We start from the raw sequence: 461,373 nt of genomic DNA, 5'->3' as shown, positions 1-461,373 counted from the left end.
GGCACGAAAACGCGTTGCACGTGGAGTAGAAAAATTTCGAGCTGTCTATGCACGAAATTCTATTGAAGAGTATCCAGAGAAAGAGGAGTAATTTCTAAAATGGTACAGGAATGGCCTAACTATGACCCATAGAGATCCGTTATACTACGGATAAAGTCTTCTTCGTTTCAAAAGATGCCTGCGTGAAAGGATGTGGAATTATGGTGCGTCAGTGCGCATGGTGTTTACGCTTAATTGATAGCGTAGGTGAGAGGCTCTCTCCAACACCATTGCCAAAACTGTATGAGGCGAGTCATGGCATCTGTGGTGTCTGTGGCACTCAGTGGATGGAGCAGGTTCTAGAATCACAGGAACAGTCAGCACAAGGAATAGTACAGGATCAAGAAAATGATGGTAGGGATGAAGGTGGTTACTCAGAGGTAGAACACAAGGAAGCGCTTACTCAGCTCATTTTGCAATTACAACGCAAGTCCAGAGGTCGCTCAACTGGAGTATATACCAGGCGGCATAGTGAATTACCCCTGAATTGAAGGCTCAGGGCTTCGTAAGAAGCCTGAGTTCGCCAGACGGCGCTCTTATTGCCTGGATTTAAGAAGGGCATAGGAAAGGCTCGATAACCTCAATCTATGCTCAATTTATAGAGGACAAGCCTTTTGAGCCCGGTCAGGATGAAGCTGGACTCTCCCACGGCTACAGCGCAAAGATATGCGCTACCCAACGCTTGCCAGAGCGGATTTTGCAGGGGAAAACGCTCGAATCCAATCTATGGGTTTTCTTCATAGAATTGGAATGTTCTTTCTGGAGAGAGAACCCTTATGGGGGCTGGAAGTATTTTGGCTGCATTATCAGGAATGCAAACCAGAAGACTATTCGCCAGTATATTGAAAATCGGTGAAGCCAGAAAGTCTGGGATAGGGGAAGGTATGGTGTTCATCTGCGAGGCGAAAAATCTTGTCAATGAACGCTATACCGCCTATAAACAATCTGTAAACACAGTTGTCTATACTACTTTGCAAGAAAGTAAGACGCAAAAAAAAAGCCAGGATCTCACAATCCTGACTTCTCTCTTTGTTCCAGTGCACCTGATGGTACCAACTGTTGAGGATATTCTCTCAATTTTGCCGAGCGCGCCGCTTGCAACCACGCGTTCAAGCCGATTTCTGCTCGCTCACCCACTCAAGACCTGAATGACAAGCCGTACGATCATTAGGGCGACTTCGCTCCACCTGTTACCAGGCGTCCACGTGTCGTCTATCGACCAGGTCTTCTTCCTGGGATCTTGATCACACGAAGTGATGGGAAGACTCATCTTGGGTGCGGCTTCGCGCTTAGATGCCTTCAGCGCTTATCCCTTCTGAACATAGCTATCCAGCTGTGGCCCGGGCAGGCCAACTGGCACACCAGCGGTTCAGCCATCTCGGTCCTCTCGTACTGGAGATGACGCCCCTCAATCTTCCTACGCCCACGACGGATAGAGACCGAACTGTCTCGCGACGTTCTGAACCCAGCTCGCGTGCCGCTTTCATGGGCGAACAGCCCAACCCTTGGGACCTACTCCAGCCCCAGGATGCGACGAGCCGACATCGAGGTGCCAAACCTTGCCGTCGATGTGAACTCTTGGGCAAGATAAGCCTGTTATCCCCGGGGTAGCTTTTATCCGTTGAGCCACACTCCTTCCACTCGGGAATGTGGGATCACTAAGTCCGACTTTCGTCCCTGCTCGGCGCGTCTGCCTTGCAGTCAAGCTCTCTTCTGCCTTTACACTCTTGAAGGGTGATGTCCATCCACCCGGAGAGAACCTTTGAGCGCCTCCGTTACTCTTTGGGAGGCGACCGCCCCAGTCAAACTACCCACCTGGTCCTGTCTGCCAACCGGTTCACGGTCTGGCGTGAGACACAAAACACAACGAGAGTGGTATTTCACTGCTGCCTCCTCCACCCCCACAAGGATGGATTCTCCGGCTCCCACCTATGCTACGCACGCTGTCCCTCGTATCCAGGCCAAGCTGTAGTAAAGCTCCACGGGGTCTTTTTGTCCTGTCGTGGGTAACCCGTATCTTCACGGGTACTTCAATTTCGCCGAGTCCTCTGTCGAGACAGTGCTCAACTCGTTACTCCTTTCGTGCGGGTCGGAACTTACCCGACAAGGAATTTCGCTACCTTAGGACCGTTATAGTTACGGCCGCCGTTCACCGGGGCTTCACCTCGTGGCTACGAACACCACTTAGCTTAACCTTCCGGCACTGGGCAGGAGTCAGCCCCTATACTTCCGCTTTCGCGTTCGCAGAGACCTGTGTTTTTGGTAAACAGTCGGTTGAGCCAATTTCTTGCAGCCCCCTCACGCATCGAAACACGCTACTGGGGCACCCCTTCTACCGAAGGTACGGGGTCAATTTGCCGAGTTCCTTAACAGAGGGTCGCTCGATCACCTTGGGGGAGTTCCCCCTGCCTACCAGTGTCGGTTTGCGGTACGGGTAGCGTCAGCTCTCACGAGAGGCTTTTCTTGGCAGCCTGGGGTCCGATGACTTCCGCACGATTGCTCGCGCTCGGTGCCGCTGTCATGCACAGGAGACCGGGATTTGCCTCGGTCTCGCACTTCAAACGACACGCCGATCCTGTCCATTCGATCGGTTCACCTTCCCTACTGCGTCCCCCCATTGTTACTAACGATCTGACGCTAGTGCAGGAATCTCTGACCTGCTTTCCATCGCCTACGACTATGACGTCCTCGGCTTAGGGCCCGACTCACCCTGGGACGATTGACGGTGCCCAGGAACCCTCAGGCATTCGGTGTCTCTGGTTTTCACAGAGATTGCGCTACTCATTCCGGCATTCTCACTTCTCGTCGCTCCACCAGTCCTTCCGGTCTGGCTTCTCTGCTTGAGAACGCTCCCCTACCATTGCACCACAAGTGATGCAATTCACGGCTTCGGTACACTGCTTAAGCCTCGCTACGTTGTCGGTGCCACTACACTCGACCAGTGAGCTATTACGCACTCTTTCAATGATGGCTGCTTCTAAGCCAACATCCTGGCTGTTATTGCGTACTGACTCCCTTTGACACTGAGCAGTGATTTGGAGACCTTAGCCGGTGATCTGGGCTGTTTCCCTTTTGACAATGAAGCTTAGCCCCCACTGTCTCACTTGCATGCTCCATTCTGCTGGCATTCGCAGTTTGAGAAGGGTTGGTAACCCGCACAGGGCCCCGAGCCTTTCCAGCGCTCTACCTCCAACAGACAACACATGCAGCTGTACCTCAATACATTTCGGGGAGAACCAGCTATCTCCACGTTCGATTGGAATTTCTCCCCTATCCACAAGTCATCCCCCAGTTTTGCAACACTGGTGGGTTCGAGCCTCGACGGACTGTCACATCCGCTTCACTCTGCTCATGGATAGCTCACGTGGTTTCGGGTCGCATCGCCGCAACGCGCGCCTGCTTCAGACTCGGTTGCCCTCTGGCTCCCCAGCTTTACCGCTGGTTAACCTGCTACGACGATGCACTCGCCGGATCATTCTACAAAAGGCACGCCATCAGCCCTTAGTTCCTCCTGGAACAGTGGCCTCTGACTGCTGGTGAGTACGTGGTTTCAGGGTCTCTTTCATCCCCCTCTCGGGGTGCTTTTCACCTTTCCCTCACGGTACTTGTTCGCTATCGGTCACGAAAGATGTTGAGCCTTGGAGGGTGGTCCCCCCAGCTTCCCACAAGGTTTCACGTGCCTCGTGGTACTCAGGATCCTCGCCCACGCCGGTTGATCGTCTTCTACAGGACTCTCACCTGCTCTGGTTGCGCTTTCCAACGCATTCGAATGATCGGCCATTGTTTGTTGCGAGTCCTACAACCCCGCCCGTTCCGAAGAACGGATGGTTTGGGCTCCTCCCGGTTCGCTCGCCACTACTACGGGAATCTCGGTTGATTTCTTTTCGTCGAGCTACTGAGATGTTTCAGTTCGCCCGCTGCCCTCTACCCTGTCTATGTGTTCAACAGGGAGTATCCAGACATCACTCTGGATGGGTTGCCCCATTCGGAATCTCGAGGTTCATAGCTTGTATGCAGCTCCCCTCGAACGTTTCGCCGGTCTCCGCGTCCTTCATCGGTCTTTCGTGCCAAGGCATCCACCTCGTACTCTGTGTAGCTTGTTCGTTTCTTTGGTCTTGATGGTGTCTTGCTTGCTCTGCTTCAACTCGTGCTTGCAATCTTCATCGCTCAGCAAAATTGAAGGAATATCCTCTTCAGTTGTTCAGGTGCACGTGATCAGGGAAACCCCAACCACTGGAGAGTGGAAACCAAACGCAGTCCCTGGTCGCTCAAAGCAACCATCAGTATCCTGTTTCGACCTAGGAGTGGATGGAGGTGCTTGCTCATTGCTGAGAAAGATCCATCAAAGCTCCCTAGAAAGGAGGTGATCCAGCCGCACCTTCCGGTACGGCTACCTTGTTACGACTTCACCCCAATCACCGACCCCACCCTCGACGCTTGCCCCCCCGAAGGGTTAGCCCAGCGGCTTCAGGTGTTGCCGACTTTCGTGGTGTGACGGGCGGTGTGTACAAGACCCGGGAACGTATTCACCGTAGTGTGCTGACCTACGGTTACTAGCAACTCCCACTTCATGGAGGCGGGTTGCAGCCTCCAATCTGAACTGAGGCCGAGTTTGACGAGATTGGCTCCCCCTCGCGGGTTCGCAACTCTTTGTCTCGACCATTGTAGCGTGTGTGTCGCCCAGGACGTAAGGGCCGTGCTGACTTGACGTCATCCCCGCCTTCCTCCACGTTGATCGCGGCAGTTTCGTTAGATCATTCAACTAACGACAGGGGTTGCGCTCGTTGCGGGACTTAACCCAACATCTCACGACACGAGCTGACGACAGCCATGCAGCACCTGTGGAACCGCCCCGAAGGGACAGCGCGTTACCGCTGGTGCAATTCCATGTCAAGTCCTGGTAAGGTTCTTCGCGTTGCATCGAATTAAACCACACGCTCCGCTGCTTGTGCGGGTCCCCGTCAATTCCTTTGAGTTTTAATCTTGCGACCGTACTCCCCAGGCGGACCACTTCAAACGTTAGCTCCGGCACTGAAGGGGTCGAACCCTCCAACGCCTAGTGGTCATCGTTTACGGCCAGGACTACCGGGGTATCTAATCCCGTTCGCTCCCCTGGCTTTCGCACCTGAGCGTCAGGTACTTCCCAGGACACTGCCTTCGCCATTGGTGTTCCTCCGGATATCTACGCATTTCACCACTCCACCCGGAATTCCGTGTCCCTCTGAAGCCCTCAAGTCAAGCAGTCTTCATACACCCTCTCCAGTTGAGCCGGAGATTGTCAGTACAAACTTACCTGACCGCCTGCGTGCGCTTTACGCCCAATAAATCCGGACAACGCTTGCCCCCTACGTATTACCGCGGCTGCTGGCACGTAGTTAGCCGGGGCTTCTTCCTTGGGTACCGTCCGTTCTCGTCCCCAAGAAAAGCAGTTTACGATCCGAAAACCGTCATCCTGCACGCGGCGTTGCTCGTTCAGGGTTGCCCCCATTGACGAAAATTCCTCACTGCTGCCCCCCGTAGGAGTCTGGGCCGTTCTCAATCCCAGTGTGGCTGATCGTCCTCTCAGACCAGCTACTGATCGTCGCCTTGGTAAGCCTTGACCCTACCAACTAGCTAATCAGACGCAGACCCATCCCAAAGCGCCCTTACGAGCTTTCCTCTTACGAGCATATGCGGTATTGTCGGCGATTTCTCGCCGGTATTCCTCACTTTGGGGCAGATAATCCACGCGTTACTCACCCGTCCGCCACTCACTCATTGCTGAGTGCGTTCGACTTGCATGTGTTAGGCACGCCGCCAGCGTTTATCCTGAGCCAGGATCAAACTCGCCATCCAATTTATGTCCTCACCCTCACAGCGGAGGATGAAAAAATGCATTGTGTAGTTCGCGATCCAGTCCAAGTATTTTATTGCTTGGCTTGTTCGCAGATTGCATCACTTAGCGTGAGCCAAGTGATTGAATTGACAGGAACTGGTGTCTTGTTACTTCTTCACTAAACCAGTTACTGTTCTGCTTTCCACTCTTCAGTTGTCAAAGTGCGACTGATCGAGAACCGTAGCTCTCGGGTGTCTCGCTCGATTGCGTTGTTTTGGCGTTCTCGCGACGACTGCTGTAGTATCTCACATTCCTCGGGGTCTGTCAAGCGTTTTCTTGTTGAGTTTTTCGCCTGCCCCAAAAGTCCTTCTTCTCCAGTGTGTGGACGCTTCCGGCCTCTGAAGAGGGCTGAAAGACCCACGGACGAACCGTGTGGTCGTGCACATCATCGGGAAGGACAACTTCCTGAGGGGCCACGTTATCGTGGCACAGCCGGGGGTTTGCGGACAGGAGCACCCTCCAGGAGAGTGATTGTCTGGAAACGACAGCTCACGGAGTATAGCACTCGGGAAAGGGGCTGTCAAGGGGGGTGACTTTTTGGGGTGTCCGTCAAATTTTTGCAATCTCCTTTGGACGACACGCAGGGAGGCGCTTCCAGATGTGATGAGGCGAGGGACGAGAAGATCCAGGCAAGGTGGCACAAGGTTCAGCCGAACGCACCGCAACGGGAGGTTCAACAGGAGGTGATGGAGTCGCCAGAGGAGCAGGCGTTGAAGGGTGAGACCGCAAAAGGCAGTGCAACAAAGAGGAGCACACCTCTTGCCAGCGCTTCTCAGCGCGCTGAGTGCGCTTGAGGGCATGCTCAGACTGCTGCTGCTGGACTCCCTCGTGCCAGCACTCAGACCACCGTTCATTGCAGACAGCGTTGCGTAAGGTGAGCATCGCATTGACATGATGACGCTGCCAATGCATGCCAGCCCCTTTCAAACGTGCTTGGACGACGAGTTTGTTGGCGCTTTCTACCATACCCGAGCCAATGGGCCACCCTTCTCGTTGAAAGGTGGGATAGTCCATCAAGCTCAGACGTTTGCGAAGGTACGCTTCCTGTTTGGAAACGGCCTCACCCTCTTTGATCAAGGGAGGCAAGCGATCATACCAGCGCACGAACAACCCAGGACCACGATGTTTGAGGATGTGGATGCTTCGTGGCAGGACATCAGCAGGCAAGCGTACTCCTGCCTGCTGCAAGGCCTCAATCAACTGGCTCAAATGGTGAGCCGCATGCGGAACATCTAAAATACGTACCGCATCGGGCCGATGGAGATCGACAAAACCTTGCAGCCAGTCTGCCCCATCCATGACGGCACAGACCGCCTTGGCAGAAGGCACCCCACGGCGCTCCATTTCTCCTTGAGCCAGTTCGCCAAAGGTGTCGGCATCCGTCAGACGCGAGAAGGACGAGAGGCGCTCAACCTTCGTTTCCTGTTTCCCCTGATGTTTCTTCGCCACGTCGATCTCTCCGATCACCAACGTGCGAACCTCAGCCCATTCTCCACCAATCAGTGGAACGTAGGCTCCATCAACACTGATGACCTGCTTGTCCCCTCCACTGTTCGCCTGCCATGAGGCGTCATGCGATGATGTTTGTCGCACCTGGGACCTTGTGCCTGCATCTAGCGTCTTGCGTCGCACCGTTGGCTCGCTGACCTGGACTCCCAGAAGCCGTTCGAGCATCTGGGCTGCACGCGCAAAAGGCATCCAACTTGCCAGGTGCGTCAGGTGTTCTTGCAGTTGTGGGGTCAGGCGTCCGGGAAGCAGAGCTAACTCGTCATCCAGGGGGAAAAAGACCTGTCCCACAGGTGGGACAGGTTCCATACTCGCGTTTCAGGGTGATGTCATGTCCCCCCGCTGCTTGCAGGGTCCGCATGTGTTTCCCTCGGGTCTGCAACGGCGTGCGGCAGATCGGGCAGCAGGGTCGTTCGTGCGCCGGTTTGCCACTCCAACATTGAAAAGCACTGGTGTGGGCGGTATCCTCGATCACCTGAGCTTCCAGCTGGCTCATGCGCCGGTGAACTTCCTCTTCAATTTCGGCCAGGGTCGCTTTCGGATGGCTACGCCGCCATTCTCTGATGTCTGTTAAAATACGTGTACTGAGCTCTTGCCACTGTTCTTCGTTTGGTTCCTTCACGGTCCACCTCCACATTTTCTTCGTTCTATCTTACCTTCTTTCCTTGTACGTGTCTACCTCTTTGCAAAAATTTGACGGACACCCGACTTTTTGCTGGGCTTTGCTGGTTCGTGCAGAAGCGGGGAAGCGTCGGGAAGGGGCTCGTTTCAACTCCGCTCTGGTCGCTCCTTCATAACGCAACGTGACCATGGGCGATGGAGGGGCTGGCATGGTGGGGCTTCGAGATTTGAAAGGAGACAAGCGACCTTCCCTACTTCTATTACCGCATCATGATCTTTTTCACATATAAAATGATATAAAGTAGGGAAAGTTGCTTGTCTCTTTCCTCTGTTCCCCACTCCGCTCTATGAGCTCCTTCATGGCCCAATGGGACATGATGCTATGGAGGGGCTGGCATTGCGGAGCTTCGAGATGTGGAAGGAGACAAGCGACCTTCCCTACTTCTATTACCGCATCATGATCTTTTTCACATATAAAATAATGTAAAGTAGGGAAAGTTGCTTGTCTCTTTCCTCTGTTCCTGCTCCGCTGTGTGAGCCCCTCCATTGCTCAAGTGGAAAATGGAAAATGGGGAAACGAAGCTATGGAGGGGCAACCATGGTGCAGGGGCACGATGTGGAAGGAGACAAGCAACCTTCCCTACTGCTTTTCTTGCCTCACACGCAAAAAATCATATCGTGCTCTTTTAAATAGGGAAAGTCGCTTGTCTCTTTCCTCTGTCCTGCTCCGCTGTGTGAGCCCCTCCGTGGCACAATGCTATGGAGGAGCTGGCATGGTGCAGCTCCACCATTAGGAAGGAGAGGTCCATCGTGCACCTTTGCCTCCCCGTGAAAAAAAGACGGACCAAAAAGGGGTTGACAAAGCTCAAAGGTTCTGGTAGTATTCGTCTTGTTGAAAACGCCACCTGGATATGCAGGTGAGCTGGTAGCTGTAGCGAAGAGGGTCCACCCGTTCCCATCCCGAACACGGTAGTTAAGCTCTTCAGCCCCGATGATACTCTGTGGGCAACTGCATGGGAAAATAGGACGCTGCCATCTCACCCGCCTAGCTGGGCGGCGTTTTTTGCTTCTCTCTTTTCTTTCAAGATGGCGCTGCCATCTCACCCGCCTGACTGGGCGGCGTTTTTGCTTATCGCTTCTCTTTCAAGCTGGACACTGCCATCTCACTCGCCTCATCAGGCCGCACTTTCGCTTGCTCCGATTGAAAATGCTGCACAGAATATTTTTTTACCACAGAACATCAATCATATTTTATTTAGCGGTCTGCAAGCAACAGGATAATCCTGACTACTCGGATCTCTGTTCAGGATAGGAGGCCTGAGGCTGTTCATAAGCTTGTCTTTGCACCTCATCCTCTACAGGAGGACGTTCTGGGCCTCGCTGTGGTGGCATCTGGTGCATTCTATAACCCTGCGCATATAAGGCTGGATCAACTGCCCCAACTACTGAAGCTGAATAAGGCAATGGTGCTCGCTGTTTAGCCCGTCCCACAAAGAAATAAATTAAGGCTCCAACGATATGCACAAAGAAGATAATTAGGAGCCACATAATGCGCTCATTTTCAGTGATCCTTTTGTTCTGAGCACAATCAATGAGCATCCAGACCCAAAAGGCCATCGCCGCTAGCGCAATTCCTCCAATAACTATCGATAAAAGAGTAACCAGTATAATACCTGCTGTAAGCATTGGATCAGTCCCTCTCATTTTCGCTAAAACATGTAGCAATGGCCCTATTTACCTGGCTATTATCTATACGTATGAACGTCAGAAAAGTCAGGCTCAATTTGCCAAAGATGATCTCTCTCCTTAATAGCCCAGGTTCCTCGAGAAAGATGCTAACAAGAAGAGCCGCCCACCTTTCATGAAGAATGACGGCCCGATGCACTTTCTAGCGCTCCATATATTACTGTACTATTATCAATATGTTCGCTTCCTGCCAGTGAAGAAACGCAATGCGGCAATAAAAACACAGGCTCCAATAAAAGCTACAAACAGGCTTCCTATAAAACTGGTTGTGGCATCTGGTATCAGCAGATCAGTTAACATTCCTCCCACAAAAGCACCTATCAGGCCAACAACAATGTCACCACCAATTCCAAATCCACTTTCATTCATCATTTTACCAGCCAGAAAACCGGCCAGCAGACCAATGAGCAACCAGATCAACACAACCGAAGAGCTTAATGCAGCAGCCAGCACAAATGAAACTATCATAAGAATATCCCCCTCCCCAACTTCATCCATTGATCTAATCAGTATAGTTGTACATTCTATCTTTACATATATTACAAGTAAATATTCCACTCTAAAAGGATCTCTTCTAAAACGCAGCGGGAGAGCAAAGCGATACAACAGAGGCAGGTGAGAGGATTCTCAGAAGCATCAATCTCAGAAGATAGAGCTATCTGTCAGTATACAGAGATCGGCAACAGCACCTATAATGAGTTGGATTTATAATACCTTATGTCCAGGGACAATTGATTGAACCATTGAGCTCTCTCAACACCAGATCCTGGATCTATAAAAAAGAATACTCGTCTTTAGGGATAGGAGAAATTAGGGTGATGAATTCAGAGAAAAGTGGCAGAGTTGTGATAACATACACTCGTATTGACGATCTCCACGGTATCTAAAAAGGGAAGCTTATGCGCGAAATTACGATTTTTAGTGGATCAGCTCATCAAGATCTGGCCCATGAGGTTTGCAATTGTTTGGGCGTACCACTCTCACAAACGCATCTGCAACGCTTTGGGAATGATTGCTTACAAGTTCAACTCAAAGCCAATTGTAGAGAAAGCGATGTTTTTCTGATTCAACCACTGGTTCCTCCAGTTCAAGAACATCTGATGGAACTATTTTTGATGTTAGATGCAGCTCGCGGCGCTTCGGCGGCTCGCACTACTGCGGTTATTCCTTACTACGCTTATGCCCGTTCAGATAAAAAAGATGCTCCACGTATCTCGATTGCAGGTCGCCTGGTTGCTGATTTACTGCAAACGTCAGGAGCAAATCGGATCATGGTAATGACTTTACACGCCGCACAGGTCCATGGCTTCTTTAGCGTTCCAACCGATCACCTCAACGCTCTTAATGTCCTGGCACATTATTTTCGTCAGCGAGATCTGAGAAATACGGTGGTTGTGTCTCCCGATCTGGGCAATGCCAAGTCAGCCTCGCACTTTGCTCGCCTCCTTAAGGTCCCTGTTGCCGCCGGTAGCAAACAAAGGTTAAGCGATGATCGCGTTGTCATTGATACGATTGTCGGCGATGTTGAAGGTAAAGATGTCATTATTATCGATGATGAGATTGCTAATGGCGGTACGATTCTAGAGATCCTTGAACGCTTACGGGAACACCACGTTGGCAATATTGTGGTGGTCTGTACTCATGGCGTCTTCAGTGATAAGGCGATCGCTCGACTGCGTGAGCAACATGATATCAGTGAGATTGTGACCACAAATACGCTTCCCATTCCGGAAAAGAAACGCTTACCAAACATGACTGTACTTTCGATTGCTCCTCTCCTGGCAGAAGCAATCCAACGCATCCATAATGGAGAATCAGTAAGCAGTTTGTTTGCAGATACAATGTAAATAACTATTTTAAAAGATGAGGGCTTTCCCTCATCTTTTTTTATGTCTTTCTTTCCTTATTTATGCAAAAAATCTGCAAGGTATCGATTGACAAGCTCTGGCTTCTCTTGCTGTACCCAGTGTCCACTATCAGGTACGTATTTTATGCTCAGCTCAGGAACCCAGGCATCCAGGTCCTTCGTTAAAGCAATATCTAGCGCGATATCTTGCTCTCCCCAGATGAGTAATGTGGGAGCTGCAATGATGCCGATCTGTCTGGAACCCATGAAAAGGCTGAATTGCGTTTTGAACAGTTCGCGGTAGTAGTTTATTCCTCCTCGTAATGCCCCTGGTTTGCTCATGGCTTCACGGTAACGCTCCAATACGTCGGGCGGAAAGGCATCTTTCTGATATGCCGCTTCGTATATCAATGTGCCTATCAACTTTGCGTGATTACGCCCCAATTGATACTCTGGCAGAAAAGGAAGCTGAAAGGCAAAGATATACCAGCTCTTGCTCAACTGCTTCCAGGTCTTGAGTTCACGCTGCATTGCCCCTGGATGAGGCGCGTTCATTACTACCAGTCGATCGGTCAATTGTGGATAGTTGATCGCAAACATCCAGGCTAAAGCTCCACCCCAGTCGTGACCTATAATAATTGCTTTTTGATAGTCAAGAGCATGAATCAGGCCAACAATATCGCGTAAGAGCGTTGGTATATCATAGCCAGTGCGAGGCTTGTCTGTCTCATTATATCCACGCAAATCTGGTGCAACTACCTTATAACCAAGCTCAGCTAAAAATGGGATCTGCTTGCGCCAGGAGTACCAGAATTCTGGAAAACCATGCAGCAAGACTATAAGCGGACCACTTCCCAGGGTCACATAATGCATTCGAATACCATTTGTCAGGACAGACTGGTGTTGCCAGTTCTCTGTATCTTGTGCCATCGCTTTTATCCTCAACTATTAGTATTGCCTTCTCTATTGTACTCTTAGTAAGAAGGCTCTATGCAAAAAAAACACCAGTGTCCTTATACCATTGGGCTGCACAATAGCGCTCGGAGGCTCCTCGGCGATCTATTCCTCTCACTTCTATACAATGACAAAAAATGGCTGTGATCAGGTTCTTTTTTGGCAAGCAAAGAAAACATGATGCGATCTGTGTCTATCAAGCTAATTTGATCGATCAAAGAAAAGGCTTGAGAGAGGTCGGTATCTGACAACAGGTTGCATGCTTGATGTAACAGATGGGACTCCTGCGGCCTGATGAGAGGGCATACACCTCTCTAACAGACTATTAAGCGCGATCCCTTGAAAACAGGAGAAGAGGTTTTCCTTAGCCAGGATGAGGTCCACTTGATTAGAGCAGATCAATATTAACCCACGACTTGCTTAACTGTTTGTAAAAGAATGTCGAGGTCGAAGGGCTTTTCAAGGCCTGTGAGGTGACGATCATCTATCTGCAAGCGGTGAACATAAAGACTGGCGCTTGTAATAATAGTGGGGATTTTTTCTAATCCAGGTGTTGCATGGAGACGATCATAGAGCTCAATTCCATTCATACCTGCTAGCAGATAATCAAGAATAAATAGATCTGGCATAATACGTGGGGCTAGCTCCAGTGCTTCAAAAGCGCTATTAATGATAATCGGATGAAAGGATGGCTCTTCTGAGAGTGTCATGTACATCACTTCGCTCATATCTCCATCGTCCTCGACCACGAGAATTGTTTTGATCCTGGTAGAAAATGTTTTCGATTCGCTCAACATCCATGCCTCCTTGTGTAAAGCTCTGGAGACCTTCTCCATGGACCTTGCACTTACAAAGATAAACAATGCCGTACGCTTATGTATAACGACATAGACGTCGGAACTGTTTCAATCAGGTCATATTTTACGCTCTAATTACAGTTTTTTTGGATTATTCTCATTTAATGCATAAAAAAAGAGGGTTAATGCTACAGAAATAGCACTAACCCCACTTCATCGATGGTAATTATTCCTCGCCTGGTCCTCCATAGACAATTGCTCGCTTGACCTGCTCGATGAGATCGGTGACAGGGATGCCGCGAGGGCAGGCGTCTGCACAATTGAAGATAGTGCGACAACGCCAGACTCCGTCTTTACGACCCAGAATCTGCAATCTCTCAGATCCGCCCTGATCGCGGCTATCAAAGATAAAGCGATGAGCATTCACTATCGAGGCTGGACCAACCCAATCCGGATTACCCCAGATTGAAGGACACGATCCTGTACAGGCTCCACAAAGGATACATTTGGTCCCCTCATCAAAGCGCTCTCGCTGAGTAGCTGATTGCAGACGCTCGGTCCCTGGCTCGTTATCGTAATTGATGAGATATGGTTTTACTGATTTATATTTTTCAAAAAAATTATCCATATCGACGACAAGGTCGCGGATCACAGGATAACCTAACATTGGCTCAATCGTCACTTTATTGCCCACATCACGCATCAATACTTTGCACGCTAGCCTGTTACGCCCATTAATACGCATAGCATCTGAGCCACAGACACCATGTGCACAGGAACGCCGATACGTTAAGGTGCCATCCATTGTCCACTTGACGGTATTTAAGGCATCCAGCAAGCGATCAATGGGATCTGATTCAACACGGAACTCGTCCCAGTATGGCTTGGCTTCACGTTCAGGATCATAGCGCTTAATGCGTAGAAGTACCTTCATCGCTCTCTCCTCTGGCCCATCGATCAGGCTGGATGGGCTTGCTCCATTGTTCGTCTGTCTGATTAGTATTTGCGCTCTTTCGGCTTAAAGATGGGATCATCAATGAGAATGACATCTTTATATTCCAGGCGTACATCGTGCGCTTTTGTTCCTTTGTAGGCCAGGGTATGCTTAAGCCAATTGACGTCATCACGCTTTTGATAATCTAACCGATAATGCGCTCCACGGCTCTCTTTACGCGCCTTTGCTCCATGGATGGTTGCCTCAGAACATTCTAGCAAGAAGCCCAATTCGATGGCCTCAACAAGCTCTGTATTAAAATTCTTGCCTTTGTCTTGCAGTTGGATCCCCTGATAGGCATCCCGCAGGCCATCGATCGTGTCTAAAGCATGACTGAGGCCGCGCTCGTTGCGTTCGACAAAGACGTTATCATTCATTTCGTTTTGAAGTTCACTGCGAATGCGGGCAGCCGATTCGCCACCAGTAGAGCTATAGAGCTTATCAACCAGCTGGCGTGAGTAATCCTCATGCTGAGGTGGTAAGGTAACATGATCGTTCTCGGCAATAAAGCTGGCGATATGTTTGCCTGCTCGACGACCAAAGACGATCAGGTCAACCAGTGAGTTAGTGCCAAGACGATTTGCTCCATGGACGGAGACACAGGCAACCTCGCCAGCAGCGTAGAAGCCGGGCAGTGGTGTTCGCTGAGAGTCAATGACAACGCGCGCGTCAATATCGGTGGGAATACCACCCATGGCATAGTGGGCAGTTGGCTGAATCGGCACAGGCTCGGTAATGGGCTCTACGCCAAGATAGTTACGAGCAAAATCTGTGATATCTGGCAGTTTCTCAGCAATCTTCTTAGCTCCCAGATGGCGAACATCCAGGTAAACATAATCTTTGCCATCGACACCGTTGCCGTCGTTGATCTCCTGTACAATACAGCGCGAGACAATATCTCGTGGGGCCAGATCCTTCAGAGTGGGCATGTAGCGTTCCATAAAGTATTCGCCTTTGCCATTCAGGATCTTACCACCCTCACCACGAGCTGCCTCGCTCAGGAGCACGCCAACTTTATAGATGCCAGTTGGGTGAAACTGATACATCTCCATATCCTGCAAAGGAATACCGCGACGATAGGCGATCGCCATGCCATCACCCATACAGGCAAAGGCATTACTTGTAACCCGCCAGGCTCGTCCATACCCACCTGTGGCAAACAGCACAGCCTTGCCATGAAATGTGTGGATCTCGCCCGTACGAATCTGTAATGCGACGACTCCACAGACAACTCCATCATTAATCAGCAGGTCCAGGACCAGAAATTCATTGAAGAAGTTAACCTGATTTTTGACAGCGTTCTGGTACATTGTCTGTAGGATCATGTGACCAGTGCGGTCCGCAGCATAACAGGCTCGACGCACTGGACCCTCTCCAAAATTACGCGTGTGCCCGCCAAACCTGCGCTGATCGATTCGCCCATCCTCTGTACGATTAAAGGGAAGGCCTCGATGCTCTAGCTCGTACACTGCGTCAATGGCCTCACGCGCTAGAATCTCGGCTGCTGGCTGATCTACCAGGTAGTCTCCGCCTTTGACCGTGTCATACATGTGCCATTTCCAGTGATCCTCTTCCTGATTGCCAAGAGCTGCTGCCACGCCGCCCTGTGCCGCACCAGTATGCGAACGGGTGGGATAGACCTTTGTCAGGACTGCAACACTGGCATTAGGAAGCTGCATGGCAGCCATGAGTCCCGCGCCGCCTGCGCCCACAATAACCACGTCAAATTTATGATACATATTCTTTCCTCATTCGACTAATGAATGGCCGCAGCACCTGTAAAGGTAACCAGCGTGATCGTTCCCAGCATAAAGAAAACGAGCAGTAACACTCCGACCAGAGAGAGCAGCCAGAGACGCAAGGATGCATTTCGCACGTAATCATCAATGACGACCCGCAAACCATTCATGCCGTGTGTGAGTGCTAAGGTTAAAAGCAGCCAGTCAAACAGACGCCAGAAGGGGTTTGCATATCGAGAGGCCACAAACGCATACGTTGTCTGCGATACATCATTGGTGACATGCATAATAATTAAATGGATGATGACAAGGAAGATCAAGACAATGCCTGAGGCGCGGAAAAAATACCAGGAAAATGTCTCAAAACCACCACCCGCGGGGCGTGGGCCAAATCCAGTTGAAACACGCATTGCAAAATTCCTCTTTCTCTGCTATCGCTTTACATAGCACTTCCAATGATCACTAGTGGCCCACTTGAGCAGTCGAGGGCAGATGGAAAATCCAGTCGAGGACAGGACGTAACACATAGTACGCTACGGGAATAAATACGAGAATGGTGACGATCAGCACCCCAATAAACATGCTCTTTTGATAGCGTACACCCTTGCTCCAGAAGTCGATAGCCATAATACGCAGGCCGTTAAAGCCATGATAGAAAACAGCCGCGATCAGTGCGAGAGATAAGAGCCGCACAATGACTTGATCAAAAAGCAGAACACTCTTGTTATAGACTTCAGGACCAAAGCCCAGAATAGAAATGTCGACGATGTGAATGAGTAGAAATAGTAGAATACCCAGCCCTGTAATGCGATGAAGCAGCCAGGACCACATACCAGACTGACCTTTGTACATCTTTTCCTCGTTTCTGGAGGCGGGAGGTGTGGCATGAGGCTAACTTGAGTTTGATGTAGAAGCAATCCGTTACTAGCTCGCTGACCAACAAAACGGTCGCCCACTGGTCTTTATTGCGGCCTCCTGGCTTGTGCTCTCGCCCATATTGACATCCACATGGGGACAGTAGACGGGTTTTCCCTCTTTTACATCAATGGCTCAACAACCAGACTGGCACCCCGTTGTGTCTCCTATGGTGGTTGACATTGCATACGTATTATACTGCACACTAGAAAGGCACGCAAACTTCAATCAGGTGCCTCTTTCGAGCTGCTTGATGTCAACTTAGTGGAGAAACGACGTTCACTTTTGTACACTATTCTTCGTACCCCGCCTGAAAAAGATTTGGGTTGATGCAGCCTATCACAGGCAGGAGTTAGTTGAGTGGTGTCAGATCGCAGGAGAGTAGGAGTTGGAAGTCGTGGAACGCCCATCGGGCTCCCACGGTTTCAGCGTGGTGCCTCGCAGATAGGTCGTGGAACGCACATTCAGTTGGATTTCTTGGAACCGAAGCATGAGCAAAGAGTATGAGCGGAAAGTGCAAACGAGCGAAACACTGATCCAGGTGGCAATGCTTCGGTTGCTCATCGCTCGTTTGGCGCGCAAGAACGAGCCCGTTCCCAAACACCCCATCAGGGCGTAAACCGTTTCCAATGGCCTTCGGAGACGACTTCGACTGCTCCGTCGCGAACGACGATAGCGGTCTGATCGTCAATTGCATATGCTGGCACACCCACCTCAGCAGCCCATTTCTCTGCATCGGCCAGGGAATTTTCTGGCAGAGAGGGATGATCCAGATGAGGAAATATCGCAAAATCAACGAATCCCAACGTGCTATCGCTACCAGTGGGCGACTTCCACCCGACGAAGTCCTCCCCGATTCTAGGGGCCATCACCATGCTCCCGGCGCTCAGCCCCACCCAGACCGTCTCGGGAAGCTCCGGCAAGAGGTCCGCCAGCCCGGACTGCCGCATCCAGTGGCACAGATACAGCGCATCCCCGCCGTTCACCAGCAGGACGTCTGCCTCTCGGACCCAGGGGACCCAGCGCTCTTCACCGATGCTGGGCAGCGCGGTAAGTTCCAGCACGCCCAGGGACTTCCAACCCAGCTCGCACATGGGTGTGGAGGACTGACCAGTGATGAAACGCCATGCCCCACCAGGACTGCCCATGGGGTGCCCGTACCCCGCAGTAGGAATGCAGAGGGCGCTGGACTCGGCAATGGGTTTGCCCAGCAGATCAACCAGAGCGTTACGAATGCTGTCGTTTTTGATGCCAGCAGAAGTGAGCAGAAATTTCATACGTGGTTCTCCTTACCGATTTCATGGGAACAGATCAGGCTCCTCTCGCGAGAGACTGAAGCAGAACTCCCCTGGGACGCAACGACTGCGTTTCTCATAGCGCAGCTCTCGTTGCCAGTCTTGCGCACACGCACCAGGGTCTTCCGTTCCCTCATTGCAGACAAAACATTCTACCGTCAGACCTCGCAAAAGCTTCTCCTATCTCACTCTTCTTGCCACGCAGAGTTACCGCCGCACATTCCAGAACAGGCTCTTAGTGAGTTTCAAGCCCTTCTGGGTTCTCCTCTACATTGCTACGAAGTAGCGAGCCGCACCCAACAACCCCCTACTATTATTTCAAGCCCTTCTGGGTTCTCCTTTACATTGCTACGGCATAACGGCCTGCTGGTATCTTCGCAAGGGCAAGGTTTCAAGCCCTTCTGGGTTCTCCTTTACATTGCTACACCTTAAATGCTTATCGTGTGATTGTAGGAGATATGTTTCAAGCCCTTCTGGGTTCTCCTCTACATTGCTACCGTAGAATGGTATCTCTTCTAAAGATCAAAAGAGAGTTTCAAGCCCTTCTGGGTTCTCCTCTACATTGCTACTTTCACTATTTAATGCCAGTAAGCTTTTCCCTGAAGTTTCAAGCCCTTCTGGGTTCTCCTCTACATTGCTACGACGGTGAATGCGACAGTGCTCAGCGAGCATTTAGTTTCAAGCCCTTCTGGCTTCTCCTCTACTTTGCTACGAGGATCATCCAGCTCTTGGTGAGGCCCGAGAGCGGTTTCAAGCCCTTCTGGGTTCTCCTTTACATTGCTACACGAGGCTGCCTCACACTTTCATGCGAGACAAGGTTTCAAGCCCTTCTGGCTTCTCCTCTACTTTGCTACAAACTCGGAAGCGTTCACATCCCACCACGAGCCTGTGTTTCAAGCCCTTCTGGCTTCTCCTCTACTTTGCTACCAGCAGAGTATCTACATATCAGCACTGCCATGTTTAAGTTTCAAGCCCTTCTGGGAGGGGGGAAGCTAATTCATTTGTAGAAAACGCCATTTTTCCCGATTTCTGATCGATAGCCATTCTCTAAAAACGAGAGCAATTCATTCATTTCAAGAATTTTGGCGTTCCTGCGATTCACAGTTCCAGACCAGTTTCCATAAAAACGAGAGCAATTCATTCAGCAGTTGAATACCTTCCGTTTTTTTTGCAAATGTCCTTTTTGCTTGACAAAAGGGGAGCTCCTTGTGCAGAGTATTCATAACCAAAACAAACTCAGCAAAGGAGTCTCTTTCTATGATACCCGCATCTTCCCTTTTTGGCCAGTCTACTCTGATTTCCATCCTTCAGGCCGACCCGCTTGTCCAACGCTACCGAGCATTCTTTTCCTTGCTTGATTGGTCCATCATTGATCGTTGGCTTCAACGATGCTCCCATCGTGGAAGACCGGTAGAACAACCTATGATCGCCTATCTCAAAATGTTCCTTCTGCGCATTCAGGAAGGCATTGTCTACAGCAAAGAACTGCGTCTCTTTCTCTCCAACCACCCTCTTCTCATTCTTGATTTTGGTTTTGAACTGGTCCTCGACCCTCATGCTCCCTATGGTTTTGATGTCGAAAAAACCCTTCCCAGCCGCCAATGGATAGGAGAAAAGCTTCGTACGCTTGATCGTTCGCTGCTCCAGGACCTATTGGCCTCCACCGTCGCCGCTCTCGACCGGGAAATTCCGGGGCTGGGTGAGACGGTGGCTTTCGACGTGAAACACATGTATGCATGGGTCAAAGAAAACAATCCACGTGTTTTCTCCAAAGAGAGTCATGACAAGCACCATCGACCGGCTGGTGATCCAGATTGCAGACTGGGCGTGAAACGCAGCACCAATCAGGAGCAACCGGATGGATCAACCAAAGAGAAAAAAGAAGTCCTCTGGGGGTATGGCTCTGGTGTTGCAGCTGCCACCACGCCGACCTATGGCGATGTGATTCTGGCTGAGCATACCCTGCCGTTTAACGAAGGCGATGTGACCTATTTCGAGCCGCTTTATCAACAAACCGTTGCCGCACTTGGGCGCTATCCTACCAATAGTACGGCTGATGCCGCCTATGATGCCTGGTACGTCTATCAAAAAGCAGCGCTGCACGGCGGTATCGCCGCTATTCCGAAGATGAAACATGGTGATACCGTCTTCGTCCCTGGAACTGCTGGCGTTCCCCTGTGTCCAAAAGGGTTGCAAATGCATCCAACCTATCAGTATGCTCATACCTACGGCTATCGAGCGCAATTGTATCGTTGTCCGCTCTCTTTTCCTTCTGTTGTAGAGAGAGCAACCTGCGATCATGCACAGTTTCCTGTTGCAAAAGGGTGTAAAAAAAGCGTCAATATCGAGCCTGGCGGGCTCATGCGCATCACACTCGATCGTACAACACCTCTGTATCGTGCTATTCACAACCAGCGGACCAGCTGCGAACGCATCAATAGTCAAGCGAAAGAGCTGGGAATTGAGCGACCAAAAGTGCGAAACGCACAATCCGTGAAAAATCTCAATACCCTGACCTATATAGTTATAAATGTACGTACTCTGAGTCGAGCTAAATCAACTAACAAGGGAATTCTACAAATGAATTAATTGCTCCCCTCTTCTGGATTCTCTCCTACATTGCTACATCACGAAAGCCGGTGAGAGTACCACTAGAACAGGTGTTTCAAGCCCTTCTGGGTTCTCTCCTACATTGCTACGACCTCAGCCAGCTCTCTGTTGACGACCTCCAATTCAGTTTCAAGCCCTTCTGGGTTCTCTCCTACATTGCTACTGGCGGATTTTAGTCACCGAGGATGGGGCCGTAATGTTTCAAGCCCTTCTGGGTTCTCTCCTACATTGCTACACCGTAGTTACTGCTAACGCTTCAGAGATGCATGTGGTTTCAAGCCCTTCTGGGTTCTCTCCTACATTGCTACAGCGTAGAACATTACAAGCTTCGGGTTCGCGACAAGTTTCAAGCCCTTCTGGGTTCTCCTCTACATTGCTACCCAATTATAGTCGGGATCGATCACTTTTCCTTGTGAAGTTTCAAGCCCTTCTGGGTTCTCCTCTACATTGCTACGTGGGCGGTAGAGCCCGTGGATTATGACCAATCGATGTTTCAAGCCCTTCTGGGTTCTCCTCTACATTGCTACGTGATGGGAAAAAAACGGGTGGAATTCGGGTGTGGTTGTTTCAAGCCCTTCTGGGTTCTCCTCTACATTGCTACGGACATAACCCTGTAGAATTGTCTCTGATTAAGGGGTTTCAAGCCCTTCTGGGTTCTCCTCTACATTGCTACGGCAACTCTTCTAGTTTAGCATGAGAAGCCCCTTCAGTCAATCAAAAACGCGAATCTCTCAAAAACGGCAGTCAGGAGGTTCAATACTAAAATACTAAACTATGCTCCACTGGCCTCTCAAGCCGTGCGCGAACCTCGTGCTTAGCAGGCCAGAGCTACAGGTTCGCGCAATCCTTCTTTAGTGCTTGCGGTTCAGTCTGCATACAAGAAACCCTTTCAATTTTGAGCATCTAAGCAGGGTATTTATGAAGGATTTTGTATATAGCTGAATGTTAATACCAAGGGAGAAACAACGAGGGTGCTTCCAATTCTCGTAGAAGCAGAAGAGGGCATGAGCCAGGAAAGGGAAAAGAGGCGGGTGGGCAAGCTCAACGGACGCGACTGCGGTCGGGTCCATGTCTGGGGGGACAATAAATTGAGAAGAGGTCACTGATCAATTCATTGTGGTTGATGACACGGGCCCGACCGCAGTCGCGCCCGATAAATGATCTCATATCATTCTTTACCTCTTATAATACTTATTTCCTATTGCGAGAACCCCACCGATCAGCCGAGGCCATCAGCCAGGAAGAGGAAGCGAGGCGGGCGGGCACGTTCAGCAGACGCCCCTATCCGGGGGGCAATGAATTTACCTCTTCTTCCCACTCTTCCCAATGCGAGCAACTCGTTGGCCGCCAGAGGACCACCCCTCCTGGATTATCCTCGAACAAGTCTTCTCAAATAGAGTTGAATGGTGTTATACTAAAACGAGAAGAGTAGATTTTCGATGGAGCTGGCCTTTTGCCGCTCAAAGGTGGGTTGTGTTTCGCCCCTGCCCAGATAGATGTGTATTGCGGCAAGCAGGGATGTGCAAGCACAACCCATCTTTTCTGTTCAGATACAAAAACAAAAAGGGTATTATGGTTCAAGGCGATAATGTTCAACCGGGGCGCAGAGCACGACGGCCACTTCTGATTCTGCTCATTGGGATTGCATTTCTGATCGGAATGACCTTTCTGGCAACGATTATGGATACGATCATTCCACGTCATCCCTCACCTCAATTCCAGACCGCTCGACAAGGAAACTATCTCCTCACATTCCAGGTGCAGCCTAATCCTCCTCGCTCAACTAATCCTGCAACTGTCTCACTTCAGTTAACATCCTCAGACCATCAACAGCCAATTATGAATGCTCGCCTGACTCTAACAAGTTCAATGGAGAGTATGGATATGGGGACAGAGACCTCGCTAGCAGGGATTCAACCAGATGGGTATTACCGCACTCAGGTGCAGTTTACAATGGGGGGAAAGTGGAAGGTTCATGTCAATGCAGATATACCAGGCCAGACTCCCCTCAGAGCCGATTTTGAGATTACTGCCCAATAGGTTTCAGCAGTTTCTATACCTCTCATGATTACATGATCTCCCCAGGAAGGTGCAATTGTTCTGATAGAAATGGTTGGATATGCTATACTTTTTATAGCTTCTAGCTTCACATCTACAACAATCTCTCAAAGATTTGCTACTTACTTTGAAACTTTACTTAATAGTATCTTGCTTGATACTATCTCACAGTACAAGGAGTATTACATGAGCCTCTCGCATTGGCAGAGGAGCGCAATCGTTCTCCCTATCCTACTGACAAGCTTCTTGCTGTTGGCAGGATGTGGAGGAAGTACCTCGCAGACTCCTGCACATACAGTTGTTCCTACGCCTACTCCAACACCTGGACAGGGCCAACAGCTCTTAAATGGAATGGCAACGACGATCAATACCGCCAGAACGCTCCATGGCCTCTTTAACCTGACGATCTCTGGACAGGCCATTAATGGAACGGTCAATACTGAGATCTGGAATGCCTCGGGCAATAAAAGCCATGTTGATGTCCCTCAATCTACTATTCCTCAACTTGCCCAGGGCTCGGTGATTGTAACGGATGGCAAGCAACAGTGGCAGTATGATCCACAAAAAAATGTGGTTTACAACGGCCCTCTTCCCCAGTCAGCAACCGGTGATTCAGGTTCAAATCTCGGCGGCAAGGGCGGTGGGCAGAGCCAGTTTCTGCTGAATATTATTCAGACGATCTTCTCTCATAGCACTGGGACGCAACGCTCAGATACGACGGTCGATGGTCAGAACGTCTATGATGTTCATGTTGTGCCTCAGAAGACTGAGAATGCGAATGATGCTTCAACAGGAAATTTTAATTATACTGGTGAGGTTTATATTGCTAAAACAACCCATCTTCCGATTCAAGTAAATCTCGATCTTCAGGGATTAGGAACGCTTCTGGTGGATATTCCTAAGCTTGATATCAATCCAGATCTACCTGAAACGACATTTACTTATACTGTTCCCGCCGGTGTAAAGGTGTTACCTCTTCAAGATGCGAATACAGGGGCCGATGGCTCGGGCACTCTGAATCTGGCTCAGGCTCAGCAATTGGCTGGCTATCATCTCCTGAGCATTCCAGGGGAGCAGGCTGACTATATTCTGAAAAATGTTACAGCTCTGGGGGCACCCGGCAATCAGACCTATTCGCTCAACTATGCTAAGGGCAATCTGACCTTTACGCTTGTTGAAAGCAAGACGCTGGCAAATCTCTCTGGCAGTGCGGGTCAAAAGGTCTCACTACGTGGCACAAGTGGAACAATCACAAAAAATGGAGATAACTCGACGCTGTCATGGACTGAAAAAGAGGTAGGCATCCAGATTACTGGCGCTCTTACAAAGGATCAATTAGTCGAAATCGCCAATCTGCTTTCCTGAAGCTACGGTGGTGACGACAAGGAAATTGCTTTAGCTGCCGTTTTCTCTATTCATAAGCCTATAGTAAACGGTAGCTAAGGCAAAGAACTCACAGTTATTATCGCTTTCTCTATTCATAAACATACTAGTAAACGGCAACTAAGGCAAAGAAATCACAGTTGCTATCGCTTTCTATACTCATAAACATAATAGTAAATGGCAGCAAAAACGTTAAGAAAAACAAATGCCATTAGCCAGTACGTCTTCTCCTGACTGGAAAAACGGTCATTGTTGCTACAATCCCACGCCATCCAGACCCAGAATGAGAGTGCCAGGAGAGGCAACACAAAGAGAATAGGTTGCAACTTATCCATCGTATCTCCTTTACCACAAAGGAATCATGAGAGAAAGGCATTTCAGTCTTCGGAAACGAAAACCTTCGCCTCTTCCCACATTACGACTAAGTTCAACGTTTGTCAATTGCCATCCGAGGTGAGAGCAGACTGTGATTTTTAGGGACTTAGCTCTGTGCCAGGGTCTCGTGAACGACGGCTGCCAGGGCTTTGATGAAGAGGGGATCGGTATTCAGAGATTCGGTGCGGGCAAAAAAGATGCCATGCTCTTCAGCCTGCTCGCGAGCTCCCACCTCGATATCGTAGAGAATCTCTAGATGATCAGCTAGAAACTGGACAGGGGCAATCAGAACAGATTTCTTTCCCTGCTGCTGAAGCTCTGGCATAATATCGGCAAAGTCTGGCTTTAACCACTCTTCGGGGGTATGGCCTGCGCTTTGATAGCAAAATTGCCAGCGATCATCGGCCAATCCAGCTTCTTTCGCGATAGCTGCGGCGGTCTGCTTAAGATTATTAATATAATCCGGCTCGCGTTCGATCACACGCTTAGGCATACTATGTGCGGTCAGAAGGACAGGTACCTGATCACGTTCTTCAGCGGGGAAGCGATTCAGAGCTGTGATAACGCGTCTGGCAACGGCCTGGATAAAATATGGTTGCAGATGCCAATCTCGCGAGATCTTCAGGGTCAGATCTGAGCGCTCTAGATCGGCAACGGCATCCTCGAGCGTCTTAATATACCCACTCATAATGATGGGAGAATATTGGGGCGACATGATAATTCCAACCAGCGTCTCCGCTCCTGCCGCAGCCTCTGGCACAACATCGGCAATAAAGGGAGGAGAGAAACGCATGCCCGCTGTCACGCGGTAATGAACTCCATTGCTCTGCTGATTCAGCTCTTCCTGCAATGCAGCCGCCTGCTCGTTGGTGATCCGAATCAATGGAGAGCCGCCAATCAAGTTGTAGCGACGCCGAAACTCCGTGAGAATCTCTTCCGAAGGCTCCCGACCACCATAGACATTTTTAATATAAGCGGGAATATCATCAAGGGTTGCTGGTGAGCCATAGGTCATTAAAAGAACACTGGTGTGGGCTGTCGTAGTCATACTCTTTTACTATTCTTTCTGTCACGCTGCACTATTTATGGTTGTACTGCGGTTAATTGGTGAACGGTATCAACAAGTCTGCGAATCTGGTCAACTTCGGTAGCATAGGGGACGCCATGGCCTAGATTAAATATATGGCCTGGACGACCATCGGCCCGGCGAAGAAGATCTCGGGTCTGCTCTTCCAATACAGGCCATGGCGTTACCATAAATGTAGGGTCCAGATTTCCTTGAATACCATGATCGGTCCCTATCCGCTCCCACGCTGCGTCTAGATCCATACGCCAGTCAATGCCGATCACATCTCCTCCAGCTTCCGTCATCGCCTCCAGAAGGGCCGCAGTGGAGGCTCCATAATGAATCGCGGGCTGGCCCGTCTGCTTAACGGCGGCAAAGACACGCTGTGTATAGGGGAGAACATAACGGCGATAGAGGGAAGGGCTCAACGCGCCAGACCAGCTATCAGAGAGCTGGACAACATCAGCTCCGGCCTTGATCTGGGCCACAAGGTAACTGGCAGTCACGGTTGAAAGCTTCTCCATCAGCGCAGCCCAGATCTCTGGCTGGCTATACATCAGAGTTTTGGCCTGGGTGTAGTCACGCGAGGGCTGACCTTCGATGAGATAGCAGGCTAATGTAAATGGAGCACCAGCAATCCCTATCAGGGCCTGCTTTCCCGCAATCTCACTGCGTAGTAGTCGCAATGACTCCAGGATATATGGAACCGACTCTTCAGGCTCTACAATACGGAGCGCTTCAACATCCTGAAGCGTTCGAATAGGGTTATGAATCACTGGTCCGCTATTGGTAATAGCAACGTCAACGCCCATGGCCTCAAGCGGTAGCATTATATCAGCATAAATGACCGCTGCATCCACCCCATACGCCTGAACAGGCATGAGCGTAGCCTGCACACAGAGCTCGGGCGTCTTGAGCATGGTCATAAGATCATACTTTTTTCGCATCTCTTGATGCTCGATAATACAACGACCAGCCTGCCGCATAAACCAGATCGGAGTGGAATCGACTGGGCGGCGCGCGCAAGCGTTGAGAATACGCTCTGCTCCAGTCTGTGGAGAGGAGGCAGGCGGGAAGGTATAGTGCTGCATAGGTCTTCCTTCACATAGATTGCAGACTCACAGAAACTGAATCTACCATCTATATCATAACGCGGCCCTCCTCTTTCTGACAACAGAAAATCTATAAAATTTTATCGAAATATCTCTATTTTCTAAGCTCATTGAGATTTCTTTAGCTATAAAAAAAAAGACCATGCAGGTCTTTACTTGCATGGAGAGGATCATCTGACTCTGCGCTTATGGCATCGCGGTAAGTTTAAAGGCGCTAAAGCTACCTTCGCTCAGTGCAATGGTTGCTGGGGTTGCGGCGGCCAGTGCAATCTGCCCCTCAGCATATGTCGCATCATAAACTTCTCCCACCTGCACCCCGTTGAGGAATAGTTTAAAATCGTCCTTCAATGCAATCACTTGCAAGGTATTTTTCTCCATTCCTCCTCGCAACACAGTGCTACTAAAAGGCTTAAGCAGCGAGATATAGGTATCCCCGGCATCACGATCGTGTCGTAGAAAGAAAATTTGCCCTCGATTGGTGAGACCAAATTCATAAAATTGTTCGCCATTCTGACGCAAAAGCAGGCTGGCGCTGGTTCCTGCCAGCAAGGAGACATCAACCTGTACACTTCCATTGGTAAATTGCTGTTGCAGAAGAGGGCATGGCTGCACCGTCATCTCCTGAGTTGCAATGGCATGATAGGTACCATCTTTAAAAAAGCAGTGCAGAGCATCTTCATCCCAACGGCCACCCGTATTTTTTGCTAATGAATCCACTAACACGCCACCCGCCTTACTGGTAGGACTGGCAATCGCGACAACCGTTGATTGATGAGCAGCATTAACTACCAGTGCTGGCTCAGGTTGAGTGCTATAAAGATAGTAGATATATCCCATGGGAAAGACAATAAAAATAAGCAGGCCCGCAACAATAATAAACGTACTTAACGCGCTTATAGAGCCTTTTCTGCGTGGAGAGCCAATGGAAGAGAAGCTTCTGCGTGGAGAACTGGTAGAATGGCTACCAGAAGGGCTGAGAAGCGGCGCAGTCTCATCAAGCCGCTCATTATTCAGACTGGAATGCCTGCTCAAAGAAGTCAGAGCTTTATCAGAATAGCCATGCTCAGCAGGGCGCAGAATTAACTGATCACCGCGTCTATGTAGAGCTGTCTGAGCGAACAAAGAGTCTGGCCGAGAAGGCTCAGGCTGACTCATTGCTTCTTCAAAAGCCTGTCTATCCAGCTCCCCTTCCTCTTCAGCATGTTCAGCAGCAACCGTCATGAGCGCAGCCTGATACGCATCGAATAGAGCAGTTACGCTTTGAAAGCGCTTCGCAGGGTCCTTCTCTAAGGCACAAAGGACCACGTCATCAATGGTCGATGGTAAAGATGGATCTACTTGTGAAGGGGGCTGAGGAAGCTCACGAATATGTTTCCAGTAGACGGCCAGAGCAGTCGGAGCTGTGAAAGGGGGCTGGCCTGTTAACATCTCGTAGAGCAGAACTCCTAATGCGTAGATATCCGTACTACGCGTTGCGGGGCCATCGGCGAGATCAGGAGCCATATATTCAGGAGTTCCCATGATCAGTCCGGTGCGTGTCAGTTCAGCATCAGCATCGAGAACTTTTGCCAGGCCAAAATCTGCTAGATAAACATAGTCATCACTCGCAAAAAGAATATTCGAGGGCTTAATATCGCGATGAATAATTCCCCTGTTATGAGCATACTGTAAAGCGCTGGTAATCTGTTCGAGAATAATTCCAGACTCCTGCACGCTCAATGGGCCAGAAGCAATGCGATCATGCAGGGTGCCATCAGGAACATAGGGCATAACCAGGTAATGCCAGGGCTCCTGATCACCATACTCCAACAACGAGAGAATATGCTCATGGCGAAGAAGGTCGATTGTTTTAGCCTCGCGTCGAAAACGCTCCAGATACTCCACATTATTGCTGCCAATGACCTTCACAGCCACCTCAATCCCTCGCTCTTCATCGTCGGCCAGATAGACCTCAGCCATGCCACCTTGCCCTAGAGATTGCTTAAGATAATAAGGGCCAAACGAAAATCCTTCTAAGCCGGGCATAGACGGTCACATTCTTTCTAACTACACCATCAAAATCTGCAAACAACAGGGGTTACTTACCCTTTTTATGCCCTTTCCCATTGCCATTATTCCCGTTCCCACCTCCAGTATTCCCATTCCCACCTCCAGTATTCCCATTCCCACCTCCATTAGTATTCCCAGCATTATTAATGGTTCCATTTCCATTATTTGTGCCAGGAGCTGGTGCAACAATCTGGATAGGCGTTGGTGTGGCCGTTGGCTCGGGCGTCGCGGTTGGGTCTGGTGTGGCCGTTGCTGTAGGAGTTGGTGTGGCCGTTGGATCTGGTGTGACAACTGGTTCTGCGCCAGCATGAGCAGGGGGTAAAGAGAATTGGAACAGACTTGAACTGACAGAGAACAGCGAAAAACCGCTCACAGAGATCGCCAGTATCAGAATGAGAGCCATCACGCCTGCAGAAGGCACAAATCTGAGCTCTCTCCTCTTAGCAATGGATATCTCAGGATCAGGTAGAGCCGACACTTTTTGCTGACGAGTAACCAGTTCAGCAATCTGATCAAGATTATGTGGATGCGTAATCGCATTGGCTCTGGCAACTACTTCTCCATATCTTTGTTTGCGTGTTAATACATCCTGTAAAGCATCTTGATAGGCTTGAGCAAAAGCCTTAGCCGTGGTATAACGCTCCTGAGGCTCCTTAGACAGAGCCTGGAGGATAACCTGATCGATCTCAGCAGGAAGAGTAGGATTATACTCAGAGGGGGGAGTTAGAATACCATTAATATGTTTTAAGTACGTTGACATCGGGTTGGTTCCCTTAAAGGGGACACGACCGGTCAACATCTGGTAAGTAACAATGCCAAGGGCATAGATATCACTGGCTGGTGTTGCATCACCTTCAGCGAGCTCTGGAGCCATATATTCAGGAGTACCGATTAAGTAGCCCGATAGTGTCAGACTATAATCCTTCCCACCTTGCATACGCTTCACAAGACCAAAATCGGCAAGATAGATATGACCAGGATCTCGAATCAGAATATTGGAAGGCTTGATATCACGATGGATAATTCCCTGTTCGTGTGCAAACTGGAGGGCAGAGGCCAGTTGATCAATGATAAAGCCAGTATCTTCCAGAGTACAGGGGCCCGTAGCCAGGGCTGAATTTAACGTTCCATTGGCAACATAGGGCATAACTGCATATGACCACTGTTGATGCTCACCTGCGTCGAGAATAGGTAAAATATGAGGATGCTTTAAAGCCCTCATGGCTTCTACTTCACGACGAAAACGCTCACAATATTCTGTAGCCAGTGTAGAGACAAGCTTAATTGCTACGACCTGCTCACTCTCCGGATCGGAGGCAAGATAGATTTCAGCCATGCCTCCACGAGCCAGCGGGCCCTGGATATGATATCGGCCAATCTTCTTTTCTTCATGTAATTCTTGCATTAGTAACTCCGCATCCAGATAAGTCTTGTAAAATAGCTTTATAAATAGATATATGAGATGCCTGCATGGTATACGGACCAGACTACAAGATAGCTTCACATTAGCTGAGACCGGTTAGATCGTAATATGATACAATGCTGTGCAGAACTCATCGCTCTCGCTAACCTTTGCAAAGGAGATATCTATGCCAGATCGTCTTGTCTATTCCACCGATAGTGGAAGAGTTACTAACTGCCCAGATTGTGGGCAACCCTACCAGTCCTGCCGCTGTGAACAATCTGCTCTCCCATCTAAAAAGAGCGATGGAATTGTGCGTGTGATGCGCGATCGCAAACAACGTGGTGGCAAAACAGTCACGGTTATCACTGGCATCTCAGGCAGTGATAGCCATCTGACAACGCTCGCCCAGCAATTAAAAAAGCTTTGTGGCTCGGGCGGTACAGTAAAAGATGGGACAATCGAGATTCAGGGAGACCACTGCGATAAAGTGCAGGGAAAACTCACCGAATTGGGATATAAAGTGAAACGAGCTGGCGGCTAGAGCATTATTAATCTTCCTGGCCCTCTCTCATAATTTCCTGGTACTTTTGACGCTCTCCCCTATAACACATCTTTGTCATATTCTGGTTATACCATATTGTCATTGTACTTTAAACACGAACCGGAAAGATGCCCATGACCGTTTTCTCATGGCAGCCAGGGAATAGACTGATAACCACCTGTTTTTTTCTGTTCTCTCATGCAGTAGGATGCATAGTCTATGAAAGAAGATGACCATGAACATCAATGAGCAATTTGAAAGCTTCCTGGCGGAATTAGGAGTCGAAATGGAGCGCCCAGACGAACGTGATGAAGAACCTGAAATCTCTATCTTTCAGGCCTCACGTGATCACTATGGAGTCTTTTATCGCCTCGATATTCTCAATCACAGACCAGAGCTACGAATTATGCTCCCAATTGATAAAGGAGCAGCAAAAATGGATATCTACCTTGTACGCCTCAGTGAGCTCACTCCTCTCAATCAATGTTTCGTCTCTCTTTCCCACTATGAAGGAAGCGCAGCCTACGAACATAGCCGCGATGCTACATTCCAACATCTTCTTTATGCCGTGGCAGAAATGATGAAACAACTTTTCTGGGCCGGAGACCTCCAGCGCCTCATTTTTCCAGCCGAGATCCAGGTCACCCCTGTATTAATTCATGACGAGAGGAAGAAAGGTCTTTAACAAAAATACAAATAATAGGATAAGAGACAGGTATAATCATAGTTGCAAAAAACATACATGGGCTATTTGGGAGTGGCTCAACAGCCATTTTAACTAATTTTGAAACATATTCTGCTGCTATAACGTTCTTTTCTATGGAACACTCTTTTGTGGAAAGGACGTTTTTCAGATGCCTGATTCTATAGATGCCATTGGACGAGAGGCTATTCAATATTTTTCACTCAAGCACACAGCTCGCGAAAAAGCGTTGCCCAAATCACGCCTTGCCATCCGCCATTGTGCAAATAGCATCCGAGCAACCCATCGGCAAGAATTTGCATCCGCCAGCGCACTTATCCTCCAGGCAGCCACCCTCATTCGCGAAATGGAGGAAGATCTGCGGGAACATCAGGATATTTATAACGCAGGCTTTGTACAGGATGCGCAAAAAGAATATGCCGAAGCACTTACCTTTGCAGCACTCGCCCAGCGCCAGGCCCTGCCAACGCCTTCAGAGCTCACCATTAGCTATGCCGCTTACTTCAACGGAATTGCAGAGGCTATTGGAGAGCTCCGCCGCTACTTACTTGATCAATTGCGCCGCGGACAGGTCGAGCAGTGCGAGATCTTCCTCGCCTTTATGGATGATATCTACGCTGTCTTGATCTCTATCGACTTCCCGGATGCCATCACCAGTGGACTTCGCCGAAGCACCGACTCCGCACGCGGCATCCTTGAAAAAACACGTGGCGATCTTACTGCCGCCACTGTCCAGTTTCAATTACAGCAATCTATGTTAGACTTACAATTAGAGTTGCAAAAACACCAATTGGAAAATACTTTAGAATAGGTAAGTCACCCTATTTCATTGTCATCGTATACTATCAACAGTAAAAGCTTGTGTTAGATGATGAAGGAACTATTTTTCGAGCAAGCGTCTTATCAATGTGTATATGCAAGTAGCACGATACGAGGGTATATCTACTGCCCTTTTCATGTTCATCGATTAACTATACCATAGACATAACGCCATCCACGATAGTGACTCATCGCTACGCCAGGAGGGGAGCGTATGGAACAAGAAGAACAGGCACCACAACATCTAGAGAAGACACCTGACTATACTTCTGATCAGACCCGGGAAGACCGGCGATCACAGGCAGCTACACAGGTAGTGGCCGCCGATGCAGTTGGCGCTGAAGAGGTTCCAACTATTCCCATCGGTTCGTTACAGACGATTAATGCCCTACAGCCTGAAGTCTCTGTGCATTCGGTAGCATCGATGTTCCAGGTACAGAGTCCAACTCCGCTTGTTGTACAACCAGAAGAATATCGCCTGACTCTCGGCGAGCAATTTCAGATCTGGAGGGATGGCTTGCGACCTGCATATCTTCCTCTTGCCCTATTGCCAGTTGTGCTTGGAAGCGTTCTGGCCTGGGTTCCTACTGTCACAGCAAAGAGGCCATTGGGGCAATTTGCCTGGACTCCTTTTATTGGCGCCATTCTCGTAGCTCTCTTTTTACAGTTCGGAGCCAATCTCCTTAATGATTATTATGACTATCTTCGCGGTATCGATACAAGCAATCAATTTGCGCCTGGCGGCCTGATTCAGCAGCGCCTGATCAAACCTAAGCGCATCCTGACCTCTAGCTTACTCCTATTTGCTATTGGATCAGTACTGGGTATCTTCGTCGCCCTACGCGGAGGTGGCCTGGTCTTTCTCTTTGGTCTTCTTGCGATAGCCGCCGCATATTTCTATAGCGCAACTTCTCGCCCACTGGCGACGCTAGGCTTTGGACCAGTTATTGCATTTATAGTTTTCGGTCCACTGGCAACCCTCAGTAGCAACCTTATACAAAGCGCCGGCCATCTTACAAACAGTGCATTTCTCTATAGCCTCTTACCAGGACTGCTGGCTGCTGTTATCATTCATACCAATGATCTGCGCGATCTTGAAGAAGATGCCCAGGCAAAAAAACGTACTCCTGCTACGCTCCTGGGACTACAGGGAGGGCGCTGGCTTTTCTTGCTTCTGGTCTTAAGCGCTTATGTGCTAGTAGTGCTCCTGGGCTTTCCTAATAAGGCTCCTCATTGGATACTGTTAGCCTTATGGACGTTACCCACTTTAGTTGTGGCAATTACAGGTATCTTTCGAACTGATAATCCTGCTGGCTTTCACACCGTCATGCGGCAGATGCTCTCTCTAGAGACGGCTTTTATACTCTTGCTTGTAGCTGGACTTATCATTAATACACTTATACCTGTCTTACCACACATTCCTGAGCATCTTATTCCTGGCATTTAGCCTGTTGAAAACCTCTTTATAGCAAAGGACGATGTAGGTCAGATACAGGTTTTCTTGAACTCTACTTGAATCTATTGAAAGACGATAACCGTACTCTAAAGAGAAGAGGACCGAGATGTCAATGCTGACGCCTCGGTCCTCTTCTGCGCGTAAATAGCGATCCTACTTCACGGCAAGACCATGCAGCAAGATCTGCACAATAGCCTCGGCCCTGCCCACATCTGTAAAAAAGGCATTTCCTGTCAATGCAGCCGCAGCTTCCTGACCATTCGCAGAAACTTGCGCACCATATACTGGTGGGGATTGTACAAGAAAACGGGAGAGCATACTCATAAGTAAGTAGCTAGCAGAAATTGCATCCATTCCCCCCTGCTGTGGAGCTTTGAGCTGACCATCATGAAGTCCCTGCTCGAAGACAGAAGCGATCGGAGAAATAAGGCCCCGGTGAAAGAGCTCGTGTAGCATGAGGCGCGTCTGCGGCTCCAGTTCATGTTGGATATCATGCATCATGAGGGCATGGTCATACTGTGTACTTTTAAAGAGATAGCGCACAACTATCTGTAGACGTTCCTGAAGCGTCTCATTGCGCCGCACAATTCTCTCCAGAGCAGCCTGTGTCTGCGCAATGTTTTCTTTGAGGACCTCCACATAAAGATCTTGCTTATCTGCAAAATGATGATAGAGGGCTGGCTGGGTAAGTCCACAGGCGTCGGCGATCTGACGTGTAGAGACTGCACGATAGCCATATTCCATAAATAATTGCTCAGCCGTACGCAAAATTGTGATACGCGTCTGCTCAGTCTCCTCCCGCGTTGCTGCTTTCTTGTGTCCACGAGGCATAAGCCATCTCTCCATCGTGACCAATTTAGGAATGCTCGCACCACCAGATAGCTATTTGAAAATTCCTTATCACGTGATAAAAATATAAGAGAGAAGACTGCTGAATGTCAAGTATATTCATCTGCACACAGAACCTCATTTTGCAAAAAAATGTGACACTAAAGCTACGTTACGGCCGTGTTCTATATATTATCTGTCGATGATCTACCTCGCATCTTCTCTACACTCTTCATTCCAGGGCAGCAGTGCAAGAGATTTTGCAAGAGCAATGGAGGTTTTCCAGCCGGGAAGCACCATTCTGAGAGGAGAATACAAGATGAATCTGACCCAAAGTCCAGTTGTGATTGGAGTCTTCTCCACGCATGAACAAGCCAGGGCCGCAGTGGAACACTTGCGAAGAGCCGGCTTTAATGATGAAGATATTGGCTATCTCACAGGAGCGGCAGTGGCAAAACCAGATACTGAGGTTGAAGCAAATGCCGCAGAGGGGGCAGTGGAAGGTGGTGTCCTGGGAGGGCTCCTGGGAGCAGCTGTAGCCCTGCTTATTCCAGGTCTGGGACCGGCCTTAGCAGGAGGCATTGTAGCAGCAACATTGGGAGGCGTCACATTAGGCGCAACCGCCGGTGGGCTCATTGGAGCTTTAAATACTTATGGCGTCTCCGAAACTGATGCTCAGACGTATCAGAATGATCTCGCTCAAGGTCAAACGATTGTTACCGTCAAAATTTCCATGGGCTATGAAGAGGCAGAGCGCATACTACGAGAAAGTGGGGCTACGACAGTCAAGACGCATAGCGGTGTGATTAATGAAGTTCATCCACCACGCACCTCCCCTCCTCCCAACGATCTAGAACCGACCAGCGACACTATTACACCTCGAGAGTAGTCTGTACCAGTGTTTAAGCAATAGGTAGAACGTAAAGTGGGACAGAAACATTCTCAAAGCCCAGGGGCGAGTGATTCGAGGTGAATATCACTCGCCCAGCTTATGAGCGGCGATCTCAAGAACCGACCGTCATAATCCAGTAGCATGGCCACACAGCGGCGACCATGGGGTGAAAAGGTAAAAAGAGGACAAGATGGAGCTAGTAAAAATCTGGTCACAGGCTCATACACCTTTGCCTCCCCAGTTCACAGGGATCTCGTGATATTCACACTATAGCAGCCTCATGTTAAAGTATAATTATAGGAAAGTTAAACTTTACCAATCTAGCATATTGATTGTCAGCTTCCAGCCTCCCTAGATATTCCGAGCATTCCCAGTGTTTATCCTCATTCCTACGCAAAAGTCCTATTCACTGTCACACGTACAATAGCCATTTGGGTTATTTACAACGCTGAAACACTGTGTTACACTTCCGTTGAGGTTTCTAAGCGTGTTGGAGAGAGCCCTGACCAGCATACAACCAGTGTCTTCTGCACCAGTCACGTATCTTACGCCTAAGCGGTGGGGGCTTGGAGGTGGGTTTGAGAGTTCCCACACAAAAACGCTCCGCCTTCGGGCGCTCTGGTTTCCTCCCCATGCCTGAAGGCAGGGGTATCCACAAATGAAGAAGAGATGATCTTGAGATTCTGAACTCAGAGATCTCTGTTTACAGGCGTTTCACAAGGAGGTGCCCCATGGCTGGCTGGGAAGATGAATTAGCCGTGCTTCTGCGTGAGCTAGGTGTTAAACAAGAAGAACCACATGCTCCTCTTCAGCAGGCACGTAGACCACTCCGCAGTGATGTCAAACGGCGTGAACAGGCGGCTGATCCTTTCTCTGACGCACTCTCTCTGACAGATGATAACGAGTTTGAGGATGAGGATGCCTGGATAACTGATCTAGATCTAATGCGCCATGAGGTTGATACTATTGTAAGCCAGGTGATCTTGTTGATGCAGCGGGGGGATCTAGAGCCATCGCTGAAAGAAGATGTCATGGTCGTTTTACGCTCGCTGCGGCGTCGGGTTCCCACAAGTCAACCACTTACGAGTAACGATGAAGCTTATTTAGAATCTGCCTCTGCAATGCTTCACTTCTGCCGCATCGTTCTCCAATTAAGTGAGTCCACAACTGACGATTCATGGTGAAATAGACCATCATCTCTCTTTCGGCCCCACAGGTAAGCTCCTGGCACAATGTAGTTCCAGGTTGGATCCGGTTGTACCCTTTTTCTTCTCGATCGCCAACAACACGACAGTCTTTTAGACAGGTGGAATGCCACTCCACAATCATCGGAAGCCCCTTTTCCTCCACCTGATCGACTCTTTGCTCTGGCGAGGGGAAATGTTTTATAGCTAGATGCTGGTTCTTACGAGATAGATGATGATCCCTCGCCTGCCTCCTTAGCGCGCATCCCTATCAGATAACAGTCTCTTCCTTCGATACTGATCAGGAACCTGCCCTTCCTCAAACCCTTCATTGATTGCTCCCTTTCGCATCAGGTATTGTAAAAAAGCCAGCTGCTGTTCAGGGGTGGGTGCGGGAGCCTGGACTTCTTCACTACTTGCTTGCTGAGAGAGAGGAGAGACGGTGGTTTCATCCGTGAGAGAAGGAGTAACCGGAGAGGAAAGGCCGGAATGGTCATCATTAGCTGGCCGATGGGGTCCTGCGTGTTCAACGGCTACCGATGCCGTTCCAGGCTGAGGTAGAGGTCCATCCTCACCTGCTGCCCGCCAGCTAACCTCCTGGATTGTGCCTCTATTCACGTTATTGGTCGCCTGCGTGTACTCACTCTTTGAGGTACGCTTCCATGGCCACCACGCGAAGAGCCTGCCAAACCAACGTGTGATCGTTTGCGTGATCATGTCGTTTCTCACCCTCGTTGTTGTAGGGATGACTAGCACTATATGGCTTCTAGTTCATGTCGCGCTACAAAATAAACGCCCAACAGCACAAAGAGGAATATATAGAAACATAGTAGCATATCAAAAGGGCATCGTCAAACGCGCTTGCGGTTACTTGCAATTTTTCATTATGCGTGCCATAATCAAGGCTGTTGGGCCTTGAAATGCGGCCTTTAGGTTTTATCGATCTATGTCTTGTAGCAGAGCATGTTTAGTGATTGGTTCTCCTTTACACGCTTTTCGTCCTCTGCATACGTATCTCCGTACGTATTTTGATGAAAGAAAGACAGGTGTCGGCCATGCAGGAAGACGTTCTTGGAACCCGACGAACTGCCGTCTCGGATCCCTACGTTCTCTGTGCACGTTGTGGCAAAGCCACACGCTTGCGATATGCTCGCATTATTCAAAATGATGTACTCTCAGAAAGTAAATCTGAGTATGAGTATCTCTGCCCAGAGTGTCAAAATGCTCTTGCAAATGGCGAGAAGGATCTTCCTCTCGGGTAATAGATAGACATCCTGCGAGCTGATCTATGGCAAAAGGCAACTGGCATGATAGGATCAAACGCATGCTTGCTACCTTTTGCCTTTTTCTATACAACTCTAGAGCCTTGATTAAGATTGGGATCTGGTGGCCCCTTTATGTCAACGTCCTTCCCTCTTCAGACGTACAGTAAAGGATAGACGAATTGGGATAAACAAGGGGTCACTATCGCATCAGGTCAGCTTCTGACCATTGCAGAGGTAATAAGCTATGCGTATGCGCTATCGGTATGTCGCTTATCGTTCTAGCGATGGAGCCCAGAAACATCTGGAACAACATTATCGCCAGTTGCTCAATGATGCCCTGCGCCAGAATCAACAGGCATTTCTTCATCGCTCTACCGCCTGGCAGCCAATGGCAGATATTCTTGAGTCACCAGATCTGCTTCGGGTGAAGATTGAGCTGGCGGGAATGAAAGACGATGAGATCGATGTTACTCTTTACGAAGATGCCCTGGTGATTAGTGGCGAACGAAGAGATGTTCAGAATGTTCATGAGGGCTTGAATTACCATGAAGCGCAGATTCGCTACGGACCATTTCGCGTTGAGGTCTTTATTTCAACTCCCATTATGAGGGATGCCATTACTGCTACCTATGAAAATGGCATGCTTTCTGTAGATCTACCAAAATTATCTGCACAGAAGGCTCATTCCGTACACATCCATGTACCGCAAACCAAAGAGTAACACTATTCGCGATATGTAGAGAAGATTTTATGGAGAAAAAACATTTGCCCTTAGAGACGGAACACGAAGAGCTACACTCTAACGAGAAGGAGCAATCTTCAGAACAACAGAAGCCGTCGACACCTGCGTCAACTCCAGTTGACGATTCACATACTCAGGAAGATACAACTCCTCCCGCTCATGATTCTGATGCGGTGACCGAAGAAGCGGTCAAAACCGAACAGACGGAGCCTGAGGAGGTGGCTAAGATAGAGTCTGAAAAGTTTGTGGATGAGATTACTGAGGAGATCGCTAAGGAGAGCGAGAGAGCCCGTTCGGATGAGGATGAGCATCTCAATATTCCTGAAGTGCTGCCCATCTTGCCCCTGAAGGATTCTGTCATCTATCCATTTTCGGTTCAGCCTTTTGCCGTTGGACAGGAGCGCTATATCCACTTGATCGATGATGTTATGCGTAGCAATCGACTTGTGGTGCTGGTCGCGCAGAAATCACCGGATATCGATTACGCTGGACCCGATGATATCTTCCGCGTCGGTACGGTCTCCCGCGTCGGACGCATGTTCCGCATGCCCGATGGGACGGTTCAGATCGCTGTTCAGGGTCTGGAGCGCGTCAGTATCGATGAGATTACTCAGGAGAAACCTTACCTGGCCGCTCGCATCTCGGCAAAGCCTGATACGCAGGAGCTCGATAATGAGACTGAAGCGATTAAGCGGAATGTGATTAGCTACTTCCAACGCCTGGTGACGCTCGCCCAGAATGTGCCCGAAGGCGTGGCTGCTGCTACCCTGAACCTTGAAGAGCCCCGTCAAGTTGTCTATGTAATCGCTACTTTTGTGCAGATGGAGATGGAGCTCCGCCAGAAGCTGCTGGAGCTCGATTCCGTTCGCGAGAAGCTCACTCAGCTTAGTTCATTTTTGGCCCACGAGCTGGAGATTCTTGAGCTGGGTAAGAAGATCCAAAACAGTGCTCAGGAAGAGATGGGCAAGATGCAGCGGGAATATCTGCTGCGCGAACAACTTAAGGCTATTCAGCGAGAGTTGGGTGAAGAGAGCGAGGAGCAGGCCACTGTTAATGATCTGCGCCGGAAGATTGAAGAGGCAAAGCTCCCAGATGAGGCTCTTAAAGAGGCGAATCGTGAGCTCTCTCGCTTAGAGAAGCTGCCCACTGTCTCGCCCGAATATAGTATCATTCGAACGTATGTTGAACTGCTGGCCTCTCTTCCCTGGCATAAGAGCACTGGCGAGCAGATCGATGTGCCTCATGCTCGCGAGGTCCTGGATCAGGATCACTACGATCTGGAGAAGATTAAAGAGCGCATTCTAGAATACCTGGCCGTCCGTCGCTTAAAACAGGATCGTCTGGCGGAAGAGATGCTACGAAGCCGTGAGAGCATCAGTGTTGAAGAGGGCGTTGAGGTAGAACAGATTATACCAACGCAGCCACTACAATCTCAAGAGGCTGGTCGCCCAATCAATCGCGAACCCATTCTCTGTTTTGTTGGCCCTCCAGGGGTAGGTAAAACTTCGCTGGGTCAGTCAATTGCTCGTGCCCTTGGTCGCAAATTTGCACGTCTGTCGCTGGGTGGCATTCGCGATGAGGCAGAGGTACGTGGGCATCGCCGTACCTATATTGGTGCCATGCCTGGCCGCATCATTCAGACCTTACGCCGCGTCGAGACCAACGATCCTGTGATTATGCTGGATGAGGTGGATAAAGTTGGCGCTGATTGGCGGGGCGATCCCTCTTCAGCACTACTTGAGGTGCTTGATCCAGAGCAGAACTACAATTTCCGCGACAATTACCTGGATCTGCCTTTTGATCTTTCAAAGGTTATGTTTATTGCGACAGCCAATGCGTTGGAGCCCATTCCAGCTCCTCTGCGCGATCGCATGGAAATTCTTGAGCTCTCGGGCTATACTGAAGAACAGAAGCTGCATATCTCTCGCAACTATCTGCTCCCCAAACAGCTAGAGTCCAATGGTCTCAAAGAGGGTGAATTGACTCTTGACGATGATGTGCTGCGCCGCGTCGCCCGTGATTATACGCGCGAGGCTGGCGTCCGTAATCTTGAGCGTCAGATCGGCTCTCTCTGCCGCAAAGTTGCACGTCAGATCTCAGAAGGACGCGAGACTCCTATTCATGTCACTGCCGAACAGGTTCCAGATTATCTGGGACGACAGCGCTTCTTTGAAGAGGCTGCCGAACGCATCGATCGCCCTGGGATCGCCACTGGTATGGTCTGGACCCCTGTTGGCGGCGAGATCATCTTTATTGAAGCCGCTACCATGCCCAGCAAAGAGGAACGCCTGATCCTGACCGGCCAGCTTGGCGATGTCATGAAGGAGTCTGCAATGGCTGGATTGAGCTATGTACGCTCGAATTCAGCGGCACTGGGTCTTCCAAAGAATGTCTTTGAAGGTCAGAATGTCCATATCCATGTCCCCGCAGGAGCTATCCCTAAAGATGGTCCTTCCGCTGGCGTCACGATGGTGACGGTCCTGGTCTCATTGGCCAGTGGACGCAAGGTCCGTTCCGATGTTGCGATGACCGGTGAGATTACTCTGCGTGGTAAGGTTATGCCTATCGGAGGCATTAAAGAGAAAACCCTGGCAGCCTATCGTTCAGGCATTCGCACAGTCATTATGCCCGAAAAGAACAGGTTAGATCTCATGGAAGATCTCCCCAAAGAGCTTCGTGAGCAGATGAACTTTGTCTTTGCCAGCGATGTCCGACAGGTGCTTGAGGCCGCTCTAGAACCTGCATCAGATAAATTTGAGAAGTCCGACAAAGCTGAAAGCAACGGCGACGAACGCCCACGCAAACGCAAAGGCGAGAAAGCTGCCGCCAAAGCCTGATGTAATCTGAGTTCTGCCAAATCACCTGGTTCTCTTGAACTTGTTTCAAGGGGGCCAGGTGAGGTGATTTTACATTTACATGCCCGCCCATTGTTTGTTCATAGTGCAGATGCTATTGAGACCAGGATGGAACATAGGCTAAGACCACTGCATCTTATCCTTCAGGCTAAAGTGGCGAGGATTGCCAATGATCAGGTGATCCAGAAGCTCAATATCCAACAATTTGCCCGCAGCAACCAATTGACGCGTAACTTCAATGTCCTCGGCAGATGGTGTGGGATCGCCACTTGGATGGTTATGGCAGATAATTACATGGGGACAGTTCCGCACAATGGCAGGCCGAAAGATCTCGGCAATCCTCAACACCGAGCTATTCACCGTCCCTTTATAGCGCTTGATACTCTCAACGACCTGATTCTTCGTGTCAAGTAAAATGATATGCATCTCTTCGTGCTCTAGATACATCAATTCCATTTTCACAAGACGAGCCGCATCGTCAGCAGAACGTATCTGATAGCGTTTCTCCGCCTGGAGCATGCTAAGTCGTTTACCAATCTCTAATGCGGCTTTTAGCTGTGCTGTTTTTGCCGCTCCAAGACCATACTCGTTACCTAATTCGTGAAAATCGGCGCAGACCAGGCCTGGCAGGCCGCCATATTTTGTTAACAACAGGCTGGCCAGTTCAATGGCATTATTCCGTGTCGTACCAGTGCGTAAAATGATGGCCAGAAGTTCAGACAGGTTAAGCGCCTCGGCACCATGCTTCTGTAGCCGCTCACGGGGTCGCTCATCACTCGGCAGATCCATGACGGTGGCATGATAGGGTTCAACCGGGACCAGACTCAGAGTAGGGGGCTCGCTATGAAGCAGAGGATCAAACATTTATAGCTCCCTTATCACTAAACACAAACATCAACTTATCTCCATATGCTTATTCGCAGCTCCTATTTTTTAGAGTACATTGAAATTGATCAGAATACAATAGGCAAAATAGGAAACAAGCTGCTATAAACCTATAACAATAAGGAAATAAAAAAAGGACAGAAAAGGCGAAGGAATCTCACTATTTCCACCTTTTCTGCCCTTCTTTTATCTTGAATCAACTGCCACGTAGATAGACTACATTTCTAGCTCCTTCAAACACAATATGAAAATCCTCAGGAAGTTGAAAGCGGCGCATGACCTGATTCTCGTAGGAACCATGATCTGAGACAATCCAGACGCGTGGATGCTGGGCCAGGACTGCATCCAGATCATGTTGATTCAAGAGGGCAATCGCGGCTGTTGAGGTGTTAATGATGTGTCCATTACGCTCCAGGAGAAAGAGAGCCCGATCGATTGAGAAGTAGTAGTCGGATTCGTGCGCGTAATAGTACATTTCAATATCGGGGCTGATTGAAATAATGATGTCGCCGGGACGCTCATGTTGAAGAATATAGCTCCCCGCTGCATCATAATCCGAAAAGTGACGATAATAAGGAAGGTTCAAGACCCTGCTCAGACCCAGACTATAGTTACTTATGGGCAACATCGGAGCTAATAGGATCACCACACATGTCAGAGCAGCCGTTGCCAGCGCCCCCAGACGAAATGGCTGCATTAAACGCTGACGCTTACGCTCCTCTGGCGCGGCATCTACAGTCAGAGCAATCCTTGTTCGTACAAATTTCCAGACACTCTTCAATGCTTTGATGACAATAAATGCCCCCAGCAGAAAATAGATGGGCAGCAGCGGATAGAAGTAGCGATCAGCTTCCATAGTAAACACACAGGCCATCATAAAGATACCCAGAACAAGAAACAGGGCACAATATTTTAAGCGACTATTTTTACTGCGAATAGACCAGAGACAGCTCAGCAAAGCCAACCAGGAGTCAAGCGTCAACCAGGTAGCATTCGGCTTTGGAAAGAAGAGAAGCGTAATATAGAAAGGAATCCCATCTTCATTGAGCTGAATATTAGGGCGCATACTCTGGTCTGTCCCCAGGACAGGGGGATGGCTAAACTTTACAACCAGCAGTTGCGCCCCAATCACAGCAATCCCTATGAAGGCCGCAAACCACCAGTGTTTATTATAAAAGACCGCCGGCAACAACCGTCCACGCTGCATGGAATGCATAAAGACCCCTAATACCAGTCCAGGGAGAATGATAAAGGTCTCCTCATGACTGAAGTAGGTGATCAACAACCAGACGATCGCCAGATAAGGCCAGCGTCTACTATGGGGACAACGAGCGGCACGATAAAAAATGTAGAACGCAATCAAAACACAAAGCTGAGCCTGCTCATACATTCGGAGCTGCGAGCCCCACACAAGTGTGAATGGTGAAAAAGTCAGCATTGCCGCCGCCAGCCAACCAACACGTCTGCCAAAAAAGTAGCTTCCAATAGCATAGAGCACTGGAATACTTAGAATAAACTCTACAGCACTCAATGAACGTGGGACAAAAGTGCCTTGATCCCCAAAGATGAGCATTACCAGACCCAACATATAGTGGAATAGCTCTGCCTTGGCATAGATAAAACCAGATGGCATCATCGGAATACCATGAGCAATACTATTTTTCGCCACATAATAACTCACCAGCTCATCCTGCCAGAGTGGCTCATAAGAGAGGGTAGAGAAGACCAGAGGAATTGCATACAATATCAAAGGTAGTACAGACCAGTGAAGCTTGAACCATGACCAGAGACGTTGCTGCCAGGTCGGTTTGACTACAGGAGTCTGACTCTTCATGGAGAGAAATTGATCGACAAAAGGGAACGGGCTCATAAAACCGCCAGTTCGATTCACTGGAAACCTGAACAACAGTTGCCATCCTCGTTTCCTGGTCAGATAAGCATGCAGCCACAGGCCAAGATAACTCAGCAGCAGAATGGCAAGCAGTACACACAACCAGATCCAGTTGTAGGGAAAAGGATCGGCAATCCCAGGCTCACGGGCCAGTGCAATGAGCACAGCCTCACAGGCAAGAGCCGGCAAAAACGCTATGCTCATCAGAGCCAGGGAATTCTGCCACGACCCGTAATAGCGCCGTCCCAACAGCCAGGCAGAGAGGAACCAGCATCCAAACACAAAAGCCAGGCAACCTGCTACAACCTGAAGTACCAGAAAGATTGGAGGCGATTGTGTATTGGCCAGGGAGGTACTGCGCTGGACAATCGCATTGCTATCAAGCAGATAAAAGCTCTGGTAATTTACGGGACGAGCAATAAGTATAGCTGCGCCCCAGGTTGCATCCCCATACTCCCAACCATCGACATGATCAACTGCGGCATACCAGTCCTGCAAAAACGAATCCCAACTGGTATTTCCGGCAGCATCCGCCAGAAGCACATCCATTGACATGGAGGCACTGGTACGACCCAGCAGACCGGTCACATCAGGAGCCGAAACGTAGACAGCAATAACGTTGTTTCCAGTATGAAGATAGGAGCCAATATCATACATACCAACCATGTAGCTTTTACTGTACTTTACATCGTTCTGCAACGCACTTAAAGACCCATTAATGTTTTTCTTTGAAGCAGGGGCCTGCCCTGTCCAATTGATCACCCGATACCCGTTGACAAAGATGTTGGAGGGCCCAGCCGCAGCAAAACGAATCCAGTAGTGGGTAATTGGGGCAGGTATTGCCACATGATGCACAAAATACCCCTGGTGACTAACTCCTGCACTCAACCATTGGGTTGATAGAGGCTTCTCATAAAGTTGGGGATCAACAGTCAGGCCAGAGAGCCCTGGCTGAGTAGTCGTTGGCAGTGCCAGAGGCCAGGCGCTGGCATCAAACTGATCCGAACTCCACGGAATCCCATTGGCCTCATTGCGTGGATAGACCAGTTCACTTGTCACCGTCCCACGCCAACTTGCATTAGTACCATAATCGCTGCTCATAATTCCTGCAACGAGATGAAGATTTGCGCGGACAAGAGGGGCCCGCTGATCAAGATTTGCCACGCGAATGACAATCACATTGTCTTGATGGGCTCCTTTGAGAGCATAAGAGATATCGTAAATGTAAGGGCGTAGCGTATCTCCTTGTAAAAAGTCGGCTTCATTCGAACCCACAAACGTGTTATTAACAAAGATACGAAAAGTCTGGTTAGCAGCAATTGTCAACGATGCTGCATCCGGCACAAAGGCAAACGCACGCTGATAGCGGAAATAGGCGACCGGAGCACTACCGTCTGAAGCCTGAATCCATTGAGCATCTGACCAGCGAGGCGAAAAACTGCTCGACTGAGGAATCAAAAATGTCTGATAAGCAAACCAGCTGCTCCCAATACAAGCCAACAGGAGACAGCACCACATAGTCCAATGAGTTGCCACATGTTGTCGTCCAAACCATGGACGCTGTGCAACCATCACAGGTGGGGCCTGCTCCGCCTCAACCTTAACAATATCATTTAAAGCCATAAGGATAACCCTTCTCACCGGGCAGTAACCAGGTAGGTTACAGATAAGATAAAGATCTTAATAGCAGACTCTACTAGCTGGCGTTAGTGCAGCCCCGAAAGCTCTTCACGAGCAGTATTGTTATAATAATTTGGATCAAGCATAATGGCCTTTAACAAAAAGGTGCGGCTATCCACATAATCCCCCTGACCCGCCTCACTCAATCCTATGTAGGTATAAGCTGAAGATTGTAGATCACGATTAGAGATAGCTTGCGCAACAAACACCATCTGTTGCGTACAATCCACATACGCATGTAGCTCGTAATCTATGCGGCCAATAACATAATGTCCATAAACATTGGCAGGGTCAATCTGTAATAGAAGTTGGAGAGCAGGTAAGGCCCTGCTATCCTCTTGTGAGGAAGTAAATTCAGGATCAGAGACATTCCCCAATGGACGTTTAGATTCAGCCTGCCGAGCCAGAATTTGATCAATCTCATTGACTACCCAGGATACATTCTTATGAGCCGTCCAGACACCAAATAACCGCTGATAAGCAGTCTCATAATTGCCATGTTGATATTCTGAATAGGCCAGATACGCTATACTCTCATCGCTTACATCGTCGTGATGCAAAAAATAGCGGATCTGCCCCCGCTGGACATGATAATATGTAAGCTGATCAATATCAGGATTCAGGCGTAATGCCTTATCCCACCACCAGGATGCCTGCTCATAATTCCCAGCATTAAGATAGTTGCTTGCAGCCGCTTCACAGATATCTGCAACCGGAACGCGTCCCAGGAGACACAGGAAAGGGAGCACAATGGCCAGCCAGATCAATCGCTTCCCCCATCTTTCGCGCGTCGTCTCAGCCGCTATTATTCTTTGAGAAGACGGAACAAGAGCTCTCTGGCGATAACTCCAGGTGATTCCTGCCGCCAATAAAGGGATCAGCGCTCCAAACGAGGCTTGATTGGCTAATAACGAGAAACGGCCAGAAATGGTTGAGATATCCATCGTAAAGGGACTGATCGGCAGACGCTGGGAGAGCAGGCCATAGCCAAGATGCTGTTGAATCAGCAACGTCTGAGCTTTATGCTGTGCGATCATATTGATCCCTTGCACATCAATGTAGAGATATTGCAAGAGAAAGAGCAGAAACGGGATGCAACAAAAAAAACCAGCCCAGCCATAGCGCTCTTTCAGCAATAGCTCAGCCAATGAGCGCCATGAGCTCTTCTGCAACAAACGCAACAGCGGCCTTCTTGCAAAGCAAACAAGTAGTGAGTAGAGAGCAGTACAGAGACAGAGCACGCCATAATTCAAGAAACGCGAATGCAAGTACCATCCCACATAGATGGGCAACGTCCAACCAGTATAGACCGTCCCAAAGGGATCTTTTAACCAGGGCATAAAGGCAGCACTGATGCTAATCAGCGCTGCCATACCAGGAGCAAGATAGCGTAGCGGCAAGCCACTACGGTACAACCAGCGCAGCGAGAGTAAAGTAAACATAGGGTGTATTCTTCTTTCGTCCTCTCTACTTCTTTGGTCGTTCAGTGGAGATGACATTCACATCCTGGCCATCTTTCAACGTATCTAATCCAGTCAACACAACCAGATCACCATCAGAGAGACCTCCACTGACAATGACTTTATCGCCTGCATACCCACCCACCTGAATATGATGCAAAGTCGCCTTACCATTTCGGACCACAAACACAGTCGAGCCATGATCAGGATTTAGCACAGCCAGGCGTGGTACAACCACGGTATGCAATGGCTCCTGTACGCTGGCAAACACATTCATATTAGCCAGCAAAGTATTTTTATCATTATTGACATTGATCCAGACCTCAAACGTATCAGAATTGGCCGAGGCCTGGGGAATAACCGTACTTACCGAGCCTTGAAACGTCTGATCTGGCAACGCAGAAGGAGTAACAGTAGCTGTCTGGCCAACATACACTTGACCCAGATTCAGAAGGGGAATCTGTATATGAGCCACAAGCGTTGAATCGACAGCCAGCGTCATCATCGTTGAATTCGCAGCAGCAACCTCACCAGGCTGAACAGAGACAGAGACCACATGCCCTTTCAAAGGAGAGATCAACGTCCCATTATTAAGTGTTGGAGATTTTGCCTCAGCCACCAGCGTGTTATAGCGAGCCACAGCATCTTCATATTCGCGCTGGGCCTCGGGGGCCTGAACTGTTCCAGCAACCTTATTAAGCTTACTCTGCGACGAAGCAACCTCGTCCGCAGCCTGTTTAACCTGAGCATTTAATTGCGTCATATCGAGCTGAATAAGGGCTTGATTAGGAGAGACATCATCGCCAGGCTTCACATTAACAGCCACTACACGCTCAACCAGAGGATAAGAGATATCTAACGTTTGAACAGCATATAATTGCCCGTTTCCACCAATCGAACGTGTAACATTCTGCATATTTGCCTGATAGAGGGTGACACTAACAGGACCCTTCTTAAGCTGGCTCCAGGCAACTGCGCTTCCCAGGATGAGAACCACAAGCACTACTGCAATAATAACAAGGCGTCGGTTCCCTTTTTCACCGGTAACCCTGGGGATGAGTGGCGCATTACCAATAGCTTCTGCGGTCTGTAGATTAGGCGACGAAGAGGGTATTGCCTGCATAAGGAGCGTCTGGGCATCCACCAGCTTCTGCCGGGTATCTTTATCGTTTGAGTCATGAGTACTCATAAAATCGCTCCTGATATATACGATTGCCGCACTCCGCCATGCCCAACCAATCAGGAAACCATGGTAATTTGCGGCAATCAACCGATGAGCGTCTAACGCATCTATGACGTTACATTCTGTACAAGTTTCTTCTGACTTCCCATGAGTAGATAAACCCACCCACCCAGGGCACCAAAGAAAAGTTGCTGGACATCCATCACAAAAGCCAGCAGGAGGGTGGTAGCAGCCGGTACATGGACCGTCGAAAAAATGAACACCAACGCACTTTCACGTAGACCAAAACCATTGACAGAGACGGGCAAGAAGGCAATTAACGACACCAGAGGAATAGCAACCAGGTAGAAGTAGAAAGGCACCTCCATATGTAAAGCAAGCCCATAGGTAAAGTAGTTTAAGCAGGCAACGATATGGAACAGCACCCCAAATAAGGTTGCTTTCAACATCGGCTGAGGTTTGCGGGCGCTTACTAAGAGAGTGGTTCCAATATCCATCGCCTTACCAAAGATGCCACTTTTGACCAGTTTCTCGCGCACCACGCGAGGCAGAAGCGTCGAGAAACGGCTCTGTACCCACTTAGCCTGAGCAAACCGAGCAAAGAGCAGAGCAAAAATGAATGTACCAATCACCATGCTCAGAACCGTCACACTTAATCCCAGCAGGAGAAAAACAACCTGTTGACTAAAATGTGTATGCCAGAGCAGAAGAGCCGGATAGGCCACCACTAACATCCCAAAGAAGCCGGTAATACGCGCCATTACCGCTGCACTGGCCGAACCAGGCGTATTATTCGCCTCTCGCCCCACATAATAGACCTTGATCACGTCTCCACCCATACTGGAGGGCAGGAAGTGGCTAAAAGCAATTCCCACCATGTACAAATTGATCAATTTTGTGAGATCCATTGGAATACGCTCAGCCGTCAATAAGCACTGCCATTGATAAGCACTTACCACCAGGGTATAAACACCTATCACCAATCCTGCCAATGCAATTGAACTCTGTAAATGGGTGATGGCCGTAATTAATGTAGAGAAGGACAACGATTTAAACAGGAAAGCGAATAGAAGAACCGTCACCCCCAGGCGTAAGAGTAGCCCCAGCGTCTTGTTTTTCTTCTTCTTCGGCACAACAGCTGGCAATTTATAGGTAACGACCTCGGCAAGTTGGTGTTCTTGCCGAGGAGCAATTAACTCAGGATTTTGAATAGTCATGCTTACTCGTCCAATGATGCAAGGCTTTTCAGGCGATGCTACGTTGTTTGTATCCGTACAAAGCTACGATTGATTCAAACTCGTTGGCTAAACCTTCACGCAAAGAGAAGCGTGGCTGATATCCCATCAATTGGGAGGCACATCCAATATCAGCAAAGGTATCTCGCACATCGCCGTGCTGCTTCTGTTCATAGGAGACATGAGCAGTCAGGCCACTCACCTCCTGGAGCAGATCAATCACATGGCGCACTGTGACGCGTGAACCACCAGCGATATTCATCACTGCACCAGGGGTTGCCGTGGTGGCAGACCGTACGTTGGCTTCGACCACATCAGCAATATAGGTAAAGTCACGCGTCTGCTGACCATCATCAAAGACGCGAATAGGAGTATCTTCAGCCAGGGACTTACAGAATTTGTGGAAGGCCATATCGGGTCTCTGGCGTGGCCCATAGACGGTAAAATACCGTAACGAGACCGTTGGAACTCCAAAATTTTGGTAGTAGAGCGAACATAGATGTTCTGCCGCTAGCTTTGTTACTCCATAGGGAGAGACAGGATGGGTCGCCGTCGCTTCTGTTACCGGAAGAATAGGGGTATCACCATAGACTGAAGAGGATGAAGCATATACAAAGCGTTTGACACGATTCCCCGTTTGAAGCACTGCATCTAAAAGCCGCTGTGTCGAAAGGACATTACAGTCCACATAGAGACCAAATTCATCGCCCCAACTGGCCCGCACCCCGGCTTGAGCGGCTTGATGGAAGATCCAATCAACTCCTTCAACCAGAGAGGTTAGAGAGAGAGTCAGCAGATTTCCCTCAATCAAAGTAAAACGATCCCAGGAACGCGGACCTTCAAGATTGCGCTCCTTCATGTAGCGAGGATAGTAGTCAATAAACCCATCCACTCCACATACCTCATGTCCGTCAGCAAGCAGGCGCTCTGCCAGGTGAGACCCCACAAACCCTGCTACTCCAGTCACCAGACAACGCATTTTTGCGTCCTCCCTTGATTACTCCAGCCTCTACTTTGTGAGAGGTTGAAACTCGCTATACGCTTTACGATTCTTCTCTAAGAAAGCTGGCCAACTATACTGCTCTTCAGCAACTTGCCGGGCTCGAGAGCCCAATTTTTTCATCAATGTGGGATTGCGCAACAACGTCAAAGCCCCCTCTGTCAGCCCCTCCGCCGTGGGTTGCACCAGCAGAGCCACATCAGGTGTCAGAATCTGCGTGTTAGAAAGAATCGATGTCGCGAGAATCGGTACCCCTGAACGCAGATAGGTATATAATTTAAGGGGCGTATGCGTCCCTTTATTGCGAGGGCTTAAGAGAATGGTTGCCATGGCCTGGAAATGCGGCATCTCTTCCAATGGGCGCTGGCCAACAATCCGCACCCGATCCATAATCCCCAACTTCTGGGCCTGTTGCTTGAGATCTTCAACCTGCTCAGGTTTTCCACCCACAATGACATAGCGTGCATCAGGAAACTCTGCTGTCACTGGCCCGACACTCTGCAAAAGAATATCTAATCCTTGATAATTTTCTAACGTGCCGGTATAGAGCAGAACAGGTCCCGAGCCCAGCTGAAGCTGATGACGTAAACGAACGGCATCAGCCTCTGTTCCTGCGGGCAAACCTTCATCCAGGGGCGGAGGCAGGATCATGTAGACCTTCTGTTCTGGCGCAATCTGCTTTGCTGTCTCCTCAAGCCCTGGATAGAAGGTCACCACCGAGTCAGAGCGGCGCAACATCAACTTCTGCGCAAAATCAGCTCCACGCAAGGCCAGTTTATTCTTCACAAAACCTGAACCTGCAATCAGCTCTGGCAGATCGCAATGCATATAATAAAGGTGCTTACAGCGGAAGATCTTAGAAAGGGCAATCCCCATCATTGCCGCTTCCTCATGAGTGTGAAGATAGCGATATTTCTTAAAGAGTAATCGTCCAAAGGCTGTCAGAAAGAGAAAACCATCCAGTATGACCTTTTCGCGCGAAGGACCAGCCTTTACAGTCTGAATAAAAGGGAGCTTAGGTGCGCGGAAGATGCGCAGCCCTGGTAGATCAATATCTTTTCCAACATGATAGGTGACCAGATCAACCTCGTAGCCCAACGTAATCAAAGCCTTAATATGCTGATAGACACAAAAAGGAGCACCACGAGGCTCAAAAAAAGGCTGTGGTGAAATCATTAAAATACGCATAATTTCCTGACTCTCTTATTATTCGTAATTTACATCCTGGAGCACAACCGCCCATTCCAACACACAGAAAAATGGTGATAACCATGAGAAAGGAAAAAGATGTAGCAATGTTAGCCAGAGGCCTCAGCCCCTGGCCCTTTATAGGCAAACGTTCTAACGCAGAATCGGCTTGGCACCATGACGCTCTTCCAATACCGGCTGCTCATAGGAGACAACATCCCTCACCACATAAATTGGCTTGCCTTGCGACTCATGATAGGTACGCATCAACAGCTCGGCCAATAAACCAACCATTAAACATTGCATGCCAAATCCTGTAAATAGAATCGAAAGAGGGAGCAATGGATTGCGGTGAATACGCACATGAGGTGGCAATACTTTTCGTCCTAATGAGAAGATACCCAGAGCAGTCCCTATCGCCACCGAGAACAGACCAGGTATACCAAAGGCATAAGATGGCTTGGTCGCATACTTACTCAAAAATTTTACGGTAATAAGATCTAACACAACACGAAATGTGCGCGAAATGCCGTATTTGGATTTACCAAACTGCCTAGCGTGGTGGTTAACTTCCATTTCGGTAATCGCAGCCCCGGCAATGGCGGCATATGCAGGAAGGAAGCGATGCATCTCGCCATATAAGCGAATATGCTGAAATACCGTCCGTCGATAGGCCTTTAAGCTGCATCCATAATCGTGCAGATGCACACCAGTCACTTTAGAAATAAGCCGGTTCGCAAGCATCGACGGCAATTTACGGCTCAATTGTGCATCCTGCCGATTTTTTCGCCAACCGCTTACAACATCATAGCCTTCTTCTAACTTAGCCAGTAAGCGTGGAATATCTATTGGATCATTCTGGAGATCTCCATCCATAAACACCAGAATCTCGCCTGTACTGTTCGCAACACCAGCAGCAATACCAGCAGTCTGCCCAAAGTTTCGGCGCAACTGAACTACCTTTACATGACGATCTTTCTCGGCAATCTGGCGGAGCTGGATAAAGGTTGTATCTTTACTTCCGTCATCAACATAAATAACTTCGTAAGAAAAATCTTGTTTCATTAGCACACGACTAATGTTTTCGTGCAGCTTGGGAACACTTTCCTCTTCATTATATACAGGAACAATAACTGAGAGATATTTCGACCCTTCCATCTGCATCTCCAATTGTGGATACCCCTGCATTCATACAGGGGGGCAAACCATTGCTGCCCAAAGGCAGAGCGTTTTTGTACGGGAACGCTCAAACCACATTGCGTAGGCAGGTAGTACTTGCCTCAATAAAGGAAACAACCTGCCTATCCGCTAAACAGTACACCCATCTGGTCTTCATGTGTGGATACCCCACCCTTCAGGCATGGAGCGGAAACACACGCTGCCCGAAGGCAAAGCATTTTTGCATGGGAATGCTCAAACCCCTGACCGGGTCTGGTCAAGTCCAGGCTTGAAGAAGACGAGCAAATGCCACCGCATCTTCAAGCCTCGCCATTAAGGCGTGGGGTACTTGACTGTTGGCGATTCATCGTATTTTTGTGAGTGGATAAAAACACCGCTGCTCTGCGTGAGGCATACACATTGGTACTTCTCTTCATCGTCCGTACCAAGCGTACAGCATGATTTGTCTCTACATTTAGGGATTTTACATGTAAAATTCCCATGTGTCAAGCACTGAATCTTCAATAGCCAAATATTCTATACATTCTACTTTGGTTTTATTGAATACTATGTACGATGATATGATCTTGTATATCTATACACAGATTTTTTAGCCTAAAAGCTTGCTTTAGTCTTGTGTATCTTTATTATAGATTTATACATGCCAAGTGGATTTCCTGCCCGATTTGTACTCTATTCGGCCCGAATTCGATCTGATGCAGGGGGGCAGGGGCGGGATGGAGGAAAGAAGGGAGGGATGAGGATAAGTAAAAGGTGTACGCGACAAAGTTCTTCTGGTTTGTCGCGTACACCCTTCAGGATCAGGCGCTAAGGCCCAATACAGCGGTGAGACGCAGAACTTCAGAGCCCAGGGAGAGATTGCTGGTTGTCAGGGCTTCTTTGGCCGCATGACGGAGTAAAAGCAAGGCTTCTGGCGTATTAAGATCGTTATTCATTGAGGCTTTGAAGCGATTTCGTAGCATCTGATCCTCTCCTTGCAAGGTATCACCAATCAAGGTACGTACTTGCTTGAAGAGGTCAGCCGTCTCAGCCGCAATCTTCAGATCCTCTGGAAAACATTCCCATGGATAACGATAATGATGACTCTGAAGCACAATACGAATCGCATCAGAGCTATACTCTTTGAGCAGGTTGCGCACCAGGGTCAGGTTTCCCAACGATTTGCTCATCTTTTCGCCTTCCTGATAGACCATTCCGGTATGCATCCAGACACGACTGAAGGGCGTAAGACCTGTAGCATGCTCGGATTGCGCGATCTCACAGGTGTGATGTGGGAATGCGAGGTCAGCACCACCACCATGAATGTCAATTTGCTGACCCAGAAAGTGCATAGACATGCTGCTACATTCAATATGCCAACCTGGACGGCCCGGACCCCAGGGGCTCTCCCATGCTGGCTCTCCTGGAGCCTGCGCTTGCCACAGAACAAAGTCTAGCGGATCTTTTTTGCGCTTGTCTTCAGGGTAGTTACCACGATCATTGGCAATGGTAAGCATTGCATTGTAATCTTTAAGACCAATAGCACGCGCAAGTGATCCAAATTCAGCATCTTGTGTGACCGAGTAAAAGACACAGCCCTCATTTACATAAGCATGACCTACGTTAAGTAACTTCTCGATCAGCTCAATAATATAAGGGATCTCTTCGGTTGCTCGTGCATAGACTGTTGGGCGGCGCACATTCAGTGAATCCATATCATTAAGAAAACGCTCAATCTCACGACGACCCAGCTCATCCCAGGTCAGTCCCATCTGAGGCGCTTTACGCAAAATGTCATCATCAATATCAGTGACATTCTGAACGTAATTGATTCCATAACCAATATGCTCGAGATAACGCATCAATGTATCAAATGAAACATAGGTGAAAGCATGACCCAGGTGGGTCGTATCGTAAGGCGTCACACCACAAACATAAATACGGACCGTGTTTTCAATTGGAACAAATTCTTCGAGGGATTGAGTAAGGGTATTAAACAGCTTCATGTATTTCTCCTAGACCGAACAAACGAACGGCGTTTGCAGTAGTGACTCGGGCGATCTCTTCTAATGTCATGCCACGTAGTTCGGCCAGCTTAGCAGCAGTATGTCTGACGAAAAGGGGCTCGTTCCGTCTTGCTTTCTCAGGTTTGGGAACAAGATAAGGGCTGTCAGTCTCAACCAGCACCCGCTCCAGGGGAACCATGCGAGCCACGTCGGGCAAAGCATTTCCTTGCTTTGTCAATGGACCAGCAAATGAGAGCAGAAAACCAGGAAAACTAAGACATTCCTCCGCCTGGGCAACATCGCCCGAAAAACAATGAAAGACGCCGCGTAAGTCTTGCCCATAGGCACGTAATAACTCTACTACGTCTTCGTGCGCTTCCCGTACATGTATAATGCATGGCCGATTATATTCGCGCGCTAGTCGTAGGTGAGCACAGAAAACTTCCCGTTGTACATCTCGTGGCGAGAGCATACGAAAATAATCCAGTCCAAACTCACCAACCGCAACGACTTCAGGCTCCTGAAGCATCTGTCGTAGATGAGCCTCAACTTCTGGTGTATAGGTAGTAGATTCGTGAGGATGCACTCCTACACCGGCAAAGATACGACCTGGATAGGCTTTAGCCAGCAATAAGGCAGCTTGACTCGAAGGCAGATCACAACCAGGATCGATCATACGGGTAACTCCGCCAGCAAATGCTGCTGCAATTACCTCTGCACGATCAGCATCAAAACGGGATGTATCTATATGCGTATGACTATCAATAAGCACAAAAACGATCCTTTCCAGGTGTAAAAAGCATAAGAAAAGGAGAGTCAAAGTGGCTGATTGCCCGCTGCTCTCCCCATATCACGGATCATACCTATTTACTAATAGTATAGCACTTTCTAATTTACACGGCTATCTTGTTGAGTCTTCAATGACACAATTCGTTCAGACACCATCGCTCTCTTGATCAGTCTGATAAAGAGTGTCCAGGTCCTCTTGCGTTATTTTTGTATCGTGGAGAACGCGTCTGGAACGACGTTCACGCTGTGCGGAGGCTGATATGGCATCTAAATCTTCAGGCGTAAAAGGATTGATCAATCCAATTAACACACGGATGATGCCCGCTATGATGGTGATAATTCCCAGGCCAATCAGTATACCCTCTGGTGAGTAGGCTCCTGTTTGAAGGGTGAGCCCGATGAGAATCAAAATCAGGCCGAAAAAAATGATTAGCAGGCCGCTCCAGGTAAACCGATTCCACTTGTTCCACTCAGCTCGCTGCAAAATCGCAGCTTTATGCGAGAGATCACTCTGAGGTTCCGCCATATATGCCCTCCTCTTGCGCAATGAGACGATGATGGTCCATTCATCGATAGATACACATCATTAATACGTCAGGTGACACCACGGTCGGTATAATCTGCTCCAGGGGCTTCTTTAATGACACATGGCAAAAGAACTACATGAGGATTCTACATGATGAATAAAATCGTCAAGATCAAAGGGTTTCTCCAGCAGAGCGATGCCTCGCTTCTCAGCCTCTTCATCATGCATTCCCGCACTCACGAGCAATACATCAATCTCTACCAACGCTCCCTCTGCAAGTAACTGATCATAAAGATCCAGGCCATTTATATCGGATAGGATATAATCCAACACAATCAAGCAAGGCTTATGCATCTTTAACACCTGCCGAGCTTCTGCTCCACTTGCAACAAGCAAGGGACGATAAGAGGTCTCTTGAGTAATTGCGATACTCATCACCTCTCCAATTGCTTCATCGTCTTCCACAATCAAGACAATCTTTTGCTCTTGACCATTCATAACATCACCTGTTCCTATCCCCACAGAATGAGCTCATGTCAGACAGATCGATACTGTAGACTTACACGGGATGCGATTTCCTGTTCATCCACATTTTTTTAAGCTTTCTTATCATTTTCTAAGGATAGTCTAACATTCTTTCAAAGAGAGATGCAAGTAGAAGCGAAAAAGTGGGAGCACTCACTCATTTTTGCCTGCAATGTACGACGAGGTCACTTTTATCCGGGATCTTAGAAAGAATGCTCTACCTTGACAGGTGGCTGCTTGCTGAGATACGCTATAATACTCAAGTATATAGATTGATAATTACAAGGTGAGTCAGTCGAAAGGATACGAGTATGAGTGAAATTGCACGACTTCGAAAACAGATCGAATTAGAATGTGAGGCAATGAAGCGAGCAATGAACGGGTACGCGATTGTTGCGTCTCACGATGTGATCAATCACCGTTACAACGAGCTTGGTCGCTGCCAGGAGGAACTTGAAAAGCATGTGGGAAGTGCTGAGGCCGCCCAGATTACCGTAGATACGTATATTAAGCATGTTGGCTGATCAGTAGTTGCATAAATAGCACATAACCTGTAGATCGAGAATATTTTTTTACTATAGAAATCTGGCGGTTTCTTTCTATACTAACAGGATGGCTATTCATTACTGTATTTTGCACGAGATTGCTCTCAAAGGGGAGAGCAGCTCACTGTCTCCTTTAAAACAGTGTCTTTTCAAGTAGCGCCTTCTTTCTGCGTCTCCTCCTGTCGGTCTTTCTTCCAGATTCGATCTTGATGGCAGATTCGCTTTCATTCGCCTCGTATAACTTCACAATGGTGTGTATGTACTGAATGACATACACACCATTAGTATGACCTTATACAGTTATACTATGCAAAATCGTGGGTCTGGCCCGGCGTTAGAGCAATCACTTCGACCTCACCTACATTGAACGCTTGCAAATCTTCGCGCAGGCCCTGGGGGGTGCCAATGAATAATGGGAAAGTCGCATAATGCATAGGGATGACACGTTTGACACCCAGGAGCTTCGTTGCCAGAGCTGCACCTCTTGTTCCCATGGTGTAATGATCCCCAATGGGTAACAGGGCAATATCAGGTGCATAAAGCTCGCGGATCAAGGCCATATCACCAAAGACATCGGTATCACCGGCAAAATAGAGGGTGGGTCCATTCTCTATACGCAGCACAAAGCCCACTGGCTCACCTGTGTAGATCACCTGCTCACCAACAGTAACGGCTGATGAATGATGCGCTTGCGTCAGGCTAATGGTAACGTCTTTAAATGTAAATGAGCCACCAATGTTCATATCTATGAGCTTTTCGTTCGCAATTCCCTGCGTGCCGAGCCAGTGTATCAGTTCAGCTATCGCAACAACTGTGGGGTTATGTTTCTTTGCCACAGCCGCTGCATCAGTAACATGATCAGCATGTCCATGCGTGATTAGCAACAGGTCAACCTGCTCTAGCTGCTCAACTTGTATCGGACTAGAAGGGTTACCCGTTAACCAGGGATCGAGCAGAATAGATGTTCCTTGTGGAGTTGTGATCTGGAACGTTGCATGTCCCAGCCATGTAATCTTGATACCACTCATAAATGTCCTCCATGTCTGCTAATAAGGGCTTTACACGACGTCATACCAGGGTGCAATTGTCTGCCGCTGCACCTCAAAGGCAGTTATCTCATCTTTAAATTGCAATGTACGTGCTACCGGGTCAAGCCCTTGTAATAGTATACTCTTGCGAAAAGGGTCAATGTCAAAAGAATAGGTATGCCCGTTAGGGGCAAGCACACTCTGAGCCTCCAGGTCTACGAATAGAGCATAGCCTGGTGTAGCCTCAATCTCTTCAAAGAGCGTCTGAATACTCTTTTCTGGCAGGCGTATCGGGAGTACGCCCACGTTAAAACAGTTATTATAAAAAATATCGGCGAAGCTCGCTGCAATAACTGTCCTGAAACCATATTCATACAGAGCCCATGGTGCATGCTCACGCGAGGAACCACAACCAAAATTTGTGCGAGCTAGCAGGATCGTTGCTTCACCATAGCGGGGCATGTTCAGCTCAAAATTGGGATCAGGCTCTCTGGAACCACTGCGATAGCGCCAGTAGGAGAAGAGCCCTTCCGCATAGCCTGTCCTGCTAACAGATTTTAGATAGGATGCTGGAATGATTGCGTCGGTGTCAACGTTATCCCGGTTCAATGGCATAACGATCCCATGATGTTGTGTGAATGCCTGCATACCTGTGCTTCCCTTTCTTATTGCCAATTGCGGATATCGACAAAGTGACCAGCAATAGCGGCGGCGGCGGCCATTGCCGGACTGACAAGATGCGTGCGACCACCTGTTCCCTGACGTCCTTCGAAGTTGCGATTCGAGGTACTCGCACAGCGCTCGCCTTCGGTCAGTCGATCCCCATTCATACCCACACACATACTACAGCCCGGCTCACGCCACTCAAAGCCTGCATCCTCAAAGATCTGGGCCAGGCCCTCTTCTTCAGCCTGCTGTTTAACCAGACCACTTCCAGGGACTACAATGGCTCGTAATCCTGCCGCTACTCGCTTACCTCTAACAATAGAGGCTGCTATTCGTAGATCCTCGATGCGGCTATTCGTACAACTACCAATGAAGACACGGTCCAGGTGGATCTCCTGTATGGGCGTGCCTGGCTCCAGACCCATATAGGTTAGAGCTCGGCGGGCCGTTGCCTCATCACCGAAGTTCTCTGGTTCTGGCACGCGGCCTGTGACTGGTGCAACCATCATCGGTGACGTTCCCCACGTTACTTGAGGCGATAGCTCATCCGCATGCAAAACCACAACATGATCATAGCTGGCCCCTTCATCGGAAGCCAGTTCAGACCAGCTCGCGACCGCACGCTCCCACATCTCTCCTCTGGGCGCAAAAGGACGTCCTTGCAGGTAGGCAAAGGTTGTCTCATCTGGAGCAATCATTCCAGCTCTCGCTCCGGCCTCAATCGCCATATTGCACACAGTCAAACGACTTTCCATCGAAAGTGAGCGGATCACAGGACCAGTAAACTCGATGCAATGTCCCGTGCCGCCTGCCGCACCGATCTGACCCATAATAAATAGAGCAAGGTCCTTTGCAGTACAACCAGATGGCAGCTCCCCCTCAATGCGCACCTCCATTGTCTTCGGTTTAACCTGCCAGAGGCACTGGCTCGCCAGCACATGCTCGACCTCGCTCGTCCCAATGCCAAAAGCAAGCAGACCAAAGGCTCCTAACGTCGAGGTATGGCTATCACCACAGACAATGATCGTTCCTGGCAAGGTCAGGCCCTGCTCAGGTGCAACCACATGGACGATACCATTGCGCGGATCATCTACAGAGAAGAACTGGATACCAGCGGCACGCGAGTTCCGATCCATGACGCCTACCTGTACCTCCGCCTGCTTATCGGGAATGGGGATCAGGCTGCGGCGACCATAGGCGCGGATCGGGGTCGTTGGAATGCTATGGTCAACCATGCCAAAGGTTAGTTCTGGTCGATGAACCTTGCGTCCAGCCTCACGCAGGGCTGCAAACGGTTGGGGAGAGGTGACCTCATGGATCAGATGACGATCAATATAGAGCAGAGCTCCCTGCCCCTCTATCTTGCGTACAACATGCGCATTCCAGATCTTCTCAAACATTGTCTGTGGAAACGTTACTTGCTTCATTCATATCATCCTTTGTTGTTTAATATCGAGAGTCTTTAATGCAGACCATAGAGCAGCAGGCCCGCACCTGCCGCCAGAAGGATCAACCAGAGTGCGCCAAGACGTTTACTTACACACAATCCACAGGCGATCAGGCAGATCGGTATGCTCCAGGGATCTTGCAGTGTACTTGCCAGGATGGCCCAGGCCGAGCTGAGCAGCAATCCAACTGAGACCAGGGCCAGGCTTCGTAGCAGGGCCTCAACCCAGGGCTGATCTTGCAGCCGATAGTAGAATGCCTGAAGCGGCAGAATGAGAAAGGGTGGCGTAGTCACAGCCAGCAGTGCCAGCGCTGCGCCCGGTATGCTGTACGTCAAATAGCCCAGGCTCACAGCCCATAACCCATTGGGCCCGGGGCTAGTCTGCCCAATCGCCACGGCTTTCCCAAAGTCGCTGGTCTGTGCCCAATGCAAAGGTGGCAGGTCACGTTGCAAACTTGCCAGATTACTCATTCCGCCAAAGGAGAAGGCCGATGCCTTTAAGAATAGGAGAAAGTAAAAGAACAGCTTCATGCCTCACCCCGCGTTCCCAGTCCCTCCAGACGCCTCTGCCAAGGATAGAAGATACCCAGGCTGATGACGATAGCGCCCAGCACAACATTGATGATCTCCACATGCCAGTATGTTACTGCTAAGACGCTTCCAGATATGATGACCATACATTCGGCTAACCGTAGAACCTGTTGTCCACTCTTCCACGCCTGCTTAAGTGAAGGGAGCGCAAATTGCAGAGAGATAGTCAACATCAGTCCGGCTGTCGCAGGGAGCAGGCCGCGCAACATAGCCTGGACAGGTGAGAGCATCTGGATCAATTCAAAGCCTGCACTGAACAGACAGGTCACGATTGAGCTTGGCAATAATAATCCTGCAAGTGAGATCAGAATACCGGACCATCCACGTAACTTCCGTCCAATAAGAATGGTCATGGCGACCAGAATAATACCAGGCGAGAGCTGGCACAGGCTCCAATAGAGACTATACTCCTCTTCGGTAAGCCACTTATAACGCTCAATAAACTCGCGCCTGATCAGAAGAATCGTCGCAGACCCACCCCCGAACGATTGTAGTCCGATCCGAGACCAGACAAGAAAGAGGCTCCACACGTTTGGGCGAGCGGAGGGAACGAGAGAAGTGTCAACATCTGATAACGAAGAATAAATAGCTTTCGTCATCCTTGCCCCCTAACGGCGATAGAATAATAACACAGGCAATTCTGTCTGCATAAGCAGTATACTTGCCATAAGTTGATATGTCTAATACTTATTTTGCAAAATATTGATCACATTTTGGCATCACTTCGTGAATATGAGACTGACAGAATTGATCGCAGAGTATGCATGTGCCATTGTGAAGTTGCAATCAAGAGGGGCAACAAAAAAAGCCCCCGGCCCGCCTGAAAAGCGAACCGAGGGTTATTGGTAGCGGCAGCAGGAATCGAACCTGCGACACAGGGCTTATGAGTCCCTTGCTCTACCGACTGAGCTATACCGCCATCTGCACTGAGCGATCCGACCTCTCCTCAGGGGAAGGTCCTCTCACTCACGGGACACATAATACCATAGACAGCCAATCTTTGCAATACCTTTCAGGGATTTTTCTGCCCCCTTATCAAATTTTACTCAAGGACTGCTCCGCCGAAGTGAAGCCCGCTGGTAACTCCATGAGCGAACGAAGCAAAGGTTCACCAGATTTTAGGGGCCATGGACCTGACCGATACCACCGATTGGTACAAAGAAATATGAGGCTAGAAAACCCTGCTTTATCCTCTAGCCTCAGAAGGTTGTGATGCATAACCTTGCTTTGTATTATACAGACGTTTCCATCTAAAATAAAGCTATTATTATTAAAATATCATAAATATCATCAAGTGATGATATCTTGATTACTTCCACTCACAATTATTCAGAAAGCTGTTCTGCCTTGACATGGCTATAAAAATATTTGTACAGTGGACCAGAGTCACTTAAGCAGAAGGAGATGTTATGCCAGAACATGTACGCCGCCATATCTCTTCAGGATCACCTTACGAACCGATTCTGGGGGTTACCAGGGCAGTCCGTGTGGGACCGCTCGTTGTCGTTGGAGGAACTGCACCGATTGGCGTCGATGGTCAGATTGTTGGAATCGGCAATGCAGCAGCCCAGGCAGAGCGCTGTCTGGAGATTATTCGCAATTCGCTTGCAGAGTTGGGAGCATCGCTTGATACAGTGGTACGGACACGTATCCTCTTAACTAATATTGAAGATTGGGGGCCCGTCGGATTGATTCATGGCAAGTTCTTTGGCGAGGTTCTGCCAGTGACAACAGTGATGCAAGTCTCGCGCTTTGCTGACCCCGAATGGTTAATTGAGATTGAGGCCGATGCCTATCTCACAGAAGAAGGATAGACTGCTCAAGATCTTTTTAGCTAATATGAGGGGTTTGAAGCGCCTGTAAAGGTCTTTTGAGGAGATCAAAAAGTCCCTCCCACACTTAAGTAGGAGGGACTGTATCTGGTAGCGGGAACAGGATTCGAACCTGCGACCTCCGGGTTATGAGCCCGACGAGCTAACCACTGCTCTATCCCGCGTCAAGGGGTGCTAAAGGCAAGGTATCAATGAAGACACCTGGTAGCGGGAACAGGATTCGAACCTGCGACCTCCGGGTTATGAGCCCGACGAGCTAACCACTGCTCTATCCCGCGTCAAGAATTGCTAGAAGCAAAGGTATCAGTAAAGATACCTGGTAGCGGGGGAAGGATTCGAACCTCCGGCCTTTGGGTTATGAGCCCAACGAGCTAACCACTGCTCCACCCCGCGTCAACGTTTCCTAGAATACAACAATATTTATCTTTTGTCAAGACGTTTATGATCAGAAATCATATGACCCTTTAAACTCCCCCAGGCCCTCTCATGGCTCATTGACAAAGATGGGTGTCTTCTTGTATGCTCTCACCAGGATACTGTTTATTCAAATTCTGGCTTGTCCAGTGAAGGAGGTGCAGTCTTATGGGCAAAAGAACTTCTTCATCCACTGTGCCTGCATGCACCTTGTCTGCCTTGTTTGAGGGTCAAGGGCGAACGCTTTCTAGCCAGGTCCGCGCTCTTTATAAACCGATCCACTGGCCAGACCTGCATTGATTCGCGAACCCATCACCCTCCCCTCACGGTAGACAGCTCACATTCTGATTGTTCATACCGTGTTTTTTTATTCTCTGTGGAGGGAAAACGCTTGATTAATGACCCGGCCCAGCCTGCCATCCTGACAGGGATGGTCCTCAATGGCGCACATGGCATCTATGATGTGCATACCGATGATGGCATTCTACGCTGTACTTTACGCGGAAAACTGAAAAAAGCCTTTGCTCAGGCTAAATCTTCTAAATCGATCCCTGCTAAGGGTCGCTCAACTCCACCTCGGATGATCGGCTCGACAGCTCAACGGGCAGAAAAGATCGAGAAGCGTGATAGCAGTGAGAATCCACTTCCAACTCGCCTCTCCGTTGGTGATTACGTCAAGATTCGCCGCTTAGATGATGCAACAGGCCTCATTGAGGAGATCCTACCACGCCAGAGTGAGCTCTCGCGACAGGATGCTGGCTCTAATGCCAGGAAGGTTATCAAACAGACACTGCTCGCCAATCTGGACCAGGTGGTAATGGTCTTTGCTACAGCTCAACCCGATCCTCACTTTGGCCTCCTGGACCGCTATCTGGCCATCTGCGAATCAGCTCAATTGTCTACGCTAATCTGTATTAACAAGGCAGATCTCCCCCATGACGAACGCGTAGAAGATGAGGCCGCTATCTACAGTAACATTGGCTATCGGATCATCTGGACCAGTACGCAGTTGAACCAGGGTATTGATGAGCTACGCGAGTCTTTAAAAAATCATACCACTCTCTTCACTGGTCCTTCGGGCGTGGGGAAGTCTTCGCTGGTCAATGCTATTGAGCCTGGCATGGCTATTCAGACTGGTCTGGTGAGCGATAGTACTGGCAAAGGTCGCCATACGACACGTGGCTCACAGCTCTACCCTCTCTCTGGCGGTGGTTGGTTAGCCGATTCAGCCGGTATTCGCGCTCTGGCCGCCTGGGATATTGCTCCTGAAGAGCTTGCAGCCTGCTTTGTCGAGTTTCGCCCACATCTGGGAAAATGCTTCTATTCCGACTGCGCCCATCTCGATGAAGAGGGCTGTGCAATCATTAAAGCCGTTGATGAGCAGTTGATCGATCCACGCCGGCATCGCAGTTATGTTCGCATCTATGAGGGAGAGGAACGCTAACACGATCATCATTCATGATGGCTGGTGCGTACTTAAGAACGCAATTAGAGGTCAGAGCCGTTGAGAGGCATCAGGGGGTCATAAAGGGGCAATTAGGTGGAAATGGCTCCGTGGAGGTCACAGGAGGAACAGGGTGGAATGGGTCACAACGGCCATCATGAATGATGGGCTCTCCTCGGTTTTGCGATAAAATCGCTCGTAAAAAGGGCAATTTATTGCATGAGGGGGGAGGGCCCATCATTCATGATGGCCGCGGACCTTTTCGGAGTGATTCGCCACGCCCTTCATAATGGCATGCGCATAAAGAGCGAGACCATAACCGTTGAGATCCCTTACGGTGATCATAAAGGTGATCAGAAGGGGCAACTTAGGCGGAGCGGGTCACCACGGCCATCATGAACGATGGGCCCTACGTGTTTTTGCGATAAATCGCTCGTAAAAAAGGGCAATTTATTGCATGAGGGGGGAGGGCCCATCATTCATGATGGCCGCGGACCTTTTCGGAGTGATTCGCCAAGCCCTTCATAATGGCATGCGCATAAAGAGCGAGACCATAACCGTTGAGATCCCTTACGGTGATCAGAAGGGGCAAATTAGGTGGAATGGGCCACAACGGCCATCATGAATGATGGGCCCTCCCCGGTTTTGCGATAAATCGCTTTTGGGATGCAATAAGTGGTAGTTCGTAAGAAGGCAGGGCCAGATATAGAGGGGTTAATGTGAAAGGCTCTCCGATAATCCTTGCACTACTGTGGTGTCATGCTCCTCAAAGACTGTTCTGGGATCAAGCAAGAGTGTGTCGCGCAGGATGCGAGCAATGATGGGCGTAGCTCTCCGGCGCAGTCGGGCAGAGATCTCATTTAATGAGACCGGTAAGTTCGCAGCGTCCAGGGCCAGGAGGCTGGTTGGCAGAGTCTCACCAGGGAGCGATCCGCCGCCAATCGTTGATTCGCCCTGTTGCACGCGAGCGGTTATTCCTTCAGCGCGCAAGCGCTCCATCCATTGGCTGGCCCGAACAGCAATCTGTTCGGGCTGAGCTGCAATCATACGCCAGATGGGAATATGCGTCTCGACCTGTCCTCTTTGATAATGCCGCAAGGTCATCTCCAGCGCAGCCAGCGTCATCTTATCGATACGCACAGCCCGCATCAAGGGATGTTTAGCCAGCCGCGCAATCACATCAGCCTTTCCCACGAGAATACCAGCCTGCGGACCCCCCAGGAGCTTATCGCCAGAGAAACAGACCAGATCAGCCCCCTGTGCCAGACTCTCCTGAGGAGTTGGCTCGTGCATCAGACCATACTTCTCACAATCCAGCAGACACCCACTTCCAAGATCATCCATTACCAGCAGACCCCGCTTATGTGCAAGTTCAGAGAGCGCATAAATAGATGTTGACTCAGTAAAGCCACTGATCAGAAAATTGCTGGGGTGAACTGATAAGAAGAGAGCCGTTCGTTCGGTAAACGCCTGCTCATAATCGGAGATGCGTGTGCGATTCGTCGTTCCTACCTCAACAAGCTGGCAACCACTCTGGCGCATCACATCAGGAACGCGGAAGCCTCCGCCAATCTCAACCAGTTGCCCGCGTGAGATAACCACCTCACGTCCAGAAGCCAGAGCGCTCAGGCCCAATAGCACAGCAGCTGCATTATTATTCGTTACCAGCGCAGCCTCAGCACCCGTCAGCTCACGCAGTAGAGCCTGCACATGGACATGACGGGACCCGCGCTCGCCAGCCTCCAGCTCATACTCCAGATTGCTATAGCCTGATGCAACCTGCTGGATAGCATGAAGAGCATCCGAGCTCAAGGGAGCTCGACCAAGATTGGTATTAATGATGACACCAGTCGCATTAATCAGTGGGCGAAGATGGGAAAGCTGCTCACGCTCAAGAGAAAGCTGAGCATCTGTCAACAGCTCATCGATAGAGGGACAGATCGCTCCGGCTTGAATCTCTTCACGAGCCTGCTCTAGAGTTGTGCGTAAAGCACGTACCGTCAAAGCATGAGAGAAGCGAGCAGAGAGTTGTTGAGCGCTAGAGGATTGCAGGAGTTGAGTCATTGAAGGAAGTAAGCGAAGCTGAGAGAGATCACCTGGCATAAAATGGCCTCACTAATGGAGAGAATAGAACATCGTAATTGCCAGACTATTAGCAACCTTCCCTATAATCGATCGCAGATCAGCATCATTCAAGCGGCAGATGGCATATTGATCGGCCAGGAGACTGCGCAAGATAGGATACATCAACTCTGTCTTCACCAGACTATCCGTATCAAGTAACGGATAATCCCGTTTGAGCAAAAGATGGTGATAGGGACGAAGTTTGCCACGATATGACGTGAGAGCCACCACATTCACTGCCCCCGCATGGCGACAGAAAGGCTCCCCCGAAACAACAAGTGCCGGATGCCAATCGAGGATGCGCTTCTCTTCGATACCTGGAGGAAGAGAGGGATACCCGAAATTCACCCAATACACCATGCCAAACTGCACAGGTGTTTGATAAGTGAGAGCATCCGGTGCAAGTTCAGGTGGATGAGGCATGGTTTTTTTACAGATCTACTAGTAGCGTACTACGGACGCGCATACGCAACGGACGTCAAAGCAGGCACTTCGCTGGTCTCAACCTGAGATTGGAAGCAGGCAGTTGTCAGAGACCAGGCTTGTGCAACGAGACTGAGACGCTCTTCACGTTCGTCCTGGCTCTCTTCTTGAAGGGCAACCGCAATGAGTTCCATTTCACGCTGGTAATGCTCGTTCAGCAAGGAAGAACGGCTGAAGTCACAATTCGTCGCCATAAAAGCTACCTCTTAATTCCTAAAATCCAGACTGTAAACTTCCACATGGGTAGCGGAAAAAAACCCGCATGAGGATTATGAATTTCTCCAACGATGGAGATTATACCAGCAATTTAAGCAGGACGCAATGCTTTTGATAACCATTTTTATCTCTAGAGCGAGCCAATCCTGCTATTGAGAGGCGATTGAGAGCAAAATTGAGAGCAAAATTTGGATTTTGCAGAGTCGAAAAAATCTCGTTTAAAAACGCTTGACAATTATTTGGGGTTAACATATAATAACCACGTCGATCGGTCAGAACAAACTGGCATGCATCAACAACGTGGGCAGTTACCAAAGTGGCCAAATGGGACTGACTGTAAATCAGTTGCGAGAGCTTCGGAGGTTCGAATCCTCCACTGCCCACCCACCACACAGTAGTGTGGGTTAAAGATTGCCCGTGTGGCGCAGGGGTAGCGCACATTCTTGGTAAGAATGAGGTCATGGGTTCAAATCCCATCACGGGCTCCCGTGGTTTCTTGGATGAGATCAGGGTCTGAGTACCTTCACTTGAGACCTTCCCCCATCGGCAAGGAATTCCGCGAAGAGTATAAGAATCTTTTTGCTGCCGTCTTCTGAATGATCGTCACCTCCCCATACATTTTAATGCATGAGGTAGGTTTTTTCTTTGTTGAGACGATCAGACACAGGGGGCGGCTGCTGCATGTCTATACCCATTGCTATCTGATCGTAAGCAGGATTGCAGAAGGAGCCACAGTAGGAAATGGCTAAGAAAAAGTTCGAGCGGACAAAGCCACACGTGAACGTAGGAACGATTGGCCACATTGACCATGGTAAGACGACCCTGACTGCTGCTATCACGAAGGTGCTGGCTGCAGCCAAGCTTGCCAATTACACTGCATTTGACCAGATCGACAAAGCTCCCGAAGAGCGCGAGCGCGGTATCACTATCGCTATCGCTCACCTCGAGTATGAGACCGAGAAGCGTCACTATGCACACGTCGACTGCCCAGGCCACGCTGACTATATTAAGAACATGATCACCGGCGCAGCCCAGATGGACGGCGCGATCCTGGTCGTGAGCGCCCCTGATGGCCCTATGCCTCAGACCCGCGAGCACGTTCTGCTTGCCGAGCAGGTAGAAGTCCCAGCGATGGTGGTCTTCTTGAATAAAGTTGATATGATGGAAGACGAAGAGCTGCTGGAACTGGTCGAGCTGGAAGTCCGTGAGCTGCTCTCCAAGTATCGCTTCCCTGGCGATGACGTTCCCGTCATCCGTGGCTCCGCTCTGGGTGCTCTGGAAAGCAAAGGCGATCTCTCCCGCAACGATCCTGGTGCCAAGTGCATCTGGGAGTTGATGGATGCCGTCGATAGCTACATTCCTGATCCCCCACGTGCCACCGATCAGCCTTTCTTGATGCCCGTTGAAGACGTCTTCGGTATCAAAGGTCGCGGTACCGTGGCCACCGGACGTATCGAGCGCGGTATTGTGAAGGTTGGCGAGAACATCGAGATCATCGGCATGCGCGAGGATGTCCGCACCGTCGTCGTCACCGGCGTTGAAATGTTCCAGAAGACCCTGGATCAGGGTATGGCTGGCGACAACGTTGGCTGTCTGCTGCGTGGTGTTGAGCGTACGGATATCGAGCGTGGTCAGGTCCTGGCAAAGCCGGGCTCGATCAAACCCCACAAAAACTTCAAAGCCCAGGTGTATGTCCTCTCGAAAGAAGAGGGCGGCCGCCACACCCCATTCTTCAACGGCTATCGCCCTCAGTTCTACGTTCGTACCACGGACGTGACTGGTTCGATCAAGCTGCCTGAAGGGGTTGAGATGGTTATGCCTGGCGATAACATCGAGATGACAGTCGAGTTGATCCAGCCGGTTGCGATGGAAGAGGGCGTAAAGTTCGCCATTCGCGAAGGTGGACGTACCGTTGGCGCTGGCATCTGCACACAGGTCATTAACTAAGGTTTAGACATGTTCGTGGGCGCAAGCAATTGCATTGCGCCCACTGTGTTATCAGCGGTGTCCATTCCTAAAATCATAACCTGAATAAGCAGCAAGCCAAACGCCAAACATGTAAACGGAGAAAATTATGGCTAGCAAAAGCAAAGAGAATCGCATTGTGGTGACATTGGCTTGCACAACCTGCAAAAGCCGCAATTACACCACCTCCAAGAACAAGAAAAACAATCCCGAGCGCCTCGAGTTGAGAAAGTATTGCAACACCTGTCAGGTACCTGCGCCTCATCGTGAGACCAAGTAAGAAGTAGCATAGCGTATCCGCTAGTGCGTTGAGCTAGGGTCCGATCGCTGCTGATCAGAAAGGTTTAACGTGGCAAAGAATATGACCGAGAAGAAAAAAGTTACAGGTCGAAGTCAGGTTACCGAGCTTCCTTCCGGTGAAGCACAGGTTATGAAAAGCGTCAAGGCTTCGGCAAAAGAGGATAGTCGCGTGTCTACAAATCAAGACAAGAAGGCTACCGTCCGTCGCGATGGAAAGAAAACCCAGTCGTCCATTCTTGCTCCTCTGCGCAATAACAAATTCGGTCGCTTTCTAATTGACGCTTATTATGAGCTCCGTCATAAGGTGACTTGGCCGACCTTCTTACAAGCCAGAAACATGACGGTGGCAGTCGTTGCTATCTCCGTTGTAATTGGCGGGATATTGGCCCTGCTGGACCTTGGGCTGTTTCGTCTCTTCCTTCTTATTACTGGCGGTAAGTAGCTTCGTCATCGGGATAGCAAGAAGGGATTTGCTGTGGTTACAGAACGTACCAGCGAAAAAGAACAGCCAGAAGAGAAGCGTGCCTGGTATGCCATCCATACATATTCAGGCTATGAGAATAAGGTGAGAAGCCATCTCGAAGCTCGCATCGCTTCCATGGATATGCGAAACAAAATCTTCCGGGTGATCGTGCCCATGGAAGAAGAAGTCGAGATTAAACAGGGACAGCGGCGCACAGTTCAACGCAAAGTCTTCCCCGGTTATGTGCTGGTGGAGATGATTATGAGTGATGAAGCCTGGTATGTCGTACGTAACACACCTGGGGTGACCAGCTTTGTGGGCTCGGGAACAAAACCCGTTCCCCTCCAAGAACATGAAGTGCACACCATCCTTAAACAGGTGACTCAGGAGACTGAGAAGCCAAAGGCGAAGGTCAATTTCTCTAAAGGCCAGAGTGTTCGTGTGATCGATGGCCCGTTCACCGAATTTATTGGCACGGTTAACGATATTAATATGGATCGTAATAAAGTGACTGTGCTTGTCTCATTTTTCGGTCGCGAGACCCCGGTGGTCCTGGATTTCCTCCAGGTGGAGAAGATCTAAGGTATCACCTTTCCAGTTGAGGAGTTAAGTTATGGCAAAGCGTATTAAAGCAGTTGTAAAGCTGCAAATTTCTGCCGGTAAAGCCACGCCAGCACCCCCAATCGGTACTGCGCTTGGACCCCACGGCATCAACCTGATGATGTTCTGTAAGGAATATAACGCTCGTACCGCCGAACAGGTTGGTATGGTTATCCCTGCCGAGATCACCATTTTTGAAGACCGTTCTTTCACGTTCGTTACCAAAACTCCACCCGTTCCCGATCTGCTGAAAGCCGCTATCGGTGGGCAGAAGGGCTCTGCTACCCCGAATAAGAACAAGGTGGGCTCGATCTCTCAGGCAAAATTACGTGAGATCGCTGAGCTGAAGTTTAAAGACCTCAATGCTATCGATATCGAAGGCGCTGAGCGCACAATCGCCGGTACCGCTCGTAGCATGGGTATTACTATCGAATAGGGCTTGCCCGAAAGTCACTGCGGTTATTGCCACAAGGAGGGCAACAAAGACCATGGCAACTAAAATTCACGGTAAAAAATATCTGGAGGCCGCTAAGCTGGTCGATCCAGAGAAGTTGTATGAGCCTGCTGAGGCCATCTCACTCCTCAAAAAAATGAGCTTTACGAAGTTCGATTCGACGATCGAGATCCACATGAAGCTTGGTGTCGATCCACGCCATGCTGACCAGATGGTCCGCGGTGTCGCTATGCTGCCCGCTGGTACCGGTAAAGAGGTCAAAGTGTTGGTCTTCGCTCAGGGCGAAAAGGCTGCTGAGGCCGAGGCGGCTGGTGCCGATTTCGTTGGCCTCGATGATATCATTAAGCAGATTGAAGCCGATTGGCTCGGTTTTGATGTCGCTATCGCGACTCCCGATGTCATGGGTAAAGTTGGTCGCCTCGGTAAAAAATTGGGACCCCGAGGCCTGATGCCTAGCCCAAAAGCCGGTACGATTACGATGGATCTGGCCAAAACGATCCGCGATGTCAAGGCTGGCCGCGTTGAGTTTAAAGTCGATAAGACTGCTCTTCTCCATATCCCTGCTGGCAAGATGTCGTTCAGTGAGGATGCATTGCTGGCGAATATCACTTCGGTGGTGGACTCTGTCCTGCGCGCTCGCCCCAGCGGCGCTAAAGGAACGTATGTTAAGAGTGTGGTGCTCTCTTCCACCATGTCTCCCAGCATTCGCCTGGATGTCACTAGCGCTATGGCCCTGAAGCCGTAACCTGTCATTACCACAGACAATCATTATGAGGCGAGTATGTTGCGTAATATGCAACATGCTCGCCTCATGTTATTCTGTTCTCTATTCCGCTCTGGTCACCCCTCCATAGCTCAATGGGAAACGGAACATGGGACAGGATGCTATGGAGGGGCTCACACAGCGGAGCTTCACAATTAGGCAGGAGACAAGCGACCTGCCCTACTTGTCTTATCATTTCTTGCTCTATTTTAAACATAAATCAATGTCAAGTAGGGAAAGCCGCTTGTCTCTTTCCTCTGGTCCCACTCCGCTCTGTGAGCCCCTCCATGGCTTAATAGGGAAATGATGTTATGGTGGGGCTGGCATTGTCGAGCTTCACAATCTGGAAGGAGACAAGCTACCTTCCCTACTGCTTTTGCTATCTTCCACATAAAAACACACATCATACAATGTAAAGTAGGGAAAGTCGCTTGCCTCTTTCCTCTGCTCTCACTCCGCTCTGTGAGCCCCTCCATAGCTCACTGGAAAATGGAAAAGGATGACGTTGCAAAACAAGAAGCGTACTTTTCCCCGGCTCTCCCTCTTTACAAGAGCGGACAGATCTGCTATACTCCCTGAGGTTGTCCACTAAACGTGGCGACTTTTTACAATGCTATTTCATTGCTGTGTGGACCCCGGTCTACATGTCCAATTGAATATATCTCACACCATCGACCGAAGACAGCAAGTATGCCGCAAGGCATCTAAGCGAGAGGCTGTTTGCCAGATCGGCTTGCCGAGGGGATGACTATTCTAGCAGGTTATGCTGTGCCTCTGTGCTTGCGTTTCCCTGTCCTCATGGAATAGACCTCTCTCTCGCCTTCGGATGATCTGAAGGCTTTTTTTTATGAGCCGCGATTCTTCGGGGAAGGAGGAAGAGCAAACCTATGCCAACACAAGCAAAGTCAGAAAAGATCGAGGAGTTGACAGAGAAGCTCGGTCGCGCCCAGATCGCAATTCTGGTGCAGACACAGGGCATGACTGTTAAAGATATGAGCGAGTTACGCGCCAAAATGCGTGCCTCAAAGATCGAACTCCAGGTCGCAAAAAACACTCTCCTACGCATCGCCTCAGAGCGCAATAATATGAATGAACTGGATACCAAAATTCTCCAGGGTCAGACGACTGTTGCGTTCGGCTATGATGATGAGGTGGCCGCTGCTAAGGCGGTCGTGGACTTTGTCAGCGGTTCCAAAATCGCTGTCTTGAAGTCCGGCATCCTGGGTGGTCGCGCCTTAACCGCCGATCAACTCGAGAAAATTGGCAAGCTCCCTGGCGGAAAAAACAATGCACGCGCTCAAGTCGTGGGCACCGTTCAGGGTCCTCTGGCCAGCACTTACGGTCTCTTGACCGCTCCCTTACGTGATCTTTGTTACATTTTCCAGGCCCGTGCAGAACAACTGAACGGCGGCACATCTGCCGAATAATATTAGGAGGATACGACCATGGCTTTAGATACCATCATTGCTGAGATTGAAAAGTTGAACGTTCTTGAGCTCGTTGAGCTCACCAAGACCTTGCAGGAGAAATGGGGCGTAAGCGCTGCTCCCGTCTCTGCTGCTGCTGCTCCTGCTGCCGCTGCTGCTGAGGCTGCTCCTGCTGCTCCAGTTGAAGAGCAGACTGAGTTCGACGCCATCCTGACCGAGGTCGGTGCGAACAAGATCAACGTCATCAAAGTCGTCCGCGAGCTGACCGGCCTGGGCCTGAAAGAGGCAAAGGCTGTTGTTGACGAGGCCCCTAAGGCTGTTAAAGAGGGTGTCTCGAAGGAAGAGGCCGACAAGATCGCTGCTAAACTGGCCGAGGTTGGTGCGAAAGTTACCGTTAAGTAACAATCCCCCCTCTGGATTAAAGAGAAGGGTACCCCTCGGGGTGCCCTCTTCTCCATCTGGTTCGCCTTCTCACTGGTCGGATCCAGGGCCACTCTTCTGGAGACAGAAGTTCCATTGCGCCCCTGAGCTATCCATGTTATAATGCGAACGAGTAATACTTCCTTGCGTTTAGAGAACATTTCCTCTCTGCCATACGGCTTTTGATTCAGCGGCAGAAGTGGTGCTGGTCTACGGACAGCAGAGATTAGAATGTTAAAGGGCCTCAATCGCCACTTCTAAATGCTCCAAAGGATCTTTTTCATTTCCCACCTTAGTACACTGGAGGTGATTTAAAAGCGTGGCATTGACTGTTGAAGCAAAAACTGAAGTAATTACGAATGCTCAGATCCACGAAACAGATACTGGCTCCCCTGAGGTCCAGGTCTCGATCTTGACCACTCGTATCAATCAGCTAACAGAGCACCTGAAGATTCATAAGCATGACCTCCACTCACGTCGGGGCCTGATGATGTTAGTCGGGCAACGCCGACGTCTGCTTGCATATCTGAGTAAAAAAAGCCCAGATCGCTATCGCGCCCTCGTTGCCAAGCTTGGCCTGCGGGCAAAGCTGGGACCTCGCGCATAGTCCAGGGGTTGCTGTGGATGCGGTCGGCGCGGCATGGCGCACGCGCTGTATACGTTCGTTATGCCCGACCGCTGCTCCATCTTTCTCCACTTACCCAAGCAAATGCATTTGTTAAAGCGTGACGCGACGAAAAGAAACGACGTAGACGAAGAAATAAACAGACCCCCATTCGCCAGAAACAAGGTAAGCCATCAACACACAGCCAGGGTTCCGCAGTAAAGAGCAATACGGTTGTACAATACGTATGTTAGAGAGTACATTTGTAAGAGTGGTTGCACCCAATGTGTTTGCGAACGTACGCTGAGCAGTTCATGACTCCTCAAGCATGGGTAGATAGAGATCAGGCAGACAGAACAAATTACGAATAGGGTGCCAATTATCGGAGGAAATATGATTCACCGTCAAGAAGCTGTTATCGGCGGCCGGGTTATGAGCATAGAGACCGGTCGGGTAGCAGAACAAAGTAGTGGCGCAGTGTTGGTGCGCTACGGAGAAACCGTTTTACTAGCAACTGTGGTTGGTAGCGATGAGCCTCGTGAAGGCATTGACTTTTTCCCTCTTACTGTTGATGTAGAAGAACGCATGTACGCCGCTGGCAAGATTCCTGGTGGGTTTATCAAACGCGAAGGTCGCGCTACTGAACACGCAATCCTCTCTTGTCGCCTCGCCGATCGTCCGCTTCGTCCCCTCTTCCCCAAGGGTTACCGCAACGATGTCCAGATTGTGATTACGGTCCTCTCGGTTGATCAGGAAAATGATTATGATATTCTGGGTATCGTCGGAGCTTCCGCCGCCCTCAGTGTATCTGATATTCCTTTTCAGGGTCCGGTTGGGGCGGTTCGCGTTGGATATATCGATGATCAGTTTGTGATCAATCCTCTTGAGTCACAAATGGAGCAGAGCCGTCTGGATCTCGCTATCGCTGGCACCGCTGATGCCGTGATGATGGTTGAGGCAGGCGCAAAGGAGCTACCTGAGGAGCTGATGCTGGAGGCGGTTCGCGTCGGGCATGAGGCTTTGCAGGATATTATTAAACTACAAGAGAAGCTGGCCCACGCTAATGGCCGCGCTAAACGCCCTTTCTCTCCACCTCCTGCCGATGAGGAGCTCCAGAATAAGGTCAATGAGTTCGTTCTCCCTCGCTTTGAGGCTGCGGTCAATAGCACCGATAAGGCCTCTCGCTCTGCTGCTCTCAGTCTGGTACAGGATGACCTGATTACTGAGCTGGGTGCTCAATATCCTGAGCGCTTAAAAGAGATCATTACGTTCTATGAGAAGGCTCTCAAGGCGTATGTTCGCAATAATATTCTGGATCACGGTAATCGCCCGGATGGTCGCGATCTAAAGACGATTCGCCCGATCAATTGTGAGGTTGGTCTCCTACCTCGTACACATGGCTCGGCGATCTTTACCCGTGGTCAAACGCAGGTTCTCAGCGTTGTGACGCTGGGCTCGCCTGGCGATGAGCAGATTCTCGATGGGCTGGGTGTAGGCGAGAAGAAGCGCTTTATGCACCACTATAATTTCCCCCCTTATTCCACTGGTGAGAGCAAACCTCTGCGCGGACCTGGCCGCCGCGAGATCGGTCATGGCGCACTCGCTGAACGCGCAATCGCTGCTGTGATCCCTTCGCAGTCCGATTTCCCCTATACGATTCGAGCCGTTTCGGATATTCTTTCTTCCAATGGTTCGACTTCGATGGGCTCGGTCTGTGGCACAACGCTGGCCCTGATGGATGCTGGTGTACCAATTCATGCGCCGGTCGCTGGTGTGGCAATGGGCTTAATCACTGGCGAAGGTGAGCGCGCTGGCAAATGGGCCGTTCTTAGCGATATCCAGGGGATCGAAGATGCCCTGGGCGATATGGACTTCAAGGTTGCTGGTACTGCCGATGGCGTGACTGCCCTCCAGATGGATATTAAAGTGAAGGGTATCACGTACGAGATTATGAGCAAGGCCCTCGAACAGGCTCGTGAGGGTCGCATGTTTATCATGGAGAAGATGCTCGATACCATCGATGCTCCCCGTGAAGAGCTCTCGGCCTTTGCTCCTCGCATTCAGACACTGAAGATTAATCCAGATAAGATTGGTGCTGTCATCGGACCGGGCGGTAAGACTATCCGCAAGATCCAGGAAGAGAGCGGTGCCAAGCTGGATATCGAGGATGATGGCTCAGTGAATATCTCAGCGGTCTCTGGCGAATCTATGCAGCGTGCCTTCGATGCAGTTCGCGCTCTTACCGAAGAGGTTGAGGTTGGGCACATCTATACGGGTACCGTCCGCCGTATTGTAGACTTTGGCTGCTTTGTTGAGATTCTTCCTGGTAAGGAGGGGCTGGTCCGGACATCACAGCTGGCCGATTACCAGGTGATGCGTCCAGAGGATGTGGTCTCGATTGGCGATGAGATTACTGTAATGGTGATCGAGGTCGATGGTCAGGGCCGTGTCAATCTGTCACGCCGCGCTGCTCTCAGCGGTGAGATGCCCTCTCAGGCTGAGATGGATCAGGACCGTGGACCCAGTCGCGGTGGCCCCAATCGTGGCGGCCCCAATCGCGGCGGCCCCGGTGGCTATGGCATGAATCGCGACCGCGATAATGGTGGACAACGCTCAGGAGGCCCTGGCTATGGTGGTGATCGCGGCGGCTATAACGCAGGCGGCGGACGCGACCGTGGCGGCTATGGCGATCGCGACCGCAACAGTGGCTATGGCGACCGCAATAATAGTAGTGGTGGTGGCTTCGGCCAGCGCCGCCCTATGGGCCCTCCCAATCGTCAGGGACAGGGTGGCCCGGGTCCCCGTCGTGAAGGGGGCTTTGGTCAGCGTCCACCCGAGCGCCGCTGGTAGCTCACACTGACCTTTCTGCCTTGATCAGCAATGAAAGAGGCCAGGATGGTTACAACATAGACCTTTTTGATCGGGCGACCCCTAGTGGTCGCCTGATCTGGCTTAAACCGCAGAGGCATTCCCTCAACAAGGCATGTTCTTCTAAAAGAGAAGCAATTTGTCATTTGCAATTTGTCACTCGCAATTTGTCATTCGCAATTTGCAATTTGTACTTTGTCGCAAAGGGGTAAAGATGCTATGTCGTCGGAGGAGATTCTGCAAGAAGTTGCAGTAGAGGTCTCGACTTGCGCAAAATGTAAGCTCTGTAATGGACGCACACGCGCAGTCCCAGGTGAAGGTAATCCTCAAGCTCGCATTCTGTTTATTGGCGAAGGTCCCGGCTTCCATGAAGACAAACAAGGCCGACCATTCGTTGGTCCCGCTGGCCAGTTCCTCGATGAGCTATTGGCAAGCATTAATCTACAGCGCAAAGATGTCTTTATCACGAATGTTGTCAAATGCCGCCCCCCTAACAACCGCGATCCTGAGCCCGAGGAGATTCAGGCCTGTAGCGAATACCTTGATCGCCAGATCGCCGCTATGCAGCCACGTGTCATTGTGACGCTGGGTCGCTTCTCTATGGCTAAGTTCTTTGGCAATGAGAAGATTAGCTCTATTCATGGTCGCGCACGCAAAAAAGGGAGCCTCATCTGCATTGCGATGTATCATCCAGCCGCCGGTCTTCATCAAGCCAGCCTGAAAGATGTCATTCGTAATGATTTTAAGAAGATCCCTTTAATTATCGCTGAAGCCGAACGCATGGAGGCTGAAGCCCCGAAAAAAGCTCCTTCCCCCTCCAAAAAATTGGAAGAGCCACCGCAGCAGCTCTCCCTCTTTTAATAAGGTCTTTAATAGGTCATGATAGATGTGATGTGATGTGACCTTCGCATCCCTTGGAGCTGTGGAATAACATGGCTCATTGGGATGCGGAAGTATGCTCTCCACAACTATGACCAGGGCAGTAACGGTTGTGTCATTCCCCTGACACGCTTCAACCCAAAAATGGTACTACACACATTCATCATCGATGGTGATGATTCCTAACGTAACCGACATCCAACCAGCCATAAAAAAGGAGCGCCAGTTATCACGTTCAGCCTCGGTAAGATCTTCTGGCTGAAAACGGTCGATCACTAATGTCAGCTGTTTATCATCAAAAAAGACTGGTTTACGGCGCTCATGGTCCTTTAAGAAGGTAAAATGTGCCCGTATTCCAAGTAGATACCCCTCTTCAATAATGCGCTCGTAGATCATACACTCATTATGCCCAACCAGCAATACTTTTCCAAACGGAAGATCGGTTGTAGGTGAAATCACAAGATCACCAATACGCTCAAAGCTCGCTGGTAACTCAATAGCTCTGGACTCAGGATATTGTGGCATAGACGATTACACCTGCTCTCTTTTTTCTCTTACCCTCAGAAAGCTCTCAGCCCTCCTAATTTCAAACTCATGTCCTCAAGTATAGCAGGCAAGGTTGCTAAGAATGAATAACAAAGCTTATCATCTAGGTATCACTTTACAGCTTGCGCTTTGTTTCCCACATGAACTATAAAAGCCATTTAAACTCATTCCAATAACCTTCCGCTAGAGCTTAAAACTAAAATAGTTAAATATCAAATCTCTAGAGTAAATCTTCTAAGCTATGTCTTGACACACAAATATTCATAGATAGACACTAACATGCTTAAAAGTTTAGTTAAAATATAAATGTCTGAAGTTTGAAAAGAAAGAAATACACTCTGTGCTTGACCAGGGGCCTTTTTCAATGGTATGCTAATCAGGTGTAATTCTTTTTCGTCATTATTGCTATCCCTTTAGAGGATTGTTCTTTTGAAGCTTCTCTTACCCTCAAAGAGACCGCAACAACCCCCGGATGTGGGTGAAAAAAGCGCGTGAAAAAAAAATCTGCCCGAATTAGACAGCCTAACCGCCATCTTATCGCTGCTCGGACCGCCCTCAATTGGACTCAACGCGATGTTGCCGATGGTCTGGATGTGCCAACTCTTACGGTTGGACGCTGGGAACGCGGCGAGGCTCAGCCCCATTTCTTTCATCGAGTCCAACTCTGCAATCTCTTCGGGAAGACTGAAGAGGAACTGGGCTTTTTTCTTGAGCCAACTGCTGATGCTTCAATCACTCAGAAGCCTGCTATTGATATCTCCTTGCCACCAGTATGTGATAGCACCATCCCAGAAGTTCCTTCTTTCCCCCTGGTGGGACGCTCACAACTTCTGGCTCAGATAAAAGAACGGTTTTTTGCCGAACCAGGAAATACAATGGTGGCGCTCAATGGCCTTCCAGGCGTAGGCAAGACAGCTCTGGCAATCGCTCTGGCCCATGATAAAGAGATGAAGGAACATTATCACGATGGGATCTTATGGGCCGGTATCGGCATCAAGCCACAGCTTTTGAGCCACCTTAACCGCTGGGGGGCTCTCCTCGGGTTAACCGCAAAACAGATGCAATCACTCCAGGATTGGGAGGACTGGGCCAAAGCTCTGCGGACTGCGATTGGTTCACGGGCGCTCTTGATTGTTCTGGATGATGTCTGGCAGCTTGAAGAGGTATTAGCATTGAAAATTGGAGGGCCACAATGTGCCTATCTGGTGACCACACGCTTTCCTTCAATTGCCGCTCATCTGACCGTAAAAGACTCAATCCAACTTCAGGAGCTCAGCCTGCAAGAATCACTCCAATTAGTAAACTTTCTGGCACCTCAAATTTTGCCTGCCACTTCACCAGAAATTGAACGGTTAGTCCAGTCTGTCAGCGGCCTCCCCCTTGCCCTGGTCTTGATCAGCAATTATATGCGCAAACAGGTCTATGCTGGCTCAGCTCGCCGTCGCAATACCGCTCTTGAACGCTTAAGTAATGTGACGGAGCGGATGCAGTTGCTGGAATTATATAGTCCAAGTCAGGCTCATCCTAGCCTGCCGGGCTCACATGCCTATTCTTTACAATCCATTATCGCTGTCTCAGATCAATTTTTAACACCATCTGCTCGCAATACGCTCTACTCACTGGCGGTCTTCCCGGCTAAACCACAAACATTTTCAGAACGAGCCGCCCTACAGCTTACGAACTGCCGCGTTGAAGATCTCGATATTCTCATCGATGCTGGCCTTCTCGAGTGCGTATCTAATAATCGCTATAGCCTCCATCAGGTGATCGCCGATTATGCTCGCCTCAGGCTGGCCTCTCCCGATATCTATGAACGCTTTGTGCGGATGATGATCGCTTATGCCAAAGAACATCAAAACGCTGGTGCTCTCCTTGAAGCGGAGCAGAGCTCTCTGCTCGCGGCCCTGGATCAGGCTCAAATACTTGGACTCTGGTTGGAATTTCTCGATGGCGCAAAAGTTCTGATTCCTTTTTTGCTGGCTCGAGGTATGTACAGCAGCGCTCAGTCATATAATGAAACGGCTGCCCGGGCCGCTGAGCTGCTGGCTCTCCCTCTATGCAGTTGTGGCGTGCTTCTCTATAAAGGCCAGATTTATATCAAGCAAGGCGAGTATACGCTGGCACAAACGGCTCTTGAAGAGGCTCTGGCATGGATTCCACCCAACCCAGATGAGAAGTGGCTCCACTTACAATGCGATATTTTAAATGAACGCTGTAACCTTGAATTAAAGCTCGGACAGAATGAACAGGCCGAAATCCTGCTACAACAGACGCTGGCTCTGGTTCGCGCAAGTTCATACCAGACAGCACTCTGCATTACTCTCTCTAATCTTGGCACGCTCCATCATCGACGCGGTCGGCATGAGGAGGCCGTAGCTGTCTATCAGGAAGGACTTATGCTAGCCCGCCAGCTACAGGATGGTCAGATGATCGGGCTCTTCCTGAGAAGCCTGGGAACGCTCGAGGCCTATGATGGCAGCACTAACCAGGCCACCAAATATCTTCAGGAGGCGTTAGAGATCACACAGTTGACCGATGATTATGAAGAGATGATCAACGAGCTACGTATCCTTGGAGAGATCGCCTTGATACAGGGTCAGATTGAGCTGGCGGAATGTTATCAGTACAAAGCGCTGGGCCTGGCTGAAAAAATGCACCACTATGGTTACACAAGCGTTATTCATTGTTCTCTGGCAGAAATATTCATGGTGCGAGGCCACTATGCCCAGGCTGAACATCTGCTTCACGAAGGGCGGCTCATGGCTCTAACAGCTGGCTATCAACAGGAATTAGCGATGCTACTCATCGTCAGTGGACATCTCGCCGCCGTTTGCGGTCAATATCAACAAGCCGCTATTTATTTACAAGAAGGGCAGCATCTGGCCACGCAGATGCAAGATTCTTTTCTTATTACCTACGGCAAGCTCCAACAAGGGATCATTCAGATTGGTCTTGCTCAATTGCAACAAGCAGAAGAGACGCTACAAGAGACGCTGGTACTGGCACTGGAGCATAATTATCGCAGCTTTGCAGCGAATATCTATCTCTATCGCTCGCAAATTGCTCAACAACAGCAGGCATATCAGCAAGCTCTTGCATATCTTGAGCCTGGCCTCCAGAGCGCTTATAAAGCCGAAAGTACTATCGATCTCTGTTTTCTCTACTATCAATATACAATCGTCTATATTCAACAGCATGAGCTTATGCGGGCCGAAGTCTCGCTCCAGAAGATGTCCCACTATCTACCAGCTGGCGCACAGATTCTGCTTGCACGCTACTACTTTGCTCGTGCTCAGCTTGCAGCGGCACAGGGAGAGCGCGAGGAGGCTCTTCAATTGGGCAAACGAAGTATCCAGGAGCTAAAAAATAGCGGCGATATGCTGGCTCAAGAAATTGGAAACTGGTTTCTATCTTAATCCAACGACCAGTGCGATAATTTCAAAAAACAAAACAGATGAGATTAGTACTATTCATGCTAATTGTGAACTACTTCGCTTGTCTCTTCATAATCTCTACGGTATACTTGTTATTGATGAGGGTCTATACACAAAATGAGGGGTCTTTTATGCAGAAAACTATTAAAAAAATCTACTTGCTGGGACCACTTGCTCTATTATTCGCTCTAATTTTAGCTGTCAGTCCTGTGGCCAACCAGGTATCGCATGCATCGCCCGCTGTGGCTCATGATACCTGGACCGGTAAAACCACTGGCTGGGCCAATGTTCGTAGTGGAGCAAACACAAACAGCACAATACTTGGCACTGATGCACCTAATACATCTGTCACTGTCTATGGAACGGTCTCTGGACAGGTCGTCTGGGGCAATATCTCTGACTGGTATCAGATCTCAAATGGCGGCCAGACACAGTATATCTACGCTGGTCTGATCACCCGCGATAATGGTGGCAGCACCAATCAGCCTGTCTCAACGAGCAACAACAATGGCGGCACAGCCACAGTAACGAGCTGGGCCAATGTTCGTAGCGCTCCCAACACTGGTAGTTCGATCGTCTCTACCTTTGCACCTAACACATCGGTGACTATCTATGATACAGTCTCCGGTCAGGCGGTCTGGGGTGGTATCTCTACCTGGTACCGTGTATCGGCCTCTGGTAGTGCTCCACAGTATGTCTATGGCGGTCTGGTCTCAGTCTCTTCTGCTCCCAGCACCAATAGTGGCAACAATACCAATACGCCTGCTCCCAATGGCTCTGGAAAAGTGATTGATGTCAATCTTTCAGGCCAGTGGCTACGCGCCTATGAGAACGGTACAGAGGTCTACAATACCCCTGTTCTGACTGGCCGCCCCGAGCTGCCTACACCTACAGGTACGTTCCACGTCTTTGTAAAACTAAGCCCCACAACTTTCTATTCTCCATGGCCGGTTGGCTCGCCTTATTACTATGCACCAACGCCGATCAACTACGCTCTGGAGTTTGAAGAGGGTGGCTACTTCCTGCATGATGCAACCTGGCATAGTGTCTTTGGTCCTGGCTCGAATCTTCCTCACAACGATCCAGTCTTCGGCCCTCAGGATGGCTCACACGGTTGCGTGACGATGCCTCTTAGTGCTGCTCAATGGCTCTATGGTTGGGCACCAATCGGCACAACCGTCAATATTCACTACTAAGTCTGATGGTGAAGAGCATGCTCTTCACCCGGCACCAAAAAGGAGATCCCTTTCTCTTAGAACAGAAAGGATCTCCTTTTTCTTTTGCGCTAGCGAGCTATTCGCTCGCGCTGGCTCCAACGACAAAACCATCTGCTTTTATAATAACAGGCTATTCGCTCGCGCTGGCTCCAACAACAAAACCATCCACCGTGGCAGCTTTACCACGCCAGTAGGGAAGCTTAACCTTATGCCCGGAGCTCATGATCGTGACGTCGCGCAGATGGATATAGCGATACATCGTTGGGAGACCTTCAGGGCCGATCTCAGGCTGATCAGGAGGGGGAATCAGGGCGCTATAATACTCCTGTAAAAAATTGGCGGTCGCTGGATCTTCTTGACGATACATCTCTTCATGGAGATCTATGTAGAACTGAGCATACGCCTGTGTGCTGACCATTATTCCAAAGACCAGCAGGCCCGAGATCTGAAGCATAACCTCGATCTCGATCCCTTGTAGCTCTACCAGGCGAATCCAGGCCTGAAGGGCGATATCCTGCTCGCTATATTCATGCAGCCAGTTTGAGCGATGCTCGCTACGGCTTAATGGGCGGAACCCTGCTGTAGCAGGGTTCGGCTCGCTCTTATCTTTATTCTGTCCTGTGCTATCTACCATTGCAAACCAGTTCCTTCCCGGTCCAGTACCGGTCTCTATCTGCTAAAGCGACGATGCGCGTGAAAGCCATTCTATGGCATGTTCGTGGTAGACGTGGCCTGATCACCTGGATTGTCTGGTGCTGTGGGCGTGGCCTGACCCTGACTGCTCGTGGATTGGCTCTGCGCATTCTGGGTACAGTTGCTACCACCATTGTTATTGTTATTATTGTTGTTGTTGTTGCTCTGACAGTTTGACGATGACGATGGCGGTGGCGGTGGCGTGTATGCGCCCTGTATCGTTGGCATTGTACCATCGATGAACCAATCAGTCACTGTTGGCTCACCTGGATGTGGTAACAGCCCTGTAAAGGCTGAGACGGTCCCCTGATGGACGTTGTCTGGCCGGACAAAATCATCTGGAGGATAGTTATAACGCTGCGAGGCATACTCCATAATATCATGCCAGATTGGTCCAGCTCCTGTGATGCCAATGACATCCCGCATGAGCTCACCGTTGCTATTCCCTGCCCATACGCCCACCGCTAGATGTGGAGTATAGCCAATTGTCCAGTTATCTTTGTAGTCCTCTGTTGTGCCAGTTTTGGCTGCCGCTGGCCGATCCAATTCGAGAGGATTTCCACGGAAAAATTCGTGATAGCGTGCCAGTTTGTCGGAGAGGATGCTACTGATGAGATAAGAGACATCTTCTCGGACGGCGCGCGTCCCTTTTATCGATCCAGCATTGTAGGTGTAGATGGTCTTATTGGTGTTGTCGGTGATAGAGAGGATCGAGGTAGTGGGCATATGCACGCCTTTATTCGCAAAGGTCCCATACGCGGCGGTCATATTCAAGAGAGAGACTGGCTTTGTGCCCAGGGCCATCGAACTGGTTACATCACCCGGTTGCAGATGAGAGAGCTCTGTGATCCCCAGGCGCGAGGCCATGTTGAGGATGTTCGGCCCCACAAAGTTTAGCGTGTCGGCGGCTGGAATATTATACGAATTGCCTACCGCCTGCCGGATCGTCATGGGGAAGCTGGTATGGAACTGCCGATCATAGTTGTTCGGCGCGTAGTAGGGCTTACCATCGGTTGGCTCGGGAAAGAAGGTCTGATGATCAGGCACAATCATAGCTGGATACCAGCCCATCTCAAACGCTGTAGCATAGACGATCGGCTTGAACGATGAACCGGTCTGGCGATCTGTTGAGGTGGCTACGTTGACCTGGCCGCTCACTTCCGGACTGGTGTTAAAGTAATCGGCGCTCCCATCCATCGCTAAAATCTCTCCTGTGGTGGGGTCCATGACGACAGCAGCGCCATTGTTCACGTTGTGGTAGATGTTCAAAGCTGGATAATAGCCGAGATAGTTATCTGCTTGAGCTTTATAGAGATGATCGTGAACCAGGCTCTCTACTTTCTGCTGTAAGTCCAGGTCAATTGAAGTGTAGACGCTATAGCCGCCATCGTAAAGATTCTGTGCACCCAGGAGATGAATAAGCTGATCGGTGACATAATCCACAAAACCAGGGGCTAATTTTTGCTGATCGCCGCTATGCGAGGTAAAGTCATAGTTTTCCATCTCTTTCTGTGCATCCAGACGCTCTTGATCGGTAATATAGCCGAGATCAACCATCCACTGGAGAACCTGACGCTGCCTTTTAAGGGCATGATCTTTATAGACCGTGGGTGTATAGCCTGTCGGGCTCTGAGGAAGTCCTGCCAGTAAGGAGGCCTGAGCCAGATCTAGCTGTGCGACCGCTGGGGTGCAATGATCTTTAGAGCACTGTGGCTTCAGGCCAAAATAATCCTGTGCCGCGGCCTCAACTCCATAGTTGCTATCGCCATAGAAGACGGTGTTGAGGTACATCTCCATGATCTTCTGCTTGCTATATTGACGAGTTAAACCGGTGGCAAGGATCGCTTCTTCACCTTTAATCTGAATAGTACGGCGCTGCCCGTCAAAAAATTGTTTCTTAATTAATTGCTGGGTAATTGTGCTTCCACCCTCAACAACCCCCTGATTCTCTACATTCGAGACGGCTGCGCGGGCAATGCCCGAATAATCGACGCCATCATTCGTCCAGAAGGTGTGATCTTCGGCTGCAATGGTGGCATTGACAAGCAAGGGTGAGATGTCTTTGTAGTCTACATAGGTGCGCCGCCCCCGATCAATGCGATTATGATCATAGAGATCATACAGGAGCTTCCCATTGCGATCATAAATATGGGTGGTCTGGAACAACGAATGCTGTGCAATGCCGTTGAGCAGAGGCATCTGGGCACGATAATAGGCGTATGCTCCTCCAATTCCGCTGGAGGCAAAGGCAATGAAGAGGATGAGTAGCACAGTGGCAAGCATAAAGAGGCGCGGTCCCACTGTGCTAACAGAGCGCTCATGCCGCCGTTTGCGCATGATGATACGGTTGATTCTCATTCTGCGTGCGGTAACTTGCTGGTGCTGGTGTGTGTAAGTTCCCATACCAGCATCCAGAGGAGTACGCGGCTCTCGCCGAAGAGGCTCAAGGCCCTGAGCGACGGCGATACTCTCTTTTCTGGCAGGGCGATGCTGATCTAGTGCTACCTGGGACTCTGCTGAACGTGCGTACTCTCCAGATGTCTTTCCTCCACCCGGCTCCTGCTTTCCTCTCGCTGTACTCCGATGCTGTTTATTCCCACTCTTCAAAGATGAAGAGGTCGCTGCTCTCTTTTTTTGCCCATCTCTGGCGTCATTACTAGAAGACATGCCACATCCTTCCTGGTGTAGAATCCACTCGCTCTACTCTTCAAACCCCTGGACATGCTTGTCAGCGAAGTATGGAGCCCTGATCCGAGGATGATGTCTCTTCATGCCATAATGCCTTCTCAACTCCACTACCTCACTTATTATAAGAATGTTCATATGAAATACGCTGTTTCAAGGATACCACATGTCCCCCAACCTCAGTATCTTATCCCCCCTAATGGTCCTTCCCCCTAGTAATAAAAGGGAAACCCTACTAAAGAGATTATTCGTGCCGATTGTTTAGATTGTGTATAGCGATTGTTTCAATAGTAAGGTGACACAGTAAGATGGTACGTTGTTCTTTATAACGTTCCATACTCTGGCTTCGTTTCGTCAACAGTACGAGCATCTATCTATCCATGCTGCGTATTTTTAGCCCCATTATCATGCCCTCGCGACAATTTTAAAGTAGCCGAAAGCTCGGCATCTAACCCTGCAACTCCTCTCCTTGCCAGTTCGTAAATTTATGTGAGGTTTGCGGTTTAGATGCAGGAGAAATCATGAGCCAGCAAGATTTTTTTTCGCCTGCCCAACGGGCAGACACCAGTTCAGCACAGGAAGGTGCCAGCGGTAAAACAACGTCCGCCAAACGGCACACACGTGCTATACCCAAAAGCGATCATCCTTCGACCTATGACGAGCAGCCTTATGAGGGCTATCGAGCGCAGGATGGTTCTTTCTTTACGCAACAGCATCATGCCGATCAACAATCGGCTGGCACGTCTGCTCATTCAACGCAGAATACGAAGCAACAAGAGCAGCAATACTTTCACTATAAAGGATGGGGCCAAGCCCGTTCACAATTTGCTGGCTGGCTCCCACAATCATTCGCTGCACGCCTGATCCTCTTTGCAGTATTGGGCGTTATACTCCTGACGATCGTAGGCGCGATTATTTACGTTGTCTTCTGGCTCACGGTCTTCTTGATTGGTGCCCTGTTCTTTGGGGCCATAGTCGTCCTCATCTTACAGCTCCTTGGAGTACCTATCATGCGCCGCACCGGTCGAGGCCGCTGATGCATGTTGAGATATGATAAGATAATGTAAACGGCCACTGGTCAAGGACCTTGCCTGGTCGGGCTCTAGCAAAGGGCGCGCAAGTTGCAGCAAATGGAAGAACCATTTGACAAGCAGCAGCCATTTTGTTACTGTTAGACCACTTACCAATCCAATACAAGCCACCCATTACCCGTTGACATCAATGGGAGAGCGCCTCTCGCAAGGGTCATTCCTCCCACGGGTATCCAGAAAGGGACGATCACGAAACGTGACAGATAGCTCAGAAGAGACAACAGTAACGCCTGCCTTTGATCTCTATGATCAGATTGATCTTACCGATCCGCGCGAACTCCGCAGCCTGCTCTATGCACATAATATGCGGCCCAATAAGGCCTTTGGGCAGAATTTTCTGATTGATCGCTCAGCTCTTACGAAGATCGTAGACGCGGCGGAGATTATTTCAACCGATGAGGTGCTGGAGGTTGGCTCCGGCACTGGTGTTTTGACGCGCGAACTGGCTGCTCAGGCGAAACGCGTGGTGGCAGTTGAATTAGAACGCGATATGTTAACGCTACTGGAGAAGACGACCCGCAAATTTCCGAATGTCGAGCTAATGGCACGCAATTTATTGTACCTGAATCCTCTGGAGGTGTTCGGGACAAGGCCCTATAAACTGGTAGCCAACCTGCCCTATTATATTACGGCTCCGACGTTTCGCCATTTTCTGGAGCACGAAAATGCACCACAGTTGCTGGTTACAATGGTTCAACTGGAGGTGGCTCAACGCATCGTTGCTGGTCCTGGTGATCTTAGTCTCCTGGGCGTCAGCATTCAGTTCTATGGACAACCACAGATCATCGCACGCGTTCCAGCACAGTCGTTTTTTCCTGCGCCCAAAGTAGATTCAGCGATTCTCCGCATCGACGTAAAGCCACAGGTTCCGCTGACGCCTGATGAGCGCACACGCTTTTTTAAGGTTGTGCAGGCTGGCTTCTCGGAACGCCGTAAGCAGCTCCATAATTCATTAACACATGGTCTGCATTATAAAAATGAAGAGGTTCGTTCATGGATGAACACGGCTGGCATTGATACCAGCCGGAGGGCTGAAACGTTAAGCATTGAAGAATGGCTTCAGCTCTGGCAGGTAGTGGATACCGCAACGAGAAAGTCACCAACAGAATAAGAATATGTTATGATAGAACGTAGATGATCATAACGGCTAAATCAGAAAATGTAGATGATCATAACAGCTAAATAATAATAGGAACATGTACGATCCATGACGATACAGGATTGTGAGAACTGCGGGGCAGCTAATCCCGTGACGGCACGCTTCTGTCAAAATTGTGCAACCCCGCTTCCCTTTAAACATTCTACAGGCACCTTGTCTGACAAGGCTCTGCTCGATGGTCGCTATCAATTAGAGATACTGATCGGGCAGGGTGGCATGGGAGCTGTCTATAAGGCGATCGATACCCGCTTTAGCAATCGCTCTGTGGCGGTGAAAGAGATGAGTCGCTCCGGTCTTACGCCAGCTCAAGTTCAAGAGGCGGAGGCTTCTTTTGAACGCGAGTCACAGATCCTTGCTGAGCTTCTCCATCCCAATCTTCCACGCATCTATGATCATTTTACTGAGGGCGAACGCTCTTACCTGGTGATGGATTTTATTGAGGGTCAGACGATTGAGGAGTATATCGAGCGACGAGGAAGTGGTATGCTCCCGCTGGAACAGGTTTTACCCTGGGCAGACCAGCTCTGTGCGGTATTGACCTACCTCCACACTCATCAGCCGCCCATTATTTTCCGCGATCTTAAGCCATCTAATGTGATGATTAGCGGAACTGGACATATCTATCTGATCGATTTCGGCATCGCTCGGGTCTTTAAACCGGGCCAGTCACATGATACGGTGGCTCTGGGCTCTCCAGGCTATGCCGCTCCCGAACAGTATGGTAAGGCTCAAAGCACTCCTCGCTCCGATGTCTATAGTCTGGGGGCTCTCCTCCACCACCTCTTAACAGGCATAGATCCGAGTGAGCAGCCTTTCTTCTTCCAGCCCGCCTCGCAGTTCAATAGCTCTGTTCCCAATGAGCTCTCTGAGCTACTCCAACGCATGCTCGATATGAATGCCGAGAAGCGCCCGGCTAATGCCCAGGAAGTGGCCAATGCTCTCCGCCTGCTTGAGCAGCAACGCATCAGTGGAACGCTGCCATCTTTTACTGGTCATAGACCTGCCGTTCAGCCGCGTTCACCCTCGCAGGCGATTTTACAGGATGCCTATCGGCTCTATACGCAGAACCGGCTTCCAGAAGCATTGAATCTCTATGATCGAGCCGTTCAGACTGATACCAATAATGCGCTGGCCTGGCAGGGGCGTGGCCTTACTCAGGCTCTCAATGCTCAGCATCCTCAGGCTCTGGCCTCCTTTGAAAAGGCTCTCCAGCTCAATCCTAATCTGGTCACTGCACTCACGGGCAAAGGAACCGCGCTCAACTTTCTCCATCGCAATCGTGAGGCACTTGAGGCTTTTGAGAAAGCTATTGAACTGGAGAAGGATAATGCGGTGGCCTGGGATGGCAAAGGGGCAGTATTGAGTGCTCTCGGACAGCCTGAGCAGGCGCTTCAGGCCTTTGACTTTGCGCTCCACTTCGATTCTCGGATGGCTCAAGCATGGGGCAATAAAGGGCTGGTCTTGCGCCAGCTACGCCGCTTTCCTGAGGCTCTACGGGCCTTTGATGAGGCATTGGCTCTGGATTCACGTTCCACTCTCTATTGGAATGGCAAAGGGATGGTTCTAAGCGAGATGCGCAATCCATCTGAGGCGCTCAAGGCCTACAATGAAGCACTGCGCATCAACAGCCGCTATGCTCCAGCCTGGTGTGGGATCGGCGAAATTCGCTATAACCAGAATAATTTGAAAGAGGCTCTGGAGGCCTATGAACGCGCCACTACCAGCGATCCTCTGTTCGTCAAAGCCTGGGAGCGTCGAGCCATTGTGTTGACCGATATGAATCGTTATAGTAAGGCGCTTGACTCATACAATCGAGCCTTGCAGATCGATCCCAACTATACACCCGCCCTGAACGGTAAGGCGAATGTGCTCTATCTGCTCGATCGCTTTCAAGAGGCGCTTACTACGTATGATCGTGCCATCAGCCTGAACAAGAATATTGCTCAGGTCTGGAATGGGAAAGGGAATGTTCTTTATCATCTGGGCGATTATGGGCAGGCGCTGTATGCTTATGAACGCGCATTGCTGCTGAATCCGCGCATGGTCTCGGCTCTGCACAACAAAGCCCTGGTGCTGAAGCAGCTCGAGCGCTATGAGGAATCACTGGCAGCAGCCGAGGAGGCGGTGCGGTTGGCTCCCAATGATGCCGACAACTGGCAACGTAAGGCTGAGGCGTTGAAGAAGTTACGCAGGAAGCGCGAGCTACGCGATGCAGAAGCTCAAGTAGCCCGCCTCAGAGGAGAGGCATAGGGCAGGGCTCAACTCCTGGTAGCTTTGTAAACCCGAAGTTGCTTGCCCTGAAGCCCTGACGTTTAAAGCTTTTTAGCGATAAAATCGTCTACCGTTACCACATTATCGTCGTAACTGGCGATACCATCGCTGGTGAAAACTTTTGTATGTTCCGATTTACCCTGAGTAACCTCGAGAGCCGAAACACGCAGTGCCAATGGCGGGTTGACTGTTAAGACCACGTCTTTGACCGTACCCAGTTCTTGCTCTTTGAGGCTGACAATCTTCCGCCCGAGCAGGGTTTTACCATGCAGATAAGGGGGGACAGCCGTGAGCAGCACCTGCGCATTGGGAACTGTGATGCGGTCGGCCTCCACTGCTGTGATCCCGGTGACTGGCAATGTGAGATCACCATGTAAACGCGTCCGTACGCTAAGAGCATAGAGAGCGCTTGAACCTGTGCGCACAAAAAAATCTTCGACTTTTCCCAGTGATCTCCCCTCACGCGTGAGATAGACATCCAGATGATAGAGCTCGGACCATTTGCGGGTGTCCTTCGGATTGGCCATTACGTTTCAACTCCTTGTAGAAAATATATAATGCAGAGATATTCTCTTCGACATATTATACGCCAGCCTGCCAGACCCCCGCTCTGAGGTCATGCTCCAACAAAAGCCCTGATCACGACGATTATGAGACCAGTTTCATCGTTGGACGAGCAGCATTTCGTGCACGCAGACGTAAGTACTCCTCCAGGATACCAATTGAATGTCGGTCCATAGACCGGCGAAGCTGGTCCTCGGTCATCCAGCCAGGCTGGCCCTCTGCATTACTCTTCAGCTCTCCACCAATGACACTTCCCTCGAAGACAAAGCTCAACGTGCTCATATTGGAAAAGCTGGAGCTTGCCAGGCTATAATAGTTAATCAATTCGCCCGCACGAATGTGCAGACCCGTCTCTTCAAAACCTTCTCTCTCAGCTCCCTGCCGTGGATCTTCGTTCCAATTCATAAATCCGCCGGGAAACACGACGCGCTCACCAGGCAATTTCACGATCAGGTAGAGATCTTGCTCTTCTACAACAATGGCTGCGCTCCCAAACGGTGGGAGCTTCCCACCCAGGATTCTATTCAAAAGATTAAAAAACAGGCTCACACATTTTTTTAACAGATCATACAGCATAATTTTTATCCTCTTCTGCTCAATGACGACATAGTAGCAATGAAGTTCATGGCTTTTTTTGTTCTCGTTCAATGTCTTGATCTGCTCTAAGCATATCTTGAGAGCCTTTGTTTGTGATGCGTCTAAAGTCCTGTTCATAACCACGTCTCTAGATGGATGTTTTGCCATCCTTGAGAGGGACTCTAGCATTACACCATCGCCCATTGAGGAAAAAAATCAATGTTCAGCAGAGGAATCTTTGTGCAAAAAGCTTATTTTTTGAGGCTTACGGCGGCTCTTCTGACGGCGCTGCTCAAGCGACGTTTCAACTTTACGCCGACTGGCACGCTTCCATCTGAGCTGCTGCCATTCCTGGTGACGCTGAAGTGAGCCTTCAACCTTGCTCTTCACCGAGCGCATTTGCCCGGTTGTAATCAGATCAACCGGAGCCGGTGCCTGCCAGTCATAACGTACGCTTAAGACGCGTAAGAGGAAAATGAGAAAGACCGCCAGGGAGCAGATAATGTATTTATTCACCTCGACCAACTCGATCAAAGCGACGTAAAAAGCACAGCCGATGATTACAGCAGCGCTATTTAACGCTCCCGGTCGCGCCACATCTGGCGTCTCTCCGCCCAGAATATCACGCAGTATCCCCCCACCTACAGCATTCAGTGTTCCAATCATCAATGCAGCCGTCCAATTAAGATGAAAGGCCAGCGCCTTCTGAGCTCCCACGCAGGCGAACAGTCCCAGACTCAACGCATCTACAAGAAAGAGCAATCGTTCAAGACGCTTGATAACACTCTCGAGAAAAAAGACCAGCAACGCTGGCAGAATAGCAGCAGGAAGATAGAAGCCTGCCTGAGTAAGCGCGACTGGCGGGAGCTGACCCAGAAGGATATCACGCAAGATACCTCCGCCCAGGCTAGCAGGGATCGCTATCAGCAACACACCAGTAATGACAAATTTTTTACGTACAGCATACAATGCCCCACCAATCGAACCAGCTACGGCAGCAGCCAGATCAATTGCGGGCATCAATTGTAGGGTTTCAGTATCGGGCGGAAAGAACATTCACGGGCCTCACCAGTAGAGCACAGTCACAGAATATTTTTTTATCAAGCAGACTATACTACGGTTTGCCGTTCAACACAATCCTAGCGGACACTTTCTTTTACGAGTCTGGGATCAGGCTTCACAAAAGGTCCAACTTCGTAGAGCTCGTCTTTATTCCATAACATCTGGGCCGTAGCAGCAGTTGTAGCCACAATAAGCCAGATAAAGAGAGTCGCCAGGGACAGGGCCACTCTGGTATCCTTCAAACGGAAGATGGCGACGAAGCCACTTGCCAGCGTCAGCAGGAAGAAGAGGACGGTCAGCACAAAGGCATTAATGGGTGAGCGAAGGCTAAAGTAGGCTGCATTAAACGCAATAAAATCTAACCACGTGGCGGCCTGAAGAGCCAGATAGGCATTGCGTCCACGCGTCTCCCTGGGCAGATTCAAGACATGTAAGGTGCCTGCTATGACAGACAGATTATTAATTGTCCAGGCAGGGGCAAAGAACCACGAAGGGGGTGCAATCTTCGCCTGCTTGAGATGTCTAAAGTATGAGGTATCCCCAAACACGGTCTCGCGCAGATTCTTCCCTTTATTTCCGACAGCAACACTCACCAGAGCCGAGGTACTAAAGGTCAAGACCTGAACAATGGCATAGAAGGCCAGGCCATGATACCAGCGCCATTGGGGCTGTCTGAGCGAGGCCAGACGTTCTTCTACCTCTTTAATGGGTCGAATTTTAATTGACATTGTATTGCTCCTCCTTGCATAGCGTTATCTATTGCAATCAATCGATGCTACTACCTACACGTTTACCTGCATGTTTTAGATCGTTTAACTATATGCAAAGTTGACGCCATTGCTTCAATGGACGGGTATCATGAACTCTATCGTTGTTTCGGGGAACCTTCCTGTCGTAACGCGCAGGCTGGTGGAGAGGGACAGAACACGTATGCATTTACCTTGCAAAGAAGCGATCACTAATGTAAAATATATGGGTATGCAATAATGCTTCTTTTTCAATCTATCATCAAAAGACGCTGCTATGATTATCCTTCTCTCCCGGGAGCGATATGAAAGAAAACGATCCATTTCTTGGAACACAGATTGGAAATTATTATATTGATGAAGCTATTACGGCTGGCTCCTTTGGGCAGGTGTATAAAGCTCATCATATATTTCTCCAGGAACGGATCGCAGCCATCAAAGTTCTCCACCTTCATCTGAGCTCTGCCGATGAGCGAGACCAGTTTCTGCGTGAGGGGCAGATCCTGGAGAAGCTCGAACATCCTTATATTCTTCGCCTGCTCGATATCGGCTTCTTTCATCAGGCCCCCTATCTCATTACGGCTTATGCCTCAGGTGGATCTTTACGTCAGAAGATTGTGCAAAGCAAGCGAATAATTCCCTGGCCCACCTCGCTAGGCTGGCTTCTTCAAGTGGGCGAAGCTCTGGCATATGCCCACCAGCAGCAGATTATCCACCGGGACCTGAAACCCGACAATATCTTGCTTTCAAATAAACACGATGCCCTTCTGGCCGATTTTGGCATTGCTTCATTACTATCTACAGGAAGCATGCGCCATACAACCACTACAGGTACTCCATCATATATGGCCCCGGAACAGTTTCGCGGCTTTATCAGTCCTCAGAGCGATCAGTATGCTCTGGGCTGTATCGCCTATGAGTTAGCAACCGGTCGACGGCCCTTTGAGGCTGCCGATTTCATTGCAATGGGCTTCAAACATGCTACAGAAGCACCTATTCCTCCACGCAAGCTCAATCCTGCCCTCTCAAGCCATGTTGAAAAAGCCATCTTGCAAGCAATGGCAAAAGAGCGTGCCCAACGCTTTCCCGATATCCCTGCGTTTCTGAAAGCGTTGCAAACGACGAACACGTCTCAGCAGGTACGCCATCACACCCCGCGCTCTCTCCCCCCTGTGCCAGAGACCAGATCTGCAACAGAGCGCGAGCCGAAACAACGAACCGACAGGCAGTGGATCGATGAAGGGAATCAACTCTATGAAAAAGGCATTCCACGTCAGGCGCTTGAGGCCTATGAGCAGGCGCTGAAGCTCAATCCTGCCATGCCTCAGCTCTGGCATAATAAGGGCGTTATGCTCAGTGAGCTTCAATATTATGCGGATGCCTTACAGGCCTTTGAACGAGCGCTCCAACTTAAAAATGATTTTGCACTGATCTGGCATAATAAAGGCAATACACTTAGCCACCTTGAACACTATGCAGAGGCGCTACAGGCCTATGAGCAGGCCTTACAGGTGGACCCAACCTTTATCCTTGCACTACATGGTAAGGGCTCTATGCTCTTAAAATTGCATCATTATGCCGAGGCCCTTGCGGTTTATGAAGAGATCATCCTGCGCGATCCTGGATCGGCAATCGCCTGGAATTGCAAAGGCGATGCCCTTAAACAGCTGCAACGTTATTCCGAGACTATGCAGGCCTATGAGCAGGCGCTCAAACTAGATCCTGAGTCCCTCTTCGTTCAGCATGGGAAAGAGGATATTTTTAGACAGATGCAGAATTACCCCGAAGCAGTCCAGGCCTATGAGCAGATAATTGAGCTTGATCCCACCTTTATCCTGGCACAGACTGGGAAAGAGAAGCTTGTACAGCGGCTACAAGATAAAAATAAAGCAGATCTGTAAATGACGTAACCTTCACGCCCATTAATAAAGAGGGCTCAGCCACGATTGTGGCTGAGGTTGACACTAACGTGGCTCAATGTACACCTGTATCCCATATTTGGGGCGCAGGGTCATCAGAGGCTGTGGCTCAATCTTCTGATCGGGCACAAGCTTGAGCCTGTAACGCTGAGCCACCATGGCAAGGATAAGCTGCGATTCGACCATCGCAAAGTTATTACCAATACAGATGCGTGGCCCATGGCTAAATGGAATATAGGCATGGCGAGGCCGCTTAGCTACCTGCTCTGGCAGAAAATGCTCTGGATAGAACTGTTCTGGCCGCTCCCAGAACTCCGGGTGACGATGCATGGCATAGGTGCTCCAGAGCACATAGGTCTGTTTGGGAATCTTATGCTCGCCCAGTTCATCTTCATCGAGGGCTTTCCGCATAATGATCCAGACAGGCGGATAGAGGCGCATAGTCTCTTCAAAAACCATCCGGGTATAGGGTAGATTGGGCAGATCTTCAATGGTGGGAATCCGGCCAGCCAGGACGCGATCAAGCTCCTCATGCAGCTTCTGTTCCACCTCTGGATGTTCCGCCAGCAGATACCAGCTCCAGGCCAGCCCATTGGCAGCCGTCTCGTGTCCTGCCACCAGCAACGTCATGACCTCGTCACGCAATTGCTGATTGCTCATGCCCTCGCCAGTCTCTTCATCGCGTGCCTCTATCAGCATTGACAGCAGATCCTGATGGCGCTCGGGAGCCTGCTGATGTTGTTTCATGATATCGTAAACGACAGTATTTAATGTCTTTAATGCGCGATGAAAACGCCGGTTACGTGGCGTCGGAAAGTTCAATGGCGGGAAAGGTCGGTTAAAATACTCCAGCAAAAAGGCGTTAATCTCTAAAAATGCCTCACCAAAGAGATTAGCACGTTCATGAATATCGATGGAGAAGAGGGCCTGACTGACGATATTGAGAGTGAGATGCATCATCTCTTCCGCGACATCCAATGGCTCGTGCTTCAGGGCGTAACGCTCCCAATGCTGAAACATTGTCTCAATCGAGCTGGTCGTCTGGTGGCCTAGATCGGAGAGGCGCTGACGATGAAAGGCAGGTTGCATCAGGCGGCGCTGCTGAAGCCAGCTCTCTCCGCCATAGGTGGTTACTAAACCATTACCCAGTAGAGGCTTGAACAGATTGAAGATGGGAACATCTTTATTATAGTTGCGGTAATTTCCTTGTAGAACCTGCTTAATATAGTCAGGATGATTAATAATGATAACAGGCCAGAAGAAGATCCGAATCTGCACAATATCACCATAACGCTGTGTAAGATTCGAGAAAAAGAGCAGAGGGCTCTTCTGTAGATCGCGTAAACTATCCAATGACTTTAGAGTCGTCATCTTTTCTTGCGCTACAGGTACATCTACTATATTTGCCAATGAAGCAGACTCCTTTGCCATAACACAGCGAGCTTCTGCCTCTGATCAAAAGAAGATCCAATCTTTACTTCTGATACTCCCTGTGCTACAAATATAAAACCGTTGCAATTAAGGCAGGCTAAGACACGCCTTGAAGCTTCATAAGCTTCACCGGTCCTTCAAAAAAGGGAGATGGCGCACAAAAACATTGTCTGGTGACCATCATTTTATACGTTTACAGTGTACAACATGCGTGTCAGGGCACGCATGTGTACACCAATGACGTTAGAGAACAACCTCCTGGGTAGAACTTCTCTTACAAGCGTTTACAGTCGTTCAAACTTTTTCCTCTCGCTGGCAATGAAGCCAATCTGGCCCATGGTCGGCGTGGCCGTCGGGGAGCTTGAGACAAAGACTGTGTTGGTTGATACGTTGTTTCCCAGATTGGTATCGCGAGGTACCATCAGAATAGCCGTATCGGTAAACGTACTCCCAGAGCTACCGTTCAGTGTACCAGAGATCTGAATGGTCGGTAATACTGTGCCAGCACTGACAGGGTAATTACCCACATACGTCGCCTGCACTAATGTGGGGCTGATGGTGCTACTCACACTTATGCTCCAACCACTCCCTGCACTGGCCTGGATATTGCTAAGGCCAACGGGAAGAATATCGGAGGCTACCAGCGATCTTCCAACGGAACCCAAGAGTACATTGACCGTTAAGGTATAGGTAATGTTCTGACCTGTGGCAAATGTTCTCCCACCTGCATTGATCTTGGTGATTGAGACGTCTGGAACAGTTGTTGGGGGGGCTGCCGTCGGGCTCGGGGTCGCCGTTGGACTTGGTGTAACCGTTGGCGTTGGTGTGGGAATAGTTGAGACGAAGATGGTATTTGTCGACACATTATTCCCTAACATGTGATCATTAGGAGCCATGACGATGGACGTATCTGTGAAGGAGGGGATCGCATCATTCGTCAAAACGCCTGAGATCTGAATAGGAGGCAGAACATCGCCAGCACTCAGCGGATAGCTTCCAACATAGGTTGCTCGCACTAAGGTTGGGCTCGTCAGGGAGCTAACGGTGACATTCCAGCTACTTCCAGCCTGCACCTGAATATTGGTCAGACCTACTGGTAGTATATCAGAAGCTACCAGTGAACGAGACACTGTGCCAGAGAGAACCTGTACCAACAACGTATAAGAAGCACTCTGACCAACGATAAAGCTTCGACCTCCGCTGTTACTCTTTGTAATTGAGACATCTGCAACTGGCGTGGCCGTCGGGCTCGGCGTGGCCGTTGGGCTCGGTGTTGGTGTTGGTATAGCAGACACAAAGATGCTATCAGTTGAGCTATTGTTACTCGGATTTTGGTCTTGTGGGCTTGCTACTGTTGCGGTATTTGAAAACACCGGAACAGCATCACTGGTGAGTGTTCCAGTAATCGTAATGTTTCCACTAGCTCCAGGAGGCAGCCCTTGATAGGTGGCGATAATCATTGCCGGGCTGGTGGTATCCGTTAAGACGATCGACCATGCTGGCGCATCAACAACCAGACTGGTCAGTCCGGCGGGCACAGTATCATTGACGATAATCCGATTGTCTGGCGAAGCGCTGCCTGGCAAGCCTGTTACACTCAAAGTATACGTGATGCTTTGCCCAACGGTAAAGTTTAACCCTCCTGCATGAGATTTGATCATCCCCAGATCAATAGATGGGATTGGGCTGGGCGTGGCCGTTGGAGTCGGGGTAGCGGTTGGCGTTGGTGTCGGGGTATCAGTCGCTGTTGCTGTTACCGTTGGTGTGATAGCACCAGAGCTCACATTAATGGGATCGCGAGCGATATTATTATCTGGATCGGTATCTGGCACCACATTGAGTCCAACGTTATTCGCAAAAATTGGGACGGCAGCATCTGTAAATGTGCCTGAAAGGATAATGGGTGGCAATGTTACGCCTGCTCCAACCGGAAAATCGCCCACATAGCTGGCTTCAAATTCGGTAGGGCTACTGGTTTGATTGCCTAGAATACTCCAACCGCTGCCACTGGTCTTGATGTTTGTCAGGCCCGCAGGAATGTTATCAAAGAGCTGCACAGCATAGGCAGGGATATTGCCTGAGACGCCGCTAACAGTAATGGTATAGGTGATATTCTGGCCCACTTGAAAATTACTTCCACCTGCATTGGTCTCGGTAATTGTAAGATCACCAGTTGGCTCTGGAGTTGGGGTTGGGGTTGTATTGGATAGATTGGGAATAACTTGAACACTATCGGTCGCTGTCTCCTCTGGCTGGCCTGTATCGTTTAAAGTGCTCACAGTAGCGGTATTAGTCACAACTGGATTATCGGCACTCACAACCTGAGCAGCGACGACAACGGCGGGCAGGAGCTCTCCTGGCTGAATGGGGCCTGGATAGTACAGGTTCAGCGTCTGCCCTCCATCAGCCAGGCCGTTGTATACCCAGTTATAACCTGATATAAACTGGATATGCGCCAGACCAGCAGATAAGGTATCGGTGAGGTCCACTCTGTTCGGAAAGTCTATTGAGGCTGCGGTAGAAGCGTTGCTCACGCTGAGGAGAAAGTTGACTGTCTCTCCAACTTGAAAGGGTCCTCCACGATGTGATTTGGTAATGGAGATCTGTGGCGCTGGTGGGGCAAAACCAATATCCAATGTTTCGTCGTTCTGACCTGGTTCATGCACACCAACACTGATCTGCGGATATGCGACTATCTTCTGCTGCCTTTTCTTGCTCAGAGGTGGGGTTGCAATGATGATCGCTTTGGAGTCAATCTGGTGGTCGGGGTCCTGATTAAAACGCGTCAGATGCAAGCCTGCCAGAGGACCTCCTGTATCATAGTCGGCTGCTTTATCTAATTTAATCACATAGCTGGTATAGGGAGAGAGTCCTCCTCCACTGACATTACTGGCATTAAAGTAGTACTGTCCATTGCTATCTGTGATGGTGGTCCCCAATAACGTACTTCCATCGCTGGCATAGAGATCTACGGTAACACCAGCAATTCCGGGCTCGTTGGCATCTTGCAATCCATTGGCATTCTGATCAGACCAGACACGATTACCAAATTCTAATGGCGCATTCTGGCAGAAAGCAACCAGCGAACCAATACCATTGGTGACGCCGAAACGGCCAAACTGGCCTGGGGGCAGAGACCCGCCACGCCGATTATAGATTTCATATCCATTAGTGTCCTGGCCGCTTGCATGATCAAGTCTCTCTACGCCTTCAGCTGCATAATCGCCAGAATCATTGATGAGCGGGTTGAAGCGTGTGCTCTCAACGCTGCCCACGCCAGGAATCTGTAACAGGGCCCCCTCATTGGCATAATCAAGGTTGGTAAAGCCGCTCTGGTAATAATATTGTCCACCGCCTGGTCCTTTGCCATTATTGGCACCAGCGGTTGGAGAACCTGATGGGCAGGCTCCATTGTTCTCCAATGTCCAGCCCAGACCAGGGCCATTAGCACATGCACGTAGCACCTCTCCGGCTGGCACGCCTGCTACACGCGTTGGATTGCCATCAGGCGGAACATTAAAGAAGCCAACCTGATCCACAAATCGATCGCGGAAACCCAGAATCATACTCTCAGTATTGTCAAAGACTACGCTGGTCAACAAAGGCTCAGGATAGATAGCATCCTGGTACGAGTTGACCGTAGAATCAAGGTGCGGCGCATAGCTGGCAGTCCAGGGGTTCCATGTGGCTGGTACCTGAGTAATACAGTTGGGATCTCCATTAAACTCAACGCATCGTCTTGGATAGGTCAGCGCAAAATCAAAGATAGGGCTGGTAGCAAAGGTTCCACCAGTACTCGCAGGAGTAAAGCGAAGCACATAAGCGTGAAGCCCATCAGGACTGCTCCCCGATTCATTCGAGCAGACGGCTCCAATATAGAGCTGTCCCTCATGCATAGTAAGAGAGAAAGGCCTGAAATCATTGGCAGCGCAGCCAGCCGGGGCGGGAATAGAGAGTGTCTGGATGGCTCCTGCTACTGGCACTGCTGGCGGAGCTCCCAATCCAATGAGATTAAGCGTCCGATCATAGAGGTTGACCACATAGAGCGTCTGCTCATCTTCAGAGAGCGCGATACCACCCAGCGAGAGCTTACCGACCGCATCGAACGTTTGAGGACTTTCCTGATCATAATCTGTACCATGCGGATCAGTTCCCGCATTTAAGGTAGCAAAGACCGTCGGAGCTGAGGGCGTACCATGGTTGGCATTAGCAATTGTATAGATCGCACCTGGACCACCACTGCCAAATCCGGCATGCGTCTTCATATACGCAGCCGCAAAGAGCGTGTCGCTTGCACGACGATAGGCCAGTCCATAGGTAGTTCCAACCTGGCTGGTTGCCGCCAATGCAGTGGGGGCGGGCGTCGTACCGCTGCCCGTATAAGGATAGCTATAGATAGCTGGCAGGCTCGCTGCACTGGCACTCCCCTGCTCATAGCAGTTCACGCCAAGATTGAGATTGGCAGTGCTCTGGCAGTATTCACTGGGGCGAGCCAGACCAAGATTCACTGTATTAATGGCATTATTTCCACTAACAAAGGCCACAGCCGTTCCTGATGTCGGGGTATCCGTACCAGGAGTATGGATGGAAGGCTGGAGGTCGGCTAACTCAGGCGTACTGGCACCGGTACCAAATCCACTAAACTGCACTCTCACAGGACCAGTGCTATCAGGGATAGAAAGGGTATAGCTACCCGCAGAGGTACCACTACCAGCGGTCTGGGTCGTGGTGACTACGACATTGCTGGCGTTATAAGCCCGCACAGTGATACCATTAATACCAGGCTTTCCAGTTGGATCGCCACTCTGAGCACTATCGTTGAAAACGACTCCACTTATGCTGTAAGCTATCTGTGTTGCCGCATGGGCTGTATGAAACTGCTGCTCAGGGGACACAAAAAATAAGTAGCTCCCCAGGCTGCTACAGATGATCATACTCAGCACACAGATATGTTGAAGCAGCACTATTCGCACTCTATCAGGCTTCGTTACCCTTTTTAAAGACTGTTGCATAGCCTTAACCTTCACTCTCGTTTCAAAATAGATAGGATCGCCTTATCCATTTTGAGTATAAGTAAAGGTAGAATTAATCAGGGTTTATCCTCTTTTCAATAGAGAAGCCACCCCTCAATTCGATGATCATCAAATTGAGGGGTGGCTTCTCTGTTCTGATAGGGCTTTATTTATAGCTACTAATAAAGTTCAGAATGCGTTCCCAGGCATTGGTGGAGGCTTCAGCAAAATCGACGGCCTTGCGATCAAAGAAGCTGTGAGGGGCTCCCTCATAGATAACAACCTCATGTTCAACGCCGGCTGTATCTAGATTCTGATCCAGGGTATGGACCTGTTCGACAGGAATGCCCTGATCAGCTCCTCCAAAGAGGCCCAGAACTGGATGCTTCTCATTCGTGGAGAGCTCCAGAACCGTTTTATCGCTTCCTGCCATCTGACGACTCAGACCAGCGTAAAAAGCAATTGTTCCTCTCTGCCCAAACTCCTGTGTCCCCGTTAAGAGCGAGAGGCTTCCACCCAGACAGAAACCAACAGTGAAGATGGACTGGCTCTCTGGTGCAGAGCTATGCAGATGTGCAATAGCAGCCTGAACATCCTGGAACACAGTGGGCACCGTCAGTTTTTGCACATGGGGCATAAACTCAAAGGAATCATCACGGGCCGTCAGGCCTGCGGTGCGGCCAAAATAATCCAGCGCAATAGCCTCAACGCCAGCTTCCGCAAAACGGAGCGCCAGCGCTTTATAAAAACCATGCAGGCCGCGCACATCGGGTAAGATAACAATCTGAGCACCACCTGGTTGCTCAGGACGGGCAGTATAAGCGGCGAACTGTGTACCATCAGCCGAAGTCAGAACAAGATCCTGGCCATGAGCGGCCCCACCAGCAGCTGGTAGATCGGGTGGACGTGCATCATTATCGTAACACATGCCAAAAGACTCCTTCTACAGAGAGAAATAAACTCCGATAGATAGAGATAGCCTCCGAAGAGAAACTCTACAGAGAGCTTCAATCACTGTTAGTATAGCCCGTTGATCCCCTCGAACGCCAACTCAACTATTTAGATGGATGATGCATGCATCTGGATAATGAGCAGTATTCATACCAGCCCATAGGAATCTATAATCTATGATAGATCAAACGTCTGACAGAGGAAGGCAAGGATATCGCTCTCTTCATCGATCACCTTGGTGGTTGGCTTCCCCATTCCATGACCGGCCTTGAACTCAACACGCAAAAAGATTGGCTTCTCGCCTCCGTTTGCCTGCTGTAGAGTTGCAGCAAACTTACGAGCGTGGCCAGGAACAACGCGGTCATCGGTATCGGCAGTCATAATCAACGTTGGTGGATAGGCCACCCCTTCACGCACATTATGGAGAGGAGAATAGGCATACATAAAGGCAAATTGCTCAGCCGACTGCTCAGCATTGCCATACTCGCCCGTCCAATAACGTCCAACCGTAAACTTATGATAGCGCAGCATATCGATAACGGGGACGCGACAGACCACAGCTCCGTAGAGATCAGGGCGCTGAACTAAACAGGCTGCCACCAGCAGGCCACCATTGCTACCACCCATAATGGCAACACGGCTGGCATGAGTATAGCCCTGTTCAATCAACCATTCAGCCGCAGCAATAAAGTCATCAAAAACGTTCTGCTTATGCTCCAACATCCCTGCTTCATGCCATTCTTCGCCATATTCGTTGCCGCCGCGCAGATTGGCCACAGCATAGATACCGCCTTGCTCAGCCCAGAGGAGCGGCGTAATGCTAAAACCTGGCGTCATACTGATATCAAAGCCACCATAGCCATAGATCAGGACAGGATTGTTGCCATTCAGCGTCAGCCCTTTTTTATAGGTGAGGAACATCGGGACGCGTGTCCCATCCTTAGATGGATAGAATACCTGCGTTGTCTCATAGTTACTGGGATCAAACTTACTCTCCGTCTGATGCCAGAGCTCAACCTTCTCGTCTGCAAATGTATAGCGGAAGATCGTAGGTGGATAAAGATACGAAGTGAAGTTAAAGAAGAACTCATCGCCATCAGGTCTGCCTGATGCATCAATAATTGAGCCCAACATTGGCAGTTCAATCTGGCGCAAGAACGACCCATCTTTGCGATGCACCTGCATCTTATGGTGTGCATCATGCATGTATGCCAGCACAAAATGCTGATGAGCAACGAAAGCAAAGGCCAGCACATCCTCCTGCTCAGCGATCAACTCGCGCCAATGTTCGCACTCAGGTTGCTCAGTATCAATCGCGATTAAACGGCCATGAGGAGCTTGCAGATCCGTCTGGAAATAAAAGGTTGCTCCATCGTTTCCGACAAACTGATAGCTGGCATCCGCTTCATCGAGCAAACGTACAAACGACTGCGTATTCGTCGCCTCATCCTCGTGAGCGCTCAATACGGGTCGATAATAGAGACGATTCTGTGCATCCGTCCCATGCCAGACATTCAGGATCAGGTACTTGCCATCATCAGTAATAAAGGGAGAGAAACCCAGTTCTTTAGCGTCGGGCCGCTCAAAGGCCAGTACATCTTCGCTCTGCGGTGTCCCTAAACGATGCCAGTAGACGGTACTAAAATTGCTCTGATCCTCTGCTGGCACGCTTCCTGGTTCAGGAAAGCGATTATAGTAAAAGCCACTATTATCATGTCGCCAGGCAATGCCACTAAATTTACACCACTTGAGTACTTCAGGATAATCCGTTCCTTCAACGACACGACGAATATGCAGTTCCTGCCAATCGCTGCCACTCTGTGATGTACCATAAGTAAGCAGGCTTCCATCTTTACTAAAGGCAATATTGGTGAGAGCAACAGTCCCATCTGCGCTGAGGGTATTGGGATCGAGGACCAACCGGGCACTGGCCAGTGGATGTTCTCGAGAGCGCTGGACCTGTTTAGGCTCAATATAGAGGAGAGATTGATTCTGTAAACCGGTATTATAAAAAAAGTGGTAAGAATCACCAACTTGATAAGGAGTTGACCATTTAGGATAATCTATCAGTTCTGTATAGCGTGCTTTGATATGCTCACGCATAGGAATAGCATCCAGATAGGCGCGTGTACACTGATGCTGGGCCTGGCTCCACTCCTGCGTCTCCACAGCGGTATCATCCTCTAGCCAGCGATACGGATCTGCTATCTGCCTGCCATGATATTCATCAACGGTCCCATCTCGACGAGCAACTGGCTGTTTCAAATCCTGCTCCTTTGTTCTTGCTGGGTAAGCTGTTCGCTTTCCAACCCACGTATAAACTCGGTAATGATCCCCTGTACCTCATCTAAACGGCCCTGAAAGAAATGGTCAGCGCCCTCGATAGTCATCAGACTTTTTGGTGCAGGCACATCATTAAACCAGTGGCTCGTCAGGTCATAGGGAGCCTGCTCATCCTGGGTGCCATGAAGAAAAAGTTTCGGCTTGTGACACTCGTTCAATAAGATCTCACCAAACATACGAGCTGGCACTCCAAGTCCAATCATTGCCTGTACGCGATCATCATTCGCGGCCACACGAAGGCCCACATATGCCCCAAAGGAGAAGCCAGCCAGAATAGCGGGAACGCCCGGGTAGCGCCGACTCATAAATTCCAGAGCAAAACGCACATCATCCATCTCGCCGCGGCCCTCATCATAGGTGCCAGTGCTATGTCCGACGCCTCTAAAATTAAAGCGAAGCGCGGGAATACCCACAGCCTGGAGCGTCTGAGCGACCTTAAAGACTACCTTATTGTGCATATTCCCCCCATAGAGCGGATGGGGATGACAGACTACTCCAACGAAGGGTGGCGGCGTATCTACTGGCTTGAGAATTCCCTCAAGATGTCCTGTAGCGGTAGGGATATTAATATGCAATACCTGCGACATGCTTTTTTCCTATTCTAGCATCAACCATCGATGAGCCCCTTTGCGCTCATTATTTCTACTATTTAGAAAACCTCCAATACTAAAAGATTACCTGGAGGGGCGGTATTTCCTGGCAGCCTTTAGTGAGCTCAAAATTGTCCGTAGAACCAGAAGCAGGCTGGTCACAATGGTCAATCCAATTAATACAAGTAATGTATAACGGATTGTTGGCACCACGAAGAGAATTGCTAAGAGGGCAAAAACGAGAAGTAAGGCAAAGACCAGATTGTTGATGCCAAATAATATGCTGGTCTGCCGATGCCAGATGGCCTCTTCTCCCAGCACGCGAGCACGTGCCAGCGCTTTTTGCCCCGCCTGAATATTTCTTACAGCGACATACAGTAATGCGCCAATACACAAGACAATAAAAATAATACCAGATATTGCGGCTCCACTGAAATTTATCATCCAGTTCTCCTCTCATTACCGACCCTGTGCGGTCCCCTTTGTACTATAAACTATAACACGCGAAACCCTCAACGTTCTATCCCACACAGCAGGGCGTTCCTGTTCCGGGTCGGTCCTCTGGCATTCGAGAGGGGGTCTCGCATTGGGAAGATTGCGAGGAAGGGGAAAATAACGCATAATGCTATTTATCAGGCGTGGCTGCGGTCTGGTCCGTGTCATCAGCCTCAATAAATTGCCCGATGCGAGGGCCTCTGTGGCCGTCAGAGGACCAACCCAGAATTGGAAAGCCCTGAGATTGAAGATTGTGCTGGTTGAAGAGCAGTCGCGCATCTGAGCTGGACGCGAAAGGTGCTGCCGCTCCCAACCGTACTTTCAACACTCATCTGGCCACCCATAGCGATCACAAAATCGCGCACAATTGAAAGTCCCAGCCCGAAGCCGCCTGAACTGCGCGTACGAGAATGATCGGTGCGATAGAAGCGTTCAAAGATCTGGTCCAATTCAGCTTCCGGAATACCAATACCAGTATCGGAGACGCTAAGCTCAATGCGATTAGGATCATCTGCATAGTGTAAAGCAATAGAGACAATACCACCATCAGGTGTATATGTGATAGCATTACGGACAAGGTTCAGCAATACCTGCGTTAGCCGCTGGCGATCAGCACTGACCATTGGAAGTGAAGCGGCCACTTCATGAATAAGCGTAATCTGTCGTTCGCGTCTGGCCAATGGCATAAGCGTCTGATAGACCTCCTCAACGATCTCACCAACAGCAACTGGTGCGAGCTCAACACGTAGCTCATGGGCCTCAGTGCGAGCAACAGCAAGTAGATCATCAAAAAGAGTTCCCAATCGGATCGATTCGCGATGAACAATAGAGAGATATTGTTGGAGCGTCTCTGCTGCGGGCACATGATTCTCGCTCTCCTGGCAGGCTATCAGGAGAGACTCGATATGTCCCCGAATGCTGGCAACGGGTGTACGGAGTTCGTGTGAGACATTCACAATCAGATCGCTGCGACTCTTCTCAGCCCGGATCGCTTTAGCACGTTCTTGCTCTGCCATCGTGGTTGCCAGGAGAAGCTGGTGGGCACTATCGCTCATTCCTAGCATCACACGTGCCAGTTCGCCCCATAACATAGCCAGCGTATTTGTCACATATAATGGAGAGAGCGTCAGGCCAAAGCCAGTTCCCGCCAGCAGGAGATAGCGTGTAGCATTCACCCTCCCATGAGTGAGAATAGTCGCCAGGCAGGCAAAAGGAGCGGTGAGTATTCCCAGGACCAGCCCAACAAGACCAAAGACGACAATTAAGATAAGCGCCATCACGACAATATAGAAAGAGAAAATTGCACCCGGCAGCTTTAGCAGCAGGAAAACGATGCTCTTCCAGGTCACACCTCGCCCCAGATGTATCTGAATACGCTGAAAATAATTTGCCGTGGATGGAAACGGGGTTGCCATGGGGGGGATCTCGGTCTCCAACCAGTTGATCGCCATCCAGCGCTCAAGGACTGCCAATTTCCACATACAGTAGAAAGAAAGGATTGCGAACGGAATGCAGACAAGATTCACGCTAAGTAGACCAAAGCAGAGACTTGTAATCACCAGAGCAAAAGACAGAATCCCCAGAGGAAGCGTCAGGATCAAATACAGGAGATTGCGATACGTCTCTTTGCGACCAGCGAGGCGCAACAATGCATCTGTCATAGAATCATCCTTACCATTATCTTTAGAGAAGCACCATTTACAAACGTACAGACTTACAAACTTACAAACTTAATATAAACTGATGCCATGTCTAGCATATGACCAAATTGTTACAATTGTATGACAGAGGATGTTCATTCTTTCTTAAAGGCTACAAGTAATGCCACTGTACAGGACATGGTGGAACATTGTACCATAATAAAAGGTTCCCAGAAATGAGACTGTGAAACGTTGCCCTCCTTTGGGCGTAGTGTAGTAGTACGATGAAATAATAATTGTAGTGCAATCGACAGGCGCTAAAGGCACAAAAACAGGTTAAGATGGAGTTATGGGCAGACCTGCCAAAGCAGGGAGAGCAGAGCGACGATAGTACTGAGCTAAGTACACGGCTGCGACGACGGTTGTCGGAACGAGAGATGCTTCAGCTCTGGCGAGAGTGGCTATTGTCTGATTATGTGCCAACATATGGCCGCTCATTGGGAGCCAGCCGTATCTTTCGGCGCTTTTATTGGGTGGATGCCCTGGGCATCAGCCAGGTAAAGCGTTCACAGGCCACTTTACGTTCACAAACGCTCCATTCCATTGAGGAGATCGCGCAGAATCTCACCAGGGAAGAGCGTCCCATCGCTCTGTCAGGGCTGCTTCTGGAGGCAGGTAGCAGTCGCCGCAAAGAACTTTCTCCTGAACAGAGTTCTGCATTATCAATGCCCAAAAAGAGCGGCATCCTGGCAGCTAGCTGGTTAGAGATAAGTTCAACCCTCCTGGCTGGAATGGCTCAGTCGCCCGCCATCTTTCTCCTCAATCCATTGGGGATAAAACTATTTAGTGCTGACGACCTTACCGCAGTAGTGCAGCGTGCCGTACCCACTGAGCTCTTCTTATTGCTTCCTCACAAGCAGATTGAGTATTATCTTCAGCTAGCGCGTAAGAACCCTCAGTCAGCATCTCTCATAACGAACCTTTTGCGTAGCGATCGTTGGAAGACCTTGCCTCAAGATAAGATAGAGCAGCAGATCAGCGGCTTTATTCAGCTTTTCAAGCATACATTGCAGCGCCATTTCCAGCTACCACTGCAAGTCATTTCACTTCCAGTGCCGAATGGGCCAGCCAGCCTGGAGCCTCTCCCCCAGACCTTGCTCTTTGCCACGCGTCGAACGGATAGTCTCTTTGCGCTCAATGATGCCCTCTGTCGTTATCAACGTGAGCGACAGAAGCAGAGCTATGAAGGCGTCCTTGGCGAAGAATGGTTTCAGGCCCAGGCACAGTCGTCCCTGGCCAGTCAGCATAACGAACTGGCCCAACGCATCCATCAACAGGGACAGGCCCAGCGCATTCGCCGCTGGCCCGACCTGCGGCTCCAACTTATTCAGCAGCATTTTGGCTCCTTTACACTGGCTGAATATGACGCTATCCTCCAGGAGTTATTATTAAAGCAGAGCATCCATTGCATCTGGCAAAAAAAATCCTCCCAGCCTGACAAAGAACGAATACCAGGAAACAACGATACACTAATGTGGAACTAGAATCGTAGAAATAAGAGAAAGGAGGCATTACTAGGGGGAAATGTCCGACATGGGGATACCAGACATTTTAGTAATACCTCTTCACAATAGTGTACGTTAAATAATGTCTATTTGGTGGTATTTATGATGACAAATGTAGGAAAACAAGACTAGTTGAAGTAGAACTAGGACAATCAGATCTGGGAGTGGTATTGTGGCGCGAGAAGACATTTCAGCTCGAAATACGCTTAATGAGCTTACTGGTTCGGAGTGGGTGTACTTCACAAAGAGCATTCTGACGACCTCCTATCCCTCGGAGTATAGCCATCATTTACGACGAGCTCATGGCGCAAATAAGCCTCCACAGTTGATGGCGCAACTGATCGAATTTTTCACCAAACCCGGGGCCTGCGTACTGGACCCGTTTGCAGGGGTAGGAGGAACCTTAATTGGCGCTTCGATCTGCAAAAAACCTCGTTCAGCCCTGGGGATTGAGATTAATGCCAGATGGGTTGAGATCTACCAGCATATTCTACAGGAAAATGGCGAGAAGCTTCGTCCGCAACAGATGCTTCATGGAGACTGTCTTCAGGTCCTCTCAACCCTGGAGGCAGAGAGTTTTGATTTTATTGTGACCGATCCTCCCTATAACATTCATTTGCAACAGACCATGTCTGGCAAGGCTTCGCCAGATCTCTATATAAATCGGCATACAACCTATGATATGCGTTCAGAGAGCCCTGCCGATCTCGCGAATCTACCCAGCTATGAGAAGTATCTCAATGCAATGGAGCAGGTCTTTGCCGCCTGCCTGCGCGTCCTCAAGCCAAAGAAATATATGGTTATCATTGTGCGAGATGCCTACCAGAATGGTGAATATGTGTTCACACATGTTGACCTGGCACGTCGGGCCAGACAGCAGGGGCTCATTCCCAAAGGCGAGATTATCTGGTACCAGACTGGCACTCGTCTACGTCCTTATGGCTACCCTTTTGCCTACATTCCCAATATTACCCATCAATATATTGTCGTTTTACAGCGTCCTTGCCTGTAGCTTTCATGTGACTTTTAAAGTCCCTTTAAAAGCGAACCTATCTTAAAAGCGAACTTCTCTCGAAAGTAGCGTCGTTGAAGAAGTAAAAGAGGTTGGGTGAGAAGAGAGGGAAGTTACTAATAGCTGACCTTTACGTCTTCATCCAATAAGTAACAATGCCAGCCAACATGAGATCTGTCGCTACTGTCTACACTCTTCATCTCATAGAGAAAAATGAGGATCAGGTCTACCTACAGGCTTGGTCCGCCGAGTATAATAACTAGAAATATGAAACGGTGTGTGAACGCGCGACCTCATAGAAGAGGATAACCTTTATGCCACGGAAACAGAAACACGATCAGCCCTTCGGTGCTAATAACAATGAACCCACCGATCAGTACAAGGCTTATGAAGCAGCAAGCCTTGCGCAACTCCAATCGACTGATGAATTACTTGAGACCGAGCAGTCTGAACGTACTGCCTTAGCATCTTTCTTTGAGCATGGCGAGAAATACCACGAGGCCGGGAAGCGCGATGTAGAGCTATATATTCGGACATACAATACTTTGTTGCGCAGTTCAGGTGAGATTAGCCTGAAGGCTCTGATACAGGCGCACTATAATATCGATTCAAGTCTGCATCCTGATGCACGCAAACCCTATCCTGATATGTCAGCGTTCATCTATAGTGTGCTTCGTCTCCCCATCGCTATTGCCCGCTGTCAACTTGTCCTATTGGGGCAATCGGAGGAGGTCTTTCAGCAGAGCGGCTTCCCGGTAGCTCGCTGGGAGGCGGTAACTGCCTCAGCTCGTCGCCGTAAATGGTTTTTTGATGGAAAAGAGACCCTGGCCGTCTATGTCGCCAGCGTCAGTGATACTGATGATATCGTCCCTGTCCTGGTGGCATTTCAGATTGAATGGAATAAGATCAACTATCTCTTAAATGCTGATCCAACAACTATGCAGCTGCTGGAGACACAACTGGATCGTAGCTCGCCAGTCTTTGCTGAGATTAGCAAGGTTGTTCGTCAGAGACTGCATATTGCGCCCGATGATTGGCAACGGCTGGAAGTGATCTGGGGCGATCATCTGTGGGAGAAACTGCGTGAGATCGGCAAGGAGCGCAAAAACTTTGCCCTGCGTATGCTGGGTGGCTCTCATGTCGGTTATGTGAAGGCCACGCGCCAGTGGTGGGCCCCTGTCAATCACCTGTTAGAGAGCCTGGGTCTGGATAATCGACCGGTCTACTTTGTCTCCAGCAATACGCACAGCCTCGTGAATGTGCTCTCTGGCTTTGTATTAAATCGTGAAGATGAGCTACTTACATATGCCCAGAGCGGGTCCGACCCCTATCTTCTGGAGGAGTATCACAAGATTAAAAATGGCGAGGTGGCTGGCAACTGGCAGAACTTCCTGTACTTTGTAGCCCGTGAATGGGCGCGGACTCCTGCTGGCAAAGAGGCAGCCCGCAATCGTTTGCAGGAGGGTCAAGAGAGAGGGATCTGGCATCTGGGTGCGCGCCATGGTCTGGAGATCGATGCTCAGATTGTTGATCTCGCTCAACTGCGCAACTATGAAATCGACCCCCGCTGCCGTATGTCCGATGTCGAACGCCTGGCTGAGAGTAACTCAATTATCATTAATATTGATTATCCATTGGGAATGGCGGCCTATCGGATGATGCGCGAGATCATGGAGAATCTCTCTCAGATCAAGGGCATTTATATTCTAGGGAAGGCAGCAACCTTGAATGGCCGTATTGGCGATGTTATGATCTCAAATGTAGTTCTTGATGAACATAGTCAGAACACCTACTGGCTGGACAATGCATTTACTGTTCATGATGTTGAGCCTTTCTTGATCTATGGTTCGGTGCTAGATAATCAGAAGGCAGTCTCTGCCAAGGGCACCTATCTGCAAAATCGCCAGTACCTGGATTTCTACTATCAAGCGAACTATACGGTCGTCGAGATGGAGAGCGGCCCGTATCTTAATGCGGTCTACGAAGATCAGTACCTGACACGCTATCCCATGGGTGAGAATATCAACTTCAGGCGTCTCCCTTATGAGCTTGGTATCCTTCACTATGCCTCTGATACTCCTTATACGCGAGGAAAAAACCTGGGTGCGGGTAGTCTCTCCTACTTTGGGATGGATTCTACGTATGCCAGCACAGTGGCAATTACACGTCGCATCTTTGAACGTGAGATCCGTAGTCTGCCACTATCCTCCCGTGAAGCAGCAAAGCAGACGCACGACAAAGGGCAAGCAACAACCGAAGAGAAAGATAGTCTTGTTCAATAATGTGGAGCATGCATGGATGCTAATCTATCAGGGGTAATCTCGCAGCGCCAGGCCTATAAGGCTCTGGCGCCCAGAGCTACAGGAGTGATGATCAAAGACAAAGAGACGCGCTTTGATGCTCCTTGCCTGCTATTGGCAGATAAGCTTGTGTATATTGGCTGTGTTATACATGAGGCCTGGCATGTCAATCCCCATTATCATGACCACTTCGAACTCTGTTATGTCGCTAAAGGTCAGGGATGGTTTGCGATTGATGATTCCTATTATAAAGTGCAAGCTGGCGACCTGTTTTTGACCCGTCCTGGCGAAGTTCATCAGGGTGGGGCAGCAGGTAACACCGCCTTTAGCCTGTACTATACAGGCTTCCAGCTTCAGCATCTCCACTCGTTAGAGTTAGCCTATTATGCTCTAGATAGTCAGCGCGTAGTCAATGTGCCATCTGAGATGATTCAACAGCTATTTGAAACGATTATATCAGAGCTAAGTCAGAAGCAGAGTCACTACTTAGAGATGGTTCAGAGCCAGTTTAGCGTGCTGCTGGTCCAATCGTTGCGTAGATACGAACAGCAGTCTCAGAGCACAGTCTATGCACCAGCCATCCTGAGCCCGTTGCTGCGGCAGGTCATCTCGTACATTCATACAGAAGTAGGCAATCCTGCCTCTATTCAGCATCTGGCTGAGCAGATGCATGTGAGCCGCTCACACCTGACGCGCGAATTTAAACGTGCGATGGGCATCTCTCTGGGGCATTATCTGCGTTTGCTCTGTATTGAACGAGCCCGACAGGCGTTGCGTGAGAGCTCAGATACCGTTTCGCAGATTGCTAACACCCTCAACTTTCCTTCAATTCACACCTTCAGCATGTTTTTTAAGCGTCAGACGGGACTCTCGCCCCAGGCTTATCGTCAACTGGTCACCTCATCAGTGGATGAGTCAAAGTGTTAAAGAAATGAGCTAAATGAGCAAAGCCTTTTGGTGCTACCTCGGGTAAATTATGCCTGACAGAGTTGTTATCTAGTTTCCTAAGCCATCAGAGGCTTTCCGAGGAGGTACTGGCATGAGTTTTTCAGAGGCAGAATTAGCTCTCTTACCCAGCGATGACGATGTGAATTTTTATCAAGAACATGGATACTATAAATCCAAGAAGATCTTCACGGATGAAGAGTTAGAGCGAGCTATTGCGGGAAGCGAGCGTTTTTATCGCGGCGAGCGTGATCGAGAGATGGTCTTTGAATATCCTGGCTGGCGACCGGAACATGGAGATGTCCTGCGTAAAAATGACTATGCCTCATTACAGAATCGTGAGCTGGCTGCGATTGTGCGCAAGCCTATTCTGGGGGCCATTGCAGCTCGCCTGGCCGGTACAACAGAGATTCGGCTCTGGCATGATCAGCTATTATATAAACCTGTCAGCAATCCACAGAAGGCCGCCAATGTTGGCTGGCATACTGATAAGGGATACTGGAAGACCTGTACATCTGAGAAGATGTTAACCGCCTGGATTCCTTTCCACGATTGTGATGAGCAGATGGGAACCATTACTATGATCGACCAGAGCCAGAACTGGCCCGACAATACAGAGGGGCTCGACTTTTTTAATAGCGATCTAGAGAGCCTGGAGAAGAAATTTCACACAGGCGGGCGACCAGTACGTAAGATCCCTGTCAATCTTTTAAAGGGCGAGGTCAGCTTCCATTCCTGCCTCACCATCCATGGGAGCGGCCCCAATCATAGCACTCAGCCTCGTCGCTCGATTGCAGTTCACATGCAGGATGAGAGTAATCGTTACCAGCAATATGCGTATAAGGACGGCACACTGGCTCGTCACCCTTCAGATAAGCTGTGTCGCCTCATTAATGGCATGCCTGACTATACTGATCCAGACATCTTTCCTGTATTGTGGCCTCTCTCTTGAGACCACTCTGGTCGTAGCAAAAGGCGAGCCCGCGACTATCTGGCGATACATTACCAGATAATCGCGGGCTCGCCTTTATGCCAACTAAATGGCAGCATGATTATTGCTGAATGGGAGGCTGCTGATATTGAGCAGGATTGGTTCCAGATGGCTGCTGATATTGAGCAGGATTGCTATAAGCCTGCGGAGAGGGCTGCTGATACTGGGCAGGATTAGTATAGGGCTGTGCATAAGGATTGATTTGGGACGACTGATAAGATTGTTTGACTGTTGCAAAGCCAACAATGCCTTTGATAAAGACAGCAACACCAAAGATGGCGAAGACAATACCCACAATAATCCAGTATGGATAATACGTTTCTGGATCACCAAAATAGGCTAGATAGGCCACAATTAAGCCCACTGGCGCACAGATAACCCCCGCGATAACCTGATGAAGTGGCTTGCCATTCACAAAAAATGAGCGGTAAAGTAGGCGAATGATAGAATACAAAGATATGTTCTCCTCAAAAAATGCTGCTACTATACGAAAAAAGAATAGAAAAATACATGTTTTTGTATTATTATATCTATATACTATAACGACTGCGATCGAGAATGATAACAGTTGAGTTTACGCGCGTTCGGTTTTTGATTGCCAAGGTAAATTTGCCCCATTTTCTTACTGCTCACTCTCTATTGTAAAGAGAGCTTTTTGACACATTGTAAGCTTGAAACTTGCATAAGATGTTCAGGTTCAGTTTCAACCACAAAGGGAGTATTGTATGGCGCAGATAGAATTAGGTTGGATAGTTCCTGTGGGAAGCAATGAATTAACCAGGAAAGACTTTCTCTCTACAATCAAACAGGGACTTCATACAATTGCTGGTCATTTTGATTCGGTCTGGCTGCCGGATCATCTGCAATTTGGAGATCGACCTTTCCTTGAAGGCTGGACGGCACTTACTTATCTGGCCGCAATGGAGCCAGAGCTTAAATATGGTCATATCGTCCTCTGTCAGCTTTTTCGCAATCCAGCTGTACTGGCTAAGATGGCAGCAACCTTTCAGTACATGAGTCAGGGAAACTTTATTTTAGGGATTGGAGCAGGCTGGCATGAGGAAGAATGCAAAGCCTATCATCTGCCTTTTCCAGGGCCAGGACAGCGTGTGGCAGAATTAGAAGAGGCTTTACAGATTATTCAGGCGCTCTGGAAAGAAGATAACGTCAGCTTTGAGGGAAAATATCATCAGATCACCAATGCCTTTTGTATCCCCAGGCCTGAGCCAATTCCTCCCATCATGATCGCAGCTTTTCAGCCACGTATGCTTCGCCTGACGGCAAAGTATGCAGACTGGTGGAATATCGGTGCCGGTGAGATCGAGAAGACCAGGGAGATGGTTGCTGGATTGAATGCAGCCTGTGAACAGATTGGACGTGATCCAAAGAGCATTCGGCGCACTGCTATGGTAGGTTGTTATTGTGCCAGGGATGAACAGAAGCTGAAGGCTCTGCTTGCAAAGCACCAGGCCCCCTTTCCTCCTGGCTTTACAGGAACGCCTGAGCAGATAGTAGAGCAGCTTCAACCATTGATTGAGCTCGGTTTTGACTACTTTATGGTCAACGCCGGTGGTTTCCCCGATCTGACAACGTTAGAACTGCTAAGCAGTGACGTATTGCCCTTATTACAAAAATAGATCATGAGCCTTACACCTTCGTTTCACGTGGAACATCACTTGAGTGCGCGCTTTGCCTGTGGATTACGCACCAGTATGAGCATCTGAGCGTCATGATGGAGAGCAGATGGGCATACATTGCCTTACAACGCTCCTCTGAAAGACCCGGGGTTCATGCCGGGTGGTGAACCTTTTTCGTGAACATCCATCTACCGATGGTTGATAATGGCCGCGAGCCCTGCCAGGGATCGCGGCCACGGTTTTATATGGTTTGATATGGTTTGATACTAGGGGACCAGCCGATTGAGATCGCGTGGGAAGGTCGTCGTCAGTTTGACGTTAGGAATGCCAAGCAACTGCATCAGGAGGCGTTCAGAGCCAATGGCAAAGCCACCATGAGCCGGCATACCATATTTAAAGGCCTCCAGGTAATACTCAAATGGCTCGATTGGTAACTGAGCCTGTTGGAGTGCTGCCAGATAGGCGTCATAGCGATGAAGGCGCTGTCCACCCGTCACCAGCTCGATGCCACGGAAAAGCAGGTCGAATGAGTTGGAGTACTCAGGCCGTTGTGGATCAGGATGGGTGTAGAAAGGCCGTTTGCGCATGGGATAGCCGGTCACATAGAGAAATGCACTCCCAAATTCCTGTTGCGCCCACTCACCGAGCCAGCGCTCATCCTGTGGAGAGAGGTCTGGCTCTCCGCGTACATCAACCCGATGGAGCTGGTAGATCAACTCCTGAGCATCCGCAAAATGAATCTGCGGAATCACCTCAGGTACCTGAGGCATCTGAGCTCCCAATAAGGTTAACTCAGCCGCATAATTTTCTGTCAGATGAGCAAGAATTGCCGCCAGCACTGTGCGTAAGAGAGCCATAATCGTTGTATGATCTTCAATAAAGCCCATCTCAGCATCCAGACTGACATATTCATTGATGTGACGCGTCGTATCATGCTTCTCAGCGCGAAAGACTGGACCGACTTCAAAAACGCGTTCAAAGACTCCCACCATAATCTGCTTATAGAACTGAGGGCTCTGGGCCAGGAAGGCTGGTCGACCAAAGTAGTCCAGCTCAAAAACATTGGCACCACTTTCAGTTGAGGCCGCAACAATCTTCGGTGTCTGAATCTCAGTAAAATGGCGCTCACTCAGCGTCTGTCGGAAGCTAGCCATAACACCCGCTGAGAGCCGAAAGATCGCCCGTCTCGTCGGATGGCGGTTCGCTATAACGGCATGATCCAGCAAGGTTGCAATGTTTGCGGAGATCTTGCGCTTATTCAAAGAAAGAGGAGGGATCTCCTGTATTGGAAGCACAACCTCTATATGAAGCTCATGGAGCTCGACGCCGCCAGGAGCCTGGGGCTCGCTAACCACCAGGCCTTCAATAGTCAGCAGGCTTTCCAGTCCAGCCTGACCTTCCGTAAGTGGCGCTAGCTCTTGAGCATGTTCAGTAACCGCTTGAATGGTGCCCCAACCATCGCGCAGAATCAGAAAGGTAATACCGCCCATCTGGCGTAGCGATTGCAGCCAACCGGAGATACAGATACGTTCTCCCACATGAGATGGAATAGCAGAGGTCAGGATACGCTTTTTCATGGCATAAAGCTCCCTCGCCCAGACCTGATCAGCAGGAATGGGTGTAGTAATCTATCTATCAATGAGCGCAGGCTTGCCGAATGGGAAAGGCGGGGAAGACACTCGACAAACCTGCTTAGCTTGATAGACAAACTACCAGGTGTCCTCCTCGCGATCGTTATCGTCGCTATCCATGTCAACAGTCCTTTTAGAATCTGGAGGCAATAAAAAAACCCTCGCTCCTCTCTTCTGGAGGACGAGGGCCTGAAGGCCAATCGTGGTACCACCACCATTTGTTCTATTCGCAAAAACTTGTACAAAAAAATTGCGAATAAAGAACCTTATGCAGTTAAGCCATATAAAATCAGGGCCAACTGCCACGCGTTAACGGGCGTATCCCGAAGACCAGCTACCGACGTTTTTACGATCATTCACTGGTTGGCTCATGGGTGTCATTGCCAGGGGCTAGCAACGATGCTCTCAGCATTTGCATCGCTCTCTGCTACCAGCGGAACCTATCAATCTGTCCCAATCAATGCCTCTACTTAAATGTTACTATTAACTATACACTATTTTTGTCCAAAAGTCAAGGGTATTTTCACATTTTCAGAATTACAAAATCGTGGCCGAATACAATTGCAAATCTTGCTCATACCCGGGTGTATGATGAAGAGGCTCTTTCCCCTGTTCCACCTCAACTATCGTCACTCCTTCATGGCTCAACTTGAACATTGAGCTATGGAGGGGCTCACACAGCGGAGTGGCAACAGTGGAAAGAGACAAGCAGCTTTCCCTACTTTACAGTGTTTTATAGCTGAAATAGTGTAATATATGGCAAGACAAGTAGGGAAGGTCGCTTGTCTCCTTCTATGGTAAGATGCAGGTAAGCCCTTTTGATCACGGGCGAGAGCAGGAAAAAAACCTGTTCAACAGACCTGCCAGGGGAAAGACTTTTGTCTCCACACGGCTTGACCGCTATCGGAAGATCGCTCTTCCCTTGGCAGTATTCCTGGGTCCATCGATGATTGGAGGGTCGTTGCTTCGAGCACCACAATAGAAGGACCCGATGTCCCAGGAGTTGCTCTCAGAAAGGATCCATGCGATGTGGTACGTTGGATTGGATTGGGCGGATCAACACCATGATATCGTGGTGCTCGATGAAGCTGGTCGCCGGGTGGGATCTCGACGGGTTCCTCATAGCCAGGAAGGCTTGGAAGATCTCAAGCTGTTTTTGTTGAACATCACCCCTCATCTTGAGGAGATCGTCTGTGTCGTCGAGACCAGCCATGGGCTGCTCATCACCTTTCTGTTGGAAACGGGGATTCCTGTCTACCCCGTCAACCCCAAAACGGCCAATGCCCTGCGCAAAGCGGCAGGAGCGAAGACGGACCAGATTGATGCCTATTTGCTGGCCAAAACAGGACGCTTCGATCAGGCTGAGTTGCGCCGTCTCGCTCCTGATAGTCCCAAGGTGCAAGAATTGAAGACCTTGACGCGCGATCAGGATGCGCTGGTGCAGATGCAGACGCGACTGGTCAATCAGTTGACGGCGTGCCTCAAAGACTATTACCCTGCCGCGTTGACGTTTTTCGCCAAATTGCAGCAGCACTCCACCTTGATCTTCTTGCACACCTATCCGACGCCCGAGGCTGCCGGTGCGGCCTCGATTGAGGAGATGGAAGAGACCTTGCGTCAAGGGAAGCACCGCAATCCTGCTGCCGTCGCGAAGACGATCGCTGCCGAACTGAGCCGACCGCATCTGCGTGCGAAGGAGGTGATCGTTCGCACCAAATCACGCCTGGCCCTCTCGTTGATCAAACAACTGCTGGTGGTCGTCGAGGACATTGCAGCCTATGAGAAAGAGATTGCCACCCTTTTTTTGACCCATGAGGATCAGGAGCTGTTTGCCAGTCTGCCTGGTGCGGGTCCACGTCTGGCCCCTCGGTTACTTGCCGAATGGGGAGATGATCGGACCCGCTACCAGGATGCCGGATGTGTTCAGACCCTGGCTGGGACCGCCCCCGTTCCTTTCAGCAGTGGCAATTTCGCCAGAGCGCACAAGCGCTTTGCCTGTGTGAAACCGCTGCGCAATGCGCTCTACCAGTTTGCGTGGGAAAGTATCCGACAAGAAGCCTGGGCACGAGCATACTATCGCCGCAAACGGGCTGAAGGCAAGAGTCACAGCATGGCGGTGCGTGCGTTAGCTCAGATCTGGGTGAGAATTCTCTATCGCATGTGGATGAACAAGACGTGTTACCAGACGGAGACCTTTGAGGCCGCTCAACGCGTGCATGCCAAGCGCGCAGCGTGAGATCTCGTCAGGGCGTAGTGATCCGTTGGTCGACAAAAAAGAGAGCAACCTCTTTCGTTTTTGCCTGTGGCGAGGCATGGTCTTTTTTCGCCACGCAAGCTATGGGCTGTCAAGCCGCTTCGCTTTCCTTGACAGCCCATGGCAGTGTGGTACACGTGCGCATGTCTGGCCAGAGCGGCGCATGTCTTCATCGCCTCCCTGTTCTTTTCCGCTCTGTTCCTTCTGCGTTTTTCGGACTTGACATAGAGGGTCTTCCGCAATCTCGAAGCTCAACAATGGTACCCCCACCATAGCTTCTGTTCCCATGTCCCGTTTCCTATTGAGCTATGGAGGGGCTCATATTACAGAGCCCGAACCGTGGAAAGAGACGCCCTACTTAAGATTGTTATAAATGCTCTAGAATCTATTTCGATCGCTAAGAGACTATCGTGATACGCTCTGGTTGTTGTCAGCTATGCTATACTTTTTTGTAAGATGGATGTTGTAGAAACTCAGGCCGAAGCACCGCATACAACCAGAGAACGTGGGATGATCATCGAAAGCCTGCTTTTCGTTGCTGGCCGTCCCCTGGAGCGTAGCGAGCTGCGTAAATTATTAAATTGCGACGATGAACAATTAACGCAGGCACTCCACCAGCTCGAGAGAGAACTAGTGGAACGCCTGCGTGGTATTCGTCTACAACGGCTCAACGAGCAGGTACAACTGGTCACTGCACCAGAGCATGCCCGTTATGTAGCCGCGCTCCTGGGTCTGCCCCTGACCGCTAAGCTCACATCAGCAGCTCTGGAGACCCTGGCAGTCATCGCCTATCGTCAGCCCATTACACGTAGCCAGATCGAAGCCATCCGCGGCGTCAATAGCGATCGTGCACTGGCGAGCCTTCTTCAACACGGCCTGGTCTCTGAAGTGGGTCGCGCACAGACGATTGGCCGTCCAGCGCTCTTCGCCACTACACCAGATTTTCTACAGCAGTTTGGCCTGACGACGCTAGAACAGTTGCCAGGAATTACACCACCACAACCCTCTGATCAAACAATGCAAGATAATGCAACCACACTCTAAAATCCAGGTAACAAGAAAGAAGAAAGAGCTCTATGCGCATTGGCCGCCATATGCCCACCAACTCCAAACCGCTCAAGGCCGCTCAGATTGCCCAGCAGATCGGCTGTGAAGCGATGCAGATCTTTGCCAGCAATCCTACTGCCTGGAAACCGCCAGCCGATGATCCCGAAGGATGTACAAACTTTGCCCAGATGGCCCGAGAATGCAAACTTGACCCCATCGTTCTTCATGCACCCTATCTCATCAACCTGGGGGCACCCGATGAGAGCAATTGGGAGAAATCGATTCATCTTTTGACATGGACCCTTCAACGTGGTGCCCTGTTAGGCGCAAAATATGTCGTTTTTCATACAGGTAGCCATCGTGGTGCTGGCACACAGGCCGGAATCGACCGCGTCATTGCAGGTATAGAACGTATTCTGCCAGCAACACCAACCGAAGTAATGCTGTTACTCGAGAATGATGTAGGAGCAGGCCATTCGCTTGGACATAGTTTTGAACAACTGGCAGCGATCCTGGCTTATTTTTCCCAATCTCCTGGCTATGATCAACGGTTAGGGGTCTGTCTCGATACTGCCCATCTCTGGGGAGCAGGGCACGATCTCTCAACCGCAGCCTCAGCCCTGGCAGTGCTGGATCATTGCGATGCCACCATTGGATTAAAGCGTGTTAAAGTGATTCATCTCAATAATACAGAGAAAGAGTTGGGCAGCCATCGTGACGTGCATTCACGCCTGGATGAAGGATTGATCAGTCGCGAAGGGCTAAGCACTTTTTTAAGTGATACACGTCTGGCCCATGCCAGTGCACTGATGGAGACCCCCATCAAACTGGATGAGCAAAAGAAAGAGGATTGGGTTCACGATGCAGGAGAAGTTGCCAAAGCCAGGGCCTTACTTACCTTCTAAGGGTCACCAGATCGTCAGAAAATGAAGCCATGCAGGTTTTCAATCCTGGTCACTGGAACCAGTTGAGTTGGCAGAGCTGTAGGCGCAGGCGTCTCAACAGGGGTTGGCAGAGCGGTGGAAACAGGCGTCTCAGATGGGCCAGGTAAGGGTGTAGCGGGAGTTGCAGTGACAGAGGCCGTTGGCGTAGGGGTGACAGTCAGAGCGGTCGCCGTTGGGGTCACCCCTGGACTGGGCATTGCCGTCGGAGTTGGGGTTGGATTTGGACTGCCAGTCATCGCACTTACCATTACTGAGACGGTAATCGTAGCTGGCAGGCCCGTTGATGGGGTAAGCACCACAGTAGCAGTATAAGGGGTAGGACTGGCAGCCAGGCCAATGACATTGATGCTAAAGACAAGTGGTGAGCTCCCACCAGATGCATCACTTCCACTCGTCGCACTCAGACTGAGCCACGATTGGGAAGGGCTCCCAGCCGTCCAACTTAAGGTATTGCCGCCTGTATTACTGATGGTCAGCGTCTTGTCAGCGGGGTTGGTTCCCACAGTGGTCGTGTAATTGAGCGTCGTTGTACTTACTTGCATGGCAGGAACAGCCACATTAATGGTGATTGGAATCGTGATTGGGCTTCCAGCCGTTACCCCACTCGTATTTGGATCAAGCGCACTAATCACAACGCCCGTATTATAGGTAGTCCCTCCAGTCAGGCCAGTAGCATTGATCTGAACGGTCAGGGTGGTATTTCCTTGCAGATTATATCCCGAAGTCGCTGAGAGCGTCACCCATGAGGGTGCTGTGGACTGCAAAGCCGCCAGCCAGTTCAAAGGAAAGCTCCCAGTATTGCCAACTGTCACCACCTGAGATTGATTTCCCGTCGCAACATTAAAAATAATCGAGGACGGGCTCGCAGTTAGATGAGGAGCCGTCTGAACCACCAGGCCCACATTTAGCAACTGTGGGCTTCCGGCCAGTGTGAACCCACTATTCTGACCAGCTAATGAGATGCTTCCACTATAGGTGGCGGTGGCCAGGGCACTCGAAGTAACACTGACAACAAAGCTCGCAGTAGTGCCTGCTGTAAGCGTACCCTGGACTGGCGAGATACTCAGCCAGCCCGTACCTGAGTTTAATACGACTGACGGAGTAATTGTTACAGTACCACTACAGGTGCCCGTCACTCCCACTGTAAAGGTCTGAGTTGCAGGATTCACTCCAGCTTCAGCCGTAAAATTAACGCTTGCGGGCACTGGCGCCTGTAATGTGCAGGGAGGCTGAACTGTCAATGTAACCTGAACTGTTTGTGGGCTTCCAATGGCCGTATGCGTCACACTATCCTGAGCGGCCACAACCACGCTTCCCTGGTATGTCCCCACTGCGAGGCTAGAGAGAGAGACACCAATAGGGCTGGTAGCACTACCTCCAACGGTCAGACTCCCACTGGCAGCAGCTGTCAACCAGGAACCACCTGAAACGGTAGAGACAGTACTGGTCCAATTTAAAGCATTCGTGCAGGCTCCCATAGTAGATAGAGTGAGTGGTTGGGCAGCAGGGCTTCCCTGTCCTGCAGGTCCGGCAAAGCTCAACATACCTGGCGAGACCTGAAGCGTACAGGGGGCCTGCAAGCCAAAGCTCACAGGAAGCAGAAAGGGGCTGCCCACGGCATTCTGGCCTATATCATTGGTCCCAATAATGCGTAGTGAACCCGGATAAGTGCCAGATCCCTGGCCCGTAAGAGCATTCGCGTTGACTGTAAGATCAATCGACTGATGAGGCAAAATAGTTCCTGAGGTTGGAGAAACTATGAGCCAGGCCCCACCACTCCCCGTCGATGCACCAGCATTCCAGATGAGTGGGCTCTCTCCACTATTTGCCATATGCACGACCTGAGTACTGGTAACTATATTACCTGCAACACCACTAAACGTTAATGAAGTGTTACCTAGCGTTATAATTGGCGCAGAGGGCTGCCCCAGCGTCAGATTAACCAGCAGAAGCTGTGTTCCTACCGATGAACTAAGCGTTACAGAACCGCTGTAGCTGCCTACTTTCAGGCCAGTAGAATTAATCCCAATGGTAAGAGAATCAGGTGTCACACCATTCTTATCACTGACTGTTAGCCAGTTCGTACTGCTGGAGGCATGCCAGCTAACAGGATTATTGCAGCTAGCACCAGCACTTATCGTTACACTCTTAGGCATAGGAGCAGTCTGATCGGCAGCTCCCGCAAACGAAAGAATCGCAGACGAGAGTTGAAGTGTGCAGGGAGGCAAAACTGTTACGCTCACATAAATATTCTGGGGGCTATGCAGGACACCTCCTACCGCTTGAGCAGTCAAGGTCAGTGTCCCATTGTAGGTACCTGGCAGGAGCACACCGGTATTGACACTTACCGTAACAGTTGTGCTAGAATTGGCGCTCATTGTCTGGCTATGAGCTGAAGTCATCAGCCAGGACGAATCTGAGTTCAATGACCATTGCATTGATTGTGCGCCGGGATTGCTAATCGTAAAACTCTGAGTGGCTGGAAGCGCTCCTCCATCAGTGGCGGTAAACGAGAGCACCACTGGGGAGACCTGTAATATGGCCTGATGGCTTGCATCCAGCGATGTTACCTGCATTGTCACTGGCAATACAAGATTACCAGCGTCGGACGAGAAGAGCACCTGAGCAGTATAATCCGCCGGACTGATCTGGGATCGGTCGACCGCTATCTTTACCTGCAACGGATTGGCGCGTGAGAAGCTACCACTACGGGGGCTTAACATAAGCCAGGAGGCTGTTGTATAACCCTCCCAGGTGATCTGTCCATCGCCAAGATTAGTCAATGTCACCGTCTCTGTGCTATTAGTAGCCTGATCGCCCGCACCAAAATCGAGGCTCGTAGCAGACAGCTCTAAATGGGCTGGTCGTAAGGCAACACCATGGCCCGTTACTGTAATGGGAAAAGAGATCAGCTTATGGGTTCCGGCATCTTCGGCGTTCAGGGTATGGACGCCATTGCTCCAATCATTCTCAACCAGGATGACATCCACAAAGTTTCCCTGTTTATCAGCACGAATAAGAGCATCTCGCTCAACATTGCGGATAGGGATAGCGGCATCGCGTGTTAAGGCAATCTTTCCTAGAGGGGTAAAGCCGGCGCCATGCAAAATAAAGGTCATGCCTGGAGATACTTCATGCTGCGAGATCTGCAAGGTCATTCCAGTTCTCTGAGGGGTGGGCCCCAGCCCTTTTCCTAACACACTGACCAGACCAAAGCCTGCCCCGAGAAGCATAAATAGTGTGCAGGCACAAAGCCAGAAAAAAAGCACCGGTGGCAATCGGCGCCATAATAACAGCAGAGGATGCCATGGAGCCGGGAGAGGAGGTGGCGGGAGAGAAGGACGGGGCGGATAACTTGTGTGATGGCTCTGAGGACTCTCTACTACTTTATGCCAGGTAGATTGAGGCAGGGGGGGTAGATCCTGACTCCCTTCGTCACCGGTACGCCCTACCTCCTGAGGCACAGGAAAGAGAGGTGAAGTCACTAATTCAGGCCGCGAACGACGCAAAGATCCTTCTGGTGTGAGAGGATCTTTCGACCGCAAACGTTGCATCAACTTCTCTTGAGCCAAATGAGGGAAAAAACGCACAGCTTATATTCCTCTATTGTTCTAATAAGCGCACAAACCCCTATCCATAGAAGTGTACGAGAGATGCGCCTTACTGTCAACTCTAAAATTTGCGTGTATCGATAAGAAATAAGTGAATACAAAATTTACTTTATAAAAGCTCGGTTACCTAATTATCTTGTGATGAATTATAAAGAGCGACATCAACCGCAAAAAAAAGGCTACTCCAGTCTCTTTCCTCTGTTCCCACTCCACTCTGGTCACTCCTCCATAGCTCAATGCGAAATAATGCCATGGAGGGGCTGGCCTGGTCGAGCTTCATGATCAGGAAGGAGGTGCCCTACTTTTTTGTCGTATCATGCTCTATTTCAGATATAAAACGATGTAAAGTAGGGAAAGTTGCTTGTCTCTTTCCTCTGTTTCCCTTTCGCTCTGTGAGCCCCTCCATCGCTCAATGCGAAACGGGACATGGGAACAGAAGCTATGGAGGGGCTGGCATAGCGGAGCTTCATGATCAGGAAGGAGACAAGCGACCTTCCCTACTTGTATTATTATTTTATGCATCATTACACACATAAAACGATCTAAAGTAGGGAAAGTCGCTTGTCTCTTTCCACTGCTCCCACTCCGCTCGGTGAGCCCCTCCATAACCCAAAGGGAAACAGAAAACGGGAACAGAAGCGATGGAGGGGCTACCATTGCGAAATGGGGCGTTTCGGCAGGAGACAAGCAACCTGCCCTACTTGTCTTGTCATCTTCCACATAAATAACATATTATATAATGTAAAGTAGGGAAAGTCGCTTGTCTCTTTCCACTGCTCCCACTCCGCTCGGTGAGCCCCTCCATAACCCAAAGGGAAACAGAAAACGGGAACAGAAGCGATGGAGGGGCTACCATTGCGAAATGGGGCGTTTCAGCAGGAGACAAGCAACCTGCCCTACTTGTCTTGTCATCTTCCACATAAATAACATATTATATAATGTAAAGTAGGGAAAGTCGCTTGTCTCTTTCCTCTGCTCCCACTCCGCTCGGTGAGCCCCTCCATAACCCAATGCGAAACGGAAAATGGGAACAGAAGCGATGGAGGGGATACCATTGCCGAACTTCACGATCAGGAAGGATATAGGCCACGAACTAGCCATTCCGTACTGAATTAAACCCGATCGGCATTACTAGTTGACGAGCACTCCGTTTTAATCTACGATGAAGCAGAAAAACAGTGAATTTGCACGCGCGAGGAGATCTTTATGGGTGATCGTATTGGCCAGCAACTTGGCAATTATCGCTTGCTGCGCTTATTAGGACAGGGTAGTTTTGCCGATGTATACCTGGGTGAACATATTCATCTTCACACACAGGCTGCCATCAAAGTGTTACAGGTCCGGCTCGTCGAGAATAGCATTGATAACTTTCTCAATGAAGCTCGTACTATCGCTCACCTTGTCCATCCCTATATCATCCGCGTGCTTGATTTTGGTGTACAGGAAACGATCCCTTTTCTGGTCATGGATTATGCCCCCAAAGGGACGTTCCGCCAGCGCTTTTTGCAAGGCAGACCTCTTCCACCTGCACCTCTGGCATCATATATGCGCCAGGCTGCCGCAGCCCTACAATATGCCCATGAACGAAAGCTTATCCACCGCGACGTGAAGCCTGAGAATATGCTTTTAGGCCCCAACGATGAGGTGCTCCTGAGCGATTTTGGCTTCGCTCTGACCGCGCAGAGCTTTAGCTCCAGCTCAGTTACAGAGACAGCTGGGACTGCAATCTATATGGCCCCCGAACAATTGCAAGGGAAACCACGCGCAGCCAGCGATCAGTATTCGCTTGGCATCATTGCTTATGAATGGCTCACTGGTGAGCGGCCATTCGATGGCTCTTTCTTTGAGATCGCCAGCCAGCAGATGCTGACCCCACCCCCGGCCATGCGCGATAAAGTCCCTACGATTCCACGCGAAATTGAACAAGTGGTGATGACCGCCCTGGCGAAAGATCCTCAAAAACGCTACCTCAATGTGCGCGACTTTGCCCTGGCCCTTTCAGAAGCCTGCCTCTCAGCAAAGCAGTTTGGGTTTGATCTGCCCACGACCACTCTGATACCAGAAGATGGACAGCCGTCTGCACACTTCTCTCAGCAGCAAGCCACCAACAGCAGTTCGCAGAAGAGTCCCGCAACTGAACGAACAGGCCCTTTATCTCAATCTGGCAACCAGAGTAGAAATGAGAAAGCAATCACCCAGCAAGGGTCCTTTAAAGTTGGGACACCTTCAGCTGAGAAGTCAATGTCCTTTACACCTCCTGAGGATTGGAGTAAGATCGCTCCTCCAACTCCTTCTGAGAAGCTACGTGTACAGAAGGCTTTTCAACAGGTAGGCAAACGCACAAACGATGAAGAGAAGCCAACAAATATAGATCAACCTGTTAGCCAGCCATTTCCTTCACTCTCTCTTAAGGCCCATGATGTACTCTCGGGCATTCAGATCATCAAGCCAGATGAAGATATTGTGACAAAAAGTGAGCCCGAGCCTTCTCCTCGCAATCTAGAGGCCGCTCAGAATCTCCATCCTTCACTCTCAGGAATAGCGATTATCCAACCAGACCAGCTAACATCAGCAACGACCGATAACACCTCTTTAAACACACGTAAAGAGAGTGCTGATCAATCGCTACCAACAAGCAAAGAAACATCGGATCAGTCTAAAATCAGATCACAGACGGCACCAGTGATTCCAAAAACACCAAAACCATTGCCGACGGAGAAGACGCCACCTATCGCCACTTTCTCGAGTGAGTTTCCCGTTCCTAATATGCCACCGGTCATGGACGAACGTACACAAACTCCACCTGTGCCACAATCATTTCAGAATATGCCACCGGTCATGGACGAACGTGCACAGACTCCATCTGTGCCACAATCATTTCAGATGGGATCACCTGCCAGTATGCCTGCCAGTCCACAGGCTGACCCCCTGGATAAAGCTCTTCAGCAGCCTCCTTTAATCTGGCAACCAGCTAATCAGCCTAAAGCAGAACCATTGGTGACACCCCGAGCACAACGCCTTGTACAAACGGTGGCGCCCATCAGGACACCGCCGACGGATAATACGAATAACAGAAAGGCCTTGCTGCGCCCGGCCCCGACGGGAGCAGCTCCAATTCCTTCCAGGCGCAGCTCGAGCAGATTTATGCGGCTCGACCTTCTGATTCTTCTCATTATTATTATCGGCGGAGGCTCACTTCTCTTTTACTGGGCTTTTTCACGGACCGGTAGCGATAATGCAAACCAGGCTCAGCATACCATTCAAGCGACCAGCACCGCCTTACAGCAACAAAACGCCAGTGCTACGGCGGCTGCCAGGGCCAATAGTGTTAATGCTACGGCCACTGCGACAACGCGGATTAATCAGGACCCTTACGCTCCCAATACAGGAACACTGGTGCTTAATTCAGACATGACAGCCAATCCCGATAAGCTCTGGAGCGAGACAAACGATCCAGGTGGCACAGGTTGTCAGTTTGCACAAGACGGCTATCATGCCCTCGCACCAGCTCAACTGACGAATATCTGCGTTGCCAATACGACAAACTATACCAATTTCACTTATGAGGCACAGATGACCTTTGTCAAAATTGGGACCTCATACAGCAGCGGAGGGCTGATCTTCCATCGTACAAGCAGCCAGTACTACCGTTTTGAGATCTTTGAGAGTGGTAAATATCAGCTTGCTCTCTGCTCAACCATCAGCGATATCTGTTCACCAGCCGTTGATGGTGCGCAGAAAGCATCACTCCCTATTGATAACTTTAATCCCAATCTCAATCAACCCAACACAATAGCGGTGGTAGATATAGACAAAACGATTACGATCTATGTCAATGGCAAAGCTGTTTTTGAACCATTCACCGATAAGGCTCAAAACCTGACCAGCGGCTCCATTGGAGTCTTTTCCCGTGGTGGTCAGGCAAAGCAAGCGGGAGAAGAGGCTGATATTGTATTTACGAAGGTCCGAGTCTGGAAGCAGGGCTAGATCAGATCTGTCTGGGCTGCTAGCTTGAGCCGGGCCTTAATCCATGTACGTCCCTGCCGAACATCCTCATGATTAATGGAGTGACCACCTTCATGCCAATGGGTTGTTACCGTAGCATGAGCCTCCTGTAATAGTTGAGCTAACTTTTCTGTCTGTGGCTGAGGCACAATTGGATCTCTTCGGCCTGCACTGATAAAGACAGCTGTTCCCTGTAAATCTGGCAATTGCTCAGGAATAAAAGGGAGCATAGGATGAAAAAGCAAGGCTCCAGCCAGCACTCCTGGCCGCAACAGCAGGGTGCTGGCTGCAATATTAGCACCGTTCGAGTAGCCAACTGCAATAACATTCGCGGCATCAAAATGATAGAACTGGCTGGCCGTTTGCACAAAATCCGCTAGCTCATGAGTACGGAACCGCAAGTCTTCCAGATCGAAGACACCTTCTGCCAGACGACGAAAGAAGCGTGGCATGCCATTCTCAAGCACCTTGCCACGCAGACTCAGGAGAGCCGCCCCCGGTACAAGCATTTTTCCGAGATCCAGGAGATCATCTTCTGTTCCCCCTGTACCATGCAACAGAAGCAGGGTAGGGGCCTGCGCCGCATCTTCAGCAGGCACAAAACGATGCACAAATTTTTGGGGTAAGCTCTTGTTTGTATCCATGAATATCGCTCCAACTCATCTCCGTCGCTGGAGATGACCTTCTTCTGTTCTCTATACTCAACTATTAATTTGGTAGTTACTTTTAATTTGTAAGTAAATCATACCATGTAACAGGAAAAGGTGTCAAGGCAATATAGCTTGAGCGCTGGAAGCCGGGCTGTCGCTTCCTCTCTCATGTGAAAGCAATCCTGACCAAGCGAATAATGGCTGTGGCTATAGACCTGAACGCAACTCTAAGGTACACTAGGAAGGGAGGAAAACTTCAGAAAAGGAAAATAGAGAGTATTATGGCAAAAATCCTTGTGGTCGAGGATGAGATCGATATCTGTAATCTCATTCGCAATGAGCTTGAAGCTGAAGGACATACTGTCGTGCAGGCTTTTGATGGACAGGTTGCACTTGAAGCAGTCGAACAGCACACGCCACAACTCATTATTCTAGACTGGATGCTACCTAAGTTAGATGGCTTAACGGTCTGCCGCCGCATACGCCAGAACCATCTGGTTCCAATCATCATGTTGACAGCTCGCAATGAAGAGGTAGATCGTATTCTCGGACTTGAAGTTGGAGCCGATGACTATATAAGTAAGCCCTTTAGCATCCGTGAACTAACGGCACGTGTTCGTGCCATGCTCCGCCGTGTCGAACTGGATAGCCGTCAACAACCCCAACCCACACTCTTTGTCCCTACACCAGTTCCAACTCACTCTACTCATGAGCAGGCCACTCCCCCTATCACTCGTGGAACATTAAGTATCTATACTGTTGAACGTCTCGTTACTTTATCTGGAAATGAGTTAGAGCTGACCCCCAAAGAATACGAGCTCATTCTACTGCTGGCCTCGCATCCGGGTCGCGCCTTCAGTCGCGAGTTTCTGCTCCAGCAGCTCTGGGGCTACGACTATGATGGCTTCGACAGGACAGTCGATACCCATATCACGCGGCTCCGCAAGAAATTAGGCGGCCTCGGCGAGAAGATCGTCACTGTCTGGGGCGTTGGCTACCGTTTCATTGTGTAGAGCCCTGCACAATGAAACGTCCCTGGCAGATAACAGATTCGGCCTGCAACTCAACAGTATCAGGTGCAGTAGAAAGACTATGAATCTCCTTACCTCACAATCTTCTGCAAGCAGCTATCTATCGATCACACTTGCTGCAAATAAACCGGGAGCTCCATTTTTCAAAACACACACCACAAAACATATACCAATAGTATAAGCCACCTCAATCTAATCAGGACCAGACTAACTAGTTATCTCCATATTGAAGAATATATCTACCCTACCGATGTAAAACAGTAGAGCTCCAGACTATGCCAGATCAAGCATGGAACGGAGACGATGGTAGGAATAGTTCTCCTACCCTATAAATACCCATCGGCGACCACTTTTTTTGTAAACATGACAAAATGTCTTCACAAATGGAGGATTAGTTCTGATGACTAAGTATACTATCGCTTCCAGAATCGCTTCAATTATGACTGGCGTAGCTTTTAGTGGATTTTTAACCTTAACACCTGTACATGCTACACCCGTTTCCTCACACCATGGCTTTTCACATCATGGCTCAGCACATCATGGATTAGTACATAGCAAGGGCAAAGCGCTCCACCATAGTGCTCCTATTGCAAAAGCTCCTGCGACAAGCACTGCTCCTGCAACAGCGGCTACTGTCAGTACTGCTCCCGCAACAGCAGCTACTGTTGTCAGCACCAGCACTACACCCAGTGCAACGACGCTTGCTAGCACAACTCCAGCCAGCACTACTCCAGCCAGTACAACTCCGGCCAGCACGACTCCAGCCAGCACTACTCCAGCCAGCACTACCTCGGTCAGCACTACCCCGGTCAGCAAACACCATGTAAGCAAACATCATGTGAGCAAGCACCATGGTTTAGCTCATCACGGTGGATCTGCCCATCACTAAATAAACAGTAAATACACACATGAAACCTTTCTTCTGTCTGGTTCATGAGATTACAAACAAAGGCCCCCAGATCTGCATAGATCTGGGGGCTTTGAGTTAAGGAAAGTTTTAGGAGGAGAGAAGCAGCTACGAACAGTCTCTCATGGAGCTCCACATCAGACTTATAGAGCTTCTTCGGTCCTATCATCTTGATAATGAAGCTGGGCTCGCAGATTTGACCGTTCGACTAATCCAGCCGCCCGATCCAGGAACGCCCAGAAGTAAGAGGCTTCCTCTTTATACTGTAGCCCTTTATCCGCCACATCGGGAGCATTTGCCCGCCAACGAGCCAGATCGGTGACCTGTATCCCAACCACCCCCAGTATCTCCTGTTGATTTCTCAATGGTACCAGGCGAATAAGCTGCGCATGCCCAACATTCCTCTCTAATTCGATACTTTGACCATTCTCAAAGACGTTCTCAGCCTCTCTCAGTTCATGGGGAGAGAGTGCAAAATCAGTGAGGTGGTGAACTGGCGCACTGGCCTGCAACGTCAATACACCTTGAGCATCAGGCAAAAAGATACCGCACGAATGAACACCCCAATTGGCAAATATTCTCACAATCGCCAGAGCCACTTCCTGTAACTGATCATCTAATTGCTCGGTCTCGTGCGTTACCCATAAAAATTCATACAGCAGACGAGCCTGCCGCTCACGTATCCACATTCTTTCAGATCCCCGTTTAATGGTTGATGTCAGCAAGCTAATGACCAGTGCCACTAACAAGAGACCCAGAAGCTCAACCAGTTCCACACGACTGGCAACACGAAAGGTGTAGATTGGAGGAACCATAAAGTAATCAAACGAGAGAGTAGCCAGAAACGAGGCCAGAATTGAGGCCAGAGCCCCACGTAAGAGCGCCAGAGGTACAATCAGCAGCAGATAGAGGATGCTCGCATTGGGGATCGTAGGATAGATATGTGCAAAATAGATGGTGCCAGTAAACACAAATACTCCTGCACAAGCACATCCTATGTCCAATAGGCGAGCATGCCAGCTTCGTGGATGAAGTGCAGGAATTTGGGGCAGATTCTCTATTCTCTGCATGTCTACCTCCTGGCTCATGTATATATAATCGATACATAATTCTTCTATGACTATACTGTAGCACATTTAGCAAGAGAAGGTTCCAGCACAGAGATCAGCATGGCTGGCTGCACCTTTTTGATTTGACTTATTCATGGTCTGGATCGCACCTTCGAGAATGGCAAACAGAGACCAGGACGTTGGAACAACCTGAACAGCTATGCACTCAGTGCACAAAGTAGTCCGCAACATGGTATAGTATAAGACAGGGGACTATTCCATAACCGTAGGTGCAGTCAAACATATGGTTTTATAGATTTACACAATCGATCTACCCATATCATCTTGAGCTCACACAACCAGCACAACCCATTGTCTGGCGCTGTTTTACTGTATTCCTTTTTAGGGAAGGACATAGTATGGAGACCTATGGATTACATCAATACCCTGGTCGACTTTTTATCGTTGAGGGGGTAGATGGCTCGGGCAAGAGTACGCAAATTGCGCTTCTTCGTCAATGGTTGATTAGCGAAGGCTACACGGTCTTCTTCAGCGAATGGAACTCATCGCCATTGGTAAAGAAAACGACCAGTCGTGGTAAAAAGCAACAGATGCTCTCGCCAACAACCTTTAGCCTTATCCATGCAACTGACTTTGCCGACCGAACAGAACATGACATTATTCCCCCACTGAAGGCAGGTGCGATTGTACTTGCGGATCGCTATATCTATACAGCCTTTGCTCGCGATGTAGCCCGCTGTGTCGATCGGGAGTGGGTGCGCGAGCTCTACCAGTTCGCGGTCAAGCCTACCAAAGCGTTCTATTTTCGTGTTCCGCTGGAGACCTCGCTCAATCGTATTCTGACAGGGCGAACTGAGCTCAAGTACTATGAGGCTGGTCTTGATCTTGGCCTTAGTACAGATCCACAAGAAAGCTTTAAGCTGTTTCAGCAGCGCATCATCCACGAATACGAAGCGATGGTCGATGAGTTCCAGCTCACCGTCATGGATGCCAGCCTACCCATTCCAGAGCAGCAACGCCTGATGCGCAGATTGATTCAACCTCACCTGGAAGGTGTACAACGTCGGCGCAAACAGCTCTCACACAAGAACTGGCCACAACCTGCAACAATCATTTCAACAGAGCTCCATGCTAAAGAGAGGTAAGATATGCTTCAGGCCGAGCAGCCATGTGGGAAGAGTGGAAAGCAAGATTCTTTGTCAGTCCCTGTTCATTTAACAGGAAGGACGCCTATGACAGCGCTTGATTTTTATGGTATTGATGCAATTGGCCTACGTGCACGTTACGAAATCTTTCCTGGTCGTCTGATTGTCATCGAGGGAACAGATGGGGTAGGCCGAACGACACAGATTAATCTGCTACGTCCCTGGCTGGAGAGCAGTGGCTATGCCGTCGTTGATACTCAGATGACGCGCTCGGCCCTGGCTGGCAATGGCCTTAAACGGGCAAAACAAGGCAACACATTGGGCTCAATCACCTTAAACCTCTTCTATGCCACAGACTTTGTGGATCGCTTTGAGCAGCAGATTCTTCCCGCACTCAGAGCTGGCTTTATCGTCTTAACTGATCGCTATACCTATTCGCTTATGGCCCGCGCCCTGGTGCGGGGAGCAGATGCGCATTGGATTCGCTCGATCTATGGGCTGGCCCTCAAACCGGATGTTATCTTCTATCTCAAAGTCTCGCTACAGGACCTGATCCCTCGTGTCCTCCAGAATGGCGGCTTCACTTACTGGGAATCAGGCATGGATCTGCATATGGGCAACGACCTGTACGAGAGTTTTGTGCACTATCAGTCGCAGATCCTACAGGAGTATGATCGGATGAGCAAAGAATATCACTTTCAGGTCATAGATGCCAGCCGCTCGATTGAACAGATCTCGGCCCTGCTCAAACAACAGATTCAGCCGCTCCTTCCACATGGACAATAGCGATGGCAAAGAGGGAAAAGAATTTTTTCAACTTCTCCAAAAATTTGTATAAAAGGTCTTGACGAAACGCCACCGTTAGGCTATAATCCAAGTGTTCCTGAAACGGACCGTCCGGTTCGATCAGAGCGTATCTTCCTCGATAGCTCAACGGTAGAGCAATCGGCTGTTAACCGATTGGTTACAGGTTCGAATCCTGTTCGAGGAGCTAAACCAAAGAGGGCCGCCTATTCAGGTGGCCCTCTTTTATTGCCAATGGTTTATTAATAATAGGGCGCTTCAACTCTACCACCTTGTGGGCCCAGTAAAGAGGGGAAACAGGCTTGCTCGACGATACACATATCGATTATAAACAGGTCTCTCTAAGTCTATTGGAGGCATTCCCTCTGCCTGTCTTTGTCGTGGACCGCTCGCTTACTATTATCCACTACAATCAACCAGGCCTCTCTCTCTCTGCCACGAATAGCCGATCCGCCACACAATTGGAACAGATTATTTTTGATCCTTCAATTATTGAGATGATACGAGAGAGCATCGCAACCAACCACCCGCAGAAAAGCCTCTTTGAGAAGACAAATACTGATCTAGCCTGGAAGGTTTCGGTTGCCCCTCTGATCCATCAGACTGGTGCAGAGCTCCCACACTACTTTACGGTTATTATTGAAGATATTACTGAAGCGCGTCGCGTCGAACGGATGCAACGCGATTTTTTAGCCAATATCTCTCATGAGCTCCGCACGCCTCTCACCTCTGTCAGACTCCTTGCCGAGACGCTGGAAGATACCATTGAGACTAATCCCGATAAAGCTCAGGAATTTGTAGAGAAGATTGAGAATGAAGTGCAATATCTCACTGAGCTGGTCTCGGAGGTCCTCGAACTAACAAGAATCGAATCCGGTCAGATGCTCATGACGATTGAACCAATCGAGGCCGAACGCCTGGTCCTTGAGGTGATGGCCCGCATGCTTCCATTGGCTCAACGTCACCGCGTGACGCTCAGTACCCAGATTCAGCAAGGCACAACCATGGTGGCTGCCGATAGCAAACATATCACACGCGTTCTGGTCAACCTGGTCCATAATGCCATTAAATTTACACCATCAGGGGGAAAGATTGTTATTGGCACCGCTCCCCAGCAGAACCAGCCCTCGCAAAGCTTTTTTGTTCGCGATACTGGGGTTGGCATTCGCGCGGAGGAACTTTCGCGCATCTTTGAACGCTTCTATAAAACCGATCGGGCTCGCTCGAAGTCTGGCTTTATCGGCCCTGGTGGAGGAGGCACTGGACTGGGACTGGCCATTGCACGCCATGTTGTAGAGGCACACGGCGGTCGTATCCATGCCGAAAGCCGCCCGGGAGAGGGGAGCACCTTTACCTTCACGTTACCAGTTGCTGTGCAATCGACAATCGAGATGCCGGAAAGCAGCTAAACGCTTCACACCATCACCCCTTGATGGCGGTGAGGTGAGCAGGAGGAACCTTCAATGGAGTCCGAGCTAGAACAACACCTGGCTAAGCTCAATAAACAACAGCTGCTCTTACTAGTCGAGCTACTTGTCGTGCGCAATGCTCACCTCTCGGCTGAGATTGAGGCGCTTCTCTCAACCCTGCTATTTGAAGATGAGGAGTTCAATGCAGATAAACTTACTCTGCACCGCTCTCTCCCACAACAGCTCTCTCCTCCTCTGGCAACGGCACTCTATCAAGAACAGATTGAAGGCTTTATGGCCCGTCTGCAACAGGGCGTGATGCCACAGCTCCTCTTTGATGAACTCTGTCAGATCCTCCAGCAGGCCGAAGCTCTGGCAGATCAATATGAATATCGCCAGGCTCTGGAGCTTTTTGCTTTGACCTTAGATGCTCGCTTAGGGCTGGATCACACTATTTTAACGGCCCTTTTTGACCGGGCTCTGGACGAATTTATGCCTGTTCTGGATATGTTATTGAGTGAAGCAAGCAGCCTGATCATGCCCCATCCCGACGCAGAAGCGACGCCTCTCCTCCCGGAGGATCTCCGCCAGCTCTGGCTTCAACGCATCTTCTCGCTCTGGCTCAAACGCATTGACGCCCATCAGGCGGAAGAACATCTCCCCGAAATGTTGCTAGAGATGGCCTGGCATGAAGATGTTCCGCTGCTACAATACCTCCTTCAACAAGAACTACAATCCTCTGCCAGCTATGCTCACTCGAATATCGTCGATTTCTCACATCAATCACGCACACGCATACTAGAAAAATTTTTAAAGGAGCTACCGGCCCTGTAAACAGATTTTTTAAGATGATCTTTACGACAATATGTTGAAACATATTGCACTTATATGGTACAGTACCTCTCACGACAGGGATTTGTATTCGTTGTGCGTAACGGATGCAACGGGATTTCCCAAGCAGCACAAAAAGCGGAGCAGGACGTTCCAGGGATACCGAACCGGCGATATCGTGAAGGCTATGACTCCCAAAAGAACGCTCACAGGACGCATCGCGATTCGCCATCGCCCCTCATTTCGCCTTGGCACTGCTGATATCCACCCCAAATACATGCGCCGTCTTCACCGTGCTGACGGCTATGAATACGAACAGAGAAAAGGAGGGGTGGCGCTTCCTCCCCATGCCTAAAGGCAGGGGTACCCGCGCCACGAAATTCAGATGGTCAGCTTCAATAGCTTGCGGGATCTTCTCTCAGGGCTGTCAGAGTTGCAACCCTCTTTAACTACTCTCATTCTGAACAGTCTGACAAGTTTTGACAAATCGTTCTTCAGGTTGGCAATTGCTCTTGTGTATTGATATATTGTCGGGTACAATGGGATGGTAGTGGGATGAGAAAGAGGACACTATATGCGTAAACTTGTGATGGTTATCGATGATTCTGCAACGGTTAGAAAGATTGTTGAAACGTGTCTTGGGCGCGAGGGCTTTGAAGTGCAGGGCTTCACCGACGGAATTGAAGCTATGAAGTGGCTCGCGGAACCTCAGGCTCGTGTTCCTGATCTTGTAGTGCTTGATATTGGTCTGCCAAAAATGGATGGCTATGAGGTAGCTCGCCGTCTAAAAAGTAAGCCACAGTTTAATAATACGGTCATCGTGATGCTCTCTCGACGAGATGGGGTTATCGATCGCCTAAAAGGCCGCTTAGCTGGCGCAAAAGACTATCTTACTAAGCCGTTTAAGACCCAGGATATCATTGCGGTTATCGAATCTCACTTGGGCAGTCCGGCTTCAACGTACAATTCTTAAGGTACGTTTGAGAAGATATCTAGAATAGGTCAGATTGATAGAAGCAGCATGAGTGAGCATTCAATCCATGCATCTGCGCTATTTAGCAATGCCCAGCACCTGGAGGCGCTAAGCACTCAGGAGTTCTGGCAGTATGCTCAATCACTGGCAAAGGCGGCTCCAGAACCGTCGCTTCCAGTTGATGAGGCCCTGCTCTGCGAGCTACCACAGGGAGAGTATCTCCTCCCTATGGCTGCTCTCGATGAGGTTATCTCTGCCCCTGCTCACTTTACTCTACTTCCGAAAACACCTATCTGGATGCCAGGTGTGACGGCCTGGCGCGGTGAGACGATCGCGGTTGTCGATCTCGCCGCCTATCTTACACAACATGCTGCTCAACCTCCTCAGGACGCGGTCCTGGCCGTAGCTCATCAGGATGATATCGCTCTCGGACTACTGATCTCTCTCAGTGGTTCTTTACTAACGCTGACTCCTGAACAGTTACAACCAGCTCAAGAGCTACCGGCCCTGCCAGCTCTCCGCCGTGAGACGATCATAAATCTTTATAATACTATTCCTGTGTTATCTCTCCCCATCCTCCTCGCTGATATCGTCCACTACATAAAAATGGCTGCTTCTCATGAATGAACTATTGCCACCTTCCAATGATGACGATGTTTTTGATGATAAAGAACTGTCTGCTGAGGATCTTGCGGTCTTACAAGCTTTTGATGCCATTGTAGACTGGCCTCTCACTCCTATAGAGCAGTCTCCAATTACTCCTCACCTGTCTCCCGCTTCTCCTCATGATGAAGATGAAATGCTCTCTATCTTTCAAACAGAGGCGGAAGAGGATATTACACGGATGCGCTACGTGCTTCAGCAGTTCGATAAAGATACAGAGCTTAAGCACGCTCGCTTTGTTCCTCTACGACGCGCCGGTCATAAGCTACGCGGAACTGCAGCGGCGATGGATTTTCCGGTGCTATCAGAGCTTTCTTCTCATGTGGAAATTATTTGTGAACAGGTTGAAGCAGGTCGACTGCCAGCTAAAACTGCGTATGAAGCGCTCTCTCAAACGGTGATGGTGCTGGAGTTGAGTCTCTCACAACTTTTGACTACGAATCAGGAATTGAACGATGAGCTGCTGCTCAATGATCTAACTGCTCTGTATCAAGAATTGAAGATTGATCTCTCGCTCAATCTTCAACAGGCTCCCGATACACAGGCTCTCGCTTTGCCAGAGACGATTGCTGATAAGCCGCCTGTTGAAGATGAGCTTGTCGATGTTCGTATCCCGTCTCAACTGCTCCAGGATAATGCTGCAAGCGCAATGCCAGCCAGTAAATTTATACGTGTAGATACGCAACGTTTTACAATACTGGAGCAGCATTCCGAACAGTGGCAGGAACAGCGCGTCAAGTTAGAGAATGCGCAGCTACAGGTAGATATCGCCTTACAAGAGCTACAGACAGCTCAGAATCATCTGCAACTTCTGGAGCAACAGCTTCCACTTTTCCTGCACAATCCTCGCGCCCGCGCTCCTCTTGAACGCTCCTCTGGCTCGTCATTGGTGGATCGCATTTTGCATGAAGCTAGCGCACAGAATGAGTCCCATTCCTATCGTCCACATCGTACTGCCCACTCGCGACGCATTGGCTCAGAGAAACGAACGGGCGCATGGGATGAACTGGATATGGAACATTATACGGAGAAAGATATACTGGTCAATTCGCTCAAAGAAGCCATTGCAGATATCAGTATCTGTTCTCAACGCGTGCATTCTGCCTATCTCCAATTGCATGTGCTTCAAGACTCTTCCCTGGATCTGGCAAATCAAGTCCATAAAGATATGCTGTTGATGCGCCTGGCTCCTTTAAGTACGTTGGTTCCACGCATACAACGCGTGATCGCTCTCAGCGCTCTGGCCCAGGAATATAAGGTGGAGTTTGAGGTCCAGGGAGAGCAGACTGAGATTGATCAAGAGATCCTTGAAGAGCTCTCTAATCCCCTTATCCAGCTTATTCGTACCTGCATCTCTGATGTGCAACTGGCTACTGAGAGTACAACCACACAACAGCGCATCTGGCTGCATGCCACCGGGTCTGGCAATGAGATCACAATTGAGATTGGCTTCTCGATGCCAGTCGCTGGGGGGGCGGTCGAGGCTATCCACGAAACGATGCAACAGGTGAAAGGTGAGATGGAGATTCAGCGCAATGGGGCAAATAGCCTGAGCTTTATTCTCCACTTTCCGCGCTCACAAGGGACCGCTCATTGTCTACTGCTGCGAACAGGAACGCAATATGTTATTGTGCCACTGGCACAGATCCAACGCGTTGGTGAACGGAGACGCGACAAGGTCGATGTGCTGTATCATCTCCATCGCCTTCTGGGCTTCCCGGAGGCCCCTACACCACCGGGACAGATTCATCCCGTTCTCTTGCTGGTCTCCGATCATACTCACGATAATACGCAGATGAGTATTGGAGTGGCTGTGGATGAGGTTGTTGGCGAGATCCAACTGGTGACGCGCCCCTTAAAACCCCATCTGCAACGCCCAGGTATCACTGGCTCGGCGGTGGATGGTCAGGGCCGTGTCCTGCTGATGATTAATCTTCCGGAACTGGTAAAGCACTATAAGCAGAATACCCATGTTCAGATTCAGCAGAATTTCTCTCATTTGAATAAGGACAGGCAAGACTATCGGAAAGGACAGACCGAAGAGCCGCTGATCCTCGTGGCCGATGATGCCGTCTATCTCCGCCATTCGGTTATCCAGACGCTTAAACAGGCTAACTACCGCGTTCTGGAGGCGCGAGATGGGATGGAGGCGCTGGAGCAGTTGCGCACTCATCAACCTGGCATCTGCCTGTTGGATATTGAGATGCCCAATCTTACTGGCTTCGATCTGCTGGAGGTGATGCGTCATGATCCTCGTCTGGCAGATACCAGAGCGATTATGCTGACTTCGCGCTCGTCGGATAAGCATATTCAACGCGCCTATGAGCTTGGAGCCTATGGCTATCTGATTAAACCTGTCTCACGTGAAGATATGCTGATTGCTATCACTAAGGTATTACAGGGCAGTCGTGATCAATAAGTCTGTCTCAAAGCCCCTCGCTGATGGGGGTGCCATATGCCATGCCAATGAAGATTGCCGGACCGCCTGCGTTACTGATGTTTGCATCATAAAGGGCCAGTAGTCATTGTGTTTTCTTGATGAAGCAAACCCAATGACGACCGGCCTGAGTGATTACGATAGAGGTGCCTGTGGCTGTTAGTTCACGCTCACGGCTGGTGCCAGTGCGGCAACATCAACTCCGGTAAGTTCAGTAGAGATATCCCAGAGCCGTCTGGCTACTGATGCGTTATATTCGCGTTGGCTGCGAGCTTCGACTTTTGGATAGCCGCGCATCCCCAGAAAACCTCCAGGTCCAACCAGTTCGCCCCCAAAGATCATTGATGAGGTCGCTGCAAAGAGTTGAGGAAGCGCTCCCATCGCGGCACTCTGCGCAACAGATGGGTTGAGGTATTTATACATAAGAACCTCAAAGCGGCTATTAGATGTGGTAGCGCTGACGGATTGGAGATTGGTATTAGCAAAGCCTGGATGGGCCGCAACGCTAAGGGTGCTGGAACCAATCGACTTGAGACGACGCTGTAATTCAAAGGCAAAGAGCAGGTTGGCCTTTTTGCTTTGACCATAGGCCTCCCAACGCGAGTAAGCATGCTTGCGTTGCAGATCATCAAAATTGAGCTCCCCAAACCGACGCGCCATACTACTGGTTGTGATGATACGGCTATTGGGTGTCTCCAATAATGTCGGAAGCAGCAGTCCAGTCAGCGCAAAATGACCAAGATGATTGGTTCCAAATTGTGTCTCAAAACCATCCACGGTCTCGCTACGTGGAATCGCCATCACACCAGCATTATTAAAGAGCAGATCAAGCCGGGAATGCTCTTGCTGAAATTCTCTGGCAAATTCGCGAATACCTCGCTGTGAGGCCAGGTCAAGCTGACGATACTCTAACTTTGCGAGCGGAAATTGAGCCTGTAGCCTCTGCATAGCCCGCTGGCCTTTGTCTACACTGCGGCTGGTGAGAATTACATGTGCTCCATGAGCGGCAAGCGCACGAGCAGTCTCAAGACCCAGGCCACTATTGGCTCCGGTAATGAGCGCAACACGTCCCGTTAGATCGGGCATATATGCTGTAGTCCATTGAGTCATTCTATTTTCCTTTGTTTTTTCCCAAAAAGCGAAATTACATTCCCTGATGAATCCCTCTATAAGGTGATCTATTCTATGTACGGTTGAGCAAGAGGTTTGGGGTAAAATGCGTAACTATTCGCCTATTAATTGAACCATTAGCAAGGCCTGCGGAAAGTTAGACATATTTCCAGTGATGAACACTATACTTTTTAAGCCAGGGGGCAGTCAGGATCTCAAAGTGATGCTCAGTGACGCTCTGCCAGTTCAGCAGGCCCATCGAACCAGTATTGAGCCGATGACCTGGTGCTTTCAGATCCCAGGTCAGGTCTGCCAGTTTACAGGACTGCGTGTATCCATTGTGTGCAAGCCTGATCCTGGCTGGACCTCCATAGTGCCCAAAAAAGTGATAGGCTGGCTGAGCCTGCTGAAGGAGCGTTGTAATCTCTTCCATTCCCTGGCCAGATCGCTGAAAATCAACTGGAGCATCGTGAGTTAAGAGAATATCTATAGTGGGAGCGCAGAGATCAGCCAGACGTTGCTGCTCATACGCTTGAATATAGCTGGTTTTTGATGGATCGGGCTCGCTGGCCGGAGCTCCAATGCGGCCAATTCCTAGCAGCGTAATCGACTCATGCTGATGAGTGAAGGTATAGGGGATGCCTGTGCGGAGACACCAGATGCGCTGATAGACATCAATGGAGAAAAGAGCATCCGTCGCCTCCTCCTCCAGTTCATCCAGCCAGTCATGGGCCTCATGATTGCCACGCACAAACAGAAGAGGGCAGTTTGTCAACGATAACATCGCCGCAACTTCGTCGTCATACTCTACAAAATCTAGCAAGAAACCAAGTTCACTAGGATCAATCTTGGCCTGTCGGAAGGTCGCCCAATCCAGTGTGTCTTCACTGGGATAGGCTCCTAGATCACCTGCCTGCAAGATCAGATCAATCCGTTGGCCCGTCTCTTGCTGCCAGCGAGCACACAGCTTGAATGCCAGCAACATACGACCATGGATATCTGCAAAGACGGCAATGTTCACCCTTCCTCTTCCTTTCTCAGAGCATAAACGAGAAGTCATTTTTTCAGGTATGTATTTATAAGTAGATGATGGTAGAGCTCTACAGGGCGTTTCGGTTCTGAATGAGTCCTCTGACAGCCGAAAAGGTTCTTCCATCAGGAAGATGAGTAATTAAAATGAAAATAATGCATTATGATCGTTTTCGGGCGCGACTGCGGTCTGGCCCGTGTCGTCAGCCTCAATGAATTGGCCCTTTCAATTCATTGTCCCCCAGGACACGGGCCAGACCGCAGTCGCATCCGCTGAGCTTGCCCACCTGCCTCGCTTCCTCTTCCCGATTCATTGCCTCATCTGCAAGAACTGGAACACCCTGTAGAGCCCCACTTAACAGTAGTACAGTGATGAAGAGAAGAGTGCAAACACATTGAGAAAAACAGGCTCACATTGAGTTACCTTCATCGGTTTATGAGCCCCTACATAAATTTTTCAAGCGTCTCCACTAACCATGTACGTTCAGCACGATAAAGAGCCATACGATGCGAAATGGCAATATCTACCCCTTTACCGATACTATGTGCCGGAGCCTGTTCATAAGAGGCAATAACTTGATTTAGCTGCTCCAGATGATCCTGGAGCAGAGCTCGCACCTCTGGTTCCTGCAGATGATCCAGAAACATAAGCGCTACTTCAAAGGGCGGCGTCCCAATAGCCGCTTGAGAAAGCAGTTCTTTGAGGAGATTGATAAATTGCTGCTCACCGGCTGCTGTTAATTGATACACCTTCCGTGGAGGGCGATTTCCTTCTTGCTCCGTCATACGCTCAACGTATCCCTGTGTACAGAGACGCTCAAGCAATGTATAGGCGGTTGAACGCTTCATATCGATGACACGCCCAAGGTTATGCTCAATAAACTCATTGAGTTGATAACCATGCTGGCGTTCAGCCTTGAGCATTCCTAATAGCAAGAGCATGCGCTCGTCCATTGTCTGTCATTCCTCCATCCTTTTAAAGCCCCACAGTTATCGCGCCCGGCCCGGTCCGATTGTCATGTATTATACTCGACCTTGACTATTCCAGACAAGATTATCTATAATAGACTAAGTCGATTAATCGTATACGACTATTGCCAATGCATTGGTAAGGTCTGACTCTGACACATGAATGAAAGAAACAGATAGGAGAAAGAAGATATGTTTATTGCAGTCAATACTATTGCCGGTCCTGGTGGAAATGAAAGGATGCTTGAGGGGTTTAAGCATGCCACACCTGCCATGAAGCAGTTCACAGGCTTCCTGGGTCTGGAGATCTGGACCGCTCCCGATGGCTCGATGCAGGCGATTTCACGCTGGACCTCGAAAGAGGCCCTGGATGAATACATCCATAATTCTCTCTTCCGCAGCCATCATGGCGGTGCCTCAGGAGAACAGATGAATATTCCTGAGCAGGTCTTCTATTACAACGCCGAAGTCCTGGGATAATCTACATAACTCTTTGAGGTGAAATACACGGACAAAGGCCCTCCACCGCCATCATTCATGATAGGCTTCACACCTTATGAACGATTAATCGATCCACGAGCGATTAATCGCATAAAGGATGTAGGGCCCATCATTCATGATGGCCGCGGACCTCGTCGGATTATCCCACCACGACACCCCATGATGGCCGCGGACCTTATCGGATTATCCCACCACGACACCCCATGATGGCCGCGGACCTTATCGAATTATCCCACCACGACACCCCATGATGGCCGCGGACCTTATCGAATTATCCCACCACGACACCCCATGATGGCCGCGGACCTATTCAGGCACAATAGTAATCAGTAACCGAATGCACGATGTGATTATTGCCTACACTTCCACCTACCGCCCAGAGGCTGTTGGTACCGGGAACAGAAGTGATTACATTCAGGTAGCTCTGTCCAGAGAAGGCAGGGTTCTGATTCAGGCTCCAAGATGTACCATCCCACTGTTCCACCAGCGCATAGTTGCCATAGGCCTGGCCCACCGTCCAGATGTCGGTAGGAGAGAGTGCCACCACAGCAAAGAATCTTCCACCAGTAGCGCTACCATTGGGAACATTGACAGGTGCAATTGGAGTACTCTTCCAGGCGCGACCAGTCCAGTACTCCGCCAGTGGCGTAGCCGTCGTACTGTGCGGTGGAGTAAATGATCCTACAGCCCAGAGAGTCTGTGTCCCGGGCACAAAAGTATAGCTATTGATCTCAGCGCCACCTGTCGCATCACTATAGAAAAGAGCCTGCGCCATCTTCGGCAGAAGGCTCCACCTGGTCCCATCCCAGTGCTCCACAACTGTGCGATTATGGGTCGCATCGCTGGCTATACCAAAGGCCCAGACGTTGGTTTCTGAAAGCGCGATCACCTGAGTCAGCGCGAGATCCTGTTTAGCAAGCGCCGGACTGGCAACAATCGTCCACTGAGTACCATCCCAATATTCCGTGAGTGGAAGGCTCTGTTGAGCAGTCTGATAACTTCCCACAGTCCAGAGATGGGCAGTGCCAGGTACAGCAGCGACGCTTAAGAGCGAATTTTGCGCTGAAGCAACATTCGGACTGGCAACCACATTCCAGCTCTTGCCATCCCAGTGATCAGTAAAGGTCTGACCATTAAGAATCCCAACCGCCCAGGCATTGCGACCATCGATCGCAGCCAGCCCGCTAATCACATTCCCAGGATTGGCTCCCGAGACCAGGAACGGTACCACTTTCCAGGCCTTGCCATTCCAATGAAGAAGTAGTTGGGCCGCTGTCGTCCCGCCAGCCGCCCAGACATCTTGCGCCGACATTGCCGCTATGCTGGTCAGATTGCCCACACCTGGATTAGAAACCGCATTCCACTGCCCACAATTCAATCTTCCAATTCCAAAGGCCCGCACCGGTGAATGATTGGAACAAAATACCATCATCGCAGTTAGAAGTAGTCCCAGCCAGACTATCTTTGTTTGTTTGCGCCCCATCAACGTAACCTTCCACTTCTTCCAGTTAGCATCCAGAGAATTGATAGCATAATACAGACAGTATGTACATAGTGCTAAGTGGGATAATACAGACAGTATGTACATAGTGCTAAGTGGGATCACACAAGGACAGAATTGCCATCACAGATTGATCAGCAACTATTTATACCAGACACTTCTGGATCGCTTATCTTTACTATTTACCACTTCTCTCTAAAAAGAATTACTTTGACATCTCTAAACATACTACAAACGTCAATAATATATATTTAATTTTACAGATAATGCGCTATTTTATATAAAAAAAGAGAAGGGCTGATGCTAGATCAGCCCTTCTCCACAGAATGGTGCATGTAGTAGACAGCAAAAGATGACCGTATATTGTCAGGCCCGGGTTAGAAACAGAGAAACCATCCAATTGGGAGAACGCATCTTTGAACAGTACCGTATATACCTCTTACCAACCACGAAACACAACAGCATAGACCGGGGATCAGAAGGGCTCAGATGCGACAACTGAAGATAAGAAGAACGACTGAGAAGCTTTGGTACAGTCAGAATCATCAGAGCATGAGAAAAAAGCCTGTTGTATTTGTAAATAGCACAAAACAGTTCGACTTTATTCTTATATCTACTTAATAATCTCGACTGCATACTCCAACTCCTCAACTAATAGAAATGCTCAATTTTTTGCCTAATGCTCGCACATGTCGACGCAAGGTTTTCAATGTGTAAGCATCATAACCAGCCTTCTCAATACGCGCTACCTGGGCCTGAGACACTCCCAACTTTGCCGCCAGTTCTGCCTGAGTCAATCCTGCCGCCAGGCGTGCTTCGACCAGTTGAAGCCAGAGATCTTGTTCCTCGACGATCTCCTCAAATTGAGCTTGCGCTTCCTGTGAAGACAACAAAGTTGACTTAAACGCTTCATATCTTCGCTCACCCTCTTCGAGGTAATCATGTTGTTCCGGGATGCTCTCGTGCATTCTAGTATCTCTTTCGTTGTGCTTTCCACACCTAATTTGCATATATCTGCTCTCTAACAGAGCACACAAACAATCGGTGCTGGTTTGTTCGATAGCTTGCTCTCTTTCTTTACTAGTGTATTCATACACTGCCAGTTGTCGCAAGGTTCCCTCTGTTCTGTATAAAATAGCCATTGTCAAATATCTGCTGCTTCCAGCACTACTGTAAGTATAAAACCGCTCTCAAAGGTGCTCGGGCCAGGGTGTGAGCAGGAAGCTGACTGCGCTGACAGCTTCCCTGATCACATTCATTTTTTCTTTCCATTCTGGCGATCCAGGTGTTTCTGATACCTCTTCTGGGCAATGGTAAATTCACGTTTACTGATTTTCTGCTCCTTTTTTTGAAAGCCATACAGAAAAATCACATGCCCATTGTCCACGCAGTAGATCAGCCGAAAGATATTGGTGCGCCGCTCGACTCTCAATTCCCACAACTTATCCCTCACATGACCTATCAGAGGTGGCTTTGCAGTCTGTCTAAGGATACATAATTTTTCGATTGCTGCCAGTATCTGCAAGCGCGCATCTGCTTGAAGGCCCCCTAAGAAATCTTCGACCGGGCTGGCACCACTATCTTCAAGATAGAATGACGGAATCCATCTAAGAGTAACATTGCCCAAGGACTTACCCTTTCTTTGAGGTGGACGGTTTTATGATACGGCGGTTCGTTATGGAAGTCGTATATTTGTCAATGTGCGGCCAGTTATATACGTTTTTTAGTATATTACCTCTCCCTAGTTTAGGATATTGCTGACTGCTTTGTCAATGGTGTTTCCTCAGTTTGAGAGCGTTCCCGTTCCAGATCGCTGCTCTGGCGTCTCGAAAAGGGGTCTTGCATGTTGAGTATCCCATTCCGTTGGGGTAGTATAGTTGTATGGCTCTTACTTTTTAAGAAGTAGCATGTTCGTCACTTCGGTGGCTTCTGAGCGGGATGGGTTCCGAAGCGATCTGGAAAACAGAGGAATTGTGTATGCAGAAGATAGCGCGTGTGATATTAATTACGACTGAGGTCAATCAACAGGGACAAGAACGATTACAGCAACTGGCCCCCGATTTTCGAGTGGTGATCCAGCCTGCTCAAAAGGTTGAAGAGATTCCGACAGAGATCTGGCAAGAGACGGAGATTCTTCTCACCTTGCGGACGCTGCCTGCACCAGAACAGGCTCCAAAATTACGCTGGGTTCAGCTCTTCTCAGCTGGCGCAAATCAGGTGCTTACCCATTCTCTCTTTCCCACAAAGACGCGCTTCACGACGGCCAGCGGGCTTCATGCCACCAATATTGCCGAGTATGTCATGATGATGCAGTTGAACTGGTTTCATCATATGGTGCAGATTGTGGAGTGGCAACAGAAGGCTCAGTGGGCCCCTCGCGCAATCTCTTCGCAGATCTCTGAAGTACAGGAGCTCCGCGGTAAGACGCTCGGTATCGTGGGCTATGGCAGCATCGGACGTGAGGTGGCGCGCCAGGCACATGTGTTTGGAATGCGCATCATAGCGTTGCAGCGAAATACCGATCATCGCGATTATGGCTTTATCTTTCCAGGTACCGGCGATCCTGAGGGGGCCCTTCCTGAGCGCTACTATCGCCCAGATCAGCTTCACGAGCTCTTGAGTGAGAGTGATGTGGTGGTCATTGGCCTGCCCCTTACTCGCGCTACGACCCATCTGTTTGATCGAGCAGCCTTTGAGGCGATGAAACCTTCCGCCTTTCTCATCAATATTGCGCGCGGAGAGATCTGTGAGCCCCAGGCACTCTATGAGGCTCTGGAGCAGAGACGGATCGCCGGAGCGGCTCTGGACGTGACCAGCCCCGAACCATTGCCAGCCGATGATCCACTCTGGAAGCTCCCAAACGTGATAATCAGTCCACATGTCTCTGGTGGTACGACTGCCTACGCCGAACGCGTCTTGCAGATCTTTGCCGCCAATCTTTCACGCTATCTTGCGCACGAGACGCTCTACAATGAGGTCGATAAAACCCATGGCTATTAAATCAGATATAGTCCAAAAGAAGTTTCATAACATCTTAATTGTGATTTTATCTGACTTCTATGCTATACTGTCCCTCATAGAAATCTCTTTGTATGTTTACCCGTAAAAAAAACGTTTCTGATACCTGGTCGTTGTAAGGGAGCCATTATTGTCATTAGCAGCTGAACAGAACAGCCAGCCCACTGAGGTTTCTCCTGAGACCAGCTCGAATAGACTTGTTTCGAGTTTTAAGCCCTCTGGCGCAATCACGCTCTTTAATTATTTAACGCCAATCAGTGATCGTGTCGATTGGTACCGCTCAATTATGCGCATCTTTTTGCAGCGGAGCCGTGAATATCGCTATCAGCTTACCGCGCAGGACGTGCTGGATGTCTTACGAACAGAGGCCACCCATGAGTATACACTGGAAGCCTGCCGCAATGATCTTGCTCGTCTGGTAACCTGGGGCAATCTTTCGACGCTCTATGATACCAGTCGTGTGACAACCATTGCAGATTTTCGCTCGCCTGTTCTGCTCTATCAGGCGACGCAAGAGGCTCTGGCAATTGAGGCTTTTCTGGCGGAACAGGCTCGCATTGGTGCCAGTGAGGGCGGACTCTATCAGGGTGATCTGCCGCGCCTATGGGAAGTTCTGGAACGATTAGATACATGGCTACAGTCCGAACGTGGCAGTTATACAACCGAACGCTATCAAGAGATTGCAGAGCAATGGCGTATTGCGTTTACGACCTGGGAGAAGCTGACCAACGATGCAGCCCAATACCTTGGGAGTATGAATCGTAGCTCTCAGCAGGCCTTCGATATTGATTCGTTTCTAATCTATAAAAACATTGTCGTGCTCTACGTACAGAGCTTTGCACAACAGTTGGTGGAATACAGTCAGTCGATCCGCACATTACTGGCGGATTGGACCCAGAGCGGAAAGCAGGCTCTGCTGGTGGAGGTGGTCTCTGAGGCTCCTCCTCCCAGTCAGACGCTGGTTGAACATCAGGAGCTCTGGCATGAGGATGTTGAACGGCAGGTTTCAGCGCTCCTGCACTGGTTTGCGCGTGAGATGAACGTGAATATGTTCTTGAAGGCCGCCCACGATGCCGTCGATAAGGTGGTCCATCGCGCTCACATGCTCGCAACGTCTATGCGACCCCAGACCGATTATGTGAGTATGCTCTATTCGCTGGGGAACCGCCTCCTGACAACCGAAGATTTTACGGCGGCTCAGATGCTCTTTGCCGCAGGCTTTGCCAATACGCTCCCCATTCACCTCCCCGAAGGAATGACCGGTACACCTGAGATCGCCGAACGTGCTGGCTCACGTCCAACCTGGCAGGCTCCAGCAACAGTGACACGAAACCTGCGCCCTCTGTATAAAGGCTACGTCGAACGAACGGTTGAACAACCGATGCGCAGCAATCAAAGTGAACTGGCAGCGCTACGACAGGAGTATGAGAAGCAGCAACAGGCTCAGAAAGTCCGCTTTGATCGGCTCTTCTCGCGTCCGATCCTGGATCTTGCAACCCTGGGGCGGATCTCACCTGATGAGCGACAGATGCTGGTGCAGATTATTGATGGCTGCCTGTGCAGTGCCACCTGCGAATATTCGCTCTCCGATGGAACAGTGGTCACTCTACTCAATCGCGATGAGCAACATATGGTCTCACTACAGGCCCGAGATGGAATTCTTACCCTGCCACGTTATCGACTCCAGCTTGTGGCGAAGGTGAGCTAGAGAGGATCGTGATGGAAGAAGATATCTGGTCGGATGAGACTGAACAAATAGTCTCCGAACAAGCTATAGAACAGACGACGACCGAACGAAAAAATGAGCGGAGCGCCTCGTCCGCTCACCGCTCGTCTACAGCGAATCTTCTGCAAGCTCAGACCGCTCTGATGGATAATGAGTTGATCTCAGCACAGGCTCATCCCGAGTTGTATCGGCTCCTTCGTATGCATGTTGCAGAGCTTGAGGAGTGGCACAAGCAGCATACTGGTTGGCGCGTTCAGCGGGGAAGCTCGTTCTTCAGGTTAGAGCGCCACACCCATATGCTGGTCCCACTCTACACCGATGAGAAGCTGCGGAAAGCCCGCGATTTTGCTTGCTTTACGTGGCTGCTCTGGTTCGCTGAGAAGCGCTTCCTGGCCGGGGGTGGGCGCAATCAACAGTTTCTCCTCTCACAGCTCATTCAAGAGTTACAGGAGCAGACAGGTTTAACCGGTGGAAACGCACTCGATTTCCGCAATCAGTATGATCGCTATAGTATGTCACGCGCGCTCGATTATCTAAGCAGACTTGGCGGTATTCATACACTGGAAGGTGAGACCTCTAAATGGGTTGAGGTAGGCTACCAGCAAGACAATGAAGTACTCTATGAGTTTACCGTCTTAACTCACTCTTTAGTTGAGTCGCTCAATCAACGCCAGATCGATGCAGTCAGCTCTGCATTGGCAAGTGGACAGAGCAATCAGTCTACATCCTGGAATATTCCAGCGCTGGCCGACCCCATTCCACCTCTGACCCGCGCCTGGCGCAGTCTTCTCCTGGGGCCTATGCTGCTGCGACTGGATGATCCCGAAGCCTTTGCAGCTCTACAACATGACTCCGAGCTGATCAGCGATGAACTGGCAGAATCATTTGGCTGGCTGCTGGAACTCAATAATGATTATGCCTGTATTGTACGAGGAGGCAGTCTCTCAGTGGGCTCAGGGCCCGATATCGTGCTCAGTAGCGGCTACAATCATATTATTCTCTTGCTCTGTGGGGCCTTTCGACAACAAGTAGAAGAGGGTCACTGGCAACCAGACAGTTATGGGTGTATTCGTGTAACCAGTCTGGATATCGCCCCTCTGTTCACTGAGCTCCGTCAACGCCATGGCATGAATTGGGGCACGACGCTTCAGGCGCTTAAGGCCAGCGAACTACTGGATGAGATCTATCAGCGCATGCGCCAGTTTGGTCTTTTACGCGGCCCCCTGGCAAATGATGAGCTACTGATACTTCCTACGGCTGCTCGCTATAGCGCCAATTATGATCAAGAACCAGCGGAGCGGCCACGGCCTCGCTCGAAAAGCGTACGCAAACCTACCAGTAAATCACAATTAATCTTTGAATGGAATAATCGCTAGCCTGCTGATACATTGACTTGAAGGAGAGAAGAGGTCGGAATGGTTAATCGTTTACAAGCACCACTATTGGATGAGGGTTCCGAGGAGGTTGTACGCCAGCTGGCCGACCGGCTCCAGACCGTTGATGGGGGGCCAGTTGGCTATCGTCTGCGGCGCGTGATTCTAACAAATTTCTGGTTATATGAACATCAGGAGTTTGAGATACCTCATGGGCGCCTCTTTCTAGCTGGTGAAAATGCATCCGGAAAATCAACGGTGCTGATGGCCGCTCTTCCACTGGCACTGGATGGAGATTATCGTCCTGAACGGATCGATACCTTTGGCAAACGTGAGAAGCGGATCGATTACTATATTGTTGGCAGCAATGATTCAGCCACTCCGTTTGTCCGCGATCAACGCACCAGCTATGTTGCGCTAGAATTTGAATGGTGCAATCCCGATGAGCCTCCCTTCGCTTCAGAGCTACGCGCCTATTGGGAGCAGGGCGATTACGAACGTGCGCGGTTTCTCACCATTGGCCTGGTCTTCTCTGGCAATCGGAATAATGTGCATCCCGTTAATGCCTTCCGCTTCCTGATTACTGATGGCTCACGTCTCGAATACGATCTCCCCACCTTCCAGGAGCACCGCGATGGTCGCAAGGCCCAGGATTTTAAGTCATTTAAAAAGACAGTGGCCGAACATGGTATTGTCTGCGACACGGCCCGCGAATATGAGCAGAAGGTCTCGCACTATCTCTTCAATTTTGCCAATGTGAATGATTTCAAACGCTTAATTAAGCAGCTCCTCTATCTGCGCCAGCCCAATCTCAATAGCGCGATCTCTCTGGAGAAGGTGCGCGAGTTTCTGGATCAATCACTCCCACAGATCCCTGATGATCTCTTACAACAGGCCGCAACTACCCTGGAGCTGATGGATACGTTACAGGATGAGATTGCGCGAAGGAAGAAGGCATATGATGCTGTCGAGCAACTTCATGCAGCACAGCAATCGTTGACCATTGCTCAGGTACGACTGGCAGCTGGTGAATATATTCATGAGCAACAGCGCGAGAACGAGCTCCATAATGAAGTGCTACGCCATAAACGGATGATTACACGCTCAGAGAATGAGATGGCCCGAATGGAGAGCCGTATTGTTGAGCTCGAGCGCGAACAGGCTCAGGTGACCGGTCGGATCTCAGCATTAGAGGGGAGCGAAGGATTGCAAGCGGTCCAACGCCTCAATCAGGTCAGTGCCAGAGTCGCAGAGCTCCGCCGAGCCCTGGAGGAGCAGCAGCAGATTCTCTCCGATGCCATCGCCCACCGTGAAGAGAATGCCCGGGATGTCGAACAACAGCAACAAGATTTCTTTCAGGCTCGCTCACAAGCTACGCAACTGCTGGAAACGATGCAGCGACGCGCAGAACATGAGGCACACTGGGAGATTGCTGCCAACCAGATCGCTACGATCGTCGCACAGGTTCAGCAGATCGCTCTCGAGCAGACTACCCCTCAACTCTCTGTCACGCTTCCCGCTCTAATGAGCTCGACTATCGCCAGTCGGCTCACCTGGTTACGCACTCTGCGTCAACTCCACCAGGAGCTTCAACAGGCCTCCAATCATCTACAGATGGCCCAACAACAGGAGCGAAAGCTCTACGATGAGGTAGATGAGCAGACCCGACAGTTTGAACAGGCCCGTGAAGAGACATATAGTGCACAGCAGAATCTCGCCGATCGCTTAGATCAATTGCTCGAACAGTCTGATTTCCTGCCACCTGGCTACTTTACGCAGCTACACGAACAGGCCATTCAGTTTTATAACGAAACGCACTCACCTCGTGAGACGGCTACATTGCTCGAGCAGTTGCTCTCAGAGTACACGGCCCGGCTGCAACAGGCGTTAGAACTGACACGCATCACTATTACACAGATGCAGCAGCGCTCAAAAGAGCTCAGTCGCAAGCAAGGAGGAAAGCAGCATGAGCTAGCCTTAGCTCAGGAACAGTATGAGCGCATCTTGCAGCAGCCCGAGGCTCTGCCATATCGCTTGCCACATCGAATAGTGGCTCGTGAACGGCTGGCTCAACAGGGCATTCAGGCTCTTCCACTCTATATGCTGCTCGATTTTACGCCCGAGCTTGATAGCCAGGTCGCAGGAGGCATCGAGCAGACGCTTGCGGATGCCGGTCTTCTGGACGCTCTGGTCGTTCTCCCTTCTGAACAGGCAACCGTTGATGCTTTCCTCACACACGAAGGGTTGGCTGATTGCCGACTTCAGCTCTCCAATCACTCGCAACACCTTTCAACGCGCTGGCTCCGCTGCGATCCCGCATTGATTGAACAGTTAGGCGAACGCTATCCCATCTGGGAAGAGACGCTTCAGCAGACAATAGCAGTCGTAGAGCAGACGCTGTATTCTGAAGGAAGTGTACAGTGGCAGCATGGTCTGCTAAGAGGCCAACAAGGATCTGGTACTGTCCGCTACATTGGAAAGGCCAATCGGCAACGCGAGCAGCAGGTCCAGTTAGCAGCCCTTCAGCAGCAGCTCGAAACACTGACAACCGAACTTCAACAACTCATTACCCAGATCGAAACAAATGAGCAACAACGTCAGGAGCTCTTAAGTTTACAGAGTGCACTGCATACTGTCATGAAAGAGAGCCAGTTTGAGGCTGGCTCTCTCTCTGTTCAGGCGAGCTTAACAATTCTAGAACAGGCCCAGAGCCGCTACCAGAATGCTCGTAATGAGACGCAACAGATTCGCTTGCAGATTCAGCAATTACGCATCCATCTGCACAAAGAGGCCAATGGCGATGATCTCTTCCTGAATGACGCCGCTCGCATCGATCAGGCCTATGATCAGACCAATCTTCTCGCCAGAGAAGGACAGACGATCCAGGGCTATCTTCAGAATCTCTTACGGAGCTGGCAGGGCTTCCAGAAAGCTACCCGTCTGCTAGATCAGGCAAGGGCTGCCGAGTTCCGCACTGCTCAGGCGCAACGCAGAGTTGAGCAAGAGGCCGAACAGGCCCAGGCTGAACTGGCAACCTTACGAGAGATCCTGACGGAACTGGAAGGAGAGAATGTTGAGAGCCTCTTTGAGCAATTGCGCGATCTTCAGGAGCGGTTGAAAAGCCTACCCGGCGAGCTACAGGAAGCTCATACAGCTCGAGGAAAATCCGAGACGGTGCTGGAGGCAACTCGCGAGGCCTTTACGCAAGCACAGGAGCGGCTCACACATGTTCAGCAGGTCTGTCAGAAAGCTTACACAATGCTCCTGACTTTTCTGGAATCTTATCCTGTCGAGCAATTTTATGCCTTGCGACAGCGCATGCACCAACAGGCCAACCTTGAAGCCGCACAGAGTCTGCTGGATGAGCCCTTACAACCCGCTGAGGAAGCCTACCTGGCAAGCAAATTAACACTGGATAGAGAACGGAACACGGCCTATAATCAGCTCTTTGTGATCTTTAGCGATGTCAGCAATCTGCTTCATGACTATGGTATTAGCGTTGATCCGCAGGGGACAGTCCGTTTCCTCAATGCCGAGAATGCCACCCCTTTCGAGCTCCTGACACGGCTGGCCGAAGAGATCTCCCAGCAAGAGAAGCTTCTCGATGAGCGCGAACGGACCCTCTTCCAACACTTTCTTTTAAAAGAGATGGCTGATACCATTCGTAAGCATATCGTGGATGCCGAGTCCTGGGTCTCCAGGATGAATACTGTCCTGAGCCATACTGCTTTTGTCGAAGAACACTATCGTCTGAACTGGGTCTTAAAAGAACCCGATCAAGTACAGGCAGGTGGACAACTGGCCCAGTTTTATCATCTCCTGCGGCGTCCTGCTCAGTCCCTTAAAGAAGATGAGGTTGAGGCCCTGGTGAATGCCTTCCGACAAGAGATTGTCTCGCTACGAGCAAACCAGCAGAGTACCAACGCTCTGCCCTTTACTGAAGCGCTGGCACAGATCTTCGACTATCGCGACTGGTTCCGCTTTGAGGTCTATGTCTCGCGCCCCGATGGTTCACGGCAGCATCTCACTGAACGCTTCTTTAAACAGCGCAGTGGAGCCGAGCAGTATATCGCCTTATATGTGCCTTTCTTTGCAGCCCTCTCGGCCCTCTATGAAAGCGCAGGCAAAGGGGCTCCACGTTTGATTGCACTGGATGAGGCTTTCGACAAGGTCAGTCTGAATAATACGCAGCGCTTACTGAAGTTCCTGGCTTCGCAGCACTTTCAATGGATCATGAGCGGGCCCCGCGTCTCAGGTGAAGGAACTGAAATTCCAGCCTCGGTTCGCTATGTCATGCTGCATCAGAAAGGGACTGAGCTAGCAACTGGCTTCCCCTCTTTCTGGAGCACCGATCAGAATATGCTTCTAACGGAGAAACAATAAGTGATGTCAGAAAGCAGTAAAGACGCAGCCCGGCTCAAACAGGCGGTAGAGTTTTTTCAAGCTCCAGCTCGAGCGCGCCTCCTGGAGGCCATCTATCACAAATATATCTCCTTCGGTCGCGTGGGAGGTCAGATCCATCTTAAGGACTGTAGCTATGAAGAGCGGTTGGAGATTGCAAGCTTTCTCGGCCAGCCGCTCTCCAGGGAAGATGATGTTCTCATCAGACTGGTAGATTTCCAAAAAGCCCTGCTGGCAAGTAGCTTCGCTTGCGAGCTCCCCGCACTGCTCCAGGCCAGCTTTCCTGATCGCTCGCTACTGACCAGACCACAGCAGCGAGCCAGACAATTTCAACAGCAAGCTACGTTCATACAGGCACTCCAGAGTATCCTTCATGCTCAGCCACCTGCTTCCCATGCTGCAATCTGGCTTGGTACCGGCAAACATGGCATCTCTTTCCTTTTGCGACGGTATAAAAATGCCTCGCCAGCAGAACAGAGCGAACTACTCGAGACCGTTGTGTTGATAGCGCAAGCGCTCAATCAGTTACCCACAGAAGCACCTGTGCATTATCAGCGTCTGGCGCTCTTTGCGCGTCAGATCAGTGGCGATCCCCATTTTTTTGATATCAATATACCTTCTGGACGGCTCTTCTATCAAGCATTGATCGATCTACGACAGGAGCCACTGCTCAAAGAGGCTGAAGATGACGAGGTTAGCAGCCTGGATCTCTCTTATACAAAAACCGATGAGCCTCTCCCTGAACCTGAACGCCTGCTCGTCTATTATGAAGCCGGACTTTTACTGGATACAATCTCCTCCAATGTTGCTATCTATCATCTGGCTGGTGCTGAACGAGCCAATGGACAACCTGATGCCATTGTCTCGTCTGCGAGTGAAGATATTCTACTGCTGCCTCTGCGCCAGATTATCGAGTGGACAAAAGTTTTTGCCTGTGGGAGAAAGGTCTATTTACTTGAAAATCCGCCCGTATTTGAGGATCTGGTAGATCACCTGCATAAGACCGGGCGCCCATTAGCAGAACATCCAACGCTTATCTGTACTGCGGGCTGGCCCAGTAGTGCTACCATGCGCCTGCTCAGCCTGTTGATAGAGACACAGCCAGAACTTACCCTGTATTATAGTGGCGACTTTGATGTGCAGGGCCTGCGCATCGCCACATATTTTCTTGAACGCTATCCTCACCATCTCCAGCTCTGGCACTTTGATGAGGCCAGCTATCAGCACGCACTGCATGAGCGCAGCCAACCGATGACAGAAGAAGAACTGGCGGCAATTGAGCAGCTCCCACTACCATTTGCAAACCTTAACGAAGCCATACAACAACAGGGACAGAAGGCCTATCAAGAAGGGCTTACGGCATGGCTATTCAGCGATCTGTAGCCGCGCCAAAGCGAAGTCAATCTATGATGTTTGTTTCTTCTCTTGCCAGTTTGTAATAGCGGCTCTGAGCGCTTTTGTGACGTGAAGCCAGGCCTCATCGCGGTGATGCCATCGGCTACTCACAACAGGGATCTGATCGCGCGGTACACCTTGAATAGAGGCAAAGGGCGCCCCTTTCATATCCGTGGATTTTAAATAGATCGGAATCACGAGCGCCTCACCAGCTTCACGTCGCTCCAGAGCCCGCTTCATCTCTTTTCCATAACAATACTCGGAAGCGATAAAATTGGCACTGATCAATAAAAGAATGACATCAGCAGTCTCCAGATGTTCGTCAATCTCATCGGGCCAGGTATCGCCAGCCAGCAGGGCTCGATCATGCCACTCAGCAATAATCTGCTGACGACGCATCAGTGCAAGATGTGTCTGTAATTCTTCGCGAAGATCTTCATCTTTATGGGAGTATGAGTAGAAAACTTTCACTCCAGGTCTCTGAGCCTCAGGAGAATGAGACATAATATAGCCTTACCTCATAATCAGGTATAGAATAGACATTCATCAATTATATAGTGTAGAATATAGCACTTTACGGTATTCATGGCAATTTTTTCCCGTAGGCCCATACAGGCAAACAGAAGCACAGCAGCATTTTCTCCAGAGTGTTAGATAAAACAGACCTCCCGTCGCCAGGCAAATCTTCCCGACAGGGATAGATCAAGTGGAGGCTTTTCTCATCTGAGAACAGCGCCAGAGCAGACCACCAACCAATAAGACCAGCAAAGGCTCAATCGGAGCCCTGAAACGCATATTGGCATAGAGGGCGAGATTGACTGCAATCGTTGAGCCAAGCATCAGATAGATTGGGAGGAGCAGCACCCAGCGTGAACGCAGAGTAGCAATCAGACCAGCAAAGGCCAGTAAAAAGACGGGAATCGACATGATGTAGAGCAGATACCAGACGATCTGCGAGGCCAATCGATCTGGAAACTCTTTGATGGGTAGTCCAGGCTCCAATGTATAGGGCTGCCACATATGAATAAAGTGCCAGCCAATCAAAGCGGGTAGCTCGCTCACATGAGTGCGCATCCAATGTATTGCCAGTGCAACATCCTGTTTCTCATTCTCGGCGGTATAGCCATACGAATCATGGTGTGGCTTCTTCTGTGCTTCTGGCAGAGCCGGCACGACTTTATCGCGTGAGACCCAATAGCCCGGACCGGTCTCTGGATTGCCCACCACAACAGTATCATTATAGGCTCCGGCCAGTACCTCACCCATGCCCGTTGCCACCAGCGTACTCTCATGAGCTGAATAGTAGTTCCGATAGGTCCACGGCAGAATAAAGACCAGACTGACGCATATGATGATCAGAAGCGAACGCAGCATAATCTGCCAGGAGCTCAACCTGCAGACCAGCAAAATTCCTCCCCAGATCAGCAAAATCCCATACAAGACAGGCCCATTGGGTCGTGTCAGAGAGGCCAGCCCCACTAACGCACCACAGACAAGCTGCCATCGCCTCAGCTCTGAGAATACAGACCACTTGCTACCGGATATCTTTGCCGATGAGATCAGACATCGTTGCAAGCGAAAGAGAGCATAGACCAGAGCAGTTGAAAGAAATGTATAGAGCGATTCACTGAAGAGCCAGCCATCGTATAAGAACATTCCTACATAGACAGCGGCAAGCAGCCCTGTCACAAGGGCAATGCGGGGGCTAAAGAGCTCTCTGGCCAGAAGATAGATCAGCACACACGTACCCGAACCCAGCACACATAAAAACAGACGCGGATAGATATTCTCTGGCCCCATCACACTATAGATGGCAGCAATGATCCACGGCCAGAGAGGAGCTCGGCTGGTTGTAGGAATACGGGAGAACAGGCAGAAACAGTGTTGTGGCCCGATCAGACTGTTAGCAATAATCTCATACAAACGTGCATCATATTTGGGAAAGTAGCCGTTAGCGGCGGTCAAATTATAGGTGATACGCACAATAAGAGATACGACAAAGACGGATAGAATGGGCCAGAATGTTCTGTAACGCTGCATATACTTTTCTCAATCTTACGTTTAAAAACAACTCTCTAAACAACTCTCTATAGAATGGAGGCTCATCTATTCTAACATACCTTCTATGTTAGCAATATCACACATCTATCTTTGCAGCCGTTCTGATTTCTGTTATCCTTATGTGAGATGAAAACAAAGACCATTTCCGCTTTTTTCGCGACCAATGGAATAGATGTACAGGAGACACGAGAGCGAAACCACCGGATCTAATGTACTACTTTTGGGGGATTGTATGATCGATCTAAGTGATCCTACGCTCGATGAGCGGTTGCGGCGTCGAACAGCTGAAGGGCGCTACGAAATTAGTGAGATTGAGCTGATTAAGACGATTCGAGCGCTGAGAGCGCAGGGTAAGATAGAGGGTGTGCGTCGTCTCTGCGAGGTGTTGTTGTATCGCTGTGTACCGGCATTTCAGCGCCATACCCAGGGTCTGCGTCATCGGCCCGAGCTGCGTGAAGAGGCCATCGCTAATATGAGCGAGCACCTGTTGCGCGAGGCACAGAATCCAGGCGAAGTATTTATGACGCAAAATTTTATTCATTATTTGCGCTGTCTGTGCGCCGACGAATTCAATCGGGTTCTTCGTCAGGAAGGCCTGTTCTATCGTCGCGATGAGGAAGGCCGACCTTCGGGTCGTCCACAGCATGTGCCACGTTCTCTGGTGGAGTCGCTACACGCCGCTCCTGCCGATGATGACAGTGCACCGCTGGCCGATGTGGCCGACCCTCATGATCAGATTGCCGAACTGCATGCCGAAGACGAGAGTCAACGTATTCTAACCTATCTCAGTGATCCCCTGGATCGCAGAATTATGATTTTGCGAGCCATTCAAGGAATGAAATGGGACGATATTGCAGTGGTCTGTAAACGGACAGAGCGCACGGTTCGCCTTCGCTATGAGCGCGCACGAAGCTATCTGCGCGAATGTATTCAGAGGGAAGAATCGCTTCCGTTTCTTTCTACTGTCCAGCATCAATAAGCATTAAGAGGTACAAGAAAGGCGAAATGACATGAATACCCCTGAATTGCAGCGTTTGAAAATGGCCTGGCTCGCTGCCCACGAACGTGGCGATCAACAGGCCATACTGCGCCTCCTCCAGGAGAACCCAGATGAACAGGATGAATTAACAAGTTTTATCGGTGCCTATTATGCAACCGGCGGCGATGAACAGATTGCACTAGAGGCTGAGATATTACCAATCACTGAGCGCGCTCTCAAAAGATCTCTGAGCCGCGTCTTTGAAGCTCAGGCTGAGATCTCTACGCTGGCCGAGCTCCGTAAAAGCCTGCGACTGAGTAAGGTCGATGTCGCCCGAGGGTTACGCCTGAGCGTCGATGTCTGGAATAAGTTTGAGACCGGCGCTATCGAGCTCCTGAGTCTGCAACAGCGACAGCTTGATCGGTTGGCCCACTTCTTCCAGATTAGCGTGGACCAGTTCGGCAGTCTACTGGACAACAGCCAGCCCGCGCTCTCTTACAATCGCCGTCAGACGCGAGATGCCGCCCTGCACGATCAGCAAGGTCCCCAGAAGCAGAGCTTCCAGGAAGCTATCCTGCGCAGTTCAATGTCTGAGGAGGACAAAGATTTCTGGTCTTAGCGTTTCTTTTCTTTCAATCACAGGCCCGTGTAGCATAGCCAACGTAAGAGACACCTTTGAACCAGCCGGTGCCCAGCGTCCACCGACCCTGGTCACGTCGAGGCATAAAACCTAGCATTTCGCCACTGACAAGCTCATTCTGTCTCAGCACTGTCTGCAATTCGACAGGTCTGATAAAGGACCGATAGTGATGGAGGCCTGGCACAAGTCCACTCTTCTGGAAGAAGCGCTCTCCAATCCAGATCAGTGCGATCTGTGCCAGCCAGGTCCGATTGATCGTATCAAATATAAAGAGCCCGCCAGGGGCCAGGACACGAGCAATCTCTCGTATGGTCTGATTGAGATCGCGTACATGCTCCAGAACATCCAGGCAGATAATCACTGAGAAGCTGCCAGCCGCATAAGGTAGCGCCTCTGCACTGCCAGCCTGAAAGAATATATTTCCACCCAGGCCCTGCGTTTGTGCATGGTGACGCCCCTGTTCCAGCGCCCGCTCATTCGGGTCCAATCCCCACATGCATGCTCCACGACGCGCCAGCCCCTCGCTTAACAGCCCACCACCACAGCCAACCTCTAGAATTTCCTGCTGGCTGAGTGCTCCCTCACCAAAGATCCGTTCAATACGCGAGACAATATAGTTGCAGCGCTGCTCCGTTATCAGGTAGAGCAGATTATGCCGATCCCACCAGCCATAATCAGCAAAGATCGCCTCCTGCCGTGAAAACCAACTCTCCGTCGTCACCTCCACACCTCCTCTACCACAGGGCTGCTATCATTGACTGCTCCACTTTGATCGCCATAAGCTCTTCCTCTCCCCCCACACACTGACCACTACCACGTACGATAATCATACCACAGATTATGTATTATGTGTGTTACAGCTTGTACAGATTAAACAGATTGCTATGAATATACGTTCATAAAGTGCATTCTACGTATCTTAAGCGCTAAGCTTCTTGCGATCGGTAAAGGAGACGCCAGCCGAGGCGACGACGATGAGGGCCATAGCCAGCATATCGTGCAGGCTTACAGCTTCATGCAGGACGATGACGCCGGTAAGTGCTGCGACAACTGGTTCCAGGCTCATCAAAATACCAAAGACGTTGGCAGGCAAACGACGCAGGGTCTCTAGCTCCAGAGAGAATGGGATGACGGTGGAAAGGATAGCCACCAGCAGACCCAGCAGAAGAAGATAGGGATGCTGCCAGACAGCTCCCAGTGAAGTGATACCAAAGGGAGCAAAGACCAGTGCGGCAATTCCCAGACTAAGAGACAGACCCACTCCACCCTGAAATTTTTTTCCCAATCTGACATTTAAAAGAATGTAAGCGGCCCAACCTGCACCGGCCAGAAGCGCAAACAGAAGACCCAGTGGATCAAGCTTCGAGCCTTGAATAGGGGCCAATAGAAGAACCCCAACCACAGCAAATAAGGTCCAGACGAGATCGGTCCAGCGTCGGGAGGCAAAGAGTGCTACCCCCAGCGGACCCACAAATTCTACCGTGACCGCTATTCCTAACGGCAAACGTGCAATTGAGGCATAAAAGAGTCCATTCATGATGGCCACTGAAACACCAAAGAGAACGACAATCAGGTAATCAGCTCGCGAATGACCTCTTAACCGTGGACGCCAGAAGAGCAGCAGGATGCTTGCTCCAAAGACCAGGCGCAGAAAAGTTGCGCCCTCTGATCCAATACTCGAAAAAAGTTTTTCGGCAAAGGCTGCCCCTAGCTGAACTGAAAACATGGCCAGAATCGCCAGCAGTTGCGGAGGCACGAAACGAGATGTTGTCACTTTTGTTGTGGTTGGGATCTGCGTCTCAGGGGAAACGGATGCTTGTGGATGAATAGATGTCGGTTGATCCATGCGTTCCTCGGTGTTCTTTAACAGAGTGAAAAACAGAGTGAAAATAAGATAATTGCTCAGTCTATAATAGTAACATAGAGCAAGACTTGATTACTTCCCAGTTTGGAGCACGAAGAAGACTTTGTCTAGATCAGAAACTTCAACTATACAGCTTCAGCCCTCATTTATAATCTCTCTCCCTACATCAATGAAATAGCCACTCACAATCTTCCAGGAAAAATAGTTCAACATTTAGCACAGCCAATCATTAACTGCAATGTTACCTCCAATTACAGATTGAGCTGATTTGCACTTTTATAGATCTATATGCTATTATAAAACATATCTTCTATTGAATTTAATGAATAATAAGGCAGGCTATCATCATTCAGCAAGAGCTCATTCTGAAGAATGAGCTCACTTGTGGCAAATCTGTATATCTGTATAAAGATAGAGGCCTGGCAGGCATGTATATTTACAGAGAAGGAAAACGCTATGGTTCGTGTGAAAGATACTGATATAGACTCAACGGATGTTATATCCTATCCTCTAACAACTATCCGTGAAGTTGCCAATGAGATTCTAACGACAGTCAAAAATGCTCGCACCAAACATGGTTCCAGTTGGAGCATTATTCAACAATATATGACTGCATGCGCACCAACTTATAAACCACTTGGCGTCTCGCCTTCGCTTATGTGGAACGACAATGTACAGACTCATATGCAAGATGTGCTTAATCCACATGAAAAGCGCCTGACTGATAGCTACGATTGGCTGGAAAAATTTGCTAATGCCCTGCTAGATATGGCCAACGAAGTGGAGGCGACGGACACACAGGTTGCCAATACGTACAAGACGGAATAAGCAATCGAGAAGACTGCTCAGGTCACCGTACAGCTTCATGCTCTAAATATGAGGACATCGCTCAGGAAAGGATCTCCACTGCCATGGGCAACCCTATTGAAGATGCTTATAGCGTGCTTGAAGATATATTTAATGATGCACAGACGCGTAGAAAGATTGCTGAAGAAGATTTTGTTGCACCACTCAAGCTCCTTCCCAAGACACAGATTGAGGATCTAGATGCTATTCACGATGATTGTGTGCAATCTATACAGACCTCCATCGGGAAGCTCTTTGGTCCTGGCAGCCAATTTCAAGGTGAGGCCTCCTCTGCCGTTGCCGATCTGATTGGAAGCTATTTTACGCAGGAAGCCAAACTTAACGACTATACCACTAAAAACAATGTCTCCAAATATATGACTCAGTTGGAGCAGATTACCAGCGCAAGTATTCATGATGCCGAAACACACATTGATGCGATTAAAGGTTGCAATACCTCCAATGTTTTTGTCAACCGTATCGTCAGTTTCTGGTCCGATCTGTTCACGAAGGGGCCTGGAAGCATTCCTGATAACATGCAGGTTGGTCCCTGGAGTCTGGGACAGATCTTTCGAGGTGATTTCTCTATCTCCTCCAATACATCCCACTCACAGATGTATGCACCACCGAGCCAGGTGCAGACACCAACACCTCAATCGGGCTTCTGGGAAGCTGTGGCAGCGTTTCTCGCTCCATTTGCCGCCGTCATCCTTGTTGTGAATATTGTCACCGATGTCATCCAGCAGCTAAGCCTGGATTGGCATATTGAGAGCCTGGGCTGGACGGTGATACAGTGGGCTCAGCATATGAACGATCTGCATAGCAATATCCTGCTCCAGAACTCAGAATCGCAGTTGCCCGGCGATATCGGCAAAATTAAACGCTCGCTCAATGCCGACCAGACCCACCTCACCATGCTCAAAATTGGAGTGCCAGACCCTAATCTGCCACCCAACAAACAGAAGTTAGCCGATAAATACTACCAAAAATATAAGGACGTCCCTAATGGCCCTACATTATTAGAGATCCAATATATTATTGACAACTTTCCTCCTAATCAAGTCGATAGTAAAATATATGATCTTGCCTGGCTGAAACTTAATCTACGCGATCTAAAATTACCGCCAGGCTATCTGCTCTTCTTTGTCATGCAAGGAATTCCAAAGGAGCAGATTGAAGAGGATATCTTCTGGCTACAAAAGGCCTCTCAGAATACAGGCAACGGTCCTGGCAACATCATCTATCGCAAAGGCCGACCCCTTTCCAACCCGAGTGTAGATTTTCTTACCGCCGAAACCTACGGCTTCGAAGCCCAGGCCGCTGACCAGATTAGAGGCTGGATGAACCAGATATTGAATGATAATACATTCAATTATAGAACAATCCCTAATTTTTACCAATTACCAGGAGCAGTACAATCCTTTCTTGAACTAACATCACTCAAAAAAAACTCTATTAATAAGTATAATCCTAATGATCCGCTAACAAGTAAATTTCTACCAAAGGGTTACCAAGGGCAATTTGGCACAGCAGTTCAGGAATTAGTCAAAGTCTCTGTGCGTTCTTCTAACTGGTATGGTAAATATTATGTAGAAAAGGAAAATCTTTTCCTTGATACAGGAGCAGGCCTGAGGCCGGACATCAGATTTAAACAAAAAGACGGATCTTATACGTCTTTCGATTACACTACATACGATCAAAGAAATTCAAAAGCAAAATACGATAACGATTATAATCCAAACATAGTTTTGATACACAATGGGCCATTTCAAGGAGGGGAGATCGCCGCACAAAATCCTTAGTCGAAGCTAATTTATAATAGTATGTAGATGAAGTGATAAACGACGAGCAAAGTGAGTAAAAAAATGGTAGCAACACGCGAACAATTACAGGCTCGCTGGAAGACACCGGAAGGCATCCACATCGCTGAAAACTTTCGTCAGCTCTTTGAAAGGCACCCGGTCTCACAAGACGAACTTCAGAAGATCACCACGACCCTCCCCTTTAGCAAAGAGGTGGCACCTGCACTCGATCTGCGCGGACTCAATCTGCCCAGCGAAGTCACAAGCCGTGGCGATGGCTTTATCTTGAAACATCTCTCCTTACCAGGTGCTCATTTTGAGTACCTCCAGGATGTCGCAAATATTGTGGTCTGCGATCTCCAGGGCGCCATTTTTGATGAGATGCATACCATTCATAGCATCTTTGGCAGCGACTTCCGCCGCGCCTCCTTTCGCAAAGCCATGCTGCAAGGCGTCCGTTTCTGGCGTGCCGATCTCAGAGGGGCCACCTTTTTTCAGGCGCGTTTAGCCAAAGCCGACTTCAGTGAAGTTCCCTGTCAGGGGGCCAGCTTTGTGGAGGCTGATATGCGCTTTACTCTGTGTGCGGGAACCGATTTTCGGGGGGCTGATCTACGAAGAGCCAATCTCACAGAGTCCTCATTAGGAGGGGTCCTCTTCGATGAGAAAACACTTTTAGAAGGAACAATCCTGCGAGCAGCCAGTATAGAACCTGAATTACGATCTTATGCCGAGAAAGCTGGAGCCATTCTCAGTGCGGAAGATGCAAACAGAGATGAATATACCCTGGCCTGTGCTGATGCACTCATTAAAGCCATGCAAGAGAAAGAGTACAATCCTGATGGACATCTGGATGCTGCACTTCCTTATATGCTTGCCTATCGGCAGAAATTGGCTCAAGGTGATAGTGATGCCTGGTACTATGAATTAGGCGAAGTTTTAGAAAATGTTGTCTCAAAAGAAACTATTGATGAGATATTTGAAAGTATTTATCCGGATGCTATGCGCTTGCTCGCTTATTACCTCTAAAGGAGAAGGTGATCATGCAATGGTAGCTACACGCGAACAATTACAGGCTCGCTGGAAGACACCGGAAGGCATCCACATCGCTGAAAACTTTCGTCAGCGCTTTGAAAGGCACCCGGCCTCGCAAGAAGACCTTCAGAAGATCACCACCACCCTCCCTTTTCGCGAAGAGGTGGCACCTGCACTCGATCTTCGCGGACTCAATCTGCCCAGCGAAGTCACAAACCGTGGCGATGGCTTTATCTTGAAACATCTCTCCTTACCAGGTGCTCATTTTGAGTACCTCCAGGATGTCGCAAATATTGTGGTCTGCAATCTCCAGGGCGCCATTTTCGATGAGATGCATACCATTCATAGCATCTTTGGCAGCGACTTTCGCCGCGCCTCCTTTCGCAAAGCCATGCTGCAGGGCGTCCGCTTCTGGCATGCCGATCTCAGAGAGGCCACCTTTTTTCAGGCACGTTTGGCTAAAGCTGACTTCAGTGAGGTTCCCTGTCAGGGGGCCAGCTTTGTCGAGGCTGATATGCGCTTCACCCTGTGCGCAGGAACCGATTTTCGGGGGACTGATCTCAGTCGAGCCAATCTCACCGATTCTTCGCTCGGAGGAGTCCTCTTCGATGATCAGACCCGCCTGGAAGGAACCATTCTGCGAGGGTCACGCATGTCCCAGGACTTCCGTTCTTATGCGGAAAAAGCGGGAGCCATTCTTGGTACTGAAGAGGAGGAACTTAATGCCTACGAACTTGCTTGCTTTGATGCTTTGAGTGCCATTATTCGAGATCCTATTTATAATCCTGATCATCGCTTTGATGTCGTGCTGCCTCTGCTCACAGAGTTGCGCGTCAAGCTTGTCCAGGATCATCATTATCCCTGGGATAATGAGCTTGTTGCTTCCTTAGAAGGGGTGCTCTCGCCAGAAGATATCAATACCCTTGGGAACGAACTGTATGCTGATGCTATGCGCTTGCTCGCTTATTACCTCTAAAGGAGAAGGTGATTATCCAATGGTAGCTACACGCGACCAATTACAGGCTCGCTGGCAGACACCGGAAGGCATACAGATCGCTGAAAACTTTCGTCAGCGCTTTGAAAGGCGCCCGGCCTCGCAAGAAGACCTTCAGAAGATCACCACCACCCTCCCTTTTCGTGAAGAGGTGGCACCTGCACTCGATCTGCGTGGACTCAATCTGCCCAGCGAAGTCACAAACCGTGGCGATGGCTTTATCTTGAAACATCTCTCCTTACCAGGTGCTCATTTTGAGTACCTCCAGGATGTCGCAAATATTGTCGTCTGCAATCTCCAGGGCGCCATTTTTGATGAGATGCATACCATTCATAGTATCTTTGGCAGCGACTTCCGCCGCGCCTCCTTTCGCAAAGCCATGCTGCAAGGCGTCCGCTTCTGGCGTGCCGATCTCAGAGGGGCCACCTTTTTTCAGGCACGTTTAGCCAAAGCCGACTTCAGCGAAGTTCCCTGTCAGGGGGCCAGCTTTGTAGAGGCTGATATGCGCTTCACCCTGTGTGCCGGAACCGATTTTCGCGGGGCTGATCTACGAAGAGCCAATCTCACCGATTCTTCGCTCGGAGGAGTCCTCTTCGATGATCAGACCCGCCTGGAAGGAACCATTCTGCGAGGGTCAAGCATGTCCCAGGACTTCCGTTCCTATGCGGAACAGGCGGGAGCCATTCTTGGTACTGAAGAGGAGGAACTTGATGCCTATAATCTGGCCTGCTTTGATGCTTTGAGTGCCATTATTCAAGATCCTATTTATAATCCCGATCATCGCTTTGATGTGGCACTCCCTTTGTTAAAAGAACAACGAGTAAAGCTCCTTCAAGATCACCATCATCGTTGGGATAATGAACTGGCTGAGGCTTTGGAAGGCATGCTTTCTTCAGACGATATTGATACACTTTTCGATGACCTCTATCCTGATGCTATGCGCTTGCTCGCTTATTACCTCTAAAGGAGAAGGTGATTATCCAATGGTAGCCACACGCGAACAATTACAGGCTCGCTGGAAGACACCGGAAGGCATCGACATCGCTGAAAACTTTCGTCAGCTCTTTGAAAGGCACCCGGCCTCGCCAGAAGACCTTCAGAAGATCACCACCACCCTCCCTTTTCGTGAAGAAGTGGCACCTGCACTCGATCTGCGAGGACTCAATCTGCCCAGCGAAGTCACAAGCCGTGGCGATGGCTTTATCTTGAAACATCTCTCCTTACCAGGTGCTCATTTTGAGTACCTCCAGGATGTCGCAAATATTGTGGTCTGCAATCTCCAGGGCGCCATTTTTGATGAGATGCATACCATTCATAGCATCTTTGGCAGCGACTTCCGCCGCGCCTCCTTCCGCAAAGCCATGCTCCAGGGCGTCCGCTTCTGGCATGCCGACCTCAGAGAGGCCACCTTTTTTCAGGCGCGTTTAGCCAAAGCCGACTTCAGCGAGGTTCCCTGTCAGGGGGCCAGCTTTGTGGAGGCTGATATGCGCTTTACCCTGTGTGCGGGAACCGATTTTCGCGGGGCTGATCTCAGCCGAGCGAATATCACCGATTCTTCGCTCGGAGGAGTCCTCTTCGATGATCAGACCCGCCTGCAAGGAACCATTCTGCGAGGGGCGAGTATTGATGATTCATTCCGTTCTTATGCGGAAAAGGCGGGAGCCATTCTTGGTACTGAAGAGGAAAAGTTCTACGCTTACAACATTGCTTGCTTTGATGCTTTGAGTGCCATTATTCGAGATCCTATTTATAATCCTGATCATCGCTTTGATGTCGTGCTGCCTCTGCTCACAGAGTTGCGCGTCAAGCTCGTCCAGGATCATTGGTATCTCTGGGGTAATGAACTTGTTGCTTCCTTAGAAGGGGTGCTCTCGCCAGAAGATATCAATACCCTTGGGAACGAACTGTATGCTGATGCTATGCGCCTGCTCGCTTATTATCTGTGACAGGATGATCTTTCTCGATCTTGTACCCCTCTAATGTCCTTTTTTGCTTGCTTTACCTGAATTTATTTGCTACTATGAATTTGTAGGACATTTGTGGAAGTTGTAGGTATATGTTGAGGAGGGGTACTCATGTCTGAACAACAACGGACGGTGATTACGCGTAAGGCTCGCCTCTGGCCTGAGATTCCCAGCGCGACGATTGATCTTCCTGCTCCGCCAGCGTTTCCCAATACGGTACATCCGGTAATGTTTATCGCTCTGATCTGCGGCATGGTTGGCCTCTGTATCTATGCGGTCTTTTTCTTGATCTTTCTCCCACGTATGAGTGAGGCCAATTTTTTTCTGGGAGGCCTCCTGACAACCAGTGCATTTATGCTCCTATTAAGTGTGCTTAGCTTCTTCTTTCAGTGGCATCCCACCCATAAACGCAGGCGCGAGCTGGTTGAAGCCTATCAACAAAAATTGGCAGATATGCAGATACAGTTGCAAGCATACGTGCAGCAAGAGCGACAGGGACGGTTGGAACTGGACCCGCCTCTCTGGCTACCGGAGGGGGTGGCGCTGCCCGGATATGAAGGACTCTCGATTACGCCGATTATCCAACGCTCGCTAGATAATCTGGATCTTCAGCTCTGGACACGCCGCGCCAGCGATCCAGATTTTCTTGCGCTACGGCTCGGTCTGGGTCAGCTTCCACCGTCATTTGCGGTTCAGCCCGCAGCATCCCTGCCAGCCGATGCCGAGCTACAGGTGCAGGTGCAGGATCTTCAGCTTGCATCTTCCTGGCTGATAGCGCCTATTACTGTGAAGCTAACAGGGCAGAACACAACTGTTCTGTTGGGGACACAGGCCCGGCTCTCGCAGGCTCGTCAGATGGTCTGCCTGATGCTGGCCCATCTGGCCTATCATCATTCGCCGGAGGATGTGCGCATCATTGTTCTGGCACCAGAGTCACAACGAGCTATCTGGGATTGGAGCTCACTCCTGCCTCATACGGCTCACCACTCCTCTCAACCTGGCTCAACCTCTACAACACGCTTGCCCATTGAAGAGACGCTGGACGTTGCTCATACGGTTGCTATTGGAAGTGAGGCGATTCTATCCCAGATGGCGATTCTATCGCGTGAGCTGAGCCGTCGCAAGATGCGGAGACAGGAGCCAGGGTCACAGGATGGTGTCCCCTGGCTGGTAGTTGTCGTCGATCATTTTGATGAGCTGGAGGATCTGGATCAACCAACAATGTTTCTGAATGCAGCGATTATGCCATTTAAAAAACAGAAAAAACGTTCTCATTCAGATATCCTTAATCGCCCTCGTCTCACGGATTCGCCTTTGCAGCGGTCAGAGCTGGCGCTGGCGCTTCAGGAGGGCCATGCATTGGGGGTCTCGGTGGTGAGCATCTGTAATCAAGCTTCAGAGATCCCTTCATCGGCTGGTTTGCTGGTTGATCTGGACCAGCCACAGGGCATTCTCCCTTCCCAGTTGACGAGCTGTGCTCGCATTCGTGAGCTCTCTGCTCTAGCTCCCCAGGCCACACTCTGCCAACAGTTAGATACGGTTCCATTGGAGACGCTTCATCTATTAGCAATGCGCATGCAACTGTTACGGCCAGCTCCAGTGCTCCAACCTGAGATTCGGACGCAGGTAGATATTCGGATGCTCTTTGAGCCACGTCTGGATCTCATGAGTTATGATCCTCAGGCCTATTGGAATGAGCCCTCTCTACGCTTAAGCGATGGTTCGCCATCGTTGCGCATCCCTATTGGTTTGAAGCTGGGCGATGAGACTCAGTATCTGGATATAATGAAGGATGGCCCTCATGGTCTGCTTACCGGTCAGACGGGTTCTGGAAAAAGCGAGCTCCTACAGACGATTCTAGCTGCTCTAGCGATTGCCTACCGGCCCGGTGAGGTCAATTTTCTGCTGCTCGATTATAATGCAGGATTAACGCTTGAGCCTTTTAGTCAGTTGCCTCACACAATAAGTTTTCTTTCTCATGTCTCGTCATCAGCTATGATCCAGCGCTTTATGACGATGCTACGCGCCGAGGCTCAGCGCCGTGAACAGCGCGTGAAAGATGGCAAGCTACTCCCACGATTGGTCATTGTCATTGATGAGTATGCGGAGATTGTTCGTCGCAATGAAGGATTTCTGGAAGAGATCTTTGCCATCACACGCACTGGTCGAGAAATGGGGATGCATCTGCTGTTAGCTTCGCAGCGGCCCGAGGGGAGTATCGGTCGTCAGGTACGTAATGCTGTGCAGTATCGGCTCTGCCTGCGCTGCTCTTCTCCTGAGGAGAGCCGCGATATGCTCTTGCGTGAGGATGCCGCTCGTCTGCCGATGAGTATTCCAGGGCGAGGGTATCTGCTGCATGGCGATAATCAGCTCGATCTTTTCCAGGCAGCCCGCGTCAACGTACCGGCCCTGGTCCAGGCTCCTCGTCAGCTACGTTTACAAAAAGCGGAAGTGAAAGTTCTACCCATTGTTGCTCAGAATTAATCTCAGGTTGGAGCTATGCTATGTCAACACTTTTACAACGTGTCCATTCCACGCCGGGTCTGATGACACGCGTGCCCCAAAAACCTCTGAAGATCTCTGAGGTTCTGATTCATCGCATCTGTAATGCTTATTCGCCCGAGGAGGCGCGGCGTGAGGGGATCTATTATTGGCCTGAACCGCTGCCCACACCCTATCTTAATCAACTCGCAGATCCGCTGATTCTTTTTCCGACCGATCAACTCATCGATGCGACGCGCCGTCAGGCCCTGGTTCCTATGAGTATTGCAGAGATTCTGACGCGGCGCAATCCAGATCCTCGCCATCCTTCGCTCCAGATTCCCCTGGGCCTGATCGATCGCCCAGAGGTACAGCAGCGCGATACGCTCTTGATTGATCTGCGCGGCAGCAATGGAGGCTTGACGGGGGGCCCGTTGCTGATCGTTGGCTCACAGCATAGCGGCAAAGCTACGGCTCTACAGACGCTCTTGCTCTGGTTTGCTGTCCGCTATCGCTCAGCTCAGTTCCGCTGCGCGGTCATCGACCCTGGACACGATCTGGCCCCGTTTAAAGAACTCCCTCATCTACGCAATCTACAAGATGAGAGCCTGTGGACGGATGGAGAGACCGATGAGGATCTGTTGCGGGTAATTAAACGCTATCAAGCAATGCTCAGTCAACGTCGAGCTCTTTATCCTCGTCAACATTGGACTGAGGATACGCTTGATCAATTCTGGTCACAGGGCACTAAGATGCCTCTTCTCCTGTGTGTGATTAGCAATTATCAGCGCTTTCTCAAACGCCCACAGGCCTTGAGCGCCCTCCAGGAATTGGCAACGCTCGTCACAGATTCACAGGCATCAGGTGCCTATCTGGTCTTGACGACCAGCGAGGCCGGTATGTCCTATCTCCCACAGGATCTTGTCGCCAGGATGGGAACAAAGATCTACCTCTACCTCGATCCTTCACAACGTAGCAAGCTACTAGGCATCGAAAGAAGTATGGAGCCTATTCCTGGTCGTGGCCTATTGCTGACCCGTGACCGCCCTCTCAACGAGATTCAACTGGCCCTTCCAACGCGAGGAAGCAGTGAAAGTGAGCGCTATCAGCAATTAAGCTACGCCATAGAATGCTGTACAAACTCTTAAAAGTTTTGCCAAATTTACAAAACTTTTAAGAGTTTGTACAGCAGAGAAATTTCGGTCAATCAGCACAGTCAGGAGAAGAGAAAGAGAGCTCTACTTAATAGTATTTAATGCACAAAAGATCACATCTCCATTTTCAAGGCGATAAAACAGGTGCAGAGGATCGCTTGTCTCGCACATAAAGGTGTTACAGCAGAGAAAGGGCCATTGCTCTTCAAGAGTGAAGATGCAATGGCCCTTTCTTAACTAATCAGGTTAGAGTGTCTGGTGAGCTAACGATACCAATCGTCACCCACAAATTCCTGCGGTAAAAAGGCGCTTCTCTGTTGATCATCAGAACCACTTTGATTGTCGGACTGATTTTGACAATGTTGATGGTCCTGTTGTTGATCACAGTTATTTGACTTCTCTACAAAGACAGTATCAATCGCGGCATTGTTGGTTGGATCGCTATCACCAGGGGTGCCAACCGCAGCAACGGTTGTCAGATTGGGGATAGCATCGTGCGTCAGATCTCCACTTACCAGCAATGGCGGCAAGACCTGACCTGGTTCAACTGGATATGAACCAACATACGTCGCGGTGAGTTCAGCCGGTCCATCGCTGCTTGTGAGCTGTATATTCCAATGCTGACCTTGAGCCACAATATGCTGTAAGCCTAACGGTATCACATACGTGACCTGGATTGAATTGGGGATTACAACTGGACCAGCATAACTTGAAGCCCCAACCAGCAATTGATAATGAACTGAGTCGTGATCATGGAAGGTATTACCATGATCGTTCGTCAGTCTAATCCAAACGTCTGGAGGGAAGATTGATGTGAACGTCGGGCTCGGCGTCGCTTGTGGGCTCGGCTTTGCCGTCGGAATTGGCGTCGGCGTTGGTTTTGGCGGAACAACCACATAGACAGTATCAATGGACACGTTATTGAGAGCATTCGAATCGTCAAGCGCACTTACATTGGCTGCACAGGTTACCGAGGGATACCCTTGAGCTGTAAGAGTGCCTGTGACATTAAAGATGGGTAAGGTCTGACCCGCTAAGACAGGGTAAGCTCCCACATACGTCGCTGTAATGAAGGTTGGACTGACCGTCCCGTTGGTCTCAAATCTCCAATATGGGCTCTGGACTGGAACTAGATTGGTGAGACCGATGGGGAAGATCACAGTAGCTTTGATGCTCCCTGGCTTAAACTCTGTTCCAAGCAACTCCGTTACCGCCACGTTGTATGTCACATTCTGATCCACCTGATAGGTGTCTGACCCCTGATGGCTCAGCTTAATAGTAACATCAGGCAAGATGGGGGTTGGCGTCGCCGTTGGACTTGGAGTCGCTGTCGGGCTTGGGCTCGGTGTCGCCGTTGGGCTCGGTGTCGCCGTTGGGCTTGGTGTGGCCGTTGGGCTCGGCGTTGCTGTCGGGCTTGGGCTCGGTGTCGCCGTTGGGCTCGGTGTCGCCGTTGGGCTTGGTGTGGCCGTTGCCGTTGGGCTTGGTGTGGCCGTTGCTGTCGGGCTCGGTGTCGCCGTTGCCGTTGGGCTCGGTGTTGCTGTTGGCGTTGGGAGCAACAGGACCAGGATGGGATCGCTGGAGCTGTTGTTCAGCACATTCACATCATTGGGATCAGAGACCGTCGCCGTTGTCGTGACTACTGGGAAGGCGTCCTCATTGAGGGTGCCCACCACTGTGAAGCTCAACAGGTCTCCCGGTCCTACAGGCGAGGTGCCAGTATAGGTCGCCACAATCTGGCCCGGTGTGGGGCCACTCAACGAACTGGGGCTAAAGCTCCAATCGGTCCCGGAAGGCTGGATCGAGCTCAGGCCTGGAGGCATTGTAAAGACCACACTGATCTGGCCCGGCGTACTCTCCGTTCCAGACGAGACGTTCTGCACCGTCACATGATAGGTGACTTGGCTCCCCTGGGGCAGCGTCAATCCTCCATCATGGCTTAACGTCACCGCAAGATCCAATGGCTCTGGGGTTGCTGTTGGCGTCGGGCTCGGCGTTGGCGTCGGGCTTGGCGTGGCCGTCGGGCTTGGTGTCGCCGTTGGGCTCGGTGGGGCCGTCGGACTTGGTGTGGCCGTCGCCGTTGGGCTCGGTGTCGCCGTCGGACTTGGTGTCGCCGTTGGGCTCGGTGTCGCCGTTGGGCTCGGTGTCGCCGTTGGAGTTGGCGTGGCCGTCGCCGTCGGGCTCGGTGTCGCCGTCGGGCTCGGTGTCGCCGTTGGGCTCGGTGTCGCCGTTGGGCTCGGTGTCGCCGTTGGAGTTGGCGTGGCCGTCGCCGTCGGGCTCGGTGTCGCCGTCGGAGTTGGCGTTGGCGGCAAGCTAACAAAGACGGTATCATTCTGGCTATTATTCAGAATGTTAGTGTCTCTGGCATCAAAGATCGTAGCTGTACTTGTTACCTCTGGAACTGCGTCAGCGTTCAGTGTGCCAGTAACGGTGATCGATGGCAGGATCTGTCCTGGCGTTACTGGTGAGATGCCAGTATAGGTCGCCACTATCTGACCCGGCGTTGGACCACTCAGCGAACTGGGGCTAAAGCTCCAATCGGTCCCGGAAGGCTGGATCGAGCTCAGACCTGGAGGCAGCGTAAAGACCACGCTGATCTGACCCGGATTGCTCTCCGTTCCAGATGAGACGTTCTGTACACCGATATGATAGGTGATCGTATCACCCTGGGTAAAGTTCAATCCTCCGTCATGGCTTAAGGTCACCGCAAGATCCAATGGCTCTGGTGTTGCCGTCGGGCTTGGCGTCTCCGTCGCCGTTGGGCTCGGGGTTGGCGGCAAGCTGACAAAGACGGTGTCATTCTGACTATCGTTCAGAATGTTGGTGTCAGAGATGTCAATGACGGTGGCAGTTACTGTGACACCAGGCGCTGCATCAGCGTTCAGTGTGCCAGTAACGGTGATCGATGGCAAGGTCTGTCCTGGCGTTACTGGTGAAGTGCCAGTGTAGGTCGCCACGATCTGACCCGGCGTTGGACCACTCAACGAACTGGGGCTAAAGCTCCAATCGGTCCCGGAGGGCTGGATCGAGCTCAGACCTGGAGGCATTGTAAAGACCACGCTGATCTGTCCCGGATTGCTCTCCGTTCCAGATGAGACGTTCTGTACACCGATATGATAGGTGATCGTATCGCCCTGGTTGAGGCTTGCTCCTCCATCATGGCTTAACGTCACCGCCAGATCCAGTGGCTCGGGCGTTGCCGTTGGACTTGGTGTTGCCGTCGGACTTGGTGTCGCTGTCGGGCTTGGCGTTGCCGTTGGACTTGGTGTTGCCGTCGGAGTTGGCGTTGGCAGTGGGTTCAATGTGATTGGGTCAAACGACGTGTTATTGTTCGGATTGTTATCCCTTGCAGTAACAATAGTCGCGTTACTATTGATCAACGGAACCCCATTCACGGTGGTTGTGGCAAGAATTGTAATGGGCGGCAGATTGTCACCCGGATTAATAGTCAGACCTCCATTGTAGGTTGCAACAATCACTGCTGGACTTGGGCCGCTGATCACATTGGGGTTCAATGTCCAGCCTGGACCCCCAACGATGATATTGGCCAGACCAGGAGGCAAGACTGCTGTAATTGTGATAGGTTCTCCTTGTCTAACTGCACCAGTTCCCACGTTGCTAGAAGTGATCGTATAGCTGACGACATCACCTACATTAAAGGTATTTCCACCTGTGTGGGTAATGCTGACTGTGAGATCAGGTACGGTCGTTGGTGTCGGACCTGGTGTCTCCGTCGGAGTGGCCGTTGGGCTTGGCGTCTCCGTCGGACTTGGTGTGGCCGTCGGAGCTGGTGTCTCCGTCGCTGTTGGGCTTGGCGTTGGCGGCAAGCTGACAAAGACGGTGTCATTCTGACTATCGTTCAGAATGTTGGTGTCAGAGATGTCAATGACGGTGGCAGTTACTGTGACACCAGGCGCTGCATCAGCGTTCAGTGTGCCAGTAACGGTGATCGGTGGCAGGATCTGTCCTGGCGTTACTGGTGAGGTTCCCGTGTAGGTCGCCACTATCTGACCCGGTGTGGGGCCACTCAGCGAACTGGGGCTGAAGCTCCAATTGTTCCCAGAAGGTTGGATTGAGCTCAGTCCTGGAGGCAGCGTAAAGACCACGCTGATCTGACCCGGAGCACTCTCCGTTCCAGACGACACGTTCTGTACACCGATATGATAGGTGATAGCATCACCCTGGTTGAAGCTTGCTCCTCCATCATGGCTTAACGTCACCGCAAGATCCAATGGCACTGGCGTTGCTGTTGCCGTTGGGCTTGGCGTCTCGGTCGCGGTCGCCGTTGGACTTGGGGTCTCGGTTGGCGTCGCGGTCGGGCTTGGAGTCTCCGTTGCCGTTGGCGTGGGCGTTGGAAGCGCGTTTACCAGAATCGGATCAAACGACTGGTTATTTTCAGGATTGGTATCTCCCTTCGTGGCAATCGTGGCATTGGCGTTGATCACGGGCACTCCATCTACTGTGGTGGTCGCCGTAATTGTAATAGGTGGTAAGCTGTCGCCTGGATTGATCGTCTGCCCTCCCGTGTAGGTGGCCACAATCACGACTGGACTTGAACCACTGATCACATTGGGGCTAAAGCTCCAGCCTGAACCTGCCAGACCGATGCTCGTCAGACCCAGGGGCAGCACAATCGTTTCCGTGATTGGTTGACCTGCAATCACCGGACCGGCTCCGACATTGCTAGATGTCACCGTATAGGTGACCGGATCACCGACGTTGACGGTGTTCCCACCACTATTGCTAATCTGAATCGTAAGATCAGCCCCTGGTGTGGCCGTTGGACTTGGCGTCGCCGTCGGGCTGGGCGTCTCGGTCGCCGTCGCTGTCGGACTTGGCGTCTCCGTGGCCGTCGCCGTCGGGCTTGGGGTCTCCGTTGGTGTCGCCGTCGCGGTTGGACTTGGCGTTGGCGTGGGGAGCAACAGGACCAAAACGGGATCGCTTGAGCTGTCGTTCAGCACATTCACATCATTGGGATCAAAGACCGTTGCCGTGGTCGTGATTGCCGGGAAGGCGTCCCCATTAAGAGTACCAACCACCGTGAAGCTCAACAGGCCTCCCGGTCCTACCGGTGAGGTCCCCGTGTAGGTCGCCACAATCTGACCCGGCGTGGGGCCACTCAGCGAACTGGGGCTGAAGATCCAATTGTTTCCAGAAGGCTGGATTGAGCTCAAGCCTGGAGGCATCGTAAAGACCACGCTGATCTGACCCGGAGCACTCTCCGTTCCAGATGAGACGTTCTGCACCATCACATGATAGGTGACCTGGCTCCCCTCGGGTAGCGTCAATCCTCCATCATGACTTAAGGTCACCGCGAGATCCAATGGCTCGGGCGTTGCTGTTGCCGTCGCCGTCGGCGTTGCGGTCGCCGTCGCTGTTGGGCTTGGCGTCTCGGTCGCCGTCGCGGTCGGGCTTGGCGTCTCCGTTGCCGTTGGCGTTGGTGTTGGGAGCACGTTTACGAAAATGGGATCAAACGACTGGTTATTCTCAGGATTGGTATCTCCCTTCGTGGCAATCGTGGCATTGGCGTTGATCACTGGCACTCCATCTGCTGTGGTGGTGGCAGTAATCGTAATTGGAGGTAAGCTATCGCCTGGATTGATCGTCTGCCCTCCCGTGTAGGTGGCCACAATCACGACTGGACTTGAACCACTGATCACGTTGGGGGTAAAGCTCCAGCCTGAACCTGCCAGACCGATGCTCGTCAGACCCAGGGGCAGCACAATCGTTTCCGTGATTGGTTGACCTGCAATCACCGGACCGGCTCCGACGTTGCTGGCCGCAACCGTATAGGTGACCGGATCACCAACATTGACCGTGTTACTGCCGCTATTGCTAATCTGGATCGTCAGATCAGCTCCTGGTGTGGGCGTTGGACTTGGGGTCGCCGTTGGGCTGGGCGTCTCGGTCGCCGTCGCCGTCGGACTTGGCGTCTCCGTTGCCGTCGCCGTCGGACTTGGCGTTGCTGTCGGGCTTGGTGTCTCCGTCGCGGTCGGCGTTGGCGTGGGGAGCAACAGGACCAGGACGGGATCGCTTGAGCTGTCGTTCAACACATTCACGTCACTGGGATCAAAGACCGTTGCTGTTGTCGTGATTGCCGGGAAGGCGTCCCCATTGAGGGTGCCAACCACTGTGAAGCTCAACAGGTCTCCCGGTCCTACCGGCGAGGTGCCCGTGTAGGTCGCCACAATCTGACCCGGTGTGGGGCCACTCAGCGAACTGGGGCTGAAGCTCCAATTGTTTCCAGAAGGCTGGATTGAGCTCAAGCCTGGAGGCATCGTAAAGACCACGCTGATCTGACCTGGAGCACTCTCCGTTCCAGACGAGACGTTCTGCACTGACACATGATAGGTGACCTGGCTCCCCTCGGGTAGCGTCAATCCTCCATCATGGCTTAAGGTCACCGCGAGATCCAATGGCTCTGGCGTTGCTGTTGGCGTCGCCGTCGGCGTCTCAGTTGCGGTCGCTGTTGGTGTGGCCGTCGGGCTTGGTGTCGCTGTCGGACTGGGCGTCTCCGTGGCCGTCGCCGTCGGGCTTGGTGTGGCTGTTGCTGTCGCCGTCGCGGTTGGACTTGGCGTTGGCGTGGGGAGCAACAGGACCAGGACGGGATCGCTCGAGCTGTCGTTCAGCACATTCACATCATTGGGATCAAAGACCGTCGCCGTGGTTGTGACTGCCGGGAAGGCGTCCCCATTGAGGGTGCCGACCACGGTAAAGTTCAAGGTGTCTCCTGGTCCTACCGGCGAGGTTCCTGTGTAGGTCGCCACGATCTGACCCGGTGTGGGACCACTCAGCGAACTGGGGCTAAAGCTCCAATTGTTCCCAGAGGGTTGGATTGAGCTCAAGCCTGGAGGCATCGTAAAGACCACGCTGATCTGGCCCGGCGTGCTCTCCGTTCCAGACGAGACGTTCTGCACCGTTACATGATAGGTGACCTGGCTCCCTTCGGGTAGCGTCAATCCTCCATCATGGCTTAACGTCACTGCGAGATCCAGTGGCTCTGGTGTTGCTGTTGGCGTCGCCGTCGGCGTCTCAGTTGCGGTCGCCGTCGGGCTTGGCGTTGGTGTTGGGAGCAACAGGACCAGGATGGGATCGCTCGAGCTGTCGTTCAGCACATTCACATCATTGGGATCAAAGACCGTCGCCGTGGTTGTGACTGCCGGGAAGGCGTCCCCATTGAGGGTGCCAACCACCGTGAAGCTCAAAAGGTTTCCTGGTCCTACAGGCGAGGTCCCCGTATAGGTCGCCACGATCTGACCCGGTGTGGGACCACTCAGCGAACTGGGGCTAAAGCTCCAATTGGTCCCGGAAGGCTGGATTGAGCTCAAGCCTGGAGGCATCGTAAAGACCACGCTGATCTGACCCGGCGTGCTCTCCGTTCCAGACGAGACATTCTGCACCGTTACATGATAGGTGACCTGGCTCCCTTCGGGTAGCGTCAATCCTCCATCATGGCTTAACGTCACTGCAAGATCCAATGGCTCTGGCGTTGGTGTCGGCGTGGCCGTTGGTGTCTCGGTCGCCGTTGGTGTCTCGGTCGCCGTGGCCGTCGGGCTTGGCGTCGGCGTTGGCAATAGGTTAATGGTGAGTGGATCAAAGGACTCATCATTAGTCGCATTTGTATCGCCAGCGACAAAGACACTGGCACTTGCGTTAAGGAGAGGAGCACCCAGGATCGTTGCGGTACCGGTAATAGTAATAGGTGGCAGACTGGCGCCAGGATTAATGGTCTGACCACCAGTATAAGTAGCAATAAGCACACTGGGACTGGAACCAGGTGAAGAACTGGGAGCAAAGCTCCAACCTGATCCTGTTAATTGGATATTATCGAGTCCTGGTGGCAACACCACTGTAATTGAAATGGGATTGCCTGGATCGATAGGACCAGCATTCGCGGCATTGCTTGAGCTAATGGTATAGGTAATCTGATCACCAACATTGAACGTATTTCCTCCACTGTTGGTCAGGCTAATGGACAGATCTGGCCCTGCTGTTGGAGTAGGGCTCGGAGTTGGAGTAGCCGTTGGGCTTAGCGTTGGCGTCGGGCTTGGCGTTGCCGTTGGGCTTGGCGTTGGCGTCGGAGCAGCAGAGACAAAAACGATATCATTCTGGTTGTTATTGCTACCATTCGTATCGTTGATATCCGTCAGATTCGCGCTAACGACAAAAGGCGATAGTGCTTGATTATTGAACGTGCCCGTTACAAGAATCGGAGGCAGACTGGCCCCGGGCCCCACAGGACCGGTTCCATTATAGGTAGCTTCAACCTGAGCTGGACTGGAACCAAACACAGTAATAGGCGTAAGAGTCCAATTACTTCCAGTCGTAGTGATTGAACTCAACCCTGGCGGTATGGTAAAGAGAACATGAATAGCTCCAGGGTTCGTCTCTGTTCCAGACGAGACATTCTGTACCTGTATGCTATAAGTGATCGATCCTCCGATCGTAAAATTCGAGCCCCCCGTGTTTGTTACACCGACACTGAGATCTAATGGTGCAGGTGTTGGGGTAGGAGTATTCGTTGGACTGGGAGTTGGAGCCGGTGTAATCGTCACCGTCACCTGAGATGTATTGTTCCCCGCATTACTATCACCGAGGGCACTTACACTTGCCGTCGTCGTAAGCGAAGACGGGGCACTCCCATTGACAGTTCCCGTAATCGTAATGAGTGGTAACTGATCCTGCGGCCCAACTGGATAAGATCCCGTATAGGTAGCAGTGATTAACGTAGGACTATCTGTCGGACCCGAAGGCACAAACGTCCAACCAGAAGGAGCGCTGGCCTGCGCATCGCTCAATCCAGGGGGGATCTGATAGACCACCTGGATCGGGCCCGGGGCAATCACAGATCCACTCGCTGAGACGTTCTGCACCTGCACCGTATATGAGGCTTGATCACCTACTTGATAGCTGGGAGCAGAAGGGGTCTGAGTAATTTGTAGGTCGGGAGGAGCAGTAAAACCCACATCGAAGGTATGATCATTCTCACCCGGGGTGTGTGGATTCACAATCATCTGAGGATAATTATCATTACCAATTGGCAGAGCGACATTGGGCAACAATGCCTTTGAATCGGCAACATGATTAACGATATCAGCATTAGCAATCGTCAAAGAGTAGCCAGCCAGTGGACCGCCCGCAGTATAATCGGCTGGATTATCCAGTTTGATGATATAGCCGGTGTAAGGGTTGAGACCGCCACTTACATTACTACTATTAAAGTAGTATTCACCAGTCGGGCTGGTAGTCGTGGTTCCAAGCAGGGTATTGTCCGTACTATAAAGATGGACGGTTGCCCCACTGATATTTGCTTCACCAGGATCTTGAATTCCATTGCCGTTGGCATCAATCCAGACGCGATTACCAATCTCAAATGGTGCGGATTGGCAGAAAGCTACAAGTGATCCAAGACCACTGGATTTACCAAAGGTATAGTAATTATTTGCATAGATCTGGTAGCCGCTGGAGGTATTGCCAGTTGTATTATCGAACTCACGAATACCACCACTAAAGATATTATCGGTTGGATCATAGGTTGTCATATCGACATCCGAAAAACCGGGGATCTGGAGGACACCACCGATTGTGACGTAGTCATGATAGGGATCAAAGTTCTGATTGAAGTAGAACTCACCTCCACCAGGGCCTTTCCCATTATTAGCCTGACCAGTAACGCCACCACATGTGCCATTATTCTCGATGGTCCAACCGTCTGCAAGATCGCCGGGCGTGGTCTGACAGGCGCGCAAGGTATCACCAGCAGTAATACCATTGAGAGTATAGTCCAGGCCAGGGTATGGACTATTAAAGCCCAACTGATCACCATAGCGATCACGCAAGCCTAGAATCATATCGCCATTGTCAAACGCGAGGCTACTCAACATCGGTTGAGGATAGGTAGGATACTGGCTTCCTAGTTGATAACCAGTTAAGCCAGGGTGCCAGGGATTCCAGGCTGCTGGATGATGGCTGTTAAGATCGCCAGTCACATTACAATCGGTTTCGTATGCATTATTCGCGCAATGTCGTGTATAATCCAGCGGCAGTGTAAAGACTGGCGCGGGATTAAAACTGGAGAATGCTGGATTAAACGCATACACAAAGGCATTTAATTTACTGGTATCACCAAGGGTGCTATTATCGGCTGGAACGGTTGATTCAGCCGAACAGACGGCACCAACATAGATCAGATTATCGTATGCGGTCACCGCAAACGGTCGGAAATCGTCAGGAGCACAGACCGAAGGGTCCGGCTGGGGGATACCATAGGAGACGATTCCACTCAGAACGGGGGGGTTGTTGGGAGCTGGCTGGCTGGGCTCACCCAGACCAATGCTATAAAGCCGTTTATCAAACAGGTTGACGGCATAGAGCTTTGAATCATCCTCTGCCATTGCCAGACCACCAATCCCAACCTTACCAATCTGGTCGTAAGAATTGGGGTCCTCATAATAATCTGGGGAAGATCCACGCGGATCTGCTCCTGCATTTAGCGTCACAAACGGTGTGGAATTGACGCTAACGGTCGATGGATCTGCATTGGAGACGTTGTTTAATAGATAGATGGCTCCAGGGTCACCCTGCAACGCTGCATGTCGCTTGAGGAAAGATGCAGCAAACAGACTATCTGAAGCTCGCCGATAAGCCAGACCCCAGGTAGAGCCAATTTGATTCGCTGTCGCGATAGCACTATGAAGGGCTGGATCGTCGCCCGACGCATCATGGTTAAAACGGACCAGAATCCCTGCATCGCTCGGAGCATTATAGCTCAAAACATAACAGCTTGTGGCCAGAAATGGATTGGCCTGACAATAATTACCTGGACGGGCTAATGCAAAATTGATGGCACCCGTCGTCGAGCTATCAGCAAAAGCAACAGTAGTTCCAGCCGAACTTCCATGTGCTGAGGGCTGATAACCAACAAGTTGAGCTACTGTTGAGGTCGCACCAAAATTACTAATCTGGATACGTACTGCTCCAACAGTTTCTGGAATTGACAGGACATATCCACCCAATTGAGATCCTTGAGTCGCAGTGGTAGTACTTGCAACAAGCACATTGGTGCTACTAAATGCTCGAACTACAACACCGTTCAACCCGGGCTCGCGAGCGTCCTGCGTCCCATTCTCGTTAAAATCATCGAAGACGACGCCACTTACGGTATACGTCGTCTGTAGAGATCTGGCATGTGCCGGCGTGCTAAATACGGTAAACACACTGGTAAGTTGACCAGCAAAGATCAACATACACAATAATGCACGCCAGAATTGCCGTAGAGCTGGCAGGCGGTCCAACAGAGGACGCCTCACAGTCATACGTTGGTGCATCACTTACAACCCTTCTTCCATATTGCAACAATGGTAGACTTCCCAACAAAAGCTGCTTAATCTGTGAAGACGAGATATTTGCCTCTACACAGGAATATATATATCAGGCCCAGATTGGGTAGTTCAAATCAAGTATACAAGTAAGAAATAATCTATAATTTCTATCTTTTATTAATACCGTAAAAGCTCTTTGTGTGTATCAACGTGCAAGCTCTCAGCCATCACGACGCGTATGCTTCATTACCAGGGCATGTTTTCGGCCCTCTTCCCTTCGGAGGTGATAGAGAATGATGGGGGGGGGATTTTTATGAACATCTTGAATGATAGGGACATTTCAAGAACATCATGAATGATGGGCCCTCCTCTCATACAATAAATTGCATCTCAAAAGCTATTTATTGCATAATCCTGTAGAGCCCATCATTCATGATGGCCGTCGTGACCCACTCTGCCTTATTTCACCCTTTTGACCACTCTACCAGGGGCTTCCCGTATTTGGAAGCGACGGCGAATGGTGATTGTTGTTATTATTATTGTTGTTCTGATTGTTCTGGTTGTTCTGGTTCTGATGATTATTATTCTGATTGTTCTGTTGGGGGTGTTGCACAAAGATTGTATCAATGGCAACATTATTGCTGGGATCACCATCCCCAGTTGACTCAACCAGAGCAGTATTGGTCAGACGCGAACTCGCATCATTCGTTAATGTTCCGCTTACCTGAATGGTGGGAAGCGCTTCTCCAGATGGAATAGGATATGAGCCAATATAGGTAGCGGTCAGCACTGCGGGCCCAATTGAACTGGTCAAATGAATATCCCAACCGGAGCCTGCTGCAGAGAGGTCTTTAAAGCCTACAGGAAGTACATCGGTTACGATGATCGAATTGGGAACATATTCAGTTCCGCCTGTAAGCTCACTGCTCACCTCTAATTGATAGGTGACAGTATCGCCAACGGTAAAGTTCTCTCCCTTAAGATGGGTCTTTACAATCGAAAAATCTGGAAAAGGCTCAAACGTTGGTGTTGGCGTCGGGATAATTGTTGGCGTTGGCGTTGGTGTAGAGATGAGAACAGGCACAACTTCAATCGTATGAGTTGCGACATTCTCATTATGCTGACTTTTATTTTGGGGAGCATTTACTCCAGCTGTATCTGTAATCGACCCAGCAGCAGCAGCAGTAACTGTCCCCGTCAGATCAATCAGCGGTAAAATGGTTCCACCTTCTATGGGATAAACACCATGGTAGATAGCAACCAGCGTCGCAGGACTTGTAGTTGAGGTCATAGAAATTGACCAGTCGGTTCCAGATGCTACAAGATTGCTTAACCCGACTGGTAGCACATCTACAAGGGTTAGAGAGCCAGGTATGGTCAATGGCCCGGCACCAGATGTATTCCAGACTTTAAATTGATAGTCGACTTGCTGACCAACGATATAAGTACCGCCTCCCAGATCGCTCCTGGTCACTTGCAGATCAGCGCTATACACAGTTGGAGGTTCTGGTGTCTGAGTAGCAGTGGGCTCAATAGGGGCAGAGGTATGAGTTGGAACAGGAGTCTCATTTGAGGTCAAGACTGGCGTCAATATCGGCCCTGTGGGTGGATTCAATAGCGCAGTTGGCGTTGGATTAACGGTCTCCGTCGGGGCTACGGTCGGGATTACCGCTTCTGTTGGGACTGCCGTCGGGCTCGCCACCTCTGTTGGGACTGCAGTGGGGCTCGCCGTCTCTGTTGGGATCGCCGTCGGGCTCGCCGCCTCTGTTGGGATCGCAGTGGGGCTCACTACTGCCGTTGGGCTCGCCGTCTCTGTTGGGATCACCGTTGGGCTTACCGCCTCTGTCGGGATCGCCGTGGGAGATGACCCTGACAAAGAGATTACGAAATTATTTGAGGTACTGTTATTTGTAAAATTACTATCATCAACACTTGCTACTCGAGCGCTAAGAGCATACGGCCCAACGACAGTTCCATCTGGAGTCGCCTGAATTGTAAAGGATGAGTCGCTAGCACCGGCATCCAGAGAAGCAAAATAACTGGCCGTAATTGTAGCAGGGCTCGTTGTGCCAGCTACCTGAACTGTACTCCAATTACTACTGGCAGAGGCACTTATCCCCGTTAATCCCTGTGGGAGCGTCACCGTTAAGTTAATAGGATTACTCTCTACAGAGGTACCGTTGTTACTAATAGTGATCGTAAAGGTCACTGGTTGACCAACAGAGAATGCACTACTGCTAGCGGAAGAGACGACTGAGATATCTGGCCCTGGCGTTGGAGCAACATCACCATGCTTGAGCACCCTGATTGTATTATGGATTGTACTATGCTTCATAGCCCTATGCTGCTTAGCCTGTGCAGGTTGACCAGCAGCTACCACAAGATTGCTTACCAGAAGGCCCTGTCCACTACATAACAAGATGCAGAAGAGCCAGACTTGTAACCACACACGAGAACGGGCAAAAATAATCGGTTGATGCATCACATAAGACCCTTTACAAACTAGGAAACCATACTAAATGCGCGCAATCAGACGCCTGATTTTATCTTACAAATTAACCAAAAAAATCATTCAACAAGCGTTGTATAGACAACCAGCCGTAAAGTCGTCTGATGTTGGGAAGGAACCCAGCGGCCAGCACAGGTAATGAGATTGAGAAAGGAGCCGTCTTTATTACTAAAAATCTCATCCAATGGAGCCTGATCAGGAGCATAATTAGCCATTTTCGTCACACGAAAACGCTTTGTATGGCCTTCTTTATCCTGCACAGTCACAAGATCGCCAAGATGTAGATTACGTAGATTCCAAAATACAGCAGGTAGGCCTCCTGGCTTATCCAGGTGTCCATCAATTACCGCGCTTCCCACGGTTCCGGGTAAAGATCCCTTGTTATACCATCCCACCCCTCCCCATTGATCCTTCGTTGGCACATCCATCGCCCCGGTAGCGGTCAAGCCGACCTGTTCAACAGGAGCATCTAGTTGAATCGAAGGAATAATAAGATGTGCATTAGACATATCAAGCACAGAACTGCTTACCACTTGAGTACTGCTAGTGCTATATTCCCTTGTTCGATTGTCAGGAGAGTGCTGCACAAATAAAAACTGGCTCAGACCCCAGACGCCAAAAGAAAGACTGACGAGCAAAAAACAGAGGGCACAGAAAAACCACATACGTTGTCTGTTCTGCATACGGTTAACGCTCCTCCCTTCTCAAAACATGTTTGTCTCTGCTCTCCATACAGTGGCTATACACACGTGCTTTGATGACATGACTTGACTTGATAAAGCTACCAACTGGCTAAAGAAAGCTCAGCGAGAGAAAACTGCACGATTGCTCGCTCTCACTGAGCAGTGTGACGGATACTTTCTTACGAAAATATCCGTCTTGACTGTACAGCAGCTATATCCCCTCGATGTCTATATCACTGGGGCTACCAGTATATGGCAGGCTGGGGCTATGACTGTTGTTACTGTTGTTGTTGTTGTTGTTATTATTGTTGTTGTTGTTATTCTGGTTGTTCTGATGGTTGTTGTTCTGGTTGTTCTGATGGTTGTTATTCTGGTTGTTGTTATGTGGCTCAACAGCCTGAACAAACACCGTATCAGTCGTCGAAGGATCTGGATTGAGATTGCCCGGGGTATCAACCGTTGCCGTATCGGTAACACTTGGTACACCTTCATTGGTCACAGTAGCTGTGATCGTAAACGGAGGCAGTGTCTCACCAGGTTGAATCGGGTAATAGCCCGTATACAGAGCTGTTACCACCGCTGGACTGGTCTTGTTACTAACGGTGAAAGCCCAATTATGATCAGGCGACTGTGCCTCAATATTGGTTTCGCCGGTTGGAATAATATCCGTTACAGTAATCGGATTCGGTGAGACAACTGGTCCAGAATACGGCAGATTGCTTACGACAAACACGTAGGTCACCTGATCGCCAGCTTTGAAGTCCTGTCCATCAAGATTGGTTTTTGCAATCGTCAGGTATGGAGCTGTTGGCGTTGGCGTCTCATATGGCGTTGACTGCGGTGTTCCATATGGCGTTGACTGCGGTGTTCCATATGGCGTTGACTGCGGTGTTCCATATGGCGTTGACTGCGGTGTTCCATATGGTGTTGACTGCGGTGTTCCATATGGCGTTGACTGCGGCGTTCCATATGGCGTTGACTGCGGTGTTCCATATGGCGTTGACTGCGGTGTTCCATATGGCGTTGACTGCGGCGTTCCATATGGCGTTGCTGTTGGCGTTCCATATGGTGGTGGTGCTAACGGTGAGATGTAGATCGTATCTACTGCCGTGTTTCCACTTGCCGAGCTAGGATCATCAGATGAGGTAACAACCGCAGTGTTCGTAAAGGTTGCCTCAGCAGACGAAGTCAGCACACCGGTCAGAGTAATTGGGCTTAACACCTGACCAACTGGTACCGGATAGGTTCCCGTGTAAGTTGCAGAGATGACCGCCGGGCTGGTTGTCGAACTCACACCAAAGCTCCAATTATCGCCACTAGCAACAATTTGAGCAAGACCAACCGGGATAATATCCGTCACAGTAATAGTTTGTGACTCAGCAGTACCTGCGGCTGAGTTGGTGGCTGTAATAATATAGGTGACCGTCTGGCCAATACTATAGGTATCACCTCCCGTATTTGTATCGGTGACAGTCAAGACCGGTTTCGATGGTGCAGGAGTACTGGTGCTGTTCAGGCTTACAGGAACATTAGAGACTGTAGGCGTGCTTGTAGCTCCAGCAGTCACAGTCCCTGTTGTGATCGGAGTGCTTGTAGCTCCAGCAGTCACAGTCCCTGTTGTGATCGGAGTGCTCGTATCCGTTGCTGTTGCCGTTGCGATCGGAGTACTCGTATCCGTCGCCGTCACAGTTGCATCCAAAGGAACAGCCGTAGAATTTACACTCACATCAACATTGGCAGCATTATTTTGCAGATTAGCATCTCCATTGACCAGCACAGTTGCGGTGTTGGTTAATAGATTCAAGCTTCGGCTGGTAGCCACACCTTGAATAGTAATCAATGGCAATGCTGCACCACTGGGAAGAGGATATGCTCCAGTATAGAGAGCAGACAACTGTGCAGGGCTCGTAGTAGCGGTAAGCAGTACGTTCCAACCGCTCCCACCATAGGTGATATTCGTTAAGCCAAGAGGAATAGTATCAGAGATAGCAATCGGGGTTCCAGTTGTAATTGCAGCCCCCAGATTGGTTACACTGAGCGCATAGCTCACGGTATCGCCCACATGGTAGCTAGAAGCACTGGGAGAAAGGCTAATGGTCAGATCAGGGGTAGTTGGCGCGACAGCCGCTCGGCCTGCTGGCGAAGCCTTTTTAACGCCCTTCAGCGTTGAGGAGGAAGGCTTGCTCGCCGAAGCATGGCTCGGAGAGGCCTTAGCACCTGTATGAATTTTGGCCCCAGGTAGTTTGACGGTGGTTTTAGTGCTCACCTTTGCCGCAGGGTGAGCGCCATTTGTCTGAGAGGCAGCCTGGGCAGTCATCTCAGGAAGCATGACGGCCAGCACCGTAAACTGGCAGCCCAATAGCATTACACTGAGCAATAAGGCTCGAATTAGCGAGCCGGGTTGTGCTAAAAACTTTCTAGCACTGTTTGGTAGATGCATCACTCAACACCCTTCTTCCGTTATAGTAATTATTGGAGAAAGTCACGAACTGCATGTATAGGGCAACAAAGAGATTATGTGTTTTTATCTACATAAGAGACGTACATCCGTATCATGCTAGTTCAAATCGAGTATACACACTACCACCAAAACAACGCTTGCATGGCTTTAAGCTCTTTTTATTGATATGTTTAGTTTCTCTATCATCATTAACACCTCCTCCAGGCACCTTGACAGCCCTCCAGATCAGTGGTATAACTACTCAGATCTAAAAATGAGAATGATTATCATTATTAGGTCGACCTAAGATAGACATATACATAGAGGAGGACTGAATTATGGGCGAGCATCTCAATCGGAACGCCCAGGCGGTGCTAGAAGTGGTGAGGGCCACGGAGGCTCATCCCACTGCGCTCGATGTCTATACCAGTGTGAAACAGATCCGGCCTCATATTGGATTGGCCAGCGTCTATCGTATCTTGCACACCCTTGCGGAACAGGGTCTTATCAAAGAGCTCGGGCGTAATGATGAGGGATGCCGCTATGATGCCCATCTCGAGCGTCATGATCATGCCATCTGCACGCAGTGTGGTGCTCTATTAGATATACCTGTTGAGATCAGTCTTCCACTAGAAGCATTACAACAGGCTTCGGCGGCGGCTGGCCTGACATTACACTCTCATGAGTTGAGGCTTTATGGGCTCTGTGCCACGTGTCAGCGACAGAATTGCTCACAGAACCAGGAGCATTTCGCTCAAGTAGATTAATGAAGAGGAGTATGGGTCTATGTCGTATGAGTTTGACAAGAAAACCTTTGCCGTTGAACAGAGTCCAGCTATTGAAGATAAAGCGACCAGTCCTACTGAGTTACATGATACACAAGAAAATACCATTGTGCCTTCAAATTCGGTACGCGAAGAGATCCGAGAGATCTTCAAAGCCATTCGCCAGAATGACGATACCTCACACAATTTTCTCCTCCGTGTAGTACAGCCTGGGCTGGCTGGTCTGATGGACGGCTCAGTCTCGACATTAGCGCCCATCTTTGCAACCGCATTTGTCAGCCATAGCAACTTTGCAACATTCCTGGTAGGCATGGCATCCGCTACTGGTGCAGGCATCAGTATGGCCTTTTCAGAGGGTTTATCGGATGATGGAGCGTTGACGGGACGAGGAAATCCAGCCGTTCGCGGAGCCATTACAGGCATTATGACGTTTATCGGTGGAGCTCTTCATACCCTCCCTTTCCTCATTCCCAATATCCAACTTGCTCTGTGGATCGCTTATCTCGTGGTTGCAGTTGAGCTTGTGCTTATCGCTGGCATCCGCCACCGCTACTTTGGAACCAGATGGAGTATCTCAGTATTACAGGTAGTGGGTAGTGGCATTCTAGTCTTCCTGGCTGCATATATTTTCGGCAATGCTTAGACATTCTTAGACATTGCCCGGCTCTGAAAACTATTTGCTCGGACCATCCGTGGCATGCTTAGACATTGTCCGGCTCCGAAAACTATTTGCCTGTCCCACCCGTGTACATTATGATATGAGGTTGATCATTCTGGCACATTGTTTTCTCAGCGCCGATAGCGAGGATAAGAGATGGATAGACTGGACGATTCGCTAGCCCCTATGGTGGTTCCTCTCCAGGCTGGCACCGTAGCTGGCTTTGTAGCCACGGTTCCTATGACTGCATTTATGTTGATAATGCACCAGCTACTACCCGGCTCGCAGCAATATGAGCTTCCACCAGAAGAGATTGTAGAAGAAATAATCGAACGAGCTGAAGTACGCGGGTCAGTAGGGAAGCCTCAAATCCTGGGAATCAGCCTGGCTGCTCACTTTAGCTATGGCTCTGGTATGGGCTCACTGTATAGCATTCTGATGCAAAAGCTCAAATGGCCTCCTATCTTAAAAGGCTCACTCTTTGGACTGGGCATCTGGATGCTAAGCTATCTAGGCTGGCTCCCATTGGGTCGCTTCTCTGCCGCTGCGCCCAAAGAGTCTGCCAGGCGCAATCTCCTCATGATTATTGCCCATCTGATCTGGGGGGCAACGACCGGAATAGTTGCGGATCAGCTTGAACTGTACATATAATACTACAGGGCAGGCTCTTCTTGCGCCTGACAATCCTATCTGCAATGGTCTCTCAATACATTAATCATAGGCAATCCGGACCTTTGTGTAAGCAAGCGAGGTTCGATAAAACTCTTTGTCTTTCTCATGCGTACTATAAACAAGGGAAGTAGTTTTAAAATATAAAATCTTCTGCTTCCAATCAATGATAACGATAAATAGAAAGAAAAGGATATATCACAGTATGGAGCTAAGTGTCGCTAATAATACTGTCTATCTGAGTATCCAATTTCCTTATCTTATCGCCCTTGTGGTCATTATTGTTCTGATTATGGTACTCAAAAGACGTTAAGAAGAGTTATCAAGAAACATAACAATCATAAAGAAGAGCATAGGGCTTCTGTTCTCGCTCAGATTGACCTCAAGGGTGTAATCAACTACAATATGTAGTATGATTATACATGGCGATAAACAGGCACTATGCCTGTTGTATATATGAGGAGGACAAATGCATATTCGTAAAGCCGTCATGCCTGTGGCCGGGTTGGGGACACGTGTACTTCCCGCCACAAAGGTGGTGCCCAAAGAGCTACTCCCCATCGTCGATAAGCCCACGCTCCAATACATTGTTGAGGAAGCAGTTACTGCCGGGATTGAAGAGATTATTTTTGTTACCAGCCGCAGCAAACGTGCGATTGAAGATCATTTTGATGCCTTCCCCGAGTTGGAACAGGCATTAGAACACAAAGGCAAAAAGAAGGAGCTTGAGGCCCTACAGCAGCTCCAACAGGCCGCTAAATATATCTCTGTCCGCCAGGTAGAGCCTTTAGGATTGGGGCATGCAGTTCTCTGCGCGAAAGAGTTAGTGGGGAATGAGCCGTTTGTGGTGATGCTGGGCGATGAGATCTTTGCACCTGAGACGCCACCTCTGGCTCGTATGTTAGAGGTCTTTGAGGAGCAACAGAAGACGGTTCTCTCTCTCTTTAGCGTTCCGCGCGAGCAGATCCCTTCCTACGGTATTGCCTCTGTCGAGGATAAAGGCGCTGGCATTTTACAGGTGCAGGGATTGGTTGAGAAGCCACCTATTGAGGAAGCGCCCTCTGATCTGGCTGTTGCTGGTCGCTATATTTTGACTCCCGATATCTTTGCGATTATTGAGAAACTGGAGCCCGGTCGTGGTGGAGAGATTCAGTTGACCGATGCCCTCCAGGTGCAGGCTCAGGCTGGCAATTGCTACGGCATCCACTTTAAAGGGCAACGATACGATATGGGCAATCCTTTAGGCCTTCTCACAACCTCTATCGCCTGGGGACTGCGCCGACCTGAACTGGCACCTGCCCTACGCGATTATATGCGCCAGGTGTTGAAGGAAGATTAACCTCTTTTCAGCGCGGCAAGTCATAAACGCGGGCCCTTCATCATCCACAATACATTGCCAGATGATGAAGGGCCCGCGTTTATGACTGCTGTGGTACAACGGCTTATGCGTTTTTAAGTGGAACCTCGACGGTGCCATCCTCCCCGCATGAATGGAAGGTCAGCTTATCAGCACTCTTGATTATGTCGGCACAGGAATTGATCGTCGTAGAGTTTGCAGGACGTGGCGCAATACTATGCTGGACGGCTTCGCTTACTTTACAAGTGCCTGCCTGCTTCTGCACTGTAAAAGCACGAGTAGTCAGGGTATCAATGCCACCGACAACAAACATCATGGTCGCACTCTGACAACTTTGAAAGGCTTTCCAGAAACAGTTACTCACATCGCCAGGTGCTTGCTGAGCGTCAAGCGAACCATTGGGCCGAACCGATACCTTGCCACAGTTCTGTCCAACAATCGTGATCCCGGCTGTGGTGGTAATGGGGACGGCTGTAGTTGCAGTAGGCGTGGGCGTGGGTGATGCAGATCCCTCTCCCTGAGCACCGCAGGCCACCATACTCAGAGCTATCACAAGACAGATACAGGCAAACAGGAGATGAGATATATAAGAGCGTAACTGCATGTTCATAACAAAGATCCTTCCAGGTAATCAAACTACATCACCATTATAGACGTATTTAAGAATGAAAAGTTCCCAACATGTGAAGGCAAGGCTTGAAGCCTGGAGTGGTATAATTATTGTCGAGTATACTAGAAAATACACGTTTATGATAAATACTTAAAATGCAGCCTCACAGAGTAGTAAGGAGAGATTAAACATCTATGCGTATACTTATTATCGGTGGTTCAGGGCTTATTAGCACAGCAATTACCCGTCAGCTTGTGCAGTGTGGAGAGAATGTTACGCTTTATAATCGTGGCAAAAGCCCGCTGAGAATTGAGGACAAGGTTCAACATATCCAGGGCGATCGACGAGACTTTGCTGCCTTTGAAAAACAAATGAGCGATGCCGAACGCTTCGATTGTATTATTGATATGGTCTGTTATACACCCGAAGAAGCCAATAGCGCCGTCAGGGCCTTTAGTGGTCGCACAGGTCAATATATCTTTTGTAGCACCGTCGATGTGTATACACGGCCAGCCGATGGCTATCCCTATTATGAGAATAGTCCTCGCAATCCTCGCAGCGAATATGGGAAGAATAAAGCCCACTGTGAAGATATTTTTCTTCAGGCCCATCGACAGGGAAAGTTCCCCGTAACTATTCTGCGGCCTGCTCATACCTACGGCGAGGGCGGCTCCATCATCCACACATTGGGCTGGAGCACAACGTATCTGGATCGTATTCGCAAGGGAAAACCCATTGTGGTTCACGGCGATGGAAATTCACTCTGGGTCTCCTGTCATGTCGATGATGTCGCTCGCGCCTTTGTGGTCGCAGCAGGAAAGCAACAGACGATTGGCCGCTCATATCATCTCACGGGCGAAGATTGGCGCTCCTGGAATCGCTACCATCAGCAGGTTGCGGAGGCTCTTGGCGCTCCTGATCCACAACTGGTCCATATTCCCACTGAGCTCCTGGCGCGTATCGCCCCCAAACGTCTGGATACGACGCTCTTCAATTTCCAGTTTAGCAATATCTTTGACAATACGGCTGCCCGCAACGAACTTGATTTTCGCTATACGGTTCCCTGGCTCGATGGGGTTCGCCGTACGGTCGCATGGCTGGATGAGCATAACCGGATTGAGAATAGCGATAATGATCCCTTTGATGATCAGGTTATTTCTGCCTGGCAGCGCCTTAGCACACAGATGATTCAGGAATTAGAAGGGTTAGCATAGAAATACAGGGCAGAGATTGACTTGCCAATCTCTGCCCTGTACCCAACTGCTCATACGAGCAAGGAACTTAGTAGATGATAATCCCCTGATTAAGATCCATGTAGTTATAGACCCACTGCATGCTTGCTGTAGGCATATTGACGCAACCGTGTGATCCAAAATTGGCAAATGAGTCACCGCCTGAGTCAATATGCGGATAATTCATGCCGGGACCGTAATCAGCGCGCCACCAGCTATCGTGAATGTAGTATTCGCCACTATGATACATGATGTCATAGTTGATATGGGTATCAGGGTAGTAGCCGTCCTGACCCGGCTTCACACCAGATTTAAAGGTGTCTGGAGCTCGTTTTACCTCCGACCACCAGCAACCGGCCAGACTGGGACGATCGGGGCGGCCAGTTGTCACATAAAATGAATTGACGAGCTGACCATCGTTATAGACGCGCATCACTTGCTCAGAGAGGGAAACGACAATAACCTTGCCAGAGGTTCGACCACAAGACTGCATCAACTGGGCGTCAGTGGCATGAGGCTGATTATAGGGGGTCTTGTCGTTGAAATTGGTCGTCATCGCCTGAAAGTTGGTCAGGTACATATTCAGATCATCGACAGCTTGCTGATAATCCTCTAACTTCTGAGCATTCTTGATCCGATCATCGGCCAATCCTCCACTCCCCAGATCTCCATATTCAAAACCCAGTGGATAATCTTTATTGTCGTAGTCATTATGATGCGTATGTTGCTGGCCCCAGGTAGAGACCTCATCTTTTAGCTTTTTCTGCAAGCTCAATGCTTCAGCCTTTTTCTCGGGAAGTTTAATTCCATCGATGTGGCCGTTGAGAGTGGTCAGAGCCGTATTGTAGGTAGCGACCGTCTTTGCTGCCTGTAAGGCCTGCTGGTCGGAGGTATATTGCTGCTGATAGGTCGTAACATCGCCATCAGATTGCTGCATCTGCGTAATCAATTGCTGAAACGCTTGCAATTGGGTTGTTCCTTGTTGTTGAAGATTGGCATCCGGGGTTGGTAGGGGCGTGGGAGTAGGAGTGGGGGTGGGAACGGACTGACCACCTGAAGCGATTCCACCACCAGGTATCGAACAGGCTGCCATGACCAGACTGACCAGCGTCATCGAGACTATCAATGTCAGCAAATGCTGGGAGATTCGTTTCTTCGGCATCATCCAATGTGTTTTCATTTCTTTTTCATCCTTGGCAAGATATGCGAATACTTGAGAATACCTATACATTACGATGAGACATCGGCATATAACAATTTTTAATCAGCAATTTTTCATGTTTTTTGAAAATCTAGCAGGATTTATCATTAGATCTCTATATTATAATCGTTCAGATTCACCATTTTGTTGCGCTCTTTGGGATATCGTCTGAATTTTAGTCTGAATTTTAGTCTGAATTTTACAATGTAGTCTGCTCTCTATTTGATGGTGCTCTCCTCCCCTCCACTAGTAATAACGCATTACGGTGTATAAACGTGTCCAGATAAGCAATTTTGGTCTCAGGATCTATTTTTAATACTACAGGCAGGATACCTCAAAGCATCTCTTATTTTCTCCACTCTTCTGACTCTATCACCCCTCACTTAATGCGTAGCCTCCCTTCTGACTCTATGGCCTTTCGCTTAGAGCTTATCCGAAAACCATAAACCAGATCTCTGACTGAACGCTGGCTATGCGGAGGCTTTGGCAAGAGGACAGGATATCATCAGAATAGTTCTTTCTCTGATTGCTCATGACGGAAATGATGAGGGAAGGTAACGCTCTTTGACTGTTTCAAGCAACTGTTCCAGCGTCTTGTGATTGACGAGATAAAATACCTGTTTCCCCAGACGACATTCCTCCACCAATCCTGCCTCACGCAGCTCCTTGAGATGGTACGACAACTTCGAGGTGGAGATGTTTTCGAGCTTTGGCTGCACATCCAGATAGGGGCAGACCGCATGAGGAAGCTGAGGGTGAGGGGACGAGACACACGAAGCGTCACGCCCTTTCGCCAGAATATCCAGAATCTGTAACCGTATCGGATCGCTCAGCGCCCGCGCGATTTTTGCCAGCATTGCTCTCTTTTCCTCTTCCATACCTTTCAGTATAGCACATGTTCGCTTGACATTCCAACATAAGTTGGAGTATCATCCGAACATTCCAATGTAAATTGGAATGTCTCTTGAGAGAAACGCAGGATTGCTTCTCTTGCAGTTCTCAAACGACGCGAGAGTATTTGAGGATACCTGTGAAACGTATCAGACAAAAAGAAAGAGAAGAATGATGAACAGATTTTCTGACAAGATTGTGCTGATCACCGGGGGAAGTACTGGTATTGGACTGGCAACTGCCCTGGCCTTTGCTCGTGAAGGAGCTACCCCTGTCATTGCAAGTCGTCGAGCCGACGAAGGGGAGAAGATCATCGCTTTGCTCCAGGCTCAAGGAGCGAAGGCCAGTTTTTTCCAGACTGATGTCACCGTTGAAGCCGAGGTGAGACGATTATTTGAGCAGATCATGGCTCGCTATGGCCGTCTCGATATTGCTTTCAACAACGCTGGTTACGAGGGGACACGAAGCCCGGTACACGAACTGCACGAGACAGATTGGGATGCCACTATCAACGCGAATCTCAAAGGCACCTGGTTGAGCATGAAATACGAAATCCAGCAGATGCTCGTGCAGGGAAGCGGCGTCATTGTCAATATGGCAGCCAATCTTGCCTACATCGGTCTGCCTCAGATGGGAGCTTACAGTGCTGCCAAAGCAGGTATCCTGGCCTTAACCCGCGTTGCTGCGCTCGAAACGATCAGATCAGGGGTTCGTATCAATGCAGTGAGTCCGGGATCGGTTGGGACTCCAATGGCGGAGCGTCTGTTTGGGTCGTTGGAAAACCAGCAACGCATGCGTGGCTCTCTTATGCCCATTGGTCGTGTTGGCACGCCCGAAGAAGTTGCGACTGCGGTCCTCTGGCTCAGTTCTCCCGAAGCTTCGTTTGTCGTCGGTCAAGATATCGTCATCGATGGCGGCCTCATCATTCAATAAGAGCTGTCTGATCGGGTTCCTGTCAGGAGAAATCAGCCAGGACAGGGATCCTCCCCGACAGGATACAGTACGATGATCATGCTCTTTGAATAATTATTCTGGTCCTCTTTGTGGGGAACCTTGCTGGATTACATAGTTAAAAATCAGTGTAATTTAGTTTCAATGAAAATAGATTTTTCGTAATTTCTAGTAATTTCTAGTAATTTCTAGTAATTTCTAGTAATTTTTCGTGCTTTCTAACGATTTTTTGGGATCTCTCTATACAATTATTCGCCATTTTTGCTTTATTTAGTTAACTTTATTGAAGTCGAATAAAGTATGTCTATGCTAAAATGGTATTGTACGAAATAAACCGGTTTTGAGATGTTTTATTAGATACAGGACATAGACATATAACATATTGTATATGTCTGATTGGTTAGTGGATGTTGAAGAGGGGAAGTATGAAACAAAAAAACATTCTAATGCATATGACAGTGCTGGCACTTCTATTGCTCTGTGTTCTCTCACTTATGCCTGTGTCGGGCCAGCTATCGCAGGCCCATGCTCAAACCAGCAAAAGGCATAGTATCAATTATCATCCACATAAAGCGGTCTCCCAGCCATCCAGACTGGCAGCGCTGGCGACGGCGGCCAGCCTGCCAACGTGGTCTTCGTCATTTAGCTATCAGGGATTGAACTACTCATATACTATGATTGGTACCAATCCAGCCAATGGGTCTGCTAAAACGATCGTTGCGGTCGACATTATTCCGTTGATCTTCACGTTTTCGGATGGCACTCAGTTAGATGGGAATACGGTTCTGAAGCAGATTACTGGTTCAGCTCTGTTTCGACGCGCTCAGTTTATAACGGGAAATACCCAGTATATGGATGCAATACAGCGTGGGCAGTTCTGGAGTAGCGTCTCGACCAAAAGCCCGAACTACCATGTTTTGCTGGGAAAGCCAACGATTAAAGCCACACAGACGCTCACTGTGCCCGCGAATGCTGGCTATATCAAAAAAGATGCCAATAACAATACTGTTGGCTACGTCGATGTCAACTGGTTTAATCCGCAGGCCGATAGCCTGGTGGTCAAAAATGATGCTCCCAATCATCTCGTCATTTTCTCAGCGGTGAACATCTATCAGTATAGTGGAGATCCCAATCAATGCTGTATTGGTGGCTTCCACAATGCGGTCCTGAGCAATGGCCAGTTTTTCACCTATGCGTATGCTTCTTATGATCAAGCTGGTGATGTGTTTACGAATATTAATGGGCTGACCCATGAGATTGCCGAATGGGCAAACGATCCCTATGTCAATAATGAGACTCCCAACTGGTATGCAACGAACTATGGCTGTTCCAATTATCTGGAAGTCGGCGATCCAGCAGTTGGCAAGGACTTTGTACTCAATGGCCTCAACTATCAGGATGAGGTCTACTTCTCCTGGTTCGCTCATGAAAACCCTTCGCAGGGCTACAATGGGCAATACGATTACCTGGGGACACTCTATACCAGTCCCCCGGCAGGATGCTAAAACAACTCCCGCTATAGAGGGGCACTCATAGGCCGTTGTAAACGTGGCCTATGGGTGCCTTCTATACTCAATTATAAATAGCTATTTATGAGGAAATAGCCATATCTATATCATTACGCATAGTAATTGTTTAAACAATGAGTTTTATGCTAATCTATATATTATTCGGTTGATCTACAAACTTTATACCAGCTAAACAGCATTGTATCGATGACTAAAGCTTCTGCACAAGAGGTTGCGAAGGATAAATGACTATGAGTGATCAAACATCTGACCGCATTGGTCAGCAGTTTGCTAATTATCGCTTGACGCGTTTAGTGGGAGTGGGGGGATTTGCAGAGGTTTATCTGGGAGAACATATTCATCTGGACTCTCTTGCAGCGATTAAGCTTCTCAATCAATCTATCATCTCTCGTGATCTATCACTTTTTCTCTGTGAGGCCCGCACCATTGCGGCTCTAGATCATCCTGCTATTATCAGAGTCATGGACTGTGGGGTTGAGCACAATGAGCCTTTTATCATTATGCAGTATGCCCCCAATGGCACTCTGCGTCAACGCCATCCTCGAGGCTACCAGGTGCCACTGGCTCAGGTTGTTCCATATGTGGAACAACTGGCGCATGCTCTAGACTATGCCCATGAGCATAAAATCATTCATCGCGACATTAAACCTGAAAATATGTTGATTGGCAGCCAGCAACAGATTCTGCTCAGTGATTTTGGGATCGCACTGGTTACTTCGTCGGCTGTCTCTCAGCAGGGCAAGAAGGCCGCTTCTGGGACGGTGGCCTATATGGCTCCTGAGCAGATTATGGGGCTGCCGCGACCAGCCAGCGATCAATATGCCCTGGGAGTTGTTGTTTATGAGTGGCTTGCTGGTGAGCTTCCTTTCCAGGGTTCTTTGCCTGAGATGTATGGACAACATTTGCATGCACGTCCGCCTGCACTCTGTGAGAAGAATCGCTCGCTCCCGCTGGCTGTAGCCGAGGTCGTTGGGAAGGCGCTCGCTAAAGATCCTGATCAACGTTTCGCCTCTGTGCGAGAGTTTGCGCAGGAGCTCCGCAGGTCAATGCGGTCATCATTCATTATCTCTTCTGATTCCAGCACGAGCTTCTCTCACCAATCCTCTTTATCACAGGCGAGAGAGACGGCCCTATCGTGCTATGTTCGTCCTCATCCCGAGCTTATCTATGCAACACAACAGTCCGAGGTGGGGCCGGGCAACGAGGGTTCGCCCCACAAGCCAGCCATCGCATTGGCCACAAAACCCGAGGATCTCTATGCAACTCAGCTTAAGGCAGAATCCTCGGTTCTGTCAGCCGTTCCAGAAAATCAACGCCAGACAAGACGCTGGCTTCTGCCCGGTCTCTTACTGGCTGCCCTCCTGGCTTTTTCGCTTGTACTACTAACCGTCACGCTCTGGCATACACCTGATAGAACGGCTCCACAAGATCAGCCATTAACCCGGCAAAGGTCTGGTTCTTCAACCTATGGCGCTCATAGCAGGTCCTCAAAAGCGACGAAACCAACTGCCACCGTTGCAGGAGTCACAATCGTGACAACCTCACCTGTCACACCATCCGGGCCACAAAATACCTTCGCTCAGCCGATCTGCCTGAGTGGTCAGACTCCCGTTCTGAATTTTACGATTAAGGATGGGCAGGGCGATCCTGACCTGCAAACGACCACGCTGAGCAATGGACCAGGCTGTGGAGGTGGGACATGGTCCATCAGTGTCGATAACGGCTGGCTACTGATCAGTCGGCCAGTGACTGGCACTATTGAGGCTGGCGAGATGATCCAACTGGCTGTAGGGGTTGATAGCACGAATCTCAGCGTTGGAGAGTACGTTGGTCATATCAAGATTACAACCAATGCGGGCAGCAGTACTATCATGGTCAGACTGCGGATACAACCTGTTGCATGTATGATGGTTGGAGCCAATGAGCTGGATTTTACGGCAGTTCAAGGGAGTAATCCGCCAACACAGACGCTTCCTCTGCTCAACTGTGGCAGTACAGGAACCTATAGCGCGTCTGGTGATGCCTTAAAATGGACTCAGATTACTCCGAATAGTGGACCTTTAACTCCGCAGCAACCCGTCACAGTGGCCTTTTCACCTGCCGTCTCAAGCTGGTCTCCTGGCGTCTATAGCGGCATTATCACTTTTATTCAGACTACGGGCTCGCAACAAAATATGCGATCAGTGTTCATCAAGGTCACTATCAGTGCGACTATTCCTATGGTAGTGACACCTACGGCCACACCTAATACCAATATACAGGTTCCTCCACCTACAGCAACCTCCAGCACTCCAGAACCATCTCCTACCGCCACCGCTATACCATCTCCACCTCCCACCACCACTCCTCAGACCACTATACAATCTCCACCTCCTACCACCACTCTCCAGACCATGCCACCTCCTACAGCAACTGCGTATTCCACGCCGTCTATAGCCACTCCTTCTAACAATAGCCAGACCACCCATGGTAGCCTTTTTCATTGAACTATGGAGGGGCTCACCGAGCGGATGGGGGAACAGTGGAAAGAGACAAGCGACTTTCCCTACTTTACAGTGTTTTATATTCGAAATGGTGCATGATCAACTATACAAGTAGGGCAGGTCGCTTGTCTCCTGCCTAAACATCCCCTTCCACCATGTGAGCCCCTCCATAACTTCCTTTCCCATTTCCCATGTTCCCATTAGGCCATGGATGGGCTCACATCGTGGAGAGGGAACAGTGGAAAGAGACAAGCGACTTTCCCTACTTTACAGTGTTTTACCTGTTAAATGATCAATACATGATAAGACAAGTAGGGCAGGTCGCTTGTCTCCTGCCTAAACATCCCCTTCCGCCATGTGAGCCTCACCATAACATCATTGCCCATTTCCCATGTTCCCATTAGGCCATGCAGGGGCTCACAAAGCGGAGGGGGAACAGTGGAAAGAGACAAGCGACTTTCCCTACTTTACAGTGTTTTATATTCGAAATGGTGCATGATTAACTATACAAGTATGGCAGGTCGCTTGTCTCCTGCCTAAACATCCCCTTCCGCCATGTGAGCCCCACCATAACATCATTGCCCATTTCCCATGTTCCCATTAGGCCATGCAGGGGCTCACAAAGCGGAGGGGGAACAGTGGAAAGAGACAAGCGACTTTCCCTACTTTACAGTGTTTTATATTCGAAATGGTGCATGATTAACTATACAAGTAGGGCAGGTCGCTTGTCTCCTGCCTAAACATCCCCTTCCGCCATGTGAGCCCCACCATAACATCATTTCCCATGTCCCGTGTTCCCATTAGGCCATGCAGGGGCTCACATCGTGGAGAGGGAGCAGTGGAAAGAGACAAGCAGCTTTCCCTACTTTACAATGTTTTATATTCGAAATGGTGCATGATTAACTATACAAGTAGGGCAGGTCGCTTGTCTCCTGCCTAAACATCCCCTTCCGCCATGTGAGCCCCTCCATAACATCATTTCCCATGTCCCGTGTTCCCATTGGCCATGCAGGGGGCACCCATGTGAAGCTCAACAGTATTGGAGACCTGATGGGATGTGCCCTTGCGCAAGCCAGCGGTACCCCCTATACTAGAGAATGGATCAGCGACGAGCAAGCAAAGATAAAGGAAGTAGAATGGCTACAATCACGCTCTCATATATACAGGCAGAGGCTCTTCTCAAAGCTTTTCAACAAGGCCAGGTGAAGATACAGCTCTCGCCTGATCTCGGGCTCTCTATGGTTCCAGTGATGCTCTCTGCAGAAGGTGCCTTCTTTCCCGGTGGGGAACAGCTAAGCTGGGAGCAGATTGAGAAGATTCAGCGCTCAAAAGTGACCTGTTTTGCAGTAGAGGCCGCAGGGATACGCCCCATTCAGATCTTCTCAGAGGAGACCAATCGTATGTGTAGCCTCCTCCCTACGAAACGCACACCCAGTATGCTCATCGCAGGCTTCACAATGCATCGGATTGTCGATATCGACCCAATGGAGGACACCCATAAAAAGATTGCAACGATTGCCCCGATGGTTGGAAGGGTCTTAGATACCGCAACCGGACTGGGCTATACCGCCATCGAAGCCGCCAGAACAGCTGAGCAGGTCGTCACAATTGAGCTTGATCCGGGGGCACAGACGATTGCACGCCAGAACCCATGGTCTCAATCGCTCTTTACCAATCCGAAAATTCAACAACTTATGGGCGATTCCTATGAGCTCGTCCCCACCTTTGAAAGCGATAGCTTCTCACGCATTGTCCATGATCCACCAGTCTTTAGTCTGGCCGGAGAGCTCTATTCTCGCGTCTTCTATCAAGAGCTCTATCGCGTCCTCAAAAAAGGAGGACGCCTCTTTCACTATATTGGGGATCTCAATAGCAAATCGAGTGGAACAGTGACACGTGGGGCGCTCAAACGCCTGCAAGAAGCTGGCTTCAGTCGGGTAGTGCGTCATCCCGAAGCCTTTGGAGTCGTTGCATATAAATAACCTTGTTATTCCTCTTCGGTGGGCTCTTGTTTGAGCTCCTCCCAGAGAGCTTTCACTACTTTTTTAACTATCTCGTAGCTAAAACCACGGCGCTGTAGAAACGATCCAAGCCGATTGTAGAAGGTTTTATAATCGATATCAGGCTGCCTGATCAGGGAGATGGCTTTCTTTTCGGCGGCACGCAGCGCCAGCTCCTCATCCTGCTCGTCAGTGACCATCTCGTCAATAACTTCGCGCTTCACGCCCTTCTGGCGCAGCTCATGCTTGATGGCCTGAGCGCCTTTGGGACTGGAACGCTCACGGGCATCAATCCAGAACTCCGTAAAGGATTGATCGTTGATCAGCTCCAGCGCATCTAAACGCACCAGAACTGCATCAATAATCTCAGGCGGAGTCTCTTTACGCTTAAGATAACGGCGCACCTCTTCACGGCTACGCGGACGAAACGAAAGATAGTTCAATGCCCGCTCAACAGCCTGCTGCCGGGCCTCTTCTTGTTGCAACTGTGTTATCTGATCGTTAGTGAGCTCCTGTCCAATCTTGAGACCCAGATTCACCACGACAAGGGTACTGACACCCAGCAAAAATTGATCGTCAACAAAAACGTTTATACGATCAGGATTGGTGGCCTGCGGTTGTAATGAGGTAATGCGCATACTGATACTATATCATGTTTTTGTTGGAGAGGGTAGCCTGGCAGGAGACTTACTAACGTTTGTTAGGGAGGAGGCCAAGTAGTAATTCATCCAACCATCTGGCCGAATGAACTGAACTACTCGAAGTTACTGATTAGGAAAGAGCAACTTCTAAATCGCCGGTCTCATCATACTCGGGCAGCATTTCGATCAAAGGGACTTCTTTTTTCTCGGTGATACGATTATTCTCGTCTACAAACACTACCTGTGGAACGAGCTTGCGGACTTCAGCTTCGGTAAACTGACCATAATTAATCACAATGACGATATCGCCTTCTGAAGTCAAACGGGCGGCTGCACCATTGAGGCAGATGACACCGGAACCCCGAGCACCAGCAATTGCATATGTTTCCAGGCGTGAACCATTGTTGATATTAACGACCTGTACTTTTTCATAAGGATAAATGTCGGCTGCCTCTAGCAGGTCCTGGTCGATCGTGATGCTGCCAATATAGTTCAGGTTGGCCTGGGTAACGGTAGCGCGATGGATCTTTCCTTTGCACATGGTTCGTAACATAAGTGGTATGGTTCCTTTCCTCTACTAAAAGGCTTACTTCTGTCCCCCACCTGAATTGGAGCTTCGGGAAGAGGTCAAAGGCTTATACTAATAACAGGATTATAGTGTTCTGTTAGTGTTCTAGCATATATCGATAGGCAATCGCATCAGTCTCGTCCACCAGTCCGCTACCTATCTACTTTATTAAACGATAGAATGTGGACATTGGGCACAAACTAGGAGCAATGTACCAACGAACGTGGAATGTGACCGCTTTTGTGTCAAGATTGCTTAGTGCGTTTCCCCGGTTTCCTGTGTAGAAGCGCTCTTGTCTGGCGATTGCAAGATGGCGAGCAATCCGCGTGCGTATGCTTCGGGGACGCTCTGTGCATCATACATGCCCTCGCCCATCATCAGTCGGTAGCGGCATTTCCAGCGCCGCGCGGGCCAATCTGCCAATTTGAACAGCGTATAGGTCTGTATCCTGGCCTCTAGCTCTTCTCTCAGCTCTATTTCGCCATAGTGCTGAATACCGTAGCCAGCCAGTTGTTGCTGTATCTCAGTGGGCAATTCGGCTCTCACCCTCGCTCCCTTTCCTGACTATCTCACCTGTTGTTATTATACTCTGTAGTTTGTCTGAGGGCGCTATTTTGCTCCTTTTCTATGACTAGAGGGCTATATATCATCATATTGGGGAACAAAAAAAGGCGGCTAATGGCCTCTCAGCAGGTAACTACGACGATAAAGAGTTTGGAGATCATTTATGCAAGGAGAGGTTGCGGGAAAAGACAGGTAGCTGCCACGATGTGAAGCAGCTACCTTACTGGCTGGCTTAAAAAAGTACTCGCCTGCGAGCACTTTTGCGCTGTTCCTCAGTGATATTTGTATCCCTAAAATTTGTTCCATTCAAATTAGCGAGGAGAAAATTTGTCTGTGTCAGATCCGAGCCGGTCAGATCGGCCCCAGAGCAATCGGCGGAGAAGAAGTTGGCATAGGTAAGGTTACTGCGGTTGAGGTTAGCGTTGGCCAGATTTGCTCCACTCAGATCAGCGCGGGTCAGATCAGCTTTGTGGAGATTACAATGATTAAGGTCTGCTTGACTGAGGTTCGCGTCTTTGAGATTAACGTTATGCAGATCCATCTCTCCCAGCATGGCTCCACTGAGTTCAGCCCGACTAAGATCTACCTGCGTTGAGCTATGAGACTGCCGCCACTGATTCCATGCATCGATCCCTCCACTTTTGAGAAGATCTACAAGCTGTGCATCCGCCATTGTAACCGCCTCCTAGCACTATCAATCCAACACTTCTCAATATTCTACTGTTCTACCTATGCTACCATTAATTATAAACAATAATCAAACTCGACGATCGCCAATCCATAGATCCAACTCTATCCTTTTAAAGTATCAGATAGAGTATCAGGCTCCATGAGCCGCTGATGAGTCGATCTCTACTGGCACTTCTTGTTTGTTCTGTGTGCTGTTTTCAGCAGCCTTCCTGACAGTGAGTTTCCTCAGTTGTCTGGTAACATAGAAGAAGAAGACGAGCATGAGAATCGTCTCGGCAATATAAACGAGCAGCAAGGAGGGCATTGGGTAGCTACCGATATTGATCACGCCGCTATCAAGGTATGGTCCAACTGGATCGGGCAATAATGCCAGCATGCTGGAGCCATTCCAGATGGCATGTTGTAGCACTGCATAAGCTCCACAGCCGATTCCAACCCAGATGTGATTGCGAATTGAGTCACGATGAGTGAGAAAGTACCAGCCCAGAGCGACCATGCCGGCCCCAAAGCCATGTAATAAACCAGCCGAACTACGCTCCAGAGCAATATCAAGCCAGTTATGATAGCCCTGACTAATATAGCTTGAGGTCTCGACAAGGTCAAAGCCAATGCCACAGGCCATACCAAGTATAAACGCTTCGGCTGCACTATTAATACGTCTGATCAGGACAACCACGGCTAGCGGTTTCACGGCCTCTTCCACAAGGGGCGCAATCACTGAAGCCAGGAAGAACGTGAAGATGATGCCAGTGGGATCGGTTGGCAAGGGGGCATTAGGATCAGTTAAGAATAAGCTACTCAAGCTAAGTCGAAACTCGACAGCCGCGACAAGCGTTAAGATAAGCTCGAGAATTAAAGCGATCAGAATGCCAAATGTCGCTCCACTGACAATGGATAATGTAAAACGCCGCCAGGTTGTCGCTCTGGTGACATCGCTACGCTTGCGGAGCCGCCGCACTGCCAGAGAGAAGACTGCCAGCGCTGGCAAGAGTCCAGCCAGCATGATCAGGCTGACAATTAAGGGCTGAATGGCAAAGGTGTCATTATTATCGCGAATAATAAAGCCAATGGTAACTAATATGATGTAAGCACCAAAAAAGATCCAGAAGGTTGGTAGCTTTAAAGAGGCTGAAGGCTTACGCCAGAAAAGCGAACGAGCACTATGGTAGCAGCTAAATCCACCACCAACCAGACCAGCGGTAGCAAGCGCTACAAAAAGGACAACGCCACTAAATTGTGCGCTGGCCTTTACACTCTCTGAAGGTATAATCGCTTCAATCAAGGCAATCAAGGCACAGACCATGCCGGTTAACAGCACGATCATTGAGGCTGCAAAGGCAATGATTCCAATGACAAACAGGTAGGTATCCCGTCTGGGCTTCTGTGGATAAGCATAGCGAGGCGCTGGCATATAAGCCTGTGGCGGATAGTAGCCTGGGGGGACTGTATATGACTGTCCGTCAGGATACTGACCTGCATATGGTGGCACTGGCTGTCCGTTGGGATAGTAGCCCGGATAATAGGGCTGCGGCGCTGGCTGTCCATTGGGATAATGGCCCGGGTGCTGGGGCTGTGGCACTGGCTGTCCGTCGGGATAATAGCCCGGGTGCTGGGGCTGTGGCACTGGCTGTCCGTTGGGATAATGGCCCGGGTGCTGGGGCTGTGGCGCTGGCTGTCCATTGGGATAATAGCCCGAATGCTGGGGCTGTGGCGCTGGTTGTCCATTAGGATAGTAGCCTGGATACTGGGGCTGTGGCGCTGGTTGTCCATTAGGATAGTAGCCTGGATACTGGGGCTGTGGCTGGGCTGGCTGAGGTTGAGCTCCATAATAAGACGGTGGAACCGGCTGAGCTGGTGGCATATAAAAGGAGGGCGGTGGTGGATAGCTAGATACTGGAGGAGCAGGCTGCTGAACGATCTGCTCTGGCTGCTGAACTGTTTCTGCTTGCTGAACTGTTTCAAGCTCAGAAGAGGGCACAGACAGCTCTTCAATGGGTTCCTCTCTGCGCACCGTTTGAGATGTAAGCTGTTCATCCTGTCCAATATCATTGGATGGGGATGACAGCTCACGTGTGTTAGGGTCCGGTCCTGGGCCCAAATATTCAGAAGACACTATGTTAAACCTTCTTTGATGCAAAATATTATATCAATACATGTACTGCTATAAACTGTATACGTACGAGCTCAAGCTAAGGTTTCTGTGTAGTATAGCGATAATTTTTAGCAGTGTCAAAATTGCAAAAATAAAAGAAGCGCTTCTCATAGTGTCGGGATGGCAATGTTGTTAGCGATCCATCTCATACACCTGAATCATCCCTGAACCGAGAGTGCGTTCCAGCTTTGTCATCAGTTCTGGACAATAGTTAATGGTGTTGTCGCTGGGAGTCAGCCGGGCCTTCCATTCGCCGTTAGAGACAATAATCTCATAATGATCGCGGCCTGGACGCTCGTTTAAGTAGCGATGGATATCTTGAATCTTCATAATATCGTTAGAGACGGAGATCTCATCGCTGCCGCTCAACTGCACATTGAGCCAGAGCTGATAGGCCTTGCGGTTCATCTCTTCCTCGACTGCTTTGACGGGCGAGATGGTGTTGCAAAGAATGCCCGGCTCGTCACGGCGAATCTGTACCTCTCCGCCGATGATCACGATAGTACCATCAACGAAGAGCTCGCTATTCTCTTCATAGGCGCGGGGGAAGACAGTAATCCCAATTGTTCCATCTACATCTTCCAGTTGGAAGACACACATGGTATCGCCTTTCTTCGTTGTAATCTTACGAGCCTCTTTAATACTGCCGCCCAGGACGACCTTCTTTTTATCTAACTCGGCTGTAATCTCTACTGTAGTATGCGTCACACGGCCCTTGAAGAGATCGCTTAAATAGGAGAGCGGATGCTTTGAGATATAGATACCAATCAGCTCTTTCTCCCAGGCAAGCAACTGCTGACGTGGAATCTCTCTGGCATCGTGGTTGAGTGCAAACTCCAGTGCACTGCTGACCTCTTCCAGATCACCAAAGAGGCTCATCATACCTCGTTCCCTGGCTGAGCGCTCACTCTTACCAAAGTTCATGGCCCGCTCAACGGAATCGAGCAACTGGTGGCGTTTGCCATCGGCAAGTGAGTCAAGCGCACCGGCCTTGATCAGCGTCTCAATGGCCCCTTTGCCGACCGATTTAGGGTCAACACGGGTGCAGAAATCTGCCAGAGATTTGAAAGGGCTCTCCTCACGGGCTCGAACAATCTCGTTAATTGGACCATCGCCCACGCCTTTAATCGCTAGAAGACCAAAGCGGATCTCGTTATTCTCAACTGTGAAACCACGATCACTCTTATTGACATCTGGCCCATGCACCTCCACGCCCATGCGCTTACATTCGGTTACCGCATTGGCGATCTTAACCGAATCTGATGCGACTGCGGTCATCGTTGCTGCCATAAATTCGGCTGTATAGTTGGCCTTGAGGTACGCTGTATAAAAGGCAACGACTGCATAGCTGGCGGCGTGCGCTTTATTAAAACCATAGCCACCAAAGGGAAGCACAAGGGTAAAGAGCTCTTCCGCTACCTCTTGCTTGACGCCATTTTTGACACAGCCCTTGATAAAATCACCGCGATACCCTTCAACTTCGCTCATGATTTTTTTACTGAGGGCCTTACGGAACTTATTCACTTTTCCCCAGGAGAAGCCGGCCAGATTGACGGCGATCAGCAGCACCTGGTCCTGATAAACGATAATGCCATAGGATTCTGCCAGCCATTCTTCCAGCCGTGGGTCCAGATACGTTACTTTTTTGCGACCATGTTTGGCGTCAACAAAGTCAGGAATACTATCCATCGGACCAGGCCGGTAGAGTGCGACCATGGCGGTTACGTCTTCGATGCAGGTTGGCTTGAGCATTTTAATGTACTCACGCATCTTTGCACTTTCTAACTGGAAGACGCCCGTTGTTTCGCCAGCCGCCAGCAGATCAAAGGCTTTTTGTCTCCTTTTGTTCTGCTCTTCATCGTCGGGAACCGGGTCCAGAGGCAGTTTCTCTAGATTAATCTCTTCTCCACGCGAGGCCTTGATAAATTTGAGGGCATTATCGATAATCGTTAAGTTGGCCAGGCCCAGAATATCGTATTTGATCAGGCCAATCTCTTCCAGATGCGCATGCTCATATTGGGTAGAGTAACGGCCCTCACGAATCTGGAGCGGCACAAAGTTATACAGCGCCTCATTGGCAACCAGGACGCCAGCCGCATGAACGCCGGTACCACGAACTGATCCCTCTAGCTCTAAGGCTAAATCCAGCAGTTCTCTGGCTTCAGAGTCATGTTCACGCAGGTCGGATAGCTCTTTGACCGAATCCAGTGATCCCTGCAATGTAACTTTAGGGCCTGTCGGGATCATACGGGTAATCCGATCGCCCAGCGTCTGTTTCTCCAGAACCCGGGCCACATCACGAACAGCTCCCTTGGCAGCCATCGTCATAAAGGTTGCCATCTGCGCTACACACTCATGCCCATACTTCTGAGCTAAATAAGAGATAACTTCTTCACGCCGATCATCCGGAAAGTCCATATCGATATCGGGCATATCGTCGCGCTCAGGATTGAGGAAGCGTTCAAATAAGAGATGGTAGCGCAATGGGTCGACATTGGTAATACCTAACGAATAGGCGACGACGCTTCCAGCAGCCGAGCCCCTGGCCAGACAGCGAATGCCATTGTTGCGGGCCCAACCCACATAATCAGCGACCACCAGGAAGTATGCGACAAACCCCTTCTGAATAATGATGCTCAATTCATAGTCTAACTGGCGCTTGATGGGATCGGTCATCTCTCCATAGCGATAGCGAATGCCTTCTTCACAGAGTGCATAGAGGTATTCATCCGGGGTGGAATACTGAGGTGGAATCTCGACATCGGGCAGGCGGGCTTTGTAAGCAAATGGATCGACCTCACATTGCTCTGCCAGGCGTACGGTATTCAGAAGAGCATCGGGGAGATCTGGGAAGAGGCGGCTCATCTGTTCGGGGCTGCGCAAAAAGAACTCATTGCTCTCAAATTTAAAGCGCTTAGGATTGCTCAGCGCGTTCTGCGTCTGGACACAGAGCAGGATCTCGTGTGCATGGGCATCATGGTCATTGACATAGTGCAGGTCATTCGTAGCGATCAGGGGCATCTTCAGGTCTTTACTCATCTGAAATAAGTGCTGATTAACCGGCAACTGCTCTGGATAGCCATCATGATCCTGGATCTCTAGATAAAAGTTCTCTGGACCCAGCGTGTCACGAAACCAGCGAGCCGCCTGATAGGCCTCTTCTGTCTTCCCCTCTATCAATAGTTGAGGGATCTCTCCACCCAGACAGGAAGATGTTGCGATAATACCTTCGCCATATTGTGCAAGGAGCCCTTTATCGATACGAGCGCGGTTGGCATGCATACCATCAGTATTGGCAAGGGTCATCATCTTCATGAGATTACGATATCCCTGGTTGTTCTTCGCCAACAGTAAGAGATGATAATAACGCTTATCTCCCTGCTTAAAACGAGGTTTATCCTTATGATCAGCCACCAGGTAACTTTCCACGCCCAGAATCGGATTGACCCCACCCTTTTTGCACTCTTTATAAAACTCTAATGCCCCATACATTGCACCATGATCTGTAATGGCCAGATGATTCATACCAAGCTCTTTAGATTGTTTCACCAGCTTTTTAATGCGGCTAAAACCATCCAGTAGCGAGTATTCGGTATGTACATGCAGGTGCGCAAAATCTGCCCCCATAGAAATCCTCCATCATCATTTTCATTAAAGTGTTGAGTGCCAATTATCGTCGGTTCTGGCCAGTAGTAGAGAGGGTAAGGCCCATCGGCATTGGTAGATAGTTGATAAGAAACTTAGTTCTTCCTTATTGTACCTCTTCTTTACAAGCTTTTTCGCAGAACATTACCACTGTCCTATGACCATCGGGCTGTTTGACCTGATCCCCTGAAGCTCATCTCGTTCCGCAGCCAGGATGACTGCCGGGAGCATCTATAGCCATAGTGAGGGGGTGAGAGCCCCTCTTGCTGTATTTGCACCCCGCACGCTTTTAGTTACCATAGATGAAGATAGGCACGACTGAGGTCCTGGTATGTCATTTTCATGAAGCACACGCCATGACGATGGACGTGTGGGGGAAATAGGAAAAGAGTAGGGGCACATATGAGCATATTGGCATGCATCATGTATACTTCATTATAAAGAAGCTGTATTTTTAGAGAACGAGAACTATGCTGACTGGCTGTGGCTCATGCTGTTTTGGGGCTTGAGAACTTGAGCGTGGAGAGAGGGGGACGGTGCGCAGTAAGATGAGCGCACCTGACTATGGTTGAAAAAATAACATATCTCATTATTGGCAATGGCATAGCTGGTATTACAGCCGCCGAGATTTTACGTGTAGAGGATCCAACTGCCACAATTGGCATTATTGCAGATGAGCCTTTTCCTGTTTATTATCGGCCTGCCTTGAAGGATTATCTGGCTGGACGGATTACAGAGGAGAAGCTCTGGGCACGACCCGACAATTTTTACCAGGAGCACAAGATCCATTTTCTACCCGCGAAGGTCGTCGGCGTTCAGGCACAGCAACATTTAGTTCAACTGGAGAGCGGCTCGCAGGTCCACTATCGAAAGTTGTTACTGGCGGGTGGAAGTCATGCTGTACGTTTGAATTGTCCCGGGGCTGATCTTCAGGGCGTCTTTACACTCCGCACTGTCGCGGACTATCAGGCTATTGTGGAGCGCCTTCCGCTTGCTCAGCATATTATTGTCTGTGGTGGTGGAACCCTTGCCCTCGAGACCGTTGAGACGCTACGCCAGCGTCAGCATCCCGTGACCCATCTGGTTCGAGGGCAACGACTCTGGTCCGAGGTGCTGGATGAAACAGCCTCCGATCTGGTTCTACAGCAGGTTCAGCGCGATGGTGTTGCGGTCCATCTTGATGAAGAGATTGTAAAAATTGAGGGCGATCACGGCGAGATTACCCATGTGGTGACACGCCGTGGCAATAGCTATCCCTGCGATCTACTCCTTCTCGCCATTGGCGTCGAGCCCAATATCGGCTTTTTGCGCCATAGTTCAGTGAGCTGCTGGCGGGGCGTCCATGTCGATCAACATATGCAGACAAGCGCCCAGGATATCTATGCCGCTGGCGATATCGTTGAGACGGTAGATACACATACCAAACGCACCCGCGTCATTGGGCAGTGGTATCCCGCCATCCAGCAGGCAAGAGCAGCAGCCTATAGCATGCTTACTATTCTTGATACGCAGCACCCTTTTGCTATCCAAAATTTCTATAATGCAACTTGCCTGTATAAGCTCCACTTTGCTGCGGCAGGTAAGACCAATCTCTCTGGATATGAGGCCCTGGTGGCCGATCCACAGCCAAAAAGTTATCGCAAGGTGCTCTTAAAGGATGATTATGCCGTCGGCTTCCTGTTTGTAGGCGATCGGCGGCAGGCACTGGCTTTTAAGCGAGCTATCGATCATCAGGTCAATCTGGGGTCAGTACGAGAGCAATTACTGGCTGAAGACTTTCAGCTTGGAGAATGGCTGGATCAGAAAGGGGTTCCGCCTCCTTTGTTGGGGGCAAATCGGCTGAATGGCGTCAGTGAGCCAGCACAGAGAAGAGCCACAGAGGTCAGTGGACCCACAGTGAAGACGTTAGAGGAGATCATGGATAAGGCACAAGCTTCGTTGGGACCCGGTGAAGCGCTTCTGGTGCAATTGCCCGATGCGACTGATCTGCATCTCCCGGAAATGGTTCTGTACCAGAATGCGTCAACGCTGATTGGTCGGCAGGCTGGCGTTCACCTGCTGATTGATGAGCCTACTGTTTCGCGTCAACACGCGGAGATCCAGCATTATGAGGACAAGTATCTCCTTTACGATCTAGGCAGTAGCAACGGGACCTATCTCAATGGCACGCGGCTGGTCAAGCAGCAGCCATATCTTTTGAGCCAGCAGGATGAGATCCGTATTGGATTGCATGCTCATTTCCGCTTTCTACAACGGACTCCGCTGCCGGTTCAGTCTCGGGCTGTGAGAGCAGTCCCCAGTGATCCCTTGAGCGACACCATCTTACATCGTACGCCAGATCTCAAGCAGGCTCTTTCTGCGGGTCGCCCTGTTCTAAATCAAGATGGCTCACTTCTGCCGCCAGGCTCTAAACAAGCGCTGCCAGCACAGGTTGTAGCCACCTTTAAAGAAGTGCCTGCGCTGATTATTTTTCCAGAAGCTGGCAGTAAGCAGGCCCCTAAAGTACATCTATTAAAGGCAGGAAAAAAGAGTACGCTGGGACGAGAGACGGGAAATGATATTGAGCTGCTGGATGGAGTGGCCTCGCGCCGCCATGCTGAGATCGCTCCCGGTCCAGATGGAGGTCTCTACATTCGGGATCTGAACAGTAGTAATGGCGTGATGGTCAATCAGATCCGCATTCAGGCTCCTCAGCGGCTTGTTCATGGCGATCAGATTATGCTTGGCTGTACAACGATGCTGTTTGTGGATCTCCAGGCAGGAAAAGAGCAGACTGAAAAGCTGCTGATCCCCTTTAAAGAGACCACTCGCAACACAGGTACCAGGGCTGGCTCGATCCCTACGGCAGCCCTCGTCTCTGCGCCAGTTCCGCAAGCTGCCGCACCAGACATCGTTCAACAGATGGTGATCTGCCGCTATTGCGGGGTCGTAAATATGCCGATTGCCCGCTTTTGTGCAAGCTGTAGCAGGCTGTTACATCAGACTTCGTAAGCTTTTACTGTCATCCAACAGCTAGCAGATGGGAAGATTCCATGCAGGTAAAAGAGGGAATGAATGAATCTCTCATCAGTGTTACGCACAGGGCGGATATCCGTCCATTGAGCGCTGATGAGATCCAATTTGAGATAAACATGTGCATTGGCTGTGACCGCTGTTTACGCGCCTGCCCACTTCCCAGTGCTGATACGCTCACCATTGCTGAGCTCAATATGGCAACGATCTCGCCAGCGCTACCAGATTCGGTCGCACGTTTCACCGATGAATGTGTGATGTGTGGCTCATGTGTTCCCGTCTGCCCGGTTGACAATCACCGCGATCTATTAATGCTCTCATTGAAAAAGCGGTTGGGACTGCGTTGGGAAGAAAAAGTTGAGATGCATCGCGTTTTAAATCAGCTTCCCAATGGCTGGAGTACCCCTCACATGCTGCAACGGCTGCGCGAGCAGGCGCTCTTCCGCGACGAACGTCTGGTTGCAAATAATTATCTGCTCCATCTGGTGGCCTCATCCAGCATCGTGCAGATCCAGCCGGGGGAGCTACTTTTTCGCGAAGGTGAGTTTGGGCGCGAGCTCTATTTCGTTCTGGATGGGCTCTGCCAGCTCTCCTCCCAGGGGCCAGACGGGAAAGAGATGGTGCTTGGTGTTCTACGGCGTGGCGAATATATTGGCGAGCAAGGGATGCTCAATGGTCAACCGCGCCCGGTAACGGTCCTGGCGCAATCCGAGCTCCTGGCACTAAAAGTACCCGAGCAGGTGATGCAGCATCTTATCGAGATCGTACCAGCCGTCAAAGATTTTTTTGAGCAGCTTCATGCTCGCAGACTGGTTCAGACCATGCTGCAACGTCTCCCTCTCTTTCAAGGCGTCTCCGAAAACGATCTGGAGCAACTGGCACAGCTGGCCAGGATTAAACGCTATGCACGCGATGAGCAGCTTTTTAGCGAAGAAGGTCGCCAGGTACACGAATCGCTCCATCTGATCCTCGATGGCTTTGTCCGTGTGGGGCGGCGTACACTGGCCGGAACAGGACGCGAGAAAGGGAGCGAGCGCATTATTGCCTACCGCCAGAGTGGCGATTACTTTGTGGGTGGACTGGACATGTTGGGAGATCGCAAGGCCGTCACAGTTGCAACCATTACACGTGCAGAGATCGCCGAGTTTGAGCGTGACCTTCTGATGCAGCTCTTTCAATACTATCCAGAGGTACTTCAGCGCTTTCAAGAGCGGCTCCATGGCTATAAACAGGCAAAAGAGGCGGCCCATAGCGGCGTGTTCGAGCCCTTTGATCTCAGAAATATCAATACGTTATCCGCCGCTGAGGCACGCGCTGGATTGCATTCACTTGTCAGCGATGGCGTTGTCGAAGGAACCGATGTGCTCGTCATCGATCTTGATAAATGCATTCATTGCAATGAATGTGAAGAGGCCTGCGAGCGCCGCCATGGACATTCGCGAATGAATCGTACGGGCATGGTCGTTGGCAATATCAGTATCGCAACAGCCTGTCGCCAATGTCAGGACCCCGTCTGTATGCTGTGTAGTCGCGCTGGAATTGCCCGTATGCCTGGAGGAGAGGTCTATATCACCGAGAGCTGCATCGGTTGTGGCATCTGCGCCGAACGCTGCCCCTACGATAACATCTCTATCGTTGAGCTATCTGACAGAGCCGAGCAGTCCGAGCAGAAAAGCTGGCAGCAGTTCAGCCGCTTTTTCCTCGGCGAGAAAAAGTCCAGTCGAGCGGGCAAACCTCTGCCAATGGCAAAGACCCCACTTGATCCCGGCCCACTGAATAAGCCAGCAGCGGTCGATGCATTGAGCGTGATGCGCAAAAAGATCGCCATCAAGTGTGATCTCTGTGCGGGCTATAACAATCAAGCCTGCGTAGAGGCCTGCCCCACCGGAGCAGCTATTCGCGTCAATCCCGTCACCTTCTTTGGCTCAACTGAACAAATTTTGCGCAAGCGCGCTAGATAGGAATAAATCAGATGGCGATGATGTCTAAACGTCCGGGCACAGGCTTACGGCGCGTCTGGCGGGTACCTGCTACATCTGCACGTTGGTACTGGCTGGCCGCCAGCATAGCTCTTTATGGGGCATTGTATATCTGGTATAGCTATGCGCTCAGGACGCAGGACTATCCTGGTCCGCTGAACGATCCACTGCGGCTCTTTGGCATCATTGCGTTTGGGCTCGTGTTGGGGACTGGCAGCTATACATTGCGCCGTCGCTTTGTGCGGGCCCTTCCTGGTAAGGTCCAAAACTGGCTCTGGATGCATATCTGGCTGGGCATAAGCACTATTCTGATTGCCTTCCTTCATGACAATTACGCCTATATTACTCATGATTATTGCCAGAATTTGAATTGCCTGACCGATACCTACTGGGCTCCCAGCGCGCTGTATAGTCTGGTCTTTCTGGTCATCAGTGGCATCACTGGACGCCTTCTGGATAGCTGGCAGACGCGCTTGATCGCTCATGAAGCAAGCAGTAATGGCGTTGGCATCGTTGGGGCGCTAGAAGCGCGCATCACGGAACTAGAATATACGATTGAACGCCTGTGTGCTGGAAAATCAGCCACCTTTAAACAATTTTGCCAGTCGGCCTTACAGAGCGGGCAGCCGCTGCTCAAGCTAACCGAGGCCATCCATCCGATTGGTGTTGCTGAGCGGGTCGATTTCCAGCGCAGCTATGAAATTATCATTCAGAGGAGCGCTCTGGTGATCTCGCTCCACAAACAGAGAAGGGCACGCCAGATTATGAAGATCTGGAGAACGGTGCATATGGTGCTTGCAAGTCTGGCTGTCGTGATTATCAGCTATCATGCGATTATGGAGCTTCTTGCAAATGTCTGGCACATCATTACACCACAGTAAAGATACCGCATGAAAATATTGAAGGGATTAGCACATGCAATGCTCAAAATGTAAAGCACCAACGGAAGATGAGTCTGTCTATTGTGGTCAATGTGGCAAGCAGTTTACTCAACCTGGCCGTCCAGTGATGGTGGCTTTTGCGCCGCAACCGGACAGACTGTCGCGTTTGGAGGCTCCCTGGCTGGAGCAAGCTGAGAATGAAGAGCGTCCGCTGCCGTTTCCTGAAGAACAGGTTCTGCCCTTTCAGGCCGATAAGCCCTATACACAGATCTATCCTAAGACCCCCATTCCGCTGCCGGGTAGACGGAAGTCTTTAACCTTACCCCATCTGGCCCTTCCGTTTCGTCAGCCACACTCCTCTCGCTTTCGACATAAATCGCTGTCACTGCTCACATTTATGCTGATTGTACTTCTTCTGGGCATTGCAATTGGGGCCATCACTTTACTACAAAACAAGCACCTTAGCTCTGATCCAGCGCATGCCACTGGCAACATTACGTTTTCTGATAGCTCTGCCAGCCAGAGCGATAGTGGCGGACTGACTCTGACGCTGAGTGGGCTGGCCGCTCCTCCCAGTGGCTCTCATTACGCCGCCTGGCTTGTCGATGAACGCGTAGAGCAGACTACGGCCCTGGGCACCCTCACTAAGGTTGAGCAGTCTGCTACACCTGGCTATGTCCTTGTCTTTCACCATTCTGGGACCAATCTGCTGGGAAGCGGCAATAAGTTTGAGATTACGCAGGAGACAGGGAGCGCGACCCTGCCAGCAGGCAAGGTGCTTCTGACCGCCAGTTATCCAGAGCTGGCCTTTCTCCATATTAAGCATCTACTTGTCAGCTTCGCTACAACGCCCGGGAATGTTGGCTTGCTGGTCGGCCTGCGTGATCAGGGGCAACAGGTACAGGCTCAGGCCCAATCGTTAAAGAATAGCGAAGGGAAGCGAGAAGAGACGCTCTGCAATGCGCAAAGTCTGCTGAATCTTCTAGAAGGTACTGATGGAGCACATTTCCATTCACTCCCACCATCCTGTGTGCAGGCCAGTAGGGGCGATGGTTTTGGACTACTGGGGCAGGGAGGTGAGGGCTATCTCTCAATGGTAGCCATGCATGCCTCGCTGGCCGCGACCCAATCAGATGCAACGGATACGATCCGCACTCATGCTCAGAAGATCATCCAGGGGACAGATCAGCTTAAGAAATGGTTTAATACTATAGATCAGGATGCACAGAGTCTCCTGACTGATCCAACCAATCACACCAAAATTCAAGAGATCAGTCAGCTAGCCAGTTCAATCATGAATGGGGATCAACACACTGCTGGTATAATCTCTCTCTATCACGAGGGTCAGTCTATGGCTACATTGACCTTTGTACCTGATATGCATTAGTATCATGTGAAGCAGGATTTTCGATTGCCCCAATAAGGGGTTCAATGCTCCTAGACATGGATTTAAGGGGATTATCCAGGAGAAGAAGAAGTGATCAAGGTTCTACTATTTAATATTGATGGGGTCATTCTCCAGGAGAAGAAGAAGTGATTAAGGTTCTACTCTTTGATATTGATGGGGTCATCCTCCATGGGGAGCACTGGAGCAAAAATCTAAAACGCGATTATAATATTAGCCCTGACCAATTACAAACTTTTTTCCGCGAGAGATTTTCTGCTTGCCTTATTGGTGAAGCTGACCTTAAGATTGAGCTTGCTCGCTATCTACAGAAGTGGGGCTGGCCTGGCTCCGTAGAAGATTTCTTACGCTACTGGTTTGAGGCCGAATACAGCCTCAATACAGAGCTATTAGAGGCGGTCAAGCAGCTCCGTCAGCAAGGGATATGCTGTTATCTGGCAACCCAACAGGAGCGCTACCGAACTGCCTACCTGATCGAAAAAATGAACTTTGTCGAGGCTTTTGATGGGATCTTCTCATCAGTGTATGTTGGCTACTTAAAGGACCATCCAGGCTTCTTTCTGGAGGTCTTAAAGCAGTTAGAGCATATCCAGCCCGCAGAAGTTCTGTTCTGGGACGATACCCCCAAAAACGTTACTGCGGCCAGAGAGGCCGGGCTTTATGCAGAACTCTACACCACTATGGGAGATTTTTATCAAAAGCTCTCGACCTTCATAAAGTAAATTGCCTTTTACAAGCAATTTATTGCCCGAGCATGTATGGCTCCTTCACGGGTCCACGGCCATCATGAATGATAGGCCCGACACCTTTATGCGATAAATCGCTCATAAAGAGTGATTTATCACCCGAACATGTACGGATTCCCCTCACGGGTCCGCGGCCATCATGAATGATGGGCCCGACACCTTTATGCGATAAATCGCTCATAAAGAGTGATTTATCACCCGAACATGTACGGATTCCCCTCACGGGTCCGCGGCCATCATGAATGATGGGCCCTACCCCATCACGCGATAAATCGCTCATAAAGGGTGATTCATTCATAATGTCCATCGGACCCATCCCCACATTTTCCCCATCACGAGCGATTTATCGCCCAAACACGTGGGGCCCATCATTCATGATGGCCGTGGGGCCCACCCCGCTTTGTTCCTCTCATTGATAAACAAAGGCCCATTGTAAAAAGTTTAGCGATGCGATAGGACCAGCGTTCCGGCATTAGTCCCGGCTGCACCTACGGCAAGAAAACGGCCTGTCGGCACAAAGGTAATGGCATCCAATTCATTGCTAGACGCACCTGTCGAGAGCGTCGGATTAGAGGCCACGCTCCAGGCCTTTCCATCGTAATGCTCGAGAATCAGGTTGCTACGATCGGTCCCTACCGCCCAGACATCGTTAGCAGCGCGGGCACTCACGCCCCGTAGCTCGTTATGCTGGCTCAGATCATTACCAGAATCGGGGCTACTGACAATCTTCCAACTGGTGCCATCCCAATGCTCGGTCAGCGTATGATTGTAGATACCATGCAGACCTGTATAGGTTCCAACGGACCAGATATCGGTGCCAGAGACGGCGGCAAGAGCATTGAGACTATTGAACTGACGATCGCCCTGTGCCCCGATATCAGGACTATTCACAAGGTTCCAGTGTTGACCATCCCAGTGCTCGATCAAGGTCTGAGAGCCCAACGCAATATTATTCGTCATAAAATTCCCAACAGCCCAGACATTATTGGCGGCCAGGGCCGTCACTGCATTTAATTGGCCCGTAATACCATTGGCAGAGTATCGAGATGGATTGGGCAATGGCACCGGAACGGTCATCCAATGCGCACCATCCCAGTGCTGGCTAAAAGCCTGCTGACCAGATTGGCTGACACCAACGATCCAGACATCGTTGGCGGCCCGCGCAGTGATCCCTTTCAACTGACCTGGAACGGTCGTTGAGACGGATTGCCATTTTTTGCCATCCCAATGCTCAATCAGGCCCATTCCAGTTCCATTCTCCAGTGATCCAACAACCCAGACATCCTGTGGACTAATCACAGCCACACCTGTCAGCCTGGCCTGTTGCTGACGAAAGGCGTCGGGGACAATCTGCCACTTTTTGCCGGTCCAGTGCTCTACCAGAGGACCCTCTAAAGAGGTGCTATTCTGAATATGACTATGAGCGCCAACGGCCCAGGCATCGCCGTTTCCAGAGGCTGAGACTCCATACAGAAAGTTATTGGTATCCAGATTTGCGCTATTGACCACGCTCCAGGTACTGTGAGGAGACTTTGTAATGGGTTCTGAAGCTGACAGTGCAGGCCCGGCTGCATGCCCAATTACGCTTGTCAGCGAGAGAATGACGGCGCACCAGGCTGCCCAGGCTATCCCTCCAAACAGTGCTGGCCTCATAAAACCGTTCATATTTATCCACCCTTCCACATATGTGCACTAAAGAATCAATCTAACATCCTTCAAAGCTTTCAGGCTTACTCTATCTTTACCACCAAATGTACTCGTTTTGCATTCAAAGATATGCGAATTTTTCCTTCCCCAAATATGGTATTTTTGTGCACACTCCCTTTTGACTATCTTTATCCCTCACCTCAAATGGAGCGCCCTGGTAAAAGGCCAGCATACAGGCGAGCCCTCCAGCAGAGAGTTCAATATCACTCTCTGCTGGAGGGCTCGCCTGTATGCTGGCCCGATAATCTACGCTTGCTTCACATAGGAAGCGGGGGCGGAATCAATGGCGCCAGTCTCAATCATGATCTCACGCAACTGTTTGGCATCGATGGTTTCATAGAGGCGCAGTGCTTTGGCAATGCGATCCAATGTCTCACGATGCTCAGTCAGCAGGCTCACCGCCTGTTGATGGGCGCGAGAGACGATTCGATTCACCTCTTCGTCAATGATGGTGGCTGTACGCTCGCTATATTCGCGCGAATTGCTTGCCAGAGCTGTTCCGGCAAAGGGATCTTCGCGCTCGCTATAGGAGATAGCTCCCAGGCGTTCGCTCATGCCCCATTTGGTGATCATCTGGCGCGCAATCGCGGTGACGCGCTGAAGATCGTTTTCAGCTCCTGTGGTGATACGGCCAATGGCAACCTCTTCAGCCGCTCGCCCGCCCAGGGCGGTTACCAACTGACTAAGCAGGTAATCCTGCGTGTAGTTATAGCGATCATCTAGAGGAGTATACTGTGTGACGCCAAGGGCCTGACCACGTGGAACAATAGTGACCTTAGAGACTGGGTCCACATGCTCGGTCAGCAGACCTGTAAGGGCGTGACCACCCTCGTGATAGGCAATGACGTTAAGATCATGCTCACTCAAGATCAAAGGACGTTCGGCTCCAATCAAGATCTTGTCCAGCGATTCGCTAAAACAGGTCTGGGTGACCGCGTCCAGGTTACGGCGAGCGGCCAGGAGAGCAGCCTCGTTGATCAGGTTGGCGAGATCGGCACCAACCATACCAGGGGTCGCACGAGCAATCGTGATCAGATCTACATCGCTGGCCAGAGGCACGTTGCGCGAATGGATTTTGAGGATTGCCAGGCGGCCATTCCAGTCTGGACGATCGACGGTCACACGGCGATCAAAACGGCCAGGTCGTAAGAGAGCTTTATCCAGTCCATCCGGTCGGTTTGTTGCAGCAATCACTACCACTGCCTGACGCGCATCAAAACCGTCCATCTCGACCAGCAACTGGTTGAGGGTCTGCTCACGCTCGTCATTGCTATTGATGCTGGAACCACGCTGGCGACCAACAGCGTCGATTTCGTCGATGAAGATGATGCTTGGGGCCGCCTTCTTGGCCTGATCGAAGAGATCACGCACACGGCTCGCTCCTACACCCACCAGCACTTCGACAAACTCAGATCCGCTCATGGAGAAGAAAGGGACACTGGCTTCGCCTGCAACGGCACGAGCCAGCAACGTTTTACCGGTTCCCGGAGGGCCTACCAGCAAGACGCCACGAGGAATCTTGCCACCCAGACGCTGAAATTTTTGTGGCGTCTTCAGGAACTCAACGACCTCTACCAGATCGCTTTTGGCCTCGTCAACACCAGCAACATCCCCAAAGGTTGTTGATGGTCGATCTTCCAGCACCATCTTCGCTCGGCTCTTGCCAAAGCTAAAGATGTTCTGCTGGCTCTGCGTTGCGCGGCGAGCAATAAAGTAGAACACGCCTAAGACCAGAATCCAGGGGAGTAAATTTAACAATACGCTGAAAAGAATATTGTTGTCCTGTACTGGCTTGCCCTGGAAATTCACATGTTGTTGCAACAAAAGGTCCGTAAGGGTGGTGTCTCCATTTGGAAGGGTATTCAGGTGGAAATCTTTCCGCTGCTGCCCCGTACTTTCAATCGTGATGGGGTTTTTGAAAGAGCCATAGGCATCCTGTCCCTGGAAGGTGACCTTATCAATGTTTCCTTGCTTCACCTGGGCATAGAATGTGCTGTAAGAAATCTCGCCCGCATTGGGACTTGCACCACCACTCCCTTGCGTAAAGATCTGAAATAGATAGAGACCTACAATAACGACGATGGCGATAATAACAATACGAAACAGGAGGGAGGTTCCACCACCGCCTGGGCTACCGCCAGCATTATTGCCGTTGCCTCCGCTATCGGGGCGCTGTGATCCCCGTGGACCCGGTTCGTTCGGGTTCTGATACATATACGTAGCCTGAGCATCCATTAGTTCAGACCTGCTTTCTTGATCTGTCGAGACATCCAAAGAGGGGCGTCTGGTATGAGACACACGAATATATTTGCTCTCCTGTGCGCAATATGATCTCATCATATTACACGTACTCTCACCTTTCGTCTACCTGTACTCACCCCCACCAGGATTTTGGTACAGCACAAGAGAAGGGTCGGCTCACTCGCATGAGTTTTGAGATACATACGTTTTATATCACTTCCTGGTTGCATTCTCACCAGCCTGCCTGCACTATCCTGACCGGCTGAGAGCGCTTTATGCTTGCAGCTCGCCGCTCTCATCTTACAGCCAACAGAGTGCCCCGCTTTAAAATGACGTGCCAGAGGACAGATTCGTATAGAGATTATCTACGAGTCTCTGAACATGAGGAGGCTCAGGGATAACGAATGAGACACCACGACAAGTGTAAAACGTCTTGTCTCTATTGTATCATATGGTGTCCCAGACGAGACCATCACGCTAAAGAGAGGCCAGGCTATTCCAATCAAAAATGACGCCCATGGCGCTGCTACGCTCACGCGTCAGCATTCGATACGCTTCGGCTGCCTGCTGAGGCGCATACCGATGGGTGATCAGGTCATGCACACGCATATCACCACGACGTATGTACTCGAAGAAGAGCTCGCCTTGATGAAGGTTATTCCAATAACAGCGCTCGCTCGCTACAAACTCTCCATGCATATCATGGGCTGCGACAATGGAGATGCCTTTGGTGATGACATCTTTGGTGAGATGCTGTTGCGTTGGTGAGCCTGTGTCGCCCAGAATGACCAGTCGACCAAAGGGACGGAGTAATTGAAGGGCCTGCGCAAAGACCGGGGCCGCTCCTGTGACATCATAGACAATATTCACTCCCTGGCCGTTTGTTAGTCTCAGGACTTCGTCACGCGCCTGGGCGGCTCCCATTTTGAGTACGGTTGTGGCTCCATGCTCTTTTGCCATCTCCAGACGGGGCTCCGCAAGATCGATTGCAATGATCTGGCGCGCCCCCAATAAACGGGCATATTGTACAACCAGTTGCCCTAGCAGTCCGAGGCCAATGACGGCTACGGTATCTCCCAGCCTGTGTTCCGCGTAGCGTATTCCATTCTGGACAATCGTGGCGATATGAAACCAGGTGGCGTCTTCCTCAGCAACTCCTTCAGGAATATGATAGATGTCGATCTCATCAGTGGAGACGACGGTGTACTGCTTATGCTCACAACGCAGCGCTACTCTGGCCCCCACCTCTACATTCGTGACTTCTGCTCCCTTCTCAATTACCCGTCCTACCAGACTATAGCCTGTATGAAATGGATATTTGATCCATCCATCCCAATGCGAGCCCGGATCAAAGTTCCGGCTCAAACAGATGCTCTCCGTTCCAGTACTGATGAGCGAATAATTGGCCTGCACCAGGATGTCTCTCGCTCCCGGCTTACGTACCGGTTCTTCATACACTTCGACCTGATCTTTCCCTGTAAAGACAATATTTAATGAATCCATTGGTATCTCCCCCTGAATACTGGTGAGCTGATATGACGCAAAATAAGTGAAGCTCTAGCATAAAAATAACAATACAAGCTTCTATTGATCCCAAAAAGGTGACAGACCCCTCATGAACAGTATGAGAGGTCCATCTGTTTTGCCGCGACTGCTGTTTGAAAATCGCAGTCTACGAGATTACAAGGGCTGGCTGATTTGTGCTGTTCTCACGTGAATAGACGCTTTGCCAATTCTGACAGCTGGCATTTAAGGCAATCGTCACGCTAGTACCACTGGCTTTAGCGCTCTGAATATAGCTCGTCAGGTCAAAATCGACAACGCCAATGCCTGGCGAGGTGATACTGCTAATGGCACTCCCCGGCGCAGGCAATGTATTGCTTGTCTCAACCCAGGAATTATCGCTAACCTGGTAGGCTGTCAATGTGATCGACCCCTGATCATCATTGTTGCGATAGACGCGCAAATGGGCTGAGTTGATGGAACTACTTATAGACGATAGGTCAAATTTCAGGTAGCTGTACTGGTAGATGCTGACGTTGAGCGTGTTCTCACTACCAGTGCTCTGGGCCCAGTTATCACGATCCGCAATTGGAGCCAGTGAAGTGGGGGTAGAGGAAGACAGGGTAGTATCATCACCATATACAAAGCCATTGCCCGCAAAACCAACATAGACGCGCCCGGGAATACTCATGTCGCCATTGATGGTCGTGACGGTATCTGCCAGGTTCATTGGATAGGAGGAGACCAGATCCCAGCTCGCACCTTGATCAACGGAGCGATAGACGCCCCAATTGTTGTTGATCTTGCCATACACGAAGATAGCTGGATAACTGGCTCCATTGATCGCTGCACCATAGCCAATAGCACGAGCATCCTGGACTGCGCTGACTTTATTCCAGGAATCGCCTGCATTGGTGGTGTAGGAGAGCCCACCCTGCGCTGTACTCATCCAGATATGACCGGCATGACCAGGGACCGCTCGTATCTGCCCAAAGACATGGGCATCATTGTTGCTGCTGCTGGGAGCCTGCCCGGGAGCCTTTACCCAATCCTGGCCGTTATTGCTTGAACGATAGAACTCTCCACCATTCTCGGTACTATAGATGTAGAATTGACCACCAATGACTTTGTCTGAGTCCAGGGCCTTCTTCTGCGCCCACCAGATCATGGTGTGGAGATTATTGACGTTATTAAAGAATGTCAGTTTGTTCCAACTGGCTCCGGTGTCGGTGGTCACATAGGGCTTTGCATTATTTGTTGGCAGCCAGACGATATTCCGCGTATCCGTTGCCGAGACTGCAATATTGCCGCCATAGAGATCTGAATAGTTCGCCATCCCCGAGAACTGATTCCAGGTCTGTCCTCCATCATTAGAGTAACCGCTCTGACTGGGATTGATATAGCGCGTATCAGAGGAGGCTGCGACGACAAAGCTCGGGTTGTTCGCGCTATAGTCGAGGCTGGTCCCATCGGAGAACTTGCTTGTCAGGATGGTCTTATCGGGATAGCCATCGGGATTGGCATGATAGAAGCCATTACGATCCTGGTTGACGGTAATCGCTTTCCCACCTGGAGGGGCGATCACGTCGTTGGCAACCATCTCTTCAATGCCGTTGGAATTGAAGTTCCAGTTGATGGTGGTATCGCTCAGATTCGTCGCGTTCCAGACGCCTGTTCCTTGAGGGAACCAGAGCTTGTTCTGCACAAAAGGATCAAACACAATGGTCCCACTGGAGAGCCAGTTGGCCTCGTCGGTCTGGGTAATCCAGGGAATAGAGGTTGAACTAATTGAGACCTGAAGGATATCCCAACTGCTCCCACCATTGGTTGAGCGCCAGAAATGATCGTTGCGCATACCACCCGGGCTAACAAAGAGGCGCTGACTATTAAAAGGATCAATCGCGACTGTGTAAGCCGTATCGCCATTGGGCGGTGTGATATCGGACCACGAGCCCGTACCGAGATTGTATTTCTGGACTGAACCAAGGCCACTTACTGGCATGAAGGTGGCATAGAAGGTTCCATCTGGTGCGACGATACCCTGGTAAGGGATCTGAGTTGTAGAGTAGATGTTATACCAGCTCCCACCTGCATTATCAGAGCGATAGATGCCCTGACCCGCAACCCCGACATAGATCCGCTCTGTCTTACCATCAGAGGTTGTGCCGCCGCTGGGATCAAACACGACAAATTTTACGCCTGCTGGCGTGCCACTGCTATTGCTGCCTGCTGGAATACTACTTGTAGAGATCTGGCTCCAACTTCCCCCCGCATTGGTGCTCACCCAGAGCCCCTCGGTGCGCGATCCAAAGTAGACGACATTATCGTTGTTGGGATCAACGGCCAGCCGCTCACCACCCTGACGATAATCACCATTCCCATTGATATACCAGCGCTGACCACTGTCGCTCCAATGATTGCCACGATCGGTACTCTTCAAGATGCGTCCATTGTCGGGATAAGGCGAACTATCATAGGTGCTTCCAACCGCTACATAGACGACCTGATCGTTCTGCTTGCTTACTGCAATGCTATCCACTCCATAGTCGCCTGAAGTGGGATTGGGAATATTGTTTGCAAGAATGATCTGCGACCAGGACTGGCTGCTGGCGTCCCAGCGATAGGCACCACCTACGTCGGTGCGCCCATAGATGACATTCTGCGAGGTGGGATGAATGACAAGCCCCGTGACAAAGCCACCACCTCCCACACGCAACTGTTTCCATGAATAATTGGTCGTAAGATCTGCCGCCTGAACATGGCCTGGCTGTTGCAAGCTGAGCCATGGTACAAGTAATAAGATCGGCAGCAGAATTAGTGGCAGCAAGCGTTTGCTGCTAGTATCTTGCCGGTGATGCACCATTGCAATTCCTTTGCACATCTGTCACTCCTTGAGACTATGATTCTCTTCGTCGAAAAATCAATCCATCAAACTCTGGTCAACCTTAGCGTGTATCTGAAGGGAGCTCACATTCAGGAAACGCTCTGCTCTCTTCAGATACACTCTTACAAGCCAGGCACCTTACGAGATGACAAGCTCAGGAACATTGGTAACATGCTCGCGTGAATCAATGTTCTGCCATGAGGCCGAACTTGCGTTCACTGCGATGCTCACAACATTTCCACTGGCTTTAGCACTCTGAATGTAGCTGGTAAGGTCAAAATCAACGTAACCAGAGCCAGGGGATGTGACCGTTCCCAGCGTATTTCCAGTCGCTGGCAAGGTATTACTGGTCTCAACCCAGGAGCTATCGCTAACTTGATAGGCTGTGATGGAGATGGAGCCAGCATCAGCCAGGTCGCGATACAATCTAAGATGAGCCGAGCTAATCGAGCCAACAGACGAGAGGTCAAATTTCAGGTAGCTATACTGATAGAGGCTGACGTTGAGCGTGGTTTCAGTTCCAGTGCTTTGAGCCCAATTGTCACGATCCGCTGTTGCATAAAGCGTAGTCGTGCCTGGATTGGGCGTTGGACTCGGTGTCGGTGTTGGGCTTGGTGTTGGCGTTGGCGTTGGGCTTGGCGTCGGCGTTGGACTTGGTGTCGCCGTTGGACTCGGCGTAACGGTTGGAGTCACGCTTGAATTAGGAGTCGGTGTAGCCTTCGGCAACGATTTATCGTCAGCGTAGAGGAACCCATTTCCGCTAAAGCCTACGTAGACACGACCAGGAATACTCATATCGCCATTTACTGTATTGACGCTATCATAGAGATTCCCGGGATACTGAGCCACTTTACTCCAGGTAACACCTTGATCGCTTGAGCGCCAGATACCCCACTGGTCATGGACCTTGCCATACATAAAAATGGTGGGATAGGTTGAGCCCGCCAGAGGCGCTCCATAGCCAAAGGCCTGAGCATCCTGCACCTCACTGGCCTTGGTCCAGGTCGTGCCTGCGTCTGTGGTATTGTAGAGACCGCCTTGAGCAACACTGACCCAGACATTGCCAGCATGACCAGGCACCGCTCGTACCTGCCCAAAGACATGGGCATCGTTGTTGCCGCTGGGTGGAACCGGTCCGGGCACCTGCTCCCAGGTCTGACCACTGTTGCTTGAGCGGAAGAACTCTCCACCATTGTCGGTGCTATAAATGTAGAATTGGCCGCCAGTGACCTTATCTGCATCTAAAGCTTTCTTCCAGCCCCACCAGATCATAGTGTGCATCACATTGACATTGGCAAAAGGCATCGTCAACTCGGTCCAGGTCGCACCACGGTCGGTCGTCACATAGGGCTTCTTATTCCATGTTGGCAACCAGACAATGTTATTAGTGTCCGTTGCAGAGACTGCAATATTGCCGCCATACAGATCTGGGTAGTTTGCCATGCCTGTGAATTGAGTCCAGGTCTGCCCACCATCCGTCGAGTAGCCGCTCTGACTGGGATTAATAAAACGGGTATCGGAGGAGGCTGCGACCACAAAGCTGGGCGTCCCACCGCTATAATCTAAACTGGTCCCATCAGAGAACTTGCTCGTCAGGATAGTCTTAGCAGGGAAGGCATCAGGATTGGCATGATAGAAGCCGTTGCGATCCTGATTGACGGTAATCGCTTTCCCACCTGGAGGAGCAATCACGTCGTTGGCAACCATCTCTTCAATGCCGGTTGTCACCGAGTTCCAGGTGATGGTCGTATCACTGAGATTTGTGGCCTCCCAGACGCCAGTCCCCTGTGGGAACCAGAGTTTATTCTGCGTATGAGGATCAAATACCAGCTTACCAGCCGAAAGCCAGTTGGTCTCATCCGTCTGCGTAATCCAGGGAATAGTCGGAGAACTGATTGCTACATTCAGGGTATCCCAGGTCAGCCCACCAGTTGTTGAGCGGAAAAAGTGGCCGTCGCGCATGCCACCATCGCTTACAAAGACACGCTGCGCATCAAATGGATCGGTCGCGATCACATATCCATTTCCCCAGACAGGAGGCGTAATATCGGCCCAGCTATTCGTCTGTGGATTATATTTTTTGACCAGACCTTTATCGACACTGGACTGTAAAGAGACATAGAGCTGATCATCCGCACTAAGCGCCTGATCAAACGGGATGGTGGTATCCGTAAAGGGCAGGATATTTGTCCATGTTGCGCCAGCATCATCGCTACGGAAGACACCAGCACCTGAGACACCTGCATAGATACGGCTGGTTTTCCCATGAACGATTGGGCTGGCAGGGTCAAATTGGATAAATTTAATCCCTGTAGCAGCACCACTGCTATTGCTACCCAGTGGAACCTGATCGGGAGAGACCTGTTTCCAGTGGGCTGCACTATCGGTACTGACCCAGAGCCCCTGCATACGAGAGCCGAAGTAGACCACGCTCCCGTTATTGGGATCAACGGCTAAGCGCTCACCACCAGTGCGATTGTCAGCATTTCCGCCAACGCTCCAGCGATAGCCGCTATCGGTCCAGCTATTACCGCTATCAGTGCTTTTAAGAATACGACCATTCTGCTGCGTCAGATCATTCCCCACCGAGATATACACGACCTTGCTATTCTTTTTGCTCAGGGCAATGCTATCGACACTATAATCATTTGGGACAGGGCCAGGCACATTTGAGCCAAGAATGATCTGCTTCCAGCTCTGTGTCTTAGCATCCCAGCGATACGCACCACCTACATCGGTGCGAGCAAACATAACATTAGAAGCGGTTGGGTGGATGACCAGACCAGTGACAAAACCACCACCACCAACTTTTAGAGGCTTCCAGCTATAATTAGCGGACAGATCCACGATCCCTGCTGCCCGAGCTGTTGGAAGCGCCAACAGCCCGGAGGCCAGCAGGATCAGAGAGAACACACTACAAGCAAGAAAGAACAGGCGTCCTCGCCCAGACGCAAAACGATTGCGCATCTCTAAATCCTTTCAACAACATCGTCATTCAGCTTTTGTCTTAACGGCCAGTGCCTACGATTTCACAGCACCGGCAATACCATTGATAAAGTAGCGCTGCAAGAAAAGGAACACGATCATAATAGGAGCCAGCGTAATCACGGCCCCCGCCACCAGCAACGTCCAATCCACCGAGTTCTGACCAATAAAGGCATACATTCCTACTGCCAGAGTACGCAGTTCGGGTACGCCCAGGGTAAAGACCAGGGGAAAGAAGAAGCTGTTCCAGGCCCCAATAAAGTTGAAGAGAGCCACTGTTGCAATCATCGGTCGCGCCAATGGAAGCATCACTTGCCAGAAGATCTGATGATAGCTGGCTCCATCTACGCGGGCGGCATCCTCAAGCTCACGATCAATGGTTGTGAAATAGCCCATGAACAGAAAGGTTCCAAAGACCATGCCACCCGCAGTCTGCACAGTAATGATCGAGGCCAACGAATTGAGTAGCCCCAACTTCTGAATAATATCGAAGGTTGGTAGAATGGTATAGCCATGGGGCAGAAAGAGCGTCAGGCCAATCAGACCCAGAATCAATCCTTTGCCCGGAAACTTTGTGCGTGCCAGAGCATACCCCGCCATTGAAGTGAAGAGCAGCACGAACAGCACAGAGAAGGCCGCCGTAATCACCGTATTCAGAAAGTAGGTCCCAAAGCTCGCTTTATTCCAGGCATCAATATAATTGGACCAGGCAATCTGTCCTGGAAAGATATTTAAGCCACGATCAAAGAAATCTTTGTTTGTCTTAAATGAACTTCCCAACATCCAGAGAAAGGGATACATCCAGATGATGCCACCCGCAATAAGAGCCAGATGGGCAAACCAGATTGGCTGGATCTTCAGACGCTGCTTTCGAGGTCTGCGCTGTACTGGTTGCCCATGAGATTGTGGTATAAAAGCCATGGCTATGACACCTCTCTATCCCTCTACAGTATTCATTGTGGCCTGACGTTGACGATTGAGATAGCGGAAGAGCAATAGCTGAGCCACAGAGATCCCCATAATCACTACCCCGTAGAAGAAAGAGGCAGCAGAAGCAAAGCCTACATTGGGCTCAACAGGATTGCGCGAATTTCCACCAAAGGCCTGATGGTAGATATAGGTATTTACTACCTCAGTCGCGCCATAGGGGCCGCCATCGGTCAACACCAGCACAATGTCAAAGACCTGCAAGCTACCTAGAATCGCCAGAATCAGGATGATCAGCCCGACCGAGCGAAGCATCGGAACCGTAATCGAAAAAAAGCGATTGATGGCATTAGCACCATCCATGCGCGCCGCTTCATACAGCTCCAGCGGAATAGTCTGCAAGCCTGCCAGAAAGTAGATCAGGTTATAGCCCAATGTATTCCAGATGCCGATCACAATCACGATCCCCAGCGCAAAGTGTGGATCGCCCAGCCAGTCGATATGCTGCTGAATGATGTGGAGGTTGATGAGCATCTTATTAATATCATCCCCGAAGGTAGACATAATCAACTGCACCACTACCGCAATCACGGCAGCCGAGGTCACAACTGGAATAAAGAAGATCGCTCGATAGACCGAAGCAAAGCGCAATTTGGGGTTGTTTAAGACCAGCGCCAGTGCAAGGGCCAGCGTTAACTGCACAGGAACCAGGACCAGCATATAGACAAAGGTGTTGCTAAAGGCCTTCCAGAAGAAAGGATCGTGCATCACCTTATTAAAATTGTCGAGGCCGACAAAGACCGTGGGGTCCCCAATTCCATTCCATTGATAAAGGGTGTATCCAAGTGATGCAAAAGATGGATAGATCGCAAACACCACTAGCAGGATAAACATAGGTGCAACATAGAGATACGACCAGCCACCACTGCGAATCTCATGCCAGAGAGAGCGCTTCTGGGGTTCCCGTACGATCCGTTTCGGTCTGTTTTCATCCTTTGGTTGAAGCAAAGTAGGTGATACCATGACGCAAGGTCCTTCTAGTTCTGATCGGGCCCGGCCTGTATAAGCAGGAACGCTCTGTTCCAGCAAGCCTATAGCTGGACATAATGTCGCTGCTCTCCAGACCGGACTGAACGCCATTTGCAGCCCGGGCGCTTACGCCTTGTTCGGCTTCGTTACATAGGGCTTTTTCACATCCCAATCAGTGAAGATATAATCATCGATGCTGACCTTATGACCTTGCTGATTGGTCACAGCGATGGCATCCTCGAGGGCTTTCTGGGACTTCTGCTCCAGCTCCTGCAAGGCATCGGAGATATTGCTGATCTGGCCGGTGTAATAGCCAGCGATGATATCGCCCATGGCTGGTTTCACGGTCTGAGGAACAACGAGACCAACATTAGGATTACGAATAGTTGGATCTGGCCCAGGAACAGAGAATTTGGCAGTATCAATATATTGTTTGAAGTGGGGCTGAGAATTGTTCTTGGGATCGTTGTTCTGTGGGAAGATCGAGAGTCCTTCGCCCATCTCTACCCAACGCTTGCCAGCATCTACGCTTGCCAGCCAATCGAACCAGGCCCAGGCTTCATCCTGGTGCTTCGATTTGGATGAGATCGCTGTAAAGGTGCCGCCTGGTTTAATCGGGAAGTAGCTATCGGGCTCTTTATTCGGAGTAATAAGAGTGGTCAGGCTGTAATCGGTAAACTGATGCGAGGTCCACTCCGGCTGATCCCAGATGCCGCCAATGGTCATACCGAACTTGCCGCGCTCAAAATAGGCGCGCGCAACCTCGTCCGAGATACTGATAGAGTCTGGATAGATATACTGCCTATCTTTCCATTCTTTTAACAGGTTCAACCAATCAGCATAGTTACGATTGCTATGGAAAGCGTATTTACCTGTGCGCAGATCAGGATCACCAGGACCACCAGGACAACCGGCTCCAATGATAAAGACGAACATCCACCAGCTCAAGACATCATAGGCACTATTGCCAAAGCCCAGACCATAGACCTGACCACCGCTCTTCTTGGTGATCGCCTCAGAGGCATGCGTGACATCGTCCCACGTGCGTGGAATCATGATGGTGCCATCGGCATTAACCAGATCGGCGGCGCGGAAGACGCTATGGTTGATATACAGTTGGAATGGAACGGCCAGTCCTTCCAGTGGAACTGAGTACAGCTTCCCGTTGAAGATATTGCTGCCTTCATGCAGCGTATTGGGAATGAATCTGGAGCGCCATTTGTCGTCAGCCCACTTATCCAGCGGCTGCCACCAGCCCTTGGCAACCTGATCATTGAAGACTGGCGTCTGAGGAATCATTGCAATATCGGGGGTATTATTGCTACGAACGGCAAGCGAATAGAGATTGGCGTAATCACCAACAGACTGCGTCGATTTTTTAATCTTGATGCCAGGGTGTGCCTGCTGGAACAGTTTGATCTCGTTATCAATCCAGGGGGCCTGTGTGACATAAAAATCCCAGTATTTAAGGGTCACTGTGCCAGCTGCATCCTGCGATCCGCAGGCATCCAGTAAACCTGGAAGGGTGGCCAGACCTGCCGCAGCGCTGGCAGATTGGATGAAACGACGACGGTTCATGGTATTCTTGAAATACATTACATCGCTCCTTTGCTATGAAAAATACATCATTCTAAACAGCTAGATTGGTTGTTTTGCCATTCACTCTCAAGATCTCTTGTGTAATATCCTTTCCTTTAAGCATCTTTAAGCTCCATCCCCGCCTCTAGCCGAGGAGATAGCAGCAAAGCGTCCTTCTATTACCTGGTATGCCAAACGGATGTCTGGACATAACGATATAGCAACAAGACATCTGGGTACAGGATCTTGCATTCGTATAAACATGAAAAATTGTGCTGGAAAAGGGTGCTTAGCGCTTAATGAACCGCAGAATGGGCGGCTCAGGTCGCAGTTCTGCGAGCACTTGTTGTTCGTGTAACAAGATGGGTTGGAAATTGAAGCGAAAAGGGCATTGGCAGTTCTCCTAATTCACGTGCGAACGTTGGACGTGTTGTCATTTGAAGAATCCGTTGCAATTCATCCGAAAACCGATACTGCGTCTGGATCTGTGAGACCAATAGTTCAGCCGCACAACGGGCCATCGTACTGAAGGGTTGATGGACTGTCGTAAGCATTGAACGCACAAATGGGACAGGATCATCGTTAAAGCCAAGGATTGAAATATCCTCTGGCACATGCAGATGGAGCTCCTGAGCCACCATAATGGCAGACGAGGCCATATCATCGTTAGTGGCAAAGATTGCCGTTGGTCGATCTTCCAACGTAAGCAAAGCTCTTGCGGCCACTTCTCCTGATTTTGGAGTATATTCCGCCTGCTGAAACAGCTCCGGGTCTGGCTGCAATCCATAAGAGGCCAGAGCATCACAATAGGCTCGATAGCGATCATGGGAACATTTCCAATGGGCCGTTCCTTGAATATACCCGATGCGCCGATGACCTGACTCAAGCAGATACCTCACTCCTTCGTAGGCTCCACTATAGTGATCCGCACAGACCGTCGGTAAGTTGGTCTGCAAGCCAATTGTGTCCAATAAAACAACGGGGAGCCCCTGCTCATAAAGTTCAACCAGATGCTCAGGTGATTGATCATACAGAGTAGCGATCAGACCGGCAACAAGGTTTGTGCTAACAATCTGATCCAGCACTCGCGTATAACCATCCCCATTATCATTGGAGCAGCTATAAAAAATAATTTCGTAGCGCGTCTCATTGGTTATATAATCTGCAATCGCCCACGTTATCTCTTGCAAAGCAGGCCAGAGATAGCGTGGCATTAAAATACCAAGCAATTGGCTACGACCATTGAGACCCTGGGCATTAATGCTTGGCACAAAGTTCTGTTCTTTAATAACCTGTAATACGCGCTCACGTAAGACCGCATCGACACTGGCATTGCTATTGAGAACCCGCGAAACAGTCGCTTTGGAGACATTTGCTAGCCGCGCTATGTCTTGAATGGTCAGTTTTTTCTCGTTCAGTGTCGGATGCCTCGCTACTTCTAATGATTTCCAGGAGCCCGGTTTCGCCTCTTAGAAACCAGTTTCTGCATATGCATAGTGTAGCCGGAAACCGGTTTCTTGTCAAGGGGAGAATTGCTAAATCAGCTTTTTTGATGCAATTCCAGGGCATCTGCATAGCGATTAAAGAAATTGAAGAGCCCGATTACGGAAGATAGCTCAACGATCTCGCCATCATCAAAGTTGGCTCTAAGCTCATCCCATATGTTCTCGCTTATATCGCGTGCGCTTGTGGTCATCAATTCTGCATAGCGCAGCGCCACCAGTTCACGATCAGAAAAGAGCTGGTGCTGTTCATCAATGTGATAGAGTGCATCGAGCAGCTCTTCACTTACGCCGAACTGCCTTGCCAAGGCAGTATGTGCGCTCATTCAATAAAAACAGTGATTTACCTGCGAGACGCGGATGGCGAGAAGTTCTTTGAGCTTGATCTCAACTGTGCCACTCCTCATGACAGTCTCCAGCAGTTTCATCGTCTGCTGCATGATCTCAGGGCGGCTACTCATGGTCTGAAAGAGTGTGCCCATTGTAGCAAAGCTTGCATCTTCAGGAATAGGTATGGAGTCGTCGGGCTGAATCCGTGGCATGACTTCGCTTGCTCCTTAGATTGGATGTGTCTGGTGCTACTATTGTAGTATGCTCTGGCAAGGGTCTGGTGTAGTATGCTCTGGCAAGGGTCTGGTGTAGTATGCTCTGGCAAGGGGCTGGCAAGCTTTCTATGCAGGGGAGTCAACTTTTTCTTATTAGTGGGGTACCCATGGCGGCCTGCTCAAGAGCATTGACGAAGGCCTGAATGTTGGAGAAACGCTGATGAGGCTCTTTGGAAAGGGCAGTCAGGACAACCTGTTCAACTGCCTGAGGAATGCGGGCCCCCTGGCTACGCAGGGTTGGTGGCACCTGTTTAAGCTGGCTTAGCATAAGATCGTTAAAGGAGCGGCTTTTAAAGGGCCTGGTGCCGCAGAGCCACTCATAGACCATGAGGGATAATGCGTACTGGTCGCTAGCTGGCCGTGGCTTTCCCTGGATCTGCTCCGGGGCCATATATTGCACTGTCCCCAACGCATTCTGGATCGGTAAGGAGGCCGTATTATGGACCAGGGTCGCAAAGCCAAAATCACTAAGGATGACATTCTGTTCGTTTTCAAGCAAGATATTTTCTGGTTTCACATCCTGATGGATGAAGCGCTGTTGATGTGCATAGTGGAGCGCCGAACCGATCTGTTTGACGTACTTCACAAGGAGCGGCAATGGCATGATACTGCCCAGGGGGTAGCGATCACGCAGGGTGCCATGAGGAATATAGTCCATCACAATAAAAGGAGTGAGCCCTGCAAAGTCAAAATCAAAGATACGGAGGATGTGAGGATGTTTGAGAATGGCAATGGTTTTCGCCTCTCGTTTAAAGCTCTCTAGCTCACCGGCCTCAATCTGACCATGTACTATTTTGATGGCTGCTTGCATTGGCAGATAAAGATGTTCACCCAGATAGACTTCAGCGTAACCACCCTGACCCAATAGGCGCAACAATCGATAATTGCCCATTATTTGACCTGTACGATCGCTCATCGTCACCTCATCCATGCACTTTAATTTTTATACGCTCAATTAAGTGTGGATGGATTCATGAACGACGGTCTCCGCTTCAGACAAAAATGGGTGAGATGGCAAGAGGGCGCGTTCTCACCCATCATAAGCGATTTATCGCTCCAAGAAGGTAGGGCCCATCATTCATGATGGCCGCCGTACCCACCTCCGCTTTGTGGCACCTCTCATAAGCGATTTATCGCTCCAAGAAGGTAGGGCCCATCATTCATGATGGCCGCCGTACCCGCCTCCGCTTTGTGGCACCCATCATGATGGCCGCCGGACCAACCTCCGCTTTGTGGCACCCATCATAATGGCCGCCGGACCCTCTTATTGTAAGGTGTAATTCATCTGTTGCCAGGTCTTTCCACCATCGCTCGTAGCTAACAACAGAGGATTTTTGTTGCTCCGCGTACCAATTGCCCATCCATGAGTGGCATCGACAAAGCTCATCTTACCAATGGGCTGTGGCAGATCCGAAAGGTGATGCCAGGTCTTTCCGCCATCGGTTGAGCCATAGAAGCCGGTTTTGGCATTCATCCAGCTTTGATTCATAGTCAACACATAGATATTATCAATGCTAGCATCGCCATTTTGATTCATATCTAATCTGGCAAGGGGCTGAGCAGCCCATGTGCGTCCACCATCATGGGTAATATACATGTCAAAATCTGTCTCATTTGAGAAGAGCGAGACGGGCAACAGGCCATCATTGCCAAAAAAGACTGGAGGCGTGGTAATCGTATCTCCAACCGACTCGCTGGTAAGCCCATCAGGAATAGGCAAAGACTGCGCGTGCCAGGCATCGCCACCATTACCTGTCGTCTCTAAAAAGGCTCTACTGGATGGAATCTCACCAGTAATCCAGCCATTCTGGGTATCTTTAAATGAGAGACCGTTGCCGCCATTGGTGAGACCCGTCTGGGGCTGCGCGTCGGTATTGGCTATCAGGCTCCAGCTGACTCCACCATCATTGGTGCGGAAAAGTTCGCCGCTGGTATGGTGCATGCCCTGAAAGTGATAGGCCTCAATCCAACCCCACTGAGTATTGACGAAGTGTGGCGTGCTGATGCCATCTAACGCAGAGCTGATGTTACTGTTCTGCCAACTTGCGCCCCCATCAGTTGTACGTAGAATGGTAAAGGTTCCATTGGGGCCCTGCGCGTCATGATAGGCCACCCAGGCATGGTTACTATCCATAAAAGCTCCCTGGGGCTGTGCATCCAGGCCACCAACTTGAATCTGCCTCAAAGATTTCCAGTGCAGGCCTCCATCCTGCGTCTTCAAGATATCTGTCTCGCTTAAAGCCCAACCACTTGTAGCATTGAGCATACGAATAGAGGTCAAGGGAATGGCGGCCCTGCCCGGCACTGGCGTCGCAGTTGCCACACTGATCGTCCCGGTACTCTCAGGAGTAGAGGTCGGCAGGCCAGTGCCAACCCCTGGATCAGTGCCACAGGCCGTTAATACGGCTAATAAAGACGCGCTAAGCAACCACATTAGTAGACGCCAGATCATCGGCAACACAGTAAGCTGACGCTTAGCCATCTTTTGCATAATCCTTCACGCTTCTTTCTGCTAGATCATTTCGTGACCTCTACACTATTGTCAACACTATCAATTGATCTTAATCTTTTACTACCAGCTACACTCAAAGAAACGCATTACTGACCTGAAAAGTTGTGCCATTCTGGCTCTCTTTTCAGGGATTCCAGTTCCAGGTTTATCCTCTGGTGCGGGAAAAGTTCTCGCAGAAGGAAGCATCGCGAAGAAGATGCAAATAATATTATGATCTTATTTTTCGGGCGCGACTGCGGTCTGGCCTCTGTCGTCAGCCTCATAAATTGATCCCTTCAATTCATTGTCCCCCAGGACACGGACCAGACCGCAGTCGCGTCCCGCTGAGCTTCCCGACTCGCCTCTCGCCCCCTTCCTGGCTCATAGGCGCTTCTACTTCTGCTTCTGCGCAAATGGTAACACTTATTACACGAAAAACGAAAGACGAAAGACTGAGCTTGACACCTTCCTTTTGAGGATGCTAGAACGATGAAGATAATTTGACTGGGGAGACATAGAATGAAGAGAGTGGTCCGCCACAAAATGATCCTATCGTATGCATGGGAGGTAAAACATGGGACTTATTCCTGAACAGCATCAAAATATTTTGAAGTCAGTCGCCTTTGCTCACATTGCCACCGTGGGTCCTGATGGCTCGCCCCAATCCAGCCCTGTCTGGTTTGATTGGGATGGTACCTATCTTCGCTTTGGGCATACGCGCAAAGGCCAGAAATTTCATAACCTCCAGAGGGAGCCACGCGTCGCGCTCTCCATCCTTGATCCTGAGAATGCCTACCACTACCTCGAATTGCGTGGCAAAGTGATAAAGATAGAGGATGATACCGATAACCATTTTGTAAATGCCATGGCCAAAAGATATATGGGCCTGGATGTCTACCCCTATCGCCAGCCCACTGATCAGGGCATCATTGTGACCATCAAACCAGAACACTTTACGGCCATGGGCTGACCCCCCTGAAGCTCACTGGTCTCTATGAAAGCGTTCATGGGGCTGTCCGCCACCAGAGATTGGATTAGAGACGGCTATGAGAGCCGTCTTACATCGTGAGCCGTTGTATAACCTTACTGGCGGGTAACCTCAATGCCAATAATCTCCCCGGCTCGATTATAAAACTCAATGGTAAAAGGAGGTGTCAGCACCTGTTCAGAGAGGAACAGGACAAGATGATTCTGCACATCTGATTCCAGATGAGATCCATTCGCATCGATCAGGCGCACCCGGGTGACTTCAAAACCCTTTTCAATGACAGCCCCTCGGGCGCAAAATGGTCCATTGGGCCAGGTCTGCCAGCCCAGGCGTAAAAACGGAGTATCCTGCCGATTCGCACGATTAAAGATAATGGGCACCTCATCGACATGTTGCGCTCCCCCGCTTAAGACATTGAGACGCCCCTGCGCGTCCTGCGTTAACAGCACACTATCCTGACGCTTCCCCCCATCTTGATAGGCATATTCAATTAACTCTAAACAATACCCTGGTGCCAGCCGCTCACGCAGAAATTGCACAGAATCTAGCTCAATAAAGTGTTCAGTCGTATGGCTTTTAGCCTGCTCGTTAGCACGCTCTAAATAGGTGCGGATGACCGCATGAAGGTTCTGATCAGGCATAGGCTAATCCTTTCAACTTCCTGGAAACACTACGAAACAATATACATCTGAGATCCTTCTATCTATTCAACGGATCTGGCACTCCTTTGAGGACAGGTGCAGACAAATAACGTGCACATTGATCACGATCGTTAGTAGCCACACTTATACTGTAAAGTAGAGGTCTAAATCTCCTCTATAAACGTAGGCCTTGTAGCAGAAACGCGGGCAAAAAAGATTATGCATTCTTTATCGATTGAATCGGTATTAAAGGAGTGAGATGAACAGATTTGCGACTGTATGTGCTGCTTTCCGCATCGTATGCGCTCGAATGGGTTTTGTAGGTGTGTTGGGGATGGCACTGGTTGCGCTAGGCGGACTGCTTCCACCAGCCGCAGCACTGGCCAGGAGCGACACGCATGCCAGTGGTGGTGGTGCGATTGTCTACATTCATACTGCAACGCCATCCAACAGCATTTATGACTGGACCGATCTTGATAATCCGGTAACCAATAACAACCCCAGGGCAATTGTCTTTGTGACCCCAAACTGGAACCCCAATGGTGGCGGCGGAATCTATGATAACCATCCCATTGGAGTCTGGTATCATGGTGGGAAGTGGGCCATCTTCAATCAAGATCTGACGGCCATTCCTAATGGAGCAGCCTTCAATGTTTATGCCCTTCCCAACTCTAGCTATACCGGCGTCTTTGTACACTCGGCAACCCAATCAAACATCGCTGCCAATTTTACTGATTTTAGCAGCAGACTGAGCAATAACAACCCTCGTGCTCTCATTATTGTGACGCCCAACTGGAATCCTAATGGGGTTGGAGGAATCTACGATAATCATCCCATTGGTGTCTGGTATCATGGCGGAAAATGGTCGATCTTCAATCAAGATCTTGCTGCGATGCCCGTTGGGGCAAGCTTCAATGTGTATGTCTTTTCCTACCAGGTCTATGGAGCCTTCAGGCATACAGCAGACCCCAATAATAGTGTCTACGACTGGACTTACTTAAACCATCCAGTAACCAATAACAATCCGAAAGCCCTGGTCTTTACGACACCCAGCTACTATCCCAATAGCGTCTACAACAATCATAATATCGGTGTCTGGTACTACAATAGTCAATGGGCCATCTTCAATCAGGATCTAAGTGCTGTTCCTAATGGAGCTTCATTTAATGTTCTGGCCTTCTATAGTCCATACTCGCCCTATCAAAAGAAGTAAACAAAGGGGGATGTCGGCCATCGTGAGGGGCTCACAAAGCGGTGGGGGGTACCACGGCCATCATGAATGATGGGCCCTACCTTCTTGGAACGATAAATCGCTTATGAGGGGCTTTATTGTATGAGAGATCGCCACGGACATGATGGATGATGGCCGTGGCGATCTTTTTGGAGATTATTCTTTAACCAGACGATTATATAATGCTTCCAGCTCATCTTGATTATTAAAGTGGAGGACAAGCGTTCCCTTGCCTTTGGCATTCCGTTTGAGATCGACCTTGACCATCAGGGCAGAGCGGAAATTACTTTCGAGCTCATCAAGCTCCTCCTCGCGTTGAGGAGCCTTGCCGATCTGTTCAATAGCGGCCTCAACATTCTCGGCCGTCTTGATGCGAGCGGCGAGCTCTTCGGCCTGGCGTACATTCAGACGTTGCGCAATAATCTGCTCCATCGCATGCACCTGATCCTCTTCGCGAGCAATGCTCAGCAGGGCGCGAGCATGTCCCTCAGTAAAGACATGAGACTGATTGACCAGAGCATCGCGGACCCTGGGGGCTAATTGCAATAAGCGAATAGAGTTCGTAATCGTCGAGCGATCCTTCCCAACCTGTTTAGAGACCTGCTCCTGTGTCAGACCAAACTCCTGAACCAGCGTCTGATAGGCCAGAGCCTCCTCGATAGGATTGAGATCGGCGCGCTGAATATTCTCAATCAGGGCCAGCTCAAACATCTCCTGCGGATTCACATCTTTGATAATCACCGGAACTTCTTTAAGGCCGGCCAGTCGCGAGGCTCGCCAGCGTCGTTCGCCAGCAATGATCTGATATTTGACAATCGAGACAGAGCTTGTGGCCGTGGGGGCAACATCATCCAGCCAGCCGCTGGCAGCAGACTGGCTCTTCTTTTTGGCCTCTTCCTCTGTTTCGTCCATACGCAAGACCACAATAGGTTGGAGCAGACCATGTTCTTTAATTGAATCGCTTAGCTCCTGCAAGCGAGGGTCATTCTCCAAAAAGATACGGCGTGGCTGGCGCGGATTAGGCAGAATACTTTCAATCGGCACCATCTGCAACGGGCTATTTACCGCTTGAGCAGCCTGCTGGGCCGTCATCACATCGGAAGCGCCGGAAATTAAAGCGTCCAGCCCACGCCCCAGACCAAACTTTTGCTTAGCCACGAGCTATTACCTCCTCGGCGAGTGCACGATAAGCCAATCCACCAGGGGAGGTGGGATCATAATCAAGAATAGCCTGCCCAAAACTGGGGGCCTCACTAAGACGTACATTACGATTGATAATCGTCTGAAATGCCTCTTCAGGAAAATGGTTACGCACCTCACGGACAATATCACCAGCCAGACGCGTACGCGAATCAAACATCGTCATCACCACACCGACAATAAAGAGACTGGGGTTCAAATGTTTCTTCACAATATTGACGGTATTGAGCAACTGTGTTAACCCCTCAAGTGCCAGATATTCACATTGAATCGGGATTAGAATTGCATCAGCCGCCACCAGCGCATTAATAGTCAAGAGGCCAAGCGAAGGAGGACAATCAATAATCACATAATCACAACGCTCGCGAATAGGCTCTAACACCTGCCGCAGGCGTTGCTCACGAGCCAATGCCCCCACCAGTTCGATCTCAGCCGCCGCCAGATCAACCGTACAGGGAGCCACAACCAGCTCTCGGCGCGCCGAAGGAACGATAATATCAAAGATTGAAATCTCATCGTTCTGCTGTACAAGCACATCATAGATCGTATGCTCGCGCTTATTCTTCAGAACCCCAATACCACTAGAGGCATTGGCCTGTGGGTCCATATCGACGAGCAGCACCTTCTGCCCAGCCGCCGCTAAATATGTCGCCAGGTTGATTGCTGTAGTGGTTTTTCCGACGCCGCCCTTCTGATTGGCAATTGCATACACTTTTGACACAGGTCACAACCAAACCTTTCTCATGCCCTGCCCGCCACTCACTTGACCTGGCCGGTCTCCTCGCGTACCATAGGTAGGAGTGAGGGGATGAAATGTGCGGTTGACACATCTCGTGGTGAGGATATAGCAACAGGCATGCCATTAAAGCTCCGCTTCAACGTCATTGTAACAAATGCGCAAGAGAGAAGCAACATGACTTACTATTGGGGCTCAATCCGCTTCTCTGTGCTCATACACAATGGTTGACTGGGGAGCTCACACAAAAATAAGGGGCACATCGGGTTCTGCCCCACCTACTATGTTCACTTTTTTAATTATTTCTTTATGCCTACCCTTCCTATGAGGGCCAGACAGAAAAAGCGCCTAGAGTGTTACACGATTGCCACCCGCTGGCATCGTAAAACGTAAAAACCCACCTTGCGCCAGCCGTGTGCAGATGACACCCATGGTAAAAAAGGCAAACAACGAAGCCGATAAGAGCTCCGCTACTCCAAATTGAAGCAGGCTCATATGGTCAGGACCGCTCTGGAGCAGTCGCAACAACACTGGTCCTTGCTGAACCCCAAACAGTTTAACAGCCTGACCAATTGCCAGGCTTAAGAACAGGTCAATGGCAAAGCAGATGGCCGCCAGCCGAGGACCCAGAAGCCAGAAACGTTTGCTCAAACGTTCTCGTCGTGTTGAAAGAATGCGTCGCGTGGCCCAGAATGAGGGGAAAATAAACATGAAAGACCAGAACAGCAATGGTGCCGCAACATACGTCCAATCGGGAAAGACAACAGGGGAGATGAGCGCACCAAGCCGACCTAGCGTATAGATTATGACCCCTTCTATGACGCCGCGTCGATAGCTCACTTTATTGAACATAAAAAAAGACCTGATTTCGTTGGCTTAGGACAAAAAGAGGGCTGGCTCCTGATTAGTGACAGCCGCATGAGCCGTTACCGCAGCCACAACCACCACTCGCAGGTGCATCGTCGAACGAGAAGTTCTCGCCACCACGTCTGGCCGAAAAGACCGAGATCATACGGCGCACTTTTTCGCTATGACATTTCATACAGACGATGTCATCGGCATGTTTGTGACTGGTGATCAATTCAAATTTGCTTTTGCAGTCCGAGCAGTAGTACTCGTACAAGGGCATGTAAGTTACCTCCATAGTGAGAACACGATAGATCTATCCACCAATATTGTAGTGTCTGCCCTCACGTCAAGTCAAGTCAACATTACCTCCAAAAGAGGTTATGCTGTGGCCTTTGGAGTCGGCACAGGTGGCAATTGGATCGCTGGTAGATTCGTCGGATTAATCGTCGTTACCTTAATCTGCTGCGTATTGTTGGGAACGGTATCGCCATAGGTCAGATGAACGGTAATGGATTGAGGGTCCAGGTTCGGGCTCTTCGCTATAAAATCATGGGCTTGCTTCTGCGTCATCCCTTTAATGTGATACTGAATGTCGTTCAGCTCATTCTGGGTGATCTTGTAGCGCTCGATACTGGCAACGGCGATCGCGATCGTAACATTGCCATTACTGCCCACACCTTGAATGACAGGCTGGCTGATCTGCGTTAACGAGCTCAATAGTTCATAATTGGGGTCTAACTTTTTTTGCAGTAGCGTGACCGCCATATCATGCGAATCCTGAGCCTTGACACATTCAATGCTCCCCTGCTCCGATAGAGTTACGGCGACGGTCTTGCCAGGCGATCCCAGCGGAGGGTTCGAGGAAAGGTTGCTATCCTGGTATACTGTTTTTCCAACTGGTGTATAACCTTTGTCAGACGCTTGCTTACGCAGGTCCTGATCTACCTGGGCCTTCAGGCTTGTTCGCATGGTATCGGCCAGAGAGCTAATATCCTCAATGGAGACGGATTGCTGACAATCCAGAATGCCAAATACGCAGTTTGACTGCCCTGTAGTGCTTGCCTGCTGAGTGCTGGTTTTGGTGCTATTAAGCACATAGGCTGGAATAATGGAGGCATTCACATCTGGTTTGACATTCTGACCCGGCTTGGCCGTAAGCGTGAAGACGCTATTGATGGGTTGGACGCGCGGTCCAATGGCGACCGTGGCCGAGACTGAGTTTATATAGAGGAGATAGCCAAGGCCAGAGATTATAAACACCACAACGATGGTCAGAATGGTTACCAGCACAAAGGCAGATGGCCCCTTACGCTGTCGCTTCTGTCGCGGCTTCGGCGCTAATTTTCCACTGTGGGGCTTCTCATGGAGCGGGTTCAGGCGCGAGGTAACGGCCCCATAGTCATCGCCACTAAATGAGCCCTGCTGCTCGGCAGAAAGCGAGAGCCTGGAATCAGCCGCACGTACAACCGGGACGGCGGTAGGAGTTGGCGTTACGGGAACAACTGGTTCTATCTCCTGTGTGCGTGGCCGTATGGGTCGCGAGACTGGCTCGGGCAGCGAGGAGTTTGAGATTGGCTCAGATAGCTGCTCGATCAGAGTTACTTCGCCAGCAAGAGGTGATGCGGCTGCCGCTGATTGTGATTGGGGCGTCGCTGGTTTTGCCAGAACCGACGAGACGCGAGAGCTTGTCAATAGCCGACAGGCATATTCAAAGGCCTGTAGCAGCTCGTCGGCTGAAGCAAAGCGATCACGTGGATCAGGTGCCAGACAGCGTTGAACCACTTGCGCCAGCGGCTGAGGCAGCACATTAACAGTTTCAGGCGTAGGTAGGACGCCGGTCAACATCTGATATAAGATCACACCCAGCGAATAGATATCGTTGCTGGGGGCCGCAACACCATTAACGCGTTCAGGCGCAAGATAGGCGAAAGTCCCCATCTCATGTCCGGCAGCCGTCAAAGGAGGACTGGCCGACGCTCCTTGCTGCGTCGCAATGCCAAAGTCGATCAAGCGCACATACACCTGGCCGCTATCCTCTTCCTGATCCAGCAGAATATTGCTGGGCTTGAGATCACGATGGATCACGCCGCGCTTATGCAGATAGGCGACAGCCTTCAGGAGAGCGGTAAACAGGATCTGCACATCGGAAAGGGCCAGCGCCCCCTGTTGGATACGCTGACCAAGCGTCCCTCCCTTAATATAGGGAGTGACCAGAAAGAGCCGGCCCTGCTCTTCACCAAACTCGAAGAGCGGCAGGATATGCTCATGCTTAATATAGGAGCTCACTTCAGCCTCGCGCTGAAAACGGCGGCGGGCCGTCACATCATACATGAGATCGGAGCGGATAATCTTTACCGCCACCTCGCGATCAAATGCTGTGCGCTGACGCGCTAAATAGACCTCGCCCATCCCGCCAACATCGATGCGGCGCACGAGATCATAATTTCCAAAGCGCTGAAGGCCACCTTTTTTCTCGGGGCCACGTTGTTCTCTCATGTGTTTCTGCTATTATCGTTGTTATAGGCAACACAATACAGACGATTGAGATCTGAAGTGGGACAATGTTCAGACTCACTGGCAGCCTCCCCCACCATCTTCACAACTACCACCGCTTCACCACCAGGCCTCGTCACGCTGAAAGCTTCAGCTCTCTCGATCTCACCTACTTAAAGGGGCTCTAACAGAGATACGCAAGAGGATGATAAAAGTCGCGTAACAATTCTACAAGAGAGCCCAAAAGTCGTACTGGCAACTCAGCAAGCAAGCTATAGACAGCGTTCCTAAGTGCAGTATAGCATCTTCAAAGAGGGAAGTGAAGGGAGAATGAGCAACTTCCCGCATTTCCTTAGGAACGAGAAGAAAATCAATCGCATCTCCTGGCAAATCCACTTGCGAATTGCTAAACGATGTTGTATTATATAGCCGGTTCGCACTCTCGCGAATAGAGTGCTAAAAACTGTGGGGGCGAGGTTCACCTTGCCTTCTTGAAATACAAAGATCAACAGGGAGGAATGGAGAATGTCAACCAAGCTGCAACCACTAGGTGATCGCCTCGTTGTAAAGGGCCTGGCCCGCGAGAGCGTCACGAAGAGCGGCATTGTTCTGCCTGATACCGCCAAAGAGAAGCCCCAGGAGGGCGAGGTGCTCGCAGTCGGCCCCGGAAAAATTCTGGATAATGGCAAACGCACCAAGGTCGAGATCGAGGTTGGACAGCGGATTCTCTTCGCGAAGTATGCTGGCACCGAGGTCAAAATTGATGGCCAGGAGTATTTGATTCTCCGCGAAACCGATGTCATGGGCATTGTGGAGTAGTTTCTCTTAAGTTTCTCTTAATAGAAGACATAGACAGTTAGATTAGAGGAGTACGTTTGTGGCAAAGCGACTACAGTTTGACGAGAAGGCGCGCTACTCCCTGAAAAAGGGAATGGACACGGTGGCGGATGCGGTCCGCGTAACAATTGGACCCAAGGGCCGCAACGTTGTTCTGGATAAGAAGTTCGGTTCACCAACGATTACCAATGATGGCGTTTCGATTGCTCGCGAGATTGAGCTGCCAGATCCATTTGAGAACATGGGGGCTCAACTGTTGAAAGAAGCCGCTACGAAGACCAATGATGTAGCTGGCGATGGCACCACGACTGCAACCGTTCTGGCCCATGCGGTGGTTAATGAGGGTCTGAAGAACCTGGCCGCTGGTGCAAACCCAATGATTCTGCGCCGTGGTCTGGAAAAAGGTGTTGAGGCCGTGATCGCTGAGATTAAGTCTCATGCCAAACCGGTCGAGACCCGCGAAGAGATTGCTCAGGTCGCTTCTATTTCCGCTGGCGATGCTGAGATTGGTAATCTGATCGCTGAAGTTATGGAGAAGGTCGGCAAAGACGGTGTGATTACCGTTGAAGAGGGCCGCGGTATCACCACGGAGAAAGAGTATACCGAGGGTATGCAGTTCGATCGTGGTTTCCTGTCTTCTTATATGGCTAGCAATCAAGAGCGCACAGTTGCCGAGCTCAATGATGCTTTCATCCTGGTGACGGATAAGAAGATTAGCGCAATTGCTGATATCCTGCCTCTGTTAGAGGCTGTGCTACAGACTGGCCGCAAGGATCTGGTTATTATTGCTGAGGATATCGATGGTGAGGCTCTGGCTACGCTGGTTGTCAACAAGATGCGTGGTGCGTTCAATGTTCTGGGCGTGAAGGCTCCTGGCTTTGGCGATCGCCGCGATGCTATGTTGGAAGATATTGCGATCCTGACCGGCGCAACTGTGATCACTGAGAAGAAGGGCCTGAAGCTCGAGAATGCTGTGTTACAGGATCTGGGCCGCGCTCGCACGATTACTGCAACGAAGGATGTGACGACGATTGTTGAGGGAGCTGGCTCTCCTCAGGATATCCAGGCTCGCGTCTCTCAGATTCGCATGTTGATCAATGAGACAACGAGCGACTATGATCGCGAGAAGCTCCAGGAGCGCCTGGCGAAGCTCTCCGGTGGCGTTGGTGTGATCCGCGTCGGTGCTGCTACCGAGGTGGAGATGAAAGAGAAGAAGCATCGCGTTGAGGATGCTCTCTCGGCTACCCGCGCTGCAATTGAAGAGGGGATCGTCCCTGGCGGCGGTTCTGCTCTGATCGGTGCTCTGTCGGCTCTGGACAGTGTGAAACTTGAGGGTGAAGAGGCGACTGGTCTGAATATTCTCCGCCGCGCCCTTGAAGAGCCTCTGCGCCAGATCGCTCACAATGCTGGCCGCGATGGCGCTGTGATTGTGAATGGCGTCCGCAATAGCCCCCGTGGCTATGGCTATAACGCTCTGACCGATGAGTATGTCGATATGGTCAAAGCTGGTATCATCGATCCTGTAAAGGTGACCCGCTCGGCTCTCCAGAACGCTGTGAGCATTGCGAGCATGGTTCTCTCTACCGATACCCTGATCTCTGATATCCCTGAAGAGACTCCTGCTGCTCCTGCTGGCGCCCCCGGTATGGGTGGTATGCCTGGTATGGGCGGTATGGGCTTCTAGATTTAGAGCACATTTACAGTACATCTACTGTTTCCATTATAAAAGCGGGTCCTCCACCATCTGTGAGCGATCACAAACGGCGGAGGACCCGCTTTTATCTCTGTTTATTTTCTGACCGCCAGGCCCCGATGGGCAATATCTTTGCGGTAATGCATTCCCTCAAAATGAATGTAGGTAGCTGCCTCGTACACGCGATCGACGGCCTCCTGCAAAGTGTCTCCTCGAGCAGCAATGCTCAGAACACGCCCTCCTGCGGTCACGAGCTGACCATCTTTCAGGGCTGTTCCAGCATGGAAAACCTGGACGTTCTCAAGCTTGTTGGCCTCTTCAATACCTGTGATGGGAAGACCAGATTGATAGTTCCCTGGATAGCCACCAGCGGCCAGGGTCAGGCTAACGGCAGAGCCGGGATACCAGAGGTTCTGCACGTCAACCTCTTCGCCATCCACAAAGCCCAGCACGTTGAGTAGATCCTCTTTCAAGAGGAGCATAAACGCCTGCGTCTCAGGATCGCCAAAGCGTGTATTATGCTCGATGACCATGGGCCCTTGAGCCGTGAGCATGATATTTGAGTACAGAACACCTGTAAAGGTAATATCCCGCGCCTGTAGTGCCTTGAGGGTGGCGAGAACTACCTGCTCATAGATCTCGGCCTCCTGCGTTTTGTTTACAAAAGGCAATGGCGTAAAGACTCCCATACCGCCAGTATTCAGGCCCTGATCGTGATCCAGGGCACGTTTGTGATCCTGCGACAGGAGCAATGGCAGAAAATGAGTGCCATTGCAGATCGCGGTTGCGCCGATCTCATCCCCCTGTAAATAGTCCTCAAGTACGACAGTGTCGCCTGCAACGCCAAAGATGCGGTCAACCATCATCTGTTTAAGAGCATCCTGCGCAGTCTCCAGATCAAGAGCGACAATCGCGCCCTTACCAGCAGCGTTGCCATCGGCCTTCAGGACAATCGGAGCTCCATGTTGCTCAAGGTACGCCTTCGCCTCTGCATATGAATGAAATGTTTGATGGCGAGCGGAAGGGATTCCAGCAGAGAGCAGCAGCTCTTTGGTAAAGGCTTTGCTGCCCTCAAGAGCCGCTCCGGCTCGATCAGGGCCAAAGATGCGCAGACCGCGCTCACGAAACAGATCCACAATGCCATCGATCAGGGGCACTTCGGGTCCAACGATGGTCAGATCTATCTGCTGCTGCTCTGCAAAGGTTGCAAGCTCCTGGAGCTGATTCATATTAATCGACACACGCTCGGCATAAGGGGTCATACCGGGATTACCTGGGGCGACATAGATCTTCTCTACTCGTGGACTCTGATCTAGCTTCCAGACAAGAGCATGTTCGCGTGCGCCTGAACCAATGACGAATACGCGCATAAAAGACCTCCAATATCTCTACTGAAAATAAAGGTTTCATGCAGGGGTGGTGAAACCCTTTCATGAACGTTTACTTTGATAGTGTCATGTATCGTGTGGTGTATTGTGTCATCCGTAGAATGGCACCTTTCTGGAAGCTCACACAATGAGAACGCTCCAAAGAAGGTGCCAGGCTAAGATGTTTTATAATGGCCTTTGGCGAGAAAACCACGAAGTCTTCAGCTTCGTGGATGAATCGCCGGATGTGCAGGTCCCTTCAAAAGAAACCAGCACACCCATGGACTCAAAAAACTCCGGCAGAGCCGGGTGATGCGTATCTACTGGCTGTGACCACCAGGAGAATCCGACCTCATCTCGACAAGGTTCAAAAGGCTTGTTGTGCTTGGAGCACCGATCCTTTCCTCAAATCTTCTTAACTCCAAACGACAGAGCAGCGGTCTGATGCGTCAACCGCAGGTGTCATGACCAATTGAACGGAGCTCCCATTTCTGGGGCTGAGTCTGGTGAACTTGAGCTTCCGAAGAAGCGACCAAACCGTCGATCCAACGGCTTCCGAAGAAGCCGCTGAGTCTTCAGCTCAGCGGTAGTTCACTAAGATGCTATGTCAAGAATGGATTGCGCTACCAGCAGAGTCCCGACTACTTGCCTCTCATCACAGTATCACGTGGGATGAAGGTTGCATGTTGCGCCCCATGCCTGGCCCCTGCAATTGGATCAAAGGGCCAGCCACGCGTCTCCATACAGCCATAGCAAAATTCTCGATCTAATAGCTGCTCCGCCTGCTCGTCATTCATGCGTGGCTGGACGGGCTTGCCAGTAGATTGCGTGGCGGACTCTAACGCTCGACCAAGTCCGGCCAGGCTGAGATAGCCCAGGCTATCAACACCAATATATTCTGCAATCTCCTCAACCGATCGTCCAGCAGCAATCAGCTCAGCCTCCTGCGGAATATCAATGCCAAAGTAGCAGGGGTAGCGCAGGGGTGGCGCACTGGAGAGCAGATGAATCTCGCGTGCACCACGATTACGAATAGCCGAGACCAACCGCTTCATGGTATTTCCACGCACAATTGAGTCGTCCACAATAATCAGGCGAGCTCCCTCAATCTTTGGCTGCACGAGATTAAACTTTAAGTCTACCTCCATCTGGCGGAGGCGCTGATCAGGTTTGATAAAGGTGCGATCGCTATACCGATTCTTGATGATGGCCTGCCCATAGGGGATACCCGAGGCCTCTGCATAGCCCAGTGTGGCGGGAATGGCCGAATCAGGAACAGGCACTACGAGATCAGCCTGTAACGGATGCTCATGAGCCAGCTCGCGACCAAGGGCCTCACGTACATTATAAACGTAGGCATCATTCAGGCGGCTGGTGGCATCGGAGAAGTAGATATGTTCAAAGACGCAGAGCGAATGGTTCTGCATCTGAACCAGGCGCTCGGCACGCATTCCGTCTTCGTCGATGGTAATCAGCTCGCCGGGCTCAACTTCGCGCACAAAGGTTGCTCCCATGCGATCAAGGGCACAGGACTCAGAGGCGGCGATCCAGGTGTTGCCGATCTTGCCCAGGCAGAGGGGACGCATGCCCCAGGGATCGCGCATGGCATAGAGCTTGCCCTCAGCCAGAATGACCAGGCTGTATGAGCCACGCAGCAGTGGGAAGGTTGTAATCATGCGCTCGCGCAGGGTCTTGCCCTCAGCTTGTAGCAGCAACAGGGCCAGGACTTCGCTCTCAGTTGTTGAATGGAAAAGGGCCTCATCGGGGAAAAGATGGCGCAGAGCCTCACCATTGACGATATTCCCATTGTGGGCCAGGGCGATCGTTTCATACTGGCCCCCACGACCACCTACAACAAAGGGTCCGGCATTCTCAACACAGCTTGAGCCCGTGGTCGAATAGCGCACATGGCCGATGCCACAGCGCGTTTCAGGGAGCGATGTCCCTGAATCCTGGAAAACTTCGCGCACCTTGCCCATCCCAACGCGGTGAGCAATCTCTCCCGCGCTATCATAGACCGCCATGCCCGCACTCTCCTGACCACGGTGCTGCAATGCGGTCAGGGCTAGAGTTATATAACGCCGCACGTCGAGATTCTGCTCATTCTGAGGTACATAAATGCCGACGATTCCGCATGCGTCGTGTAATCGCTCCATATTCAGTTCCTTCCTGAAGGCTGAAATAGTGCTACGGGCATCATCGCTGAGGCCATTGTGTAGCGTCGAGTCGTAGTATGATTCATATTCATTTTCATCAATTGCACAGTCATGTAATTATGATGAGCTTTAACTACTCAACTTTTAGTCTGCCTGTGAGATCTGCCACCAGGGCATAACGGTCGGCAATCTCTTGCAATGCGGTAGGGGTTACCTCTTGTAGATTGCGATAGACCTGTTTATCGAGCATACGAGCTTTATCACCATCGGGCCAGAGACGCCAGCTATCGTTGTCGATCACGTCGGCCACCATGAGCTGACCTTGAGGATCGCGGCCAAATTCGATCTTGAGATCGACCAGGGTCACGTTGGCACTGGCCCAGGCCCGCTCAAGTACGGCAAAGACACGCCGCCCCTCCTGCTCCATCCATTCGATCTCCTCTTGAGTCGCTAGCTTTAACTCAAGGATATCGGAGTGGAAGATCTGAGGGTCATGGCGAGCATCGTCTTTTAAGAAGGTCTCGATAAGCACTGGATCAAAGCGCGTCCCCTCAGCAATCTCTGGATGGCGCTTCAGATACGATCCCGTGGCGATGCGGCGCTGAACATGCTCAATCGGTAGCATCTCGCAGCGACGGACCAGCAGAGTTGTCTCATCGACCTGCTTGACGAAATGGGTCTTGATCTGGCCCTCGTTCAGTAGCCGAAAGACGTTCGCGGTCGTGATAGTGCTTAAGTGCGATTTGCCAGCGATCTCGTTGCGACGAGCCCCATCGCCTGCGGTGATCTGATCTTTGCTGACAATGTAGACCAGAGAGCCGTCGTCAGGATAGGCATAGATCTGCTTTGTCTTCCCCTCATTGAGAAGCGGACCAAAACTCGTACGTTGATCGGTCATATGATAAATATCCTTTCTCAGCCCCTGATCTCGATGTGTGGGACGGAAAAAATAAAGGCTCATGAATAATAGGCATACCTGAGGACCGGACCAGATTAGCGCAACACAACACCTTCGCCTTCAACGATCTGGCCGATAGTCAACAGTTCTGGCAGGGAGCTGCGAGCGTCGAGAGCAGCCTTGGGCGAGAGCACAATCACCATTCCGATCCCCATATTAAAGGTTCGATAGAGCTCTGCAAAGGGGATATCTCCCAGTCTTGCCAGAAGCTGGAACAGCGCCGGAACGGTCCAGGAACTGGTCTCGATGACGGCCTGCGTTCCCTGAGGGAGGATACGCGAGATATTGCCCTGGAAACCACCGCCGGTAATATGCGCCATCCCTTTGATATAGCGATTGCGATCAGCTAGATAGGCTCGTAGCTGCGTCACCTCTTTGAGGTAGCTGCGATGTGGCCTCAACAGTGCATCCGCTAATGATTCGCCTAATTCAGGAAAGACGGTCTCTAGCTCGTAATCGGCAAAAACTTTACGGGCGAGGGAGTAGCCATTAGTATGGAGCCCATTGGAGGCCAGCCCCAGAATCACATCCCCAGGCTGGATTAAGGCTCCATTATTGGCCTGATCTTCCTCGACGACCCCAACAATTGTGCCAGCCAGATCAAAGACGCCTGGCATATAGACATCGGGCATCTCAGCCGTCTCGCCACCCAGAAGAGCACACCCGGCCTCACGGCATGCGTCAGCCACGCTTTTGACGATCGTAGCAGCCTGAACTGGATCAAGCTTATTGACCGCAAGATAGTCCATAAAGAAGAGTGGTCGTGCACCCTGAGTGATCAGGTCGTTGATCGAATGGTTGACGATGTCATAACCGATGGTATCATAGCGATTGGCCTGAGCGGCAAGCAGGGTCTTGGTCCCAACGCCATCGGTTGAGGCCACCAGCGCTGGCTGGAGCATCTTTTGCAGGTTCTTTGCACTGTAGACACCGGCAAACGCGCCAATGCCATCCAGCACTTCAGGCCCCTGTGTGGAGCGAACAGCTTCTTTCATGAGCCTGACGGCGCGCTCACCTGCCTCGACATCGACTCCGCTGCTCGCATAAGAGAGGCCAGCCTTCTTCTGCTCCGCTGGAGTGGTAGAGCCTGAAGTTGCCGATGGATTGGCCAGTTGCTGCGCATATTCGTAGGCATTGCGGAAGATCTGAAGCCCCTCGCCCTCACCATTGATATGGCCCCGGCGCAAGGGATGTTGTAGGGCCGAGACGTAGTTCTCTGGATGAGGCATCATGCCCATGACATTGCCGCGAGCATTACAGATGCCTGCAATATTTCCCAGCGAACCATTGGGATTCTCAGGATAAGGAACCTGCTCGCCTTCATGGCTGCTGCTGCTCGTATACACCAGCGCAACCTGACCGGCTTCTCGCAAGCGTGCCAGATCGCCAGAGTAGACGAACTGGCCCTCGCCATGGGCAATCGGCGTCTCAAACGGCTGGGCAATCCCACGGGTAAAGATGCTCTTGCTCTCAGGTTGGGCCGCCAGTGTGACCCAGCGACACTCAAATTGCGCCTGCTGATTATCGGTCAGGGTCGCCTTAACAGTCTCGCCATCATCGCTGAACGCGCCCGGTAAGAGGCCCGCGCGCACCAGAACCTGGAAGCCATTGCAGACTCCCAGCACTGGACGGCCCTCATCCACAAACTGGCGCAACTGCTCCCCCAGGTGGATGGTCAGGTTCTTCGCTAGCAATGTGCCAGCTCCCAGATCGTCGCCATAGGAGAAGCCTCCCGGAATTACCAGAAACTGGTAACTCAACAGAAGCTCCGGCTGCTTAATTAACTGATTGATATGGATGCGATCCGTCTCAAAACCAACCAGACGACAGGCCAGGGCCGCATCGGGATCGCGATTGATTCCTGGTGCGCGTAGCACCAATGCACGTAAGCCGCTCATCAGGCTTGTCCCCCTTTCCAGGCATCCTGCAACTCATTCACGCTCAGATTAATGAGCTCATCTTCACCGTGGTTAGCGATAAAGCGGGATGACTGTGTGACCTTACCGATATAGGTAATATCTGCGACCTGTCGATCGCGCATAAAGCGCTCAAAGCTCCCCCACTGCTCGGGAGCAATCTCGACAATAAAGCGCGAGGGCGATTCGCTAAAGAGCCGGGTAATAGTCTCGGCGCTATGCTGCAAATTTACCGCGCTCTTCACCGTAATATGTTCTAGCGAGAGCGTTACTCCCAGGTGACCGGCGAGGGCCATCTCCGCAGCGGCAACGGCAAGGCCGCCTTCTGACAGATCATGGCAAGAACGGACCAGGCCGCTTCGTATCGCCTCACCCAGCGCCTTCATTGTGTTATAAGCGCGAGGAATCTCAACCTGTGGGACTTCTGTATAGGGGAAATGTTGACTGAACGATGCGGGATCGATCACTTCGGCGTAGTGCGAGCCGGACAGTTCGTTGCGCGTCTTACCAATCAGGAAGAGCATATTGCCCGGTGCCTTGAGCGACATATCGATAGTTGGTGTAACATCATCGATGACACTCACCGCAGAGATCAGAATCGTTGGAATGACTGGAAGCCGCTGACCATTGGCGCGATATTCATTATTGAGGCTATCTTTGCCGGAGATAAAGGGAACGCCAAAGCCAACGCCAGCATCATAGCAGCCCTTCACCGCACGCACCAGCGTCCCCAATTGCTCAGGATCGGTGGGATTGCCCCAACAGAAATTATCCAGAATCGCCGTCCTTGCCACATCGCCACCAACCGCTGTCAGGTTACGTAGCGCCTCATCGACGGCATTCACAGTCATATGATAGGCATCATACTTACCATACAGCGGATTGACCCCGTTTGAGAGCACCACACCGGCTTTTGCATCTTCGCCAATTAATGGCTGCAAGACCGCTGCATCGCCAGGTCCATTCTTTGAGCGGCCAACCAGTGGCTTACCAACCGTTGCCCCACGGACCTCATGATCATAGCGGCGGACAATCTCTTCTTTCGACGCAATATTGGGATGGCGCAGAAGAGAGATCAAGGTAGGATTTAATGAGCTCAGAAGGGCCGCCACATGGGTATCCTCGGTAATACTCTGAGCGCGGCGCATCTCCTCTTCAAGATGAGGGCGTTTCCAGACCGCATCCAGTGTACGGCTGGGAAGACCATCATGGAGAAACTCCATATCCATATCAGCGACCACCTGATCGTGATATGTCAGCGTCAGACGATGATCGCCTGTAAAGGTTCCCAGGATGGTTGCCTCAACCTCTTCAATCGCGCAGATCGCTAGCAGCTCATCAATCTTTGTTGGAGGAACCGCAATAATCATGCGCTCCTGAGCCTCAGAGAGCCAGATCTCCCAGGGTGCCAGCCCCTGATATTTCAGAGGAGCATGCGAGAGCTCAACCTTCGCGCCGGTCTTCGCTCCCATCTCACCGATAGCTGACGAGAAGCCGCCTGCGCCACAATCAGTAATTGCCGAGTACAATTGGCGATCACGGGCCTGAAGAATGACATCCGTGACCTTCTTTTCGGTAATCGGTGCTCCGATCTGGACCGCAGTACCGGCCTGAGTATTGATCTCCAGACTCATCTCGCCAGAAGAGAACGTTGCCCCGTGAACACCATCGCGGCCCGTACGCCCACCTAACGAAACAATCAGATCACCAGGCTGCACATTATTGGGATGGCTTCCATGGGGCAGAATACCCAGACAGCCACAGAAGACCAGAGGATTATAAATGTAGCCTGGATCATACAACACGGCACCATTCACCGTGGGAATCCCCATCTTATTGCCATAATCGCGTACGCCACTGACCACACCACTCGCAATACGGCGAGGAGTCAGAATACCAGCGGGCAGCGCTTCGCTAGAGACATCTTGCGGTCCAAAGCAGAGCACATCAGTACAGGCAATCGGCTCAGCCGAAACACCAACCACATCGCGGATCACACCACCAACGCCAGTATTTGCTCCACCAAATGGCTCAATAGCTGATGGATGATTGTGCGTCTCCACTTTAAAGGCAATATCCTGCGTCTCCGTCAGACGAATGATACCCGCATTATCGCTAAAGGCCGAGACGAGCCAATCAGGATTGACCTCATTGGTCGCACGCATAATATAGCTCTTCAGCAGACCGCGAATCGTTTCGCTCTCCACCTCATTGCCCTGGGCATCCAATTCACGATAATTGACAGTCGCCTTAAACGTCTTATGCGAACAATGTTCGGACCATGTCTGGGCCAGCGTCTCCAGCTCAACATCCGTTGGCTCACGACCCTGACTCTGATAATGTTGTTGAATCGCCTGCATCTCAGCCAGATTGAGCGAGAGCAGGCCCTCTTTACTGACCGCCAGCAACTGCTCATCAGTCATCTGCGAGAGCGGAATCGTGCGTACAATAGACTGTTCAGCCTGTTCGGTTGCCGTAACAGATTTCAGCTCAGGCGTACGGCCCTGCTGCTGATCCTGTACCGTCTGCACCGTATAGTGTTGAATCACCCCATTATAGAGCAGAGCCTGAGCAATCGTATGCAGATCGGGCTCACTCAAACGCTCATCAAGAATAAAGCGACGACCAGTCTCCACATGCTCAAGCCCGCTGATATTCAGCATAGCCGCACCGGCAAGCACACTTTCAGCCAGCGTATCAGTCACGCCAGCATGAAAAAACACATCGACGATATGGCCTGTCGGTGTGTTTTGGGGGGTCTGCTCGGAAGGAGTAATATGAGCCTCCTGAACCACTGCATCAACCAGCAACTGTTCTGTCAATTGTGCTAATTGCGTGGCTGAAAGCTGTCCAGAAAGGCGATAGAGTTGGGCGGTGCGAAGTTTAGGCTGTGAGCCGCCGGCGGAGATCTCTGCTAGCGATGAAAGATGTCTGGTTGGTAACTGACCTATTTCGTGAGCAAGCTGGTGAGCATGCACATCGTGTTGCTCAGCGTTAGCTCGTACCTCTATTTGATATAATGTCACTTTCCTGGTCCTGGTTGGCTACACGCTTGATAAAAAGCGATGAATAAACCAATAAATAAATGCCCCTTCTGTCTGCAATAAATATGTCACAGACCAAAGCAGTCAACGACAAAACCGGCAAATTACCAGGGAAGGTGATTGCCGTAGGCTCTGTCACCCGGATGGGCTTCAGCTAATGGGACATATTCATTGTAACATCTTCTTTTCCCCAAAGGCAAATTACCACAAATCAGCCCGGGGCGTTTCCATTCCGGGTCGGTCTACAGGTATCAGGCGTTCGAAAGTGGTCTTGCATCCGGACACAGGGCCAGGAAGAGGTAGATCATAGTATAGGGTCGTTTCCCGGGGCGCGACTGCGGTCTGGCCCCTGTCGTCAGCCTCAATAAATTGATCCCGTCACCACTCAATTCATTGTCCCCCCGGACACGGGACCCGACCGCAGTCGCGTCCGCTGAGCTTCCCCACCCGCCCCTCGCCCCCTTCCAGACTCATGACCTCTCTCTACTCTCTTACTCTCCTACGAGAACGACAAAGCCCGGCATGCAAAACATATTTGAGAGGAGTTAAATGGTGCAGCTATCGCCGTCGCAGCTCCCCACGCCCTGAGCACCAGGGGTGACCGTGATCAATCTCTTATGAGAATCGGACCAGGCCCGCTCGAGCACCTGCTCAAAGACCTCAACGGGCTGAGCGCCTGACACGCCATAGGTCTCATCGATGGCGAAGAAAGGGACGCCCTGAATGCCAAAATCGCGTGCTCGGCGAATATCAGCCTTCACCTCATCCGTATAGGCAGAGCCCTGAAGGGTCTCGCGCACCTCATCGGCATCCAGCCCAATCTCAGTTCCTAGCTTAACAAGCGTCTCCAGATCGCCAACGGCCTCACCTTCAGTGAAATAGGCTTTCAAGAGGCGCTCCTTCTGCTGATCCTGTAGGCCATGATGGGCTGCCAGATGAATCAAGCGGTGAGCATCAAAAGTATTGGCGACCTTCGCATTCTCTAGATGATATTCCAGACCTTCCTCGGCGGCCAGACCACTTACCTGCTCATTCATCCCCCTGGCCTTCTGTTCGGTCAGTCCATACTTCTTCATCAGATGTTCAGTGGTGGTCTCATCCGATTGTTTAGGTGACGTTGGATCAAGCTGATAGCTACGCCAGACAATCTCTACCTGATCGCGATGCTCAAATTTCTCAAGCGCAGCCTCAAAACGACGCTTCCCAATATAACACCATGGGCAGACAACGTCCGACCAGATCTCTACTTTCATTGTTCTCTCTCTTTCTCGCATAGAAGCCAGTTCAGATATCCGTTAACAATCGAGCTTGTATTGATCTCACCAGCCACTATCTATAGACATCCAAATAGATACTACTTAATAAATACACATTCTCACCTTCAGTTTATTCCTCGAAGACCATGTCGAAATTAAGTGATGGAGGGGAGGGGCCTGGCATGGTGGAGCTTCACGTTTTGGAAGGAGACAAGCTGCAAAGACGCCAAAAAAAGAGAGCCGTGATATGATACCATTAAGAGAGCCTGGCCCTATGCCTGGTTCATCCAGATCGACAATTCAATAAAGGAGATTTATTTATCGTGGCGGAGCAATCTTTGCTACACACTATTGATACGTATCGCTGGATAGGGAGCAGCGAGCCACATCTGGATGTGCCAGAGACGACCAGTTGTGGTCGCGTGGTCATTGGCAGTTACGGAGGTCATACGGGAGCAGGGGCCACCAAAAATGAAGATGGAGCCCTGGTCTGGTGTGCAGAGGACGGAAGCTGGGAATTTGTCCTTCTGCTGGATGGGCATAATACGACGCAAAGTGGACAGCTTATCCAGGAGACCTTTGAAAACGAGGCTGATACCCTCCTCCCAATCTTTAATCAGCCGGTCGAGACTGTTTTTAGCACCTTACAGCAACAGATCCTCAATCTCTTTCAAGCGCCAGGCTTTCGCGCCGCCTGCCGACAGGTTCAGGGAGAGACCGCCTGCATGATCAGTCTCAGAAAAGGTCAGTTTTTATGGTGGCTCTGCATTGGAGATTGCACCCTCTATCTCTTCCATCCTGAGTTAGCACAACGCAAACAATATGCACTGAATCAAAGAAGCTTTTATGAGTGGATTGGATATGTGAATACCTTTGATCTGCCAGTTCCCTGCTATACTACGGGCATTCGTGAGCTGCGCACTGGCGAGAATCGTATCGTCATGATTACAGATGGTCTGCTAGAATTTGGCTCACGACCATTTGAAGATCCACAACGCCTCTATCGCTTATTTACACCCGATCAAGCAGGCGAGATCGATCTGCAACCGCTGGTCCATGCCGCACTCATGCAGATTCACCGCGAACAGGCACGCGATAGCGCCACCATTGTGGCCTGGACGATCAATAATCCGCATGCCGCCATCATTGCATCGTCATGAATGACAAAGGCCCAACAGATAGGATACAATACTACAGATTATATCGTTCCAATCCTGAGGCTCGCTGACTCTCTTGTTGCCGAGTCCTCTGTATGATACAGGAGTAGTACTGATCCATGAGCGACCTTGTAAATGCACCCCAGCCTTTGCGCCTCGCCGTCTTTGTTTCGGGCAGCGGCAGTAATCTTCAGGCCCTTATCGATGCTACGGAGGCGGGCCAACTTCCAGGTATTGAGATTGCCCTGGTCATCTGTAATCGTCCAGGTGCTCAGGGGTTGCAGAGAGCCCTGAACCACAAGCTACCTGCGATCTATCTGCCCTGGAAGAATCGCGAAGAGGCTGAGAGGCGAGCAACTGCGCTCATTGATCTCTTTCATATTGATCTCATTGTCCTGGCAGGCTGGATGAGGATCTTTAATCCTGACTTTACTGCGCAATATCCTCAACGTATGATCAATCTGCATCCTGCACTACTCCCCGATAATGCTGAAGAGACCTACACTACGAGCGATGGCTCTGTGATTCCAGCTCTGCGCGGCCTTCATGTCGTTCAACGAGCCATCGATGCCGGTCTGAAGATCACAGGTAGCACTGTTCACTATGTTATCCCTGAAGTTGACGCCGGTCCAGTCCTGCTGCGCAGCGAAGTCGCCATCGAGCCAGATGATGATGAAGAACGTCTTCAGACCAGAATCAAAGAACATGAACATCTATTGGTCGTAGAAGCGGTCCGCAAATATCAGTATCAGCTAGATACTAAAAAAAAATAACCCCTTCTTGCGCCTGTGCTCACACATTTTATCTCAGTAGATCTATAGGTTGACGTTGCAAAATGACGAATAGCACCCTCAAAGGGCTAGACCCCCTTGTATCAAAGAAACTATGTGGTATACTACCTTCAGGCTGTAAAGTGCGTTCATAGTTTATCTATTGTTGCCGTGCGATACAGAAAGAGTCTTTAGAGGGGTTTTAGACCCTGGAATCGAGAAGTTTTTAATGGCATTTGCTGATCAGACATTGTATTGCCGCGACTGCAACCAGGAATTCACGTTCACTGCGGGTGAGCAGGAGTTTTACGCGAGCCGTGGTTTTACAAACAACCCAACCCGTTGTCCCTCTTGCCGCGCTGCACACAAAGCTCAGTCAGGTAACCGCTCACGTGCTCCTCGCGATGGCGGTCGTGACCGCGCCCCTCGTCAAATGTATAGTGCGACATGTGCGGGTTGTGGAAATGAGGCCCAGGTTCCTTTCCAGCCTCGTGAAGATCGTCCCGTGTACTGTAGCGATTGCTTCCAGTCACAAAGTACCGGTCAGAGCAGTGACCGCCGATCGCGCTGGTAAGCACTATGAGTGAGATTGTAGTAAACCCAGGCGATTCTTTTGAACTCGCACTGAAACGCTTCAACCGTAAGGTACAGAATGCTGGTATCCTTTCGGAAGCTCGCCGTCGCCGCTACCATGAGAGCGCTCAGGACCGTCGCAAGCGTAAGTCCGAGGCTCAGCAGCGCAGACGCCGTCGCTCAAGCTAATACCGCTTACAGCAGACAAAACAAATAAACAGGATCGTTAGCTCACAAGCTAGAGATCCTGTTTTTTGTCTTATACTGGCTCCCCTTTTCGTCCTGATCTAATGGCCACCCAGGCCAAAATCTAGAGGAATACCCAGCACATTCAACAATGCCACCAATACAGGTGCTATGATTAATGCTGGCAACATATTGGCAACTTTAATCTGCTTAATATTGAGAATATTTAGCGCCAATCCCACCAGAATCACCCCCCCAACCGCAGAGAGCTCAATCACACGGGGCTGAGAGCCCATTGCAACATGCGGCAAGGTCACTAATAATGGCTTCACCAGCCCCGCAAGAAGCGAGAGGCTGCCCTGAAAGAGGAGGATAGTCGCACCGGCAAAGAGCGTTCCAATGCCAAATGTGCTGGCAAAAATAATGGCAGAGAAACCATCCAGCACAGATTTGATGGCAAGCAGACTGAAATCCCCTGAGAGACCATCATTGATCGAGCCCAGAATTGTTAGAGGCCCAACACAGAACTGAAGGCTGGCTAAGACAAAGGCCAGTGTAAAATTCTGCTGGCTGCCTGGTCGATCAAAACGTTTTTTGAGGATCTCGCCCAACCAATTGATGCCTTGATCAATATTGATCAATTCACCAAGGATCGAGCCAAGTACCAGAGAGAGAAGAGGGATGAGAAGATTCTCAGTATGGATCGCAGAAGAAATACCTATGACAAACGTCATTAATCCCAACGCCGCCACCACGATTGTTTTAATACGCTCCGGCAGTCGCCCACCAATAAGTAGGCCCAATGCCCCGCCAATCATTACAGTCGCAAAATTAATAAAAGTGCCAATCATTATGAGCCTCCAGGAAACCTCTTCTTGTTGTACCTCTTCAGAAGAGTGCAGAGCGGTCGAACATATAAACTGGGGGACCAAGATAGAAGCATGTTGATGTTGAAGGGAATATGTGGGTCAGGGTGTGTATACGGACAGAGAGCATTCGACTCCTGTATTGGTCCTCCATCGATTACTGAACACAAAGATAACCCATCTCGCGACTGTTGTCTAGTTGATTATTCAGAAGGAGAAACCCCGAATGGCAAAAATTAACGCAGTACATCTCGAGAGCATGTTGAAGGGAATTAAGTTCCCCGTTCGTAAAGAGGAGTTGATTGAGCAGGCTGAAGCTCATGGAGCCGATGAACAGGTTATGCAGGCCCTCCATCAGTTGCCAAACCATCATTTTCGCACTGCAATGGAAGTCTCAAAGGCGTTAGGCGCGGAGCAGAATGCCTCTCGCTCAAGTCAGAATTAATGCTTTTTTGCTCCATTTCAGGCTAGATGTCTCTCATTCAGGAACCTGCACTGCTCTTTAAATAAAGCCGGGAAGCGCGCATGAGGCACGCTTCCCGGCTCAGTTTATATAAAAAGTTCGTAACTACTCAGGTAGAAGCTAGAAAGTAGGAGAGATGGGATGATCAACCAGAGCCATTTCCAGAAGAGGAAGAAGTGCATAGCCTTGTTTGGTCATGGTCGAAACGTACGAGCGGATGCGGCAAAACACGCTGGCACCTTCCTGGCTGCGAAAACAGCCAGACACCTTTTGCTGCACTTTCATCATTCGAATATCGCGCTCGGCCAAACTGTTATCAAAGGGAACATCAAAGTCTGTCATGAAGGCAAGAACCCACGTTTGCTGATCCCGCAGTCGGGTCAACAATCGGCGCACCACGCTTTGCTTTTTTCTCCCTCGTTTGACTGGACCAGTGTGGGGTTGCTGAGGATTGAGCAGATCAGCTTGCCGAAGCCAGGCACGATAGAGGGCTTCAAACTCGGCACGCACCGGAGGCGACAAGGCGCTGTGCCCACGCGATTGAGCATCGTGCACGGCGTCTTTGATGTGCAGCAGCAGATCGATCATCTCAGCCGCCCATGCCTGCTGGTGTTCTTCTGCCAGAAACGTCAATTCCCGCAGATGATGAACATTGCACAGGGCATGTTGGCACAGGTAGCCCTGGTAAGAAGCCCAACCATCGTGAACACTGATCCCACGAAAATGAGGCACAATTCCAATGGCATCCATGGCTTCTCGGCCTCGTTTTTCATGCACGCCAAAGTAGGTCAATGTCTTGGTACAAGCCACATGCATCCACTGTCTCGTTCCAGCCACATACAAACCGGTTTCGTCTTGATGCATGACCTTTGCTCGTCGCAACGCCGTTTTGATCTGCTCTTCGATTGGTTCAATCGCCTGAGCACAGCGTGCCATCCAGTTGTGCAACGATCCACACGAGATCGTAACGCCCAAGAGGTCCTTCATCACTTGACAGACCCGCTCATTGGGCAGCAACTGGACCTGCGAGAGATAGACAGCGATGGCCTGGATGGTGGAGCCGTATTGCACCGCAGCACTGACCTGCTCAGGAAAGGGAGCGGTCGTCTGAGAATGGCAACGGGGACAGCATTTGGTCTGAGCTTGATGCTCCCAAATCTGCACGGCGCTTGTGGGAAGATCAATGACCTGCCGACGCGTGATGGCGAGGATGGGTTGGGTGGTCAAATCCTGCTGGCAGTCCCAGCAGAGATCAGGTGGATGGACAATGATGTGATCAGGAGTGGCACTCATCATCAGATGCTTGCCAGGATGCCCTTTTTGTCCTCCTGAAGGTTTCTCGCTTTTGGGGCGCAAACTTTTGGGTTGGCGAACAAAACGGTCAGAAGAGGGCGGCAAATGACTATTGTGGCTGTCTTTTGCCAACCGCTGCTCCAGTTCTTGGATGCGTTGTTGCAGTTGCTCAATCGTTTGGACCGCTTGCTGCAGTGCCGCTTCCAACTGCGCAATCTGCTGATCTTTCTGCTGTATCTGTTGATCTTTGTCCATACCTACACTGTACCTGATGGGCCAAGCAAATGCAATTCTTTAGTCCACCTGAGTAGTTACAAAAGTTCTTCATTTCGAGTGAAGATAAGAATAAATAGTAGAGTTTATTTGTATCCTTTTTGTATGGGTGATGAGTATTATAGGGGAGAGATGTTTTTACAAGTCACTTTTACTGGAAATGTCAATCAAAAAGGAGATAACTACTATGAGCAACAATTATGATAAAGATCTCGGTACCCAGGGTCAGGAAGATACAGCCAGTGGTAAGATGAAGCAGGCTATGGGGAAGGTGCAGGAGAAGGTTGGTCAGGTGACTGGCAATACCGATATGGAGCTCAAAGGTAAGGCCAAACAGGTCAGTGGTACTGCACAGTCTACGGTTGGCAATGCTGAGCAGACTATTGATCGCAAGATTGATGAGCACAATGCCCGTAAACTTGAAGAAAACACTGGCTACTAGAGCAATCTCTCACTAAAAAAAGCTGAGGCTACGGCCTGTATGAAGGCGGGCCCTTCACTCTCTAGCAATGTATTGCAAGATGGTGGAGGGCCCGCTTTTGCAGGTCTGATGACCCTTTCCCAGAGTGGTACATCTACTTGAAGGGTTGATAGCATTGCTATCAACGTGTGCGTGGAACTCTGGGAGGTCTCGGAGCCTGAGGAAGTGGCTGCTCTTTAGCCAGTCGTCTTCGCTCTTCACGACGAGCACGTTCTTGCTCCTCCCACTCAGGAATAGAGAGGACGCTACGGGCAGCCTTTGCCATCGGTGAGCCACCAACATTATCCCAGAAGGTCAATTTTAGCTCTGGATCAGGCTCCTCTTCATTTCTTTCCCAGAAATCCCGCGCAAATTCTTCCCACTGCTCCTGAGTTTCTCGCTCAACCTTCTCACGCAGAGAGAGCTGAACCTCCTTCGCCTCCTGCCAGACATCATCCATATACTCGGCCTGCTGTACCAGACGGAAGGCCCCCATCTCCTCGCCAAAGGTATACTGCTGTAGATGAATCGTCACAAAGCTCTATTTAACACATTAAGATGTTGTAACCATCATTATTGGCGTTTGCTTATTGAGTAAGGCACGTTTGTGACTCTGCCCTTCGGATGGCTCAATGGGAACATAGGCTATGGAGGGGCTATCATTGGTGGAGGGCACAATTCGGAAGGAGACGCTCTACTTTTCTTGTGATATTTTGCTCGATTTCATGCATAAACTAATGCAAAGTAGGGAAAGTCGCTTGTCTCTTTCCTCTCGTCCCATTCCACCATGTGAGCCCCTCCATAGCTTCATGGGAAAACAGACAATGGGCAATGATGCTATGGTGGGGCTGGCATGGCGGAGCTTGGCGATCTGGAAGGAGACAAGCTACCTTCCCTACTTGTCTTATCATATATTGTCCATTTAACACATATACATATGTAAAGTAGGGAAAGCCGCTTGTCTCTTTCCTCTGCTCCCATTCCGCTCGGTGAACCCCTCTATAGCTTCATGGGAAACTGGAAATGGGCAATGATGCTATGGTGAACTGAGCCTGAGCCCTCAACCTTCACTCATACAACAGCTACGGCCATTCTCCAGCAGAAATTGAGATCGAGGAAAGTTCCCTGAGATCTGTCATATGAAGGCGGGCCCTGCAACATTTGCAATATATTCGCAAATGTTGCAGGGCCCGCCTTCATATGAGAGTCGCCGTTCTTCCAGGGGATCGGTCTCATACAATAAATTGCACCTTACGAGCGATTTATCGCATAATCGGGTAGGGCCCATCATTTATGATGGCCGCCGTGACCCACTCCACCTTGCTCCCACCCTCATACAATATATTACACCTCATCGTCGATTTATCGTATAAACCCATCATTTTCAATGATTGACGTGGTACGCGGCCATCATAAATGATGGGCCCTACCCTCTCGTGCAATAAATTGCACCTTTATACGCGATTTATCGTATAATCGGGTAGGGCCCATCATTTATGATGGCCGCCGTGACCCACTCCACCTTGCTCCCACCCTCATGAAAGATTATCTCCATCTGGCACAATCTGCCGATCGTGCCAGACCGCAATGGTCCACCAGGGTCTACTTGAACAAGAGCTGTGCAGCCTGTTGCAAGCTGCTGAACCAGAGAGCAAGAACGATCCCGGCCGTCAGGGTCCCCAATGCTGCCAGGCCCAGACCCAGCCAGGTAAAGCCTACCAGTTTGCCAGCCGGAGTCTCAACGACAACTTTTTCGCCAGCAGGATTCGTTGCAACGACTTTAGTCTCGGCTGGTCTCTCGGCTACTGCGGTAGCGCTGGTAGTGCCGCGAGAAGTTCTCGTTGGCAATGGGGCCGGTACGCTGATACGAGCGAGCTCGCCACTCTCAACGACATCCCCAGGTTCCATGAACATGGTCGCGGTAAAACGCAGATAATAGTAGATGCCCAGGATGCTGGCGACAATGCCAATGATCAGCAGTTCGGGATGACCTCCCACCAGGGCGGTGTAGAAGATATAGTATTTCCCCCAGAAGCCAGCCATTGGCGGAAAACCAGCCAGCGAGAGCAGGAAGAAGGCCAGCAGTCCCGCCAGCACAGGTCGGCGATACCAGAGACCACGCAGTTCGTCAGCTTCATAGCCAGAGTTGTCCAGCCGCTCTAAGACGGAGATGACACCAAAGGCTCCAATGTTCATAAAGAGATAGCTGGCAAGGTAAAGCAGGATGGCCGTGGCTCCCTGCGTTCCTCCGACAACTACACCGATGAGCAAGTAGCCACCATGAGCGATACTGGAGTAGGCCAGCATGCGCTTGATATTACTCTGGGCCAGGGCCATCAGGTTTCCGGCGATGATGGTCAGAATCGAGAGCGCTTCAATGACGGGCATCCAATCACTCTGAATCGGCAGCAGGACAAAACCAAAGATGCGCACAAAGGCGATCAGTGCCGCAACCTTGGTTCCAACCGACATGAAGGCGGTGACTGGAGCTGGTGCGCCTTGATAGACGTCGGGCGTCCAGGCCTGGAATGGAACGGCTGAGACTTTGAAGGCAAAGCCCACGGAGAGAAGCCCCAGCGCGACCAGCAGCAGAACTGGTGTTGGACTGGAGGTAAGAGTCACAATATAATGCGTATGGTTGTCCTGAACAAACTTTGTCACAAACTGCGAGACACCATTGAAGGTTGTACTCCCGGTTGCAGCATAGATCAAGGCAATACCATAAAGCAGGAACGCAGAGGCAAATGAGCTCAGCAGGAAGTATTTCATACCTGCTTCCTGCGATGCTTTGCGCTGCTCAATAAAACTACAGAGAATATACAGGGCCAGAGAGAACATCTCCAGTCCAATAAAGACGGTCAGGAAGCTGGTTGATCCGGCCAGCAACATCATGCCCAGGATGGCGAAGAGCAGCAGCGCATAATATTCGCCCTGATGCACAACACCCAGGCGCTTCAGATAAGCTGGCGAGAGCAGAATGCCCAGCAGGCCCGCGCTCAGGATAATCAGATAGGCGACCAGCGTGCCTGAGTCAGCACTGATCATATGATTAAAGACCTGCTTCTGTGGACCATACGCAAACAGGATGCTTGTGGCAACAATCGCTCCAACAACACCGAGCAGAGCCACAATGGGCAGAACGGCAAAGTTGGCCGGACCGGTATGCTTTGAGCGTGCTCCAGCGTGCGGCAAGAGCAGATCGACCAGCATAACCACCAGGGCCAGCACAGCCAGCACCACCAGCGGTGCGACCCCCGCCCAATCCCCAGGCTGGACTTGATATGTAAATGTCATAATACAATACCTCTATTGCAACAGCCTCTAATGCTCAATCAAGTGAGCTCACTCAGCATGTACATCTATGCATTCACTCATTGACCGAGCTTAGCGAATAAATGCATTGCCCAGTGTGGCCAGTAGATTGGGCACCGATTGTTCCAGGACCCAGATCAATGGTGCAGGTAGCACGCCAAACACAAAGATTAATGCCAGCAGAGGCGCAACAGTCCAGAATTCGCCGAAGCTAATATCTTTAAAGGTGCCCTTGCGCAGACTATTTCCGACGACTCCCTCGGTCTGCCGCGGCCCCGACATGATGGTCAGGAAGAAGCGCAACATATACCAGGCAGCCGGTACGACGACGATGGTTCCAAGCACGCCATAGGCGATGTTGGTGCGGAAGACACCCAGCAAGGTGATGAACTCGCCCGCAAAGCTATTCAGACCAGGTAATCCCAACGATGAAAGGGCGGCAATGAGCATGACCGTTGCCAACCAGGGAGCCCGGCTTGCCAGTCCGCCAAATTCGTTGATGCGACGCGTTCCCGTTCTCTGCTCGAGATAACCAACCAGCAAGAAGAGAGCGGCGATGGTGATACCATGGTTGACCATCTGGAGGACCGAACCCTCGACGCCCTGGCTGGTAAATGAGAACATACCCAGCATGACTACGCCCAGATGGCTGATACTCGAGTATCCCAGCAGACGCTTGAGGTCGGTCTGGACCAGGGCCATCAAGGCACAGTAGAGAATACCCACAAGTGCCAGAATGCTAAAGACTGGAGCAAGCGTCTGAGCTGCCTGTGGGAAGAGAGGAATACAGAGACGCAGGAAGCCATAGGCTCCGGTTTTGGACATGGCTCCTGCCAGCAGGGCAGTCACGGCAGCCGGGGCCTCGCTATAGGCATCCGGTAACCAGCTATGGAAAGGGACAAAGGGAACTTTGACTGCAAAGGCGGCAGCGAAGGCCAGGAAGAGCCAGATCTGGACGGTAGGGTCCAGGGTTTTCGCTGTTGTCAGCAATGCGTTGATATCCAGCGTATAACTTCCGGTCGCCTGCTGATGATAATAGCCCAGCGCGATGATGCCAGCCAGCATTAAGAAGCTACCAACCGAGGTATAGATGACGAATTTAAAGGCGGCATAGATGCGGCGCGGACCACCCCATGAGCCCAGCAAGAAGTAGGCTGGAATCAGCATCACTTCCCAGAAGATATAGAACAGGAACAGGTTCGAGGACAGGAAGACGCCCAGCATTCCACTCTCGAACAGGAGCATAAAGGCCATGTAATTCTTGACCTTGCGCTCATTGCCGAACGAGGCCGCGATACAGATGGCGGTCAACAAGGTGGTCAATACGACCAGCAGCAGACTCACGCCATCGATATCCAGGCTATAGTTGATGCCTAAAGAGCTGATCCAGGTGATATTTTCGCGAAACTGCGACGAGCTAAAAATGCTGATCGTGGATTCAACATAGAGCAGTGCGAGAACAAGCGACAGGATCAGTTCAATCGCAGCGACTCCCAGAGCTGCCCAGCGGATTAATGGCCCGCGATCTTTGGGCAAGAAGAGGAGCGCAATTCCTCCCAACAGCGGAAGGAAGATGAGACTAGAGAGATAAAACATGACCTTCTATCCCCTCACCGCGTAATAAACGATAATCAACACGACTCCCACAAGAATACCGAGCGCATAATTACGCATATAGCCCGTCTGGAGTCTGCGCAGTCCGGAACCGATCCCTGCAAAGATCTGAGCAATCCCACGGCTTCCACCATCCAGCGCATTCCCCTCCAGAAAACGGCTCAGGCCACGTCCAAGCGCCAGTAATGGCTTGATCAGCACAACCGTAAGGATCTCATCAACATAATATTTGTTGAGCACCAGTTGATAGAGAGCGCTCTTATTCTCTTTATAGACAAAGCCCTGTCCATAGAGCGTCCAGGCACCAGCGATACCAGCAGCGGCCAGCAGCAGGCTCAGACCTGTAGAGAGCCACTCAACGCCGACTGAAGCCTCGGGCGTATGAACTCCTGCAAAGACCGGACTCAAGAAATTTGCCAGGGGCGAAAGATTGGGTGCGCCAAAGAGGGCATAGGAACCAATAAAGCCACCAACAATCGAGAGGAGAGCCAGAATGATCAGAGGGAGAGACATCACAGGTGGAACCTCTTCGATCTCATAATAGCTCACCGCATGGGTATGATGACCGGCTCCTGCCTCCTCTACGATCTGATCTTCCTCATCATGAGCAGTCGCAACCGGTTCGCCACGATACTGTCCACGGAAGATGCCAAAGAAGAGCCGGAACATGTAGAAGGCCGTCAGACCTGCCGTCAAGAGACCAGCAATCCAGAGCAGATAGAAGCCAGTATTCCCGGTCGCATTCGCCTGGGCCAGCAGGGCACTCAGAATCTCGTCTTTGCTCCAGAAACCAGCGAAAGGAGGAATACCGCTAATCGCCAGTGCAGCGATCAAGAAGGTCCAGGCCGTAATCCGAATACGCCCCCAGAGCCCTCCCATCTTGCGCATATCCTGCTCACCACCCAGCGCATGGATCACAGCGCCAGCACCCAGGAAGAGCAGAGCCTTAAAGAAAGCATGTGTGACCAGATGGAAGATACCAGCGGTATAGTTGTGCACACCCTCAGCCATAAACATATAGCCTAACTGGCTGATCGTCGAATAGGCCAGCACGCGCTTGATATCGAGCTGGAAGATCGCAATCGTCGCCGCAAAGAGCGCCGTTGCCCCACCGATTCCCGCCACCACATTGAGTGCGGCTGGCGCCTGCTCAAACAGAGGATGGGCACGAGCTACCAGATAGACGCCCGCCGTGACCATCGTCGCCGCATGGATCAGCGCACTCACGGGAGTTGGGCCCTCCATTGCATCCGGCAGCCACATGTACAGCGGAAGCTGAGCAGATTTGGCTGCACAGGCTACAAAGAGCAAGAGCGTAATCGCAGTTGCCGTACCGGTCGCAATCGTTCCATTCGAGCCCAGAACCGATGCATAGTCCAGATGACCATAAGTCGTAAAGATCAGGAAGATCGCAAGCATCAGACCAAAGTCACCAATCACATTAATGACAAAGGCCTTCTGAGCCGCAGCAATCGCCGAGCGGCGCTGATACCAGAAACCGATCAGCAGGAACGAGGCCAGACCAACCAGCCCCCAGCCGACCAGCAGGAAGAGGAAGCTATTGGCCGAGACCAGCAGCACCATTGCAAAGATAAAGAAGTTCAGGTAGGCAAAGAAGCGCCAGAAGCTCACATCGTCCGCCATATAGCCGGCTGAATAGATATGAATCAGCAGACCAACGCCAGTCACAACCAGCAGCATCGTCGCCGAAAGCGGGTCCAGATACTGACCAAAGCTAATCTGAAGCGAGCCCGAAGCGGCCCAGGTAAAGAGCGATTGATCGCTCACCTTCGCACCCGTCGCCCCCAGAACCGAGAAAAAGTTGACCAGAGCAAACAGGAAGGCCAGACCGCAGGCACCCCAGCCAACCGTCAGAATGGCAGTGCGTGGTAAGAACCTGCCCGTCAAGCCCAGGATTAGAAATCCGAGCAGCGGGAGCAGGAGCACCCATAGGCTTAGATTTGTCATAGCTAGCCTCGCAGTATATTCATATCGTCAACATCGATAGCATGGCGGGTGCGGAAGATGGAGACGATGAGAGCCAGGCCAACAACAACCTCAGCAGCGGCAACCGTTAGCACTAAAAAGACAAACATCTGTCCATCCGCGGAATCCAGGAAGTGAGATAAAGCCACGAACGAAAGATTGACGGCATTGAGCATCAATTCAATCGACATAAAGATAATCAGCGGGTTGCGTCTGATCAGCACACCGACGACGCCGATGGTGAACAGGATCGCGCTCATAATCAGATACGCTGATAACGACATTGTTTCCTCCACAGATCTGTACCATCTGTACCATCAGAAATGACACACACGCCGTCTATGAGCGGCGTCCAAAGACCAGCGCGCCCAGAATGGCGATAATAATGAGCAGGCTCGTGACCTCAAACGGGAACAGGTAGCCATGAAACAGGGCATTGCCAAAGGCCTCTGTGCTCAATGCACCGTTCTGTGAGGCCCGCGACAGACTCTCCGCCGCCGAAGCATGCAGACCAGTGACCTGGGCACCGGTAAAGATCAGATAGCTCAGCGCTCCTACAAGGACCAGACCCAGAACACCGCCAGCAATTTTCTGCCAGCCCAGGCGATCCGGCGTGTTGGTCTGATCGGGCGCAAGCATCGTGACCACAAAGAGGAAGAGGACCATGATCGCACCTGCATAGATCAAGACCTGGACAATGGCAATAAACATCGCCTGCAAGAGAGCATAGAACAGGGCCACAAAGAGCAGCGTCATGATCAGACTAAGTGCACTATACACAGCATTCTTAAAGGTGATCACACCTAGAGCTGCAATCGTGCTGGCGACGGCCAGCACGAAAAACGAGACGATTTCAGGCGTCATAAGACTTCGTTCCTCTTTAACTACAGCTTTCTTCGATCCTCGTCCTGCTCGGCGTTGATCAGCAGGTTGGGACGCTCTGTTGGCAGATTGCCCAGCCCTACGGCTGCGGCGCTGGCCTGAGAGCCATCAAACAACTGGCTGGACTGGGGCACCGGTTGCGCAGCTTCGCTCGGGGGCTGTTCGGCCCAGACGTCGTTCGAGCCGGTGGTCGACTGACCCGCTGGCTCTAGGAGCTGCTCTTTGTGATAGACCATCTCATCAGCATAGAAAGAGGCCAGTTTGTATTCTTGCTCCAGAGTAATCGCTCCAGTTGGGCAAGCTGCCTGGCAGTAACCACAGAAGATGCAGCGCAGCATATTCACATCAAAGACGCGAGCATGGCGCTCGCCAGCAGAGACGCGCTTCTCTTCAGTATTCTCTTCAGCCTCAATATAGATGGCATCAGCCGGACAGGCACCAGCACAGAGATAGCAGCCCACGCAGCGCTCTAAACCATTCTCATAACGGTGCAGGACGTGGCGACCACGGAAGCGAGCTGGCAGCTCGCGCTCTTCCTCTGGATACGAGATGGTTGTAGGCTTCCGGCCAACGTTCTTAATGGTCGTTGCCATACCTTTGATAATATCAAAAGACATTATGAACTCCTTAGTTCGTTCAACACCACAATCTTCGCTCGTTAGACCTGGACTGCCTCTGTCTGCTCGCTCGTGTCCCTGGGCTCGATGGCCGGGACGGGTTTCTCGTATTTCACCAGGCGAACAGAGGTCGGTAGGACTTTATTGTTCTTTGTATCTACATAACGCGTGCCTTGCAGAATGCTCTGACGGCGCAGGATAAAGAACATGCCAATCACAACTGCCAGGCCCGCGATCCCACTCACCCACCAGGGCCAGTTGAGCGCGACACAGAAGGCGGTAATGACAATGTTTAAGACGGCCAGTGGCAGCAGGGTCTCCCAGCCAAAGCGCATCAAGCGATCATAGCGGATACGGGGCAGGGTGGCGCGCAGCCAGATAAAGCAGAAGAGGAAGAACGCAACTTTGATGGCGTAGATGACAATCGACACACCAGGAATATGATCGGTCAGGCCAAAGAAGCTCCAACCACCCAGGAAGAAGGTTGCAGCAATCGAGCTCACTGTCATCATATTGATATACTCGGCCATCTGATAGATGCTCCAGCGCAGGCCGCTATATTCGGTCAGGTAGCCTGCGGTGAGCTCTTGTTCGGCCTCGGGGAGATCAAATGGTGCGCGGTTGACCTCAGCGACGCCAGCGATGATGTAGATAAAGAAGCCCAGCGGCTGTGCGACGATATACCAGATGCCCATGGAGACCTGGCTGTGAATGATATTGACCATGCTCAACGAGCCCGCCCACATGATCGTTCCACCCAGTGCCAGTCCCAGACTGGTCTCATAGGAGACCATCTGGGCCGCGCTACGCAGAGCGCCCAGAAGCGAGTAGCGGTTACCCGATGACCAGCCGCCCAGCACGATACCATAGACGGCCAGGGATGAGATGGCGAGAATCCAGAGAATACCTACGTTCAGGTCGCCGATAAAGGGGTCCCAGACGCTCGGTTTCGCAGGATCGCCGCTCCAGTTATTGCCCAGGGGAACGACGGCAAAGGCACAGATTGCGACGACCACTGACAGGGTCGGAGCCAGAACATAGATGGCTTTTTTGGCCTGATTGGGGACGATCTGTTCTTTAAAGGCCATCTTAATACCATCGGCAACGGGTTGCAGCAGTCCCAATGGGCCCGCACGATTGGGCCCGATACGGCCCTGGATGCGAGCGACGACGACGCGCTCGATCAGCGTCATATATGCAAAGACGGTCAGCAAGATCACGATCAGGATCGCGCTTTTGATGACGGCTGCAACAATCGGATTATTTAAGAACTCAAGCACGAGCTACCTCCTGCTCTTGTGTGCGCACACTCTGTTCGGCCAGATCCTCCCAGGTGAGACCAGTATAGAAGGGGTTGCTCTCGGCAATCTCCAGCAGGATCTCGCGTGGGCTATCATAGCTCCAGTCCTGACCCAGATAGTTGGCGAGGGAGACGAGGATCTCCCAATCAGCCTGAGCTCCGGGCAGTGGACGAAGGGCGGGACGAATGGCCTGCACATGGTGATCGACGTTGGTCATTGTGCCTTCTTTTTCAGCAAAGGTGACGGCTGGCAGCACGACATCGGCCTGCTGAGCTGTCTCGTTGAGCAGAATATCCTGCACGATCAGTAGCTCTAAGCCGGTGGGCAGGGCCCGATGACGGGCAGGATTGGCTCCCATGACGTAGAGCGCCTTGATCTGTGAGCTGCTCAGAATCTCGTCATAGCTCAGTCCGATCTGATCGCTAACTTGATAGCCTGGCAGGGCATCGGGAAGCACTCCCATATCGCGGGCTCCAAGTGAGTTGGCATCCTCGAAGAGCGGTCCAACGCCTGCTCCAGGGCGGCCAATCTGATTGGTAATAACGGCCAGCGCTTGCAGGTCTGCGGCTAAATCTTCACAGCCGGGCTCCAGGGTTGCCATCTCATCATACAGAATGATAGCTCCACGAGCCCCGGCAATCTCATCGGAGAGTGCGGCCAGTTGATTGGTGAGCCGGGCTCCAAAGAGATCCTCGGCGGCCCGAATGATCTGCTCTTCACGCTGAATGGTGCTGCGTACGTCCTCGTAACCGCTGAGATTTAAGGACTGATTCTGTACCGCCTGCTTGAGTAAGATCTTCGCGACCCCACCTGCACCCTGAGCTGGAATGGTCAGCTTGAGAGTGGAGAGCCGATCCAGTTCGGTGGCCTCAGCATTGATGACATAGATCTTCGCCCCTTTCTTCAGCGCCTTTTTGATGCGCAGATTCAAGATAGGCTGGCGCTGATAGGGATCGGAGGCGATCAGGACGATATGCGATGCCTTCTCGATCTCTTCGATGCTACTGGTCATCATCCAGGGCTTGCCGGTCAGGCGATCGCGAGCTCCAGCGAACCGGCCATGATGGTGATCGATATTGGCTGTACCAACGACCTGGCGCAGTAGCTTCTGGAACAGATAGGCTTCCTCGTTAGTGGTGCGGGTTGAACCGATACCAGCCACTGCCTGGGCTCCATGCTGAGCCGTGATCTCTTTCAGGCGGCTAGCAATATAGGTCAGAGCCTCAGTCCAGGATGTAGGAACCAGTTGACCATTGCGGCGGACAAGAGGAGTGCGCAGGCGATTGGGGCTATTCACAAAGTCGAACTCCCAGCGACCGCGATTACACAGCCAGCCATCATCGATTTCGTTGTTGTTACGGGACATCAGGCGCATGATCTTGTCCACGCGCGAATCGATGCGCGCATTGCAGCCAACGCTACAATTATTGCAGATACCAGGTGTATGCTTCAGTTCCCAGGGACGCGCCTTAAAACGATAGCTTGAGGCCGTTAGAGCACCCACCGGGCAGATCTCGACGGTATTGCCCGAGAAGTTGGAATCAAAGGCCTGACCAGGATTTGTGCCGACCTCCATGCGATAGCCGCGTGAGATCATCACCAGTCCATTATCCATCGAGATATCCGAGCTAAAACGTGTACAACGCTGGCAGAGAATACAGCGCTCACGATCCAACCGAACATCCTCGCTGATCGGGATAGGCTTTTGATAATGGCGCTTTTTAAGATCAAAGCGTGTATTGCCGGGGCCATGGCGCAGCGTAAAATCCTGGAGATCGCACTCACCAGCCTTATCGCAGATCGGGCAATCCAGCGGGTGATTGATCAACAGAAATTCCAGAGTCCCCTTACGGGCCTTCCGAACTTTCTCATTCTTCGTATGCACAACCATGCCTTCGGCCACAGGCGTCGTACAGGAGGTCTGTGGAGGCTTGGGCATCTTCTCAATCTCCACAAAACACATGCGACAGGCACCCAGGGGGTCCATCTTAGGATGATAGCAGTAGACCGGAATCTCAATTCCAGCCTCTTTAGCCGCAGCCCAGACCAGCGTACCCGGCGGCACCGCAACAGGGATATCATCAATTGTCAGATGGACAAGTTCGTCTTTTTTCTCTTCTGGCATTTCAACTTCCTCTGTTCTAGCGTGCAGCCGCCTGTGGTAACACATTGAGCGTGCGAGACTGGGCCGAATCGTAGCCTGGCACCAGAGCCTCATACTCAGCGCGGAACAACTTCACGCTGCTGACCACACAGCTGGTCGCGGCATCCCCCAGGGGGCAGAAAGACTTTCCACTCAGGTTATCGCAGATATCCAGCAACAGATCCAGATCGCGAGCCTTGCCATGACCATGGACCAGGCGCTCAAGGATCTCCGTTAACCAGAACGTCCCTTCGCGGCAGGGAGTGCACTTGCCGCAGGACTCATCGCGATAGAACTCGGACATACGCGCCACCGCCGCCGGGATCGAAGTATCCTCATCCAGAACAATCACTCCGGCAGAACCGAGCATAGAGCCAGCAGCAGCGATCTCCTCAAAGGCCATAGGCGTATCCAGCTTATCAGCGGTGAGAATGGGCGTTGAAGAACCTCCAGGGATAATCGCCTTTACTTTTTTATCGCCCAGGATGCCATTGCCAAACTGAGGATCATAGATCAATGTCCGCATAGGGATACCAAGCGGGGCCTCATAGATACCAGGATTTTTGACATGGCCGCTCAGACAATAGATGCGCGTCCCTTTGCTCTTCTCAGTCCCATAGCTCGTAAAGCGATCTATCCCCTGCTCCAGCATCGGGGGAATAGTACAGAGCGTCTCGCAGTTATTAATGACAGTGGGGCCACCATAGACGCCAACCGCAGCAGGAAAAGGCGGCTTCAAGCGTGGATAGCCACGGCGACCCTCGAGAGACTCCATCAAAGCACTCTCTTCGCCGCAGATATACGCGCCAGCACCACGATGGACAATCACATCCAGACTATAGTTGGACCCTAGAATATTCTGACCAATCAGGCCAGCAGCATAAGCCTCTTCCACAGCCTTCTCGACCTGGCTGGCAGCATAGGCCAATTCGCCGCGCACATAGATAAAGGCAGTATGTACATTGCAGGCATAGCTCGTAATAATCACGCCTTCAACCAGGCGATGGGGAATCTTCTCCATCAACTGGCGATCTTTACAGGTACCGGGCTCGCTCTCATCACAATTGCAGCAGAGATAACGAGGTTTATCGTTCTTGGCCAGGAAGCTCCATTTAAGGCCAGTAGGAAAGCCAGCGCCGCCGCGACCACGCAGACCCGACTGCTTCATCGCCTCTACCAGAGTATCAGGCTGATAGTCATTCAGAGCCTTTGCCAGCGCCACATAGCCACCATGTTGACGATAAACATCCAGCGCATCTATACCAGGGACATCCATATCCTTTGTTACAAATAATTCTGGCATATGTATAATTCCTTTGTAGGGCATTCAGAAACGTCATAGCCGTTAGCGGCGTACCTCTGATCTGGCAGTAGTGGGCGTATTGCTTAATTCGCGATCCAGCTCATCAATCAACGCGTCGGCCTTCTCCAGAGAGACATTCTCAACGAATTCATCGTTCACCTGCAAGACAGGTGCAGTGCTACAGGACGCAAGACATTCAGCCGTCATCAGCGTATACTTACCATCGGGGGTCGTCTCCCCGCGCTTCACGCCCAGGCGCTGCTCCAGGTGTCCGATGAGTGAATCGCAGCCGCGCAGATAGCACGAGATGCTATTGCAGACCTTAATGACCTTCTCACCGTGAGGCTGCTGGTAGTACATAGTGTAGAATGTCGAGACGCTCTCGACATCAGCGGGAGTCAGATTGAGCAGCTCGGCTACGGTTCGTATTCCCTCAGCAGTGACATAGCTCTCCTCGGCCTGCACAATATGCAGAGCGGGGAGTAGAGCCGAACGAGGAGCTGGATAGCGAGCCGCAATATCGCGAATACGCTGTTTTGCTTCTTCAGAAATCATCGGTCAACCTCTCCTAACACGATATCAATGCTACCAATGCCAGCAACCACATCGGAGAGGAAGCCACCCTCGATCATGCGAGGCAGAACCTGCAAATTTGCGAAGGATGCGCCGCGAACATGCATACGATAGGGTTTAGCGCTCCCATCGCTCACAATGTAGAAGGCCAGCTCGCCCTTTGGCGACTCCGTCCGCACAAACACCTCGCCCTTAGGAGCGCGATAGCCCTCCGTAAACAGCTTGAAGTGGTGAATCAATGCCTCCATGCTGCCAGTAATCTGCCATTTGGGCGGAGGCGTCAGTTTGGGATCATTTACGCGATGGGGTCCCGTGGGGAGCCCTTCCAATGCCTGATTGATAATCTTCAGACTCTCTTCCATCTCCAGCATGCGGACCAGATAGCGATCATAGACATCGCCATTGGAGCCAACCGGAATATCGAAGTCGAAATCCTCATAGCTGGAATAAGGGTAGATCTTACGGGTATCCCAGACCACCCCACTACCGCGCAGGACGGGACCGGTGGCCCCATAGGCAAAGGCCGTCTCCTTTGATAGGACGCTTACCCCTTTCGTGCGCTCCAGCCAGAGCTGATTGTTGGTCAGGAGATCATGATATTCTTGCAGGCGAGCTGGGAACTCTTTCGTAAAGGCACGAACCTTCGCCTCAAAGCCTGGAGGGAGATCGGCCTGGAGCCCGCCGGGGCAGATATAACTGGTCATCATCCGAACGCCAGAGATATGCTCAAAGATATCCAGGATCATCTCGCGCTCGCGGAAACAATAGAGAAACATACTCATCGCGCCCAGATCGAGCCCGCTCGTCCCCAACCAGACCAGATGGCTGGCGATACGTTGCAGTTCAGCCAGGAGCACACGGGTATACTGGATCTTCTTATTGATCTGATCATCGATTCCCAACAGGCGCTCAACCGCCAGCGAATAGGCCAGATTATTATTGAGCGGTGTCAGATAATCCATGCGGTCGGTCAGGACCAGGGCCTGATGATAGGTCTTCGCTTCGGCGGTCTTCTCAATACCAGTATGGAGGAAACCGATATCAGGGACAGCTTTGAGCACCGTCTCACCCTCGATCGTCAGCAAGAGACGAAGCACGCCATGGGTGCTTGGATGTTGTGGGCCCATATTGATCGTCATGGTATCGGAGCGGACACCATCGACCAGCTGCTGATTCTCCTCGAAGGTAAAGCGATTCTGAACTTCTGGCTGTTTCATGCTTTATCCTTTTTCTTGCCTCGCTTGCCATTAGACGAGGGGGGCGCTTGAACGGCGCTCTCGCTGGCTGGTGTTGCGAGTGTACCGGGCTCTTGCTCGAGATTGACGGCGCTGCGGCTCTCATTGAGCTCGCGACCGCCGGCTGTACGTAACGTCTGCTGATAATACTGACTCTCCACACCGGGGTCGTCCGTGTAGGGAACCTGGCCGCCCCAGTGAGGTTCGGGTAGATCAAAACCCGAGAGAGGATAATCCTTGCGCAAGGGATGGGTCGTCCAATCGGCAGGCATTAACAAGCGGCGGAGATCAGGATGGCCCGTAAACGTAATGCCGAACAGATCAAAGACCTCTCGCTCATACCAGTTAGCCCCCGGCCAGATGCTTGTTACGCTGGGGACCGCTGGATGCTCTTCGCGCCGCTGCCCAACGCGGACCTTCAAGCGTACAAACGACTGATGAGGGATAGAAAGGAGCTGATAGACCACATCAAACCGTGGCGTCCGTTCAGGCCAGTCAACTGCGGTCAACGTCTCCAGAACAGTATATTGGAGCGACTCTTTAAGATATGAGCAGACCTCGGAGAGAGCGGAAGGCTCGAGGACAAGGGTCTGTTCGCCGCGAAACTCGACTGCTTCAACGATCGCCTGTGGAAACTTATTCCGTACGGCTTCGACCGTCGATGCTGCTGTTATGACCATAACTCTTTCTACATTCCTTTATGTGATTTCGGGTAGCACACCGACCTCATTGTTGGATGCTACGAGCAAGAGCGAAGACTGGGAGGTTACATAGCTCGAAATCGCCCTTGCAACCAGTTCACGTCTTTAAAATGGCACAAAGGGCACCCCTGAAGGTGCCCCCACAAAAACGGACTCTGCTCTTTGTTTATGCTTCGTCGCTGACCGGTCCAGCTAATTTGAGACCGCTGGCCTTCAGTGGATCGGGTGGATTAGGTATCCCTTCGCGAATCTTACGCTGAAGCTCATTGAAGCCATAAAGCAACATATCCGGAGTGGGAGGACAACCGGGAATATACACATCGACTGGAACGATTTTGTCGACGCCCTGGACAATAGCATAGTTGTTGAAGACGCCACCACAGGAGGCACAGGCTCCCATTGAGATCACCCATTTAGGCTCAGGCATCTGGTCATAGATCTGTCGTAGTACCGGGGCCATCTTTGTCGAGCAACGGCCAGCCACAATCATGAGATCAGCCTGGCGCGGTGAAGCACGATAGACTTCGGCACCAAAGCGGGAGAGATCCCAACGATCACCACTGGTAGACATCATCTCAATGGCACAACAGGCCAGACCAAAGAGAGCAGGCCACAGTGAGGAGCTTCGACCCCAACCCAGCAACTTGCTTACCTGGGTCGTAAAAATACCAAAGTCGCCATCTTTCGTATGCATTGGCAACTCACGGCTTAAACGAGGAGTCTGGGTATTTGAATAAGTCTGTACAGGCTCCCAGGGATTTTTTACTCCCATGTGAATGCTCCCTTCCGCCAAACATAGAGGTAACCAACCGCCAGCACAGCCAGAAAGACAAGCAATTCGATCAATCCGAATACTTGCAGCTGGCGCATCAGGACAGCGAGAGGATAAAAAGAAACAACTTCGATGTCGAAGGCGATAAAGAGCATGCCTGTCAATAGATATTTTACAGGGAAACGCCGGTGAGGCGCTTCAATCTCTTGTATACCGCATTCATAAGGGGCAAGCTTCTCCGGCGTTGGCTTTTTAGGGCCCAGGATGGCAGTCACCGCCATCACTACGATGCCGAAGAGGACAGCCAGAGTTACTAAAATAAGAACGGGGAGTGTTCCCATATGAGCGGGCCCTTCATTTCTTTAAAAGTATAAGCTATACACGCGTAAAACGTGGGACATCAGGTGTCCAAAGTACACTTCCTCATTGAATATCGTAGCATAGAGATGGTGTGAAAGTCAAACAAAAACAGGGCTCCAGAGGCCGTTTGGCTCAACAATGAATGAATCTCGTAGAAGCTACCATAGATATTCTATCTATGTGTTCATGATGGCTGCTGATCTTTTGCCCTCATTAATGGTATGAGACAGATTAATGCTATACTGGTGATAGCACTATGAAGATATCTTCCATATCTGCCTTTCCTACCTTAAAATACGCGAAAAAATATGCGAAAAAACACGCGGAGAAACACGCGAAAAAAACATACCAAAGAGATGAAAATAACGCATGCTAGAGCTACTACTCTGTCCGATCTGTCAACAGCCCCTCCAACGTCAGGAGCGCGCACTCGTCTGTGAGAAGGCCCACAACTTTGACCTCGCTAAAGAAGGCTATGTGAATCTTCTGCACAAGAAACAACCAGGCGACACACGTGAAATGGTCCAGGCCCGCCGCACCTTCTTTGAACATGGCTTCTATCAGCCCCTCTCAGATCTGATCAATCAGCTTGTCATTCAATACCTGACTTCAGATGGCTCTCAGCCCATCACTATCCTGGATGCAGGTTGCGGCGAGGGCTATTATCTAGGTCGGCTGCACGCCTTTCTAGCCGAACAGAGGGGCCAGACGGTGCAGGGTCTGGGCATTGATATCTCTAAAGAAGCGATCAGGTTGGCGGCAAAACGGTATACCAGCGACTTCTTTCTGGTGGCGAATCTTAAAGAGCGCCTCAATCTGTCGGATGGCTCGCTTCAAGTCATCTTGAACATTTTTGCTCCTCGCAACGTCAGTGAATATACGCGCATCTTAGAGGTGAATGGCTTACTGCTCATCATCATTCCTGGTCCAGAGCACCTGCTCCAACTACGTGAGCGCCTGCATCTTCTCACCATCGAAGAGAATAAACAGGCGAACGTGCTGGCGCAATTTGCCGCACATTTTGCGCTGGTAAAGAGCGAACAGATCAGCTATCCACTAACGCTACAGAGCGAAGAGATTCGGCAGGTTGTCATGATGACACCCAACTACTGGCATCTCTCGGCAGAGACAAAGCAAGCGATGGAAGAACTGGAGAAGATCGAGACGAAAGCAGAGTTTATCGGCCTTGTACTCCAAAAAAAGGGAGCGTAAATTCATCTGTAGAGCTGCAAGTCTCTTAGATGAGACCATTTTTCGGCATAAAGTGGGACAGGCATCCTAGCGAACTTTGCGTTACTGGTTCTGTATGATATACTAAACCCGTTGTCCCGTATGGCTCAATCCGGATAATACGATCAGATAACTAGCCCGGCTATTCCTGGTCAGAAGCTAGCATCTGAACGGAGACAATAGTGAAACGGAAAAGGGAGAACAGCGTGTCTACTCAGCCTAATTTAGGGAACATCAACACTGACTATCCAGGGCAGCCTGGCCTACAAAGAAACACTGGTAGATTACTGGCGACCCAGGGCTATGTGCTGGGGATAGAGATTAGCAGCAGTGGTGCCCGCCAATCGGTGGCACTGGCAGATCTCAATGGTCAGGTCCTTTATCAGCTGCGCCGTCCATTGGAGTATGTACCCGATACTGAGACCGTACTCTCCTTGCTCAACGAGATGATCGCCGAAGCTACCCAGCCCGAACGGCTCCCCAAAGGGCGACTGCTCAGGATAGGAATTGCGGTTGGTGGATTGGTTGAAGCGACACAGGGGATTGTAAGAACCCTCTATCATGCTCAACAGTGGAATAACTTCCCATTGCAGGACTACTTTGCAGAAAAGTTGGACGTCCCCTGTATTATTGATAATAATGCCAATGCCGCAGGATTGGGCGAAGTTTTGCATGGAGCAGGCCAGGGAGAACGGGTCGTTCTGTATATAGGATTGGGGCGTGGCATCGGTGGTGGATTGATTGTAAATGGACGCATCTTCCATGGTGCCAGCGGCACAGCTGGTGAGATCGGGCATACCCTGGTCAAGGAGAATGGCCCGGAGTGCAGTTGTGGTGGCGCGGGGCACCTTGAAGCTATCGCATCCGCTCGCTCTATCATCCATTCAATGCGCAATCTGGCTCAGGAATATCCGGAGAGTCTGGCGGCAATTGAGCGCATCACGCGCGGACAGCCCGAAAACTTAACGGCTGAACAAGTATTTCAGTTGGGCGCAGAGGGCGATAAGATCGCGCAACAGGTTGTACAGCAAGTTCATACCTATCTTGGTGGGGCGCTAGCAAATATTGTGCAGCTTATCAATCCCAGCATGATTATTCTGGGGGGGCCGGTGGCACAGGCGGGCGACCTGCTGATCGAACCCTTACGGCAACGCATTCAGGAGCTTTGTCTCCCAGCGGCAAGCCAGTCATTACGTATTGTTCAGGGTCACCTCGGTAACGAGGCAAATCTCGTTGGCGCGATTACCTTAGCGCTACAGGACATATAAGTGCAGAATCTTGAGAGGCTTATAGTGGAAACAGGCCGGGTCATCAATAAGCGCTACCTGCTACAACGCCTGATACAGCAGGGAAGTGCCAGCTCTGTTTACCAGGGCGTTGATCAGGTATTGCAGCGTGCAGTTGCAATCAAGGTAGTTCCGGCTGAGCAGATTCCTGTTTATCGGGCCGCCATTCGTGCCACTGCACAATTTTCACATCCAAACATCATCGGGCTCTATGATCTGATTGTAGAACCCGACGTTTTGTATGTGGTGCAGGAGTATGTCGAAGGGGATACCTTTGAAACCCTCTTACAGTCTCATCTTACACCTTATTATGTGGCTGATCTGGGCATGCAAATCTGTCAGGCCTTGCTCTATGCAACCACAAGTCCACGCAAAGTCTGCCATGGCGATCTGACCCCTGCATCGATCCTGCGCGATCGCTCGGGGCAGATCCGGGTCAATAACTTTGCGCTCTCAACCGATATGTACTATTTCTCAAACTGGAGCATCGTCGGAGGCAACAATAGTATTATTTCGGATCCTGAGATTCCACTTGGCCAGATGAGCGATGGTCGCAAGGATGATGATGTACGCGCCGTTGGGCTGCTGATGTATCAACTCCTCGCTGGCCGCTCATCCGATGCGACAGTTGTTGAACCGCCAGCGGATGGACGCTTGCGCTTCCAACGCAATGTGCCCGCTGAACTTTGTGATGTCATTGCTCGTACAGCTATTCGCCAACATCCCCAACATATCACCACCGCAGATCTCCTTCAAGCAGAACTTAAGGTCATTCTCGATCAATTAGAGCCACCACCCCCACCAGTTACGATCGCTCCAGCACCAGCCTACAAGATCGATGAGTTTAGCGCTTCCAGCAAACATGCCACATCAGGGGCGTTACGCGATCGCAATCTGAGCGAGGCGACCTATAATGATACACGGGCTCGCCTGGCCGCTATGCAGCAGGAGAGAGATGCTGGAACGACTGCCGCCGATAATATTTCAATGAAGTTAGCAGCAGCCAGGCCAGCAGCCTATGCTGCACCAGAGCTACCAGCCCGCCGCATCAATCTGCCACTCCTGTTATTGATCGGGTTAGTGCTTTTCATTCTCTTTTTTGTCGTTGGTTACTTTATCGCACACTCATTGCTTCCATAACTATGCCAGGTTTCCATGAAGATGACAGAAGCAGTTCAGAAAAGCTATGTTCTATCTCAAAGGAGGCTTCCATATCCATAGAGGAAGTACTTCTCGGTCTCTCTGACGGTCATGTCAAAGCCCAGGCGCTGGAAGCGGTGTGTTAGCTCAGTTGGATCATAGAAGTTTTTGATGATCTGAAATGCGCTGCCATCATTAAGGATGCGGGTCATAACTTGATTATCTGGCAGGGGCAGCTGATGATTGATTGCTGTGCTGGTAATCTCGCGCCGACCATCGACAAAAAAGATCTTGCCGCCCGGGTCCAGCATCCCTCGCACGCTCAGAAGAAATGCATCCAATCGCTCCAGGGGGACATGTGAGATCCAGAAGCCAAAGACAACTGCAGCATAGGTACGCTCAGGCTGCCAGGTGAATAGATCATTCTGGATATAAGAAATGCGAGGGTCTGCAATTTTGGCACGATTCAGTTCGATCATCTCAGATGAGGCATCTACTGCTGTAATTGTTGTGGCTGTTTTCAAGAGGTGTTCCGTCCAGATGCCAGTTCCAGGTGCTAGCTCCAGAATATCACCTGTCAGATGAAGCTCCGCTAGCTGAGTAAAGACCTGCTCGACTTCTGCAAACCAACGTGCATTTGCCTCTGCGCCACGATCATACCGCCCCTGTCGATAGAACCATTCATCATATTCATGGGCCCGGGCCCGATAGTAGTTTTTCATCTCTTCCAGGGCCTCAGCCGAAATATGTTCAGGCATGTTGCTAACTATCCTTTTTTCTGTACAGTATAGCAATGGTCCTGGGTGGATTCAAGTTGCCTCGTAAAATCCCAGGGCTTTCCATTTCTCACAGAAGAGGCAGAAGCCAGGAAGGGGGAGAGAGGGGGAGAGGGACGCTCAGCGGGCGCGACTGCGGTCTGGCCCCTGTCATCAGCCTCAATGAATTGATCCCTGACCCTTCTCAATTCATTGTCCCCCCAGACAGGGGCCAGACCGCAGTCGCGCCCGAGAAATGACCTGATGTAGTATTGTTCCTCTTCTTCGCACTCTTCCCGATGCGAGGGCCTCTGTGGCCGTCAGAGGACTAACCCAGAAATGGAAAGCCCTGGTAAAATCCCTGCCCATCATTCATGACAGACGTGGTGTTACGATGGACGTGTAACGATTGCGCGAACGATCTGGGTCGCGCCCACTTCTTCCTCTTCATCGTCAAAGTCGTCGAGAAGAGGATCAGCTAGCATACCTGGGACAACAGGCAGGTTGCTTTCAATCATGAGGCCATTATCCATATAGAGATGGTAAGGGAACATAGCTGGATCAAAGGCGCTGCTATGAGAGACCAGAATAATCTGCTCAAAATGCTGGCTTAAGAGTTCGCCTGTGACAACGTTCACCAGGGCCTGAGCACGACCACGATCGAAAGAGCTCAGAGGCTCGTCGAGAAGAATGAAGCCGGGAGCAGCACTTAACTCGCGTGGCAGAGCGGCAACCGCAAAAGCCAGGCGCAAAGCCAGAGAGAGCTGATCAGCCGCACCGCCTGAGAGCGCCGATGTGGGCATATATTCTCCAGCAGTTGGATCCCAGACCTGAATCTGGAATGGCCCCCCGCTGATAGTATTCTCCTCATCGTCCGTAGAGAGATGCACATCGTGATAACGACCAGCAGTCAGAGCAGGGAGAATCTGTTGCATATACCGTTCGGTACGTGGTTGCAACTTGCGTAGCAGTCGCTCGTCTACCGCTTTGACCATGAGATTGCCGCGTTTCTTCGTCTGATAAGAGCGCTCCAATTGCTCAACGCGAGCACGCGCATCCTCTAGATCGATCTCCTGAGAAGCAGTCCCCAATCTGCCGCTCCGCTCTACCTCCTGCTTCTTATGCTCACTGAGCTCTTTCTCTACCTGCGAGCACTCTTGCTCTAAACGTTCGCGATCCTCAGAAGAATGTTGATTGAGCAGAGGCCAGAGCGACGAAAGATTCTTGCGCGTATAGCTCTTCGCCCTGGGACGATTATACTGAGCCAATAACGTATCTATCTCTTCATGAAGAGTAATGATCTCTTGCCGACAGAGCTCAATCTTGAGATGAGAGGCCTCTTCCTGCATCTGGAGAGACTCTAGATCTTTGCCAATCTGCTCCTCATGCGCCTCTTCTAGTTCGGTCTGACAGCGCGTACGCAAAGCCACAAGAGCTTCGGCAAAAGGATTCAGAGGCACGACCCAACTTCCCAGGGTATTACTAAATTTAGCAAGCTGCTTGTAATACTCGGACAAAGATTCCTGGCGTACCCGCAGCACTTCCCCATAATGGGCATGTCGCTCCTGCAATAATAAGCGATTGCCAAGAACAATCTGAACCTCTTCAAGTTGTTTACGAGCGGCAATTTCAGCATTGCCAATCGCAGCCTGCCCAAAGGCAACGCCCAATGTCCTGACACGTAGACGGAGAGAATCCTGAAGGGACTGCAAGGCGCTGCGTAGTGCAACTTGCTGCTCGCGAGCCTGTTGCAGTAGCTCTTCGGGATTATTAGCCTTATAGCGCTCATTGCGCTCCTCGAGGCCATTCTGTCGTACTAAAAGCGTATCGAGAAAATCTTGTTGAGATTTGATCTGTGAGACCAGATCTGTGACTACATCCAGCTTCCCATCCAGAGAGACAAGTTCGTGCTCAGTCGCTTTAATCGTGCTCGCTACCAGCGTCTCCAATTCCGGAACGCCAGAGACATCTTCCACTGTCAGTGGAGGAAAGACGCCGGAGGAATAAGGATCGCGGCTCTGTACAGGACTTGCCTGGATACGAGCGCTGATGCTGGGAAGCGGCAGATTCTCTTGACCAGCCAGCAAAGTAATCTCCTGTTGTAGACGCTCTGCAGCCCCTTGCTCCTCCTGAAGCCGCTCTTCCAGGTTGTCCCATTGCTCTTTGCGGCTTAGCTCTTCCAACGATGCGCGCTCTTGACGAAAACCGGTCACCTTCTCTAGAGCAGCCGCAACCTGGTCGCGGGCAAATTGAGCTGCCTGCCTGCGCTCCTGCAACTTCTTTTGTAAGTCGCCAGCATCGCTCTGGTCGCGCGCCTGTTCGATAAACTTTTGAGCCTCTTCAAGAGTCGCCGGAACATTTTCTCCCGAGGAACGAATCTCGTTCTCTACCTTATAAAGCGCTTCATTGTTGCCAGCCATGCGGGCAGCATTTGCACGAGCAGCCACACTCATACCCAGGCGGCTGGTCGCTTCTTGTAGAAGCTTATTCGCAGCTTCTCCCTCAGCAATAGCTTTACGGTAGCTAACACTGTACAGGTAACCAGCTAAAATCAGCAGGGCCAGCAAGGCAATAAAAAAGAGAACGGCCAGAATGGGGAGAGTCCCCAGGGTCGAGAAGGCCAGAATCAGCAGAAAGATCGCACCGGCCACACAGCCAGCCATAGCAAAGGTATAGTTGCGCGTCTTCGCTTTAGATTCCATAAAGGCCGAGTTAAACCTGGACTGTTGTTGGTGGGCGGTGCGCACCTGTTCTTCAGCCTGTGCGAGGCTCTGAGCAAGAGCTTTCTGGCGTTGCCATTCCTCAAACAATTTACGTAGATTGAGCTGCTTCCAACGCTTCTCCAACGTATCAGCCTGACGCTGAATCTGTTTCGCTTCACGTTCAGCCTCCTCTAGCTCCTGCTCAGCATCGAAAAGATGATGCAGGACCTTCTGAGACTGTTCTCGATTCTCCGCAGCGGCTTCGCGTTTAGTGAGACGCTGCGAATAGCTCTTCTCTAGCTGGCCCAATACCTGAAGGCGCTCGGCCAGAGTTTGCAGACGTTGTAAGCGATCTTCCAGGTAGGGGCGACCAGTGCGACGCTTCTCATCCAGCTCTTGCCAGGACTGTTGCGTCTTATTCAGGCGCAAGCGGGCTTGCGAGATCTGCTCTTCCAGGAGGCGCATATCCTGCTGAAGCTCCTGATACTGACGCACATCCTGTTCCTGCTCTTTGATACCATCCACGGCAGATAATAGATCATTTGACATACGCTGGAGGGTTTCAAACGAGCGGGTTAATTCGACCAGTTCACTAACGCGCTTCTCCAGACCTGGCAACTCCTCGCGCTCACGGCGCTCGAGATCGGACAGTTGTCGCTCCAATTCAGGGATCTCGCGCCGCGCCTCGGCAATCTCATCATACGAGGCAATAATCTCAGCCAGAGTCGCATCGGCCCTCTTCAACTGGGCCACCCGGCTCTGTTTACTCTTCAGATCCTGCCGTCGTTGATAGATCTGCTCAAGGGCCTGCTCCAGTTCGGCGATCTCGGTTTCTTGCTGTTGAATCACATCGAGATAATCGGAGACCTGAACCGCATCTAACGCAGTCTCAATTGTCTCTAACTGTGTCTGTAATTGGGGGATACGCTGCTGAATCTCGGCCAGTTGAAGATACTCCTGAGCGCGATGTAGTTGCAGCTCATCATCTTCGCTCACCTGAAAACGTTCAGCCAATTGCAGCAACTTATCCAGGCCCAGCAGATGGCGAGCGGTCTGCTCACGCCGGGCTCCGCTAATTGTCTCTAAACGATTCAGGCCTTTCTGCTCAATAAAGCAGGTATTGCGCAGAGCATCTCCATCCATATACCCTAGCTCGGCAATAATACGTTCATTGGCCGCTGATAGATCAGTCATCGGCTCTTCATCAGGCAGACCAAGGCGATGGATCTGGAGAACAATGGACTGGCCGCGACCACGCTCCAGTGTTCGCGCAATGACCAGTTCGGTTGCACCGACAGAGAGCGTTAGTGTGACATTAGCAGTACTGGCTCCATAGAGGATCAGATCATCCAATGGACGTTTGCCACGTGAATTTAGCAGAGGCTCGCCGTAGAGAGCAAAATAGAGGCTTTCAATCAGAGCAGATTTTCCAGCCTCATTGGGGCCTTGAATTAAAATGCTCCCGCGCTGCGGAAAGTGCAGATTCATAGCCCGCAGCAACCGGAACCGTTCGATCGTTAAATGCTTAAGGATTATCATGCGACACTACTCCATTCAGCGCTTCCGTTTCATCTCATCCATGGCCAGCAATAATTCTTCTTTTGTATGGGTCAATGCCTGCTTTTCTTGCACATCAGAAGTCGCAGCAATCCATTCTTCTGCCAGAGCAATCAGTTCTTCGCGAGGAGAGAAGCGCTCTCCCGTCTCAACTGAGCTTGCATCCTGTTCGGGAAGCAAAGAGAGGGCACTATCATCAATCGCCAGCGCAAAGCAGTGTTCCTCACCATAACGACGGATCTGATTGAGATCCAGGCGATGATAATCACTGCGTGTGAGCTCTCCTTCAAGGCGAATCTGTAGCATCGCATCTGAATGACAGAACGGGCGCATCCGCTCAAGAATAAGCTCCGTTGGAGTGGAGGTAGTAGCAGCAGACCAGAGCTCACGCGTCTGAATCAGCAGACTATTGAGCGTCAGGCTCTCCACGCGAACATGAGTACACCAGCGAATCCCTTCCGCAGTAAGTCCCAGGAACACAAAGCCAGGCTCGCTACTCTGTGGCTGAAAATCGACCTGCTGAGTCGCTCCTGCCACAATTACATCGGTCTGACCTAGCTGAAGCTGTTGATAGCTATGGGTATAACCGGCCAGGACATAGCGAAAGATCTCCTGACGGGCAATACTACTCTGGCTTACCACAGCACGACTATCGAGCAAAGAGCTTTCACTCGTAAGGCCCTCAATGGGAGCATGCAAGAGCAATAAGGCAAGATCAGCCCGCTCAATCTCGCTACTGACACGTAGCGGTAGCAGGGGATCGCCTTGCTGACCAGGGAGGACCCCCCGGCCACAAAAGCCGACGCGTGTCCCACGAACATCGATCATAACAGGCTCCAGTTCGGCAGACTCCTGTGCCGGAACCGGAGGAAAATAATGCAGGGCTCCAAGCTGAGCATAGCTCATCTGAGGTGCAGGAGCCGTCTCACCTACAAGAGGAGCAGGCGTATCATGAACGCCCCCCAGAGCCAGAGTATGAATGCCAGCCTGCTTCAATTGAGCCAGGCGTTCGGCGACAAAACTACGATCGCGCTCATCGGGAGTAGCCGTATCAAACAGATCGCCAGCCTGAATGAACAGATCCACGCCTTGCATAATCGCAAAATTAGTGGCCTGCTGAAAGGCTTGGCGTAGACGTTGTTGTCGCTCCTCACGTTTGCGAGGATGTTGACCAAATCCCGCGCATCCAAGATGGTTGTCGGCAGTCAAAACAAGAGTAATAACGCCTTCCTGACGCTCCCCTTGCCGACTGGCCAAATCTGTTTCCAAATCCTTGTTCACTGTGTCATCTCCCATCGTGACCACTTCCGTCGTTTTGCAAACGTACTTTTAAATACACTTTAAAACGTACTTTAAAACGCGCTTTAAAACGTACTTTTACATGATGGTAATTACTCTTTTCTCAAGCTGAGTCTATCACAAAAGAGGAGGATTAAAAACGAATCAGGATAGTTAGAGGGACTATTTGGGGAATAAAGGAAGAGATAGAGAAGCTATCCAGATAGCCATTTTGGGCAGTTCGGAAGAGAGATAGCCTCCCCGAACGTCTTCTTTATCAGAGACCATTGATGTAACGACCATTATTAGTGAAGTGGGAGCGCAGAGTGGTGGGAGTAAAATATCTAACCCAATTAGAGAAGGAGCATGAGACACGCAAAGTCCTTCTCTCATTAGCACAGAGTATTCAAGAACGCGATATTGTTACTTATGAACATTCACGCCGGGTAGCAGTATATGCTCAACGTTTAGCACGCTATCTCGGGTGGACACGGCGCGAGGCACGCAATCTTGCCCTCGCAGCTATGGTTCATGATCTAGGAAAAACATGGATTCGCAACGATATTCTCAATAAATCGGCTGCTCTATCCTCAGAAGAGCGCAGAATGATGGAGCGTCATCCTGTCGTAGGGGCTCGCATCTTGATTGGGTGCGATGTCCCACCCTTTTATGTCGAAACAGTCCTCTACCATCATGAGGCCTGGAATGGCAATGGCTACCCGGTTGGTTTAAAAGGCGAAGAGATCCCACTCAGTGCACGTATTCTCTCGGTGGCCGATGTCTATGACGTTCTGACTTCGCAGCGTCCCTATAAAGCACCATTGACAAGTAGGGAGGCTCAGGAACGGCTGCTGAAAAGTGTTGGTACGCATTTTGATCCTAAGGTTTTAGACGGTTTTATTCATCTACTCAAAATAAAACCGCATTTTACCTTGCCTCAACATGTCTGTTCCATCTCTACACAGGCGCAAGCAGAGCCAAAGCTCTATAGCCTTATTGCAGGGGGGCACTAAGACTAAGATGCGATCCAGACAATCCATCAGGGATTAGCGAGAATATCGCCGCTTGTTAATCCCCATTTTTTAATCAGAGCATGATAACTGCCATCAGCTTTCATCTGTTCCAGGGCATGCTGAAGGGTATAATAGAGATCGTTAGCCTCTTTTCTCAGGGCAATCCCTTCGAGATTATCATCCACCAGGATACCAGCCCGCTCGACCTTCGCACTGTTCTGTTTAATCGCATAGTCCGTGATCGGAGCATCCTGGTATGTGGCAGAAACATGATTAGAGAGAATAAGTTGTAGCACATCATGCTGCTTTGGAACAGATGTAATGACTATACCAGGCTTACCAGCGTTCTGGCAGTCAGTATTCGCAACCTCTAAATCGCTCTGCTCAAAACTTGCCTCTTTCACACCCACCGTATGACCACACAGATCCGCTAAGCTGTTAATATGATCTGGATTGCCTTTCGTCACTAGAAGGGACTCGCCACCATGAAAATATGGCAGAAAATGTACTTTCTGCTGCCGTTCTGGTGTAATACTGACAGCAGAGATAACAATATCTAATTGCCCATTGACAAGACTATCAAGGAGCGTCGCAAACGAACTTGTGACAATATGCAGCTTCAGATGCGCACGCAGAGCCAATGCATTCATGATATCAATATCAAAACCAACTGGTTGATTGGTTTTAGGATCAATAAACTCTTGTGGCGGATATTGCGCGTAGGTGCCAACTGTAATCACTTGTTCTGCTGGCAGGGTTGACTGTGATGTAGGAGAGGGTGCCTGCTTAAATGTGCGTGATGCACCGCTATAACCAGCACAAGACACACATAGGAGGCAGATCATACTACACAAAACCAGCCAGCAAGATAGCTTGTTGAGTCTTATTTTATGGGATATTCTAAGCATAAACTGCCATTTCCCCTTTATCTCTTACGTTGGTATAAGCAAGCAATTACATTGTACGCTAGATTATTACCTAATATCCAAAAAAAGGACTCATAGGTAAATTCTCTCTTCTTTTTATTACGTTGTGTAAAGGTTTTGTCTCACGGATTTTTTGTCAACACGACGAAATACTTCATGCGGTAAAAACGCTTACCAGCTTTGTATAAAAGCATAAACAGATCGAGAGCGACCGCTACGGTTCCAGCTTGTTCGTGTGATACACTATGAATAGCATAGAACATCCCAACTCAACTCAACAACACTGTCCAATTGTAGTACATATTTAGTATGCAGTGTAATGAGGCATGGAGGATCTAAACATGACCATCACCTTTGATCGCAGCCTCTGCTGCGATCTCAACGAGACCATCACGCGTGAATGGCTTGTCACAAATGGTCTGGGAGGATATGCAGCAGGGACAGTTGCAGGTGTACTCACCCGGAAACACCATGGATTGCTGGTAGCAAAGTGGGCGCAAGCCACGCGGCCACAACTTTTACTGGCCAAACTGGATGAAGAGGTATTTTTTGATCAACGTACCTATTATCTGGGAACAAATGAGTATCAGAATGGTGCGCTCAGTCCAGCCGGTTTTGTGCACCTTGAGTCGTTCCGGCTGGAGAATGGTCTTCCTATCTTTCTCTATCATCTGGGTGGATGCGATGGCATTCTTCTGGAGAAGCGCATCTGGATGGAGCGAGGCTGCAACACAACCTATATTCAATATCGTGTTCTCAGGACGACCAGGACAGAAGATTCAGGAAAACGAAGGAGCGGCCTTACTGGCGCACTCAGTGCGGATCTTGCTCACACAGCCAATTCAACCAGACTGACATCGAATACTCCAGGCTCAATCGAGCTCACTCTCCTCCCCTTTACCGCCTATCGACCCTATGACCAGCTTCAATATGGGCATTCTGATCAACAATTTCAGGTACAAACACATCAGAGATTTGATAGAGGAGGGCATCTACCCGCCGGAAGCGCGGGGTGCACAATTACAGCGCATAAAGACGCACAGCCTTTTCATTTATTAATCATTGGACAGACACAAAGTCAGGCCACCTTTATTCCCACGGGAGTCTGGTACTGGCATGTCCTTCATAGACAAGACGCAGTATACGATCAGCCCGCGCAGGAGGATCTCTATCTTCCTGGAGTTATGCGAGCCACCCTTCATATCGGTGATGAGACGCCTTTAACAATCGTTGTGAGCAGCGAAAAGCTCAATTCGGCCCTCTATCAGTCTGATTATATTCAGCTTTCAGCTCAAGAGAGAGAGGAATACCAGCAACAATTATTACCAGATGATGAGATTGAACAGCAGCTTTGCCCGTTGACCGCAAATGCGCACCCCCCAAATCATCCAGATAGCCTTCATATGAATGATCGAGATTATCTGTATGCATTATTAGAGGCCGCCGACCATTTCTTTGTGTATGATGCCCTTAGTGAACATAAACATACAAGCGCTATCACAAGTCCACGAGCCCAGCTCCCCCATCAACCGCCTATTCAGCTATTAACGACATATTATAGTAGAGAGATACAGACTCGCGAAGCGCTGATTGCTCTACCTGGCTTACTACTCGTTGGCAGACGCACTATAGAGGCCAGGCTCCTCCTGCGCTTCTATGCACACTACTTTTTGCGAGGGCTTCTACCTGAACGGTTACCAGATAGGGAACATCCGTTAACAGAGAAAGATTACCAGAACGTTGATATTGCCCTCTGGTATTTCTATGCTCTGGATTTCTATCTTCAAGCCACTCAAGATGACGACTTTCTGGAGGAGATGTTTCCTTATTTGCAAGAATGTATACAGTGTTATCTTCAAGGAAGCTCGGATGGAATCAGTATCGATCCAGCAGATGGTCTCCTGGTGGCTCATCGACCCGGGGTTGCACTTACCTGGATGAATGCTTATAGAGCGAACCAGGAGCGCCAGCCCGTGACGCCACGGAGCGGAAAAGCCGTCGAAGTCAACGCGCTCTGGTATCATGCGCTATCCTTAATGTATGAATGGTCACAATGTTTACGGCAGAGAGGCCATATGCATACTCATCCCAAACATTATCAGCTACAGCTACAGAGATGTAAAAAGAGCTTCCAGCAACGCTTCTGGTACGCTAAAGAGGGTTATCTCTACGATGTCATTGATGGTCCTCAGGGAGATGATCCAGGCCTGCGCCCCAATCAATTATTTGCCTTCTCCTTGCGGCATCCTCTCTTAGAGCTTGAACGCAGGCAGAGCGTTATCGATTGCGTGAACCGCTACCTCATCACACCTTACGGTCTACGCACACTGGCACCTACCGATCCATGCTACCAGCCACATTGGGAAACAGGCAGCGATGGACAACAGAAAGCGCTGCACCAGGGAAGCATCTGGTCATGGTTGATTGGAGCATATATCGACAGTCAGCTTAGCCTCCATCCCTCAGGATCTCAGAATCTTGCATTAGAAGAAACAATCTGGCGCAAAGGATATAAACCCCTTCAGGAATGTTTCGCTCATGGGCTCCTGAACATGAGTAAAGGAATCTTCGAAGGAGAGACACCATCATCAACGACCAACAAGAGTAACCAGATATCAATAGCTAGCATTGGCGAGCTACTCCGTGTTTATAGCACGCTCAACAGATTGCGTACTTATAATAGTGAGAGAGCATACTCTTATTAAGAACCCGCTGGCAACCAGAACTACACCTTTTTAAGTACAATCCAAGTACAAATTAAGTACAAGTGAGAGAAGAACGCCATAGCCACAGACTCAGGCGAAAATCGCGAATAGAGTAGTAGGAAGGTCAGGTTCTACACATTTTTAGCAAGTTATCCACACAGTGTGTGGATAACTTATTTTTTGCATCAGAGGAGAGAGCATGGGGAAACCGGGGAGCCATCATAAACGGGCATCACGTCATCGATCCCTCAGATCTGTACAGCCCTTATCACACCGACCCGACATACTCCTTTTAAGATGAATATAAAGATGAATATTTTGTCAGAAAATAGCGGGTTCCATGACGAGATACTCACCTTGCAGGGGTCTTTATACAATTTTAATATGAATTCTCAAGAGCCCCTTGCCTGGTGCGTAAATTTCCGCAAAACTTTACAAAGTAATATAGCTGCTATATTACTTGATATGAGTGCACTCATATCATCTTGCCATAATCAAGACTTATCCACAGGTGCTGTGGATAAGTTTTCCACACTATCCACATTTTTGTGTTAGATTGACATTAATGACTATTGTGATATTGCCAGCTATACAGCATTTTCCATTGAAACAGAGAAATGCGCCATTATAAGATCGCCTTATCCACAGACAATGTGGAAAACTTATCCACACTATCCACATTGTAATATTACTGCAATATTGCAATGACATGAGTGCACTCATGTCATGTTTACAAAATCCCACTTTATCCACAGCGCCTGTGGATAAGTTTTCCACACTATCCACATGACCGCCAAAATCATGCAACTATTTGTAGAAATAATAGCCAGCCATATTACCAGCTATAAAATATCGTGAGATTTTCGTGAGGTTCTCGTGAGGTTCTCGTGAAAATTCATTGAAAGAAGAGAATATCGTGAGGTTTCCGTGAAAAATCATAGTTATCCACATATCCTGTGGATAAGTTTTCCACTTTGTCCACAAAGCTGTATAGCTAGCAATATCACAACATACATAGCGGTCTATTATCCACAAATAATGTGGATAAGTTTTCCACATTATCCACAAAGCGGGCACTAAATTAAGAAACGTTGGAGATGAATATGCAAATATTCCAACGGGTACTTACCCAATAAAAAGACGTTTCCAGCCAAAAATGTAGCCGAGACGGCAAGTTCTATGAATTTTTATTCAAAAACTCAGATTTCTTGTGTATTTTTGCCTCACCATCTTTTTTCATCCACATCCAATGTGGAAAACTTATCCACATTTACAATAATATGGGGATAGACGGTGGATAGTATGTGGATACAATGTGGATAGTATGTGGACAGACGGTGGATAACGTTGCCCCATTTGTGAACAAATTTTCATAAATGGGGCATAAGTGGATAACTTATCCCCACTTTATCCACCGTCTGTCCACAGGTCTGAGACTGCCTGGACGCTTCTATGAAAAAGAAAAGAGAAAGCCCATGAAGCCGCCTGTAGTGTGGATCCAGTCGATGAGTCTCACCAAGATGGAAAGCAAGCGTGACCGGAGTTATCCACTTATCCACAGCCCCTACTACTGCTATCTTATATTTTTTTTTTAATATATATATATCTTAATAGTAAATAGGGGCTGTGGATAAGTGGATAACTCAATCTGCTGAAAAAAAAATCTGAGAATTGTGACGTTTTCTGAGGGATAGTCGTTACAAAAAGAGCAATCCCTGGTTCGCATGTTGTACAATCATATGTATCAATACAAAAAGCGATCGTAGTTATGCTATTGCACCAATAAAACACCGCGTAAGTTAGTAAAGAGCCAGGTAGATTGTGCACCGAAAAACCAGATAGCGATGAGCATGATGGGATGATAATAGTCGACTGTCTCTTCTACGTAAGCAGAAACGTTAGTGTCAATATTGGAGTGAGATAAGAAGCGAAGCGCATCGGAGCAAAGCCCGAAAGGCCCAGATCTCCTACTATTCCCATTCTCCTGTGGTTACAAGTAGTACAATAGGTATATCACTCGTAGAAATTTTCTCTGTTTGAGCATCCTGGTGCGACTTTCGATGCGGTGGCTCGTTATATGGTGTGAGATAGACTAATTCATCGTGAACAACATCAGGGCTGCGTTATTGAAGGCAGGGCAGGGCATGACATCTGTTATTGAGACAATTAAAACAAAAATAGACCTGGTGGACGAGATAGGTCTGGTGGTAACACTCCAGAAATCTGGACGTTCGCTCAAGGGGTTATGCCCATTTCACAATGAACGCACGCCTTCGTTCTACGTCTTTCGAGAATCACAGACCTGGCACTGTTTTGGGTGTAATGAAGGTGGAGATGTCTTTTCCTTTGTGCAAAAACAGCAGGGGTTGGACTTCCATGAAGCATTAGCCTATCTGGCAGAGAAGGCTGGTGTCTCTGCGGACGCCTTTGGTCCCGCTCCCAGCGAAGAAGATCGCCAGGTGGGTGTGGCTCGTGAACGCCTTCGAAAGCTGAATGAAGAGGCGTTCCTCTGGTTCCATCAGATGTTGCTCCGCTCGAAAGAAGGCGAGCAAGCCAGAAATTATGTCCAGAGCCGAGGAATCTCTACCGATTCGGTCATAGGGTTTGGGTTAGGCTATGCCAGCGAGCAATGGGATGGACTCTCGCGTTATCTTCTCTCCCAGGGCTATAGCGAGCGTGAGATTGTACAGGGGGGGCTGGCCCGAGAGCGAGAGACATCATTTGAGGGATCGGGAGCAGGAATCTATGACTACTTTCGTCATCGATTGATCTTTCCTATTCGTGATTCACGTGGAAGGATTATCGGCTTTGGCGGACGCGCTTTGGGCGATGGGAAGCCAAAGTATCTTAATTCGCCACAGACTCTGCTCTTTGAAAAAAATACTGTCCTCTATGCCATTGATGCGGCCAGGGATGCCATCAAACAGATGGGACAGGTAATTATCGTTGAAGGCTATGTTGATGCCATCATTGCACATCAGTATGGAACAAAGCAGACTGTAGCCTGTATTGGTAGTGCTATTACGGAGAAACATATTCTTCAATTAAAAAAACTAACCAGGCAGGTTACACTCGCTCTTGACCCTGATGCAGCTGGAAGCGCAGCCACTGAGCATGGGATTCAAGAGGCTCTACGCTCGTTTGATCGTACGATGGTCCCTGTCCCTCTTGCATCGAGCACTGGCGAGGCACGTGCGAGCAAAGGGCAGCCCTGGAAGAGCGAAAAGACAGGGAAGTTTGGCAAGCAAGAGGCCTCTCCACGCGGTATTATCCGCCTGGAAGAGCAGGTAGATGCAGAGATTAATGTGTTACAGCTTCCAGCCGGAGAAGATCCAGATGAAGTCATCAGGCGAGATTTTTCGGCCTGGCTGTACGCTGTATCTCATCCTTTGCCTCTCGTCGATTATTACTTTGTAGTCAAGACGGCTGAGCTCAACCTGCGTGAGCCAGCGGGGAAAACCGAGGCTGCGAAACGTTTATTACCTGTGATTGGAACGATCAGTGACCGCATTAAACGTGATGCGTACATTCGTAAACTGGCTAATCTCATCAAGATTGATGAGCAGAGTTTATATACTGAGCTACAACGGGTCTTGCGAAATCAGAAGACGCCCGCGATAAACGCAGATTTTTCGGGGAAAGGGTTGATTGCACCCGAAGTACACCGATCACAAAGTGCGCGGGAGGGTGTTGGGCTTGCTGATACTGTTATAGTGGAAGAAGAGGAAGGAAGAGCAAAAAACGTAGCATCTCGAACCGGGCTTGACAGAAGTAGTGGCGATAGGCTAAAATGGGAGGACTACCTAATTGGGCTACTCTTACAAAATCCGGGGTTGAGCCCCTATGTTTGTGGTATAATTACCGATAGTGACTTCGCTGGGACAGACACGCGGGAGTTGTACCATATTCTCAACTCTGTGTATCAACGTGATGCTTCCCCCTCTCATCAACCCATTGATCAGTTTGTGCCTTCTGCTCTGTCGTCTACAGTAGCCAGGGCCCTCAAGTGCGTTGAATCGAGGTCTGCGCAAGATGGAAGTGCATTGGTAAAAGAAGCTACGCAATGTGCTGGCCGACTTAAGCGCATGCGACTGTTACAACTAAATACAGAACTTAAATTTCTTATACAAGAAGCTACCGATGCGGGCGATCTTATGGCGGCCAGGCAACTTCGGCAACGCGTGCCGGAGATCCAGCGCCAGTTGCTCACGATTAACACGGCGATACGTCTTCAGGGTTAAATAGACCAGAGAAGTACGTAGATGCCGGGCACTTGACGCCGGGATCACAGTGATCGGAGGCGGCGATTTAACAGAATCATTTTTACCTAATCGGATCAGAGAGCAGGATTTTGTCCTCATCTTCCGTTTTATTCTTAATAGGCCTGTTTTCTGAAGGGGGATGCCAGAATGGTGAATCGGGATCAAGATGTAATGGACCGAGTACAGAATGAGAATGGAAACGTCACAACAACGGGGCCATTGAGTGATGTTTTTCTAGATACTTTTGATGAGTCTATGTTGAATGATACGGATGCTGTCTTTAATATTGACGCCGTTGGTCATCAAGCTCCAGCGACCACGAGCGGGGGACTGCTGTCTCCTTCAGAGGGCACTGAGGAATTTGACCTCTTTAAACTGCAGGACGAAGAGCCTATGGATGCCCTGGATCCAACAAAAGAGCCACCAGCTGATTGGGAGCCCGGTCCTGAAGATGTTGCGGAGGCTGGTGCTGAGCTATTACCTAAGTGGGATGACTTACAGGACGGCTTAGGGATTGTGGTTGCTGATCTCGAAAGTAGCCTGGATGATCCTGTGCGAATGTATCTCCGTGAGATTGGGCGCGTTCAATTGCTCAGTGCGGAAGAGGAAGTTCGACTGGCTCAGATTATGGAGCGAGGAAAGGCCGAACGTTTACGTGCCGAGCGGCTGAAAGTTCCTCCCACACGTCGTTTAATTCTCGATGGTGAAGAGGCTCAGCGCCGTCTAACAGAGGCTAACCTTCGCCTTGTGGTAAGCGTGGCCAAGAAGTACATTGGGCGCGGTATGAATCTACTGGATCTCATCCAGGAGGGGAATATCGGTCTTATCAGAGCGGTCGAAAAGTTTGACTATACTAAAGGGTATAAGTTTAGTACCTATGCTACCTGGTGGATCCGACAGGCGATTACGCGCGCGATTGCTGACCAGGCTCGTACTATTCGTATTCCTGTTCATATGGTAGAGACTATTAATCGCTTGATTCGCATCAGCCGTCGCTTATTGCAGGATCTTGGACGCGAACCTACGTCTGAGGAGATTGCCGAGCAGATGGAGATCAGCGCTGAAAAGGTTCGGGAGATTATTAAGGTCAGCCAGGAACCAGTGAGCCTTGAGACTCCAATTGGTGAGGAAGATGATAGTCATCTTGGCGATTTTCTGGAAGATCAGACGGCTCTGGCCCCTGCTGAAGCTGCTAGCCATCAATTGCTGAAAGAGCAGGTTGAAGATGTGCTGGATAGTCTGACGGAGCGGGAACGTAAGGTCCTACAGCTGCGCTTCGGACTTGATGATGGTCGTAGCCGCACGCTTGAAGAGGTCGGTAAAGAGTTTCATGTGACGCGCGAACGTATTCGTCAGATTGAGGCCAAGGCTCTGCGTAAATTACGTCATCCCAGCCGCAGCCGCAAACTAAAAGATTATCTCGACTAGTCCCACCGCGGAAGATTCTGTTGACCCCAAAACCAGGACGATGAAGCAGTGGGAGAGGGGCATCGTGGCTATAGTGGTTGATGTAAGTACGTGTCAAGGTCATAGCCCAGCCGTTATATTGCTGCAGTTTATTCATTATGAAAGCGCCCGGATTATGCATTAAGTTTGCATAAGTCCCCCGGGCGCTTTTGTTATGAGATCACGATCAGTGTGGATAACTTTTCCACATCGATCGCGATCTCATCGTTCTCTGCTGCAGGCTTTTTATTGCCAATGATAACTTTATTACTGTCTATCGATCTGTTGTGTGCGCTGTTGAGAGATGGCTCAGACCTTCTGGAGGATACCCACTATTATTTGGGATGGTGGAAATGGCAGGCGGTCCACCCTACGCTCTTTGAACCCATTCAGGGTGGTTTGCAGCCCCTGAACCAGGGAGTAAGATCAATCTCTATCTTGTCTGGAGTTTACAAAAAAGTTATCAACATAATTATCCACATAAAAATGTGGATAACTTTCGTGAATAGTACTTAATTCTGAGAATGTGGATAACTTATCAACATGTGTATAAATATGGAGAAGCTGGGGAGGGCTTTCTTGAGTAACAGATCCATCAGAGTGCTGCAGAACTAACCTTTGGGGGTTGAGCATCGGTGTATTTCGTCTCTATCGATAGGGGAGAGTATAGGAGAAAATTCACCTCTCTGTTTACACATACAAATTTATTAAGCTATACTAACATTTGGATTTTTTCGTTGCATGCTTTATTTAATGTTAGATCAGAGATGAAATCTGGGCCAGATAACCATTTTATCTATAAAGCTAAAGAGAAAGCTGTGTAAGATGCTTGATTCACTCAAAAGGCAGATAGGTGTAAGAATCGGAGATAAATTTTATGAGTATGCAATGATATGCGTACTCGTTGCCATCTCTCTCTACATGCGTAAGCAATTATTTCCATTTATTTCGATTGATTTTACCTATTATGTTGATCCCTGGTACAAATATATTCTGGCCCATGGGAAGTTTCTTTCTTTGAGAGATAGCTACTCTGATTATAATGTTCCATATCTCTATCTACTGGCTCTGACGACGTTTTTTCCAAAGCATGAGATCGCTGCTGTTAAGTCACTTTCCACTATTTTTGATCTCCTTCTGGCGTTTTATACCTATTTAATTGTACGTGTAAAATACGAACGGGGGATGCTCCCTGCTATTGCTGCTTGCGTTATGTTATTTGTGCCCACGGTTCTTCTTAATAGTGCAATGTGGGGGCAGTGCGATAGCATCTATACTACTTGTGTGCTGGCTGGAGCGTATGCGCTGATCAGGCGCAGGCCAATTCGTGCCGGGCTCTGGTTAGGGATGGCCATAGCGTTTAAATTACAGGCTATCTTCTTTTTCCCGCTACTATTAGTATTATTTTGTCGCCGCCAATTAAGCTGGAAGACGCTTGTTGTAATGCCAGTTATCTATTTTGTAAGCCTTATTCCTGCTCTCCTGGCTGGACGTGGCCTGATGGATCTTCTGACTATTTATGCAAGACAATCACAGAATTATGATCTGGCATTGACCTGGAATGCCGCCAATCTCTATCAATGGTTACCTGCTACCTGGACTGCTCAGTCTGATGCGGCCTTGCTTATCGTTCATGCAGCGATTCCTTTTACGATGGGGCTGATTGTTCTCTTGACGCTTGTGGTCATTTCAAGGCGAAGAGAGATTCATCCGCAGTTACTTATTCACATCTCGTTTCTGTTTACATTGATTATCCCCTATTTTTTACCAAAGATGCATGATAGATATTTTTATATGGCCGATGTCTTTAGTGTGATATATGCGTTTTACTATCCCAAACGATTTTATGTGCCTGCCCTTGTTATCCTTGCGTCTCTCTGGGGCTATGTAGCTTTCTTGTTTCAGTATTATTTCCTGGATGCTCATCTGATCTCTTTCTTTATCTTAGGGGCGATGGGTATCGTTCTGGCTGATCTCAAGAATGAGCTGTATGGGCTGAAGGCTCAGGCAATCGCCTCTCCTGCGGATGAGCCGGTTCTGTCTGATGAGGATGCGACGGACAAGCATCGCGTTTTAATTAAGGGCTGACGCTTGCTGGTTGTGTGGGGCCAGCGGTTATTGTAATGGTCTATGTCCTCTGTTCTTGGGGGAGTGATGGGTGATGGGTGAAATGGTCCGCGGCCATCATGAATGATGGGCCATACCTTCTTGGACGATAAATCGCTGGTTATCAGGTATTTGTGGCATGAAGGATGGGTAATCTATCATTTCTTGGGGATGATGGGTAATGGCCGCGGTGACTCCGTCTTGTTCCACTCTTATGGCTACTATGGGTGATACTCAACGGTTCTTCTAATGTTAATTTGTTTGTGCGAGCTTCGTCCAGCCTATACGGGCATCAGGTATTTCTGGTTGCCAACTGCTTGCCTCTTTGAAGCGTCGATTAGAGATGCGCAGACTGCGAGTCATGACATCGTATACAACGCCTGTTAGCATTCGCATGACTGGCGTTGGGGGATGTAGCAGGTGTTTACGCCCAACTGCTTGCGCCATTACGGTTATGAGTTCTCCTCGTGTGAGCGGTTCGTCATCGACTACGTCATAGATGCCCGATGGTATTGGCTCCGTCAGGGCTGTGACGATGGCGCTGGCCGCGTCCTGTACCCAGATCTGTGGCAGGTAGGCTTCACTACGCCCCGGAAAGACTGCAATGCCTCTGCGTGCATAGGTTAGAGGATCTGGTGTTTCAGGACCATAGAAGGATCCCATGCGTAGAGAGAGCCCTCGATGGCCTTCAGCTGCGAATTGTGCCACTGCTTCCTCTGCATCGAGCGTTGATTGCAAGATAGCCGATGAGTGTGTAGGGGTGGTACTGGCATCAATCCAGTTGTCGGAACTATCGGGATAGACAAAACTATAACCCGGGTAGATAAACGTCTCTATACTGTCGATGGCTCGTGCAGCTTCGACCAGATTGCGCGTGCCATCACGACGAAGATGGTCGTTCTCTAGCCAGGCTGTACGCCTCCCTATCTTCGCTGTGGGCGGAATTTTCGTTGCCAGATGTACTACAGCATTGCTTCCAACGAGAATCTGTTTTAGTTCCGTAGCATCAAACAGGTCGGCTGATACTGGTTTTGCTCCCAGGCTACGAATGGTTGCTGCATTGTGCTCTGAGCGGCTCAGTGCTCGCACAGTATGACCAGCGGCAACCAGGCTCTGTACAACTGGTCGACCAAGTACACCAGTAGCCCCGGTAATAAAGATATTCATATCGTGTCATCCTTTTTTTATGCTCTACTTTTTCTCTTTCCTGCTCCCTTCAACCTCCGTATAGAGGACAGATGAAGAGGTCAAAATGTGACAGGCTCCTGTAGCAAGGCTATCTGTGTTCACTGCTCAACCTTTGCCAACAGTTGACCCTTCACTCAACCTACAGAGTGTTCTAGCTTTTATAGAAGAGGCTATGAGCCAGGAAAGGGGAGAGAGGTGCTATAATAACAGCTAGAAAGGGAGTACGGGAAACCATCCATGGAAGTATTTGAAACATATCGTCCATTATTGTTCTCCATAGCTTATCGCATGACTGGTAGCGCTAGCGAGGCAGAAGATATTGTCCAGGAGACCTATCTGCGCTCCCAGGATACACCTCCCCATGAAATCCGCTCCCTCAAATCTTTTCTTACCACGATTGCAACACGACTCTGTCTCAACTACCTCAACTCAGCCCATGTTGAGCGCGAACAGTACATTGGCATCTGGCTTCCTGAGCCGGTCCTTACCGTAGATGGTGTTGTACACCCTCAGGAACAGATAGAGCAAAAAGAATCACTCTCATACGCTTTTCTGGTCTTGTTGGAGACTCTGACAGCGCCAGAACGGGCAATCTTTCTGCTGCACGAGGTTTTTGACTTCCCCTTTCAGGAGATCTCCGAAATTGTTGACAGGACTCCGGCTGCCTGTCGTCAGATCTTCCATCGTGCCAAAGAGCGTCTGGCGGCTCGGCAGCAGCGCTTTCCAACTTCGGCAGGAAAACAGCGCGAGATGCTGGAGAGCTTTCTTCATGCCTGTCAATCTGGAAACCTTTCTGCGCTAACCGAGCTCTTAGCCAGCGATGCCACAGCCTGGGCGGATGGTGGGGGCAAGGTTCGTACAGTTACACGCCCGATCTCTGGTCGTGAGGCTGTTGCGCGCTTCTTCCTGGGTCTCCAGCGCCTGTTGCCCGTAGGTCTGACGATATGTATTGAAGAAGTCAACGGGTCTGCGTCGCTCGTGGGCTGGAATGGAGAGTATCTGGAGTGGGTATTACAGCTCGATATACAGGATGACCAGATCCAGAATCTGCAAACAGTGCTGAACCCTGACAAGCTCGCTTTTATCCATCAGCAACTTCAACCCACCAGTCAAATAGAAAATGCGCTTGACATGGCAGATAAGTAAGCTAAAACCTTACCTGAACTGTATTTTTTTCAAGTGCTTCGATAAAAAAAGCGATGTAATGGAAACTTTTAGAGAAAAGAAAGCTTGTGCTCTATGGACAGAAAAAACCAACTGACTTCTTTTCACTCCTACCTTTACCACAATCTTGTGAATGTGCTCGTTGACTTATCTGATGAACAGTTAGCCTACAGAGCCCCTCTCATTGATGAACGTACTATCCGAGAAGTTGCGCTTCATGCATACAGGCCAGTGCTTGCTGTTGCGTGTGTGGCATGTGGCGAACAATGGCCCCTCGTGTTGCTACACCCACCACAAAAGAAGGGCTCCTCAATCTTCTGCAAGCCATGCGAACCCAGATAGAGACGCTCATTGAGCATCTTCCATCGCATGTTTTAGAACAAACGATCTCCCTTCCCTGGGATGAGCGACAGCATACGATAGATGCCTTCAATCAAAATATAGGACATGGGATGTTACATGTTGGACAGATCCATGGCATAAGAGCATGTGGAGGTTTTCCTCTGCCTGCCGAAGAGCCCAAACCACCACGAGGAAAGTAATAAACCTGTTTTCTCGGGTTCGTTTTTCACAACAAAACCTCTCCTGCGATAATTCTCTGTGCAAAATCAAACAAAACTTCCTGATGCGCCATGAAACGCTTGATGTCTGCACGCAAGCTGTAGTGTCCTCCATCAAACCAGATGACTTTGATAGACTTGCCAAGCGCTCTCATTTTAGCCTCGTAGTGCTCAATCGAGCCTGGTGGAGTACGAGTGTCATGCCTCCCTTGAACAATCAGAATTGGGGCATTGACCTGTTCTGCATAGGTCAGAGGAGCACTACGCACATATGCTTCTGGATTTTCCTGTGGCGTTCCGCCAAAACGCATGGCTCGACCACTCTTCAGCGATGGGCTTGTTTCCTCATAGGCAAGAGCCCAATCAGCGATGGCTGCACAAGCCATACCTCCAGCCCATAGATCGGGATAGGTTCCTAATGCCAACAAGGTCAGATATCCTCCATAAGACCAACCGGTTAAGAAGATCTGGTCAGGATAAGCAATGTTCTCTGCCACTAGCCAGTTGCGAGCAGCAACGATATCCTCAACTTCCCAGTGTCCGACATTGCCCGTGATCTGCTCCTCAAAAGCCTTTCCAAAAGTAGTCGATCCTCGATAGTTGATAGTGAGATAGGCAAAACCGTGGTCAGTCCAGAACTGACTGGTCGGAGAAAAATGTTCTGTAACGACCACATCAGGGCCTCCATGCAGCTCAATGATGACAGGAAAAGGCCCGGTAGCTTCAGGGGTGCTCAGCCAGCCTTGTATCTGTTGACCATCTGATGAAGCAAACGTGACCGATTTCCAGGGACGACAAGGAGCCTCTATCTTTTCTCCAGCCAGGATGGTTTGCCACATGTCCCCATTCTCGCTGATCGCGAGAAGCTGTGGAGGGTGCTGGGCATCCGTCCACTGTGTGACAAAGGTCTGCTGTAGTGTAGGATAGGCCATATTAAAGGTTCCACCAGGATGCTGAAGCCGACGAAGTTGGTGTGTAGTAAGGGAGTATACATAGAGGTGCTGGATGGCTTGATGCACATGACACAGCAAGATCTGCCTCCCATCATAGGACCAGGTCAGTGGCTCAACATCGCCTGCTAGTTCGCTCAGCAAGAGCTCTTGCCGTTGACCTGTGCATGGATTCCACAGGAGGGGTCTCACGTCACCAGTGCGATTGGTTTTCGCAAGCACTCTCGTATCTCCATTTAGCGGGGAAAATGAAACCGGTTCATAGCTCCACTCAGCGCCATCATGCAGGTTTGCGAGATAGCTGGCATCCGCTGTCTTCAAGGCAAGAAGACTCCAGTTGCGTTGTCGAGAGTATTCGCGCGTGGCCATGACAACTATCTCACCCTGAGCAGCGAGAACCGGCTTGTAGAGTGCATAGTGGCCGCGATGGAGCAGCCGAGGGGAGGAAAGCTCTCCCTGAAAGTCAATATCAATTATATAGACTGTAAATCCCTGGCTATCTGCCGTCGTCAAGCATATGAGGGTGCCTTCACTACTGATCGTGAGACCAAAGGTCGCGTAGGGTGGCAGATCAGGAGTTATGTCTTGCTCATCGCCTCCATCAATGGATCTGCGTACAAAATGACCAATCTCATTTCCCTGCTGATCCCTCAAGTAATAGAGATAGCGACCATCTGGCGAGAGCGTAGCATAGGGACCCCCTGGCCCAATGGTAATGAGCGTAAATTTGCCAGTCGCAACATGCCAGGCATACCGCTGGCTCTCTCGATCACTTTTGAGAACATACACGACTCCTGGTTTGGCGGACACAGGTGGCACCCATAGGATCTTTGGAGCCAAAAAACGTTGCTTCCATTCAGAGGGTTCTTGCTGATGGTTTTGCATACTTCTCTCCTTCTTCGTTCAGTATGAGATGGACGATGGGAGTGAGAACATCGTGACTGACACATCTAGTAGCATACGTGAAAGTGCATAAAAAAACATCGGTCATTGGGACGATGCGCAAAAGCACAAAAATGTAGTAAAATAGAAGCGTGAAAAAGAAAATCAGCATGGAGTGTATAGTAATATAATTTGTACTGCCGCACAAAGAGAAATCTGATTGTCTAGACCTCTCATTTACAGGCATAAAATAAGACTACGAGCTAACTGGCAGCGTTTTTGTTAGCTAGCTTCATAGCGTAAGTAGGGGTGAAGAGCATAAAATACAGCAAGAAGGCATCCAACTCTTACGATGCCTCTTGCTGTGGACAGTAGCAGTGGTGGCTCTGCTACTGTTACTTTTTTTGGCTACTATTACGGACAAGATCAACAAATTCAGCCTTCAGGCTGGCCCCTCCTACCAATGCTCCATCAATGTCCTCTTGCGCCGTAAAGGCCGCAATATTGTCGGCTGTGACGCTGCCTCCATAGAGGATGCGAATGGCCTGGGCTGCTGAGGAGCCATATTGGCTGCTATAGATCTGGCGGATCTGGCGAATAACCTTCACTGCATCATCTACAGTAGCAGCTTTGCCGCTCCCAATAGCCCAGAGTGGTTCGTAGGCAATCACGATCTGACCTGCCTGCTCTGGCTGCAGGTTTGCCAGACTATGGCGGACCTGTTGTTCAATGATCTGGGATGTCTGACCAGACTCGTACTGCTGGAGGGTCTCACCTACACATACGATAGGGAGTAAGTGGTGCTTCAGGGCTGCGAGCAACTTTTTGTTCACCAGCTCATCTGTCTCAGCAAAATAGGTGCGGCGCTCCGAATGACCGAGGATAACGGCGCTACAAAGCTCTTTCACCATCTCTGCTGAGATCTCGCCTGTGTAGGCTCCCTTCTCCTCAAAGTAGAGATTCTGCGCCCCCAGTTCGATGCCCCTCGTTGGCTGGGCATCTAACACGTCACGTACAACCTGAAGCGAGATGTCTGGTGGACAAAGAATGCTCACTATATGAGGATGAGTGCGAATAACATGAGCTAGAGCGGGCAAGATCTGTTTTACGAAATCCGCCGCCTGACGGGGCCCATAATTCATTTTCCAATTGCCCGCAATAATTGCAGTACGAGTGGCTGCCATACTATCTCCTTATATGTTTACACGATAAGCGTCAACGCCCATTGTTGACTATTTATCCTGTAGCGCGGCCACGCCTGGCAGAATCTTCCCTTCTAAAAATTCAAGTGATGCTCCACCACCAGTTGAAACGTGGGTCATCTTTGTCGCGGCGCCGGCTTGCTCAACAGCAGCAGCAGAATCGCCTCCACCAATGATAGTAGTCGCCCCCTCCTGCGTGCGCTGAGCCAGGATCTCAATGACGGCATGTGTGCCTTTAGCAAAGGCTGGCATCTCTGCCACCCCCAGTGTACCATTCCAGACGATGGTCTGAGCCTGGCTTAATGCCTGCTTAAATTGTGTAATAGTTTCGGGTCCAATATCAAGGATGCGCCAGCCCAGCGGCACCTCTGTACTGGGAACAACCTTGTGATTGGCATCCTCGGCAAAACGATCTGCGATAACGACATCTGGTGGAAGAAGAAACTGTTTGCCTTCATGCTGTGCCTTAGTGATAAGATCGCGAGCTACATCGACCTTTGAGGCCTCAAAAAGAGAATCGCCAATCTCATATCCCAGCGCCTTAAGGAAAGTATTAGCCATCCCACCACCGATCAGAACGCTATCAGCCAGACTGATGAGCCGTTCGAGGACTGCAATCTTGTCGGAGACTTTGGCACCTCCCACCAGTGCAGCCAGTGGACGACGGGGATGTTCCAGAGCAGAGCCCAGGAAATTGATCTCCTTCTCCATCAGGAAGCCAGAGACGCCTGGAAGATAGTGGGTGACGCCTTCAGTTGAGGCGTGGGCCCTATGGGCAGAGCCGAAGGCATCATTGACGTACAGCTCGCCAGACGCCGCCAATTGTTGCGCAAACGCGGGGATATTCTTCTCTTCCTCTTTATGGAAGCGCAGATTCTCCAGCAGAAGAACCTGACCGGGCTGCAAAGCGCTGGCCTTTGCCTCTGCCTCAGGTCCAATCGCATCTTGAGTAGTCTCGACTGGCAGCTTGAGGAGCTCACTGAGCCGTCTGGCCACGGGCGTCAGGCGGAGTTTCTCCACAACCTGGCCATCCGGGCGACCAAGATGAGACATCAGGATGACCGCCGCGCCATGTTGGAGAAGATATTGAATAGTTGGTAGAGCGGCCACAATGCGGGTATCATCGGTAATCTGTTGCTGGGAGTCGAGAGGAACATTGAAGTCGACGCGGACCAGGACTCGTTTACCGGCTACGTCGATGTCGCGTACAGTTTTCTTGCCCATTGCTCTTTTCCTATCTGTACTATCTGTATATGCCTGCGTACTACATTTTTGTATGGCCTGTTGATATGGTCTGAATCTGTGCCACTACAATTATTATGAGAGACGTGAAAGCAAAAGAGGGAGGATAGCGATCTGTTGAGATGCTACGGTCTGTGAGTGAGAGGCGTATGTTCCACGTGAAACATACGCCTCTTCAATGAGTGAATGTTGAAAGAGTTTAGAAGCCTTTTTGGGCAATGAAGTTTGCCAGGTCCGCAATGCGGCTCGAATAGCCCCATTCGTTATCGTACCAGGCGATAACCTTGATCATATTGCCGCCCAGAACCATCGTTGAGAGTCCATCAACAATCGCTGAATGAGAATCACCACGGAGATCTGAGGAGACCAGAGGCTCATCTGTATAGCTCAGAATACCCTTGAGTGGACCAGCTGCCGCCTCTTTGAAGACATCATTGATTTCTTCCACAGAGGAGACCTCTTTACGGGTCGTAATGACAAAGTCCACGACTGAGACGGTCACCGTAGGAACACGCAGGGACATGCCATCAAAGCGCCCCTTCAACTCTGGAATGACCAGCGCCAGCGCGCGAGCAGCACCAGTGCTGGTAGGGATAATATTAGCGCCAGCAGTACGGGCGCGGCGAAGATCTTTATGCACCTGGTCCAAAATGCGTTGATCATTCGTGTAGGAGTGGACCGTATTCATCAGGCCGCGCTCAATGCCAAAGTTATCGTTCAGAACCTTTGCCGTTGGGGCCAGACAGTTAGTGGTACAGGAAGCATTAGAAATGACGTGGTGGATCGCCGGATCATAGACATTGTCATTCACGCCAAGAACAACAGTGAGATCTTCATGGCTGGCAGGAGCCGAGATAATGACTTTTTTTGCTCCCCCTTTGATATGGGCCGCAGCTTTTGTCGCATCTGTAAACAGACCAGTTGACTCAATAACAATGTCAACTCCAAGATCACTCCAGGGAATCTGCGCAGGGTCACGCTGCGAAATAACTTTGATCTCATGACCGTTCACAATAAGAGTATCTGCTGTAGCTTCAACTTCACCTGGAAAGCGACCATAGGTAGAGTCGTATTTGAGCAGATGGGCATTGGTCCTGGTATCGGTAAGATCGTTGACTGCAACGACCTCAAGATCATGTGGATGGCGTTCAAGAATTGCTTTTAAGGACTGGCGTCCAATGCGTCCAAAACCATTGATACCTACGCGGATTGCCATGTCGTTTTCTCCTTTTGCATATTGCATTCCAGTGTGCAAGTTATCTATATACAAGGGGGCATACAAGACGATACTCCCTATAGACACTCTTACGCTTTACTGCATAGGCTGTTATTCCACGTGCTGTCTGTCTCCAATGTCCATAAAACCGTCGTTAAAGCTACATTGCTTTTCCAGGGGCTCAACGTGTTCTGCGTGCACTATGCCTGCGAACTATGTAAAGATAAAAATTACACTCCCATTATCTGAAGTGTCGTTGGAAATGCTGCCTCATTTTGATCTGAAAATGAGGTGAGAATTACGTTTTGTCCTCACTTACAATATCACTTGCCAACAGAACTCGCAAGATCTCCATATAGGAATAAGGAGTTTTCATAGGAATAGTGCTACGATTGTGATGTAGGTGAATTAACTATACATTTAAATGCTACTGAGGGTGTACCTTTTTTCTATAGCTCCTTATCAGGATACGTTGCAGAATAGGCAACTGGAGATCAAGTGAATGGTTGTTATAGTTCTTCTGAAGATACTCCTCGATGGAGATAACCATAGCCTTTTTTCAATGTTTCTGAAGATTATCTGGTAAAGATGCGTTGTTCCTGCTAGAATTTTTCGGTAGATGATGTGAATATTTTCCATTGACACGCTGCGAAACGACTGCGATAATGGGTAACAATACCAATGGTGGCTTTATCTTTTTCGCTGACGACGGCGCACATATCAGGAAGGGATGCTTATGAGTTTAACAGCTAGCTCAAAAGTTTTTGAGTTGGAGAAGATCCAACTGGCGGATACAGAAGAGTATATTTTGCGAGGCGGACGCCATCTGTTTCCGCTCTTGCCAAAGGCTTTTGCAGGGATCAAACAAATTGGTGTGATTGGCTGGTCTTCTCAGGGACCGGCACAGGCGCAGAATCTGCGCGATTCGTTGCAAGGTACAGATATCCGCGTGAAGGTTGGTCTGCGTGAAGGTTCTTCTTCACAGGCTGCTGCGGAAAAAGTTGGCTTTACCCAGGCCAATGGAACTCTGGGTGAGATGTACTCTGTGATCTCTGAGTCTGATCTGGTGCTTTTGCTTATTTCCGATGCAGCTCAGACCGAGAATTATGAGCAGATCTTTGCTGCTCTGAAGCCAGGTTCTACTCTGGGACTCTCTCATGGCTTCCTGCTGGGCTATTTGCAGAGTATTGGGGCGAGCTTTCCTTCCAATATTAATGTGATTGGCGTCTGTCCTAAGGGGATGGGGCCGTCTGTGCGCCGTCTGTATGAGCAGGGGAAAGAGGTTAATGGCGCAGGCATTAATTCCAGTTTTGCCGTTGAGCAGGATGTCAATGGACATGCCACCGATTATGCTCTGGGTTGGTCAGTTGCTCTAGGCTCTCCTTTTACGTTCCAGACGACTCTGGAGTCGGAGTATCGTTCGGATATCTTTGGCGAGCGTGGTATTCTGTTGGGCGCTATCCATGGTGTGGTTGAGAGCCTCTATCGCTGGTTTGTGAGTCATGGTTATTCTAAAGAGGATGCCTTCCGGCATTCCGCTGAATCTGTGACGGGCCCGCTCAGTAAGACGATCTCCAAGCATGGTCTGCGCGCTGTCTATGAGGGCCTGAACGATCAGGATAAGGAGACGTTTAAAAAAGCCTATACTGCTGCCTATCACCCGGCCTTTGAGATCTTGTGGGAGATCTATCAGGATGTTGCCTCTGGGAATGAGATTCGCAGCGTGATCGATGCCAATAAACGTCACCAGCGCTATCCTATGGGCAAGATTGATGGTACTGAGATGTGGCAGGTTGGGACGGGCGTCCGCGCTCAGCGTCAAGAGGATAAGATCCCTGTCGATCCAGTGACGGCTGGCATCTATGTCGCTGTGACAGTTGCTCAGGTCGATCTGCTGAAAGAGTATGGCCATCCTTACTCAGAGATTGCCAATGAATCAATTATTGAGGGTGTGGATTCGTTGAACCCTTATATGCACTATAAGGGCGTCTCCTTCATGATCGATAACTGTTCGACTACTGCTCGCCTGGGCGCACGTAAATGGGCTCCTCGCTTTGACTATATTCTGACTCAGCAGGCTTTACCTGCTCTGGATCAGGATGCTCAGCCCGATGCCAAATTGTTTGAGGACTTCTTACACAATGGCATCCATGAAGTTCTCGCTGTCTGCGCTACCTTACGTCCTACCGTCGATATCTCGGTCGTAGGCTAGGCTACTCCTAACTCACAAGAGTTGGCATAGAGAGATTGCAAGTACGTTTGTTTTTGACTCTCTAAAAGTGGACCATCTTTTAGCAATGTTTCATGTGAAACGTTCCTGAAAGATGGTCCACTTTTATTGTGCACGTATAGGGCATGTCTAGTGCATGTCTATCTGCTCTTCTTGATAAGATGGAGTTCTTGCAAGAGGCATTGGAATGTTTGGAATGTGGGACTGTGATCTGTTCACGATGATTGTAACAGTTAGAATGTTTCATGTGAAACGTTGTATCGGCGTTGATGAACGAACCGGTCAATACGCTCCTGATAGAGTTAATGCTGAGTGTGCCACTACAATCGATAGGCCAATATCTTTTCTTGTGTAAATTGTGTGGCGTACTTTCTACTTTCTATACAGTTTCTTTTACTGACTGTATAGGGTTCATCAGAATGCAGCCGAGAGGATGCGATGAATGCCATCAATGATAGAGCTATGATACTGGCGCACTGTACCATCTGTACTGTTGAATGCAATGTTTGGTAAAATACAGCGATGGAGACATCCCTGCAAATGTTGTGGTAATCTATAAAAGATCATGCAAAAGAGGACTATGTGCTATACTGTTAGGGAACTTTCTATTTGGGGAACTTTTACGCTGCAAAAGTGAGAGTCTGACTGATAAATGGCACACACAACTCCTACAATACGCGATGCCGTCCTGCATTTTTATGAGAATGAGCAGGAGATCTCTATTAGCGTAGGATCGGCCCGCTGGTTCGCGTGGTTACAGGAAGAGACCACTCTGCTCTTCTCCTTTCATTCTCTTGATGGCTCTTATACAGCGCGCAAGGAACATGCTGGCAATCATCGCGGTGGGTACTACTGGAAAGCCTATCTCAAGCGTCAGGGAAGACTGTCTCGTGCCTATCTGGGAAAGTCAGAAGATCTGACGCTTGATAGGCTTAACGAAGTTGCTATGATGCTTGCGAAGCGACCTCTTTCGCGCCAGCCACCTCAGATGGCCTACCCTCAGCCTGCTGCGACGCCACTGCTTCAAAGCAAGCTGCATCCCCCTCGACTACCTGTCCAGCTCGTCGAGCGTATTCCTTTGTTGGAGCTCCTTGATAAAGGGCGGCGGCAAAAGCTGACCCTTGTGCAGGCTCCGGCAGGTTTTGGAAAGACGACGCTTGTTGCTCAGTGGATTGCCCGGAGCGAGGCGCAAGCGGCCATACAGCGTAAGCCCTGGCTTGTCGCTTGGCTCTCGTTGGATAGCGGCGATAATGACCCGATCCGCTTTTGGTCGTCACTCATTGCAGCTATCCCGGCTCTCTACGGGCATATTGGTCAGGTTGCGCTGGCTCAACTCTCACAGCAGTCTCAGTCTCCATTTGCGCCAGCGCAGCTAGAGGCGGCCCTGGCCTCTCTGCTGAATGATCTGACTGGCTCGGTTCCGGAAGGAGTGCTGGTGCTGGAGGATTATCACCTTATCGAGCACGAGCGTATCCATAAGACGCTGACCTTTTTCATCGAGCATCTGCCAGCGGACTTCCATATCGTCATGCTGACGCGCAGTACGCCGCCGCTGCCGCTGGTACGCTGGCGAGCCAGAGGTGATCTCCAGGAAATCCACCCGAATCAACTGAGCTTTTCATTGGAGGAGACAACTGTTTTTCTCCAGCAGCATATCCCCACCCCATTTTCGGAGGAGGCAGCTCGGAAGCTCCATATTTATCTGGAAGGCTGGGCTGCTGGCTTGCGCCTGTTCGTATTGAACTCACAGAGTCAGCGGGCATCCCAGATGATCGAAGAAGCGTTCGGACTGCCACACATAGGTTTAGTACACAACACTTCTCGTCGGTCTATTCAGGAGTTTTTTATCAGCGAAGTGCTTGCTGCCCAGCCTGAGTCCCTCCAACTCTTCCTGCTCCAGACCAGCCTGTTTAGTCGTCTGACCGCCTCACTCTGCGATGCAGTGATGGGACGGCAGGATAGTGCTGAGTGGCTGGAAAGAGTTGAACGCTCTGGCATCTTTCTGGAAGCGCTGGAGAGCGCGGATGGGTGGTATCGCTATCATGCCCTGTTTGCCGAGGCTATGCGGACTGAAGCGATCCGCCGCCTGGGGGCTGAAGCATTGCGCTATCTGGCAGCTCAGGCCAGTCGCTGGTATGAAGAACATGCTCTGCTGAGTGAGGCTATTGAAACTGCTCTCTCCGCTCAAGAATTCGAGCGCGCCTCACTGCTGATTGAAAGACTCAACGAGCATGCGTATTTTACTGAGTATCATACTATGTGCCGCTGGCTGGATCAGATACCGAAATCTCTCTTGCCTTCCCATCCGACACTCTGCTTCCTCTTTGCTCAGGCGCGCATCTTCTCCGCCGACAGCCCTGGCCCCATCTGGCGCATCGAGCCAGCCGAAGAGCTGCTTCAGATGGCGGAAGAGGGATGGCGAGCACAAGGAGAGCTATTGCAGATAGGGGTTCTCTCAGCCTTTCGTGCCACTTTCACTATTGTTCACGGTTTTATCGCACCTGCCGTTGCCTACGCGCATCAGGCGCTCCAACTCTTGCCATCCGCCAGCGCAGAGCAGGTATATCACCAGCGGCCAGTGGAGTGGATCGAATGGCACTGCGGTTGCCTGCTTACATTGGGCATGGAGGCCATGCAGACTGGTGCCTTTCACACTGCCCGCCAGTATCTGCGTGAAGGTTACACGTTCAGCCTGCACGTTAAAGATCGGGTCTTTACGCGCGTCATCGGACGGCTACTGGGTGACGTTTATTTTGAAATGGGCGAACTCCATCAGGCCAATTCCTATTACCAGCAAACACAGGCCGAACCGCCCTGGCTAGATCAGACTGGCGAGGCAATTTTTCTTACGCAGCTCGCCTGCGGGTTTATCCGTCTTGCCTATGAGTGGAACGATCTTGAGAAGGCGGAGCAACTGGCCTACGAGGCCTCCCTCCATCACTATGAAGGGACCTTCCCGGCAGGAGAAGAGGCTGGATACACACAGTTAGAGCTCTTAAGGCTACTGCTCCTGCGCGCACGTGGGAAGAAGACTGAGGAAGACAACGCCCTCACTGCGCTACTTACACATTTGCAGGCTGCGCCGCATACGCTCTTACTCATTCCGGATGTGCTCATCTGGCAAACGCGTGCGCAGATACGAGATGGAGACTTGCTGGCCGCTAAACGTACCCTGAATACCCTTACTGGCTATGAAAAAGACCTGTCTGCAACACAACAGCAGGCAATGCAGTTGCTAAGCGCCCGACTGCTCATGGCTCAAGGCGAGGCCGCAGCCGCCCTGCCTCTGCTGAAGCAACTCTTTACACACGCGCAAGAGGAGCAACATCTCGTGAGTGCGTTGGAAATTCAGGTGCTCATCGCGCTCGCTTCTGCCGATCTCAAGCAGAGCCAGGAGAGCTATCAGCAACTTGCGTCTGCTCTCTCTCAGGCGCGTAGAGAGGGCTTTCTGCGCCTCTTCCTGGATGAAGGCGAGCCGCTAGCTATTCTTCTGCGCAAGCTCATTCCTTCTCTCACCGAGAAACCTCTACGTGCCTACGCTCAGAGTATCCTTCATGCCCACGCTCACTCATTTTCTTTTCGGGCCAGCAACCCGGACAGCCCGTTACTCGAACTCCTCTCGGCGCAAGAGTTGCGCGTGCTGACCCTCCTGGTTGCCGGACACAGCAATCCCGAGATTGCCGAGGAGCTGATCATCTCCATCAACACTGTCAAAGGCCACATCAAAAACATCTACCGCAAACTCGACGTCAATAACCGCGTGGAAGCCGGCGAAGTAGCCCGGCGTCTGAAACTTCTCTAATCCCACCCATTCACAACCACTCTGATAACAACCCGATTGGGTGGCGCGCTGCTACCGCATTGCCAGCTATACTCAGGGCAGTGATGTGAAAGCACATGTGAGTCAAAACTTACAAGCAGAGCAGCACATCTATAGAAAAACCTTGCCAGCGAGAGAACACACTGGCAATAAGCAGAATAGGGAGAAAGCCATGTTTCAGACAGATAATACAGCGACAAATTCTTCTTCATCACGCGTCTGGTTTATTACCGGCAGCTCCACCGGCTTCGGGCGGGCATTAGCTGAAGCCGTCCTGGCCCATGGGGATCGTCTTGTGGCGACCGCGCGAAACCTGGAGCAGCTCCAGAACCTGACCGCTCCTTCCTCCAAGCAGTTGCTTACACTCCGGTTGGATATTACCAACGAGGCCCAGTGTCAGGAAGCAGTTGAGCGAACCATGGAGCACTTTGGGCAGATCGATGTACTGGTCAATAACGCTGGCTACGGCCTCTTTGGAGCCATTGAAGAAATTTCAGCACGCGAAGTACGCGAACAGTTCGAGACCAACGTCTTCGGTCTTCTCAATGTCACTCGTGCAGTCCTGCCCATTCTTCGCTCCCAGCAGCGCGGGCGTATCCTCATGATGTCCTCGATTGGTGGATTTGTCAGCTTTATGGGAACAGGAATGTACAACGCTAGCAAACGTGCAGTCGAAGGATTATCTGATGCGCTGGCTCAGGAAGTAGCGCCGCTGGGTATTCACGTGACCATTGTGGAGCCTGGATCTTTTCGTACAGACTTTGCCGGGCGCTCGTTAAAAGTGTCCGAACGTAAAATCGAGGACTACGCGCAGACCAGTGGGATGGTGCTTGACTATACTACGAAGTACATCCACGGGCATGAACCAGGTAGCCCTGCTCTGGCCGCAGCCGCCATCCTCAAGGTCGTTGAGCATCCCCAGCCGCCCTTGCGCCTGGCTCTGGGAGCAGATGCCCTGGAAATGATGCGCAAAAAACTGGACGAAGTTTCTCAGGAATGGAACACATGGGAAGCTATCTCAGTTACCACAGCCTTTCCAACCAGTGCAGTTGAATAAAAGCAGTCATAGCAATAGATGTGAGATCTGGGCATAATGATTAAAGGATTGAAAAATTATGACAAATAACAGTCTAAAAAACCGCACTATTCTCATTTCAGGCGCGAGCATCGCGGGACCGGCCCTGGCCTACTGGCTGAGCCGCTATGGCTTCAAGCCTACGATAGTTGAGCGAGCGCCTGCCCCGCGTGCAGGTGGGAACGCGATTGACATTCGTGGAGGTTCGCGAGCTGTCGTTGAACGTATGGGCATCATGCCTGCGATTCGGCAGGCGCTCACTAACCAGCGTGGAATGTCATTCGTTGACAGCTCTAACAGACCACAGGCAACAATGGGCGTCGAGCTTTTTGGTGGGGAGGGCCTGGTCAGTGACTTCGAGATCTTGCGCGGCGACCTGGTACAGATCCTGTATGAAGCGACGAGAGACACTACTGAATACATTTTTCATGATACGATCACGGCCCTGTCAGAGAACGAGGAGGGCATTCAGGTTACCTTCGAGAAAGGCCAACCGCGCATCTTCGACCTTGTGTTGGGAGCTGACGGGCTCCACTCCACTGTGCGCCAGCTTTCGTTTGGGGCTGAGTCAGAGTTCAGTCGCCATCTGGGTTACTACATCTCGATCTTTACTGCCGCGAATCATTTACAACTTGATCGCTGGCAGCTCGTCTACAATATGCCAGGAAAACTTGCAGGAGTGTACACGGCCCATCAGAACAGCGAAGTCAAGGCCATGTTCCTCTTTGCCTCATCGCCGCTCCAGTATGATCGGCATAACAGTGAAGAACAGAAAAAGATCCTGACCAGAGTCTTCGCGAACGAGGGATGGGAAATTCCGCGCCTGTTGAACGCGATGGATGACGCCCCCGACTTCTACTTCGACTCAATCAGTTTGATTCAGATGGAGCGCTGGTCAAAGGGAAGGATCGCGCTGGTTGGGGATGCGGGCTATTGTCCCTCGCCGCTCTCGGGACAGGGCACAAATCTGGCGCTAGTAGGGGCCTATGTGCTCGCTGGAGAACTGGCAGCGGCGGCGGGCGAGTATCAGACGGCCTTTGCTCGCTACGAGGAAAAAATGCGCGGATATGTAGAGAAGAACCAGAAGGCCGCAGTAGATGGAGGCAAGTGGTTTATACCCCCAACGCAGTCCATGATCCGGCTACGCAATCTGAATATGCGGATGTTGCCCTATCTACCCTGGAAAGGTCTGATAGCCAGAGCCATTCAGAAGCAGACGGCCATTACCCTTCAGGACTACACAGAGGCTCAGGCTTCCTCAGGCTCCGCCTCCCTTTGATTTGCTCAGAAAAGAGCGTTTCACGTGAAACATCAGATCAGATCGGTATGTTCCACGTGAAACATTAGATCAGTGAGCGATAGGGATCACGCCGATAGAAAAACGGATGTATCAGGAATGGAAAACATAGGAACTCGCTTCAGTCACCACAGCCTTTCCAACCAGTGCAGTTGAAGAAGATAAAAATAGAGAGCGTGCCTGTTTGATCGCTTCCCGGGCTGAGCCCGATAGAGCAAGCAGTAAAGTGGATACGTGAGTGCTCTGTGCAACAAAGCTATGCGACCAGAGCACTGTTTCATCTGTACTGTTCAATACAAACATGACCCTCTTGGTCAGGCCAATGCGCTCTCAATTGTTGCGCATTCGGATGGGGTCAGGTGGATGGCGGCTCCTGCAATGTTCTCTTCTAGATGGTGCTGTGATGAAGTGCCCGGAATTGCGAGCATCATAGGTGAGAGTGCCAGGAGCCAGGCGAGAGCAATCTGAGCTGGAGTTGCATGGTGATGCTGGGCTATGGCTGTAAGTGGACCACCAGTCTGACCAAGCTTCCCCATTGCTAGTGGAAAAAAGGGCGTAAAGATAATCCCCTGTTCGGTACATGCCTGGAGGACATCTTCATGGCTACGATGCTCTAGATTATAGAGATTTTGCACTGATGCAATCTGTGTGATTGATTGCGCCTCAACGAGCTGCTCTAAAGTGACATTGCTCACGCCAACATGCCGAATCTTTCCTTCTCGTTGAAGATCTGCGAGTGCCCCAACAGATTCAGCGAATGGAACGTCTTTTGTCATATAGCGGCAGTGTACAAGGTGAAGTTGTTCCAGACGCAATTGGCGAAGATTCTCCTCACATGCAGCCTTAATATTTTCAGGTCGCATATCAGCATTCCAACTTTTGTCCTCACCTCGTTTTGCTCCAACCTTTGTAGCAATAATAAGATTCTCAGGATAGGGATAGAGCGCCTCAACGATTAGCCGATTAGCAACATCTGGTCCATAATAAGCGGCTGTATCAATAAAGTTTACGCCCAGTTCTACCGCACGTTGAAGCACCTTTTTTGCCTCCGTGGGATTGGCTGGTTCCCCCCAGACTCCTGGGCCTGGTAGTCGCATTGTACCGAAGCCAATGCGATTGACGATAATATCATTGCCGACTGTCACTGTGCCTGCAGAGGCGGCAGCGAGTGGTTGATGTTGATTTGAAGGATAAGATGTCATCTGCTTTCTTCTTTCTTTCTCTAATTGGCTTTGAGATCCTGTGACTCATAGTTGACAGAGCATTGATTGCTCACATATTGCTAATCAATGGTACACTCAGAAGTATGGCATGGATGATATCGTGGGACCAGAGTTTCTGTATCGTACGACTGAGAGCATCAGGATAATGAGGGGCTGACCTATGAATGAAGCTCAGCGCAGGCAGGCGCTTGGAGATTTTTTACGCACAAGACGTTCACGAATTTTTCCGACAGAGGTTGGTTTGCCCGCAGGGAAACGCCGTCGTACGCCCGGGTTGCGCCGTGAGGAAGTAGCACAGTTAGCGAATATAGGGGTGTCCTGGTATACCTCTTTAGAGCAAGGACGTGATATTCATCCTTCAACAGAGATCTTGAGTAGCATTGCCACTGCCTTACAGCTTACCTTCGACGAGCGCCAGCACCTCTTCCTTTTAGCTGATATGCAGCGTTTCCATGATGAGCTTCCACTTGACGAATATATAAGTCCAGCTCTTCGCCGTATCCTTGAAGATCTTAATCCAGATCCTGCTTATGTTATGGGGAGGCGTTGGGACTACCTGGCCTGGAATACCGCCGCCGAACAGGTCTTTACTCCTTCCAGGATCTCCTTACCTTACGCCTATAACATAGTCTGGCGTATCTTTGGCAACTCTGAGCGCCAGAGTAATGATCCTGATTGGGAGCAGAAAGCGCAGGGAATACTGGCCGAATTTCGTGCAGAGAGCGTGCAGTACGCTGATGAAGAATGGTTTAAACAATTGATTGCAGATCTGCAACAGGTGAGTCCAGAATTTCGTGCCTGGTGGCCTCGGCATGATGTACGTGGTCGCCTGGATGGTCGTAAGAATATAGAGCATCCCGTTGTGGGGAGTTTACTATTTGAGCATGTCACTTTGCAAGTTCCTTCAAACTCGCATCTTAAAGTGATGATTTATACGCCTTTACCTGGAACAAAGACCAGCGAAAAGTTGCAGTTCTTATTGTCGTCACCAGTAGCTACTGAAGCGAGCCCCCACTAACTCTGTAGAAACGTTCGTTGTCCGCTTATTATGAGTGAGATAGAAAAGAGCGTTTCACGTGAAACATCAGATCAGGTTTGTATGTTCCACGTGAAACATTTTTTAGCGCTGAGCGATAGGGATCACGCCGATGGAAAAGCGGATGTATTCGTCGGTATAGCCAAAGCCCGAACCGGGGACGCCAGCAATGCCAGTCTTCTCAAAAAGCGAGAAGGCATCTTCACCTGCTTTGAGCTTACTCCAGTTATAGACCGTCGCATCGTCATCAACATAGATCTCTTCAAAGAGAGACTGCTCTGCGTTGATGCGGTGCAACTGTGCAATAAAGCGGGTACGGCGCAGACGATAGAAGCTGCGCAATTTATCGGCTAGCCAGGGCCGGGCCTGGAAGAGCTGATAGTAAGCCATAAAGCGTAGCTGCCACTCGCCGGGGAGAGAAGCAACGCCATTACTCCAGCTAACCGATATAGCCGCTGCAATCTCAGGATCTCCGCTGGTGACCCAGCCGAAGCGCTCTCCTGTAAGTGTATAGTTTTTAGAGAAGCTACTGACAAAGATCGTCTGCTTTAAGGTCTCTGGTTCGTTGAAGGCCGCCATTCGCTCATAATCTTCCTCAGGTTTGCCTGTACCAATATACGCCAGATCGGCAAGGACAAAGATCTCGCGGCCCTGAGCGCGATAGCGATTCAGAACACCATTGATGGCTCTGATCTCTTCAGGTGTATAAGCAAAGGCAGTAGGATTATTCGTAATCGTAAAATAAAGCAGGCTGATATCTTCTTGCTGTTGAAGAACCTGATCAAGCTGATCGGCGGAGAGCTTAAAGTGATGTTCAGCCAGGGTAGGGAGACGTTCAATGCGATAGCCATAGGTGCTGGCCTGCCATTCAGGAACGCCAAAGCCAGGCTCGGGACAGAGCATTGCAAAGCTACTTTTGTTTTCAACGCGATAGCGATAGGCCAGGCCACGGAGTGCTCGATCGATACCATCCATTGCGCCCAGGCTCATCTGGATATTCTTCGAGGTAACCGGGTAGCCCCATTTTTGCATCTCCTGAGCCAGCCATTCGCGCATAATAGGATTGCCAACCGCATAAATATCATAGACGCGTAGATCAAATTTGTTTGCAAGTAGCAGTCGTTCGTACTCCATCATCTGGGCTCGTAGCCATTGATACGTCTCACCAGTGGCTGTATAGCCTGCCAGATCTTCGCCAGGAAGAGCCAGGCCCAGCTCATCGGCCAGCATGCGATAGTCGGTTGAACTCCCGGCTTCACCCTCACACTCAGTGATCAGGCGTAGATTAATATCGCCAATAGTGCGATTAACGATCTCTTCCTGGATGATCTCTTCTGCAATATGATAGGAATAACATTCCTGTTTCAGCTCTTCGACCACACGGGCCATCATACGAATGGGGCCTGCACCTGAGTTGAGGAGAGGGCGAAAGCGTTGCAGGATCGCTGTACGGAGTTGGCGGAGAAGTGCACGCTGCTCCTCGAAGGATGTTGTTGAGAGAATTGCTGCTTCATTAGTAGTATGTGAGTTCACGAGGTGAGATGCTCCTTCCTGGTACATGCGCTCCTTACCCCTTTAGTTCTTTGTGGAAGGAGCACTGTCTGGCCTGATTGATGGCCTCTGACTTCATCAGTGTAGCATACTCTCATAGTGAATACTATCATGTTTCACGTGAAACATAACGTTACAGCACTTGGAAAGGGAGGTAGAAAGTGGGCATGCTATCTAACTGTGTTCATCGTTTATCTAAACGTCAATCTTTTCATAGATCACAGAGATCTTTTTCTGGAAGCCATCAATTCTGACCTGACCGCCGTTGGGCAGCACAAATTGAGGATCGGTGTGTCCAATATCCAGGTTGAAGACGGCCAGGACATCCGGGTGATACTCACTGAGCGCCTTGATGACTGCCTCAGTCCATTCACGCGTAAAGGTTGCTTTCTCGGCTGCTGTATGTGGGTGTGCAAACGACCAGGCTTTGGGGCGCCCAATGAGAACGGCAGCAAACTGTTGGAGGAGGCCGCGCTCACCCATGCACATCAGGATACGGTAGACCTCAGTAGCTGAAGGCATCTCCTCAGACGTTTCAAAGTAGAAAATCGTGCCTGCATACGTCTCAACCGGCTGTATATACCTATTGGCCCGCAAATTCCAATCCAGAATTTCCAGGTTGCCACCCCAGAGCGTCCCCTCGATGTGTTTGTCTGCATTGTGCCAGATCCAGCCTGGGGCAGGGAACATCGTGGGATGTTGGCTCAAGCTAAGAATGTTATTCCAGTCCAGGCTTTCGTCGGTATAGACAGAGGCTGGTCGGATCTGATATGCTCCACGCTCAAACAATGCATACTTGAGGGATTCTAGCGTTGTGGGGTGCATTTCTCCGCAGCGTCCAAACTCAACCATAATGGTGCCGCCATGATAGGAGACAAGGCCAAGATTCCAGAGAAAATTGTGTAGATTGGTGTTGTCACTATACCCCAGGAACACCTTCGGATGGGCCTTAATAAGTTCTGGGTCGAGATATTTGAGGACTTTGATCTGGTCGTCGCCACCAATCGAAGCAATGATCGCTTTAATCTCAGGATCAACGAAGGCTGCATGCAGATCGCGTGCTCGATCCTGTGGAGGTGAGTGCAGTTGACGAGTGGTAGGATACTCAACTGGCTCTAACTGAAAGAACTCTCGTAAGCGCTGAAGACCCTGTTCAAAAACTGCTGGGAAGACTTCAGGCAAACCCAAAGAAGGTGAGAGAATAGCTACTTTGTTCCCAGGGCGTAACTTTGGTGGATACGTAAAGGAATGTGGCTGTGGCATAATGGTCATAGGTGAGTAACCTCAAATCTAGCAAAGTATCTCCCAATTCGCCTGTGAAGAGGATTAGGAATAGATAGCATTCATTATAGAAGACCCACCCCCCATTGTCTACAGTTGAGCTGCAGGCTTGTAGAGCATTCTACGACTTGAAAATAGAGAAAAAAATGAGCGAGGGCATGCCAATTCTCTGTGCTTACTAAGAGAACTGGCATGCCCTGACATTGTTATTACCACCGGTCAATAAGGCTGGATACCTTTCTATTCTTTCTTGCTCGGACGTTTAATAGCCAGCTTTATACGACCATTGCAAAGATGTTTCACGTGAAACAATAGCAGCTTTAAGCATGTGAACTCGGGGTGAAGTCAAAATCATTGTTAGTAAGAATGATGTGCCCCTCGGACTTTCCAGATGTGAATTCGTAGACATTGCCGTTGAATACAAGAGCAAAGGTCTGACTATTGGCATACCAGGCCACATCGATCGGTCCTGCCGCGCTTGCAGGTGCATGAACATGATAGTTTTGGAGTTGATCTGGCTGCGTAACGTTCAGACTGTAGATGCCAGGTCCATGAGCATAGGCATCCTGTCCCAGGACGATCTGCTTGCTATCAGGGGACCAGAAAAGTTGGACATCCTGGTTCAGAATGTCTGCTGAGAGAGTTGTGAAAAGATTGTTAGCCTGATGGGTTTGAAGATCAATAAGCTGAACTTTTCCTACAGGATTGAGCATATCGCTGCCAGTGAGCATCTGAGCGACTATGGATTTTCCATCCGGCGCTATATCCCAACCGGGGAGTTGAAATTGCCCTCTCGGGCCCGGAGTCATGTTGGGACCACATAAACGCTCAGCCCCTAGATCCAGCACTTGATTATCGGGAGAAGATGGTTGGCTGACCGAATGCTGATAGATTACAAAATGTCCATTGCCCTCGGCATCTTGCGGTGTGACTGTCTCATAGAAAAGATTGTTATTCGCATAGCGCATATCCAGCCACGTTTCATTTTTGCCATGGTTCAGACCAGATAGTGCATCTGTGGGAATGATCAGAGTACTCTGCTGGCTGGTAATGTCATAACGATAAAGTCCACCCTGGGAGCTTTCCCCTTGATATGAGATATGGGAGTGCCAGGCAAGCAGATGTGTGTTATCTTCTGGGAAAAAGAACATCCAGTGGCCCGTATATGGCGAGCCACTCACTCCCTGTGTGAGATCCCCCGGGACATGGACCTGTGTTAATTGCATGGTCGCTGTATCCAGTATAAAGAGAGCTTTATCGTTTCCATACGCTAACGGCCCGCAAGAAGTTCCACCCATTGGACCATCGATAATATCCAATGTAAAAGCCAGATCGCGGTTATCGTTGAACCAGTAGAGAGGACCCCAAAAGAATTTAGCACGAGTGCTTACCGCTTGCCCTAGATGAGTTGCTTGTACAGGCTGGGCTCCATTCACTGCAATCCAGACCTGCGAATTATGAATAAAAGCATATGTATTGATTGTCGGGGAAGCTGATTGTACTGGAGAGGCTGCTGATGTCGGGGAAGCTGATTGTACTGAAGAGGCTGCTGATGTCGGAGAGATCGATGGTGTTGGAGTGGCTGCTGGTGTGCTGGTTACTTTTGGCAGTGCTGCTGTCTGATTATTTGTCCCACAGCTAGAGAAGATAAGACAGAGCAGAAGTGATATAAGTAGCATTGGTAACGGATCAATAGATTTTTTCAATCGTTTCTCCATAACTGGATGCATCTCTTTTTTTTATAAAAGTTATGCGAGATCTGTCTATGATGCATCTCTCAAAATTATAGATAAAAAATACGTAAAATACTGTTAACTGTTTCACAATGGTTCACTTTGTCAGGAGAGTAGAGGACACATTTTTTTATTCTATAGCAGGATAGGGGTCTTGAAACCCTTTAGCTGCTATCTCATATACGCTCATTGATCGTTGCGCTATAATGTTTCACGTGAAACGTCTATCATTTTAGCGGGAAGTGAGGCATTATTGTATGCTGCAAGGGAAAAATGTCGTGATTACTGGCGGTGGACGAAGTATTGGGCGCAGGCTGGCTCTTGGTTTTGCCGAACAGGGGGCAACGGTGCTCGTACATTATGGGTCCACCCAGAAAGGTGCGGCAGAAGTTGTGGCGCAGATTCGGCAGCAGGGCGGACAGGCTTTTATGGCTCAGGCCGATCTACGCCAGCCAGAGGAGGTTGCTCGCTTTGTACAGGTGGCACACGATCAGCTGGGGGCATTTGATGTCTGGATCAATAATGCTGGAGCCAGCGCCAATTCATCTGAGACGCAGGGGATGAGTGAGATTGAGATTTTTGAGCGTATGATTGGGGTCGATATTATGGGAACCTGGCGCTGTTGTCGTGAGGCTCAGCCCTATATGAGAGAAGGTGGTTGTATTCTCACCACAGGCTGGGATCGAGCCCTTGATGGAGCAGCAGGCTTTCCTAATCAGATGTATGCCATTAGTAAAGGGGCCATCATGTCTCTTACACGTTGTCTGGCCGCCGAATTTGCTCCCAACGTGAGAGTTAATTGTATTGCTCCCGGGCGCATTGAAAATGAATGGGCGCAGAGTCTGTCCAAATCTTCCAGACAGGCAGCCGTACAGGGGATTCCATTGAAGCGCTGGGGGACCCCAGAAGATATTCTTGGAACTGCTCTTTTCTTAAGTTCGCCCGCAGCCTCATTTATTACTGGTCAGGTTATCCTGGTCAATGGAGGAGAGATTATGCGCTAAAGCTGGCTATCTTAAACAACTGTAATATTTCTGTTAAACCTTGTCAATTCTATTATAAAGACCTGTGCAATTCTTTTGCGGTGTGTTAGAGTAGAAATACAAGCTGATCTATAAAATGCAGATGAATGCTCATAAGATAGCCATTTCTCTCGTAGTTTATATCGATAATAAGGAATCTATAGCCATTCTACTCTGGCAGGAGGGAATCTGTGACAAGACGTACATTCGTAAAGGGGCGATCTATCTTCAATGGTAAAGAAAGATACAAAGCATGTTCTAGTAAACATGTATTGCTTACAGCAGGCGTTATCCTTACATTAGCAAGTTCTGTCTTACTATCCTGTCAGCGTTATGATCAGTTTCAGAGTCCGATAGACCACAATTTAAATGTTAGACAGGTAATTGTTACCCCGACTGCCACGCCGACGCCAACACCGATTCCACCAACACCAACGCCAACACCGATTCCACCAACACCAACACCAACGCCAACGCCTTTTGTGCCACAACCTGGACCAGACCCGATCAATCCACTGCCAATCTATGTATCGCAACAGATAGCAGTTCTTCAGGCAAATGATCGTTTTTTCTATAATGGAAACCTGAGGCTGCCAGAGGTCGCTTTAACCTTTGATGATGGCCCTAATCCTCCCTATACGGGACAGATTCTGGATATTCTGAAGCAGTATCATGTGAAGGCTACTTTCTTTGATATGGGATCGCATGTGGCCTCATTTCCTGATCTTGCGCAGCGTGAAGATGCAGAGGGGCACCTGGTAGGAAATCATACCTGGGCTCATCCGAATATGCCGACTCTTTCAACTGACGATATGCTCTATCAGCTCAACCTGACGGGTGATACGCTTCAGCGGACGCTTGGAAAGCGTCCAACCTTTTTTCGACCACCTTATGGTGCATTTGACGCTCGTGTATTGAAGATTGCCAATCAATTAGGGTTAACTACAGTCCAATGGAACGTTGATGCACGTGATTGGGAATTGCCATCACCGGCCACTATCACATATCGAATCGTCAGCGCCACCCACAATGGTTCAATTATTCTGTTGCACGATGGTGGGGGAGATCGTTCAAGGACTGTTGCCGCTCTCCCTGCAATCATTGAGCAACTTCAGGCCCGTGGTTTCCAGTTTGTCACTCTTCAGCAGATGGTCAACGATAATCACAAATAAAGGCGATGTCAGGGTCTCTCTTCTGGTGGATGTACTGAGGAGAAGAGAAAAAAGAGCGATTGAACGTAAGTAGAACAAAGGGCGTGAGAGAAGGTCACTCCAGATCTGTACTTCCACTCGCAAAGCCAGAGGCTAAAACGTTCCACGTGAAACATCATAATCCTGGGAGATGTTTCACGTGGAACATTTTGACAGCAGAACTTATAATGGAATGGATTGTGCCAGCGTTTAACTCCTGGGATATGACCTCTCAAGATTATTGATACTCCACTCTTCTCTATGCCTCATATGGCTGGATTTCGAAAGGATTTTTGACTGCATGAACGCTCTTTCTGTAGTGCCCTCTAACTATCAGACCATCCTATTTGATCTTGATGGAACCTTAACGGACCCAAAATCTGGCATCACCAGGTCAGTTCAATATGCGTTAGCAAAAATGGGCATCATTGAACCCGATCTAGAGGCACTTGTCCCTTTCATTGGTCCACCACTCACTGAATCATTGAAGTTGTTCTATCATATGACTGATGAGCAGGCGGAGCTAGGGGTTACGTATTATCGCGAATATTTTGCCGACCGGGGCATCTTTGATAATGCAGTCTTTCCAGGCATCCCCACTTTGCTCCAGGCTCTCAAAGATGAGGGCAAGCTTCTGCTGGTGGCAACCTCCAAACCAACGCCCTTTGCCGAGCAGATTCTCACTCATTTTGATCTGGATCAGTACTTTACCCACGTTGTGGGAAGCAATATGGATGGAACGCGAGTGGACAAAACTGAAGTTATTGCGCATGCGCTTTCCCTTATTTCTGATGATACAGATGAGCCCATAGTGATGATTGGCGATCGTAAACACGATATTATCGGGGCTCATGGAAATCTTATTGATTCAATCGCTATTTTGCATGGCTATGGCCCGCTAGAAGAGTTGCAGGCTGCCAATCCCACACATATTGTTACAGATGTTGAAGCTCTCTCTAATCTGCTTCTTGCACCAGGAAAGGTCGCGCTTTCCTAGCAAAAATATGGCCCCAGGGCAGCAATTACATTAAGATGATTGCTTGCGCGTGAGCCAGCCTTTTCACTCTAGATGAAAACCTGTTGCAAGCAAGGGAAAGTCGCTTGTCTCTTCCTCTGCAGCCTTTCCGCTGTGTGAGCCCCTCCATAGCTCAATGGGAAACGGGAAATGATGCTATGGTGGGGCTGGCATGGCGGAATGGGATGTTTCGGCAGGAGACAAGCGACCTGCCCTACTTGTCTTGTTATATTGCTCTCTATTTCAAATATAAAATATTGTAAAGTAGGGAAAGTCGCTTGTCTCTTTCCGCTGTTGCCACTCTGAGGTGTGAGCCCCTCCATAGCTCAATGGGAAACGGGAAATGATGTTATGGAGGGGCTGTCATGGCGGAATGGGACGTTTCGGCAGGAGACAAGCAACCAGCCCTACTTGTCTTGTTATATTACGAATAAAAACATACATCTTGCACTTTTAAGTAGGGAAAGTTGCTTGTCTCTTTCCACTGTTGCCACTCTGAGATGTGAGGCCCTCCATAGCTCAATGGGAAACGGGAAATGGGGAAACAAAACTTGGAAACGTTTTTCTGTAAAGCGCCATCTCAGCCAGTGTAGTAGCTGTGGCGGATGATGGTACCAATCGGGGCACCTCTAATCTTGTAAAAATGATAGTGTACTTTTATCATACCAGAACCTGGATAACACAGTCAACGGAGAAAAAGTTTCACGTGAAACTTTTTCTCCCCGGGTTTCACGTGAAACATCTAGCCTGGAATCCAAAGTCGTCATTTATACGCTATAATACAAAGCATGAAATGGTATCTACCCTTCTTGCAGCAGTAAAAAAGAGTTCATCGCTGCCTTTGCATCGCATTGCCTGGCAGGAAGCTACGTTTATGTGAGGATCTTGCTAATGGGAAGTCCGTTTGTCGTTCGTGCGTATAAAGCTCTAACAGATTTTAAACCACTAGTTCGTTTGCTTCATGAGGTTGAAGAATATGATCATGATGGTGAAGATATCTCCGAGGCTGCGGTCCAGGCTCAATTAAACTGGCCGGGTTATCAGCCAGAGCAGACCTGTTTTGTGATTGAGCATCCGCAAGAGCAACAGCTATTAGGCTTTGCCTCCGTCTTTCCACAGAGCACTGATCGTTGTGCAATCTATGTGACTATTCATCCCCGTTGGCGACGTCAACAATTGGGGCAGATGCTGATGGATCGCGTTCTGCTCTGTGCACGCGAGATGGAAGCTAAACATGTAACTGTCAATGCTAATGCTCATAACGAAGGGGCCAATGCCTTTCTCAATCAACACGGTTTCTGGCGGGTTGGTGATGCCTGGCTGCTTCATGCTCCAATCGAGATTGAGTTGCCAGAAGTGATCTGGCCGGAGGGCTATACTGTACAGAACTATGCCTCGCTACGACATTTTCCTACTCTTGTGGATGTCTCACTGCGTAGCTATGCCGATAAATGGGGGCATATTGAGAATGATCCCGAGGATGCTGAAGAATCAGTTGCCAGGTGGCTTCCACTGTTTGATCCCACAGGCCTCTTTCTGAGCTTTGCTCCCGATGGATCTGTTGTGGGTCTCTGTCGAGCGGCGTTTAACACAGCCGAGAACTGTCCGCCACATCGTTTAATTGATATCCTTGATGCCCCTGGCGTGGTACCAGAGCATCGCGATAAACATGTGCATCTTCCATTATTGCTGACTGCTATGCACTGGCTCCGCTCTCAAGGTCAGCATGCAGTGGCATTGCAATCCTGGGGTGATGATGAGCAGACGATCGCTAACTATCGAGATATTGGCTTTGAACTGTTGCATCATTTTCTTGCGTACCGCAAGAATCTACGCTAACGATAATGTTTCACGTGAAACGCGAACTCTGTAGAGATCCAGTAGTCTGCCTATGATTGAAAACAGACTGCCCATGAATTGTGCTAAAATACTATGATGCAGCCAGGTGGAGAATACCTCTTAGAAGGGCTGCACTACTAGCTTGCTGTAGAGAGATGAATTTGTTACACTGAGACAAGAAAATAGATCGAACAGCATAAGTCGGGCGAGAAGAGGTAGAGCATATGCGCTCCGTTGACGATAGTAGTCCCAAATATGCTGCCGTTCTGCGTGTCCTACTCACCTGGAAACAGCTACCCGAGAGTGATGTTGCACGTATGTTACGCAACTATTTTCTCGTTACCAATGATTTCCGCGAGATGGAAGAGCAAGGCCTTTTGACATTGGCCTTTGTTGGCGATGAATATATCATCGCTCCCACCTTGTTTGGTAAGCTCTGGTTAGAGCAGTACGATACTGGAGGGCAGAAACATGGCACATGAATTTGATGATGAAGTATTACCATATACAACGATTGGTACCGATGAGGCCAAAAGTCTGATCGATTCCGGCACGCGCGTGATCGATGTACGACGTCCCGAAGAATGGAATCGTGGTCACATCGCTGAAGCAGAACTGGTGACGATCGATGGTATCTATAGTTTTGGCAAGGCGTTAAAAGAGTTACAATTACCTGCGGACGAACCTGTAATCTTTGTCTGCGCCTCTGGTCAGCGTAGCGCCTCTGCATCAGAGATCGCTCTGGTTACCGGACTGAACAAGGTGTATAATCTGGCTAATGGGATGCATGGCTGGATGAACCGCGGCTATCCCGTTGAATACTAATGTATCTCTGACTCTTATTTTTTTTATTGTTGTATTGCGAGAGGAGTAGATCCATGCCTTTATTGGAAGGAAAGAAAGCTCTTATCTTTGGCGTTGCCAATCATCGTTCCATCGCCTGGGCCATTGCTCAATCTTTAGCCAGCGAAGGTGCTCAGTTGATCTTTGCATATCAGGAGCGCATGGAGAAATATGTGCGCGATCTGGCCGCTAAGATTCCTGGTACTGAACTGGTGCTCTGCGATGTGCAGGATGATGCTCAGCTGGATAGTGCCTTTGCAAAGACAAGCGAGATTTTCGGTGGAAAACTGGATATTCTCATTCATTGTGTTGCGTTTGCTCCTTCTAGCGAACTGGAGAATCCCTTTTTTGAGACAACCCGCAGCGGCTGGCAGACCGCTCTCGATATTAGCGCCTATTCTTTAGTGGCAATGTCTAAGCGCGCTCAACCTCTGATGAAAGAGAATGGTGGTAGCATTCTGGCTCTTACCTATATGGCCAGTGAGCGTGTGATGCCAAAATATAATGTGATGGCTGTGGCCAAGGCCGCTCTTGAGTGTAGCGTTCGCTATCTGGCCTTTGAGTTGGGTGAGCACAATATTCGCGTGAATGCGATCTCGGCTGGCCCTCTGAATACGCTGGCCGCACGAGGTGTCTCGGGCATCAATGATTTCCGCAATCAGGTTGCTACGGTGGCTCCTCTGCGCCGCAATATTGATCAGAGCGAAGTTGGCGATACTGCCCTCTTCCTGAGCAGCCATCTCTCCCGCGGTATCACTGGCGAGATTACCTTCGTCGATGCTGGCTATAATATTATGGGTGCATAGACTCCTTAACAATATCTCTGTGGCAGATGACCCCTTTCGGGTTGTCTGCCTTTTTTCTGTTTAACGGATACAGCCAGATGCTTCTAAACAACAGATGTTCCACGTGAAACATCTCAGGATGGCGCAGGCTCACCACAGATACTACAGAAGCGAGCGTTGGAGCGATTCATATGTCCACACGGCCAGACCTTCAGACTGAGCGTCTCTTGAGTTCTTTTCGGGACTTGAGGCGTTGTCGGGGCTGGGGCTGAGGTCACTGGCGTAGGAGCAGGCTGGTGGTTCTGATGATCACTTCCCTGTGTCTTTGGGCTCTTGCCTGTCCTGCCTTTGCCTTTTACTTTGATAATAGCAAACAGTAATCCTATCATGAGAAGTCCAACGAGGATCAGTGATCCAATAGTTAACACCAGGGCTGTTGTAGAAGTAGGCTGCGTGTGAGAGGGGCGTGATGCAGTCGGCGTAGACGTTGGGGTTGGTAGAAGCGTACTTCCAGTGCTACCTCCGACCTGGCTCTGAGTTTGTGCATAGCTTTGATAGCTCTGCATTCCCTTGAAAAGTGGATAATTACTTGCCAGTTGTTGAAAGTCTCGTTTGGCCTGATCCCAATGGCCCGAGGTGGTATCTGCATAGGCGGTAAAGGCCTGCGTCCAGCTTTTTTGGAATGTTCCAGGGGTCGTGTCAAGGTTGAGACTGGCAACCATATCGCGTGCACTATTGCTCGCCTGGAGATAGTTGGTTGCGCCAGGCGCGCCACTCTGACTACTGGCAAAACTTACAATTCCAACGATATTGCCAGCTTTATCCAATGCGGGGCCGCCACTATCGCCTTTTTCAACATTTCCTCCAACCTGGATCAAGGGTGCACCATTCTGACTGGATTTTAACGAGCTCACATAGATCTGATTGACCGAACTGGTTAAGAGATCAGTTGGCCTGGCATTAATGTCAGCATTGCCAGGAAAGCCGATAATAGTCAATGAGTCCTGAACATTTACCCTGGAAGAGTCGCCCAGGACAACACTGGGTGCATCCTTCATTGGCACATGAATAATGGCAATGTCTTCCTGATCAGGAGGGCTCTCCTTCTCAATTTTATCAACCTGTAAGGCTACTCCGGCAGGAAGGCTTTTAAGATCAGGGGCCGTCAGGGGACCTGTATAGCCAGTACTGAGCAATACGGTACTACTGGTTGTATCATAGCTTACACTCGTCTGTAGCTCGCCGCTATTGATCTGCTGTATAACCTGATCGGAGGTGATCTGAGAATTGCCAGCCTTGCCATTCTGGTTCATATACGTTGCGATATCCTGAGCTGCGGCCTGAGCAACCGTTGCATCCAGACTTTTGTCGCTCTGTGGATGGACCACATGGTCAGCCGTCAGGATATCTCCCTGGGACGTAATAAAGGTACCAGTTCCATAGCTCTGCAATTGATAGCTGGCTCCGCTGGTAGTTGGAAAGGTTACGTCAGTTGTCGGTGGAAAATGTACTTTGAGATGAGCCGGAATTGCAGTGATAATACGCACCACAGCCGGTTGGGCCAGATCCACCGCCCGTACAGCTGGATCTGCTACATTCCCTCCTGGCATTGTGTCTGCAAATACTGGTTGGCTGCTGCTAAAAAAGAGACAGAGCAGCCCCAGACCCAGTAGGAGAAGGCCTGTTTTTCGTACATACATATATCTGAAAGCTTTCTTATCGCGCAGTATAAAAAAATGTGCCCGGTCTGTCCAGTCTCGATGGGGCAAGAAGAGACTCTTCACATTGTGAATACGTTATAGACTGCGCAGAGTTACACAGGTTCCTCGATTTACTCAGATGCAATGACATGATTGTGTAAAGATGCTTCTCTCGGCACATAAGAATTGTTCTGACTGCACACAGGGATTATTCTACAAGCACCTGAGCGATCGCAAAAAGCTGTATATCATACTATACTCTCGTTAGAATGACAGGTTGCAAAGAGTTATCTATCTGCTATGAAACCCATTACTAAACACTACTACTATGGGAGAGAATTATGAAGGTACTAGTACGAAATTGGATTATCAGCACCATTATCATTACGGGGCTCTGTGGACTTCTGTATGCTGTCGTACAGCAAGAGCTGCGTCAATCGGCTAACTATCCGCAGGTTCAACTCTCTGAAGATATCGCTGCAGGCCTGGGTCAGGGGAAGTCTGGAGAAGAGCTGCTCGCAACACAATTTCCTGGTGATAAAGTTGAGATCGCTACCAGTATTGCGCCATATGCAATTATCTTTGATAATGCAGGCAAGCCAGTGGCTGCCTCAGCAACGCTGAATGGGCAACTGCCAGCCATTCCCAGTGGTATCTTTGATGATGTTCGTCACAATGGAGAGGATCGCGTTACCTGGCAGCCACAAGATGGTGTGCGTAGTGCTCTCGTAGTGACACAGGTTAAAGATAATGGTGGATTTGTCGCGGCAGGTCGCTCGCTACGCGAGTCTGAGGATCGCACCTCTGATCTGGGCAAGCTTATTCTGGCTGGCTGGATTGCTCTATTGTTTGTGACTCTGGTTATCGAAGGGATTCTATTTCGTGTGTTGCGTTTGAGCAACACCAATTAGCCATTGACAATATTTGTTTTCTAGATAGCTAGTAAAACCTTTTTAACAGGAATGTTCCACGTGAAACGCTGTTGTAAGTGATGTTTCACGTGGAACATTCCCATTAAAAGCACGCGATTGAATGCTTACAGCATACCTTAATCGGAAGGAAGATCTGGTTGCCAGCGGTGAGCATCCCGCGTATAGTATTTATCCATGACCTGGCTGAAGGCACTATTGAGATCAATATCCATCGAATTAGCCAGCGTGGCCAGTGTATAGAGAATATCGCCAATCTCCTTCGCGAGGTTCCCCTCGTCCTCGCTCTCTTTCTTTGTTTTTTCACCATGATGATGATTAATCTCACGAGCCAGTTCTCCAACCTCTTCTGTAAGCCGGGCCAGATTGGAGAGCGGGGACCAGTAATGGCTCTTCCACTCATCCTTAATGAGATGGTCAATCTCGCGCTGTACATCCTGTAAAGTTCGCATACGTTCTCTCTGTACCTTTCAATAAGCTACCCAACCAAAGAATCTCTGATGAGGATACTATCAAATTATGATGATGCATAATGAGTTAGACGCCAGCTATGGGCTCTCTAAGGTCAGACCTGAGATAGCCATAAGCCATCTGAGGACTATTGTGGGCAACGCCCACGCGCCCCTCACGATCGACAACAATCAAGCCGCCATCTCCCTCGGCTTTAGCGCTCAAGACGGCGATCGTGGCGTCGGCTGCCTCCTGGGCGCTGGCACCTGCCGAGACAAATTCGGCTGCCCGTCTGGCAATCATGAGGCGAATAAAGTCTTCCCCATAGCCTGTGCATGAGACGGCTGCGTAGTCGTCGGCATAGAAGCCGCAGCCAACAAGGGGCGAATCGCCTACGCGTCCGGGATATTTGTTTAAGATACCACCTGTCGATGTGGCGGCTGCGAGTGCGCCAGTGCTATCGACCGCTACTGCACCAACTGTGCCATGCTTGGGTGTATTCTGGTTTAATTTCTCTCGCGCTTCCAGCCATTTCTGATGCTGGCGCTCCGTCAGTAGCTCTTCATAGCGGCAGAGCGTGATCCCTTGCTCGAGGGCAAACTGTTGAGCGCCCTTGCCAATGAGTAGCGCATGAGGACTTTCAAGGATTTTACGCGCCACTGAGATTGGATTTTTGACCAGCTCTAATCCAGCCAGGGCACCGACGCGTAAGGACCGTCCATCCATGATGCCTGCGTCCAACTCGATGTTGCCATCAAGTGCCAGACATGCGCCTGTTCCTGCATTAAAACTTGGATTATCTTCCAGGGCGCGTACCGTAGCCTCGACAGCATCAAGGGCTGAACCCCCGCTCTCCAGAATCTGCCAGCCAATCTTAACTGCCGTACTGCAACCGCTCTGAGCCTCTGCAATATGCTCGGGGGCAATATCTCCCGCGCCACCATGGACAAGAAGTGCAATTGTCATCTAACTATCATCTCCTCTACAAAAATATGAGGCAATTGTACCATTTTCTCTTTTCCTTCACCACGCCCAATCTCTCTTCGACGTGCGCGCCCTTTCCTGCTGTCGTTCCCATATATAAGGCTCAACTTGCTTTTTCCTTGTGTTAAAATAGGATATGGAACAGGTCACATAGTTAACCTCGGTCTCTTTGACAATAGTAACGTACGCACGATGAGGAATAAATAGCATGGAATATGCAGTGCTTGGCGGCGGAGCCCTGGGTCTAATGACAGCCTACCGACTTGCCCAGGCAGGACAATCAGTGATGGTGTTTGAACGTGAAGAACTTGCCGGTGGTCTGGCTTCAGGCTTTCGCGTCGGTGATAATTGGCTCGAGAAATTTTATCATCATATCTTTCGAACCGATAAGACAGTGATCAAAACCATCGAAGAATTGGATCTGGGAGAGCGATTGGAATGGCAGGCTCCACGAACAGTGAGCTTTGTAAGAGGGGAGATTCATCAATTGGACTCTCCACTCTCCCTGCTACGTTTCTCACCTCTACGCTTCGATGAACGCCTCAGAGTAGGCATGGTGCTGGCATACCTTAAAATTGCTAATCCGGCCTGGATGGAGGGCAAGACGGCTGATGCCTGGCTCAATACATGGATGGGTTCAAAAGCGTATCCTATGATCTTCCAATCTCTCTTCAAAGGAAAATTTGGTAAGCTCTATGATCAGATTGCCCTTCCCTGGTTCTGGGCCCGCATCCACGATCGTACAACTCAGCTGGGCTATCTTCGTGGCGGATTTCAGCTTATCTATGAACGGCTGGTAGAGCGGACAAGCAAACTGGGCGGCAAGATTCTGTTGGGCACGACTGTTGAGAATGTGCTACAGGGTGAAGATGGACGCTGGATAGTCAAGACGAATCGTGGCGAATGGACGTTTGATCGTGTCATCTCAACGTTTCCCACACGGCTCTCTTGCCGCCTCATTGAAGGTTTACCAGAGAGCTACAAGCAGCAGTACGATTGGGGTCAGGCCTATGGAGCACATTGTCTGATTCTGGCCCTTGATCGGCCGCTTACCGATAGTTACTGGATTAACATGTGTGATGGTGGCTATCCCTTCACTGGCCTGTTTGAGCATACAAACTTTCGTCCTACGTCAGAGTATGGCGGTCGCCATATCGTTTACCTGGGCAACTATCGCTCGATGGATGATCCCCTGTTCCAGCAGAGTAAAGAGAAGCTGATTGCAGAATTTACTCCTCACCTCAAACGCATCAATCCAGACTTTGATCCGGCCTGGATTCATGAAAGCTGGATCTTCCAGGCCCCCTATGCCCAGCCGATTGTGACCACTGATTACCGCCAGCATATCCCACCGCTGGAGACTCCGCTAACAGGGCTCTGGATGGCGAATATGTTTCAGATCTATCCGCACGATCGTGGCCAGAACTACTCACTGGAGCTGGCCAACCAGCTCGCCGAGCGGCTGCTCTCATAGCAAGAGACTCTTTCGCTAGACATAAGCCATCCTGAATTTTGAAGATGAGATTGTAACAAACCCATCAAAGGAGGCGGGAAAGCTAACCATAAACGGCTGAGTGCCGTTCGTAAGCGCTATAAAGGTGCCGTGGCTTCACGGCACCTTTTGCCCGTCCGATGACACCACGTCGTGAGAAGCCATTCTCGCCCCTTTTTCGTCGTTTCTTGGCAATCGATCTTGTCAATTCTCAGAAAGGAAAACCCGGATGAGTGACCCCATGCTCGAGCGAATCCAGCGAGAGGCGGGTATCCCTGAACTGATCGATGTCCTCGTTGAGCGTCTTGCTCCGACGGACTTACAGTCACTTCTGCTAGAGGTCTATCGGCGTCGTGCTGCCAGCGTGCAACCGAGCCATCTGCTAGAGCGGTATGAGCGAGATCGATTTGTGCGCCCATCTGCCCTTGCGCCTGGCGTCCTGGCAGACTTTGACCGCCTTGTGTGGTCGTTGCTCCCAGAACACTACGCCGCCATCGAGTTATCGCCGGTCTGTCCGCTGGGGACCAATGTCAGTGTCGCAACAGTGGATCAGAACAAAGTGGTGACGACGATCCGAAATACCGAGGTGGTAGCTGATGCTACCAACGTACTCGCACTTGAATGTGCCTCACGCCGACGCCTTCTTCTGCGTCACAATTCACAGAGCCGGGAGCGAATACGCCTCTGTGCCTCACACCGCGTGGTACGCGCACAAGCATATCAAGCCGCTCCGGGTGTGCTTCCTCACTTTCGTCTGCTTGGACTCTGCACCGCAGGGCGTGATGAAGGATCTTTTCAGTTTGAGACGACAAGCCTGATTGAGCACATCGCCTTTTATGTGCGGTTGTTGCGCGAAGTCTCCCACCTTGGTTACCAGACACATCGGGTACGAGTCACTCTCACTGATCTCGAACACGGGCGGCGGGAACAGACCTTGACTTCGCAGGTATTCGAGCCTTTGATGGCTTACTATCCCGGCATCCTCTGCGAACTTGATCCCGATCGCGAGGCTGGTCGGGGGTATTATGCTGGGGTGTGTTTCCACATCTACGCTACCAATGGTGCGGGAACCGAATTGGAGCTGATTGACGGAGGCTTTACCACCTGGACCCAGCAATTCCTGAGCAACAGTAAGGAGCGGATGCTTATTAGTGGTCTAGGCACCGAGCGCTTGTGCAGTCAGTTCAGTGCTCTTTCTGTGGAAACTGACTAACGGTAACGGTCATCGTCTCAGCTAGCTCCATTATCTTGCTTTCCTTGTCTGAGGGCTTGGCGCATTTCACATCAGCGAGCCTGCGGAAGAACCAAGTTATGTGTCACTTTTGCTGACGCTCTGAGGCAAAAAGATATTTTCTTAAATGGCTCTGATACAAACATGCTTGGGAAAGTTATGTGTCAGAGCCATTTTTCTTTCTTTGTTTTGCACGGGCTTCCCAGGCTCATTCGCGCTCACCGATGGAAAAGATATGCGTCAGAAAAACGAAGTTTTATGCGACAAACAACATGTACTTCTCGTCTAAAAAAGCAACGTAAGATAAAACGAAGATTGAGTTCTAGACACTTCGCGACCCAAAGACCGCCAGCAAAACCGCGATCAAAGATATGAAGAGCGTTTGCTCCTCACAGATGCATACATCGCTGGAGCAACCAGAGTTCTTCTTGCCGTGCATTACTTGCAAATTTCCTTTTTCATGCTCATCCTTTCAACATCCGCGATGACTTATGTTTCATTCCTGACGCTGGAAATTTTCTGTGAGCGTTGAGAAGAAGAGCGAAGAAATAACATATTTTGCAAGCAATTTGCTATGTATCTAGTTTATACAGTAAAAGTGTCCTAATTTGAGACCTTTTATTGATATAACAACTTCTTTATTTTATAATTGGATTAAGACTGGTATTGATTAGTAAATCAATTTGGAGATGCAAAAAATGGCAGAGTTAATGAGCTATGATCCTACGGCTATGCGGACAGCCGCCAAACAGATACAAGATCATGTTCATCAGGCTCAACTGAGTTATGAAAAGACCTGGCGGACTACTGAAACATTCATCAATAGTTTTCCTGGATTTATGCAACCATTTGTCCGAAATATTTTTAATCCTCATGATACACATTATAGAAACTCCCATCAGTGGCAATTGGATTTTGCTGACCGTCTGATAAGAGCCGCCTCTGCTATCGAAGCAGCAGATACCCAGGCGGCAAACACGCTCAATAACCAGCATTAACTTCCCCACTTTTAATGGTCTCTTCGGGACTATGACCTATACAGGAAGGAACTTATGGGTACATTAGACTCTTTAAAAAAGTGGTTTCAGCCAGTTACTGATCCTTTGTGTGGAGCAAATAAAGTTGCTGATGACCTGAATACCGCACATCAGGACTTTATGCGCGGATTTGCCTCGATTATGACAGGCATGATGATCAAACAGATTTCAGTTCCCGTTAATAGCAGTACAACTGTGGCAACTGATATGGCTGGTGATGGTGCTGATGCAATCAGCACAGAGGCGCTTTCCTATTTACAGATCTCTGTTAGCGTCACACCAACTCCGGATCTAATGCTCGCTGGCGCTCCTGTCCAGGCTGCGGCTGGTGTTGGAGGAGCAACAGAAGTGAGTGCGTTAACAGAAGTTGGCACACTCAGCGCAAAAGCTATGGCTGATATTGAAGAGGCTTTAGCAAATGCAGAGTTACAGATAGGTGAAGACGCCGCTCTCGACACAGTCACTGAAGTAGTGGATGGGGCAGCCGTCGCTGAAGCTGGCGCTAATCCAATTGCTGATGCTGCTGCGCTCATCTTAACCATTATCGCTGCCGCCCTCTTTCTCAAAACGCTTTATGATATGGCATGGGCTATCTATGACGCAATCCAGACCTGGCAGAAAGCAACCAGCAATGCCTGTAAGCCATTGCCTACGCTTCCTACCGTCCCTAAACCTGTCACACCAACTCAGCCAACTCAGCCAACTCAGCCCACGAATCCCACTCAACCGGGAACGCCTCCCAATCCGACGACCCCCCCATCGTTATCACAGGCAGATAAAGATTTGGCTAAAGAGCTTGCCGCTGAAACGGGAGTAGCACAAAATATCATTGAAGATATCATCAGCCAGAACCCTGGTCTCACAAAAGAAGAGTATAAACTCTTAATAAAGTATTATCAGAAATACAAAAAGTACCCGTTTAATACGTTGATGGTCTTTTCAACATCAACACCCGATGGGAAGGAGCAGATATACTACATGACTCAGGGGGATCTTGACCATGCCAGACATCCTGATGCTCTTGATGCGTTGTCTGACGAAGAGTTGTTAGGGCTAGCTGAAGATCTTCTCGAAAATGAAGAGCCTGGCAAAACGGTTGAGAATAAAAATAAAGGGTTTGTTGATTATAATTACTATGATGTTGAAGTCGATGGATACTATGTTACTGTTACTGTCAGAGTGAGTACGACCAACCCGGGAAGGATTATCTCTATCTTTGAACGACCAAATGGATAGTGTCCAATGGAGAAGAATAGAATGAACCATTTTGTGCAGGGGATTTTAACTGTCATAGATGAAGCGTATCTCTGTGAACCAGATTTTCTGCTGGCCAATGGCGAAACGATTCGAACCCTGTTTGTTGATTTACGGCCAGATGCCGAGAATGAGGAAGAAGAGAATCCGGTCTCGGCCCTGTTAGAGAATCACCAGTGGTACGAACTCTTGCTCATTGTCCAGCTTGAATTGGGACGGAATAAGAAGGTCATGTATTCCCCTGAGGTTCCGTTTGGAAAGAAGTGGGAGCTAAAGGCAAGCAGCAATGGTTCAGCCAGTAAGAGCGTCCTGCAAGGGATCATTCTTGACCTCAATTGGGATGCCTCGAGCCAGAGCTATCTGGCCGTTGCTGGCCCTTCTGTCGATAATCAATCATTCGTGCTGATTGAGACTCCAGTCGGGAAGATGGTCTTGAGTCAGAAAGCACTTGAGAAGCGTCTGGGAGAACAAGCAAAAAATCTTGTTCCAGGTGGCTATCTGGAATGGGAGCCTGCACGACTTGATATTCTGGCAGTCATCGCAAAGCGCTCACCACAGTCTGATGCCCTGGCCTCTGAAGAAGCAGACGACTTGCCAGACAAACCGCTCTACAGAGGCTTTGATCCTGCTTAAACGGTAAGTAGACTAATTTCCACGGGAAGGAGCCAGATAGAGCCTGATCAGCTCGATGCATGAGGAGAAGTTCTATCCGGACCTTGTGGTAGAAGATACGCGAAAAAGCCTTTGCTCGTAGCAATAGCCTATCTTTATTGATCTTCGCAAAAAAGCAGGAAAGCAGGGCACCCTCTTGCAAAATTTCTACAAGGTATGCTATACTGAACATGAGCAGAGTAGAAGCTTGTAGCCTTAGGGTATCTAACGTTATTAGCTCAGCGATTGCTCACGGATAAGTTCAAGCGAGTTTCTTGCGTGAATGTCACCGGGGTGTAGCGCAGTCGGCTAGCGCGCAGCGTTCGGGACGCTGAGGTCGGAGGTTCAAGTCCTCTCACCCCGACCAGGATGACACATACTTCCCCTCAAAAGGGAGTCAGGAGCAACAATCCACATTGGATCTGTAATGCGAAACGACTAGTAAGTATGTGTCATGTTTTTTTTTAGGCCCAAAGGAGTTAAACGGTATGCAGCAGTTAGTTCAGAGTATCAGCATCCCTCTTCCCTTTCTGGAAGATGGCTCGCCTCTGCCTACCCTGCTTGTAACGTTTAGCCTTCAAGATATTCCCCAGGCCGGGAATACTGAAGGTCGCCCAAAGCCTTGTGCCCCTGGTTCTTCTGGACATGTGAGAAGCCTCCAACCTTATCCATCTGGTCATTGCAGGCGGCGTGATAACTGAATGGAATGGGGTGATCCCCGTTTCTGCTCTCAGTTGTATCCTCGCTGTCTGTATGTGTTTATCGGCTCTGACAGAGAGGAAGGAAAGCTCGTTCATGCCTGTTCTTGTGTTGAATTCCTCACTACAACCTCTTTCGGTGATTCCGGAGCGCCGGCTTATTGTGCTTCTCTCGAAAAATAAGGTGACTTTTATCGATGAGAAGGTTCGTGCGCTAATCGAAGAGAGCATCGAGGCACGCCGTTTAGAACTGGAACGGCCTGTAATCGTCCAGTTGCTTGCCAATGTACGCATTCCACGTGTGGCCTTACAGCCAACACGCTCCAATATTCTTTTGCGTGATGAGGAGACGTGCCAGTATTGTGGAAAGCGTAGCCGCGAGCTGACTCTGGATCATATTATCCCTCGCTCCCGTGGCGGACAAAGTACATGGGAGAACCTTGTTGCTTGCTGTAAACATTGTAATGGAAAAAAGGGTAATCGTTTGTTGAAAGAGGTGAACATGCACCTTTTACATCAGCCGCGCCCATTATCGCAAGAGTATGCAGGCTTTTTCCTGCTCCGCTACCCCAAGCTGCGCGAGGCCTATGAGACATTTCTCCTGAGCGCTCAGGAGGGGTCCGAGGGAATAACCGCTTCGGCTTAAGTAAAAGTTGATACATTTCTGTTATTGCTATGCATTATCACAGGACCTGGAAGAGCCCCCCTTCTTCCAGGTTTTCTTTTTGCTGTCTCGCTGTCTTTAAAATCTCCCTGCGAAAGGATGAGGCTATGGTATACTAGAACTCAGCAGCATATAATGCTCGCTATCACAAGTGCTATGCACAGCCGTGACGGGGTCGTTACGGTTAAACCAGAGAAGGCGACATTTATTTATGTTCGAGCAACAAGCATCCCATTTTTCTCCTCAGTCCCGTCAGAATGGTCATTACCTCTGTCTCCATGGGCACTTCTATCAACCTCCACGCGAGGACCCCTTTACTGGTCTGATTCCGATTGAACCCAGTGCAGGTCCTTTTGCTAATTATAATGAGCGTATTACGTTTGAGTGTTATCGACCCAATGCTGAGCTTGGCAATTTTACTGCAATGAGCTTCAACTTTGGACCGACTCTTCTTGCCTGGCTAGAGCGGTCTCACTCTGATGTCTACCAGCGGATTATTGCATCCGATCATGCCCATCTTCAGCGTTATGGAGTGGGGAATGCTCTGGCTCAGGTCTATAATCATACGATTCTTCCTCTGGCAACATGCGCCGATAAGCGCACTCAGATCAGGTGGGGGCTGCGCGATTTCCTCCAGCGCTATGGGCATCCTGCTCAAGGAATGTGGCTGGCCGAGACGGCAGTTGATCTTGAGACGCTTGAGCTCCTGGCCGATGAAGGGGTGCTCTATACTATTCTTGCTCCCTGGCAGGCTGCCCGGCCCATCGATACAAATCAACCTTATCGTATCCGCTTGCCGCATGGTAAGAGTATAACGGTCTTTTTCTATAATTCGCTTCTGTCTGGCGGCGTCTCTTTTAATGATCATATGACCAGTAACGCGGATGAGTTTGTCTCTTCTGTCGTAATGAGTCAGTTGAATGCTCAGAAAAGTTTTGATCGAGAGGCACAACTGATTATGGTGGCTACTGATGGTGAGCTTTATGGACACCATAAACCATGGCGCGATAAGTTTCTAGCCTATCTTCTGACCTCTGGGGCGGAATGTCATGGAATGGAGATCTGTACTCCTGGTCGCTATCTTCAGTTGTTTCCTCCAACTCATGAGGTGGAGCTCTATACACCAAGCGCCTGGAGCTGCTCTCATGGTCTGGCCCGCTGGTCCACTGGCTGCTCCTGTACAGAGGGGGATAGTAGCTGGAAATCGGCTTTACTCTCTGCATTGACAAATATCAATGGAAAGGCCAGCCAATTATTTGAGCAGACCGCAGGTGAGCTTGTCGCTGACCCCTGGCTCATGCGAGATGAGTATCTGGCGCTCCACTATGGATGGGAGGAGCCAGCGCTCTTCTGGGACCGTCATTGTAAGAAGAATACGCTGGTTACTCAAGAGCAGATCTGGCGTCTTCGCATGCTGCTGGAGGCTCAGTTTTATCATCAATATAGCTTTACAAGCTGTGCCTTCTTCTTTGAAGATCTTAATCGCATTGAGCCCCGCAATGCGATTGCCTTTGCGCGTCGTGCTATCAGTCTGACCTGGCAGGCTCTCGGCATCGATCTCCAGAGCGATTTTGTGCAAGATCTGGCCTCTGCCCATAGCTGGCAGACAGGTCTGAGCGGAGCCGATCTCTATCGACGACTTCCAATTGTGGATGAAGGCCTGCTGCCGCGCGCATAAAAAGAGGGAGTCTCCACGATCATTATCATGTGGAGACTCCCTGCCCATCTCTGGTGTTTAGCGTGCTTGATTGGAGCGTGCATAATCAATCACGGCCAGGAGGACATAGAAGTTGGGGACAGAGGCTACCGTTGCCGAGGCCCAGCTAAGCATCTTCCCCTGTTTTTTAATGATCAGCGAACCACTTTCAACTTTGGCCTGTGCAATCTGACCCCAGGGCAAAAGATCGCCCCGGTTGCTCATGATCCCTTGCTGATTGACGTTAAGCGAACCAAATCCTAATGTCTGACCAGCATTAAACGAAGCGATTGCGCTGGGAAGGAGAGCCTGCGTTGATTTCTCAACCAGCGTATTGCCAAGCTGTTCAATAGAAGTGTACGTATTGGTGAACTTTATCTTTGTGCCATCTTTCCCCTGGACCGTATAGCGGTAGGTCGTATTGGTTTTGATGCCATAACGATAGAATTTGGTCACTGCAACCCAGATGGCGGCAATCTGGTCCCAACGATAAGCCTGAACTTTTCCCCACCTGAGGGAGACAAAGCCCTCTGTACAGATATACATATGCCATGAGCGATAAATAAGTGGATAGAGCAGCATGTATAGGCCCATAAGGAAGAAAAGCGCTGCAATAATTTCAAAGGCGACGATACTACTCCCATCACTGGCCGGGTCTGTGGCTGAACCATACCCCAACCAGAGAAAGCCAATGGTAAGGATTAAGGCGAAGATAAAGGAAACAATGGTTTTTTTCGTATAGCTCACTTTGTATTCTTGTATTGGTGTTCCCAGACCATAACTTCCTGCATACTGATATGCTTCAGGTGAAATGCCTGTCGTCTGAGTGGTGTTTAGAGATTGTGACATGAGCTCTTCCTCTCCCATAAATAAAGGGGGCTGATAACATGACTGCTATAACAATGATATGGGATTACTTTTCCTGAGAAGATAGATCTTCTATCTAGCGTAAAAAATAAGTAAAATTGCTTCAGGATAATCCAGATTGTATACAGCCTGTTGAAGATATAGATGTGATTATAACATGCTACTTTTTACCGATGCAATAGAGGTATGTAAGGATAGTATTTTTTACCTGCTGATCTACACAATCCCAGAAAATACTATAATACATTGTAACCATAGTATAAATCGCAATCTTGTTCTGTAAGTTATAAACTATGCGAATAGTATAGATAATAAGAAGCCGTCCCTTCATCTGTGAGAGGTGATCTCCAATTGTTCTGAGATCAATCTCTATAGATGAAGGGACGGCCTCCGGTTCTTAGTCTGTAACGATTAGCTTATAAAGCTCGCTTATTGGGCTGCAATTGCACCACCAAAGATGTCTGATGGATTGGTAGTGGGGGTCGCATCTGCTGGAGCAACGATAGTAACTGGTTTGTTAAAATTGCTCAGGTCAATGATATTGTCAAATTTAGTGACGACCGTCAATTTACCACCACCCTGCTGAGTTGTGTCGGTGTCAGCCGTCAGATTGATTTTGAGCTCGGTGCGATGAACATAGAACTGATTCTCATCGATCCAGACATCTACCGAGGAGTCAAGTGCTTTGGTGCTATCGAGCAGGGTATTGATATTCTGCTGACCAATGGTCGAAACGATCTGAGGATCTTTCGTGAGCAGCTCTTTCAAAGCAGTCTTATCCAGGCTGGCTGTAATATGGCGCAGGCTTACTCCATTCAGCTTATCGGCCCCATGGTCGTTAATCTTCACGTGCTGAATAACGCCCAGGAGGGTCTTCTGATCAATATTGATACCACTGAAAGGATTGGTTGCATTCGCAAACATCCCCTGGTAGTCACTCTTGTTCAAGACATACCATTTACCCTGAGGATTCTTCACATACACTTTATCGCCCAGGACAATCTCTGATAAGTTCGTGGGCTGGTTCAAAGTCGTAGCCGTAACGTCCATCTGCTGTTTATCGGCACCAGCCTGATCGCCCTTACCAGTAAGTTGAACAGTGATATCTCCTCCCTGGGCGACGGTTGGGGTCCCCTGAGCCTGCGTGGGGGTAGGTGTCAGTGACAGACCACCAATATGCACACTATCCGTCCCCGTTACATCAACGTGGGAGGACTGTAGATTGCTCATTGCATCAGCACTTTTTTGTAAAACTTGTAATGGTGTAAGATTGCTGGCCGTATTACCAGTGACAGTCTGATCACAGGCGCTTAATAATAATACAAGTCCAATGGTTAATGCTCCAAACAGGAGAGTAGATTTTTCACGTATCTTCACGAGATGACTCCCATAATATACTATTCAACATTACCAGATAGTTTATATTCCTGAATATGATACGTATGAAGTGTATGAAAGAGTTTCTTTTTTTACCCACAAAAAAGGCTATCTGACCAGATTGATTGAAAAATGATACACATTTCCCGAGCTCCAATCAGCCTGATCGTTCTGACTCATATGGAGTGTAGATAAGCTATCGCCTTCAGGAACCTCTCCATGTTATGATGAAAAACATATGATTGTATTGGCTCTACTGGATAGAAAAGGACTTATATGTGATGAAGTTACCACCAGCTGTGCTGAAAATTGATGAGGAGGCCGAGCTGCACCTTCTGGCTGAGAAGGATGCCGGACCTCTGTTTCAGTTGATTGATGAGAACAGGCTCTATTTACGCAAGTGGCTTCCATGGGTTGATGCGACTCAAACTATAGAGGATCAGCGGGCATTTTTACGGAGTGTTCAACAGACCTATCTGGAAAATAAAGGCTTTGGCTGTAGTGTCTGGTATCAAGGTCAGGTCGCTGGTACGATTGCTTATCATACGATCGATTGGGCCCCTCGAAAGGTTGAGATTGGCTACTGGCTCGGTGAGCAATTTCAGGGCCATGGTCTGATGACAAAGGCCTGTCGCACGCTCATTAATTATGCGTTCAATGAGTATCATCTGAATAAAGTTGAGATCCGTTGTGCACCCGGGAATACACGGAGCTGTGCAATCCCATTGCGCCTGGGTTTTACTCAGGAGGGGCGTATCCGTCAGGCGCAATGGCTGTATGATCACTACACTGATCTATTGCTCTATGGTCTTCTGGTCGATGAATGGCAGGGTTAACTGCTGCTTGAATAGCCGTTGCTCTCACAACGATAAGATAGAGCATCTTCTCACAAATGACTGGCGGTTTTCAGACATGCTTAGCATATTGTCATGTCTGAAAACCGCCAGTCAGATCTCTTTCGATGCTTTATTCTATTTCCTGGTACGATCCTGGTACGATCACCTTGTTTCACTGGAAAGAAGATATTCAGATGAAGACGTTACTATTTGACCGCCTTGAGACCCCTGAATTAGGGATAATTCTCCTCGTCGTGGATGGAGATCAACTGTGTGCACTGGACTATAGCGATTATGAAGGCCGGATGCTTTCTCTCTTGAAGAAGCGCTATGGATCGGTCGAGCTTCTTCCCACGCCCAATCCATGTGGGTATAGTCAGCGTGTGCAAGCATACCTGGCTGGCGATTATGAAGCTCTGGACTCTATCCCAGTCAATCCTGGCGGGACAGAGTTTCAGCGACAGGTCTGGCTGGCTCTGCGCTCTATTCCAGTCGGGAGCACGATCTCCTATGGTGAATTGGCTGCGCGGCTGGATCGGCCTAAGGCCTCGCGGGCAGTTGGTGGAACCAATGCGCTCAATCCCATTGCCATTGTCCTGCCCTGTCACCGTGTCATTGGTGCCAATCGTTCCCTCACGGGCTATGCTGGTGGATTGCATCGTAAGCAGTGGCTATTAAAGCACGAGAATTTTTTAGCACATACATTCTGCCAATAAAATAGGTCAAGATACTTTTCATAGTTATCCCTTTTTATAGTTCTGCCTTCCATGAAAAGGGTGACTATAAAAGTATCTGGAATGAAGGTTACTGTAGCATTGTGATTGAAGCTCATGCCCTGCTGCACACATGGTCATAGCCGAAAACCACTGGCATCTGTATGGGGAGTAACTGTATGATGAGGCTCATGGAAATGCAACATATCTCTACGAAATTTGATCTGTGCTATCGCGCACTCTGTAGTCGTGACCCTCGCTTCGATGGACGGTTCTTTATCGGAGTCACAACCACTGGAGTCTATTGTCGGCCTATCTGCCCTGCTAGAACGGCAAGTGCGGCACATGTGCGTTTCTTCCCATGTGCTGCGGCTGCGGAGGCCGCAGGCTTTCGTGGCTGTCGTCGCTGCCATCCCGAAGCAAGTCCCGGCTCGCCTGACTGGAATATGCGTGCAGATCTGGTTGCGCGTGCACTCCGTTTGATTGCCGATGGCATGGTAGATACGGAAGGCGTGGCAGGGCTTGCTTCTTATCTTTCTGTGAGTGAGCGGCATTTGCATCGTGAGCTCGTGGCCGAGGTTGGTGTTGGCCCGCTGGCATTAGCCCGTACTCGTCGTGCTCAGACAGCCCGTTTGCTGATTGATCAAACGAATCTCTCCCTTACTACCATTGCCTTTGCCGCAGGATTTGCCAGCATTCGGCAGTTTAATGAAACGATGCAAGCCGCTTTTGGCTGCGCCCCTTCAGCCTTTCGCCGTGATAGACCATCAGAACATGGCGGTGAAGGGAAGCTCACTCTGCGCCTGCACTATCGTCCTCCATTTGATGCTGCGTCTCTGCTTGCCTATCTCAAGCAACGTGCTTTGCCAGGGGTGGAAGATGTCAGTGATGGGTGCTATCGGCGTACGGTAGTCTTACCGCACTCCTGTGGAATCATAGAATTGGAGCCACTTAAGAAAACAAATGTCGTTCTTCTACGTATTCAGCTCGATACGTTAAGCGATCTCAACATGCTTGTACAACGGTGCCGCTATCTTTTTGATCTGGATGCCATTCCTACTGCCATTGCTGAAGTCTTAGGCGCTGATTCGCTGCTTGCTCCTCTTGTGACAGCCCATCCGGGGTTACGTCTGCCAGGAGCGATCAACGGCTTTGAACTGGCCGTACGTGCCATTATTGGACAACAAGTCTCGGTCGCTGGTGCACGCACATTGGCGAGCCGGATTGTTACGGCATGCGGTGTACCACTGGAGCAACCACATGGGGCATTGACACACTTTTTCCCCACGCCTCAGGCACTTGTACAGGCAGATCTGCAAGGACTTGGCCTTACGCAGAGCCGAGTAACAGCCCTGCAAGCCCTTGCACACGCAGTGCTTGAAGAGGGCCTGGTCCTTGACCGCAACGCAGATCGGGAGCGCACCATAACACAGCTCCAAAAAATTCCAGGGATAGGGCCATGGACTGTGGCATATATTGCCATGCGAGCACTGGGCGATCCAGACGCCTTTCCGCTGACAGATCTTGGTCTGAAGCATGCCTTTGAACAGCAAGGCATGCTGGCCTCTGCTAAAAGTATGGAGAAGTATTCTGAAGCCTGGCGTCCCTGGCGTGCCTATGCAGCCCACTATCTCTGGGTCAGCCTTTCAGAAGGCATGCATCCCTGACAACAAAAAGGGACGATACCCATCGAAAAGACGGATATCGTCCCTGTGCTCCTTACGACCTCGTTTGTGGCCACGCGGAGCGACAGACATCATTCACAAAGCCCCTCAGGCCAGGCTTAAATCATCCAGGATAATTTAAATCGATCGAGTAAGCGCCGAACCGGACCCATCTCCTCAATGCCCAGGAGGCGAGAGAGTCGCAAGTAGATAAAGGCTCCAGCGATCACCTCAATTCCTACCTTCAGCATCGCAATGAGAACGGCTATCAACCCACCAAAGAGAGGGCGGCCTGGATTTGTGGTATTCAGGATCAGATCCAGTACAAAGCGAATCACTATCAGACTGATACCAAGCCCTATAGTTGCTCCACTTACCCGTCCTAGAAAAACGAGCAGAGAGCGTTGGAGCAGATTCCCGATTCTGAGATGAAGCACCCAGAAGAGATAGACCGCCTCCAGGAGATTAGCCAGCGACGTTGAGAGAGCCAGAGCCCCCAGGCCCCAATAAGGTCCGCCAATCTTCACAAATGGATCGAGGAGAACAATTGCCAGCGCAATCTTAAAGATAAACTGGCCCACGCTAATCGCCACGGGAGTCTTCGTATCGCTCATCGCATAGAATGAGCGTGTGAGAACCTCTACCGCAGCCATACCGGCCAGTCCAATCGCAAAGAAAGCCAGAGGAATAGACGTAGCGTTAGCCGCCTCCAACGAGAAAGCTCCATGCTGTAAAAGGGCCTGAATGACAGGCAATCCCAGGATAATTAAGCCAATGCTAGAGGGGATCGAAAGATAGAGAATACTGCGCAACGTCTCTAAAATCAGATCGCGAACCCGATCCATCTTTTTACGGCTAACATACTCAGCCAGCGTTGGAAAGGCGGCAGTCGTCATAGCCTGACCAAAGATACCCACCGGTAAGAGGACCAACTGAAAAGCCTGATAATAGTCAGTATTGAGCCCATCGGAATGAATCTTGGTACCAATGAGAGCGACTCCAAGCAAGCCGATGAGATAGCGATCAACAAAGATGGAGGACGAGAGCATCGCCGCATTGAGAATACGCGGTAGCATCTGTCGTCCGATCTGAATGACCGCAGGATGTTTCCAATCAAAGGATGGCTTAAAGTGCATACCAACTTTAGCCAGTCCTGGTATCTGTACACCAACCTGTAAGGCGGCAGCCAGTACAATACCCATACTTGCGCAATAGACAGCAAACGTAGGATTGGGATGGCCCGAAATATTCAAGATCAGGCCGGGCAAGAGACCTACAACCGGACCGATATTATACAGAATAATACCGATAGCAGGTAGTGTAAACTCCTGTTGGGCATTCAGCACAGCATTGACAATTACGCCAGCGCCTAGAATAATTGACTGCAAGAACATAATGCGCATCAACGAAGCCATCAGCGCTACAGTCGCCGGATCTTTATCTGGATTGAGAGGTCCAATGATAGCCGGGGCAAAGATCATAGCAATGGCAGCCAGGATGATCATAATGGTCGTGGTAACGGTCAAAGCCGTATTAGCAATATGCCAGGCTCCATCTTCATCCTGTTCACCCGTCATATAGCGCGTGAACACAGGAATAAAGGCCGAACTCAGGGCACCACCGGCCACAATCGCGAAGACCGTATCAGGAATCAGAGATGCTTGAATATACGCATCGGAAAACTTGCCTGAACCCAAAATGCCCGTAAACATCGCAGTGCGCAGCAACCCCAGCACGCGGCTCGCAATAAAGGAGACCGTCAAAATCATGGTCGCACGCCCCACACGGATCTTTTTGAGCATCGCTGTATTCTGCGCTGGCTCAGAAGCGGGGACTAACGCATCGGGCACAGATTTCCGTCGCAAAACAGTCGCCTCATCCGCTCCCGCTGGCATCGCCATGCGCTCGGGTGGAGGTGTCGACGTACGAATCGACTGAAGCGGAGGGATAGACTGCCCTTTACGACGATTGACCATCGTAGTAATCTCAGGATTTTGCTGCTGCTTGCGCTCAGTACGCTCCTGGCGTAGCTGCTGGAGTCGCTGTAACTTTGGGAGCCTTTGCGAAGGTTGAGGAGCATCATAATACTGATAATCCATCGTCTGACCATAACCCAGCGAAGTACCCATATCGGTAAAGCTACTCATGTCAGCGATGGGGTCCTGATACTCATTCTGGTACTGAGGACTGCTGTCAAAATAACCAGGAGGCGGCGGTTGTGGTGGTGGTACTCCAAATGAGGGCCGTTGAGGCGGCCTTTCTGCTGTCTGGTCATACTGCCAGCCTTCATGGCTCGCCTGCCTCTGGGAGGTTGATGGCGGTCCCGCAGGCTGTTGTTGTGCTTGTTTTTCGTCTTCCATTTATTCCAACTCTGTATACAACCAAGGTGTGATAGCAATAATCAGTGGGCACTGTTTGATTGTAATAATAAATATACCATTCTTCAGTTTATGGCAACTACTCACTGGTTTTTTTGTAGCAACAAATATATTAAAGCATTTTAAGCATAACATATTCAGTTCATTCTGACCAGTCCACTGGAATGAGCTGTCACCCTCTCCACTGAGCTCGCTTGTTACCTGGGAAATGCCCCCTACTGCATTATGTAAGATATCTTCATCTTGTTAAGAGAGGAGAGTACTTATAGTTCATTCTATCTCTATGGAGAGACATTGTGATGAAAATAGGAGTTGATTGCTATCTGTGGCTGTCCTTATCTGTGTGAAGCAGCCTGCGCGACCATGGATGAGATCAGTACAATAATGGCCGTAGTGGAATCACCACGGCCAGAATTTGAAATATCTACATATATTTATTCGCGATGTAGTGCTGGATGGAGCAGACGCCAGGGTGTGGCTGGACCACTAATGACAGCAGGTGACCAGCCTTTCTCTCCAAACAGAAATTCTCCACTCCAGTTTTTATTTTTAACATAATAATTATAGCGAATCTGCCAGTGCTCACCAACGCGCTTCGTCTCCTGACAGGCTGTCTCCACTCCTAAATGGAACGCAATCAACTGAGCATAATAAGGCTGAAGTGCATATTCCATTGTATCCGTGTCGAGTTCATGTTCTGTAAAGGACATCTGTATATCAAAGCAGTAGGGATAATCCGCCACTTCAGGCTCACGTTCCACCTCCTCTGCCTGCCGAATGAGTATCAGCATGCCCAACATTTCGAACTGACAATAAGAGGAGTCGGCAAAAGAATCAAGCTTAAAGGGGGGGAGCGAGAAGAGGTCGCGCATCTCCGTAGCAAGCTGATGCAATGGTTTTTCTGTTTTTATACAGACTTGAAACGACATATGAAACCCTCCTTGCGGGTACGGGAGGTTTGTGTAAAAATCTAACTTCCATCTTAACGCCTGATAAGGATGGGTGTCAAGCCATTGCAGAGCGAGATTCTATTCCAGCTTTTCCAGAGCTCGTTGTTAAGCGTTCCGCCTTGCCATACTGTGGAGATGTAGTTTATGATGGGTAAAGTAATCTGAAATATCCAGATTTTCAGACATAGTTTTTGTTTCAATCCATGCTATGGAGCCCTCAAACGTCAATTAAGTAACTGATGAGGATTTTGCAATGAGGAGTCGAAGGCGGTTATGACTACCGCAAATCAATCTCGTCGTTCTCCATCTCCAACGAAACGGCCAGCGCTTCCACCTATAGGGGCCGAGCCCCTTATTCACGGAGATGTTGCAACTATTCGACGGTGGCTACTGTACTATGCGCAGAAATTGGCGCTCCCGACCTCTGAGCTGCTTTTATTAGCGATTACACAGGATCGTCAAGAGTATATGCTCTGGACGGCCAGACGTTTAAACACAATGGCCCTGGGCTGTTATTGTTATATCTCTACTCGTGTAAAAGGAACCCAGCATCGCCATCTCATCTTTATCGAGCCGGAGTTGCAGCCGCAGTCGATTGAGGTGACGGTTGCGCATGAATTAATCCATATGGCTGATCGTGTCAATGGTACGCCACGCCGTCATCGGCATCATGGTTATGACTCTATTGCTGCTGATGAAGCGGCTCTTACCGGTTATGATCTGGACGAACTACGCCGACTCTTACACGAAGAGAGCCAGCGTCGCGATGCTATTCGTCGCCAGCGTCGACCGCTTCGTTATATGTATGCCTGTTCACACTGTGGAAAGACGTATCCACGTGCTCGCCGCTATTCCCAGTCAGTCTCTTGCAGCAGTTGTGATAAGCACTATAACCCAGTGTTTAAATTGGCGCTTTTACCAGCAGTGGAGCCTGATGATCAGGCTAAAATGGTATCTGATTAGCGTATTTCAGCCATCTCTCGATGAAGTTCTATGAGCCATGTGAGTAATGAGCGCGTCTGATAGATGCGGCTACTAAGAACAACCTGTTCAAAAAAGGCCTCATCAGAAGAGTGCTCCAGTGGAAGAGAGCCAGGATTGGAGAGAGTCCTGGTCTCTAGCTGTATGAGGAAGGTTTGACAGGCCTCAATCTGTCGTTGGAGAAGATCTGCTACCTCATTCGGGATGAAAAGGCGAGCAAAATAGAGTTTGATAAGGAAGAGCATACGCATCTCACGCGGTTTTTCGACTGAGCTTCTGAGCCAGTCTTGAAACAGCCTTTCGCCCCGGGTGGTAAGATGAAAGACCTTACGAGGCGGGCGCGAACCCTGTGCCTCCAGGCGTGCCTGAATATATTCCATCCTTTCCAGTTTCTTGAGGTATGCATATAACTGGCTCATCTCAAGGTGCACAATTTTGCCCAGCATGCCATGCTCAAAATAGTGAAACATCTCGTAGCCATGCATTGATTGTATTTTTAGCAGTCCCAGGAGGGCGTATTCAGCCGGTTCATTGCTCTGCATACTTTTTCTCTCCGCTCAACATAGAAACTTGAAGATAGTATAGTAGAACTGAATGAGTAGAGCAAGAAATGTTTTCGGCCAGGTGTGGAATGGAGCTATCTATGGGGTCATCTGAACAGCTTTTGCAGATATTGAGTTCGATGTTAATTGAGATGAATGCTTTGCAGGTGCAGCTTGACGCTCCTATTGGTCAGGGTGATCGCGAGGACAATCTTCGCGAAGGTCTGCGGAGTTTACAGGAGATGACACGTGCCGCGCTGACCTCGGTCCGTATCTCCTGTGCTGATCTTCTGCCAGACGAGCTTGAGGGCGTTGCCCTCTCAGAAGCTCTTTCGCGTCTGGTGGAAGAGAGTGCCGAACGGCTCAACCTTGCCAGTCGCGTGGCAATCTCGGGAGCTGATGAACATGGTCAGCCCGAAGGAAAGACGATTGCGAAGGTTATAGAGAGGTTGCTCTTTGCTGTTTCACGTGAAACATTAGTACAGGTGGAGCAACATGCAGGCGCGCGCCGTATTCGCCTGACCTTACAGTATGGAGCCGATGAGATTCTCATGAGCCTTGAAGATGATGGACTTAATCCTTTGCTTGGTCAGCATTCTATCGAGGGCGAGAGTGAGGGAACACAGGTGCTTCCTTTTGTCCAGAGTGAAGGGAAGCGAGAAGAGCTGGCCCTCCCCTCTATCATTACCGACCTGCGTTATCGGTTAGAACATCTGGGAGGGAGCCTGGAGATTCGGGCAACTGGTGAGCAGGGGACGCGTGTTCAGGTCCGTATGCCCTATCTCTGTTCATTTCAAGAGCGAGCACAGGAGCCTGTAGCTATCGTGGAAGCCGCGCCCTCGCATCTTGTGCCAGCAATGCGAGAGAATGTTCGGCTTTTGATTGTCGAATCACAGTCCGTTGTTCGTGCAGGACTTCAGAGGCTCCTCTCCTCCTACCCTGGTCTGGAGATCGTGGGAGTGGCCGCCGATGGTTTGCAAGCGGTGAGTGAGACATTAGAACTGGGCCCACAGGTTGTTCTCATGGATGCGCTCTTGCCCGCGGGTCAGACATTGGAGGCTCTGCGTCAGATCAAGCAACTCAACCTGGGGACGCGCGTCCTGCTTCTGGCTGTACAGGATCGTGAAGAGTATCTCTACGAGGCCCTCAGGGCGGGGGCAGATGGCTATGTCCTCAAGGATATCGAGCCAGATGAACTTGTTCGGGCCGTGCATGCAGTCGCACGTGGAGAGTTACAGCTTCAGCCTCAGATGGCCGGTCGGCTTATCTCCCGTCTGGGACGGCAGGGCCGCTATGAGACCCTGACCAACCGGGAGTTAGAGGTTCTGCAACTTCTGGCACGTGGATTACGCAATAAAGAGATTGCAGCTCGCCTGTTTGTCAGCGAGCGCACCGTAAACTTCCATCTTGCCAATATCTATCAGAAGTTAGAGGTCTCAGGCCGAACCGAAGCCTTGAGCAAAGCCTTAGAGCAAGGATTGATTCCGCGACCCTGAGACAGAAGAGCCCACAGAAAAAATCTTCTGTGGGCTCTTCTGTCTCAGGGGATGATCGCTATACCACAATGCCACCATTGCGCCAGACATCGATAGCATGTTTTACACTATTGATATAAGCCTGTTCATCGTTATGATCGGCGGCGGGAGCATATTTGGGAATAATCTGATCGACGGTTGTACGACCCCAACCGGCAACATACAGATTACGAATGAGCTGGTACCAGGCTTCGAAGCCAGCTTCCCAGGTGGGAAACCAGGCATAGCCATCGCGGCACACGGCTCCATCGATGCAGCGAAGATTGCCGAGCGAGAGGCTGGAGCGGGCCTCGCCCTGAGTTCCAAATTTGCTCTCATGCAAAAAGAAAGCCAGCGCAAAGGTCGGATCAATCTGATACTTCACTCCCAGATCATAAAGTGCCTGTCCTTTGCCAGCAGCAGGAGAATTATAGGTTGCCAGCACTTTGTTAATTGTATCTGCTGTGATAGTTGGTGCGATCAGAACTGAATATGGGCCTGTTGAAGGGGGGAGCGTGACCTTGGGGGCCAGAGGCTGGTTGACGCGCCAGCTGGATGAATCAACTGTATAGACATTACCACCCTGTCCATAGCTTAGCGTCGTTCCTCCTGGACGTTGTAGCGCTGCCGCTGAGATCAGAATCACAATGAAAACGACACTGATCACACCGCAGATAATGAGTGGTTTGAGCCAGGGAAGATGCCGTTTTAATGGATGTGGCTCGTACTCATCTACCACCATTTTCGAACGAACGGTCAGTGAAAGTTCGTTCGTCTTCTGCATCGTCCTGGCAATAACGGTGCTTAGCTGGAGAGCTTCTGGTTCCTCTTCTTCTTCCTCAATCGTAGTTTCTGGGAGGAGACGGGTGCGGCGACGCGGAACGTACGTGTCCACCTCAATTGGCTGTTGAGACATTGACTTCTTGGCATAGCTACCGCTCGCCATTGGGGTCCTCCTTTATTGAGACGCTCTTAAGTAGACTCTATCGAGAGCAGACGCTGTCTATTGAGACACTCTTAAGTAGACGCTATCGAGAGCAGATGTTTTCTATGAATTAGAACTTTTGTTCTAAGCCTTGTTCACCTTATTATAGCACTGCCTCTGGCATTTGTATAGAGTTTTACCAGTAAAAAACAACGTTTGCATGTCTCTATCTTTCTGCTCGCTCAGTATAATAAGATAACGAAGCTGAAATGAGTAATTGGCGAGTCGGATCATGTCTCATCTCAATCGCTTTATCAAGTAGAACTGCCTCATCGCAATGTGAAGCATCGACATACAACTAGTTACAAACTATAATAGCACCTTAAAAGCTGCTACAGAATAAGAAAAAAGTCCCGTTTCGACTTTGCTGTACAAATTAGAGAGAGAGGAAGATTGATGCGGCGCATTTTCGTTCCAGAATGAAAAATCCCTTGCAAAGGCCGTGAAATTCTTTCTCTTTAAGCTCAAAAAAGATCTCTAGCACGCCTTTTACTTGTAGAAAAAGTTATCTAGCTCCTGTTGAATGAAATAAAGCTGTGCCTTAGCCATAAAATGAGGCTCCGTTCAGGGGTTGCACGTACTACTAGAGATATGGCAAACTTGCTAGTGAGAGCTCTCGTATAAAAAGACAATGACTCGATGAACGGAAGATAAGAAAAATAGACGCGCTATAAAATGGTCTTTGAAAGAATGGTCTTTGCATAACTACCCTGTTCATCTTTGTAGGTAGCCTTGCGAAATTACACTAAATTACATAGGTAAAAATCTTTATTATTGGTTGCCTGCTGATTGTATAGTAACTTGTCGATGATAGTGGTTAAGGGTTTACAGAGCACATAGTCCTAGTCTGTCATCAGAGGAGCTTGTGAATCGTTTTAATTGCAGTGTAATGTAATCTAAAAACAGAGTGGGCACAATCTGTTGTGCTTTGTAATGATGTAGCTAATCTTCGAATCTGAAAGGGGCGTTGGTCCTGTGAGCGGAAATTCATTAGTTTTATTAGCGATCAATGCGACGCAACCTGCGTCGACAGCCAATCCATTAGATAAATTTACGAACATGGTCGGACCCCTGATTGGGTGTACGGTGGCTTTTTTTGTTATTTTCTGTCTGAGCCTGGTTATCTGGGCTTTCCGCGATATTCGCTCTCGCACGCAAGATTTCTTATCTCAGGTGCTGGCAACTATTCTGGTTGCTCTCTTTCCCATTGGGGGATTGTTCATCTATCTGATTCTCCGTCCGCGCCAGACTCTGGCCGAGATCTACGAGCGTCAGTTGGAAGAGGAGTCCCTGCTGGCTGAGATGACTGAGCGCCAGACCTGCAATAATTGCCATGCTCGCGTTGAGGGTGATTTCCAGGTCTGCCCATCCTGCGGCCAGAAGTTGAAACGCTCCTGCCCCAAGTGCGAGCGCTTGCTCGAGCTACGCTGGATGTTCTGCCCTTACTGCTCTACGAATGTCGCCAGTACATCAATGCCACCCAGTATGCCAGGAATTGGACCTATGCAAGGAATGCCCCAGGGTATGCAACAGGGTCTACCTCCAGGTATGCAGCCCAATGGTCCTATGCCAGGTAATCCAAGTATGCCGTTGAGCGGAAATCGTTTTTAGCCTTATCCCCCGCTCTCACTTACAAAGCAGGATGCCATGAGACGGTTCTCAATTGTGCCCACTTACAGGCTGTCTCTTCTGTGACTATAATCCGGCTTCTTCATGTACAGGCAGAGCGCTCCTACCCATGGTGAGAGATGCAGAGGTGCCAATTTCGGCACCTCTGCCTTTTCTTTTCACCTTTTTCTTTTTCTGTCCATTGCGGTTGTCCGTTCAACCTATCTACTTTGAGGATAGCATAAAATGTGCTATAATGATGTGGCGAATCAGGACCAGAATTGGCAGACTAGCCACTTTTTGGTTGTGTAAAAAGAATGTGAAGACAGAGAACTGGCCCGCTAAGCACTACTTCCTGGCATATGTTTCCAACCACATATGTTCCCCTATTGGATGTACAGCGTGCGGGATACTTTATCAGGCGTATACCTGTACAAGACAAAGTAATGAGAGCAAGAAGATATGACCCCGTTCGACTTCCTGGCCTGTGCTCTATGTGTGTGGTGTGATGGCCGAAGCGGAATGAGGGATAGGTCGTGCTCAGTCAGAGCTCCGCGTTGAACAACGTGTGTGTATGCAGTGACGCTTGTCCTGAATGTTGTAGCTCCATGCCTACGTGGCAGAGTACCCATATTGGAGTGTTTGAATGGCGAAGACGAGAGAATCTATGATGTCGGAGCAACTTCCTGATGACTATACTGATGCTCTACTCACAGACAATAAACAGCCTGGGGGAATTGAAGAGGGGAAGATGAACGGTAATAGTAATGGACCTGGAAACACGAATGGCTATAGCGGACAGAATATTCAGATTCTCGAGGGCTTAGAAGCTGTACGGGTACGCCCGGGCATGTATATTGGTGCGACTGATCAGCGGGGCCTCCATCATCTGATCCAGGAGGTTGTGGATAATAGTATCGATGAGGTGATGGCCGGGTATGCTGATACGGTGAAGGTGGTTATCCATCCAGATGCTTCTGTGACGATCTCTGACAATGGTCGTGGTATTCCGGTCGATGAGCACCATCAGCGTCCAGGGATGTCTACCCTTGAGGTGGTGATGACGGTTCTGCATGCAGGTGGTAAGTTTGGTGGTGGTGGGTATCAGATCAGTAGTGGTCTGCATGGGGTCGGTGTCTCGGTTGTGAATGCTCTCTCAGAGTGGTGTCAGGTCGATGTGGCTAAAGAGGGGAAGCTCTATCGTCAGCGCTATGAAAAAGGTGTCCCTGTGACGAAGCTGACGGAGATGGGAGCGGTTGAGGGTTCGGGCACGACGACGACGTTTCTTCCTGATCTTACGGTGATGGAGACGCGCGATTATAGCTTTGAGGCACTGGCTCAACGCTTCCGTGAGATGGCCTACTTAAATCGTGGTCTGACGATTACTCTGATCGATGAGCGCAGTGATCGCGAGGCTACCTTCTATTTTGAGGGCGGCCTGACATCTTTTGTACGCTATTTGAATAAGAATCGCAATGTCTTGCAATCTCGCCCGGTCAGTGTGGTGCGTGAGATCGATAAGGTGAAGGTCGAACTGGCTCTGCAATATAATGATAGCTGGTCAAGCACTGAGTTCTCGTTTGCGAATGGCATTAATACTGTTGATGGCGGTATGCACATTACAGGGTTTCGCAGCGCTTTGACACGTACGCTTAATGAGTATGCTCGTAAAGCCAATATTCTGAAGGAGAAGGATGGCAATCTGTCGGGCGATGATGTGCGCCAGGGTCTGACGGTTGTTCTGAGTGTGAAGATCCCTAATCCTCAGTTTGAGGCTCAGACGAAGTCGAAGCTGAATAATGCTGAGGTTCGTCCCATTGTTGAGTCGATTACGACTGATCTGCTGACTCAGTATCTCGAGGAGACTCCTGGCGAGGCAAAGGTTATTATCGATAAATGTCTGACGTCTGCTCGTGCTCGCGAGGCGGCTCGTGCAGCTCGCGATCTGATTCAGCGTAAAAATGCTCTGGATACAACGCTTCCTGGTAAACTGGCTGATTGTAGCGAGCGCCGGGCAGACCGCTGTGAGCTCTATCTGGTAGAGGGTGATTCCGCAGGTGGTTCGGCCAAGCAGGGTCGCGATCGCCACTTCCAGGCGATCCTGCCGTTGCGCGGTAAGATTCTTAATGTCGAGCGCGTTGGTCTGGATAAGGTGCTGAAGAGCGAAGAGGTAAAGAATATTATCACTGCTCTTGGGGCCGGTATCGATGAGCATTTTAATATGACCAAGCTGCGCTATGGTCGCATTCTGATTATGTGCGACGCTGACGTTGATGGTGCCCATATTCGTACGCTGCTGCTGACTTTCTTCTTCCGCCATATGCCCGAGCTGATCCATGATGGACATCTGTTTATTGCTCAGCCGCCTCTCTACCACATTAAGGTTGGGAAGCAGGTCCACTATGTCTATACTATGGAGGAGCGCGATGCGATTGTCTCCGAATATCGCTCGACCCATAATGGGAAAGAGCCGGAGATTGGCCGCTACAAAGGTCTGGGTGAGATGAATCCGGAGACTCTGTGGGAGACGACGATGGACCCCGCTCGCCGCACGATCCTTAAGGTGAATGTCGAGGAGGCCATTGAGGCTGATAAGACCTTCAGTATGCTGATGGGCGACGATGTGATGCCCCGCAAACGCTTCATCGAGAGCCACGCTAAACTGGCAAACCTGGACGTGTAAGCATAGCTTCTTCGCAGACAAGAAACGATCGACCCTCTACTGGCAGATGGTCGATCGTTTCTTGTCTGCGAGGGCGAAATTTGCGCGCTCTTTTTAGATCAGTCTCATGATTTCGTTCGTGTTATATAGGGGAAGGCGCGCTCTGATGGCTTTTCTCTTTGGACTGTTTGATGCTTTGAAGGAACAACTATGCGTATGGCTTCTCTGATCTTTTGCGATAATTGTGGGGCAGGCAATCAACCTGGTAGTAGAACCTGTTTCTCTTGTGGTGCTCCCCTGACGAGCTCTCAGCCTGCTTCTGCTCACTATCCAACAGGACTTCTGCCGCAGCAGTTGTTGTTGAAGCAGCGCTACCGTATTCTACGCACAATTGGCAAAGGTGGAATGGGTGCGGTCTATGAGGCTGAGGATCTTCAATTGGGGAATCGCCTCGTTGCCGTCAAAGAGATGAGCGAGCAGAATCTTTCGCCACAGGAGCTGGCCCGCGCCGCCGATAATTTTAAGCAGGAGGCTCATCTCCTGGCAAAACTTCAACATCCCAATCTTCCAAGTATCCATGATTATTTTACGGAGTCTGGTCGCTGGTATCTGGTGATGAACTTTATCCCGGGCCAGACGCTTTCTGACTATCTGGCGAAGAAGGGCGGCAAGCTCCCACTGGTAGAAGCGCTGCGTATTGGTATTACACTCTGTACTGTTCTGGAATATCTGCATGAGCAGAGGCCTCCGATTATCTTCCGAGATCTGAAGCCTTCAAATATTATTCGATCCCCTCAGGGCGAGATCTATCTCATTGACTTTGGCATTGCGCGCCACTTTAAGCCTGGTCAGGCGCAGGATACGATGGCCTTCGGATCAGCGGGGTATGCTGCCCCTGAGCAGTATGGGCGTTCTCAGACTACACCCCGCTCGGATATCTATAGTCTGGGTGCGATTCTCTATCAACTGCTCTCGGGCTGGAATCCTGCCGATTCGCCCTTCCGTTTCTCACCTCTGGCATCACACAGGGTCCGTGTGCCTGCCGATCTGGAGGCTCTGTTACTGAGAATGGTCGAGGTTGATGATCAGAAACGACCTGCCAGTATGCTTATTGTCAGACAGGAGTTGCAACGCATTTTGCGTGAGTCCTCCCAGAACTCTACCACTCCCATCCGCTTAACGGGCCCCAGCCCTGCCTCTCCAGCCTCCCCTACCAGGCCCGCAACGGCAAGATCAACGCGCTCTCAAGCTCAGGCAATGCGCCAGCCCGCCGCGCATCTGCTCCACGTCCCGGATGTCAGGCGCTCTGCCCGACGTGTTCGGAGTAGATTTGCTGGCTGGAGGCATCGCAATGCTCCACATCAGCCAGTTCGTATTATGCAGGGCGTTCAGCGAGCTCGCGCGGTAGTGCTCAAACCTCAGACCTCTTTCTGGAACTTTACCCCTCGCCAGATCTTTGCTACCCTGGTGGCTGCTCTTCTGTGTGCAACTATTACCGTCTGGCTGGATCGTACCCATTTCCCGACCTGGTATACCCTGTACGTTGGGATTGTCCCCTTTCGGATCAGCATCTTTCTGCTCCTGGACATGGTCACTTTAAGCATTGCCCTTTTCTGCGGTGCAAAGTGGGGGCCCTGGTCGGGCCTGCTCTCCGGTGGCGTTGGGACGCTATTGGGAGATTATGTCGTCTATTCTGGACAGAGCTTTGGCTGGCCCTGGGATCTACGTGTTGCCCTTGCAGGTCTGCTGGTTGGATTATTCTTGTTGCGAGCCCGACCCCAACGAGCCCTGTTTAATAGTGCCATCCTCTTTGCCATTCTTCTGAGTACCGCCTTTGCCAGCTATACAGACATGTGGCTGCAACGGCAGACCTCGCTCGTTGCCACCACTATTTTTATTATCTACAGCACCATCTCCGTGATTAGCTGTCTCATCCTCCTCTCTCTCCCCTTTTACAGCTACAAAAAGAGCCGCAAGAACCCCTAACCATTGTTCTATAAGGTCTGCGTTATCTGGCATCTACCTCATTAAGTATTTCAGAAGGATAGAGACCCCCAACATTTCACGCCTGTGGACGTTTAAACTGTGCTATTGTTCTCTATTCAAAGGATTGATTATGAGCTTTACAGATCCTTATCGACAGGCTTCGTCTCGCTATGGCTTTGTGCCTGAGAGAAGATTCAGGCGTAGACGCCTCAATATTGGCTGCATTCTGCTGCTTCTACTCATCGTTGGGATACCAGTCCTCACATTGTTGCCCTTTATCCCTGGCTGGTCAATTGGTCCAACCACCATTTCTACCAGTGCTCAACCTCTCTTGATTGTAAATAGTTCCAGGTATGAAAAGATTGACCTGCCCCTCATCCGTATCCATGTTGGCAGTGATCCCCAGAAGATCGTTGTCCAGAAGATCAGTCAGAACCCCATTCACTTGCCCTGGTCGATGGGAATCGACGGCTTTCAACAGAACAGTGATCACAGCATTATTATTCTCAATGGAGATCCAGTGACAGACTCGATCCTGGACATCGCCATGCCAGCCAACAGCGACCTCAACGTTGATACCAATGCGGCCAGAATCGATGTCACAGGTCTCACCGGTCATCTCAACCTGAGCAGTAATAGTGGATCAATTACCCTTACTCATTGTCATCTCAGTGGAGCATCGTTAATCGCCGATAATACAGGCCTGCTAACAATCAAAGATTCGGCCCTCAATGGCGCGGCGACGATCTACAATAACACGGGCTCGATCGTCTTCCAGGGCTCAATAGGCTCTTCTGGCATCTATTCTTTTGAAAGCAATACTGGTTCCATCGATGCGACCCTTTCGAAACAGAACTCCTTTCATCTCAATGTATTCAACAACACTGGCACCAATAGCTCCACAGATCCTGGCGTGAACGTACAGGGTAAAGAGGCCCATCTCAATGTTGGCACTGATCCAGAAGCCCAGGTAACATTTAAAGACAACACTGGCAATATCACGATCTCTACTCAGACGGGAGCGTAACATATATGAATAGCTTTATGACCCCCTACCGGCGCCGACGTTTTCGTTGGGGCAGATGGCTTTTTCTGCTCCTCCTGATCGGAGCAGGTAGCTTCTTCTTCTATAAATGGCAGACTGGCAACGTTATTACCGTTGATCCAGGCACGACGCTCTATATTGATGAATGTGATGGCTATGTCCATATTCATCCGAATAGCTCGACAAATCAAGTCATCTTGCAGGGCCTGGGGAGTATGTTTGTCTCCTCTCATCATGCTTTAGATAGCAATACCATGATTATTAATGGCTGTGATCTGGATATGACCGTTCCCTCTTCCATCAATCTCAAGATCAACGCCTCAGAGATTGATGTGTTTGGTGTCAGCGGACAAATGAATCTGGACTGCAATGGTGGGCCCATTAATCTGATCCAGACTACCCTGACGGGGAAGAGCCTGATCGAAAATAATGGTGGTTCCATCGTCTTCCTGGGTGGTTTTGATGCTGGCTCTTTGCCAACATTTAGCTCCAATGGTGGAACACTTGACGTATCCCTGAAGAAGGATGCTGCACTACACCTGAAACTGACTGGTATCCTGGATGCCGTTAGCTCCAACATTCCGGGCATCGTTAGCCCAACGGGGATTGCCGACACAACTGATATTGGCAGCAATCCTCAGTCAACTCTCACGCTAGATGTGAATGGTACAGCACTGGTGTTACAAACAAACTGATTCACTCCCAAACCCCAGATTGTAGTCAATGTAGTCATTGCAGTAGTTGCTTCATAACGGAGATCTCAGCCCCCGTGTGTTTTCGTTATAAAGCAACCACCACTATAAGGGCGGTCCGCAGAGGTCTTCAGGGCTCTTCTTGTGCTTGCTCAATAGCCGTCACAAGTGTGTCTATATGCCAGTAGCGTGTCCCCAGGTTTGCTGATTGCTTCTTCTCGTTTAAGCGATAGTCGGGTGGTAAAGCAAAGTTTGCTTGTTTGAGCTGCTCTTTATTCTTGCCAAAGATCCAGGCAACCTGCCCAATGGTCAGATCTTGATTGGGATGTTGCGTCTGCCAATGCGTTAATCTGGTTCGACCGGGTTCTTTGACGGCATCGTAACAGAGTGGACAGCTGATTGTTGGATAGGATTGTCTTCTCTGTTTTGATAGTGGCAGTATTTCATAGCTATCTTCCTCCTCATCATCATCCTCATAGTCCATCATTGACTGATCATAGCTGCGCCAATTATTGCGTTGCGAGATATACTCATTTTTATCGACCAGTTGATGTGGGCAGAGATGCGTAATATCGATAGAGAGCTCATAGAGTAACTGTTTCAAAGGGAAGCGCTGGCTCTCGCTCTCCGTAATCTCATGGCCATAGTAGCTACCATATTCTCGGCTCTGCCCCGGTTGACTGCGCAACCGTTCAAGCAGATCACCTGGAAGAAAGGTCGCTGCTCTTCTGAGTGGGAGATGGAAGCTATAGTGAGCATCTGGACTACTATATTGAAATGTGATCAGGCTCCAGCCTTCAGGATCGAGTCTCCGTAGCTCGCCCTCATCCAGGTCATCCCATCCTGGCATGTTCCGTCTATGCTCAATGCCGAGCAGCTCCGTTGGATCAAACAGCAGAGCCTCAAGTTTTTGAGGCGGAATCGGCTGTCGACTGATCTGTGCCTCCTCAATCAGCTCCTGTAGGCAAGCATGGAGATAGCGTTCGACGACAAACGTATCAAGCTCTTCAATATCTTTCTGCTGCCGAGCCTGCTTACCAGTAATGCGCTGAAATAGACTGGCTGCCAATTGCTCCCTATCCTGATTAGCTAATGAGTCATGTTTGATGGCATCGCTGATGAGCTCAAAGAAGAGCTCTGTAGCCAATTCAACAGCTATCTCGCACTGAAAATCTTTTGTGAAGGCCCCTGATCCATCGACATAGAGAATGGGCTGGATCATCTCCTGGCGATATGCACTCTCCAGCAATAGAGATTTGATCTCATAGAGCCCCTGTCGATCAGCGTATAAGAGTCGTTCACGCGCCTTCGCCCATGCATTAAGATGAAAGAGTAGTTGTAATGTATGTTCAATCTGCACTGACTGGCAGAGCCATTCTAATCGGGAGGGGAGCACCCCTTGAACTATATTGGGAATACGAACTGGATAGCCGTAATAGTGCCAGGAGGCCAGCGGGCGTTCCTGCAACTGCCTCTCCCAGTCTGGTTCCGCAGTTTTCTGTAATTGATAGGCCAGCTCCAACAGCTCTTCACGGAACCGAAGATTATCTCCCTGAGAACGCAAAGCCAGGCGGTGGACGAAACGGCACGGAATCCTCTCAGTCGTAATCTGTGGGTAAGCAGGTAGACAATTAATAATAGCATCATGGGCGGCTGGAGCCAGAGCACTGAAGCTCACATAAGCGTATTCCTCATGTGGTGATACTGTCAGCAGAGTATAGTCTTGATACTGAACCTTCCCACTTATCCCTTGACAGGAGAACTGAGGCTTTATCCCGGGCACCAGTTTTAAGAGCGAGATAGCATCTTGCAGCGCTGCATCAACCTGCTGCCATTGATGAGGGGGGCTACAATCGAGTGCATAGAGGCATTGATACGCCGGGAGAGCCAGAATCTCTGCACAGTGTTGGTCGAGCCAGCGGAAAAACTCATGTGCTTTCGTCTGATAACTGCCATCACTTTCTAACAACGCCTCCTCGCCCAGGATAGAGAGAAGATTTCGCTCAAAAAGTGCATTCCTTTGTGCCCAGGGGGCCATCTCGCTCAGAGCCTCCTGTCTAAAAAGTGGATCGTGTGCAAATTGCTTGCAGAACGTTTTAATTGTGCGCTCAGTAGCCTCTTCAAAATAGAAATTGCGCAGAAACCGCCCCTCACCAAACACCTTTTCCCTTTCTCGCTCTGCATACCAGAGCGTTAACTGGCAGTCACCAACCGACGAACCAGTATCGAGCTCAGCCGTGAATTTATAGACACCATCATACATTGTATAAACATCCATATGCATAGTATTCCCCTCCAACATCCAGTCCATAAGCCCAATTCCGTCAAGAGAGCTCCTGGGCGTCCCAACATAATAAAGTAGCTGTTTTTCATACAGTGTGCCTCCGCTGCGGAGGCGGCGAGCCAGCATTTGCAGATACTGGCCAGGCTCCTTCTGCTCCTCGCGCAAGATATCTTCGGCATAAGCATACATGAGCAGCGCTTCATGGCGTCGCTCCTGTTCCCCTAGAATAAGCATCAACCGGCCCAAAGCATCCTCATTGGTTGGCTGTTCTTCTAAAAAATGGTAGAGCACCTCCTCCGCCCGTTGTGGACATTGGGCACGTAGATACCACTCTACAAGCTTAAACATCACACGTTGTTGGGCTCCATAAATAGTGCGTCGTCGCTTTTGTATTCCTGGTTGTGAGAACTCATCTCGTAAAAAAGGTCCACGGATAAGGGCATAAGCTTTTTCTAACAGTGGAAGTGGATTCTGTCCCTGAACCTCGCTCTTCAACGCATAGGATGCGAGATAAAGAAAGGCATCGGCATCGACCCAGAGCAGAGATTGTGGCGAAAGCTTTAAGCTGGTCTCACCATAACCTCGCACAGTCTGTAATAAACTCTGGGAATGAAGAGGAGTGCGCAGAATCTTTCTAAGCACAGAGGCCGCAGAGTCCAGAGCATGTGCCGTATTGAGCGAACCATCATTGTGCCAGATGAGCCGTATCAACTCTTCCCGAGAAGCCTGCCGCCCCTCCTGACACAACAACACCTTTAAAAGCGTAAGCGCTGGCCCTCGATTTCTCCATTCCTCAGCCCTGACCAGCTCATAACGTGCTGGCCCATGCGAATCCGTAGCTATCAACCTTGCAAGATTGAAATCACCTAATGTCCAGAGCCTCAACAATGGCTGCGACTTTCGCCCCTCCATCCAGATCGCCCCTCTCCACCAGACATCCAATGAAACTATTGCACCTGGAACATCTCATATGGATTATGCATATCAGAAATCCACTCTGAACCGATTATAACATAACGCATTTTTCTCATCGTGAGGTTGTCGTGAGGTCTGTATTGATGAATTTTACTATAGGCCAATGGATGCCACAACCAGTCTTAGACCCATTCGATCTCCTAGTTTCTTGCCAGCAAAACCTTATAACGGCTATTGCCCGCGACCTCATCCACCTGTCGGAAGCAAGCTTGTAAGACAGGTTCATACTTCAGGAAGCGATTGGCCACCAGATAGAAGCGGCCCTGTGGGAGAAGGACTTGAGCGGCTTCACGCATAAAGCGTTCAGCAATAGCCGTCGTCTGTACGCCGCCTTGATGAAAAGGAGGATTTGTCGCTACGAGTGTAAAGCGCTCCGGAAGGACAGGCTGAGCTCCATCGCCAGGTAGGACGCGGAGATTGGTCAGCCCACTCTCCTCAATTGCATGCTGGCTGGCGGCTACCGCTGCCAGGCTGGCATCAACCATCGTCACCATCCCCTGTGGAGCACGTCGTGCAATTGCTAGACCGATCAAGCCAGCGCCACAACCAATATCTAATGCCTGATCATCTGGACGCACCTCGAGCGTCTCCAGGAGCAATTGCGTTCCAGCATCAAGCTGATTTCCCGCAAAGGTTGGAGGGGTTATCTGCTCTGGCATCATTGTATGGACCTCATCCTTTACCGAAGAAAGCACGCGATGTCCCTTACTGATCGTGAGTGTCTCTAGATTGCCAAAATATTCTAGCATCCGTTTCCCCACTGATAGAATGCCGCGATCCTTAGCTCCAACGACATATAACTGTCCGCCGGGACGTAGAGCATAGAGAGCCACCTGAACTGCATAATACATCCAGGCATTGCCGGGTTGATAGAGAAGATCCAGAATTGCCACATCTATAGTGGCCGGAGGCTGCTGATCAAAATAATTATGAAAAGGAACAAAGCGTCCCTGTGAGGAGAGCGCCCGTTTGACCCTCTCTACTTCGCCTAGATTATCCTCAGCAAAAAGCAACTGTCCTCGCTTCGCCTGCTGGGCTAATTGAGGCACAAAGGGATTGGCAGCGGAATTGAGTATCAGCAACTGCTGATTAGCCGCTACGTGTACAGTCTCGGAGAGCAAGCGTGATTGGAGCATCTTTCTATTCCTTTATCATCCGTATGTTATTGTATAAGAGAACAGCAGTGAGCATATGGGTATGTGAAGCAAGCCAGAACAGCTCTGTTTGAGTGTGATCCTTCGTATAGAAAAGAGTGTTAACAGTCTCTACAGATTAAGCAAACGAACTTCAGAAAGATTGGAGCAAATTCGATGGCTCTCTATGTTGATACCGCATATCTTGAAGATATTTTCTCTGTTACGCGCACCCTCCCTCTTGCAGGAGTGACGACCAACCCTACCATTCTCTTGAACGCTCAACGGAAAGGGCAGCATCTCACGGCCCGGGAAGTTGCTCAACAGCTACTCGAGCATAGCAACGGCCTCATCTTTATGCAACCCTCAGTCAAAGACGAAGAGCAGGCCTACCAGGAAGCACTTGACTATATAGAGTTGGCTCCCGATCGTATCATCCCTAAAATCCCGATGACAGAGATAGGAGTGCGGGTCGCTCATCGTCTAAAAGTGCAGGGACATACGCTTGCGTTTACCGCTGTCACCACAATTTCCCAGGCGTACACTGCAGGGCTCATTGGAGCCGATTTTATCATACCCTATTATAACCGTTTGATCAGAAGTGGCGTTGATGCAAAAGAGCGTATAGCTCAGATGGCAAAGATCTACCAGGCTCAGCAGTTCTCAACTCGAATCATGGCAGCCAGCATTAAATCTAGCAACGAAGTGGCAGAGGCCTTGCTTCATGGTGCTCATGATCTCACTATCCCGCCACAGATCCTGCTGGACATGATCAGAGACCCGGAAACAGAGCAGGCAGTTGAAAAATTTGAGCAGGATAGAGAGAAATTATCCACACATTAGGCAAGCCACCAAAAGTTATGTGCTGAGAACAAGAGCAAGTCGATGGTAGAAGCCAGTTGGAAAGGCAATTTTTGCGACATGAAAATGTTGTAATAATCTTGTGCGGTCATTTTTCTCGTTTGATGAATATTTATTCATTGTACAGTGAACACAATTCATGGCTTCGTCATGCCATCATGGTATAGTTACTTTTGTAAACGGAAGAGTGAGAAAGCCCTGATGCAGATAAGGTGTGGGATGGGGTAGAAGTGATTTGCAGAGGTGGTTGTAGGGCATTGGGGAGAGTGGAAGTGAGAGGCAGGAGCGTGCCGGTGGGGTGGATAGGGTAGTGAAAGCATGTACCTGTTGGAGGATGTGGAGGGGCGGTATGGTGGACGGCCATCTGCTGCAACGTCAGGCTTGTCATTACTCATCCGGTGATACTGGCTTATTCATGCGCAGGATTTTCCTCGATGTGGTGGTTGGGTGAGGAGAATGGGGATGGTGTGGTAAGGGTGGCCGGGCTTTTATGGTGGTGAAGAGGATATTCTCAGCATGTATACCACGGGGGGAGATAGTGGTGTATGTAGTGGGGGGTGGAAGCCTGAAGGCACACACCTTCAGGCTTCTTTTGGTTTTTGGTTCTCACTACATTTCTGCTAGCTCGCCCCCTTTGTATTGATCTAATGATCTATCAGACCAATTATAATCATCACTATTTATAGGCGTAAGAGCTCCTTTCAGCATTCAAGAGTATAATAGACCAGGCAGTATCTGTGATCTGCTCTTGTTCGTATGTCTATGTATCAGCTATAATTTGAGGGAAAGAGAAAATAATCAGTATGATCGGGGAGGTCCAGAATATGTTGCAGCCAGTACAGATTCGGAAGATGCTCGTTGATGGAGATCAGTGGGCTGGTTGGCAGGGCTATCATATTCCGATGAGTGAGAATTATTTTGCAATCTGGACTCCGATTGGCACTACAATGAACTGGCAGCCTGGCGTCTGGACTGCCCAGAAACACTCACTGATGTATTTCTGGAAAGAGTCCTGGTCTACCATTCAGATTAGTTATGATGAAGAGGGAAAGTTTGTCAGTGGCTACTGCGATGTGGTTCTGCCCACCACAGAGTATAGCAATACAGCGTCAGAGATGATCTATACTGATCTGTATATAGATGTTGTTATACAAGAAGACTATACAGTCTTTACAAAAGATCAAGAGGTCTTCGAGCGGGCCGCTCGCACCTACCCCATTGTGGAGCAATCTCGTCAGAGTTCGTTTGCTGCTCTGGACTGGTTGGAGGCACATGCCAGAAGTTGGACAGGCCCTTTTACGCTCTTCCCGCAGCGGCTTCCGCGTACCGACCTGGAACGACTCACTCCAGAAGAGGCCGCAGCCACTTTACAAGCGCTCATTCATAAGCCATAAGACGGGCGTAGAGCCAGGTGATATACTAATTGCTATATACAGGCTCAAAGAGGAGGAGAAAATTATGCTCAAACCAGAAGATACGCGAATTGAACGCGATTCAATGGGCGAGATGCAGGTCCCTGGCTCCGCTTACTATGGAGCAAGCACACAGCGGGCAGTGTTGAACTTTCCGATTAGCGATCTCCGTTTTCCACGAGAGTTTATTCGCGCTTTAGGCCAGATTAAACAGGCGGCGGCTGAGGTGAATGTTTCACTTGCAAATATTGATTCGCAACTGGCTACTCCGATCAAACAGGCGGCCCAGGAGGTAATTGACGGGAAGCTGGATGATCATTTTGTCCTTGATATTTTTCAGACCGGGTCAGGCACGTCCACCAACATGAATGCCAATGAGGTCATTGCCAATCGTGCCAGTGAACTGCTTGGTGGTTCGCGCGGGTCGCGCACAGTTCATCCGAATGATCATGTAAACTTTGGCCAGTCCTCCAATGATGTTATTCCCTCGGCTATCCATCTTGCTGCCGCAGTAAGTATTGAAGAGAACCTTCTTCCTGCGCTTGACGAGTTACGCAAAGCTTTGTCTGAGAAGGCGCAAGAGTTTTATCCTGTGATCAAGACTGGTCGAACGCATCTCCAGGATGCTACCCCCATTCGCCTGGGACAGGAATTTGAGGGGTATGTAGGACAGATTGAGCGTGGCCTGCAGAGGATACGAACCGCCCAGAATGAGCTCTCTGAACTGGCTCTGGGTGGGACTGCGGTTGGGACTGGGATCAATACGCATCCAGAATTTTCAGCTCGCGTCTGTCAGGAGCTCACAAAGCTCTCTGGCATCAGTGTCCGTGAGACCTCCAATCATTTTCAGGCTCAGAGCACACTCGATAATATCGTAGCGGCCAGTGGCGCGCTGAACGCACTGGCAGTCAGTTTGATGAAGATTGCCAATGATATTCGCTGGCTGGGTTCTGGTCCACGTGCAGGCTTTGGCGAACTTGAGCTTCCTGCCGTCCAGCCTGGTAGCTCGATTATGCCCGGGAAGGTCAATCCAGTTATTGCTGAATCGGTCTGTATGGTCTGTGCTCAGGTGATGGGGAATCATACGACGATCACGGTTGCCGGGCAGTCGGGTAATTTTGAGATCAATGTCATGATGCCCGTTGCTGCTTATAATCTTTTGCAATCCATTAAGATCCTGGCTGAGGCTGCACGTAATTTTAGCCGTCAATGTATAGTGGGATTGAAGGCAACTCCTAAAGGGCCAGAGATGGTGGAGCAGGGGCTCTCGATGTGCACTTCTCTTGCGCCAGTGATTGGTTATGATGCAGCGGCAGCCATCTCCAAAGAGGCTCATAAGACGGGCCGTACAGTGCGTGAAGTTGCTCGTGAGCGTACGCCGCTTTCTGAAGAAGATCTTACGCGCATTCTTGACCCTGTGAATATGACTCGTCCAGGTCTTGATGGTGGTCCCGCAGGTGGCTAAGCCACAGAGGGAAGCGGAAATCGCATCAAAAGATGCTCCAGAGATAGTCCAATAGCTCTTGAAGGGTGTGAACGTCGGAGATCCTTGCGAGAGGGATCGTCTGCCACTGATGAGGCTGGTCCTTACGGCGCAGAAACACTTCGTTTTCACCCACTCCCAATGCTGCAATCTCACTCCAGGGGATAACTTCATCTAATCCCTTCATATATACACCTGTCTTATCAAGTGTAAATGCTCCAAAGTGAAAGGAGAAGCCAGCATTGTAGGCCAGTAGATTGGGAGAGAGCGCTGTTGTATGTTGAATCTGCTCCACCACACCCTGAAGTACGCCGAGATTTGGTAGCTTCGAGACACTTAACGTTGCCCATTCCCATTCATCTCCTCGACGACGCAGGCTTAATGTCGTATCAGAGACCTCCAGACTTTCAAGTTCTGACCAGGGTAAAAGCTGCTTCTCATGCTCAATAGCAATTCCCGCCGGTGATAATACAATCTCTCCAAACGTTAATTTATCCATCTGCGTATATCTAGCGAGCATCCCTGGCAGTAACTGGCGCGTCACCTCGCGCTCGAGAAAACCACCCAGTCGATCAAGATAAGGTAGCTCACTGGTTAAGACAAAGACTTTTCCGTCCTGGCGTACAATCTGATAGATCAGTGAGCTTCGAGCTTTTTTATCAATGATCAGTTCCTTTGAGAGCTCTTTAATCTGGTCCCAACGGATGACTTCCAGCCGTCGTTGGAGATAGATAAGACCTTTGGGACAGAGAAAGACTTTAAGATGGGGTGCAACAAGCGGCGGAAGCAGAATCCAGAGTCCGATGACGAGCCAGGCACCTCCAATGAACAGAACGAGAAACGTCTGGTCATCCGGCCACCAGCTAAAGATTGCATCATAAAAAAAATAGTAGGCTCCAATAATAAAGCCACCAATCAGTAGCGCCAATGGCCCAAATAAAAGATGTACCTGACCAGTATGAGATGGCTCATACACAATGCGTGGAGTTCCTAGTCGATAGGTCTGTGCGTATCTGCGCACACGCTGAGGAAGCTGTCTTTCAGATGTCACACGCATAAATGAGACTCCGCCAGAAGTGGGCCCGCTGGTCAATAGACCGGAGCAAGGCTATACAGTCAGAATACATTAAGAGCCGGGCGATCTACACCATTATACCTCAGACGCCGTTGTTCTTCTACACACTATCGTTGTACCAATGACAGTCTCAAAGCAAATGTCTTCATGCCAAAATTTGTAAGAGACCCCTTGACAAATTTTCAGTTTAATATTAAACTATCATCAAGAAGAAAAAAGAGGGATTGTTCTCAGGAAGAGAGCAATCGAAGAAGGAGGAGGAGTGAGCCGTTCAGCGACTGCAACGTGGGTTAGATTACTCCACGTGTATACAAAAGTCTCGCACCAGGAGAGCGATCTGCTGCGTCGACTAGGCATTAGTTCCGCCCATTTCGATGCCCTGGTCCAGACGATGGAGCAAGAGGGGCTAACGCAGAATGAGCTGTCACAGCGATTGCTTGTCACCAAAGGGAACGTCTGCTATCTAGTCGATAAATTAGAGCACGAGCATCTGCTAGAAAGACGTAGCGATGGTAAAAATAAGCGCCTCTTTCTTACGAGCAAAGGAAAACAGTTGGTAGAAGAGATTCTTCCACAGCAGCAAGCAATGATTGCCGATGCCTTTGCGCCCCTTTCAGCTCAAGAGCAACAGGAATTGCGGAGCCTGTTACGGAAAATTGATCGAGAGCTCACATAATTTTTTTTGCAACCATAGTTTAATATTGAACTGAAATAGATTTGCACCATTACGTGCTGAGGAGAAAGAATCATGCAACTAACCGGATTACACCACGTGACTGCTGTCACAGGTAACGTCTCAAAGAACATTCATTTTTACACACAGGTCATGGGTCTGCGTCTGGTCAAAAAGACCGTCAACCAGGACGATGTCTCGGCCTATCATCTCTATTATGCCGATAATGATGGAGATCCAGGCACTGATCTGACCTTCTTTGATTGGCCTCACATTGGGCGCAATAGTGCCGGTACCGGGACGATTGGAACCATCGCCATGCGGGTTGCGGGTCCAGAAGCTATCGAGTGGTGGGTGCGCCATTTAGAGGAGAACGGAGTTACCATTCAGAGTCGTGGCGAATTTGCTGGTCGCCAGGGCATTCAATTTACCGATCCTGAAGGTATGAGCCTGGCGCTGTATGAGGATGGAAATGCACCTACCAATAGCAAGCCCTGGAAGAAGAGCCCTATTCCTGCTGAGTTTGCCATTCGTGGTCTGGATGTTGCAACAATTGTTGTGCGTCAGATTGAGCCGCTGGCTCTGGTATTGACGGACGTTCTGGGTTTTCGGCAGAGCCGTCACTATCAGCTTTCTGCTGAGGAGGGACATCAGATGTATGTCTTTGAGACTGGCGAGGGCGGACCAGGCACCGAAGTTCATGTGGAGGCTCGTCCCAATGGCCGCAACGGTCGGTTAGGAATTGGTGGAGTGCATCATATTGCCTTCCGCACACCAACTCCTGAAGAGCATCAGCTCTGGCGTGAGCGTATTGCACAGGTTGGCCTGGGCGTGACTCCTGTCATCGATCGTTTTTACTTTAAATCAATCTACTTCCGCGTACCAGGTGGAGTCCTGTTTGAGATTGCTACTGATGGCCCTGGTTTTGCTACTGATGAGGATATCGAGCATCTCGGCGAGACGCTGGCCTTACCACCATTCCTGGAAGCTCAGCGTGCTGAAATCGAAAAAGGTCTGACTCCCATTCAGAATTAACGATCTGAATGAACAATCTGAGACAGCTCCACAAAGTCTGTGGAGCTGTCTTTGTTGTCAATTAGCCTGCCAGTTCTTTATATGTACGGGATATGTACGGGAAATTGTTAAGCCCTGTCAGAAGTTGGCTTCTTATCAAGTTCAAGCAAGACCTGCTGAGCTTCCTCAAGAGTTTGTACTCCAAACAAGGCATCAGCACAAGTCTGGAGTGTCTCGGGTTGCGTTACGGCTGCGATCTTTGGTTCGGCCCAGGCGCTCAAAGGAGAAAATCGCAGGCGAAGAAAATGCATCAACAAATCCTGTAACGCTTCCAGGCGACCCAGTTCACGGCCCTGCTCAAGACCCAGTTCACGGCCCTGCTCAAGACCCTGTTCTAATCCTTTTGCCAGACCCTTTGCAATCGCACGTTCTTTTACTTCTTCAAAGATCCATGAATCTTCAATCCGACCCAACATTGGTTTCATCCTTTCCCGTAGCCATTGTCGATCGCTTGCCTTCTGAAAGACAAGAGAAGCAATACTATAACCTAGCGAGTTTAGCTCATTCTCATTGATACGCTGCAATTCAGCAATCATCAGGTCAATGGTTTCACGTTTCGTACCGTCTTGTGTTAATGGGAGCAGAGGAAGCATCCCTTCCATGCCATTCTGGAGCAATAACTTACTCGGTAGTTCCCACAATTTACAGTATCGATACATAAACGTATGGTTGACTGTTCCATCTGGCAGCTCCTGCACATAGGGAGGAATAACTGCATTGCCATCCTTGACAAGATAGATCACAATTGAACAGACTGGCAATTGGTAAACGCAATCCGTAAGTACATTATAGTTCTGTCGCGATTAGTGAATCCTGACAGGTGCCGGGATTTTCACGCGAGCGGGTTTGTAAGGGAATGAAAGCCTTACGGGATGGACTACTGGCAGATGGACCCTGCGCTTCCCATCCTCTACTCCCTCCGACCCGAAGGCATCAGGAGCTACTTTTCGGATCACATTGAGCGATCCGTTGCAATCTGCGTTGATGAGCCTGCCATCAGAGGCTTGATACAGGCCCCGCGTGATCCGTTTTCCACTGAAAACAGGCTCAGATTTCTGGCCTTCCTGGTAGGTGGGGAGGGAATCATCATCCAAAAAACTGGCTTTGCTGGTGTACGCTTCCTCTGTCAGAATGACCCGAATGCCCTTGTGTTCGGCTTTATAGGTCAGGAGGTTAATGAGCTTCGCGTGGGGCAGTTGCACAAAATTTTGGTTGATCCGTTTTCCCAGGTTGATCTCCTGCTTCCAGCCGACATTGCGACCGATCACAAGTGTGCCAATCCCCTCAGCGACCAGCAGATCAATCACAAAGCGCGAAATGCCATGCAGATCGTGTTCAATCCGCCGATTGCGCCAGATGGTGAGTTTCTGCATACGTCGAGTGTTTCCTGGGCGACCAAGCGCCTGTTGCAATGCTGCTCGCCGCTTATTGTAAAATTGATTGGTACTTTTCAGACCACGCCCGTTAACGATGACCGGAACAAAGTCCGGTTTGTTTGAAGTTAGCGCGATCACGTTATTCAGACCAGGATCAATGCCAGCGATGAACTCAGAATTGATTGCTGTCGGCTGCTCTTCTTGCTCATAGACCACCTCTACCACCACAAAGCCGTGTTTGGGAACGACACGCACCTGAGCAATCATCTTGGGATCTTGTTGGGTTTTGATCTGGATGCCTAATCCAGAAGGCTGAATGAGGCGCTGACCAAGCGTTCGTTTGCTTCGGCTAACAGCCTGCATCGTGTAGATCAGCACGTTGCGACCAGTCGTTTTATGCTTATAGGCGGGCAATTGGGGGCGCCGGCGAAATTTCGAGGGATCGGCTTTGTGGGCTTTAAGTGCTTCAAAAAAGGATGTCCAATTTCGATCGAGGAGCAGAAGCACTTGTTGCGCCACCTTGGCGGGGAGCGCTTTGTACGTCTCATGAGATTGCATAAGCCGATCAATCGCGTTGTAGTTCAGGTATGTTCCCTCATGGATATAGACTTGGCGAACTTCATATAAGGCAGCGTTATACAAATTCTTGGAGGCAAAGCAAGCAGTATCTAGTGGTGTGTAGCGTGGGTCACTTTGGTCAATGACATGTTTCTCCACTCGATGCATCTTCCCCTCCAATTCTTGAACAATGAGTTCCACACGTGGATCAGCCAGAAAGGCCAGGAATTTGGGCGATTGTCGTTGACGTCCAAACCAATTTCTTTGACCACTCGACTTACCTGATAACCGCGAGCAGCACAGGATGCCACCAAGCGCTCCGACTGCATATCCAGATTAGCTTTGTTCTCGGAAGAAGACACCCGCGTAGAGAGAGTGATTTCCTTCTGAGTGATTACTGGCAGGCTCATCGATCAGAAGAGTGTGAGCTCCAAAGCGCCTGACCTGAATTTTGCCATCGCGAAACCAGCGCCAGGTCGTTTTATAGCGAATCCCGTGTTGTTTCGCATACTCGCTTCATTTCATAAGTATATAATACCAGAATAAGCATGAATTATCAATAATTATTTATATTTATAGGCAAGATTTTTAATATTACCACATGCGTCCATCATATCAAAATATTGATAACGCTGAAATTCAATGTGTAGAATAACTTTTTGACTCATTCCATTCACCATTTTGCATATTTTTTTATGCTCTATTTCAGGGGTAAAAAGTAGCATGAGCAGGTCAACTAAACAATAAGACGCTAAGCCTCACAGAAGTATACGAATAGTTGTTCTTTCGCATCTAAGAGGTGGTGGTGTTGAAACAATAGAGTGGGACGAACAACTGGAGGGTGCTACGATGGATAGAGATTTGTTGAGACAAGCGATTACTGTGGTCATGACGGTGGCAACGGTCGTATGTAGTACGTTTAGTGAGCAGATTACTGGTACTGGTAAGACGGTGGGAGAGGTCTCGCATCAGTATCCCCTCGCTCTTACCCCGGCTGATTACGCATTCTCTATCTGGGGATTAATCTACTCTGGCTTGCTGGTTTATGCTGTCTATCAGGCTTTACCCGGACAGCGGGCGAATCCACGGCTGCGCAAGATTGGCTATTGGTATGTGTTGAGCTGTGTTGGAAATATTGCATGGGGCTTTATCTGGCTCAATGAGCAGATTACACTTAGCCTGCTGGCGATGTTCTTTATCTTTCTGCCGTTACTTGTGCTTTACATTCGATATCATTATTCTGATCGTCATCAGGTAATGATTCCAAAAGCTGAACGCTGGTGTGTGCAGTTTCCTTTTAGTATCTACCTGGGCTGGATTACTGTTGCCAGTATCGTCAATGTGGCTGTGGTGCTGAAATACCAGCATTGGAATGGATGGGGACTGAGCGCAGAGCTGTGGACTAATCTTCTCCTCATTGTGGCAACAGCCATTGCTATCTTTATTGGAATAAAGCGTATGGATATCGTTTATGTTGCTACTCTTATCTGGGCATTTGTGGCAATTACGATCAAAAATCGTCTGATTCCACAAATTGCCGTGACTTCTGGATTAATGATTCTTATTCTGCTGTGTGTGATTGTGATCATTGCGATTAAAAACACCAATGGCCGCAAAGCTTTTCAATTTTGATTCTTGTGTTCTCAGCTTTATCGCGTCCTCATCTGCAAGATGGCGTAGCTCTCATCCACTGAGTCAGCACAAAGTCTGGCTCGCAAATAAGCCGAATCTTACCTGTAAGCTTCGGTTTTTTTGTTGGGTGCTCGGACTAATAAATCAGAACAGTGGTATTCCAGCCAGTATTGTAATAGACCCAGGCTGCCTGATCAACGGACATATTAATGCAGCCATGGCTCCCATTCCCTGCAAAGCTTTCATTCCCTGTGGCATCGGCATGGGGAAATTGTGTGCCTGGACCATAGTTGGCGCGCCACCAGGAATCATGAATGAAATACCCTCCTCCATGATAAAGCATTGCATAATGGATTGGTGTTGGAGGATACCAGTATGGCGAACTGGGAGGATCAGATGAACGAAAGGTTGTTGGCGAGAGTCGATCGAGAACAGACCAGACTCCTGGCAATGATGGTCGCTCGGGTCGCCCTGTCGTCACCAGGAATGCATTGATCAGACTCCCGTTCTGATAGATACGCATAGCCTGTTCTGTTAACGAGACGACGATTACCTGTCCTGTAAGCTGGTAATGGGCAAATAACTGGGCATCGGTGGCATGTGGCTGATAATAGGGGGTATAGTCAGCAGCATTGGCCTCCAGCATATGCAGGTTAAATAGTGCATTGCTAATATCAACTGCGGCAGACTGGAAATCTTGCGCTGTACTGGCATTGGCAATCTCCGCATCCAGTTCAGAGCCAATCCCCTGCATTTGATAACCGGCATCGAGTGTATAGTAGCTGTTATTATAGCTATCATAGTAGCCATGGTTATAGCCCCAACCATTCACTTCCTGCTCAAACTGTTGCAGTTTCTTTCGTAATTGCCCGCGTAGAAGGTCATTTTGTAACGCAGTTAGATCGCTGTTAATCTGACTGGTGAATAACTGGTAGTCCTGCACTCCCGAAGCCGTATCGGCTAGATATTGATCAGCAGCCAGCTTTTGTTGATAAGGTGAAGCATCAATACCATAATCCTGGAGCTGTTTAATCTGCTGCTGAAACTCTGTGATTAATGCCACTGAGGCGATGGGGAAGGCCTGTGTCATTCCAACGGCAGCCTGTTGATATTGAGCTCCGATAAACGCGTTAAGTTGTTGAAAAGAATCAACGCTGGTGGCCGCAGATAATAACTGCTGATCCTGTTCATAGCTTGTACGAAGAGCTGTTATATCAAAGCGAGCCAGGTGCAAAAGGTCAATCGTCTTTTGTAGCGTTGCCAGCTCCTGCTGTGTAGATGGGAGCAGATGGAGTGCTTGCAGCATATTCTCAACCTGCTGAGAAAGGGCCTGATATTCCTTTGGCTGAGTCGCTTGTGGGAATTGAGACTGTATCTGTTTCGCCAATGGTACAAAGCTTTGAATCGGGAGATGCTGTTGGTGACTTTCCTGGAGGGCGTTCTGAAGATCTAGAAGGTCTGTTCGTACCTGTGCATATGATTGTACTGTGCTATCATGAATGATCTCTGTAACCTGTTTTGCCAACTGCTCATAGTTTTTGCTCAACTGTTGATAATATTCGTTGTCTGGCTGATCGCTAAAGAGATTAAAGGGAGCGCTGGATGAGTTGAGCTGCTGCTCACGTTGCTGAATTGGAGCCAGTAGTGAGGGGCGAACACCAACCTGTTGAGCATGTTTAAGGACCTGATCAAGGTGAGAGCGGCTTTGAATTGCGGATTGTCGCATCTGGGGATCGCCGCCGCAAGCGTTGGTGACCAACAATGTACAGAAGAGAAAGATCACCACTGTCGCTTGTGCGAGAGGTGGTCTACGACCACCAGAATGCGACCTCAGCATAAGGATTACCTCTTTCCGCTCTTAGATTTCTGCTTCCGCTTCTCTTTGCGAACAGCCTTTCCGGTCTTCTTGCCGCTTTTGCTGCCTGGAAGCCCCGGCATTCCAGGTATACCAGCGCCACCACCATATTGGCGTGCCATCTGAGCCCAGGGGCCTTTGCCAGAGCTCATCTGTCGGATCATCGTCCGCATCTCTTTAAACTGCTCTAATAGCTGATTGAGCTCTTGAACGGTTGTGCCACTACCGCGAGAGATACGTTTGCGGCGGCTACCATCGATGATATCAGGATTGCGGCGCTCCTCTTTAGTCATTGAAAGGATCATCGCTTCAATATATTTGAGATGATCGCCCTCCAGCGCCTCTTCCATCTCGGGCATCTGAGCGATCTTATTAAAGCCGGGCATCATCTCCATTACCTGACGCAAGGGGCCCATCCGTTTGAGCTGATGCATAGCATTCAGGAAGTCTTCGAGATCGAACTTACCCTGCTGCAATTTCGCCTGAGCTTTGAGTGCTTCTTCTTGATCGATGCTCTCCTGGGCACGTTCAATCAGCGAAAGCACATCACCTAATCCCAGTATACGTGAGGCCAGGCGATCTGGATAGAAAGGCTCCAATGCGTCGGTCTTCTCACCCATACCCATAAATTTGACAGGGACACCAGTCACCGAACGAATCGAGAGCGCCGCACCACCACGGGCATCACCATCCATCTTTGTCAGGACCATACCTGTCAGCGAGACTGCTTTATTAAAGTCATCTGCAACGCGTACGGCTTCCTGACCAGTCATAGCATCAGCGACCAGTAGCACCTCGCGCGGCTTGAGGCGTGCTCGAATATTCGTGACCTCATTCATCATCCGCTCATCAATATTCAAGCGACCAGCAGTATCCAGGATCATGACGGAGATTGCCTGTTCGCGTGCATAATCCAGCGCATTGACACAAATATCGACTGGATCAGCCCCCATTGGTTCAGAGTAGACAGGAATATTGAGCTGTTTGCCGAGCGATTTAATCTGATTGACTGCGGCAGGTCGATACATATCAGCTGCGACCAGAAGTGGACGCTGCCCCTGTTTGCGTAGATAATTGGCCAGTTTCGCCGCCGATGTCGTTTTACCGGAGCCTTGTAAGCCTACCAGCATAATAATATTGGGCGGTGAGCCACCCAGGTCCAGACGATTATTCTCGCCTGTGCCACCCAGAACCTCAATTAATTCTTCTTGAACAATGGATAACACCTGTTGAGCAGGGGTCAGGCTTCCCATCACGTCTGAGCCAATTGCTTTTTCCTTGACGCGATCCACAAACTGACGCGCCACCTTGAGGTTGACATCCGCTTCGATCAGTGCCAGTCGGACCTCGCGCAGCGCTGTATTCACGTCTTCTTCAGTTAGTTTACCTTGCCCACCTAGATTATTGAATATGCCATCAAGACGTTTTGATAAGCTGTCAAACATTGCCATAATGATACTTTTCCTCTCTCCGCCTGTCGCAATCGTAGCCAAGTCTTCTGATCAATACTTTAAAACATGTCAGATTTGTGGACCCTATTATACCACTTTCAAGATGATATTTCGTGCCTTTTCTATGCGGTTGCTACTATAAATCCCACATTCCGCAGGGTAATTGACAGAAAAACCGAAATTAGATAAGGTCATCTCAACACAAAAGAAGCAGAAAATCGATACAACGAGCTGAACAATACCACAACGAACGGTTGGATCACCCTGGGCATTGTGGAAGGTGTCCGCCAGGAAATCGGGCTGTCTGACTGGCTGGACAGGGCCAGGCTGGCCAGAGGGATGCAAGAAGATTGGAGCCGTTGAGGGCGCGCCGCAGTAGCCAGAGGATGCAACGGAGCAGAGTGAAATGGGGTATCGTGGCCATCTCATCCCATCATCGATGGCCACGGAAGACTATCAGGAAAGTAATGAGGCAACAGTGCTACATACTTTGCGCACAATGGCTTGCCCATCATCCAGCGATTGATTTTCCTGTGTGTAGACAGAGATGATATACGTTGTCTTGCCTGTAGTCACAATCCCTGATGAGTTCATGGCCCAGAGATCATCATCGCCAGTAACCCAGCCATCCTTCATCGCCACCGTCGCCCCCCCAGGTGCCGTATCGCCGACTCCAACCTGCTGGTCCGACTCGACATTCTCCATCAGATTAATAGCAGTTGCTCGATGGCTGGCCGTAAGAATCTTGCCATCATGTAACAAAGTGAGTAGATCAACCATAGCTTGAGGGCTGATCTGACTATAGCCCCAGGCGTCAGCGCTGGGATTTAAGCCAGCCACCCCGATTTTTTGGAAATAGGCGGCCATACCAGCCGCTCCGCCGATATGATTGTAGTACAACTCAGATGTTGAATCATTATTTGAGTTCTCAATCATAGTTGTTAACAAATTCATCTCGTTATCGTCAGGATCGCGCCCCTGTTGCTCAATCATATCGAAAAAAGTCAACATGATCGGTACTTTTACAGAGCTCGCAGTGATAAATTGATTCGTATTGTTATAGGTATAGTAGCGTTGATGTGCTTCATCATAGATGACGACGCCTGCTCTGGGTCCAATCCCTGAGAGATACGAAGCCAGATCATTGGACAGCAGGTCAATCGATGCCCATTCAGGACCTTTTCCTGGTGCTGAGAGCGTCATATCCGCAGCTGAGACCCACCCCTGATTAGAGGCTTTCTTTGGTGTTGACCACTGGACATGATACCAGAGCACACCAGTATTCCATTTTGTATCACCCAGCAAAGTGAATTGAAAATTCTTCGCGATATGGGCCAGGGCATGGTCTGGACTGGCCTCGCTATAGATGGCTGTGTCGTTCTGCGACCAGATGAGTTGTCCGGAGCTCACTTTGACCGTCGGCATGCCCAACGTTCGTAAATAGTCAATCCCTGTGTTTAAAGGCTGGATTGCGGGCTGACCATCTGGTCCAGAAACGTCTTTATCTAGTAAGAAGGCGTTGCGGGTAAAGGCCTGTATTTCGAGATGATGAACAGCCCCATCTTGTACGACCGTCAATGGTAGCGCTTCGGTTAATGGCAACCCAAAGTCTGTCTGCCATCCATCGGGAGCGACCTCAGGGCGGTTAAGATAGCTCCATAGAGAGGCTGATATAAAATGACCGACATCATTTCCCGCGCTTGTCCCCGTCTTAATAAACTGTTCTTCTTTGTTTGTAGTCGTCTTCTTCGGCTGTTGAAGGAGATTCGCGCTGACTGCTTTGCGCAGATCCACATATGAGAACGTACTGTTATCCCCTGCTATATGGGCCTGACTTCCAACCGTCAACAGGGCCTGTAACAAAGGTAAGCGAATAACATTGCTATGCGCTGTTTTTGTCCCATTCTCAATGAGCTCAGTTAGCATTGTATTAGAGGTAGACGCGCGGTTCTGGGTCGCTGCGGGCAAAAAAAGGGCATCTGAAGTAAAAAACTGGACCCAACCATTTGCAACAGGAAATGCGACCGTAATTGGTGAGCCCAGCCCACTGGCCGCTCCATAATTCTGATAATACTGGCTAAAGAGAGGCGATATCGTGAGATTCTGGGTATTCTGAAGTGAAAATGCCATCGTTGGAGCCGTCACCTGAACATCATTGCTCCAAAGATCTGCATTCTGAGAGACGATTGTTTTGCCTGCTGCACTTGTGTTAGATAACCGATAAAGTGAGTCATTTAATGGGAACCTTATATAGATTACTATTGTTCCGGTCATAATAACTACAAATGCAAGCAGCATAAGCGTGGCCCCTAAAATTACACGGGTACGGGGCTGCATGTTTTGCTCAAAAATCTTTTTCATTTCTATCTGCACTTAACCATATTCCAATCTTAGCTATATCGTACCAAGAAATAGCAGAAAGTGTATAAAGGAAAAGTCAAGATTTTTTAAAGAAATTTGCTGTAGCGCTCTCCGTAATAGTGTTTGTATATTTTGCGTGGAGATGTTTACAGTCAGGAATTTGACGCATCTTTTTTCCCACACAGCAACATAGCCCTCCTTCCAGGGTTTGAAAAACGGTCTTTATTCATAAAACTGTTAAGCCTGGCTTTTTGTTTCAAAATAAGAATAATGTCTTACTTCTTTCTGTTTTTAAAACTTCAAAAGTCCCCTCACATGAGATAAAGCGGTTACCCCATCACTTTTTCGCTTGCACTCTATGCAACATAAAGTTTGATAGTAACTGGCTCAATTTATTTGCGTTGCATTGCTTCATTGTGCTATAGTTCTTAGTGGAAAGATCTTGTAGTTGCTGTGTAGGAGGTGACTTATGAAGATAGAACGATTTACCGACAAAGCGCGTGACGCAGTTCAGGATGCGGCAGAGCTTGCACGAAAGCACAATCATAGCCAGATTGAGCCTGAGCATCTTCTTGCTGCGCTATTAACACAAGAGAATGGTGTGGTGCCACAGGTCATTCAGAAGGCTGGTGGGAATGTTGCGACTGTCAGGCGAAATATTGATAGTGAGCTTGAGAAGATGTCGCGCGTTTATGGTGGGAGCGAGCCAGGCATTTCGCCACGACTCCGCAAGGTGCTTGAAGATGCCTGGAATGAGATGAACCAGTTTAAGGATGAGTATCTTAGTGTCGAACATATGCTGCTGGCTTTCTTCGAGAATGATAGTGCTGCCCAGCGTGTGTTAAAAAGCGCTGGTCTTACGCGCGATGTTACGTTGCAAGCGTTAACTGCCATTCGAGGCTCTCAACGGATTACTGATCCCAATCCCGAGGGGAAATATCAGGCTCTCGAGCGCTATGGGAGAAACCTTACCGAATTAGCGCAGCAGGGTAAATTAGATCCTGTGATTGGGCGTGATGAAGAGATTCGGCGTGTGATCCAGGTGTTGAGCCGCCGAACCAAAAATAATCCTGTGCTTATTGGTGAGCCCGGCGTTGGTAAGACGGCCATTGTTGAGGGTCTGGCCCAACGCATTGTTCGCGGCGATGTTCCCAAATCACTGGCTAATAAGCAGGTCATTACTCTTGATCTCGGGGCCCTTGTTGCTGGCGCCAAGTTCCGTGGTGAATTTGAAGAGCGCTTAACGGCTGTGCTTAAAGAAGTTATTGGTGCGGAAGGCGGTATTATCCTCTTTATTGATGAGCTCCATACGCTTGTTGGAGCTGGTGCCAGTGAAGGTGCGATGGATGCCTCAAATATGCTGAAGCCAATGCTGGCCCGTGGCGAGCTTCATTGTATTGGTGCCACTACATTGGATGAGTATCGCAAATATATTGAGAAAGATGCCGCGCTTGAGAGACGCTTCCAGCCAGTGATTGTTGATCAGCCTACGGTCGAGGATACTATTAGCATTCTGCGCGGCTTAAAACCACGCTATGAGGTGCACCATGGGGTGCGTATTCAAGATAGTGCTCTGGTAGCCGCTGCTGTCCTCTCTAATCGCTATATTACCGATCGTTTTCTGCCAGATAAGGCCATTGATCTGGTAGATGAAGCGGCAAGTCTGCGCCGCGTTGAGCTTGATAGCACGCCCAGCGAGCTGGATGCGCTTGAGCGCCGTATCCGTCAGTTGCAAGTTGAACAGCAGGCGCTTAAGAAGGAGACCGATGCCGCCAGCCGCGAGCGACTGGAGAAGGTTGAGCGTGAACTGGCGAATCTCAATGAGCAGCTCCACTCGTTAAAACTTACATTAGAGGGTGAGCGGGCCCCTGTTGAAGAGTTACGGAAGCTAAAAAAGCAGCTCGAGGAGGCTCAGGTCGCCTACGAAAAGGCTGAGCGTGCCTATGACTACGATACGATGGCCCGTCTTAGTTATGGAACGATCAAACAGTTAGAGCAACAGATCAAGGACCAGGAGGCCAGGCTGGTAAATCTACAGACGTCTCGTATGCTGAAGGAAGAGGTAGATGCAGAGGATATTGCTGAGATTGTTTCAAAGTGGACCCATATTCCGCTCTCGCGTCTGATGGAGGCTGAGGTCAAAAAGCTGCTCACGATGGAGGATCGGTTGCGCGAACGTGTGGTGGGACAGAATACAGCCTTGGAGATTGTGTCAGATGCTGTTCGTCGTTCACGTGCGGGCTTGCAAGATCCTAACAGGCCTCTAGCCAGTTTTCTCTTTCTTGGACCAACTGGAGTTGGTAAGACTGAGCTTGCAAGAGCGCTGGCAGAATTTCTGTTTGATAATGAGCAGGCGATGGTCCGCATTGACATGTCAGAGTATATGGAGAAGCATTCAGTCTCGCGTCTCATCGGGGCTCCTCCCGGGTATGTTGGCTACGACGAGGGTGGACAGTTGACCGAAGCTGTGCGCCGTCGGCCCTATAGCGTTATTCTTCTGGATGAAATTGAGAAGGCTGCACCTGAGGTCTTTAATATCCTGTTGCAGATTCTGGATGATGGTCGCCTGACGGATGGGCAAGGGCGGACGATCGATTTCAAGAATACTGTCATTATTATGACGAGTAATGTTGGTGATCGCTGGATTCATGAATACGAGGGGATGGACGAGGATGATGTCCAACGTAACATTCGTCAGCGTCTGCGCGAAGAGGGCTTCCGGCCTGAGTTTATCAATCGTATTGATGAGGTGATCATTTTTCATCCGATCAGCCGTGATAAGGTTAAGGATATCGTTGAGATTCAGATTAATCGCTTGCGACCAAGACTGGAAGAGCGCAATATTACGCTTAATCTGACGGAGGCGGCCAAAAATTATCTGGCTGAGGAGGGCTATGATCCACAATTTGGCGCTCGCCCGCTGAAGCGCGTCATTCAACGCGAGGTTGAGAATAGGATTGCTCGCGGCTTGCTGGATGGAAGTATCATCGATGGCTCTACTGTTACTATCGATGAGCAAGATGGCAAGCTGACTCCTGTTACGTCTCCCAACGTGTGATTGGAACAATGCGGAGTGTGTGGCCACGGCCATCACCGATGACGGCCCCAAACGAATGATAAGATATCGCTTATAAAGTGCAAGCCAGAAACGTGCCTTGTTATATAGAGACACACCATACGCGGGCTCTATATAACAAGGCTTGATTGTGCTAAAATGGGCATGTTGAATCTGAAATTAACCGGATTTGTATGTATGTATTTGTGAGAATGTTGTGTGCTATTATAATATGAGTTTTTATACAGAGACGGAGTAAGGATGGAGAATCTATTGGTACAGGTGGGGCCAATCTATCTTGTCCCATCGATGGGTCTACTCCAGGGATTGGCAGAGCAGCAACGCCGCTATCCTTACTTACCTGATATTAATAAGATTCTGCAAGATCTGCGTCAATTGAACCAGGGCTCTGGCGTACCGGCTCTGCTAAAAGTAGATAACCAGGGCATTACGCACCTGACACTCTATTGTTCTTCCTCTTATGCAGTTGGGCTCTATCTACTAGAAAATAATGATGGTTATAGCCTTCACTATCTCAAAGCTTTGCAATTACAAGATTATGAAGCTCTGGCTGAAGGAGCTCTCTGGCTAAAAGTTCAGAGCTGGCTGCTTTGCACTGATGTACGTATGATCCTCCCTTTAAGTACTGCTTGCTGGCCACAGATCACGGAGGCATGGCAGCAATTAGAAGAGCGTAAGGTTACAGCTCGCCATCAACAACTAACAGCTCACGCGCCAGTACAGCTCTCTCCAGAGCAAGAGAGCTTTCTCAATCGTATGGATGTGCTGCTGACTTTATTACAGCAATTTGCATCTACCCATAAGCTGCCCGCTGGGCTTTCTGATGCTCAGCTCCTGCGAGCCCGACAGTCTGTGGCCCGGTTACGCGAAGAGAGTGCGCCCAATGCCCATCTCCTGAACCTGCTGGTGCATCACTCATATCTCCCCTACCAGCCAGCTAAAGTTAATTCGGTTGAAGCACTGACTGAGGAACAATTGGAGCTTGTACGCAGGGTCATAAATGTACCTGACCTGTTGCTCGTTCAAGCGGTTTCGGAGACAAGCAAAGTTCGGGCTCTATCCGAATGCCTGCGTGAAGCGGTTCAACGTCAGCAGCGTGTGCTTTTTATGGCTCGGAATCCTCAGATACTGGATAGCGTGCTGGAACGATTGCCGGAGGCGATACAGATTGTGCGTGTAGGGACTGAGAAAAAGGTATCAGCGCGGGTTCAATCGCACCTGCTCACCAATCAGGCCAGTTCTATGCAACGTTCACTTCTTCAGCGAACCTCTGCCTTACAGCAACAATTGGCCCCTTTCGCGCACGAACTGACTCAGGTAGACCAGAAATTAACTGATTTACACGCCAGTATTGCTCAGATGCGTGAGAAAGAGCATGCTCTCCAATCTGTACAGGAGCTTGTCCTTCAATTAACTCATAAGCTTGTGGACCCATTACAGGCTCATCTCAGTGGTCTGGTCACAATGCAAAAAACGCTGTGGGATCGTTTGAATAAACGTAAGGCGACGCTGGCACGATGGACGCAGCGTAAAAGCTGGCTGGATTCTCGCTCTCAACTTCCTGGTATGGGTCTGCTCTTTCTACAGCTAGCTCAATCTCAGGGGCATAAATTGGCTCAGATGGAGCAATTAGTCCAGGCTGAGCAGGCTGTCTATGCCTCTAATCTTGAGGCATACAATCAGGCTCAGCAAGATCTCCAGACGATCCTTCCAGCCAATGAGACATATCGTGAGTATCAGAAACGTATTCATGATCTACAATCCGAGAACGAGGCACTGAAAAAACAGGCTCTGGAGCAGGTAAGGGCCCTCAATGCTTCATTGGGAGATTTGACACCGTCAATTCCACCATTGGCACCTGTGAGTGCGGAGAAGTTACAAACGTATGCTGATTGGTATAGCGAGAAGCGCAGACTGTTTGCTCGCCGGGCTCAGCTACTCTTCGATTGGCGAGCCGATCTGACGGCCCACTCAGAGCTGCTTGATCCAGAACTGCTTCGTTATGCCGATGTAGTGGCACTATCTCTGCAAGAAAGCACGTCGCTGACCGGAAGTGAGGAGTTAGAGTTTGATCTGGCTCTGATTGAGGATGCTGAGAGTATGACTCTGCCAGATCTTCTTTTCTTCCTGGCACATTCACGCCGCATTGTTCTGTCAGGCCAGACGGCATCTCCTGTCCCTGATAAAGAGGTTTATGACTGGCTGGCGACTCTGCCGCAGCATGAGCGTGTACGTCTGGGGCTTCAGGATGATGCGGATGTACGGACGATGCAAGAGCTCTTACAGAGCACTCCCTATGCCCTGCTGCTTGCCGCTCAGCCAGATAGTGCACATCTTTTGCACCTATAAGTCTGTTGCACATAGATTATATACTTGCTAGCTCCTCTTAATGAATGAGAGTATTGAGAATAGAAAGAGAAGTCGTATGAACGTTATTGCAGGACAGGGGCCTGAGATCTCTCCTCTCTACACCCGTCAGACAGCGATTGATCATAGTAAAAGCCTGCCCGGCCTTTTCCCCGTACGCATCTTTCCTCTTCTTTATCCTCTCTGGAACGTTGAGATCGAGGGAACGCAGCTACAAGAGCAGCCTTCGGCATCAATAGAGCGCTATCTGCTACGTGGTATCGTTGAAGGTGATCTGCATACATCGGCAGAGCTTGCGACGTTCTTTCAGTTAGATCTGTCTCTGGTACAGAAAGTCATCACATTTTTGTTGCATATCCAGCATCTTGAGCAGAGCCCAGGAGGGTTAGTGTTGACTCACCTGGGGCAACGCTCTCTCTCCGCAGGGAAGCGTTTGCGCTATCTACCCACACGACAGCGCCTTTATTTTGATGCTTTTCTGCTTCAACCACTCCCCCTTAGCCATTATGATCCTCGCCTGCGTATCCTTTCCAGTTCGGAGGCAGAGCAGGCTGCCACAGGCAAAGAGAAATTTCAACGGCTCTTTAAAATTGGTGGCCCTGCCTGGGATGAACAAGCAGTGCTCCAACTGGTGCAACGTTCCGATCGTGCAAATTTTGCTCTTCCCGATGAGTTGAATGAACTGCGGATTCGGGCGGTGATGAAAGATTTCGTGTATCTTCCTCTCTATCTCATCGAGGCTCGTAGCTCGCAGAGCCCTCAGCCATATTATATGGTGTATAGTCGTGTGCAGACGTTACGGGACAATTTTTTTGAGCAACTCATCAACCAGCGTCTCCAACAAGAGGTCCTGCGTCCATTGGCGGCAACCGAGCCAGTTGCAGGCGAGACGCACTTATAAGAAGCGATGTCGAGGCGAGAATATCTCACATCCTCTGCGTTGATAGTGATGATAGAAGATCCCATGCTTATTTGTTATGAATAGTGAATTTAACACTGTTTATGGTGTCTTCTCTCACATTTACTGATTGTAAATAGTAATGAGGAGCCTCTATGGTCAAGTATCGTCTTATCAGAACGTTTATCCTTGCCATCATTATCATTTCTTTTGTCTGCGTGTTCAGTTCCTGTGGTACAGATCCTACAACCCCTACAGCCTCTTCAACTCCTGCCCCTGGTAGCACAAGTACTCCTTCGGCGATACCGACTGTTGCGCCTGATTTAACTGGAAACTATGCATTCACGCGCAATGGGCAGCTCTGGGTTGCTTTGCATGGAGGCGCTCCTGTCCAGGCCACTCATTTTGATTATAGTGGTGTCATTGATGGTTCCATGCCTGTGTTTTTTAATCATCTGCTCTGGTTTGATAATGATACTTATCTCTCCTTCCAGGTCCGTATCTTGAAAGGGAATGTGGGTGGTGGTGGTTGTGGCTTTAATGTAAACTTTGGCAGTCCTTCCGCGCTCTATGTCTTGAATGTGAAAACCATGAACCTGCAGGCGATCAAGGTCGCGGGTGATACAAGTGATGATGAGGTGTTGATTGGAGGACATTGGGTTTATACGTTTGCCGAAGATGCAACCCACCTGCTTGCCTGGTTAGGGAGTGCGACAGGCTCGACCGCACAGGCTGGCCTCTATCGTTACGATCTGACTGCCGGATCATTCAAGCTTGTCATCCCTGAAAGTAGCGTACCCAATGCAAATAATCCAGAATCCTGGTCGGCGATGCGGTATAGTCATGGGAAGCTCTACTATGAGACGCGTGTCGCTACGGCTGGCGACGATAAGTATACTTTTACGATCTATAGCCATTCCGTCATTAATCCTGAGCAGGCCAGCGTTAAGATTCTCGATGCTGGTTCTGAGCTCTTTTGTCATGGAGATTTAGGGCCAGATCAGGTCTCGGGGCAGTTTGTTGATCCCGGTTGGGATGTCTCGGCTGATGGTACAAAGTTAGTAGCGCAGACCATCTCAGGGACTGATGTCAAAGCGCTACAGGGGAAGATCCAACTGGTCAATCTGATTAATGGAACCCAATCAACGATTGCACAGAATGTTCCACCTCCGATTGCCAATCAAGATCTGAAGGTCTCGCTCTCGCCCGATGGAAAGCAGCTTCTGTTGGTGCAGTTTTATGCTAACGGGGATGGTCATACGTTTACCGCTTATAGTGTGAATCTCGTCTCTGGTGATCATCTTAACTATACAATCTCGCCCGATGGTCCCTATACGAATGAGATTACGCAGATCTTGTGGCATCAAAGTAGTAGTGCCTTTGTGCTAGATAATAGCTACCTCTTTACTGGTTATGGTAGCACGCCCATGCAGAACGATGCTCAACTATTCACCGTAGGCAAAGCGGACCCCTCAACCCTGCTAGCCAATGCCCTGAATTTTAGCTGGGGTTAAGACTCAGGCGGGGCCACTTTTTCGGCCATCATTCATGATGGCCGAAAAAGTGGCCCATTATTCATCGCCCCTTGCTCAAGAGCCGGAACGCCCTGTTTGTCTCTGTACATGATTTGACAAGCTCTGGTTGCTGCTGATACGCTACACTCAGAATCCCATGATCTAACGGGTCTGGATGCAGCATGCCAATTGTGTGGCAAGCAGCTTGCAAGCGAGGAATCAGCAGTAGACTTCAGGGGGAGCTAGATGCAGAAACATCCTGGTATCGAACAGGCAGAGAAATGGATGCAGCCACTCTTAACCGATTTAGAAGCCATCGTCAATATTGATTCTGGCTCTTATACCAAAGCTGGCATTGATCAAGTTGGTCGCTATCTTCAGAGACGTTTTCAGGCTCTGGGCTTTGCCACTTCTTTTGACCGGCAAGAGGACTATGGCGATCATCTCGTGGCTGTTCATCAGGGGCAGCAGGAAGATGGGGCCCATCTTCTTCTCATTGGACATATCGATACAGTCTTTCCTGAAGGCGAGGCTCAGCGCCGTCCTTTCTCAATTGTTGAGTACGAAGGGCGGAAGATTGCGAAAGGACCAGGAATCCTGGATATGAAGGTAGGAGTGCTCATGGGCCTCTATGCCGTTCAGATGCTGATTGAGTCTGGTCGAACCAACTATCGCAGCCTTACCTTTATCTGCAATAGTGATGAAGAGATTGGCTCTCATTCGAGCCATCAGTTGATTCAAGAACTGGCGCGTCAGTCCGATGCTGTGATGGTATTAGAGCCTGGTCGACAGACACATACCGTTGTCTCAGCTCGTAAAGGGGTTGGCAATTTTCGCGTTGATGTTGAGGGGGTTGCAGCCCATGCAGGAGTTGATCCACAGAATGGTCGCAATGCTATTCTTGAGCTGGCTCATCATGTGATCGCTCTTCAGGCTCTGAACGGAACCATTCCAGGGGTAACCCTCAATGTTGGCCTGATCCAGGGAGGAGGACGCACCAATATCGTCCCCGACTCTGCCCATTGTGAGATAGACGTGCGCGTGCAAGATCTGGCTGGCGTTGAGTTGATTGAGACCGCGCTTCGCAGGCTGACCTCGAAGACATTTATTCCAGGTACGAAGGTTACCCTTTCAGGTAGTATTCGCACACTTCCATTTGAGAAGAGTGCCAGTAGCAATCGGCTGGTTGAGCTAGCAAAAGAGGTTGGTCGTGACCTTCAGCTTACCATTGAAGATGTTGCCAGCGGCGGCGCATCGGATGCTAATCGTACGGCTCCGCTGGGCATTCCAACTATTGATGGCCTGGGTGCTGGTGGAAGCCTGGCACATAATCCTGATGAATACATTGAATTGGAGACTCTACCGATCCGTCTGGCGCTGTTAAGCGGGCTCTTAGAGCGAATTGGTAGCTATTATCAGAGTGGAAAAATTTTATGAAATTTGGTAAAGCACAGATTCATGATCTTCCCATTAGAGATATTACGACTCTAGGAGCTTATGCGGATCAGCTACAGCTAGAGTATCAGACACGTAACGAGCCTTTTCCACCAGCGGCCCGTCTCCATATCGGAGAGCCTGATTTTCGTACACCAGAACATATTCGTCAGGCTGCGATTGAGAGCCTGGCTACTGAGATGCAGACGTATGGGGCAGCCGCTGGTCGGCCATGGCTACGTGAGTTGCTGGCTGAGAAGATTGCACGCGTGAATGGTTATCGGATACAGCCGACACATACCGCCATCGGGATGGGGGGGACAGGCGTGATTCAGGCTACCTTACTGGCAACGGTTGGTCCCGGCGATGAAGTGCTATTGCCAGATCCCTGCTGGCCCCACTATACGCTTCAATTAGCTGCCTGTGGCGCGACTGGAGTGCCCTATCCTCTGGATCCTCAGAATGAGTGGCTCCCTGATCTTGAGCGGATGGAGCAGCTCATTACTCCTCGGACACGGCTACTCATCATCAATTCCCCGGGTAATCCCACAGGTACCGTTTTTCCACAATCTATGATCCAACAACTGCTTGAGTTCGCATCTCGCCACGATCTGTATCTCCTCTCAGATGAATGCTATGATCAGATGATTTTTGAGGGCCAACATCTCAGTCCGGCCAGCCTGCTCTCGACTGCGGAGTTTGAAGAGGGCCGCGTCATCAGCGCCTACACCTTCTCAAAGACATACGCTATGACTGGCTGGCGGCTGGGTTATGTCGCAGCCAGTACACAGATGATCAAAACCATTACTGATGTGCTTAATGCAGGATTGACCAATGTCAGCACTGCGATTCAGCGTGCAGGTGCGGCAGCGCTCACCGGGCCACAAGAATGTGTGGCTATGATGCGTGAGGCATATCGCCGCCGCCGCGATCTGGCCGTCTCCCTCTTAAGGGACTTTGATCGCTATGTCTATACACCTCATGGTGCTTTTTATGTGCTCATCGATATACGACAACGCAATGGAGAGCCACGTGATGGTCGGGAATTTGCACTGGAGCTGGTTCGCCAGTGTAATATTACGGTCACACCCGGCTATAGCTTTGGCGCAGCCGCAAACGATTACGTTCGTGTTTCTCTGGCCGCAGATGATAAGGCTGTTGAACGTGGCGTGCGTGAGATCTGTCGTTTAGCCAATCTTTAAGCCTTCTCTCTCTCGTGTGGCTCCCTGCTGTTCCCTTGTTAGAAAAGCAGGAGAGCCTGCACTGCATAGGAAAATTGTCCTTTATTAACCTTCAGGTGGCATATAAATGGTATATTGTTAAAAACAGATCTATATTTCTTGTGTATTTTGCCAACAGAAACCATCAGGAGTTATCAATATATTATGAATACCCCCTATATTCTGGCGCAGGCGATGCAGAATAATCCCCCCTCCCATTTGCGCATTTTAAAAGGCAAAGGCTCATCTCTCCTGGAGGGGCTGGGTGGCTTTCTGGCTGGAGCCGCTGTAGGTGTGGCTTTAGAAACGATCGTGATTCTGTTTGAGATCCTCCCCAATGACCCTTATGGGCTTCGTCCTCTGCTTAAATTATTTGTCAGAGGAGAGTTAGAGCTGAACACAGCGAATCCTTTTTACATGTTTCAGTACACGCATCGCCTCTGGATCTTGCCTCTGTTGATCGGATTTCTCTATGGTCTCTGGTCGTTCTGGAAAACCAGACAGCAGAAACGCTCTTTACTGGTGATTGCGCCCGATGGGCTGGTCTACTGTACAAATTATCAAGATAACGTCAGACGTTCGACGGTAGCGGTAGATTTTGCCGAATTGAAGAGCGTTAAAATGTTGGGGAAGGCTCGCTTGCGTGCGGCCCAACTTCTGAAAGACCGTGATCCCCACACTACAACGCGCCTTGAGCTTAAGTACCGCAATGGCAAGACAAATGAGCTAAAAATCGATTCCCGCTTTGGTTCGTCGGCCCTGATTGCTGAAGAGATTCTGACAGCGGCCCAGACGGCAATCGCCTGAGAAGGATAAGATAAGCCTCTTCAAGAAGAGGATAATGTGCTCCATGAAGACACAAGATGAGCCCAGTGGTCGTCATAAACGCGTGCCCTATCGCATCTGTTGATAGGGCACGCGTTTATGACGACCACTGCAAGACGGATATGGTATTCGTCAGTCACCTTGCCTTCCTATTGACGCGAATACCATTTGTACTTGACAGAGCTCGGGGATAAGAAAAGGGGTAGCTCTTCTTATTGGTGTGGGAGAACAGATAAAGTTTTTACGGTCTCAGATCTAGCGTTCATAATACAGGATACGTCCACAGTTGGTGCAAGTCTGCAAAACGGGACTGATCCGGACCTGTTGGAGCTCGCTAGGAGTGAGGATAACGCGACACCACTGGCAAGAGTTCTGGTCAACTTTGGAGATAGCTCTTCCTTGCTTTGTACGACGCATCGTATCGTAGCGTTTGACAAGCTCTACATCCAGGGTAGAGGTAATCTGACCGCGCTTGACCTGCAGCTCTTGTTGACGAGCTTCAACCTGTTCACGACGACCAATTAACTCAACCCGTTCTTTTTCCCAGAGCGTCTCTGCTTCGCGCAGGCTCTCAGAGTGTTGTCTGGCTACCTCAGCCAATCCTTCTGCTGTATCAATAAGCTCTAAGAGCGTATCTTCTTGTCGGCTTTGTTGAGCTCGTAACGCCTGTGCCTCTTGTTGCACAGCCTGGAGCTCCTTCGCATTATTGACATTGCCCGCATAAAGGCGCTTCTCCTGCTCTTTTAAGCGTCTGTCCAGATCCTCTAACAACCACTCAGCCTCTTTTTGTGTCTGCAGACAGGCGTTCCAGTGCTGTCGAGCAGTCTCGCACTCGCGACGTAACTTGCGGAGCTTATCGCTTCCCTGCAACGAAGCGGTGATAGACTGTTGTTCTGCATGCAAGCGATCACCTTCGAGATCCAGTTGTTGTAATTGAAAAAGGACCGCAGTCACCTGTGTTGTGCTCATGGGTAAGATAGTCCTCCTTTCGGGGTTTAAGACCTGCCTTTCAGCAAGAGAGCTCAGTACTGCTTCCTCTCCACCCATTTACCTCCCACTGCTTCTAAATAGAGTACGAAATTACCTGGCATGTTTGTTGTAAGATATTATTTTCAACGCCCTGCAATAATGAGCCAAAAAGGTTGTCTTTTATTGTACAGCTAAATCCAGGTAGCTGCAAGACTAGTCAATGAATATCTTTAACAATCATTTTGATGTTATTTCACATCCTATTTACACGTGGAATGTATACTAGGGAGAAATTTTTATGGCGTCTCTTCTTTTTTTAGTCTTGAGACTACCGATAAAAGTTGCATAGTCACATAGTAATTGTGTACTATGTCTGGATATTCAATAGAATGGGAAGGTAGTATCTTCCATTTTAAGGAGTTGTACATGCAAGTCATCCGCTGGCAGAGTGCTTTACAACCAGAAGAGCAGGCTCTGCGCAAACATATGCAACAAGAGGGACTTGCTCCCTATACCTGGTCAAATGCGCCCGGGGATTATTACGCTGCCCATACTCATAGCTATCAAAAGGTTCTGTATTGTGTTCGAGGTTCGATTCGCTTTACGCTACCCGATGAACTGGATGCGGCTGGTCAGGCAGTTCATATTGATCTTCAGCCAGGAGATTGTCTGCTTCTTCCACCAGGGGTACGGCATAGTGCTCAAGTAGGATTGTTTGGTGTGACCTGTTTAGAGGCGGCCAATTATCAGAGCCTCCAGGGGATGAAGATGGCGCAATAACAGGCTGATAGTGTTCGCCAGATCAGGCCAACCCACACTGCCTGTATGCATCGCCGTAGAGTGCACCTCCCATGCTACATCTTTTCGCTATCGAGAACACCTGAGCTCTCTGGGAGGCGCTATCCCCTTGCTCTACGACATGTGATATACTCTATCCAACAGAAAACGAACTCAACCTGTGCTTTCGCTTCTTCACGATGCCCAGGGTTTCATAGCAGTGTGGCGTCCCACTGTGGTCGCCCGGTTAGGAAGGACTTCCATGCATTCCTCGGAGCGCCGACAGGCGATCATTGTTCTCGATTTTGGTTCTCAATATAGTCGACTGATTACCCGGCGGGTGCGCGAGTGCCATGTCTATAGCGAACTGGTGCCAGCCTCTACAACCCTGGCTCAACTCCAGGAGAACGAACACTTAGATATTAAGGGCTTTATTCTCTCGGGCGGCCCCTCAAGTGTCTATGATGAACATGCCCCCTCTTGTGATCCAGCTATTCTGGCAAGTGGTCTTCCGGTGCTGGGCATCTGCTATGGGATGCAGCTACTGGCTCTACAGATGGGTGGCCATGTTGCTCTCTCTCATGGGCTGCGCGAATATGGGCCAGCTACGATTGAGGTCGTCGAAGATGCTGCCGCCGATGCGCAGAATTTTCGTATTTTTGAAGGGATCAGCGCCTCTCCTGAGCAGACAAAGGATCTCGATCCTGAACATGGCTCCCAAACATTGCGCATGCCTGTCTGGATGAGCCATGGTGATAGTGTTGATCGCCTGCCCGAAGGCTTCCGCATACTTGCTCGTACAGATAGCAATCCTGTCGCTGCGATTGCGCATCCCAGGGGGTATATTGGCCTCCAGTTTCATCCCGAGGTGACCCATACTCCGCAGGGGACTGCGATCCTGCGCAACTTTCTGTTTCGCATCTGTCATTGCGAGGAGAGTTGGACCTCCGGTAAGGTCATTGAGGAGGCGGTTGAATTGGTTCGTGAGCGCGTCGGGAACGAGCGCGTGATCTGCGGCCTCTCGGGCGGCGTTGACTCTGCTGTGGCGGCCCTCCTTATTCATAAAGCTATTGGCGATCAGCTTACCTGCGTGTTTGTAGATACGGGCCTTCTCCGGGCTGGCGAACGCGAGCAGGTTGTTGAGACCTTTGGCAATCATATGCACATTCCTCTTGTGGTCGTTGATGCTCGCAAACGTTTCCTGGATCGTCTGGCTAATATCGTTGATCCGGAGCAGAAGCGCAAGATTATTGGCGAGGAATTTATCCGTATTTTTGAGGGCGAGGCTGAACGCCTGGCTGAGAAGAATGGTCCAATTGCCTTCCTGGCTCAGGGCACCCTCTATCCTGATGTGATTGAGAGTACCAGCCATGATACGGCTCAGACTGCCAAACGCATTAAGACGCATCATAATGTTGGTGGTCTTCCTGATGAGATGGTTCTGCAACTGGTAGAGCCGCTACGCATGCTCTTTAAAGATGAGGTTCGCGAGATTGGACAGGCTCTGGGCCTTCCCGATGAATGGGTCTGGCGTCATCCTTTCCCTGGTCCTGGTCTGGCTATTCGTATCATTGGTGCCATCGATGAGGAACGTCTGGAGACCTTACGTACAGCTGATGCCATCGTGATTGATGAGATTCGTAAGGCCGGGATCTATCGCCAACTTGGGCAGGCCTTTGCTGTCCTTACTCCTATTCAGAGCGTTGGCGTTATGGGTGATGGTCGCACCTATGCCAACGTTGTGGCTGTTCGCGCTGTCACGACTGGCGACTTTATGACTGCTGACTGGGCTCGCCTCTCGCCCGATCTGCTGGGCAAGATTGCCAACCGTCTCGTCAATGAAGTGGCTGCCATCAACCGCGTGGTCTATGATATTACATCCAAACCACCTGCCACAATTGAATGGGAATAAGCCGCTTCCCTATCTATTTTCACTACAGGAGGCGCAAAAAAGGTTAGTAGCGATCTCTTTCCTGAACGAACCCTCCTCTAAACGTGTGCTCTTTGATCCAGGCGTGACCAAAGAGCACACGTCTATCCGATCGAGACAAAAGAGTACACATTTGCATGAAAGTCGAATGAGAAGCCGGTCATGATAGAATTTGAAATTTTAGCGCAGGGTCTGTTTCGTCCTGACCAGCTTCAGATTGTGTATGATCCTCATCTAACCATGCCGTTCACACCTGAGATCAGTCTCTGGATGGAGGAGCTCTGGCAGACGAAATTGCACCAGGCCGCAGTAAAGAATATCCCCCTCTTCGATGCTCCCCTTTATCGCTTGATCTCTTCCTCTACAACTTCTGATGGCCTGCTTCACCTTACACTTGGGAATACCAGCTATAAAGAATACGTCACTACGCGTATTCCAGCTTTTGCAGATACACATCCACGTTCTGAACTGAGCAATGCCCTTGGAGTCTGCTCGGTTGTAGAGACCAGTGATCACTATATTTTGCTGGACAGGCGGCAGGGGGTAGATGTCTATGTGGGAAGGTATCATGTGATTGGTGGCTTCTTCGAACGCGCACTGGATAGTACAGGTTCAGGACAGCCAGATCCTTTTGCTGCCATCCAGCGCGAGATTCGCGAGGAGACTGGCATTCAGAGCAGCGATATTGCCGAACAATACTGCCTTGCCGCCGTCTATGATCTGGCAACCCCCCATGGAGAGCTTACCTTTTTGACCCGCCTCCATATCTCCCTTGCAGAGGTGCTTCAGCGTCAGCCTGAGGATCGCGAGATCAAACAGCTTGAATACCTCCAGATTACCCCTGAAAGCCTGCATACCTTTATTGTGCGCAACCACGGCAATCTTTCTGCCACGGGGGAGCCGAATCTTCTTCTCTATGGAGCTCACCTCTTTGGTAAAAATTGGTATGATAATCTCCTCCTCTCCCTTTGACCCGCAGGAACAGAGAATCCCGATTTTTTATAAAATGCATATAATATTTATAGACCTCATTTGACATAATTTATATTTTTTTTATAATTATAAGCAGGATAATGCTTTTTTAGTTAAAATTATATTATCCTGGTTATAATTATATAGTTATTTCATAGAGCTCTTTTTGTAATTCTTGTTGAGACGAGAGCTGACACATGGGATAGCTATCTGTCGCTGTAAAAAAGGAGACTTACTCATGAGAAAATTTATAATGGCTGCCGCTTTTATCGTCTCTGGCCTGGCTTTTCTAGGCGGGGCGGCTCAACTGGCGCATGTGAACGCATCTAGTAATAAAGATCTTCATGTTTATGAGCATGCTGCTGGCGATGTACTCGTTGTCGTAGGAAAAAACAAAAACGCCGTTGGTAATTACAATGTTTTCTCCAGTCCTGTTTATGACTCTAAGGACAGCAAACGTGTGGGGACGGTCAATGGAGAGTGCCTCTACACCAGCTCATCCGACGAACTGTGTACGTTTGCGGTTGACCTGTCTGATGGCCAGTTGATTGTTGAGGGACGTACAGCGGGCAGTGGGAATACTACTATCTATGCAGTGACAGGTGGCACTAAGGCGTTTAAAGGTGCCTCTGGGGATGTTACAGTCGTGGCTGACAAAAAACACAAAGAATATGAGTACTTCTTCCATCTAAACTAGCCCTGATCTGTCCCTTAAAAACGAGTAAAGAGGATCTTGTTTCTATATAACATATAGAAGTAAGACCCTCTTTTTGTCCAAATAGACCATCTACGAGGCTTGTATATCCCGTGGTATATAAAACTCATGATCGAAGCGCCAGGGTCAACCGCTTTAAGGGTTTTCTGGTTTTATGATAGAAATAGATTCGAGCTAGAATATGCCCAATTCTACCCCTAAGTTACGAATATAAGGATTTTTAGGGTCAACATTTTCTAGTGCATGGTAAAGTTGCTTAATTTGTTGCGCTCCATTTTTGGCGTTCATCGATCTAGCTATCTTGAGGGCTTTTTTTGCCGATTGAACGGAACCCTCAACATCGTTTTTAGCTTGACTATACTTTGCATCAGTCACATGAAAATTCACATGCCAGCTCAGCAAATCAGGGTCAAGCATTTTCCATGCTATTGTCATTTCATTCTGAGCATCTTCTAACAATTTATTTTGCTTTGTTGAGAAGGTTGGCATTTTTGCCTGTTTGTGATTGTTCTGGTAGAACTGAATCAGTGTTTTGGCTCTTTCATGATGAACAGCAGCAAGATTAAGCTTGAGAAAAGACCCATCCTCTTCAATTTTGTTGTTCTTGTACAGTGTGTTAAGTACTTTATCCTGCCATCCCCTGATGTGTTTTTGTATCTCCATATCTTCAGCAGACCATAGTGCTTCTACTTCTGCCGCAATAAGGTAAATATTTCCTTGAAGTGGGTTACGAACTCTCTTTGCACATTCAAGAGCTATTTTTGCATCTTCTCTAGCAAGCTTGTAGTTTTTTTGCTCCATATGGACGCGAATACGCCTAAAATGAGATGCGGCAATAAGCTCAACATCTTCAAGATTTCTTGCTATTTTGACTGCTTCTGATGAATCAGCCAGGGCTTTTGACAGATCTGTATTCTTTTGAGCAAAGCGCGTAGAAAGCTGGTAAAAGTTACACAGCATCCCTAGCCACGCTTCTCTATCTGTAGAAGGAGCATTCACAGCAATGTTTATTAGTTTTTGCAAACGTCTATTAACGCGGTAGGCGATATCAGCAGATCCCCCACTATACATACAAACCCAACCCATAGCTAAAACATCCTCATAATTGTAGAAAGAATCTTCTGCTATAAGTTCTGCCATACGTTCTTGAGAGTCGTTATATTCCTGAGCATTTTCATCTTCAACCACGCTATATAAAGTGAGCCCTAAAAGTACAGGAGGTATCTTCAGAAGCTTTTGTAGAAAGATGCGCCTTTCCATATCTGCAAGGTACATGTTTGTCTCCCAGTAGTTTACTGTCTGCTTATCTACTCCTGCAACGATAGCGAGCTCTTGTTGAGTGTCACACCCATATTTTTTACGGTATGCTGCGATCACCGACCCCATATGAGGTAAACCATACAGCCCCTGTGGAAAATCTCCATAACGCCCCCACCGACTCATACGCAAATAATACCTTTCGTAAGATGGGACTCTTAACCTACTTATATTGTACTACACATGTTAGACATTTGCTAATACTAATTTTAGGCCATCCTATAGGTCTAAAACTGTTACGTAATAGAAGAAGTTTCACCATGACAATCTTCTGTCACAAAGTTATTATATTGGTATCTAAAGCTTATTCATGCCCTGGATTTAGATAAAAGATGAAAGGGAGCATAGATGTCCATTAGTGATACACAGCGAATGAAAAAGAGTTTTGAGCGAGAGGCACAAGGTGCAAAAAATGGGCTCTACGGCCTGGCTATCGTCTCCAATCACGAAGCGATCACTGCCCGCATGGAACGTATGTATGATCGTTTACAGCAATTGAACCAGGCAGGAATGCAGGAAGAAGTTCGAGCCATTCTTCTCAATGATGACGTATGGGACGTGAAAGGAGAGCTGTTTGATGGACCAGGCACAGAAAGCGGTCATCATTAAGCCCTGGAACTCAGTGCACGCGATCATTGAACTACAGCTCCGCTTAGAACTATTCTCTGTCAAGAGCTATGAGGATCATTTGATCGCCCTGAGTGAACTACCACAACTCGTCATGAAACCCGATCTCATAGTGATTGACTTAACTGTTAAGAATCTACCCAGCATCGTTGCTGGAATTCAATCCTGTTGTCCAAATGTGCGGTTGATCGTCCTGGTGGATGAAAAAGAGACAAAATTAGCCGAAGACATACGCCGTCTACACAACACGCATGTCTTATTCAAGCCGTTTACTGTCAAAACTCTGCTAGATTTGGTGAGAGGAGATATTTATGTTGAGCCGACCGAAACGAATTGAAGAGGAAAAAGCATGGAAGAAGACTTTTTCAAAGAACGTAAACCAGAAGAAGGCGAGCCAGAAGATTTCAAATAACTGTCGAGTTTCTTTTTCAAGGGGCTCTAGCCACAGCCACAAGGACCAGGATAGACCTTTCTGGTAGCGGTTCCTGGAGAGATGAGCTATTAGTGCTGCATAAATGTCGGAAGTAAAAGCTGGGCTGCATATTCCAGATGCCAGAGGGTCAGACCTATGGTGAGGACCAGTAAGAGCACATGAAAGATGCGCCAGAAACGAATGATATAGCGATACACCTGTTCTCGTTGGAGTGCCTGCTCAACTATCTGAAGCTCATTCACCTGATCCTGCATGCCTGGTAGGAGGGCTCCAGGCTGAGCGAGTGCGCTCCGACGATCGGGCACAAAGCGGTAGCTCCCATTATTTCGCTGTACCTCTTGCGGCGTCTCCTCCAATGAGATATAGGCCAGATCCCAGGAACTTTGCAGAATGGAATCGCCACGTCGAACAGGAGCCTCGATAACCTGGCTATTCACTGAAGAGGCAGGTGCTTTAACGCTTTTGATATTCTGAGCATTGTACTCCACAATGGCCTGAAGCGTCTGTGAGATTGATTCTGCGCGATCATCGCCACGCATCGTCAACGCCTTGCTCGCCTCAATAGTGATCTGACGAGAGAGTACACGGTCCAGCAGACGACCGATAAAGCCACTCACAACAAGAGCAATCATGCCATAAAGAGCAAACGTTCCGCTTCGTGGATTGAAATTGCCAAACGAATGGAATGTAAGCACAACGAGAGCGATCGTCCCAAAGCTAATATGCCAGTAAAGTTCCTTATTCAGTTTACCAACCTCGCGCTTGCGAGAACGTTTATGCATCGTATAGCGTAGTGCAGCCATGCCCAGAAAGAAGGTCCCGGCGATGGCAAATGTGTAGCCTGCAAAACTGTCGGGGGCGAGATCTGTGCTCAGATGTGAATAGAGGATAAAAAAGACACTACTCACGAGCACCACAATGAGCGTAAAGAGAAAGCTTCTTCTCCAGTGAGGATTGAGATCAAACAGGTGGAGAGGATAGCCAAATTTCTGCTTATTCACGTCTAATCCCTTCTCTCACCTGTACGTAGGAGGCGCACTTTAAGCCAGAGCATCATCGCATCTCGATGCAGGCCAACCGGACAAGGAGATACACAGGCTCCGCACTGATAACATTCGCGGGCAAAGTGAGCGACGGATTCGGAGATCTCGCCACTGATCGTCTCCCGATTCAGCACATCAATAGTAATTGGTTCAGAGAGAGCTGGACAGGCCATCAAACATTCATTGCAGCCGATGCAGGCCTGAATTTCCTGTCGTACTTGAGGCCCGGGTTTATGGAGAATGGCAGGATTAGGTTTTAGTAGCTTCAACATCGTCTATCTTCTCCTCTTAAGAACATTCTCTGAAGCCTCGACAGGTATTTCGTCAGAGAAGGCCCACAATTTCTGTTTCCCTTCTGGAGCTCTCTCTCTACCCGTTGGGTTCTGTCGTGCATTGATCGCCTGTGCCAGATCCATTTTATTGTTCTGTGGTCGGAGGCTATAGCCCGGAGCCATCTGTTGTCGTCCTTGAGGTGGGGGCAGGTTGCCAGTAAAGGGCTGTGGTATCGGTTCTTTATTGGCAGGGAGCCCGGCCCTGGAGACAGTGGGAAGGTTTCCCGTAAAGGGGCTAATCTCTTCCTCATACAGCAAAGGTTCGGCCTGCCTGGTCAAAGACTCTCTCGGTAGTGTAGCCGGTTGAGGTTCAGCAAAAGGCTCAAGATGTGCAACGGGTGGGAGCGCCTCTGGCAGCCGACGCGTGGTCGTTGATCTTTCAATCTGTAGTGTGGATGCTCTTCCGGTAAGCATACCCTGCGCTGCATACGCATGCTGCTCAGAGAGATAGCGGCGTGCATCGAACTTCCCTTTTAAGAGGGGCTTGATAATCTTGCTGATCGAAATTTTCTCATCAATGATACGTTTAATCGCCAGGCTATCAGGTTGGGCTGTTCCCAACGACAGATAACCGACCAGACGATCATCTTGAATTGCCAGGCGTCGATAATTGCCCTGAGCAGTATCAGTCATCGTTACCGTCCCCTCATCCCGTTTGAGGGGCTCGCCCACGGTCAACATAGAGAGCTCGCCCAGGTGAGTGGCGTGCCACTGTACCCCAAAGGTTGTCTCAGTATGTTCGGCGGACCCTACCATCATTGCACCGGCCAGCCTGCCCTGTGAGACGGCTGCATACCATTGGGCCCGCGTCTCAAATGTATTTGTCTGTGGATTGCGCAATGCCGCAACATCGCCTGCCGCATAGATATCGCGGACGCTGGTCCGTAGCTTATCATCGACGAGAATGCCATTTTTGTTCAGCATCGGGACGCTGCACTTCTTTGCGAGGCTCATTGCAGGTCTGGTGCCAATACAGCCCGCGACCAGTTGACAGGGGATCATCTCCTGATGATTGGTAATCACACCCACCACTGCACCGACCCGGCCCACAATACCTGCGACCTCGGTCCCTGTATGGATAATTGCCCCGGCGCGTCGGAGGTTATTCAGAACCATCTCCGATGCTGTCTCATCGAGAGTTTTACCCATGATCGTGCTGCGAATCAGCAAGTGGACACGTTTGCCCCAGTAGAGAAAGCCCATCGCCGTCTCAATAGCATGGACGCCACCGCCAACCACTACAACCTCGCTCACCTCAGGGATGCGCCGACGTAGATCTAAATAATCCTGTAAGCGATGAAGCGTCATCACACCATCAAAGTCATGCCCGGGCGTCGACGATGGGATGCCAGAGGGAGAGCTCCCTGTCGCAATGAGCAGCGTTTCATAACCGAAGCTCCGATTTTCGTTGAGCGTAAGATATTTGCTCTGAGCATGAATCCCTTCAACATGCGCGTTCACGACATGGATTCGTTCGGCTCGTTCTGTCCCAGAAGGATACGCCAGGAGTTGTTCACGGGCAAGTTTGGCAATCGCAAATTGTTTTAACGCTGGTGTATTAATCGTAGGATGAATCTGATCAGTGATGATAACGATCCGTTTATCGGGAGCCAGGTGCCGGGCCTCGACCGCAGCAGTCAGGCCCGCAATGCCATTGCCTATAATGACAAGATCGGCTCTTTCGAGTTGAGATCGGCTGATACCTTTTGCTGGTGTCTGTTGATTTTGCATATATTTCATCCTACCAATACACGGCCTGATGTTCCAGGAGTTCGTTGTTAAGAAAGAGGACCGGTTGCACAATGCAGTCCAGTCGTGTGCTCATCTGTCTGGCTAATCCACATCAATTGCTTCCAGAATAGTATCCATGTGAATGTAATAAATATCCGTCCTGGCGTGCTCGTTGATGTGACGCTGGATATGGCCGAGCTGTAAGAGACAGCGTTGCTTACATTGAAATAGCTTCTGCTGGCCCGTAGCGGTCACAAGTACAAAGCTATGATCACTTTTTTGACGAAGAATGGTGCCGGATTCGTGTTCCACCATATGCATTGTGCCATCTACCGTATCCGTGATTGAGCTTCCATGCACCAGAAGTGGTCCTGTCGCATTGAGCACGCCAATAATGATTAAGGCGATAACTCCGATCAGGACAATGACCGTAATAGCGGCGCTCAGGCGTGGAAACTTCATCATGTGTTTCAGCCCTTCTCTCTTTTCTGTTCCCGTGAAATGAAAAGTGTTGGTCTATAATCCTGGATTATATCCACATCTTCTTATGGATTATTGTATATCAATATGTTTCGCTGGAAGCGCTATTCAAGCGAAATTAGCCCAAATTTCTTATGGCTCTGTTAAGGAAATATATGTGAAGAATGGGGCAATCCTCAACTTTTTTTCCTGCCTATAGGCTGATCAGGCCGCGTTGGGCCGCCAGCGCGACCGCTTCAGTGCGGTTGGTTGCTCCTAGCTTACTCATAATCGAGCTCACATGGAATTTTGCTGTTCGTTCGCTAATAATCAGGCGAACAGCAATTTCTTTATTGGGGGTACCCTGAGCCAGAAGACGGAGAACTTCTAGCTCGCGCTCTGTCAGCTCTTCAATGAGAGGAGAAGGGATGGAGGCTTTGTTAACGGGAGGAAGTGAGCCAGTCTGGCGCAGGAACTTTGAAGCAACGACTGGTTGCAGGAGCGAGCCACCCATGGCGGTGACACGGACCGCCTTAAAGATCTCTTCACGTGGTGCATCTTTGAGGAGATAGCCGTTGGCACCGGCCTGAATAGCATATAAGATGCGCTCATCGTCGTCAAAGGCCGTAAAGACGATAATAGCAGGATGCCTGGACGATTGATGAAGTCGGCGGATGGTCTCAACGCCATCGAGAACGGGCATCTCTAGATCGAGGAAGAGGAGATCTGGTTGAAGCTGGGCTGTGAGACGGAGGGCCTCTTCTCCATTGGCGCATTCTGCAACCACTTCAAAATCCGTCTGTGTCTCTAGCAGGGCCCGTAGCCCCTCACGAACGATGGGATGGTCATCAGCCAGCAGAATACGTACCATGATAGCAGCCTTTCTTATCATAAGTGAAAATAAGATAGTTAGTGAAGATAATAATTGTTCTAGAAATGCAGTATGTATGATCCTCTATGATCCTCTAAGAGGAGCTTTAATTACAGAGGGATTGAGACTTCAATACAGGTCCCTGTTCCAGGCTCGCTACGAATGCAGAGATTGCCCCCTAAGAGTTTGACGCGTTCATTGATGCCAGCCAGACCAAAGTGGCCGGTCTGAGTACTGGTAAACTGGGCCACCGAATCGGGGTCAAAGCCCTTGCCATTATCGCGAACCACCAGCGAGAGCCACTGATCCTCTAGATGTAGTCGTAGTTCGGCCTGCTGGGCCGAGGCATGTTTTCGCACGTTAGCGAGCGCCTCCTGGGCAATGCGATAGATCCCTGCCTCAATACGCGATGGTAAGGCGGGAAAAGAGGAGGGGCTAAAGTGATAGCTGACTGGCGTTGCCTCACCACGAGCCAGCGCTGCAAGGGCCTCAGGTAACGTATTCTCTTGCAAGGGAGCGGTGCGAAGGTCCATGACGGAGCGGCGGGCCTCTTCCAGGTTGTTGCGGGTCAGCAGTAGGGCTCGTTGTACAGCCTCACGCGCTCGTTCTGGCCGTCGTTCCACCAGGGCATCGGCGGTCTCCAACTGAAGTGCAATAGCTGCTAAACCTTGCGCCAGGGTATCATGAATCTCCCGCGCCAACCGATTGCGCTCCTCAATCGTAGCAAGATGGGTTGCAGCCGCTGTATGTTCGGCTGATAGTCGTGCTCGTTGTAGCGCAAGGCCAATCTGATCGCTAATAATATGGAGTAGCTGTAATTCATCTGGACGAAGTTCGCGCCAATCCTCGCTGGCAACATTAAGTACGCCCAGAAGCTCGGGATGGGCATAGATAGGGACACTGGCATGAAAGCGGAGGCCGAGAGCCGTTGGATCGCTGTCGCGTTCCGCATTTTTAAGACGAGAGCAGCGTAGTACATCTACATTGGCAGCAGGCTTTTTGGTTGAAACGCCGATGAATGTTTCAAGGCACTGACAGAGACCAGTCATGCGCTCAGGATGATCTGCCAGATAGGGTGGAAGGTTCTGCGAAGCAGCCACCAGAGGCTCACCGGCTGCATCGAAAAGCCAGACCCAACTGGTCTGTAGACCGAGCAGCTCGGTCACCTGCGCCAGCACTTCCTGGAGCGCCTCATGCACATCAACCTGACGATTAAGATAGCCTGCAATCGCGTAGAGCACTGCGAGCTCTCGATTCCCATGGAGAAGAGAGCCTGGCTGATCCGAATTATCCGCGTCTATAATTTCTTTCTCCCCTCTGAAAATCTCTACCTGGCCCCTCTTCATAAAAGCAGATGAAAAGCGCTGTATCAAAAGAATATGCAGGGAAGTATATCATTGTAAAGGGGATGATCGCAACCGCGTGTATGTTTATTCAGAAAAGGAAGGCATTATAGAGTGATAAACCGTTGGCTACTTGCGCTTCTGCTGGCCGTTCCTGCTACGTTTGTAGCGGAGATACTGCATGCATCGCCTGTGACCATCTTTGTGTTGGCGGCATTGGGTCTTATTCCATTGGCTGGTTTGATTGGGAGTGCTACGGAGGCACTGGCCGAACATTTTGGACATAACATAGGTGGCCTGCTCAATGCAACGTTTGGGAATGCTGCTGAAATTATTATTGGCCTGGCGGCGCTGACCGCGAATCAGCCGGAGGTTGTTCGTGCTTCGCTTGCTGGTTCGATTATTGGCAATGTGTTGCTTGTCCTGGGGATGTCGATGTTTCTAGGAGGTTGGCGGCATCGAAGGCAGAACTTTAGCGCACGCATTGCCAGTGAGTATGCGACCCTGCTGGGCCTGGCGGTTGTTGGGCTGACCATTCCTTCGCTGCTGGCAACGGTTGGTGAGGGCTCGCGTCCAGGTACCGCTGTTATTCAAGGGAGCGCTCTGCATCAGGTGAGCATTGGCATCTCGATTGTGCTCCTCTTCTGTTATACAGCCTATATTGCCTACTCGGTTTTTGGTCTGCGGGCAGCCCCTGTAGCTCCCTTAAGGGAGCCTGAACAGGTGCCTCTCTTGCCGATAGACCTTCCCGAGAGAACTTCCTCACATCTATTGATGCGCTTGTGGCGAACAACCCTCTGGCTGCCCTTGCTGATGTTGGCGGTGGCCACCGTCATCACCGCTCTACTGAGCGAGGTACTGGTGGGAACAATTGAGCCTCTTACCAGGCAAGTTGGCTTAAATCCTTTTTTTGTGGGCCTGATTATCCTGCCCATTGTTGGCAATGCGGCTGAACATAGCTCTGCTGTTACCTCGGCCATTAATGGGCAGATAGAGATCTCTCTCGCTATTACTGCGGGCTCTTCGATTCAGATTGCTCTCCTGGCCGCTCCATTATTGGTACTGGCCGGAACGATCATCGGCGTGCCATTGGATCTCAATTTCTCCTTATTAGAGGTCGCCCTGTTTGCGCTCCTGGCGGGATTGTATACTCTTATCTCTTTAGATGGTGAGTCGAACTGGCTTGAGGGCTTACTCCTGCTGGCTTTTTATATTATTCTGGCGGTAGGCACATTTGTTAATCCTCAATTTGTGTAATATTGTGCTCAATTTCAGGAACAAAACACTGTAAAGTAGGGCGTCTCTTTCCACAGTTGCCACTCCGCTCTGGTCACTCCGCCATGGCTCAACGGGAAACGGAACACGGAGAACAGATGCTATGGAGGGGCTACCATAGTGGAATGGGAAATTGAGGCAGGAGACAAGCGACCTGCCCTACTTGTCTTGTGATATGTTGCTCGATTTCAGGTATAAAAAATGTAAAGTAGGGAAAGTCGCTTGTCTCTTTCCACTGGTCCCCCTCCGCTGTGTGAGCCCCTCCATAACTCAACGTGAAACAGAACATGGGAAGGGATGCAATGGGGGGCTACCATGGTGGAGCTGGACGTTTAGGCAGGAGACAAGCGACCTGCCCTACTTGTCATATCTTGCTCGATTTCGGAGATAAACAACTTTAAGTAGGGAAAGCGCTTGTCTCTTTCCACTGTTGCCCACTCCGCTGTGTGAGCCCCACCATGGCTCAACGTGAAATGGAACATGGGGAAAGGACGTTATGGAGGGGCTGGCATAGCGGAGTGGCACGATTCGGAAGGAGACGCCCTACTTGTTATGTTATATTACACTCGAAAAAATATATAGAGCATGTAAAGTAGGGAAAGCGCTTGTCTCTTTCCACTGTTCCCACTCCGCTCTGTGAGCCCCGCCATGGCTCAACGTGAAACGGGAAACGGAACACGGGGAACAGATGCTATGGAGGGGCTACCATAGTGAATGGGAAATTTAGGCAGGAGACAAGCGACCTGCCCTACTTGTCTTGTGATATGTTGCTCGATTTCGGAGATGAACCAATGTAAAGTCGCTTGTCTCTTTCCTCTGTTCCCACCCCGCTGTGTGAGCCCCTCCATGGCTCAGTTTAGAAACAAGGTATTAAATGTAAGGCTCTCATCTGCAAAGGTCTCTTTTAAGGGATGGAGAAAAGCGAGCATGATATCAGCGAGCAGTTGAGGACGTTGTAATTGGATATCATGAGCCGTCTCCGCCATCCAATAGACAGAACAATGAGGGATGGCCCGAGCTACCTGTGCGGCCATCTGTCCCTTTGCGGCTGAAAATTCAGCTGCCTGCTCAAGATGTTCTGGTGGCTCCTCACCCGGGATTGGCTGGCTTGCTGCCGGGATTAACAGGACAGGGCATTGGAGCCGCGGATAATAAGAGACAGCTCGATCGTCCCATAAAGATGAGCGAATCTGTCGTTGATGCTCTGCCTGGAGCAGATTAACGAGCCGACCATCAGAGAGTAGCGTAACATACGTCATTACGATCTCCTCAATCATGGGCGACCAGATCGGATCTAACTCATTTTGCCACTCCTGAAGGTAACGCGCCCGTGATACATAGATCTCAGGCTCCATCTGCTCACGAATGAAGCGTTCCCGGGTCATGCCTGGCCAATGTCGAGGCTCGACATGGGGACAATCAATCAGAATTAAATGGCTGATCAGAGCCTGATGCCGGGATGCAATGACGAGTGCTACGCGGGCACCCCAGCCATGTCCCACCAGCGCAACCTGACCCAGCCCCAGCCGCGCCATTCCAGAGATAACATCCTCTGCTACGGTAATCAGATCATATCCATCTGCACTCTGTTCGCTAGCTCCATGTCCACGGAGGTCAAATGCAAATACCTGGCGCTGCTGACCAAGATGATTCGCCACCAGTCGCCACGTATCAGCAGTTGCGCCCAATCCATGTAACAGGATCAGCGGAACAGCATCATTGTCATTGCTCTGCTCATTTATAGCACTGAGTGTTTCAACATTATCAGGCTTCCATTGTTCTTCCGCTTGAGCAACGGATGAAGCTACCGGATTCCACTCCAGATAATGTAAGCGTACGGCGTCTGTAGCAACAAAAGAGCTACGGGGCTCAAGCATCTTTGTACTCCCTTCCTGTTTGATAGTTTTTCTTCATAATGGTTTAAGAAAGAACTAAAAAGAGTTGTGATACACAAAAACTACTGCGGCATGGCAGCAGAAGAGCATACAGTGGAGACCTGGGCAAGAGTACAACGAAGTAAGGATGAGGAACAGGCATGTGAGGTAATTGGCAAAACGCTACTCCTTGCCAGGTAATAAATGGTACACATACAAGGATAATAGGCAATGATCAACTTGTCAATTGTTGTAACTTACCATGGAGAAGTATTTGGAAAACCCAATACCAACGCTAATAGTATATGTGATATGCGTGCAAAAAAATCTCCGTCGCGCATCAGTGGGGGCTTAGCGCGATTGAGTGCATTTGTCTGAGCATTTAAATGCAGGTGTTAGCAGTTATGGGCCTCATCTAATGGATCACGTGGGTCAAAGGAGTATTGTTTCTCCAATTCTTCATCACCTGGATAATCAGGATCGAGCGGTGTAATCATCAGCCAGTAGCGTCTTTGCAAACGGTATAAAAAGCTTTTTTGCTCCTCATTATTCTCTAGAGGAGGTGTCTGCTGATCTGAACTCATTTTCAATTCTCACTTTTCATATACCTGACTCTACTAAAAGTATACGCGCAATCAATAGCCCTTTTTTATGTAGACTGAAACTTCATTGCTGTGCCTTCCTCCCATCCTGTTTGAGGCATGAGCGTCAGGCCTGAGAGTGATATAATTGGGAGGATATCCAATAGGGTGCCAGCCCGATCTCCAGAGACACTGCCATTATCCACTTCTGTTCTTGGACGTGATGAGGGCTTTTATCGGAGTTGCAGGCTCACTCTCTTCTCTCAATATGGAAAGGGAATAGAAAGATACTATGTTAAGTTTACCGTCTGATCAGACAACACCACATCCACAGATAGCCCCTTATGGTGCCTGGCGTTCGCCGGTGACCACTGACCTGATTGTGTCCGATTTTATTCGCCTTACCATGACGGCTGTCGAGGGAGAAGAGAGCTACTGGATAGAGGGGCGGCCATCAGAAGGAGGGCGCTATGTGATTATGCATCGTGCACCTGATGGTACGATCGCAACGCTGACCCCGGATGGCTTCAATGTGCGTACGCGTGTTCATGAGTATGGGGGTGGGGATTTCGCAGTTCATAATGGGATACTCTATTTTGCCAATTATAGCGATCAGCGACTGTATCGCCAGGTTCCTGGTGAGGAGCCCGTGGCAATCACGCCCGAGACTCCTGCCCTGCTGCGCTATGCGAGCCTGGTCTTTGATCCACTGCGCAATCGACTGCTCTGTGTTTGTGAAGACCATCGCGATAGTGAGCGCGAGGCCATCAATACCCTGGTCAGTATCGCACTGGATGGACAGGGAGATGACGTTATTACCACGCTGCAAGCGGGCAATGATTTTTATTCTTCCCCTGCCCTGAGTCCTGATGGACAGCATCTGGCCTGGTTAACCTGGAATCATCCTAATATGCCCTGGGATGGCTGTGAGCTATGGAGCGCCGATTTTGATGCGCAGGGAGCTTTGCAGGACTGCCAGCAGATTGCGGGCGGCCCACAGGAATCCATCTTTCAGCCCCAGTGGTCTCCTGACGGGGTGCTGTATTTTGTCTCTGATCGTACAGGTTGGTGGAATCTCTACCGCTACCGGGATGGAAATGTTGAACCTTTTGTGCAGATGGAGGCCGAATTTGGTTTTCCACAATGGCTCTTTCATATGTCCAGCTATGCGTTTGTCTCGGCAGAGCGTATTATTTGTCGGTATAGTGATGCTCAGGGGACGCATCTGGCCGATGTTGAGACAGATACGGGCTCATTGACCTCAATCCAGCTTCCCTATACTGCTATCACCGAAGTGCGTGCGAATGCCCAACAGATTCTGTTGATGGCAGCCTCATCTACGGTCGTCAAGGAACTTGTACGTATCGATACAGCGACCCATCACTTTGAGGTCCTGCGTCGATCGTTCCCTCTGACCTTTGACCGGGCTTATATCTCCGAGGCCCAACCGATTGAGTTTCCGACCGAGCGTGGCTTGACCGCCTACGCATATTATTATGCCCCCCAGAATCCGGAATTTGCTGCTCCCGAGGGCGAACTTCCCCCTTTGCTGGTGATCAGTCATGGAGGCCCAACCGGTGCCTCCCCTACTTCGTTAGTCCTGGATGTGCAGTATTGGACGAGCCGGGGTTTTGGTGTTCTGGATGTTAACTATGGCGGTAGCTCTGGTTATGGTCGTGCCTATCGTGAGCGGCTAAAAGGTCAATGGGGAATTGTTGATGTGGATGATTGCACCAATGGAGCTCTCTATCTTGTGAATCAGGGCCTTGTGGATAGTAAACGGATGGCAATTCGGGGTGCGAGTGCGGGTGGATATACGACGCTGTGCGCACTGACTTTCCGCACTATCTTTCGGGCTGGGGCAAGCCATTTTGGTGTCAGTGATCTCAACTTATTGAAGGATACCCATAAGTTTGAGTCACGTTATCTTGATGGTCTGGTTGGACCTTTCCCTGAGTATAAGGAAATCTATTATCAACGCTCGGCCATCAACTTTACTGATCAGCTCTCCTGTCCAGTCATCTTTTTCCAGGGTCTGGAGGACGAGGTCGTGCCGCCTAATCAGGCTGAAACGATGGTGGCCGCCCTGCGTGCCAAGAAATTGCCCGTTGCCTATCTGGCCTTTGAAGGCGAGCAGCATGGTTTCCGTCAGGGCAAAAATATTAAACGTTCTATGGAAGCTGAGCTCTACTTCTATTCGCGGGTCTTTCACTTTACTCCCGCCGACGAGATCGAGCCAGTAGAGATCGAGAACCTTTAGCCCGATCGATAGGGGCTCTCCAAAGTCCTGACCCATCGCGGATCGAGAAAACCATAGCTGGCCATGGGGTTAACTCCATCAGATCTCATGGGGACTTTTTGACGCATTAAGGATATGCAGCCAGTTATTGGCCGCTGGCAGCCAGCGGACTGGCTCACTATCCTTAATACCTTTCAGCAGGCTTGAGTAATAGACAACCTGGACTCCAGTTAGATGAGCCAGTGAGAGAAGGGCCTCATAGCGGAGCTGTGTATGCTCATCATAGAGGAGCATCTGTAATGTCTCTATCGCCTGAGGGTCAGCAAAATACTTAAGCGCTTTTACCGCTTCAATTCTTTCTGCGAGATCATCCCATTGGCTGGCCCCTTTGCACAGCGCCGTCAACGTCAGGGGATAGCGTTCGAGTTGCCACAGGACGATTGCCACGACAAAAAAACTTCCCTTTGTTGGCCCATGCAGTAAGCTACTCTTTAAGGCCTCGATCGTCCGGGTAGATTGCAAGGCACCCAGAGCCAGCAAAAGATGATATTCTTTATTTCCCCACAGAAATAAGGTATAGAGAGCCTCTTCCGCCAGCGTACGCTCTGCCACCGAAAGACTTTGTAGCCTGCTCTGTAGCATGTGATCACAACGCCTGGGCCAGCGTTGAAAAAGTGCCTCCAGACATTCAGCGAATGGTTGTGACTTCATCATCTGGACACTCAACTGGCGACGAAGCGGAATGGGCAACCTTTTCAAGACTCGTGGGAGCATACCTCTGATCTCGACCATCTGATTAACTGGTTCAAGTTTCCGCTTGAGCTGACTGTTGGAGATATTGAGCACCTGAAGCATGGGGAGTTGGGCCAGCGGTGCGAGCGATGTAATGTGTGTACAGCCAGCAAGATTCAGTCGGGTCAGTTGTTGAAGAGAAGTTAGAGGGGTGAGATCTGTGAGCGACCGACAATTGGTGAGATCGAGCGTGGTCAGTTTTGTGAGCTGACTGAGAGGCGAAAGATCAGTCAGGTTTATGCAGCCCTTCAGAATGAGCGTTGTGATCTGCTGCAATTCAGTCAGTGCCGTCAGATCTGCCATCTGTCTGCACCCTGACAAATTGATCTCAGTTAATTCAGAAAGCGTACGAAGAGGAGATAGATCAGTCAGGGTCCGGCTACCAGCCAGATTCAGTTTGTGGACATGAGGAAGAAAGCTTACAGTGTGTGGATCGGTTAGCACAATAGGGCGGATGAGGTCTGCCATCGTTCTCACTTTTTATGATGTAACGTGCAAAATTCTTTGCAAAATTCTTTGAGTATATAGATAAAGTATAATATCTATTCTTGTGATAAGCAATATGAAGGAAGCAATCAATATATGATGACAGAGAGGGATCTCTTTCCACAGGTCCATCTCCACAATGATTGATTGTCTTGTGATATCATGCTCTATTTCAGATATAAAACAATGTAAAGTAGGGAAAGTAGCTTGTCTCTTTCCACAGGTCCCACTCCGCTGTGTGGGCCCCTCCATAGTTCAATGGGAAACAGAACATGGGAATAGAAGCTATGGATGGGCTACCAGAGTGGAATGGGACGTTTTGGCAGGAGACAAGCGACCTGCCCTACTTGACATTCTATCTCATGCACAAAAAACATATTATGCAATGTCAAGTAGGGAAAGTAGCTTGTCTCTTTCCACAGTTGCCACTCCGCTGTGTGAGCCCATCCATAGCTCAGTGGGAAAACAGGAAACGGGAACAGAAGCTATAGATGGGCGACCAGAGTGGAGTGGCACGTTTCGGCAGGAGACAAGCGACCTGCCCTACTTGTCTTGTAATGTCATGATCTATTTTGCATATAAAACAATGTCAAGTAGGTAAAGTAGCTTGTCTCTTTCCACAGGTCCCACTCCGCTCTGTTCGCCCCTCCATGGTTCAACGTGAAACAGAACATGGGAACAGAAGCTATGGATGGGCTACCAGAGTGGAATGGGACGTTTTGGCAGGAGACAAGCGACCTGCCCTACTTGACATTCTATCTCATGCACAAAAAACATATTATGCAATGTCAAGTAGGGAAAGTAGCTTGTCTCTTTCCACAGTTGCCACTCCGCTGTGTGAGCCTATCCATAGCTCAACGTGAAACAGAACATGGGAACAGAAGCTATGGATGGGCGACCAGAGTGGAGTGGCACGTTTCGGCAGGAGACAAGCGACCTGCCCTACTTGCCTTGTAAGGTCATAATATATTTTGCGTATAAAACAATGTCAAGTAGGGAAAGTAGCTTGTCTCTTTCCACAGGTCCCACTCCGCTGTGTGAGCCTATCCATAGCTCAGTGGGAAAACAGGAAACGGGAACAGAAGCTATGGAGGGGCGACCAGAGCGGAGTGGCACGTTTCGGCAGGAGACAAGCGACCTGCCCTACTTGACATTCTATCTCATGCACAAAAAACATATTATGCAATGTCAAGTCGGGAAAGTAGCTTGTCTCTTTCCACAGGTCCCACTCCGCTGTGTGAGCCTATCCATAGCTCAACGTGAAACAGAACATGGGAACAGAAGCTATGGATGGGCGACCAGAGTGGAGTGGCACGTTTCGGCAGGAGACAAGCGACCTGCCCTACTTGACATTCTATCTCATGCACAAAAAACATATTATGCAATGTCAAGTAGGGAAAGTAGCTTGTCTCTTTCCACAGGTCCCACTCCGCTGTGTGAGCCCATCCATGGTTTAATGAGAAACGGAACATGGGAACAGAATCTATGGAGGATAGAATGAGGCCCGGATCAGGGAATTTCCTGATCCGGGCCTTGCTATGGACGCACTACATATCTACTTATAATAACAGGCCTTCACCGTTCCCACGATCGGATCGGTAAAAGTGCTGTTATTACAGGCAGTGTTGCTGCTTTCCGTCTTATAGATGAACTTTCCGTTGGCTCCATAGGCCACGGAGACGGTTCCCGTGACGGCACAGGTTCCATTCTCGTCGGCACATTTGGTCCAACTGGTTGGAGGAATAGGAGCGACATCGCATGTCTTCTTCGTCCCATTGATGGGATCACCAAAGGCACCATTGTTACATTTAATGCTATTGGTCGCTGTCTGGTAATTGTAGTGCCCATTGGCTCCATAGCGGACCACCTGTGTACCACTAAAGGTGCAGGTGCCCCCCTCTTTGGCACACGCAGTCCAGCCTGTTGGAACAGGCGTTGGGCTTGGTGTCGCCGTTGGACTTGGTGTAGGTGTAGGAGTAGGAGTCGATGTTGGACTTGGCGTTGGCGTAGGAGTAGGAGTCGATGTCGGAATCGGAGTTGGCGTAGGCGTTGGAGTAGAAGTTGGCGTTGGGGTTGGGGTTGAACCACTACCGCCAGTGCCGCTACCAGTCCAGGCTGTGCCATTGACCGAGACATTATCAAAGGTTGCCGAAGCCAGAGTCCCATCATTATGAGAGGTCAGGGCCAATCCTACATAGACCGTTGAACCCATCACAATAGTATCTGAACCCATCAGAGTCCAGTTACTTCCATCTGTAGAGCCATAGCCAGTAAATGTGTCACCAGTGCGCACCAATTTCACCCAGTAAGGGACATTGGCGAAGACCGATGGTGGGTGATTAGTATTGCCATTATCCGTGAGGCGATCCTCAAAGTAGGTCGAAGGCTCATTAGAGAACAGAGAGGCCGCATTAGCAGCGGTGCCATCGAGCGACTTACGGATCATCACACCAGCTTTAGCATATGCAGAAGAGTGGCTCAAAGAAGTTACACGAGCAATAATGGTGGTATCTCCAGTAACAGGCTCGTAGACATAATGGAAGGCATCAATATTATTCCAGATATCATAGCCGGAAGCATTGATGGTAAAGGTTCCATTATCGGTATTGACTGAACCAGGCAGAGCGGGTCCGCCAATATCCAGATCCTGGAGGTATGAAGGAACACCATTAGGGGCTGGCCGGGTTGCAGGAGTACCTGAGACCGAAGAAGGTTGTACGTAGAGTGCATCCACATTCCCCGCTGTCCCATTCGAGGCATTGGCAGAAGGGCGTAAGAACAGACTATGCAAGCCAGAGGATAAGGTCACAGTTCCAGCAGAGACTACCTGATAGCTACTCTTGCTACCAGTATTGGGAACCGCTACCGTTGTCAACAGTTCACTATCGGCATAGACATTGATCTTACCACCATCAGCATCATTGGCGACGCTCAAGTAGACCTGATAGGTATCCGAGTTCCCAATGCGGATCAGATAAGAGACATTCTGTCCCACATCCGACTTGGCTCCATCGTATCCGCTAATAGTAAGATCGTAGGCCGTACCAGGAATCGTCGTTGTACCACTGGCTGAGATAGCCGTTCCCAATGTAACAGAAGGGAGACTATAGTCTGAAGCGTTAATCTGTGCCGCACCCTTTACTAAAGGATACGTATTGGCGATCGTGAAATCATCCCACTGACCAAACGTTCCAGCGGTATAGTTCTCACCACCAGCCTGAACAAAATCGTTGAAAGATGTCAGAAGAGCCTGCTGAGCACGAGGATCGACGCGACCAGCATCGCCAACAGACCCGCTAATGCCCCAGCTTCCCTCATAGGACATAAAGTGCAGCCCATAAGAGCGAGCCCAGGTTCCCTCATTACTTACCATGCTTTGATAGCTGGATTGAGGAACACCAGAGGCAAACAGGCTATCAACGCTCGTTGCACCATCATTATTACTATTGAAGTAGACAGCTCCGCCGCCGCCCCAGAAGTAATAGTTCACTGGATGAGGATTAGCAACATGTTGAATGCCATCGGCATTGTTGTAATAATCATTGATGAACTCAAGTTCATCCTGGGCCGTATTATTCAGGTTGTTATACTGCCAGTACAGCAGTGGACGCACGCGTGAGCCCATTGATGCATCGCCGAAAACGCTGCGGAAGATGTTACTGACATTGAGTGATCGATTGGCATAGTTGCGATGCCAGATGAGATTGCCATCGGTATTGCCATCAAAGATAAGAGGGGAATTTGGATTGTTGGCAATCTCCTGTTGAGCTCCAATGGGGCCATCATAGAGATCATGCGCCTGATCAAATGAGAAGTTCCATGCCTCGTTGGTATACTCAACATACAGCTTGAGAGAGGGCTTTAAGGGAGCCCAGACAGGATTTGCCTGTGGACTGGTATAGGGATTGACGCCATCACTACCGTACAGAAGCAACTGTGCCAGTTTGGTGATATAGTCATTATTTGCACGATCGGGGACAACAATATACAGATCCTTATTATTGTCGTTCGCAATCTTGACCATATACTCAAAGGCCATCTGATTGCCTTCAAAGCCATTTTCACCTGGGAGCATCTTATGCTGTGTTGCATAATCAACTGTTGTGCGATCCGACCAGGTCGTCGACTTGTTCCAGTTGGTTCCAAACATAAAGCGAATGTACGTGTAAGGAGCAACGGCCTGAGCCACATAAGGGGTAAAGATGACAGAAGGATCGTACGACGTAGTTGAACCCTCTGAGACTGGCTTAAAAAACTTCAGGCCAGTGATACCTGTATTGGTGGCGCTGCTGGCTGTTCGCTTTGTGTTGTTGAAGTACAGGTAGAAATTGATATTGTCGGCTGTCGTTACCACCATCGTGACCGTCGTCGTGTTTGTGGCTGCATTGTACTGCTGATTGGAGAAAGTCGCATAGCCGAGTGAGACGGAGAGATCAGCCTGTCCATTGAAGATAACCTGGTAGGTGCCATCAGTGCGGCTCTGACCCTGCCATAAGTAGAACTGAAAATCAGCCGTAGGCCAGCCATTGCTATCAACCGCGACAAGGGTATGACCATCAGTGCTTAACAGGTCGCCAGAGGTTTTCATCGCATCTGTGAAACTACCTGGATCGGGTTCACCCAGGTTGATACCAATTGCAGGCCGTTGCGAAGGGGTCTCGGCATGCGCAACCCCATTTGTCAATAGCTGAAACGAAAAAGATGCGAGCACTACACTTAACAACAAGAAGAGTGAACCAAATGAGAGGGATGTACGGATCATCCGTTTCTTTGACCAGTTACTGCGCAGTAACGGCCTTTTGAACCCATGTACCATGTATGCGTTACTCCTTTGGAATAAAACCGCGTGACTTCAACAATGAAATCGGTACGACATGACATCCTGTCATGCGCTTATCGCTAGCTCGCCTCAAATTGTCAAGAGGACGACGCAAGCCTGAAAATGGCAGCGAGTGGTTATGTATCCTCCTTTTTAAAGGGGCACTACATAACTATACTGGTGTATAATTATACTGTATAGTTGACCACCCTTTATAGGATACATTGCTCTATTGACTCTGTCAAGGGAATATTGAATAATTTCTATGCAACATGAGACATGGAATGGGGTAACTGGGCCGATAAAAAAGCAAAACTATATAATGGATATAATTATGTAGTATGGTTAGTGAAAAGGTATAGAATGAATAAAGATTTTGTGCCAGGGCAAGAGCAGTCCAAAGAGCCATTAATGTACAGGCAGGTTGAGCAAGACATTCGCAATAAAATTCAGATGGGAGAGTGGCCAGCCGGTTCAATGTTGCCTGGCCGAGCGAATCTTGCCAAAATCTATGGGGTCAGCATGCCGACTCTGGAGCAGGCCATCGGTCTTCTCATCAGCGATGGGACGTTGCGTGCTGAGCCCAAACGAGGGACATTTGTCTCTCAACCGGTTGTCCCTGCGGCGGTGCCAGCACAGGTGTCATCAAGTTCTTTTACACGATCGCGCAGGTCGATTACGGCACCTACCCTGGGTATTCTTGCCCAGAAGCCCTTTATCGCTTTTACGTCTGGGGTGCCAGTCCCCGCTAACGGCTTTGAGCCTGATCAATGGAACTATGTGTTGATGCAATCCCTTCAGCGCTCTTTTGCGCAGGTTGGTGGGCGTGTGCATCTGGTGCAAGAGCTTGCTCCAACTTCCGAGCATACGACGATGAAGGAGGCCATTACGCTCTTGCTTGATCATGGTATCGATGCCATCGTCATCAGTATTTTTGATGCGCGTTTCATGAGCGAGGTCGTACGTGCTCTGTTTGACATTGAGCGTGTACCTGTGGCTCTGGTCTCCTGGGAAGAGATTATCAGTCCGTGTCCTGTGGTCTGCTTCGATAACCTCACGTCAGGCTATCGCGCTGGACTTCATTTATTACGCGTTGGCTATGCTCCTGTCTATCACTTCCTGCAATGCGATGATCGTTCGTGGGTAAGCAAACGGATTGAAGGTGTGAAGCAGGCTATGCAGGATTTTGGAGTCTCTCCAGAACAACTGCGCATTCATTCCACTATGAAGATGCCATCTGGACAGACGTCTGAGGAGGCCACATATCAGGCGAGTCAAGAACTGATTGCTCAAGGCATCCTTGAGACGGGATCGCAGGGACGGCCCGTAGGGATCATTGCGCAAAATGACGAAGCGGCTGCCGGTTTTCTACGTGCTGCCCAGAGGTCAGGAAAGGTAGCTGGCAAAGATTTTGGCCTGATTGGCTTTGACAATCATCCTCTGGCGGCAGAATTAGGGATAACATCGATTCGACCACCGATTGAAGCCCTGGGTGAAGAGGTCATTCGACTCCTCTGGCGGCAATTGCATGAACGACAAATCTCCCAACAACGGAGCCTGCTCTCCGGAAACTTGATTGTACGCTCCTCAACATCGCGTGGAATGAGAGCCTGAATGAATAGTATTGCATCTATTTGTATGCTGACGTCTGTATATATTTTATTACATCTTCCCATTTCTCTGCGATATACGCACATTCTAGAGCCTCGAACTATTCTAGATCGGCTATCAATCCTGATTCCATTGTGATATAGTGGTCTTAAAGACGATAACGAGCAACTAATGGTTGAGTATAGAGTAGCATCGATCAGGAGGCCTGGGGATTCCTGCACACGCTTTTGTAATTAAAACTGTAGGTGAAAAAGTTCTTAAGCAGATGATCGTAGCCGACCTGGTGTATATTTCCCCATCGTAGCGCTCAATTGTGATTGTAGCCGACCTGGTGTATATTTCCCCATCGTAGCGCTCAATTTTATATGTAGAAAGATTTGAACTTTTGCAGGAAAGGAGGCTTCTATGTATCTTCATGATACCCTCCAGGTGTGCCTGTGTGCTGTAATAAGTCGTTATCCCTGCCACCGTCTCGATCTCAATACAGAGATTCTGGGTCTGCATACAAACGATGTAAAAGGCTGGGTGGTTGATGAGGTTGTTGAACTATTACAGGCGATGTGTCCTCAATTGCTACATATGGAGGCCGATCTCGTCATTGACCCCGGGGATTGCGCGATCTATCTACCGTTCTATTCCAGAACAGTGCCGCTCTGTCTACTTCATTGTTGGGGGAAGATGCCACCGCCGTGTAAACACATTCCACCGAAGATCGAGCAGTGGAAGCCAGTCGCTCTGGTCGCAAGATAATCCTTGCTTAAGCAGATCATACTTGGGACGTGGAGAAGAGAGAGGTACCAGTGATAGTACTTTCTCTCTTCTCCATAGTATTGTCATAAATATACTTCATTTTGCATGTTAAGTATAATTATACTAGATAGTTGTTCTTCATTAACAGTATGGCGGTGGCCGGGTATGTGTAAGGGAAGATAATCCACAATAGGTCGACCCCCGTGGTCTGTTTTTGTCTGTGTATTTTGCATGTGTATTTTGTATATGTATATTGCTATAAGGGAATTCCATAGGCAGAGAAAGGAAATCTACTCCATTCATGAGCCAGACAAGTATACAGCAGACGCAGGCACTCTCTACGAGTGAGTCGTTGTCCAGTCAATTGGCCCCCTATGTGGCTGAGGGGATCGGAACCTTTGGATTGGTTTTTGCTGGCTGTGGTGCAGTCATGATCGATACGCTCTCCAAAGGGCAGATTACCCATGTTGGGGTTGGTTTAGTCTTTGGGCTTATCATTACGGTGATGGTCTATGCTCTTGGACACATTAGTGGGGCGCACTTCAATCCGGCGGTGACGCTGGCCTTTGTCCTTGTACGCAATTTTCCAATCCAGAAATTAGCCGGATACTGGCTGGCTCAGTTATTAGGTGCAACGGCGGCTGCTCTCTGCCTTGCGATCTTATTGGGCGATGTTGCCAGGTTGGGTTCAACGCTTCCTGCCGGGAATGGGGGCGATACTCAGTCGTTGGGCTTTGAATTTATTCTTACCTTTTTCCTGATGTTTGTGATTATGGCTATGACGACAGATACCCGCGCGGTCGGCCAGTCGGCGGCTCTGGCGATTGGTAGCACGATCGCTCTGGAGGTCTTATTTGCAGGCCCGATCTGTGGCCCTTCTTTAAATCCAGCTCGTTCGCTTGGACCGGCTCTGGTGAGTGGTACCTGGACGTCGCAATGGATCTATGTTGTGGGTCCTCTGTGTGGCGCAATTGCTGGAGCTTATACCTATCGCTGGCTCCGCGATGCTAGCTTCTTCAAGGTTCTGCATAAAGAGGTGTCTTAGTCGCCAGAGATGAGCAAGAAGAGGCCTGGCACGATCTGTTGACATGTCGTGCCAGGCCTCTTCTTGTTCATGATACGTTCTCGAATGTCGGTTATTTCACTTTGCGATTGTGCAGTAGCAAATAGCTGCTGAGATAGTTTGTCGCCTATACTCTGGTTAAGATCTGGAAAGAAATATCTGGAAAGATATATAGAGCATTACTCTCTTCACAGTCTCTGAAGTCCTTTAGAGTACTTGCGAGCATAAAAATTCATAGTGAGCTATGAGAAACAAGGTAAAGAGTATGGGCATGGGAAAAGCTATCCGTGTGGGTCTCTGTCTTCTTCCTCTGGTAATAAGTTTTCTGTTTGCTGCCTGTGGAACGGACCCGAGCAATGGGGGTGGAGGCATTAACTCTGCGCCCGGGGTTACCGACCGTTTTAATGCTGTGACGGTCCATTCCTCAACCTTTGCGTCCTCAACGGCCAGTTGTCATGCTGGCGAACAGATGCTCAGTGGTGGCTGGGCCGTTAACACACCGGCTTATCAGGCAGATAAGGTCGAACGTGGTGGGATATCGCATACCATTATTGATGAATACTTTATTGCCGCCAGCTATCCATCCAGCGCGAATTCCTGGACCGTTACTTTCACGAATCAGCCATCAGCCGGTTATGTAGGGGATGTCCTGGGGATTGTGCATGTTGAATGTATGAGCAAAGGGAAGGCTGCAACTATCGTGAGTCAGAGTGGAGATACCAATAGCGGAAATTCTTTGACGGTGAATTGCCCTCAAGGGACAAAATTAACTGGAGGTGGCTATCGTCTGACGAATCTTAGTCAGTCCAATCTGGCCTCTATCGTGATTGATTTTGAGACATCTCAGCCTTTGAACCTTACAAGCTGGGGCGTGACAACTGATTATAGCATTGGCAATCTCAACCACTTTGGCAATAATGTTGCCGTCTATGGAGTCTGTGCCTCGAATCTGAATGTGACGCTGGGGAAAGTGACCTCCGCCACTGCCCCTGGTGCGACTAAATCGGGAGCAGCAACGTTGGGAAGTGCGCAGGCGGCCTGTCCCGGTGGGGCCTCACCCGTAGGGGCTGGCTATCACAAGACTAAGTTCGATCCGCGAGCCTTTCCAATCACTCTTTTCTATCCTTCTTATGGCTCCAATCCACAGTCCTGGGCTGTCAATGTATATGCCTTACCTCCGCTTACTATCGATAGTCCTCCCATTACGTCTGGTGGAACGCTGAATGTGCTGCCACTGTGCGCTTCATTAAGTGCATAAGGGCCCGCAGTCATCATGAATGATAGGCCCTACACGATGATGCGATAAATCGCTTATGTGGTGCAATATATTGTATGAAGGTGTAGGGCCCTATCTCTCCATCTATTCTCTGTTAACGAAACTCAATGCCTTCAGCCTCCCTGGTAAAGAGGTCGAGCTGATCACTGTTTGTTACCTTTAAGTCTCCCAGGTAAAAGTCCTCTAAGATGACGCCCTGCACCTGATGGGAGGAGTCATAGCCTCCGATGACAGAGATCGAGTAGCCGGGGTTGTAAGGAGAGACGGTAACACGAATATCCTTGAGTACAATATCCTTGATATGGCCTCTCTCTTTATCTATGTTGTATCTTGAGCGCATGACACGAAAGTCGATGAGTTTCTCATAGTAATGCTGTACCCTGATATGTTCAAAGCGCACATTACTTACCAGAGCTCTATCACCGACATGTATCCCGAAAGGAGCGCCATGTCCATGTATTGCAACAATATCAATATCGCTAAAGACAATAGTATTGACCGAATTGATCGTCAATTCATGTCCAATCTCCAGCGCAATTCCTCCCTCTCCATTCATGAGTGTGCATGAACGGACAAGAACGTTGTAGACATCTTCGGCGGCGCGATAGTACTCTCCAGTTATCGCATTGGTCCAATTGAAGCCTTTAATGACGATGCAATCATCATTATTTCTCATGATGCAATTTTCGATCAGTACATCATGTGAGCCGACGATATCAACGCCATCCGAACTGGTGACCTCGCCAATCTGTTTGATACGATCAATATGGACGGTATCGCAGGCAGCCAACGTAATCATCCAGAGGGGAGGCTCAATCATAATGATGTCCTGGATCTCTACGTTGCTGCAACGGTAGAGTAAGATCGTACGATAGTCTGACTTGCCGTGAAAGCAACTTGCGTCAAGAATACCATTGCCATAGATCTTAATATGCGAGGCATGAGAAGCCCGAATACTCCCTCGGACCACGGCACCTTCTTCAATATAGATCGATTCATGGTCATGAAGAACGATTTCACCAGCCTCGTGAATCTGCCCACCTGGAAAATAATAGGTCGCTTTTCCATCATAGCTGCGTTCAGGATTGGCATAAAAAAAGAGCGGGAGCTCTACGCCTTCTATTATAATGTGAAGCAGTTGGGCGTTTTTGACGTGGAAGTGGGCACGATTCTCCTCTACCTCGGCTGTAATGCCCAGCCTTTGAGGACTGATGGTAAGTGGACCTATTTTTTTTGTGCCTGTCACTTCAACTTGAAGCTCTTCTGAAGAAGAGAAGGAGACAAAATAGGCCACTCCGGTCTTCAGGACCTCAACTTCCTGACTATTGACGGCGACGTGAATTTCATCTGACCGGGGAAATGTATCTGGATAGGCGGGTATAATCATAATTCTACTTTCTCTCTACTAACTTTAACGTCCTTTGTTCAGCGTTTCCTGCTAAGACTATGCTTTACACAGGAAAAAAAGATCTCTTATTATAGGTAGTAGATCTTATTACATCATTATAAATTGACATATCAGAGACTTTCCCATCGCTAATAGAGCTCTTCTGTCTCGCGAATCTAGTGCTAACGCTCAGACGCTTTCGGGCTATAACATTGAATGGCAGCCGCGAAAGCAAGCCGGAAGTGCGTTCCCTTACATTGCTCGGTATTGCCATGAACTACTTCGATTTCAAGTTCATGTTTGCCTGCGGGGAGGTCGTCGAACAGCGTCTGGACCAGATATAAGCCTGTATCTGGATACCAGTAGGGTCGTTCTCGATTGCTATACTGTCGTTCTTTTCCATCCAGGCGATAGTAGTACTCAGCAGAGTAAAATCCGAAATCGAAGCCTAGAGCCAGCCCCTGACCTTCAAAAGGAATCACCAGCCTGGCTCCAATAGCTGAAGTTTCGAGAAGCTCTTCGATCCAGGGCAGAGAGGGCCAGTTTCTGAGGAGCCATGGTCCTTCAGTCTTGATAGTTCGCAACGGCACAAATTCTATCGTATTCCATACCTTTGCAACCATCGGGTCCGGAAGTTGGGTTCCCATTCTTGCGAGCTGCTCATTTGTCGTATTGAGCCCTTGCTGCAAAAACTCAATCACACTCTCGGCATAACTCAAGCTCCCTCGTTCCGTTGGATGTAAACCGTCTGGTAGCCATTCTTCCCAGCGCAGCAAGCCCTGTTGGACCTGACGAAAAGCGTAAAGAGACATCCAGACAGAATTGATGTTGTAATGATCGGCCAGAGCTTCGAATTCAGCAATCGAGTCTGGTGCTCTCCCTTCGGCCATGGAGCTATACATATTTTGGATATACGTGTAGACCAGCACGACATCTCTTTGACCATCTAGCAAAATGCGCAGCAATGTCTCCCTTGTTTTCATACGCCAGCCTGGAGGATTTTCGGAATCGTTGACCGCATATTCAACGAAGATGAGATCACAGCCTTTTTCAATCAGATCGTGCTTTGCTCGAAATACAGCTAGCTCGCTCCCGGTAGCTGCAATTGCAGCGTTCTCGATTTTGAATTGCACATGGGGATAATGAAGGATGAGCCAGCGCATAACTGGTTCTGGCCAGTTATGTTGCACTCTGGCGTCAGTAATAGAGGTTCCAATAAAACCAACTGTGAGAAAGCCCTTTGCCAGTTGTTCTTTTGTTCTTGTTAGATCACAACGATAGTTTGTAATGTGCATAAATGTAAGTTTGCCCTTCTGCTTAGCGTAGGATATCCTGGTGGCAGACTGTATCGACAATTGCACTTATAGGAAATAAACCAGAGTATGCCTATAAAAATAATAAAGTTAATATAAGTTAGGGGCACTAGAGCACGTGCCATTTTATATTAATATAAACGGATGAGCTGATGATTGTTAACCTATAATTTCTGATAGCATTTCCCCAATAAATAAGAGATAATGGTTCTATTTGAAAGGTAAAACATATAAATAGCAGCATTTAACGAAGAAAATAGTGCAGTTATGTTAGTGTATCGCTATGTTAGATATAGCCTGGAAATTGTGCTGTCTGTCCTCAAGTCCTGCCCTGTTTCTCACATGGTGAGCAGGCAAGCGTGAAAGTATGGGAAGCAAAGAGTGAGGTTTTCCACTCCTTGCTTCCCATGCCTAACGTTCTGCCGAACGGCCAAATCGCCGCAGGCGCAGCGAGTTAGTGACAACCGTAACCGAGGACAGCGCCATTGCAGCGGCTGCAAACATGGGCGCTTGCTCTTTGAGGAAAGGGATCAGTGGCGATAGGATCGCGGTTGGAATCAAAATGACATTGTAGGCAAAGGCCCAGAACAGGTTTTGCTGAATGGTTCGCAGCGTAGCCCGAGAGAGGGCTAAGGCTGTGGCGATACTCTTCAGATCTCCTTTGACGAGGGTAATATCTGACGCCTCCATTGCCACATCTGTTCCCGTTCCCATTGCAATCCCTGCATCCGCCTGCACTAAAGCGGGAGCATCGTTGATACCATCGCCTGCAAAAGCCACAATGAGTCCCTGCTCCTGTAAGCGTTTCACCTGCTGAGCTTTCTCTTCAGGCAGGACTTCAGCCAGAACATGATCGGCTGGAATTCCCACTTGCTGAGCAATTGCCTGAGCCGTACGAGTATTATCCCCCGTCATCATCCAGACCGAGAGACCTTGAGCATGCAAGGTCTGAATGGCCTCAACGGAGCCAGCTTTGACGGTATCAGCAACGGCAACTGCTCCTGCTAATGCACCATCAAGTGCCACCAGCATGGCCGTTTTTCCCTGCACTTCATAGCTCACGAGCTGTTCCTCGCTAGCTGCTGTTGCAATCGAACGACTTTGCAGGAGTCCTCTGGTTCCTATAAGTACCTGCTGCCCATCAATCACAGCTTCCAGCCCACGTCCTGCAATGGCGGTAAAATGTTCAGGCATGGCATTGATAGACAGACCTCGTGCTTTTGCCCCTTCGACAATAGCCGAAGCAAGTGGATGTTCAGACCCCTGTTCTGCCAGAGCTACGAGGCGAAGAAGCTCGTTCTCCTCATATGAAGAGCATGTCATCACATCAGTCAGCTCAGGTCTCCCTTTTGTAATCGTTCCTGTCTTATCCAGCAGAACAGCCTGAACAGCCTGAATCCGCTCCAGACTTTCGCCACCTTTGATCAGAATGCCCTGCTCTGCTCCCTTGCCCGTTCCGACCATAATTGCTGTTGGCGTTGCCAGTCCTAAAGCACATGGGCAGGCCACCACCAGGACCGCGACCGCAGCCACAATTGCCGTGATCCAGGCATTGTTACTACTGGTATCAAGCATGCTCATGCCAGTTACAGGCAGGCCAGCCGTATGACCAATAATAGACCAGACAATAAAGGTCAATCCTGCAATCACTAAGACAACTGGAACAAAGATGCTTGAGATCGTATCTGCCAGTCGCTGAATCGGTGCCTTCGAACCCTGTGCCTGTTCAACCAATCGAATAATATGGGCCAGCACTGTGTCGGCACCAACTTTTGTGGCCCGCACCCGTAAGAGACCGTGTTGATTAATGGTTGAGCCGACCACCTCGTCTCCTTCGCCCTTCTCGACTGGCAGACTCTCCCCTGTAATCATAGCCTCATCCACAGTAGACCGGCCAGCGAGAATCACGCCATCAACGGGAAATTTTTCACCGGGGCGTACAATGAGCTCATCATTGACACGAACCTGTTCAATCGGAAGCTCTCTTTCGATCCCATCCCGCAAAACGTGAGCCGTACGCGCCTGCAGCCCGATCAGCTTTTTAATGGCCTCATTGGTCTGGCCTCTGGCACGTGTCTCCAGATATTTGCCAAGAAAGATCAGCGTCACAATCAGTGCAGTTGTATCATAAAACGTCGTTCCCCCCACCACTTGAGGGAAAAACGTAGCGATCACACTTAAGAGATAGGAAGCAGTCGAGCCAAGAGAGACCAGCGTATCCATATTGGCGCTTCCATGGCGCAGCGTTTTGAGCGCTCCTCGATGAAACTCCCACCCGACAACCGCCCAGATAGGTGTTGTCAGGATGAGCAAGAGAATATTCTCAAACGCGAACCGATCCATAAAGAACATGCTCAAAATGGCGACGGGGAGAGACAGCACAACTCCCATGAGTAATAGATTGCGTTTGCGAAGAAGCTCAGCTTGTTTGCGCAGGGCACGTTCCTCTTCTGGCGGCAGAGACGACGCAACCAGCCCTGCACTTAAGGGTCCAGCCTCATCAGGGACAGGTATCGCAGACGGTTGTTGAATGGGTGAGGCCTTATATCCAACCGTCTCAACCTTTTGCACGAGCTGCTCAATGCCCGTTTCAGAGGGATTATAGGTCACTGTCCCAATCTCAGTCGCAAGATTGACCGTTGCATCGGTGACGCCCGGAACCTTTTTGAGCCCTTTCTCAATGCGCATAGCACAGGATGCGCAGGTCATTCCTTCCAGCGCGAGCGTAATGCGAGCTGTCTCCTCTTGTTGAGCCTGCGTATATGCGTCTATCGATGGTCTGGTAGTAGTATCCATTGACTTTCCCTCTTGTGTATTTGCGGAAACCCATACCCCGTCCAGGGGGGTATGGGTATAGTATAAGCAGCCCTTAGAGGAAATGTCAAGAGCTTGTTGTGCAGCTTTTTTTACCTTGCACAACGATTTATTCTGTGCTAGACTATCCATAGACCCACCCTATAGGGGTCTGAATGAAAGGGGTATGCAGATGCATGCAGATAAACAGGATGTCCTCAAACGCTTAAACTACATTGAGGGCCATCTCGGTGGAATCAGGAAGATGATTGAAGAGGATAAGTATTGTGTGGATATTCTGCGACAGACCTATGCTGTTCGGAAAGCCATCGAGAAGCTTGAAGGGCTGCTAGTTGAGGGCCATCTGCATACATGCGTTCCAGAAGGTATTGCCGAGGGCCGAGAAGATCAGATCATTCAAGAGCTGGTTCAACTCTATAACCTGGCAGGCAACCGTTAAATAAAAGAGTTTGCAAAGGAGAGCATCCATGGCAATTCCACAGGAGATAGTGTTATCCGTTCCAGATGTCAGTTGTGAGCATTGTGTTAAAACGATCAACGGTGCGTTAGGAGTTCTTTCGGGCGTAAAGGCCGTTTCGACCGATATTGCGACGAAAAGCGTTACATTGAGTTATGATAGCGATCAGCTTTCGCTACAGCAGATCGAAGCTACCCTTGATGATGCTGGCTATACCGTATCTCAGGAGCCAGTTCAGACTCCTCGCACGACTGGTAAGCCTCTCAATCTTCTTTAAAAGAATGGTTGAGTTCCCTTTTTTTGTTTGCTATACACCCCTACCGACCGGGTAGGGGTGTATTTTCTTGATGAGCCTTCCCGCAAACGTATGCTCTCTCTCTTCAATTGAGACACAGGCAAGCACATACGAGCATATGAACGAGGGCATAGCGAGTTAGATGAAGAGATGGGACAGGCGATCTTGTAGATTCAAGGGAATATTAGCGTGATTCTGAATACAAGCAATAAAATTTTATCATTGATTCTTTGTGTGAAAAAATTTGGGGTTATTTAGATGGATAATTGATTTATTGTATTGCACAATGAATTAATTACTATGTATGTGTATTTATTCTATAAAAATTTAATGCTGACTATAAAGGTTTACTTTCGAGCTTTGGCAGTGTAGTATTATTAGTAGTATTTAATTATTGGTCCGGTTTTTACTGTGAGAGTGGAGATAAAAGTGGGGTAATGGTAATTATTTGATGGCACCTTTGTCCGCTTTTTTTTTATTGTAATAATAAATTTGAGTGCCAAATGTCGCAAAATTCTCTATTCTCGTCGATTTTGACATGCTATAAAGGATCTTTATCATGTTCAATTATGTCTTTCAGACCATTGGTCGTCAATGGAGGCAACAGCTCTTTGGGAGTGGTGGTTTCCTGATTGCGGCCTGCGCTTTTCTGCTCTTGAATGCGACGACGCAGACGATTGTCTTTCAGGCCAGGACGATCATTGGGCAGAACTGGCGCCCAACCTACGATCTGGTGGTGCTGCCATCTGGGACAAAGAGTGTCGAATCGCAACAGGCCGTGCCTCCTGATCATCTTACCGACCTCAATCCTGGCATTAGCTATCAACAATATCAGCAGATCAAACAGCTCTCCGGGGTGGCCGTTGCGGCCCCTATCTCATTTATTGGCAATGCGCGCTTTCCCATTCCTTTCATTAATTTTGGCTCTCAAAATATGGCTCCAGGCTTTTATTCCCTGACCTGGAAGCTCTCCGCAGACGATGGAATCCATCAGCAGAATGAGTACCAACAACACGAATTGATCTATGCCTCGGATGTCAAATGCCCAAACCAGAATTGTGCTCTCTCACCACAAACCAAACAATATCTCAGCACGCTTGGCGTGGATACCTACTTTTTTCCCTCTAAAGGTCCTTACCTGACTGGTATTCCGCATCCCGGAACATTTCTTCTGGCAGCGATTGATCCAACCGCAGAAGATCAGTTAGTTCACCTCAAACAGAGTATTACCTCAGGCGAGGCGCTCCCCGTACAGGATCACTTACAGGTTGATCCTCAATTTCCGACCGTAACGGGTGAGAATATTGCAGATGTGTATCCCAACTATCAGATCCCTGTTATACTCAACCAGAATCTGCCTGGCTCCATTACGATGCAGGCAACCTTTACCCACCTCCAAACGAGCAGTAGCGACCCCCAGGTCCTGGCAGCGCAGCACGATGCGAGTTATCTCCCAAGTGTTCCAGGTCAGGCTGTCTTTACGGGATTGGTCCCAATTCCACAAAATGATATTCAGCTCTTCCATACTGGATCAAGTCTTAATCAACAGGGATCGGCTATTCACGTTGAAAATTATGGAGATAATGTCTTTAATCTCAATCTGGTCTCTCGCCCCTCAAATGTGGAATATCAGTTCATGGCGGGAAAGGCTCCTGATGGCAATCCAGCCTATCAGATCAAACCGGTACCGTTTCAGGCCGATCAGAATGAGGAATATCAGGGGAATGCCCTCGCCTTTCGGTCGATCCAACCACTCCCAGGGATTATGTATCAGCCGACTATCTACATTGGGGACAGTTTTGAAAAATCATATACCACTAATTACTATACAGTCTATAATAATGCGGGGTATCGAGTTGCGACGACCGGGCTCTTTGATGGGCGCAAGCTCTCAGCGGGCTTTGCCGATGCCCTGAACTGGCTGCCCGAAAATACCTACACTCCCAGCCAGACAGTCTTGAGCTATGACGCCAATGGCAAACCGCTGGCCCCAAAGATATTGCAGCCCACGACGTACACCCAGGGCCTGACCCTGCAATCCCCGCTCGCCTTGACGACGATGACGGCGGCTCGACAGATGCTGGGCGACAATTGCATCAATGTGATTCGCATTCGGGTCGCAGGCCATATCTCTCCCGATGAAAATGGGTGGAAGCAGGTAGCCCGAGTGGCCCAGTTGATTCATGAGCGAACGGGTCTGCAAGCGCTGGTAACGCTGGGTTCATCGCCCCGTCCCACACTGGTCTATGTCCCAGGAGTCTCAGCCGGTGAGCTGAACTATAGCCAGTCCATTCCCCCGCTGGGCTGGGTGCAGGAGCGCTGGATCTCCTTTGGCGCGGGCCTGCTCTATCTGCAACAACTGGGAGTGACCCAGAACGTCCTGCTGTCTGGTGTGCTCCTGGTCTGTCTGGCGTATCTGGTGCTGAACTTAAGCTCACTGGTCACGGCTCAGCGCCGCCAATTCGCGATTCTCAGCGCCGTGGGCTGGCGTCCCTGGCATCCCCCCCTGGCGTTCCTGATCCAGGTCGTGCTGATGGCCCTGTCTGGAGGGATAGCCGGTCTGCTCCTGGCACTGGGTCTGACGCTGCTGATTGGGGCCGCCATCCCCTGGAATCTGGTGCTCTGGACCTTGCCAGGAATTCTTGCGCTGGCTCTGATCAGCCTGCTTGTTCCCCTCTGGCAGCTCTGGCGGGTCCGGCCACTGGAACTGTTGCGCAGTGGCTCCAGGGTCGTGCGCGGCTCGCAAAGGACGCTTCCTTTCCAACTGCCAACCGCACTGAGCATGACCGTGCGTAATCTGGCACGTTCTCGCTGGCGGGCGCTGATTCTGCTGGTCAGCCTCTTCTGCTCGTCTGGACTGCTGACCCTGACCCTTCATGGCATTCTGACGTTGCGGCAGACCTTGCAGGGCACGCTGCTCGGAGATTTTGTGCTGCTCCAGACTGCCATCCCACAGCTCTGCGGCGTCCTGTTTACCATGATCCTGGCCGTGTTGAGTCTGGCGGATCTGCTGATCATGCAGGTGCGAGAGCGGCAGCAAGAGATCGGTGTGTTGCAGGCGCTTGGCTGGCGACCAGGCATGATTCGCGGCATGTTTTTGCAGGAGGGACTGCTCTTAGCCCTGCTGGGGATTGTGCCAGGAATTGGGGCCGCCCTCTGGATTGTGCTGGCCCAGAAACAGTATCTGCCCCCACTGACCGTGGCAGAAGTAGCGGCCACCGTTCTGCTGCTCTTATTGGCGGGAGTGCTGGTAGGGATCCTGCCGGCCTTACGGGTCATTAATCGTCTCTCAGTGCTCCAGGTCTTGCGAGCGGAATGATGATGTTCTTCTTTCACACTTCATTGGTTTGACCGTTTTACTGCAAGTGTACTATTTGCCTACAATCTTGAGCCACAGAGGGCCCTGCTTTCAGTGAAATCAGGGCCGACTGGTCTTCTTCAATGAACTACTCACACGCTTATATCAGCAGATAGAACACTCAATTAAAGGCTGAGTTGTATTATTTTTGAAAGTATTGTCACAGATGCATTTTAATGCAGCAATCATTTGAGTCTTATAAAGAGGACCATTTTTATACATATGCATTATCGCTATAAAAAGAGAACCACCGTTATAGGGCTTTACTTTTGGGTTTTATCGTTGTAGTATTACTATTGATATTTGTCAATTACTACTGTCTTTTATGGTGAAAGCGGAGATACCAGTGGAGCAATGGCTTTTATTTATCGGAATCTTTGTACGCTTTTTCATTGGAATGATACTTTTAAGTACAGGCTGTAGCAAACTCCTCCATCCTCTGCGGTTCCAGCAGGCCATTCAGGACTATCGCCTTTTTTCTCCAGCGCTCGATAGACGGTTTCATCTGTCCACATTTGCCGCTTTTCTTCTGTTCCCACTGGAATTACTGGCTGGTGGATGTCTTTTCTGCGGGCAGTTTCTTCTTCAAGCTATCCTCATCAGCATTCTCCTCTTCGTCAGTTTTAGCTGGGCGCTCCTGCTGAATCTCTGGAGAGGGAGACGCGAACTGTTATGTCATTGTGCTGGCGTACTTGGAGATCAGGCGGTCTCCTGGTGGCAGGTCTTGCGGAACGCAGGTCTGCTGCTGTGCATACTGTTTCTGCTTCTGACATTGCCACAGGCCGCTCAGCCCAACCTGTTGCTTGGCAGTGTCTGGATCAGCCATTCTCTGATGAATGACCTCTTGCCGCTATTTCTCCTGGCAACACTTGCCATTCTAACGATAATCCTCTTGCAAAATGTGAGGTCGCATTGGCAGCTCCTCTCTGTTGAGTAGAAAATATTTGCTGAGTGAAAAAGGAGGTTCACTATTTCTACACTTTGGATGATGAGTATCATTGCTTTATGGGTGCTTGTGCTTGGGGAGACTGCTCTCCTGGTATTACTGCTGAGAGCATTGGGCGCACTGAAAATTCAGGGGCAACCTTCACACGTTCCTCCACCTGCAATGACTACTATTGATGAGGGAGGATTAGCGATTGGTGAGATCGCGCCATCTTTTGCCGCACAGGATGGAGAAGGCAATAACATGCAATTAGCCGAGACCGATGGCCGCTCGCGTTTGCTTATTTTTCTCCAGCCTGGTTGTTCAGCCTGTGCAAATGCGATCGTTCTTATTAATGCTCTGGTCGAACGTGATCCCCACATTGCTCTCTCAGTGTTCGGGCTTGCTGATCAGGATGCGAATAAGGTCTATGCCGAACAATCTTCTCTCCGCGTGCCTCTGTGGACGCCTTCAGATACTTCTTGTGAAAAGACGTATGGTATCCGTGCAATTCCTTTTGCATTTGTGCTCGATGAAAGGCGGGTGATACAAGCAAAAGGCATCGTCTCTCATCAATTACAATTTGAGCAACTGCTCAAATTTCTTCCAGAACGGGTGCCGGCCTCTTTATAAACATGTCTTTGGTACGATTGTTAGCTGCGTTATCTATATGAAGGAGAATGCTATGAGCGAACAGGATGTTCAGCCTCGTCGACGGTTTTTTAGCTGGATGAAACAGGTAGCTGCTGGGGCTTCAGTTGCTGCTCTGGGTGTAACCGTTAGTTCAACTTCGGCCTTTGCGAAGTCCTCTCATCTGGAAATTGCTAGCGCAAACACAGCAGCTGCAACTGATGCGTCAGCCTTTCATCCCAATTGCGTCCCATGCCCTGATTATGGAACACCTGCTGGCACTTTCTGTTATTATGGTAGTAATTGCCAAAATAACTTGGGTTTACTAGTTAGTTACATATATACAGGAGGATGTGTACTAAATAGTTCTTGTCCTACCCAAGTAAAATCAGCTACTTGCACTAACTGTTACCCATCATAATTTAACATATCCGTGCGCCTTCTCTCGGGAAGGCGCATCCCTCCTTTCCTTCTCTGACTCTCTCGGTCTTACAAAGGATCTTTATCATGTTCAATTATGTCTTTCAGACCTTTGGTCGTCAATGGAGGCAGCAGCTCTTTGGGAGTGGTGGTTTCTTGATTGCGGCCTGCGCTTTTCTGCTCTTGAATGCGACGACGCAGACGATTGTTTTTCAGGCCAGGACGATCATTGGGCAGAACTGGCGCCCAACCTACGATCTGGTGGTGCTGCCACCTGGAACCAAGAATGTCGGCTCGCAACAGGTCGTTCCTCCTGATCATCTCACCGACCTCAATCCTGGCATTAGCTTTCAGCAATATCAGCAGATCAAACAGCTCTCCGGGGTGGCCGTTGCGGCCCCCATCTCATTTATTGGCAATGCGCGCTTCCCCACTCCATCCATTAAATTTGGCACTCAGAATATGGATCCAGGCTTTTATGCGCTGACCTGGAAGCTCTCCGCAGATGATGGAGTCCATCAGCAGAATGAGTATCAACGACACGAATTGATCTATGCCTCGGATGTCAAATGTTCAGGTTTTACATGCGCCCTTTCTCCACAAGTTCAACAGTCGCTCAATAGGCTTGGCGTGGACACCTACTTTTTCCCCTCTAGAGCCCCCTACTTTACGGGTATTCCGCATCCCGGAACGTTTCTTCTGGCAGCGATTGATCCAACCGCAGAAGATCAGTTAGTCCACCTTAAACAGAGTATTACCTCAGGCGAGGCGCTTCCCATACAGGATCACTTACAGGTTGATCCTCAAGTTCCGACCGTAACGGGTGAGAATATTGCAAATGTGTACCCCAACTATCAGATCCCTGTTCTGCTCAATCAGAATCTGTCTGGCTCCATTACGATGCAAGCAATCTTTACCCACCTCCAAACGAGCAGTAGCGATCCCCAGGTCCTGGCAGCGCAACACGATGCAAGTTATCTTCCGAGTGTTCCAGGTCAGGCTGTCTTTACAGGATTGGTCCCAATTCCACAAAATGATATTCAGCTCTTCCATACTGGATCAAGTCTGAATCAACAAGGAGCGGCTATTCAAGTTGAAAATTATGGGGAGAATGCCTTTAGTCTCAACCTGGTCTCTCGCCCCTCAAATGTGGAGTATCAGCTCATGCCTGGAAAGGCTCCCGACGGCAATCCAGCCTATCAGATCAAACCGGTACCGTTTCAGGCCGATCAGAATGAGGAATATCAGGGGAATGCCCTCGCCTTTCGGTCGATCCAACCACTCCCAGGGATCATGTATCAGGATACTCTCTACATTGGAGATGGTGCTGGCAGCGATTACAATACTACTGGCTATACAGTCTATAATAATGCGGGGTATCAAGTTGTGACGACCGGGCTCTTTGATGGGCACAAGCTCTCAGCGGGCTTTGCCGATGCCCTGAACTGGCTGCCCGAAAATACCTACACTCCCAGTCAGACAGTCTTGAGCTATGACGCCAATGGCAAACCGCTGGCCCCAAAGATATTGCAGCCTACGACGTATACCCAGGGCCTGACCCTGCAATCCCCGCTCGCCTTGACGACGATGACGGCGGCTCGACAGATGCTGGGCGACACGTGCATCAATGTGATTCGCATTCGGGTCGCAGGCCATATCTCTCCCGATGAAAATGGGTGGAAGCAGGTGGCCCGAGTGGCCCAGCTCATTCATGAGCGAACGGGTCTGCAAGCGCTGGTGACGCTGGGTTCATCGCCGCGTCCCACACTGGTCTATGTCCCAGGTGTCGCAGCCGGTGAGCTGAACTATCGGCAGTCCATTCCCCCGCTGGGCTGGGTGCAGGAGCGCTGGATCTCCTTTGGCGCGGGCCTGCTCTATCTGCAACAACTGGGAGTGACCCAGAACGTCTTGCTGTCTGGTGTGCTCCTGGTCTGTCTGGCCTATCTGGTGCTGAACTTAAGCTCACTGGTCACAGCCCAGCGCCGCCAATTCGCGATTCTCAGCGCCGTGGGCTGGCGTCCCTGGCATCCCCCCCTGGCGTTCCTGATCCAGGTCGTGCTGATGGCCCTGTCTGGAGGGATCGCCGGTCTACTTCTGGCACTGGGTCTGACGCTGCTGATTGGGGCCGCCATCCCCTGGAATCTGGTGCTCTGGACCTTGCCCGGGATTCTTGCGCTGGCACTGATCAGCCTGCTTGTTCCCCTCTGGCAGCTCTGGCGGGTGCGGCCACTGGAACTGTTGCGCAGCGGCTCCAGGGTCGTGCGCGGCTCGCAAAGGACGCTTCCTTTTCAGTTGCCTACCGCACTGAGCATGACCCTGCGTAATCTGGCACGTTCTCGCTGGCGAGCGCTGATTCTGCTGGTCAGTCTCTTCTGCTCGTCTGGACTGCTGACCCTGACCCTTCATGGCATTCTGACGTTGCGGCAGACCTTGCAGGGCACGCTGCTCGGAGATTTTGTCCTGCTCCAGACTGCCATCCCACAGCTCTGCGGCGTCCTGTTTACCATGATCCTGGCCGTGTTGAGTCTGGCGGATCTGCTGATCATGCAGGTGCGAGAGCGGCAGCAAGAGATCGGCGTGTTGCAGGCGCTTGGCTGGCGACCAGGCATGATTCGCGGCATGTTTTTGCAGGAGGGACTGCTCTTAGCCCTGCTGGGGATTGTGCCAGGAATTGGGGCCGCCCTCTGGATTGTGCTGGCCCAGAAACAGTATCTGCCCCCATTGACCGTGGCAGAAGTGGCGGTCACCGTTCTGCTGCTCTTATTGGCGGGAGTGCTGGTAGGGATCCTGCCGGCCTTACGGGTCATTAATCGTCTCTCAGTGCTCCAGGTCTTGCGAGCGGAATAAGATAAGGAGAGGAATTCTCGATGGGAACACAGCTAACACAGGAGCAGGCGCTTGTACAGGTCAAAGAGGTAATGAAGAGCTACGCTCTCCCTAATGGTTCATTGCCCGTCTTGCAAACGCTCTCATTTGAGGTGCAGGCAGGAGAGTTTATGGCAATTACTGGTCCATCGGGCTGTGGCAAGACCACGCTGCTGGCCCTGTTAGGTGCATTAGACCAGCCTGACCAGGGGGAGATCTGGATTGCCAATCAGGCGGTTCATACCCTTAAAGCTGTACGGGCCGCCGATTATCGTCGGCAGACCATTGGCTTTGTCTTTCAGCTCTTCTACCTCTTACCAACCCTGACGGCCCTGGAGAACGTCATGGCCCCCTTGATGCCCTATCGACGTCAGCTGGGCTTTGATCTCAAGCAGCGAGCGCAAGAGTTATTGGAGCAAGTTGGACTCGCGACCCGCATGGGTCACACGCCTGCGCGGCTTTCGGGTGGTGAGCAGCAGCGCGTTGCCATTGCCCGCGCCCTGATCAATCGGCCCCCTATACTCTTGGCCGACGAACCGACAGGCAACCTTGATCCCGCTACCGGGTCCGAGATCCTTGAGCTCTTGCGCGCCCAACAACGGCAGGAGAAGCAGACGCTGATTATGATTACCCACGATCCCAACATCGCTGCCCTGGCTGATCGCACCCTCTCCCTGGCTCGCTCAACGAGTCACGAGCAGGCGATCACAGGGTAAGAGAAGATAGCGATTGTGGGGCTATTATGATGGCCGCGGACCATATCGGCCATCATAATGATTGAGAACACGCCATCTTCTCATCTTAGAGTTTTTACTGCCAATGTGCTCAAAGCCGGTGTTTCACCTGACATTTCATTCCAGGTTCTTCCATCCAAGAGGCGGCCACCGCTATTATGATAGCGTCCTCCAACCTGTTTAAAAAAGTAGGGAACATGTGCTTCCTGGCATTGGTCTCTAAGTACTCGTGCCCAATCCATATTCATTGGTCTGGCATGATTACCACTTTCCCCACCACTAATAATCCATTGCAATTGAGAAATCCAGGGTGAGAGATCAAGTGGACCTGATATTGGATAGAAAGAACATGTTTTGAAACCACTGGAATGTGCAAACGAGATCAAAGTTATCCCCAATGGGAAGAAGCGCAAACTTTATTCTTACCCGGTGGGAGTAATGATCTCATTTCAAGAAGAGAAGCAAGAAACCTTCTGGTGGGCTCATTAAGATAAAGTAGAAGAATATAAACATCAAAAATAGAGCTCTCAAGCCATTTCTCAGGCTCTTTCTTCTGTTTGAGATTTTGCAGAGTGGACAGTTCTGACACAGAAGTTAATAATCAAACAGCCATTGATTGATTAACCTGCAACCGCACCAACAGCATTACCATTGTAATTATGCCACTGGATAGCGCTATTGGTAGCCGTAAAGTCACTAATAGAAAGTGAAGTTGGGCTAGTAACGATAGCTGCAAAATGTCCGTTGGTAAGTGTTGAAATGGAAATAGCAGTATTTCCACTCCTGGTGCTTATCATATATTGTTTGATTGAAGCCCCTGTCTTTACCTGGAAGGTATCTATGCGGTGTGGCCCTTGAGGAGCGTATGTAAGAGCTATAGTGCCGTTGTTAGCGGGGCTAATAGCAAGAAATAATGGGTACTGTCCAACATCAAAATGTCCACTGGGCATGAGATCAGGTGTAAACATTTCAACCTGCGTTTCCGGCTGATTTTGAGATTGGGTGCTGGATTTGGAACCCTGGTTGGCATAGAGAATAGACGTATAAATAGTGCCATCTGGCGCGATAGCCAATGAGCCGGGTACCTGAGCTCCAAAATCGTAAGTTGCGGTTAGCTTGTGTTGCGCGATATCAAAGCGCACCAATTCATAGCGCTTGGGTGACACATTCGTCATATATATAATCCCATAGAGAAGTGTATCATCAGGAGTAACGACTATTGAGCCAATTTGCAAGGAGTTCAAGTCGATCCGTTTCTGGATGGTTGACGCATCATTACTGATAAAAGCAGTAATATAAGTGTTTGTTTTGTCTATCGTAGTATTGCCCCAGCCATCGATCAGCGTTGTACATTGTGGCGTTTTTGCCAGGCATTATAAATAGAAATGGAACCCGATTATGAGTGAGCGTAATCCGCCCTATGTCTCATATCTTTATATCGAGCGTCATAATTTTACACAGGAGTGGCTTCTTGGCATTCTGCACTACTTATGGAGGCATGGTCTTTCCTTCAGCCCTTTTGCACATGTTCATGGCACCTGGGAAGAGCAGCTCCAGGCGAGTGATTTTCAGATTCAAGGGATCGAAGCGTCAACGTTACAGGAGGCTTTACACTGTAGTCTCTCGGAAGGCTCGATCTATATCACTTTTTGGGACGGAAATCTAGAATACGATCTCTATCTTGATCCACAAAATCTCGCACGTCGTCAGGAAGCGGAACGCTATGTAGCCAGAGAGACAGATGAGCAAGAGAAGCAGGTCTGGATTGAGACGCTACAGGAGCTAGAGCAGAGGGAGCCAGTAGCCGTCCTTTTTCTGTATTGTGATCAGACGACTGATCATGACATCTTTACGGAGATGCCTGAGACAACGAATGAGCGGCTCTATCTGCGTAGTTATCGTGGCCATTTACATTGGACAAAAAAGCTCTGTGAATATGTTCAACCGCTCTTTGCTTTCAACACTCCCAATCGCTTTCATCGCATTCCTGAGGATGAGGAACTGGTCTTGTGGCTCAGGCTTGCTAACGGAGAGCAGCCCGATGCCCTGCGTTATCTGAGCTTGAATGGGAATTGTTATCTGCCACAGCATCTTGTTACGAAGGAGTTTTTAAGTGCGGCTCTAGAGATCCCAACTTGTACGATTGAGCGTCTTAGTACAGGTGGAGTCTTCTGTTCCGTCAGGGATGGCTATTATGCTTATGAGAGTAATCAGATCAACTGGCATTATTACATGGCGTATGCACACTGTTATGATGGCGACCCCCGCTTCTGGCCAGAGGAGAAGCTCCATGAGTGCCTGGCGCATGTGAAACGATCGTATGATCTTTCTCTTCTTGTTGGCAACAAAGATGGAGCATATTCTGCACGTAATTTGCAGACAAGTATCGACAAAAAATTGCAACGCAGGGATAGCTAAAGGTATTGTTGCTGTTTAGCACTTACCAAAGCCTCCATCTCTTACTTCCAAATATATGGACTTAAGCAATGGAGGAAGACTAAAACCAAGAAGAGCTTCTGCATCAACAATATCCTTGGAAGAAACAACGGGATTTTCGTTATAAGGCTTGTCGTTGGTAGCAACTTTCAGCCGCCTAATAAGTTCAGCATCATTATCAATCATATTAACCTCACTACTTGGATTGCTTGATCCTTTTAATTTTGAATCTATAATTCACATCAATAAACGAATAATTCAGGTTACCTTAGTGATATTTCTCTATGCTCGTGACGCTTGTATGAACGTTCTAAATGGTGGCGGTATTTTCAGGTGAGCATGTCCGCAGAAAAGATCTTTAAAGACGGGTTATGCTAAGTAATACTATTGTTGGCAACATATTGACGTAAAATATTCCTATTATCACCATAAAACAGCATATTCTCAGTGGTAGGTGGTAATGTTATGGTGGGTCTCCTCCGTGTGCTTATAGCATCATATAACTCCCTATCATTAATGTCAACAAAAGCGTGCTTGATGATACATACTGGAAATGGTCAAATTATTCTTGATATGAAAAAGCGTGCAGGTATTGAAGGCTAAAAAGTCACGTCGTGGTTTCCAGAAAAGGCAGCAGGACGAACTTGACTCCTTGTGATCTCCGACGCACGGTACATTGAAAATACGCTGGGAGGACGGTTTTTCCGACAGTAATATATGGGAAAAAAGACCAAAAACGGGAGCTATTGCCGATAGTTCTTGTATGGGTCTTTTTGGCTTGTAGAGCGGGTTGAAGGGGTTTTTAACTGAGGAATGGGGCTGAGAGGAATCGAACCTCCGACGCACGGTTTAGGAAACCGACGCTCTATCCACTGAGCTACAGCCCCGCTTTTGCCATGATACCATAGCTGTCAATCTCCCTTTCAACCCGCATCTCAAGCCATTGTTGAGAACTAGTAAAACAAAAAGCTCCTCATGGAAAATCTAGGGAGGTGCAGCACACACATAAAAAAACCGTCTCTCTAGAAGGTGTGTTATAAGAGTAAACCTCTGTATGTTGGAATCAGGCTACAGGCCTTTTGATGCCATATTCAATCAGCAAAAATCGCACCGCCGAAACCGACGCTCCAAACCTTATTCGAACAGGCTGTCGTTTTTCCTCAATTGGACTTTCTTCTTTTGATTTAATCTGGAAATAGGCAAAAAATTATCATGATCTTTACGAGCATTTTAGCTTTCGAAATTTTTCAAGTACTCTTCCGTTATACTGATTTCACTATATCTCCAGAAGATGATAGTTACAATGAAGAAATTCGTATTTCTCATACCTTAATAAAAAGGGATCAGGTGCGACAATTCATCGCACCTGATCCCTCCGGGCTAATCTGGATTAGAATATGCCCATGTTCAACTTCTCTATGTGATTGGCTAGACTATTTGTAGTAACAGCTTTTAGCTACTCCGGGAGTGGGATCACCAAAGACGCTGTTATTACAGCCAATACTGCCCGTTACTGTCTGGTATTTGTAGGTGCTACCGGAGCCAAAGGCTACCGTGACGGTCCCCGGGACGGTGCAGGTTCCCCACTCGCCAGAGCACTGTGTCCAACCCGAAGGAGGAATCGTTGCCACCGAGCAGGTCTTATACTGTCCAACAGCAGGATCACCAAAGACCGTATTGTTACAGCCAATGCTGCCCGTTGCCGTCTGATAGTTATAGTGCCCATTGGCTCCAAAGCGAACGACCTGCGTGCCACTGAAGGTGCAGGTGCCACCCTCATTAGCGCACTGTGTCCAGCCCGATGGCGTAGGTGTTGAAGTCGGCGTAGGCGTTGGTGTCGACGTTGGCGTGGGCGTTGGAGTTGGAGTGCCAGTCGTGCCCGAAACATTTCCGGTCAGGGAGACATTGTCCAATGTACCCGTCGTCAGAATCGTATTTTCGTGCGCATCGATAGCTAAACCAATGTAGATGGTATTGGGCATCGTAATCGTATCAGTTCCCTGCTGTGTCCAGTTCTGTCCATCTGGGGAGTTATAGCCTGTAAAGGTATTTCCAGAGCGGACTAACTTCACCCAGTAGGGCGCAGCACGTTGGATCGCATTAGGATGATTGGTATTGCCATTGTCTGTTGTGCGCGATTCATAGGTTGTATCGCCACTGGGACTATAGTAGGTCATGACATTGGCTGCACTTGCACTCAATGAATCGCGCATCATCACACCAGCTTTAGCATAAGGGTTTGAATTGCTGAGCGAAGTGACGCGAGCGACAATCGAGCCATCCCCTGTCAACTGCTGATAGGTAAAGTTAAACTGGTCGGCTGAGTTCCAGATATCACCGCCCGAAGCCGTTACTGTATAGGTCCCGTTTGCATAGGATGCTGCGCCTGGCAGACCCACGCTTCCAATATCCTGATTCTGCCAGCCTGAGGGGAGGCTACCAGGCGTTGGAACGTTGGGAGGTGTTCCGGTTCCAGGCTGAACAAACAGTGCATTGACGTAGCCAGCATAGCTGCTGCCATTGCCATTCGCCGTGGCCCGCAACTGGACCGAGTGCAAGCCAGCAGAGAGTGAGCTAGAGCCAGCAATGACATTCTGATAACTGGTACTGCTGCCAGTATTGGGGACCGAGATGGTCGAGAGTAGCGCACCATCCACATAGACTCCCACCTGACCACCATTACCAGTATTGCCGACACTTAAGGCCACCTGATACGAACCTGTGCTATCAACACGCAGTTCATAAGAGGTTGTTACCCCCAGATTGGTACGGATCGAGCCGGGAGAATTGTCGGCGACAGTATATTGTGCGCCTGGGATGATGGTTGCACCGCTGTTTGCAACTTCAAAACCCTGGTTGATTGCTGGAACAGCATAGTTGCTGGCATTGATGGTTGCAACAGCCTGCACTAGAGGCTCTGATGTCGCATTTCGTGTATCATTCCACTGTCCATACGTTCCAACGGTATACAGATCTCCACCTGAGCGAGCAAAATCATTGAAGGAATCAAGCATGCTTTGTTTAGCGCGTGGATCATCCTTTGCCTGATTTTGCGCAGTCGTTGCACCATCTCCACCAACTGCCCAGCCACCTTCATACGCGACGGTATGGAGGCCATAGGCATGTGTCCAGTAGGCTTCAATGTTCAGGGTCTTCTGATAATCATTGCTGGGAATGCCTGCGTTAAAGATGCCATCAGTCGAACCTGCATTATCGTTATTGCTATTGTAGTAGACCGCGCCGCCGCCGCCCCAGAAGAAGTACGAAGGTGCATGCGGGGTCGAAACATGCTGCACGCCGTCAGCATTATTGTAGTAGTCATTGATGAATTGCAGTTCCGCAAGTGCAGTATTGTTCAGATTGTCATACTGCCAGAACAGCAATGGGCGAACCCGGCTTCCCATTGCGCTATCGCCATAGACGCTGCGGAAGATCGTGCTGACATGGGCCGCCTGCTGCGCATAATAGCGGAAACGCAGGACGTCTTCGTTACTCGCGCCATCATAATTGATGGGAGAGGTAGTTGGAATAGGATTGGGGCAGGATGAGAAGCTAGTGACTCCACAGGCCTCCAGAGTTGCATTGGTGTCCATATCATGGGCTTGCTGGAACTGGAAGTTCCAGGCCTCATTGGTATACTCCACATAGAGATGGTGACTGGGATTGAGTGGAGCCCAGACAGGATTGCTCTGTGCACTCGTGTAGGGATTCGTTCCATCACTACCATAGAGAGTCAGTTGTGCCAACTTCGTGATGTAATCATCGGTCACCTTATCGGGAACGTTGACATAGAGGTCCTCGTTGGTATCATTGGCCAGCTTGACCATATATTCAAAGGCCATCTGGTTCCCTTCGAAGCCCGACTCGCCAGGGAATGTCTTCATTTGTGTGGCATAGTTTACGGTCGTACGATCCGACCAGTTGACCGATGTATTCCAGTTGGTGCCGCTCATGAAGCGCATGTAGCTGTAAGGGGCGACCGCACTCTCGATCCAGGGGGTAAAGATTGTCGAGGGATCAAAAGTTGTGCTTGAACCTTCCGAGATCGGGCGGAAGACCTGCACATTCGTGACACCTGTGTTGGTCGCACTGCTGGCAGTTCTTTGCGTGTTCTTGAACGTTAACTGGAAGTTCTCAAAGCCAGTATCAGTGACAACCATGTCGACGGTGGTCGTATTGGTGGCTGCATTATACTGTTGATTGCTAAACTGCCCATAGTTCAGGCCATTTGAGAGCGTTGCCTGGCCGTTAAAGATGATCTTGTAGGTCCCATCCATCTTTGTGGCACCCTGCCAGATGTAGACCTGCGCATCCTGGGTCGGCCAACCGTTGGCATCAGTTGGAGCATTGTTGCTGTCACCGATATCGCTCCAGGGTCCAGTAGTCTTCATCACGTCTGTAAACATATCAAACTGTGCGCCCATATTGATGCCAACATATGGACGAGAGACGGGCTGTGTCTCTGCATGGCTATGCTGCGTTGGAAGCAGCACAAATGCGAAGGTCAATAGCATTCCTATGCTCAGTAGCGCCGCTCCTCCATTAATTACGAAGAGACGAAGTCGCTCTGGACCACGTTTGCCATCCTCAGACATGGGATGGCGGTTGATTGTGTTACGACTGTGTAACAAAGTAAGTCCTCCTTATGACAAGACAACCGAACAAAAGAATCAAACAATGAAAAGGTTGCACATACCAATAGATGATATGTGTAGGGTGGATAGAAAGATACGAATGAATTATAAAGGAAGCATCAGGGGGGAGATGCTTGACAGACAATCAAGAAAGTCTGCATCTCCAGGGTAAGGCAGAGACTCTGAACCATGCACCGAATCCTTTCCGGACGCAACATTCTCCGCACCAGTGCGAAGAACCTTTCATTACGATTTACTCAGGTTTAGAGTTGAATTTTTTTGAGTGTTGAAGGAATCATGACTCTCTGTTGCTCTAGCGTCTGACCGGCCATCAGTTGATCTAGCAGAGCAAACATAGTCTGCACGATTACAACTGGATCGATCTCGACGATCGAGAGACGTTTCGTCTGGCGAAATAGGGTTGGCGAACCAGCATTGGCATGTGAAACGATCTGGACATCAACGCCAACACGTATATTGAGCTCACTTAAAGCTTCCAGCACGCCTGTTGTCATCATATCATCAGTGATAAAGATGCCATCTGGCCTGGGAAGAGCACCCTTTTCAAAGACCTGTAGGGTTAGCTGATAGCCCTGTTCCTGATAATCCGTTCTCCACTTATTTGTGGAGAATGGACCACCAGCTCTGACCAATTGAGGGTCAAAGGTGAGTCCATGAGTGCTCATGGCAGTCGAAAAATATTCAACACAAGGGTCTGCTTCCAGTTCAACCTGGAGCGATTTTGGCATCCATAAGGCAAGGGATTGGCAACCCTGCTCCGCCAGTTGGGCTACTGCCAGCTGTGTCTGATTAATTGAATCAGTATTCACCATACATGTTCCCAGTCCCGCATAAGAGACGGAAGGGATCTTGTGCTTTGTAAGCCAGTTAAAGGTGGGCATCTGCATACCAGCTGCCAGAATGCCGTGGATATTCCCTGCCTCGATCATACGGACCACTTCTTCTGGCAGATCCAGGTCTGTTGCGGAACGATCCAGAACAAAATGGAACGTGTGGTATTCGTTGCGGGTCTCGCTCCGTCGTTCGACTTCTCGTGCAAATAATGACCAGAAGATGCCCCAGAAGGGCGATGTGCCCGCACCCGTTGGAAAGAGGTCGGCATAGAATAACGTGCAGATGGATTTGCGATATAATTTGGGTGAGACAAAGATACCACTGCGTAGTTTACAGTAGATAATATTTTGAGATTCGAGCTCTTTCAAAGCATCGTTGAGGGTGGCAGGAGTTGTATTGAACTGCTCACAGAGCTCCCGGGTTGTGGGGAGCTTTGCGCCTGGCCCTTTCTGAAAAGCCAGTTCGCGTAAAAGTGCACAGAGTTCCTGCACCTTTAAATTAGAACGTGGCTTCGATGACTCTGTCACTAACTCTCACTCCTTTGTATCACCCTCTACACTGAAGGCATTCCCTAAAACATACTGGCCAATTTACCACTATTTGTATGGCGTTACTGCTATAGAGCAGTTGCTATAGAGCAGTATAACCTGCTTAACGAGCTTTTGTCAAGGGATATAACTTCTGTTTTTCTGTAACCTTTACTGGGATCACAGAGATTAAATTTCAATTGTTGTTTCAATTCAACTGATGTGTTTAAAATCTGAAAAGTGCGTATTATAGTATCAAGTGGTTATCAGGATCTTTGGATATGTGTAGATTACTGGCAAGAGCGATCTCTACAGGCCCACAAGAAGGAGGTCTGTGGAGATCGCTTGTATGCTTTTCTACAAGAACAGTGAAAATGGCCTGGAGCTCATTGAAATGGTTTTAAGCCACTTGAAATGACTCCAATCTACTTGTAATAGCAGGTTTTTGCAACACCAACGGTTGGATCGCCAAAGACGTTGTTGTTGCAGCCAACGCTGCCAGTGATTGTCTTATATACATACGTACTGCCAGAACCATAGGCCACGGTAACAGTTCCAGGGACCGTACAGGTTCCCCACTCGCTGGCACACTGTGTCCAGGTTGAAGGTGGTATAGGTGCAACGGAGCAGGATTTGAATGTGCCGACAATGGGATCACCAAAGACCGTATTGTTGCAACCAATGCTCCCCGTCGCTGTCTGATAGTTGTAGTGCCCATTGGCTCCATAGCGGACCACCTGTGTGCCGCTAAAGGTGCAGGTTCCGCCCTCACTGGCACATTGCATCCAACTCGCTGGCGGTGGCGTAGGAGTAGGCGTTGGCGTCTGTGTGGGAATCGGTGTTGGCGTGGGAGTCGGGTTTGGTGTTGGTGTTGGCGTTGGTGTGGGATTCGATCCTGAGATCGATCCTGTCAGTGTAACATTATCGATAGTCCCAGTTGTCAGAATAGTGTTATCGTGTGCATCAACGGCCAGACCAAGGTAGATGGTACTGGGCATGGTGATAGTGTCTGACCCTTGCTGCGTCCAGTTCTGACCATCGGGAGAATTATAACCAGTAAAGGTATTACCAGCACGCACCAGTTTCACCCAGTAAGGAGGCGTCCGTTGTATAGGCGTGGGATGATTGGTCGTGCCATTGTCCGTCGTACGAGATTCGTAGGTTGTATCGCCGCTGGGGCTATAGTAGGACATCACGTTAGCTGCACTTGCATTCAATGAATCGCGCATCATGACGCCGATTTTGGCGTAGGGATTGGAATTACTGAGCGAGGTGACACGAGCGACAATCGAGCCATCCCCTGTCAACTGTTGATAGGCGAAGCGGAATTGATCAGCACTATTCCAGATGTCTCCTCCTGATGCTGTCAGGGTATATGTGCCCGTACTGGAAGCATAAGAAGCGGCACCAGATAGGCCTACTCCACCAATATCCTGGCTTAACCAGCCTGAGGGGAGTGCTCCAGGCGTTGGTACCGAGGGCGGTGTTCCGGTTCCTGGCTGCACAAACAGTGCATTAACATAGCCTGCATAGCTACTTCCGCTCGCGTTGGCAGTAGCTCGTAGTTGAACTGAGTGCACACCAGCTGTCAGTGAACTTGAGCCTGCGACAATCGATTGATAGCTTGTGGTACTACCAGTATTGGGAACCGTAATCGTTGAGAGCAAGGCCCCATCAACATAGACTCCTACCTTACCCCCTGAGGTAGCGTTGCCGATACCAACGGCAATCTGATAAGAGCCGGTTGTGTCTATCCGTAACTGGTAGGAAGTGGTGACTCCTAGATTGGTGCGGTTATTTCCAGCATAATTTTCTGTCACAGTATATTGTGCAGCAGGGATAATTGTGGAGCCCGCAACCTCAAACCCCAGGGTGACGGCTGGAACCGTATAGGTACTGGCATTGATGGCTGCCGCAGCCTGCACCAATGGCGAAGAAGAGGCGGTAATCGCATGGTCCCATTGTCCATAGGTTCCAACTGTGTACAGATCTCCTCCCGCCTGTACAAAGTCGTTGTAGGAATTTAACATCGTCTGCTTAGCGCGGGGATCATTTTTGGCCTGATTCTGGAGGGTCGTTGCGCCATCTCCACCAATCGCCCATCCGCCCTCATAGGCAGCATCGTGCAGGCCATAAGCATGAGCCCAGTAGGATTCGATGGTCAGGGTTTTCTGATAATCATCGCTGGGGATGCCAGCATTAAAGATGCCATCCACCGTGCTTGCGTTATCGTTATTGCTATGGTAGTAGACTGCTCCACCACCTCCCCAGAAGTAATAGGAGAGAGGGTGAGGATTAGAGACGTGCTGTACACCATCTGCGTTGTTGTAGTAATCGTTGAGAAACTGTATCTCTGTCTGGGCTGTATTGTTGAGATTATCGTACTGCCAGAAGAGCAGAGGGCGTACCCGGCTTCCCATCGCGCTATCCCCAAAGACGCTGCGGAAAAGTGA

At 49.9% G+C, this 461,373-nt stretch carries 340 protein-coding genes, 9 tRNA genes, 3 rRNA genes, 5 pseudogenes and 1 CRISPR repeat array (2 of these 358 running past the window's edge); of the genes and pseudogenes, 176 read left to right on the top strand and 181 right to left on the bottom strand.

Translation table 11 applies throughout. From position 1 onward, the window contains the following. From EL628_RS04080 to EL628_RS04070, 3 genes are all read left to right on the top strand, one after another. Nucleotides 1-91: the 3' end of an RNA polymerase sigma factor gene (locus tag EL628_RS04080; RefSeq protein WP_126578506.1), read on the top strand. Its footprint begins 536 nt before the window's first position; only the last 91 of its 627 coding nucleotides appear in the window; its start codon lies beyond the left edge, outside the window; the stop codon is at nucleotides 89-91. Nucleotides 92-200: 109 nt separating this feature from the next. After that, the gene (locus tag EL628_RS04075) at nucleotides 201-530 is read left to right on the top strand and encodes a hypothetical protein (RefSeq protein WP_126578505.1); all 330 of its coding nucleotides are present in this window, start codon (nucleotides 201-203) and stop codon (nucleotides 528-530) included. A gap of 285 nt (nucleotides 531-815) precedes the next feature. Next, nucleotides 816-1,187, top strand: a complete 372-nt coding sequence (locus EL628_RS04070; protein WP_126578504.1) for a hypothetical protein — start codon at nucleotides 816-818, stop codon at nucleotides 1,185-1,187. On the opposite strand, the gene EL628_RS04065 is transcribed toward EL628_RS04070, so the two are convergent. From EL628_RS04065 to EL628_RS04055, 3 genes and pseudogenes are all read right to left on the bottom strand, one after another. After that, a 23S ribosomal RNA gene (locus EL628_RS04065) occupies nucleotides 1,187-4,142 on the bottom strand. The genes EL628_RS04070 and EL628_RS04065 overlap by 1 nt on opposite strands. A 253-nt stretch (nucleotides 4,143-4,395) precedes the next feature. Continuing rightward, nucleotides 4,396-5,874, bottom strand: a 16S ribosomal RNA gene (locus EL628_RS04060). 589 nt (nucleotides 5,875-6,463) lie between these two features. Beyond that, nucleotides 6,464-7,885, bottom strand: a pseudogene (locus EL628_RS04055) (ISKra4-like element ISKra2 family transposase). Nucleotides 7,886-8,962: 1,077 nt separating this feature from the next. Between EL628_RS04055 and rrf the strand changes: the two are divergent. Further along, nucleotides 8,963-9,079, top strand: a 5S ribosomal RNA gene (gene rrf / locus EL628_RS04045). A gap of 249 nt (nucleotides 9,080-9,328) precedes the next feature. Here the strand turns inward: rrf and EL628_RS04040 are convergent. Together EL628_RS04040 and EL628_RS04035 are read right to left on the bottom strand one after the other, a co-directional pair. Then, a complete protein-coding gene (locus EL628_RS04040; RefSeq protein WP_245993981.1) occupies nucleotides 9,329-9,727 on the bottom strand; it encodes a PLD nuclease N-terminal domain-containing protein in 399 nt (132 codons plus the stop codon). A gap of 231 nt (nucleotides 9,728-9,958) precedes the next feature. Then, nucleotides 9,959-10,255 carry a GlsB/YeaQ/YmgE family stress response membrane protein gene (locus EL628_RS04035; RefSeq protein ID WP_126578501.1) on the bottom strand — a complete coding sequence of 99 codons (297 nt, stop codon included), beginning with the start codon at nucleotides 10,253-10,255 and terminating at the stop codon, nucleotides 9,959-9,961. Between the two features lie 431 nt (nucleotides 10,256-10,686). Between EL628_RS04035 and EL628_RS04030 the strand changes: the two genes are divergently transcribed. Next, on the top strand, nucleotides 10,687-11,634 hold the full coding sequence (locus EL628_RS04030) for a ribose-phosphate diphosphokinase (RefSeq protein ID WP_126578500.1): 948 nt from the start codon (nucleotides 10,687-10,689) through the stop codon (nucleotides 11,632-11,634). A gap of 56 nt (nucleotides 11,635-11,690) precedes the next feature. Here the strand turns inward: EL628_RS04030 and EL628_RS04025 are convergent, their stop codons facing one another. From EL628_RS04025 to sdhC, 6 genes are all read right to left on the bottom strand, one after another. Further along, nucleotides 11,691-12,563 carry an alpha/beta fold hydrolase gene (locus EL628_RS04025; RefSeq protein WP_126578499.1) on the bottom strand — a complete coding sequence of 291 codons (873 nt, stop codon included), beginning with the start codon at nucleotides 12,561-12,563 and terminating at the stop codon, nucleotides 11,691-11,693. 428 nt (nucleotides 12,564-12,991) lie between these two features. Next, on the bottom strand, nucleotides 12,992-13,384 hold the full coding sequence (locus EL628_RS04020) for a response regulator (RefSeq protein WP_161975263.1): 393 nt from the start codon (nucleotides 13,382-13,384) through the stop codon (nucleotides 12,992-12,994). Between the two features lie 226 nt (nucleotides 13,385-13,610). Continuing rightward, the gene (locus EL628_RS04015; protein WP_126578497.1) at nucleotides 13,611-14,318 is read right to left on the bottom strand and encodes a succinate dehydrogenase iron-sulfur subunit; all 708 of its coding nucleotides are present in this window, start codon (nucleotides 14,316-14,318) and stop codon (nucleotides 13,611-13,613) included. 62 nt (nucleotides 14,319-14,380) lie between these two features. Further along, on the bottom strand, nucleotides 14,381-16,117 hold the full coding sequence (gene sdhA, locus EL628_RS04010) for a succinate dehydrogenase flavoprotein subunit (protein WP_126578496.1): 1,737 nt from the start codon (nucleotides 16,115-16,117) through the stop codon (nucleotides 14,381-14,383). Nucleotides 16,118-16,134: 17 nt separating this feature from the next. After that, complete coding sequence (gene sdhD, locus EL628_RS04005; RefSeq protein WP_126578495.1) at nucleotides 16,135-16,527, bottom strand: succinate dehydrogenase, hydrophobic membrane anchor protein; 393 nt, start codon at nucleotides 16,525-16,527, stop codon at nucleotides 16,135-16,137. Between the two features lie 52 nt (nucleotides 16,528-16,579). Continuing rightward, complete coding sequence (gene sdhC, locus EL628_RS04000) at nucleotides 16,580-16,969, bottom strand: succinate dehydrogenase, cytochrome b556 subunit (protein WP_126578494.1); 390 nt, start codon at nucleotides 16,967-16,969, stop codon at nucleotides 16,580-16,582. Nucleotides 16,970-17,339: 370 nt separating this feature from the next. Here sdhC and EL628_RS03995 point away from each other — a divergent pair. Beyond that, nucleotides 17,340-17,651: pseudogene (locus EL628_RS03995) on the top strand (transposase); the annotation flags it as partial. Here the strand turns inward: EL628_RS03995 and EL628_RS03990 are convergent. After that, entirely contained in the window at nucleotides 17,641-18,309 is a 669-nt protein-coding gene (locus EL628_RS03990) for a Type 1 glutamine amidotransferase-like domain-containing protein (RefSeq protein WP_126578493.1), read from the bottom strand. The pseudogene EL628_RS03995 and the gene EL628_RS03990 overlap by 11 nt on opposite strands. Nucleotides 18,310-19,584: 1,275 nt before the next feature. Here EL628_RS03990 and EL628_RS03985 point away from each other — a divergent pair. Further along, nucleotides 19,585-20,916 carry a transposase gene (locus tag EL628_RS03985; protein WP_126578492.1) on the top strand — a complete coding sequence of 444 codons (1,332 nt, stop codon included), beginning with the start codon at nucleotides 19,585-19,587 and terminating at the stop codon, nucleotides 20,914-20,916. A gap of 73 nt (nucleotides 20,917-20,989) precedes the next feature. Further along, a CRISPR array of direct repeats spans nucleotides 20,990-21,610; the repeat unit is 37 nt; unit sequence GTTTCAAGCCCTTCTGGGTTCTCTCCTACATTGCTAC. Between the two features lie 368 nt (nucleotides 21,611-21,978). Here EL628_RS03985 and EL628_RS30725 read toward each other — a convergent pair. Next, the gene (locus EL628_RS30725; protein ID WP_281276517.1) at nucleotides 21,979-22,104 is read right to left on the bottom strand and encodes a hypothetical protein; all 126 of its coding nucleotides are present in this window, start codon (nucleotides 22,102-22,104) and stop codon (nucleotides 21,979-21,981) included. Nucleotides 22,105-22,509: 405 nt separating this feature from the next. Between EL628_RS30725 and EL628_RS03980 the strand changes: the two genes are divergently transcribed. Both EL628_RS03980 and EL628_RS03975 read left to right on the top strand, forming a co-directional pair. Beyond that, nucleotides 22,510-22,977, top strand: a complete 468-nt coding sequence (locus EL628_RS03980; RefSeq protein WP_161975262.1) for a FixH family protein — start codon at nucleotides 22,510-22,512, stop codon at nucleotides 22,975-22,977. Nucleotides 22,978-23,181: 204 nt separating this feature from the next. Further along, nucleotides 23,182-24,360: an outer membrane lipoprotein-sorting protein gene (locus EL628_RS03975; protein WP_161975261.1), complete on the top strand. Its 1,179-nt coding sequence runs from the start codon at nucleotides 23,182-23,184 to the stop codon at nucleotides 24,358-24,360. 161 nt (nucleotides 24,361-24,521) lie between these two features. Here EL628_RS03975 and EL628_RS03970 read toward each other — a convergent pair whose 3' ends face one another. The 5 genes from EL628_RS03970 to EL628_RS03950 form a co-directional block, all read right to left on the bottom strand. Next, nucleotides 24,522-24,713, bottom strand: coding sequence for a PLDc N-terminal domain-containing protein (locus EL628_RS03970; protein ID WP_126578489.1), 192 nt, complete (start codon nucleotides 24,711-24,713; stop codon nucleotides 24,522-24,524). Between the two features lie 146 nt (nucleotides 24,714-24,859). Continuing rightward, nucleotides 24,860-25,801: a ferrochelatase gene (gene hemH, locus EL628_RS03965; RefSeq protein ID WP_126578488.1), complete on the bottom strand. Its 942-nt coding sequence runs from the start codon at nucleotides 25,799-25,801 to the stop codon at nucleotides 24,860-24,862. A 35-nt stretch (nucleotides 25,802-25,836) separates the two neighbouring features. Beyond that, nucleotides 25,837-26,910 carry a uroporphyrinogen decarboxylase gene (gene hemE, locus EL628_RS03960; protein ID WP_126578487.1) on the bottom strand — a complete coding sequence of 358 codons (1,074 nt, stop codon included), beginning with the start codon at nucleotides 26,908-26,910 and terminating at the stop codon, nucleotides 25,837-25,839. A 207-nt stretch (nucleotides 26,911-27,117) separates the two neighbouring features. Continuing rightward, complete coding sequence (locus EL628_RS03955) at nucleotides 27,118-28,956, bottom strand: serine/threonine protein kinase (protein WP_126578486.1); 1,839 nt, start codon at nucleotides 28,954-28,956, stop codon at nucleotides 27,118-27,120. Nucleotides 28,957-29,008: 52 nt separating this feature from the next. Next, complete coding sequence (locus EL628_RS03950) at nucleotides 29,009-30,385, bottom strand: serine/threonine protein kinase (protein ID WP_126578485.1); 1,377 nt, start codon at nucleotides 30,383-30,385, stop codon at nucleotides 29,009-29,011. Nucleotides 30,386-30,569: 184 nt separating this feature from the next. On the opposite strand from EL628_RS03950, the gene EL628_RS03945 reads away from it, so the two are divergent. The 4 genes from EL628_RS03945 to menA all read left to right on the top strand — a co-directional run bounded on the left by EL628_RS03945 (nucleotide 30,570) and on the right by menA (nucleotide 33,895). Beyond that, nucleotides 30,570-30,926 (top strand): translation initiation factor Sui1, encoded by a 357-nt coding sequence (locus tag EL628_RS03945; RefSeq protein ID WP_126578484.1) that lies wholly within the window; start codon nucleotides 30,570-30,572, stop codon nucleotides 30,924-30,926. 235 nt (nucleotides 30,927-31,161) lie between these two features. Next, nucleotides 31,162-31,611 (top strand): hypothetical protein, encoded by a 450-nt coding sequence (locus EL628_RS03940; RefSeq protein ID WP_126578483.1) that lies wholly within the window; start codon nucleotides 31,162-31,164, stop codon nucleotides 31,609-31,611. Nucleotides 31,612-31,780: 169 nt separating this feature from the next. Further along, nucleotides 31,781-32,440, top strand: a complete 660-nt coding sequence (locus tag EL628_RS03935; RefSeq protein ID WP_218028863.1) for a translin family protein — start codon at nucleotides 31,781-31,783, stop codon at nucleotides 32,438-32,440. A 222-nt stretch (nucleotides 32,441-32,662) separates the two neighbouring features. Then, a complete protein-coding gene (gene menA / locus EL628_RS03930; RefSeq protein ID WP_126578482.1) occupies nucleotides 32,663-33,895 on the top strand; it encodes a 1,4-dihydroxy-2-naphthoate octaprenyltransferase in 1,233 nt (410 codons plus the stop codon). Nucleotides 33,896-34,057: 162 nt separating this feature from the next. On the opposite strand, the gene EL628_RS03925 is transcribed toward menA, so the two are convergent. Beyond that, complete coding sequence (locus EL628_RS03925; RefSeq protein ID WP_161975260.1) at nucleotides 34,058-34,735, bottom strand: TetR/AcrR family transcriptional regulator; 678 nt, start codon at nucleotides 34,733-34,735, stop codon at nucleotides 34,058-34,060. A gap of 316 nt (nucleotides 34,736-35,051) precedes the next feature. On the opposite strand from EL628_RS03925, the gene EL628_RS03920 reads away from it, so the two are divergent. Both EL628_RS03920 and EL628_RS03915 read left to right on the top strand, forming a co-directional pair. Next, the gene (locus EL628_RS03920) at nucleotides 35,052-35,621 is read left to right on the top strand and encodes a general stress protein (RefSeq protein WP_161975259.1); all 570 of its coding nucleotides are present in this window, start codon (nucleotides 35,052-35,054) and stop codon (nucleotides 35,619-35,621) included. 734 nt (nucleotides 35,622-36,355) lie between these two features. After that, nucleotides 36,356-36,808, top strand: a complete 453-nt coding sequence (locus EL628_RS03915; RefSeq protein WP_126578479.1) for a hypothetical protein — start codon at nucleotides 36,356-36,358, stop codon at nucleotides 36,806-36,808. A gap of 255 nt (nucleotides 36,809-37,063) precedes the next feature. Here EL628_RS03915 and EL628_RS03910 read toward each other — a convergent pair whose 3' ends face one another. Further along, nucleotides 37,064-37,525: a hypothetical protein gene (locus EL628_RS03910; RefSeq protein ID WP_126578478.1), complete on the bottom strand. Its 462-nt coding sequence runs from the start codon at nucleotides 37,523-37,525 to the stop codon at nucleotides 37,064-37,066. Nucleotides 37,526-38,317: 792 nt separating this feature from the next. Here EL628_RS03910 and EL628_RS03905 point away from each other — a divergent pair. Then, a complete protein-coding gene (locus EL628_RS03905) occupies nucleotides 38,318-38,794 on the top strand; it encodes an Hsp20/alpha crystallin family protein (protein WP_126578477.1) in 477 nt (158 codons plus the stop codon). 29 nt (nucleotides 38,795-38,823) lie between these two features. Then, entirely contained in the window at nucleotides 38,824-41,652 is a 2,829-nt protein-coding gene (gene lon, locus EL628_RS03900) for an endopeptidase La (RefSeq protein WP_245993979.1), read from the top strand. 138 nt (nucleotides 41,653-41,790) lie between these two features. Here the strand turns inward: lon and radC are convergent, their stop codons facing one another. The 12 genes from radC to EL628_RS03840 all read right to left on the bottom strand — a co-directional run bounded on the left by radC (nucleotide 41,791) and on the right by EL628_RS03840 (nucleotide 57,169). Next, nucleotides 41,791-42,459, bottom strand: coding sequence for a RadC family protein (radC, locus tag EL628_RS03895; protein WP_161975644.1), 669 nt, complete (start codon nucleotides 42,457-42,459; stop codon nucleotides 41,791-41,793). Nucleotides 42,460-42,751: 292 nt separating this feature from the next. Further along, the gene (locus tag EL628_RS03890; protein WP_126578475.1) at nucleotides 42,752-46,069 is read right to left on the bottom strand and encodes a glycosyltransferase family 39 protein; all 3,318 of its coding nucleotides are present in this window, start codon (nucleotides 46,067-46,069) and stop codon (nucleotides 42,752-42,754) included. Nucleotides 46,070-46,152: 83 nt separating this feature from the next. Then, nucleotides 46,153-47,568, bottom strand: a complete 1,416-nt coding sequence (locus EL628_RS03885; RefSeq protein WP_126578474.1) for a hypothetical protein — start codon at nucleotides 47,566-47,568, stop codon at nucleotides 46,153-46,155. A gap of 25 nt (nucleotides 47,569-47,593) precedes the next feature. Continuing rightward, a complete protein-coding gene (locus tag EL628_RS03880) occupies nucleotides 47,594-48,775 on the bottom strand; it encodes an efflux RND transporter periplasmic adaptor subunit (protein WP_126578473.1) in 1,182 nt (393 codons plus the stop codon). A 101-nt stretch (nucleotides 48,776-48,876) separates the two neighbouring features. After that, on the bottom strand, nucleotides 48,877-49,986 hold the full coding sequence (locus tag EL628_RS03875; protein ID WP_126578472.1) for a lysylphosphatidylglycerol synthase transmembrane domain-containing protein: 1,110 nt from the start codon (nucleotides 49,984-49,986) through the stop codon (nucleotides 48,877-48,879). Nucleotides 49,987-50,014: 28 nt separating this feature from the next. Next, a complete protein-coding gene (locus EL628_RS03870) occupies nucleotides 50,015-50,983 on the bottom strand; it encodes an NAD-dependent epimerase/dehydratase family protein (RefSeq protein WP_126578471.1) in 969 nt (322 codons plus the stop codon). Nucleotides 50,984-51,013: 30 nt separating this feature from the next. Continuing rightward, complete coding sequence (locus EL628_RS03865; RefSeq protein ID WP_126578470.1) at nucleotides 51,014-52,192, bottom strand: glycosyltransferase; 1,179 nt, start codon at nucleotides 52,190-52,192, stop codon at nucleotides 51,014-51,016. A gap of 153 nt (nucleotides 52,193-52,345) precedes the next feature. Further along, the gene (locus EL628_RS03860) at nucleotides 52,346-53,350 is read right to left on the bottom strand and encodes a glycosyltransferase family 2 protein (RefSeq protein WP_161975258.1); all 1,005 of its coding nucleotides are present in this window, start codon (nucleotides 53,348-53,350) and stop codon (nucleotides 52,346-52,348) included. An 821-nt stretch (nucleotides 53,351-54,171) separates the two neighbouring features. Further along, a complete protein-coding gene (cysS, locus tag EL628_RS03855; protein ID WP_126578469.1) occupies nucleotides 54,172-55,356 on the bottom strand; it encodes a cysteine--tRNA ligase in 1,185 nt (394 codons plus the stop codon). Next, nucleotides 55,343-56,128, bottom strand: coding sequence for a TatD family hydrolase (locus tag EL628_RS03850; RefSeq protein ID WP_126578468.1), 786 nt, complete (start codon nucleotides 56,126-56,128; stop codon nucleotides 55,343-55,345). The genes cysS and EL628_RS03850 overlap by 14 nt, the downstream gene beginning before the upstream one ends. Before the next feature lie 162 nt (nucleotides 56,129-56,290). Then, nucleotides 56,291-56,671 carry a hypothetical protein gene (locus EL628_RS03845; protein WP_126578467.1) on the bottom strand — a complete coding sequence of 127 codons (381 nt, stop codon included), beginning with the start codon at nucleotides 56,669-56,671 and terminating at the stop codon, nucleotides 56,291-56,293. A gap of 111 nt (nucleotides 56,672-56,782) precedes the next feature. Next, complete coding sequence (locus EL628_RS03840; protein WP_126578466.1) at nucleotides 56,783-57,169, bottom strand: response regulator; 387 nt, start codon at nucleotides 57,167-57,169, stop codon at nucleotides 56,783-56,785. 338 nt (nucleotides 57,170-57,507) lie between these two features. Between EL628_RS03840 and EL628_RS03835 the strand changes: the two genes are divergently transcribed. Continuing rightward, complete coding sequence (locus EL628_RS03835; protein WP_126578465.1) at nucleotides 57,508-57,720, top strand: hypothetical protein; 213 nt, start codon at nucleotides 57,508-57,510, stop codon at nucleotides 57,718-57,720. Between the two features lie 326 nt (nucleotides 57,721-58,046). On the opposite strand, the gene EL628_RS03830 is transcribed toward EL628_RS03835, so the two are convergent. The 6 genes from EL628_RS03830 to EL628_RS03805 all read right to left on the bottom strand — a co-directional run bounded on the left by EL628_RS03830 (nucleotide 58,047) and on the right by EL628_RS03805 (nucleotide 62,392). Continuing rightward, nucleotides 58,047-58,769 carry a metal-dependent hydrolase gene (locus tag EL628_RS03830; RefSeq protein ID WP_126578464.1) on the bottom strand — a complete coding sequence of 241 codons (723 nt, stop codon included), beginning with the start codon at nucleotides 58,767-58,769 and terminating at the stop codon, nucleotides 58,047-58,049. Between the two features lie 30 nt (nucleotides 58,770-58,799). After that, the gene (leuD, locus tag EL628_RS03825) at nucleotides 58,800-59,417 is read right to left on the bottom strand and encodes a 3-isopropylmalate dehydratase small subunit (RefSeq protein WP_126578463.1); all 618 of its coding nucleotides are present in this window, start codon (nucleotides 59,415-59,417) and stop codon (nucleotides 58,800-58,802) included. Nucleotides 59,418-59,434: 17 nt separating this feature from the next. Further along, the gene (gene leuC, locus EL628_RS03820) at nucleotides 59,435-60,862 is read right to left on the bottom strand and encodes a 3-isopropylmalate dehydratase large subunit (RefSeq protein WP_126578462.1); all 1,428 of its coding nucleotides are present in this window, start codon (nucleotides 60,860-60,862) and stop codon (nucleotides 59,435-59,437) included. Between the two features lie 35 nt (nucleotides 60,863-60,897). Then, nucleotides 60,898-61,413 (bottom strand): chromate transporter, encoded by a 516-nt coding sequence (locus EL628_RS03815; protein ID WP_126578461.1) that lies wholly within the window; start codon nucleotides 61,411-61,413, stop codon nucleotides 60,898-60,900. Next, nucleotides 61,410-62,072 (bottom strand): chromate transporter, encoded by a 663-nt coding sequence (locus EL628_RS03810; RefSeq protein ID WP_126578460.1) that lies wholly within the window; start codon nucleotides 62,070-62,072, stop codon nucleotides 61,410-61,412. Before EL628_RS03810 ends, EL628_RS03815 begins: the two co-directional genes overlap by 4 nt. Before the next feature lie 244 nt (nucleotides 62,073-62,316). Then, nucleotides 62,317-62,392: transfer RNA gene (locus EL628_RS03805), tRNA-Met, on the bottom strand. A gap of 490 nt (nucleotides 62,393-62,882) precedes the next feature. Here EL628_RS03805 and EL628_RS03800 point away from each other — a divergent pair. Then, nucleotides 62,883-63,287, top strand: coding sequence for a RidA family protein (locus EL628_RS03800; protein ID WP_126578459.1), 405 nt, complete (start codon nucleotides 62,883-62,885; stop codon nucleotides 63,285-63,287). 106 nt (nucleotides 63,288-63,393) lie between these two features. Here the strand turns inward: EL628_RS03800 and EL628_RS03795 are convergent. From EL628_RS03795 to EL628_RS03785, 3 genes are all read right to left on the bottom strand, one after another. Then, nucleotides 63,394-63,469, bottom strand: a tRNA-Met gene (locus tag EL628_RS03795). Between the two features lie 38 nt (nucleotides 63,470-63,507). After that, a tRNA-Met gene (locus EL628_RS03790) sits at nucleotides 63,508-63,583 on the bottom strand. A 39-nt stretch (nucleotides 63,584-63,622) separates the two neighbouring features. After that, nucleotides 63,623-63,698: transfer RNA gene (locus EL628_RS03785), tRNA-Met, on the bottom strand. Between the two features lie 412 nt (nucleotides 63,699-64,110). Here EL628_RS03785 and rsgA point away from each other — a divergent pair. After that, complete coding sequence (rsgA, locus tag EL628_RS03780) at nucleotides 64,111-65,163, top strand: ribosome small subunit-dependent GTPase A (protein ID WP_126578458.1); 1,053 nt, start codon at nucleotides 64,111-64,113, stop codon at nucleotides 65,161-65,163. A 714-nt stretch (nucleotides 65,164-65,877) separates the two neighbouring features. On the opposite strand, the gene selA is transcribed toward rsgA, so the two are convergent. From selA to EL628_RS03765, 3 genes are read right to left on the bottom strand one after another with little or no spacing between them, the layout of a single operon-like run. After that, nucleotides 65,878-67,266, bottom strand: coding sequence for an L-seryl-tRNA(Sec) selenium transferase (selA, locus tag EL628_RS03775; RefSeq protein ID WP_126578457.1), 1,389 nt, complete (start codon nucleotides 67,264-67,266; stop codon nucleotides 65,878-65,880). 12 nt (nucleotides 67,267-67,278) lie between these two features. Continuing rightward, on the bottom strand, nucleotides 67,279-67,710 hold the full coding sequence (locus EL628_RS03770) for a type II toxin-antitoxin system PemK/MazF family toxin (protein ID WP_126578456.1): 432 nt from the start codon (nucleotides 67,708-67,710) through the stop codon (nucleotides 67,279-67,281). A 29-nt stretch (nucleotides 67,711-67,739) separates the two neighbouring features. Then, nucleotides 67,740-67,964, bottom strand: coding sequence for a hypothetical protein (locus EL628_RS03765; RefSeq protein ID WP_126578455.1), 225 nt, complete (start codon nucleotides 67,962-67,964; stop codon nucleotides 67,740-67,742). A gap of 324 nt (nucleotides 67,965-68,288) precedes the next feature. Here EL628_RS03765 and EL628_RS03760 point away from each other — a divergent pair. The 13 genes from EL628_RS03760 (at nucleotide 68,289) to EL628_RS03700 (ending at nucleotide 78,711) form a co-directional block, all read left to right on the top strand. Beyond that, a tRNA-Tyr gene (locus tag EL628_RS03760) sits at nucleotides 68,289-68,369 on the top strand. A gap of 30 nt (nucleotides 68,370-68,399) precedes the next feature. Beyond that, a tRNA-Thr gene (locus EL628_RS03755) sits at nucleotides 68,400-68,471 on the top strand. Nucleotides 68,472-68,727: 256 nt separating this feature from the next. After that, on the top strand, nucleotides 68,728-69,933 hold the full coding sequence (tuf, locus tag EL628_RS03750; RefSeq protein ID WP_126577986.1) for an elongation factor Tu: 1,206 nt from the start codon (nucleotides 68,728-68,730) through the stop codon (nucleotides 69,931-69,933). Between the two features lie 127 nt (nucleotides 69,934-70,060). After that, on the top strand, nucleotides 70,061-70,231 hold the full coding sequence (gene rpmG / locus EL628_RS03745; RefSeq protein ID WP_126578454.1) for a 50S ribosomal protein L33: 171 nt from the start codon (nucleotides 70,061-70,063) through the stop codon (nucleotides 70,229-70,231). Nucleotides 70,232-70,300: 69 nt separating this feature from the next. Beyond that, nucleotides 70,301-70,693, top strand: coding sequence for a preprotein translocase subunit SecE (gene secE / locus EL628_RS03740; RefSeq protein ID WP_126578453.1), 393 nt, complete (start codon nucleotides 70,301-70,303; stop codon nucleotides 70,691-70,693). 33 nt (nucleotides 70,694-70,726) lie between these two features. After that, nucleotides 70,727-71,296, top strand: coding sequence for a transcription termination/antitermination protein NusG (nusG, locus tag EL628_RS03735; RefSeq protein WP_126578452.1), 570 nt, complete (start codon nucleotides 70,727-70,729; stop codon nucleotides 71,294-71,296). Nucleotides 71,297-71,327: 31 nt separating this feature from the next. Next, nucleotides 71,328-71,750, top strand: coding sequence for a 50S ribosomal protein L11 (gene rplK, locus EL628_RS03730; RefSeq protein ID WP_126578451.1), 423 nt, complete (start codon nucleotides 71,328-71,330; stop codon nucleotides 71,748-71,750). Between the two features lie 52 nt (nucleotides 71,751-71,802). Beyond that, nucleotides 71,803-72,513, top strand: a complete 711-nt coding sequence (rplA, locus tag EL628_RS03725) for a 50S ribosomal protein L1 (protein WP_126578450.1) — start codon at nucleotides 71,803-71,805, stop codon at nucleotides 72,511-72,513. Nucleotides 72,514-73,418: 905 nt separating this feature from the next. Then, nucleotides 73,419-73,958 (top strand): 50S ribosomal protein L10, encoded by a 540-nt coding sequence (rplJ, locus tag EL628_RS03720; protein ID WP_126578449.1) that lies wholly within the window; start codon nucleotides 73,419-73,421, stop codon nucleotides 73,956-73,958. 18 nt (nucleotides 73,959-73,976) lie between these two features. Further along, nucleotides 73,977-74,360 carry a 50S ribosomal protein L7/L12 gene (gene rplL, locus EL628_RS03715; RefSeq protein WP_126578448.1) on the top strand — a complete coding sequence of 128 codons (384 nt, stop codon included), beginning with the start codon at nucleotides 73,977-73,979 and terminating at the stop codon, nucleotides 74,358-74,360. Between the two features lie 337 nt (nucleotides 74,361-74,697). Then, a complete protein-coding gene (rpsO, locus tag EL628_RS03710; protein WP_126578447.1) occupies nucleotides 74,698-74,985 on the top strand; it encodes a 30S ribosomal protein S15 in 288 nt (95 codons plus the stop codon). A 390-nt stretch (nucleotides 74,986-75,375) separates the two neighbouring features. After that, nucleotides 75,376-77,832, top strand: coding sequence for a polyribonucleotide nucleotidyltransferase (locus tag EL628_RS03705; protein ID WP_126578446.1), 2,457 nt, complete (start codon nucleotides 75,376-75,378; stop codon nucleotides 77,830-77,832). Between the two features lie 237 nt (nucleotides 77,833-78,069). Then, nucleotides 78,070-78,711, top strand: coding sequence for a uracil-DNA glycosylase (locus EL628_RS03700; protein WP_126578445.1), 642 nt, complete (start codon nucleotides 78,070-78,072; stop codon nucleotides 78,709-78,711). 168 nt (nucleotides 78,712-78,879) lie between these two features. On the opposite strand, the gene EL628_RS03695 is transcribed toward EL628_RS03700, so the two are convergent. Continuing rightward, nucleotides 78,880-79,254, bottom strand: a complete 375-nt coding sequence (locus EL628_RS03695) for a hypothetical protein (RefSeq protein WP_126578444.1) — start codon at nucleotides 79,252-79,254, stop codon at nucleotides 78,880-78,882. Nucleotides 79,255-79,766: 512 nt separating this feature from the next. Between EL628_RS03695 and EL628_RS03690 the strand changes: the two genes are divergently transcribed. Continuing rightward, a complete protein-coding gene (locus tag EL628_RS03690; RefSeq protein ID WP_126578443.1) occupies nucleotides 79,767-82,691 on the top strand; it encodes a tetratricopeptide repeat protein in 2,925 nt (974 codons plus the stop codon). A gap of 149 nt (nucleotides 82,692-82,840) precedes the next feature. After that, the gene (locus EL628_RS03685; protein ID WP_161975257.1) at nucleotides 82,841-83,905 is read left to right on the top strand and encodes a L,D-transpeptidase family protein; all 1,065 of its coding nucleotides are present in this window, start codon (nucleotides 82,841-82,843) and stop codon (nucleotides 83,903-83,905) included. 151 nt (nucleotides 83,906-84,056) lie between these two features. Here the strand turns inward: EL628_RS03685 and EL628_RS03680 are convergent, their stop codons facing one another. Both EL628_RS03680 and EL628_RS03675 read right to left on the bottom strand, forming a co-directional pair. Then, nucleotides 84,057-84,560: a GvpU-like protein gene (locus EL628_RS03680; protein ID WP_126578441.1), complete on the bottom strand. Its 504-nt coding sequence runs from the start codon at nucleotides 84,558-84,560 to the stop codon at nucleotides 84,057-84,059. Between the two features lie 71 nt (nucleotides 84,561-84,631). Next, nucleotides 84,632-87,286 carry a transglycosylase domain-containing protein gene (locus EL628_RS03675; protein WP_126578440.1) on the bottom strand — a complete coding sequence of 885 codons (2,655 nt, stop codon included), beginning with the start codon at nucleotides 87,284-87,286 and terminating at the stop codon, nucleotides 84,632-84,634. A gap of 539 nt (nucleotides 87,287-87,825) precedes the next feature. Between EL628_RS03675 and EL628_RS03670 the strand changes: the two genes are divergently transcribed. From EL628_RS03670 to EL628_RS03660, 3 genes are all read left to right on the top strand, one after another. Beyond that, nucleotides 87,826-88,341, top strand: a complete 516-nt coding sequence (locus EL628_RS03670; RefSeq protein ID WP_126578439.1) for a hypothetical protein — start codon at nucleotides 87,826-87,828, stop codon at nucleotides 88,339-88,341. Nucleotides 88,342-88,591: 250 nt separating this feature from the next. Further along, a complete protein-coding gene (gene rsmA, locus EL628_RS03665; protein WP_161975256.1) occupies nucleotides 88,592-89,506 on the top strand; it encodes a 16S rRNA (adenine(1518)-N(6)/adenine(1519)-N(6))-dimethyltransferase RsmA in 915 nt (304 codons plus the stop codon). Between the two features lie 96 nt (nucleotides 89,507-89,602). After that, nucleotides 89,603-91,804 (top strand): serine/threonine-protein kinase, encoded by a 2,202-nt coding sequence (locus EL628_RS03660; RefSeq protein ID WP_126578437.1) that lies wholly within the window; start codon nucleotides 89,603-89,605, stop codon nucleotides 91,802-91,804. Nucleotides 91,805-91,866: 62 nt separating this feature from the next. On the opposite strand, the gene EL628_RS03655 is transcribed toward EL628_RS03660, so the two are convergent. The 4 genes from EL628_RS03655 to EL628_RS03640 all read right to left on the bottom strand — a co-directional run bounded on the left by EL628_RS03655 (nucleotide 91,867) and on the right by EL628_RS03640 (nucleotide 94,755). Continuing rightward, on the bottom strand, nucleotides 91,867-92,352 hold the full coding sequence (locus EL628_RS03655) for a PRC-barrel domain-containing protein (RefSeq protein WP_126578436.1): 486 nt from the start codon (nucleotides 92,350-92,352) through the stop codon (nucleotides 91,867-91,869). Nucleotides 92,353-92,473: 121 nt separating this feature from the next. Then, nucleotides 92,474-92,965: an NUDIX hydrolase gene (locus EL628_RS03650; protein WP_161975255.1), complete on the bottom strand. Its 492-nt coding sequence runs from the start codon at nucleotides 92,963-92,965 to the stop codon at nucleotides 92,474-92,476. Nucleotides 92,966-93,181: 216 nt separating this feature from the next. Further along, nucleotides 93,182-94,021, bottom strand: coding sequence for a trimeric intracellular cation channel family protein (locus tag EL628_RS03645; protein WP_126578434.1), 840 nt, complete (start codon nucleotides 94,019-94,021; stop codon nucleotides 93,182-93,184). A gap of 83 nt (nucleotides 94,022-94,104) precedes the next feature. Continuing rightward, nucleotides 94,105-94,755 carry a tryptophan-rich sensory protein gene (locus EL628_RS03640; RefSeq protein WP_126578433.1) on the bottom strand — a complete coding sequence of 217 codons (651 nt, stop codon included), beginning with the start codon at nucleotides 94,753-94,755 and terminating at the stop codon, nucleotides 94,105-94,107. A gap of 323 nt (nucleotides 94,756-95,078) precedes the next feature. On the opposite strand from EL628_RS03640, the gene EL628_RS03635 reads away from it, so the two are divergent. Further along, complete coding sequence (locus EL628_RS03635) at nucleotides 95,079-96,674, top strand: serine/threonine-protein kinase (protein WP_126578432.1); 1,596 nt, start codon at nucleotides 95,079-95,081, stop codon at nucleotides 96,672-96,674. 63 nt (nucleotides 96,675-96,737) lie between these two features. Here the strand turns inward: EL628_RS03635 and EL628_RS03630 are convergent, their stop codons facing one another. The 7 genes from EL628_RS03630 to EL628_RS03600 all read right to left on the bottom strand — a co-directional run bounded on the left by EL628_RS03630 (nucleotide 96,738) and on the right by EL628_RS03600 (nucleotide 109,175). Next, the gene (locus tag EL628_RS03630) at nucleotides 96,738-98,102 is read right to left on the bottom strand and encodes a cytochrome P450 (protein ID WP_161975254.1); all 1,365 of its coding nucleotides are present in this window, start codon (nucleotides 98,100-98,102) and stop codon (nucleotides 96,738-96,740) included. A gap of 305 nt (nucleotides 98,103-98,407) precedes the next feature. After that, nucleotides 98,408-103,135 carry an SdrD B-like domain-containing protein gene (locus tag EL628_RS03625; protein ID WP_126578430.1) on the bottom strand — a complete coding sequence of 1,576 codons (4,728 nt, stop codon included), beginning with the start codon at nucleotides 103,133-103,135 and terminating at the stop codon, nucleotides 98,408-98,410. Nucleotides 103,136-103,301: 166 nt separating this feature from the next. Then, the gene (locus EL628_RS03620; RefSeq protein ID WP_126578429.1) at nucleotides 103,302-104,063 is read right to left on the bottom strand and encodes a dienelactone hydrolase family protein; all 762 of its coding nucleotides are present in this window, start codon (nucleotides 104,061-104,063) and stop codon (nucleotides 103,302-103,304) included. A 197-nt stretch (nucleotides 104,064-104,260) separates the two neighbouring features. Further along, nucleotides 104,261-106,351, bottom strand: coding sequence for a prolyl oligopeptidase family serine peptidase (locus EL628_RS03615; RefSeq protein ID WP_126578428.1), 2,091 nt, complete (start codon nucleotides 106,349-106,351; stop codon nucleotides 104,261-104,263). Beyond that, complete coding sequence (locus EL628_RS03610; RefSeq protein WP_126578427.1) at nucleotides 106,348-107,016, bottom strand: alpha/beta hydrolase; 669 nt, start codon at nucleotides 107,014-107,016, stop codon at nucleotides 106,348-106,350. Before EL628_RS03610 ends, EL628_RS03615 begins: the two co-directional genes overlap by 4 nt. An 87-nt stretch (nucleotides 107,017-107,103) precedes the next feature. Beyond that, a complete protein-coding gene (locus EL628_RS03605; protein ID WP_126578426.1) occupies nucleotides 107,104-107,463 on the bottom strand; it encodes a hypothetical protein in 360 nt (119 codons plus the stop codon). 260 nt (nucleotides 107,464-107,723) lie between these two features. Next, nucleotides 107,724-109,175, bottom strand: coding sequence for an ATP-binding protein (locus EL628_RS03600; RefSeq protein ID WP_126578425.1), 1,452 nt, complete (start codon nucleotides 109,173-109,175; stop codon nucleotides 107,724-107,726). 320 nt (nucleotides 109,176-109,495) lie between these two features. On the opposite strand from EL628_RS03600, the gene EL628_RS03595 reads away from it, so the two are divergent. The 5 genes from EL628_RS03595 to EL628_RS03575 all read left to right on the top strand — a co-directional run bounded on the left by EL628_RS03595 (nucleotide 109,496) and on the right by EL628_RS03575 (nucleotide 115,928). Then, on the top strand, nucleotides 109,496-110,698 hold the full coding sequence (locus EL628_RS03595) for a hypothetical protein (RefSeq protein WP_126578424.1): 1,203 nt from the start codon (nucleotides 109,496-109,498) through the stop codon (nucleotides 110,696-110,698). Nucleotides 110,699-110,891: 193 nt separating this feature from the next. Continuing rightward, on the top strand, nucleotides 110,892-111,731 hold the full coding sequence (locus EL628_RS03590) for a DNA methyltransferase (RefSeq protein ID WP_161975253.1): 840 nt from the start codon (nucleotides 110,892-110,894) through the stop codon (nucleotides 111,729-111,731). Nucleotides 111,732-112,045: 314 nt separating this feature from the next. Continuing rightward, on the top strand, nucleotides 112,046-114,013 hold the full coding sequence (locus EL628_RS03585) for a DUF6909 family protein (protein WP_174719951.1): 1,968 nt from the start codon (nucleotides 112,046-112,048) through the stop codon (nucleotides 114,011-114,013). Nucleotides 114,014-114,025: 12 nt separating this feature from the next. Further along, nucleotides 114,026-114,958 (top strand): AraC family transcriptional regulator, encoded by a 933-nt coding sequence (locus EL628_RS03580; protein ID WP_126578422.1) that lies wholly within the window; start codon nucleotides 114,026-114,028, stop codon nucleotides 114,956-114,958. A gap of 112 nt (nucleotides 114,959-115,070) precedes the next feature. Continuing rightward, nucleotides 115,071-115,928, top strand: coding sequence for a phytanoyl-CoA dioxygenase family protein (locus tag EL628_RS03575; protein WP_126578421.1), 858 nt, complete (start codon nucleotides 115,071-115,073; stop codon nucleotides 115,926-115,928). Nucleotides 115,929-116,028: 100 nt separating this feature from the next. Here the strand turns inward: EL628_RS03575 and EL628_RS03570 are convergent, their stop codons facing one another. Then, complete coding sequence (locus EL628_RS03570) at nucleotides 116,029-116,421, bottom strand: hypothetical protein (RefSeq protein ID WP_126578420.1); 393 nt, start codon at nucleotides 116,419-116,421, stop codon at nucleotides 116,029-116,031. Between the two features lie 271 nt (nucleotides 116,422-116,692). Between EL628_RS03570 and EL628_RS03565 the strand changes: the two genes are divergently transcribed. After that, nucleotides 116,693-117,604: an LLM class flavin-dependent oxidoreductase gene (locus EL628_RS03565; RefSeq protein ID WP_126578419.1), complete on the top strand. Its 912-nt coding sequence runs from the start codon at nucleotides 116,693-116,695 to the stop codon at nucleotides 117,602-117,604. A gap of 266 nt (nucleotides 117,605-117,870) precedes the next feature. Here EL628_RS03565 and aspS read toward each other — a convergent pair whose 3' ends face one another. Further along, entirely contained in the window at nucleotides 117,871-119,181 is a 1,311-nt protein-coding gene (aspS, locus tag EL628_RS03560) for an aspartate--tRNA(Asn) ligase (protein ID WP_126578418.1), read from the bottom strand. A 1,081-nt stretch (nucleotides 119,182-120,262) separates the two neighbouring features. Here aspS and EL628_RS03555 point away from each other — a divergent pair. From EL628_RS03555 to EL628_RS03545, 3 genes are all read left to right on the top strand, one after another. Further along, nucleotides 120,263-121,471: an IS110 family RNA-guided transposase gene (locus EL628_RS03555; RefSeq protein ID WP_126578417.1), complete on the top strand. Its 1,209-nt coding sequence runs from the start codon at nucleotides 120,263-120,265 to the stop codon at nucleotides 121,469-121,471. Nucleotides 121,472-121,999: 528 nt separating this feature from the next. Then, nucleotides 122,000-122,533: an SMC-Scp complex subunit ScpB gene (gene scpB, locus EL628_RS03550; protein WP_218028862.1), complete on the top strand. Its 534-nt coding sequence runs from the start codon at nucleotides 122,000-122,002 to the stop codon at nucleotides 122,531-122,533. A gap of 32 nt (nucleotides 122,534-122,565) precedes the next feature. Continuing rightward, complete coding sequence (locus EL628_RS03545) at nucleotides 122,566-123,441, top strand: deoxyribonuclease IV (RefSeq protein WP_126578415.1); 876 nt, start codon at nucleotides 122,566-122,568, stop codon at nucleotides 123,439-123,441. Nucleotides 123,442-123,455: 14 nt separating this feature from the next. Here the strand turns inward: EL628_RS03545 and EL628_RS03540 are convergent, their stop codons facing one another. Further along, a complete protein-coding gene (locus EL628_RS03540) occupies nucleotides 123,456-127,034 on the bottom strand; it encodes a BACON domain-containing protein (protein WP_126578414.1) in 3,579 nt (1,192 codons plus the stop codon). Between the two features lie 1,263 nt (nucleotides 127,035-128,297). On the opposite strand from EL628_RS03540, the gene EL628_RS03535 reads away from it, so the two are divergent. Further along, nucleotides 128,298-131,078, top strand: a complete 2,781-nt coding sequence (locus EL628_RS03535; RefSeq protein WP_126578413.1) for a serine/threonine-protein kinase — start codon at nucleotides 128,298-128,300, stop codon at nucleotides 131,076-131,078. Here the strand turns inward: EL628_RS03535 and EL628_RS03530 are convergent. After that, a complete protein-coding gene (locus tag EL628_RS03530; protein ID WP_126578412.1) occupies nucleotides 131,075-131,740 on the bottom strand; it encodes an alpha/beta hydrolase in 666 nt (221 codons plus the stop codon). The two genes, EL628_RS03535 and EL628_RS03530, sit on opposite strands and share 4 nt — an antisense overlap. A gap of 287 nt (nucleotides 131,741-132,027) precedes the next feature. On the opposite strand from EL628_RS03530, the gene EL628_RS03525 reads away from it, so the two are divergent. Together EL628_RS03525 and EL628_RS03520 are read left to right on the top strand one after the other, a co-directional pair. Then, nucleotides 132,028-132,759, top strand: a complete 732-nt coding sequence (locus EL628_RS03525; RefSeq protein ID WP_126578411.1) for a response regulator transcription factor — start codon at nucleotides 132,028-132,030, stop codon at nucleotides 132,757-132,759. 418 nt (nucleotides 132,760-133,177) lie between these two features. Beyond that, nucleotides 133,178-133,666, top strand: a complete 489-nt coding sequence (locus EL628_RS03520) for a hypothetical protein (protein ID WP_126578410.1) — start codon at nucleotides 133,178-133,180, stop codon at nucleotides 133,664-133,666. 161 nt (nucleotides 133,667-133,827) lie between these two features. Here EL628_RS03520 and EL628_RS03515 read toward each other — a convergent pair whose 3' ends face one another. Then, nucleotides 133,828-134,754, bottom strand: a complete 927-nt coding sequence (locus EL628_RS03515) for a DUF4118 domain-containing protein (protein WP_161975252.1) — start codon at nucleotides 134,752-134,754, stop codon at nucleotides 133,828-133,830. Nucleotides 134,755-135,152: 398 nt separating this feature from the next. On the opposite strand from EL628_RS03515, the gene EL628_RS03510 reads away from it, so the two are divergent. From EL628_RS03510 to EL628_RS03470, 9 genes and pseudogenes are all read left to right on the top strand, one after another. Next, nucleotides 135,153-135,899 (top strand): dTMP kinase, encoded by a 747-nt coding sequence (locus EL628_RS03510; RefSeq protein WP_126578408.1) that lies wholly within the window; start codon nucleotides 135,153-135,155, stop codon nucleotides 135,897-135,899. 87 nt (nucleotides 135,900-135,986) lie between these two features. After that, on the top strand, nucleotides 135,987-136,685 hold the full coding sequence (gene tmk / locus EL628_RS03505) for a dTMP kinase (protein ID WP_170211131.1): 699 nt from the start codon (nucleotides 135,987-135,989) through the stop codon (nucleotides 136,683-136,685). Between the two features lie 133 nt (nucleotides 136,686-136,818). Further along, nucleotides 136,819-136,890: transfer RNA gene (locus tag EL628_RS03500), tRNA-Asn, on the top strand. A 115-nt stretch (nucleotides 136,891-137,005) separates the two neighbouring features. Beyond that, nucleotides 137,006-138,112, top strand: coding sequence for a sensor histidine kinase (locus tag EL628_RS03495; protein ID WP_126578406.1), 1,107 nt, complete (start codon nucleotides 137,006-137,008; stop codon nucleotides 138,110-138,112). 54 nt (nucleotides 138,113-138,166) lie between these two features. After that, nucleotides 138,167-138,946 (top strand): hypothetical protein, encoded by a 780-nt coding sequence (locus EL628_RS03490; RefSeq protein WP_126578405.1) that lies wholly within the window; start codon nucleotides 138,167-138,169, stop codon nucleotides 138,944-138,946. 61 nt (nucleotides 138,947-139,007) lie between these two features. Continuing rightward, nucleotides 139,008-139,298 (top strand): annotated as a pseudogene (locus EL628_RS03485) (RNA-guided endonuclease IscB); the annotation flags it as partial. Between the two features lie 219 nt (nucleotides 139,299-139,517). Further along, nucleotides 139,518-139,916, top strand: a complete 399-nt coding sequence (locus tag EL628_RS03480) for a response regulator (protein WP_126578404.1) — start codon at nucleotides 139,518-139,520, stop codon at nucleotides 139,914-139,916. A 48-nt stretch (nucleotides 139,917-139,964) separates the two neighbouring features. Continuing rightward, on the top strand, nucleotides 139,965-140,543 hold the full coding sequence (locus tag EL628_RS03475) for a chemotaxis protein CheW (protein ID WP_126578403.1): 579 nt from the start codon (nucleotides 139,965-139,967) through the stop codon (nucleotides 140,541-140,543). Next, nucleotides 140,536-142,998 (top strand): ATP-binding response regulator, encoded by a 2,463-nt coding sequence (locus EL628_RS03470; protein ID WP_126578402.1) that lies wholly within the window; start codon nucleotides 140,536-140,538, stop codon nucleotides 142,996-142,998. Before EL628_RS03475 ends, EL628_RS03470 begins: the two co-directional genes overlap by 8 nt. A 177-nt stretch (nucleotides 142,999-143,175) precedes the next feature. On the opposite strand, the gene EL628_RS03465 is transcribed toward EL628_RS03470, so the two are convergent. The 3 genes from EL628_RS03465 to EL628_RS03455 all read right to left on the bottom strand — a co-directional run bounded on the left by EL628_RS03465 (nucleotide 143,176) and on the right by EL628_RS03455 (nucleotide 146,109). Next, nucleotides 143,176-144,126, bottom strand: coding sequence for an oxidoreductase (locus EL628_RS03465; RefSeq protein ID WP_126578401.1), 951 nt, complete (start codon nucleotides 144,124-144,126; stop codon nucleotides 143,176-143,178). Between the two features lie 157 nt (nucleotides 144,127-144,283). Then, nucleotides 144,284-145,147 (bottom strand): metallophosphoesterase family protein, encoded by an 864-nt coding sequence (locus tag EL628_RS03460; RefSeq protein ID WP_161975251.1) that lies wholly within the window; start codon nucleotides 145,145-145,147, stop codon nucleotides 144,284-144,286. A 452-nt stretch (nucleotides 145,148-145,599) separates the two neighbouring features. Then, entirely contained in the window at nucleotides 145,600-146,109 is a 510-nt protein-coding gene (locus EL628_RS03455) for a PadR family transcriptional regulator (RefSeq protein WP_126578399.1), read from the bottom strand. 207 nt (nucleotides 146,110-146,316) lie between these two features. Between EL628_RS03455 and EL628_RS03450 the strand changes: the two genes are divergently transcribed. Then, a complete protein-coding gene (locus EL628_RS03450) occupies nucleotides 146,317-146,604 on the top strand; it encodes an antibiotic biosynthesis monooxygenase family protein (RefSeq protein WP_126578398.1) in 288 nt (95 codons plus the stop codon). A gap of 331 nt (nucleotides 146,605-146,935) precedes the next feature. Here EL628_RS03450 and EL628_RS03445 read toward each other — a convergent pair whose 3' ends face one another. The 3 genes from EL628_RS03445 to EL628_RS03435 form a co-directional block, all read right to left on the bottom strand. After that, entirely contained in the window at nucleotides 146,936-148,108 is a 1,173-nt protein-coding gene (locus EL628_RS03445) for a hypothetical protein (RefSeq protein ID WP_126578397.1), read from the bottom strand. Between the two features lie 665 nt (nucleotides 148,109-148,773). Beyond that, nucleotides 148,774-149,094 (bottom strand): helix-turn-helix domain-containing protein, encoded by a 321-nt coding sequence (locus tag EL628_RS29695; RefSeq protein ID WP_161975250.1) that lies wholly within the window; start codon nucleotides 149,092-149,094, stop codon nucleotides 148,774-148,776. A gap of 287 nt (nucleotides 149,095-149,381) precedes the next feature. Further along, on the bottom strand, nucleotides 149,382-149,753 hold the full coding sequence (locus EL628_RS03435; RefSeq protein ID WP_126578395.1) for a type II toxin-antitoxin system RelE/ParE family toxin: 372 nt from the start codon (nucleotides 149,751-149,753) through the stop codon (nucleotides 149,382-149,384). A 350-nt stretch (nucleotides 149,754-150,103) separates the two neighbouring features. On the opposite strand from EL628_RS03435, the gene EL628_RS03430 reads away from it, so the two are divergent. The 5 genes from EL628_RS03430 (at nucleotide 150,104) to EL628_RS03410 (ending at nucleotide 160,027) form a co-directional block, all read left to right on the top strand. Beyond that, nucleotides 150,104-151,126: a D-2-hydroxyacid dehydrogenase gene (locus EL628_RS03430; protein ID WP_161975249.1), complete on the top strand. Its 1,023-nt coding sequence runs from the start codon at nucleotides 150,104-150,106 to the stop codon at nucleotides 151,124-151,126. A 148-nt stretch (nucleotides 151,127-151,274) separates the two neighbouring features. Then, nucleotides 151,275-152,852 carry a TIGR02677 family protein gene (locus EL628_RS03425; RefSeq protein WP_161975248.1) on the top strand — a complete coding sequence of 526 codons (1,578 nt, stop codon included), beginning with the start codon at nucleotides 151,275-151,277 and terminating at the stop codon, nucleotides 152,850-152,852. Nucleotides 152,853-152,863: 11 nt separating this feature from the next. Continuing rightward, on the top strand, nucleotides 152,864-154,246 hold the full coding sequence (locus EL628_RS03420; protein ID WP_126578392.1) for a TIGR02678 family protein: 1,383 nt from the start codon (nucleotides 152,864-152,866) through the stop codon (nucleotides 154,244-154,246). Nucleotides 154,247-154,285: 39 nt separating this feature from the next. Further along, nucleotides 154,286-158,626: an SbcC/MukB-like Walker B domain-containing protein gene (locus EL628_RS03415; RefSeq protein ID WP_126578391.1), complete on the top strand. Its 4,341-nt coding sequence runs from the start codon at nucleotides 154,286-154,288 to the stop codon at nucleotides 158,624-158,626. A 3-nt stretch (nucleotides 158,627-158,629) separates the two neighbouring features. Beyond that, nucleotides 158,630-160,027 carry a TIGR02679 family protein gene (locus EL628_RS03410; protein ID WP_126578390.1) on the top strand — a complete coding sequence of 466 codons (1,398 nt, stop codon included), beginning with the start codon at nucleotides 158,630-158,632 and terminating at the stop codon, nucleotides 160,025-160,027. Nucleotides 160,028-160,048: 21 nt separating this feature from the next. On the opposite strand, the gene EL628_RS03405 is transcribed toward EL628_RS03410, so the two are convergent. Together EL628_RS03405 and EL628_RS03400 are read right to left on the bottom strand one after the other, a co-directional pair. Continuing rightward, a complete protein-coding gene (locus EL628_RS03405) occupies nucleotides 160,049-160,543 on the bottom strand; it encodes a toll/interleukin-1 receptor domain-containing protein (protein WP_126578389.1) in 495 nt (164 codons plus the stop codon). Nucleotides 160,544-160,741: 198 nt separating this feature from the next. Next, complete coding sequence (locus tag EL628_RS03400; protein ID WP_126578388.1) at nucleotides 160,742-162,079, bottom strand: ArnT family glycosyltransferase; 1,338 nt, start codon at nucleotides 162,077-162,079, stop codon at nucleotides 160,742-160,744. 253 nt (nucleotides 162,080-162,332) lie between these two features. Between EL628_RS03400 and EL628_RS03395 the strand changes: the two genes are divergently transcribed. Both EL628_RS03395 and EL628_RS03390 read left to right on the top strand, forming a co-directional pair. After that, nucleotides 162,333-163,079: an RNA polymerase sigma factor gene (locus EL628_RS03395; RefSeq protein WP_161975247.1), complete on the top strand. Its 747-nt coding sequence runs from the start codon at nucleotides 162,333-162,335 to the stop codon at nucleotides 163,077-163,079. A gap of 31 nt (nucleotides 163,080-163,110) precedes the next feature. After that, nucleotides 163,111-163,698, top strand: a complete 588-nt coding sequence (locus EL628_RS03390; protein ID WP_126578386.1) for a helix-turn-helix domain-containing protein — start codon at nucleotides 163,111-163,113, stop codon at nucleotides 163,696-163,698. A gap of 13 nt (nucleotides 163,699-163,711) precedes the next feature. Here EL628_RS03390 and ubiG read toward each other — a convergent pair whose 3' ends face one another. Both ubiG and EL628_RS03380 read right to left on the bottom strand, forming a co-directional pair. After that, nucleotides 163,712-164,440 carry a bifunctional 2-polyprenyl-6-hydroxyphenol methylase/3-demethylubiquinol 3-O-methyltransferase UbiG gene (gene ubiG / locus EL628_RS03385; RefSeq protein WP_161975246.1) on the bottom strand — a complete coding sequence of 243 codons (729 nt, stop codon included), beginning with the start codon at nucleotides 164,438-164,440 and terminating at the stop codon, nucleotides 163,712-163,714. A 198-nt stretch (nucleotides 164,441-164,638) separates the two neighbouring features. Then, on the bottom strand, nucleotides 164,639-165,565 hold the full coding sequence (locus tag EL628_RS03380) for an EamA family transporter (protein ID WP_126578384.1): 927 nt from the start codon (nucleotides 165,563-165,565) through the stop codon (nucleotides 164,639-164,641). A gap of 474 nt (nucleotides 165,566-166,039) precedes the next feature. Between EL628_RS03380 and EL628_RS03375 the strand changes: the two genes are divergently transcribed. From EL628_RS03375 to EL628_RS03340, 8 genes are all read left to right on the top strand, one after another. Beyond that, the gene (locus tag EL628_RS03375) at nucleotides 166,040-166,411 is read left to right on the top strand and encodes a hypothetical protein (RefSeq protein WP_126578383.1); all 372 of its coding nucleotides are present in this window, start codon (nucleotides 166,040-166,042) and stop codon (nucleotides 166,409-166,411) included. 83 nt (nucleotides 166,412-166,494) lie between these two features. After that, nucleotides 166,495-168,231, top strand: a complete 1,737-nt coding sequence (locus tag EL628_RS03370) for a hypothetical protein (RefSeq protein ID WP_126578382.1) — start codon at nucleotides 166,495-166,497, stop codon at nucleotides 168,229-168,231. 63 nt (nucleotides 168,232-168,294) lie between these two features. Next, nucleotides 168,295-169,257: a pentapeptide repeat-containing protein gene (locus tag EL628_RS03365; RefSeq protein ID WP_126578381.1), complete on the top strand. Its 963-nt coding sequence runs from the start codon at nucleotides 168,295-168,297 to the stop codon at nucleotides 169,255-169,257. Nucleotides 169,258-169,276: 19 nt separating this feature from the next. Next, the gene (locus EL628_RS03360) at nucleotides 169,277-170,239 is read left to right on the top strand and encodes a pentapeptide repeat-containing protein (protein WP_161975245.1); all 963 of its coding nucleotides are present in this window, start codon (nucleotides 169,277-169,279) and stop codon (nucleotides 170,237-170,239) included. 19 nt (nucleotides 170,240-170,258) lie between these two features. Continuing rightward, nucleotides 170,259-171,221 (top strand): pentapeptide repeat-containing protein, encoded by a 963-nt coding sequence (locus EL628_RS03355; RefSeq protein ID WP_161975244.1) that lies wholly within the window; start codon nucleotides 170,259-170,261, stop codon nucleotides 171,219-171,221. 19 nt (nucleotides 171,222-171,240) lie between these two features. Then, nucleotides 171,241-172,203 carry a pentapeptide repeat-containing protein gene (locus tag EL628_RS03350; RefSeq protein WP_161975243.1) on the top strand — a complete coding sequence of 321 codons (963 nt, stop codon included), beginning with the start codon at nucleotides 171,241-171,243 and terminating at the stop codon, nucleotides 172,201-172,203. 129 nt (nucleotides 172,204-172,332) lie between these two features. Next, nucleotides 172,333-174,705 carry an FtsK/SpoIIIE domain-containing protein gene (locus EL628_RS03345; RefSeq protein WP_126578377.1) on the top strand — a complete coding sequence of 791 codons (2,373 nt, stop codon included), beginning with the start codon at nucleotides 172,333-172,335 and terminating at the stop codon, nucleotides 174,703-174,705. 20 nt (nucleotides 174,706-174,725) lie between these two features. Then, nucleotides 174,726-175,850, top strand: a complete 1,125-nt coding sequence (locus EL628_RS03340; RefSeq protein WP_126578376.1) for an FtsK/SpoIIIE domain-containing protein — start codon at nucleotides 174,726-174,728, stop codon at nucleotides 175,848-175,850. A 269-nt stretch (nucleotides 175,851-176,119) separates the two neighbouring features. Here EL628_RS03340 and EL628_RS30215 read toward each other — a convergent pair whose 3' ends face one another. The 4 genes from EL628_RS30215 to EL628_RS29690 form a co-directional block, all read right to left on the bottom strand. Further along, nucleotides 176,120-187,180, bottom strand: a complete 11,061-nt coding sequence (locus tag EL628_RS30215; RefSeq protein WP_126578375.1) for an SdrD B-like domain-containing protein — start codon at nucleotides 187,178-187,180, stop codon at nucleotides 176,120-176,122. A gap of 475 nt (nucleotides 187,181-187,655) precedes the next feature. Then, complete coding sequence (locus tag EL628_RS03330) at nucleotides 187,656-189,656, bottom strand: DUF11 domain-containing protein (RefSeq protein WP_126578374.1); 2,001 nt, start codon at nucleotides 189,654-189,656, stop codon at nucleotides 187,656-187,658. An 86-nt stretch (nucleotides 189,657-189,742) separates the two neighbouring features. Beyond that, the gene (locus tag EL628_RS03325; RefSeq protein ID WP_126578373.1) at nucleotides 189,743-190,366 is read right to left on the bottom strand and encodes a class F sortase; all 624 of its coding nucleotides are present in this window, start codon (nucleotides 190,364-190,366) and stop codon (nucleotides 189,743-189,745) included. Between the two features lie 211 nt (nucleotides 190,367-190,577). Continuing rightward, nucleotides 190,578-192,806, bottom strand: a complete 2,229-nt coding sequence (locus tag EL628_RS29690; protein ID WP_161975242.1) for a DUF11 domain-containing protein — start codon at nucleotides 192,804-192,806, stop codon at nucleotides 190,578-190,580. Between the two features lie 338 nt (nucleotides 192,807-193,144). Here EL628_RS29690 and EL628_RS03300 point away from each other — a divergent pair, with 338 nt between their 5' ends. The 4 genes from EL628_RS03300 to galU all read left to right on the top strand — a co-directional run bounded on the left by EL628_RS03300 (nucleotide 193,145) and on the right by galU (nucleotide 196,257). Beyond that, nucleotides 193,145-193,573: a Fur family transcriptional regulator gene (locus tag EL628_RS03300; RefSeq protein ID WP_126578372.1), complete on the top strand. Its 429-nt coding sequence runs from the start codon at nucleotides 193,145-193,147 to the stop codon at nucleotides 193,571-193,573. A gap of 19 nt (nucleotides 193,574-193,592) precedes the next feature. Then, nucleotides 193,593-194,234: a VIT1/CCC1 transporter family protein gene (locus EL628_RS03295; RefSeq protein WP_161975241.1), complete on the top strand. Its 642-nt coding sequence runs from the start codon at nucleotides 193,593-193,595 to the stop codon at nucleotides 194,232-194,234. Between the two features lie 171 nt (nucleotides 194,235-194,405). Then, a complete protein-coding gene (locus EL628_RS03290) occupies nucleotides 194,406-194,900 on the top strand; it encodes a DUF1440 domain-containing protein (protein WP_126578371.1) in 495 nt (164 codons plus the stop codon). 487 nt (nucleotides 194,901-195,387) lie between these two features. After that, complete coding sequence (gene galU / locus EL628_RS03285) at nucleotides 195,388-196,257, top strand: UTP--glucose-1-phosphate uridylyltransferase GalU (protein ID WP_126578370.1); 870 nt, start codon at nucleotides 195,388-195,390, stop codon at nucleotides 196,255-196,257. A 103-nt stretch (nucleotides 196,258-196,360) separates the two neighbouring features. Here the strand turns inward: galU and EL628_RS03280 are convergent, their stop codons facing one another. Next, complete coding sequence (locus EL628_RS03280; RefSeq protein WP_126578369.1) at nucleotides 196,361-196,885, bottom strand: hypothetical protein; 525 nt, start codon at nucleotides 196,883-196,885, stop codon at nucleotides 196,361-196,363. A gap of 194 nt (nucleotides 196,886-197,079) precedes the next feature. On the opposite strand from EL628_RS03280, the gene EL628_RS03275 reads away from it, so the two are divergent. Next, nucleotides 197,080-198,099 carry an NAD-dependent epimerase/dehydratase family protein gene (locus EL628_RS03275; protein WP_126578368.1) on the top strand — a complete coding sequence of 340 codons (1,020 nt, stop codon included), beginning with the start codon at nucleotides 197,080-197,082 and terminating at the stop codon, nucleotides 198,097-198,099. Between the two features lie 67 nt (nucleotides 198,100-198,166). Here EL628_RS03275 and EL628_RS03270 read toward each other — a convergent pair whose 3' ends face one another. Together EL628_RS03270 and EL628_RS03265 are read right to left on the bottom strand one after the other, a co-directional pair. After that, nucleotides 198,167-199,297: a L,D-transpeptidase gene (locus EL628_RS03270; RefSeq protein WP_161975240.1), complete on the bottom strand. Its 1,131-nt coding sequence runs from the start codon at nucleotides 199,295-199,297 to the stop codon at nucleotides 198,167-198,169. Between the two features lie 551 nt (nucleotides 199,298-199,848). Beyond that, a complete protein-coding gene (locus tag EL628_RS03265; RefSeq protein ID WP_161975239.1) occupies nucleotides 199,849-200,175 on the bottom strand; it encodes an ArsR/SmtB family transcription factor in 327 nt (108 codons plus the stop codon). Nucleotides 200,176-200,380: 205 nt separating this feature from the next. Here EL628_RS03265 and EL628_RS03260 point away from each other — a divergent pair, with 205 nt between their 5' ends. The 4 genes from EL628_RS03260 (at nucleotide 200,381) to EL628_RS03245 (ending at nucleotide 207,154) form a co-directional block, all read left to right on the top strand. Then, nucleotides 200,381-201,142, top strand: coding sequence for an SDR family oxidoreductase (locus EL628_RS03260; RefSeq protein ID WP_218028861.1), 762 nt, complete (start codon nucleotides 200,381-200,383; stop codon nucleotides 201,140-201,142). 443 nt (nucleotides 201,143-201,585) lie between these two features. Continuing rightward, nucleotides 201,586-202,665, top strand: coding sequence for a hypothetical protein (locus tag EL628_RS03255; protein ID WP_126578365.1), 1,080 nt, complete (start codon nucleotides 201,586-201,588; stop codon nucleotides 202,663-202,665). A gap of 254 nt (nucleotides 202,666-202,919) precedes the next feature. Further along, entirely contained in the window at nucleotides 202,920-205,175 is a 2,256-nt protein-coding gene (locus EL628_RS03250) for a serine/threonine protein kinase (protein WP_161975238.1), read from the top strand. A gap of 1,133 nt (nucleotides 205,176-206,308) precedes the next feature. Beyond that, nucleotides 206,309-207,154 (top strand): class I SAM-dependent methyltransferase, encoded by an 846-nt coding sequence (locus EL628_RS03245; protein WP_126578363.1) that lies wholly within the window; start codon nucleotides 206,309-206,311, stop codon nucleotides 207,152-207,154. A 5-nt stretch (nucleotides 207,155-207,159) separates the two neighbouring features. Here the strand turns inward: EL628_RS03245 and EL628_RS03240 are convergent, their stop codons facing one another. From EL628_RS03240 to EL628_RS03215, 6 genes are all read right to left on the bottom strand, one after another. Further along, nucleotides 207,160-207,810: a RecX family transcriptional regulator gene (locus tag EL628_RS03240; RefSeq protein WP_126578362.1), complete on the bottom strand. Its 651-nt coding sequence runs from the start codon at nucleotides 207,808-207,810 to the stop codon at nucleotides 207,160-207,162. A gap of 133 nt (nucleotides 207,811-207,943) precedes the next feature. Then, nucleotides 207,944-208,366 carry an aspartate 1-decarboxylase gene (panD, locus tag EL628_RS03235; RefSeq protein WP_126578361.1) on the bottom strand — a complete coding sequence of 141 codons (423 nt, stop codon included), beginning with the start codon at nucleotides 208,364-208,366 and terminating at the stop codon, nucleotides 207,944-207,946. A 270-nt stretch (nucleotides 208,367-208,636) separates the two neighbouring features. Next, nucleotides 208,637-208,927: a hypothetical protein gene (locus EL628_RS03230; RefSeq protein ID WP_126578360.1), complete on the bottom strand. Its 291-nt coding sequence runs from the start codon at nucleotides 208,925-208,927 to the stop codon at nucleotides 208,637-208,639. A gap of 250 nt (nucleotides 208,928-209,177) precedes the next feature. Next, nucleotides 209,178-209,618: a pentapeptide repeat-containing protein gene (locus EL628_RS03225; RefSeq protein WP_126578359.1), complete on the bottom strand. Its 441-nt coding sequence runs from the start codon at nucleotides 209,616-209,618 to the stop codon at nucleotides 209,178-209,180. Between the two features lie 147 nt (nucleotides 209,619-209,765). Next, nucleotides 209,766-211,748 carry a PrsW family glutamic-type intramembrane protease gene (locus EL628_RS03220; protein WP_126578358.1) on the bottom strand — a complete coding sequence of 661 codons (1,983 nt, stop codon included), beginning with the start codon at nucleotides 211,746-211,748 and terminating at the stop codon, nucleotides 209,766-209,768. Between the two features lie 171 nt (nucleotides 211,749-211,919). Next, nucleotides 211,920-215,414 (bottom strand): DNA polymerase III subunit alpha, encoded by a 3,495-nt coding sequence (locus EL628_RS03215; protein WP_126578357.1) that lies wholly within the window; start codon nucleotides 215,412-215,414, stop codon nucleotides 211,920-211,922. 582 nt (nucleotides 215,415-215,996) lie between these two features. Between EL628_RS03215 and EL628_RS03210 the strand changes: the two genes are divergently transcribed. From EL628_RS03210 to EL628_RS03190, 5 genes are all read left to right on the top strand, one after another. Then, nucleotides 215,997-218,423, top strand: coding sequence for an FAD-dependent oxidoreductase (locus tag EL628_RS03210; RefSeq protein WP_126578356.1), 2,427 nt, complete (start codon nucleotides 215,997-215,999; stop codon nucleotides 218,421-218,423). Nucleotides 218,424-218,482: 59 nt separating this feature from the next. Beyond that, a complete protein-coding gene (locus tag EL628_RS03205; protein ID WP_245993976.1) occupies nucleotides 218,483-220,405 on the top strand; it encodes a cyclic nucleotide-binding domain-containing protein in 1,923 nt (640 codons plus the stop codon). An 11-nt stretch (nucleotides 220,406-220,416) separates the two neighbouring features. Then, nucleotides 220,417-221,304 carry a hypothetical protein gene (locus tag EL628_RS03200; RefSeq protein ID WP_126578354.1) on the top strand — a complete coding sequence of 296 codons (888 nt, stop codon included), beginning with the start codon at nucleotides 220,417-220,419 and terminating at the stop codon, nucleotides 221,302-221,304. Between the two features lie 34 nt (nucleotides 221,305-221,338). Further along, nucleotides 221,339-222,691, top strand: a complete 1,353-nt coding sequence (locus EL628_RS03195; RefSeq protein ID WP_126578353.1) for a hypothetical protein — start codon at nucleotides 221,339-221,341, stop codon at nucleotides 222,689-222,691. 146 nt (nucleotides 222,692-222,837) lie between these two features. Beyond that, nucleotides 222,838-223,431, top strand: coding sequence for an HAD-IA family hydrolase (locus EL628_RS03190; protein ID WP_126578352.1), 594 nt, complete (start codon nucleotides 222,838-222,840; stop codon nucleotides 223,429-223,431). A gap of 465 nt (nucleotides 223,432-223,896) precedes the next feature. Here EL628_RS03190 and EL628_RS03185 read toward each other — a convergent pair whose 3' ends face one another. The 14 genes and pseudogenes from EL628_RS03185 to EL628_RS03125 all read right to left on the bottom strand — a co-directional run bounded on the left by EL628_RS03185 (nucleotide 223,897) and on the right by EL628_RS03125 (nucleotide 242,898). Next, nucleotides 223,897-225,120 carry a beta propeller repeat protein gene (locus EL628_RS03185; protein WP_126578351.1) on the bottom strand — a complete coding sequence of 408 codons (1,224 nt, stop codon included), beginning with the start codon at nucleotides 225,118-225,120 and terminating at the stop codon, nucleotides 223,897-223,899. A gap of 288 nt (nucleotides 225,121-225,408) precedes the next feature. Continuing rightward, nucleotides 225,409-227,397 carry an ATP-dependent zinc metalloprotease FtsH gene (gene ftsH / locus EL628_RS03180; protein ID WP_126578350.1) on the bottom strand — a complete coding sequence of 663 codons (1,989 nt, stop codon included), beginning with the start codon at nucleotides 227,395-227,397 and terminating at the stop codon, nucleotides 225,409-225,411. 483 nt (nucleotides 227,398-227,880) lie between these two features. Then, nucleotides 227,881-228,906, bottom strand: coding sequence for a zinc-dependent alcohol dehydrogenase (locus EL628_RS03175; protein ID WP_126578349.1), 1,026 nt, complete (start codon nucleotides 228,904-228,906; stop codon nucleotides 227,881-227,883). Nucleotides 228,907-229,075: 169 nt separating this feature from the next. After that, a complete protein-coding gene (locus tag EL628_RS03170) occupies nucleotides 229,076-231,787 on the bottom strand; it encodes a CBM96 family carbohydrate-binding protein (protein ID WP_126578348.1) in 2,712 nt (903 codons plus the stop codon). A gap of 141 nt (nucleotides 231,788-231,928) precedes the next feature. Beyond that, nucleotides 231,929-234,757: a CBM96 family carbohydrate-binding protein gene (locus EL628_RS30210; protein WP_126578347.1), complete on the bottom strand. Its 2,829-nt coding sequence runs from the start codon at nucleotides 234,755-234,757 to the stop codon at nucleotides 231,929-231,931. Between the two features lie 54 nt (nucleotides 234,758-234,811). Continuing rightward, nucleotides 234,812-235,696, bottom strand: a complete 885-nt coding sequence (locus EL628_RS03160) for a carbohydrate ABC transporter permease (protein WP_126578346.1) — start codon at nucleotides 235,694-235,696, stop codon at nucleotides 234,812-234,814. Between the two features lie 15 nt (nucleotides 235,697-235,711). After that, the gene (locus EL628_RS03155) at nucleotides 235,712-236,725 is read right to left on the bottom strand and encodes a carbohydrate ABC transporter permease (protein WP_126578345.1); all 1,014 of its coding nucleotides are present in this window, start codon (nucleotides 236,723-236,725) and stop codon (nucleotides 235,712-235,714) included. Between the two features lie 132 nt (nucleotides 236,726-236,857). Continuing rightward, nucleotides 236,858-238,327, bottom strand: coding sequence for an ABC transporter substrate-binding protein (locus EL628_RS03150; RefSeq protein WP_126578344.1), 1,470 nt, complete (start codon nucleotides 238,325-238,327; stop codon nucleotides 236,858-236,860). Nucleotides 238,328-238,629: 302 nt separating this feature from the next. Continuing rightward, on the bottom strand, nucleotides 238,630-239,580 hold the full coding sequence (locus tag EL628_RS03145) for a LacI family DNA-binding transcriptional regulator (protein WP_126578343.1): 951 nt from the start codon (nucleotides 239,578-239,580) through the stop codon (nucleotides 238,630-238,632). A 51-nt stretch (nucleotides 239,581-239,631) separates the two neighbouring features. Continuing rightward, a pseudogene (locus EL628_RS30950) lies at nucleotides 239,632-239,697 on the bottom strand (LacI family DNA-binding transcriptional regulator); the annotation flags it as partial. Between the two features lie 152 nt (nucleotides 239,698-239,849). Then, nucleotides 239,850-240,119 carry a carboxymuconolactone decarboxylase family protein gene (locus tag EL628_RS03140; protein WP_126578342.1) on the bottom strand — a complete coding sequence of 90 codons (270 nt, stop codon included), beginning with the start codon at nucleotides 240,117-240,119 and terminating at the stop codon, nucleotides 239,850-239,852. 18 nt (nucleotides 240,120-240,137) lie between these two features. Continuing rightward, on the bottom strand, nucleotides 240,138-240,353 hold the full coding sequence (locus tag EL628_RS03135; RefSeq protein ID WP_126578341.1) for a carboxymuconolactone decarboxylase family protein: 216 nt from the start codon (nucleotides 240,351-240,353) through the stop codon (nucleotides 240,138-240,140). A 142-nt stretch (nucleotides 240,354-240,495) separates the two neighbouring features. Then, nucleotides 240,496-241,332, bottom strand: a complete 837-nt coding sequence (locus EL628_RS03130; protein WP_161975237.1) for a serine/threonine protein kinase — start codon at nucleotides 241,330-241,332, stop codon at nucleotides 240,496-240,498. A 348-nt stretch (nucleotides 241,333-241,680) separates the two neighbouring features. Then, nucleotides 241,681-242,898, bottom strand: a complete 1,218-nt coding sequence (locus EL628_RS03125; RefSeq protein ID WP_126578339.1) for a WD40/YVTN/BNR-like repeat-containing protein — start codon at nucleotides 242,896-242,898, stop codon at nucleotides 241,681-241,683. A 583-nt stretch (nucleotides 242,899-243,481) separates the two neighbouring features. Here EL628_RS03125 and EL628_RS03120 point away from each other — a divergent pair. Further along, complete coding sequence (locus tag EL628_RS03120; protein ID WP_126578338.1) at nucleotides 243,482-243,877, top strand: PPOX class F420-dependent oxidoreductase; 396 nt, start codon at nucleotides 243,482-243,484, stop codon at nucleotides 243,875-243,877. Between the two features lie 113 nt (nucleotides 243,878-243,990). Here the strand turns inward: EL628_RS03120 and EL628_RS03115 are convergent, their stop codons facing one another. Beyond that, a complete protein-coding gene (locus tag EL628_RS03115; protein WP_126578337.1) occupies nucleotides 243,991-244,536 on the bottom strand; it encodes a hypothetical protein in 546 nt (181 codons plus the stop codon). 259 nt (nucleotides 244,537-244,795) lie between these two features. On the opposite strand from EL628_RS03115, the gene EL628_RS03110 reads away from it, so the two are divergent. Continuing rightward, nucleotides 244,796-245,749, top strand: coding sequence for a DUF7452 domain-containing protein (locus tag EL628_RS03110; RefSeq protein ID WP_126578336.1), 954 nt, complete (start codon nucleotides 244,796-244,798; stop codon nucleotides 245,747-245,749). Nucleotides 245,750-245,923: 174 nt separating this feature from the next. On the opposite strand, the gene EL628_RS03105 is transcribed toward EL628_RS03110, so the two are convergent. The 5 genes from EL628_RS03105 to EL628_RS03085 all read right to left on the bottom strand — a co-directional run bounded on the left by EL628_RS03105 (nucleotide 245,924) and on the right by EL628_RS03085 (nucleotide 251,048). After that, nucleotides 245,924-246,925: a ParB/RepB/Spo0J family partition protein gene (locus EL628_RS03105; protein WP_126578335.1), complete on the bottom strand. Its 1,002-nt coding sequence runs from the start codon at nucleotides 246,923-246,925 to the stop codon at nucleotides 245,924-245,926. Then, nucleotides 246,918-247,688, bottom strand: a complete 771-nt coding sequence (locus EL628_RS03100) for a ParA family protein (protein ID WP_126578334.1) — start codon at nucleotides 247,686-247,688, stop codon at nucleotides 246,918-246,920. Before EL628_RS03100 ends, EL628_RS03105 begins: the two co-directional genes overlap by 8 nt. A gap of 363 nt (nucleotides 247,689-248,051) precedes the next feature. Beyond that, the gene (locus EL628_RS03095; RefSeq protein WP_126578333.1) at nucleotides 248,052-248,555 is read right to left on the bottom strand and encodes a hypothetical protein; all 504 of its coding nucleotides are present in this window, start codon (nucleotides 248,553-248,555) and stop codon (nucleotides 248,052-248,054) included. 52 nt (nucleotides 248,556-248,607) lie between these two features. Beyond that, complete coding sequence (locus EL628_RS30945) at nucleotides 248,608-248,832, bottom strand: FmdB family zinc ribbon protein (RefSeq protein WP_161975236.1); 225 nt, start codon at nucleotides 248,830-248,832, stop codon at nucleotides 248,608-248,610. Between the two features lie 98 nt (nucleotides 248,833-248,930). After that, on the bottom strand, nucleotides 248,931-251,048 hold the full coding sequence (locus EL628_RS03085; protein ID WP_126578331.1) for a serine/threonine protein kinase: 2,118 nt from the start codon (nucleotides 251,046-251,048) through the stop codon (nucleotides 248,931-248,933). 522 nt (nucleotides 251,049-251,570) lie between these two features. Between EL628_RS03085 and groES the strand changes: the two genes are divergently transcribed. Then, entirely contained in the window at nucleotides 251,571-251,864 is a 294-nt protein-coding gene (gene groES, locus EL628_RS03080) for a co-chaperone GroES (protein ID WP_126578330.1), read from the top strand. 58 nt (nucleotides 251,865-251,922) lie between these two features. After that, a complete protein-coding gene (gene groL / locus EL628_RS03075; protein WP_126578329.1) occupies nucleotides 251,923-253,566 on the top strand; it encodes a chaperonin GroEL in 1,644 nt (547 codons plus the stop codon). Nucleotides 253,567-253,670: 104 nt separating this feature from the next. Here the strand turns inward: groL and purD are convergent, their stop codons facing one another. From purD to EL628_RS03045, 6 genes are all read right to left on the bottom strand, one after another. Beyond that, nucleotides 253,671-254,945: a phosphoribosylamine--glycine ligase gene (gene purD, locus EL628_RS03070; protein ID WP_126578328.1), complete on the bottom strand. Its 1,275-nt coding sequence runs from the start codon at nucleotides 254,943-254,945 to the stop codon at nucleotides 253,671-253,673. A 638-nt stretch (nucleotides 254,946-255,583) separates the two neighbouring features. Continuing rightward, nucleotides 255,584-257,098: an amidophosphoribosyltransferase gene (gene purF / locus EL628_RS03065; RefSeq protein ID WP_126578327.1), complete on the bottom strand. Its 1,515-nt coding sequence runs from the start codon at nucleotides 257,096-257,098 to the stop codon at nucleotides 255,584-255,586. Between the two features lie 133 nt (nucleotides 257,099-257,231). Beyond that, on the bottom strand, nucleotides 257,232-257,996 hold the full coding sequence (locus EL628_RS03060) for a phosphoribosylaminoimidazolesuccinocarboxamide synthase (protein WP_126578326.1): 765 nt from the start codon (nucleotides 257,994-257,996) through the stop codon (nucleotides 257,232-257,234). A 95-nt stretch (nucleotides 257,997-258,091) separates the two neighbouring features. Beyond that, nucleotides 258,092-259,954, bottom strand: a complete 1,863-nt coding sequence (gene purM, locus EL628_RS30295; protein ID WP_126578325.1) for a phosphoribosylformylglycinamidine cyclo-ligase — start codon at nucleotides 259,952-259,954, stop codon at nucleotides 258,092-258,094. Further along, entirely contained in the window at nucleotides 259,954-262,998 is a 3,045-nt protein-coding gene (purL, locus tag EL628_RS03050; protein WP_218028860.1) for a phosphoribosylformylglycinamidine synthase subunit PurL, read from the bottom strand. The genes purM and purL overlap by 1 nt, the downstream gene beginning before the upstream one ends. A 563-nt stretch (nucleotides 262,999-263,561) precedes the next feature. Beyond that, nucleotides 263,562-264,269 (bottom strand): DsbA family oxidoreductase, encoded by a 708-nt coding sequence (locus tag EL628_RS03045; protein WP_126578324.1) that lies wholly within the window; start codon nucleotides 264,267-264,269, stop codon nucleotides 263,562-263,564. A 326-nt stretch (nucleotides 264,270-264,595) separates the two neighbouring features. Here EL628_RS03045 and EL628_RS03040 point away from each other — a divergent pair, with 326 nt between their 5' ends. From EL628_RS03040 to rpsU, 4 genes are all read left to right on the top strand, one after another. Then, complete coding sequence (locus EL628_RS03040; protein WP_218028859.1) at nucleotides 264,596-265,432, top strand: PP2C family serine/threonine-protein phosphatase; 837 nt, start codon at nucleotides 264,596-264,598, stop codon at nucleotides 265,430-265,432. 116 nt (nucleotides 265,433-265,548) lie between these two features. Then, entirely contained in the window at nucleotides 265,549-266,202 is a 654-nt protein-coding gene (gene purN / locus EL628_RS03035; protein ID WP_126578323.1) for a phosphoribosylglycinamide formyltransferase, read from the top strand. Between the two features lie 226 nt (nucleotides 266,203-266,428). Then, nucleotides 266,429-266,773, top strand: a complete 345-nt coding sequence (locus tag EL628_RS03030; protein ID WP_126578322.1) for a zinc-ribbon domain containing protein — start codon at nucleotides 266,429-266,431, stop codon at nucleotides 266,771-266,773. Nucleotides 266,774-266,778: 5 nt separating this feature from the next. Next, complete coding sequence (gene rpsU / locus EL628_RS03025; protein ID WP_126578321.1) at nucleotides 266,779-266,961, top strand: 30S ribosomal protein S21; 183 nt, start codon at nucleotides 266,779-266,781, stop codon at nucleotides 266,959-266,961. A gap of 98 nt (nucleotides 266,962-267,059) precedes the next feature. Here rpsU and EL628_RS03020 read toward each other — a convergent pair whose 3' ends face one another. Next, entirely contained in the window at nucleotides 267,060-267,809 is a 750-nt protein-coding gene (locus EL628_RS03020; RefSeq protein WP_126578320.1) for a DUF554 domain-containing protein, read from the bottom strand. A gap of 241 nt (nucleotides 267,810-268,050) precedes the next feature. On the opposite strand from EL628_RS03020, the gene EL628_RS03015 reads away from it, so the two are divergent. Further along, entirely contained in the window at nucleotides 268,051-268,269 is a 219-nt protein-coding gene (locus EL628_RS03015) for a DUF2795 domain-containing protein (protein WP_126578319.1), read from the top strand. Between the two features lie 138 nt (nucleotides 268,270-268,407). Here the strand turns inward: EL628_RS03015 and tnpC are convergent, their stop codons facing one another. Next, a complete protein-coding gene (tnpC, locus tag EL628_RS03010; RefSeq protein WP_126578318.1) occupies nucleotides 268,408-269,835 on the bottom strand; it encodes an IS66 family transposase in 1,428 nt (475 codons plus the stop codon). Between the two features lie 205 nt (nucleotides 269,836-270,040). Here tnpC and EL628_RS03005 point away from each other — a divergent pair, with 205 nt between their 5' ends. Beyond that, complete coding sequence (locus EL628_RS03005) at nucleotides 270,041-270,295, top strand: CsbD family protein (RefSeq protein ID WP_126578317.1); 255 nt, start codon at nucleotides 270,041-270,043, stop codon at nucleotides 270,293-270,295. Between the two features lie 160 nt (nucleotides 270,296-270,455). On the opposite strand, the gene EL628_RS29680 is transcribed toward EL628_RS03005, so the two are convergent. The 15 genes and pseudogenes from EL628_RS29680 to EL628_RS02930 form a co-directional block, all read right to left on the bottom strand. Next, entirely contained in the window at nucleotides 270,456-270,848 is a 393-nt protein-coding gene (locus EL628_RS29680; protein WP_161975235.1) for a hypothetical protein, read from the bottom strand. A 1,067-nt stretch (nucleotides 270,849-271,915) separates the two neighbouring features. Continuing rightward, on the bottom strand, nucleotides 271,916-273,607 hold the full coding sequence (locus EL628_RS02995) for an NADH-quinone oxidoreductase subunit N (protein ID WP_126578315.1): 1,692 nt from the start codon (nucleotides 273,605-273,607) through the stop codon (nucleotides 271,916-271,918). A 90-nt stretch (nucleotides 273,608-273,697) separates the two neighbouring features. Further along, complete coding sequence (locus EL628_RS02990; RefSeq protein ID WP_126578314.1) at nucleotides 273,698-275,221, bottom strand: complex I subunit 4 family protein; 1,524 nt, start codon at nucleotides 275,219-275,221, stop codon at nucleotides 273,698-273,700. A gap of 6 nt (nucleotides 275,222-275,227) precedes the next feature. Then, the gene (gene nuoL, locus EL628_RS02985) at nucleotides 275,228-277,207 is read right to left on the bottom strand and encodes an NADH-quinone oxidoreductase subunit L (protein ID WP_126578313.1); all 1,980 of its coding nucleotides are present in this window, start codon (nucleotides 277,205-277,207) and stop codon (nucleotides 275,228-275,230) included. A gap of 2 nt (nucleotides 277,208-277,209) precedes the next feature. After that, complete coding sequence (gene nuoK, locus EL628_RS02980; protein ID WP_126578312.1) at nucleotides 277,210-277,509, bottom strand: NADH-quinone oxidoreductase subunit NuoK; 300 nt, start codon at nucleotides 277,507-277,509, stop codon at nucleotides 277,210-277,212. Between the two features lie 55 nt (nucleotides 277,510-277,564). Next, complete coding sequence (locus tag EL628_RS02975; RefSeq protein ID WP_126578311.1) at nucleotides 277,565-278,089, bottom strand: NADH-quinone oxidoreductase subunit J family protein; 525 nt, start codon at nucleotides 278,087-278,089, stop codon at nucleotides 277,565-277,567. 20 nt (nucleotides 278,090-278,109) lie between these two features. Beyond that, complete coding sequence (gene nuoI, locus EL628_RS02970) at nucleotides 278,110-278,724, bottom strand: NADH-quinone oxidoreductase subunit NuoI (protein ID WP_126578310.1); 615 nt, start codon at nucleotides 278,722-278,724, stop codon at nucleotides 278,110-278,112. Nucleotides 278,725-278,765: 41 nt separating this feature from the next. Then, a complete protein-coding gene (gene nuoH, locus EL628_RS02965; RefSeq protein ID WP_126578309.1) occupies nucleotides 278,766-280,004 on the bottom strand; it encodes an NADH-quinone oxidoreductase subunit NuoH in 1,239 nt (412 codons plus the stop codon). Then, complete coding sequence (nuoG, locus tag EL628_RS02960; RefSeq protein ID WP_161975234.1) at nucleotides 279,997-282,150, bottom strand: NADH-quinone oxidoreductase subunit NuoG; 2,154 nt, start codon at nucleotides 282,148-282,150, stop codon at nucleotides 279,997-279,999. Before nuoG ends, nuoH begins: the two co-directional genes overlap by 8 nt. A 16-nt stretch (nucleotides 282,151-282,166) precedes the next feature. Continuing rightward, nucleotides 282,167-283,471 (bottom strand): NADH-quinone oxidoreductase subunit NuoF, encoded by a 1,305-nt coding sequence (nuoF, locus tag EL628_RS02955; protein ID WP_126578307.1) that lies wholly within the window; start codon nucleotides 283,469-283,471, stop codon nucleotides 282,167-282,169. A 42-nt stretch (nucleotides 283,472-283,513) separates the two neighbouring features. Then, on the bottom strand, nucleotides 283,514-284,026 hold the full coding sequence (gene nuoE / locus EL628_RS02950; protein ID WP_126578306.1) for an NADH-quinone oxidoreductase subunit NuoE: 513 nt from the start codon (nucleotides 284,024-284,026) through the stop codon (nucleotides 283,514-283,516). Then, nucleotides 284,023-285,261 carry an NADH dehydrogenase (quinone) subunit D gene (gene nuoD, locus EL628_RS02945; protein ID WP_126578305.1) on the bottom strand — a complete coding sequence of 413 codons (1,239 nt, stop codon included), beginning with the start codon at nucleotides 285,259-285,261 and terminating at the stop codon, nucleotides 284,023-284,025. The genes nuoE and nuoD overlap by 4 nt, the downstream gene beginning before the upstream one ends. Next, nucleotides 285,258-285,959, bottom strand: a complete 702-nt coding sequence (locus EL628_RS02940; protein ID WP_126578304.1) for an NADH-quinone oxidoreductase subunit C — start codon at nucleotides 285,957-285,959, stop codon at nucleotides 285,258-285,260. The genes nuoD and EL628_RS02940 overlap by 4 nt, the downstream gene beginning before the upstream one ends. 259 nt (nucleotides 285,960-286,218) lie before the next feature. After that, nucleotides 286,219-286,674, bottom strand: a pseudogene (locus tag EL628_RS02935) (NADH-quinone oxidoreductase subunit B); the annotation flags it as partial. A gap of 68 nt (nucleotides 286,675-286,742) precedes the next feature. Next, nucleotides 286,743-287,093 (bottom strand): NADH-quinone oxidoreductase subunit A, encoded by a 351-nt coding sequence (locus EL628_RS02930; protein WP_126578303.1) that lies wholly within the window; start codon nucleotides 287,091-287,093, stop codon nucleotides 286,743-286,745. A 388-nt stretch (nucleotides 287,094-287,481) separates the two neighbouring features. On the opposite strand from EL628_RS02930, the gene EL628_RS02925 reads away from it, so the two are divergent. From EL628_RS02925 to EL628_RS02915, 3 genes are all read left to right on the top strand, one after another. Next, complete coding sequence (locus EL628_RS02925; protein ID WP_126578302.1) at nucleotides 287,482-288,324, top strand: putative RNA methyltransferase; 843 nt, start codon at nucleotides 287,482-287,484, stop codon at nucleotides 288,322-288,324. A 224-nt stretch (nucleotides 288,325-288,548) separates the two neighbouring features. Continuing rightward, nucleotides 288,549-289,610: an ROK family protein gene (locus EL628_RS02920; RefSeq protein ID WP_161975233.1), complete on the top strand. Its 1,062-nt coding sequence runs from the start codon at nucleotides 288,549-288,551 to the stop codon at nucleotides 289,608-289,610. Nucleotides 289,611-289,634: 24 nt separating this feature from the next. Further along, nucleotides 289,635-290,768: a protein kinase domain-containing protein gene (locus EL628_RS02915; RefSeq protein WP_161975232.1), complete on the top strand. Its 1,134-nt coding sequence runs from the start codon at nucleotides 289,635-289,637 to the stop codon at nucleotides 290,766-290,768. Between the two features lie 56 nt (nucleotides 290,769-290,824). On the opposite strand, the gene EL628_RS02910 is transcribed toward EL628_RS02915, so the two are convergent. From EL628_RS02910 to EL628_RS02900, 3 genes are all read right to left on the bottom strand, one after another. Next, the gene (locus EL628_RS02910; protein WP_126578299.1) at nucleotides 290,825-291,526 is read right to left on the bottom strand and encodes a class I SAM-dependent methyltransferase; all 702 of its coding nucleotides are present in this window, start codon (nucleotides 291,524-291,526) and stop codon (nucleotides 290,825-290,827) included. Nucleotides 291,527-291,912: 386 nt separating this feature from the next. Then, the gene (locus tag EL628_RS02905) at nucleotides 291,913-295,764 is read right to left on the bottom strand and encodes an AAA family ATPase (RefSeq protein ID WP_126578298.1); all 3,852 of its coding nucleotides are present in this window, start codon (nucleotides 295,762-295,764) and stop codon (nucleotides 291,913-291,915) included. 15 nt (nucleotides 295,765-295,779) lie between these two features. Next, nucleotides 295,780-297,051 carry a metallophosphoesterase family protein gene (locus tag EL628_RS02900; protein WP_161975231.1) on the bottom strand — a complete coding sequence of 424 codons (1,272 nt, stop codon included), beginning with the start codon at nucleotides 297,049-297,051 and terminating at the stop codon, nucleotides 295,780-295,782. Nucleotides 297,052-297,389: 338 nt separating this feature from the next. On the opposite strand from EL628_RS02900, the gene EL628_RS02895 reads away from it, so the two are divergent. Further along, a complete protein-coding gene (locus EL628_RS02895) occupies nucleotides 297,390-298,073 on the top strand; it encodes an HD-GYP domain-containing protein (RefSeq protein ID WP_161975230.1) in 684 nt (227 codons plus the stop codon). A 26-nt stretch (nucleotides 298,074-298,099) separates the two neighbouring features. Here EL628_RS02895 and EL628_RS02890 read toward each other — a convergent pair whose 3' ends face one another. Next, complete coding sequence (locus tag EL628_RS02890; RefSeq protein ID WP_161975229.1) at nucleotides 298,100-298,900, bottom strand: ABC transporter substrate-binding protein; 801 nt, start codon at nucleotides 298,898-298,900, stop codon at nucleotides 298,100-298,102. 440 nt (nucleotides 298,901-299,340) lie between these two features. On the opposite strand from EL628_RS02890, the gene EL628_RS02885 reads away from it, so the two are divergent. The 4 genes from EL628_RS02885 (at nucleotide 299,341) to EL628_RS02870 (ending at nucleotide 309,500) form a co-directional block, all read left to right on the top strand. Beyond that, the gene (locus EL628_RS02885; protein WP_161975228.1) at nucleotides 299,341-301,704 is read left to right on the top strand and encodes an amylo-alpha-1,6-glucosidase; all 2,364 of its coding nucleotides are present in this window, start codon (nucleotides 299,341-299,343) and stop codon (nucleotides 301,702-301,704) included. Between the two features lie 2,144 nt (nucleotides 301,705-303,848). Beyond that, nucleotides 303,849-305,945: a DNA primase gene (gene dnaG, locus EL628_RS02880; protein WP_126578293.1), complete on the top strand. Its 2,097-nt coding sequence runs from the start codon at nucleotides 303,849-303,851 to the stop codon at nucleotides 305,943-305,945. A 168-nt stretch (nucleotides 305,946-306,113) separates the two neighbouring features. Next, nucleotides 306,114-307,394: an RNA polymerase sigma factor RpoD gene (gene rpoD / locus EL628_RS02875; RefSeq protein ID WP_126578292.1), complete on the top strand. Its 1,281-nt coding sequence runs from the start codon at nucleotides 306,114-306,116 to the stop codon at nucleotides 307,392-307,394. A gap of 843 nt (nucleotides 307,395-308,237) precedes the next feature. Continuing rightward, on the top strand, nucleotides 308,238-309,500 hold the full coding sequence (locus EL628_RS02870) for a glycosyltransferase 87 family protein (protein ID WP_126578291.1): 1,263 nt from the start codon (nucleotides 308,238-308,240) through the stop codon (nucleotides 309,498-309,500). A 270-nt stretch (nucleotides 309,501-309,770) separates the two neighbouring features. On the opposite strand, the gene EL628_RS02865 is transcribed toward EL628_RS02870, so the two are convergent. Next, nucleotides 309,771-310,685 (bottom strand): NAD-dependent epimerase/dehydratase family protein, encoded by a 915-nt coding sequence (locus EL628_RS02865; protein WP_126578290.1) that lies wholly within the window; start codon nucleotides 310,683-310,685, stop codon nucleotides 309,771-309,773. Between the two features lie 258 nt (nucleotides 310,686-310,943). Between EL628_RS02865 and EL628_RS02860 the strand changes: the two genes are divergently transcribed. Further along, nucleotides 310,944-311,852, top strand: coding sequence for an RNA polymerase sigma-70 factor (locus tag EL628_RS02860; RefSeq protein WP_126578289.1), 909 nt, complete (start codon nucleotides 310,944-310,946; stop codon nucleotides 311,850-311,852). A gap of 284 nt (nucleotides 311,853-312,136) precedes the next feature. Then, nucleotides 312,137-312,412 (top strand): DinB family protein, encoded by a 276-nt coding sequence (locus EL628_RS02855; protein WP_126578288.1) that lies wholly within the window; start codon nucleotides 312,137-312,139, stop codon nucleotides 312,410-312,412. A gap of 26 nt (nucleotides 312,413-312,438) precedes the next feature. On the opposite strand, the gene EL628_RS02850 is transcribed toward EL628_RS02855, so the two are convergent. From EL628_RS02850 to gap, 4 genes are all read right to left on the bottom strand, one after another. After that, entirely contained in the window at nucleotides 312,439-314,265 is a 1,827-nt protein-coding gene (locus EL628_RS02850; RefSeq protein WP_126578287.1) for a S9 family peptidase, read from the bottom strand. Between the two features lie 392 nt (nucleotides 314,266-314,657). Then, a complete protein-coding gene (gene tpiA, locus EL628_RS02845; protein ID WP_126578286.1) occupies nucleotides 314,658-315,446 on the bottom strand; it encodes a triose-phosphate isomerase in 789 nt (262 codons plus the stop codon). A gap of 48 nt (nucleotides 315,447-315,494) precedes the next feature. Further along, entirely contained in the window at nucleotides 315,495-316,688 is a 1,194-nt protein-coding gene (locus EL628_RS02840) for a phosphoglycerate kinase (protein ID WP_126578285.1), read from the bottom strand. A 217-nt stretch (nucleotides 316,689-316,905) separates the two neighbouring features. Further along, entirely contained in the window at nucleotides 316,906-317,922 is a 1,017-nt protein-coding gene (gene gap, locus EL628_RS02835; RefSeq protein WP_126578284.1) for a type I glyceraldehyde-3-phosphate dehydrogenase, read from the bottom strand. A gap of 736 nt (nucleotides 317,923-318,658) precedes the next feature. Between gap and EL628_RS02830 the strand changes: the two genes are divergently transcribed. The 4 genes from EL628_RS02830 to EL628_RS02815 all read left to right on the top strand — a co-directional run bounded on the left by EL628_RS02830 (nucleotide 318,659) and on the right by EL628_RS02815 (nucleotide 326,326). Continuing rightward, entirely contained in the window at nucleotides 318,659-320,134 is a 1,476-nt protein-coding gene (locus EL628_RS02830; RefSeq protein ID WP_126578283.1) for a ketol-acid reductoisomerase, read from the top strand. Between the two features lie 670 nt (nucleotides 320,135-320,804). Next, nucleotides 320,805-323,954 (top strand): winged helix-turn-helix domain-containing protein, encoded by a 3,150-nt coding sequence (locus tag EL628_RS02825; RefSeq protein WP_126578282.1) that lies wholly within the window; start codon nucleotides 320,805-320,807, stop codon nucleotides 323,952-323,954. Between the two features lie 190 nt (nucleotides 323,955-324,144). Further along, nucleotides 324,145-325,029, top strand: coding sequence for an oxidoreductase (locus EL628_RS02820; protein WP_126578281.1), 885 nt, complete (start codon nucleotides 324,145-324,147; stop codon nucleotides 325,027-325,029). Between the two features lie 58 nt (nucleotides 325,030-325,087). Further along, the gene (locus EL628_RS02815; RefSeq protein ID WP_126578280.1) at nucleotides 325,088-326,326 is read left to right on the top strand and encodes an FAD-dependent monooxygenase; all 1,239 of its coding nucleotides are present in this window, start codon (nucleotides 325,088-325,090) and stop codon (nucleotides 326,324-326,326) included. A 332-nt stretch (nucleotides 326,327-326,658) separates the two neighbouring features. Here EL628_RS02815 and EL628_RS02810 read toward each other — a convergent pair whose 3' ends face one another. Beyond that, complete coding sequence (locus tag EL628_RS02810) at nucleotides 326,659-327,546, bottom strand: aldo/keto reductase (protein ID WP_126578279.1); 888 nt, start codon at nucleotides 327,544-327,546, stop codon at nucleotides 326,659-326,661. Between the two features lie 181 nt (nucleotides 327,547-327,727). On the opposite strand from EL628_RS02810, the gene EL628_RS02805 reads away from it, so the two are divergent. Beyond that, nucleotides 327,728-328,585, top strand: coding sequence for a helix-turn-helix transcriptional regulator (locus EL628_RS02805; RefSeq protein WP_126578278.1), 858 nt, complete (start codon nucleotides 327,728-327,730; stop codon nucleotides 328,583-328,585). Between the two features lie 102 nt (nucleotides 328,586-328,687). Here EL628_RS02805 and EL628_RS02800 read toward each other — a convergent pair whose 3' ends face one another. The 3 genes from EL628_RS02800 to EL628_RS02790 form a co-directional block, all read right to left on the bottom strand. Next, the gene (locus EL628_RS02800; protein ID WP_161975227.1) at nucleotides 328,688-330,136 is read right to left on the bottom strand and encodes a pyridoxal phosphate-dependent aminotransferase; all 1,449 of its coding nucleotides are present in this window, start codon (nucleotides 330,134-330,136) and stop codon (nucleotides 328,688-328,690) included. A gap of 213 nt (nucleotides 330,137-330,349) precedes the next feature. Next, nucleotides 330,350-331,426, bottom strand: coding sequence for a S66 family peptidase (locus EL628_RS02795; RefSeq protein WP_126578276.1), 1,077 nt, complete (start codon nucleotides 331,424-331,426; stop codon nucleotides 330,350-330,352). A gap of 329 nt (nucleotides 331,427-331,755) precedes the next feature. Further along, nucleotides 331,756-333,153, bottom strand: coding sequence for a hypothetical protein (locus EL628_RS02790; RefSeq protein WP_126578275.1), 1,398 nt, complete (start codon nucleotides 333,151-333,153; stop codon nucleotides 331,756-331,758). A gap of 272 nt (nucleotides 333,154-333,425) precedes the next feature. Here EL628_RS02790 and EL628_RS02785 point away from each other — a divergent pair, with 272 nt between their 5' ends. The 7 genes from EL628_RS02785 (at nucleotide 333,426) to EL628_RS02755 (ending at nucleotide 339,883) form a co-directional block, all read left to right on the top strand. Beyond that, nucleotides 333,426-334,172, top strand: coding sequence for an SDR family NAD(P)-dependent oxidoreductase (locus EL628_RS02785; protein WP_126578274.1), 747 nt, complete (start codon nucleotides 333,426-333,428; stop codon nucleotides 334,170-334,172). A gap of 209 nt (nucleotides 334,173-334,381) precedes the next feature. Then, a complete protein-coding gene (locus tag EL628_RS30460) occupies nucleotides 334,382-335,362 on the top strand; it encodes a polysaccharide deacetylase family protein (protein WP_245993974.1) in 981 nt (326 codons plus the stop codon). A 319-nt stretch (nucleotides 335,363-335,681) separates the two neighbouring features. Then, nucleotides 335,682-336,377 carry an HAD family hydrolase gene (locus tag EL628_RS02775; RefSeq protein ID WP_126578273.1) on the top strand — a complete coding sequence of 232 codons (696 nt, stop codon included), beginning with the start codon at nucleotides 335,682-335,684 and terminating at the stop codon, nucleotides 336,375-336,377. Between the two features lie 909 nt (nucleotides 336,378-337,286). Further along, nucleotides 337,287-338,234: a GNAT family N-acetyltransferase gene (locus EL628_RS02770; RefSeq protein WP_126578272.1), complete on the top strand. Its 948-nt coding sequence runs from the start codon at nucleotides 337,287-337,289 to the stop codon at nucleotides 338,232-338,234. A 224-nt stretch (nucleotides 338,235-338,458) separates the two neighbouring features. After that, entirely contained in the window at nucleotides 338,459-338,716 is a 258-nt protein-coding gene (locus tag EL628_RS02765) for a hypothetical protein (protein ID WP_126578271.1), read from the top strand. Further along, a complete protein-coding gene (locus EL628_RS02760; protein WP_126578270.1) occupies nucleotides 338,706-339,059 on the top strand; it encodes a rhodanese-like domain-containing protein in 354 nt (117 codons plus the stop codon). The genes EL628_RS02765 and EL628_RS02760 overlap by 11 nt, the downstream gene beginning before the upstream one ends. Nucleotides 339,060-339,112: 53 nt before the next feature. Further along, complete coding sequence (locus EL628_RS02755) at nucleotides 339,113-339,883, top strand: enoyl-ACP reductase FabI (RefSeq protein ID WP_126578269.1); 771 nt, start codon at nucleotides 339,113-339,115, stop codon at nucleotides 339,881-339,883. A gap of 113 nt (nucleotides 339,884-339,996) precedes the next feature. Here EL628_RS02755 and EL628_RS02750 read toward each other — a convergent pair whose 3' ends face one another. Beyond that, complete coding sequence (locus EL628_RS02750; RefSeq protein WP_126578268.1) at nucleotides 339,997-341,562, bottom strand: trypsin-like peptidase domain-containing protein; 1,566 nt, start codon at nucleotides 341,560-341,562, stop codon at nucleotides 339,997-339,999. 341 nt (nucleotides 341,563-341,903) lie between these two features. Here EL628_RS02750 and EL628_RS02745 point away from each other — a divergent pair, with 341 nt between their 5' ends. Continuing rightward, nucleotides 341,904-342,473 carry a hypothetical protein gene (locus EL628_RS02745; RefSeq protein ID WP_126578267.1) on the top strand — a complete coding sequence of 190 codons (570 nt, stop codon included), beginning with the start codon at nucleotides 341,904-341,906 and terminating at the stop codon, nucleotides 342,471-342,473. 137 nt (nucleotides 342,474-342,610) lie between these two features. Here EL628_RS02745 and EL628_RS02740 read toward each other — a convergent pair whose 3' ends face one another. Next, nucleotides 342,611-342,943 (bottom strand): nucleotide pyrophosphohydrolase, encoded by a 333-nt coding sequence (locus EL628_RS02740; protein WP_126578266.1) that lies wholly within the window; start codon nucleotides 342,941-342,943, stop codon nucleotides 342,611-342,613. 85 nt (nucleotides 342,944-343,028) lie between these two features. Further along, on the bottom strand, nucleotides 343,029-343,907 hold the full coding sequence (locus tag EL628_RS02735; protein WP_126578265.1) for an isoaspartyl peptidase/L-asparaginase family protein: 879 nt from the start codon (nucleotides 343,905-343,907) through the stop codon (nucleotides 343,029-343,031). A gap of 226 nt (nucleotides 343,908-344,133) precedes the next feature. Here EL628_RS02735 and EL628_RS02730 point away from each other — a divergent pair, with 226 nt between their 5' ends. From EL628_RS02730 to EL628_RS02690, 9 genes are all read left to right on the top strand, one after another. Then, nucleotides 344,134-345,399, top strand: coding sequence for an NAD(P)/FAD-dependent oxidoreductase (locus EL628_RS02730; protein WP_126578264.1), 1,266 nt, complete (start codon nucleotides 344,134-344,136; stop codon nucleotides 345,397-345,399). Between the two features lie 247 nt (nucleotides 345,400-345,646). After that, a complete protein-coding gene (locus tag EL628_RS02725) occupies nucleotides 345,647-346,630 on the top strand; it encodes a hypothetical protein (protein WP_126578263.1) in 984 nt (327 codons plus the stop codon). Nucleotides 346,631-347,346: 716 nt separating this feature from the next. After that, nucleotides 347,347-347,646, top strand: coding sequence for a hypothetical protein (locus tag EL628_RS02720; protein ID WP_126578262.1), 300 nt, complete (start codon nucleotides 347,347-347,349; stop codon nucleotides 347,644-347,646). Nucleotides 347,647-347,700: 54 nt separating this feature from the next. After that, nucleotides 347,701-348,921 (top strand): hypothetical protein, encoded by a 1,221-nt coding sequence (locus EL628_RS02715; protein ID WP_126578261.1) that lies wholly within the window; start codon nucleotides 347,701-347,703, stop codon nucleotides 348,919-348,921. Nucleotides 348,922-348,942: 21 nt separating this feature from the next. Then, nucleotides 348,943-349,572, top strand: coding sequence for a hypothetical protein (locus tag EL628_RS02710; RefSeq protein WP_126578260.1), 630 nt, complete (start codon nucleotides 348,943-348,945; stop codon nucleotides 349,570-349,572). 308 nt (nucleotides 349,573-349,880) lie between these two features. Further along, nucleotides 349,881-349,957 (top strand) — tRNA-Pro (locus tag EL628_RS02705). 121 nt (nucleotides 349,958-350,078) lie between these two features. Then, on the top strand, nucleotides 350,079-350,291 hold the full coding sequence (locus tag EL628_RS02700) for a hypothetical protein (RefSeq protein ID WP_126578259.1): 213 nt from the start codon (nucleotides 350,079-350,081) through the stop codon (nucleotides 350,289-350,291). Nucleotides 350,292-350,385: 94 nt separating this feature from the next. Beyond that, on the top strand, nucleotides 350,386-350,934 hold the full coding sequence (locus EL628_RS02695; RefSeq protein ID WP_161975226.1) for an HNH endonuclease: 549 nt from the start codon (nucleotides 350,386-350,388) through the stop codon (nucleotides 350,932-350,934). A gap of 229 nt (nucleotides 350,935-351,163) precedes the next feature. After that, entirely contained in the window at nucleotides 351,164-352,630 is a 1,467-nt protein-coding gene (locus EL628_RS02690) for a DUF3536 domain-containing protein (RefSeq protein WP_126578257.1), read from the top strand. Nucleotides 352,631-352,687: 57 nt separating this feature from the next. Here the strand turns inward: EL628_RS02690 and EL628_RS02685 are convergent, their stop codons facing one another. Next, the gene (locus EL628_RS02685; RefSeq protein ID WP_126578256.1) at nucleotides 352,688-353,497 is read right to left on the bottom strand and encodes a DUF6585 family protein; all 810 of its coding nucleotides are present in this window, start codon (nucleotides 353,495-353,497) and stop codon (nucleotides 352,688-352,690) included. A 447-nt stretch (nucleotides 353,498-353,944) separates the two neighbouring features. Beyond that, entirely contained in the window at nucleotides 353,945-354,892 is a 948-nt protein-coding gene (locus EL628_RS02680) for a LolA-like protein (protein ID WP_126578255.1), read from the bottom strand. A 281-nt stretch (nucleotides 354,893-355,173) separates the two neighbouring features. Here EL628_RS02680 and EL628_RS02675 point away from each other — a divergent pair, with 281 nt between their 5' ends. The 3 genes from EL628_RS02675 to EL628_RS02665 all read left to right on the top strand — a co-directional run bounded on the left by EL628_RS02675 (nucleotide 355,174) and on the right by EL628_RS02665 (nucleotide 358,108). Beyond that, nucleotides 355,174-355,728: a GNAT family N-acetyltransferase gene (locus tag EL628_RS02675; protein WP_126578254.1), complete on the top strand. Its 555-nt coding sequence runs from the start codon at nucleotides 355,174-355,176 to the stop codon at nucleotides 355,726-355,728. A 194-nt stretch (nucleotides 355,729-355,922) separates the two neighbouring features. After that, nucleotides 355,923-356,444 carry a methylated-DNA--[protein]-cysteine S-methyltransferase gene (locus EL628_RS02670; RefSeq protein ID WP_126578253.1) on the top strand — a complete coding sequence of 174 codons (522 nt, stop codon included), beginning with the start codon at nucleotides 355,923-355,925 and terminating at the stop codon, nucleotides 356,442-356,444. A gap of 176 nt (nucleotides 356,445-356,620) precedes the next feature. Next, nucleotides 356,621-358,108, top strand: a complete 1,488-nt coding sequence (locus tag EL628_RS02665; RefSeq protein ID WP_245993973.1) for a DNA-3-methyladenine glycosylase 2 — start codon at nucleotides 356,621-356,623, stop codon at nucleotides 358,106-358,108. Nucleotides 358,109-358,224: 116 nt separating this feature from the next. On the opposite strand, the gene murJ is transcribed toward EL628_RS02665, so the two are convergent. Further along, nucleotides 358,225-360,465 carry a murein biosynthesis integral membrane protein MurJ gene (gene murJ, locus EL628_RS02660; protein ID WP_126578252.1) on the bottom strand — a complete coding sequence of 747 codons (2,241 nt, stop codon included), beginning with the start codon at nucleotides 360,463-360,465 and terminating at the stop codon, nucleotides 358,225-358,227. Between the two features lie 452 nt (nucleotides 360,466-360,917). Beyond that, a complete protein-coding gene (locus EL628_RS02655) occupies nucleotides 360,918-361,412 on the bottom strand; it encodes a hypothetical protein (protein ID WP_126578251.1) in 495 nt (164 codons plus the stop codon). A gap of 294 nt (nucleotides 361,413-361,706) precedes the next feature. Here EL628_RS02655 and EL628_RS02650 point away from each other — a divergent pair, with 294 nt between their 5' ends. Continuing rightward, nucleotides 361,707-362,396: a hypothetical protein gene (locus tag EL628_RS02650; protein ID WP_126578250.1), complete on the top strand. Its 690-nt coding sequence runs from the start codon at nucleotides 361,707-361,709 to the stop codon at nucleotides 362,394-362,396. On the opposite strand, the gene EL628_RS02645 is transcribed toward EL628_RS02650, so the two are convergent. Next, nucleotides 362,393-362,956, bottom strand: a complete 564-nt coding sequence (locus EL628_RS02645) for a PadR family transcriptional regulator (RefSeq protein WP_126578249.1) — start codon at nucleotides 362,954-362,956, stop codon at nucleotides 362,393-362,395. The genes EL628_RS02650 and EL628_RS02645 overlap by 4 nt on opposite strands. A gap of 101 nt (nucleotides 362,957-363,057) precedes the next feature. Here EL628_RS02645 and EL628_RS02640 point away from each other — a divergent pair, with 101 nt between their 5' ends. Continuing rightward, nucleotides 363,058-364,452 (top strand): helix-turn-helix transcriptional regulator, encoded by a 1,395-nt coding sequence (locus EL628_RS02640; RefSeq protein ID WP_161975225.1) that lies wholly within the window; start codon nucleotides 363,058-363,060, stop codon nucleotides 364,450-364,452. Nucleotides 364,453-364,510: 58 nt separating this feature from the next. Here EL628_RS02640 and EL628_RS02635 read toward each other — a convergent pair whose 3' ends face one another. Then, entirely contained in the window at nucleotides 364,511-365,416 is a 906-nt protein-coding gene (locus EL628_RS02635; RefSeq protein ID WP_126578247.1) for a glucosaminidase domain-containing protein, read from the bottom strand. A 1,014-nt stretch (nucleotides 365,417-366,430) separates the two neighbouring features. Between EL628_RS02635 and EL628_RS02630 the strand changes: the two genes are divergently transcribed. The 5 genes from EL628_RS02630 to EL628_RS02610 all read left to right on the top strand — a co-directional run bounded on the left by EL628_RS02630 (nucleotide 366,431) and on the right by EL628_RS02610 (nucleotide 373,451). Beyond that, entirely contained in the window at nucleotides 366,431-367,066 is a 636-nt protein-coding gene (locus tag EL628_RS02630; RefSeq protein WP_126578246.1) for a double zinc ribbon domain-containing protein, read from the top strand. 748 nt (nucleotides 367,067-367,814) lie between these two features. Then, nucleotides 367,815-369,746: a DNA topoisomerase (ATP-hydrolyzing) subunit B gene (gene gyrB / locus EL628_RS02625; protein ID WP_126581851.1), complete on the top strand. Its 1,932-nt coding sequence runs from the start codon at nucleotides 367,815-367,817 to the stop codon at nucleotides 369,744-369,746. Between the two features lie 189 nt (nucleotides 369,747-369,935). Further along, nucleotides 369,936-371,711 (top strand): serine/threonine-protein kinase, encoded by a 1,776-nt coding sequence (locus EL628_RS02620; protein WP_126578245.1) that lies wholly within the window; start codon nucleotides 369,936-369,938, stop codon nucleotides 371,709-371,711. A 130-nt stretch (nucleotides 371,712-371,841) separates the two neighbouring features. Further along, nucleotides 371,842-372,738 (top strand): DUF4097 family beta strand repeat-containing protein, encoded by an 897-nt coding sequence (locus tag EL628_RS02615; RefSeq protein ID WP_126578244.1) that lies wholly within the window; start codon nucleotides 371,842-371,844, stop codon nucleotides 372,736-372,738. A 5-nt stretch (nucleotides 372,739-372,743) separates the two neighbouring features. Then, nucleotides 372,744-373,451 carry a hypothetical protein gene (locus EL628_RS02610; protein WP_126578243.1) on the top strand — a complete coding sequence of 236 codons (708 nt, stop codon included), beginning with the start codon at nucleotides 372,744-372,746 and terminating at the stop codon, nucleotides 373,449-373,451. 127 nt (nucleotides 373,452-373,578) lie between these two features. Here EL628_RS02610 and EL628_RS02605 read toward each other — a convergent pair whose 3' ends face one another. Continuing rightward, nucleotides 373,579-376,644 carry an AfsR/SARP family transcriptional regulator gene (locus tag EL628_RS02605; RefSeq protein ID WP_126578242.1) on the bottom strand — a complete coding sequence of 1,022 codons (3,066 nt, stop codon included), beginning with the start codon at nucleotides 376,642-376,644 and terminating at the stop codon, nucleotides 373,579-373,581. A 203-nt stretch (nucleotides 376,645-376,847) separates the two neighbouring features. Continuing rightward, nucleotides 376,848-377,843 carry a class I SAM-dependent methyltransferase gene (locus EL628_RS02600; protein WP_126578241.1) on the bottom strand — a complete coding sequence of 332 codons (996 nt, stop codon included), beginning with the start codon at nucleotides 377,841-377,843 and terminating at the stop codon, nucleotides 376,848-376,850. A 174-nt stretch (nucleotides 377,844-378,017) separates the two neighbouring features. Between EL628_RS02600 and EL628_RS02595 the strand changes: the two genes are divergently transcribed. The 3 genes from EL628_RS02595 to EL628_RS02585 all read left to right on the top strand — a co-directional run bounded on the left by EL628_RS02595 (nucleotide 378,018) and on the right by EL628_RS02585 (nucleotide 381,578). After that, the gene (locus EL628_RS02595) at nucleotides 378,018-378,683 is read left to right on the top strand and encodes a transaldolase family protein (RefSeq protein ID WP_126578240.1); all 666 of its coding nucleotides are present in this window, start codon (nucleotides 378,018-378,020) and stop codon (nucleotides 378,681-378,683) included. Between the two features lie 842 nt (nucleotides 378,684-379,525). Continuing rightward, nucleotides 379,526-380,095, top strand: coding sequence for a ribonuclease FAU-1 family protein (locus tag EL628_RS02590; RefSeq protein ID WP_161975224.1), 570 nt, complete (start codon nucleotides 379,526-379,528; stop codon nucleotides 380,093-380,095). Nucleotides 380,096-380,159: 64 nt separating this feature from the next. After that, nucleotides 380,160-381,578, top strand: a complete 1,419-nt coding sequence (locus tag EL628_RS02585; RefSeq protein ID WP_126578238.1) for a class II fumarate hydratase — start codon at nucleotides 380,160-380,162, stop codon at nucleotides 381,576-381,578. A 25-nt stretch (nucleotides 381,579-381,603) separates the two neighbouring features. On the opposite strand, the gene EL628_RS02580 is transcribed toward EL628_RS02585, so the two are convergent. Continuing rightward, nucleotides 381,604-382,653: a DUF6585 family protein gene (locus tag EL628_RS02580; protein ID WP_126578237.1), complete on the bottom strand. Its 1,050-nt coding sequence runs from the start codon at nucleotides 382,651-382,653 to the stop codon at nucleotides 381,604-381,606. Nucleotides 382,654-382,933: 280 nt separating this feature from the next. On the opposite strand from EL628_RS02580, the gene EL628_RS02575 reads away from it, so the two are divergent. Both EL628_RS02575 and EL628_RS02570 read left to right on the top strand, forming a co-directional pair. Further along, on the top strand, nucleotides 382,934-383,347 hold the full coding sequence (locus tag EL628_RS02575) for a MarR family winged helix-turn-helix transcriptional regulator (protein WP_126578236.1): 414 nt from the start codon (nucleotides 382,934-382,936) through the stop codon (nucleotides 383,345-383,347). 72 nt (nucleotides 383,348-383,419) lie between these two features. Next, nucleotides 383,420-384,379 (top strand): ring-cleaving dioxygenase, encoded by a 960-nt coding sequence (locus EL628_RS02570; protein WP_126578235.1) that lies wholly within the window; start codon nucleotides 383,420-383,422, stop codon nucleotides 384,377-384,379. Nucleotides 384,380-384,486: 107 nt separating this feature from the next. On the opposite strand, the gene EL628_RS02565 is transcribed toward EL628_RS02570, so the two are convergent. Next, a complete protein-coding gene (locus EL628_RS02565; RefSeq protein ID WP_126578234.1) occupies nucleotides 384,487-385,179 on the bottom strand; it encodes an RpnC/YadD family protein in 693 nt (230 codons plus the stop codon). Nucleotides 385,180-385,221: 42 nt separating this feature from the next. Further along, a complete protein-coding gene (locus tag EL628_RS02560) occupies nucleotides 385,222-386,520 on the bottom strand; it encodes an RNA-guided endonuclease InsQ/TnpB family protein (RefSeq protein ID WP_126581850.1) in 1,299 nt (432 codons plus the stop codon). A gap of 681 nt (nucleotides 386,521-387,201) precedes the next feature. On the opposite strand from EL628_RS02560, the gene EL628_RS02550 reads away from it, so the two are divergent. After that, nucleotides 387,202-387,984 (top strand): TspO-related membrane protein, encoded by a 783-nt coding sequence (locus tag EL628_RS02550; protein WP_126578233.1) that lies wholly within the window; start codon nucleotides 387,202-387,204, stop codon nucleotides 387,982-387,984. A 136-nt stretch (nucleotides 387,985-388,120) separates the two neighbouring features. Here the strand turns inward: EL628_RS02550 and EL628_RS02545 are convergent, their stop codons facing one another. The 3 genes from EL628_RS02545 to EL628_RS02535 all read right to left on the bottom strand — a co-directional run bounded on the left by EL628_RS02545 (nucleotide 388,121) and on the right by EL628_RS02535 (nucleotide 393,627). After that, complete coding sequence (locus tag EL628_RS02545; protein ID WP_126578232.1) at nucleotides 388,121-389,821, bottom strand: L,D-transpeptidase; 1,701 nt, start codon at nucleotides 389,819-389,821, stop codon at nucleotides 388,121-388,123. A gap of 5 nt (nucleotides 389,822-389,826) precedes the next feature. After that, complete coding sequence (ffh, locus tag EL628_RS02540; RefSeq protein WP_161975642.1) at nucleotides 389,827-391,284, bottom strand: signal recognition particle protein; 1,458 nt, start codon at nucleotides 391,282-391,284, stop codon at nucleotides 389,827-389,829. 462 nt (nucleotides 391,285-391,746) lie between these two features. Then, nucleotides 391,747-393,627 carry a serine hydrolase gene (locus tag EL628_RS02535; RefSeq protein WP_126578230.1) on the bottom strand — a complete coding sequence of 627 codons (1,881 nt, stop codon included), beginning with the start codon at nucleotides 393,625-393,627 and terminating at the stop codon, nucleotides 391,747-391,749. Nucleotides 393,628-394,120: 493 nt separating this feature from the next. On the opposite strand from EL628_RS02535, the gene clpB reads away from it, so the two are divergent. The 7 genes from clpB to EL628_RS02500 all read left to right on the top strand — a co-directional run bounded on the left by clpB (nucleotide 394,121) and on the right by EL628_RS02500 (nucleotide 404,967). Beyond that, complete coding sequence (gene clpB, locus EL628_RS02530) at nucleotides 394,121-396,709, top strand: ATP-dependent chaperone ClpB (protein WP_126578229.1); 2,589 nt, start codon at nucleotides 394,121-394,123, stop codon at nucleotides 396,707-396,709. A gap of 258 nt (nucleotides 396,710-396,967) precedes the next feature. Next, a complete protein-coding gene (locus tag EL628_RS02525) occupies nucleotides 396,968-399,076 on the top strand; it encodes a coiled-coil domain-containing protein (RefSeq protein ID WP_126578228.1) in 2,109 nt (702 codons plus the stop codon). A gap of 76 nt (nucleotides 399,077-399,152) precedes the next feature. Continuing rightward, complete coding sequence (locus EL628_RS02520) at nucleotides 399,153-399,995, top strand: hypothetical protein (RefSeq protein WP_126578227.1); 843 nt, start codon at nucleotides 399,153-399,155, stop codon at nucleotides 399,993-399,995. 152 nt (nucleotides 399,996-400,147) lie between these two features. Continuing rightward, the gene (locus EL628_RS02515; RefSeq protein WP_126578226.1) at nucleotides 400,148-401,506 is read left to right on the top strand and encodes a hypothetical protein; all 1,359 of its coding nucleotides are present in this window, start codon (nucleotides 400,148-400,150) and stop codon (nucleotides 401,504-401,506) included. 246 nt (nucleotides 401,507-401,752) lie between these two features. Beyond that, nucleotides 401,753-402,943, top strand: a complete 1,191-nt coding sequence (locus EL628_RS02510) for a M20 family metallopeptidase (RefSeq protein ID WP_126578225.1) — start codon at nucleotides 401,753-401,755, stop codon at nucleotides 402,941-402,943. Then, nucleotides 402,940-404,142 carry a pyridoxal phosphate-dependent aminotransferase gene (locus tag EL628_RS02505; RefSeq protein ID WP_126578224.1) on the top strand — a complete coding sequence of 401 codons (1,203 nt, stop codon included), beginning with the start codon at nucleotides 402,940-402,942 and terminating at the stop codon, nucleotides 404,140-404,142. Before EL628_RS02510 ends, EL628_RS02505 begins: the two co-directional genes overlap by 4 nt. Before the next feature lie 183 nt (nucleotides 404,143-404,325). Beyond that, on the top strand, nucleotides 404,326-404,967 hold the full coding sequence (locus tag EL628_RS02500; RefSeq protein ID WP_126578223.1) for a hypothetical protein: 642 nt from the start codon (nucleotides 404,326-404,328) through the stop codon (nucleotides 404,965-404,967). A 273-nt stretch (nucleotides 404,968-405,240) separates the two neighbouring features. On the opposite strand, the gene EL628_RS02495 is transcribed toward EL628_RS02500, so the two are convergent. Continuing rightward, the gene (locus EL628_RS02495) at nucleotides 405,241-405,954 is read right to left on the bottom strand and encodes a zinc ribbon domain-containing protein (RefSeq protein ID WP_126578222.1); all 714 of its coding nucleotides are present in this window, start codon (nucleotides 405,952-405,954) and stop codon (nucleotides 405,241-405,243) included. A 426-nt stretch (nucleotides 405,955-406,380) separates the two neighbouring features. On the opposite strand from EL628_RS02495, the gene EL628_RS02490 reads away from it, so the two are divergent. From EL628_RS02490 to EL628_RS02475, 4 genes are all read left to right on the top strand, one after another. Continuing rightward, a complete protein-coding gene (locus tag EL628_RS02490) occupies nucleotides 406,381-406,734 on the top strand; it encodes a cupin domain-containing protein (protein ID WP_126578221.1) in 354 nt (117 codons plus the stop codon). 259 nt (nucleotides 406,735-406,993) lie between these two features. Then, entirely contained in the window at nucleotides 406,994-408,643 is a 1,650-nt protein-coding gene (guaA, locus tag EL628_RS02485) for a glutamine-hydrolyzing GMP synthase (protein ID WP_126578220.1), read from the top strand. A gap of 180 nt (nucleotides 408,644-408,823) precedes the next feature. Next, complete coding sequence (locus EL628_RS02480) at nucleotides 408,824-409,633, top strand: NUDIX hydrolase (protein WP_126578219.1); 810 nt, start codon at nucleotides 408,824-408,826, stop codon at nucleotides 409,631-409,633. 238 nt (nucleotides 409,634-409,871) lie between these two features. Next, nucleotides 409,872-410,330, top strand: a complete 459-nt coding sequence (locus tag EL628_RS02475) for an allene oxide cyclase barrel-like domain-containing protein (protein WP_126578218.1) — start codon at nucleotides 409,872-409,874, stop codon at nucleotides 410,328-410,330. 192 nt (nucleotides 410,331-410,522) lie between these two features. Here the strand turns inward: EL628_RS02475 and EL628_RS02470 are convergent, their stop codons facing one another. Further along, entirely contained in the window at nucleotides 410,523-411,791 is a 1,269-nt protein-coding gene (locus EL628_RS02470; protein ID WP_126578217.1) for a helix-turn-helix transcriptional regulator, read from the bottom strand. Between the two features lie 222 nt (nucleotides 411,792-412,013). Here EL628_RS02470 and EL628_RS02465 point away from each other — a divergent pair, with 222 nt between their 5' ends. Beyond that, on the top strand, nucleotides 412,014-412,274 hold the full coding sequence (locus EL628_RS02465; protein WP_126578216.1) for a hypothetical protein: 261 nt from the start codon (nucleotides 412,014-412,016) through the stop codon (nucleotides 412,272-412,274). Beyond that, the gene (locus tag EL628_RS02460; RefSeq protein ID WP_126578215.1) at nucleotides 412,243-412,629 is read left to right on the top strand and encodes a hypothetical protein; all 387 of its coding nucleotides are present in this window, start codon (nucleotides 412,243-412,245) and stop codon (nucleotides 412,627-412,629) included. The genes EL628_RS02465 and EL628_RS02460 overlap by 32 nt, the downstream gene beginning before the upstream one ends. Nucleotides 412,630-412,793: 164 nt before the next feature. Here the strand turns inward: EL628_RS02460 and EL628_RS02455 are convergent, their stop codons facing one another. The 6 genes from EL628_RS02455 to EL628_RS02430 form a co-directional block, all read right to left on the bottom strand. Further along, a complete protein-coding gene (locus tag EL628_RS02455) occupies nucleotides 412,794-413,726 on the bottom strand; it encodes a hypothetical protein (protein WP_126578214.1) in 933 nt (310 codons plus the stop codon). 2 nt (nucleotides 413,727-413,728) lie between these two features. After that, nucleotides 413,729-414,040, bottom strand: coding sequence for a 4Fe-4S dicluster domain-containing protein (locus EL628_RS02450; RefSeq protein WP_126578213.1), 312 nt, complete (start codon nucleotides 414,038-414,040; stop codon nucleotides 413,729-413,731). A gap of 3 nt (nucleotides 414,041-414,043) precedes the next feature. After that, entirely contained in the window at nucleotides 414,044-415,831 is a 1,788-nt protein-coding gene (locus tag EL628_RS02445; protein ID WP_161975223.1) for an NAD(P)/FAD-dependent oxidoreductase, read from the bottom strand. Nucleotides 415,832-415,933: 102 nt separating this feature from the next. Beyond that, the gene (locus tag EL628_RS02440; RefSeq protein WP_126578211.1) at nucleotides 415,934-416,296 is read right to left on the bottom strand and encodes a hypothetical protein; all 363 of its coding nucleotides are present in this window, start codon (nucleotides 416,294-416,296) and stop codon (nucleotides 415,934-415,936) included. Nucleotides 416,297-416,504: 208 nt separating this feature from the next. Beyond that, nucleotides 416,505-417,161 (bottom strand): response regulator, encoded by a 657-nt coding sequence (locus EL628_RS02435; protein ID WP_126578210.1) that lies wholly within the window; start codon nucleotides 417,159-417,161, stop codon nucleotides 416,505-416,507. A 110-nt stretch (nucleotides 417,162-417,271) separates the two neighbouring features. Then, complete coding sequence (locus tag EL628_RS02430; protein ID WP_161975222.1) at nucleotides 417,272-418,402, bottom strand: GAF domain-containing sensor histidine kinase; 1,131 nt, start codon at nucleotides 418,400-418,402, stop codon at nucleotides 417,272-417,274. 216 nt (nucleotides 418,403-418,618) lie between these two features. Between EL628_RS02430 and cax the strand changes: the two genes are divergently transcribed. After that, the gene (cax, locus tag EL628_RS02425; RefSeq protein WP_126578208.1) at nucleotides 418,619-419,761 is read left to right on the top strand and encodes a calcium/proton exchanger; all 1,143 of its coding nucleotides are present in this window, start codon (nucleotides 418,619-418,621) and stop codon (nucleotides 419,759-419,761) included. An 869-nt stretch (nucleotides 419,762-420,630) separates the two neighbouring features. Here the strand turns inward: cax and EL628_RS02420 are convergent. Further along, nucleotides 420,631-421,656, bottom strand: a complete 1,026-nt coding sequence (locus EL628_RS02420) for an alpha/beta fold hydrolase (RefSeq protein WP_126578207.1) — start codon at nucleotides 421,654-421,656, stop codon at nucleotides 420,631-420,633. Between the two features lie 392 nt (nucleotides 421,657-422,048). Beyond that, nucleotides 422,049-422,237, bottom strand: coding sequence for a hypothetical protein (locus tag EL628_RS02415; protein ID WP_126578206.1), 189 nt, complete (start codon nucleotides 422,235-422,237; stop codon nucleotides 422,049-422,051). Between the two features lie 289 nt (nucleotides 422,238-422,526). Here EL628_RS02415 and EL628_RS02410 point away from each other — a divergent pair, with 289 nt between their 5' ends. Continuing rightward, nucleotides 422,527-424,494, top strand: coding sequence for a S9 family peptidase (locus tag EL628_RS02410; protein WP_126578205.1), 1,968 nt, complete (start codon nucleotides 422,527-422,529; stop codon nucleotides 424,492-424,494). A gap of 78 nt (nucleotides 424,495-424,572) precedes the next feature. Here the strand turns inward: EL628_RS02410 and EL628_RS02405 are convergent, their stop codons facing one another. Continuing rightward, the gene (locus EL628_RS02405; RefSeq protein ID WP_126578204.1) at nucleotides 424,573-425,733 is read right to left on the bottom strand and encodes a leucine-rich repeat domain-containing protein; all 1,161 of its coding nucleotides are present in this window, start codon (nucleotides 425,731-425,733) and stop codon (nucleotides 424,573-424,575) included. Between the two features lie 1,573 nt (nucleotides 425,734-427,306). Beyond that, the gene (locus tag EL628_RS02400; RefSeq protein ID WP_126578203.1) at nucleotides 427,307-430,567 is read right to left on the bottom strand and encodes a carbohydrate-binding protein; all 3,261 of its coding nucleotides are present in this window, start codon (nucleotides 430,565-430,567) and stop codon (nucleotides 427,307-427,309) included. Between the two features lie 366 nt (nucleotides 430,568-430,933). Between EL628_RS02400 and EL628_RS02395 the strand changes: the two genes are divergently transcribed. The 4 genes from EL628_RS02395 to EL628_RS02380 all read left to right on the top strand — a co-directional run bounded on the left by EL628_RS02395 (nucleotide 430,934) and on the right by EL628_RS02380 (nucleotide 435,252). After that, nucleotides 430,934-432,184 (top strand): substrate-binding domain-containing protein, encoded by a 1,251-nt coding sequence (locus tag EL628_RS02395; protein WP_161975221.1) that lies wholly within the window; start codon nucleotides 430,934-430,936, stop codon nucleotides 432,182-432,184. Nucleotides 432,185-432,586: 402 nt separating this feature from the next. Further along, on the top strand, nucleotides 432,587-432,931 hold the full coding sequence (locus tag EL628_RS02390; RefSeq protein ID WP_126578201.1) for a hypothetical protein: 345 nt from the start codon (nucleotides 432,587-432,589) through the stop codon (nucleotides 432,929-432,931). A 301-nt stretch (nucleotides 432,932-433,232) separates the two neighbouring features. Then, nucleotides 433,233-433,976, top strand: coding sequence for an MIP/aquaporin family protein (locus tag EL628_RS02385; protein WP_126578200.1), 744 nt, complete (start codon nucleotides 433,233-433,235; stop codon nucleotides 433,974-433,976). A 289-nt stretch (nucleotides 433,977-434,265) separates the two neighbouring features. Further along, nucleotides 434,266-435,252, top strand: a complete 987-nt coding sequence (locus tag EL628_RS02380; protein ID WP_126578199.1) for a hypothetical protein — start codon at nucleotides 434,266-434,268, stop codon at nucleotides 435,250-435,252. Nucleotides 435,253-435,364: 112 nt separating this feature from the next. On the opposite strand, the gene EL628_RS02375 is transcribed toward EL628_RS02380, so the two are convergent. From EL628_RS02375 to EL628_RS02365, 3 genes are all read right to left on the bottom strand, one after another. Then, nucleotides 435,365-436,657 (bottom strand): glycosyl hydrolase family 28 protein, encoded by a 1,293-nt coding sequence (locus EL628_RS02375; RefSeq protein ID WP_126578198.1) that lies wholly within the window; start codon nucleotides 436,655-436,657, stop codon nucleotides 435,365-435,367. A 182-nt stretch (nucleotides 436,658-436,839) separates the two neighbouring features. Beyond that, nucleotides 436,840-437,952, bottom strand: a complete 1,113-nt coding sequence (locus EL628_RS02370) for an SGNH/GDSL hydrolase family protein (RefSeq protein ID WP_126578197.1) — start codon at nucleotides 437,950-437,952, stop codon at nucleotides 436,840-436,842. Nucleotides 437,953-438,381: 429 nt separating this feature from the next. After that, nucleotides 438,382-440,766 (bottom strand): heavy metal translocating P-type ATPase, encoded by a 2,385-nt coding sequence (locus EL628_RS02365; protein ID WP_126578196.1) that lies wholly within the window; start codon nucleotides 440,764-440,766, stop codon nucleotides 438,382-438,384. 190 nt (nucleotides 440,767-440,956) lie between these two features. Between EL628_RS02365 and EL628_RS02360 the strand changes: the two genes are divergently transcribed. The 7 genes from EL628_RS02360 (at nucleotide 440,957) to EL628_RS02330 (ending at nucleotide 450,450) form a co-directional block, all read left to right on the top strand. After that, nucleotides 440,957-441,223 (top strand): metal-sensitive transcriptional regulator, encoded by a 267-nt coding sequence (locus EL628_RS02360; protein WP_126578195.1) that lies wholly within the window; start codon nucleotides 440,957-440,959, stop codon nucleotides 441,221-441,223. 28 nt (nucleotides 441,224-441,251) lie between these two features. Beyond that, nucleotides 441,252-441,518: a heavy-metal-associated domain-containing protein gene (locus EL628_RS02355; RefSeq protein WP_126578194.1), complete on the top strand. Its 267-nt coding sequence runs from the start codon at nucleotides 441,252-441,254 to the stop codon at nucleotides 441,516-441,518. A gap of 577 nt (nucleotides 441,519-442,095) precedes the next feature. After that, a complete protein-coding gene (locus tag EL628_RS02350; RefSeq protein ID WP_126578193.1) occupies nucleotides 442,096-444,855 on the top strand; it encodes an FtsX-like permease family protein in 2,760 nt (919 codons plus the stop codon). Between the two features lie 385 nt (nucleotides 444,856-445,240). Continuing rightward, on the top strand, nucleotides 445,241-445,831 hold the full coding sequence (locus EL628_RS02345; RefSeq protein ID WP_161975220.1) for a MauE/DoxX family redox-associated membrane protein: 591 nt from the start codon (nucleotides 445,241-445,243) through the stop codon (nucleotides 445,829-445,831). Nucleotides 445,832-445,909: 78 nt separating this feature from the next. Beyond that, nucleotides 445,910-446,452, top strand: a complete 543-nt coding sequence (locus EL628_RS02340) for a peroxiredoxin family protein (RefSeq protein WP_161975219.1) — start codon at nucleotides 445,910-445,912, stop codon at nucleotides 446,450-446,452. Nucleotides 446,453-446,956: 504 nt separating this feature from the next. Next, the gene (locus EL628_RS02335; protein ID WP_126578190.1) at nucleotides 446,957-449,716 is read left to right on the top strand and encodes an FtsX-like permease family protein; all 2,760 of its coding nucleotides are present in this window, start codon (nucleotides 446,957-446,959) and stop codon (nucleotides 449,714-449,716) included. 20 nt (nucleotides 449,717-449,736) lie between these two features. Continuing rightward, a complete protein-coding gene (locus tag EL628_RS02330) occupies nucleotides 449,737-450,450 on the top strand; it encodes an ABC transporter ATP-binding protein (RefSeq protein WP_126578189.1) in 714 nt (237 codons plus the stop codon). Between the two features lie 80 nt (nucleotides 450,451-450,530). Here EL628_RS02330 and EL628_RS30940 read toward each other — a convergent pair whose 3' ends face one another. After that, on the bottom strand, nucleotides 450,531-450,764 hold the full coding sequence (locus EL628_RS30940) for a DUF5131 family protein (protein WP_371859628.1): 234 nt from the start codon (nucleotides 450,762-450,764) through the stop codon (nucleotides 450,531-450,533). A gap of 58 nt (nucleotides 450,765-450,822) precedes the next feature. On the opposite strand from EL628_RS30940, the gene EL628_RS30720 reads away from it, so the two are divergent. Continuing rightward, entirely contained in the window at nucleotides 450,823-450,957 is a 135-nt protein-coding gene (locus EL628_RS30720; protein ID WP_281276514.1) for a hypothetical protein, read from the top strand. A gap of 131 nt (nucleotides 450,958-451,088) precedes the next feature. On the opposite strand, the gene EL628_RS02320 is transcribed toward EL628_RS30720, so the two are convergent. Beyond that, nucleotides 451,089-451,643 (bottom strand): hypothetical protein, encoded by a 555-nt coding sequence (locus EL628_RS02320; RefSeq protein ID WP_126578187.1) that lies wholly within the window; start codon nucleotides 451,641-451,643, stop codon nucleotides 451,089-451,091. Between the two features lie 223 nt (nucleotides 451,644-451,866). Here EL628_RS02320 and EL628_RS02315 point away from each other — a divergent pair, with 223 nt between their 5' ends. Next, nucleotides 451,867-452,886 (top strand): hypothetical protein, encoded by a 1,020-nt coding sequence (locus EL628_RS02315; protein ID WP_126578186.1) that lies wholly within the window; start codon nucleotides 451,867-451,869, stop codon nucleotides 452,884-452,886. A 15-nt stretch (nucleotides 452,887-452,901) separates the two neighbouring features. Here EL628_RS02315 and EL628_RS30195 read toward each other — a convergent pair whose 3' ends face one another. From EL628_RS30195 to EL628_RS02290, 5 genes are all read right to left on the bottom strand, one after another. Further along, nucleotides 452,902-453,090, bottom strand: a complete 189-nt coding sequence (locus tag EL628_RS30195; protein WP_174719950.1) for an SMI1/KNR4 family protein — start codon at nucleotides 453,088-453,090, stop codon at nucleotides 452,902-452,904. Nucleotides 453,091-453,718: 628 nt separating this feature from the next. Continuing rightward, nucleotides 453,719-453,791, bottom strand: a tRNA-Arg gene (locus EL628_RS02305). 546 nt (nucleotides 453,792-454,337) lie between these two features. Then, nucleotides 454,338-457,535: a carbohydrate-binding protein gene (locus EL628_RS30270; protein ID WP_126578185.1), complete on the bottom strand. Its 3,198-nt coding sequence runs from the start codon at nucleotides 457,533-457,535 to the stop codon at nucleotides 454,338-454,340. 266 nt (nucleotides 457,536-457,801) lie between these two features. Then, nucleotides 457,802-458,920 (bottom strand): GntR family transcriptional regulator, encoded by a 1,119-nt coding sequence (locus tag EL628_RS02295; protein ID WP_126578184.1) that lies wholly within the window; start codon nucleotides 458,918-458,920, stop codon nucleotides 457,802-457,804. 425 nt (nucleotides 458,921-459,345) lie between these two features. Continuing rightward, nucleotides 459,346-461,373, bottom strand: partial view of a carbohydrate-binding protein gene (locus EL628_RS02290; protein WP_161975218.1) — the 3' portion only. It continues 1,194 nt past the right edge of the window; the window shows 2,028 of its 3,222 coding nt (coding positions 1,195-3,222); its start codon lies off the right edge, out of view — the gene reads right to left on this strand; it ends in the stop codon at nucleotides 459,346-459,348.

It is taken from the genome of Tengunoibacter tsumagoiensis, from assembly GCF_003967535.1.
Classification (GTDB): Bacteria; Chloroflexota; Ktedonobacteria; order Ktedonobacterales; family Ktedonobacteraceae; genus Tengunoibacter; species Tengunoibacter tsumagoiensis.
Note: the sequence above shows the minus strand (reverse complement) of the source record. Positions and strands in the feature narration are given on the sequence as shown.

Coding starts and splice junctions, on each gene's coding strand:
- EL628_RS03455 (WP_126578399.1), bottom strand. CDS start 146,109: ATGGACGAGCGCATGCTCTTGCTATTAGGAATGCTCAAGGCTGAACGC.
- EL628_RS03525 (WP_126578411.1), top strand. CDS start 132,028: ATGGCAAAAATCCTTGTGGTCGAGGATGAGATCGATATCTGTAATCTC.
- EL628_RS02470 (WP_126578217.1), bottom strand. CDS start 411,791: ATGAGTCGGTGGGGGCGTTATGGAGATTTTCCACAGGGGCTGTATGGT.
- EL628_RS03520 (WP_126578410.1), top strand. CDS start 133,178: ATGACTAAGTATACTATCGCTTCCAGAATCGCTTCAATTATGACTGGC.
- EL628_RS03200 (WP_126578354.1), top strand. CDS start 220,417: ATGGCGATGATGTCTAAACGTCCGGGCACAGGCTTACGGCGCGTCTGG.
- EL628_RS03870 (WP_126578471.1), bottom strand. CDS start 50,983: ATGCGTTGTCTGGTGACTGGAGTAGCAGGGTTTGTGGGGTCTCACCTG.
- nuoK (WP_126578312.1), bottom strand. CDS start 277,509: ATGTCGTTATCAGCGTATCTGATTATGAGCGCGATCCTGTTCACCATC.
- EL628_RS03430 (WP_161975249.1), top strand. CDS start 150,104: ATGCAGAAGATAGCGCGTGTGATATTAATTACGACTGAGGTCAATCAA.
- EL628_RS02490 (WP_126578221.1), top strand. CDS start 406,381: ATGCAAGTCATCCGCTGGCAGAGTGCTTTACAACCAGAAGAGCAGGCT.
- guaA (WP_126578220.1), top strand. CDS start 406,994: ATGCATTCCTCGGAGCGCCGACAGGCGATCATTGTTCTCGATTTTGGT.
- gyrB (WP_126581851.1), top strand. CDS start 367,815: ATGAACGGTAATAGTAATGGACCTGGAAACACGAATGGCTATAGCGGA.
- EL628_RS02525 (WP_126578228.1), top strand. CDS start 396,968: ATGGAGAATCTATTGGTACAGGTGGGGCCAATCTATCTTGTCCCATCG.
- EL628_RS30195 (WP_174719950.1), bottom strand. CDS start 453,090: ATGATTGATAATGATGCTGAACTTATTAGGCGGCTGAAAGTTGCTACC.
- EL628_RS02515 (WP_126578226.1), top strand. CDS start 400,148: ATGGTCAAGTATCGTCTTATCAGAACGTTTATCCTTGCCATCATTATC.
- EL628_RS03445 (WP_126578397.1), bottom strand. CDS start 148,108: ATGGGGCGCAAACAAACAAAGATAGTCTGGCTGGGACTACTTCTAACT.
- tmk (WP_170211131.1), top strand. CDS start 135,987: ATGACAGCGCTTGATTTTTATGGTATTGATGCAATTGGCCTACGTGCA.
- EL628_RS02315 (WP_126578186.1), top strand. CDS start 451,867: ATGAGTGAGCGTAATCCGCCCTATGTCTCATATCTTTATATCGAGCGT.
- EL628_RS03830 (WP_126578464.1), bottom strand. CDS start 58,769: ATGAGTGGTATCAAGATTACATGGCTGGGACATGCAACGTTCCAGATC.
- purM (WP_126578325.1), bottom strand. CDS start 259,954: ATGAGCGGCTTACGTGCATTGGTGCTACGCGCACCAGGAATCAATCGC.
- EL628_RS03325 (WP_126578373.1), bottom strand. CDS start 190,366: ATGCAGAACAGACAACGTATGTGGTTTTTCTGTGCCCTCTGTTTTTTG.
- EL628_RS02415 (WP_126578206.1), bottom strand. CDS start 422,237: ATGAGTTCAGATCAGCAGACACCTCCTCTAGAGAATAATGAGGAGCAA.
- rplL (WP_126578448.1), top strand. CDS start 73,977: ATGGCTTTAGATACCATCATTGCTGAGATTGAAAAGTTGAACGTTCTT.
- EL628_RS02830 (WP_126578283.1), top strand. CDS start 318,659: ATGAGTTTAACAGCTAGCTCAAAAGTTTTTGAGTTGGAGAAGATCCAA.
- EL628_RS03260 (WP_218028861.1), top strand. CDS start 200,381: ATGATGAACAGATTTTCTGACAAGATTGTGCTGATCACCGGGGGAAGT.
- EL628_RS03160 (WP_126578346.1), bottom strand. CDS start 235,696: ATGGCTTTTATACCACAATCTCATGGGCAACCAGTACAGCGCAGACCT.
- EL628_RS02710 (WP_126578260.1), top strand. CDS start 348,943: ATGAACCATTTTGTGCAGGGGATTTTAACTGTCATAGATGAAGCGTAT.
- EL628_RS02865 (WP_126578290.1), bottom strand. CDS start 310,685: ATGAATATCTTTATTACCGGGGCTACTGGTGTACTTGGTCGACCAGTT.
- EL628_RS02930 (WP_126578303.1), bottom strand. CDS start 287,093: ATGGGAACACTCCCCGTTCTTATTTTAGTAACTCTGGCTGTCCTCTTC.
- EL628_RS03170 (WP_126578348.1), bottom strand. CDS start 231,787: ATGTGCAAAGGAATTGCAATGGTGCATCACCGGCAAGATACTAGCAGC.
- EL628_RS03695 (WP_126578444.1), bottom strand. CDS start 79,254: ATGCCACAATATCCTGAGTCCAGAGCTATTGAGTTACCAGCGAGCTTT.
- EL628_RS03535 (WP_126578413.1), top strand. CDS start 128,298: ATGGGTGATCGTATTGGCCAGCAACTTGGCAATTATCGCTTGCTGCGC.
- EL628_RS02560 (WP_126581850.1), bottom strand. CDS start 386,520: ATGCATCGAGTGGAGAAACATGTCATTGACCAAAGTGACCCACGCTAC.
- purD (WP_126578328.1), bottom strand. CDS start 254,945: ATGCGCGTATTCGTCATTGGTTCAGGCGCACGCGAACATGCTCTTGTC.
- EL628_RS02925 (WP_126578302.1), top strand. CDS start 287,482: ATGCTAGAGCTACTACTCTGTCCGATCTGTCAACAGCCCCTCCAACGT.
- EL628_RS03840 (WP_126578466.1), bottom strand. CDS start 57,169: ATGAATGGTCAAGAGCAAAAGATTGTCTTGATTGTGGAAGACGATGAA.
- EL628_RS03585 (WP_174719951.1), top strand. CDS start 112,046: ATGCCACGGAAACAGAAACACGATCAGCCCTTCGGTGCTAATAACAAT.
- EL628_RS02585 (WP_126578238.1), top strand. CDS start 380,160: ATGCTCAAACCAGAAGATACGCGAATTGAACGCGATTCAATGGGCGAG.
- EL628_RS03175 (WP_126578349.1), bottom strand. CDS start 228,906: ATGGATTCATTAAATATTGTCTTTACAGGGAAAGATCAGGTCGAAGTG.
- EL628_RS03705 (WP_126578446.1), top strand. CDS start 75,376: ATGATTCACCGTCAAGAAGCTGTTATCGGCGGCCGGGTTATGAGCATA.
- EL628_RS30210 (WP_126578347.1), bottom strand. CDS start 234,757: ATGCGCAATCGTTTTGCGTCTGGGCGAGGACGCCTGTTCTTTCTTGCT.
- EL628_RS02785 (WP_126578274.1), top strand. CDS start 333,426: ATGCTGCAAGGGAAAAATGTCGTGATTACTGGCGGTGGACGAAGTATT.
- EL628_RS03940 (WP_126578483.1), top strand. CDS start 31,162: ATGAACATCAATGAGCAATTTGAAAGCTTCCTGGCGGAATTAGGAGTC.
- EL628_RS29695 (WP_161975250.1), bottom strand. CDS start 149,094: ATGCACGAGAGCATCCCGGAACAACATGATTACCTCGAAGAGGGTGAG.
- EL628_RS02615 (WP_126578244.1), top strand. CDS start 371,842: ATGAGCTTTACAGATCCTTATCGACAGGCTTCGTCTCGCTATGGCTTT.
- EL628_RS03345 (WP_126578377.1), top strand. CDS start 172,333: ATGTCTGAACAACAACGGACGGTGATTACGCGTAAGGCTCGCCTCTGG.
- EL628_RS03340 (WP_126578376.1), top strand. CDS start 174,726: ATGTCAACACTTTTACAACGTGTCCATTCCACGCCGGGTCTGATGACA.
- EL628_RS03835 (WP_126578465.1), top strand. CDS start 57,508: ATGAGTGAAATTGCACGACTTCGAAAACAGATCGAATTAGAATGTGAG.
- EL628_RS02715 (WP_126578261.1), top strand. CDS start 347,701: ATGGGTACATTAGACTCTTTAAAAAAGTGGTTTCAGCCAGTTACTGAT.
- radC (WP_161975644.1), bottom strand. CDS start 42,459: ATGGATCTGCCGAGTGATGAGCGACCCCGTGAGCGGCTACAGAAGCAT.
- EL628_RS02395 (WP_161975221.1), top strand. CDS start 430,934: ATGAATAAAGATTTTGTGCCAGGGCAAGAGCAGTCCAAAGAGCCATTA.
- tnpC (WP_126578318.1), bottom strand. CDS start 269,835: ATGGACAAAGATCAACAGATACAGCAGAAAGATCAGCAGATTGCGCAG.
- EL628_RS02775 (WP_126578273.1), top strand. CDS start 335,682: ATGAACGCTCTTTCTGTAGTGCCCTCTAACTATCAGACCATCCTATTT.
- rplA (WP_126578450.1), top strand. CDS start 71,803: ATGGCAACTAAAATTCACGGTAAAAAATATCTGGAGGCCGCTAAGCTG.
- EL628_RS03120 (WP_126578338.1), top strand. CDS start 243,482: ATGGGACTTATTCCTGAACAGCATCAAAATATTTTGAAGTCAGTCGCC.
- EL628_RS03985 (WP_126578492.1), top strand. CDS start 19,585: ATGATACCCGCATCTTCCCTTTTTGGCCAGTCTACTCTGATTTCCATC.
- EL628_RS03915 (WP_126578479.1), top strand. CDS start 36,356: ATGGCTGGCTGGGAAGATGAATTAGCCGTGCTTCTGCGTGAGCTAGGT.
- EL628_RS02760 (WP_126578270.1), top strand. CDS start 338,706: ATGGCACATGAATTTGATGATGAAGTATTACCATATACAACGATTGGT.
- EL628_RS02885 (WP_161975228.1), top strand. CDS start 299,341: ATGACCATCACCTTTGATCGCAGCCTCTGCTGCGATCTCAACGAGACC.
- hemE (WP_126578487.1), bottom strand. CDS start 26,910: ATGCAGCACTATACCTTCCCGCCTGCCTCCTCTCCACAGACTGGAGCA.
- EL628_RS03150 (WP_126578344.1), bottom strand. CDS start 238,327: ATGTATTTCAAGAATACCATGAACCGTCGTCGTTTCATCCAATCTGCC.
- EL628_RS02805 (WP_126578278.1), top strand. CDS start 327,728: ATGAATGAAGCTCAGCGCAGGCAGGCGCTTGGAGATTTTTTACGCACA.
- EL628_RS03490 (WP_126578405.1), top strand. CDS start 138,167: ATGGAGTCCGAGCTAGAACAACACCTGGCTAAGCTCAATAAACAACAG.
- EL628_RS03115 (WP_126578337.1), bottom strand. CDS start 244,536: ATGCCTGATCAGAACCTTCATGCGGTCATCCGCACCTATTTAGAGCGT.
- EL628_RS03360 (WP_161975245.1), top strand. CDS start 169,277: ATGGTAGCTACACGCGAACAATTACAGGCTCGCTGGAAGACACCGGAA.
- EL628_RS03860 (WP_161975258.1), bottom strand. CDS start 53,350: ATGGAAGGGTCGAAATATCTCTCAGTTATTGTTCCTGTATATAATGAA.
- EL628_RS03800 (WP_126578459.1), top strand. CDS start 62,883: ATGCCAGAACATGTACGCCGCCATATCTCTTCAGGATCACCTTACGAA.
- EL628_RS02405 (WP_126578204.1), bottom strand. CDS start 425,733: ATGGCAGACCTCATCCGCCCTATTGTGCTAACCGATCCACACACTGTA.
- EL628_RS02580 (WP_126578237.1), bottom strand. CDS start 382,653: ATGCGTGTGACATCTGAAAGACAGCTTCCTCAGCGTGTGCGCAGATAC.
- EL628_RS02510 (WP_126578225.1), top strand. CDS start 401,753: ATGCAGAAACATCCTGGTATCGAACAGGCAGAGAAATGGATGCAGCCA.
- EL628_RS03410 (WP_126578390.1), top strand. CDS start 158,630: ATGTCAGAAAGCAGTAAAGACGCAGCCCGGCTCAAACAGGCGGTAGAG.
- EL628_RS02355 (WP_126578194.1), top strand. CDS start 441,252: ATGGCAATTCCACAGGAGATAGTGTTATCCGTTCCAGATGTCAGTTGT.
- EL628_RS02320 (WP_126578187.1), bottom strand. CDS start 451,643: ATGACGAATGTGTCACCCAAGCGCTATGAATTGGTGCGCTTTGATATC.
- EL628_RS03510 (WP_126578408.1), top strand. CDS start 135,153: ATGGAGACCTATGGATTACATCAATACCCTGGTCGACTTTTTATCGTT.
- EL628_RS03375 (WP_126578383.1), top strand. CDS start 166,040: ATGGTTCGTGTGAAAGATACTGATATAGACTCAACGGATGTTATATCC.
- EL628_RS03645 (WP_126578434.1), bottom strand. CDS start 94,021: ATGTTCTTTCCGCCCGATACTGAAACCCTACAATTGATGCCCGCAATT.
- EL628_RS02855 (WP_126578288.1), top strand. CDS start 312,137: ATGGCCCCTCGTGTTGCTACACCCACCACAAAAGAAGGGCTCCTCAAT.
- scpB (WP_218028862.1), top strand. CDS start 122,000: ATGATCATCGAAAGCCTGCTTTTCGTTGCTGGCCGTCCCCTGGAGCGT.
- EL628_RS03005 (WP_126578317.1), top strand. CDS start 270,041: ATGAGCAACAATTATGATAAAGATCTCGGTACCCAGGGTCAGGAAGAT.
- EL628_RS02690 (WP_126578257.1), top strand. CDS start 351,164: ATGTTCGAGCAACAAGCATCCCATTTTTCTCCTCAGTCCCGTCAGAAT.
- EL628_RS02460 (WP_126578215.1), top strand. CDS start 412,243: ATGGACCAGGCACAGAAAGCGGTCATCATTAAGCCCTGGAACTCAGTG.
- galU (WP_126578370.1), top strand. CDS start 195,388: ATGCATATTCGTAAAGCCGTCATGCCTGTGGCCGGGTTGGGGACACGT.
- EL628_RS03610 (WP_126578427.1), bottom strand. CDS start 107,016: ATGTCGCAGGTATTGCATATTAATATCCCTACCGCTACAGGACATCTT.
- nuoF (WP_126578307.1), bottom strand. CDS start 283,471: ATGCCAGAATTATTTGTAACAAAGGATATGGATGTCCCTGGTATAGAT.
- tuf (WP_126577986.1), top strand. CDS start 68,728: ATGGCTAAGAAAAAGTTCGAGCGGACAAAGCCACACGTGAACGTAGGA.
- EL628_RS03545 (WP_126578415.1), top strand. CDS start 122,566: ATGCGCATTGGCCGCCATATGCCCACCAACTCCAAACCGCTCAAGGCC.
- EL628_RS02860 (WP_126578289.1), top strand. CDS start 310,944: ATGGAAGTATTTGAAACATATCGTCCATTATTGTTCTCCATAGCTTAT.
- EL628_RS03515 (WP_161975252.1), bottom strand. CDS start 134,754: ATGCAGAGAATAGAGAATCTGCCCCAAATTCCTGCACTTCATCCACGA.
- EL628_RS03370 (WP_126578382.1), top strand. CDS start 166,495: ATGGGCAACCCTATTGAAGATGCTTATAGCGTGCTTGAAGATATATTT.
- EL628_RS03865 (WP_126578470.1), bottom strand. CDS start 52,192: ATGCGTATTTTAATGATTTCACCACAGCCTTTTTTTGAGCCTCGTGGT.
- EL628_RS02335 (WP_126578190.1), top strand. CDS start 446,957: ATGTTCAATTATGTCTTTCAGACCTTTGGTCGTCAATGGAGGCAGCAG.
- EL628_RS02820 (WP_126578281.1), top strand. CDS start 324,145: ATGTTTCAGACAGATAATACAGCGACAAATTCTTCTTCATCACGCGTC.
- EL628_RS02500 (WP_126578223.1), top strand. CDS start 404,326: ATGAATACCCCCTATATTCTGGCGCAGGCGATGCAGAATAATCCCCCC.
- EL628_RS04020 (WP_161975263.1), bottom strand. CDS start 13,384: ATGTTGAGCGAATCGAAAACATTTTCTACCAGGATCAAAACAATTCTC.
- EL628_RS03390 (WP_126578386.1), top strand. CDS start 163,111: ATGAATACCCCTGAATTGCAGCGTTTGAAAATGGCCTGGCTCGCTGCC.
- selA (WP_126578457.1), bottom strand. CDS start 67,266: ATGCCAGGTGATCTCTCTCAGCTTCGCTTACTTCCTTCAATGACTCAA.
- EL628_RS03255 (WP_126578365.1), top strand. CDS start 201,586: ATGAAACAAAAAAACATTCTAATGCATATGACAGTGCTGGCACTTCTA.
- EL628_RS02770 (WP_126578272.1), top strand. CDS start 337,287: ATGGGAAGTCCGTTTGTCGTTCGTGCGTATAAAGCTCTAACAGATTTT.
- EL628_RS03660 (WP_126578437.1), top strand. CDS start 89,603: ATGACGATACAGGATTGTGAGAACTGCGGGGCAGCTAATCCCGTGACG.
- ffh (WP_161975642.1), bottom strand. CDS start 391,284: ATGTTTGACAGCTTATCAAAACGTCTTGATGGCATATTCAATAATCTA.
- EL628_RS02910 (WP_126578299.1), bottom strand. CDS start 291,526: ATGCCTGAACATATTTCGGCTGAGGCCCTGGAAGAGATGAAAAACTAC.
- menA (WP_126578482.1), top strand. CDS start 32,663: ATGGAACAAGAAGAACAGGCACCACAACATCTAGAGAAGACACCTGAC.
- leuD (WP_126578463.1), bottom strand. CDS start 59,417: ATGCAGGCATTCACACAACATCATGGGATCGTTATGCCATTGAACCGG.
- EL628_RS02735 (WP_126578265.1), bottom strand. CDS start 343,907: ATGACAATTGCACTTCTTGTCCATGGTGGCGCGGGAGATATTGCCCCC.
- EL628_RS02420 (WP_126578207.1), bottom strand. CDS start 421,656: ATGCTTGAGCCCCGTAGCTCTTTTGTTGCTACAGACGCCGTACGCTTA.
- EL628_RS02695 (WP_161975226.1), top strand. CDS start 350,386: ATGCCTGTTCTTGTGTTGAATTCCTCACTACAACCTCTTTCGGTGATT.
- EL628_RS03770 (WP_126578456.1), bottom strand. CDS start 67,710: ATGCCTCATCCACCTGAACTTGCACCGGATGCTCTCACTTATCAAACA.
- EL628_RS03620 (WP_126578429.1), bottom strand. CDS start 104,063: ATGTGTTACGATAATGATGCACGTCCACCCGATCTACCAGCTGCTGGT.
- EL628_RS02350 (WP_126578193.1), top strand. CDS start 442,096: ATGTTCAATTATGTCTTTCAGACCATTGGTCGTCAATGGAGGCAACAG.
- EL628_RS02495 (WP_126578222.1), bottom strand. CDS start 405,954: ATGAGCACAACACAGGTGACTGCGGTCCTTTTTCAATTACAACAACTG.
- EL628_RS02550 (WP_126578233.1), top strand. CDS start 387,202: ATGGATAGAGATTTGTTGAGACAAGCGATTACTGTGGTCATGACGGTG.
- EL628_RS03980 (WP_161975262.1), top strand. CDS start 22,510: ATGGTTCAAGGCGATAATGTTCAACCGGGGCGCAGAGCACGACGGCCA.
- rplK (WP_126578451.1), top strand. CDS start 71,328: ATGGCAAAGCGTATTAAAGCAGTTGTAAAGCTGCAAATTTCTGCCGGT.
- EL628_RS03680 (WP_126578441.1), bottom strand. CDS start 84,560: ATGGTAGATAGCACAGGACAGAATAAAGATAAGAGCGAGCCGAACCCT.
- EL628_RS02745 (WP_126578267.1), top strand. CDS start 341,904: ATGAAGGTACTAGTACGAAATTGGATTATCAGCACCATTATCATTACG.
- EL628_RS03275 (WP_126578368.1), top strand. CDS start 197,080: ATGCGTATACTTATTATCGGTGGTTCAGGGCTTATTAGCACAGCAATT.
- EL628_RS02380 (WP_126578199.1), top strand. CDS start 434,266: ATGGGAAAAGCTATCCGTGTGGGTCTCTGTCTTCTTCCTCTGGTAATA.
- EL628_RS02730 (WP_126578264.1), top strand. CDS start 344,134: ATGGAATATGCAGTGCTTGGCGGCGGAGCCCTGGGTCTAATGACAGCC.
- murJ (WP_126578252.1), bottom strand. CDS start 360,465: ATGGAAGACGAAAAACAAGCACAACAACAGCCTGCGGGACCGCCATCA.
- EL628_RS03685 (WP_161975257.1), top strand. CDS start 82,841: ATGCAGAAAACTATTAAAAAAATCTACTTGCTGGGACCACTTGCTCTA.
- EL628_RS02390 (WP_126578201.1), top strand. CDS start 432,587: ATGTATCTTCATGATACCCTCCAGGTGTGCCTGTGTGCTGTAATAAGT.
- EL628_RS03880 (WP_126578473.1), bottom strand. CDS start 48,775: ATGAGTACTCATGACTCAAACGATAAAGATACCCGGCAGAAGCTGGTG.
- EL628_RS02765 (WP_126578271.1), top strand. CDS start 338,459: ATGCGCTCCGTTGACGATAGTAGTCCCAAATATGCTGCCGTTCTGCGT.
- EL628_RS02670 (WP_126578253.1), top strand. CDS start 355,923: ATGAAGACGTTACTATTTGACCGCCTTGAGACCCCTGAATTAGGGATA.
- EL628_RS03625 (WP_126578430.1), bottom strand. CDS start 103,135: ATGCAACAGTCTTTAAAAAGGGTAACGAAGCCTGATAGAGTGCGAATA.
- purN (WP_126578323.1), top strand. CDS start 265,549: ATGAGCGACCTTGTAAATGCACCCCAGCCTTTGCGCCTCGCCGTCTTT.
- EL628_RS03975 (WP_161975261.1), top strand. CDS start 23,182: ATGAGCCTCTCGCATTGGCAGAGGAGCGCAATCGTTCTCCCTATCCTA.
- EL628_RS03295 (WP_161975241.1), top strand. CDS start 193,593: ATGTCGTATGAGTTTGACAAGAAAACCTTTGCCGTTGAACAGAGTCCA.
- EL628_RS03890 (WP_126578475.1), bottom strand. CDS start 46,069: ATGGCTTTAAATGATATTGTTAAGGTTGAGGCGGAGCAGGCCCCACCT.
- lon (WP_245993979.1), top strand. CDS start 38,824: ATGGAGAAAAAACATTTGCCCTTAGAGACGGAACACGAAGAGCTACAC.
- EL628_RS03475 (WP_126578403.1), top strand. CDS start 139,965: ATGAGTGAGCATTCAATCCATGCATCTGCGCTATTTAGCAATGCCCAG.
- EL628_RS03210 (WP_126578356.1), top strand. CDS start 215,997: ATGGTTGAAAAAATAACATATCTCATTATTGGCAATGGCATAGCTGGT.
- EL628_RS03955 (WP_126578486.1), bottom strand. CDS start 28,956: ATGCCCGGCTTAGAAGGATTTTCGTTTGGCCCTTATTATCTTAAGCAA.
- EL628_RS03950 (WP_126578485.1), bottom strand. CDS start 30,385: ATGCAAGAATTACATGAAGAAAAGAAGATTGGCCGATATCATATCCAG.
- EL628_RS04040 (WP_245993981.1), bottom strand. CDS start 9,727: ATGCTTACAGCAGGTATTATACTGGTTACTCTTTTATCGATAGTTATT.
- EL628_RS03815 (WP_126578461.1), bottom strand. CDS start 61,413: ATGAAGCTGTTCTTTTACTTTCTCCTATTCTTAAAGGCATCGGCCTTC.
- EL628_RS03185 (WP_126578351.1), bottom strand. CDS start 225,120: ATGAACGGTTTTATGAGGCCAGCACTGTTTGGAGGGATAGCCTGGGCA.
- EL628_RS03095 (WP_126578333.1), bottom strand. CDS start 248,555: ATGTTCAATAAAGTGAGCTATCGACGCGGCGTCATAGAAGGGGTCATA.
- EL628_RS03910 (WP_126578478.1), bottom strand. CDS start 37,525: ATGATCACGCAAACGATCACACGTTGGTTTGGCAGGCTCTTCGCGTGG.
- EL628_RS03925 (WP_161975260.1), bottom strand. CDS start 34,735: ATGCCTCGTGGACACAAGAAAGCAGCAACGCGGGAGGAGACTGAGCAG.
- EL628_RS03130 (WP_161975237.1), bottom strand. CDS start 241,332: ATGAGCGATCGTACAGGTCAAATAATGGGCAATTATCGATTGTTGCGC.
- EL628_RS03245 (WP_126578363.1), top strand. CDS start 206,309: ATGGCTACAATCACGCTCTCATATATACAGGCAGAGGCTCTTCTCAAA.
- EL628_RS02840 (WP_126578285.1), bottom strand. CDS start 316,688: ATGGGCAAGAAAACTGTACGCGACATCGACGTAGCCGGTAAACGAGTC.
- EL628_RS03575 (WP_126578421.1), top strand. CDS start 115,071: ATGAGTTTTTCAGAGGCAGAATTAGCTCTCTTACCCAGCGATGACGAT.
- EL628_RS03395 (WP_161975247.1), top strand. CDS start 162,333: ATGATCGATCTAAGTGATCCTACGCTCGATGAGCGGTTGCGGCGTCGA.
- EL628_RS03920 (WP_161975259.1), top strand. CDS start 35,052: ATGAATCTGACCCAAAGTCCAGTTGTGATTGGAGTCTTCTCCACGCAT.
- EL628_RS02445 (WP_161975223.1), bottom strand. CDS start 415,831: ATGCAAAATCAACAGACACCAGCAAAAGGTATCAGCCGATCTCAACTC.
- EL628_RS03205 (WP_245993976.1), top strand. CDS start 218,483: ATGAATGAATCTCTCATCAGTGTTACGCACAGGGCGGATATCCGTCCA.
- gap (WP_126578284.1), bottom strand. CDS start 317,922: ATGGCAATCCGCGTAGGTATCAATGGTTTTGGACGCATTGGACGCCAG.
- EL628_RS03450 (WP_126578398.1), top strand. CDS start 146,317: ATGTTTATTGCAGTCAATACTATTGCCGGTCCTGGTGGAAATGAAAGG.
- EL628_RS03580 (WP_126578422.1), top strand. CDS start 114,026: ATGGATGCTAATCTATCAGGGGTAATCTCGCAGCGCCAGGCCTATAAG.
- cysS (WP_126578469.1), bottom strand. CDS start 55,356: ATGAAGCTGTTTAATACCCTTACTCAATCCCTCGAAGAATTTGTTCCA.
- EL628_RS03565 (WP_126578419.1), top strand. CDS start 116,693: ATGGCGCAGATAGAATTAGGTTGGATAGTTCCTGTGGGAAGCAATGAA.
- EL628_RS03555 (WP_126578417.1), top strand. CDS start 120,263: ATGTGGTACGTTGGATTGGATTGGGCGGATCAACACCATGATATCGTG.
- EL628_RS02545 (WP_126578232.1), bottom strand. CDS start 389,821: ATGCTGAGGTCGCATTCTGGTGGTCGTAGACCACCTCTCGCACAAGCG.
- EL628_RS03470 (WP_126578402.1), top strand. CDS start 140,536: ATGAATGAACTATTGCCACCTTCCAATGATGACGATGTTTTTGATGAT.
- EL628_RS02400 (WP_126578203.1), bottom strand. CDS start 430,567: ATGGTACATGGGTTCAAAAGGCCGTTACTGCGCAGTAACTGGTCAAAG.
- EL628_RS03110 (WP_126578336.1), top strand. CDS start 244,796: ATGAACAGATTTGCGACTGTATGTGCTGCTTTCCGCATCGTATGCGCT.
- EL628_RS03270 (WP_161975240.1), bottom strand. CDS start 199,297: ATGAAAACACATTGGATGATGCCGAAGAAACGAATCTCCCAGCATTTG.
- EL628_RS02635 (WP_126578247.1), bottom strand. CDS start 365,416: ATGGCGAGCGGTAGCTATGCCAAGAAGTCAATGTCTCAACAGCCAATT.
- EL628_RS02620 (WP_126578245.1), top strand. CDS start 369,936: ATGCGTATGGCTTCTCTGATCTTTTGCGATAATTGTGGGGCAGGCAAT.
- EL628_RS02365 (WP_126578196.1), bottom strand. CDS start 440,766: ATGGATACTACTACCAGACCATCGATAGACGCATATACGCAGGCTCAA.
- nuoG (WP_161975234.1), bottom strand. CDS start 282,150: ATGCCAGAAGAGAAAAAAGACGAACTTGTCCATCTGACAATTGATGAT.
- EL628_RS03640 (WP_126578433.1), bottom strand. CDS start 94,755: ATGTCAATTAAAATTCGACCCATTAAAGAGGTAGAAGAACGTCTGGCC.
- EL628_RS03970 (WP_126578489.1), bottom strand. CDS start 24,713: ATGGATAAGTTGCAACCTATTCTCTTTGTGTTGCCTCTCCTGGCACTC.
- EL628_RS02520 (WP_126578227.1), top strand. CDS start 399,153: ATGAACGTTATTGCAGGACAGGGGCCTGAGATCTCTCCTCTCTACACC.
- EL628_RS02570 (WP_126578235.1), top strand. CDS start 383,420: ATGCAACTAACCGGATTACACCACGTGACTGCTGTCACAGGTAACGTC.
- EL628_RS03600 (WP_126578425.1), bottom strand. CDS start 109,175: ATGACAGATGCATTGTTGCGCCTCGCTGGTCGCAAAGAGACGTATCGC.
- EL628_RS30215 (WP_126578375.1), bottom strand. CDS start 187,180: ATGCACCAACGTATGACTGTGAGGCGTCCTCTGTTGGACCGCCTGCCA.
- EL628_RS03300 (WP_126578372.1), top strand. CDS start 193,145: ATGGGCGAGCATCTCAATCGGAACGCCCAGGCGGTGCTAGAAGTGGTG.
- EL628_RS02810 (WP_126578279.1), bottom strand. CDS start 327,546: ATGACATCTTATCCTTCAAATCAACATCAACCACTCGCTGCCGCCTCT.
- rpoD (WP_126578292.1), top strand. CDS start 306,114: ATGGTGAATCGGGATCAAGATGTAATGGACCGAGTACAGAATGAGAAT.
- EL628_RS04015 (WP_126578497.1), bottom strand. CDS start 14,318: ATGAAGGTACTTCTACGCATTAAGCGCTATGATCCTGAACGTGAAGCC.
- EL628_RS02940 (WP_126578304.1), bottom strand. CDS start 285,959: ATGGTCATAACAGCAGCATCGACGGTCGAAGCCGTACGGAATAAGTTT.
- EL628_RS03135 (WP_126578341.1), bottom strand. CDS start 240,353: ATGCCACGGATTCAGCCCGACGACTCCATACCTATTCCTGAAGATGCA.
- EL628_RS03885 (WP_126578474.1), bottom strand. CDS start 47,568: ATGTTTACTTTACTCTCGCTGCGCTGGTTGTACCGTAGTGGCTTGCCG.
- EL628_RS03365 (WP_126578381.1), top strand. CDS start 168,295: ATGGTAGCAACACGCGAACAATTACAGGCTCGCTGGAAGACACCGGAA.
- rpsU (WP_126578321.1), top strand. CDS start 266,779: ATGAGTGAGATTGTAGTAAACCCAGGCGATTCTTTTGAACTCGCACTG.
- EL628_RS02975 (WP_126578311.1), bottom strand. CDS start 278,089: ATGACGCCTGAAATCGTCTCGTTTTTCGTGCTGGCCGTCGCCAGCACG.
- EL628_RS02505 (WP_126578224.1), top strand. CDS start 402,940: ATGAAATTTGGTAAAGCACAGATTCATGATCTTCCCATTAGAGATATT.
- sdhC (WP_126578494.1), bottom strand. CDS start 16,969: ATGTACAAAGGTCAGTCTGGTATGTGGTCCTGGCTGCTTCATCGCATT.
- EL628_RS02590 (WP_161975224.1), top strand. CDS start 379,526: ATGTTGCAGCCAGTACAGATTCGGAAGATGCTCGTTGATGGAGATCAG.
- EL628_RS03480 (WP_126578404.1), top strand. CDS start 139,518: ATGCGTAAACTTGTGATGGTTATCGATGATTCTGCAACGGTTAGAAAG.
- EL628_RS03675 (WP_126578440.1), bottom strand. CDS start 87,286: ATGTCTTCTAGTAATGACGCCAGAGATGGGCAAAAAAAGAGAGCAGCG.
- EL628_RS03155 (WP_126578345.1), bottom strand. CDS start 236,725: ATGGTATCACCTACTTTGCTTCAACCAAAGGATGAAAACAGACCGAAA.
- EL628_RS02685 (WP_126578256.1), bottom strand. CDS start 353,497: ATGTCACAATCTCTAAACACCACTCAGACGACAGGCATTTCACCTGAA.
- EL628_RS02465 (WP_126578216.1), top strand. CDS start 412,014: ATGTCCATTAGTGATACACAGCGAATGAAAAAGAGTTTTGAGCGAGAG.
- EL628_RS02645 (WP_126578249.1), bottom strand. CDS start 362,956: ATGCAGAGCAATGAACCGGCTGAATACGCCCTCCTGGGACTGCTAAAA.
- leuC (WP_126578462.1), bottom strand. CDS start 60,862: ATGAAGCAAGTAACGTTTCCACAGACAATGTTTGAGAAGATCTGGAAT.
- EL628_RS03400 (WP_126578388.1), bottom strand. CDS start 162,079: ATGCAGCGTTACAGAACATTCTGGCCCATTCTATCCGTCTTTGTCGTA.
- EL628_RS02605 (WP_126578242.1), bottom strand. CDS start 376,644: ATGGAGGGGCGAAAGTCGCAGCCATTGTTGAGGCTCTGGACATTAGGT.
- EL628_RS03330 (WP_126578374.1), bottom strand. CDS start 189,656: ATGCATCAACCGATTATTTTTGCCCGTTCTCGTGTGTGGTTACAAGTC.
- EL628_RS02675 (WP_126578254.1), top strand. CDS start 355,174: ATGAAGTTACCACCAGCTGTGCTGAAAATTGATGAGGAGGCCGAGCTG.
- dnaG (WP_126578293.1), top strand. CDS start 303,849: ATGACATCTGTTATTGAGACAATTAAAACAAAAATAGACCTGGTGGAC.
- EL628_RS02720 (WP_126578262.1), top strand. CDS start 347,347: ATGGCAGAGTTAATGAGCTATGATCCTACGGCTATGCGGACAGCCGCC.
- EL628_RS03350 (WP_161975243.1), top strand. CDS start 171,241: ATGGTAGCCACACGCGAACAATTACAGGCTCGCTGGAAGACACCGGAA.
- EL628_RS03240 (WP_126578362.1), bottom strand. CDS start 207,810: ATGCGCATTACCTCATTACAACCGCAGGCCACCAATCCTGATCGTATA.
- EL628_RS02795 (WP_126578276.1), bottom strand. CDS start 331,426: ATGACCATTATGCCACAGCCACATTCCTTTACGTATCCACCAAAGTTA.
- EL628_RS02755 (WP_126578269.1), top strand. CDS start 339,113: ATGCCTTTATTGGAAGGAAAGAAAGCTCTTATCTTTGGCGTTGCCAAT.
- EL628_RS03465 (WP_126578401.1), bottom strand. CDS start 144,126: ATGACTCAATGGACTACAGCATATATGCCCGATCTAACGGGACGTGTT.
- EL628_RS03060 (WP_126578326.1), bottom strand. CDS start 257,996: ATGACCGATCAACGTACGAGTTTTGGTCCGCTTCTCAATGAGGGGAAG.
- EL628_RS03905 (WP_126578477.1), top strand. CDS start 38,318: ATGCGTATGCGCTATCGGTATGTCGCTTATCGTTCTAGCGATGGAGCC.
- EL628_RS02825 (WP_126578282.1), top strand. CDS start 320,805: ATGGCACACACAACTCCTACAATACGCGATGCCGTCCTGCATTTTTAT.
- EL628_RS02375 (WP_126578198.1), bottom strand. CDS start 436,657: ATGATTATACCCGCCTATCCAGATACATTTCCCCGGTCAGATGAAATT.
- EL628_RS03530 (WP_126578412.1), bottom strand. CDS start 131,740: ATGGATACAAACAAGAGCTTACCCCAAAAATTTGTGCATCGTTTTGTG.
- EL628_RS02650 (WP_126578250.1), top strand. CDS start 361,707: ATGACTACCGCAAATCAATCTCGTCGTTCTCCATCTCCAACGAAACGG.
- EL628_RS30945 (WP_161975236.1), bottom strand. CDS start 248,832: ATGCCCTTGTACGAGTACTACTGCTCGGACTGCAAAAGCAAATTTGAA.
- EL628_RS03700 (WP_126578445.1), top strand. CDS start 78,070: ATGTCGTCGGAGGAGATTCTGCAAGAAGTTGCAGTAGAGGTCTCGACT.
- EL628_RS02750 (WP_126578268.1), bottom strand. CDS start 341,562: ATGTATGTACGAAAAACAGGCCTTCTCCTACTGGGTCTGGGGCTGCTC.
- EL628_RS03290 (WP_126578371.1), top strand. CDS start 194,406: ATGGATAGACTGGACGATTCGCTAGCCCCTATGGTGGTTCCTCTCCAG.
- purF (WP_126578327.1), bottom strand. CDS start 257,098: ATGGAGCGATTACACGACGCATGCGGAATCGTCGGCATTTATGTACCT.
- sdhA (WP_126578496.1), bottom strand. CDS start 16,117: ATGTATCATAAATTTGACGTGGTTATTGTGGGCGCAGGCGGCGCGGGA.
- nuoE (WP_126578306.1), bottom strand. CDS start 284,026: ATGATTTCTGAAGAAGCAAAACAGCGTATTCGCGATATTGCGGCTCGC.
- nuoD (WP_126578305.1), bottom strand. CDS start 285,261: ATGAAACAGCCAGAAGTTCAGAATCGCTTTACCTTCGAGGAGAATCAG.
- EL628_RS02700 (WP_126578259.1), top strand. CDS start 350,079: ATGCAGCAGTTAGTTCAGAGTATCAGCATCCCTCTTCCCTTTCTGGAA.
- EL628_RS03655 (WP_126578436.1), bottom strand. CDS start 92,352: ATGGCCAATCCGAAGGACACCCGCAAATGGTCCGAGCTCTATCATCTG.
- EL628_RS02600 (WP_126578241.1), bottom strand. CDS start 377,843: ATGCTCCAATCACGCTTGCTCTCCGAGACTGTACACGTAGCGGCTAAT.
- EL628_RS30725 (WP_281276517.1), bottom strand. CDS start 22,104: ATGAGATCATTTATCGGGCGCGACTGCGGTCGGGCCCGTGTCATCAAC.
- EL628_RS03415 (WP_126578391.1), top strand. CDS start 154,286: ATGGTTAATCGTTTACAAGCACCACTATTGGATGAGGGTTCCGAGGAG.
- EL628_RS02905 (WP_126578298.1), bottom strand. CDS start 295,764: ATGATAATCCTTAAGCATTTAACGATCGAACGGTTCCGGTTGCTGCGG.
- EL628_RS03945 (WP_126578484.1), top strand. CDS start 30,570: ATGCCAGATCGTCTTGTCTATTCCACCGATAGTGGAAGAGTTACTAAC.
- EL628_RS02665 (WP_245993973.1), top strand. CDS start 356,621: ATGATGAGGCTCATGGAAATGCAACATATCTCTACGAAATTTGATCTG.
- EL628_RS02535 (WP_126578230.1), bottom strand. CDS start 393,627: ATGCAGCCCCGTACCCGTGTAATTTTAGGGGCCACGCTTATGCTGCTT.
- EL628_RS02655 (WP_126578251.1), bottom strand. CDS start 361,412: ATGTCGTTTCAAGTCTGTATAAAAACAGAAAAACCATTGCATCAGCTT.
- aspS (WP_126578418.1), bottom strand. CDS start 119,181: ATGAAAAAGCGTATCCTGACCTCTGCTATTCCATCTCATGTGGGAGAA.
- EL628_RS02740 (WP_126578266.1), bottom strand. CDS start 342,943: ATGCGAACTTTACAGGATGTACAGCGCGAGATTGACCATCTCATTAAG.
- EL628_RS04035 (WP_126578501.1), bottom strand. CDS start 10,255: ATGATAGTTTCATTTGTGCTGGCTGCTGCATTAAGCTCTTCGGTTGTG.
- EL628_RS02475 (WP_126578218.1), top strand. CDS start 409,872: ATGAGAAAATTTATAATGGCTGCCGCTTTTATCGTCTCTGGCCTGGCT.
- rpmG (WP_126578454.1), top strand. CDS start 70,061: ATGGCTAGCAAAAGCAAAGAGAATCGCATTGTGGTGACATTGGCTTGC.
- EL628_RS02385 (WP_126578200.1), top strand. CDS start 433,233: ATGAGCCAGACAAGTATACAGCAGACGCAGGCACTCTCTACGAGTGAG.
- EL628_RS03605 (WP_126578426.1), bottom strand. CDS start 107,463: ATGATAAATTTCAGTGGAGCCGCAATATCTGGTATTATTTTTATTGTC.
- EL628_RS02595 (WP_126578240.1), top strand. CDS start 378,018: ATGGCTCTCTATGTTGATACCGCATATCTTGAAGATATTTTCTCTGTT.
- EL628_RS02790 (WP_126578275.1), bottom strand. CDS start 333,153: ATGGAGAAACGATTGAAAAAATCTATTGATCCGTTACCAATGCTACTT.
- clpB (WP_126578229.1), top strand. CDS start 394,121: ATGAAGATAGAACGATTTACCGACAAAGCGCGTGACGCAGTTCAGGAT.
- EL628_RS03250 (WP_161975238.1), top strand. CDS start 202,920: ATGAGTGATCAAACATCTGACCGCATTGGTCAGCAGTTTGCTAATTAT.
- EL628_RS03540 (WP_126578414.1), bottom strand. CDS start 127,034: ATGCAACGTTTGCGGTCGAAAGATCCTCTCACACCAGAAGGATCTTTG.
- EL628_RS02640 (WP_161975225.1), top strand. CDS start 363,058: ATGGGGTCATCTGAACAGCTTTTGCAGATATTGAGTTCGATGTTAATT.
- nuoL (WP_126578313.1), bottom strand. CDS start 277,207: ATGACAAATCTAAGCCTATGGGTGCTCCTGCTCCCGCTGCTCGGATTT.
- EL628_RS03990 (WP_126578493.1), bottom strand. CDS start 18,309: ATGAAATTTCTGCTCACTTCTGCTGGCATCAAAAACGACAGCATTCGT.
- EL628_RS02360 (WP_126578195.1), top strand. CDS start 440,957: ATGCATGCAGATAAACAGGATGTCCTCAAACGCTTAAACTACATTGAG.
- EL628_RS02435 (WP_126578210.1), bottom strand. CDS start 417,161: ATGGTACGTATTCTGCTGGCTGATGACCATCCCATCGTTCGTGAGGGG.
- EL628_RS04070 (WP_126578504.1), top strand. CDS start 816: ATGGGGGCTGGAAGTATTTTGGCTGCATTATCAGGAATGCAAACCAGA.
- EL628_RS04075 (WP_126578505.1), top strand. CDS start 201: ATGGTGCGTCAGTGCGCATGGTGTTTACGCTTAATTGATAGCGTAGGT.
- ftsH (WP_126578350.1), bottom strand. CDS start 227,397: ATGGATGCTCAGGCTACGTATATGTATCAGAACCCGAACGAACCGGGT.
- EL628_RS03875 (WP_126578472.1), bottom strand. CDS start 49,986: ATGACTATTCAAAATCCTGAGTTAATTGCTCCTCGGCAAGAACACCAA.
- EL628_RS03020 (WP_126578320.1), bottom strand. CDS start 267,809: ATGATTGGCACTTTTATTAATTTTGCGACTGTAATGATTGGCGGGGCA.
- EL628_RS02995 (WP_126578315.1), bottom strand. CDS start 273,607: ATGACATTTACATATCAAGTCCAGCCTGGGGATTGGGCGGGGGTCGCA.
- EL628_RS03215 (WP_126578357.1), bottom strand. CDS start 215,414: ATGGGGGCAGATTTTGCGCACCTGCATGTACATACCGAATACTCGCTA.
- EL628_RS02450 (WP_126578213.1), bottom strand. CDS start 414,040: ATGTTGAAGCTACTAAAACCTAATCCTGCCATTCTCCATAAACCCGGG.
- EL628_RS03650 (WP_161975255.1), bottom strand. CDS start 92,965: ATGCTGTATGATCTGTTAAAAAAATGTGTGAGCCTGTTTTTTAATCTT.
- panD (WP_126578361.1), bottom strand. CDS start 208,366: ATGTTACGAACCATGTGCAAAGGAAAGATCCATCGCGCTACCGTTACC.
- EL628_RS03595 (WP_126578424.1), top strand. CDS start 109,496: ATGGAGTTATGGGCAGACCTGCCAAAGCAGGGAGAGCAGAGCGACGAT.
- EL628_RS02480 (WP_126578219.1), top strand. CDS start 408,824: ATGATAGAATTTGAAATTTTAGCGCAGGGTCTGTTTCGTCCTGACCAG.
- EL628_RS03355 (WP_161975244.1), top strand. CDS start 170,259: ATGGTAGCTACACGCGACCAATTACAGGCTCGCTGGCAGACACCGGAA.
- tpiA (WP_126578286.1), bottom strand. CDS start 315,446: ATGGCAGCCACTCGTACTGCAATTATTGCGGGCAATTGGAAAATGAAT.
- groES (WP_126578330.1), top strand. CDS start 251,571: ATGTCAACCAAGCTGCAACCACTAGGTGATCGCCTCGTTGTAAAGGGC.
- EL628_RS04030 (WP_126578500.1), top strand. CDS start 10,687: ATGCGCGAAATTACGATTTTTAGTGGATCAGCTCATCAAGATCTGGCC.
- EL628_RS02815 (WP_126578280.1), top strand. CDS start 325,088: ATGACAAATAACAGTCTAAAAAACCGCACTATTCTCATTTCAGGCGCG.
- EL628_RS03125 (WP_126578339.1), bottom strand. CDS start 242,898: ATGGCTAAGCGTCAGCTTACTGTGTTGCCGATGATCTGGCGTCTACTA.
- EL628_RS03420 (WP_126578392.1), top strand. CDS start 152,864: ATGGAAGAAGATATCTGGTCGGATGAGACTGAACAAATAGTCTCCGAA.
- EL628_RS02410 (WP_126578205.1), top strand. CDS start 422,527: ATGTTAAGTTTACCGTCTGATCAGACAACACCACATCCACAGATAGCC.
- rplJ (WP_126578449.1), top strand. CDS start 73,419: ATGCCAACACAAGCAAAGTCAGAAAAGATCGAGGAGTTGACAGAGAAG.
- EL628_RS03225 (WP_126578359.1), bottom strand. CDS start 209,618: ATGGCGGATGCACAGCTTGTAGATCTTCTCAAAAGTGGAGGGATCGAT.
- EL628_RS03280 (WP_126578369.1), bottom strand. CDS start 196,885: ATGAACATGCAGTTACGCTCTTATATATCTCATCTCCTGTTTGCCTGT.
- hemH (WP_126578488.1), bottom strand. CDS start 25,801: ATGACTACGACAGCCCACACCAGTGTTCTTTTAATGACCTATGGCTCA.
- EL628_RS02990 (WP_126578314.1), bottom strand. CDS start 275,221: ATGTTTTATCTCTCTAGTCTCATCTTCCTTCCGCTGTTGGGAGGAATT.
- EL628_RS03085 (WP_126578331.1), bottom strand. CDS start 251,048: ATGAGAGAACAACGTGGCCCCGAGAAAAAAGGTGGCCTTCAGCGCTTT.
- EL628_RS03195 (WP_126578353.1), top strand. CDS start 221,339: ATGCAATGCTCAAAATGTAAAGCACCAACGGAAGATGAGTCTGTCTAT.
- EL628_RS03380 (WP_126578384.1), bottom strand. CDS start 165,565: ATGGATCAACCGACATCTATTCATCCACAAGCATCCGTTTCCCCTGAG.
- EL628_RS03810 (WP_126578460.1), bottom strand. CDS start 62,072: ATGACGAAAGCTATTTATTCTTCGTTATCAGATGTTGACACTTCTCTC.
- EL628_RS03935 (WP_218028863.1), top strand. CDS start 31,781: ATGCCTGATTCTATAGATGCCATTGGACGAGAGGCTATTCAATATTTT.
- EL628_RS02725 (WP_126578263.1), top strand. CDS start 345,647: ATGAGTGACCCCATGCTCGAGCGAATCCAGCGAGAGGCGGGTATCCCT.
- EL628_RS03845 (WP_126578467.1), bottom strand. CDS start 56,671: ATGGCGGAACCTCAGAGTGATCTCTCGCATAAAGCTGCGATTTTGCAG.
- sdhD (WP_126578495.1), bottom strand. CDS start 16,527: ATGCGTGTTTCAACTGGATTTGGCCCACGCCCCGCGGGTGGTGGTTTT.
- EL628_RS03015 (WP_126578319.1), top strand. CDS start 268,051: ATGGCAAAAATTAACGCAGTACATCTCGAGAGCATGTTGAAGGGAATT.
- EL628_RS02370 (WP_126578197.1), bottom strand. CDS start 437,952: ATGCACATTACAAACTATCGTTGTGATCTAACAAGAACAAAAGAACAA.
- nuoI (WP_126578310.1), bottom strand. CDS start 278,724: ATGTCTTTTGATATTATCAAAGGTATGGCAACGACCATTAAGAACGTT.
- EL628_RS03265 (WP_161975239.1), bottom strand. CDS start 200,175: ATGCTGGCAAAAATCGCGCGGGCGCTGAGCGATCCGATACGGTTACAG.
- EL628_RS02610 (WP_126578243.1), top strand. CDS start 372,744: ATGAATAGCTTTATGACCCCCTACCGGCGCCGACGTTTTCGTTGGGGC.
- EL628_RS03765 (WP_126578455.1), bottom strand. CDS start 67,964: ATGGCGACGAATTGTGACTTCAGCCGTTCTTCCTTGCTGAACGAGCAT.
- EL628_RS02440 (WP_126578211.1), bottom strand. CDS start 416,296: ATGATGAAGTTTCCACGCCTGAGCGCCGCTATTACGGTCATTGTCCTG.
- EL628_RS02850 (WP_126578287.1), bottom strand. CDS start 314,265: ATGCAAAACCATCAGCAAGAACCCTCTGAATGGAAGCAACGTTTTTTG.
- EL628_RS03045 (WP_126578324.1), bottom strand. CDS start 264,269: ATGAAAGTAGAGATCTGGTCGGACGTTGTCTGCCCATGGTGTTATATT.
- EL628_RS03670 (WP_126578439.1), top strand. CDS start 87,826: ATGAGCCAGCAAGATTTTTTTTCGCCTGCCCAACGGGCAGACACCAGT.
- EL628_RS29690 (WP_161975242.1), bottom strand. CDS start 192,806: ATGCATCTACCAAACAGTGCTAGAAAGTTTTTAGCACAACCCGGCTCG.
- EL628_RS04025 (WP_126578499.1), bottom strand. CDS start 12,563: ATGGCACAAGATACAGAGAACTGGCAACACCAGTCTGTCCTGACAAAT.
- EL628_RS02330 (WP_126578189.1), top strand. CDS start 449,737: ATGGGAACACAGCTAACACAGGAGCAGGCGCTTGTACAGGTCAAAGAG.
- EL628_RS02870 (WP_126578291.1), top strand. CDS start 308,238: ATGCTTGATTCACTCAAAAGGCAGATAGGTGTAAGAATCGGAGATAAA.
- EL628_RS03635 (WP_126578432.1), top strand. CDS start 95,079: ATGAAAGAAAACGATCCATTTCTTGGAACACAGATTGGAAATTATTAT.
- EL628_RS03030 (WP_126578322.1), top strand. CDS start 266,429: ATGGCATTTGCTGATCAGACATTGTATTGCCGCGACTGCAACCAGGAA.
- EL628_RS03405 (WP_126578389.1), bottom strand. CDS start 160,543: ATGTCTCATTCTCCTGAGGCTCAGAGACCTGGAGTGAAAGTTTTCTAC.